Origin of the sequence: Serratia nematodiphila DZ0503SBS1, from assembly GCF_000738675.1 — a bacterium.
GTDB lineage: Bacteria > Pseudomonadota > Gammaproteobacteria > Enterobacterales > Enterobacteriaceae > Serratia > Serratia nematodiphila.
On sequence record NZ_JPUX01000001.1, the window covers coordinates 2233763 to 2688350 of the forward strand.

General features: G+C 60.0%; 433 protein-coding genes, 10 tRNA genes, 2 other RNA genes, 3 pseudogenes and 1 riboswitch (2 of these 449 cut by a window edge). Of the genes and pseudogenes, 259 read left to right on the plus strand and 189 right to left on the minus strand.

The features are described from left to right. The 4 genes from JL05_RS10245 to JL05_RS10260 form a co-directional block, all read right to left on the minus strand. Positions 1-54, minus strand: partial view of a PD-(D/E)XK nuclease-like domain-containing protein gene (locus JL05_RS10245; protein ID WP_033632336.1) — the start only. Its footprint begins 768 nt before the window's first position; 54 of the gene's 822 nt are visible here — the first part of the coding sequence; it begins with the start codon at positions 52-54; its stop codon lies off the left edge, out of view. After that, positions 54-359 carry a hypothetical protein gene (locus JL05_RS10250; protein WP_033632337.1) on the minus strand — a complete coding sequence of 102 codons (306 nt, stop codon included), beginning with the start codon at positions 357-359 and terminating at the stop codon, positions 54-56. Before JL05_RS10250 ends, JL05_RS10245 begins: the two co-directional genes overlap by 1 nt. A 222-nt stretch (positions 360-581) precedes the next feature. Beyond that, a complete protein-coding gene (locus tag JL05_RS10255; RefSeq protein WP_139182616.1) occupies positions 582-845 on the minus strand; it encodes a hypothetical protein in 264 nt (87 codons plus the stop codon). Between the two features lie 262 nt (positions 846-1107). Further along, a complete protein-coding gene (locus tag JL05_RS10260; protein WP_033632339.1) occupies positions 1108-1704 on the minus strand; it encodes a helix-turn-helix domain-containing protein in 597 nt (198 codons plus the stop codon). A 148-nt stretch (positions 1705-1852) separates the two neighbouring features. Between JL05_RS10260 and JL05_RS10265 the strand changes: the two genes are divergently transcribed. The 10 genes and pseudogenes from JL05_RS10265 to JL05_RS25345 all read left to right on the plus strand — a co-directional run bounded on the left by JL05_RS10265 (position 1853) and on the right by JL05_RS25345 (position 6284). Continuing rightward, the gene (locus JL05_RS10265; RefSeq protein ID WP_033632340.1) at positions 1853-2071 is read left to right on the plus strand and encodes a hypothetical protein; all 219 of its coding nucleotides are present in this window, start codon (positions 1853-1855) and stop codon (positions 2069-2071) included. A 143-nt stretch (positions 2072-2214) separates the two neighbouring features. Beyond that, the gene (locus JL05_RS10270) at positions 2215-2421 is read left to right on the plus strand and encodes a hypothetical protein (protein WP_033632341.1); all 207 of its coding nucleotides are present in this window, start codon (positions 2215-2217) and stop codon (positions 2419-2421) included. Beyond that, a complete protein-coding gene (locus tag JL05_RS10275) occupies positions 2421-2825 on the plus strand; it encodes a hypothetical protein (RefSeq protein ID WP_033633604.1) in 405 nt (134 codons plus the stop codon). The genes JL05_RS10270 and JL05_RS10275 overlap by 1 nt, the downstream gene beginning before the upstream one ends. A 100-nt stretch (positions 2826-2925) precedes the next feature. After that, positions 2926-3030, plus strand: a pseudogene (locus tag JL05_RS25925) (DNA replication domain protein); the annotation flags it as partial. Positions 3031-3088: 58 nt separating this feature from the next. Then, positions 3089-3790, plus strand: a complete 702-nt coding sequence (locus JL05_RS25170) for a replication protein P (RefSeq protein ID WP_050501236.1) — start codon at positions 3089-3091, stop codon at positions 3788-3790. A gap of 209 nt (positions 3791-3999) precedes the next feature. Next, a complete protein-coding gene (locus JL05_RS10285) occupies positions 4000-4275 on the plus strand; it encodes a hypothetical protein (protein ID WP_050501237.1) in 276 nt (91 codons plus the stop codon). 124 nt (positions 4276-4399) lie between these two features. Further along, complete coding sequence (locus JL05_RS25825; RefSeq protein ID WP_274519000.1) at positions 4400-4534, plus strand: hypothetical protein; 135 nt, start codon at positions 4400-4402, stop codon at positions 4532-4534. A gap of 14 nt (positions 4535-4548) precedes the next feature. Next, positions 4549-4755: a Lar family restriction alleviation protein gene (locus JL05_RS25900; RefSeq protein ID WP_118892228.1), complete on the plus strand. Its 207-nt coding sequence runs from the start codon at positions 4549-4551 to the stop codon at positions 4753-4755. Beyond that, a pseudogene (locus tag JL05_RS10290) lies at positions 4754-5410 on the plus strand (hypothetical protein); the annotation flags it as partial. The gene JL05_RS25900 and the pseudogene JL05_RS10290, both read left to right, overlap by 2 nt. 178 nt (positions 5411-5588) lie before the next feature. Continuing rightward, complete coding sequence (locus JL05_RS25345) at positions 5589-6284, plus strand: lipoprotein (protein WP_139182618.1); 696 nt, start codon at positions 5589-5591, stop codon at positions 6282-6284. 37 nt (positions 6285-6321) lie between these two features. On the opposite strand, the gene JL05_RS25350 is transcribed toward JL05_RS25345, so the two are convergent. Beyond that, positions 6322-6798: a hypothetical protein gene (locus tag JL05_RS25350; RefSeq protein ID WP_139182619.1), complete on the minus strand. Its 477-nt coding sequence runs from the start codon at positions 6796-6798 to the stop codon at positions 6322-6324. 294 nt (positions 6799-7092) lie between these two features. Here JL05_RS25350 and JL05_RS10295 point away from each other — a divergent pair, with 294 nt between their 5' ends. Then, positions 7093-7632 (plus strand): hypothetical protein, encoded by a 540-nt coding sequence (locus JL05_RS10295; RefSeq protein ID WP_033632343.1) that lies wholly within the window; start codon positions 7093-7095, stop codon positions 7630-7632. A 173-nt stretch (positions 7633-7805) separates the two neighbouring features. Next, positions 7806-7967, plus strand: a complete 162-nt coding sequence (locus JL05_RS25355) for a hypothetical protein (protein WP_156106907.1) — start codon at positions 7806-7808, stop codon at positions 7965-7967. Positions 7968-8020: 53 nt separating this feature from the next. Here the strand turns inward: JL05_RS25355 and JL05_RS24355 are convergent, their stop codons facing one another. Then, positions 8021-8725 carry a Rha family transcriptional regulator gene (locus JL05_RS24355; RefSeq protein WP_072010094.1) on the minus strand — a complete coding sequence of 235 codons (705 nt, stop codon included), beginning with the start codon at positions 8723-8725 and terminating at the stop codon, positions 8021-8023. 440 nt (positions 8726-9165) lie between these two features. Here JL05_RS24355 and JL05_RS10305 point away from each other — a divergent pair, with 440 nt between their 5' ends. Next, entirely contained in the window at positions 9166-9354 is a 189-nt protein-coding gene (locus JL05_RS10305; protein WP_033632345.1) for a hypothetical protein, read from the plus strand. A 1-nt stretch (position 9355) separates the two neighbouring features. After that, entirely contained in the window at positions 9356-9688 is a 333-nt protein-coding gene (locus JL05_RS24830) for a hypothetical protein (RefSeq protein ID WP_232093997.1), read from the plus strand. A gap of 35 nt (positions 9689-9723) precedes the next feature. On the opposite strand, the gene JL05_RS10310 is transcribed toward JL05_RS24830, so the two are convergent. Then, positions 9724-9972, minus strand: a complete 249-nt coding sequence (locus JL05_RS10310) for a hypothetical protein (protein WP_033632346.1) — start codon at positions 9970-9972, stop codon at positions 9724-9726. Positions 9973-10160: 188 nt separating this feature from the next. Here JL05_RS10310 and JL05_RS24360 point away from each other — a divergent pair, with 188 nt between their 5' ends. The 8 genes from JL05_RS24360 to JL05_RS10350 all read left to right on the plus strand — a co-directional run bounded on the left by JL05_RS24360 (position 10161) and on the right by JL05_RS10350 (position 16827). Then, a complete protein-coding gene (locus JL05_RS24360) occupies positions 10161-12404 on the plus strand; it encodes a hypothetical protein (RefSeq protein WP_050501239.1) in 2244 nt (747 codons plus the stop codon). A gap of 11 nt (positions 12405-12415) precedes the next feature. Beyond that, on the plus strand, positions 12416-12637 hold the full coding sequence (locus JL05_RS10320) for a hypothetical protein (RefSeq protein ID WP_033632347.1): 222 nt from the start codon (positions 12416-12418) through the stop codon (positions 12635-12637). Positions 12638-12662: 25 nt separating this feature from the next. Continuing rightward, positions 12663-12896 (plus strand): class II holin family protein, encoded by a 234-nt coding sequence (locus tag JL05_RS10325; RefSeq protein ID WP_033632348.1) that lies wholly within the window; start codon positions 12663-12665, stop codon positions 12894-12896. After that, the gene (locus JL05_RS10330; protein ID WP_033632349.1) at positions 12880-13395 is read left to right on the plus strand and encodes a lysozyme; all 516 of its coding nucleotides are present in this window, start codon (positions 12880-12882) and stop codon (positions 13393-13395) included. The genes JL05_RS10325 and JL05_RS10330 overlap by 17 nt, the downstream gene beginning before the upstream one ends. Next, positions 13380-13754, plus strand: a complete 375-nt coding sequence (locus tag JL05_RS10335; RefSeq protein ID WP_033632350.1) for a hypothetical protein — start codon at positions 13380-13382, stop codon at positions 13752-13754. The genes JL05_RS10330 and JL05_RS10335 overlap by 16 nt, the downstream gene beginning before the upstream one ends. After that, the gene (locus JL05_RS10340) at positions 13751-14011 is read left to right on the plus strand and encodes a hypothetical protein (protein WP_033632351.1); all 261 of its coding nucleotides are present in this window, start codon (positions 13751-13753) and stop codon (positions 14009-14011) included. The genes JL05_RS10335 and JL05_RS10340 overlap by 4 nt, the downstream gene beginning before the upstream one ends. Positions 14012-14833: 822 nt before the next feature. Beyond that, positions 14834-15901 carry a hypothetical protein gene (locus JL05_RS10345; RefSeq protein ID WP_050501240.1) on the plus strand — a complete coding sequence of 356 codons (1068 nt, stop codon included), beginning with the start codon at positions 14834-14836 and terminating at the stop codon, positions 15899-15901. A gap of 2 nt (positions 15902-15903) precedes the next feature. After that, positions 15904-16827: a hypothetical protein gene (locus JL05_RS10350; RefSeq protein WP_033632352.1), complete on the plus strand. Its 924-nt coding sequence runs from the start codon at positions 15904-15906 to the stop codon at positions 16825-16827. 336 nt (positions 16828-17163) lie between these two features. On the opposite strand, the gene JL05_RS10355 is transcribed toward JL05_RS10350, so the two are convergent. Further along, the gene (locus JL05_RS10355) at positions 17164-17538 is read right to left on the minus strand and encodes a winged helix-turn-helix transcriptional regulator (protein WP_033632353.1); all 375 of its coding nucleotides are present in this window, start codon (positions 17536-17538) and stop codon (positions 17164-17166) included. Between the two features lie 122 nt (positions 17539-17660). Between JL05_RS10355 and JL05_RS10360 the strand changes: the two genes are divergently transcribed. Next, positions 17661-18494 carry an enoyl-CoA hydratase/isomerase family protein gene (locus JL05_RS10360; protein WP_033632354.1) on the plus strand — a complete coding sequence of 278 codons (834 nt, stop codon included), beginning with the start codon at positions 17661-17663 and terminating at the stop codon, positions 18492-18494. Positions 18495-18508: 14 nt separating this feature from the next. On the opposite strand, the gene JL05_RS10365 is transcribed toward JL05_RS10360, so the two are convergent. Both JL05_RS10365 and JL05_RS10370 read right to left on the minus strand, forming a co-directional pair. Continuing rightward, positions 18509-20290, minus strand: a complete 1782-nt coding sequence (locus JL05_RS10365; protein ID WP_033632355.1) for a hybrid sensor histidine kinase/response regulator — start codon at positions 20288-20290, stop codon at positions 18509-18511. Then, complete coding sequence (locus JL05_RS10370) at positions 20287-20919, minus strand: response regulator transcription factor (RefSeq protein ID WP_016929736.1); 633 nt, start codon at positions 20917-20919, stop codon at positions 20287-20289. The genes JL05_RS10365 and JL05_RS10370 overlap by 4 nt, the downstream gene beginning before the upstream one ends. Before the next feature lie 175 nt (positions 20920-21094). On the opposite strand from JL05_RS10370, the gene JL05_RS10375 reads away from it, so the two are divergent. Together JL05_RS10375 and JL05_RS10380 are read left to right on the plus strand one after the other, a co-directional pair. Then, positions 21095-21409: a lipoprotein gene (locus tag JL05_RS10375; RefSeq protein WP_004941478.1), complete on the plus strand. Its 315-nt coding sequence runs from the start codon at positions 21095-21097 to the stop codon at positions 21407-21409. Between the two features lie 195 nt (positions 21410-21604). After that, positions 21605-24682, plus strand: a complete 3078-nt coding sequence (locus tag JL05_RS10380) for an autotransporter outer membrane beta-barrel domain-containing protein (protein WP_033632356.1) — start codon at positions 21605-21607, stop codon at positions 24680-24682. 138 nt (positions 24683-24820) lie between these two features. Here the strand turns inward: JL05_RS10380 and rluF are convergent, their stop codons facing one another. Continuing rightward, positions 24821-25690, minus strand: coding sequence for a 23S rRNA pseudouridine(2604) synthase RluF (gene rluF / locus JL05_RS10385; protein ID WP_021504493.1), 870 nt, complete (start codon positions 25688-25690; stop codon positions 24821-24823). Between the two features lie 183 nt (positions 25691-25873). Here rluF and JL05_RS24835 point away from each other — a divergent pair, with 183 nt between their 5' ends. Together JL05_RS24835 and JL05_RS10390 are read left to right on the plus strand one after the other, a co-directional pair. Further along, the gene (locus JL05_RS24835; protein ID WP_238545840.1) at positions 25874-26428 is read left to right on the plus strand and encodes a DUF2778 domain-containing protein; all 555 of its coding nucleotides are present in this window, start codon (positions 25874-25876) and stop codon (positions 26426-26428) included. Then, a complete protein-coding gene (locus JL05_RS10390) occupies positions 26400-26660 on the plus strand; it encodes a DUF1158 family protein (protein ID WP_033632357.1) in 261 nt (86 codons plus the stop codon). The genes JL05_RS24835 and JL05_RS10390 overlap by 29 nt, the downstream gene beginning before the upstream one ends. A 6-nt stretch (positions 26661-26666) precedes the next feature. Here JL05_RS10390 and JL05_RS10395 read toward each other — a convergent pair whose 3' ends face one another. Next, a complete protein-coding gene (locus JL05_RS10395) occupies positions 26667-27116 on the minus strand; it encodes a winged helix-turn-helix transcriptional regulator (protein ID WP_074469416.1) in 450 nt (149 codons plus the stop codon). A gap of 95 nt (positions 27117-27211) precedes the next feature. On the opposite strand from JL05_RS10395, the gene JL05_RS10400 reads away from it, so the two are divergent. Continuing rightward, entirely contained in the window at positions 27212-28435 is a 1224-nt protein-coding gene (locus JL05_RS10400; RefSeq protein ID WP_033632359.1) for an MFS transporter, read from the plus strand. Here the strand turns inward: JL05_RS10400 and JL05_RS10405 are convergent. The 4 genes from JL05_RS10405 to JL05_RS10420 all read right to left on the minus strand — a co-directional run bounded on the left by JL05_RS10405 (position 28432) and on the right by JL05_RS10420 (position 32208). After that, complete coding sequence (locus JL05_RS10405) at positions 28432-28857, minus strand: GNAT family N-acetyltransferase (protein ID WP_033632360.1); 426 nt, start codon at positions 28855-28857, stop codon at positions 28432-28434. The two genes, JL05_RS10400 and JL05_RS10405, sit on opposite strands and share 4 nt — an antisense overlap. A 70-nt stretch (positions 28858-28927) precedes the next feature. Continuing rightward, positions 28928-30892 (minus strand): FUSC family protein, encoded by a 1965-nt coding sequence (locus JL05_RS10410; protein WP_033632361.1) that lies wholly within the window; start codon positions 30890-30892, stop codon positions 28928-28930. Between the two features lie 4 nt (positions 30893-30896). Continuing rightward, entirely contained in the window at positions 30897-31934 is a 1038-nt protein-coding gene (gene mdtN / locus JL05_RS10415) for a multidrug transporter subunit MdtN (RefSeq protein ID WP_033632362.1), read from the minus strand. A 10-nt stretch (positions 31935-31944) separates the two neighbouring features. Next, positions 31945-32208 (minus strand): YtcA family lipoprotein, encoded by a 264-nt coding sequence (locus JL05_RS10420; RefSeq protein ID WP_004941494.1) that lies wholly within the window; start codon positions 32206-32208, stop codon positions 31945-31947. 217 nt (positions 32209-32425) lie between these two features. Between JL05_RS10420 and JL05_RS10425 the strand changes: the two genes are divergently transcribed. The 4 genes from JL05_RS10425 (at position 32426) to JL05_RS10440 (ending at position 35398) form a co-directional block, all read left to right on the plus strand. Beyond that, complete coding sequence (locus JL05_RS10425; RefSeq protein ID WP_033632363.1) at positions 32426-33040, plus strand: TetR/AcrR family transcriptional regulator; 615 nt, start codon at positions 32426-32428, stop codon at positions 33038-33040. A gap of 91 nt (positions 33041-33131) precedes the next feature. After that, positions 33132-33228, plus strand: a riboswitch (TPP riboswitch). 35 nt (positions 33229-33263) lie between these two features. Further along, entirely contained in the window at positions 33264-34055 is a 792-nt protein-coding gene (gene thiM / locus JL05_RS10430) for a hydroxyethylthiazole kinase (protein ID WP_033632364.1), read from the plus strand. Continuing rightward, positions 34055-34855 carry a bifunctional hydroxymethylpyrimidine kinase/phosphomethylpyrimidine kinase gene (thiD, locus tag JL05_RS10435; protein ID WP_033632365.1) on the plus strand — a complete coding sequence of 267 codons (801 nt, stop codon included), beginning with the start codon at positions 34055-34057 and terminating at the stop codon, positions 34853-34855. The genes thiM and thiD overlap by 1 nt, the downstream gene beginning before the upstream one ends. 84 nt (positions 34856-34939) lie before the next feature. Then, complete coding sequence (locus JL05_RS10440; protein ID WP_033632367.1) at positions 34940-35398, plus strand: inhibitor of vertebrate lysozyme family protein; 459 nt, start codon at positions 34940-34942, stop codon at positions 35396-35398. Between the two features lie 39 nt (positions 35399-35437). Here JL05_RS10440 and gutQ read toward each other — a convergent pair whose 3' ends face one another. The 17 genes from gutQ to JL05_RS10525 all read right to left on the minus strand — a co-directional run bounded on the left by gutQ (position 35438) and on the right by JL05_RS10525 (position 52558). Continuing rightward, positions 35438-36409: an arabinose-5-phosphate isomerase GutQ gene (gutQ, locus tag JL05_RS10445; protein ID WP_033632368.1), complete on the minus strand. Its 972-nt coding sequence runs from the start codon at positions 36407-36409 to the stop codon at positions 35438-35440. Beyond that, the gene (gene srlR, locus JL05_RS10450) at positions 36402-37175 is read right to left on the minus strand and encodes a glucitol operon DNA-binding transcriptional repressor SrlR (protein ID WP_015378752.1); all 774 of its coding nucleotides are present in this window, start codon (positions 37173-37175) and stop codon (positions 36402-36404) included. Before srlR ends, gutQ begins: the two co-directional genes overlap by 8 nt. 83 nt (positions 37176-37258) lie before the next feature. Beyond that, entirely contained in the window at positions 37259-37615 is a 357-nt protein-coding gene (gene gutM, locus JL05_RS10455) for a transcriptional regulator GutM (RefSeq protein ID WP_033632369.1), read from the minus strand. 47 nt (positions 37616-37662) lie between these two features. Continuing rightward, positions 37663-38442, minus strand: coding sequence for a sorbitol-6-phosphate dehydrogenase (srlD, locus tag JL05_RS10460; protein ID WP_015378751.1), 780 nt, complete (start codon positions 38440-38442; stop codon positions 37663-37665). A gap of 10 nt (positions 38443-38452) precedes the next feature. Continuing rightward, complete coding sequence (gene srlB, locus JL05_RS10465; protein ID WP_004941520.1) at positions 38453-38815, minus strand: PTS glucitol/sorbitol transporter subunit IIA; 363 nt, start codon at positions 38813-38815, stop codon at positions 38453-38455. Between the two features lie 22 nt (positions 38816-38837). Then, on the minus strand, positions 38838-39818 hold the full coding sequence (gene srlE / locus JL05_RS10470) for a PTS glucitol/sorbitol transporter subunit IIB (protein WP_033632370.1): 981 nt from the start codon (positions 39816-39818) through the stop codon (positions 38838-38840). A gap of 15 nt (positions 39819-39833) precedes the next feature. Then, positions 39834-40382 (minus strand): PTS glucitol/sorbitol transporter subunit IIC, encoded by a 549-nt coding sequence (gene srlA / locus JL05_RS10475; RefSeq protein ID WP_033632371.1) that lies wholly within the window; start codon positions 40380-40382, stop codon positions 39834-39836. Between the two features lie 236 nt (positions 40383-40618). Next, complete coding sequence (fbaB, locus tag JL05_RS10480) at positions 40619-41668, minus strand: class I fructose-bisphosphate aldolase (RefSeq protein WP_033632372.1); 1050 nt, start codon at positions 41666-41668, stop codon at positions 40619-40621. A 205-nt stretch (positions 41669-41873) separates the two neighbouring features. After that, entirely contained in the window at positions 41874-42560 is a 687-nt protein-coding gene (locus JL05_RS10485; RefSeq protein WP_004941533.1) for a GntR family transcriptional regulator, read from the minus strand. A 98-nt stretch (positions 42561-42658) separates the two neighbouring features. Beyond that, positions 42659-43990, minus strand: a complete 1332-nt coding sequence (locus tag JL05_RS10490) for an MFS transporter (RefSeq protein ID WP_033632373.1) — start codon at positions 43988-43990, stop codon at positions 42659-42661. Then, positions 43971-45476, minus strand: coding sequence for a mannitol dehydrogenase family protein (locus tag JL05_RS10495; RefSeq protein ID WP_033632375.1), 1506 nt, complete (start codon positions 45474-45476; stop codon positions 43971-43973). The genes JL05_RS10490 and JL05_RS10495 overlap by 20 nt, the downstream gene beginning before the upstream one ends. 52 nt (positions 45477-45528) lie before the next feature. Next, the gene (locus tag JL05_RS10500; protein WP_015378745.1) at positions 45529-46818 is read right to left on the minus strand and encodes an MFS transporter; all 1290 of its coding nucleotides are present in this window, start codon (positions 46816-46818) and stop codon (positions 45529-45531) included. Between the two features lie 91 nt (positions 46819-46909). Then, on the minus strand, positions 46910-47926 hold the full coding sequence (locus tag JL05_RS10505) for a Zn-dependent oxidoreductase (RefSeq protein WP_162180465.1): 1017 nt from the start codon (positions 47924-47926) through the stop codon (positions 46910-46912). 5 nt (positions 47927-47931) lie between these two features. Next, positions 47932-49146, minus strand: a complete 1215-nt coding sequence (gene manD, locus JL05_RS10510; RefSeq protein WP_033632379.1) for a D-mannonate dehydratase ManD — start codon at positions 49144-49146, stop codon at positions 47932-47934. Positions 49147-49315: 169 nt separating this feature from the next. Continuing rightward, entirely contained in the window at positions 49316-50221 is a 906-nt protein-coding gene (yegS, locus tag JL05_RS10515; RefSeq protein ID WP_033632380.1) for a lipid kinase YegS, read from the minus strand. A gap of 467 nt (positions 50222-50688) precedes the next feature. Further along, positions 50689-52041: a prephenate-dependent tRNA uridine(34) hydroxylase TrhP gene (trhP, locus tag JL05_RS10520; protein WP_004941558.1), complete on the minus strand. Its 1353-nt coding sequence runs from the start codon at positions 52039-52041 to the stop codon at positions 50689-50691. A 178-nt stretch (positions 52042-52219) separates the two neighbouring features. After that, positions 52220-52558 (minus strand): YegP family protein, encoded by a 339-nt coding sequence (locus tag JL05_RS10525; RefSeq protein WP_004941561.1) that lies wholly within the window; start codon positions 52556-52558, stop codon positions 52220-52222. Positions 52559-52895: 337 nt separating this feature from the next. Here JL05_RS10525 and JL05_RS10530 point away from each other — a divergent pair, with 337 nt between their 5' ends. Then, on the plus strand, positions 52896-53159 hold the full coding sequence (locus JL05_RS10530) for an antitoxin (protein WP_033632381.1): 264 nt from the start codon (positions 52896-52898) through the stop codon (positions 53157-53159). A 3-nt stretch (positions 53160-53162) separates the two neighbouring features. After that, positions 53163-53552: a type II toxin-antitoxin system VapC family toxin gene (locus JL05_RS10535; RefSeq protein ID WP_033632382.1), complete on the plus strand. Its 390-nt coding sequence runs from the start codon at positions 53163-53165 to the stop codon at positions 53550-53552. A gap of 7 nt (positions 53553-53559) precedes the next feature. On the opposite strand, the gene baeR is transcribed toward JL05_RS10535, so the two are convergent. The 6 genes from baeR to JL05_RS10565 are packed head-to-tail and all read right to left on the minus strand — an operon-like array spanning position 53560 to position 64545. Next, complete coding sequence (gene baeR, locus JL05_RS10540; protein WP_004941568.1) at positions 53560-54276, minus strand: envelope stress response regulator BaeR; 717 nt, start codon at positions 54274-54276, stop codon at positions 53560-53562. After that, complete coding sequence (baeS, locus tag JL05_RS10545; RefSeq protein WP_033632383.1) at positions 54276-55658, minus strand: envelope stress sensor histidine kinase BaeS; 1383 nt, start codon at positions 55656-55658, stop codon at positions 54276-54278. Before baeS ends, baeR begins: the two co-directional genes overlap by 1 nt. Beyond that, positions 55655-57085 carry a multidrug transporter subunit MdtD gene (mdtD, locus tag JL05_RS10550; RefSeq protein ID WP_033632384.1) on the minus strand — a complete coding sequence of 477 codons (1431 nt, stop codon included), beginning with the start codon at positions 57083-57085 and terminating at the stop codon, positions 55655-55657. The genes baeS and mdtD overlap by 4 nt, the downstream gene beginning before the upstream one ends. Before the next feature lie 10 nt (positions 57086-57095). Continuing rightward, positions 57096-60176 carry a multidrug efflux RND transporter permease subunit MdtC gene (gene mdtC / locus JL05_RS10555; RefSeq protein WP_033632385.1) on the minus strand — a complete coding sequence of 1027 codons (3081 nt, stop codon included), beginning with the start codon at positions 60174-60176 and terminating at the stop codon, positions 57096-57098. Next, positions 60173-63292, minus strand: coding sequence for an MdtB/MuxB family multidrug efflux RND transporter permease subunit (locus JL05_RS10560; protein WP_033632386.1), 3120 nt, complete (start codon positions 63290-63292; stop codon positions 60173-60175). The genes mdtC and JL05_RS10560 overlap by 4 nt, the downstream gene beginning before the upstream one ends. Next, entirely contained in the window at positions 63292-64545 is a 1254-nt protein-coding gene (locus JL05_RS10565) for an MdtA/MuxA family multidrug efflux RND transporter periplasmic adaptor subunit (RefSeq protein WP_033632387.1), read from the minus strand. Before JL05_RS10565 ends, JL05_RS10560 begins: the two co-directional genes overlap by 1 nt. Positions 64546-64817: 272 nt before the next feature. Between JL05_RS10565 and JL05_RS10570 the strand changes: the two genes are divergently transcribed. Continuing rightward, entirely contained in the window at positions 64818-65771 is a 954-nt protein-coding gene (locus tag JL05_RS10570; RefSeq protein ID WP_033632388.1) for an aldo/keto reductase, read from the plus strand. A gap of 61 nt (positions 65772-65832) precedes the next feature. Beyond that, positions 65833-66450: a pyridoxamine 5'-phosphate oxidase family protein gene (locus JL05_RS10575; protein WP_033632389.1), complete on the plus strand. Its 618-nt coding sequence runs from the start codon at positions 65833-65835 to the stop codon at positions 66448-66450. Here the strand turns inward: JL05_RS10575 and JL05_RS10580 are convergent. Then, a complete protein-coding gene (locus JL05_RS10580) occupies positions 66447-67013 on the minus strand; it encodes a GNAT family N-acetyltransferase (protein ID WP_033632390.1) in 567 nt (188 codons plus the stop codon). The genes JL05_RS10575 and JL05_RS10580 overlap by 4 nt on opposite strands. 49 nt (positions 67014-67062) lie before the next feature. Next, positions 67063-68415, minus strand: coding sequence for a molecular chaperone (gene yegD, locus JL05_RS10585; RefSeq protein ID WP_033632391.1), 1353 nt, complete (start codon positions 68413-68415; stop codon positions 67063-67065). Between the two features lie 164 nt (positions 68416-68579). Between yegD and alkA the strand changes: the two genes are divergently transcribed. After that, positions 68580-70070 (plus strand): DNA-3-methyladenine glycosylase 2, encoded by a 1491-nt coding sequence (gene alkA / locus JL05_RS10590; RefSeq protein WP_033632393.1) that lies wholly within the window; start codon positions 68580-68582, stop codon positions 70068-70070. An 8-nt stretch (positions 70071-70078) separates the two neighbouring features. On the opposite strand, the gene JL05_RS10595 is transcribed toward alkA, so the two are convergent. The 6 genes from JL05_RS10595 to ppk1 all read right to left on the minus strand — a co-directional run bounded on the left by JL05_RS10595 (position 70079) and on the right by ppk1 (position 79668). Further along, positions 70079-70432 carry a DNA-binding protein gene (locus tag JL05_RS10595; RefSeq protein WP_033632394.1) on the minus strand — a complete coding sequence of 118 codons (354 nt, stop codon included), beginning with the start codon at positions 70430-70432 and terminating at the stop codon, positions 70079-70081. A gap of 195 nt (positions 70433-70627) precedes the next feature. Next, positions 70628-73957, minus strand: coding sequence for a diguanylate cyclase (locus JL05_RS10600; RefSeq protein ID WP_033632395.1), 3330 nt, complete (start codon positions 73955-73957; stop codon positions 70628-70630). 185 nt (positions 73958-74142) lie between these two features. Then, complete coding sequence (mgtE, locus tag JL05_RS10605; protein WP_004941597.1) at positions 74143-75576, minus strand: magnesium transporter; 1434 nt, start codon at positions 75574-75576, stop codon at positions 74143-74145. A 103-nt stretch (positions 75577-75679) separates the two neighbouring features. Continuing rightward, the gene (locus tag JL05_RS10610; protein WP_004941600.1) at positions 75680-75862 is read right to left on the minus strand and encodes a YfgG family protein; all 183 of its coding nucleotides are present in this window, start codon (positions 75860-75862) and stop codon (positions 75680-75682) included. A gap of 181 nt (positions 75863-76043) precedes the next feature. Then, the gene (gene ppx / locus JL05_RS10615; RefSeq protein WP_033632396.1) at positions 76044-77594 is read right to left on the minus strand and encodes an exopolyphosphatase; all 1551 of its coding nucleotides are present in this window, start codon (positions 77592-77594) and stop codon (positions 76044-76046) included. 10 nt (positions 77595-77604) lie between these two features. Further along, positions 77605-79668, minus strand: a complete 2064-nt coding sequence (gene ppk1 / locus JL05_RS10620) for a polyphosphate kinase 1 (RefSeq protein ID WP_004941606.1) — start codon at positions 79666-79668, stop codon at positions 77605-77607. 396 nt (positions 79669-80064) lie between these two features. Between ppk1 and JL05_RS10625 the strand changes: the two genes are divergently transcribed. The 4 genes from JL05_RS10625 (at position 80065) to JL05_RS10640 (ending at position 85770) form a co-directional block, all read left to right on the plus strand. Beyond that, positions 80065-82236 (plus strand): ABC transporter permease subunit, encoded by a 2172-nt coding sequence (locus tag JL05_RS10625; protein WP_033632397.1) that lies wholly within the window; start codon positions 80065-80067, stop codon positions 82234-82236. Continuing rightward, positions 82233-83882 (plus strand): phosphate ABC transporter permease PstA, encoded by a 1650-nt coding sequence (pstA, locus tag JL05_RS10630; protein WP_033632398.1) that lies wholly within the window; start codon positions 82233-82235, stop codon positions 83880-83882. Before JL05_RS10625 ends, pstA begins: the two co-directional genes overlap by 4 nt. A 28-nt stretch (positions 83883-83910) precedes the next feature. Then, the gene (pstB, locus tag JL05_RS10635) at positions 83911-84723 is read left to right on the plus strand and encodes a phosphate ABC transporter ATP-binding protein PstB (RefSeq protein WP_004941613.1); all 813 of its coding nucleotides are present in this window, start codon (positions 83911-83913) and stop codon (positions 84721-84723) included. A gap of 234 nt (positions 84724-84957) precedes the next feature. Continuing rightward, positions 84958-85770 carry a hypothetical protein gene (locus tag JL05_RS10640; protein WP_033632399.1) on the plus strand — a complete coding sequence of 271 codons (813 nt, stop codon included), beginning with the start codon at positions 84958-84960 and terminating at the stop codon, positions 85768-85770. 29 nt (positions 85771-85799) lie between these two features. Here the strand turns inward: JL05_RS10640 and JL05_RS10645 are convergent, their stop codons facing one another. The 4 genes from JL05_RS10645 to purM all read right to left on the minus strand — a co-directional run bounded on the left by JL05_RS10645 (position 85800) and on the right by purM (position 88558). Next, positions 85800-86015 (minus strand): hypothetical protein, encoded by a 216-nt coding sequence (locus JL05_RS10645; RefSeq protein ID WP_033632400.1) that lies wholly within the window; start codon positions 86013-86015, stop codon positions 85800-85802. A 202-nt stretch (positions 86016-86217) separates the two neighbouring features. Continuing rightward, complete coding sequence (gene speG, locus JL05_RS10650) at positions 86218-86769, minus strand: spermidine N1-acetyltransferase (RefSeq protein ID WP_004941631.1); 552 nt, start codon at positions 86767-86769, stop codon at positions 86218-86220. A gap of 113 nt (positions 86770-86882) precedes the next feature. After that, on the minus strand, positions 86883-87521 hold the full coding sequence (gene purN, locus JL05_RS10655; protein WP_021504400.1) for a phosphoribosylglycinamide formyltransferase: 639 nt from the start codon (positions 87519-87521) through the stop codon (positions 86883-86885). Continuing rightward, entirely contained in the window at positions 87521-88558 is a 1038-nt protein-coding gene (purM, locus tag JL05_RS10660) for a phosphoribosylformylglycinamidine cyclo-ligase (RefSeq protein ID WP_033632401.1), read from the minus strand. The genes purN and purM overlap by 1 nt, the downstream gene beginning before the upstream one ends. Positions 88559-88813: 255 nt before the next feature. Between purM and upp the strand changes: the two genes are divergently transcribed. Next, on the plus strand, positions 88814-89440 hold the full coding sequence (upp, locus tag JL05_RS10665; protein ID WP_004941642.1) for a uracil phosphoribosyltransferase: 627 nt from the start codon (positions 88814-88816) through the stop codon (positions 89438-89440). A 76-nt stretch (positions 89441-89516) separates the two neighbouring features. After that, positions 89517-90806, plus strand: coding sequence for a uracil permease (gene uraA / locus JL05_RS10670; protein WP_021504398.1), 1290 nt, complete (start codon positions 89517-89519; stop codon positions 90804-90806). Between the two features lie 47 nt (positions 90807-90853). On the opposite strand, the gene JL05_RS10675 is transcribed toward uraA, so the two are convergent. Together JL05_RS10675 and JL05_RS10680 are read right to left on the minus strand one after the other, a co-directional pair. Continuing rightward, positions 90854-91102 (minus strand): GlsB/YeaQ/YmgE family stress response membrane protein, encoded by a 249-nt coding sequence (locus JL05_RS10675; protein WP_004941647.1) that lies wholly within the window; start codon positions 91100-91102, stop codon positions 90854-90856. Between the two features lie 32 nt (positions 91103-91134). Next, the gene (locus JL05_RS10680; RefSeq protein WP_021504397.1) at positions 91135-91650 is read right to left on the minus strand and encodes a hypothetical protein; all 516 of its coding nucleotides are present in this window, start codon (positions 91648-91650) and stop codon (positions 91135-91137) included. 272 nt (positions 91651-91922) lie between these two features. Here JL05_RS10680 and hda point away from each other — a divergent pair, with 272 nt between their 5' ends. Further along, on the plus strand, positions 91923-92624 hold the full coding sequence (gene hda, locus JL05_RS10685) for a DnaA inactivator Hda (protein ID WP_025159568.1): 702 nt from the start codon (positions 91923-91925) through the stop codon (positions 92622-92624). Between the two features lie 48 nt (positions 92625-92672). On the opposite strand, the gene arsC is transcribed toward hda, so the two are convergent. Next, a complete protein-coding gene (gene arsC / locus JL05_RS10690) occupies positions 92673-93026 on the minus strand; it encodes an arsenate reductase (glutaredoxin) (RefSeq protein ID WP_015378717.1) in 354 nt (117 codons plus the stop codon). Positions 93027-93046: 20 nt separating this feature from the next. Then, the gene (gene bepA / locus JL05_RS10695) at positions 93047-94516 is read right to left on the minus strand and encodes a beta-barrel assembly-enhancing protease (RefSeq protein WP_033632402.1); all 1470 of its coding nucleotides are present in this window, start codon (positions 94514-94516) and stop codon (positions 93047-93049) included. A gap of 339 nt (positions 94517-94855) precedes the next feature. On the opposite strand from bepA, the gene JL05_RS10700 reads away from it, so the two are divergent. Together JL05_RS10700 and JL05_RS10705 are read left to right on the plus strand one after the other, a co-directional pair. Continuing rightward, positions 94856-95395: an RrF2 family transcriptional regulator gene (locus JL05_RS10700; protein WP_004941666.1), complete on the plus strand. Its 540-nt coding sequence runs from the start codon at positions 94856-94858 to the stop codon at positions 95393-95395. A gap of 164 nt (positions 95396-95559) precedes the next feature. Next, positions 95560-96768, plus strand: a complete 1209-nt coding sequence (locus JL05_RS10705) for an NAD(P)/FAD-dependent oxidoreductase (RefSeq protein WP_033632404.1) — start codon at positions 95560-95562, stop codon at positions 96766-96768. Positions 96769-96802: 34 nt separating this feature from the next. Here JL05_RS10705 and JL05_RS10710 read toward each other — a convergent pair whose 3' ends face one another. Further along, entirely contained in the window at positions 96803-97264 is a 462-nt protein-coding gene (locus JL05_RS10710) for an Lrp/AsnC family transcriptional regulator (RefSeq protein ID WP_021504394.1), read from the minus strand. 194 nt (positions 97265-97458) lie between these two features. On the opposite strand from JL05_RS10710, the gene JL05_RS10715 reads away from it, so the two are divergent. After that, on the plus strand, positions 97459-98076 hold the full coding sequence (locus JL05_RS10715; protein ID WP_004941674.1) for a LysE family translocator: 618 nt from the start codon (positions 97459-97461) through the stop codon (positions 98074-98076). A gap of 2 nt (positions 98077-98078) precedes the next feature. Here the strand turns inward: JL05_RS10715 and JL05_RS10720 are convergent, their stop codons facing one another. Next, the gene (locus JL05_RS10720) at positions 98079-98531 is read right to left on the minus strand and encodes a GNAT family N-acetyltransferase (protein ID WP_033632405.1); all 453 of its coding nucleotides are present in this window, start codon (positions 98529-98531) and stop codon (positions 98079-98081) included. A gap of 43 nt (positions 98532-98574) precedes the next feature. Next, positions 98575-98862 (minus strand): annotated as a pseudogene (locus JL05_RS24840) (cupin domain-containing protein); the annotation flags it as partial. Between the two features lie 77 nt (positions 98863-98939). Here JL05_RS24840 and JL05_RS25530 point away from each other — a divergent pair. Then, a complete protein-coding gene (locus JL05_RS25530) occupies positions 98940-99077 on the plus strand; it encodes a hypothetical protein (protein ID WP_162180461.1) in 138 nt (45 codons plus the stop codon). 6 nt (positions 99078-99083) lie between these two features. Here the strand turns inward: JL05_RS25530 and JL05_RS10730 are convergent, their stop codons facing one another. Then, positions 99084-99299, minus strand: a complete 216-nt coding sequence (locus JL05_RS10730; RefSeq protein WP_004941687.1) for a hypothetical protein — start codon at positions 99297-99299, stop codon at positions 99084-99086. An 852-nt stretch (positions 99300-100151) separates the two neighbouring features. Between JL05_RS10730 and JL05_RS10735 the strand changes: the two genes are divergently transcribed. After that, positions 100152-101228, plus strand: a complete 1077-nt coding sequence (locus JL05_RS10735) for an AI-2E family transporter (RefSeq protein WP_015378710.1) — start codon at positions 100152-100154, stop codon at positions 101226-101228. 44 nt (positions 101229-101272) lie between these two features. Here the strand turns inward: JL05_RS10735 and bcp are convergent, their stop codons facing one another. Next, entirely contained in the window at positions 101273-101737 is a 465-nt protein-coding gene (gene bcp / locus JL05_RS10740; protein WP_015378709.1) for a thioredoxin-dependent thiol peroxidase, read from the minus strand. A 2-nt stretch (positions 101738-101739) separates the two neighbouring features. Continuing rightward, on the minus strand, positions 101740-102345 hold the full coding sequence (locus JL05_RS10745) for a glycine cleavage system transcriptional repressor (RefSeq protein ID WP_369783268.1): 606 nt from the start codon (positions 102343-102345) through the stop codon (positions 101740-101742). A gap of 110 nt (positions 102346-102455) precedes the next feature. Here JL05_RS10745 and dapA point away from each other — a divergent pair, with 110 nt between their 5' ends. The 6 genes from dapA to ypfH all read left to right on the plus strand — a co-directional run bounded on the left by dapA (position 102456) and on the right by ypfH (position 109248). Beyond that, entirely contained in the window at positions 102456-103337 is an 882-nt protein-coding gene (dapA, locus tag JL05_RS10750; RefSeq protein WP_029988781.1) for a 4-hydroxy-tetrahydrodipicolinate synthase, read from the plus strand. 16 nt (positions 103338-103353) lie between these two features. Further along, the gene (bamC, locus tag JL05_RS10755) at positions 103354-104406 is read left to right on the plus strand and encodes an outer membrane protein assembly factor BamC (protein ID WP_033632406.1); all 1053 of its coding nucleotides are present in this window, start codon (positions 103354-103356) and stop codon (positions 104404-104406) included. Positions 104407-104576: 170 nt separating this feature from the next. Beyond that, the gene (gene purC, locus JL05_RS10760) at positions 104577-105290 is read left to right on the plus strand and encodes a phosphoribosylaminoimidazolesuccinocarboxamide synthase (protein ID WP_004941708.1); all 714 of its coding nucleotides are present in this window, start codon (positions 104577-104579) and stop codon (positions 105288-105290) included. Between the two features lie 209 nt (positions 105291-105499). Further along, positions 105500-106369 carry a KPN_02809 family neutral zinc metallopeptidase gene (gene ypfJ, locus JL05_RS10765; protein WP_033632407.1) on the plus strand — a complete coding sequence of 290 codons (870 nt, stop codon included), beginning with the start codon at positions 105500-105502 and terminating at the stop codon, positions 106367-106369. Between the two features lie 56 nt (positions 106370-106425). After that, entirely contained in the window at positions 106426-108438 is a 2013-nt protein-coding gene (locus JL05_RS10770; protein WP_033632408.1) for a tRNA(Met) cytidine acetyltransferase TmcA, read from the plus strand. Between the two features lie 120 nt (positions 108439-108558). Next, positions 108559-109248 (plus strand): esterase, encoded by a 690-nt coding sequence (gene ypfH, locus JL05_RS10775; RefSeq protein WP_033632409.1) that lies wholly within the window; start codon positions 108559-108561, stop codon positions 109246-109248. Positions 109249-109278: 30 nt separating this feature from the next. Here the strand turns inward: ypfH and JL05_RS10780 are convergent, their stop codons facing one another. The 7 genes from JL05_RS10780 to JL05_RS10810 all read right to left on the minus strand — a co-directional run bounded on the left by JL05_RS10780 (position 109279) and on the right by JL05_RS10810 (position 113911). After that, positions 109279-109464 (minus strand): YpfN family protein, encoded by a 186-nt coding sequence (locus tag JL05_RS10780; protein WP_004941720.1) that lies wholly within the window; start codon positions 109462-109464, stop codon positions 109279-109281. Positions 109465-109466: 2 nt separating this feature from the next. Then, positions 109467-110141, minus strand: coding sequence for a M15 family metallopeptidase (locus JL05_RS10785; RefSeq protein ID WP_033632410.1), 675 nt, complete (start codon positions 110139-110141; stop codon positions 109467-109469). Next, positions 110138-111265 carry a succinyl-diaminopimelate desuccinylase gene (gene dapE, locus JL05_RS10790; protein WP_004941726.1) on the minus strand — a complete coding sequence of 376 codons (1128 nt, stop codon included), beginning with the start codon at positions 111263-111265 and terminating at the stop codon, positions 110138-110140. The genes JL05_RS10785 and dapE overlap by 4 nt, the downstream gene beginning before the upstream one ends. Continuing rightward, entirely contained in the window at positions 111262-111648 is a 387-nt protein-coding gene (locus JL05_RS10795) for an ArsC family reductase (RefSeq protein WP_004941730.1), read from the minus strand. Before JL05_RS10795 ends, dapE begins: the two co-directional genes overlap by 4 nt. Before the next feature lie 253 nt (positions 111649-111901). Next, positions 111902-112453 carry a LuxR C-terminal-related transcriptional regulator gene (locus JL05_RS10800; RefSeq protein WP_033632411.1) on the minus strand — a complete coding sequence of 184 codons (552 nt, stop codon included), beginning with the start codon at positions 112451-112453 and terminating at the stop codon, positions 111902-111904. Positions 112454-112990: 537 nt separating this feature from the next. Further along, positions 112991-113422: a GNAT family N-acetyltransferase gene (locus tag JL05_RS10805; RefSeq protein ID WP_033632412.1), complete on the minus strand. Its 432-nt coding sequence runs from the start codon at positions 113420-113422 to the stop codon at positions 112991-112993. A gap of 9 nt (positions 113423-113431) precedes the next feature. Continuing rightward, positions 113432-113911 carry a tetratricopeptide repeat protein gene (locus JL05_RS10810; protein ID WP_033632413.1) on the minus strand — a complete coding sequence of 160 codons (480 nt, stop codon included), beginning with the start codon at positions 113909-113911 and terminating at the stop codon, positions 113432-113434. A gap of 216 nt (positions 113912-114127) precedes the next feature. On the opposite strand from JL05_RS10810, the gene ypfM reads away from it, so the two are divergent. Beyond that, on the plus strand, positions 114128-114187 hold the full coding sequence (gene ypfM, locus JL05_RS25365; RefSeq protein WP_100396732.1) for a protein YpfM: 60 nt from the start codon (positions 114128-114130) through the stop codon (positions 114185-114187). Positions 114188-114313: 126 nt separating this feature from the next. Here ypfM and acrD read toward each other — a convergent pair whose 3' ends face one another. Beyond that, a complete protein-coding gene (gene acrD, locus JL05_RS10815; protein ID WP_004941747.1) occupies positions 114314-117451 on the minus strand; it encodes a multidrug efflux RND transporter permease AcrD in 3138 nt (1045 codons plus the stop codon). 293 nt (positions 117452-117744) lie between these two features. Between acrD and JL05_RS10820 the strand changes: the two genes are divergently transcribed. Further along, positions 117745-118023, plus strand: a complete 279-nt coding sequence (locus JL05_RS10820; protein ID WP_004941750.1) for a winged helix-turn-helix domain-containing protein — start codon at positions 117745-117747, stop codon at positions 118021-118023. Positions 118024-118055: 32 nt separating this feature from the next. On the opposite strand, the gene JL05_RS10825 is transcribed toward JL05_RS10820, so the two are convergent. Both JL05_RS10825 and narQ read right to left on the minus strand, forming a co-directional pair. Then, a complete protein-coding gene (locus JL05_RS10825) occupies positions 118056-118688 on the minus strand; it encodes a response regulator (protein ID WP_004941753.1) in 633 nt (210 codons plus the stop codon). A 161-nt stretch (positions 118689-118849) separates the two neighbouring features. After that, complete coding sequence (narQ, locus tag JL05_RS10830) at positions 118850-120526, minus strand: nitrate/nitrite two-component system sensor histidine kinase NarQ (RefSeq protein WP_033632414.1); 1677 nt, start codon at positions 120524-120526, stop codon at positions 118850-118852. A gap of 358 nt (positions 120527-120884) precedes the next feature. Between narQ and nudK the strand changes: the two genes are divergently transcribed. Beyond that, positions 120885-121460, plus strand: coding sequence for a GDP-mannose pyrophosphatase NudK (gene nudK / locus JL05_RS10835; RefSeq protein ID WP_019453874.1), 576 nt, complete (start codon positions 120885-120887; stop codon positions 121458-121460). A 50-nt stretch (positions 121461-121510) separates the two neighbouring features. Here the strand turns inward: nudK and tkt are convergent, their stop codons facing one another. The 3 genes from tkt to rpiB form a co-directional block, all read right to left on the minus strand. After that, positions 121511-123505, minus strand: a complete 1995-nt coding sequence (gene tkt / locus JL05_RS10840) for a transketolase (protein WP_033632415.1) — start codon at positions 123503-123505, stop codon at positions 121511-121513. Positions 123506-123523: 18 nt separating this feature from the next. Further along, on the minus strand, positions 123524-124474 hold the full coding sequence (gene tal, locus JL05_RS10845; protein WP_033632416.1) for a transaldolase: 951 nt from the start codon (positions 124472-124474) through the stop codon (positions 123524-123526). Between the two features lie 193 nt (positions 124475-124667). After that, positions 124668-125126 carry a ribose 5-phosphate isomerase B gene (rpiB, locus tag JL05_RS10850; protein ID WP_004936593.1) on the minus strand — a complete coding sequence of 153 codons (459 nt, stop codon included), beginning with the start codon at positions 125124-125126 and terminating at the stop codon, positions 124668-124670. Positions 125127-125444: 318 nt separating this feature from the next. Between rpiB and JL05_RS10855 the strand changes: the two genes are divergently transcribed. The 6 genes from JL05_RS10855 (at position 125445) to JL05_RS10880 (ending at position 131447) form a co-directional block, all read left to right on the plus strand. Continuing rightward, positions 125445-126557 (plus strand): erythritol/L-threitol dehydrogenase, encoded by a 1113-nt coding sequence (locus tag JL05_RS10855; RefSeq protein ID WP_004936590.1) that lies wholly within the window; start codon positions 125445-125447, stop codon positions 126555-126557. A gap of 66 nt (positions 126558-126623) precedes the next feature. After that, complete coding sequence (locus JL05_RS10860) at positions 126624-127892, plus strand: MFS transporter (RefSeq protein WP_033632417.1); 1269 nt, start codon at positions 126624-126626, stop codon at positions 127890-127892. Positions 127893-127927: 35 nt separating this feature from the next. Then, on the plus strand, positions 127928-128698 hold the full coding sequence (locus tag JL05_RS10865; protein ID WP_016926758.1) for an SDR family oxidoreductase: 771 nt from the start codon (positions 127928-127930) through the stop codon (positions 128696-128698). Positions 128699-128727: 29 nt separating this feature from the next. After that, entirely contained in the window at positions 128728-129729 is a 1002-nt protein-coding gene (locus JL05_RS10870) for a dihydroxyacetone kinase subunit DhaK (protein ID WP_004936581.1), read from the plus strand. Positions 129730-129732: 3 nt separating this feature from the next. After that, positions 129733-130389: a dihydroxyacetone kinase subunit DhaL gene (dhaL, locus tag JL05_RS10875; RefSeq protein ID WP_033632418.1), complete on the plus strand. Its 657-nt coding sequence runs from the start codon at positions 129733-129735 to the stop codon at positions 130387-130389. A 95-nt stretch (positions 130390-130484) separates the two neighbouring features. After that, positions 130485-131447 (plus strand): sugar-binding transcriptional regulator, encoded by a 963-nt coding sequence (locus tag JL05_RS10880; protein ID WP_004936575.1) that lies wholly within the window; start codon positions 130485-130487, stop codon positions 131445-131447. A gap of 63 nt (positions 131448-131510) precedes the next feature. Here JL05_RS10880 and cbp21 read toward each other — a convergent pair whose 3' ends face one another. Further along, a complete protein-coding gene (cbp21, locus tag JL05_RS10885; protein ID WP_004936574.1) occupies positions 131511-132104 on the minus strand; it encodes a chitin-binding protein/chitosanase CBP21 in 594 nt (197 codons plus the stop codon). A gap of 404 nt (positions 132105-132508) precedes the next feature. Here cbp21 and JL05_RS10890 point away from each other — a divergent pair, with 404 nt between their 5' ends. Then, positions 132509-133450, plus strand: coding sequence for a LysR family transcriptional regulator (locus JL05_RS10890; protein ID WP_031300578.1), 942 nt, complete (start codon positions 132509-132511; stop codon positions 133448-133450). 85 nt (positions 133451-133535) lie between these two features. Here JL05_RS10890 and chiB read toward each other — a convergent pair whose 3' ends face one another. Next, positions 133536-135035 (minus strand): chitinase ChiB, encoded by a 1500-nt coding sequence (gene chiB, locus JL05_RS10895; RefSeq protein WP_033632419.1) that lies wholly within the window; start codon positions 135033-135035, stop codon positions 133536-133538. 294 nt (positions 135036-135329) lie between these two features. Between chiB and JL05_RS10900 the strand changes: the two genes are divergently transcribed. The 5 genes from JL05_RS10900 (at position 135330) to maeB (ending at position 139072) form a co-directional block, all read left to right on the plus strand. Next, positions 135330-135656: a phage holin, lambda family gene (locus JL05_RS10900; RefSeq protein WP_004936551.1), complete on the plus strand. Its 327-nt coding sequence runs from the start codon at positions 135330-135332 to the stop codon at positions 135654-135656. A 10-nt stretch (positions 135657-135666) separates the two neighbouring features. Then, positions 135667-136047, plus strand: a complete 381-nt coding sequence (gene chiX / locus JL05_RS10905) for an L-Ala D-Glu endopeptidase ChiX (RefSeq protein WP_459213968.1) — start codon at positions 135667-135669, stop codon at positions 136045-136047. After that, positions 136044-136424, plus strand: coding sequence for a DUF2570 family protein (locus JL05_RS10910; RefSeq protein ID WP_033632420.1), 381 nt, complete (start codon positions 136044-136046; stop codon positions 136422-136424). The genes chiX and JL05_RS10910 overlap by 4 nt, the downstream gene beginning before the upstream one ends. Then, entirely contained in the window at positions 136405-136578 is a 174-nt protein-coding gene (lysC, locus tag JL05_RS25570) for an Rz1-like lysis system protein LysC (RefSeq protein ID WP_004936544.1), read from the plus strand. The genes JL05_RS10910 and lysC overlap by 20 nt, the downstream gene beginning before the upstream one ends. 214 nt (positions 136579-136792) lie before the next feature. Then, positions 136793-139072 carry an NADP-dependent oxaloacetate-decarboxylating malate dehydrogenase gene (gene maeB, locus JL05_RS10920; RefSeq protein WP_004936542.1) on the plus strand — a complete coding sequence of 760 codons (2280 nt, stop codon included), beginning with the start codon at positions 136793-136795 and terminating at the stop codon, positions 139070-139072. A 49-nt stretch (positions 139073-139121) separates the two neighbouring features. On the opposite strand, the gene mmuM is transcribed toward maeB, so the two are convergent. Then, positions 139122-140060, minus strand: a complete 939-nt coding sequence (gene mmuM / locus JL05_RS10925) for a homocysteine S-methyltransferase (protein WP_033632421.1) — start codon at positions 140058-140060, stop codon at positions 139122-139124. After that, on the minus strand, positions 140050-141459 hold the full coding sequence (mmuP, locus tag JL05_RS10930; RefSeq protein ID WP_033632422.1) for an S-methylmethionine permease: 1410 nt from the start codon (positions 141457-141459) through the stop codon (positions 140050-140052). The genes mmuM and mmuP overlap by 11 nt, the downstream gene beginning before the upstream one ends. A 177-nt stretch (positions 141460-141636) precedes the next feature. Here mmuP and JL05_RS10935 point away from each other — a divergent pair, with 177 nt between their 5' ends. The 4 genes from JL05_RS10935 to JL05_RS10950 all read left to right on the plus strand — a co-directional run bounded on the left by JL05_RS10935 (position 141637) and on the right by JL05_RS10950 (position 147941). Further along, on the plus strand, positions 141637-142476 hold the full coding sequence (locus tag JL05_RS10935; protein WP_033633611.1) for a ChaN family lipoprotein: 840 nt from the start codon (positions 141637-141639) through the stop codon (positions 142474-142476). Positions 142477-142578: 102 nt separating this feature from the next. Then, positions 142579-143376 (plus strand): TonB family protein, encoded by a 798-nt coding sequence (locus JL05_RS10940; RefSeq protein WP_033632423.1) that lies wholly within the window; start codon positions 142579-142581, stop codon positions 143374-143376. A 54-nt stretch (positions 143377-143430) separates the two neighbouring features. Then, positions 143431-145557: a S9 family peptidase gene (locus JL05_RS10945; RefSeq protein ID WP_081877839.1), complete on the plus strand. Its 2127-nt coding sequence runs from the start codon at positions 143431-143433 to the stop codon at positions 145555-145557. A 122-nt stretch (positions 145558-145679) separates the two neighbouring features. Beyond that, positions 145680-147941 carry a TonB-dependent receptor domain-containing protein gene (locus JL05_RS10950; RefSeq protein WP_033632424.1) on the plus strand — a complete coding sequence of 754 codons (2262 nt, stop codon included), beginning with the start codon at positions 145680-145682 and terminating at the stop codon, positions 147939-147941. A 22-nt stretch (positions 147942-147963) separates the two neighbouring features. Here JL05_RS10950 and JL05_RS10955 read toward each other — a convergent pair whose 3' ends face one another. The 3 genes from JL05_RS10955 to amiA all read right to left on the minus strand — a co-directional run bounded on the left by JL05_RS10955 (position 147964) and on the right by amiA (position 150286). Beyond that, on the minus strand, positions 147964-148419 hold the full coding sequence (locus JL05_RS10955) for a YaiI/YqxD family protein (RefSeq protein ID WP_004936514.1): 456 nt from the start codon (positions 148417-148419) through the stop codon (positions 147964-147966). Beyond that, on the minus strand, positions 148419-149339 hold the full coding sequence (hemF, locus tag JL05_RS10960; protein WP_015378680.1) for an oxygen-dependent coproporphyrinogen oxidase: 921 nt from the start codon (positions 149337-149339) through the stop codon (positions 148419-148421). Before hemF ends, JL05_RS10955 begins: the two co-directional genes overlap by 1 nt. Before the next feature lie 65 nt (positions 149340-149404). Next, positions 149405-150286, minus strand: coding sequence for an N-acetylmuramoyl-L-alanine amidase AmiA (gene amiA, locus JL05_RS10965; RefSeq protein WP_033632425.1), 882 nt, complete (start codon positions 150284-150286; stop codon positions 149405-149407). A gap of 204 nt (positions 150287-150490) precedes the next feature. Between amiA and JL05_RS10970 the strand changes: the two genes are divergently transcribed. After that, positions 150491-150916 (plus strand): GNAT family acetyltransferase, encoded by a 426-nt coding sequence (locus JL05_RS10970; protein ID WP_004936504.1) that lies wholly within the window; start codon positions 150491-150493, stop codon positions 150914-150916. A 41-nt stretch (positions 150917-150957) separates the two neighbouring features. Here JL05_RS10970 and JL05_RS10975 read toward each other — a convergent pair whose 3' ends face one another. Beyond that, complete coding sequence (locus JL05_RS10975; RefSeq protein WP_033632426.1) at positions 150958-151356, minus strand: YgiW/YdeI family stress tolerance OB fold protein; 399 nt, start codon at positions 151354-151356, stop codon at positions 150958-150960. 173 nt (positions 151357-151529) lie between these two features. Between JL05_RS10975 and JL05_RS10980 the strand changes: the two genes are divergently transcribed. The 10 genes from JL05_RS10980 (at position 151530) to JL05_RS11025 (ending at position 161057) form a co-directional block, all read left to right on the plus strand. Then, entirely contained in the window at positions 151530-151994 is a 465-nt protein-coding gene (locus tag JL05_RS10980) for a DUF2919 domain-containing protein (protein WP_033632427.1), read from the plus strand. Between the two features lie 156 nt (positions 151995-152150). Further along, positions 152151-152738, plus strand: a complete 588-nt coding sequence (locus tag JL05_RS10985; protein ID WP_004936494.1) for an RpoE-regulated lipoprotein — start codon at positions 152151-152153, stop codon at positions 152736-152738. A 177-nt stretch (positions 152739-152915) separates the two neighbouring features. Next, positions 152916-153815 (plus strand): Dyp-type peroxidase, encoded by a 900-nt coding sequence (locus JL05_RS10990; RefSeq protein WP_004936493.1) that lies wholly within the window; start codon positions 152916-152918, stop codon positions 153813-153815. A gap of 200 nt (positions 153816-154015) precedes the next feature. After that, a complete protein-coding gene (locus JL05_RS10995; RefSeq protein WP_033632428.1) occupies positions 154016-155038 on the plus strand; it encodes a sulfate ABC transporter substrate-binding protein in 1023 nt (340 codons plus the stop codon). Then, the gene (cysT, locus tag JL05_RS11000; protein ID WP_004936486.1) at positions 155039-155878 is read left to right on the plus strand and encodes a sulfate/thiosulfate ABC transporter permease CysT; all 840 of its coding nucleotides are present in this window, start codon (positions 155039-155041) and stop codon (positions 155876-155878) included. Continuing rightward, positions 155878-156753, plus strand: coding sequence for a sulfate/thiosulfate ABC transporter permease CysW (gene cysW / locus JL05_RS11005; RefSeq protein ID WP_033632429.1), 876 nt, complete (start codon positions 155878-155880; stop codon positions 156751-156753). The genes cysT and cysW overlap by 1 nt, the downstream gene beginning before the upstream one ends. Further along, complete coding sequence (gene cysA / locus JL05_RS11010) at positions 156743-157831, plus strand: sulfate/thiosulfate ABC transporter ATP-binding protein CysA (RefSeq protein ID WP_033632430.1); 1089 nt, start codon at positions 156743-156745, stop codon at positions 157829-157831. Before cysW ends, cysA begins: the two co-directional genes overlap by 11 nt. 82 nt (positions 157832-157913) lie before the next feature. Beyond that, complete coding sequence (gene cysM, locus JL05_RS11015) at positions 157914-158795, plus strand: cysteine synthase CysM (RefSeq protein WP_004936477.1); 882 nt, start codon at positions 157914-157916, stop codon at positions 158793-158795. Positions 158796-159047: 252 nt separating this feature from the next. After that, positions 159048-159728, plus strand: a complete 681-nt coding sequence (locus JL05_RS11020; RefSeq protein WP_025303784.1) for a response regulator transcription factor — start codon at positions 159048-159050, stop codon at positions 159726-159728. Between the two features lie 6 nt (positions 159729-159734). Continuing rightward, positions 159735-161057 (plus strand): ATP-binding protein, encoded by a 1323-nt coding sequence (locus tag JL05_RS11025; protein ID WP_033632431.1) that lies wholly within the window; start codon positions 159735-159737, stop codon positions 161055-161057. Between the two features lie 76 nt (positions 161058-161133). Here JL05_RS11025 and crr read toward each other — a convergent pair whose 3' ends face one another. From crr to cysZ, 5 genes are all read right to left on the minus strand, one after another. After that, a complete protein-coding gene (gene crr / locus JL05_RS11030; RefSeq protein ID WP_004936467.1) occupies positions 161134-161643 on the minus strand; it encodes a PTS glucose transporter subunit IIA in 510 nt (169 codons plus the stop codon). A gap of 49 nt (positions 161644-161692) precedes the next feature. After that, the gene (gene ptsI / locus JL05_RS11035) at positions 161693-163420 is read right to left on the minus strand and encodes a phosphoenolpyruvate-protein phosphotransferase PtsI (RefSeq protein WP_004936461.1); all 1728 of its coding nucleotides are present in this window, start codon (positions 163418-163420) and stop codon (positions 161693-161695) included. 46 nt (positions 163421-163466) lie between these two features. After that, positions 163467-163724: a phosphocarrier protein Hpr gene (gene ptsH, locus JL05_RS11040; RefSeq protein ID WP_024484477.1), complete on the minus strand. Its 258-nt coding sequence runs from the start codon at positions 163722-163724 to the stop codon at positions 163467-163469. Positions 163725-164123: 399 nt separating this feature from the next. Then, positions 164124-165092, minus strand: coding sequence for a cysteine synthase A (cysK, locus tag JL05_RS11045; RefSeq protein ID WP_004936453.1), 969 nt, complete (start codon positions 165090-165092; stop codon positions 164124-164126). A gap of 185 nt (positions 165093-165277) precedes the next feature. Beyond that, a complete protein-coding gene (gene cysZ, locus JL05_RS11050) occupies positions 165278-166036 on the minus strand; it encodes a sulfate transporter CysZ (protein ID WP_033632432.1) in 759 nt (252 codons plus the stop codon). Between the two features lie 221 nt (positions 166037-166257). Here cysZ and zipA point away from each other — a divergent pair, with 221 nt between their 5' ends. From zipA to JL05_RS11065, 3 genes are all read left to right on the plus strand, one after another. Beyond that, positions 166258-167283, plus strand: coding sequence for a cell division protein ZipA (zipA, locus tag JL05_RS11055; RefSeq protein ID WP_033632433.1), 1026 nt, complete (start codon positions 166258-166260; stop codon positions 167281-167283). Between the two features lie 79 nt (positions 167284-167362). Continuing rightward, positions 167363-169384 (plus strand): NAD-dependent DNA ligase LigA, encoded by a 2022-nt coding sequence (ligA, locus tag JL05_RS11060; protein ID WP_033632434.1) that lies wholly within the window; start codon positions 167363-167365, stop codon positions 169382-169384. Then, entirely contained in the window at positions 169384-169599 is a 216-nt protein-coding gene (locus tag JL05_RS11065) for a DUF3820 family protein (RefSeq protein ID WP_004936441.1), read from the plus strand. The genes ligA and JL05_RS11065 overlap by 1 nt, the downstream gene beginning before the upstream one ends. Positions 169600-169625: 26 nt before the next feature. Here JL05_RS11065 and JL05_RS11070 read toward each other — a convergent pair whose 3' ends face one another. After that, positions 169626-170618, minus strand: coding sequence for a bile acid:sodium symporter family protein (locus JL05_RS11070; protein WP_033632435.1), 993 nt, complete (start codon positions 170616-170618; stop codon positions 169626-169628). 97 nt (positions 170619-170715) lie between these two features. Here JL05_RS11070 and JL05_RS11075 point away from each other — a divergent pair, with 97 nt between their 5' ends. Continuing rightward, positions 170716-171636 carry a LysR family transcriptional regulator gene (locus JL05_RS11075; protein WP_033632436.1) on the plus strand — a complete coding sequence of 307 codons (921 nt, stop codon included), beginning with the start codon at positions 170716-170718 and terminating at the stop codon, positions 171634-171636. 1 nt (position 171637) lies between these two features. Here the strand turns inward: JL05_RS11075 and JL05_RS11080 are convergent, their stop codons facing one another. Beyond that, positions 171638-172105: a FlxA-like family protein gene (locus JL05_RS11080; protein WP_033632437.1), complete on the minus strand. Its 468-nt coding sequence runs from the start codon at positions 172103-172105 to the stop codon at positions 171638-171640. 52 nt (positions 172106-172157) lie between these two features. Further along, on the minus strand, positions 172158-172706 hold the full coding sequence (locus JL05_RS11085) for a nucleotidyltransferase family protein (RefSeq protein ID WP_015378665.1): 549 nt from the start codon (positions 172704-172706) through the stop codon (positions 172158-172160). Between the two features lie 159 nt (positions 172707-172865). Between JL05_RS11085 and JL05_RS11090 the strand changes: the two genes are divergently transcribed. Continuing rightward, positions 172866-174251, plus strand: a complete 1386-nt coding sequence (locus JL05_RS11090) for an ethanolamine ammonia-lyase subunit EutB (protein WP_004936427.1) — start codon at positions 172866-172868, stop codon at positions 174249-174251. Beyond that, a complete protein-coding gene (gene eutC / locus JL05_RS11095; RefSeq protein ID WP_033632438.1) occupies positions 174248-175039 on the plus strand; it encodes an ethanolamine ammonia-lyase subunit EutC in 792 nt (263 codons plus the stop codon). The genes JL05_RS11090 and eutC overlap by 4 nt, the downstream gene beginning before the upstream one ends. Here eutC and JL05_RS11100 read toward each other — a convergent pair. Further along, on the minus strand, positions 175018-175920 hold the full coding sequence (locus tag JL05_RS11100) for a LysR family transcriptional regulator (RefSeq protein ID WP_033632439.1): 903 nt from the start codon (positions 175918-175920) through the stop codon (positions 175018-175020). The two genes, eutC and JL05_RS11100, sit on opposite strands and share 22 nt — an antisense overlap. 451 nt (positions 175921-176371) lie before the next feature. On the opposite strand from JL05_RS11100, the gene budA reads away from it, so the two are divergent. The 3 genes from budA (at position 176372) to JL05_RS11115 (ending at position 180596) form a co-directional block, all read left to right on the plus strand. Beyond that, positions 176372-177151 (plus strand): acetolactate decarboxylase, encoded by a 780-nt coding sequence (gene budA / locus JL05_RS11105; RefSeq protein WP_004936416.1) that lies wholly within the window; start codon positions 176372-176374, stop codon positions 177149-177151. A 32-nt stretch (positions 177152-177183) separates the two neighbouring features. Further along, entirely contained in the window at positions 177184-178869 is a 1686-nt protein-coding gene (gene alsS, locus JL05_RS11110; protein WP_033632440.1) for an acetolactate synthase AlsS, read from the plus strand. Between the two features lie 140 nt (positions 178870-179009). Next, positions 179010-180596, plus strand: a complete 1587-nt coding sequence (locus JL05_RS11115; protein WP_033632441.1) for an ABC transporter substrate-binding protein — start codon at positions 179010-179012, stop codon at positions 180594-180596. Between the two features lie 28 nt (positions 180597-180624). On the opposite strand, the gene JL05_RS11120 is transcribed toward JL05_RS11115, so the two are convergent. The 9 genes from JL05_RS11120 to JL05_RS11155 all read right to left on the minus strand — a co-directional run bounded on the left by JL05_RS11120 (position 180625) and on the right by JL05_RS11155 (position 185529). Further along, complete coding sequence (locus JL05_RS11120) at positions 180625-181431, minus strand: ABC transporter ATP-binding protein (RefSeq protein WP_004936408.1); 807 nt, start codon at positions 181429-181431, stop codon at positions 180625-180627. 17 nt (positions 181432-181448) lie between these two features. Next, a complete protein-coding gene (fepG, locus tag JL05_RS11125; RefSeq protein WP_004936405.1) occupies positions 181449-182486 on the minus strand; it encodes an iron-enterobactin ABC transporter permease in 1038 nt (345 codons plus the stop codon). Next, complete coding sequence (fepD, locus tag JL05_RS11130; protein WP_033632442.1) at positions 182486-183541, minus strand: Fe(3+)-siderophore ABC transporter permease; 1056 nt, start codon at positions 183539-183541, stop codon at positions 182486-182488. Before fepD ends, fepG begins: the two co-directional genes overlap by 1 nt. Before the next feature lie 214 nt (positions 183542-183755). Then, entirely contained in the window at positions 183756-184763 is a 1008-nt protein-coding gene (gene fepB, locus JL05_RS11135; protein ID WP_004936399.1) for a Fe2+-enterobactin ABC transporter substrate-binding protein, read from the minus strand. Positions 184764-184951: 188 nt separating this feature from the next. Next, a non-coding RNA gene (locus JL05_RS24440) (RtT sRNA) lies at positions 184952-185075 on the minus strand. Between the two features lie 75 nt (positions 185076-185150). Then, positions 185151-185226, minus strand: a tRNA-Lys gene (locus tag JL05_RS11140). Between the two features lie 7 nt (positions 185227-185233). Further along, a tRNA-Val gene (locus JL05_RS11145) sits at positions 185234-185309 on the minus strand. Between the two features lie 39 nt (positions 185310-185348). Beyond that, positions 185349-185424, minus strand: a tRNA-Val gene (locus JL05_RS11150). A gap of 29 nt (positions 185425-185453) precedes the next feature. Beyond that, positions 185454-185529: transfer RNA gene (locus tag JL05_RS11155), tRNA-Val, on the minus strand. A gap of 294 nt (positions 185530-185823) precedes the next feature. On the opposite strand from JL05_RS11155, the gene gltX reads away from it, so the two are divergent. Then, positions 185824-187239, plus strand: coding sequence for a glutamate--tRNA ligase (gltX, locus tag JL05_RS11160; protein WP_033632443.1), 1416 nt, complete (start codon positions 185824-185826; stop codon positions 187237-187239). A 70-nt stretch (positions 187240-187309) separates the two neighbouring features. On the opposite strand, the gene JL05_RS11165 is transcribed toward gltX, so the two are convergent. Continuing rightward, positions 187310-188095, minus strand: a complete 786-nt coding sequence (locus JL05_RS11165) for a formate/nitrite transporter family protein (RefSeq protein WP_033632444.1) — start codon at positions 188093-188095, stop codon at positions 187310-187312. A 308-nt stretch (positions 188096-188403) separates the two neighbouring features. Here JL05_RS11165 and JL05_RS11170 point away from each other — a divergent pair. Both JL05_RS11170 and JL05_RS11175 read left to right on the plus strand, forming a co-directional pair. Continuing rightward, a tRNA-Ala gene (locus JL05_RS11170) sits at positions 188404-188479 on the plus strand. Positions 188480-188539: 60 nt separating this feature from the next. After that, positions 188540-188615 (plus strand) — tRNA-Ala (locus JL05_RS11175). A gap of 118 nt (positions 188616-188733) precedes the next feature. On the opposite strand, the gene JL05_RS11180 is transcribed toward JL05_RS11175, so the two are convergent. After that, entirely contained in the window at positions 188734-189921 is a 1188-nt protein-coding gene (locus JL05_RS11180) for a NupC/NupG family nucleoside CNT transporter (RefSeq protein WP_004936373.1), read from the minus strand. Positions 189922-190298: 377 nt separating this feature from the next. Between JL05_RS11180 and JL05_RS11185 the strand changes: the two genes are divergently transcribed. Then, a complete protein-coding gene (locus tag JL05_RS11185) occupies positions 190299-191534 on the plus strand; it encodes an Nramp family divalent metal transporter (protein ID WP_004936371.1) in 1236 nt (411 codons plus the stop codon). A gap of 41 nt (positions 191535-191575) precedes the next feature. On the opposite strand, the gene JL05_RS11190 is transcribed toward JL05_RS11185, so the two are convergent. Together JL05_RS11190 and mgrA are read right to left on the minus strand one after the other, a co-directional pair. Beyond that, positions 191576-191986, minus strand: coding sequence for a DUF2502 domain-containing protein (locus JL05_RS11190; RefSeq protein ID WP_004936369.1), 411 nt, complete (start codon positions 191984-191986; stop codon positions 191576-191578). A gap of 222 nt (positions 191987-192208) precedes the next feature. Continuing rightward, positions 192209-193198, minus strand: coding sequence for an L-glyceraldehyde 3-phosphate reductase (mgrA, locus tag JL05_RS11195; RefSeq protein WP_021505609.1), 990 nt, complete (start codon positions 193196-193198; stop codon positions 192209-192211). Positions 193199-193386: 188 nt separating this feature from the next. On the opposite strand from mgrA, the gene JL05_RS11200 reads away from it, so the two are divergent. Beyond that, positions 193387-195048 carry an alpha-keto acid decarboxylase family protein gene (locus tag JL05_RS11200; protein ID WP_033633614.1) on the plus strand — a complete coding sequence of 554 codons (1662 nt, stop codon included), beginning with the start codon at positions 193387-193389 and terminating at the stop codon, positions 195046-195048. Here JL05_RS11200 and JL05_RS11205 read toward each other — a convergent pair. After that, positions 195024-195914, minus strand: a complete 891-nt coding sequence (locus tag JL05_RS11205; RefSeq protein WP_033632445.1) for a LysR family transcriptional regulator — start codon at positions 195912-195914, stop codon at positions 195024-195026. The two genes, JL05_RS11200 and JL05_RS11205, sit on opposite strands and share 25 nt — an antisense overlap. A gap of 96 nt (positions 195915-196010) precedes the next feature. Here JL05_RS11205 and JL05_RS11210 point away from each other — a divergent pair, with 96 nt between their 5' ends. Beyond that, positions 196011-196463: a multidrug/biocide efflux PACE transporter gene (locus JL05_RS11210; RefSeq protein ID WP_033632446.1), complete on the plus strand. Its 453-nt coding sequence runs from the start codon at positions 196011-196013 to the stop codon at positions 196461-196463. 67 nt (positions 196464-196530) lie between these two features. After that, positions 196531-197223: an aspartate/glutamate racemase family protein gene (locus JL05_RS11215; RefSeq protein ID WP_019453821.1), complete on the plus strand. Its 693-nt coding sequence runs from the start codon at positions 196531-196533 to the stop codon at positions 197221-197223. On the opposite strand, the gene JL05_RS11220 is transcribed toward JL05_RS11215, so the two are convergent. Next, on the minus strand, positions 197220-198467 hold the full coding sequence (locus JL05_RS11220; protein ID WP_033632447.1) for an ion channel protein: 1248 nt from the start codon (positions 198465-198467) through the stop codon (positions 197220-197222). The two genes, JL05_RS11215 and JL05_RS11220, sit on opposite strands and share 4 nt — an antisense overlap. A 310-nt stretch (positions 198468-198777) precedes the next feature. Between JL05_RS11220 and glk the strand changes: the two genes are divergently transcribed. Beyond that, positions 198778-199740, plus strand: a complete 963-nt coding sequence (glk, locus tag JL05_RS11225; RefSeq protein WP_033632448.1) for a glucokinase — start codon at positions 198778-198780, stop codon at positions 199738-199740. Positions 199741-199810: 70 nt separating this feature from the next. On the opposite strand, the gene JL05_RS11230 is transcribed toward glk, so the two are convergent. Beyond that, positions 199811-201040, minus strand: a complete 1230-nt coding sequence (locus JL05_RS11230; protein WP_033632449.1) for an L-lactate MFS transporter — start codon at positions 201038-201040, stop codon at positions 199811-199813. A gap of 396 nt (positions 201041-201436) precedes the next feature. Between JL05_RS11230 and JL05_RS11235 the strand changes: the two genes are divergently transcribed. Further along, positions 201437-201769, plus strand: coding sequence for a DUF2502 domain-containing protein (locus JL05_RS11235; RefSeq protein ID WP_033632450.1), 333 nt, complete (start codon positions 201437-201439; stop codon positions 201767-201769). Positions 201770-201773: 4 nt separating this feature from the next. On the opposite strand, the gene JL05_RS11240 is transcribed toward JL05_RS11235, so the two are convergent. From JL05_RS11240 to JL05_RS11250, 3 genes are all read right to left on the minus strand, one after another. After that, positions 201774-202508: a LytR/AlgR family response regulator transcription factor gene (locus JL05_RS11240; RefSeq protein WP_004936341.1), complete on the minus strand. Its 735-nt coding sequence runs from the start codon at positions 202506-202508 to the stop codon at positions 201774-201776. Then, positions 202505-204196, minus strand: a complete 1692-nt coding sequence (locus JL05_RS11245; RefSeq protein ID WP_033632451.1) for a sensor histidine kinase — start codon at positions 204194-204196, stop codon at positions 202505-202507. Before JL05_RS11245 ends, JL05_RS11240 begins: the two co-directional genes overlap by 4 nt. A gap of 92 nt (positions 204197-204288) precedes the next feature. Continuing rightward, a complete protein-coding gene (locus JL05_RS11250) occupies positions 204289-205533 on the minus strand; it encodes a DUF1479 domain-containing protein (protein WP_033632452.1) in 1245 nt (414 codons plus the stop codon). A 168-nt stretch (positions 205534-205701) separates the two neighbouring features. On the opposite strand from JL05_RS11250, the gene JL05_RS11255 reads away from it, so the two are divergent. The 3 genes from JL05_RS11255 (at position 205702) to JL05_RS11265 (ending at position 208226) form a co-directional block, all read left to right on the plus strand. Then, positions 205702-206241, plus strand: coding sequence for a GNAT family N-acetyltransferase (locus tag JL05_RS11255; protein WP_033632453.1), 540 nt, complete (start codon positions 205702-205704; stop codon positions 206239-206241). A gap of 120 nt (positions 206242-206361) precedes the next feature. Beyond that, positions 206362-207591 (plus strand): alanine transaminase, encoded by a 1230-nt coding sequence (alaC, locus tag JL05_RS11260; RefSeq protein ID WP_004936329.1) that lies wholly within the window; start codon positions 206362-206364, stop codon positions 207589-207591. A 110-nt stretch (positions 207592-207701) separates the two neighbouring features. Beyond that, on the plus strand, positions 207702-208226 hold the full coding sequence (locus tag JL05_RS11265; RefSeq protein WP_033632454.1) for a cytochrome b: 525 nt from the start codon (positions 207702-207704) through the stop codon (positions 208224-208226). 66 nt (positions 208227-208292) lie between these two features. Here JL05_RS11265 and ypdK read toward each other — a convergent pair whose 3' ends face one another. Together ypdK and JL05_RS11275 are read right to left on the minus strand one after the other, a co-directional pair. Continuing rightward, positions 208293-208367: a membrane protein YpdK gene (gene ypdK / locus JL05_RS25370; RefSeq protein ID WP_099782600.1), complete on the minus strand. Its 75-nt coding sequence runs from the start codon at positions 208365-208367 to the stop codon at positions 208293-208295. A gap of 558 nt (positions 208368-208925) precedes the next feature. Beyond that, a complete protein-coding gene (locus tag JL05_RS11275) occupies positions 208926-209363 on the minus strand; it encodes a type II toxin-antitoxin system HicB family antitoxin (protein ID WP_004936322.1) in 438 nt (145 codons plus the stop codon). 581 nt (positions 209364-209944) lie between these two features. On the opposite strand from JL05_RS11275, the gene pgaA reads away from it, so the two are divergent. From pgaA to pgaD, 4 genes are read left to right on the plus strand one after another with little or no spacing between them, the layout of a single operon-like run. Continuing rightward, entirely contained in the window at positions 209945-212401 is a 2457-nt protein-coding gene (gene pgaA / locus JL05_RS11280; RefSeq protein ID WP_072010095.1) for a poly-beta-1,6 N-acetyl-D-glucosamine export porin PgaA, read from the plus strand. A 10-nt stretch (positions 212402-212411) separates the two neighbouring features. Beyond that, entirely contained in the window at positions 212412-214418 is a 2007-nt protein-coding gene (gene pgaB, locus JL05_RS11285; RefSeq protein ID WP_033632456.1) for a poly-beta-1,6-N-acetyl-D-glucosamine N-deacetylase PgaB, read from the plus strand. After that, positions 214415-215749: a poly-beta-1,6-N-acetyl-D-glucosamine synthase gene (gene pgaC, locus JL05_RS11290; protein WP_015378640.1), complete on the plus strand. Its 1335-nt coding sequence runs from the start codon at positions 214415-214417 to the stop codon at positions 215747-215749. Before pgaB ends, pgaC begins: the two co-directional genes overlap by 4 nt. Continuing rightward, the gene (gene pgaD / locus JL05_RS11295; RefSeq protein WP_015378639.1) at positions 215746-216186 is read left to right on the plus strand and encodes a poly-beta-1,6-N-acetyl-D-glucosamine biosynthesis protein PgaD; all 441 of its coding nucleotides are present in this window, start codon (positions 215746-215748) and stop codon (positions 216184-216186) included. The genes pgaC and pgaD overlap by 4 nt, the downstream gene beginning before the upstream one ends. Here the strand turns inward: pgaD and JL05_RS11300 are convergent. Continuing rightward, a complete protein-coding gene (locus tag JL05_RS11300; RefSeq protein ID WP_015378638.1) occupies positions 216183-216638 on the minus strand; it encodes a DUF805 domain-containing protein in 456 nt (151 codons plus the stop codon). The two genes, pgaD and JL05_RS11300, sit on opposite strands and share 4 nt — an antisense overlap. Positions 216639-216923: 285 nt before the next feature. Between JL05_RS11300 and mltB the strand changes: the two genes are divergently transcribed. Beyond that, positions 216924-218012 (plus strand): lytic murein transglycosylase B, encoded by a 1089-nt coding sequence (gene mltB / locus JL05_RS11305; RefSeq protein ID WP_033632457.1) that lies wholly within the window; start codon positions 216924-216926, stop codon positions 218010-218012. Positions 218013-218069: 57 nt separating this feature from the next. Here mltB and JL05_RS11310 read toward each other — a convergent pair whose 3' ends face one another. After that, positions 218070-219221, minus strand: coding sequence for a porin (locus tag JL05_RS11310; RefSeq protein WP_033632458.1), 1152 nt, complete (start codon positions 219219-219221; stop codon positions 218070-218072). 396 nt (positions 219222-219617) lie between these two features. Between JL05_RS11310 and JL05_RS11315 the strand changes: the two genes are divergently transcribed. Genes JL05_RS11315 through JL05_RS11325 form a run of 3 tightly spaced genes read left to right on the plus strand, consistent with a single transcriptional unit; the run spans position 219618 to position 221184 of the window. After that, positions 219618-219908 (plus strand): hypothetical protein, encoded by a 291-nt coding sequence (locus JL05_RS11315; RefSeq protein ID WP_033632459.1) that lies wholly within the window; start codon positions 219618-219620, stop codon positions 219906-219908. A gap of 46 nt (positions 219909-219954) precedes the next feature. Further along, positions 219955-220878, plus strand: coding sequence for a DMT family transporter (locus JL05_RS11320; RefSeq protein ID WP_033632460.1), 924 nt, complete (start codon positions 219955-219957; stop codon positions 220876-220878). 3 nt (positions 220879-220881) lie between these two features. Next, positions 220882-221184 carry a hypothetical protein gene (locus tag JL05_RS11325; RefSeq protein WP_015378633.1) on the plus strand — a complete coding sequence of 101 codons (303 nt, stop codon included), beginning with the start codon at positions 220882-220884 and terminating at the stop codon, positions 221182-221184. An 11-nt stretch (positions 221185-221195) separates the two neighbouring features. Here JL05_RS11325 and dsdC read toward each other — a convergent pair whose 3' ends face one another. From dsdC to JL05_RS11340, 3 genes are all read right to left on the minus strand, one after another. Further along, entirely contained in the window at positions 221196-222125 is a 930-nt protein-coding gene (gene dsdC / locus JL05_RS11330; protein WP_004936301.1) for a DNA-binding transcriptional regulator DsdC, read from the minus strand. 467 nt (positions 222126-222592) lie between these two features. Beyond that, positions 222593-222844, minus strand: coding sequence for a CsbD family protein (locus JL05_RS11335; protein ID WP_033632461.1), 252 nt, complete (start codon positions 222842-222844; stop codon positions 222593-222595). Positions 222845-222978: 134 nt separating this feature from the next. Continuing rightward, positions 222979-224475, minus strand: coding sequence for a helix-turn-helix transcriptional regulator (locus tag JL05_RS11340; RefSeq protein WP_033632462.1), 1497 nt, complete (start codon positions 224473-224475; stop codon positions 222979-222981). Between the two features lie 228 nt (positions 224476-224703). On the opposite strand from JL05_RS11340, the gene JL05_RS11345 reads away from it, so the two are divergent. From JL05_RS11345 to JL05_RS11360, 4 genes are all read left to right on the plus strand, one after another. Further along, entirely contained in the window at positions 224704-225675 is a 972-nt protein-coding gene (locus JL05_RS11345) for a hypothetical protein (RefSeq protein ID WP_033632463.1), read from the plus strand. A gap of 1 nt (position 225676) precedes the next feature. Continuing rightward, positions 225677-225898 carry a hypothetical protein gene (locus JL05_RS11350; RefSeq protein ID WP_004936288.1) on the plus strand — a complete coding sequence of 74 codons (222 nt, stop codon included), beginning with the start codon at positions 225677-225679 and terminating at the stop codon, positions 225896-225898. 702 nt (positions 225899-226600) lie between these two features. After that, the gene (locus JL05_RS11355) at positions 226601-227401 is read left to right on the plus strand and encodes a helix-turn-helix domain-containing protein (protein ID WP_033632464.1); all 801 of its coding nucleotides are present in this window, start codon (positions 226601-226603) and stop codon (positions 227399-227401) included. A gap of 20 nt (positions 227402-227421) precedes the next feature. Further along, complete coding sequence (locus tag JL05_RS11360; RefSeq protein WP_228392536.1) at positions 227422-228696, plus strand: lactonase family protein; 1275 nt, start codon at positions 227422-227424, stop codon at positions 228694-228696. Positions 228697-228789: 93 nt separating this feature from the next. On the opposite strand, the gene JL05_RS11365 is transcribed toward JL05_RS11360, so the two are convergent. Together JL05_RS11365 and JL05_RS11370 are read right to left on the minus strand one after the other, a co-directional pair. After that, positions 228790-228864 (minus strand) — tRNA-Arg (locus tag JL05_RS11365). A 129-nt stretch (positions 228865-228993) separates the two neighbouring features. Continuing rightward, complete coding sequence (locus JL05_RS11370) at positions 228994-229920, minus strand: formate/nitrite transporter family protein (RefSeq protein ID WP_033632466.1); 927 nt, start codon at positions 229918-229920, stop codon at positions 228994-228996. A 229-nt stretch (positions 229921-230149) separates the two neighbouring features. Between JL05_RS11370 and ccmA the strand changes: the two genes are divergently transcribed. The 10 genes from ccmA (at position 230150) to mlaA (ending at position 238003) form a co-directional block, all read left to right on the plus strand. Then, positions 230150-230782, plus strand: coding sequence for a cytochrome c biogenesis heme-transporting ATPase CcmA (gene ccmA / locus JL05_RS11375; RefSeq protein WP_004936275.1), 633 nt, complete (start codon positions 230150-230152; stop codon positions 230780-230782). Beyond that, a complete protein-coding gene (ccmB, locus tag JL05_RS11380) occupies positions 230782-231441 on the plus strand; it encodes a heme exporter protein CcmB (RefSeq protein ID WP_016926839.1) in 660 nt (219 codons plus the stop codon). Before ccmA ends, ccmB begins: the two co-directional genes overlap by 1 nt. Positions 231442-231561: 120 nt before the next feature. After that, positions 231562-232299, plus strand: coding sequence for a heme ABC transporter permease (locus JL05_RS11385; protein WP_004936270.1), 738 nt, complete (start codon positions 231562-231564; stop codon positions 232297-232299). Further along, entirely contained in the window at positions 232296-232532 is a 237-nt protein-coding gene (gene ccmD, locus JL05_RS11390) for a heme exporter protein CcmD (RefSeq protein ID WP_004936267.1), read from the plus strand. Before JL05_RS11385 ends, ccmD begins: the two co-directional genes overlap by 4 nt. Then, on the plus strand, positions 232529-233023 hold the full coding sequence (gene ccmE / locus JL05_RS11395; RefSeq protein ID WP_033632467.1) for a cytochrome c maturation protein CcmE: 495 nt from the start codon (positions 232529-232531) through the stop codon (positions 233021-233023). Before ccmD ends, ccmE begins: the two co-directional genes overlap by 4 nt. Next, positions 233020-234990: a heme lyase CcmF/NrfE family subunit gene (locus tag JL05_RS11400; protein WP_033632468.1), complete on the plus strand. Its 1971-nt coding sequence runs from the start codon at positions 233020-233022 to the stop codon at positions 234988-234990. The genes ccmE and JL05_RS11400 overlap by 4 nt, the downstream gene beginning before the upstream one ends. After that, positions 234987-235538, plus strand: coding sequence for a DsbE family thiol:disulfide interchange protein (locus JL05_RS11405; RefSeq protein WP_033632469.1), 552 nt, complete (start codon positions 234987-234989; stop codon positions 235536-235538). Before JL05_RS11400 ends, JL05_RS11405 begins: the two co-directional genes overlap by 4 nt. Beyond that, positions 235535-236002, plus strand: coding sequence for a cytochrome c-type biogenesis protein (locus JL05_RS11410; RefSeq protein ID WP_033632470.1), 468 nt, complete (start codon positions 235535-235537; stop codon positions 236000-236002). Before JL05_RS11405 ends, JL05_RS11410 begins: the two co-directional genes overlap by 4 nt. After that, positions 236002-237216 (plus strand): c-type cytochrome biogenesis protein CcmI, encoded by a 1215-nt coding sequence (gene ccmI, locus JL05_RS11415; protein ID WP_033632471.1) that lies wholly within the window; start codon positions 236002-236004, stop codon positions 237214-237216. Before JL05_RS11410 ends, ccmI begins: the two co-directional genes overlap by 1 nt. 28 nt (positions 237217-237244) lie before the next feature. Continuing rightward, entirely contained in the window at positions 237245-238003 is a 759-nt protein-coding gene (mlaA, locus tag JL05_RS11420; protein WP_033632472.1) for a phospholipid-binding lipoprotein MlaA, read from the plus strand. 115 nt (positions 238004-238118) lie between these two features. Here mlaA and fadL read toward each other — a convergent pair whose 3' ends face one another. Next, entirely contained in the window at positions 238119-239441 is a 1323-nt protein-coding gene (fadL, locus tag JL05_RS11425; RefSeq protein ID WP_033632473.1) for a long-chain fatty acid transporter FadL, read from the minus strand. Positions 239442-239846: 405 nt separating this feature from the next. Between fadL and JL05_RS11430 the strand changes: the two genes are divergently transcribed. The 4 genes from JL05_RS11430 (at position 239847) to sixA (ending at position 244686) form a co-directional block, all read left to right on the plus strand. Next, on the plus strand, positions 239847-240143 hold the full coding sequence (locus JL05_RS11430; RefSeq protein WP_004936240.1) for a YfcZ/YiiS family protein: 297 nt from the start codon (positions 239847-239849) through the stop codon (positions 240141-240143). A 196-nt stretch (positions 240144-240339) separates the two neighbouring features. Beyond that, the gene (gene fadI / locus JL05_RS11435) at positions 240340-241650 is read left to right on the plus strand and encodes an acetyl-CoA C-acyltransferase FadI (RefSeq protein WP_004936237.1); all 1311 of its coding nucleotides are present in this window, start codon (positions 240340-240342) and stop codon (positions 241648-241650) included. Then, positions 241650-243815, plus strand: a complete 2166-nt coding sequence (gene fadJ / locus JL05_RS11440) for a fatty acid oxidation complex subunit alpha FadJ (RefSeq protein ID WP_033632474.1) — start codon at positions 241650-241652, stop codon at positions 243813-243815. Before fadI ends, fadJ begins: the two co-directional genes overlap by 1 nt. A gap of 388 nt (positions 243816-244203) precedes the next feature. Continuing rightward, on the plus strand, positions 244204-244686 hold the full coding sequence (gene sixA / locus JL05_RS11445) for a phosphohistidine phosphatase SixA (RefSeq protein ID WP_004936230.1): 483 nt from the start codon (positions 244204-244206) through the stop codon (positions 244684-244686). Between the two features lie 68 nt (positions 244687-244754). Here sixA and smrB read toward each other — a convergent pair whose 3' ends face one another. Beyond that, on the minus strand, positions 244755-245285 hold the full coding sequence (smrB, locus tag JL05_RS11450; protein WP_004936226.1) for an endonuclease SmrB: 531 nt from the start codon (positions 245283-245285) through the stop codon (positions 244755-244757). Positions 245286-245455: 170 nt separating this feature from the next. On the opposite strand from smrB, the gene prmB reads away from it, so the two are divergent. The 6 genes from prmB to JL05_RS11480 all read left to right on the plus strand — a co-directional run bounded on the left by prmB (position 245456) and on the right by JL05_RS11480 (position 250134). Then, positions 245456-246388: a 50S ribosomal protein L3 N(5)-glutamine methyltransferase gene (gene prmB / locus JL05_RS11455; protein WP_015378618.1), complete on the plus strand. Its 933-nt coding sequence runs from the start codon at positions 245456-245458 to the stop codon at positions 246386-246388. Between the two features lie 65 nt (positions 246389-246453). Next, positions 246454-247539, plus strand: coding sequence for a chorismate synthase (aroC, locus tag JL05_RS11460; protein WP_004936219.1), 1086 nt, complete (start codon positions 246454-246456; stop codon positions 247537-247539). A 5-nt stretch (positions 247540-247544) separates the two neighbouring features. Then, positions 247545-248372: a penicillin-insensitive murein endopeptidase gene (gene mepA, locus JL05_RS11465; protein ID WP_033632476.1), complete on the plus strand. Its 828-nt coding sequence runs from the start codon at positions 247545-247547 to the stop codon at positions 248370-248372. Between the two features lie 3 nt (positions 248373-248375). Continuing rightward, positions 248376-249182: a sulfite exporter TauE/SafE family protein gene (locus tag JL05_RS11470; protein WP_015378616.1), complete on the plus strand. Its 807-nt coding sequence runs from the start codon at positions 248376-248378 to the stop codon at positions 249180-249182. An 80-nt stretch (positions 249183-249262) separates the two neighbouring features. Further along, positions 249263-249820, plus strand: coding sequence for an elongation factor P hydroxylase (locus JL05_RS11475; RefSeq protein WP_033632477.1), 558 nt, complete (start codon positions 249263-249265; stop codon positions 249818-249820). 32 nt (positions 249821-249852) lie between these two features. Beyond that, positions 249853-250134 (plus strand): YfcL family protein, encoded by a 282-nt coding sequence (locus tag JL05_RS11480; protein WP_004936209.1) that lies wholly within the window; start codon positions 249853-249855, stop codon positions 250132-250134. A 40-nt stretch (positions 250135-250174) separates the two neighbouring features. Here the strand turns inward: JL05_RS11480 and mnmC are convergent, their stop codons facing one another. Then, positions 250175-252196, minus strand: coding sequence for a bifunctional tRNA (5-methylaminomethyl-2-thiouridine)(34)-methyltransferase MnmC2/FAD-dependent 5-carboxymethylaminomethyl-2-thiouridine(34) oxidoreductase MnmC1 (gene mnmC, locus JL05_RS11485; RefSeq protein ID WP_033633616.1), 2022 nt, complete (start codon positions 252194-252196; stop codon positions 250175-250177). A 170-nt stretch (positions 252197-252366) separates the two neighbouring features. Between mnmC and fabB the strand changes: the two genes are divergently transcribed. Together fabB and JL05_RS11495 are read left to right on the plus strand one after the other, a co-directional pair. Then, positions 252367-253587: a beta-ketoacyl-ACP synthase I gene (gene fabB, locus JL05_RS11490; RefSeq protein ID WP_004936203.1), complete on the plus strand. Its 1221-nt coding sequence runs from the start codon at positions 252367-252369 to the stop codon at positions 253585-253587. A 212-nt stretch (positions 253588-253799) separates the two neighbouring features. Then, positions 253800-254021: a putative periplasmic lipoprotein gene (locus JL05_RS11495; protein ID WP_004936201.1), complete on the plus strand. Its 222-nt coding sequence runs from the start codon at positions 253800-253802 to the stop codon at positions 254019-254021. Between the two features lie 52 nt (positions 254022-254073). On the opposite strand, the gene apbE is transcribed toward JL05_RS11495, so the two are convergent. After that, complete coding sequence (apbE, locus tag JL05_RS11500; protein ID WP_033632478.1) at positions 254074-255105, minus strand: FAD:protein FMN transferase ApbE; 1032 nt, start codon at positions 255103-255105, stop codon at positions 254074-254076. Positions 255106-255257: 152 nt separating this feature from the next. Between apbE and JL05_RS11505 the strand changes: the two genes are divergently transcribed. Beyond that, entirely contained in the window at positions 255258-256370 is a 1113-nt protein-coding gene (locus JL05_RS11505) for an SLC13 family permease (RefSeq protein ID WP_033632479.1), read from the plus strand. On the opposite strand, the gene pepT is transcribed toward JL05_RS11505, so the two are convergent. Beyond that, entirely contained in the window at positions 256367-257614 is a 1248-nt protein-coding gene (gene pepT, locus JL05_RS11510) for a peptidase T (RefSeq protein ID WP_033632480.1), read from the minus strand. The two genes, JL05_RS11505 and pepT, sit on opposite strands and share 4 nt — an antisense overlap. Positions 257615-257831: 217 nt before the next feature. Here pepT and JL05_RS11515 point away from each other — a divergent pair, with 217 nt between their 5' ends. Then, on the plus strand, positions 257832-258728 hold the full coding sequence (locus JL05_RS11515; protein ID WP_033632481.1) for an endonuclease/exonuclease/phosphatase family protein: 897 nt from the start codon (positions 257832-257834) through the stop codon (positions 258726-258728). Positions 258729-258755: 27 nt separating this feature from the next. Here JL05_RS11515 and pdxR (JL05_RS11520) read toward each other — a convergent pair whose 3' ends face one another. Next, entirely contained in the window at positions 258756-260189 is a 1434-nt protein-coding gene (gene pdxR, locus JL05_RS11520) for a MocR-like pyridoxine biosynthesis transcription factor PdxR (protein ID WP_174435780.1), read from the minus strand. 93 nt (positions 260190-260282) lie between these two features. On the opposite strand from pdxR (JL05_RS11520), the gene JL05_RS11525 reads away from it, so the two are divergent. Beyond that, on the plus strand, positions 260283-260738 hold the full coding sequence (locus tag JL05_RS11525; protein WP_033632483.1) for a rhodanese-like domain-containing protein: 456 nt from the start codon (positions 260283-260285) through the stop codon (positions 260736-260738). Positions 260739-260742: 4 nt separating this feature from the next. Here JL05_RS11525 and flk read toward each other — a convergent pair whose 3' ends face one another. After that, positions 260743-261771 carry a flagella biosynthesis regulator Flk gene (gene flk, locus JL05_RS11530; RefSeq protein ID WP_033632484.1) on the minus strand — a complete coding sequence of 343 codons (1029 nt, stop codon included), beginning with the start codon at positions 261769-261771 and terminating at the stop codon, positions 260743-260745. Between the two features lie 205 nt (positions 261772-261976). Between flk and JL05_RS11535 the strand changes: the two genes are divergently transcribed. The 4 genes from JL05_RS11535 to JL05_RS11550 are packed head-to-tail and all read left to right on the plus strand — an operon-like array spanning position 261977 to position 265631. Further along, complete coding sequence (locus JL05_RS11535) at positions 261977-262339, plus strand: hypothetical protein (RefSeq protein ID WP_033632485.1); 363 nt, start codon at positions 261977-261979, stop codon at positions 262337-262339. Between the two features lie 49 nt (positions 262340-262388). Next, on the plus strand, positions 262389-264425 hold the full coding sequence (locus JL05_RS11540) for a protein-disulfide reductase DsbD family protein (protein WP_033632486.1): 2037 nt from the start codon (positions 262389-262391) through the stop codon (positions 264423-264425). After that, entirely contained in the window at positions 264422-265138 is a 717-nt protein-coding gene (locus JL05_RS11545) for a DsbA family protein (protein ID WP_015378605.1), read from the plus strand. The genes JL05_RS11540 and JL05_RS11545 overlap by 4 nt, the downstream gene beginning before the upstream one ends. Next, positions 265131-265631, plus strand: a complete 501-nt coding sequence (locus JL05_RS11550; RefSeq protein ID WP_033632487.1) for a protein disulfide oxidoreductase — start codon at positions 265131-265133, stop codon at positions 265629-265631. The genes JL05_RS11545 and JL05_RS11550 overlap by 8 nt, the downstream gene beginning before the upstream one ends. Here JL05_RS11550 and pdxR (JL05_RS11555) read toward each other — a convergent pair. Continuing rightward, the gene (gene pdxR / locus JL05_RS11555) at positions 265628-267094 is read right to left on the minus strand and encodes a MocR-like pyridoxine biosynthesis transcription factor PdxR (RefSeq protein WP_033632488.1); all 1467 of its coding nucleotides are present in this window, start codon (positions 267092-267094) and stop codon (positions 265628-265630) included. The two genes, JL05_RS11550 and pdxR (JL05_RS11555), sit on opposite strands and share 4 nt — an antisense overlap. A 172-nt stretch (positions 267095-267266) precedes the next feature. Here pdxR (JL05_RS11555) and JL05_RS11560 point away from each other — a divergent pair, with 172 nt between their 5' ends. Next, on the plus strand, positions 267267-268262 hold the full coding sequence (locus JL05_RS11560; protein WP_033632489.1) for a DMT family transporter: 996 nt from the start codon (positions 267267-267269) through the stop codon (positions 268260-268262). A 156-nt stretch (positions 268263-268418) separates the two neighbouring features. Further along, complete coding sequence (locus JL05_RS11565; RefSeq protein WP_033632490.1) at positions 268419-269048, plus strand: CatB-related O-acetyltransferase; 630 nt, start codon at positions 268419-268421, stop codon at positions 269046-269048. A gap of 33 nt (positions 269049-269081) precedes the next feature. Here JL05_RS11565 and JL05_RS11570 read toward each other — a convergent pair whose 3' ends face one another. From JL05_RS11570 to JL05_RS11580, 3 genes are read right to left on the minus strand one after another with little or no spacing between them, the layout of a single operon-like run. After that, a complete protein-coding gene (locus JL05_RS11570) occupies positions 269082-270599 on the minus strand; it encodes a tripartite tricarboxylate transporter permease (RefSeq protein WP_016926872.1) in 1518 nt (505 codons plus the stop codon). Positions 270600-270610: 11 nt separating this feature from the next. Beyond that, positions 270611-271042, minus strand: coding sequence for a tripartite tricarboxylate transporter TctB family protein (locus JL05_RS11575; RefSeq protein WP_033632491.1), 432 nt, complete (start codon positions 271040-271042; stop codon positions 270611-270613). A gap of 15 nt (positions 271043-271057) precedes the next feature. Continuing rightward, complete coding sequence (locus tag JL05_RS11580; protein ID WP_015378599.1) at positions 271058-272038, minus strand: Bug family tripartite tricarboxylate transporter substrate binding protein; 981 nt, start codon at positions 272036-272038, stop codon at positions 271058-271060. 360 nt (positions 272039-272398) lie between these two features. On the opposite strand from JL05_RS11580, the gene JL05_RS11585 reads away from it, so the two are divergent. From JL05_RS11585 to JL05_RS11595, 3 genes are all read left to right on the plus strand, one after another. After that, the gene (locus JL05_RS11585; protein WP_228392535.1) at positions 272399-272644 is read left to right on the plus strand and encodes a hypothetical protein; all 246 of its coding nucleotides are present in this window, start codon (positions 272399-272401) and stop codon (positions 272642-272644) included. 167 nt (positions 272645-272811) lie between these two features. Continuing rightward, positions 272812-273486 carry a transcriptional regulator TctD gene (gene tctD, locus JL05_RS11590; protein WP_004936146.1) on the plus strand — a complete coding sequence of 225 codons (675 nt, stop codon included), beginning with the start codon at positions 272812-272814 and terminating at the stop codon, positions 273484-273486. Further along, complete coding sequence (locus JL05_RS11595; RefSeq protein WP_004936144.1) at positions 273473-274891, plus strand: sensor histidine kinase; 1419 nt, start codon at positions 273473-273475, stop codon at positions 274889-274891. The genes tctD and JL05_RS11595 overlap by 14 nt, the downstream gene beginning before the upstream one ends. Here JL05_RS11595 and JL05_RS11600 read toward each other — a convergent pair. Further along, on the minus strand, positions 274888-275808 hold the full coding sequence (locus tag JL05_RS11600; protein WP_004936141.1) for a DMT family transporter: 921 nt from the start codon (positions 275806-275808) through the stop codon (positions 274888-274890). The genes JL05_RS11595 and JL05_RS11600 overlap by 4 nt on opposite strands. 117 nt (positions 275809-275925) lie before the next feature. On the opposite strand from JL05_RS11600, the gene JL05_RS11605 reads away from it, so the two are divergent. The 15 genes from JL05_RS11605 (at position 275926) to hisP (ending at position 290230) form a co-directional block, all read left to right on the plus strand. Continuing rightward, a complete protein-coding gene (locus JL05_RS11605) occupies positions 275926-276699 on the plus strand; it encodes an AraC family transcriptional regulator (RefSeq protein WP_033632493.1) in 774 nt (257 codons plus the stop codon). A gap of 53 nt (positions 276700-276752) precedes the next feature. Then, positions 276753-277874: a 4-phosphoerythronate dehydrogenase PdxB gene (gene pdxB, locus JL05_RS11610; RefSeq protein WP_033632494.1), complete on the plus strand. Its 1122-nt coding sequence runs from the start codon at positions 276753-276755 to the stop codon at positions 277872-277874. Between the two features lie 110 nt (positions 277875-277984). Then, entirely contained in the window at positions 277985-278995 is a 1011-nt protein-coding gene (locus tag JL05_RS11615; RefSeq protein WP_033632496.1) for an aspartate-semialdehyde dehydrogenase, read from the plus strand. Further along, complete coding sequence (gene truA / locus JL05_RS11620; RefSeq protein WP_004936132.1) at positions 278995-279816, plus strand: tRNA pseudouridine(38-40) synthase TruA; 822 nt, start codon at positions 278995-278997, stop codon at positions 279814-279816. Before JL05_RS11615 ends, truA begins: the two co-directional genes overlap by 1 nt. Positions 279817-279894: 78 nt before the next feature. Next, positions 279895-280557 (plus strand): DedA family protein, encoded by a 663-nt coding sequence (locus JL05_RS11625; RefSeq protein ID WP_004936130.1) that lies wholly within the window; start codon positions 279895-279897, stop codon positions 280555-280557. A gap of 232 nt (positions 280558-280789) precedes the next feature. Beyond that, entirely contained in the window at positions 280790-281698 is a 909-nt protein-coding gene (accD, locus tag JL05_RS11630; RefSeq protein ID WP_004936126.1) for an acetyl-CoA carboxylase, carboxyltransferase subunit beta, read from the plus strand. 190 nt (positions 281699-281888) lie between these two features. Further along, complete coding sequence (gene folC, locus JL05_RS11635) at positions 281889-283154, plus strand: bifunctional tetrahydrofolate synthase/dihydrofolate synthase (protein ID WP_033632498.1); 1266 nt, start codon at positions 281889-281891, stop codon at positions 283152-283154. After that, positions 283155-283892: a cell division protein DedD gene (gene dedD / locus JL05_RS11640; RefSeq protein ID WP_033632499.1), complete on the plus strand. Its 738-nt coding sequence runs from the start codon at positions 283155-283157 to the stop codon at positions 283890-283892. 234 nt (positions 283893-284126) lie between these two features. Further along, positions 284127-284627, plus strand: a complete 501-nt coding sequence (gene cvpA, locus JL05_RS11645; RefSeq protein ID WP_004936119.1) for a colicin V production protein — start codon at positions 284127-284129, stop codon at positions 284625-284627. 21 nt (positions 284628-284648) lie between these two features. After that, positions 284649-286166 (plus strand): amidophosphoribosyltransferase, encoded by a 1518-nt coding sequence (gene purF / locus JL05_RS11650; RefSeq protein WP_033632500.1) that lies wholly within the window; start codon positions 284649-284651, stop codon positions 286164-286166. A gap of 139 nt (positions 286167-286305) precedes the next feature. Further along, positions 286306-286878 (plus strand): UbiX family flavin prenyltransferase, encoded by a 573-nt coding sequence (locus JL05_RS11655; RefSeq protein WP_033632501.1) that lies wholly within the window; start codon positions 286306-286308, stop codon positions 286876-286878. 305 nt (positions 286879-287183) lie between these two features. Next, positions 287184-287966, plus strand: a complete 783-nt coding sequence (gene hisJ / locus JL05_RS11660; RefSeq protein WP_004936109.1) for a histidine ABC transporter substrate-binding protein HisJ — start codon at positions 287184-287186, stop codon at positions 287964-287966. 82 nt (positions 287967-288048) lie between these two features. Then, on the plus strand, positions 288049-288735 hold the full coding sequence (locus tag JL05_RS11665) for a histidine ABC transporter permease HisQ (RefSeq protein ID WP_015378590.1): 687 nt from the start codon (positions 288049-288051) through the stop codon (positions 288733-288735). Continuing rightward, positions 288732-289436 (plus strand): ABC transporter permease, encoded by a 705-nt coding sequence (locus JL05_RS11670; RefSeq protein WP_004936100.1) that lies wholly within the window; start codon positions 288732-288734, stop codon positions 289434-289436. The genes JL05_RS11665 and JL05_RS11670 overlap by 4 nt, the downstream gene beginning before the upstream one ends. Positions 289437-289456: 20 nt before the next feature. After that, on the plus strand, positions 289457-290230 hold the full coding sequence (hisP, locus tag JL05_RS11675) for a histidine ABC transporter ATP-binding protein HisP (RefSeq protein WP_004936098.1): 774 nt from the start codon (positions 289457-289459) through the stop codon (positions 290228-290230). 7 nt (positions 290231-290237) lie between these two features. On the opposite strand, the gene JL05_RS11680 is transcribed toward hisP, so the two are convergent. The 3 genes from JL05_RS11680 to yfcG all read right to left on the minus strand — a co-directional run bounded on the left by JL05_RS11680 (position 290238) and on the right by yfcG (position 292281). Continuing rightward, the gene (locus JL05_RS11680; RefSeq protein WP_033632502.1) at positions 290238-291152 is read right to left on the minus strand and encodes a TIGR01777 family oxidoreductase; all 915 of its coding nucleotides are present in this window, start codon (positions 291150-291152) and stop codon (positions 290238-290240) included. A gap of 16 nt (positions 291153-291168) precedes the next feature. Continuing rightward, a complete protein-coding gene (folX, locus tag JL05_RS11685; RefSeq protein ID WP_004936094.1) occupies positions 291169-291540 on the minus strand; it encodes a dihydroneopterin triphosphate 2'-epimerase in 372 nt (123 codons plus the stop codon). Positions 291541-291651: 111 nt separating this feature from the next. Further along, complete coding sequence (gene yfcG / locus JL05_RS11690; protein ID WP_016926886.1) at positions 291652-292281, minus strand: GSH-dependent disulfide bond oxidoreductase; 630 nt, start codon at positions 292279-292281, stop codon at positions 291652-291654. 233 nt (positions 292282-292514) lie between these two features. Between yfcG and yfcE the strand changes: the two genes are divergently transcribed. Next, complete coding sequence (yfcE, locus tag JL05_RS11695) at positions 292515-293066, plus strand: phosphodiesterase (protein ID WP_021505564.1); 552 nt, start codon at positions 292515-292517, stop codon at positions 293064-293066. 99 nt (positions 293067-293165) lie between these two features. Then, positions 293166-293711, plus strand: coding sequence for an NUDIX hydrolase YfcD (gene yfcD / locus JL05_RS11700; protein WP_004936086.1), 546 nt, complete (start codon positions 293166-293168; stop codon positions 293709-293711). Between the two features lie 54 nt (positions 293712-293765). Here the strand turns inward: yfcD and JL05_RS11705 are convergent, their stop codons facing one another. After that, the gene (locus tag JL05_RS11705; protein ID WP_033632503.1) at positions 293766-294785 is read right to left on the minus strand and encodes a LacI family DNA-binding transcriptional regulator; all 1020 of its coding nucleotides are present in this window, start codon (positions 294783-294785) and stop codon (positions 293766-293768) included. A gap of 310 nt (positions 294786-295095) precedes the next feature. On the opposite strand from JL05_RS11705, the gene JL05_RS11710 reads away from it, so the two are divergent. From JL05_RS11710 to JL05_RS11730, 5 genes are all read left to right on the plus strand, one after another. Continuing rightward, positions 295096-295539 carry a PTS sugar transporter subunit IIA gene (locus tag JL05_RS11710; RefSeq protein WP_021505562.1) on the plus strand — a complete coding sequence of 148 codons (444 nt, stop codon included), beginning with the start codon at positions 295096-295098 and terminating at the stop codon, positions 295537-295539. Positions 295540-295631: 92 nt separating this feature from the next. Then, the gene (locus JL05_RS11715) at positions 295632-295913 is read left to right on the plus strand and encodes a PTS sugar transporter subunit IIB (protein WP_015378585.1); all 282 of its coding nucleotides are present in this window, start codon (positions 295632-295634) and stop codon (positions 295911-295913) included. A 23-nt stretch (positions 295914-295936) separates the two neighbouring features. Then, positions 295937-297316 (plus strand): PTS ascorbate transporter subunit IIC, encoded by a 1380-nt coding sequence (locus JL05_RS11720; protein WP_004936074.1) that lies wholly within the window; start codon positions 295937-295939, stop codon positions 297314-297316. A gap of 13 nt (positions 297317-297329) precedes the next feature. Next, positions 297330-298181 (plus strand): transketolase, encoded by an 852-nt coding sequence (locus JL05_RS11725; protein WP_004936071.1) that lies wholly within the window; start codon positions 297330-297332, stop codon positions 298179-298181. Then, complete coding sequence (locus JL05_RS11730; protein WP_033632504.1) at positions 298174-299133, plus strand: transketolase family protein; 960 nt, start codon at positions 298174-298176, stop codon at positions 299131-299133. Before JL05_RS11725 ends, JL05_RS11730 begins: the two co-directional genes overlap by 8 nt. A gap of 63 nt (positions 299134-299196) precedes the next feature. Here JL05_RS11730 and pta read toward each other — a convergent pair whose 3' ends face one another. Together pta and ackA are read right to left on the minus strand one after the other, a co-directional pair. Further along, on the minus strand, positions 299197-301356 hold the full coding sequence (gene pta / locus JL05_RS11735) for a phosphate acetyltransferase (RefSeq protein ID WP_004936066.1): 2160 nt from the start codon (positions 301354-301356) through the stop codon (positions 299197-299199). Positions 301357-301430: 74 nt separating this feature from the next. Continuing rightward, the gene (gene ackA / locus JL05_RS11740; RefSeq protein WP_004936063.1) at positions 301431-302633 is read right to left on the minus strand and encodes an acetate kinase; all 1203 of its coding nucleotides are present in this window, start codon (positions 302631-302633) and stop codon (positions 301431-301433) included. Positions 302634-302991: 358 nt separating this feature from the next. Here ackA and yfbV point away from each other — a divergent pair, with 358 nt between their 5' ends. The 4 genes from yfbV (at position 302992) to JL05_RS11760 (ending at position 306688) form a co-directional block, all read left to right on the plus strand. Further along, positions 302992-303447 carry a terminus macrodomain insulation protein YfbV gene (yfbV, locus tag JL05_RS11745; RefSeq protein WP_004936061.1) on the plus strand — a complete coding sequence of 152 codons (456 nt, stop codon included), beginning with the start codon at positions 302992-302994 and terminating at the stop codon, positions 303445-303447. A 142-nt stretch (positions 303448-303589) separates the two neighbouring features. Next, on the plus strand, positions 303590-304084 hold the full coding sequence (locus tag JL05_RS11750) for a YfbU family protein (RefSeq protein WP_004936059.1): 495 nt from the start codon (positions 303590-303592) through the stop codon (positions 304082-304084). Between the two features lie 17 nt (positions 304085-304101). Next, the gene (locus JL05_RS11755; protein WP_033632505.1) at positions 304102-304758 is read left to right on the plus strand and encodes a sugar phosphatase; all 657 of its coding nucleotides are present in this window, start codon (positions 304102-304104) and stop codon (positions 304756-304758) included. A gap of 79 nt (positions 304759-304837) precedes the next feature. Further along, the gene (locus tag JL05_RS11760) at positions 304838-306688 is read left to right on the plus strand and encodes an SLC13 family permease (protein WP_071796811.1); all 1851 of its coding nucleotides are present in this window, start codon (positions 304838-304840) and stop codon (positions 306686-306688) included. 27 nt (positions 306689-306715) lie between these two features. On the opposite strand, the gene yfbR is transcribed toward JL05_RS11760, so the two are convergent. Together yfbR and JL05_RS11770 are read right to left on the minus strand one after the other, a co-directional pair. Continuing rightward, positions 306716-307315 (minus strand): 5'-deoxynucleotidase, encoded by a 600-nt coding sequence (gene yfbR, locus JL05_RS11765; RefSeq protein WP_015378582.1) that lies wholly within the window; start codon positions 307313-307315, stop codon positions 306716-306718. A gap of 107 nt (positions 307316-307422) precedes the next feature. Next, complete coding sequence (locus tag JL05_RS11770; protein ID WP_004936047.1) at positions 307423-308637, minus strand: pyridoxal phosphate-dependent aminotransferase; 1215 nt, start codon at positions 308635-308637, stop codon at positions 307423-307425. 855 nt (positions 308638-309492) lie between these two features. Here JL05_RS11770 and lrhA point away from each other — a divergent pair. The 14 genes from lrhA to nuoN all read left to right on the plus strand — a co-directional run bounded on the left by lrhA (position 309493) and on the right by nuoN (position 326213). Beyond that, positions 309493-310437 carry a transcriptional regulator LrhA gene (gene lrhA, locus JL05_RS11775; RefSeq protein ID WP_004936045.1) on the plus strand — a complete coding sequence of 315 codons (945 nt, stop codon included), beginning with the start codon at positions 309493-309495 and terminating at the stop codon, positions 310435-310437. A 708-nt stretch (positions 310438-311145) separates the two neighbouring features. Further along, the gene (gene nuoA / locus JL05_RS11780; protein ID WP_004936040.1) at positions 311146-311583 is read left to right on the plus strand and encodes an NADH-quinone oxidoreductase subunit NuoA; all 438 of its coding nucleotides are present in this window, start codon (positions 311146-311148) and stop codon (positions 311581-311583) included. Between the two features lie 15 nt (positions 311584-311598). Then, positions 311599-312273, plus strand: coding sequence for a NuoB/complex I 20 kDa subunit family protein (locus JL05_RS11785; protein ID WP_004936039.1), 675 nt, complete (start codon positions 311599-311601; stop codon positions 312271-312273). Positions 312274-312369: 96 nt separating this feature from the next. Next, complete coding sequence (gene nuoC / locus JL05_RS11790; protein WP_004936036.1) at positions 312370-314166, plus strand: NADH-quinone oxidoreductase subunit C/D; 1797 nt, start codon at positions 312370-312372, stop codon at positions 314164-314166. A 2-nt stretch (positions 314167-314168) separates the two neighbouring features. Then, entirely contained in the window at positions 314169-314720 is a 552-nt protein-coding gene (nuoE, locus tag JL05_RS11795; protein WP_004936034.1) for an NADH-quinone oxidoreductase subunit NuoE, read from the plus strand. Continuing rightward, on the plus strand, positions 314717-316063 hold the full coding sequence (gene nuoF, locus JL05_RS11800; RefSeq protein WP_004936030.1) for an NADH-quinone oxidoreductase subunit NuoF: 1347 nt from the start codon (positions 314717-314719) through the stop codon (positions 316061-316063). Before nuoE ends, nuoF begins: the two co-directional genes overlap by 4 nt. A gap of 77 nt (positions 316064-316140) precedes the next feature. Further along, a complete protein-coding gene (gene nuoG, locus JL05_RS11805) occupies positions 316141-318879 on the plus strand; it encodes an NADH-quinone oxidoreductase subunit NuoG (RefSeq protein ID WP_081877849.1) in 2739 nt (912 codons plus the stop codon). After that, the gene (gene nuoH / locus JL05_RS11810; protein ID WP_004936022.1) at positions 318876-319853 is read left to right on the plus strand and encodes an NADH-quinone oxidoreductase subunit NuoH; all 978 of its coding nucleotides are present in this window, start codon (positions 318876-318878) and stop codon (positions 319851-319853) included. Before nuoG ends, nuoH begins: the two co-directional genes overlap by 4 nt. A gap of 14 nt (positions 319854-319867) precedes the next feature. Next, positions 319868-320410, plus strand: coding sequence for an NADH-quinone oxidoreductase subunit NuoI (gene nuoI, locus JL05_RS11815; RefSeq protein ID WP_004936019.1), 543 nt, complete (start codon positions 319868-319870; stop codon positions 320408-320410). A 13-nt stretch (positions 320411-320423) separates the two neighbouring features. Next, a complete protein-coding gene (gene nuoJ, locus JL05_RS11820; protein WP_004936018.1) occupies positions 320424-320981 on the plus strand; it encodes an NADH-quinone oxidoreductase subunit J in 558 nt (185 codons plus the stop codon). After that, positions 320978-321280 carry an NADH-quinone oxidoreductase subunit NuoK gene (gene nuoK / locus JL05_RS11825; RefSeq protein ID WP_004936014.1) on the plus strand — a complete coding sequence of 101 codons (303 nt, stop codon included), beginning with the start codon at positions 320978-320980 and terminating at the stop codon, positions 321278-321280. The genes nuoJ and nuoK overlap by 4 nt, the downstream gene beginning before the upstream one ends. Then, positions 321277-323124, plus strand: coding sequence for an NADH-quinone oxidoreductase subunit L (gene nuoL, locus JL05_RS11830; RefSeq protein WP_015378577.1), 1848 nt, complete (start codon positions 321277-321279; stop codon positions 323122-323124). Before nuoK ends, nuoL begins: the two co-directional genes overlap by 4 nt. A 95-nt stretch (positions 323125-323219) precedes the next feature. After that, on the plus strand, positions 323220-324749 hold the full coding sequence (gene nuoM, locus JL05_RS11835; RefSeq protein WP_033632507.1) for an NADH-quinone oxidoreductase subunit M: 1530 nt from the start codon (positions 323220-323222) through the stop codon (positions 324747-324749). A 6-nt stretch (positions 324750-324755) separates the two neighbouring features. Beyond that, a complete protein-coding gene (gene nuoN / locus JL05_RS11840; RefSeq protein ID WP_004936000.1) occupies positions 324756-326213 on the plus strand; it encodes an NADH-quinone oxidoreductase subunit NuoN in 1458 nt (485 codons plus the stop codon). Positions 326214-326273: 60 nt separating this feature from the next. Here nuoN and JL05_RS11845 read toward each other — a convergent pair whose 3' ends face one another. Further along, positions 326274-327146, minus strand: coding sequence for a LysR family transcriptional regulator (locus tag JL05_RS11845; protein ID WP_033632508.1), 873 nt, complete (start codon positions 327144-327146; stop codon positions 326274-326276). Between the two features lie 347 nt (positions 327147-327493). Here JL05_RS11845 and JL05_RS11850 point away from each other — a divergent pair, with 347 nt between their 5' ends. From JL05_RS11850 to menE, 14 genes are all read left to right on the plus strand, one after another. After that, the gene (locus JL05_RS11850; RefSeq protein ID WP_033632509.1) at positions 327494-329323 is read left to right on the plus strand and encodes a thiamine pyrophosphate-binding protein; all 1830 of its coding nucleotides are present in this window, start codon (positions 327494-327496) and stop codon (positions 329321-329323) included. Positions 329324-329405: 82 nt separating this feature from the next. Further along, the gene (locus JL05_RS11855; RefSeq protein ID WP_033632510.1) at positions 329406-329831 is read left to right on the plus strand and encodes a cupin domain-containing protein; all 426 of its coding nucleotides are present in this window, start codon (positions 329406-329408) and stop codon (positions 329829-329831) included. 43 nt (positions 329832-329874) lie between these two features. Continuing rightward, complete coding sequence (locus tag JL05_RS11860; protein ID WP_033632511.1) at positions 329875-330738, plus strand: DMT family transporter; 864 nt, start codon at positions 329875-329877, stop codon at positions 330736-330738. A gap of 19 nt (positions 330739-330757) precedes the next feature. Next, complete coding sequence (locus tag JL05_RS11865; RefSeq protein ID WP_033632512.1) at positions 330758-331294, plus strand: DUF2938 family protein; 537 nt, start codon at positions 330758-330760, stop codon at positions 331292-331294. A gap of 137 nt (positions 331295-331431) precedes the next feature. Continuing rightward, positions 331432-332676, plus strand: a complete 1245-nt coding sequence (locus JL05_RS11870) for an MFS transporter (protein ID WP_033632513.1) — start codon at positions 331432-331434, stop codon at positions 332674-332676. 235 nt (positions 332677-332911) lie between these two features. Beyond that, complete coding sequence (locus JL05_RS11875) at positions 332912-333421, plus strand: DUF1097 domain-containing protein (protein ID WP_004935976.1); 510 nt, start codon at positions 332912-332914, stop codon at positions 333419-333421. Between the two features lie 363 nt (positions 333422-333784). Continuing rightward, positions 333785-334549: a gluconate 5-dehydrogenase gene (gene idnO, locus JL05_RS11880; protein ID WP_033632515.1), complete on the plus strand. Its 765-nt coding sequence runs from the start codon at positions 333785-333787 to the stop codon at positions 334547-334549. A gap of 22 nt (positions 334550-334571) precedes the next feature. Continuing rightward, positions 334572-335603, plus strand: a complete 1032-nt coding sequence (gene idnD / locus JL05_RS11885) for an L-idonate 5-dehydrogenase (protein ID WP_033632516.1) — start codon at positions 334572-334574, stop codon at positions 335601-335603. A gap of 81 nt (positions 335604-335684) precedes the next feature. Continuing rightward, a complete protein-coding gene (elaB, locus tag JL05_RS11890; protein ID WP_004935964.1) occupies positions 335685-335996 on the plus strand; it encodes a stress response protein ElaB in 312 nt (103 codons plus the stop codon). Between the two features lie 380 nt (positions 335997-336376). Further along, on the plus strand, positions 336377-338053 hold the full coding sequence (gene menD, locus JL05_RS11895) for a 2-succinyl-5-enolpyruvyl-6-hydroxy-3-cyclohexene-1-carboxylic-acid synthase (RefSeq protein ID WP_033632517.1): 1677 nt from the start codon (positions 336377-336379) through the stop codon (positions 338051-338053). Further along, positions 338050-338820 carry a 2-succinyl-6-hydroxy-2,4-cyclohexadiene-1-carboxylate synthase gene (menH, locus tag JL05_RS11900; protein WP_033632518.1) on the plus strand — a complete coding sequence of 257 codons (771 nt, stop codon included), beginning with the start codon at positions 338050-338052 and terminating at the stop codon, positions 338818-338820. Before menD ends, menH begins: the two co-directional genes overlap by 4 nt. A gap of 11 nt (positions 338821-338831) precedes the next feature. Continuing rightward, positions 338832-339689 carry a 1,4-dihydroxy-2-naphthoyl-CoA synthase gene (menB, locus tag JL05_RS11905; protein WP_015378566.1) on the plus strand — a complete coding sequence of 286 codons (858 nt, stop codon included), beginning with the start codon at positions 338832-338834 and terminating at the stop codon, positions 339687-339689. Next, complete coding sequence (gene menC / locus JL05_RS11910; protein ID WP_033632519.1) at positions 339689-340672, plus strand: o-succinylbenzoate synthase; 984 nt, start codon at positions 339689-339691, stop codon at positions 340670-340672. Before menB ends, menC begins: the two co-directional genes overlap by 1 nt. Beyond that, positions 340660-342045, plus strand: coding sequence for an o-succinylbenzoate--CoA ligase (menE, locus tag JL05_RS11915; protein ID WP_033632520.1), 1386 nt, complete (start codon positions 340660-340662; stop codon positions 342043-342045). The genes menC and menE overlap by 13 nt, the downstream gene beginning before the upstream one ends. 43 nt (positions 342046-342088) lie before the next feature. Here the strand turns inward: menE and katA are convergent, their stop codons facing one another. Next, positions 342089-343525, minus strand: coding sequence for a catalase KatA (katA, locus tag JL05_RS11920; protein WP_015378563.1), 1437 nt, complete (start codon positions 343523-343525; stop codon positions 342089-342091). A gap of 338 nt (positions 343526-343863) precedes the next feature. Between katA and JL05_RS11925 the strand changes: the two genes are divergently transcribed. After that, positions 343864-344403: a YfaZ family outer membrane protein gene (locus tag JL05_RS11925; protein ID WP_004935943.1), complete on the plus strand. Its 540-nt coding sequence runs from the start codon at positions 343864-343866 to the stop codon at positions 344401-344403. Positions 344404-344464: 61 nt separating this feature from the next. Here the strand turns inward: JL05_RS11925 and tyrP are convergent, their stop codons facing one another. After that, entirely contained in the window at positions 344465-345673 is a 1209-nt protein-coding gene (gene tyrP / locus JL05_RS11930) for a tyrosine transporter TyrP (RefSeq protein WP_015378562.1), read from the minus strand. A gap of 245 nt (positions 345674-345918) precedes the next feature. On the opposite strand from tyrP, the gene JL05_RS11935 reads away from it, so the two are divergent. Next, positions 345919-347115 carry a nicotinamide mononucleotide deamidase-related protein YfaY gene (locus JL05_RS11935; RefSeq protein ID WP_033632521.1) on the plus strand — a complete coding sequence of 399 codons (1197 nt, stop codon included), beginning with the start codon at positions 345919-345921 and terminating at the stop codon, positions 347113-347115. On the opposite strand, the gene JL05_RS11940 is transcribed toward JL05_RS11935, so the two are convergent. Then, on the minus strand, positions 347105-348340 hold the full coding sequence (locus JL05_RS11940) for an FAD-dependent oxidoreductase (RefSeq protein WP_238545842.1): 1236 nt from the start codon (positions 348338-348340) through the stop codon (positions 347105-347107). The two genes, JL05_RS11935 and JL05_RS11940, sit on opposite strands and share 11 nt — an antisense overlap. A 221-nt stretch (positions 348341-348561) precedes the next feature. Here JL05_RS11940 and JL05_RS11945 point away from each other — a divergent pair, with 221 nt between their 5' ends. Then, positions 348562-349278, plus strand: a complete 717-nt coding sequence (locus JL05_RS11945; RefSeq protein WP_238545843.1) for an AraC family transcriptional regulator — start codon at positions 348562-348564, stop codon at positions 349276-349278. Positions 349279-349509: 231 nt separating this feature from the next. After that, positions 349510-349662 (plus strand): Hok/Gef family protein, encoded by a 153-nt coding sequence (locus JL05_RS25830; protein WP_004935921.1) that lies wholly within the window; start codon positions 349510-349512, stop codon positions 349660-349662. Positions 349663-349721: 59 nt separating this feature from the next. On the opposite strand, the gene yfaE is transcribed toward JL05_RS25830, so the two are convergent. From yfaE to ubiG, 4 genes are all read right to left on the minus strand, one after another. Continuing rightward, positions 349722-349982, minus strand: coding sequence for a class I ribonucleotide reductase maintenance protein YfaE (gene yfaE / locus JL05_RS11955; protein ID WP_033632524.1), 261 nt, complete (start codon positions 349980-349982; stop codon positions 349722-349724). A gap of 3 nt (positions 349983-349985) precedes the next feature. After that, on the minus strand, positions 349986-351116 hold the full coding sequence (gene nrdB / locus JL05_RS11960; protein WP_004935915.1) for a class Ia ribonucleoside-diphosphate reductase subunit beta: 1131 nt from the start codon (positions 351114-351116) through the stop codon (positions 349986-349988). A 67-nt stretch (positions 351117-351183) separates the two neighbouring features. Beyond that, positions 351184-353472 (minus strand): class 1a ribonucleoside-diphosphate reductase subunit alpha, encoded by a 2289-nt coding sequence (gene nrdA, locus JL05_RS11965; protein WP_033632525.1) that lies wholly within the window; start codon positions 353470-353472, stop codon positions 351184-351186. Positions 353473-353910: 438 nt separating this feature from the next. Further along, positions 353911-354636 (minus strand): bifunctional 2-polyprenyl-6-hydroxyphenol methylase/3-demethylubiquinol 3-O-methyltransferase UbiG, encoded by a 726-nt coding sequence (gene ubiG / locus JL05_RS11970; protein WP_033633617.1) that lies wholly within the window; start codon positions 354634-354636, stop codon positions 353911-353913. 212 nt (positions 354637-354848) lie between these two features. Between ubiG and gyrA the strand changes: the two genes are divergently transcribed. Both gyrA and rcsC read left to right on the plus strand, forming a co-directional pair. Continuing rightward, complete coding sequence (gene gyrA / locus JL05_RS11975) at positions 354849-357491, plus strand: DNA topoisomerase (ATP-hydrolyzing) subunit A (protein WP_015378557.1); 2643 nt, start codon at positions 354849-354851, stop codon at positions 357489-357491. A gap of 166 nt (positions 357492-357657) precedes the next feature. Continuing rightward, complete coding sequence (rcsC, locus tag JL05_RS11980) at positions 357658-360519, plus strand: two-component system sensor histidine kinase RcsC (RefSeq protein ID WP_033632526.1); 2862 nt, start codon at positions 357658-357660, stop codon at positions 360517-360519. Between the two features lie 61 nt (positions 360520-360580). On the opposite strand, the gene rcsB is transcribed toward rcsC, so the two are convergent. The 4 genes from rcsB to JL05_RS12000 are packed head-to-tail and all read right to left on the minus strand — an operon-like array spanning position 360581 to position 365563. Next, positions 360581-361231, minus strand: a complete 651-nt coding sequence (gene rcsB, locus JL05_RS11985) for a response regulator transcription factor RcsB (RefSeq protein ID WP_004935900.1) — start codon at positions 361229-361231, stop codon at positions 360581-360583. Then, positions 361224-363926 carry a phosphotransferase RcsD gene (gene rcsD, locus JL05_RS11990; protein WP_033632527.1) on the minus strand — a complete coding sequence of 901 codons (2703 nt, stop codon included), beginning with the start codon at positions 363924-363926 and terminating at the stop codon, positions 361224-361226. The genes rcsB and rcsD overlap by 8 nt, the downstream gene beginning before the upstream one ends. Before the next feature lie 20 nt (positions 363927-363946). Next, positions 363947-365101, minus strand: coding sequence for an MFS transporter (locus JL05_RS11995; RefSeq protein WP_031300733.1), 1155 nt, complete (start codon positions 365099-365101; stop codon positions 363947-363949). A gap of 54 nt (positions 365102-365155) precedes the next feature. Next, a complete protein-coding gene (locus JL05_RS12000; protein WP_072010097.1) occupies positions 365156-365563 on the minus strand; it encodes a DUF4186 domain-containing protein in 408 nt (135 codons plus the stop codon). Positions 365564-366258: 695 nt separating this feature from the next. Here JL05_RS12000 and ompC point away from each other — a divergent pair. Next, positions 366259-367389, plus strand: a complete 1131-nt coding sequence (gene ompC, locus JL05_RS12005; protein ID WP_031300730.1) for a porin OmpC — start codon at positions 366259-366261, stop codon at positions 367387-367389. A gap of 151 nt (positions 367390-367540) precedes the next feature. Next, entirely contained in the window at positions 367541-367957 is a 417-nt protein-coding gene (locus JL05_RS12010) for a VOC family protein (RefSeq protein WP_033632528.1), read from the plus strand. Here JL05_RS12010 and JL05_RS12015 read toward each other — a convergent pair. Continuing rightward, the gene (locus JL05_RS12015; RefSeq protein WP_033632529.1) at positions 367951-368529 is read right to left on the minus strand and encodes a TetR/AcrR family transcriptional regulator; all 579 of its coding nucleotides are present in this window, start codon (positions 368527-368529) and stop codon (positions 367951-367953) included. The two genes, JL05_RS12010 and JL05_RS12015, sit on opposite strands and share 7 nt — an antisense overlap. Before the next feature lie 105 nt (positions 368530-368634). Between JL05_RS12015 and JL05_RS12020 the strand changes: the two genes are divergently transcribed. Further along, a complete protein-coding gene (locus tag JL05_RS12020; RefSeq protein WP_033633619.1) occupies positions 368635-369102 on the plus strand; it encodes a nuclear transport factor 2 family protein in 468 nt (155 codons plus the stop codon). A 6-nt stretch (positions 369103-369108) separates the two neighbouring features. On the opposite strand, the gene JL05_RS12025 is transcribed toward JL05_RS12020, so the two are convergent. Continuing rightward, complete coding sequence (locus JL05_RS12025; protein WP_015378549.1) at positions 369109-370011, minus strand: LysR family transcriptional regulator; 903 nt, start codon at positions 370009-370011, stop codon at positions 369109-369111. An 82-nt stretch (positions 370012-370093) separates the two neighbouring features. Between JL05_RS12025 and blaSPR the strand changes: the two genes are divergently transcribed. The 4 genes from blaSPR (at position 370094) to JL05_RS12045 (ending at position 371752) form a co-directional block, all read left to right on the plus strand. Beyond that, complete coding sequence (blaSPR, locus tag JL05_RS12030) at positions 370094-370993, plus strand: SPR family subclass B3 metallo-beta-lactamase (RefSeq protein ID WP_033632530.1); 900 nt, start codon at positions 370094-370096, stop codon at positions 370991-370993. Between the two features lie 102 nt (positions 370994-371095). Further along, a complete protein-coding gene (gene osmE / locus JL05_RS12035; protein WP_004935874.1) occupies positions 371096-371425 on the plus strand; it encodes an osmotically-inducible lipoprotein OsmE in 330 nt (109 codons plus the stop codon). Positions 371426-371582: 157 nt separating this feature from the next. Continuing rightward, a tRNA-Ser gene (locus JL05_RS12040) sits at positions 371583-371670 on the plus strand. A 6-nt stretch (positions 371671-371676) separates the two neighbouring features. Next, a tRNA-Thr gene (locus tag JL05_RS12045) sits at positions 371677-371752 on the plus strand. Between the two features lie 75 nt (positions 371753-371827). On the opposite strand, the gene JL05_RS12050 is transcribed toward JL05_RS12045, so the two are convergent. Next, positions 371828-372505, minus strand: a complete 678-nt coding sequence (locus JL05_RS12050) for a LexA family protein (RefSeq protein WP_033632531.1) — start codon at positions 372503-372505, stop codon at positions 371828-371830. A gap of 241 nt (positions 372506-372746) precedes the next feature. Between JL05_RS12050 and JL05_RS12055 the strand changes: the two genes are divergently transcribed. The 17 genes from JL05_RS12055 (at position 372747) to JL05_RS12135 (ending at position 388173) form a co-directional block, all read left to right on the plus strand. After that, on the plus strand, positions 372747-373109 hold the full coding sequence (locus tag JL05_RS12055) for an antiterminator Q family protein (RefSeq protein WP_033632532.1): 363 nt from the start codon (positions 372747-372749) through the stop codon (positions 373107-373109). Positions 373110-373905: 796 nt separating this feature from the next. Next, complete coding sequence (locus JL05_RS12060; RefSeq protein ID WP_028127738.1) at positions 373906-374217, plus strand: phage holin family protein; 312 nt, start codon at positions 373906-373908, stop codon at positions 374215-374217. After that, positions 374214-374654 (plus strand): lysozyme, encoded by a 441-nt coding sequence (locus tag JL05_RS12065; RefSeq protein ID WP_004935847.1) that lies wholly within the window; start codon positions 374214-374216, stop codon positions 374652-374654. Before JL05_RS12060 ends, JL05_RS12065 begins: the two co-directional genes overlap by 4 nt. A gap of 56 nt (positions 374655-374710) precedes the next feature. Further along, complete coding sequence (locus JL05_RS12070) at positions 374711-375100, plus strand: hypothetical protein (RefSeq protein WP_033632533.1); 390 nt, start codon at positions 374711-374713, stop codon at positions 375098-375100. After that, entirely contained in the window at positions 375097-375489 is a 393-nt protein-coding gene (locus JL05_RS12075) for an HK97-gp10 family putative phage morphogenesis protein (RefSeq protein WP_033632534.1), read from the plus strand. The genes JL05_RS12070 and JL05_RS12075 overlap by 4 nt, the downstream gene beginning before the upstream one ends. Before the next feature lie 41 nt (positions 375490-375530). Next, positions 375531-375986: a major tail shaft subunit gene (locus tag JL05_RS12080; RefSeq protein WP_016926946.1), complete on the plus strand. Its 456-nt coding sequence runs from the start codon at positions 375531-375533 to the stop codon at positions 375984-375986. A gap of 125 nt (positions 375987-376111) precedes the next feature. Then, entirely contained in the window at positions 376112-376477 is a 366-nt protein-coding gene (locus JL05_RS12085) for a phage tail protein (protein WP_033632535.1), read from the plus strand. Positions 376478-376494: 17 nt separating this feature from the next. Next, on the plus strand, positions 376495-376716 hold the full coding sequence (locus JL05_RS12090) for a hypothetical protein (protein ID WP_019453673.1): 222 nt from the start codon (positions 376495-376497) through the stop codon (positions 376714-376716). Beyond that, on the plus strand, positions 376709-379000 hold the full coding sequence (locus JL05_RS12095; RefSeq protein WP_033632536.1) for a phage tail length tape measure protein: 2292 nt from the start codon (positions 376709-376711) through the stop codon (positions 378998-379000). The genes JL05_RS12090 and JL05_RS12095 overlap by 8 nt, the downstream gene beginning before the upstream one ends. Further along, a complete protein-coding gene (locus JL05_RS12100) occupies positions 379000-379338 on the plus strand; it encodes a phage tail protein (protein ID WP_033632537.1) in 339 nt (112 codons plus the stop codon). Before JL05_RS12095 ends, JL05_RS12100 begins: the two co-directional genes overlap by 1 nt. A gap of 9 nt (positions 379339-379347) precedes the next feature. Then, complete coding sequence (locus JL05_RS12105) at positions 379348-380100, plus strand: phage minor tail protein L (protein WP_033632538.1); 753 nt, start codon at positions 379348-379350, stop codon at positions 380098-380100. A 9-nt stretch (positions 380101-380109) separates the two neighbouring features. After that, on the plus strand, positions 380110-380814 hold the full coding sequence (locus JL05_RS12110) for a C40 family peptidase (RefSeq protein WP_033632539.1): 705 nt from the start codon (positions 380110-380112) through the stop codon (positions 380812-380814). A 36-nt stretch (positions 380815-380850) separates the two neighbouring features. Continuing rightward, entirely contained in the window at positions 380851-381183 is a 333-nt protein-coding gene (locus JL05_RS12115) for a hypothetical protein (protein ID WP_033632540.1), read from the plus strand. A gap of 119 nt (positions 381184-381302) precedes the next feature. Further along, the gene (locus JL05_RS12120) at positions 381303-381821 is read left to right on the plus strand and encodes a tail assembly protein (protein WP_394852863.1); all 519 of its coding nucleotides are present in this window, start codon (positions 381303-381305) and stop codon (positions 381819-381821) included. 54 nt (positions 381822-381875) lie between these two features. Then, a complete protein-coding gene (locus tag JL05_RS12125) occupies positions 381876-385463 on the plus strand; it encodes a TipJ family phage tail tip protein (RefSeq protein WP_033632541.1) in 3588 nt (1195 codons plus the stop codon). Between the two features lie 50 nt (positions 385464-385513). Then, on the plus strand, positions 385514-386674 hold the full coding sequence (locus tag JL05_RS12130) for a tail fiber domain-containing protein (RefSeq protein WP_033632543.1): 1161 nt from the start codon (positions 385514-385516) through the stop codon (positions 386672-386674). Then, the gene (locus tag JL05_RS12135) at positions 386671-388173 is read left to right on the plus strand and encodes a phage tail fiber protein (RefSeq protein ID WP_072010098.1); all 1503 of its coding nucleotides are present in this window, start codon (positions 386671-386673) and stop codon (positions 388171-388173) included. The genes JL05_RS12130 and JL05_RS12135 overlap by 4 nt, the downstream gene beginning before the upstream one ends. A gap of 141 nt (positions 388174-388314) precedes the next feature. Here the strand turns inward: JL05_RS12135 and JL05_RS12140 are convergent, their stop codons facing one another. From JL05_RS12140 to ttrS, 3 genes are all read right to left on the minus strand, one after another. After that, on the minus strand, positions 388315-388557 hold the full coding sequence (locus JL05_RS12140; RefSeq protein ID WP_004935803.1) for a DinI family protein: 243 nt from the start codon (positions 388555-388557) through the stop codon (positions 388315-388317). Between the two features lie 91 nt (positions 388558-388648). Beyond that, the gene (gene ttrR / locus JL05_RS12145) at positions 388649-389248 is read right to left on the minus strand and encodes a tetrathionate respiration response regulator TtrR (RefSeq protein WP_033632544.1); all 600 of its coding nucleotides are present in this window, start codon (positions 389246-389248) and stop codon (positions 388649-388651) included. Next, positions 389223-390941 carry a tetrathionate respiration histidine kinase TtrS gene (gene ttrS, locus JL05_RS12150; protein WP_238545864.1) on the minus strand — a complete coding sequence of 573 codons (1719 nt, stop codon included), beginning with the start codon at positions 390939-390941 and terminating at the stop codon, positions 389223-389225. Before ttrS ends, ttrR begins: the two co-directional genes overlap by 26 nt. Positions 390942-391170: 229 nt before the next feature. Between ttrS and ttrB the strand changes: the two genes are divergently transcribed. The 3 genes from ttrB to ttrA are packed head-to-tail and all read left to right on the plus strand — an operon-like array spanning position 391171 to position 395994. Beyond that, on the plus strand, positions 391171-391908 hold the full coding sequence (ttrB, locus tag JL05_RS12155) for a tetrathionate reductase subunit TtrB (protein WP_033632546.1): 738 nt from the start codon (positions 391171-391173) through the stop codon (positions 391906-391908). Next, positions 391905-392930, plus strand: a complete 1026-nt coding sequence (ttrC, locus tag JL05_RS12160; RefSeq protein WP_033632547.1) for a tetrathionate reductase subunit TtrC — start codon at positions 391905-391907, stop codon at positions 392928-392930. Before ttrB ends, ttrC begins: the two co-directional genes overlap by 4 nt. Further along, a complete protein-coding gene (gene ttrA / locus JL05_RS12165; RefSeq protein WP_033632548.1) occupies positions 392923-395994 on the plus strand; it encodes a tetrathionate reductase subunit TtrA in 3072 nt (1023 codons plus the stop codon). Before ttrC ends, ttrA begins: the two co-directional genes overlap by 8 nt. Positions 395995-396041: 47 nt before the next feature. On the opposite strand, the gene JL05_RS24445 is transcribed toward ttrA, so the two are convergent. From JL05_RS24445 to JL05_RS12180, 4 genes are all read right to left on the minus strand, one after another. Beyond that, positions 396042-396170, minus strand: a non-coding RNA gene (locus JL05_RS24445) — RtT sRNA. Positions 396171-396205: 35 nt separating this feature from the next. Next, a tRNA-Pro gene (locus JL05_RS12170) sits at positions 396206-396282 on the minus strand. Positions 396283-396360: 78 nt separating this feature from the next. After that, positions 396361-398142 (minus strand): LPS biosynthesis-modulating metalloenzyme YejM, encoded by a 1782-nt coding sequence (yejM, locus tag JL05_RS12175; protein ID WP_033632549.1) that lies wholly within the window; start codon positions 398140-398142, stop codon positions 396361-396363. A gap of 9 nt (positions 398143-398151) precedes the next feature. After that, entirely contained in the window at positions 398152-398379 is a 228-nt protein-coding gene (locus JL05_RS12180; RefSeq protein WP_004935782.1) for a YejL family protein, read from the minus strand. A gap of 211 nt (positions 398380-398590) precedes the next feature. Here JL05_RS12180 and yejK point away from each other — a divergent pair, with 211 nt between their 5' ends. Next, the gene (gene yejK, locus JL05_RS12185; protein WP_004935779.1) at positions 398591-399598 is read left to right on the plus strand and encodes a nucleoid-associated protein YejK; all 1008 of its coding nucleotides are present in this window, start codon (positions 398591-398593) and stop codon (positions 399596-399598) included. 84 nt (positions 399599-399682) lie between these two features. On the opposite strand, the gene rplY is transcribed toward yejK, so the two are convergent. Then, positions 399683-399967 (minus strand): 50S ribosomal protein L25, encoded by a 285-nt coding sequence (gene rplY, locus JL05_RS12190; RefSeq protein WP_004935776.1) that lies wholly within the window; start codon positions 399965-399967, stop codon positions 399683-399685. Between the two features lie 162 nt (positions 399968-400129). After that, positions 400130-401887: a DNA repair helicase RadD gene (radD, locus tag JL05_RS12195; protein WP_033632550.1), complete on the minus strand. Its 1758-nt coding sequence runs from the start codon at positions 401885-401887 to the stop codon at positions 400130-400132. A gap of 319 nt (positions 401888-402206) precedes the next feature. Here radD and rsuA point away from each other — a divergent pair, with 319 nt between their 5' ends. The 3 genes from rsuA to JL05_RS12210 all read left to right on the plus strand — a co-directional run bounded on the left by rsuA (position 402207) and on the right by JL05_RS12210 (position 405097). Next, entirely contained in the window at positions 402207-402920 is a 714-nt protein-coding gene (gene rsuA / locus JL05_RS12200; protein WP_033632551.1) for a 16S rRNA pseudouridine(516) synthase RsuA, read from the plus strand. A gap of 41 nt (positions 402921-402961) precedes the next feature. After that, positions 402962-404158, plus strand: a complete 1197-nt coding sequence (locus JL05_RS12205; protein ID WP_015378537.1) for a Bcr/CflA family multidrug efflux MFS transporter — start codon at positions 402962-402964, stop codon at positions 404156-404158. Between the two features lie 594 nt (positions 404159-404752). Next, entirely contained in the window at positions 404753-405097 is a 345-nt protein-coding gene (locus JL05_RS12210; RefSeq protein WP_004935763.1) for a YejG family protein, read from the plus strand. Positions 405098-405105: 8 nt separating this feature from the next. Here the strand turns inward: JL05_RS12210 and yejF are convergent, their stop codons facing one another. The 8 genes from yejF to JL05_RS12250 all read right to left on the minus strand — a co-directional run bounded on the left by yejF (position 405106) and on the right by JL05_RS12250 (position 415476). Beyond that, positions 405106-406707, minus strand: a complete 1602-nt coding sequence (gene yejF / locus JL05_RS12215) for a microcin C ABC transporter ATP-binding protein YejF (RefSeq protein WP_033632552.1) — start codon at positions 406705-406707, stop codon at positions 405106-405108. Between the two features lies 1 nt (position 406708). Continuing rightward, positions 406709-407734 carry an ABC transporter permease gene (locus tag JL05_RS12220; RefSeq protein WP_015378535.1) on the minus strand — a complete coding sequence of 342 codons (1026 nt, stop codon included), beginning with the start codon at positions 407732-407734 and terminating at the stop codon, positions 406709-406711. Next, positions 407731-408822, minus strand: coding sequence for a microcin C ABC transporter permease YejB (locus JL05_RS12225; RefSeq protein ID WP_033632553.1), 1092 nt, complete (start codon positions 408820-408822; stop codon positions 407731-407733). The genes JL05_RS12220 and JL05_RS12225 overlap by 4 nt, the downstream gene beginning before the upstream one ends. Positions 408823-408831: 9 nt before the next feature. After that, positions 408832-410640: an extracellular solute-binding protein gene (locus tag JL05_RS12230; protein ID WP_033632554.1), complete on the minus strand. Its 1809-nt coding sequence runs from the start codon at positions 410638-410640 to the stop codon at positions 408832-408834. An 89-nt stretch (positions 410641-410729) separates the two neighbouring features. Next, a complete protein-coding gene (locus JL05_RS12235; RefSeq protein WP_033632555.1) occupies positions 410730-412316 on the minus strand; it encodes a cyclic di-GMP phosphodiesterase in 1587 nt (528 codons plus the stop codon). Positions 412317-412727: 411 nt separating this feature from the next. Then, positions 412728-413303, minus strand: coding sequence for a bifunctional murein DD-endopeptidase/murein LD-carboxypeptidase (mepS, locus tag JL05_RS12240; protein ID WP_025303553.1), 576 nt, complete (start codon positions 413301-413303; stop codon positions 412728-412730). Between the two features lie 410 nt (positions 413304-413713). Beyond that, positions 413714-414424 (minus strand): phosphatase PAP2 family protein, encoded by a 711-nt coding sequence (locus JL05_RS12245; protein ID WP_033632556.1) that lies wholly within the window; start codon positions 414422-414424, stop codon positions 413714-413716. A 77-nt stretch (positions 414425-414501) separates the two neighbouring features. Then, complete coding sequence (locus JL05_RS12250; RefSeq protein WP_033632557.1) at positions 414502-415476, minus strand: CobW family GTP-binding protein; 975 nt, start codon at positions 415474-415476, stop codon at positions 414502-414504. Positions 415477-415794: 318 nt separating this feature from the next. On the opposite strand from JL05_RS12250, the gene JL05_RS12255 reads away from it, so the two are divergent. Then, positions 415795-416103 (plus strand): YmdA family protein, encoded by a 309-nt coding sequence (locus JL05_RS12255; protein ID WP_033632558.1) that lies wholly within the window; start codon positions 415795-415797, stop codon positions 416101-416103. A gap of 62 nt (positions 416104-416165) precedes the next feature. On the opposite strand, the gene JL05_RS12260 is transcribed toward JL05_RS12255, so the two are convergent. After that, positions 416166-417638 carry a mannitol dehydrogenase family protein gene (locus JL05_RS12260; RefSeq protein WP_033632559.1) on the minus strand — a complete coding sequence of 491 codons (1473 nt, stop codon included), beginning with the start codon at positions 417636-417638 and terminating at the stop codon, positions 416166-416168. Positions 417639-417930: 292 nt separating this feature from the next. Here JL05_RS12260 and uxuA point away from each other — a divergent pair, with 292 nt between their 5' ends. After that, complete coding sequence (gene uxuA, locus JL05_RS12265; protein WP_033632560.1) at positions 417931-419121, plus strand: mannonate dehydratase; 1191 nt, start codon at positions 417931-417933, stop codon at positions 419119-419121. Positions 419122-419163: 42 nt separating this feature from the next. Here the strand turns inward: uxuA and yeiP are convergent, their stop codons facing one another. Both yeiP and mtr read right to left on the minus strand, forming a co-directional pair. Then, positions 419164-419736, minus strand: coding sequence for an elongation factor P-like protein YeiP (gene yeiP, locus JL05_RS12270; protein WP_004935725.1), 573 nt, complete (start codon positions 419734-419736; stop codon positions 419164-419166). A gap of 126 nt (positions 419737-419862) precedes the next feature. Continuing rightward, on the minus strand, positions 419863-421107 hold the full coding sequence (gene mtr, locus JL05_RS12275) for a tryptophan permease (protein ID WP_004935722.1): 1245 nt from the start codon (positions 421105-421107) through the stop codon (positions 419863-419865). A gap of 265 nt (positions 421108-421372) precedes the next feature. Here mtr and JL05_RS12280 point away from each other — a divergent pair, with 265 nt between their 5' ends. Further along, complete coding sequence (locus JL05_RS12280; RefSeq protein WP_015378527.1) at positions 421373-421627, plus strand: YkgJ family cysteine cluster protein; 255 nt, start codon at positions 421373-421375, stop codon at positions 421625-421627. A 237-nt stretch (positions 421628-421864) separates the two neighbouring features. Here JL05_RS12280 and torA read toward each other — a convergent pair whose 3' ends face one another. The 3 genes from torA to JL05_RS12295 form a co-directional block, all read right to left on the minus strand. After that, positions 421865-424339, minus strand: coding sequence for a trimethylamine-N-oxide reductase TorA (torA, locus tag JL05_RS12285; protein WP_033632561.1), 2475 nt, complete (start codon positions 424337-424339; stop codon positions 421865-421867). A gap of 12 nt (positions 424340-424351) precedes the next feature. After that, complete coding sequence (locus JL05_RS12290; RefSeq protein WP_033632562.1) at positions 424352-425512, minus strand: NapC/NirT family cytochrome c; 1161 nt, start codon at positions 425510-425512, stop codon at positions 424352-424354. A gap of 233 nt (positions 425513-425745) precedes the next feature. Continuing rightward, positions 425746-426168, minus strand: coding sequence for a nucleotide triphosphate diphosphatase NUDT15 (locus JL05_RS12295; RefSeq protein WP_033632563.1), 423 nt, complete (start codon positions 426166-426168; stop codon positions 425746-425748). A 247-nt stretch (positions 426169-426415) separates the two neighbouring features. Here JL05_RS12295 and fruB point away from each other — a divergent pair, with 247 nt between their 5' ends. The 3 genes from fruB to fruA are packed head-to-tail and all read left to right on the plus strand — an operon-like array spanning position 426416 to position 430184. Next, the gene (gene fruB / locus JL05_RS12300; protein ID WP_033632564.1) at positions 426416-427549 is read left to right on the plus strand and encodes a fused PTS fructose transporter subunit IIA/HPr protein; all 1134 of its coding nucleotides are present in this window, start codon (positions 426416-426418) and stop codon (positions 427547-427549) included. Further along, positions 427546-428487: a 1-phosphofructokinase gene (gene fruK / locus JL05_RS12305; protein ID WP_004935702.1), complete on the plus strand. Its 942-nt coding sequence runs from the start codon at positions 427546-427548 to the stop codon at positions 428485-428487. The genes fruB and fruK overlap by 4 nt, the downstream gene beginning before the upstream one ends. Before the next feature lie 11 nt (positions 428488-428498). Next, complete coding sequence (gene fruA / locus JL05_RS12310; protein WP_033632565.1) at positions 428499-430184, plus strand: PTS fructose transporter subunit IIBC; 1686 nt, start codon at positions 428499-428501, stop codon at positions 430182-430184. Positions 430185-430244: 60 nt separating this feature from the next. Here fruA and nfo read toward each other — a convergent pair whose 3' ends face one another. Further along, positions 430245-431084, minus strand: a complete 840-nt coding sequence (gene nfo / locus JL05_RS12315; RefSeq protein WP_033632566.1) for a deoxyribonuclease IV — start codon at positions 431082-431084, stop codon at positions 430245-430247. Between the two features lie 98 nt (positions 431085-431182). Then, entirely contained in the window at positions 431183-432256 is a 1074-nt protein-coding gene (locus JL05_RS12320) for a YeiH family putative sulfate export transporter (RefSeq protein WP_033632567.1), read from the minus strand. A 192-nt stretch (positions 432257-432448) separates the two neighbouring features. Here JL05_RS12320 and JL05_RS12325 point away from each other — a divergent pair, with 192 nt between their 5' ends. The 3 genes from JL05_RS12325 to JL05_RS12335 all read left to right on the plus strand — a co-directional run bounded on the left by JL05_RS12325 (position 432449) and on the right by JL05_RS12335 (position 435320). Next, positions 432449-432646, plus strand: coding sequence for a hypothetical protein (locus JL05_RS12325; protein ID WP_033632568.1), 198 nt, complete (start codon positions 432449-432451; stop codon positions 432644-432646). A gap of 107 nt (positions 432647-432753) precedes the next feature. After that, positions 432754-433620, plus strand: a complete 867-nt coding sequence (gene yieE, locus JL05_RS12330; protein WP_015378518.1) for a DNA-binding transcriptional regulator YeiE — start codon at positions 432754-432756, stop codon at positions 433618-433620. A gap of 221 nt (positions 433621-433841) precedes the next feature. Then, entirely contained in the window at positions 433842-435320 is a 1479-nt protein-coding gene (locus JL05_RS12335; RefSeq protein WP_033632569.1) for an amino acid permease, read from the plus strand. Positions 435321-435366: 46 nt separating this feature from the next. On the opposite strand, the gene JL05_RS12340 is transcribed toward JL05_RS12335, so the two are convergent. Continuing rightward, positions 435367-436467, minus strand: a complete 1101-nt coding sequence (locus tag JL05_RS12340; protein ID WP_033632570.1) for a GGDEF domain-containing protein — start codon at positions 436465-436467, stop codon at positions 435367-435369. A gap of 364 nt (positions 436468-436831) precedes the next feature. Between JL05_RS12340 and JL05_RS12345 the strand changes: the two genes are divergently transcribed. Further along, positions 436832-437914, plus strand: coding sequence for a FecCD family ABC transporter permease (locus tag JL05_RS12345; RefSeq protein ID WP_004935667.1), 1083 nt, complete (start codon positions 436832-436834; stop codon positions 437912-437914). After that, entirely contained in the window at positions 437911-438699 is a 789-nt protein-coding gene (locus tag JL05_RS12350) for an ABC transporter ATP-binding protein (protein WP_004935663.1), read from the plus strand. Before JL05_RS12345 ends, JL05_RS12350 begins: the two co-directional genes overlap by 4 nt. Positions 438700-438732: 33 nt before the next feature. Here JL05_RS12350 and JL05_RS12355 read toward each other — a convergent pair whose 3' ends face one another. From JL05_RS12355 to puuR, 5 genes are all read right to left on the minus strand, one after another. Further along, positions 438733-439680: a siderophore ABC transporter substrate-binding protein gene (locus JL05_RS12355; RefSeq protein WP_033632571.1), complete on the minus strand. Its 948-nt coding sequence runs from the start codon at positions 439678-439680 to the stop codon at positions 438733-438735. A 55-nt stretch (positions 439681-439735) separates the two neighbouring features. Then, positions 439736-441724: a ligand-gated channel protein gene (locus tag JL05_RS12360; RefSeq protein ID WP_004935657.1), complete on the minus strand. Its 1989-nt coding sequence runs from the start codon at positions 441722-441724 to the stop codon at positions 439736-439738. Positions 441725-441968: 244 nt separating this feature from the next. Next, a complete protein-coding gene (locus JL05_RS12365; protein ID WP_033632572.1) occupies positions 441969-442964 on the minus strand; it encodes an ABC transporter permease in 996 nt (331 codons plus the stop codon). Next, positions 442961-444472, minus strand: coding sequence for a sugar ABC transporter ATP-binding protein (locus tag JL05_RS12370; RefSeq protein WP_004935652.1), 1512 nt, complete (start codon positions 444470-444472; stop codon positions 442961-442963). The genes JL05_RS12365 and JL05_RS12370 overlap by 4 nt, the downstream gene beginning before the upstream one ends. A gap of 157 nt (positions 444473-444629) precedes the next feature. Continuing rightward, complete coding sequence (gene puuR, locus JL05_RS12375) at positions 444630-445187, minus strand: HTH-type transcriptional regulator PuuR (protein WP_004935648.1); 558 nt, start codon at positions 445185-445187, stop codon at positions 444630-444632. A gap of 395 nt (positions 445188-445582) precedes the next feature. Here puuR and JL05_RS12380 point away from each other — a divergent pair, with 395 nt between their 5' ends. Both JL05_RS12380 and JL05_RS12385 read left to right on the plus strand, forming a co-directional pair. Continuing rightward, on the plus strand, positions 445583-447001 hold the full coding sequence (locus JL05_RS12380; RefSeq protein WP_031300715.1) for a glutamine synthetase family protein: 1419 nt from the start codon (positions 445583-445585) through the stop codon (positions 446999-447001). Between the two features lie 535 nt (positions 447002-447536). Next, a complete protein-coding gene (locus JL05_RS12385) occupies positions 447537-448904 on the plus strand; it encodes an APC family permease (RefSeq protein ID WP_004935642.1) in 1368 nt (455 codons plus the stop codon). A 71-nt stretch (positions 448905-448975) separates the two neighbouring features. Here JL05_RS12385 and sbcB read toward each other — a convergent pair whose 3' ends face one another. From sbcB to JL05_RS12400, 3 genes are all read right to left on the minus strand, one after another. After that, positions 448976-450403 (minus strand): exodeoxyribonuclease I, encoded by a 1428-nt coding sequence (sbcB, locus tag JL05_RS12390; RefSeq protein ID WP_033632573.1) that lies wholly within the window; start codon positions 450401-450403, stop codon positions 448976-448978. A 90-nt stretch (positions 450404-450493) separates the two neighbouring features. Next, the gene (locus JL05_RS12395) at positions 450494-450682 is read right to left on the minus strand and encodes a DNA polymerase III subunit theta (protein WP_004935635.1); all 189 of its coding nucleotides are present in this window, start codon (positions 450680-450682) and stop codon (positions 450494-450496) included. A 54-nt stretch (positions 450683-450736) separates the two neighbouring features. Next, positions 450737-450943, minus strand: a complete 207-nt coding sequence (locus tag JL05_RS12400; RefSeq protein WP_033632574.1) for a hypothetical protein — start codon at positions 450941-450943, stop codon at positions 450737-450739. A 258-nt stretch (positions 450944-451201) separates the two neighbouring features. On the opposite strand from JL05_RS12400, the gene JL05_RS12405 reads away from it, so the two are divergent. Continuing rightward, entirely contained in the window at positions 451202-452311 is a 1110-nt protein-coding gene (locus JL05_RS12405) for an SDR family oxidoreductase (RefSeq protein WP_031300714.1), read from the plus strand. A gap of 36 nt (positions 452312-452347) precedes the next feature. On the opposite strand, the gene JL05_RS12410 is transcribed toward JL05_RS12405, so the two are convergent. Then, positions 452348-453094: a S24 family peptidase gene (locus JL05_RS12410; protein ID WP_004935623.1), complete on the minus strand. Its 747-nt coding sequence runs from the start codon at positions 453092-453094 to the stop codon at positions 452348-452350. A 176-nt stretch (positions 453095-453270) separates the two neighbouring features. Between JL05_RS12410 and JL05_RS12415 the strand changes: the two genes are divergently transcribed. Both JL05_RS12415 and JL05_RS12420 read left to right on the plus strand, forming a co-directional pair. Next, positions 453271-454038, plus strand: a complete 768-nt coding sequence (locus tag JL05_RS12415) for an N-acetylmuramoyl-L-alanine amidase (protein WP_021505907.1) — start codon at positions 453271-453273, stop codon at positions 454036-454038. Between the two features lie 94 nt (positions 454039-454132). Then, positions 454133-454588, plus strand: partial view of an FUSC family protein gene (locus JL05_RS12420; protein WP_033632575.1) — the 5' end (the start) only. 612 nt of this gene lie beyond the right edge of the window; 456 of the gene's 1068 nt are visible here — the first part of the coding sequence; the start codon lies at positions 454133-454135; its stop codon lies off the right edge, out of view.

A 454588-nucleotide genomic window follows, 5' to 3' on the forward strand; every position in this document is an offset into this window, starting at 1 on the left:
GTCGCCGGCGTGGTAATCCTCGTTTGAAATGTCGTGATAGATACCTTGTTTCATCACGCCACCTCATCGAACTGGTGGCACCGGCGGTAGATCTCCATTGCGCGCTGTCGCTTTACCAGCTCCGTTATGCAATCCCAAATTGCCGCGCCTGCCAGTTCCTGGTATTCGGTAGATTCGGTACCCAGTGCCAAAGCCTCTTGGTCGAAGTCCGGCGGAAGGTACTTGCTGATGAAAGCGGTGAAGCCATGGATCGGAACCTTCTTATCCAGCGCCTCAACCTCTTCATAAACCGCCTCGTTGTTCTGCTCCGTAAAGCCGGCAGCGATCTTTTCAATATCGATAGCCTGTTGTGCGTTCATATTTACGCTCCGATCCGGTTGGCGGTATCGATCGCTAACCGTGTTGTAAACGCCCAATTAAGGGCTTCGCCAAAATCTGCAAACCGCCAACTGACACAGCCGCAGACGGTCACGCAGAAAATCCCGTTGATGGTTTGAGAAATCATTATCAGTCCTACTAATTACCCTATAGGTAATTATTGATGGTGTGAGAAACCTGCGCCCCGTAGAGCGCGGTGAGTGCTAGTCGATGCCGTAGGCGTTGCGCTGGAAATCATCTGCCGCCAATCCGTCGCAGCGTTGTTCCTCCGCCGCGCCGCGTGCAAACCAATGCGCCCATTCCGTGGCAGTCCGTGGTGGCAACGGGTTGCCGTTGTAGTCGTTGTAAACTACGTCTGCTTGCTCATTGCATTGTTCCAGCGTGTCCCGCAGTTGGCGTTCAGATACGTCAGCGCCGTGCTGCTCATAAATCGTCTTCAGTTGTTGCATAGAAATTTGGGTAGCCATCGTGTAACCCTCTGCTGTGTCCCCGGTGTGCGGGGAAATCGTTAATGTTTAGGTGATCGCCGCATCATCGCGGTGCCTCAATTCCTACCTGATTGTTAAAGAGCATCATTACCAGATTGGTAACTTCTTGGGGTAATAATCGACCGTAAAAGGGTTATTGTCAATAGTCAGTAATAGAAAAAATTACCCATGGGGTAATTTTTGGTGGCGTGAGAAACCGCCGCAGGGCGGTAACTTGTTGTCATGGAATGGGATTGTCTTGTTAGATTCGCGCCTGCTGCATCACGAACTCAATGAATGATTCGATCTTGGCTTTATCTTCGGCCGGCAACTGCGCGTATTGTGATCGATCATAGTTAATCAGGGTAGGGTCTTTCGGCTTCAGCAGCAGCTCATAGCCGCGGCGCCCGAACGCGCCGGCGATCGCTTCCAGGCTGTTGATGGTGATATTGCCTTCACGGCTCAGCACCCGGTTAACAGTAGACTGGCCAACGCCGGCGGCGGCGCCAACTTTAGCCTGGCTGGAAAGCTCGCGGTTGTTGCTCATCCACAATTCCAGATTGCTCGCCACAATGGCACCGACTTCGGTTTCCTCTTGCACTGCTTCGGCGCCGGCGGCCATTGCCATCATGTGATCGCGGTCCAACCAAAACTTAGGCTTGTTCGCTGCAACCTCGAGCTTGCGCGCCACTGAGTCGCCGATCGTCTTGTGGTTCTTGTCTGTAGCCGGCTTCAGCCAACGGCTGATCACGTTGGCATTAATCTCCAGCCGTTCCGCCAGGCGTACTTGTCGGCCATCGAAATCACGGTTGATGATGTCGCGGAGGTTCTCGCGGCGGATGTCGTTAATGCTTTTCATAGTTGTTTAACAGTCCGTTGAATAGTTTGCAGCCTGTATTTAAAACAAAATTACCTGAATGGTAAACGAACCGGAAAGGTAATAAACTTGCGAAATGGCACCATTTAGGTAATTATCTGCACGATCAAACATTGAAAAGAGGCAGGATATGGAGCCGTTTAACTTCAAACAATTCTGGCTGGGGATGAGCAAAGATGAGCGTGATGCGTTTGCAGAAGAAGCCGGCACCACCGCGCTTTACATCATGACGCATACGCAGAGGAAGACGCGAATGCCAAAGAAAAAGTTCATTGATCAGCTGTTTAAGGCGTGCAAGAAAAGAAAGCCGAATCTGACAAAGCAGGAACTGGTGCTGTTCTTCTACTGATTAACACCGCCATATCAAGGGTCGCTAATGCGGCCCTTTTTTATTGCCCTTTGGTTTTGGGTAACAAAAATTTATTTATGGTTGATCTATTTTTGCTTTGCATGCATTCTTACATCACTGACGACAGTAAAAGAGGCCTATGAATGAAAATTGTTACCCGGGCCGAGGCCATAAATCTCGGTCAACTCCGGTTCTATACCGGCAAGCCTTGCCGTAATGGTCACTACTCTGAGCGCTTTACGAGTAACGGCGTTTGCGTGGAATGTTCCGCGCAACACTCATCCGCTTACCGCAAGCACATCAAGAAACTGATCCACGACGCCAGGGCAAAAGTAGCGGAGGTGAGCTGATGGCCGGCGACTGGATAAAAATGCGTTCTGACCTTCACACGCATCCGAAAATTGTCCGCATGGCGTCCGCATTGAAAGCGGACAGACTTCGGATTGTTGGCGGACTACATTCCGCATGGTGTCTTTTTGATGTCCATTCTGTTGACGGATTCCTTGACGGTTACAGTCCTGAAACGCTCGACGACATGATCGGATTTCCTGGATTTTCTCGCGCAATGATGGCTGTTGGCTGGCTGGAAGTTGACGGCGAAAACCTCGTAATGCCCAGATTTGACGAGCATAACGGGCAGTCTGCCAAGCGTCGCGCGCAGGATGCAGCGAGGAAAAGAAGCGTCCGCAAAATGTCCGCATCACAAGCGGACAAAATGACGACCAGAGAAGAGAAGAGAAGATCTAAAAGATAAAGATCCCCCTCTTACTCCCCCAAAGGAAAAACAAGCTTATCCCTATCCGGAAGGATTGAACGTATCCGCCTGGGAGGAGTGGAAGCAGTATCGCCGTGATTTGAAGATCAAGGCGTATGCACCAACGCCAAGGAGCGAAGGGGCGGCAATCACGAACCTGTTGAAGCTGTCAGGTGGAGATCTGCAGTTGCAGGCTGAAATCATCAAGCAAAGCATGGCCAATAGTTGGCATGGGTTATTTGAACTTAAGACCGGAGGCAACCATGAGACAGGCGGGCGATATGGTGCGGGACCTGATTACAAAGGCAACGCAGTCGAAGCAGTTCACGCAGCAACAGCCAGGATGCGAGAGCAATACGGACTCACAAGCCCTGGACAGAACAATCAGGATTTGGGATCGCATGGTGGAACTGTATTCGGACAAATGGACCAGACGGAACGGACTGACCCCGTCATCACTCTGGATCAACGCGATTGGAAAGCTGTCTGACGCTCAGATCAAAGCTGGCATAGGTGAGTGCATGAGGCAGTGCCTGGTTGAAGGCAATAAGTTCGCACCGGACCTGTCCGACTTCTTGGCATACGTCAGCAGCAGCACAAAGCATGGCCTTGGAATCGACGTCGACGAGGTGATGCAGGAGTTTAACGCCTACTGCAAGAACCGAAGCCGCTACAGCTGCGCGGAAACATATCCGTGGAAGCATCCGGTTTTCTACTGGATATGCTGTGACCTTCGTTCTGAGATGATCCAAAAAAACCTAACCAGCGGAGAGCTGGAGAAATTGGCAAAGAAAAAACTGAATGCTTGGGGCGCCAAAGTGCAGGCTGGAGAATCGATCCCTGATCCGGTTCCACTGCTCTCTGAAAAAGCATCCTCGCGGAAACGCGGCGCACCTGGTGCCGGCCATTCAGCAGCGATGGAAATGTTGGCAAGCTTGCGAAGCGGAAAACCGAATACGAATTGAAATGCTGAAATTCCTGCGGCTACGGTAGGTAGATTGCGTTAAGTGCCATGATGGCATGTAACGAGATGGGTTAAGCCATAAAATCGATTGTAAGGCCGTACAGAGAGTTTTAGCACATGTGCGATTTGTGAGAGCAATCGCTATTTTTTAGTTGCAAATAATTACCTAATTGGTAATGATTACCTTATGGGTGATTTAAGGAGTGAGCAGTGAAGCGAGTTGCAAACCGTTCCTTTGCCCTTGGCCGCCTTAAGACCGGGCAGATGAATAAGACCGAAGAGGCGTATTTCTCTGAACTCAATATGCAGAAGTCATCTGGTCTGATCGCCTGGTTCAAGTTCGAAGGGGTAAAGCTCCGCCTGGCAGATAACACGTTTTACACGCCTGATTACCGAATCCAGAGTTGCAACAAAGTCGGCAGAAGAAAGAGCCGATGCGCTGGCTGTGGAGAATGCGGCGCTGAAGGATTCAATCACTACGCATAGCCAATCTACGCACTTCTGTGAACTCTGTGGGAAAGACGATCCGTGCAGCACAGATGACGTTTGCTATGCGCTCAATGAAACCCCAGCCACTGACGCAGCACTTGCAGCTATCCAGGCGCAGGGAGTGGAGAAGTTTGCCGAGCGCATGCTTACCCTGGCTAATGACCTAACTTACAGCACGGCAAGCCATCGCAATGATTTACGCGATGCTGGCGCCAAGGCGATGGATTACGCCACCGAGCTGCGGGAGGCCAAATGAAAGAGCGCCCAGTGATGCCAGCAAATGAACTGAAGCCGTGCCCGTTCTGCGGCGTGAGTGGAAATGGGAACGTGCAGCTGCAGCACCGCAGCCACATTCTCGGGTGGCAAGTCCTCTGTTTGTCGTGCGGCGCCCGCGGCCCAGACGGAGACCATGACGATGCTGTAGACCGATGGAATCACCGCTCAAGTGACAGCGCTAGGGAGGTGGAGCGTGGGTAAGTTGATCGCCGGCGCCGGCATGCAACGAGGTACTGTTTCGGGAGAGCTTTGGCGCAGCCTGTTCCTTTTCAAATCCTTCCCGATCTCGGTGATGATGCGACACTGGTCGCGCGCCATGGGAATGCCATCAGCTGGCGGCCGAGCCGCATACCTCGCGACGTTCTTGGCCAGCACAACAATACTTGGCGCTATGTCGCAACAGATTAGCGATCTGATCTCTGGGAAGAATCCGCGCGAAGCCTTTGGTGAAAAGGCGCCGCAATTCTGGCTTAACGCCCTCCTAAAAGGCGGTGGTTTAGGGTTGTATGGGGATTTCCTTTTGTCAGACCATACGCGCTATGGGTCAGGTGCGCTCGCCTCAATGCTCGGCCCGGTTGCTGGGTTGGTTGATGATGCGATAAAGTTGGCTCAAGGCGTTCCGCTAAATGCCGTGGAAGGAAAGCCGGAACAGACAGGCGGGGATACGGTTAAATTCGTGAAGGGCCTTATCCCTGGTCAAAACCTGTGGTACACAAAAGCCGTGCTTGATCATATGATATTCAACCAGATGCAGGAGTATTTCTCTCCAGGCTATTTACGCCGTATGGAGAAGCGTTCTCAGAAAGAATTCAACCAAACTTACTGGTGGCGGCCACAGGATAAGTTGCCAAAATAAGGAATAAAGATGGTGCCCCTCTGTTTGGTCTTAATTTTTATAGCTATTCTCATCCTAATGGAAAGAAAGGGGATTATTGATGAAGGAGAGTTTGCCGTAGGAATAGTGTTTACGCTACTTGCAGTGGCTGGCTATATGGGTATCGGATGATACATTTTATTAAATGATTGGGTGAATAATGAGAAAGATAATAATTACTCTAGTTGTGGCTGTTTTTCTTACTGGATGTGCAAGTAATAATGGACCATATGTAACTGTAGACTCATTATCTTCAGGTAAGTCAGTTGGGAAAAAATACATAGTCCTGCCAGCTAGGGCTGAGCTAAAGCAAAATGACCAGCTTTATTTTGCTCAGGTGGAAAAATATTTGGATAGGGTTCTGAAAGAAAAGGGGTATCAGAAAGTTAGTGATAAAAATATTGCTGACCAAGCTATATTCCTTAACTATTGGCATGATGGCGGGGTAAGCAATACGCGCGAAGAGGTTGTGCCAATTTGGGGGCAGACCGGAGTAAGCTCTGCAACTACATATGGGACTGTCACACCAAGTTATGGCGGGGGTGGCAACTTAAGCACCACCACTACCTATACGCCTACATATGGTGTTACTGGAGCAGTAACTCAGCAGGTTACCGATACCTTCTACTCTACAGGTTTCAAAGTTGAATCATATGATGCAGCTGGTCTTCGATCTGGAAAAGAAGAGTCATTGTGGAGAACGACGGCAGTAAGCACAGCTATGGATTTGAACGACAGAAGAGACTTAAAAATGCTGTTCTTTATTTCCAGACCATTCTTTGCAGAGAATCTAACTGAGAAAGCAAGTGGTTATGCAAAGGGTGATGGCAGCCAAATGAATGCTTACTTCCAATAATCACCGACACACCACCCACCAAGCCCCGCCAGGGGCTTTATGGTTTGACTTTCAATAGCTCTTCCATTGTCGAATCCAATTCTGATATTGCAGGGTCTTTTAATTCAGAACCAATCACTGTTGAACACTGTCCTGTGGACATTTTTTCATAGTTTGGCATAATGAATCCATCTATGTAAGCATCTAATAATTTTGAATATTTTTCTTTTTTGTCTTTTAGTTCTTCAAAGTATAACGCTATTATTACCTGTGATCTTTTTCTTGATAGGCTAAATTTTTCAAATGGATCTATCATATTTTCAATAGTGCTTTCTCTTGAAGATATTTCCCTACTTATTGATTCTATAGCTTCCTTAATGGAATACAATTCCATGTACAGCTCCTCTTTTTTTGATATCCGTATCTTTGTTTTTTCCCCATGTTTATTTGCATAGTAGGTGGCAATGGAAGTGCAAATTGCGCCAGCTAAGGCTGCGCCACCACCAATAAAAGCTCCAGTAACAATCTCATTCATTTTTAATTCATCCTGAAATAATTAAGCATTGAAGTATTAGCGATTATTTATTGCTTACAATAATAGCAAAAAGTATAAAAAATTAAATTTTTTTACACATTGGTTTCGGTGATGCTCGATCATTTTAATGGTGACGTGTTAGCATTACTAAATAGGTAATGTGGATGTTAGTTAACGTATGTTGTTACCTTGCTGGTTCTTTTTACAGATCGTCTGTAACATTTAGAACTTGGTCGTAACTAAAATTAATCCTAGTGGTATAATCTTCGTTAAGTTAACCGAAGGGGCTTTTTTATGCTTTCAATACAAGAAGTTGTAGAACAAACTCGTAACGCACTGCAGATGCTGATTGATCGCATGGGTCTTAACTTAGCTGTTGGGCCACTAAAAGAGTCAGACTATCGCCTACTTTCTTCTGGTATGTTCGGTGAACTCAACTGGGAGTGGGGGATCAGTAAATACACGGGTCAGGAAAACAGCGTTGATCTCTGTTTCAAAATCCTCTCGGTTAAAGAAGAGTACCCTGCAGGGATTGCTTTGTGCGCTTACCGCACAGATACGCAAGCTTTCGAAATCTATATGATAGAGAATTTCGTTAGGGATCAAGATGGTCATCCACTTTGCAAGCGCATGGCCTTGTTTACCTTCATGGGTGCCTTCATATTTACTGATGCGGTAGAAGGTAGTCACATCATCATTGATGAACCTGATGAGGCGTTGAGAGATTACTACTCTCAGTTTGGCTTCGAAGACGATCCAGGGTGCTCATACCGAATGAGCTGTACTCTTGAAACGTTACGGGCTATCATCACCAACCCAGAAAAATGGGTGTAGCTGCAAGCGTCACATCTTGAAGTTTGTTGACGATTGGTACACAAAAAACGACGACATACCGGTGGATTTTTTGTGTATAACTAACTACTATCAGTCCACAGCCAGTCGACAAGAGGTCGACGTCTGTTTTGTAATACCCTATGGGCACATCAAGCCCGCTAAGGAGATGTCACATGTCACATGCTAAAGAAGCGAAGTTCGACACCGTCGCAACCTACGCTCGCATTGGTGCATCTATCGAGCTTCTAACGAAAGCCGCCCCGACCTTGTTAGAACGCGCGAAGGCACCAGCCCGCGAAGTTCAAGGTCCACGCCGTCAGCGCAAGGTTGCATGACGCATAAAGGCAGATAGAAGCAAGCCCGCATTTTGCGGGCTTTTTTTATACCCTCAGTTTACATTCCCAATCGCGTGGTCGATGTAGCGGGCGTGGGTTTGGATGTCACCCAGCGCGCGGCGCATACCGCCAACGTAGCCCCGGATAATGTCCAGTTCCCGATCGGCCGCCGACACATCGAACCCATCGGCGCGCAACCATTCCAGCAGAGTTAGCAGGGTGCTGCTGTCATCTTTGCTCAGGAAGTCGCGGATGATTGTCGCTTCATGCTTTCGGTTCGCCGGCAGGCTGTAGTTCGGTCGCTTGCCCGCGGGGATAAACTCGCCTTCATGAATGATCTGCTGCAGCTTGTCGACCAGGGCAGACAGGTTAGCGGTGCCGGTCAGATCGCCAAGCGTGTTGTGGCCATAGCGCTGGCTGGTCAGCTCGCTCTCCATCCGGTCGAACTCCGCGATATACGCTTCCTTGAACTGCGCCGCCTTCTTGCCGGTGAAGCCCATCACCAGGAAGACGAAGCCGTTCTTGGTCATATCGTAAACTTTGGATTTACGCACGGCGCCATTCCCGATGGTTACTTCTTGAACATGGGCGCAAAAGTTCGCTGATGTAAAATTAGGCGAACAGTCCAGGGTTTCGATTCTTTTCAGAACGTCTTTGTGCAGTTTGCCGAAGTAATCGGCTACTGATTGGGATGAAGTGATGGCCTTGCCATTGCTGACAGAAACTTCAGGATGCAGAGAGAGAATTTGGTTTGTCATGAGTGAGGCTCCAACAGTTGGATTATCACCACTGCCGACGCCAATCGACTGGTGGTGAGACGTACAGGGTTGGCGTACCGGTCACTCATGACTCCGGCGAGCCTTTCGGCTCCCCTGCACGCCCCACCATAATTCGGGTGTAGCCGTGCTACTGGCACAAAAAAACCGCTAAACGCGGCTGTGCGTCATAAGTGAAGTTCGGGACGCCAATCCCGGCATCAGATTTTGCTGATGAGCTATCACTATGGCGCAGCGTTTTGCAGTTGTCAAAGCACCAAAAAGGTAACATAATCCTATATTAATTGGAATAAAATTCATTTATGGGTTGTCAAATGTTTTTCTGCTGTGTGGTGGTTACATGCTTGTTACTAGTGGATTGATCTAGTAAAATTTACCGCATTGGTAATCCGGCTTCGGTTGGGTTTATAAGGAGAAAACATATGGAACTAAACATCATCACGCTGATCAAATCACTTCTGGCTGGTGCTGGTACTGGTTTTGCCTTCACTGGTGGCGTTTCCATTGCCATTCCCGCCCTGACAGTGTCAACAACACTGGCTCTAACAATGGCTGGTATTGGAGCTGCAGCGTTCTCAGGAATGTACATCAAGAAAAAACTGGTGGATTAAGTTGCAACAAGAAATCCACTGGTATTTGCCACAAAATACCCAGCAGCTTACTCATTTTTATTTTTACTTATGTGCTGGGTATTTTATTGTCCATGTGTTGTGGGACGCATTTTCGAAGAAGACACCTGCTTTTTCATTGGAAAATCTTCAATATAAGATGAATGAGCTGTTTTCTTCAGCGACTTTTGCAACTAGCGCATTCTTCGTGGTTATACTTTTCGATTTGACAAATCCATTGCGCAATTCTGATGCATTCATTTTCCCGTTAATATACTCAGCTTTTTCAGGTGCCATGATTTCACTTTCCGCTATGGTTCCAAAAGCAAGAAGCTAGAAGCCCGCTTAGCGGGCTTTTTATTTTATTGCTAATTATTGTTCCAACTGGTGAGTAATAAATTGCGAATGGGTTTTGATTTGTTCCTTCATTTTTTCATTTTGTGTGACATAGTTCACTAAAGCATTCAGTTCCAGCATAGCACCGCCGATCTCTGAACCGTCATCATCAAGTTCCTTCAGCAGCGTTTCCAGTAGTGAAGCCTTAGCTAATCCCGCGATCCCTTCGCGCGTGTTAACGCTTTTCTCCAGCATCCTGCTGGCCGGGTAGCTGTACTTCTTCATTGCTTAATGCACCTCGCTCAGCCTGTAACTACTGTATAAATAACCATATATAAAAATGATTAGTTTAGCAATATGCGCAACTTGAATTACCATTAAGGTAACAAAATTCAATATAACACATAATTAAATTCATGTATGGATTGTCAGGCGCTAGAATGCTCTTTATGTGAGCAAATGGGATTAGAGAGATGACCGTATCAACAGAGGTAAGCCGAGAGGAATACACCGGCAACGGGGTGACGACAGATTTTGACTATCGCTTCCGTGTGTTTTCTGCGGATGAGCTTGTTGTTACTGTCGCTGATACAACAGAAAACATCCGCACGCTGGTGCTGAACACTGACTACACCGTTACCGGCGCCGGCAGTCGTAACGGAGGCAAGGTAAAGCTTGTCAGTGCGCTGGCCAGCAACTGGCAGATCAGCATCGAGCGAGAGCTTCCTGTCACCCAAGAAGCTGACGTTCGCAACCAGGGGAACTTCTTCCCTGAAGTGCATGAGGATGCATGGGATAAGCTGACCATGCTGATCCAGCAGGCACTTAGTAACTTTGGATTGGCACTCAGGAAGCCTAACTGGCTGGCAAAATACTACGACGCGAAAGGGAATCGCATTGCAAACATGGCCGATCCTATTGGCCAGCAGGATGCTGCAACAAAGGGTTATGTTGATGCGGTTGGCGATGGGTATTTTAAGCGCACGCTGCGGGTTCCTGAAAATTACGTCCGTGTTATTCCTGCAATCGGCAGCCGCCGTCGCCAGCTCCTTGCGTTTGATGACTTCGGCAACCCTATCACTGTGCTGCCTGAATCTGGTTCGGCGTCAGACGTTCTGATTGTGCTTGCTGGGGCGGATGGTGCTGACCGCATTGGCATGGGGCAGAGCACCGTGCGCGATGTAATCGGCTACGTGACCCCTGAAATGTTTGGCGTGCCTGATGACGGTGACTGGACTCCACAGATTACCGCCGCAGTGGCGACAATGCGCGAAGTCCATTTGATGGCCGGAAAGGAGTATCGCTGCGACGGTACGATCTACATGCCTTCGAACAACATGCAGCGCCTGAAATTCGTTTTCAACGGCGCAACTATTTTCGCCAATCACATGCAGCCGGTGTTCCGATCGCCGGCGCCGCTCGAATCGCCAGCAATTTCTTATTACCACATTGTCGGCCCGGGAAAAATTCGCAGCATTGGCAGTGTGGATACTGTTTACGCGACGGGTAAAAACTTTGTTGGATTCCCTGCCGGCGATCACAGCAGCATTTACAACATTGAGATGACGGACATCTCATGCGACGGCGCCCAATTCTGGGGATACGCGGGGCATGGTGGAGATCTGTTCTTTGACAACGTCCGCGATAACCCTGTGGCGACGTATGGCCTATACAACCAAATCGGACGAGTGAACATTGGCCACTCTGGCGGTGACACATTGCTGATGAAGGGGAACTATAACAGCGTCGAATGGTGCCATGTTAAAAAGGCGGGTTTACCTGGGAGCAACCCAGAGCCTGGATACATCTGCGGTGGATGCGTCATATTCGGTGCGCCGGTTGATGGTGACCCACTCGGCAGCAATAACCGGGTTGGATACTACAAGGCAGATCAGTGGTCTTCGCTGGGTGTCGGATTTTCCGGGGATAACTGCAGCGTTGGGGAGATCGAGCTGGGCGAGAGTATTTTTGAAGACGATAGCCCGCTGGTGCAGGGAAACAAACCGTATGTCGCCATATACAACGGCAATGGGAATCACATTGGTCGAATCACATCAAAAAAATCCGCATACGGTGTTCTGTTTATCCGTGGCGAGCGCCACACGTTAGACTATGCAGAGCTGAACAACTGTCACAAAGAGCAACTGAGTTTAAACATTAATACCGTAGGCTCAACAGTTGGCGATTTTGTTGTGAACAACTCACTTCATATCGGCATGTATATCGAACCCGGTGCCGGCTGCTCTATCAACAGGATTATTTTCAATAACGCCAATATCCCTCTTGGAAATACAGCGTGCCAGATTCGTAACGCGAATGCGTCAATCGGCGAGATCCGCATAAATGGTTCAGGCTCCAGCTCAGGATCGGGTGTTTTTGTTGAACAGCGCGCAAAAAGTGCCGTTCGATTTATAACATGTAACAACATTAATGGGATGTCCATGTGGGTTCGGCCTGGCGGCCGCGCGCCTTCTGCCGCGCACTTAACAAATCTTCCTACGGCCACACGTCCAATTATGCAGATCTCTGCAAATCAGTCTGCCTGCACAGGATATTACATCGATAACAGGTCGGCGAGTGGAGGGCAAGCGACCATTTACGCTGAGCCTGATTCAGGCGGAGCAATATCAACGTGGGTGGGCTGTGAGGGGGCGATTCCTCTAGCTCAGGGCGGGGCAACGCTAAACGCTGCAACGACCTCTAATCGTTTTTATTAACAGGATTAACCATGACCGAATATTCAGATGTTAGTGCGATAGATAAACGCGATTGGATTTCGTTTTCTGACAAACTTCCCACTGTTGAAAATGGGAAGCCAGAAAAAATTTATGTGAAATACAAAATGCTGATCGCATATGAAGAAACACCAACGGCCACGGTGGAGTGGGCGCTCAGCGATGAAGGTAGAGAGCAGTTATCTCACTGGGCTTACATTACCGACGGTAATTAATTTACCGCGAAAGCGGGGTGGAGCCATGAAAATGGATAAAATCACGACAGGTATTTCTTATGGCGCCTCCGGTGGTGGCGCTGCATTCTGGTTTACCAAGCTGCTTGATGGATACTCGCCTGAGCAATGGGCCGCGATTGGAGTTTTGGGCGGATTGTTTTTCGCATTTCTTACCTGGCTAATGAACCTGTATTTCAAGATTCGCGAGGATCGCCGCCGCGAACGCATGGGGAGGATTGCCGATGAGCAAGCTGAATAAAACCGGTGCCGCCGGTGCCGTCTGTTCTGTAGCGGTAATCATCGGCCTGGTGCTGTCGAGTGGCGAAGTGAAGACCAGCCACGCTGGGCTTGAGCTGATCGGCAATGCAGAGGGCTGCCGCCGAGACCCGTACAAATGTCCCGCTGATGTGTGGACGGATGGCATCGGCAACACGCACAGCGTTAAACAAGGCGTGCGCAAGACAGAGCAGCAGATCGCCGAGGACTGGCAAAAGAACATCCTTGTGGCTGAGCGGTGTGTTACTCGCTACGCCGCCGGTGACAAGCTGCGGCAGGGTGCATTCGATGCGGCGGTGAGCATCACGTTTAATGCTGGTTGCGCGACGATGCAGAAATCGACGATGTTCCGGCTGTTCCGCCAGGGGGAAACTGTGGCCGCCTGCGATCAGTTCCCGCGCTGGGTATACGCCGGCGGCGTAAAGCTCAACGGACTGGTGATCCGCCGTGACAAGGAGCGCGCGCTATGCCTGGCAAAATAACATCTGCGGTAGTGATCATACTGGCGCTGGCGGCCATTTCCGGCGCTGGCGCCTGGCTGGCATCTCGACACTACCAGCCAACGATTGACCGGCTCAACGATGCGCTGACGCAATGCCGCGATACCGGCAGGCAGCAGGCGGCGATGATCGACAGCCAGAACGCTGGCATAACGGCACTGCAGCGTGAACAAGTCGAGAGAGAGGCCAAGGCCAAGGCTGATCAGGAAAAAGCCCGCGAGCAGGCCCGTGGCGATTATGAAAAGGCCAATGCGGTGATGGCAGAGCGAACCACTGGCGAGGTGTGTGCAGCGGCGTCTGCTGCGTTTGACGCAGAGCTGCGCCGGGAACGTGCACAATGAAGAGTCTGTTCATGGTTTCCGCCCTGGCATTGGCCGGCTGCTCGAACGTGCCGCCGGCGCCGTCATATGTTGAAGTAAAAGTCCCGATCGCCGTGCCGTGCAAAACGGCAGACGTTGCGCGCCCGGCGTTCGCTGTTGACCAGTTGCCTATCGGTGCTACTATCGACGTCCAGATGCGAGCGCTGCGTGCTGAGCGACACCAGAGGATAGGCTACGAAAGAGAGCTGGTAGCTGCCAATGAGGCGTGCAAAAACTGAGCTGGTTTTTCTGGTGACGGTATTAAAGTCGGTATGAAGATTTAAATACCTTTACATCAATCAATAAAATCAATATCTTATTGTTGTTGTAAATAATTGAGTGGGAATAAACCTGCTTCTAGCAATAGCTGGCACTGACAGGCAATAAACATAGCTAAACCCGCGTAATTGCGGGTTTTTTATGATTGGTAAGTTTTTGCATCGCTTATTGCGATAGACGAAAATTTTAGCTGTTAAAATTTGTATGAGTATTTATCTTTGATTATGTTGCTTTATATTTGAACGGACATCCTAGTTGGCCTGTGAAACATTGGGTTTGGATGTCAGTTCAGTGCCAGAAGTGGACATTGCCATTCCTATCTGACTTTAACTTAATAATCACGGCAATAGAAGATTAGGTCCCTAAACTTTCATCTGATATCGATTTGCGATGTCAGGCTGACAATCGGGCGTGGCGGAAAGCCATATGTGACCAACGCGATGAAACGGTATCTTCTCTATTGGTCATCAGGCTTCGGCCTGTTGCAATGCGCTAAAAACTCACAGCCTGCCGGATAGGAGAAAATGGCCTGTCATATGAATAATTTAGAGATATCTTCTGATAACCATCCGTAACGCCTACGTACTTTATGGCGAATGCCTCTCTCTTAAACTTTGTTTAGTGCCATGCTTCCAGTGCTTTCATTATCCATAACGCATTCCTTATCTGAACAGCTAAACAATGTTTTTTAGCTAAGGATTAGCTTTTTCCTCTTTCTTATCTGTACAGATAAACTATAATTCGAAGCTAAGAAAAATACATTTTTATGAGGAGCGTTAGTAGTGATTCAATCAGAAAACAAGCTCCTACAGGATGTGGTGTCGACCCTTGAAAGCATCCTTGAAGCTAGGATTAAAAAATGGAGCGGCCTACCGGGCGACGACGGTATTGATTGTGTGCTGGAGGTCAGGGGTATTCAGGGGGTCTGGATCATGCCCGTAGAGGTAAAAAAACAGGCTTACCCAAGGGATATCAGGCAAGCAATCTGGAGAATTGAGGAGTTCTGTCAGAAAAATGCCAATGAGCCTGATATTGTCCCGATTTTTGTCGCTGAGTTGATCAGTGAGGGCGCAAGAGAAATGCTCAAAAAGCATGATGTTGGATATTATGAGATGGGTGGCACTCTCTTTATCAAGCATAAACAGTCAATTATCGATATACAAAAACCCCGCAAAAGAGCAGCGAAACGCGGGAGTGGCGATCTGTTCACTGGTGCGAGGGAAATGGTCGTTCATGCATTACTTCAGTCAAAGGGAAAATGGTTCTCAGGTGAAGAACTCAGTGAGCGTTCTGGAACTTCAGCATACACGGTTTCTGGTGTTTTAAGAGAGCTGGAAATGAGAGAGTGGCTGGACAAAACCAGTGAGGGCGGTCGTTCACAGCGCCGCAGACTGGTTAATCCCGGCGCTTTACTTAATGCCTGGTCGGAGGCCACCAGGCAACGGGAAAATCGTGCACTCTACGGGTATCTGTTTGCACCGGATGCAGTGGATTGCGTCAGAAAAATTGAACGCAAGGTTAGTCACGCAGACGGTGACATCAACTGGGTGCTGACGGGTGCCTTGCCGGCAAATCAGGCCACGCCATTACTCACGGGCGTAAATGTGGCAGAGATTATCGTCCCCCTCGGAAGTGCGGAGCTGTTTACCCAGCTGACGGGTATTAAACGCGCGGAAAAGGGCTACAACGTTGTTGTACATGAATGCGCCCCCGCTGCCCTGCAATTTATAAATTATGAAAACAACATCCCCGTCGCCAGTGACTTCATTCAGTACCTGTCTCTGCTGGATGGTAAAGGAAGAAATGCTGAACTTGCTGAACAGTTTCGCCGGGAAATTCTGGAGATATAACCATGGTAATCCACACCAAACCGAAAGACAGATCCGGATACTCAGCCATTAACACGGAAATGTGTGAACGGGTATTAGTCACTTTATTGACCACCTTCGGCACCATGAAAGGCACGCTCCGCCTGATAGGCGGACTCGTCCCGCGCTATTTGACCCCCGCGCAGGCACCTCAGGTGCCTGAACATTATGGTACATCTGATGTGGATATCGTGCTCAACCTACAAGTGATCGCTGAAGGGGAGAATTATGCCTCTCTGCACGATCAGCTGGTTGAAAGAGGCTTCAGAAAAAACTCTGATACAAACGCATGGCGCTGGGAGTTCCCCATTCCCGATGGTTCTCCCGTATTGGTAGAGTTTTTACAGGGAAGCAATGCTGACGGAAAACCCGGCAAGGAAGTCCCGATAGACGGCGAGGCGGTTTCTGCTCTCGTGATCCCCTATGCTGAAATGTCATATGAATGGTTCGCTGAGAAAGAGATCTCTGCGATGCTCTTTGGGGATAAGGGCCAGGGGGATGCGGGGATTGTATTTGAAACTATACGGTTTGCGGATGAAGTTGTGTTCATCCTACTGAAAGCGATTTCGTTTCATAACCGCAACGAACCCAAGGATGCAGCTGATTTGATCCATGTGATGCGTTACGCCGGAGAACCTGAAGACATTGCAGAGAAATTCCTTAATCGCATAAAAAGTGGAAAACATCAGACAGCGATCGAGACGGGACTGAATGCACTGCAGAAATGCTTTGCTGAAGGTAATAACAACGTTGAAGGCTACCTGCTGACGGGCCCCGTGCGTTACGGGCAGTTCATGCATGGTACCGATGAAAATTTGGAAAATGAGAGGCTGCAGGAGCAGCGTTTCGCGGCTGCACTAGTAACGGAAGTTCTGCGCCTCATAGATGATGGCCGTGATGAAACTTAGTAAGGCAGATTGCTGGATCTATTCCGCTGTTTCCCCGTTATAGAGCAGGTTGAATCATTTTGGTTAATATTGACTTCAGGAAGACGTTGTGAGCGGGTGTGAAGAGATTCAGCCCGCATTTCCCGCAGACTTTTGCCATCAGACCTCAGCCACCAGGCCCGAAATACCGCTTCTGGCGGTGCGACGGATCTTACCAGCATGTCGGGGGAGTCGATGGGGGCCATACGGTAATCATTGTGTGGGAGATGAAAAGAGGCTGATGTACAAGATAAAGCCCACCCCAAAATACGATCCTTGCCTGCAATGGAGCGCATGATGCCTTATCAGTAGCCATCCTCAATTTTCAATCTGGTCGTCCTGCTCATCATACTTGCGCTGGCACTCCTGAATCGCCTCTATATTCCCTAACGTCCAGTCGAACAGTATTGAGAACGGCCCCTGCAGAGATTTGCCGAGCGGCGTCAGCGAATACTCGACGCCAAGCACCCGCCCATCCAACACTTTACGATGCACCATGCCGTTGCGTTCCAGTTTACGCAGGGTCTGGGTCAGCACACGTTGCGTGACGCCATCCAGACGGCGCTTGATGGCGTTGAAACGCTGCGGCTCGCGCAGCACTTCCAACACCATCATGGACCATTTATCTGCAATCTGATCGAGCACGATGCGGCTCGGGCAGTCGGCGCGGTAAACAACATCGGTCTTATCCATCGGTATCTTCCTGCATCCCTGGGATGCTTAAGGTGCGTAATTGACGCCAGGTATGCAAAGTATACCATTCGATTAACGGCGCGAAAAACCCGCACTTGTATCCCAGGTAAAAGGACATTGAGATGACAGATACAGATTTCAGCAAACTCAGGCTGTCTCATGCGCACGGCGTGATGACGATCGCTATCGATAACCCACCGGTAAACGTACTCGATGTGGCGCTGATGTCGGAAATCAGCCGTTTATTGCTCGCGGTGCGTGACGATCCGGATACGCGGGTGTTGGTGTTCCAGAGCGCGAACCCAGCGTTCTTTATTGCTCATGTCGACATGACCTTGATCGATGAGCCGCACGCTTTCGACGAACTGGCGAGCAACGCGCCGGAGGGGCTAAATCCGTTCCAGGCGTTTGGCGAACTGCTGCGCAGCCAGCCGCAGGTCACTCTCGTTAAGCTGGCCGGGCTGGCGCGCGGCGGCGGCGCCGAGTTTGTGGCAGCGGCCGATATGGCTTTCGCGGCACGGGAAGCGGCGGGGCTGGCCCAGTGTGAGGCCTTGATGGGCATTACGCCCGGCGGTGGCGCGACGCAGTATCTGACGAGCCGAATGACGCGCGGCCGCGCTCTGGAAGTGATCCTGGGCGCCGATCTCATCGATGCCGCTACCGCAGAACGCTACGGCTGGATTAACCGCGCCTTGCCTGCCGCCGAGCTGGATGATTTCGTCGATCGGTTAGCGCGCAATATCGCGGCATTGCCTGCGGGGGTGATTGCGGCGGCCAAGCAGGCGATGCCTGCACCGGATCTGCAGGCTGGTTTTTATCGCGAGCATGACGCCTGGGCGGGATTGTTCGCACGCCCGGCTGCGGAGCAGTTGATTCGCGGTGGGCTGAAGGCCGGTGCGCAAACCCCGGAGGGGGAGCGCAACCTTGAAGGCCTGCTGCGGCATCTTGCCTGCTAAGAGGCCACATCGCGCTAGCCCGCCCCCCACTGCGTCAGCAGCGCATGCAGCCTGGCCGGTTCCAGCGGCTTGCGCAGCACCAGATAGCCTTCCTGCTCGGCCTCTTGCAATATTTGCGAATTGAACTCGCCGCTGACCATTGCGCCGCTTACGTTCGGCAGGCGTTCGAACAATGCCTGCAGGATGTCGAAGCCGCTCTCGCCGGAACGCAGGCGCTGGTCGCACAGCACGGCGAACGGCGTGAAGCCGCCGTCGACAATGGCGAAGGCTTCCTCGGCGGAGGCCGCGCAGCGCACGGTGATGCCCCAGGTGCTCATCAGGCTCTCCCAAGCGGAGGTCACCAAGGGATCGTCGTCCACCACCAGGCAGGCGCCGCGCAGCGGTGCATAGCGGGTAGGCGTGGCGGTGTTGTCGTAGGCGGCGGCGGTTTCCGGCGCCTTATCTTCGCCGATGTATTGCGTGAAGCGCATCCAGAAGCGTGAGCCTTTGCCTTCGACGGAGTGCATGCCGTACTTCACCTTCATCAGCTTGGCGCAGCGCGCCACCACCGCCAGCCCCAGCCCGTGGCCGGCGCTGTCGATTTTCCACGCCAGCTCGGGGCGGTAGTAAGGGGAGAAGATTTTGCTTTTCTCTTCGTCGGCGATGCCCACGCCGGTGTCCCACACTTCCACCAGGCACTCGGCGCCGCGCGGGCGGATGGCGATAAGCACGCCGCCCCGTTGCGTGTAGCGCAGGGCGTTCTGGATCAGGTTGATCAGCGATTGCCGCACCAGCAGCGGATCGCCCATCACGCTGATACGCCGTCTGGGGTGCCAGGTGCGCAGCGTCAGGGCGCGGCTGTTGGCCTCTTCGCGGAACAGGGTGACCACCGAGTCGAGCAGGGCGCCGATATCCACATGGGTGGCGGCGGTGCGCACGTTGCCGGATTCGATTTTGCTGAGATCGAGCAGCGAATTGAACATCAAATGCACCGAACGCACGCTCTGCTGCAGATCCAGCAGCTGCGGCGTCAGGCTGTCGTCGCGGTTTTTGTGGATGATGGCCTCGATCAGAAAGCCCATGGCGTGCACCGGCTGGCGCAGATCGTGGCTGGCGGTGGTCAGGAACTGGTTCTTGTCCAACAGCGCCTGTTCCGCCTCTTCTTTAGCCTGGCGGAACTGCTCCGCCAGGCGCGAGCTTTGCTCTTCGAGCAGCGCCTGCTGAATAAAGAACGCATGCGAGGTTAATGCGTGGCGGTAAATGGCGAAGCCGTACAACAAGTTCAGCATCAGCACGATGAACATCACGTCTTCCAGCCGCCAGATGATGCCGAGGTTCAGCAGCCCCCAGGAGGCGAAGAAAAAGCGGGTAAAGGTGCTGATGACGGGCGTCAGGTGCGTTGCGTTGGCGGCGACGATCGCGGCGATGCTGATATTGAGCAGCAGGAAAAAGTCAAAGTTATGGGTCTGCGGCGTAATTAAATAGAGTGATGAGATCCCCAACCCGTGAATAAAGGCCACCTTATTAATACGCGGCAGCCAGCGGCGCAGCACGGCGTCTTCATCATTTTCTTTGGCTTCGCGCTGGTAGCGCCGATGCCATATTCTGATCGCCACGGCGCATAGCAGGTAAACGATGATCCAGGCAATGGTTGGGCCGAGCTTGTCGCCCAGCAAATAAATCCAGATGGCGAAAGGGATGCCGACAAAAGGCACGGCGGTAAAGCTGAACACCAGCCGCATGAAGGTGTTGTCCAGCAGGCGGATCTGCGCGCTCGGGGAGATGCCATCATTTTGTAAATGCTGGAAAAACCTCATGACGACGGATCCCGTTTGCCGTGCAACAGCGTGATGGCTTCCACCCGGCTGTTGACGCCTATCTTTTTCAATATATTGCTGATATGTTCTTTGACGGTGGGTTCGGAAATAGACAGCTGCGTCGCAATTCTTTTATTTGGCAGGCCGCGCAGCATCATAGTTAATACGTCGATTTGCCTCGGCGTTAAATTGAATTTATTTAAGTGTTCATGGTGGCTTTTAACGGTGGCTTCATTACCGTCAGGGAACCATTCCTGATTATTATTCAGCGCAAAAACCGCCCTGGCGAATAATTCCGGCGGTTCGTTTTTTAACACGAATCCATGCCCGCCGGCATTGTTAACTTTCTGCCAGATATCGTTATTCTCGTCGCCGCTGACCACCAAAATCCGTACCTGCGGATAACGTTGTTTTACTTCTTTGAGTAATTTCAACGCGGTACCGGAAGAGAGCCAAAAATCGATCACCAGTAAACGCGGTGGGCCATTTTCCCTAATATGGCGGTAGCAACTCTCTTCATTGGTCACCACATGCGCCTGTTTGAATCGGCAATGCGTGCTGAGAAAATTGGCGATGCCGCTTGCTACCAATGGATGGTCATCAACGACCAACGCATAATCCTGCCCCAAAGGATTCTCCTTTCGCCTTCAAATATCAGATAGGTCTGATGAATTATTATCAACCCTCCCTACTTTAGGAGGGTTTTTTCGTTTAGGAAAGGGAAATATATTATTCGAGGATTTGGATAAGAGAAAACATAAAGCCAATCGGTAATTTTAACTGATTGGTTATAAAGGATAATTTATGAAGAAACCACTTATCGCTTTAACCGTTACGATGATGCTAGCCGGTTGTTCCACCCTGAAAACCGATCAGGCCATTCCATTGCTGCAGGCGGAAACCGCCAAAATGCTGGGGCTGGGATCGTCGGACGAAATTACCGTGACCAACGTCAATGGCGCGCAGCCGGATGCGCTGGGCGGCCAAAAACTTTCTTATCGCGCCACCACGGAAAAAGGCCGCATTTTCGATTGCTCGTCGCTGATGATGCCGGGAATTTTAGGTTCATCGCCGTCGCTGAGCGCGCCGACCTGTACGCCGGTGGTCACGCATAAATAATTCGTTTTGGGGGGCGGTATTACCGCTTCCTGGTTTTTCATCGTCGGAGCGTCAGCGCCGGGGGGCAATAAGCTTTTGCTTCGACGATCACTAAACCGGCGTGCGCGAAATAACGCCTCACTTCTCCTCTAGTGTATTGAGTTCCCTATAACAATAAATTTCGCGACATCACGCTAACGAGTACGGAGATAGCCCGTGAATGACAAGACATCGCACCCTTTAGCGGTTAGAACACCGCTTTCCAAACTTTACCTCGCTCTATTTTCCGCGCCGTTGTTGATGCTGGCGCCCGCCGATCTCGCTCGCGCAGACGATGCCATTTTTGACGGCGACTCAAAAATTACCGAATCATTGGCCTACACCGGGGACGTTTACGTCGGCCGTAATCAAAGCGGCAACCTGCTGATCGAGAATGGCAAGATCAGCGCCTATAACATCAATATCGGCCGGATGTTCAACGGCCAAATTCACGACAGCGTGGTCACGGTCCGCGGGCCGAACGCCGAGCTGAACGCGGTGAACGATCAGTTCGTGCTGCGCGGCGGCCTGAATCTGGGGCGGGGCACTTTGCGGGTTGAAGACGGCGCGCTGGCCAGCGCGAAAGAGATCGTGGTCGGCACCACCCGCGGCTACGACAGCCACCTTATCGCCACCGGCGCCGGTTCTCGCGTCACCAGCAATTTTCTCAGCGTCGGCACCGACTTAGGGGCGCGATCCACGCTGGCGATTGAAGACGGCGCGGTGCTGAACACCGCCTTTGACGCGCGCATCGGCAATGGCAGCGGGCCGGGCGAGACCGATACGCTGAGCCCGAAAGCCACGGTCACGGGGGCCAATTCCCAATGGAACGTCGGCCGCGCGCTCACGCTGTACGGCGATCTGGACGTGTTGAACGGCGCTGCGGTCAATGTCGGCAACATCCAGGTGGCGGGCGTCTCGGGCGCGCGTAAAACCGCCGAGCTGACGATCGCCGGCAACGGCTCACGGTTTACCAGCGGCAGCAGCGTCAACGTCGGCGATTATGGCAATGGCGTGTTGGCGGTCATGGACGGCGGGACATTCTCCGCCGGCGGCAACGAAGTGGTGCTGGGCAAGGCCGGTTCCGGTTCTAACCGCGGCGCGCTGATTATCGGCAGCCGCGGCAACATGGATACCGGCACCGGGTTGACCGAGCCGACGCTCGGCGCGGCGGGCGCTGCAGGCACTATCGATGCCCAGACGGCGATCGCCCTGCGGGGCGGATTGTTCCGCAGCTATGTGTACTTCAACCATACCGACGGCAATTACGTCTTCAGCAACAAGATGAGCGGCGAAGGCGAGGTGATCAACACCGCCGGGCATACGACGCTGAACGGCGATCTCACTGGCCTGCAGGCGAACGTCACCGCGCGCGGCGGCAAGCTCATCATCGCCAGCGACATCAACACCCAGAAAGAAGACGACATCTTCGAGATCCAAACCCTCGGCGCCGAGAACGGCGGCACGCTGATCCTGAACGCGACGGCGGGTTCCGACGTCAATAACGGGCAGGGTTACAGCAGCGCCGCCTCGATCAAGGCCGGCGGCACGCTGGGCGGCAACGGCACGCTGGGCCAGACCGAGATCCAGTCCGGCGGTCATATCTCGCCCGGCGATGGCAATATCGGCACGCTGACGCTGAAACGCTACCTGAACTTTATCGGCGAATCCTTCTACGACGTTGATATTGCCGGCGACGGCCGCAGCGACCAGCTGCTGGTGGCGGGCAAAACCACCATCAGCGATCGGGCCAAAGTGCAGGTGACGGCGCTGGATCCGCAAACCAGCTATAAAACCGGCCAAAGCTACCGCATTCTGACCTCGGACGGCGGCATTGACGGCCAGTTCGCGTCGGCGGTCTCCAAGTCCGCCTTCCTCGATGTGGCGCTGAACCACAGCGCCAACGCCGTGGATCTGACCATCGCGCAGAAAGACACGGGCGGGGAAAACCCAGGCGGCGAGAATCCAGGCGGCGAGAATCCGGGCGGGGAAAACCCAGGCGGTGAGAATCCTGGGGGCGAGAATCCGGGCGGGGAAAACCCAGGCGGTGAGAATCCAGGGGGCGAGAACCCGGGCGGAGAAAACCCAGGCGGGGAAAATCCGGGGGGCGAGAATCCAGGCAGCGGCAAGCCGGGCATTTTCCAAACGGTGGCCGAGAGCGGCAACCAGTGGAATACCGCCGGCGCGCTCTCGACGCTGGCGCAGCGCGGTCCTTCGCTGGCGCTGTACAACTCGCTGCTGCTGCTGAGCGCGCCGGAAGCGCGCGAGGCGTTCAATCAGCTGTCCGGCGAAGTCTATCCGTCGATGCAGTCTAACCTGATCGCCGGCAGCACCCAGCTGTTCAATGTGCTGAACCAGCGCATGCTGCGCCTGTTCGACAACGACAGTCTGCCGGTACCGCCGTTGGCGATGTCGCTGGTGCAACCGGCGCAGGCGCAAAACAGCGGCGTCTGGGGGCAGACCTTCAGTTCCTGGGGCAGAAACAGCGGCAACGGCAACGTGGGCAAGCTGGATGGCAACACCACCGGCTTCCTGTTGGGCGCGGATCGCAAACTGGCGGACCATAACGTGCGCATCGGCGGTTACTTCGGTTACAGCCGCGGCGACTATGACGTCGACAGCCGCCGCTCCAAGGCCGATACCGACAACTACCACCTCGGCCTGTATGCGGCCGGGCAGCAGGATGCGTTCTCGCTGCGCGGCGCGCTGGGTTACACCTGGCACAAGATTGAAGGCAAGCGCAACGTCGATTTCAGCGGCTTCTCGGATCGGCTGAAGTCGGATTACGACGCCAACTCGCTGCTGGCGTTCACCGAAGCGGGTTACCGTTTCGGCCAGCCGGAGATGAACGTCGAACCGTTCATCAACCTGAGCTACATCCGCCTGCATACCGACAGCTTCCAGGAGTCGGGTGGCGCGGCGGCGCTGAGCGTGCGCAATGAAACGATGAACACCTTCTACTCCACGCTCGGGGTGCGCGGCGTGACCGAACTGCCGAAGAACGTCAGTCTCTACGGCTCGCTTGGCTGGCAGCATGCTTACGGCGATAAGAGCACCTCATCGCGCATGGCGTTTGCCGGCAGCGACGCGTTCGTCACGCAGGGCCAGGCCGTGGATGACAACGTGATGGTGGGCGATATCGGCGTGAGCGTGAAGCTGTCGCGCGCCGCGACGCTGGATGTCGGCTATCAGGGGCAATTCGGCGCCGATACCCGCGTTAATTCGGTCAACGCCAACCTGCGCTGGTCGTTCTGATTTTCCCTCTAGACTTCTCTGGTACCGACGGGCCCGCTTGATGCGGGCCTTTTTTATGGTGAGAACTCAGTGGCGGCCTGTGGTTGACTTTCACGATAAAAAAGCCCGCGCAACGGCGGGCTGAACGGGGGAAGGCGTTTAACGCCCTTTTTTCTTGCGCCCCGGCTGGGTAAAGCGCTTGCGGCCGGCCGGCGCAGCGGCTTTATCGGCGCTTTTCGGCCCGCCGGCGCTCGGCTTTTTCGCCGCGGCGGATTTGGCCGGGGCCTTCTTCGCCGGCTTGGCCTCGGACGAGGAGCCTTCAATCAGTTTGAACAGTTCGATCAGCTCGTCATCGGTCAGATCGCGCCACTCGCCCAGCGGCAACCCTTTCAGGCTGACGTTCATGATGCGCGTGCGTTCCAGCTTGGTGACCTCGTAGCCGAAGTGTTCGCACATGCGGCGGATCTGGCGGTTCAGCCCCTGCACCAGCGTGATGCGGAACACGAACGGCGCTTCTTTCTTCACCTTGCACTTTTTGGTCACCGTGCCCAGCATCGGCACGCCGGCGCCCATGCCACGAATAAACTCGTCGGTCACTGGCTTGTTGACCGTCACCAGATACTCTTTCTCGTGATTGTTGCCGGCGCGCAGGATCTTGTTGACCAGATCGCCGTGGTTGGTCAGAAAGATCAGCCCCTGCGAATCCTTGTCCAGGCGGCCGATCGGGAAGATGCGCTTGCTGTGGTTGACGAAGTCGGCGATGTTGTCGCGCTCGCCGTCCTCGGTGGTGGTGACGATGCCGACCGGTTTATTCAGCGCGATCAGCACCAGATCTTCTTCATTGCGCGGTTCGATCAGCTGACCGTTAACCTTCACGACATCGCCGGCAAATACCTGGGCGCCAACGGTGGCGCGTTTACCGTTGATGAAAACGTTGCCCTGTTCGATGTATCGATCGGCGTCGCGGCGTGAGCAGATGCCGCTCTCGCTAATGTATTTGTTCAGACGAATGGATGAGTTGGTCAGCATGGGATCTCCGTAAAACGCGGACTATACATTACCCGCTGGGGGTTGCGGAAGCTGTTCGAGAATAGATGCAATAGCGGAAGGTGATGCATGCGCCATCAATGCTGATTGGGCTTTACTCATTGCTGATTCTATCAGTACGAGCTAATAATATTCATAAAATCAATAAGATAGATAAAGTTTTATTTGCTGGATATTATCGGTGTTCAGCCAAAGGATAGGGGAAATAAAATGCTTCGCTGCTTTTTAGTTCATAATGGAAACAAAATAAACACTCTGTTGTGTCAAGGGGTTGGGATGTTCTCTGTGTTTTCTGGCAATAAACAGTATGCAAATCAACCAGGATGCACAGATGTTCCCAATCACGGGGCTATACCAGCCGGTACTTACTGGATTGTGGATCGGCCATCCGGTGGTTTAAAGTCGCAGACTATTACTTTCATAAAAGATATTGTGACCAATGTAGATCACAATAGTTGGTTTGCTTTATACAGAGATGATGGAACAGTTAACGACAGAACATGGATTAACGGCATTATGCGTGGACAATTCAGGTTGCATCCAATCGGTCCACTTGGATTATCGGAAGGATGTGTAACCTTTTATTCCCAAAACGAATTCAACCGTCTGCGAGCTGCATTGCTGAAATCGAAAACAGCCAGAGTTCCGGGAACGACATTACAGGCATATGGGACTATCGAGGTGAAAGGCTATGAAAAAACTTGCCCTGTTGCTCGCTAACGCATTGGCTGTTGTTGGGCTGGCTGTGCTGACAATAAAGCTTTTTCCTGTACCCAGGCTAAACCAGAATCAAACCGCTTGGCTGATTGACGCCAGTGGGTTTTTCCATTTTAACGATACGGAATGGTTTGGTGCGCTCGTTTTTGGCGCGGTTTATCTGCTGGCCGGGTGTCTGGAATGGCTCTTTATCCGCCAGGTTTTTCAGCGGGTGAGCTGCGGGCTCCGCCACTAACTCTCATCACCGTTCCCCCACCTTCACCACCCGGGTATTCAGCGGGGTGAGCGTCTGCCCGGCGCTGCCGATCGGCGTCAGGCGCGGCACGGGGCGGCCGCTGTCGCTTTCCACCAGCGTTGAGTGCGTCTCTCCCTCGGCGAACAAATGATCTTCCCCCCACTGGCGCAGGCCAACGATCACCGGAAACAGCGCGCGGCCTTTCTCAGTCAGCACATACTCCTGATAGGCGCTGCCGTCCGCGGCGGGCACGATCTCCAGCACGCCGTGCGTCACCAGGGCGCGCAGCCGGGTGGCAAGAATGTTCTTCGCCATCCCCAGCCCTTTTTGAAACTCGCTGAAACGGGTGACGCCGTCGAAGGCGTCGCGCACGATCAGCAGCGACCACCAGTCGCCAATCACATCCAGCGTGCGCGCTACCGGGCACGGCGCGTCTTCCAGGCTTTTACGTTTCACGGCGTTTATCTCCAGCGACATATTCTGGTTGCATTATAAAACCTCCACATCTAAAGTTCATTGGGTTTAATTATGAAACCAGATTGAGGTGTGCGATGAGCGACAAACTGCTGGATCCTCCCTGTACGGCGCTGGGGCGCCTGCCGGCCGCCCTGGTGCTGCTGTTGGCCGGTGCCAGCGCCTTTAGCGTGGCCAACGTTTATTATGCGCAGCCGCTGCTGGACGCCATTGCCCGTGATTTTTCCATCAGCCTGGCTGCGGTCGGCATGGTGATCACCGTGACTCAGTTGGGCTGCGCGCTGGCGTTGCTGTTGGTGGTACCGCTGGGGGATCGGTTGAACCGGCATCGATTGCTGGCGGGGCAACAGCTGGGGCTGATCGGTGCGCTGCTGCTGGTGGGCTGGGCGCACAGCGCGCCCTGGCTGCTGGCGGGGATGTTGCTGGTGGGGCTACTGGGCACCGCCATGACGCAGGGGCTGATCGCATTCGCCGCCGCCCTGGCGGCGCCGCAGGAGCGCGGGCGGGTGGTCGGCGCGGCGCAGGGCGGGGTGGTGCTGGGGCTGTTGCTGGCGCGCACCTTGTCCGGCGCGCTGGCGGACGTTGGCGGCTGGCGCACGGTGTACTTCTTCTCCGCCGGAGTGACGCTGGTATTGCTGCCGATCCTGTCGCGCCTGCTGCCTGCGCCGCGCACCGCGCCCAGCACGCTGAGTTATCCCGCGTTGCTGCGTTCAATGCTGAGCCTGTTGCGGCGTGACCGCACGCTGCAAATTCGCGGCATGCTGGCGCTGCTGATGTTCGGCGCTTTCAGCCTCTTTTGGAGTTCGCTGGTGTTGCCGCTGAGCCTGCCGCCGTTCAACTTCACCCATGCCGCGGTGGGAGCGTTCGGCCTGGTCGGCGCGGTGGGCGCGCTGGCGGCGGTGCGCGCCGGGCATCTGGCGGATCTCGGGCTGGGGCAGGCGGCCAGCGGCGCGTGTCTGCTGCTGTTGACGCTGGCCTGGCTGCCGCTCGGTTTGCTCGGCAGCGGCCTGGCTTGGCTGGTGGCGGGCATTGTGCTGCTGGATCTGGCGGGACAGGCGATCCACGTGCTGAACCAGAGCATGATCTTCAGCGCCCACCCGCAGTCGCATAGCCGGCTGGTGGGCTGCTACATGCTGTTTTACGCCGTCGGCAGCGGGCTGGGCGCCTTTGCCGGCACCCATATGTACGCCTGGGCGGGGTGGAGCGGCGTCTGCTGGCTGGGGGCGGGCGTCAGCCTGAGCGCGTTGCTGTTTTGGCGGCTGACGCTGCGCCGGATGCCGGATGCCGCGGGTAAGAGCTAGCGGGCCGGCGAATGCATCAGGTAATAATCTTCTTCGCCGTCGTTGCCGGTGGAGATGATGCGCCAGCCGTGTTTGCGGTAGAACGTCAGCGCCTTTTCATTTTTCACCAGGCATTTCAGCGAGCCGGTGGCGGTGAAGGTGGCTTGCGCCGCTTGCAGCAGCGCACTGCCGACGCCGCGCGGCGGCTGATGGGGATCGACATACAGGTTATGAATGAAGTTATCTTCGCGGTAGACGGAGACGAATCCCAGCAGCACGCCGCCGTCTTCCGCCACCCAAATCGCTTCGCCCAGCGTCGCGCGGTCGAAATCTTCCAACTGGTAGTATGAAGTATCGCGCCAACCGAACGCCGCCTTGCGCGACGCCAGGTACAGCGTGCGCAGGAAGGGGCGATCGGCCTCTTGGTAAGGTCTTATTTGCATGGCATCTCCCGGTGGTTTTTGCTCACTATAGCGCATGGCGCCGGGCGTGCACGGCCGCAAACGGAAAATGCTAGGCGTCGCCCCAGGCGGGCAGGCGATTGACTCCGTCGCTCAGCTCCTGAGCAAGATGGCGCACGGTGTCGGCGTGCAGGGCAGCCAACGGTGGATGAAAGTCGGGCGCCCGCAACGCTTGCGGCGCGCGGGAAAGCTGCGCCGCATACTCGGCGAGAACGCGCCCGCCCTGACGTTGCACCTCGATCAGCGCCTGGCGTTCCTGCGCGGACAGCGCCGCGCCGCCGCCTGCCAGATAGGTGTTGAGCTTTTCGCTGGTCAGCAACAGGCTGCGCGTCTGGTTAAAGATCAGTTGGATATGTCGGGTGAAGCTTTCATGATTATCGTCCGCCAGCTGCCAGGTGGGCTCCAGCGTTACCCGGGCCACCACCGCTTCGCAGCCCTCGATCTTTTGCCAGATGCCGATGGCGTTTGTGTTCTCGCCGCCGAGGAAGCGCGACAGTTCCCGCAGCACGTTGGCAACCTGCTGCCGCAGTGACTCCCCTTCGTATTCCGGCCACAGCGTGGCGTGAATGAAGGTGGCGAACCCTACCCCCAGCACGATGCCGATCAGGCGATCGCGGATCTCGGTCAGCCCGGTGACTGGGCCGAAGCTTTCCAGCAGCGCCAGGGAAAAGGTGAACAGGATCTGTACCCCGGCATAGCTTATTTTCTCGGAGCCGGCGGCGATCCAGGCGGAGAGGGCGATCACCGGCAGCGTCAGCAACAGCAAGCCGACGAGGCTGTCGAGGTGAGGCATGATCCACACCACCGAGATCAGCGCCAGCAGGCTGCCGATCGCCGCGCCGCCGAGACGCAGCCGCGCCCGCCGCTGTGTGGCGCCGAGGCTGGGCTGCGCCACGATCAGGCAGCTCAGCATGATGGTATGAATGCCGGACCAATCGACGGCGGTATAAAACACGTAGGCGACCAGCACGGTCAGCAGCGTTTTCAACGAAAACTGGATGTAAACCGGGTTGGTCAGGGCGTCAGGGGTAAAGAAGGGCACTTTTGGCGGCGGCGCGGCCTGCAGGGCGTCGGCGTAGTCGCTGCGGTTGGCGTAGACCTGCAGGAGGCCGGCCATTTCATTGAGCGGCGCCGGCACCTGCGGATCGTCGCTGCCGGCGATCGCGACGGAAAATCGCAGCGCGCTGTCGTGGCTTATCGCGGTTTGCAGTGCGCGGCAGGCGGCGTCTATCTCTTGCGCCAATTGACGCGCGGCCGCGCCGAAAGCCGGCGGCAGCTGGTAGGCCAGGATATTGAGCTGCAACACCAGGGTGATCAGCGCCAGATAACCGGGCTCGTTGGCGCGGCAGCGATCGCTGCGCATCACCGAAAAGCGCAGCAGCTTATGCAGCTCGGTGGCGTGCTGGGAGATGGCGCTCAGATCGCGCGTCTCGCCGCCGTTGGCCAACATAGCGCGGGTTTCGTCCAACACCGCGTTCATCCGGCCCTTTAGCTGTTTCAGCGGTTCGGCCGGCAGCAGCAGGGTATTGACGATCAGGGCGAGCAGGATGGCGTAGTTGATCGCCACCCATACCCACAGCACCAGCCGTATCACCACTTCCGCCTGCGGAGTGAGATCGACAAAGCTTTGCGTGTAGATCACCACCAGCGCCATCAGGAAGAACAGCACCCCAACCTTGGTCACCCGCATCAGGAACACGCTGAGGAAAAACAGCGCGCTGGAGAGCAAGATGCGTAGCATCGGGTAGTCGTAGGTGAACTTCAGCACCAGGATAGCGGCGCCGATCGCCAGCGTGGAACTGACGAAGAACAGGATGCCGATTGCGCGGGTGATCACGATATTGGACTGCGTGATAAAGAAGACAGCGATCAGCGACAGCGCCAGCCACGGTACCTGCAGCGTCTGCGAGATCACGATGGCGATCGCGCTGGAGAGCAGGGCGCGGATCACCAAGTTGATGCGGCTGTCCGAAGGGCGCAGCTCGTCGAGCAACTGGGACAGCCAGCCGCGAGACATCGTTTTACTCTTCATGGCGCAGGTTCAGCTTGGCCACCGCCGAAGCGCCCACGCGGAACAGCGCCGGGTTGGGGGCCTCTACCGCGATCTTGACCGGGAAGCGCTGCGAAACGTGCACCCAGTTGATGTTGCGCGACACGTTGGGCAGCCCGCCCAGCACGGTGCCGCCGTCGTCGGGCTGCACGCCGTAGCTGACCGACTCCACCTTGCCGCTGAAGGTCTGGCCGGCGTCGCTCATTAAATACAGCGTGGCTGGCACGCCGGGATGCACGCCTTTCAGATCGGTTTCGCGGAAGTTGGCGACCACGTACCAGTGGCGGGTGTCGATCAGCGTGAACACCGGTTTGGCGCTGGAGGCATATTGGCCGACGGTGGTTTTCAGGGAGGCGATGCGGCCGTCGAACGGCGCTCTCACCTCGGTGAACTCCAGGTTCAGTTTGGCGATGGCGATGTCGGCCTGCACTTCGGCGCGCTGCGCGACCAGGGCTTCGACGCCGCTGACGGCGGCTTCCGCCTGTTTCGCCTGCAGCAATGCGGCCTGCAGTTCCGCCTGCGCCGAGCGCTGGGAGGTGCGGGCGGTTTCCACTTCTTCCGCCGAAACGTAGTTCTTGCCGAGCAGCTTCTGCCGGCGGTTGAGGGTGTCGGTCGCCTGCGCCACCAGCGCCTGCGAGCGTTTGACGATGGCGTTCATCGATTCGGCGTTGTACTGCTGCGCGTTGACCGAACGCTGCGTCAGCTTGATCTGTTCATTCAGCGTGATCAGGCGCGCTTCGCTGGCCGCCAGCGCGTCCTGGTAAGGGCGCGGATCGATGCGGAACAGCAGATCGCCTTGCCGCACTTCCTGGTTGTCGCGGATCGGCATCTCGACGATGCGGCCGTTCACCTCCGGCACTACGTCGATGGTGTCGGCATAGGCGTAGGCATCGTCGGTAGTGGGGGCGTTTTCCACCCGCCAGACGACGACGGCGGCTACGATGAGCGTCAACGCCAGGATGGTAAGCACCAGCAGTCTGCGCTTGTTGGAGGTTTGTGGTTGGGTCATGGCGTCAGTCTCAGTGGGGGAAAACCAGTAACCAGGTCAGCATGGCGATCAGCGCGGTCAGCGCCGGATACGTAAGCAGCTGCGGCGCCAGCCAGGCGCGTTTTTCCGGGGTGCGCAGCAGCAGGTGGATCGCCACCATGCCTGCCACGCCGCCGCACAGGCAAAACAGCCAGTCGGGGAACGAAGCGCCGAACACCACCATGGACGGTGCCGGTGAGCACCCGGTAAGCAGCAGCGCGGTCAGGCAGGTGATAAGCAGTTTTTTGTCGGGCATAGGGCGTTCTCTGGCGATTGGCTTGGTCGACGGGCCGAATGGAATGACTCTTTTTCAGTGAGTGAGGTCACTGTTTGTCTTCCCTACGCTTGCGCAAGGAGAAACTAGAATAAATACTCTACTCTAAACTAGAGGGATTAATCTAGTTTTTTGTGTCACCCTGCCTTCGCGGCGGCAAATGGGTATAATACGTTGATGACAGCGGGCAGAAACGAATATGCAAATCGACGAACACATCACCGGGCGAGAGCCGCAGCAGGAAAGAGGGCGGCAACGCGTACAAACCATTCTGGATTCGGCGGCGGCGATCGTGGCGCAGGACGGGCTGGCGGCGCTCAGCATGCAGCGGCTCGCCAAGCACGCCAAAACCTCCATCGGCTCGATGTATCACTTTTTCCCCGATCGCCACGCGGTGATCAAGGCGCTGGCGGATCGGCACACCGAATCGATCGAGGCGCTGGTGCGCGACATGGCGTTGGCCAGCGACGACGAGTGGCGGCGCCTCTCCGCTGAAGAGGTGATCCAGCGGCTGTTTTCTCCCTATGCGCAGTACCTGCGCGAGCACGCCGACTACCTGCCGGTGATGCGGGAAATGAACCTGCCGGATGAAAAGTCCAGCTTCCTGGCGCTGATCGCCCGAGTGCTGCAGCTGCGCCGCCCCGAGACCGCTGAAGCGGAGATCCTGCAGCAAACCCGGCTGTTGCAAAGCCTGGTGGCCGGCACCTTGCACCACATCTTCAAAACGGCGCCGCAGAGCGTGGCGTTCACCCTGGCGGAGCTGCCCGGCGTGCTGAGCCTGTATCTGGCGGGAAAAGAGGGAAGCATCGCTTAGGCGCGAGCCAATTTAATCGCTTGTTTGTCCGCGCCGGCGCTGGCATGATCCCGCTCAGGGATTAACGCAACGTTGATCACAACCTATTGATTTTCATGACTCGGGGTGCCCTTCTGCGTGAAGGCTGAGAAATACCCGTATTACCTGATCTGGATAATGCCAGCGTAGGGAAGTCACGGCCGCCCAGCCGGCGCCGCCTTCTTGAACGCCGGTTGGGAGGAATATGATCGCTCGACCTGATGCACTACCCGGCGCTCGCGCCGCGGCCTGCCTGACCCAATTCCAACAGCGGCCTCCGCTGATCCACTGCCTGACCAACGAAGTGGTGCAATCGCTGACCGCCAACGTGCTGCTGGCGCTCGGCGCCTCCCCGGCGATGGTGGTGGAGCCGCAAGAGGCGGCGCAGTTCAGCGCGCTGGCCGACGGCCTGCTGATCAACGTCGGCACCCTCAATGCGCTGCGCGCCGAATCGATGTGGGCGGCGGTGGCCGCCGCCAATCAGGCCGGCAAGCCCTGGACGCTGGATCCGGTGGCGGTCGGCGCGCTCTCCTACCGCACCGCCTTCGCTAAACAGCTGCTGGACGAGCAACCGGCGGCGATACGCGGCAACGCCTCGGAAATTATGGCGCTCAGCGGGTTGCTGGCCAGCGGCCGCGGCGTGGACAGCGGCGACGATTCCTTGGCGGCATTGCCCGCCGCGCGTGAGCTGGCGCAGCGCAGCGGCGCGGTGGTGGCGGTCACCGGCGCGGTGGATTATGTCACTGACGGCCAACGCGACTGGGCGATCGAAGGCGGCTCCCCGCTGATGACGCGGGTGGTGGGCACCGGCTGCGCGCTGTCGGCGGTGGCGGCGGCGTTTTGCGCCCTGCCGGGCGATCGCCTGGACAACGTGGCGACCGCCTGTCGGGTGATGTCACACTGCGGCGGCCTCGCGGCCAGGCAGGCCGCCGGGCCGGGCAGCTTTACGCCGGCGTTCCTCGATGCCCTGTATCAGCTGCGCGGGGAGGATCTGTGATGAAACGCATTAACGCGCTGACCATCGCCGGCACCGATCCCAGCGGCGGCGCCGGCATTCAGGCCGATTTGAAGGCCTTCTCGGCGCTCGGCGCTTACGGCACCTCGGTGATCACTGCGCTGGTGGCGCAGAATACCCGCGGCGTGCAGTCGGTGTATTACATCGATCCGGCGTTCGTCGCCGCGCAGCTGGACTCGGTGTTCAGCGACGTGCGCATCGACAGCGTCAAGATCGGCATGCTGGCCAACGCCGACATCGTGCAGGCGGTGGCCGAACGCCTGCGCCATTATCGGCCGGAATTTGTGGTGCTGGATACCGTGATGCTGGCGAAAAGCGGCGATCCGTTGCTGGCGCCGGAGGCGGTGGCGTCTATCCGGCGCGAGCTGTTGCCGCTGGTGTCGATCATTACACCGAACCTGCCGGAAGCGGCGGCGCTGCTGGCGTGCGCGCCGGCGGAAGATGAAGCGCAGATGCGCGAGCAGGGGCGGGCGCTGCTGGCGATGGGCTGCCGGGCGGTGCTGATGAAGGGCGGCCACCTGAGCGAAAGCGAGAGCCCGGACTGGCTGTTTACCGCCGAAGGCGAGCAGCGCTTTACCGCGCCGCGCGTCGCCACCCGCCACACCCATGGCACCGGCTGCACGCTCTCGGCCGCGCTGGCGGCGCTGCGCCCGCGCCATGACGACTGGGCGGCCACGGTGGCCGCCGCCAAGGACTACCTGCAACAAGCGCTGCAACAGGCGGATACGCTGGAAGTGGGGCACGGCATTGGGCCGGTGCATCATTTTCACGCCTGGTGGTGAGTCAACTTTTTGCCGCAACCGTGGTCTGACTGGTTCAGGCCCGGTTTTACGGGCGAAACCTGATTTAACCTAGGGAGAAGGACTATGACGGGACACCAGGCGCTGCGTTGCGCCCTCTTCGGCGCACTGCTCAGCTTCAGCGCGGGCAGCTTTGCCCAGCAGATCGTCACCACGTCGGATTTGATTCAGCAGCCGGGGTATCAGGCCAGCTGGCAAAACATGGTCAAAGGCCAGGCGCGGATGCCGGGCTGGGCGCGCAAGGGCGTCGGCACCTCTACGCCGGCGCAGAATCTGAACTGGAAAGGCAAAGAGTATCTGGTCGGCAATCTGTGCAAACCGCACGACTGCGGCAACAACTTTTTGATCGTGGCGTTCAGCGCGGATAAATCCCAGGCCTGGGGCGTGCGGGTCGAGGTGGAAGAGCGGCCGGAAGCCGTCGATCATCCGAAGAAATATGCTAAGTACCAGTGGCTCGGCAAGCCGGATGAAGACATGAAGGCGCTGCTGAAGCAGCAGTTCGAGAACAATCCCGACTGGAAATAATCTGACCGGGGGCGCCGCTGCCGGCGCCCCCGGCGTTGATCAGCCGATGCCGGCCTGATGCAGATCGTGCAGGTTGAGCGCCCCCACCAGCACGCCGTCCATGTTGACCACCGGGGCCGCGCTGATGTGCTGTTCGTGCAGCGCTTCCAGCGCCTCTCCGGCGCGCCACTGCTCCGGCAGCCGATAGCCGGGGCGGGTGATCGCCGGGCTGAGCGGATCCTGCAGGCTATTACCCTTCACCAGCCAGCGGCGCAGGTCGCCGTCGGTAAATACGCCCACCACCCGCTGCTGCGCGTCGCAGACCGCCACCAACCCCAGCCCGGTGCGGCTCAGTTCCAGCATCGCCTCCATCACGTTGGCGCTTTCGCTCACGCGCGGCAGGCGATCGCCGGTGCGCATCAGGTGATGCACGCGGTTCAGCAGGCGCGCCCCCAGGCTGCCGCCCGGGTGCGAGCGGGCGAAGTCTTCCGCGTTGAAACCGCGCTGGCGCATCAGCGCCATCGCCAGAGCGTCGCCCATCATCAGGGTGTTGACCGCGCTGGAGGTCGGCGCCAGCCCCATCGGGCAGGCTTCGCGCTCAACGCCGATATCCAGCACGCAGGCGGCGGCCAGCGCCAGCGGCGACTCTTTGCCGCCGGTGATGGCGATCACCGGAATGCCGTTCTCCGCCAGCAGCGGCAGGATCAGATCCAGCTCTTTGGCGCGGCCGGAGTAGGAGATGAACACCACCACGTCGTCGGCGCCGATCATGCCGAGATCGCCGTGCAGCGCCTCCGCCGGATGCACGAAGAACGACGGCGTGCCGGTGCTGGCCAGCGACGCGGCGATTTTCTTGCCGATATGACCGGACTTGCCGATGCCGGAAATCACCGCTTTGCCGCGGCAGTTCAGCAGCAGGTCGCAGGCGCAGACGAAGTTGTCATCCAGGCGCGCCAGCAGGCGCTGCGCTTCGGTCAGCTCGATCTCCAGCGTTTCGCGGGCAAAGGCGAGCAGGGCGTTGGCGTTACTCATCGGGGTCTCCTACCAGAAGGATATTGATGCCTTTCGCCTGCAGGGCGGCGAGATAATCGGGGTTGATGTCTCGGTCGGTGATCAGCGTGTCGACGGCGCTGAGCTCGCACACCACGTTCGGGCTCTTGCGGCCGAATTTCGAGGAGTCTACCAACAGAATAATGCGGCCGGCGGCTTCGCACATCGCCTTGCTGACGTTGTGCACTTCGTTGAAGGTGGTGACGCCGGCGTTGAGATCGACGCCGTCCGCGCCGATAAACAGCTTGTCGAAGCTGAATTGCTGAAACGCCGATTCCGCCAGGCTGCCGTGGAACGAGGCCGATTTTTTGCGGTAGGTGCCGCCGGGCATCAGGATGGTCTGATCGTTGTCCAGCTCCACCAGCGCGTTGACGATGGTCAGGCTGTTGGTCATCACCGTGATGTTATTGAACTGCGCCAGGTGCGGCACCATCTGCAGCACCGTGCTGCCGGCGTCGAAGATCAGCGAGTCGCCGTCGGCGATCAGCGCCACGGCGGCGCTGGCGATCTGGCGTTTTTTCTCGGTGTTGATATGGGTTTTGCGGTCGATCGGCTGATCGCCGTCGTCGCGGCTGAGCACCACGCCGCCGTAGGTGCGGATCACCTCGCCTTCTTCTTCCAGCAGGGTGAGATCCTTGCGGATGGTGGTGCCGGTGGTGGAGAAATGCTCGGCCAGGGCGTCCACTGCCGTTTTGCCATGCCGCTGCAGATATTCAAGGATAGCGGCCTGCCGCTGCTTTGGTTTCATCGCGATTCCCGTTCACAAGAGTTGGGCATTTCCCCTCGCTGAATAATTCACTATGAAAGGTAATGTCTTTTAATGTGAAAATATCACGATTTGGGTTCAATCGCTAACGATAGTGCAGACTGGCATGCGCGATCCTCGGGGAAGATCACATCCGGGCGCAAATCCCGCTGATGCAATCCGTGTAAATGAGACAGCGGGCGGGGCCGGGCGAAAACGGTCAGGCCGCGCAGCAACAGGCTGCCGCACACCCGCCGATCGGCGTCGAAGGCCAGCGCCAGCACCACCCGCGGGCGGAAACGGCCGCCGGAACGGCCGACGCCGACGGCGCCCAGCCGGCATAAACCGTCGAAGGCGCGGTTGAAGCGCTGCAGTTGCCACCAGCCGAAGGCGATTTGCAGCAGCCAGGCCAGCAGCGCGAAGGCGATCAGAGCTTGTGTCATGGGGGTTCTCCTTACGCCCCCTTCCATGGAAGGGGGCGCCGGTGGCGTCAGAACATTACCTGGCCGCCGGTGATGTTGATCGATTGGCCGGTGCAGTAAGAGGCCTTATCGCTGGCGTAGAACAGCAGGGTGTTCAGCACATCCTGGTAGTCGCAGCCGCGCTTCAGCGGCACCTTGTCGATGTAGTACTGCTCCACCTGATCCGGCGCGATGCCCAGTTTTTGCGCGTACTGCGGCAGCAGCGACTGGAACATCGGCGACTTCAGCAGGTTGCCGAGCATCAGCGAATGCACGGTGATGCCGTACTCCGCCAGATCGAGCGCCAGCGACTGCGTCAGCCCCACGCCGCCGAACTTGGCGGCGCTGTAGCCGGAGTTGTGCTTGCTGCCGACCTTGCCTGACTTGGAGTTGATCTGGATGATGCGCCCGGCGATGCCGTCGCGGATCATCAGGCGCGAGAACTCGCGGGCGCAGAGGAAATAGCCCACCAGGTTCACCTGCAGCGAGCGGTCGAAGTCGCCCAGCGGGAAATCGGTAATTGGCGCCGCCTTGGCGATGCCGGCGCTGTACACCAGCAGGTTGGCCTGGCCGAACGCCCGGTCAACCGCCGCCGCCAGCGCGATCACGCTCTGCTCGTCGGTGGCGTCGGCCTGAAAACCGCAGGCGCTGCCTGTGCCGTACTCTTCGTTGATCTGCTGTGCCACCAGACTGGCGTTGTCGGCGTTCAGATCGGCCACCGCCACCCGATAGCCGGCCTGCGCCAGCCCGTGGCTCAAAAAGGCGCCTAACGTTTGGCCGCCGCCAATCACTACAGCTACTTCAGACATGGTCTACTCCTTATGCGATAAATGACAGCGTGCTGCCCAACGGGATATCGGTCGGCGTCGGGCCGGAAACGTGGATCGAGCCGGGAAATTCGGCTTCGGCTTCGCCGTCGAAGCGCACGGTGATATGGCCCAGCTCGCGCAGATTCTGCGTGGCGACGCTGCCGACGGCGGTGATGGCGTAGCGCTGCTGCGCCAGTTCCATCACGCCGCCGACCTGCAGCTCGCCGGCGGTTGCGCCGTGGCGGTGGATGAAGCAGAACTCTTCGATATCCGCCGGGGCGCCTTCACGGAAGGTGATCAGCATGTTGTCCAGCAACGCGTCGCGGGCGCAGCCGCCGATCTGCGTGATGGTGGTGTGAAAAATGGTGTGCATAAACGTCTCCCTGGGGATCACATTATTGATAAATGAAGGCCGAGGCGGCCCAGGCGATCAGAACCGTCGGCGCGCCGGTCAGGAAGCGGCCGACCAGCACTGAAGGCACGCCGACCCGCACGGTGTCCTGTTTGGCTTCCGCCAGCGACAGGCCGACCGGAATAAAGTCGCAGGCGGCCTGCGCGTTAATGGCGAACAGCGCGGGCAGCGCCAGCTGCGGCGGAATATGGCCAAGGCCGATCTGCACCCCGACCAGCACGCCGATCACCTGGGCGATGACCGCGCCGGGGCCGAGGAACGGCGACAGCAGCGGGAATGAACAGATCAGCGCCAGCGTCACCAGGCCGATCGGGCTGTTGGCCAGCGGCGTCAGGCCGTGAGCGATAAAGTCCCCGAGGCCGGAGGCCATGATGATGCCGATCAAGGCCGAGACGAACGCCATAAACGGCAGGATGGTCTTCAGCACGGTGTCGATGGTGTCGCGCCCGGCCTGGAAAAATACCGCCACCACCGATCCCATGCCCATGCCGACTTTCGCCAGCAGCCCGTCGCTTTGCTCGGTGATCTTTTTGCTGGTGTCGTAGTCGCGCGCCTTGGGCGGCGCTGCATCGGCGGCGGCGGGTTGGCTATCTGCCGCCTCGATTCGGCTGATGTTGTGGTCGCGCACGCCGGAGACATAGATGTCTTCGAGGATAAACTGCGCCAGCGGGCCGGACTGGCCGGTGGCATGGATGTTGACCGTCGGAATGCGGCGTTTCGGGTACAGGCCGCAGCGCAGGGTGCCGCCGCAGTCGATCACCGCCACGCCGATCTCTTCCGCCGGCGGCTCGCCCTCTTTGAAACCGTCGACGGCCGGCCAGCCGGTCAATTCGCTGAGGCGATCGACGATGGAAGGCCGGGTGCCGGCGGTGATGTACACCACTTTTTTGCCGGGTTCGATCGGCAGTTCCAAAGGGCCGCCCCAGCCGCTGGCGCCTTTTTCAATACGGATATAAGCACTCATGCTGCACTCCACGAATTAAAGTTGCACCTGGCGATCCAGACGGATGTCCATCTTGCGTTCGAACAGGCTGGTGGTCAGATCGGTGACCCAGCCGCGGAAGAAGTTGGTGAACAGCCCCACCAGGAAATAGCTCACCGCCAGCGGGCCGAGCGGCAGGCCGAGGGTGGTCAGGCCGCTGGCGATGCCGAGGTAAACGAACAGCTCGCCGGGGTTGATGTGTGGAAACAGGCCGTTCATCGAGTGGCAGCTGTAGGAGGCCGCCGCGTAGTAGCTCGGCTTGTATTTCTCCGGCATGAAACGCCCCAGGCTGAGGGTCATCGGGTTGCAGAAGACAAAGGTGCCGATCAGCGGCAGCAGCAGATAACGCGAGACGGGGTTGCCCGCGCAGCGCTGCGCCAATCGTTCGATACGTTCCTGGCCAACAAATTTGATCAGCGCGTTCATGATAACCAACAGGCTGATCAACAAAGGCAAAATGCCGGTCACCATGCCGACAAACACTTCACCGCCTTTCTGAAACAGGCCGATAAACCACTCGGCGCCGTGGGTGATTAGCTCAATCATTATGTTCTCCTGTAATGGACTGTTATGGCCTGGAGCGAACGGCGGCTCTGTCGCCATGGGCCTTACAGTAGTCACTTTGTTGGGCTATTTGTTTTAAATAGATCACAATTTGAAAGATAAATATTTTATTTTGAAAGTTTAAAGTGAAAGAAAGAGAAGGTTGGCAGCGTCGGGTTAAGGGGAACGGGCACAAAAAAGCCCGGCGAACCGGGCTTTGGGACAGGCGGTCCGTCACATCAGGCGATGGTGACCTTCTTGTCCAGATAGGCATCTTGCACGGCGTTGATCAGCGCCACGCCGTCTTTCATCGATTTCTTGAAGGCTTTACGCCCCAGGATCAGGCCCATGCCGCCGGCGCGTTTGTTGATCACCGCGGTGCGCACCGATTCCTGCAGATCGTTCTCACCGGCGGCGCCGCCGGAGTTGATCAGCCCGGCGCGGCCCATGTAGCAGTTGGCCAGCTGGTAGCGCACCAGATCGATCGGGTGATCGGTGGTCAGCTTGGTGTAGACGCGGTCGTCGGTATAGCCGAATTTCACCGCACGGTAGCCGCCGTTGTTTTCCGCCATTTTCTGTTTGACGATGTCGGCGCCGATGGTGGCGGCGATGTGGTTGGCCTGGCCGGTCAGATCGGCGCTGGAGTGGTAGTCCACGCCGTCCTTGTTGAACGCCGGGTTGCGCAGATAGGCCCACAGCACGGTGACCATCCCCAGCTCATGCGCGCGCTCGAAGGCGATCGAGATCTCTTCGATCTGGCGGCGCGACTGCTCGGAGCCGAAGTAAATAGTGGCGCCGACCGCCACTGCCCCCATGTTGAACGCCTGCTCGACGCTGGCGTACAGGGTCTGGTCGTACTGGGTCGGGTAGCTCAGCGTTTCGTTGTGGTTGAGTTTGACCAGGAACGGAATTTTATGCGCATAGCGGCGCGATACCGACGCCAGCACGCCGTAGGTGGAGGCGACGCAGTTACAGCCGGCTTCAATCGCCAGCTCGACGATGTTCTTCGGATCGAAATACAGCGGGTTGGCGGCGAACGAGGCGGCGGCGGAGTGCTCGATGCCCTGGTCGACCGGCAGGATAGACAGATAACCGGTGCCGCCCAGGCGGCCGTGGTTGAACAGGGTTTGCATCGAACGCAGCACGCTGTTGGGGCGGTTGTTATCGATCATTACGCGGTCGACGAAGTCGGCGCCCGGCAGGTAGAGATTCTCGGCGGGGATAGTGGCACAGCGGTGTTGCAGCAGATCTTCCGCTTCCTTTCCTAGCAACTGCACAATATCAGTCATGATTCACTCCCGATTAAGCTTCTTCATACACCGGCAATGCAAGGGTTTTTGACCACCGGCGCAGTAAAAAGCGGTGATTGAAGCTGTAAAGCGATGCTACCGAACTTGCTCCGGCAAGGACAAACAATAGATGCGATTGAGAGGAAATGCCATTTGCGTGGCCAAATACGCGGGGGCGATCGCCCCCGGCGCGCTAAGCGATTGATTATTCGATCTCGAACCACGCGGTATTCTGTTGGGCGATCGGGGTGATGGAGTAGATCATCTCCTGCAGATGATCGTGGATGGCGCGCTCCGCCGCCTCGGCATCGCGCGCTTTCAGCGCTTCGTAGATGCGGTAGTGCTGCTTGATCAGGCTCTCCGGCGGCGAGACTTCGCTCAGGCTGAGGAAACGCACCCGATCCATGGTGGCCTTGATGGTTTCGATGGTCTCCCACGCCAGCGGGCAGTCGGCAAACTGGGTCAGCAGCTGGTGGAACTCGTCGTCCAGCGCCAAAAATTCGCGCGTTTGCCCGTTCTGCGCCGCCAGCTCTTGACGGTGCAGGTTATGCTCCAGCGTCATCAGCTGCGCCGGAGTGGCGCGCTCGGCCGCGCGGCGCACGATGGCGCATTCCACCGCCTGACGGATAAAGCGCCCGTCGGCCACGCGCTTGGCGGAAATCTTCATCACAAAGGTGCCGCGCTGCGGCAGGATCTGCACCAGGCCGGCCTCCGCCAGCTTGATGAAGGCTTCGCGCACCGGCTGGCGCGAAACGCAAAAGCGAGTGGAGATCTCTTTCTCGGACAGCAGGGTGCCGGGGGGGATGGTGCAGTCGACGATATCTTTGCGCAGGAAGCGATAGATCTGCTGGTTGACCGGGACGTTGTTGGTGAGACTGTACGTTTCAGACATGGCGACAATCAGGCATCTGGCTGGAATTCGAATGCCACCATACTAGCAGATTATTGGTTGAGGGCGGGGGGATAAATCCACCCGCCAGGCAGGGGAACTCAGTGATGCCAATCCTGATATTCCTGCTTGCGCCGCTCTGGCGCGGTTTCCGGCATCAGGCTCAGGCCGAGGGCCGACACCACGCCCAGCACCATCATGTAACCGGCCAGCCCGTAGTAATGGCCGCCGGTCACCTGCAGGATCTTCACCGCCAGCAGCCCAAGAATGCCGCTGCCGATCAGCGAGCCGATCTGCCAGATCAGCGCGATGCCGCTGCAGCGCACGCGGGTGGGGAACAGCTCCGGGAAGTAGGAGGCCTGCGGCGCGTAGCACATGCTGTGGCCGAAGGTCAGCACCACGATCATGGCGATCTGCGTCACCCAGAAATTATCGAGGTTGATCGCCATAAAGAACGGCACGATGCACACCACCTGCAGCAGCGCGCCGGCGATGTAAACCGGTTTGCGCCCCAGCCGATCGGAGAGGCGGCCCATCAGCGGAATGGCGAAAATCTCCAGCAGCACCGCCACGATCATCGCCTCCAGCAAAATGCTTTCGTTGAGGTGGTTGGCCTTACCGTAGGCCAGCACGATCACGGTGAACATGGCGAAGGCGCAGGCTTCGATCAGCTTGGCGCACACCCCTTTGGCGATAAGGCCGGGGTAGCGGCGGGCCACTTCCACCACCGGCCGGCTCTCCACCGCTTTGGTGGCGCGGATTTGGGCAAACACCGGCGACTCGTCGATCTTCAGGCGAATAAACAGCCCGACCAGCACCAGCAGCAGGCTGAGCAGGAACGGAATGCGCCAGCCCCAGTCCAGCATCTGCGCCGGCGACAGCACGGCGGTCAGCAGCGCGAACAGCCCGGACGGCAGCAGGAAACCGGCAGGCGCGCCGATCTGCACCCAACTGGCGTAGAAACCGCGCCGCGGCGGCGGCGCGTATTCGGCGGTCATCAGCACCGCGCCGGCCTGTTCGCCGCCGACGCCGAAGCCCTGCAGCACGCGGATAAAGATCAGCGCGATCGGCGCCCAGATGCCGACCTGCTCATAGGTAGGCAGCAGGCCGATGCAAAAGGTGCCGAGGCCGACGATCAGGATGGTGATCACCAGCGCCTTCTTGCGGCCGACTTTGTCGCCGATATGGCCGAACACGATGCCGCCCAGCGGGCGCGCCAGGAAACCGACCGCGTAGGTGGCGAAGGCCGCCAGCGTGCTGATCAGCGGATCGGCGCTGGGGAAAAACAGCTGGCCGAAGAACAGCACCGCAGCGGTGCCGTAGGCGAAGAAATCATAGTATTCGGCGGCGGTGCCGATGGCCGACGCGCTGGCGACGCGCCGCAGCAGCGGTTGATTGCCGGTATTGACGGCATTATGCGTGGTGACGGTCATCGGAAACCTCCCGGTCGGTAAACGGCAGAGCGGCGACGGCGGCTTTGGCCCCCAGGCTCAGCAGTTGGTGATAAGCGTGGCTGACGGCGTGGACGAAGTCAGGCGAATCGGGCAGATCGCGGCCGAAGACGCTGTCGAGTTGCAGCAGCGCCAGAACGCGGGGCCGGCCTTCCTCGCTGCCGGCGACCAACGCGGCGAGGCGTTCGCGCAGCGGATCGCTGATGGCGATCGGCGCGCCTTGCTCATCGCGGCCGCCGACGTAGCGCATCCAGCCGGCGACGCCCAGCGCCAGGCAGTCGAAGCGGCTGCCGCGCGCCAGATGCCAGCGGATCGCGTCCAGCAGCCGTTGCGGCAGCTTTTGCGTGCCGTCCATGGCGATCTGCGCGGTGCGGTGCTTCAGCGCGCGGTTGCGGTAACGCTGCAGCAGCGAGTCGGCATACTGCGCCAAATCGACGTTCGGCACCTGCAGGGTCGGCGCCTGTTCCGCCAGCATCAGGTGACGGGCGGCGCGGACAAAATCCGCATCCTGCATGCAGTCGCCGATGTGCTGATAACCGGCCAGGTAGCCGAGGTAGGCGAGAAACGAATGGCTGCCGTTCAGCATGCGCAGCTTCATCTCCTCGTACGGCAGCACGTCGCTCACCAGTTCGGCGCCGACCTTGTCCCAGGCCGGGCGCCCCTGGGGAAATCGGTCCTCAATGACCCACTGGCTGAACGGCTCGCAGGCCACGCCGACCTCATCTTCGACGCCGCCCAGCCAGGTGCGCAGTTGCCGGCGAGTCTCCGGCGTTACCGCCGGCACGATGCGATCCACCATGGTGGAAGGGAAGGCGACCTCTTGACGCACCCAGTCGGCCAGCGCCGGATCCTGCCGCTGCGCCAGTTCGACCAGCACCTGGCGCGTGACCCGACCGTTGGCCGGCATGTTATCGCAGGACATCACGGCGAACGGCGGCAGCCCGCGTTCACGGCGCAGGCGCAGCGCCGCCAGCAGCAGCCCCGGCGCCGACTGCGGCCGTGCCGGGTGGGCGATATCATGCGCGATCGCCGGGTGTTCCGCCATCAGCCGGCCGCTGGCGGGGTGGTGGCAATAGCCCTTTTCGCTGATGGTCAGCGAGACGATGGCGATCTCGGGCTGCGTCAGGGCCGCCAGCACCGCCGCCAGCCCGTCGGTTTGCAGGTGCAGCGCCTGGCGCACCACGCCGATGACCCGGCCCCGCCAGCCGTCGTCGTCCATCTCCGCCACCGAGAACAGCAGGTCTTGTTGCCGTAGATCGGCGATCTTTTGCCGGCCGTGCTGCATGCTGATTTCGCAGTAGCCCCAGTCACTGCCGTGCTCGCTGGCCAGCCTGTCGGCGTACATCGCCTGGTGCGCGCGGTGAAACGCGCCGAAGCCGATATGCGCCATGCGCGGTTTCACGCGCTCACGTGCGTAGCCGGGCCGGATAACGGCGGCCGGCAGCGCGCTGTGGTCGGAAAGTCTCATGTTCAATGTCCCTGGAGAGGTAAGCAAAGGGGCGAAGCCGCCCCGTCTGGCGTTAGGGTTTTAAGATTTGCACGCCCGCCGTTGCGCGCGGCGCCTTGATCACCAGCAGCACCAGCAGCGCGCCCAGCGCGGCGACGCCGCCCGCCAGCATAAAGGCGCTGTCGAATTTGCCGGTGTTCTGCACGATGTAGCCGGTGGCGATCGGCCCGATGATGCCGGAGACGCTGCCGATCAAATGAATGAACCCGCTGGCGCCGCCGACCCGGGATTTATGCACCACGTCCTGGATGATCGCCCAGTAGAGAGCGCCGGTAATGTAGAGGAAGAAGATCGACACCGACATCAGCATCACCGCCGGCACCACGCTGCTGACGGTGCCCGCCAACGCCACGCACACCGCCGCCGCCAGCAGGCTGGTGACCAGCACGATCTTGCGCGACAGCAGCAATTTACCGGTGATGTTGAAGATCTTGTCGGAAATATAGCCGCCGAGCGCCAGCCCGACGAAGCCGACGATCCACGGGATCATCGTGGTCAGGCTCATCTCTTTGATGTTCAGGTTGTGCGCCTGCACCAGATACGAGGGGAACCAGCTCAGGAAGAAGAACAGGATGTAGTTGTAGCAGAAGAAGGCGAAGGCGGTGACCAGAATGATCGGCTGCTTCAGGTAGTAACCCAGCCCGTGCGGGGCGTCGCTCAAGGCGCTTTCCTCACCGAGATTTTCCTGTTTCAACCGTGCGATCAGCGCCCGTTCTTCGTTGCTGACGCGTTGGCTTTTCGCCGGGTTATCCGCCACCACGAAGAACCACACCAGCATCCAGACGATGCCGATGGCGCAGATGATCATAAACGCCGGCCGCCAGCCGAACGCCAGCGCCAGATAGCCGACGATCGGCCCGGCCACCGCGCCGCCCAACGGCGAACCGGCGCTGAGTAGGCCCACGGCGGTCGCCGCCTGTTTCTTCGGGAACCAGCCGTTGATCATCTTGTTGGCCGAGGCGCAGATCGGCCCTTCGGCCATGCCGAACAGGACGCGCAGGATCAGCATTGAGTAAAAACCGGTGGCGATCGCCGTCATGCCGCAGAAGATGGACCACAGGCCGACCGCCACGCCCAGCACCAACGTCGGGCCGAAGCGGTCGACCGCCAGCCCGCCGACGAAGTTGAAAATGGCGTAGCCGAAGAAGAAGCTGCCGAAGATCAGACCGAACTGTTCGGCGTTCAGCATCAGATCCTGTTCGATCATTGGCACGGTGATCGACAGCGCCACGCGGTCGAGGTAGTTGATCATGTAGACCATGAACAGCAGGAACACGATGGTCCAACGCAGGTTTTTAAACATAAAGCGCTCCACTGGGTGTCGTTTTAATCGTGATGCTTCATTGTTTGCACGGGCGGCGGGCGCCGCCCAATGCCCCGATGCCGCCTTGGCGTTACTCGAACTGCAGCAGCACCTTGCAGCAGGTGCGCTGATCCCGCTCGAACATCTGCATCGCCCGTTCGACGTCGTCGGCGGGCACGCAGTGGGTGAGCAACCGCTGCGGGTCCAGCTTGCCGTCCGCCATCCAGGCGATCACCTGCGGAAAGCGCGCGCTGTTCAGGCGCGAGGAGAAGATCGACAGCTCCTTGCTGGTGATGCTCTGCTGGGTCAGGGTGCAGGCGTCGCCGGAAAAGCCCATGATGCCGATGCGCGCCGCCGGCGAAGCCAGCGCGATCGCCTCCGGTAAAATGGCGGGGTGGCAGGCGGCATCGACGATCAGCGTCGGCTGAACGCCGCGCTGCTGCAGCGCCTGCGGCAATGCGGTCTCGGCGTTGTTGAACACTTCATCAGCACCGTTGGCGCGCGCCATCTCCAGCCGCTCGGCGATGCGATCGACGACCCACACCTGCCTGACGCCGTACACCCCTTTCAGCGTCTGGATCACCGTGAGCCCCATCGGCCCGGCGCCGTAGATCAGCGCGATGTCGTCGGGGCGCGGTTGCAGATGGGCGGTAATGTTGGCGGCGATGCTGAAGGGTTCGATCATCGCGGCGTGGCGATCGCTGATGGCCGGCGGAACCGGATAGGCGTTGCGCGCCGGCACGCAGGCATAGTCGCTGAAGCCGCCGTCGCGGTGCACGCCGATCACCTGCAGCGAGGTGCAGACGTTGGGGCGGCCGACCGAACAGGGATAGCAGTGGCCGCAGCTCACCACCGGGTCTACCGAGACGCGTTCGCCGAGGCGCGCCGGATCGACGCCTTCGCCCAGCGCATCGATCAGGCCGAAGAACTCGTGGCCGATCACACGCGGATAGCGGGCGAACGGGTTATGGCCGTGATAGATATGGACGTCGGAGCCGCAGATGCCGGCGAATTTCACCTTGACCCGCACCTCGCCGGCCGCCGGCTGCGGCAGCGCGCGCGTCTGCAGCGCCAGGCGCCCGGGCTGTTCGATCACGACGCTGCGCATGGTGTTTACCAGTTCCATAAGGTGCCATCCTCCAGACGCGCGACCGGCAGGTGGGCCGGTTCATAGGGGTAACGGGCCGCCAGCTTCTCATCAAACTCGATGCCGATGCCCGGCTTGTCGCCCGGATGCATATAGCCGTCGTCGAACGTCCAGCTGTGCGGGAACACCTCGAGCATTTGCTCGGAATAGCCCATGTATTCCTGCACGCCGAAGTTCGGCACCCACAGATCGAAGTGCAGCGCCGCCGCCATGCAGATCGGCGACAGATCGGAAGGGCCGTGTGAACCGGTGCGCACCTGATACAGCGAGGCGAAGTCGGCGATGCGCCGCATGCCGGTAATGCCGCCCGCGTGCGTCAGGGTGGTGCGGATGTAGTCGATCAGCTGTTCTTCGATCAGCTGTTTGCAGTCCCAGATGCTGTTGAACACCTCGCCGACAGCGATCGGTGTGACGGTATGCTGGCGGATCAGGCGGAAACAGGCCTGATTTTCCGCCGGCGTCGGATCTTCCATCCAGAACAGGCGATACGGTTCGGCGCTTTTACCGAAGCGCGCCGCTTCAATTGGCGTCAGGCGGTGGTGCATGTCGTGCAGCAGGTGCTCGTTGAAACCGAACTTGTTGCGCACCGCGTCGAACAGTTTGGGGGTGAAGTCGAGGTATTTTTCCGTCGACCACAGCTGCTCTTCCGGCCACTCGCCCTTGGTGGCCGGCTCATAAGCCTGGCCTTTGCCCTTGGCCATGCCGTAGGTGGTTTTCATGCCCGGCACGCCGCATTGAACGCGGATCGCCTTGAAGCCTTGCTCTTTATGTTTGGCGTAGTCGTCGAGCACTTCGTCGATCGAGTGGCCGGTGGTATGGCAATACACCATCACTCCCGAGCGCGAGGCACCGCCCAACAGCTGATACAGCGGCATGTTGGCGGCCTTGGCCTTGATGTCCCACAGCGCCATGTCGACGGCGGAAATGGCGGACATGGTCACCGGGCCGCGCCGCCAGTAAGCGCCTTTGTAGAAGAATTGCCAGAGGTCTTCGATCCGCTGCGCGTCGCGGCCGATCAACTGCGGGCAGAGGTGATCTTTCAGGTAAGAGGCCACCGGCAATTCGCGCCCGTTCAGCGTGGCGTCACCGAGGCCGATGATGCCGTCATCGGTGGTGATTTTCAGCGTGACAAAGTTGCGCCCTGGGCAGGTGACGAACACCTCGGCGTTGACGATTTTCATAACCTTCACATCCTGTAGCTGTGGAGAGATAGCGCGAAAATACGTCATGAACTAACTACCATACAAGTATGAATTGATGAATTTGCCGGAGAGGATCACATTTGATCGTGCGCGGAAGGCGGGTGAGCAGAGGGGAAGAAGCGGGGCGCAGCGGCTGCGCCCGACAAGATCAGCCCAGCAGGGCGCAGTTAGGCGGCAGGCGGCATTCGATGGCCTGCGGCAACACTTCGATGCGGAAATGGCGGCCTTTGAGCGGTTCGCCGTCGAGGTTGAAAGTCATCTCATGCGGCGCGTCGATCTCGAGCCACGGCAGCGCCGCGCTGAGGATGCTGTTGCTCTCTTCGTCGTTGAACAGGGCGGCGACCAGCGCCGGCAGCAGTTCATCGGCGATCAGCAGGCGCAGCTGCAACTGCCCGTCGTTAATCAGCGCGTTGGGGCACAGTTCCTGGCCGCCGCCGGCCTGTTTGCCGTTGCCGATGCCGATCACCAGCGCTTCGCCGGCCCAGCGGAAGTCCGGCCCGCGGATTTCACAGCGGTCGGCCTGCAGCGTATCCATGCGCAGCAAGCCGTGAACGAAGTAGGACACGCCGCCCAACGCCGCTTTCAGCTTCTCCGGCGTTTCAGTGGTGATACGGGTGCCGAAGCCGCCGGTGGCCATGTTGATGAAGTAGCGCTCGCCGTTGACCTTCGCCAGATCGATCGGCACTGAACGGCCCTTGATCGCCAGCTGCAGCGCCTGCTCGGGCGAGAGGGGAATGTTGCAGGCCATGGCGAAGTCGTTGGCGGTGCCGAGCGGCAGGATGCCCAGCGCCGGCCGGTTGTGCGCCGGCAGCTGCACCAGCGCGGCGGCCACTTCGTTGATGGTGCCGTCACCGCCGCCGGCGACGACGGTGCCGACGCCGAGCTGCGCGGCTTCCCCGACATAGCGCGCGGCATCGCCGTGCTCCCAGGTGACGCGCACGTGCAACGTTATCTGTTCTTTGCGCAGCCGGTTGACCGCCTGACGCAGCTCTTCGTTACCGGCGCCTTTGCCGTTGATGATAAGCAGGGCGGACGCATGTGAGTGTTGAGGCATTGCCGATATCCTCCGGCGGAAAACCAAGAATGCCTCAAGATAAACCAGCTGCCGCCACCAGGCCATCAGAATATTCAGCTAATTCCGGTTATTTCCCGGCGCTCAGTGAATATGAAGCAATGCGAATTTATCTGAATTTTACGCAGAAATAAGCGAAGTGTTAAAGAAGCGAGGATTAATCGCTGTAGCGTTATTTATATATCGAAGCGGCGTGATTATTATTATTAAAACGGATAACGGGAATAAGTTATGGAAATAGGCATGGTGGAAAAAAATAGGCGCACCCATAAAGAAAAAGCCAGCCCAAGGGAGATTGGGCCGGCTAAGGAGGTGGTTCCTAGTATTGCTATGCAAATATTTTCGTTGTTCGTTTTAAGCAGCGTGATAGTAACCAAGCTGCGCGCGCATTGATGTGATCCAATTCTAATATTTGCTAAAAATCGCCGCCGAATGACGGCGATTCATTTTTATGCCCCGGCGCTATTTTCTTCCGCCAAATTGCGGATCAGCAACGCATAATTGAGATCGATATCCTGCGGGATCGGCAAATAAACGATATGGCCGTTGCCCGGCGCCACCTCAATCGATTCGCCTTTCTTATTTTGCATGCTCTCGAGGGTGAACACCACGTTGCCGCCCGGCGTCATCATTTCGACGCTGTCGCCGAGCGCGAACTTATTCTTCACGTCGACTTCCGCCCAGCCATCACGGCGCACGCCGGTGAATTCGCCGACGAACTGCTGGCGCTCGGAGAGCGAGGAGCCGTAGTCGTAATTCTGCTGCGCTTCGTGCACGTGGCGGCGCAGGAAGCCCTCGGTATAGCCGCGGTGCGCCAGGCCTTCCAGCGTGGTGAGCAGGGTCGGATCGAACGGTTTGCCGGCGGCCGCGTCGTCGATGGCGCGGCGATAGACCTGAGCGGTGCGGGCGCAGTAGTAGAACGACTTGGTGCGCCCTTCGATCTTCAGCGAATGCACGCCGAGCTGCGTCAGACGCTCCACGTGCTGGATGGCGCGCAGATCCTTGGAGTTCATGATATAGGTGCCGTGTTCGTCCTCGAAGGCGCTCATATATTCGCCTGGCTTTTGCGCTTCAGACAGCATGAACACCTTGTCGGTCGGCGCGCCGATGCCCAGCGTCGGCTCGACGGTTTGCACCGGGATCGGTTCGTGCAGGTGCACGATATTGCCGGTGTCGTCCTCTTTGCCTTCCTCCGCTTTGTACTGCCAGCGGCAGGCATTGGTGCAGGTGCCCTGATTGGGGTCGCGCTTGTTGATGTAGCCGGACAGCAGGCAGCGGCCGGAGTAGGCCATGCACAGCGCGCCGTGGACGAAGATCTCCAGCTCCATGTCCGGCACTTCGGCGCGGATCTCGGCGATCTCTTCCAGCGACAGTTCGCGCGACAGGATCACGCGGGTCAGGCCCATTTGTTTCCAGAATTTCACCGTCGCCCAGTTAACGGCGTTGGCCTGCACCGACAGGTGGATGTCCATCTGCGGGAAGGCTTCGCGCACCATCATGATAAGGCCGGGATCGGACATGATCAGCGCATCCGGGCCCATATCGATAACCGGCTTCAGATCGCGCAGGAAGGTTTTCAACTTGGCGTTGTGCGGGGCGATGTTCACCACCACGTAGAACTTTTTGCCCAGCGCATGCGCTTCGTTGATACCCTGCGCCAGATTCTCGTGGTTGAACTCGTTGTTGCGCACCCGCAGGCTGTAGCGCGGCTGGCCGGCGTAAACCGCATCGGCGCCGTAGGCGAAGGCGTAACGCATATTTTTCAGCGTGCCGGCCGGGGAGAGAAGTTCTGGTGTAAACATAGTGTGTCTCGGTCTGATTTCAGGTCAGCACCACGCCACCTGATGGCGCAGTAAAAGCGGGGGATTGTAGCCGCAGCGCGGCAAGAAATCAGCAGTTAACCGGATTTATTCAAGGGAGATTGATCCCGGTCAAACGGAAAACGCGCGGTGGCCGCCACCGCGCGGGCGAAACGGGGGATCAGGCGCTCAAATCGCGGATATCGGTGGTCGGGCCGTTTTTTATCACCGACTGGATACCGTTTTTGGCCGCGCTTTCGGAGCTGTACATTTCGCTGACGCCGATCACCTGATGGTTCTTGGCCTTCAGCACAAAGTAGGGCTGATTGCTGGCGCTGTGCTTCAGTTCGTACTGCGCTTCGTGCGGTGAATTGGTCTGCACCGAGGCGATGCCGTTCTCCGCCGAGGCTTTGCTGGCATACATCTCGCTGGCCAGAATGATCTCGCCGTTACTGGCTTTCAGGTTGAAGTGGTACTGTCCGTTCTTTGCTTTTTTCAGCTCGTAATGACCGATTGCCATGGTTCTTCTCCTGTAGGTTCCGATTCGTGATGTAAGTGTAGCCAATCGCTTGAAAATCGGCGGCTAAACCTCACAGCAGCTTAGTTGAAAAAATGCGCAGTTTTTTTGCGCCGGCGCGGAGTTTTCGCCCGAGAGGCACAGCGCCGCACGGGAAGCTAAGGGAGAAGGCGTGATTGCGCAGTGCGCCGCATAACGAGGGGAACAGGGTGTCACCCCGTGAGATTGTGCGTTACTGTTTGGCCGTTTCGTCAATGTGGATGAAAAATGAGCGATACATCTTGGCATCGACACGCTACAGGCATATGCTTTGGCCTATGCCTGCTGTGGAGGTGTCGAGATGGAAAGGATCGCAAAGCTGTTTAAAAACGGCAGAAATCAGGCGGTGAGGTTACCGGTGGAATTTGAATTTGATACGGATCGTGTCTATATCCGTCGCGATCGGGAGGGCAACGTGATTTTATCCAAATATCCGGCAAAGCCGGACAGCTGGGCACCGCTGCTGAACATTATCGCCCAAACGCCGGTGCCGCAAGAGTTTCTTGGCGCGGAAGATCGTCAGCAAGGGGTTGCAGACCGCGATCCCTTCTCAGAGGAAGAGTAGGCGATGTACATGTTTGATACCAACACCGTCAGCCACTTGTTTCGGCAGCATCCGCAGGTGCTTAACGTTATGGAAAAGCTCCCGCCTTCTGCCGTATGTATTTCCAGCGTCACGGAGGCGGAACTGCGTTACGGTGTGGCTAAACGGCGGAGCAAGGCGTTGCAAAGCATGGTCGAGGCCTTTCTTGCTGCGGTGACGGTCTATGCATGGGATAGCGAGGCCGCCCGCTGCTACGGTGAAATGCGGGCAAACATGGAGAGAAAGGGCAAAATCCTGGGCGCGATGGATCAACTGATCGCCGCTCACGCGCAGAGCCGTGGCGCGACGCTGGTGACCAACGATCGCGCATTCGCCATGGTGCCCGGGTTGGCGGTTGAAGACTGGACGCGCTGATTTCCCCCTAAACCCCATTCATCAGCCGGCAGGGCTCGGCTTCCCAGCGGTAGCCCACGCCGTATACCGAGCGGATAAAGGATTTTTCCCCATCGATCAGTTCCAGCTTGCGGCGCAGGTTTTTGATGTGGCTGTCGATGGTGCGGTCGGTGACCACCCGGTAGTCGTCGTACAGGTTGTTCAGCAGCTGCTCGCGTGAAAACACGTTGCCCGGCTGGCTGGCCAGCGTTTTCAGCAGGCGGAACTCCGCCGGCGTCAGATCCAGCAACTGCCCCTGATAGCTGGCCTGGAAGCGCGGTTCATCGATATGCAGCAGGTCATCTTCCCGCGCGTTCTCCTGCGGCCGATAGCTGCGGCGCAGGATGGTTTTCACCCGCGCCACCACTTCGCGCGGGCTGTAGGGTTTGCAGATGTAATCGTCGGCGCCGATCTCCAGCCCCAACAGGCGGTCAATCTCTTCAATTTTCGCCGTCACCATCACGATGGGCACGTCGCTGAAGCGGCGCAGCTCGCGGCACACCGTCAGCCCATCGGCCCCCGGCAACATCAGATCGAGCAAGATCAGCGCCGGCGGATGCTGGTGCACGGTCGGCACCACCTCATTGCCGTTGGTCAGCCAGCGGGTGGCGTAGCCCGCCGCCTGGAGATAATCCACCAGCAGCTGGCCCAGCTTGGGCTCATCTTCAACAATCATGATCTGCACGGGTTGATTCTGAATGTCCATCAGGGCGCCTTATTTTTTATCGGGGTAGCAAATTCTACTGTAATGCGCACGCCGCCTAAAGGCGAATGCTCGGCGCGGATTTTCCCGTCGTGCGCTTCCACGATGTTGTGGCAGATCGCCAACCCCAGCCCGGAACCGCCGCTGGCGCGGTTGCGTGAACCTTCCGCCCGGTAGAAACGTTCGAAAATGCGCGTCAGTTGCTGATCGCTGATGCCCGGCGCGCTGTCCTGCCAGTAAAGAAGCAGCCGCCCCGGCTGCAGTTCGACGCCGATCTCCAACCGGCCGCCGGCGTCGGTGTAACGCAGGCTGTTTTCCAGCAGGTTATTGAACAGTTGGTTCAGGCGATCGGGATCGCCGAACAGCGGCGCCTGGGCCGGCAGATGGGTGACGATCTCCAGCCCTTTGGCGCGGAAGCGTTCGCGAAAGGCGGCGACGGCGATCTGCACCAGGTGCACGCAGTCCACCGACGCCTTGCGGTAGGCCAGCGCGCCGAGATCGGAGAGCGACAGCTGGTGCAGGTCGTCGACCAGCTTGGTCAGGGTGGATACCTCGGCCTGCAGCGAACTGAGCGACGCCGACGTCGGCTGGCGCACGCCGTCCTGCAGCGCCTCCAGTTCGCCGCGCAGCACCGCCAGCGGCGTGCGCAGCTCGTGCGACACGTCGGCCATAAAGGCGCGGCGCATCTGCTCGTTTTTTTCCAGCGAGGTGGCCAACTGATTGAAGTCGTGCGCCAGCCTGCCCAGTTCATCCTGGCTGCTGACCGCCACGCGGGTGGTGAAATCGCCGGCCGCCAGGCGGTGGGTGCCCGCCACCAGGCGCTTGACCGGGGCCAGCATGCCGCGCGACAGCAGCCAGGTCACCGCCGCCGCCAACAGGGTGGAGAGCGCGACGATAATCCAGCTGGTGCGCCGCTGCTGGCGATCGAAGTTGATGTCGGTATTGCGCGTCAGGCGCTCGACCGGGGTGGTGAGCACCCAGCCGACGATCTCGTTGTTGTAGCGGATCGGGTGGCGTGGCCCCTCCTTCGGCAAGGGGCCCGAATGCCCGACCAAGCGGTTGAACTGGCTGTCCACCACCCAAAACTGGGTGCGCCACCCCTTGGGCGGCAGATTGTGGCTGCTGTCGCTATTCTGCTCGAACGAACGCATGATCTGGTAGACCACCTGATCGTTGTTGCGCAGGAATATCCAGTTGCCATGATGGCTGTACTGTTCCTCCAGCGCTTCGCTCAGCATGTTGATGCGCTGCTCGTTGCTGCTCTTGATGTAATCGATAAAGCCGCGCTCAAAGCTGACGCGCACCCCCCAATGCATGGTGATCAACACCAGCATGCAGGTAGCGAAAATGGCCAGGAACAGTTTTCCGGTAATGCCTATCCTCATTGCAACCTCGTTGAGCCGGTACCCGGCTCTTTGGTCAGCGTGCGGTTGGGCGCGCTATCGGCCGGCACGCGCGCGAAGGCCAGCGCGGGCAGAGCGATAATCAACGCCATACAGCCGTAGCTGTAAATAAATGCGCTGTGGATGGCCGGGCTATCGGCCACCACCTGGTGATGGGCGAAGCTGCCGATCAAAATGCCGGCGACGCTGACGCCGAGGCTCATCGACAGCTGCATGACCATCGACAGCAGGCTGTTGCCGCTGCTGGCCAGCCGGTCCGGCAGATCTTTCAGCGTCAGGGTGTTCATCGCCGAGAAGCGCAGTGAGTTGATCATCCCCTGGAAGAACAGCACCACCGGCAGCAGCCACAGCCAGCCGAGCATCGCCGCCAGCAGGAAGCTCAGGCTGACCAGCGCCAGCAGCAGCGTGGCGGCCACCAGCACGTTGCGGTAGCCGAAGCGGTTGACTACCTGCACCACGATGCGCTTCATGCCCATGCTGCCGATGATCATCGGGATCATCATCAGCCCGGCGTGAAACGGCGAGAAACCCATGCCCACCTGCAGGAACAGCGGCGTCATGAACGGCAGCATGCCGCTGCCGATGCGCCCCAGCAGGCTGGCCAGCAGCCCGATTTTGTAGGTCGGGGTGCGCAGCAGCCGCAGCGAGAACAGGGCGCGGCTATTGCCGTAGGCATGCCAAACATACCCTAACAGCGCCGCTGCGCCCAGCGCCACCAGGCCGGCGATGGCGCCGCCGGACAGCCCCATGCCTTTATGGCCGTCGAGCGCCAGCGTCAGCGACGCCATGCCGATCGCCAGCAGGATAAAGCCGCTGAGATCGAAGCGGCGGGTCTGCATTTGGTAGTTGGGCATCAGCAGCAGCGTGGCGATGGCGCCCACGATGCCCACCGGAATATTGATCAGGAAAATCCAGTGCCAACTGGCGTATTGCACCAGGAAACCGCCGAGCGCCGGCCCCATCAGCGGGCCGATCTGGCCCGGCAGCGTCACGAAGGTCATCGCCGCCATGTACTGCTCGCGCGGCACGATCTTCATCACCGTCAGGCGCCCGACCGGCACCATCATCGCGCCGCCGACGCCCTGAATCACGCGCGAGGCGATCAGCTCGTTCAGGGTTTCCGAGCGGGCGCAGAGGAGGGAGCCGAGGGTAAACAGCACGATGGCGCTGAAAAACACTCGCTGTACGCCGACCTTGTCCGCCAGCCAGCCGCTGGCCGGCAGCGTCACCGCTACCGTCAGCACATAGGAGACGATCACCGACTGCATGCGCAGCGGGTTCTCCCCCAGGCTGGCGGCCATCGAGGGCAGGGCGGTGTTGACGATAGTGGTATCCAGCGTCTGCATAAAGAAGCCGAATGCCACTATCCAGAGTTGCCAGCGTACGGTGGCGGCGTGTTTCATCAGCATCGGTCGGCCATTAATGGGGCAGTGGAGCCAGTTGCTTGTTGCGGCGGAACTTCGCCTGCAGCCGGTCGAAGTAAAGGTAGACCACCGGGGTGGTGTACAGCGTCAGCAGTTGGCTCATCACCAGGCCGCCGGCGATGGTGATGCCGAGCGGCTGGCGCAGCTCCGCGCCGTCGCCGCGGGTCAGCACCAGCGGCAGCGCGCCGAACAACGCCGCCAGCGTGGTCATCATGATCGGCCGGAAACGCAGCAGGCTGGCCTGGAAAATCGCCTCGCGGGCGCTGATGCCGCCGTTGCGCTGCGATTCGAGCGCGAAGTCGACCATCATGATGGCGTTTTTCTTCACGATGCCGATCAACAGCATGATGCCGATCAGCGCGATCAGGCTGAACGGCGCGCCGAACAGCTCGAGCGCCAGCAGCGCCCCCACGCCGGCGGAAGGCAGCGTGGAAAGGATGGTCAGCGGATGGATATAGCTCTCGTACAGCACGCCGAGCACGATATACACCGTGGCGATCGCCGCCAGGATCAGGATCAGCTGCGACTTCAGGGTGTCCTGGAACACCTGGGCGGTGCCGGCGAACGCGCCGCGCACCGTAGACGGCACGCCGAGCTGAGTCATGGTGCGCTCGACCGCGGCGGTGGCGTCCGACAGGCTGCCGCCGTCCGGCAGGTTAAAGGAGACGGTCGAGGCGGCGGACAGCCCCTGATGGTTGACCGACAGCGGCGCGTTGGCCGGCCGCCAACTGGCGAAGTAGGAGAGCGGTATCGCTTTGCCTTCGTTGTTGATGATGAACATTTTGTCCAGCGAACTCACGTCCTGGGTGTAGGGTGGCGCCACTTCCATCACGACTTTGTATTGGTTGAGCGGTTGGTAGATGGTCGAAATCTGTCGCTGGCCGAAGGCGTTGTTCAACAGGTTGTTGGCGTCGGACACCGAAATGCCGAGGCGCGCCATGGTTTCGCGATCGTAGACCAGATCCATCTCCGAGCCTTTATCCTGCTGATCCGAGTTGACGTCCGCCAGCTCGGGCAATGCGGCCAGTGCGGTGCGGATCTTCGGCTCCCATTCGCGCAGCGCGGCGAGATCGTCCGCCAGCAACGTATATTGATAGCTGGCGTTGGCCTGCCGGCCGCCGACGCGGATATCCTGCACCGCCATCAGAAACAGGCTGGCGCCCGGTTCTTTGGCCAGGCGGGCGCGCAGGCGGGCGATCACTTTCTGCGCGTCGTCGCTGCGTACCGACAGGGGTTTCAGTGAGATGAACATCGAACCGCTGTTGGTGCGCGAACCGCCGGTAAAACCGGTGACGTTTTCCACGTCCGGATCTTCGCGCACGATTTTCATGAAGTCTTCCAGTTTGCCGCGCATCGCCTGGAACGAAATGCTTTGGTCGGCCTGGATAAAGCCCATCAGACGCCCGGTATCCTGTTCCGGGAAGAAGGTTTTCGGGATGCTGATATACAGCCAAACGTTGAGCGCAACGGTGGCGAGGAACACCGCCAGCACCCAGCGCGAGTGGCCGAGCACCCAGTTCAGCGAGCGCCCGTAGCCCTGCTGCAGCCCCAGCAGCATTTTACCGAAGCCGCGCGCCCGCCGCTGCGAACGCGGCGGCTGGTGGCGCAGCAGGTAGGCGCACATCATCGGCGTGAGCGTCAGCGAGACGATCAGCGACAGCCCGATCGACACCGACAGGGTGACGGCGAACTCGCGGAATAGCCGGCCGGGCAGGCCTTCCATCAGCAGCAGCGGGATAAACACCGCCACCAGCGAAACGCTCATCGACAGCACGGTGAAACCGACCTCCCGCGCGCCCAGCAGCGCGGCGTTGATCGGTTTCATGCCGGCCTCGACGTGGCGGGAAATGTTTTCCAGCACCACGATGGCGTCGTCCACCACAAAGCCGGTGGCGATGGTCAACGCCATCAGCGACAGGTTGTTGAGGCTGAACCCGCACAGATACATGGCGGCGAACGAGCCGATCAGCGACACCGGTACGGCGACCGCCGGGATCAGCGTGGCGCGCCCGGAGCGCAGGAAGATGAACACCACCAGGATCACCAGCCCGATGGCGATCGCCAGCGACTGCTCCACCTCGGCCAGCGACGCGCGGATGGTCGGCGAACGATCCTGCGCGACGTTGAGTTGAATCGAAGCCGGGATATTCTCCTGCAGGGCGGGCAGTTCGGCGCGAATGCGATCGACGGTTTCGATGATGTTGGCGTCCGGCGCGCGGCTGATGGCCAGAATGATCGCCGGTTTGGCGTCGGTCATCCCGGCGTTGCGCACGTCTTGCACCGAGTCTTTGACCTCGGCCACGTCGGCTAAACGCACCGCCGAGCCGTTGTTGTAATGAATGATCAGCGGACGATAAGCATCGGCGGTTTTCAGCGCGTCGTTGGCCTGGATCTGCCAGCGCTGTTGCGGGTTTTCCACGGCGCCCTGCGGGCGGCGCACGTTGGCGTTGGCGATGGCCTGCCGTACGGTGTCCAGCGACACGCCCTGATTGAACAACGCCGAAGGGTTCAGCTCCACCCGCACCGCCGGCAGCGAGCTGCCGCCGACGGAAACGTCGCCGACGCCCTCGGTCTGGCTGATCTTCTGCGCCAGCTGGGTGGAGGCGAAATCGTAAAGCTGCCCCTGACTGTAGGTGTCCGAGGTCAGCGTCAGGATCATGATCGGCGCGTCGGATGGGTTGACCTTGCGGTAGCTGGGGCGGCTCGGCATGCCGGTCGGCAGCAGGCTTTGCGCGGCGTTAATCGCCGCCTGCACGTCGCGCGCGGCGCCGTTGATGTCGCGATCGAGATCGAACTGCAAAATGACCCGGGTACTGCCGAGCGAGCTCATCGAGGTCATTTCGTTAACCCCGGCGATGCGGCCCAGCGCGCGCTCCAGCGGCGTCGCCACCGAAGACGCCATGGTTTCCGGCGAGGCGCCCGGCAGCGACGCGCTGATCGAAATCACCGGAAAATCCACCTGCGGCAGCGGCGACACCGGCAGCAGGCGAAAGCCGATCGCGCCGCTGATGGCGATGGCCAGCGTCAGCAGGGTGGTGGCCACCGGCCGGTGAATGAACAGGGCGAAGAATTTCACGGCAGCTCCTGCGTATCCGGCTGGCGATGCGTGTTGCGCGCCAGTTTGTCAAACAGCAGGTAGATCACCGGCGTGGTGAACAGCGTCAGGATCTGGCTCATGATCAAACCGCCGACCATACAGACGCCGAGCGGATGCCGCAGCTCCGCGCCGACGCCGGTGCTCAGCATCAGCGGCAGCGCGCCGAGCAGGGCCGCCAGCGTGGTCATCAGGATCGGCCTAAAACGCAGCAGGCAGGCCTGATAGATGGCGTCGCGCGGCGATAAGCCCTGCTCGCGTTCCGCCGCCAGCGCGAAGTCGATCATCATGATGGCGTTCTTCTTCACGATGCCGATCAGCAGGATGATGCCGATGATGGCGATCACGTCCAGCTCGCTGCCGGCCATCATCAGCGCGAGCAGCGCGCCGACCCCGGCGGTCGGCAGGGTGGAGAGGATGGTCACCGGGTGAATGAAACTTTCATACAGCACGCCCAGCACGATGTACATCGCCACTACCGCCGCCAAAATCAGCCACAGCGTGTTGCCGAGCGCCGCCTGGAAGGCCAGGGTCGCCCCCTGGAATTGGGTGGTGATGTCCCTTGGCATGTTGAGATTTTTTTCCGCCTGGGTGACCGCGTCCACCGCTTCGCCGAGCGAGTAGCCGTCGGCGACGTTGAACGAAACGGTGGCCGACGGGAACTGATCGAGATGGTTGACCGACAGCGGGCCGAAGCGCTCTTCGATTTTGGCGATGGCGCTCAGCGGCACTACGGCGCCGTCGTTGCCGCTCAGACGGATCTCATTGAGCGCCGCCAGCCCCGGTGTCGCGCTGACGTCGTGCTCCAGCACCACGCGGTATTGGTTGGCCTGGGTGTAGATGGTGGAGATCAGGCGCTGGCCGAACGCGTTGTACAGCGCATTGTCCACGTCGCTCATGGTGACGCCGAGGCGGGAGGCCGAATCGCGATCGACGTTGACGTAGGCCACCAGCCCCTGATCCTGCCAGTCGCTGGTGACGTCCGCCAACTGCGGGGTTTGTTTCAGCTCATCCATCAGCTGCGGCACCCACAGGCTGAGATCGTCCAGCGACATCGCCTGCAGGGTGAACTGGTACTGGGTGCGGCTGACCTGGGTATCGATGGTCAGATCCTGCACCGGCTGCAGGTACAGCTTCACGCCGGGGAACTGCGCCGTTTGCTGCTGCAGGCGGCTGATGATCGCCGGAATGCGGTCGCTGCGTTCGCTCAGCGGTTTCAGGTTGATCTGCAGCCGGCCGCTGTTGAGCGTGGCGTTGCTGCCGTCGACGCCGACGAACGAGGTCAGGCTTTCCACCGCCGGATCCTTGAGGATCTGCGCCGCGACCTGCTGCTGGCGCTCGGCCATGTTGCTGAACGAGACGCTCTGCGGCGCTTCCAGCGTGCCCTGAATGATGCCGTTGTCCTGCACCGGGAAGAAACCTTTCGGGATCAGCAGGTACAGCAGCACCGTCAGCGCCAGGGTGCCCACGGCCACACCGAGCGTCAGCCAGGGATGGTTAAGCACCGTTTTCAGCCACTGGCCGTAGCGCGCGATCACCCGCTCGAAAAAGCGTTCGGAGGCGGCAGAAAAACGGTTCTGCTTGCGCAGCGATTCGTGGCTGAGCATGCGCGCGCACATCATCGGCGTCAGCGTCAGCGACACCACGGCGGAGATCAAAATCGCTACCGCCAGCGTGACGGCGAACTCGCGGAACAGGCGGCCGACGATGTCGCCCATGAACAGCAACGGGATCAGCACCGCCACCAGCGAGAAGGTCAGCGAGATGATGGTGAAGCCGATCTCGCCGGCCCCTTTCAGCGCGGCGTCGAGCGGCTTTTCCCCTTTCTCGATGTAGCGCGAGATGTTCTCGATCACCACGATGGCGTCGTCCACCACGAAGCCGGTGGCGATGGTCAGCGCCATCAGCGTCAGGTTGTTGATGGAGAAGCCGAGGAAGTACATGGCGGCGAAGGTGCCCACCAGCGACAGCGGCACCGCCACGCTGGGGATAATGGTCGCCGGCACGTTGCGCAGGAACACGTAGATCACCATCACCACCAGCGCGACAGCCAGCAGCAGCTCGAACTGCACGTCGCTGACCGAGGCGCGGATGGTGGTGGTGCGATCGGTCAGCACCTTGACATCGACCGACTTGGGCAGGCTTTTAATCAGCGTCGGCAGCATTTCGCGGATGCTGTCGGCGGTGGTGATGACGTTGACGCCGGGCTGGCGTTGGATGTTCAGCACGATCGCCTGCTGCTGGTTGGCCCAGGCCGCCAGCCGGGTGTTTTCCGCCCCTTGTTCGATGGTGGCGATATCCTGCAGGCGGATCGCCGCGCCGTTCTGATAGGCGACGATCAGCTGGCGATAGTCGTCGGCGGATTTCATTTGGTCGTTGGCGGACAGGGTGACCGATCGGGTCGGGCCGTCAAGGCTGCCTTTCGCCGAGTTGACGTTGGCGTTGCTGATGGCGGCGCGGATGGTTTCGCTGTTCAGGCCATAGGCGGCGACCGCCGCGGCGTTTAATTTTACGCGCACCGCCGGGCGTTGGCCGCCGGCCAGGGTCACCAGGCCGACGCCGGTCACCTGAGAAATTTTTTGCGCCACGCGGGTTTCCACCATGTCTTCCACCTGCGTCATCGGCATGGCGGTGGAGGTTACGGCCAGCGTCAGGATCGGCGGATCGGCGGGGTTAACCTTGCTGTAAATCGGCGGGTAGGGCAGATCGTTCGGCAGCAGGTTGGTGGCGGCGTTGATCGCCGCCTGCACCTCCTGCTCCGCGACATCGAGCGGCAGCGTCAGCTGGAATTGCAGCGTCACCACCGAGGCGCCGCCGGCGCTTTGCGACGCCATTTGCTTCAGGCCGGACATCTGGCCGAACTGGCGTTCCAGCGGCGCGGTAATGGCGGAGGTGACCACGTCCGGGCTGGCGCCGGGGTATAGCGTCACCACCTGAATGGTGGGGTAATCCACTTCCGGCAACGCGGATACCGGCAGCGCGCGATAGCCGATAATCCCCGCCAGCAATATCGCCACCATCAGCAGCGTGGTGGCGACCGGGCGCAGAATAAACAGGCGGGACGGACCGCCGCCGGCGTTGGGAGGCATCACCTGCATCAGGACTTCCTCTGAACGTCAGGTTCGCGCTTGGCTTTTGACGTCGCAGGCGCGTCGTTCGGCGCGAGCACTTCCACCTGCATGCCTTCGGTCAGGCGATCGATGCCGTCGGTCACCACCCGATCGCCGGCGTTGAGGCCGGCGCTGATCACCACCTGCCGGCTGTCCTGCACGCCGGCGGTGACCCGATGTTTGCTGACCTTATTGTCTTCGCCGAGCGTCCAGACGAAGTTGCCTTCGTTGCCCATCTGCAGCGCGGCGGTTGGGATCACCACCGCATCGTGCAGGGTATCCACCTGCAGCCGCGCGTTGACAAACTGGTTGGGGAACAGCGCGTCATCTTCGTTGGCGAAACGCGCTTTCAGCTTGATGGTGCCGGTGGCGGTATCAATTTGGTTGTCCAGGCTCAGCAGCGAACCGGTCGTCAGCTTGTTCTGGTTGGTGCGATCCCAGGCTTCGACGCTCACCGGCCCGGCTTTTTGCGCCTTGAGCAGATCGGCGATGTTGCCTTCGGGCAGCGTGAACACCACGTCGATCGGGTGCGTCTGCGTGATCACCACCAGACCGGTGGTGCTGCCGCTGGTGACGTAGTTGCCGACGTCGACCAGTTTCAACCCGACGCGGCCGTCGATTGGCGCAGTGATGCGGCTGTAGGTGATCTGCAGTTTGGCACTGTCGACCGCGCCCTGATCGGCCTTGATGGCGCCTTCGGTTTGCTGCACCAGCGAGGCCTGCGTATCCAGCTCCTGACGGGAGACCAGATTGGTTTTCACCAATTGCTGATAGCGCGCCAGATCGCGCCGGGCGTTGGCCAGCGTGGCCTGATCTTTCGCCAACTGTCCCTGCGCCTGGGTCAGCTGCACCTGGAACGGCCGGGGATCGATCTCCGCCAGCAGATCGCCGGCTTTGACCTGCTGGCCTTCGGTAAAGTGGATCGCCATCAGTTGGCCATCGACCCGGCTGGTGACGGTCACGGTATTGGCGGCGGTGGCGGTGCCCAAGCCGGAAAGATAGCGCGGCACCGTCTGTTGCGTGGCCGTCGCCGCCTGCACCGGCGACATCGGCGCGCCGCGCCGCCCGCCCGCCGCGCGACCGGCCCCCGCTTTGCCGCCGGCCTGCTGCGCGCCCGGGGCCGTGCCGGCCGGCGGTTGAGCGGCGTTAAAATAACGCCAGGCGAAGACGGCGGCGATGACCAAGATGGCCGCAACCAGCAGGCGCGGCATCAGGGAACGGCGTTGGGGTTTTGCATTCATGGTGGTGAAAATTCTCTCCAAAAGGCAGGGGTGCGGGCACTCATTGCCACAAAAATGACACTCCTTACAGGATACTAGTTTAGCCAGCGGGGACGGCATAAAAATGAAGGAAATATGGAGGAACCGTCAGCATTGTCTTAATAAGTGGGTGATTTGAGCGTGCTATGTTTATAAGTGATTTGTTTCAGCTTATAGCCAATACGTTTTAACGGTTTCCTGCATTTGGCACTAATAATTAACAGGCAAATCATTTAACCCATGGAGCCTTTGTGATGAGCAAGAAACAACTGGGCCGTTCGGGCATTCAGGTGCCGGCGTTGACCTTTGGCGGCAACGTGTTCGGCTGGACGGCGGATCAAGCGACCTCGTTCAGCCTGCTGGATGCGCTGGTGGACAATCAGCTCAACTTTATCGATACCGCCGACGTTTATTCCAGCTGGGCGCCGGGCAACCGGGGCGGCGAATCGGAAACCGTCATCGGCGAATGGCTGAAGAAGAGCGGCAAGCGCGACCAGGTGATCATCGCCACCAAGGTGGGCAAACCGATGGGCGAAGGCAAACAGGGGCTGTCGCCGCGCTATATTCAGCAGGCGGTGGAGGATTCGCTGCGGCGCCTGCAAACCGATTATATCGATCTCTACCAGTCGCACGACGATGACCGCGATACGCCGCTGGAAGAGACGCTGGCGGCGTTCGATGCGCTGATCAAGGCCGGCAAGGTGCGGGCGATCGGCGCCTCCAACTATCAGGCGGATCGCCTGGAAGAAGCGCTGCGGGTGAGCGAGAACAACGGATTGGCGCGCTACGAAACCCTGCAGCCGGAATACAATCTGTATGCGCGCGAAGGGTATGAAGCAGAGCTGGAAGGCGTGGCGCAGCGCCACGGGCTCGGGGTGATCAATTTCTTCGCGCTGGCCAGCGGTTTTCTGACCGGCAAATACCGCAGCAAAGCGGACGAGGGCAAAAGCCAGCGCGGCGATCGCATCGTCGAACGCTACCTGAACCCGCGCGGTTTCCGCATTCTGGCAGCGCTGGATCAGGTGGCGGGCAAACACGGCAGCTCTCCGGCGCAGGTCTCGTTGGCCTGGCTGATTGCGCGTCCGAGCATCACCGCGCCGATCGTCAGCGCCACCTCGTTGCCGCAGCTGGATGAGTTGGTCAGCGCCACCCGCCTGACGCTGGATGCGGACGACATTCAGACGCTGAACCACGCCAGCGCTGAGTAAGAGCCGCCGGCGATTTTGCTCTATGCTGAAGGGGTCAATATGACTTATTCAGGAAACTGCAATGTCTGGCGATATCATCAACGACCTCGCGGCGCTGGAACAGCTTTACGGCAAGCCCGCCGCGCCCTCGGTTTTTAAAGAAGTCAGCTATATCCACCCGGCGTACCGTCCGTTTATCGAGGCGGCGCCGTTTGCCGCCCTCTCAACCGTCGGGCCGGACGGCATGGACGTCTCCCCGCGCGGCGATCCGGCCGGTTTTATCCAGATCGAAGACGAGAAAACCCTGCTGTTGCCGGACCGGCGCGGCAATAATCGCATCGATAGCCTGCGCAATATCCTGCACGATAACCGGGTGGCGCTGCTGTTGCTGATCCCCGGCATCGGCGAAACGCTGCGGATTAACGGGCGGGCGGAGATCGTGGTGACGCCGGCGGTGCTGCAGCGCTTCGCCCACCGCAACCAGCTGCCGCGTTCGGTGCTGCGCATTCGGGTGGAGGCGGTGTTCTTCCAGTGCAGCCGGGCGATCTTGCGTTCGGGGTTGTGGGAAGAGGGCCGCCGCCTCGAACGTTCGGCGCTGCCCAGCCCCGGCCAAATCTTGGCCGCGGTGAGCCAAACGCGCTTCGACGGTGAGGAGTACGACAACGCGCTGCCGCAGCGGCTGAAGGATACGCTGTATTAATCGCCGTGGCGTTCGCGCCACGTTTGCCGGTTAAGCCGGTACAAGACGTGCTTTTGCAGCGGATGTCCCGCCGGCAGGCGCGGGTGCAGGAAGGTTTCACCGTCGAAGCGCATACCGATGCGCGTCATCACCCGGCGCGACGGCTGGTTATCTTCGGCGGTGAAGGACACCACTTCCGGCAAGTGCAGCGTGTCGAAGGCGCACGCCAGCGCGGCGCGCGCCGCCTCAGCGGCGTAGCCGTTGCCCCAGTGAGCCGCCGCCAGCCGCCAGCCGATCTCCACGCAGGGGGAGCAAGGCAGATCGTCGCCCGGCCGCGCCAGCCCGACAAAGCCGATAAAAGGCGCGCCGCCTTTCACTTCCACCGCCCATAGCCCCCAACCCTGTTGTTGCATGAAGGCGCGGATGCGTTCGGCCTGCGCGCGGCTTTCCTCGGCCGTCATCGTCGCCGGGAAATAGCGCATCACCTGCGGATCGGCGTTAAGCGCGGCGAAGGCCGGCAGATCGTCGTCGCGCCAGGGGCGCAGCCGCAGCCTGGCGCTGTCGAGGGTAAGCAAGGTGGACATGATAGGGCCTCCAATAAACAAAGGCGCGGCGAGCCGCGCCCTTGGGCTGTCAACGGAACAGCGTTTGCGCCCAGCGCGCCAGCCCGGCGGTGACCGAGCCGAAGTCGTTACCGCCGACGATCGGAATGCCCGGCAGTTGCTGTTGCAGCGCGGCGCGCAGCAGCGGCGAACGCGCGCTGCCGCCGGTCAGGTAGATCACCTGCGGCGCGGTCTGGCTGCTGGCCAGCGCGGCGCTGACCTGCTCCTGAATGCGCATCAATGGCTGCGAGATGGCGTCGGCGAGCTGATCCTGGCTGATGCTCTCCGCCAGATCGGCCTGCACGAAATTGAGCGGCGCGCTGATGGCCGTTTGGCCGGACAGGGCGATCTTACTCTCTTCGGCCGCACGCACCAGTCGGTAGCTCAGGCGCTGCTGGTACACTTTCAGCAGGCGTTTCACCTTTTCCGGCTCCGCCGCGTCGAGGATCAGATCGCGCAGCACGCGGCCGTTGGCGGCGCTGTAGAAGTCGTTTTGCGCCGGCACGTCGTTGGTCGCCACCGCGTTCCAGTAAGGCAGCGCCGGCAGGGCGATGCCCTTCGCGGTTTCGCCGCCGAGGCCGAACAGCGGCATCAGCTGTTTGAAGGCCAGCATGATGTCCAGATCGTTACCGCCGACCCGGCAGCCGCTGTGGCCCAGCAGGCTCTGCTGGCGATCGGCGCGGTCGCGCCACTGCGGCCCCATCAGCAGCACTGAGCAGTCGGTGGTGCCGCCGCCGATGTCCACCACCAGCACGGTTTGCTCTTCGCTCAGCGTCGCCTCGAAGTCCAGCCCCGCCGCCACCGGCTCGAACTGGAATTCAATGTCCTTGAAACCGGCGCGTTCGGCGGCGCGCTGCAAAATGCCCTGCGCCTGCCGGTTGGCTTCGTCGCCGCCGATGCCCTGGAAGTTGATCGGCCTGCCGATCACCGCCTGATCGATGCCGGTTTGCAGCACGTTTTCCGCCTGGCGTTTGATGTGGAACATCATGGCGCACACCAGGTCTTCGAACAGCGCGATCTGCTGCGGCTTCAGGCCGTTGGCGCCGAGGAAGGATTTCGGCGAGCGCACGAAGTACACCTCTTCCGGATCTTCCATGTAGTGCGCCAGCGCCTGCAGACCGAACAGCACGCTGTCGCCGTTGACCGGAATGTCTTCTTCGCGGTTGTAACTGATGGCGCGGCGCAGCAACTGCTGGTTTTCTTCGCTGCCGGTCGGGATCTGCCAATGGCGGTGCAGGCATTCGCTCACCGCTTCGCGGGTCGGCGCGCACAGCATCGAAGGCAGATACGGCGCGTTGTTTTCCAGCGTCAACAGCTCGGGGCCGTGGTCGCGCATCACTGCAACGGAACAGTTGGCGGTCCCGTAATCGAATCCAATAAACATCTCTTTTTTGTCCCCATGCCAATGAAGGGGGGCGACTTTACCCGAGACGGGGCCGGCGGGCAATGCGCCAATGCGCGAGTGTCGAAAAATTTAGCGGGCGCGGCGGCGGCGTGCTTAACTTAATGTCCGAATTCCGCACGTCAGCACGCCAGCCGAGCCCCATAATGCAGAAAAAACCGACCCCGAGCGTTGCCATGAATACTCAACAGCAAGCGTTGTACGACGCGCTGCGCGCGCGTGACCGCAAATTCGACGGCCGTTTTTTCGTCGGCGTCTCTTCCACCGGCATCTATTGTCGCCCGGTGTGCAGCGCCCGCACGCCGAAGCTGGAAAACTGCACCTTTTATCCGAGCGCGGCGGCGGCAGAGTTGGCGGGATTTCGCCCCTGCCTCAAATGCCGACCGGAACTGGCGCCCGGCCTGGCGCTGATCGACCTGGGCAACCGCTATGCGCAGGTGGCGGTGCAGCTCATCGAGCAGGGCTATCTGTCTGAACACAGCTGCGAAGCGCTGGCGGCGCGGCTGGGCATTTCCGATCGCCATCTGCGGCGCATTTTCGCCGAACAGTTTGGCGCCTCACCGATCGATTACGCGCAGTCGCATCGGCTGCTGCAGGCCAAACGCCTGCTGGCGGACACCGATCTGCCGCTCAGCGAGGTGGCGTTCGCCGCCGGATTCGGCAGCCTGCGGCGTTTCAACGAGCTGTTCAAGGCGCGCTATCGCCTGATCCCGTCAGCGCTGCGCAGCGGCGGCGCGCGCGGTGAACGGGCCGCCGCCAGTGGGCTGGTGTTTCACCTGGGCTATCGGCCGCCCTATGACTGGGAGCGCATGCTGAATTTCTTGCAGGCGCGCGCCGTGCAGGGCGTGGAGCGGGTCGACGGACGCCGCTACCTGCGCTCGATCGCCGTCAGCCAGGGCGGCACGGAACACCGCGGCTGGGTCAGCGTGCAGCCGGAAGAAGCGCGCAATCGGGTTCGGGTAGAGATCGCGCCTGCGCTCAGTCTGGTGACGACGGAGGTGTTGCGCCGGGTGCGCCTGCTGTTTGATCTGGATGCCGCGCCGGATCGCATCAATGAGGCGCTGGGTTCGCTGGCGGCCGATGCGCCGGGATTGCGCCTGCCGGGCTGCGTGAACAGTTTCGAGCAGGCGGCGCGGGCGGTGCTGGGCCAGTTGGTCAGCGTAAAAATGGCGGCGACCTTCGCCGGGCGGATGGCTGAACGCTGGGGAGAAGCCCTGGCGACGCCGCATGAGGGCATCACCCATGTCTTCCCCACCGCAGAACGGGTGGCGCAGCTGCAGCCCGAAGAACTGCGCCCGCTCGGGGTGCAGCTGAAGCGCGCGGCGGCGCTGATCGAGATCGCCCGCGCGCTGGGCGAAGGGCGGCTGCAGCTCGATAACGTGCTGGATATCGAACAGGGCATCGAGGCGCTGACCGCGCTGCCGGGCATCGGCAGCTGGACCGCCAGCTATATCGCGATGCGCGCCTGGTCGTGGCCGGACGTGTTCCTGGCCGGCGATTACCTGATCAAACAGCGTTTTCCCGGCATGACGCCGCGCCAGATAGAACGCTACGCTGAACGTTGGCGCCCGTGGCGTTCTTACGCCACGCTGCATCTGTGGCACAACGGCGGCTGGGCGCCGGAAGGGGAGAGTTGAACGCAGAGCTAGCGAGGGGGGGCGATCAGCTGCAGCAGGCGGCTCATGCCCTCGCGCATCAGGAACGCCAGCAGCTTTTCCCGCTCGGCCGGCGTCAGGTGGTAGTAATACTCGATCCAGACCCGTATCGGATCCTGGCGTTTGACGTCGTAATCCGGATGGTCGGTTTCGCGCAACGCCGACAGGCTGCGCGCGCCGAACGGCAGACTGTCGATATGGTATTCCAGCGCTTTGCCCTGTACGCCGCTGCGGCGGCGGCTGACCCAGCCTTCACGCCGGGCCATCAAATTGACCCCTTGCGGAGTTGAAGGCAACCCCGCCTTACCCATCAGTTCCCTGGCGGAAAACCATTTCTTTTCCATAGTCCCTTATCCCTGAGCCATCACCTGCCGAGGAAAATCAACGGAAACGCTGATAGTCGCATGGGCGCTTCATCTTACTTAATCGTTTAAGCTTCAGGTGTTATTTATATCACTAATCTTGTCTTGGTTAATATCATGTAACGAACGAGATGCGAGGCGCCGCCCGGGAGACGGCGCCTGAGAGGGGGGAGAAGGTTAACGGATGCCGAAATAGCCGTCGTTGAGCAACACCGCCAGCGGCTGCTCCAGCGCCACCTGGTCGCCGTCCGCCAGATCGACGCCGATATCGCGCAGCGCCTGCAGCGTCACCGGCTGGTGAGCCGGCCCGGCGAAGGTCTGCGCTTTAATGCGATGCGCCGCGCCGTTGAGCATCGAGACCATCAGCTCGTCCATCTGGTTGCAGTGCACGTTGGTGATAAAGCGCTCATCGATACGAATGATGTCGATCTTCTGATCGCTGAGTTCATCGAACGCATTGATGTTATGTCCGAAGCCGTTGACGATCAGCCGGCAGCCCTGCTGCTGCAGTTCGCGGAGAAATGCCCGACACTGCGCGGCGTGCTCCAGTATCGCGGCCTCATCGACGCTGAACAGCAGCGCCTGCGGCGGCAGCGAGGAAGCGCGCACCGTTTCCGTCAGGTAGCGCTGGAAGTCGGCGCTCAGCAGGCTGTCGATGGCCAGCGGCAGCGCGAGCGACAGCCCTTTGCGTTTGATGTCGTCGGCATATTTCACCAGCAGTTGCGCCGCCGTCCAGCGGTCGATGTCCGGCATCAGGCCGTACAGCTGCGCGGCGGCGATGAACGCCTCGTGCGACAGCGGGCGGTCGTCCGGCGCCATCACCTGCAGTGTTACCTGGTGAAACGCGGCCGACAGCGGCGTCGCCGGCGGCGCGACCGCGTGAGTCAGCAGCCGCAGTTGCCCCTCGCTGATGATCGTCTGCACTTCCTGCAGGCTCAGCACCTCGTGCTGCCGCTCCAGCAGCTGTTTCTGCCGCGTTTCGTACAGATAAACCTGGCCGCGCCCCTGGTGCTTGGCGGTGTAGCAGGCGATATCGGCCTGCGCCAGCAGTTCGCTGCTTTTGGCGTCGGCGCTGATGCGTGTGATGCCGGCGCTGGCGCCGACGCGGTAAATCTTCCCTTCCCAGTAGAACGGGTGCTGGCTGATTTGATTAACCACTTGCTGCACCAGCGATTTGGCCTGTTCCAGCCGGCAGTCGTACAGGATCAGACCGAACTCGTCGCCGCCCAGCCGGGCCAGGCAATCGCTATGGCGCAGCTGATGCCGCATCAGCTGGGCGATGTCCCGCAGCAGGGCATCGCCCGCCGCATGGCCGGCGGTGTCGTTCACCGCCTTGAACCGATCCAGATCGAGGAACACCAGCGAATGCGGCGACGACGGTTCCCCGCCGGCGACGATCGCCGCTTTCAGCTGTTTCTCGAAGCGGGTGCGGTTCGGCAATCCGGTCAGCGCATCGTGCGAGGCGCTGTAGCTGAGTTTTTTCATCAGTTCGCGCGAGGCGGTGACGTCCTGCAGCACCATCACCGCACCCATGGTTTCCCCGTCGAGGGTTTTCAGCGGTGAGACCGACTGCTGTACGTCGAAATAACGCCCGTCGCGGCTGTGCAGCACCAGCGCATAATCCGCCGGCCATTGCCGTGGGTATTGCGTGAGGTTTTCGATTTCCGGGCCGTCTTTGCCGTTGGTCAGGCGCACCACGCCGGCGACGGGCATGCCGATCGCCAGGTCGAGCGGCCAGCCGCACATCTGTTCCGCCACCGGATTCATAAAGGTGATGCGCTGGTGGCTGTCGGTGGAGATCACCCCTTCGCCGATGGCGTCGAGGGTGATGTGCAGGCGCTCTTTCTCTTCGTGCAGCGCCTCGGCGAGGCTCTTGAGTTCGGTCATGTCGATATTGGTGCCGATCAGGCGCAGCGGGCGGCCTTGGTCGTCGAGGATCACGTTGCCCTGGCCGCGGATATGGCGCAGTTTGCCGCTGCGCGTGATGATGCGAAATTCCATGATGAATGGCCGCGGCTGCGCCAGGATCTCGGCCAGCTCGCGATCGGTGCGCTCGCGATCTTCCGGCACCAGCAGGGTGCGCCACAACGCCAGCGTCGGCGTTTGGTCGGGGGTGAGATCGTAGAGTTCGAACATGCGCTGATCCCAGGTGAAGTTTTCCTGGCTCATCACCCATTCCCAGATGCCGACGCCGCCCACCTGGTTGGCCAGCGTGATGCGCTCCACCAACCGGTTGTTCTCCGCCTCGCTGCGCTTAAGGTCGCTGATGTCCTCCACCTGAGAGATGAAGTACAACGGCCGGCCTTCGCCGTCGCGCACCAGCGAGACCGCCAGCAGCGCCCAGACTGTCTGGCCGTCGCTGCGGATATAGCGCTTTTCCATGGTGTAGCTGCTGATATGGCCGTCGAGCAGTTCGTGCAGTTGGGTCAGGTCGGCGTTCAGATCGTCCGGGTGAGTGATCTCTTGAAAGGTCAGGCGATAAAGTCTTTCGGGCGGATAGCCGAGCAGCTTGCACAGCGCCTGGTTAACCTGCAGCCATTTGCCCTCCGGCGACACCAGCGCCATACCGATGGCGGAATACTCCAGCGCGCTGCGAAAGCGGCTTTCGCTCTCGACGATATGTTGCTTTTCCACCCGGAAGGTGTGCATCACCATCGCCATGGCGTGCGCCGGGATCAGGATCAGCAACATCGGCAGATAGAGGCCGAGTTCACCCAGGAAAGTGTGCTGGGAAGACTGAAGGCGCAGCAGGCCCAGCGACAGCAGGACGGTGATCAGCAGGAGAGTGCAGAAACAGACGGTGAAGGTTTCGAAGCGCGACAGGGCGATAGCCGCCCACAGCAGCGGCAGGATGACGAAGGTAAAGGGGAAGGGCAGATGCGTCAGCGCCAGATAGCTGAAGGCCAGCGAGCCCATCAGGGTCAACAGCAGCGGATACGGATTCAGCCCGGCCAACAGACGGCGGTGATAGGTGAGCCCGAGCGGCGCCAGCGACAGCACCCCTATCGCCTCAGAGATGAACCAGGTGCCGAACGATTGCCAAAACGTCTGGTTCGGCGTGGGGGTCAGTCCGGCGGCCAGCAGCGCGCTGAACAACGGGGTAAAGATCACCGCGCAGACCACGAAGCGCAGCCAACAGCCCAGATCGCTCAGCGGATCGATCGCCGGCAGCGTGCGGCGCAGCAGCAGAGCGCACACTGCCGCTTCCAGCAGGTTGATGGCGGCCAGCTTGACGGGAATGGCGCTGAGGCCGAACAGCAGGAAGCTGGCGAGCACGATGCCTGTGCCGCTGGCCAGCAGCGGCAAACCCCAATGACGCGGGGGATGGCGATACAACACGGCGATCGCGGCGGCGGTCGGGAACCACAGCGGCGTGAAGTGATGAGCCTCACTGGATAACGACAGGCTCAGCAAGGCGAGCAAAAATGTCGCCAGCGCCACGAACAGAGAATGTGTCAGCATAACGCCTTTGTGTGTGCCGAACGCGTTCGGCGCGCTGATATCCATAGACATCCTTACCGATGACCTCTGCCAGTGATTGGATTCATGACGTGGATGAATCAAGATGATTTATTGAAAAAGGGTAGTACAGCGCGGGAGGAAAACCTACCGGGAGGGCCGACTTTACTGCGTTAGCGCAAACCCGGCGACAGAATGACGAAAAAGCCGGCGCGGGGCCGGCTTTGAGCGTCTTACAGCAGGAACAGGGTGGCGAGACCGAGGAAGATGAAAAAGCCGCCGGTATCGGTCAGCGCGGTGATGAGCACGCTCGAGCCGACCGCCGGATCGCGGCCCAGTTTGAGCATGGTCATCGGGATCACCACGCCCATCAGCGCCGCCAGCAGCAGGTTGAGCAGCATCGCCAACGTCATCACGCCGCCCATCGCCGCGTCGCCGTACAGCAGCCAGGTGATCACGCCCATGATGCCGCCCCACACCACGCCGTTGATGATGGCGACGCCCAGCTCTCTGAGCATCAGGCGCGAGATGTTGCCGACTTCGATCTGGTGCAGCGCCAGCGCGCGCACGATCATGGTGATGGTCTGGTTGCCGGTGTTGCCGCCGATGCCGGCGACGATCGGCATCAGCGCCGCCAGCGCCACCAGCTGGGAAATAGTGTGCTCGAACAGGCCGATCACCCGCGAGGCGATGAATGCGGTGCAGAGGTTGATCGCCAGCCAGGCCCAGCGGGTTTTAACCGCCTTGCTGACCGGGGCGAACACGTCTTCTTCCGGGCTCAAACCGCCCATGCGGCGCAGGTTGGTGTCGCTCTCTTCGTTGACGGCGTCGACGATCTCTTCGATGGTCAGGCGGCCCATCAGTTTGCCCTTGGCGTCAACCACCGGGGCGCTGATCAGGTCATAACGTTCGAACGCGCCGGCCGCTTCATCGGCCTTGTCCTCAGGCTGAAAGGTGGCGGGATCGCTGTCCATCACTTCGCGCACCGGGATTTCCGGGTCGTTCAGCAGCACTGCGGTGAGCGGCAGTTCGCCCAGCAGGGTGTTTTTGCGATCGGTGACGAACAGTTTATCGGTGGCGTCGGGAATGGTTTTGCGCATGCGCAAAAAACGGTGTACCGCGCCGAGCGTGACGTCCGGCCGCACCGTCACCAGTTCGAAATCCATCATCCAGCCGACGCTGTCTTTGGCGTACTGGCTCATCTCGCGCACCTGAGCGCGCTGCTCCGGCTCCAGCGAGGTCAGTAACCGGCCCATCAGGTTACGCGGCAGGTATTGCGCCAGATAGGCCTGTTCGTCCACGTCCAGCGTTTTGATCGCTTTGAGCAGGTCTTTATCGCTCATTTCCTCGATCAGGCTGTCCCAGACCGGTTCGGCGACTTCCACCAGCGTCTGGCCGCGCTTGCTGTTGCCCACCAGCCGCCACAGCGCCATGCGTTCGTCCTGCGGCAGCGCCTCCAGCAGGTCCGCCAGGTCGGCGGCGTGCATGTCGTCCAGCAGGCCGGTGATTTCCGCCGTCTGGTTCAGCAGTTCGCTTTGGCTGAGGGCGTGTTCATCCCCTGGCCGGCCGAGAATGCCGTCGACCAATTCCTTATTGTTCAACAACAGAGTGAGAATGCGCTGGCGGTGTTCAGCGACTTTTTTGACGTTATGGGTTGCGGCTGACATGGTGTTCCTTAACGGGCGCTCGGCGTTCCTGACGCAGGCTCATTAAAAGATAGAGCATAGCGAGTGCCGGAGTCATTTTTATGAAACGGACGGGGCGCGGCGGTTATTCAGAGGAGGCGTCCTGTTGCGGCGCGCTGACTTCGGCGGCGTTTTGCGCAGCGGCCTGCTTTTTTTCCTGATGATGAGGCACCGCCACCACGGCGGCGTACAGCAGTCGGCCGACTAAAATGATAAAGCTGATAAACAACACTATCTTCGTCATCTGTCCGGTGGTTTTCTTGCGCATATATCACCCGGTATGCCGGTGTCCTGTGTTATTCGCTCGAGAATTTGTAACCGGATTTTAGGCGCTGATGACAAAAGTTGTCCATTTTTTTCCGGCGAGCGGCGCGCCGTATTAGGGTTTCGTTTAGGTTGGCGGAGCGGGGGCGGAAAGAAAAACCCCCTGGCTGGCAGGGGGCGGGGGATCAGGCGGAGCGCTGTTCGTCTTGCGAACCTTCTTCGTCGATCAGCAGCTTCCAGCCGACGACGTCGTTCCAGTAGGCCTGCTCGCGCTCGAAGTCCAACTGCACCAGGTTGTTTTGCGCCAGGTAGCCGGCCGGGAAGCGCAGCGTCCAGTGGTTGTCGTCGGTGGTCAGGCGCAGCGTTTCCGGCGTGGTGGTCGACTGGCGCTGGTTGTTGAGCAGGGTGCTCAGACGCAGCAGCTGGATCAGCGGCAGGTAGTGTTTCTTTTTGAACAGGTTGAGGCGCGGCAGCTCTTCCAGCTTGATCGCCTTGCGGTGGAAACGCACCAGCGCCGCCAACAGCAGCTGCTGTTCCTGGTTGAAGCCGGGCAGGTTGGAGTTTTGCAGAATGTAGGCCGAATGGCGATGCATGCCGCTGTGGTTGATGCTCAGCCCCACTTCGTGCAGCATGGCGGCCCATTTCAGCAGGGCTTCCAATTGCGGATGCACCAGCTTGGTGTTTTGCGCCATCCACTGCGAATAGAGCAGCTCGGTGGTTTCCAGCACCCGCTTGGCCTGTTCGCGGTCGATGTTGTAGTGATCGGCCAGGCTTTTGGCGGTGCGGCTGCGGATGTCCTGGTGGCGGAAACGGCCTTCCATTTCATACAGCACGCCTTCACGCAGCGCGCCGTCAGACAGGCGCAGATCGCGGATCGCCAGCGCATCGAACACGCCGCACAGGATAGCCAGCCCCGGCACGAACACCGATTGGCGATCTTCCGACAGCCCCGGCAGGCTCAGCGAGCTGAAGCTTTTGAACTGCAGCACCTGTTCGGCGAGCATTTCCAGGCGTTCCAGGGTGATCAGACCGTCTTTTTCACCCATCGCTACCAGCACTTCGTGGGCGGCCTTGATGGTGCCCGAGGCGCCCAGCGCGTACTGCCAGCCCTGAATGCGGTACTGCCAGGCCAGCGTTTCCAGCTTCTGCGCCGCCGCCAGCCGCGCGCGGCGGAAGTTGTTTTTGCTGATCTCGCCGCCCGGGAAGAACAGCTGGGCGAAGCTGACGCAGCCCATGCGGCGGCTTTCCGCCAGCAGCGGCTCGAAGTCTTCGCCGATCACCAGCTCGGTGGAGCCGCCGCCGATGTCGATCACCAGCTTGCGGCCTTTCTCCGGCTGGGTGTGTTCCACGCCCATGAAGATCAGACGCGCTTCTTCCTGGCCGGCGATGATTTCGATCGGGTAGGGGATCACTTTGGCGGCGCGCTTGAGGAACACTTCGGCGTTCACCGCCTGGCGCAGGGTGTGGGTCCCGACGATGGTGACGTTATCCGCCGGGAAGCCCTGCAGCCGTTCGGCAAACAGCGCCAGGCAGGCCAGGCCGCGTTCTATCGCCTCTTCACTGAGTACGTTGTTGCTGTCCAATCCGTCGGCGAGATGCACCCGCTGTTTTAAACGGCCCAATACCTGTAAGGCGCCGTTGACGACGCGGGCGATCACCATGTGGAAACTGTTCGACCCGAGGTCGATGGCGGCGATTTCCTGCGGTTTGTTCGTTGCAGTGTTTTTTAGCGGCATAGTTGCTGGCCTACTGTCCTGGTTGTTCCAGAGCTTTTAAATACTCGTAAATAGCCACCTGGGCGCGCACTTTGCGGCGGTTGCCGCGCGGCACGTACTGGTTGCTCAGTTCTTTATCCACATAACGGGCCTTGACCGTATCGCTGAACAGGATCTCCAGAATGTCCAGAACGCGCTGTTTCAGCGCCGGATCCAGCAGCGATACCGCCACTTCGATACGGTAATCTATGTTGCGGGTCATCCAGTCGGCGGAGGACAGATACACCCGTTTGTCACCTTTGTTGTCGAAAACGTAAACCCGATCGTGTTCCAAAAAGCGATCGACGATGCTGATCACCTGAATATTGTCGCTGATCCCCGGCAGGTTGGGAATCAGGGAACACATGCCCCGCACCAGCAGACGGATCTTCACGCCGGCGCCGGACGCGGTATATAACCGATCTACCAGCCCTTTATCCACCAGATTATTTATTTTCAACATAATGCCGGCCTGTTCCCCGGCCTGGGCGTTGGCGATTTCGTTGTCGATCAGCTCATACAGCTTCAGGCGCGAGTTCTGCGGCGACACCATCAGGTTGTCGAAGGTGACCGGGCGGTAGGGGTTCTCGATAAAGTTGAATACCCGGCGTACCTCGTTGGTGATGCGCGAGTCGGCGGTCAACAGCGAATAGTCGGTGTAGATGCGCGCGGTTTTTTCGTTAAAGTTGCCGGTACCGATATGAGCATAGCGCACAATTTCATCGCCTTCACGGCGCGAAATCAGGAACAGTTTGGCGTGGATTTTCAGCCCCGGCGCCGAGAAGATCACGTGCACGCCGGCCTCGGTCAGGCGCTTCGCCCAATGAATGTTGGCCTCTTCGTCGAAGCGCGCCTGCAGCTCGACCACCACCGTGACCTTTTTGCCATTGTGCGCGGCGTGGATCATCGATTCGATGATGCGCGAATCTTTCGCCACCCGGTAGATGTTGATTTTGATCGCCAACACGCTCGGATCGAACGACGCCTGGCGCAGCAGCTCCAGCACGTGTTCAAAGGTGTGGTACGGGTAGTAGAGCAGCACGTCCTTTTCGCGAATGGCGTCGAAGCCGTTGCGGAAACCGTCGAACCAGATGTGGCGCAGGCGCGGCAGCGGCTTGTTGACCAGATTGGCCTTGCCGACGTTCGGGAAGCTGATGAAGTCTTTGAAGTTGTGATAGCGGCCGCCGGCGATCACCGAATCGTAGTTGGAGATGCCCAGCTTGCCGCGCAGCAGTTCCACCATCTCGTTCGGCATGTCGCGCTGATAAACGAAGCGCACCGGCTCGGCGGTGAGGCGCTGTTTCAGGCTGGAGGACATCAGTTCCAGCAGGCTGGATTCCATTTCGGTCACCAGGTCGTATTCGGCGTCACGGGTCATCTTCATCGAATAGGCGTTGAGCGCGTCGTAGTCGAAGAAGCCCTTGAAGATATCGTCCAGGCAGTAACGCAGGATGTTGTCGAGCAGGATCATCGGCTTGCGGCGGCGCGGCGCTTCCGGCGGCAGATTGACGAAGCGCGGCACCTTGTCGGACGGGATCTCCAGCAGCGCATAGTCGATGCGCGCGCCGCGGATGATCTCCACCGCCAGATAGGTGTAATCGTCTTTCAGGAACTGCACCAGGTTGGTGTCGTGGTTTATCAGGATCGGCGTGATGTGCTGGCGCAGGTGCTGTTTGAAATATTGCCGCAGCCAGATTTGCTGGTTCTCGGACACCTGGCGTTCGTTGATCAGGAAGATCTGGTTGCGCGCCATTTCCAGCAGCAGATCGTTGTACAGACCGTCGAACTCCTGATCGGTCTTCAGCACCTTGGCCTGGATCTTTTTCAGCAGATGGCGTGAGGAACCGGCGGAGCCTTGCTCTTCGCTGATCAGGATGCGCCGTTTGAGATCGGCGAAGCGGACTTTATAGAACTCGTCGAGGTTGTTGGAGTAAATGCCCAGAAAACGCATACGTTCAATCAGGGGATTGCTCTTATCTGCGGCTTCCTGCAACACGCGCTCATTAAAGGATAACCAGCTTAGTTCTTTTTCGATGTAGAGCTTTTCCTGACCCATTGCCACTCCAGTTCAAATTTAGAATAGGATCCGGGACGCAGCGCCCGGATGCCGCTCTAGTGTCCTTCATCATTATTGCGAGAGATTGACAGGAAAGTCCAACATATCCATTGCGTTGGCGCGCGGCGTTTTTCGGCGGCAATAAATTTTCCCCGCGGCGGGATGCCCGGCAGTGAAACGATCAGCATGAAATGACGGTTAGCAGGCTTATTCTTGGCGTTATAAAGCGTGTTTATGGTCATTTTTCAGCAATATATAAAATTCATATTGTCTGATGGCAGTGTAAAAAACCTGAGTTATGGCGGGTAACTTTGTCATGCAAACGTCATAAAACTGACATAAGATGCCCGGTTATCTTACGGCGCAAGCCCGATTACATCAGCGACAGCGAGACACATGACACAGACGACGGCCAATCAACATCCCCGAGATCGCATGCGCGGGCGCATCGACCGCGGCGTGCAGGCGGCAGTGACCGCCAGCGGGCTGATGGTGCTGATGACGTTGATGCTGATCTTCGTTTATCTGCTGTTTGCGGTGCTGCCGTTGTTCAAACCGACCTCGCTCGGCCAGGCGCAGCCGCTGCCGTTCACGGTATCGGCCCCGGCGCTGGCGCTGGGCATGGACGTGCAGCAGCGCGTCGGTTATCGCATCGACGCGCAGGGCGCGGGGCAATTTTATCGTCTGACGCCGGCGCCGAGCGGCCAGGCCCAGACGCCGCTGGCGCAGCAGACGCTGCTGGCCAAACCGGCGCTGCTCGCGCAGGCCGCCGGCGAGCGCGATCTGTTTGCGCTGGCGCAGGCCGACGGCCGGTTGGTGGTGGCGCGCGCGGATTTCGCCACGGCGGAAAACGGCCGGCCGCAGTGGCAGTTCCCGCTCGGGCAGCAGCCATTGGCGCTGGATCCACAGCGCAAGCCGCTGAAGCTGCTGTCGCTGGCGGATGCGCATCGCGGGCAGTATCTGCTGGCCGGAGTGACCGACGATCGGCGGCTGGTGTTCGGCCGCTTCAGCCCCGACCGGCCGCCACAGTTTAGCGAGCGGCCGCTGGAGCACGACGGGGAGCAACTGGTGCTGACGCCGGATGGCCGCCAGCTTTATCTGCTGGCGAGCAACCGGCTGGCGCGTTACCAGATCGACGGCGCGCAGCTGCAGCTGCGTGAAACGCGCACCTTGGGCGAACACGCCCCGTACCAGATGACGGCGCTGCCCGGCGGCAGCGCGCTGCTGATCAAGGGCGCCGACGGCAATCTGCGCGAGTGGTTCGAGGTGGAAAAAGATCGGCGCTGGCGCCTGACGCCGGTGCAGCATTTCGACCACGGCGCCGACGGGCAGGAGCTGACGGTGGCTGAGCCTTACCGCCGGGTGTTCGCCACCCTGCGGCCCGATGGCGGCTTCTCGCTGTTCTCCGCCATTCAACCGCAGCCGCTGCTGAATACCCGTTTGGGCGCCGAGGTGCGGCAGATGGCGTTCGCGCCGCGCGGCGATGGCCTGCTGCTGGAGAGCGCGCAGGGCTGGCAGCGCTATGCGCTCGACAACCCGTATCCGGACGTCACCTGGCGTTCGTTGTGGGGCAAGGTGTGGTATGAGAACTACCCGCAGCCGGCCTATGTCTGGCAGTCCACCTCCGGCGAAGACAGTTACCAACCCAAATTCAGCCTGATGCCGGTGATCTTCGGCACCTTTAAGGCGGCGGCTTACGCGATGCTGTTCGCCATCCCGCTGGCCTTGGCCGGCGCCATCTATACCGCTTACTTTATGACGCCGGGGCTACGGCGGGTGATCAAACCGGCTATCGAAGTGATGGGCGCGTTGCCGACGGTGGTGATCGGGCTGGTGGCCGGCATCTGGCTGGCGCCGATCATCGAGCAGTATCTGTTGGCGGTGCTGGCGTTGCCGCTGCTGCTGGCGGCGGCGGTGCTGCTGTGCGGCGCGTTGACCCATCGCTTTATGCCGCGCTGCCGGCCGGGCGTCGATCTGCTGTTGCTGCTGCCGCTGCTGGCGTTGACGGTGTGGCTGGCGCTCAACCTGGGGCCGCGGCTGGAGGTGGCGTTGTTCGGTGAGCCGCTGCATTTCTGGCTGGGGGATAATTATGACCAGCGCAATGCGCTGGTGGTGGGAGTGGCGATGGGTTTCGCGCTGGTGCCGATCATCTTCTCGCTGGCGGAGGACGCGCTGTTCAGCGTGCCGGCGACCCTGAGCCAGGGTTCTTTGGCGCTGGGCGCTACCCAGTGGCAGACGGTGATCAAGGTGGTGCTGCCATCCGCCAGCGCCGGCATTTTCTCCGCGCTGATGATCGGCTTTGGCCGCGCGGTGGGGGAAACCATGATCGTGCTGATGGCCACCGGCAACACGCCGATTATCGACGGCAGCCTGTTCCAGGGGCTGCGCGCGCTGGCGGCCAACATCGCCATTGAAATGCCGGAGGCGGTCTCCGGCAGCAGCCATTACCGCGTGCTGTTCCTGACCGCGCTGGTGCTGTTTGTCTTCACCTTCGTGTTCAACACGCTGGCGGAGGCGGTGCGCCTGCGGCTGCGCAAGCGCTACACGCCAAATCAGGAGGCGCCATGAAGAACTGGGTGAAGAGCGGGTCGCCGTGGATATGGCTGACCGCCGGTTCGGTGGCCGTCAGCCTGCTGGCGCTGATCGGCATTCTGTTGCTGCTGGCCGGACAGGGGATGCGCTATTTCTGGCCGAGTCCGGTTTATCAGTTCGAACTGAATCAGAACGGCGCCGGACCGGTGACGGTGATTGGCGAGTTGTATCAGCAGCAAAGCATTTCCCGGCGCCAGCTGGCCGAGGCGGGCGTTACGCCGTCGGGCGAGGCGCAGAGCGTCGAACGCTATCTGATTAAGGTCGGCAATCGCGAGCGCGAGGGGCAGGATTTCCGCACCTTGCTGGCCAGCGATATCCGCAGCCAAAGCACGCCGCGCAGCCTGTTGGTGCTGGAACGCGACAGCCACGGCACCGCCTACGGCTATCTGGCGGGGCTGCTGGAAGACGGGCAACCGCTGACCGGCCGCCATCTGGGGCAGGCGTTGCAGCAAAGGCTGCCGCAAATCGCCGCGCTCTCGCGCCAGGCGCACGACATTCAATTCCGCGACATGGCGCGCATCAATCAGCAGTTTGACGCGCTGCGGCTGCGGGAAAAACGCCTGCAGCGCGACGATAAGCTGGACGCCCGCGCACAGGACGCCATCAAGGCCGAGCGGCTGGAGCTGCAGCGGCAGTATCAGCTGTTGTCCGAACGTCTGGCGGGGCTGAACCGCGATCGCCAGCGCGATGCGTTGCTGCTGCGCGACATGCACGGGCAGACGTTGACCATTCCGCTCAGCCAGGTGCGCGATGCCTGGTACCCGAACGCCATGAGCACCTCCGAGAAGCTGGCACACTGGGGCGAGCAGGTGAAGAAGTTCCTCACCGACAGCCCGCGCGAAGCGAATACCGAAGGCGGGGTGTTCCCGGCCATTTTCGGCACGGTGTTGATGGTGATCCTGATGTCGATCGTGGTGATGCCGTTTGGCGTGATCGCGGCGGTATATCTGCACGAGTATGCCGGCAACAATCTGCTGACGCGGGTGATCCGCATCGCGGTGGTCAACCTGGCCGGGGTGCCTTCGATCGTCTACGGTGTTTTTGGCCTCGGCTTCTTTGTTTACATGATTGGCGGCACGCTCGATCAGCTGTTCTATCCTGAATCCTTGCCCAACCCGACCTTCGGCACGCCCGGCGTGCTGTGGGCGGCGCTGACGCTGGCGCTGCTGACGTTGCCGGTGGTGATCGTCGCCACCGAGGAAGGGCTGTCGCGCATTCCCGCCTCGCTGCGGCAGGGCTCGATGGCGCTGGGCGCCAGCCGGGCCGAGACGCTGTGGCGCATCGTGCTGCCAATGGCGGCACCGGCGATGATGACCGGCCTGATCCTGGCGGTGGCGCGCGCCGCCGGGGAGACCGCGCCGCTGATGTTGGTGGGGGTCGTGAAATCGGTGCCGGTGCTGCCGGTGGACGAGATTTTCCCGTATCTGCACCTGGAGCGGAAGTTCATGCATTTGAGCTTCCAGATCTACGATATGGCATTCCAGAGCCCGAGCGTAGAGGCGGCGCGGCCGCTGGTGTTCGCCACCGCCTTCCTGCTGGTGACGATCGTGGTGAGTTTGAATCTGGCGGCGATGGGTATCCGCCATTCGTTGAGGGAGCGGTACCGAGCATGGTCGCAGTAACAATGACGCTATTTTTGGGGAGTGCGTAATGGGTTTGATGACGCCAGGCAGTTTGCCCCGGCTGGATGTCCAGCATCTCGACGATGAACAGACCGCGCTGGCGGTCAACGGCCTGAACCTGTTTTATGGCGACAAACAGGTGCTGCACGATATTTCGCTGCGTATCCCGAAGCACCGGGTGACGGCTTTGATCGGCCCCTCGGGCTGCGGTAAATCGACGCTGCTGCGCTGTTTCAACCGCATGAACGATCTGGTGGATAACTGCCGCATCGAGGGCGAACTGCAGCTGAACGGCGCGGCGATCTCCGGCGCGCAGATCGACGTGGCGGCGCTGCGGCGGCGGGTGGGCATGGTGTTCCAGCGGCCGAACCCGTTCCCGAAATCGATCTATGAAAACGTGGTGTACGGCCTGCGGCTGCAGGGCGTGCGCGACCGGCGTTTGCTGGATGAAGCGGTGGAGCGTTCGCTGCGCGCCGCCGCGCTATGGCATGAGGTAAAAGACCGGCTGCGTGAAAATGCGTTCCGCTTGTCCAGCGGTCAGCAGCAGCGCCTGGTGATTGCGCGCGCCATCGCCATCGAGCCGGAAGTATTGCTGCTCGACGAGCCGACCTCGGCGTTGGATCCGATCTCCACGCTGACCATCGAAGAGCTGATTTCCGCACTCAAGCAGCGCTATAGCGTGGTGCTGGTGACGCACAACATGCAGCAGGCGGCGCGCGTCTCCGACTACACCGCCTTTATTCATCAGGGGCGGCTGGTGGAATACAACGACACCGACGCGATTTTTACCTCGCCGCGCCAGCGCCGCACCGAAGACTATATTACCGGGCGGTATGGGTGAGGGATGAGCGGCGCAAACCGGTGGGTTTACGCCGCTCATTGAATTTAAAGTCCAGCAGATATGGTTCGGTATCGCAATAAAAATCCTTTCATAATTATTTTTCCTACATTATTCATGCTATATAGAGGGTTCTCGATAAAAATCGTACCCTTGGTGATTTTTTAATTCATCATTTCATTTGTTTCTGCGTTTTATCGATGGATTAATAACTGTCTATAAAAGGAAATTATAAGCATGAATATTGATGAGGTTTATATCAAAGAATTATCTCTCCAGTTATTACCCCTACTGATCTCTGGAGTGGCATGGTGGTTTTTACGTTGGTTAAAGGGATATGATTCCCGACGACGTTGCCAGTTTGATAGCGTCAGCGATGTAAAACGCGTGTCCGTCCTGTCACGTATTCAGAAATTGCGGGATGCGCCGCAGAGTGGCATGACGTTGCTGCAAATTAAAGCGCTATATGAAAGTATTGGGATCCGCCTGCCGGTATGGGTGGCGCATCAACTAGTGGACTATTTGGGCCGTGGACCGGTGGCATTGAACGACCTTGCGTTGAACAGTTTCTTGCGTCGTACTTCGCTTACAGCTAGCAAAAATGAAGACAACAAAGTATTTGCCCTTGATGTCAACCAGTTGTGTAAGCAGCGCTTTTTTGTGCTGATATTCTTTGTCGTCAGTGCGTTGGCTATCGCTTACGGTGTCTATACCAGCGTGCTTCCGTTGGGGGCAAGCGAAGCCACTGCCAGTAATATATTTTTGTTTTCATTATTCTTTTTCGCCTATTTGTTCTTGGCGTTGTTCGTTGTGGCTTGGTCAATTAATGAATGGGGAACCCTGCAGCATGCCAAGGCTTTCTGGCTGAAGTGGCAGCCCCACCTGTATCAGAACGAAGCGGAATATCAGGCGCATTGTCAGCATGCGTGCAATGTTGCGGCACAGGAAAACGTACCTGATATCACTTTGGAGACCGTTGCTGATTTGCCACCGGCCGAAAAGCCACAGCGTGGATGGCTGATGCGTAGGCTGGGCAAGAAAGATAATTAACTTCTAAGCGCCATATCAGAACATGGCTCTTAACGCGTTTTATCGGCGAGTCGCAGCACCACCCCCACCAGCAGCAACGCAGCGCCCGAGGCATAGAGCGGGAACCAGCGCGTCCACCAGAGCGGGGAAAACAGCGGGGTGCTATTGGGATCTGCAGGCGCGTAGCCGCTATAGGCATTCAGGCCGGCGGCGATGGCGAGCATCGCCAGACCGATAAAAAGCAGCAGGTTTGAGACGGTCGTCATGGCGTTTTTCCTTTGTAGAGGCAGAGGGGAATTCTTATTATTACTGTTAATTATTTTGCGATTAATTATCTCGGGAAATATTATTTATTTCCGTATTCATCAGATTATTTCCTGACGATAAAATAGCATCCATTAATACTAGTCGCTTATTTCCCAATAAAAAACCCGCCTGGGCGGGTTTTCTCTTTTTTCTCGCGAATTGTCACTTCACCAGCGGCTTATCATTGGGCGTTTTGAACTTCGCCAGATATTGCGGCTGGAAAATGCACATGCGCAGCACGGTGCGGTATTCGCCGTTGACGAAGAACTCGTCGATCAGCTCGCCTTCCACGTTGAAGCCCAGCTTGCTGTAGATGTGGATCGCCTTCGGGTTCTCCTTGTCGACGATCAGGTACAGCTTGTACAGGTTCAGCACCGAGAAGCCGTAGTCCATCGCCAGCCGGGCGGCGGTGCTGGCATAGCCTTTGCCCTGGTGGGCGGGATCGATGATGATCTGGAATTCTGCGCGGCGGTGGATGTGATCGATCTCCACCAGCTCCACCAGGCCGACCTTGGCGCCTTCGTGCTCGATGATAAAGCGGCGCTCGCTCTGATCGTGGATGTGTTTGTCGTAGAGATCGGAAAGCTCGACAAAGGCTTCGTAGGGTTCTTCAAACCAATAGCGCATAACGCTGGCGTTGTTGTCCATCTGGTGGACGAACGACAGATCGTCCCGTTCCAATGGGCGTAACCTGACGCTGGCAGTGCTGGACATGTGGGCTCCTCTGTGCCGTGAAATTGTGCAAAGTATAACTTCACAGAATGGATGAAGGCGAAAAAAAACGGCGCCGCGTGGGCGCCGTTTAGGCAAGGTTCAGGCTGCGCGCATCAGTCGGCGGCGTGACCCTGCTCAGGCAGGCGTTCGCCGTCCAGCCAGGCGGCGCCATCGCGCATCGCCAGGCGGCCGTCGACGAACCAGCTCACCACCAGCGGATAGATCGTGTGTTCCTGGGTTTGCACCCGTTCAACCACGTCATCCTCTTCATCGTCAGCGAAAATCGGCACCTTGGCCTGCAAAATCACCGGGCCGCCGTCGAGCTGTTCGGTCACGAAGTGCACCGAGGTGCCGTGTTCGCTGTCGCCGTTATCGATGGCCTGACGATGCGTATGCAGCCCCGGGTATTTCGGCAGCAGGGAAGGGTGGATGTTCAGCATGCGGCCGGCATAACGCTGCACGAACTGCGGGCTGAGGATGCGCATGTAGCCGGCCAGCACCACCAGATCGGGCTGATGTTGGTCGATGGCGTCCGCCAGCGCGGCGTCGAACGCCGTACGATCGGCGTAAGCCTTGGCATCCAGCGCCTGGGCGGCGATGCCCGCCGCTTCGGCGCGCTGCAGGCCGTAAGCCTGCGCCTTGTTGCTGAATACCGCCACGATCTCGGCGGCGATGCGGCCCTGCTGGCAGGCGTCAATCAGCGCCTGGAGATTGCTCCCCTGGCCGGAGACCAACACCACGATCTTTTTCATCAGTTGATGACCACTTGTTGTTCGTCGGAAGAGGCGGTCAGTTTACCGATTTTCCACGCTTTTTCACCTGCCGCGGTCAGCAGCGCGATGGCCGTTTCCACTTCGGCTTCCGGCAGGGCGATGACCATGCCTACGCCGCAGTTGAAGGTGCGGTACATTTCATGACGGCTGACGTTGCCGGCCTGCTGCAGCCAGGTGAACACCGCCGGCCACTGCCAGCTGGCTTCGTCGATCACCGCCTGCATGCCTTCCGGCAGCACGCGCGGAATGTTTTCCCAGAAGCCACCGCCGGTGAGGTGAGCGATGGCGTGGACGTCCGCCTTCTCGATCAGTTCCAGCACGGACTTCACGTAAATCTTGGTCGGCGCCAGCAGGTGGTCGGCCAGCGGCTTGCCTTCCAGCTGAGTGGCGGTCGGGTCGGTGTTGCTTACTTCCAGGATCTTGCGCACCAGCGAGTAACCGTTGGAGTGCGGGCCGGAAGCGCCCAGGGCGATCAGCGCATCGCCGGACTGCACTTTGCTGCCGTCGATGATCTCGGATTTTTCGACTACGCCGACGCAGAAACCGGCCACGTCGTAATCTTCGCCGTGGTACATGCCCGGCATTTCAGCGGTTTCGCCGCCCACCAGCGCACAGCCGGACTGCTTGCAGCCTTCGGCGATGCCGGTGATCACGCTGGCCGCGGTGTCCACATCCAGCTTGCCGGTGGCGTAGTAGTCGAGGAAGAACAGCGGCTCGGCGCCCTGAACCACCAGATCGTTGACGCACATCGCCACCAAATCGATGCCGATGGTGTCGTGGCGTTTCAGATCCATCGCCAGACGCAGCTTGGTGCCCACGCCGTCGGTACCGGAAACCAGCACCGGCTCGCGGTATTTCTGCGGCAACGCACACAGGGCGCCAAACCCGCCCAGACCGCCCATCACTTCCGGGCGACGGGTCTGTTTAACTACACCTTTGATGCGATCTACCAATGCGTTGCCTGCATCGATATCGACACCTGCGTCTTTATAGCTGAGAGAGGTTTTGTCGGTCACTGCGCGATTCCCCACGACGGTTTGCGGTTTGAAAACTGTGCTTCCGATGTTGATTCCGGAATAAGGCGCGGCAATTCTAACAGCGCAGGCAAACGTTTGCGAGCGGCTTGTGAACCGGCTCCGCTTTTTCGTCATCTATACTGATATTCAAACTTTTGTTGATCCCGATCGGGCTATTGTGGGTGGCGCAGCGAAAAAAAGGAGGTATAATCCCGCGATTTTTTTGGCCGCAACCACCTTAATAGGAGAAAAATGATGAAGATCGTTGAGGTGAAACACCCGCTGGTAAAACACAAGCTTGGCCTGATGCGCGAAAATGACATCAGCACCAAACGCTTCCGTGAGCTGGCCTCAGAAGTGGGTAGTTTACTGACCTATGAAGCGACCGCCGATCTGGAGACGGAAAAAGTCACCATCGAAGGCTGGTGCGGGCCAGTTGAAGTGGACCAGATCAAAGGGAAAAAGATTACCGTAGTGCCAATCCTGCGCGCCGGTCTGGGCATGATGGAAGGGGTGCTGGAGCACGTGCCGAGCGCGCGCATCAGCGTGGTGGGCGTTTACCGCGATGAAGAAACCCTGGAGCCGGTGCCGTACTTCCAGAAGCTGGTTTCCAACATCGAAGAGCGTATGGCGCTGGTCGTCGACCCGATGCTGGCCACCGGCGGTTCGATGATCGCCACTATCGATCTGCTGAAGAAAGCCGGCTGCCACAGCATCAAGGTGCTGGTCCTGGTGGCGGCGCCGGAAGGCATCGCCGCGCTGGAGAAAGCGCACCCGGACGTTGAACTGTACACCGCCTCCATCGATCAGTGTCTGAACGATAAGGGCTACATCGTGCCTGGCCTGGGCGATGCGGGCGACAAGATATTTGGTACCAAGTAAACATTTGAGCCGACTTAATGAGTCGGCTTTTTTTTGACTAAAACCTATAAAACCAATAAACCGAGGAAAAACACACATGACCCGTCGCGCCATCGGCGTCAGCGAGCGCCCGCCGCTGCTCCAGACCATTCCGCTCAGCTTCCAGCACCTGTTCGCCATGTTCGGCGCCACCGTGCTGGTGCCTATCCTGTTCAAGATCAACCCGGCGACCGTGCTGCTGTTCAACGGCATCGGCACGCTGCTGTATCTGTTCATCTGTAAAGGCAAGATCCCGGCCTACCTCGGTTCCAGCTTCGCGTTTATCTCGCCGGTGCTGCTGCTGTTGCCGCTCGGTTACGAAGTGGCGTTGGGCGGTTTCATCATGTGTGGCGTGCTGTTCTGCCTGGTGGCGCTGATCGTGAAAAAGGCCGGCACCGGCTGGCTGGACGTGATGTTCCCGCCGGCGGCGATGGGGGCGATCGTCGCCGTCATCGGCCTGGAGCTGGCGGGCGTGGCGGCCAACATGGCGGGGCTGCTGCCGGCGGAAGGCACCAGCGCCGACTCGACCACCATCACCATTTCGCTGGTGACGCTGGCGGTCACGGTGCTCGGTTCAGTGCTGTTCCGTGGCTTCCTGGCGATTATCCCGATCCTGATCGGCGTGCTGGTGGGCTATGCGCTGTCGTTCTTCATGGGCGTGGTGGATTTGACCCCGATCCGCGAGGCGCACTGGTTCGCGCTGCCGACCTTCTACACCCCGCGCTTTGAGTGGTTCGCCATCTTCACCATTCTGCCGGCGGCGCTGGTGGTGATCGCCGAGCACGTCGGCCACCTGGTGGTGACCGCCAACATCGTGAAAAAAGACCTGATCCGCGATCCGGGCCTGCACCGCTCGATGTTCGCCAACGGCATCTCGACGGTATTCTCGGGCTTCTTCGGCTCCACGCCGAACACTACCTACGGCGAGAACATCGGCGTGATGGCCATCACCAAGGTCTACAGCACCTGGGTGATCGGCGGCGCGGCGGTGCTGGCGATCCTGTTGTCCTGCATCGGCAAGCTGGCGGCGGCGATCCAAGCGGTGCCGGTGCCGGTGATGGGCGGCGTTTCCCTGCTGCTGTACGGCGTGATCGGCGCCTCGGGCATTCGCGTGTTGATCGAGTCCAAAGTGGATTACAACAAAGCGCAAAACCTGATTTTAACCTCGGTGATCCTGATTATCGGCGTGAGCGGCGCCAAGGTGCATATCGGCGCGGCGGAGCTGAAAGGCATGGCGCTGGCGACCATCGTCGGCATTGGCTTGAGCCTGCTGTTCAAGGTCATCAGCCTGTTCCGCAAGGAAGAAGAGGTGCTCGACGCGCCGGACGAACCGGCAGAGCAGAAGTAACGAAAAGGGCAGCCCAGGGGCTGCCCTTTTGACTGATGGCATTCGCCTCAGCTGCGAATTTTGCGGTACACGAACAGCACCACGATGGCGCCGATAACCGCCACCACGAAGCTGCCGAAGTTGAAGCCGTCAACCTTGCCGTAGCCGAAGAAGGTGCTGATATAGCCGCCGACCACGGCGCCGACGATCCCCAGCACAACGGTCAGGATAAAGCCGCCGCCGTCTTTGCCGGGCATGATCCACTTAGCTAAAATACCGGCGATCAGGCCGAAGATAATCCAGGAAATAATCCCCATTTACTGCTCCTTACTTTATTGCTGAGTATGGCTTATTGCTGGGCGGCCGGTTGCGTATTGCCGTTCACCGCCGCATCGGTTTCTTGTTTCAACTCTTGCGCTTTGTTTTCGGCGCTGTTCTTGATGGCTTCGGTCTTGGCCTTGGCCTGCTCGGTCAGATCGTTGGCGCCGTTGATGGCGTCGTTCTTGATGGCCTTGGCCTGATCCACCAACTGCTGGCTCTGCTTGCCGGCGTCATCTTTGATCGCGGCGGCCTTGGCCTTGGCGTCGTTGGTGATGGCGTCCGCCTGCTTGGCGGCTTCATCTTTAATCGCCGAAGCTTTGTCCTTCAGTTGGTCAGCCTGCGTGGCGGCCTCTTTTTTGATTTCATCCGCCGTCGCTTTCGCCTTGTCCGTCAGATCGTCCGCTTTTTTCTGGGCGGCGTCTTTCATCTGCTCGGCGCTGTCTTTGGCTTTATCCAGGTTGGCGTCAACCTTGGACGAGTCATCACAGCCGGCAACCAACAACCCGATAAAGGAGGCCAACAGCACTTTATTCCATACTTTCATCGTCTATATCCTTGCAGAAACCTTGTTGATGGTGATTGCGTTTAGCCTACCTATACTAGGCCAGATTTGGCTTAAATGACAAATTTAACCTGCGCAGGCATGGGGTTAGGGAATGATATCGGATAATTCTTGCCTTGGCGGGGGCCGCAGCCAATCAAGCGGCGCTTAGGCATTGTTCACTATTGCGGCATAAGATCCTGCCGGTTCAACAGCGCCCGTTTTCTGTGTTAAACTGCCCACGTTTTTCTGCCAGTTTTGGTTGAGGTGCTTCTCTGAATACGCCGGCACAGCTTTCACTGCCACTTTATCTTCCCGATGATGAAACTTTCGCCAGTTTTTATCCGGGCGAGAACCCATCCCTATTAGCCGCGATCCAATCCGCCGTCCGTCAGGAACATGGCAGCTATATCTATTTCTGGTCGCGTGAAGGCGGCGGGCGCAGCCATTTGCTGCATGCGGCCTGCGCCGAGCTTTCGCAGAAGGGGGAAGCGGTGGGCTATGTGCCGCTCGACAAGCGCGCTTACTTCGTGCCTGAAGTATTGGACGGCATGGAACAGCTGGCGCTGGTCTGCATCGACAATATCGAATGCATCGCCGGCGACGAAGAGTGGGAGATGGCGATCTTCAACCTTTACAACCGCATCCTGGAAACCGGCCGCACCCGTTTGTTCATCACCGGGGATCGCCCGCCGCGTCAGCTGAACCTGCGTTTACCTGATTTGGCTTCACGTCTGGACTGGGGGCAGATCTACAAGCTGCAGCCGCTGTCGGACGAAGAGAAGCTGCTGGCGCTGCAGCTGCGCGGCAAACTGCGCGGCTTCGAGCTGCCGGAAGACGTGGGCCGCTTCCTGCTGAAGCGGCTGGATCGCGAGATGCGCACGCTGTTTATGACCCTCGATCAGCTCGATCGCGCCTCGATCACTGCCCAACGCAAGCTCACCATTCCGTTCGTTAAAGAAATTCTGGGGCTGTAGCCGCTACCGTAAAAGAAAGGGCGCAATAGTCCGCGCCCGAATTCGAATTTACAAAATCTCCAGCACCTGCTCCGGTGGCCGGCCGATGCGCGCCTTGCTGCCTTTCACCACGATCGGGCGTTCGATCAGTTTCGGGTTCGCCGTCATCGCCGCCAGCAGTTGCTCTTCGCTCAGGCTGTCGTCCGCCAGCTTCAATTCCTTGTACAGATCTTCTTTTTTGCGCATCAGATCGCGCGCCGATGTGAAGCCCAGTTCTTTCAATAGTTTTTTCAGCTCATCGACCGTAGGGGGCGTATCGAGGTACAGCACTACCTTGGGATCGACACCGTGCTGCTCCAGCAGCGCCAGGGTTTCACGGCTCTTGGAGCAGCGCGGGTTATGGTAAATCGTGACGTTTTTCATGGCGTTCATTCCTTGTTGAATCAGCTGCGCTGGTATTGGCGGAAGCGCTGTTGCAGTTGGCGCAGCTGGTCGATGCGCGCATCGTAGCGCGCCTGTTTCAGGCTGCCGAGTTTCTGCAGCGAGCTGGCATTGCTGAGCAGGCCGATGGCCTGATCGAGCCGGCCGGTCAGCGCCAGGCTTTCGGCGCGGGCCGACAGCTCTTCATCGCGCAGCCCCTGAGCGGCGCTGGCCTGCGCCAGCAGATCCCAGCCGTTCGGATCGTCCGGATGGGCAAAGGTGTAGCGGTTCAGGATCTTCGACGCCTGCGCCGGCTGGTTGCCTTCGACATAGGCGTTGGCCAGATTGAGCTGCAGCACCGGGTTGTTGCTCTGGGCGGCGTTGGCCGCCTGCAGGCGTGCGATGGCCTGCGGCGCGCGTTTCTGACCGAGATCGATGTCGGTCATCAGGTCGATCAGCCAGACGTTTTTCGCATCCTGCGCCAGCATCGGCTGAATGATGTTGCGCGCGTCGTCGTATTTTTTCGCTTCATAGAACAGAATGGCGCGGCCGTATTTGGCGGCCGCCTGTTCGCGCACGTTGCCCTTGCTGAGCGAGCCGAGCAACTCTTCGTTCAGGCCGTAGCCTTCCGAGCTGTACATGCCCAGTGCGCGCACCTTGGCCATCAGGTAATCCTGCGAAGACTGCACGATGTGTTTCGGCATCTGGTTGGCGCGGTTGCGCGCGTCGGAGAGGCGGCTGTCCGGCAGCGGGTGCGTCAGCAGCATTTCCGGCGGCTTGGAGGCGTAGCGCGACTGATCCGAGAGTTTCTGCAGGAAGTCGGGCATGGCTTCCGGATCGAAACCGGCGCGCTGCAGCACCTGAATGCCGATGCGGTCGGCTTCCTGTTCGTTCGATTGGGTAAAGCTGATCATGCCTTGCTGGGTGCCGGCCATGGTGCCGCTCAGCGCCGCCATGCCCATGGTCGGGTTGGCCATCGCCAGCAAAATGGAACCGAGTGCGCCCACCCAGGTCAGCGGGGCGTTGCGCTGCTGATCTTCCATGGCGCGCGCCAGGTGGCGCTGGGTAACGTGCGAGATTTCGTGCGCCAGCACCGAAGCCAGCTGGCTTTCGTTGTCGCTGACGCGAAACAGCGCGGAGTGCAGCACCACGTTGCCGCCGAAGAAGGCGAAGGCGTTGATCTCGTCGTTGCGCACCAGATAGAAATGGAACGGCGTGCGCACCGAATAGGCGCTGGCCACCAGCCGGTTGCCCAACTGATTGATGTACTGGCTCAGCAGCGGATCGTTGATCAGCGGGGCGCTGGCGCGCAGTTGGCGCACATAGAAATCGCCCATCGCCAGCTCTTGTCCGATGCTCAGGGTGCCGCCGGCGGAGGTGCCCATATCCGGCAACTGGTCCTGGCTTTCCGCCTGTGCTGGCGCCAGGGCGGTGGCGTTCAGCGTGCTGAGCAGCAGCACCGCTAACGCGGTTTTGGTCAACCGGTTGGTCATAGTCAGGCGTTTCCCTTAAATAATCATTTCTAAGACGTCAGCAGCAGACAAGAGTTCTTTATTCCCGCGGCGCAATCCGCGCGAAAGTGCGGCGGCTCACAAACCGCTGCGGCGGCATCCATCACATCATAGTCAGCCGCAGGCGACAAGGAAACGTTAGCCGAGCGCGAATCGAGCAAAAAAGTTTTATTTTTCATTTTGAAGGGCGCTTTTTCGTCGCTGGCGACATGCATTTTGAATTAAACGCGGACAAAGTTGATCCGTGTTTTATTGACAGGATAAACGCAGACTCATATAGTCTGCGTTATTGAAGATTCACTGACGGTCGAAAACGGACATATGGCGTACATCACAACCAGCGTTGAATATGGCATCCACTGCCTGCTGTGGCTGGTCGGCGATAACCAGCGCGCACTCAGCAGCCGCGAACTCGCCGAGCTGCAGGGCATCTCCCCCAGCTTTCTGGCCAAGATTTTTCCCAAGCTGGAAAAGGCGGGGATCGTTGCCGCCAGTGAAGGGGTGCGCGGCGGTTACCGGTTGGCCCGTCCGGCGGACGAGATCAGTTTTCTGGAAATTATCGACGCCATCGAGGGGCACAAGCCGCTGTTCGATTGCCAGGAGGTGCGCGGGCGTTGTGCGGTGTTCGATGATTCCCCGCCGGATTGGGCGGTCTCCGGCAAATGCGCTATCCATGCGGTGATGCTGCAGGCGGAGAAGGCGATGCGCGACGCACTGGCGGCGCAGACCCTCGGCGCCGTCGCGGCCCGCTTTGGCCGCAAAGCGCCGCAAGGCTTCTTCGGTGAGGTCAATCTCTGGCTCGACGAACGCATGACGGAACGCACCGCGCGCAGCGGCAAAACGGCGCGCGCCAAGACCTAAGCTCCGCCTTTCCTTAAAGAAAGCAAACACACTTATTCCCGCCTCCTCGGAAGGGGCGGGCGGGCCTTCTGCACCCTGCTACGGGAGCGGAACGGCATCGTTCATCCGAAAACACTGCGGGCACGCCTTATCGCCCGGTTAACCCTGTATGAAGGAGTCATCTCATGACGCAAAAAATAGTGATCGCCGGTTCCGGTTTTGCCGGTTTTTGGGCCGCCGTGTCCGCCATGCGCGCCATTACCCTCGCCGGTAAGCATGACGATATCGAGGTGCTCATGGTCTCGCCGACCCCAACGGTCACCATCCGCCCGCGCCTGTATGAAGCGGTGTTGGAAAACATGAACCCGGACATTTCCGCGCAGCTCGCCGCCGTCGGCGTGCGGCACCTGGCCGGGGTGGTTGAGCGTATCGATGCCGCTGCTAAAACGCTCACGGTGGCGCCGACGGCGGGGGAACCCCTTGAGTTGGCCTACGATCGTTTGGTGTGGGCCACCGGCAGCCGGCTGTCCGTGCCTGCGGTGCCGGGCTTTGCCGAATACGGTTTCAACGTCGATACGCTGGAAAGCGCTCAGCGTTTGGGCGCCCATATCAATGCGCTGGCGGCCAAAACTTCGACGCCTGCGCGCAACACCGCCGTGGTGGTGGGCGCGGGGCTGACCGGGCTGGAGAGCGCGGCGGAGATGCCGCAGCGGCTGCGGGATGCGCTGGGCAAAGACGAGAACGTGCGCGTGGTGATCGTCGATACCGCGCCGGAAGTAGGCGCGGGGATGGGGGCAGAGCCGGGGGCGGTGATACGCCAGGCGTTGGCGGAGTGCGGCGTGGAAGCGCGGGCCGGCCTGCGCGTCTCGGCCATCGACGCCGAGGGGGTAATGCTGTCGAACGGTGAGCGTATCGCTGCCAACACGGTGATCCTGGCGGCGGGCGTGCGGGCGCATCCGCTGACCGAGCAGATCCCTGGCGAGCGCGACGGCAGCGGCCGGGTGATCGGCGATGCCTTCCTGCGCGCGCCGGCGGCGGCGGGCATTTTCGTGACCGGCGATACGGTGAAGGCGGCGACCGACGATCTCGGTAATCACAACCTGATGACCTGCCAGCATGCGATGAGCCTTGGCCGCGTGGCCGGCCACAATGCGGCGGCGGAGCTGGCGGGGTTGCCGACGCATCCGTACAGCCAGCCGAAGTATGTGACCTGCCTGGATCTGGGGCCCTGGGGCGCGCTCTATACCGAAGGCTGGCAGCGCCAGGTGCGCTTTACCCGCCAGGAAGGCAAAAAGATTAAGCAGGAGATCAACACGCAGTGGATTTATCCGCCGGCGGCGGATCGCGAGGCGCTGTTCGCCATCGCCAATCCGGATTTCGTGATTGTGCCTTAAGGTCGTCAAAACGGGAGCGGCAACGTTCCCGTCCTCATTTTCCCAACGGCAGGAACGAGCGTTCCGGCACCACGGTTTTCATCACCAGCGTGGAGCTCAGGCGTTGCACGCCCGGCAGGGCGGAGAGCTTCTCGTCGTAAAGTTGCTGGAAGGCGGGCAGATCGCGGGCTATAACGTGCAGCAGATAGTCGGGATCGCCAAACAACCGCTGTGCCTGCACCACCTGGGGAATGTCCACCATGGCGTTTTCGAAGGTTTCAACGGCGCGGCGATCGCCTTCGCGCATGGTGACGAACACCAGAGCGGAAAAGTTATAGCCCAGGCTGCCGGGATCGAGTTGGGCGCGGTAACCCCTGATCACCCCAGACTCCTCTAATGCCCGCACCCGGCGGTGACAGGGAGACACGCTCAAACCGATCCGCTCGGCCAGCTCGGTCACCGACAACCGGCCGTCGGTCTGCAATTCAGCAAGAATCTTGCGATCAATCTTATCCATTTGGAAAAATTTCCCCGTTTATGCCGATTTAAGGCAAGTAATTGAAAGCACATTTTAACGTCATGAGGATATTCTTGCCATCTGTTGAACGGTTTTGACGGCCCCCGCGGCAGGCGGAGGCCGTTCTTCTTCCACGAGGAAAGCGCAATGGTTCTCTGTTCGGTGTGGCGCGGTGCGTTTGAGAGGGCGCCGGCATGACGCTCGCTCTGTTCGCCGCGTTTTGGGCGGTGTCGATTTTGTTGGTGATCACGCCGGGTATGGATTGGGCCTATGTGATCTCGGCGGGTATTCGCGGTCGGGTGGTAGTGCCCGCCGTTGCCGGTTTGCTGTTTGGCCATTTGTTGATGATTGCGATCGTGGTGGCGGGCGTCGGCGCGCTGCTGGTCGGCAACCCACTGGCGCTGACGGCGCTCACCCTGTTGGGGGCGGCTTACCTCTTGTGGATCGGTTTCAACATGCTGTTGCACCCGCCGGTGCCCGGCGCCGGTGAAGATCAGCGTTCTGATTCCTGGCTGCGCTGGGCCGGCAAAGGCGTGTGTGTCAGCGGGCTGAACCCCAAGGTGTTTCTGCTGTTTCTGGCGCTGCTGCCACAATTTACCGACGCCCGAGCCGAATGGTCGGTGCCGATGCAGATGCTGGCGTTGGGCGTCGTGCATTTGATCAGCTGCGGCCTGGTGTATCTGCTGGTGGGGTTTGGTTCGCAGTCGGTGCTGCGCACGCGTCCGCAGGCCGCAAAGGTGGTGGGGCGCATCTCCGGCGCGGCGATGATCGTCATCGCCCTCGGGCTGCTGGCCGAGCAGGCGCTGAAATAGCATTACCGTCGGTAGATGTCCGGCCGGGCGATCTGCCAGACAAAGTCGGGGCGGTTGATGGCGCTATAGCCCACTTTTTCATAGAGCCAAGGGGCGGTGCTGGTGACCAGCATGACTCGCCTCAGCGTCGCCATCAGCGGATGGGCCTGGCAACATTCCGCCAGCCACAGGCCCAGCCCGCTTTTTTGATGCGTCTCCAACACGTACACGTCGCACAGATAGCCGAAAGTGGCGTAATCGGTGACCAGCCGGGCGAAACCGATTTGCCTGGCGCCGTGATACAAACCGAAACACAAGCTGTGGGCGAGGGACTGGCGAACGGTTTCTCTATCGATTCCTTCCGCCCATGACGAACGGGTCAGAAAAGCGTGGATGGCATCGAGATCCAGCAGGGCGGGATCGGTGCTGACGAGATAGTCCGCACGCCGCCACTCCCGTGGGGCAGGGGGTGTCATGATGGCTCTTCTCCTGTGCAAGCGTTCAGGTCAGGGTCGCCGTTCAGGCGTGCAGTTCGGCGACCGTCATGGTGAAAATCAGCGTGTCTTCGCCTTCGTTGGCGTACCGATGTGGGCCGTCCGTTTTGGCGACCGCCGAACAGCCCGGCGCAATCCTGAGCTCGGTCTGTTCGACGGCAAGGCTCAAGACGCCTCGCTCAACGTGCAGCAGCTCGAAGGTGCCCGTCGGGTGGCCGCCCGATGCATAGGCTTCCCCCGGCGCCATTTCCCACCGCCACAGTTCTATCATGTTCGGGCCTTGGGTGCCCGCGAGCAAACGTGCCAAGCCGCCGCGAGCTTGCACAGGATGGCGATGCAGGGATTGGCGCCAGGGGGGGCAGAACCCGGTTGAGCGCCGAGGCCGAGCGGATGTGGTTCATCCTGGAGAGCCTGCCGGCGATGCCGTTGGCGGCGCTGCACGAGGCGGGCGACGAATTGATTGCCGGTTTACGGCAAATGATGCCCGGCGTCACGCTAGAGCAACGGCTCATCGGCTGCGCCTCGTAACAGGCGTCAGCACTGGCGGCGTACCAAACCGGTGATCAAATCCAGCGCGTCGTCCGCCGCCGCGATTTCGCTTTCGCTGAGCGCCTGCCGTTCGATAAAGCTCTCGATGGCTTCCAGCAGGGAGAAGATGCTGATTTCATCTCCTATCTTGACGACTTCACAAACGCCACGCCCGATCGCCAGACAGATGGCTTCATCAAATTCACACGGTTTGCTGTTCATTTTTCCCCCTACGGCATTTGGGATTATATCGGCCATGCTACCGGTTTTTTCCCGGTGGCTGTCTGACGAAAATCCCATTTTTTCGTTGATGCTGACGGGCGCACGATCGCGGGCATTGGCGAAATTCTGATTTCCTCACCGTGGCCAAATTTCCCTTGTGACCACCGTGCCGGCGCGGTATTGTCGCCAAATGACGACAATACCGCCTCATTGTCCGCATAAAAAATTCATGACGTTATCATCCCTTCATCCCGCTGCCGTGCGGGATTTTTTTATGAGGTTTATCTCAAAGTGCGGATAACCTCGACGCGATCGCTTGCCATGTTCTGGGAATAATCCTAGCTTGAAATAGTCATTTAGGGTTAGCAATCCCTCATGACCTCCTTGTAACACTTGATGCACCAGAACGTTTTCTCCCCCGCTTAGGCGGGGGTTTTTAATGACGTGCATCGGAAAAGGCCGTGAACGTAGAACCGACAGAGTTCGTGACGATAACCAGTTTAAGCATCAGGGGACGGGACAATGAAAAATGATCTGGCGGCGGCGATCGCGATTGGCTGTGTGTTGTTGTTCGCATTGGCGGTCGGTTCGCCCCTTTCTGTCGCTACTTCGCTGTAATCTTCCGCGGCCCCGTTCGGGGCCGCTCATCGAGCCAGTCGCCGCGTCTGCGGATTTTTGCGTCGATCGCCTGCCCGGGCGATAAAATCAGCCAGATCGCTGTTGATGTATGGCGAACTTTGAGTACTCTGAGTGCTTTGCACATCCCGCGTGCGCCCGTTCTATCTATGCTTTAATCAGGCCCATCACAGGAATCGCCATGCCCGCCCGCCAAATCTCAAGGAGCCCGCTCTGATGCTGGAGATGCTATTACAGTGGTACCGCCGCCGCTTCACCGATCCTCAGGCCATCGCGCTGTTGGTGATCCTGGTTGCCGGGTTCCTTATTCTCTATTTTTTGCACGGCATTCTGACCCCGTTGCTGGTTGCCATCGTGCTGGCGTATCTGCTCGAGTGGCCGACCGCGCGCCTGCAGCGCATCGGCTGTTCGCGCACCTGGGCGGCGAGCATCATGCTGCTGGTGTTCTCGGGCGTCGCCATGCTGCTGGTGTTCGTCGTCGCGCCGACCGCCTGGCAGCAGGGCATCAATCTGATGAGCGATCTGCCGGGCATGCTCAATCAGTTCTATAACTTCGCCGCGACGCTGCCGAAGCGTTATCCGGCGCTGGTGGATGCCGGCATCATCGACATGATGGCGGAAAACCTGCGCAGCCGGTTGTCCGGTATGGGCGAATCGGTGGTGAAATTCTCGCTGGCGTCGCTGGTCGGCCTGCTGACGTTGGCTATCTACCTGATCCTGGTGCCGATGATGATGTTCTTCCTGCTGAAGGACAAAGAACAGCTGCTGAACGCGGTGCGCCGCGTGCTGCCGCGCAATCGCGGCTTGGCGGGGCAAGTCTGGAACGAGATGAATCAGCAGATCACCAACTACATTCGCGGCAAAGTGCTGGAGATGGTGATTGTCGGCGTGGCGACTTACCTGGTGTTCGCCGTGTTGGATATGCGCTACTCGCTGCTGCTGGCGGTGCTGGTGGGGTTCTCGGTGCTGATCCCCTACATCGGCGCGGTGCTGGTCACCATACCGGTGGTGGTGGTGGCGCTGTTCCAGTGGGGCGTCGGCGCCGATTTCTGGACGCTGATCGTCGCCTACCTGGTGGTGCAGGGGCTGGACGGCAACCTGTTGGTGCCCATTTTGTTCTCCGAAGCGGTCAACCTGCATCCGCTGGTGATTATCCTGTCGGTGATCGTGTTCGGCGGGATGTGGGGCTTTTGGGGCGTGTTTTTCGCCATACCGCTGGCGACGCTGGTGAAGGCGGTGATCCATGCCTGGCCGGATGAACTGCGGGTCGAGGTGGAAGACAAGGCCGACTGACAGGGAAGAAACGAAGCGCAGCAGGCCGCTGCGCTTCGTGAGAATTACTGCTGCAGGTAGTTCAGAACGATGTCGTGGTGATTGGTGGTTTTGAAATCATCAAACACTTTTTCAATCTTGCCGTTGGCATCGATCAGGAAGCTGATGCGGTGAATGCCGTCGTAGGTCTTGCCCATGAAGGTTTTCTCGCCCCACACGCCAAACTGTTGTGACACCTGATGATCTTCATCAGACAACAGCGTGAAGTTGAGCAGCTCCTTTTCGGCGAAGCGCGACAGTTTTTCCGGTTTGTCGGTGCTGATGCCCAGCACTTCGACGCCGACCTTTTTTAATTCGTCCATGTTGTCCCGCAGGCCGCAGGCTTGCACGGTGCAGCCCGGCGTCATCGCCTTCGGATAGAAATAGACCAATACTCGCTGTCCCTGGAAGTCGGCCAAATTAATTTCCTCACCGTCCTGGTCAGGCAAACTAAATTTCGGCGCTGTGTCACCGGCTTTCAATGGGCTCATCACTACTCTCCATCTTTCTCGTCATGCTGTGGATAGTTCACCACGCTAATACTGCCTTGCGCGTTCAATTCTGTACATAGGCGATGGAAGGCTTGCTCAATATTTGAGGCGTCCCGATCGCCGGAGCTGTGGGCGGTAATTTGGATATACAGCTGCGGCGGCAGGTCGCCGTCCGCCGGCTGTGTGCGCGAGACCAGTTCGGCGATATTCATCTGGCTGGAGTCGAACAGATCGGTAAAGCGCTCGATGATGTGCGGCGAGTCCTTCACTTCCACCTGCACCCACACCGTGGCCGGCATCGGCGGCCTTTCGTGCGAGTTTGTGCGCTTCATCACGATCAGCAGATCCAGCTCCGCGCCTTTTTGCGGCAGGGTGGATTCGATCAGGGTGATGGCGTTCCAACTGCCGGACAGCAGCATGATGAACGTGAACTCCTCTCCCAGCATGGCCAGACGGCTATCTTCGATATTGCATCCGCAACTGCTGACGTGGCGGGTGATGGTATTGACGATTCCGGGGCGGTCGGCGCCGAGCGCGGTAATCACGAGATAGTGTTCGTCTGACTGAGGCAAAATAGCGCTTCCTGTCGTGCTTAATGGGGTTACCATGGTAAACATAAAAAAAACCGCCTGCCAAGCGCTTACAACGCGGTTGTGCGCTTGCTTTTGGATAGGCAGCAAAAGTACCATGAGTGACTTGTTTGTGGAGGGGACGGCCAATGTTTACGGGAAGTATTGTTGCACTGGTTACGCCGATGGACGACAAAGGTGCTGTCGATCGCGCGAGCCTGAAAAAATTGATCGATTATCATGTAGCCAGTGGCACCGCGGCGATCGTTTCCGTAGGGACCACCGGCGAGTCCGCAACGCTTGCCCATGACGAGCACGTTGACGTGGTGCTGCAGACGCTGGAGTTGGCCGACGGCCGCATTCCGGTGATCGCCGGCACCGGCGCCAACGCCACCGCCGAAGCCATCGCGCTCACCACCCGCTTCGCCAACACCGGCGTGGTGGGCTGCCTGACGGTAACGCCGTACTACAATAAGCCGACGCAGGAAGGGCTGTATCAGCACTTCAAGGCGATCGCCGAGAGCACCGAACTGCCGCAGATCCTGTATAACGTGCCTTCGCGCACCGGCTGCGACATGCTGCCGCCGACCATCGCTCGGCTGGCGAAAATCAAGAATATTGTTGCTGTAAAAGAAGCGACGGGGAACTTAAGTCGCGTTAGTCAGATCCAAGTGCTGGTTGACGATGAAGATTTCATTTTGCTGAGCGGCGACGACGCCAGCGGGCTGGACTTCATGCAACTGGGCGGCAAAGGGGTGATTTCCGTGACGGCCAACGTGGCCGCGCGCGAGATGGCGCAACTTTGCGCGCTGGCGGCGCAGGGCAAATTTGCCGAAGCGCGCCGCTTAAATCAGCGCTTGATGCCGTTGCATCAGGATCTATTTGTAGAAGCAAACCCAATTCCGGTGAAGTGGGCCTGTAAGGCGTTGGGATTGATGGCAACCGATACGCTGCGTCTGCCGATGACGCCGTTGAGCGAAGCCGCCCGCCCGGTGGTGGAGCGCGCGCTGAAAAGCGTCGGTTTGCTGTAACTCTAAGGGAAATTTGATGGCTTATTCATTGCAAAAGTCGACGGTAGCAAAAGTAGTGGGCATCTCATTGGTGATGATGCTGGCAGCCTGCAGCAGCGATCAGCGCTACAAGCGCCAGGTCAGCGGCGACGAGGCCTACCTCGACGCGGCTCCGCTCAAGGCGCTGAACGCGCCGTCCGGCATGATCCTGCCGGTGCAGAGCGGCAACTATGACGTGCCGGCCACAACGGTGCAAGGCAACGTCGGCAAGCAGCTGGACATTCGTCCGCCGGTGCAGCCGTTGGCGCTGCTGAGCGGTTCACGCGCGCAATACGCCGGCGACAGCGGCACGCTGCTGCTGGAAAACAGCCCGCAGAACCAGAACCTGTGGTCGCGCGTGGTCAGCCTGCTGCAGGCGAAGAACATCGCGATCGCTTCCCGTCAGGACGCCGGTCAAACCCTGACCACCGACTGGGTGAAGTGGAACCGTCTGGACGAAGACAACCAGTACGAAGGCCGTTATCAGATCAGCGTGCAGCAGCAGGGCTACCAGCAGGCGCTGGTGGTGAAAAGCGTTGGCCTGCAGCAGCAGGGCAAGACCGAACAGGTGACCGATCAGTCTGAGATCCAGCGCTACAACGGCATGATGATCAACACCCTGATCGAAGGTCTGGACAAGCAGGATAACCTGGCGAGCTCCCAGACGGCCAGCCGTTTCGGCGCGCTGGACGTGCAGAGCGGTGCCGATGATACCGGCCTGCCGATGCTGGTGGTGCGCGGCCCGTACACCGTCGTGTGGGATCGCCTGCCGCCGGCGCTCGAAAAACTGGGGATGAAAGTGGGTGACCGCAGCCGTCCGCAGGGCACCGTCGCCGTGACCTACAAGTCCCTGAGCAGCAGCGATTGGGATGCGTTGGGCGTCAAGGATCCTGAGCTGGCGGAAGGGGATTACAAGCTGCAGGTCGGCGATCTCAACAACCGCACCAGCCTGCAATTCATCGATCCGAAAGGCAAACCGCTCACCCAGTCGAAAAACGACGCACTGGTGGCGGCATTCCAGTCTGCCTTCAGCAAAACCAGCGTTAACTAATCAAAAAGGGGCTTCGGCCCCTTTTTGTTTTGTCTATACGGTATCGTTTGCGTCGCAGGTTTGGCACAATAGTGTCCGGCACGCCAAAGAATTCATTAGGTCAATTCTATACCCCCTAATTTCGGGCCGCGCTCGGGAGACAACGGGGATACATCACTGGAGTAAGTAAGATGCAAAAGCTAGCTGAGCTGTATCGCGGAAAGGCAAAAACCGTTTACACCACCGAGAATCCCGATCTGTTGGTGTTGGAGTTCCGCAACGATACGTCAGCACTGGATGGTCAGCGCATTGAGCAGTTCGATCGCAAAGGCATGGTGAACAACAAGTTTAACCATTTCATCATGAGCAAACTGGAAGAAGCCGGCATCCCGACCCAGATGGAGCGTCTGCTGTCCGACAACGAAGTGCTGGTGAAGAAATTGGACATGGTGCCGGTGGAGTGCGTGATCCGCAACCGCGCCGCCGGTTCGCTGGTGAAGCGTCTGGGCATTGAAGAAGGTCTGGTGCTGAACCCGCCGCTGTTCGATCTGTTCCTGAAAAACGACGCCATGCACGATCCGATGGTGAACGAATCCTACTGCGAAACCTTTGGCTGGGTGAGCAAAGAGCATCTGGCGCGCATGCGCGAGCTGAGCTACCGCGCCAACGACGTGTTGACCCAGCTGTTCGACGACGCCGGCCTGATCCTGGTCGACTTCAAACTGGAGTTCGGTCTGTTCAACGGTGAAGTGGTGCTGGGCGATGAGTTCTCGCCGGACGGCAGCCGCCTGTGGGACAAAAACACCCTGGACAAGATGGACAAAGACCGTTTCCGTCAAAGCCTGGGCGGCCTGATCGAAGCCTACGAAGAAGTGGCGCGCCGCATCGGCGTGAAACTCGACTAAGCGTCGGCACCGCCATTCGGGGCGATCCGGCCGGATCGTCCCGCTATTCTGCGTTTTTCCAGAAAATTTCTACATTTCCTCCGCGGCAGACCATTTATAATGATGGATGTGAGATGACTAAAACCTATCCCACTCAGGCTTGAAGCTGCCTTTGCGCTTACGATCGCGGCGCAACTTCAACGAGCAGGGGAAATATCTGGAGTGTATTTATGCGTTGGCAAGGGCGTCGGGAAAGTGACAATGTTGAGGATCGTCGCGGGCAGTCTTCAGGTTTGGGCGGCGGTGGCGGCGGTTTCCGCGTGCCGGTGGGTGGCAAGGGCGGCATCGTCATTCTGGTGGTGGTGCTGGTGGCCGGTTATTACGGCATCGATCTGTCGCCGCTGTTGAATGGCGGTAACGTCGCACCGCAGGGTCAACAACAGAGCGCCAACATCAGTCCGAAAGACGATGAGCTGGCCAAATTCACTTCGGTGGTGCTGGCCTCGACCGAAGATAACTGGAAAGAGATTTTCCAGCGTATGGGCAAAACCTACCAACCGCCGAAGCTGGTGATGTATCGCGGCGTAACGCGCACCAGCTGCGGCACCGGTCAGGCGGCGATGGGGCCGTTCTACTGCCCGGGCGACAGAACGGTGTATATCGATCTGTCTTTCTATCAGGACATGAAGACCAAGCTGGGCGCCGGCGGTGATTTCGCTCAGGCCTATGTGGTGGCGCACGAAGTCGGCCACCACGTGCAGAACCTGCTGGGCATCGAGCCGAAGGTGCGCCAGATGCAGCAAGGCGCCAGCCAGGCGGAAGTGAACCGCCTGTCGGTGAAAATGGAGCTGCAGGCGGACTGCTTCGCCGGCGTGTGGGGTAAATACGCCGAGAAGCAGCAGATGTTGGAAGAGGGCGACCTGCAGGCGGCGCTGAATGCCGCGCAGGCGATTGGCGACGATCGGTTGCAGCAGCAGAGCCAGGGCCGCGTTGTGCCGGACAGCTTCACCCACGGCACTTCGCAGCAGCGCTACACCTGGTTTAAACAGGGCTTCGACAGCGGCGATCCCAATACCTGCAACACCTTTGCATCCCGTTAACGCCTCAAGTGCCGGAGCCTGACTCCGGCATTTTTTTCGGATTGAGATACAGCCTTATGCTACAGGCAGCGCAACAACTCATGCGGCGGCAGGGCATCCGGCGCCTGCTGGTGCTCAGCGGTGAACCCGAGTGGTGCCGCGAACAGGCGCAGCGGCTGGCGGCGGCGCTGCCGGGCGACTGGCCGTGGGTGGGGGAAAACCCGCCGCCCGGCCTGACGGCTTTGCCGAGCCGCGCGGTGCGCCAATTGCTGGGGCAGGAGCGGCTGCACGCGGTGTTCGATGCCGGTCACTCGCTGGACGTGGAGGCGTTGGCGGCGCTGTGCGGCGCATTGCGCGCCGGCAGCTGGCTGCTGCTGTTGACGCCGCCCTGGCGGCAATGGCCTCAGTTGCCGGACGGCGACAGCCTGCGCTGGAGTGATTGTCCGCAGCCGATCACCACGCCGCATTTCATTCATCATCTGCAGCATCATTTGGCCGACGACAGCGAAGTGACTGTCTGGCGGCAGGATGAGCCCCTGACGTTGGCCGCGCTGCCGGCGCGTGAGGGGTGGCAGCCGCCGGATGGCGGGCCGACCGAGGAACAACAGGCGATCTTGACGGCGTTGTTGCAGGCCGAGTCCGGCGTGTGGGTGCTGACCGCCGCCCGCGGCCGCGGCAAATCGACGCTGGCCGGCATGCTGATGGCGCAGTCGCCGCTGACCTGCTGGATCACCGGGCCGAGCCGCGCCGCCACAGAGGTGGCCGGGGAATGGGCGCAGGGGCGCGCACAGTTTTGGGCGCCCGATGCCTTGCTGGCGCAGTGCCGGGAGGGGGACGTCAGTGACGTGGGCTGGCTGCTGGTGGATGAAGCGGCGGCGATCCCCGCGCCGCTGTTGCAACAGCTGATCGGCTATTTCCCGCGCGTGTTGCTGACCACCACGGTGCAGGGCTATGAAGGCACCGGCCGCGGTTTTCTGCTGAAGTTTTGCGCCGGGCTGCCGTCCTATCAGGCGTTGAGTCTGCAACAGCCGATGCGTTGGGCGCAGGGCGATGCGTTGGAGCGGGTCACGGACAATGCGCTGTTGTTCAACGAGCTGCCCGCCTGGCCGGCGGATGGCCAGGCGATCGATTACAGCCAGGCGGAGCAGCGTGAACTGTGCGCCGATCCGCAGCGGCTGGCGCGTTTCTATGCTCTGCTGAGCAGCGCGCATTACCGCACCTCGCCGCTGGACTTACGCCGGCTGATGGACGCGCCCGGCATGCATTTCGGGCTGGCGCAGGCCGGACAGGAGGTGGTCGGCGCCGTGTGGCTGGCGGAAGAAGGCGGGTTGAGCGCCGAGTTGGCGCACGACGTGTGGGCCGGCCGCCGCCGGCCGCGTGGCAACCTGGTGGCGCAGTCGCTGGCGGCGCATGGCGGCCAGTGGTGGGCGCCGACGCTGCGGTCACGGCGCATTACCCGCATCGCGACGCTGCCGACGCTGCGGCGGCGGGGTATCGCGCGTCAGCTGGTCGAGCGGCAACGTCGTCAGGCGCAGGGGCTGGATTTCCTGTCGGTCAGCTTCGGCTATACCGAGCCGCTGTGGCGCTTTTGGCAATCCTGCGGTTTCGAGCTGGTGCGCATCGGCAGCAAGCCGGAGGCCAGCAGCGGCTGTTATACCGCGATGGCTATCTTGCCCCTGAGCGAGCAAGGGGAGGCGCTGCGGCACGCGGCGCACAAGCACCTGGCGCGCGACTGGCCCTGGCTGCGGCAGCGTATTGAGCTTACGCTGGCGATCCCGGGCGATGACGGCGACACGTCGCTCGGCGAAGAGGACTGGCGCGAACTGGCCGGGTTCGCTTTCGCCCATCGGCCACTGGAGGCCAGCCTGGGGGCATTGCAGCGTTTGCTGTTGGCCAGCAGTCTGCCGCTGCCCGCGCTGCGCGGCCATCTGCAACGGCGGCAATCCCCGGCGGCCTGCGTGGAGCAGGCGGGCGTAAGCGGCCAGAAAGCCTTGCTGCGCCACTGGCGGCACGAAACGGCGCAGGCGCTGGAACAGTTGAATGCGCAACACTGCCGCTACTGGCGCGACTGGGCGCAGTCGTTGCAATAAATTGAATAACTCGCTCAATAAAACCCGATTTTCCCGATTTCTCAACGGCGTATAGTCACTGTCAGCGGTGCGGCGGCGACTGTCGCCGCACCAGGTTTGGTTACTATTAAGGAGTCATCGATGAAACATGAGCATTTCGTTGTCCAAAGCCCGGCGACCCCGGCGGCTCAGCTGATCTTGCTGTTTCACGGTGTCGGCGACAACCCGGTGGCGATGGGGGAGATCGGCAGTTACTTCGCCAAAGACTTTCCTCAGGCACAGGTGGTGAGCATCGGTGGCCCCGAAGCGTTTGGCAACGGCGCCGGGCGCCAGTGGTTTTCGGTACAGGACGTGACCGAAGAGAACCGCGCGGCCCGCATCTCAGACGTGATGCCGCAATTTGTGGCCGTGGTGCGTCATTGGCAGCAGCTGAGCGGCGTGGGCTATGCCGGCACTGCTCTGGTGGGGTTCTCGCAGGGGGCGATCATGGCGCTTGAGGCGTTAAAAGCGGAAACCCGGCTGGCCGGGCGTGTGGTGGCGTTCAGCGGGCGTTTCGCCGAGCTGCCTGAGCAGGCTTTCGGCGACAGCGTGGTGCATTTGATCCACGGTGAAGAGGACGCGGTGATCGCGGTGCAACATGCTCATGCAGCGGCAGAAGCGTTACGGGCCAGCGGCGTGGATTTCACGCTCGACGTGGAAGAGAACGTCGGGCATGCGATCAACCAGGGCATGATGAACGCCGCGCTGGAAAGGCTGCATTATTACGTGCCGCAGCGCTACTGGGACGAGGCATTGTCCGGCAAGCGCGGCGAGCTGATCGCCTTTCGCTAAAAACTCAGGGCGCCGATGAGCGCCCTGATGTCATTTCTTTTTCGGCCAGTCGTCTTCGTCATCCCACTGGGCGTTGTTGTCGCGGTGCGGCGGTATCTCCGGCTTGTTGGCCAGATAGCTTTTCACGTCGACGCGGCGCAGTTCCTTGATGCCGCTGACGACCATCCCCACCAGAACCAGCAGAATAATCCACCAGTAATCAGCTAACCATTGCATAGCTACTCCTTTCCTTCACTGCGTATAAAACGCGAAAAAATCGAGGGCAGATGGCGTTCGAGCCATTCGACACCGGCGACCTCCTTGTCTTGCCAGGCCGCCAGCAACAGCGCCGGGGTCAGCAAATGTTCAGCCTCTTGCGCCAGCGGCCGGTAGCTCAGATGCCACGGCTCCACCGCCACGCCGCCGCTGTCTTCGGTAAAGGGGCGATAGAAACCGAACTCGGCCATATGCGCCGTCAGCCACTGGTTGAGCGGCGCAAAGTAACCGCCTTCTTCATATTCCCACGGCTCCAGCTGCAGCTTTTGCCCTTCCGGCAACAGCGACGGAGCGTACACGTCCAAATCGCTGCCCCAGTGATGGCGGCTGGCGCCAGGCAGGGCTGACCAGCGCAGGATCGCCTCACAGCGCTCGGCGGCGGACAGCGGCGCGACGTCGATCGGTTGACTGTCCTTATCTAATACTGGCCGCTGGCCGCAGAATTTGCCATTCCAAATCGCCAACTGGCGGTCGAAGTCGCGGAAGGTGCTGGCGGGCTGGAGATCGAATCCGGCTTCACGCGCGGCCTGCTGCATCGCCAGGAAGGCATTGACCGCCTGCGGCTGCAGCCGATGGTTGCCGCTCAGCGGCGCCAGGTGTTCGGTCGAACGGCCGGTGAGCATTTCTGCGGTGATCATGCGACCAATTGCTCCATGATGCGTTGATACATGCGGCTCAGCAGCTGCAGATCCGCGGCGTTGACACATTCGTTGACCTTGTGGATGGTGGCGTTGACCGGCCCCAGTTCCACCACCTGCGCGCCCATCTGCGCGATGAAGCGGCCGTCGGAGGTGCCGCCGGTGGTCAGCAGCTGCGGCGTCAATTCAGAATAGTGCTCGACGGCGTTGACCACCGCATCCACCAGCGCGCCGCGCGAGGTGAGGAACGGTTGACCGGACAGCCGCCATTCGATGCTGTAATTCAACTGGTGGCGTTCCAGCAGCTCTTCCACGCGCTGCTTGATCATCGCGTCGGTGAGTTCGGTGCTGAACCGGAAGTTGAACTGCACGTAGAGATCGCCCGGGATCACGTTGTTGCTGCCGGTGCCGGCCTGCACGTTGGCGATCTGCATGCTGGTCGGCGGGAAGAACTCGTTGCCGCGATCCCATTCGATCGCCACCAGTTCATTCAGCGCCGGCATGGCGCGGTGCACCGGGTTGTCTGCCAGATGCGGATAGGCGACGTGCCCCTGTACGCCGTGGATATGCAGGTTGGCGGTGATGGAGCCGCGACGGCCGTTTTTCACCACGTCGCCGACGCGTTCGGTGCTGGACGGCTCGCCGACCAGGCAGTAATCCAGCCGCTCGTTGCGCGCCATCAGCGCTTCGACCACTTTAACCGTGCCGTGGGTGGCGCTGGCTTCTTCATCCGAAGTGATCAGAAATGCCAGGCGGCCCCGGTGATTCGGGTTGGCGGCGACAAAGCGTTCCGCGGCCACCACCATCGCGGCCAACGAGCCTTTCATGTCCGCCGCGCCGCGGCCATACAGCATGCCGTCGCGGATTGCCGGTTCAAACGGCGGGTTGTCCCAGCGTTTTTCATCGCCGGTCGGCACTACGTCAGTGTGCCCGGCAAACGCCAGAGTTTGCCCTTCGCCGCGCCAGGCCCAGAAGTTTTGGGTGTCTTCGAAGTCCATGGCTTCGACGGTGAAGCCGATCGCCTGCAGGCGTTCGATCATCAGTTGCTGGCAGCCTTCGTCATTCGGGCTGAGGGAAGGGCGTTTGATCAACTGCTGGGCCAGTTCGATAACCGGGCAAGTCATACGGCAACCTCGGCGATAAATTGTTGGTAAGCGTCGGCGTTGAAACCGAGCAGAGCGTGGCCGTTGCCGTCGTCCAGCAGCGGACGTTTAATGATTGCCGGCTGCGCCAGCATCAGCGCGATGGCGGCGTCGGCGTTATCACAGGCGTTGCGCTGCGCTTCATCCAGCTTGCGCCAGGTGGTGCCGCGGGTATTGAGCAGCGGCTCCCAACCCAGTTGCGCGACGAAACCGCGCAGTTGCTGTTCGGTCAGGCCGTCGGCGCGGTAGTCGTGAAAATGATAGGCTATGCCTTGATCTTCCAGCCAGCGGCGGGCTTTTTTGATGGTGTCGCAGTTTTTGATGCCGTACATCGTCAGCGTTGTCTGTTGCGGTTTATTTGCCATGGCGTAAAGCTACCTGTCTCGTCGAGTCGATACTGAGCGGCGGGCGCGGTCTTAGGCCTTCTCGCCGCCCGGCGATAGCAGAGATAATGCCAGTAAAGCGGCGGCGAGATCCAGACAACGATGCGCGCGAGAGACGATTGGGCGCCAGGGAGAGAGGTTGGCAAATTGATGAAACGGCTATCTTCGCCGGCGGAGCTGTTAAAAGACGCCGGCGAACGCGTTCTGCCGCCAATGCGGCGCGGGGGAGAGAGAACTACTCTTTATTGATTCTTATGTTTAAACGCTCGGTCAAACACCGTACGCGGGTAATATGCAACAGCGGTTTTATCCTGCTGGCGCCGAGTTTTTTCATGATTCGTGATTTGTAATGATTGGCGGTTTTATTTCTGATATTCATGGCATTGCTGATGTCGGCCAGCGATTTTCCCGTCGACCACTCCGAGAGAAAATGCGATTCGCGCTGAGAGAGTTGCGGCGGCTCGGTATAGTGACTGTAACGCTTATATAAGTCGCCGATCAGGTGGCTGAAGCGGCTCAATGATATAAGGTTTGATAATATAATGGTCTTATTGTCGACAATCACCATCTCATGCAGGCAGTCGGTAATAATGACTATTTTGTAGGTATTGGGGTTGGCATATTCATCGCGGTAACGCGCTTCAAAGTTGGCGATGGTGACATCGATAAAGCAGACCCTTCTGCGGCTAAAGCCGGCTGGTGCGTGTTTTTCCGCCCAGGTTTGGTTAATGAGTTGCCGGATGCCGACGGAGGTATAAGCGCAGTCGCTGAAAATATCAATTTCCATTTTATTATGATCCTTTTTTATTCCTAGTGTCGGTGGATATCTTAAAGTATAAAAATAAAAACAATTGAAATAATTCAATGTTGAATTTTTTTTCGTGATAATTCTTAAAATTCGCCCATGCGGTTTTTAATTTTTTGCGGTCAATTATTTTGTTGATATATAAGGGGTATTTTAAAAGCATTAAATATCTTATAGGTTAAGACGAGGTTTTTGAATAGAGTTCATCTATTGATGGGAGGTAATTAAAAGGAATTAACATAGATTATCCCTATCGTAAATTAATCATCGATCGTTTTTTTCGATCTTTATTTCGATTTTTTTGTGTGAAAAGTCTAACTGCCAAGAAATATCTCATTAAACAGCCTAGGAAATATCTCATCAAAAATCCCAAGAATAGTCTTATTCATAAAGGTATGCATGAATAATAGACGAAACAAGAAAGTTAGGGGATAAGGCATAGCTTGATGCTTTGCGAAATCCTCTGATTGGTTTCGACATAAATTATGACTTTATGAAAAATTATTTTTCGAAGAACGATCAACGTATGTAACCACCGTTTTGCAATCGCTGCAGCGCAGCGCCGTCCGCATACACCATGCCGGTGGTCAAATCGTGAAAGCCGTACTTTTTATAGAAGGCGAGCTTTTCCGGCACGGAATAGATGAAAATCTTGCCGAGCGGCGCCAGATCTTGCATCACCCGATCCATCAACCTGCGCCCCAGCCCTTGTCCCTGAAAGCGCGGATCGATCGCCACGTCCGCCAGATAAGCGACCGATGTCAGATCGCTGATGGCATGTGCAGTGGCGATCAACTCGTCGCCGATAAACCCCCAATAGCAAAACTGGCTGTGTTGGTAAACGCGCCGCAAGGTGTGCGGATCGCGCTTGCCCAGCCCGGCGGCCTCCAGCAATTCACACAGCCGCTGCCAGTCGATGGCGCGGCGGCTCGGGTCGGTGATAATTTCCATCGTTTTCCTCTAACCGATAAGACTGAGATCGGCGGCATAGTGCCGAATGGCGCGTTGATAACCGCGAATGTCGGGGTCTGACGAGGTTTCCGCCAGCAGCAGCAACAGATCGGTCACGGCCCGTTTATTTTCACCCAGGTTGTACAGCGCCATGGCGCGAAACAGCATCAGCTCGTTGGCCTGCGGGAACTCGGCCAGGCCGTCGTCGAAAGCCCGTAGCGACGCCGGATATTCTCCCAGGGCGCGGTAGGTGCTGCCGAGACCCAGCCAGGCCTCGCGGCGTTGGGCGGGCGGCAAATCGCGAGCCAACGCCGCGAGGTAGCAGGGAATGGCCTGTTGCTCCAGGCCCTGTACGTCATACAGGCAGGCCAGCTGAAAGTGCAGCATCGCCGCTTCCGGCTCCGCCGCCAGCTGCCTTAGCGCCAGCGCGGTCGCCTCCTGATAGCGGCCCTGCGTTTTCAACTGCGAGAGAGACAAAGAGCTGGACATGATCGACACTCCATTGGCGTATTTTTATACCTTTTACACGCTATCGTGGAGAAATTGATATCACAAGGGAATAGCTGCACTGAACATTGATCAGATAAATACGAAAATGTGCGCTAAGCCCGGTTTCCGAGCCCGGCATCGTTCCCGTTTCCCTTCACATGGTCAAAAAACAGGCGTAGAATCCGCTTCGTCAAATAATTGAGGTTGTAAAGTATTATGGTTGATCGTGAATTAGGAAACTGGAAAGACTTCATTGATGAGATGTTGGGCAACTGACACAGCGTTGAAGCAGATGGCAAGGTTGAGTCATTGGAAAGTCACTGAAACACCTTGGGAACGAGATTTTCGTTCGAAATAAAGCAGCATCGGTAACCCGACGCTGCTTTTTTTATATCTCGCGGATCAGTCCCCGGTGGCCGGCGTATTGCCTGCCGGATGCGCTTTACCCGGGAAACGGCGGCGAACCAGCACAAAGAACAATGGCACGAAGAAAATCGCCAACAGGGTGGCGGAAATCATGCCGCCCATTACCCCGGTGCCGACCGCATGCTGGCTGCCGGAACCGGCGCCGCTGCTGGTAGCCATCGGCAGCACGCCGAAGATGAACGCCAGCGAGGTCATCAGGATCGGCCGCAGGCGCATGCGTGACGCGTCGAGCGTCGCCGACATCAGATCCTGCCCTTTATGGTTCAGCTCATTGGCGAACTCGACGATCAGAATGGCGTTTTTCGCCGACAGCCCAATGATGGTCAACAGGCCAACCTGGAAATAGACGTCGTTCTCCAGGCCTCGCAGCCAGGTGGCGGCGACTGCGCCGATCACCCCCAGCGGCACCACCAGCATCACCGAGAACGGTATCGACCAGCTCTCGTACAGCGCCGCCAGGCACAGGAACACCACCAGCAGCGAGATGGCGTACAGCGCCGGCGCCTGCGAGCCGGACAACCGTTCCTGATAGGACATCGCCGTCCATTCCAGCCCGAAACCGGTCGGCAGTTGGCTGACCAGTTTTTCCATTTCCGCCATGGCGGTGCCGGTGCTGACGCCGTTGGCCGCCTCGCCGACGATCTCCAGCGCCGAACTGCCGTTATAGCGCTCCAGCCGTGGCGAACCGTACTCCCAGTGCGAGCTGGCGAAGGCCGAGAACGGCACCATGCCGCCCGCGCTGTTGCGCACATACCATTTGTTGATGTCATCCGGCAGCATGCGGAACGGCGCCGCGGCCTGCACGTAGACTTTTTTCACTCGGCCGCGGTCGACGAAGTCGTTGACGTAGGTCGAGCCCCAGGCGGTGGAGAGGGTATTGTTGATGTCGTCGATCGATACGCCCAGCGCCTGAGCCTTGCGCTGATCGATATCGATTTGCAGCTGCGGGCTGTCGTCCAGGCCGTTGTGGCGCACGCGTGACAGCAGCGGGTTTTGCGCCGCCAGCTGCAGCAGCTGATCGCGCGCCGCCATCAGTTTGGCATGGCCGAGCCCGGCGTGGTCTTCCAACTCCATGTCGAAGCCGGAGGAGTTGCCGAGACCGGTGATCGCCGGCGGGCTGCTGGCGATCACCCGGGCTTCGTTAATCTTGTTGAATGCCAGCGTGGCGCGATCGATGATGTCGAACGAGCTGTTGGCGCCCGAGGTGCGCAGATCCCAGTCTTTCAGCCGCACGAACAGGCGCGCTACGTTTTGGCCGTTGCCGCCGGGCCCGGAGCCGATGATGGCGAACACCGACAAAACGTCCTGTTTCTCTTCGGTGAGGAAGTAGCGCTCGACCTTTTCCACCACTTTGGAGGTCTGCTGCAGGGTCGAGCCCGCCGGCAACTGCACCTGCACGGTGAAGATGCCGCGGTCTTCCTGCGGCAGGAACGAGGTCGGCAGCTTGATGAACAGCAGCGCCATGCCGCCGAGCAACAGCAGATAAATCACCATGTAGCGGCCGCTGGCGTGCAGAATGCGCCCCACGCCGCGCTCATAGCGATCGGCATTGCGGTTGAACATGCGGTTGAACCAGCCGAAGAAGCCGCGCTTGCCGTGATGGTGCCCTTTGGCGATCGGTTTAAGCAGCGTCGCGCACAGGGCCGGGGTCAGGATCATCGCCACCAGCACCGACAGCACCATGGCGGAGACGATGGTGATGGAGAACTGGCGATAGATGGCGCCGGTGGTGCCGCCGAAGAACGCCATCGGCACGAACACCGCCGACAGCACCAGGGCGATGCCGACCAGCGCGCTCTGGATCTGCCCCATGGATTTGCGCGTGGCCTCTCGCGGCGGCAAGCCTTCCTCGCTCATCACGCGCTCGACGTTCTCCACCACCACGATGGCGTCGTCCACCAGCAGGCCGATCGCCAGCACCATGGCGAACATGGTGAGGGTATTGATGCTGAAGCCGCAGGCGGAGAGGATGGCGAAGGTGCCCATCAGCACCACCGGCACGGCGATGGTGGGGATCAGCGTGGCACGGAAGTTCTGCAGGAACAGATACATCACCAGGAACACCAGCAGGATGGCCTCCAGCAGCGTTTTCACCACGTCCTTGATCGACGCTTTGACGAACGGGGTGGTTTCATAGGCCACTTTGGCCTCCAGCCCGTGCGGGAAGTATTGCGACAGCTCGGCGATCTTGTCCTTCACCAACTGGTCGGTCTGCAGTTCGTTGGCGCCGGAGGCCAGCTTGATGTTCATGCCGGCGGCCTGCATGCCGTTGTAGCGGCTGAGGTAGTTGTAGTTCTCGCCGCCCAGTTCGACGGTGGCGACGTTGCCCAGCGTCACCAGCGAGCCGTCCTGATTGACCCGCAGGGTGATCTGGCGGAACTGTTCCGGCGTCTGGAGCTGCGACTGGGCGTTGATGGTGGCGTTCAGCGCCTGTTTATCGACCGACGGCGTGCCGCCCAACTGGCCGACCGCCACCTGGGCGTTCTGCGACTGAATGGCCTTGACCACGTCCTGGGTCGTGAGCTGATAGCTGTTGAGCTTGTTGGGATCGAGCCAGATGCGCATGGCGTATTGTGAGCCATACACGTCCATGCTGCCGACGCCGTTGATGCGGCTGAGCGGATCCTGCAGGTTGGAGACGATGTAATCGGCGATGTCCTGCTTGTCCATACTGTTGTCGGTGGAGACGAACGCCACCATCATCAGCGTGGTGTCGCCGGATTTCGAGACCGTGACCCCTTGATTCTGCACCGCCTGCGGCAAACGTTTGATCGCCGCCTGCAGCTGGTTTTGCACCTGCTGCATCGCTTCGTTGGGATCGGTGCCGGCTTCGAACGTCAGCGTGACGGTCGCCTGGCCGGTATTGGTGCTCTGCGACGACATATACATCATGTTGTCGAGGCCGGTCATATTTTGCTCAATGATTTGGGTGACGGTGTTTTCCAGCGTTTGCGCCGAGGCGCCTGGGTAAGTTGCGCTGATGCGCACGTTCGGCGGCGCCAAATTCGGGTATTGTTCTACCGGTAAAGAAAAAATCGCCAATGCCCCGGTCAGGCAAAGAATAATTGCCAGCACCCAGGCGAAAATCGGGCGATCAATAAAAAAATTGGCCATGCAGCGCGAACCTCGTTATGACTTGTTCTATCTTTAAAACGCATCGGAAATATGCATTTCAGCGGCAGGGAAGGATTCCGGCGCTATTGCACTTTACTCGGGATAGTCGAGGAAAGCGTGGAGAAAAAAAGGAGATAGTGTAAATAACGGTAGCGGGAAACGGCGTGGGTGCCCCGGTGTCGATAATTGTACGCTATTAAGACATTTTTATTACTATCAAAGGCCTTGCGCATTTCTTCGCCGCAGGGAGCCGAAAAATAAAAACTGGATCCACCTTACAGCAGGAGCTTGGCATGGGAATTAACCCGGTATTTGCCCGTCGGCTTTATTTATGCTGGCTGATCAGCCACAGTGAGCGGCCCAATGTGCCGCGGTTGATGGCGCTGACCGGCTGGCCGCGCCGCACGTTGCAGGATGTGCTGAAGGCGCTGCCCGGCATGGGCGTCGAGCTGCAGTTCGTGCAGCAGGGCGTGCGCAACAACGACGGTTTTTATCAGTTGGAAAGCTGGGGGCCGTTCAACAAGAGTTGGGTGCATCAGCACCATCAGGCGCTGCTCAGCGCCATCGAGTAAGCGGCCCCGGCGTATTGGCCGGGGCGGGGCGATCAGTGGCTTTTGTACTCCAGGTACATCACCGTCGCCGCCACGCGAGAACGCACGTCCAGCTTGCGCAGTATGTTGCGGATGTGCACCTTCACGGTTTCTTCAGAGATATGCAATTGCGCCGCCACCTGTTTGTTGGACAGGCCGCGCGCCACCTCTTGCAAGACGTCCAGTTCGCGTTCGGTCAAGGCGGTGAAGGGATCGCGCTGCTCGCTGCGCGCCAGCAAATAGTCGGCCATGGCGTCGCTGATCACGTTTTGCCCCTCGGCGGCGGCGCTGATGTGTTCCAGCAGCTGCTCCGGTTCACTGTCTTTCAGCAGATAGCCGTCGGCGCCGGCGTCGATCAGCGCATACAGATCGCTGCGCGCGTCGGAGACCGTCAGCACGATGATGCGTGCGTCCACGCCTTCGTCGCGCAGAGCCCGCAGCGTATCCAGCCCGGACATGCCCTTCATGTTCAGATCCAACAAGATCACGTCCGGCGCGTGCTGCAGCGCCAGCGCAACCGCCTCGCTGCCGTTGCCGGCCTCTGCCACCACGCCAAATCGCGCATCCAGTCCCAGCAGTTGTTTGATGCCGCGCCGCATCAACGGATGATCGTCAACGATCATGACTCGGTATTGCTTCATCACCATGAAATATGCTCCCTGTAGCAAGTAAAGCCACTCAAACGCGCCCGGAGGCGTGCTTCACAGTGGGACTGTCTCTTCAAAAATAGCGGCATTCTGCACCGCAAACCTCTCCGGGCGGCCTTCTGCCCGGCGGCAACCGTAACGCAGAGTGAACAGCCGCAAGGTCAGGGCGAGAATGTCAGGCAGACCGCCGTGCCGCCGCGGCTTCTGCGCCGGATGCGCAGCGTTCCTCCCAGTCGCGCCGCGCGTTCGCTCATGATGGTCAAGCCGTAATGCCCTTCCGGTTCTTCCAGACTGGCGATGCCGCAACCGTCGTCGGTAATGCTGAATACGTTGTCGCCTGCGGCGTTGACCTCGCAACACACCGCGATCTCGCTCGCTCCTGCGTGCTTGACGGCATTGAGCACCGCCTCGCGCACGATCTGCAGCGCGTGCACCTGCTGCTGGGCGTTGAGCGCCTGCGAGGGCAGCCGACAGTGTAACTGAATCCGGGCGGTGGTTAGCGCCTTTAATGGCTGCAGCAGTTGCTCCAGCGCGGCATTCAGATCCGCCTCCTGAATGTTGAGGCGGAAGGTGGCCAGTAATTCTCTCAGCTGGCGATAGGCATCGGCCAGCGTGCGATCGAAATCGTCGATAATCGTTTGCGCCGCCGGATTGTCGGCGGCGCGCCGGAGCAGCGTCAGCTGGATGCGCAGGAACGACAGCGTCTGCGCCAGCGAATCGTGCAGCTCGCGGGCGATGGTCCCACGTTCTTCCATCAACAGCAGATATTGGTGCTGCTTTTGCGCCCGGTTGAAGTAGACGCCGCGCCCCAGCATGTTGGCCAGGCTCTGCATCAGGTGAGGATGCGGCGGCTGCGCTTCGGGCTGCCATCGCAATTCACCCAGCAGTTTATCGCCTTGGGTGATCGGCAGCGCGCTCCAGGTTTGCGCCGGCGCCGGCTCTCCTTCGTTCAGTTGCCACTGGCCATGATCGTCCGCCACGTTCAACCGGATGCAGCGCAGTCGTTCGCTTTGGCGCACGATGCGCAGCACATTCTCGAATGCCTGCTGATCGATCTGGCGCACGCTCAGCGCCTGTGAACAGCGATACAGCACCTCCAGCGTTTCGTTGGCCTGCTGCAGGCGCCGGGTTTTTTCCTGCACTTTCAGTTCCAGCGACTGATAGAGCCGGGCCAGCTCGTCAGACATGGCGCTGAAGGTTTGCGACAGCACGCCGAGCTCGTTCGGCAGCGCCACGTCCAGCTGCGGGTGGCGAAAGTCGCGCTGTTGCACGCGCTGGCTGGCGTCGACCAGATGCTGCAGCGGCATGACCACCTGGCGGCGCATAAAGCGAATGCAAAACAGCACCAGACCGATGATGGCGGCGTAGCCCAGCACGCTGACGGCGGCCACCAGGGTGAGTTTCAACTCGGAATAACGCTGCAGAGCGGAAACAAAATGATCGACGCGGTTGACGTAGCCGGCGACCTCCGCCCGGTAGGCGGCCGCTTGCCCGTCACGGATCTGCCGCTCCATCGCTTGCCACGTTCGTTGCAGCGCCAGATAGTAGTTGCGCACCTCGGCCGGGACGTAAAAGCGCGCCAGCTTTTGCAGCGCCGGCGCCTGCAAAGATTGTCGGTACTGCTGCAGGTGCAGCTCCAGCTCCGGGCTCTGTCGATCGAGATCAAAGGCCAGGCGGTAGCTTTGCATGCGCAGCGAACCGGCAATGTTGATCGCCTCGGCATCGCTCTGGCTGCCGGCGACGGTCGTCAACGCCAACCCGGTGGCGAGCACCGACAGTATCACGATGCCGAACAGCGCCCTGGCCAGGCTGCCGGTCACGGAACGTTTAACAAGCAATCACGGGATCCTTTTCTCTCAGGTGAGGGCTGCGCCAGTTTCATTCGAAAGCAAAACTATAACTTTTGCAACTAAATTGCACCGCGATTTGTATCAAGTTGTCAACAAAACGGGAACAATTGTCGTCGTGTAATCAAATGAATAGCGAAATGCCCGCCGATGTTCAGCTGCAGCTCGGTTTCCACTGAGGATTTGTCTTTGCGGATGCGATTCGTCTGTCAGATTATGCGTCTGCCCACGATGTATTTTAAATCCTGGTTTGCCCGGAGAGGCGTTGTGATTTTTGTTGCAAATCGTCTGCTGCGGCGCAGCGTAATCGCGGTATGATTTTCACGTTGCAACTCAAGGAAAAAGGGTCATGTCGTCGAAAATTGAGAATGTGAAGAAAGAGCTGTTGTCGGACAACTGGTATGTGCTGCACAAGTACACGTTCGATCTGAAACGCAAAAACGGCGGTTCGGTGCAACAGATGCGCGAGGTTTACGATCGCGGCAACGGCGCCACCATTTTGCTGTACAACCGCGCCAAGGGCACGGTGGTGCTGACCAACCAGTTTCGCATGCCGACCTATGTCAACGGCAACGAAAGCGGCATGCTGCTCGAGGCCTGCGCCGGCCTGCTGGACGCCGATTCGCCGGAGCAGTGCGCGCGCCGCGAAGCGGTGGAAGAGACAGGTTTTCAGGTGGGCGAGGTCAAGAAAATCTTCGAAGCCTACATGTCGCCGGGCGGCGTGACCGAGATCGTGCACTTCTTTATCGCCGAATACCATGACGATGAGCGGCGCGCGGCCGGCGGCGGCATTGAAGATGAAGATATCGAAGTGATCGAACTGCCGTTCAGCGAAGCGGTGGCGATGATCGCCGATGGCCGCATTAAAGACGGCAAGACCATCATGCTGCTGCAGTATTTGCAGATTCATCGGGTGATGGAATAAAAAAAGCCGGTCATGATGACCGGCTTTTTTATCGGCTGGCGCCAGGCCGCTTACTTCAGCAGCGCCTGCGCCTTCGCCACCACGTTGTCCACGGTGAAGCCGAACTCGGCGAACAGCTGCTCCGCCGGCGCCGACTCACCGAAGGTGGTCATGCCCACGATGGCGCCGTTCAGCCCCACGTACTTGTACCAGTAGTCCGCGATACCCGCTTCCACCGCCACACGCGCCGTCACCGCCGCCGGCAGCACCGACTCGCGGTACGCCGCATCCTGCTTGTCGAACGCGTCGGTCGACGGCATCGACACCACGCGCACCTTGCGGCCCGCCGCGGTCAGTTTGTCCGCCGCTTCCACCGTGATGCCCACTTCAGAGCCGGTGGCGATCAAGATGACGTCCGGCGTGCCCGCGCAGTCTTTCAGCACGTAGCCGCCGCGGTACACGTTCGCCAGCTGCTCTGCGGTGCGCGGCTGCTGGGTCAGGTTCTGGCGCGAGAACACCAGGGTGGTCGGGCCGTCGTTACGCTCGATGCCGTACTGCCACGCCACCGCCGATTCCACCTGGTCGCACGGGCGCCAGGTGATCATGTTCGGGGTCACGCGCAGGCTCGCCAACTGTTCCACCGGCTGGTGAGTCGGGCCGTCTTCGCCCAGACCGATGGAGTCGTGGGTGTAGACGAACACATTGCGCAGCTTCATCAGCGCCGCCATGCGCACCGCGTTGCGGGCGTATTCCACGAACATCAGGAAGGTCGCCGAGTACGGCAGGAAGCCGCCGTGCAGCGCGATGCCGTTGGTGATGGCGGTCATGCCGAACTCGCGCACGCCGTAATGAATGTAGTTGCCCGCCGGGTCAACGTTCAGCGCTTTCGAGCCGGACCACATGGTCAGGTTGCTCGGCGCCAGGTCGGCGGAGCCGCCCAGGAACTCCGGCAGCACCTTGCCGAACGCTTCCAGCGCGTTCTGCGACGCCTTGCGGCTGGCGATGTTGGCCGGGTTGGCCTGCAGTTTTTCCACGAACGCTTTGGCGTCGGCTTTCCAGTCGGCCGGCAGCTCGCCGTTCATGCGGCGCTTGAACTCGGCGGCCAGTTCCGGGAAGGCCCTGGCGTAGGCGGCGAACTTGTCGTTCCAGGCCGCTTCTTTGGCCTGACCGGCTTCTTTGGCGTCCCACTGGGCGTAGATGTCCTGCGGGATTTCAAAGGCGGCGTATTTCCAGCCCAGTGCTTCGCGGGTGGCGGCCACTTCGGCGGCGCCCAGCGCGGCGCCGTGCACGTCATGGGTGCCGGCCTTGTTCGGCGAACCGAAGCCGATAACGGTCTTGCACATCAGCAGCGACGGCTTGTCGGTCACCTTGCGGGCTTCTTCAATCGCCGCCTTGATGGCGTCCGGGTTGTGGCCGTCGACGTTGCGCACCACGTGCCAGCCGTAGGCTTCGAAACGCAGGGCGGTGTCGTCGGTGAACCAGCCGTCGACGTGGCCGTCGATGGAGATGCCGTTGTCATCGTAGAAGGCGGTCAGTTTGCCGAGCTTGAGGGTGCCGGCCAGAGAGCAGACTTCGTGCGAGATGCCTTCCATCATGCAGCCGTCGCCCATGAAGGCGTAGGTGTGGTGGTCGACAATGTCATGGCCGGGGCGGTTGAACTGCGCCGCCAGGGTGCGTTCGGCGATGGCGAAGCCGACGGCGTTGGCGATGCCCTGGCCCAGCGGGCCGGTGGTGGTTTCAACGCCCGGGGTGTAGCCGTACTCCGGGTGGCCCGGGGTTTTGGAATGCAGCTGACGGAAGTTTTCCAGCTCGCGCATCGGCAGGTCATAGCCGGTGAGGTGCAGGAGGCTGTAAATCAACATGGAGCCGTGGCCGTTGGAGAGCACGAAACGGTCGCGGTCAGCCCAGTGCGGGTTAGTCGGGTTGTGGTTGAGGTAGTCACGCCACAGGACTTCGGCGATGTCCGCCATGCCCATAGGGGCCCCCGGGTGGCCGGAATTTGCTTTTTGTACGGCGTCCATGCTGAGTGCGCGGATGGCGTTGGCAAGCTCTTTACGAGAAGACATAACGAAACTCCAGTGCGATTACAGTTGAGCGGCCAACATGTCTTCCAGCTTCTGCTGGTCGACGGCGAACAGGCGAATGCCTTCGGCGAGTTTTTCCACCGCCATGGCGTCCTGGTTGTGCAGCCAGCGGAACTCCGCTTCGGCCAGCGGAGCCGGTTGGTGGAAGCCCTCGGTAGACGGGGTCAACTTGCGTTCGACCGGCTGCTCGCTGTTTTTCAGCTGTTCCAGCAGGTTTGGCGCGATGGTCAGGCGATCGCAGCCGGCCAGCGCCAGGATCTGCTCAACCTTGCGGAAGCTGGCGCCCATGATCACCGTCTGGTAACGATGACGCTTGTAGTATTCATAGATGGTACGCACCGATTTCACGCCCGGATCCCGATCGGCGTCGTAGTCGGCGGCAGGCTGTTTGGCCTGGTACCAGTCATAGATGCGGCCGACGAACGGCGAGATCAGATACACGCCGGCTTCGGCGCAGGCGCGGGCCTGGGCGAAGGAGAACAGCAGCGTCAGGTTGGTATTGATGCCTTCTTTTTCCAGCTCTTCGGCGGCTTTGATGCCTTCCCAGGTGGAAGCCAGTTTGATCAGGATGCGCGATTTGTCGATGCCTTGTTCTTGGTACATGGCGATCAGCTTGCGCGCTTTGGCGACGCACATGCCGCGGTCGAACGACAGGCGGGCGTCCACTTCGGTGGAGATGCGGCCCGGCACGCTTTTGAGGATCTCGACGCCGATATTGACCGCCAGCTTATCGCTGGCGTTGATCAGTTGGGTTTCCTTGCTGCCGCCCTGGCGGCGGGCATACTCCAACGCTTCGGTGATCAGCGCCTTGTACTGCGGCAGCGCGGCGGCTTTCAGGATCAGCGAAGGGTTGGTGGTGGCGTCCTGGGGTTCGAACTGGCGGATGGATTCGATATCGCCGCTGTCGGCGACCACCGTGGTCAGCTGCTTGAGTGCGTCTAATTGATTCATTGATAAGCTCCTTGACCAAGCTCAATGTAGGGAAATGAGAACCTTTTTCATCATAGGGGGAACACACTGCATCATCGGATCGAGAATGAAAATGCGCTTTTTCTGATTGTTGCGATGGATAATAACAATGAATGCCGAATAAACCCAGGCGGAGCGCGGCTTGCGCGCGACCGCCATCGAGACGGCAGGCGGTTTAACGCCGTCCGGCCGCGTTTTCGTAATAGCCGATCCGCTCGACTTTCGGCGCCGATCCCCCCCCTTCAAACTCCGATTCCAGCCAGGCATCGACGATGGTTTTCGCCAGTTCGGCACCGATGACCCGCGCGCCCAGCGTGATGATCTGAGCATCATTGCTTTTGCGCGCCCGCTGGGCGGAGTAGGTATCGTGACATTGCGCCGCACGAATGCCGGGCACTTTATTGGCCACGATGCTCATACCGATGCCGGTGCCGCACAGCAGGATGCCCCGCCGATGTTTTTCCTCCCGTATCGCCTGCGCGACGCGATAGGCGATATCGGGATAGATCCCCGTTTCTGCGGCGCGATCCGTCGTGTAGTCAATGACGGGGATGTCCCGTTGTTGCAGGTGGGCAACGATCAGATCTTTCAGTTCAATGGCGGCATCATCGGCGCCGATGGCGATAGGCAGCATAGCGGTCTCCTGATTGGTAACGAAAAGGGTGGCGATCCTCGGTGGCGCCACGTTCATTACCGTATCCCTGTTTAATCAAATGTTCAATCTGTGTTCTTTTGTTTTTTGCCTGGATTTTCAGTTTGCCACTGTAAAAGGTGATCTTAGTCACTAAAAAAGGGCTTTTAATCGTTATTTACTCTAGTGGAGACGGGTTTTTGAGCGATATCACACTTTGATAAGTTCACTGTGGGCAAATTGAACGCATGGCGTTAGTGTTCATTTGTTCTTTGTTTGTGTTAATGATCAAAAGAAGTTTCCCTACCAGAGGAGAGTGCTATGTGTCAGACCTGCATAACAGAGGCGAAAATGGCGGCCGGTATCCCCGAGATAATGAAGGCGGTTGTGGCGTACGCCCCGAAAGATTACCGCCTGGAACAGGTGCCGGTACCGAAGATCGGCCCGAAAGAGATCCTGGTGAAGATCGAGGCCTGCGGCATCTGCGCCGGTGATGTTAAAGCGTTCGAAGGGGCGCCCAGCTTCTGGGGCGATGAAAAACAACCGGCGTACATCAAGGCGCCGATGATCCCCGGCCATGAATTTATCGGCCATGTCGTGGGGTACGGTGAAGGCGTCGAGGGCTTCAATCTCGGCGATCGCGTGATATCAGAACAAATCGTTCCCTGCTGGCAATGTCGCTTCTGCAACCGCGGTCAGTATTGGATGTGCGAAAAGCATGACCTGTACGGTTTCCAGAAAAACGTTAACGGCGGCATGGCCGAGTACATGAAGTTCACCAAAGAGGCGATTAACTATCATGTGCCGGCCGACCTGCCGATCGAAAAAGCCATTCTGATCGAACCCTATGCTTGCTCCTTCCATGCGGTGCAACGCGCCAATATCAAACTGGGCGATGTGGTGGTGTTGGCCGGCGCCGGCACCCTGGGGCTGGGCATGATCGGGGCCATCAAGAAATCCGGGCCCTCGAAGCTGGTGGTGCTGGATCTGTCCGACGAACGTCTGGCCTTGGCGAAGCGCTTCGGCGCGGATGTGACGCTCAATCCCACCCGTGACGACGTGCCCGCCGCGGTTAAAGCGATGACCGAGGGCTACGGCTGCGACATCTACATCGAGGCGACCGGCGCACAGAAGTCCGTGGAACAGGGCCTGACGCTGATCCGCAAGCTCGGCACCTTCGTCGAATTTTCCGTGTTTAAGGATCCGGTGACCGTCGACTGGAGCATCATCAGCGACCGCAAGGAACTGGACGTGCTCGGTTCGCACCTCGGCCCTTACTGCTATCCGCTGGTGATCGAAGGCATCGCCAATGGCGATCTGCCGACCGAAGGCGTGGTGACGCATACGTTGCCGCTGGAACAGTTCGCCGAAGGTTTCGAGCTGATGAAGCGCGGTATCGGTTCAATCAAAGTGGTGCTTAATCCAAACCTCTGAAACCTGCGTCGTTCCTCGGGTGCGGGCGAGCCTGCGCCTCCATAATCACATGTGCTGGGGTGTTCTATGTTGCATGGACTGATTCATCGCATTGGTCTGTCACCGAAACTGCTGCTGGGCTATGCCGGCGTGTTGGTGTTCATGATGGGCGAAGGGCTGGAACAGGGCTGGCTGTCGCCGTATTTGATTGGCAAAGGGCTGAGCATTCAGGAATCGGCGCTGCTGTTCAGCGTTTATGGCTTTGCGGCCGCCATCGCCGCCTGGTTTTCCGGCGTGTTGGCGGAAATCTTTACCGCCCGGCGGGTGATGTTGGCCGGCCTGCTGCTGTTTCTGTTCGGTTCGGTGTGTTTTTTGACGTTCGGCCTGCCGAGCAACAACCTGGCGATCATGGTGCCGACCTATGCGCTGCGCGGCTTGGGTTATCCGTTGTTCGCCTACGGTTTTCTGGTGTGGGTGGCGTATGAGGCGCCGCCGGAAAGGCTGGGGTCGGCGGTGGGGATTTTCTGGTTCGTCTACAGCGGCGGGCTCAGCGTGCTGGGCGTGCTGTATTCCAGCATCATGCTGCCTTATCTCGGCGAGATCCACACGCTGTGGAGCGCGCTGATTTTCGTCGTGCTGGGCGCGGTGATTGCGCTGATGCTCAATCGCGACGACGGCGCGGCACAGAGCGGCAACCGGGAAAAAGCGTCGCTGGGTTATGTCTTGAAGGGCATCACCATCGCGTTTGAAAACCCGAAGATTGGCCTGGGCGGCATCGTGCGCACCATTAATACCTCTGCGGCTTACGGCTTCGTCGTATTCATGCCCATGTACATGATGGATATGGGGTTCACCCGCACGCATTGGCTGCAGATGTACGCCGCGCTGTGGACGGTCAACATCATTTTCAACCTGATTTTCGGCGTGATCAGCGACGGGCTCGGCTGGCGCAATGTGGTGATGTGGTTTGGCTGCGTCGGCTGTGCCTTGACCACGCTGATGTTCTACTACGTGCCGCAATTCTTCGGCGCCAACTACCTGTTGACCGTTTGCGCCGCCGGGTTGTTCGGCGCCTGCCTGGCGGCGTTCGTGCCGCTGTCGGCCATCATGCCGTCGCTGGCGCCGGACAATAAGGGGGCGGCGATGTCGATTCTCAATCTGGGCGCCGGCCTGAGCACCTTTGTCGGCCCGGCGGTGGTGGGGCTGTTTATCGGCAGCCTCGGCACCGTTGGCGTGATCTGGATCTTTACCGGTTTGTACCTGTTCAGCGGTGTGCTGATGAAATTTGTCACGCTGCCGAAAGAAAGCGCGACGGTGCAGGAAGAACGCGGCGCGAGTTTGGCGAAAATATCCTGACCGAGGGTGAAGTTCACAGTTTTAAGGGGAAATTTATGATTAATCATCAAACTACGGCGCCGCGCGAGCTCTCGCTGCAGGGCAAGGTGGCGTTGATTACCGGCGGCGCTGCGGGGATCGGTCTCGCTATTGCCGAACGCTATCTGCAAAACGGCGCGCGCGTGGCGCTGCTCGATCGGGCGCCGCAGGTTGCGGAAGTGGCGCGACAGCTGGACGCCGAGGCGGCGGTGGGCGTCGTGGCCGACGTCACCGATGCCGCGTCGGTGGAGCGGGCGATAGCGCAGATTGAGGCGCATTTCGGGCGGCTGGACGTGCTGGTCAACAGCGCCGGCATCGTCGCGCTGCATCCGGCCGAGGAGCTGCCGGAAACGGCGTGGGATGCAACCCTGGCGGTCAATCTGAAAGGCGTGTTTCTTACCTGCCAGGCGGTGGGGCGCCGTTTCATTCGCCAGCGCGGCGGCAGCATCATCAATCTCGCCTCGCAGGCCGGGGTGGTGGCTTTGCCTAATCACCTGGCCTATTGCGCCAGCAAGGCGGGCGTAATCGGTCTGACCCAGGTGTTGGCGCTGGAGTGGGGGCCGCACAACGTGCGGGTCAACGCCATTTCGCCCACCGTGGTTTTGACGGAGCTGGGCCGTAAGGCCTGGTCAGGCGAGGTGGCGGAACAAATGAAGCAGAAAATCCCGCTGCGGCGTTTCGCCGAGCCGCAAGATATCGCCGCCAGCGCCCTGTTTTTGGCCGGCGACGCGGCGGCGATGATCACCGGCGCCAACCTGGTGGTCGACGGCGGTTACACCATTCAATAATTTCTTATTCAGGCGACAGAGAGGCCGCGATGAACAGAATCATTAACGATCCCGATCACGTAGTGGAAGACGCCATTCAGGGCTACAGGCTGGCCCACCCGAACTATTATGCCGCCACCGACAATGCGCGGGTGTTGAAATATCCGCCTGCGCCGATCGCCGGCAAAGTGGGCATCGTCACCGGCGGCGGTTCCGGCCACGAGCCGGCGTTCCTGGGGTATGTCGGCAAAAACATGTTGGATGCCGTCGCGATTGGCGAGATTTTTTCATCGCCTACGGCGGGGGCTTTTCTCGACGCTTTCAAGGCGGCGGACAGCGGTGCGGGCGTCGCTTGCCTGTACGGCAACTACGCTGGCGACAACATGAACGTCAAGATGGCGATCAAGAAGGCCACGGCGGCCGGCATACGGGTGAAAACCGTGGTGGCCAACGATGATGTCGCCTCGGCGCCGGCCAGTGAGATCGATAAACGGCGCGGCGTGGCCGGCGAAATTCTGATGTGGAAGGTCGGCGCGGCGGCGGCGGCCAAGGGATACGATCTGGACGGCGTGATCGGCGCGGCGCAAAAGGCCATCGACCGGTGTCGTTCGATCGGCGTCGGCCTCAGTTCCTGCACCATTCCCGCGGTCGGCAAACCCAATTTTCATATCGAAGACGGCAAGATGGAGATCGGCATCGGCCATCACGGCGAACCGGGCATTGAGGTATCGCCGATCCAATCGGCGTCGGCGATGGCCGGCACCATGCTCGATTTCGTGCTCAACGACATGCCGCTGGAACAGGGGCAGGAGGTGGCGTTGCTGATCTCCGGGCTTGGCGCCACGCCGGTGATGGAGCTGTATATCTATTATGCCGAAATAGAGCGTCGGTTGACGGCGAAAGGCGTGCGGGTGCATCGGCGCTACGTCGGCAATTACTTCACGTCGCTGGAAATGATGGGCGTGACGCTGACGCTGATGACGCTGGATGACGAACTGAAAACGCTGCTGGACATGCCGGCGCAATCTTTAGGCTTAACCCAGGTGGAGTGAATCATGACGGAACAAATTTCAACCCGGTACGGCAGTGAGATCGTTACGGGGCTGATAGAAACCATTGTCAGCAACCGCGAGTATCTGAGCGAAATCGACGGCGCCATCGGCGACGGTGACCACGGCATTAATATGTCGAAGGGATTCGCGATGTGCGGCGATGCCATTCGCGGCCGCGAGCTCACGCTGGCGCAGGCGTTCGATGCGGTATCGGATGCGCTGATGGAGGGCATCGGCGGTTCGATGGGGCCGCTGTACGGCAGCCTGTTCATGGGCATGGCGGAGAGCGTCCGTGAGCGCAGCGTGCTGGACAAGCAGGCATTTTTGGCGATGTTGCACGGCGGGTTGCGCGAACTGCAGGACATCAGCAGCGCGGGCGTGGGCGACAAGTGTCTGATGGATACGCTGATACCGGCGGTGGCGGCACTTGAGCAGGCGGTGGGACGCGGTGACGACTTCGCCGCTGCGCTGGAACAAATGAAAATCGCCGCAGAGCGCGGGCGGGACTCCACCCGCGAGCTGGTGGCGAAAATCGGCCGCGCCAGCCGTCTGGGCGAGCGTTCGCGCGGCGTACTGGACGCCGGCGCGGTATCTTGCTGCCTGCTCTTGACCCGATTGGCGGACGAGGTGGAGCAACGACTGAATACCGTTGCCGCCTGAACGCGTTATACTAGCGGGCATTCAGCCTTGTCGGAGGGGCGTGTATCGTCCCTCCGCCATCATCAACCGGCCTGCCGTGGGGAAACGTCTAACGGATGGAAAAACAAACTGTGTCCCAGGATAACGAACTGCTGACCGAAATCGCCGTTGCTTATTATCAGGATGAGATCACGCAGGAAGAGATCGCCAAAAAGTTCGGTATCTCACGGATCAAAGTCGGTCGTTTGCTCAAGCGCGCCAAGGAAGAAGGCATCGTCGAGATCAACGTGCGTTATCACCCGGTATTCAGCACCCGGCTGGAACAGCAGATGATGGAGCGTTTTCCCATCAGCCGCGCGTTGATCGCGCTCGACCATCAGGACGAAGAGGAACAGCGTCGGCAGGTGGCGGCGCTGGTGTCCAATTATCTGGCGATGTCGCTGAAAGACGATATGGTGTTGGCGGTCGGCCAGGGACGCAACGTGGCGGCGATCGCCGATCATGTCGGCAGCGTGACGGAACGCAACTGCAAGTTCATCTGCGGCATCGGCGGCACCCACCGTCCGGGCGACGCGATCAACGCCGACCATATCAGCCGGCGTCTGGCGAAGAAGTTCGGCGGCAGCAGCGAGACGCTCTATGCGCCGGCCTACGTCGAAAATCGCGCGCTGAAAGACGCCTTCATGCAGAACGGCACGATCAAGGAAACGCTGGATCGTGCGCGTAAGGCCGATGTGGCGTTAGTCGGCATTGGCGACATGAATGAAAACAGTTATATGGTGAAATTGGGGTGGTTTACGCCGCACGAGATTATCGACGCCAGCCTTAATCAGGGCGTGATCGGCGACATTGCCGGCTATGACTTTTTCAATGCTCAGGGGCAGCATGTCGACACGGTGATGAATGACAGAGTGATCGGGCTGAGCATTGATGAGCTGCGCAAAATCCCTTGCGTGATCGCCATTGCTTCCGAGAATACCAAGGCGTTGGCGATTTTGGGCGCTTTGCGCACCGGCGCCATCGACATTATCGCCACCAGCGCGCTCAATGTGCGCACTATCCTCAACATGTCGCAATAGCGGCACCTGCAAAAAAGGGTTCAGCGCCAGGCTGAACCCTCAACGATCTCCTTATTTGACCGATTATTTGCTCAGGTTGACGTCGATCGCCTGATAGAAGGCGTTAGCGGTGTCGGCTATGTCCCACACGGCAAGGATCACGTGCGAACCGCTGCGATCTGCCGGTATGTTGCACTGGTGGGTGACCTGTGCGGCAGGGATGGCGCCGCCGTCGTTGAACTGGCAGAACGGCGTCAGGTCAAAGGAAGCGCGGGTCAGCGGCTGCGAAGCGTCCCAGTTCGGCTTGGTGATGAAATAGCGCCAGCTGGTGGTGCTGTGACGGGCGGTCAGCTTCCAGGTAAAGGAGTTCGGGCCGGTTTTCAGGTTGAGCTTGTTCCAGCGCGTCGGCGTTTGCTGATCCAGTTCGAAGAAGGTGGACTTGTCGGCGCTGGCGATATGGCCGTCAGCCGGGCCGGCCTGCGGGAAGCCTTTCAGGCCTTCGACGCTCTGCGGTTCGTACTGCACGCTGCCGCACTGCGTGTTGAGCTGCAGTTTGCACTGGTAGGCGCGGCTGGCCGGCGATTCGACATAACCGTGAGCATTCGCCTGTTGCGAAACGCCGAACATGGCCGCGCTCAGCAAGCCCAGAGAGAGCAGGGTACGGGAAGTTTTGTTCATAAGTCACTCCTGACTGAAATTATGTTGTAAGTTGAGCGTATTTCACCGACAAAATGAGAGACTAATAACGCAATTGGAAATAACCATTTCTGTCGGCTTGTTTTATTTTTACCATTCTGGTTTGGCCGTAGATCGGAATGTTTTACCGGCTATTAACGAAAAATATTATGATGACAATCTTTGATCGTTAGGCCGAATTTATTTAACTGTCACAGTGTAAAAGCACGGCGCTATGATGAAATTTATATCAAGTAGTGATGAATAGTATTTAAGATAGCGCTCTCATTTATGAAGTATATTGCTTGTTGCGTTGAGTACCCTTGTTTGATTTGATCGATTTTTGTGCGCCACCACCTTGGGAATTTAGTGTCATTTTTCTTATTTTATTTTAAAGAGGAATTTGTATGACTAGATTATCCCTGGACGCGATTAAAATAATCAGCACCATCAAGAACACCGGATCTTTCTCTATGGCGGCGGAGGCGCTGCATAAAACGCCTTCGGCGATCTCTTATCGGGTTTCCAATATTGAAAGCAAACTCTGCGTGAAACTTTTTCATCGCAATGGCCCCATGATTACCCTGACGGATGAAGGGGAATTTCTCCTGCAGGAAGGCAGTTGGATTTTAAATGCGGTGCAGGATCTGGAAAGCCGGGTGCGCAACATCCCCAAGCTGGACAATAATATCCGCCTGGCGGTAGATACCTTCTTCCCGCTGGAAACGCTGACGCAGGATATCCGCGACTATATTCAACATTGCCCGAACGCCAATATCTCGGTGCAGCGGGAAGCGTTGAACGGCACCTGGGATGCGCTGAAGAACAATCGGGCGGATCTGATCATCGCCATCGGCCAAATCCCCGACAGCGTGCAGGCCAAAACCCTGATGCTCGGCAAGCTCAATTTCGTGCTGTGCGTATCGCCTTCCCACCCATTCGCGGCGCAGAGAAAGCCGGTATGCAAGAAGCAGCGGTTGAACGACATCGTGGTCGCGATCGCCGACAGCAGCCATGAGCTGCCCAAGCGCAATCACGGTACGCTGCCTTTGCAGCGTCAACTGGTGGTGTGTGATGTGGAAAGCAACCTGGCGCTGCTCAAGCGCGGCATCGGCCACGCTTTTCTGCCGCCTGCGCTGATCGAAAAGGAACTGGCCAGCGGCGAACTGGTGACGGTGCCGGTGGAGATGCAAAAGGGCGACGAAATGATTTGGCTGGCGTGGCACCCGGCCAGCAAGGGCGCCGGGTTTAACTGGTGGCATGAGCGGCTGACGCGCAAAAGCGATGTCTACAGCCTGATGGGCCGCGAAGTGGTGCGGGATGGCGGTTATCCATGGTGCCACAACTGAAGGAATAGAGACGAAGGGACGCGAAAATCAAACGGTTAACTCAATGAAAACCCCGCAGCATTCGGCTACGGGGTTTTTTTATGGTTTACGCCACGCGGCCCACTTTCAGCCAGGCGCTGTCTGAACCCGGCGCAGAGGTGATGTAACCCCACTTGGTCTGCCAGACGTAGCCCTGGTAGGACACCAGCGCGCCCTGCGCGTAAGTGGTGCCCGGCACATAGGCCGGCGCGGTCATGATAGGCAGGTTGCCGGGGCCGACGCCGGTGTAGCGCAGCCCGGTGCCCATATCCAGCTGGCTGTCGTCGTAGTCCGCGGCGTTGAAATAGCGATCCAGCGCGGCCAGCAGATCGCCGTTGCGGTTGTCTTGCCCCAGATGCCAGAACATCACGCCGCCCAGCTGCTGCTGCTTGATGTACTTCGCTTTGTATTTGAAGCTCTCGGCATCGTCATAGGTGACGAACAGCCCGTTCTGCGCATGATACAGATAAGGGGTTTTGGTCTTGTCGTTCCACAACCGCTGATAGCCGTAGTTGCCCTGCAGCATCTGCTCCAACTGGCGATAGGAGGCGATGCGCGGATCCTTGTCGCGCACGCACTCTTCGCAGCCCACCAGCCAGTAGTCGGTGCTCGGATACGGATCTTCGCCCGGCGTGCTGTGGCTGCTGTATTGCCCGCCGTTGCCGCCGCTGACGCCCTTGAAGGCGCGGCCGTAGAAGGGCACGCCCATGACGATTTTGGCGCTCGGCACGCCTTCCATCATCAGGTGCTGCTGCACCGCGGCGTCGACCGTCAGGCTGAACGGGCTGGGGAAGGCGCGGGTCAGCTCTTCCCAGCTCCAGCCCAGATTGGCTTCGCGCAGCGCGTTGTAGAAGGTCGGCCCGGCCGCGTCGCCGAACAGCGCCGCCTGGTGGTTGGTTACCTTCTCCCAGGGGCCGGCCAGATCGTAGGTCATCAGGTTGATGTAATCGAGCGGCGCGACGATCTGCGCCAGCTTGCTGTAATAGCGCGACAGGAAGAAGGCGCCGCCGGCGCCGGCGATGGTCAACTGGTACGGCAACGCCTGGCGGCCGTCGGCGACGGTTTGCTGATTCAGCAGGGTGCGGATCTCTTGCAGCGCGGCGATGAAACCGTCCACTTCCGCCGCTTGCGGGTATTCCCAGTCGATGTCCACGCCGTCGAAGCCGTAATCCTTCATGATGCGCACGCAGGATTGGGCGAACTTGGCGCGCGACGCCGGGGTTTTCACCGCGTTGACGTAGTTGGCGTGCGACACGCCCAGATCGTTGGAGTAGTACCAGCCGCCGATGGAGAACATGATGCGCAGGCTGGGGTTATGCGCTTTGAGCGCGGTCAAACGGTTGACCACATCGCGCGCCTTGGCGTCGTTGGTGGCCGGATCCCAGGCGCATTCCAGGTTGCTGTTGATATCCAGGAACGAGAAGTTAATGTGCGTCAGCTGTTTGGCTTTGGCCGGCGTGATGTTGGAAACCGGGAACGGCACGATAGAGGTATCGGACTCGGTGTAATTATTGATTTGGTTGGTTGGAATAAAATAATACCCAATAACGGCTTTGCGTGTGGACATGGCATTTCTCCAGAGTGGATGTTTTTATGATGGGGAAGTATTTCCCACCGACATTAATGTTTATTTTTCGTAAAAACAAAAGTCGAAATAAATCACCATAAGAATGAATTTTTTATTCACTGCCACCTGTCTTGGCGTTTATGTGTTGTGCCAACGTTCAGCGTGAATGAATTCGACCATAGGGCCTGTATTTATTCATTTGCTTTGTAATAGCATCCTTAACTAGATTCTGATTATCCGATGTCCCACCGGCCGTGATTGGCATTTAATTAAAAATAAAAAAGGAGATGAGCTATGTCCAGCATAGAGCCTGACGCTGTTGGCTTAATAGTCCAGCGAGTATGTGAATATCTTCAGCCGGTATTGAACGCCATTCTGGCCGGCGTGATGGCGCTATTACATGGCGCCTACCGCAACGTGGGCATTCGGCGACGCTTATTGAATGCGGCGATGTGCGCGTTATTGGCCTGGACGGTGCGCGATGCGCTGGCGTTGATGGGCCTGGAATTAAAGTGGGCGAATTTGGCCAGCGTACTGATTGGTTTTATGGGGGCGGATTACATCAACGCCTTAATTAAAAAATTCATCGGCAAAAAGACGGGGTTTAAAAATGTTAAATGACATCGAAGAGATTCGTTTTACCGCCCGCAGCGAAGAGAACCTGCGCGGCGTGCACCCGGATCTGGTGCGCGTTATTCGCCTGGCGCTGCGTTATTCGCTGGTGCCGTTTTCCGTCAGCGAGGGGCTGCGCAGCATGGCGCGCCAGCGGGAAATGGTGCGCGCCGGCAGCAGCCAAACGCTGCGCAGTCGCCACCTGACCGGGCACGCGGTGGACGTGGTGGCGATGCCGGCGGGCGTGGTCTCCTGGGAGTGGGATTACTACGCGCAGATTGCGGTGGCGGTGCGGCGAGCGGCGCGTGAATGCGGCATCAACGTCGAATGGGGCGGCGAATGGAAAACTCTCAAGGACGGCCCGCACTTCCAGCTGGCGTTTCGGGACTACCCGGCATGAGCGGCTGGCTGCAGAAACTGATGCAGGGCGGGTTGCTGCTGCTGTTGCTGGCGGCCATCTGCCTCGGCGGCTACAGCTCGCTGTTGTCGCACCAGTTGGCGTCCGCGCGGCAACAGGCGGCGGAATTGCAAAAAAGCCTGGCGCAGCAGGCGGGGCTTATCGCCACCTTGCAGACACAGGACGCGCAAAACCGCGCGCTGATGGCGGCGCAGCAGCGGCAGGAACAGCAGCTGCGCCAGCAACACGAGGCTTATCAGAGGAAATACCGTGAAGCGATTAAAAACGATCCCTGCGCCGCTCGGCCTCTGCCTGGCACTGTGCTTGAGCTCCTGCGCCCGGCCACCGGCGCCGCAGGCCATGCCGCTGTTGCCCCCTGAGTCGGTGTTCGCGCCCTGTGAGCAGCCGCAGTTGCAGGGGGAGACCTGGGGCGATGCGGTGAGCTATGCCCTGGCGTTACAAACCTCGTTACACATTTGCGCCGGCCAGGTGGAGACGCTCAACGCCTGGCGCGCCACGCTGCCGCCGCGCTGACGGCGGCGTTTCTCTGCTCGTCCCGCAGGCCTTCTTTTTTTACTTTTAAAACGCTCTTTCGACCAAGGTTATGGCGCGCTTCAAAGTTTGTGATGTTTCTCTCACTATACTTCAAGGCTGTGCCCTGTCATTGTAATTGGGCGCCATGGCCCACGGCAGGGCGCAGCCTCAAAGCCTTACCTCAACATAAAAGCAAAAAACAAAGGAATCCATAATGGACGAACAGCTCAAACAGAGTGCCCTTGATTTCCATCAGTTTCCTGTCCCAGGGAAGATCCAGGTTTCCCCTACCAAACCGTTGGCGACTCAGCGCGATCTGGCGCTGGCCTATTCGCCGGGCGTCGCCGCGCCTTGCCTCGAGATCGCCGAAGATCCGCTGGCGGCCTACAAATACACCGCGCGCGGCAATCTGGTGGCGGTGATTTCCAACGGCACGGCGGTACTGGGGCTGGGCAATATCGGCGCGTTGGCCGGTAAGCCGGTGATGGAAGGCAAGGGCGTTTTGTTCAAGAAGTTTTCCGGTATCGATGTATTTGATATCGAAGTGGATGAGCATAACCCTGACAAATTAATCGACATTATCGCCGCGCTGGAACCGACCTTCGGCGGCATCAACCTGGAAGACATCAAGGCGCCGGAGTGTTTCTACATCGAACAGAAACTGCGTGAGCGCATGAAGATCCCGGTGTTCCACGACGACCAGCACGGCACGGCGATCATTACCACCGCCGCGGTGCTCAACGGCCTGCGCGTGGTGAAGAAGAACATCTCCGACGTGCGTTTGGTGGTGTCCGGCGCCGGCGCGGCGTCCATCGCCTGCCTGAACCTGCTGGTGGCGCTGGGGCTGCGTCAGCAGAACATCACCGTCTGCGACTCGAAGGGCGTCATCTATAAAGGCCGCGACGCCAACATGGAGCAGACCAAGGCCGCCTACGCCATCGAGGATAACGGCCAGCGCACGTTGGGCGACGCCATCCCGAACGCCGACATCTTCCTCGGCTGCTCCGGCCCGGGCGTCCTGACGCAGGATATGGTGAAAACCATGGCGCGCGATCCGCTGATCATGGCGCTGGCCAACCCGGAACCGGAAATTCTGCCGCCGCTGGCCAAAGCGGTGCGCCCGGACGCCATCATCTGTACCGGCCGTTCCGACTACCCGAACCAGGTGAACAACGTCCTGTGCTTCCCGTTCATTTTCCGCGGCGCGCTGGACGTGGGCGCCACCACCATCAACGAAGAGATGAAGCTGGCCTGCGTGCACGCCATCGCCGATCTGGCGCTGGCGGAGCAGAGCGACGTGGTGGCTTCCGCGTATGACGATCAGGATCTCTCCTTCGGGCCGGAATACATCATTCCGAAACCGTTCGATCCGCGTCTGATCGTCAAGATCGCGCCGGCGGTGGCCAAGGCGGCGATGGATTCCGGCGTGGCGACGCGCCCGATCGAAGACTTCGACGCCTATGTGGAGAAGCTGGCGGAGTTCGTCTACAAAACCAACCTGTTCATGAAACCGATCTTCTCGCAGGCGCGCAAAGAGATGAAGCGGGTGGTGCTGGCGGAAGGCGAGGAAGAGCGCGTGCTGCACGCCACGCAGGAGCTGGTGTCGCAGGGGCTGGCCTTCCCGATCCTGGTCGGCCGGCCGAGCGTGATCGAGATGCGCCTGAAAAAGCTGGGCCTGCAGCTGACGCCGGGCAAAGATTTCGAAGTGGTGAACAACGAGTCGGATCCGCGCTTCAACGAATACTGGGGCGAGTACTACCAGATCATGAAACGCCGCGGCGTTTCGCAAGAGCAGGCGCGCCGCGCGGTGATCGGCAACCCGACGCTGATCGCCGCCATCATGCTGCACCGCGGCGAAGCGGATGCGATGATCTGCGGCACCATCGGCAGCTACCACGAGCATTACGACGTGGTGAAGAACGTGTTCGGCTTCCGTGAAGGCGCGCACGTCGCCGGCGCGATGAACGCGCTGCTGCTGCCGAGCGGCAACACCTTTATCGCCGACACCTACGTCAACGACGATCCGACGCCGGAGCAGCTGGCGGAGATCACCCTGATGGCGGCGGAAACCGTGCGCCGCTTCGGCATCGAACCGAAGGTGGCGCTGCTGTCTCACTCCAGCTTCGGCTCGTCTGATTGCCCGGCGGCGCGCAAGATGCGCAAAACGCTGGAGTTGGTGAACGAGCTGGCGCCGGAGCTGGAGATCGACGGCGAAATGCACGGCGACGCCGCGCTGGTGGAAAGCATCCGTCACGATCTGATGCCGGACAGCCCGCTGAAAGGTTCGGCCAACCTGCTGATCATGCCGAACATGGAAGCGGCGCGCATCAGTTACAACCTGCTGCGCGTCTCCTGCTCGGAAGGGGTGACCGTCGGGCCGGTGCTGATGGGGGTCGCCAAGCCGGTGCACATCCTGACGCCGATCGCCTCGGTGCGCCGCATCGTCAACATGGTGGCGCTGGCGGTGGTGGAAGCCCAGACCGAACCGCTGTAAGGCCGGGATGAATGACTGGCCCCCTGCGCCGTAGGCGCCGGGGGCTTTTTTATGCCTTACAGCGCGCGGCGATGGCGCGAATATCCTGCGGGGTGGTGCGGCAACAGCCGCCGATCAATTGCGCGCCGAGCGTGCGCCACTCCGTCGCCTGATCGGCCAGGCTGCCGTGTTCGCCGCCGCAGGCGTGCCAGGTTTTGCTGACTGCATCGTAATGCTCCCCGGAGTTCGGGTAGACCAACAGCGGTTTGTCGGCCAGCGCGCTCAGCTGACGCAGCGCCGGGGCGACCTTGTCCAGCGCGATGCAGTTGATGCCGATGGCCAGCACCTGCGGGTTGCCGCGCAGTGCGGACATGACCTCCGTCAGCGGCGTGCCGTCACTGAGGTGTTGGCTGTCGCGCAGGGTGAAGGCGAACCAGGCGCCGAGCGTCGGGAACTCCTGCTGCAGCGTCAGCAGCGCCTGCAGTTCAGCGAACGACGGCAGCGTTTCGCAGGCCAGCAGATCGACGCCGGCGGCGGCCAGCGCGGCGAGGCGCGGGCGGTGGAAGGCAATGAAGTCATCCTGCGCCAGCTGATAGTCGCCGCGGTATTCCGAGCCGTCGGCCAGATAGGCGCCGTACGGGCCTACAGAACCGGCGATCAGCAGCGGCGCGGCCTGCGGGTGTTCGGCCAGATAATCGTGGCGCGCGCGTTGCGCCAGCTGCACGCTTTTGGCGATCAGCGCCAGCGACCGATCCTGATCCAGGCCGCGACGCAAGAAGCCCTGCGGCGTGGCCTGATAGCTGGCGGTGATGGCGCATTGAGCGCCGGCGTTGAAATAATCGAGATGCACCTGATAGATAAGCTCGGGATTTTCAATCAGCACCTTGGCCGACCACAGCGGATCGGTCAGATCGCAGCCGCGCGCTTCCAGTTCGGTGGCCAGCGCGCCGTCCAGGATCAGCGTCGGCTGTTCGGCCAGCAGGCGGGCGACGGGGTTGTTAACCGACATGTTGTTCTCCCAAAGCGTTTTTTTGCCCGGCGCGCCGGGTCAGGAAATAGGTGAGGTAGCACAGGGCGACGAACGGCAGCCCGCAGTAGAGCGCAATGCGCTGCTCCGGATCGAACGCCAGCCCGATACAGGCCAGCAGGCACAGCGCAAAGCCGAGGATCGGCGTCAATGGATAGCCGGGGGCGCGGTATTTCAGGCCGCTTATCGGCTGGCCGCTGCGCAGATAGGCGCGGCGGAAAGCATAGTGGGCGGCGCAGATGCTCAGCCACACCGCCACCACCGCAAAGCCGGAGATCGCCGACAGGGCGACGAACACCGTGTCCGGTGCGATCACGCTGGTCAGCAGCGCCAGCACGCCGCCGAGCATGCTGAAGGTCAGGGCGTTGATCGGAATGCCGCGTGCATTGACGCGCGCAAAGTAGGCCGGCAGGGTGCGCTGGTGGGCCAGCGACCACAGCATGCGCCCCGAAGCGTACAGGCCGGAGTTGGCCGCCGAGAGGATGGCGGTCAGGATCACGAAGTTGAAGATATCGGCGGCGTAAGGTACGCCGATGCGTTCAAACACCAGCACGAACGGGCTTTTGACGATCCCCGCCTGATCCATCGGGATCAACGCCGCCAGCACGAAGACCGTGCCGATAAAGAACAGCATCAGGCGGATCACCGTGGTGCGGATCGCCAGCGGCACGACTTTCTCCGGGTTCTCGGTTTCACCGGCGGCGATGCCGATCAGTTCCGTGCCGGAGAAGGCAAAGTTCACCGCCACCATGGTCATCAGGATCGGCAGCGTGCCGTGCGGCAGCCAGCCGGAAGCGGTCAGGTTATGCAGGAACGGCGCCGGCGTGCCGTCTTTCATCGGCAGCAGGCCAAACATGGCGGCGCCGCCCAGAATGATGAACGCCAGAATGGTCACCACTTTGATCAGCGAAAACCAGAATTCGCTTTCGGCGAAAAAGCGGGTGGTCACGACGTTAAGCAGGAAAATCGCCGCGCAGAAGATCAGGCACCACAGCCACACCGGCGACTGCGGGAACCAGTACTGCATGCAGAATCCGGCGGCGGTCAGGCTGGAGCCCAGCGCCACCGTCCAGGTGAGCCAATACAGCCAGGCGACGGCATAGCCGGTGGCCGGCCCCAGATAGCGCGAAGCATAGACGTGAAAGGCGCCGGTTTCCGGCATCGCCACCGACAGCTCACCCAGGCACAGCATCACCAGATACACCACCAGCGCGCCAATCAGATAGGCCAGCAGCGTGCCGAGCGCGCCGGTGGTGGAGATGATGTAGCCGGTGTTGAAAAACAGCCCGGTGCCGATCACGCCGCCCAGTGACAGCATCACCAGGTGCCGGGCCTTCATGCTGCGTTTGAACTGCCCTGCGGCGGGCGCCGATGTGTGCATAATAATCTATCCGTATAGACGTCTAAATATCTGAATGGCTATTGGTTATACCCGTAATGCCTTTTTAACGCAATGCGCCACCGGCGATCGCCGCGTAAAAAAATCGTTAAGTCGGATCTATATGCAAATGATAATTATTATCTATAATGTCGCCATTTTCGCTAATGGGGCAACATGATGAGATATCTGATTTTATTGGCGGCCTTGGCGCTCGGCGCCTGCAGCCAAACGCCGGTGAAGGCGCCGGCCAATGACGTCGCGAGTTTGGGGAGCATCACCGATCTGCACAGCGGCGCGAGCCTGACGCCGGAGCAGCTGTTGACGCGATTGGCGCAGCAGCCGCGGGTGATCGTCGGGGAAAGACATGACAATCCTTACCACCATCAGGTTGAGCAATGGCTGGTGCAGCAACTGCCGCAGCGGCGGCCGCAGGGCAGCGTGCTGATGGAGATGATCAACCCGAACCAGCAGGCGCAGGTGGACAAGGTCAAGCAGTGGCTGCAGAGCGACCCCACAGTGCGTGACGGCCGCGTGGCGGAGCTGATCGCCTGGCAACCAGGCTGGAAGTGGGAACTGTATGGCGGGGTGACGATGGCGGCGATGCGCGCGCCTTACCCGCTGTGGTCGGCCAACCTGGATCGCAGCGAGATTACGGCGTTCTATCAGCAGCCGCAGTTCCCGGCGGGGCAGCTATCGGCGCAGCCGGCGGTGCGCAAGGCGTTGGAAGAGACCATCCGCACTTCGCACGGCGGCAAGATTGAGGCCGACCAACTGCACGCGATGTTGGCGATCCAGCAGCAGCGCGATCGGCGCATGGCGGAACGTTTGCTGGCGGCGCCCACGCCCGCGCTGTTGATCGCCGGCGGCTATCACGCCGCCAAATCGGTGGGCGTGCCGCTGCACGTGCGGGATCTGCAACCGGTGGCGGCGCCGACGGTGCTGATGCTGGCGGAGCCGGGCGTACAGGTCGATGCGAACACGGCGGACTACCTGTGGATCACTCCATCAGTGAAATGAATACGTTAAGGCAGTGAAAAGGGGTGTTAATTATAATTGCAAATGATTATCATTAGTAAATGTGATCTGCAATCATTCGCAATTAAGCAAGCTAATGCCCCTATGTTAAGTCAGTCTTATTCCCTTCCGGCCTTTGAGCTGCCGCAGCCGCGCTGGGCGCGCGGCCTGCTGCTCGCCCTGGCGGCGCACGCGGCGTTGGTGCTGCTGTTTTATTGGCCGCAGACGGCGCTGGAGCCGGTGGCGCTGCCGCCGCCGGCGGTGATGATGAGCTGGGCGGCGCAGATTGAAGCGCCGGAAAGCAAACCGCTGCCGCTGGGCGTGCAGCAGACGGAGTCCGCCGCGGCGCAGCCCGCTGAGCAGCAGCAACAGCCGGATCTGCCCAAGCTGGCGCACGCCGATAAAGCGAAAATCGTGACGGCGCAGAAGAAGCGCGCCGAACGCCGTCCGCCGCAAAAAACGCAGCCGAAGCCGCAGGAACAGGCCAAAGAGACGCGCAACGCCGCCGCGTCCAACGCCGCCGCACCGCAGGCGCAGACGCTCTCTCACCAAACCGCCGCCCCGATCAACAGCGACGCCAATAGCAACGCGCAGGCCAATCTGTCGTGGGAGAGTCTGGTGAAGGGCAAACTGAACCGCATCAAAGAGTATCCCCCGGATGCCCGCAACCGCCGGCGCAGCGGCATGCCGCTGGTCAGTTTTAGCGTCGATGCGCAGGGGCGGGTGTCGAACGTGACTCTGCAGATCCGTTCCGGCACCGCGTCGCTGGATCGGGAAGCGGTAGCGGTGGTGTCGCGCGCGCAGCCGTTGCCGCCGCCGCCGCCGGAGATACTGCAGCAGGGGGCCGTCAGGGTAAGGATGCCGATCGATTTCAATCTGGCGGAGCTGAATGCCCGCCGTTAATGCCCGCAGACGCGGCAGCGCCGCCGTCCGGCTCTTCAAACTTCGTGAGGGATTATGAATCCGCTGTTATTTACCCCGCGCCGTCGCATCGCGGCCGCGCTCTGGCTTTCTTTAGGCGTCGCCGGCGCCGCGCTGGCGCAACCGCAGCCGCCGTTGGCGGAACGGGCGCCGAAAGTGCTGACGGCGCACGGCGAGACGCGCACCGACGATTACTACTGGCTGCGCGACGACAGCCGAAAAGAGCCGAAGGTGCTGGACTACCTGAAGGCGGAGAACCGCTACACCGAGCAGATGATGGCGCCGTACCAAAAGCTGCGCGCCACGCTGTATCAGGAGATGCTGGGCCGCATGAGTCCTGACGATCGTTCGGTGCCGTATCAGCTCAACGGCTATCGCTATCAGGAAAGCTACGCCGCCGGTAAAGATTTCGCGCGGTATCAGCGCCAGGCGCTCACCGCCGACGCGCCGTGGCAAACCCTGTTGGACGCCAATCAGCGCGCGGCCGGCCATGCCTATTATCGCCTGGGGGCGATGGACATTAGCCTGGACAACCGCCGCCTGGCGGTGGCCGAAGATCTGCAGGGCCGCCGCCAATACCGCATCTCCCTGCGCGAGTTAGGCAGCGAACGCTGGTCGCCGGAAACGCTGGAAAACACCTCCGGCAACATGGTGTGGGCCAACGACAACCAAACCCTGTTCTACGTGCGCAACCACCCGCAAACGCTGTTGCCGTACCAGGTCTATCGCCATCGGTACGGCACGCCGACGGCGGAAGATAAGCTGGTGTACCAGGAGAACGATCCGGCTTTCTACCTCAGCCTCGGCCGTTCTTCTTCGCGCGATTACCTGATACTCACCATCAGCGGCAACACCACCTCCGAAGTGCGCCTGATCGACGCCAACCAGCCGCAGCGCGAGCCTCAGCTGTTCGCCGCCCGGCAAAACGGCCGCGAGTATTATCTCGATCACTACCGCGGCGAGTTCTATCTGCGTTCCAACCATCAGGATCCGAACTTCGGCCTGTACCGCACGGCGGCGGCGGGCAAACCCTGGCAGACGCTGATTGCGCCGCAGGCGCAGCACGAGGTGGAAAGCTTCAGCCTGTTCCGCGACTGGCTGGTGTTGCAGGAACGCGCTAACGGGCTGGTGCAGCTGCGGCAAATCAGCTGGGACGGCAAAACCGAGCGCGCCATCCCGTTCGACGACGCCAGCTACATGGCCTGGCTGGGCTATAACCCCGAGCCGGACAGCGATCGGTTGCGCTACGGCTATTCGGCGATGACCACGCCGACCCGCACCTATGAGTGGGATCTGAATAAGGGCGAGCGCACTCTGCTCAAGCAGCAGGAAGTGAAAGGCGTCGATCCCAGCCTGTATCACAGCGAGCGCATCTGGATCACGGCGCGCGACGGCGTGAAGGTGCCGGTCTCGCTGGTGTATCGCAAATCGCTGTTCAAAAACGGGCATAACCCGCTGCTGGTCTACGGCTATGGCGCTTACGGCATGAGCATGGATCCGGCGTTCAGCGCCAATCGCATCAGCCTGCTGGATCGCGGCTTCGTCTATGCGCTGATCCACGTGCGCGGCGGCGGCGAGTTGGGGCAGAGCTGGTACAAACAGGGCAAGCTGACGCACAAACCGAACAGTTTCAACGATTTCATCGACGCCACCCAGGCATTGATCAACGGCGGCTACGGCCAGCCGGGGCGCATTTACGCCATGGGCGGCAGCGCCGGCGGATTGCTGATGGGGGCGGTGATCAATCAGGCGCCGCAGCTGTACAACGCGGTGGTGGCGCAGGTGCCGTTCGTCGACGTGGTGACCACCATGCTGGATGACAGCATTCCGCTGACCACCGGGGAATACGAAGAGTGGGGCAACCCGCACCAGCCGGCCGCCTATGCGCTGATGAAGTCCTACAGCCCGTACGACAACGTGCGCAAGCAGCATTATCCGAACCTGCTGGTCACCAGCGGTTTGTACGACTCGCAGGTGCAGTATTGGGAGCCGGCCAAATGGGTGGCGAAGCTGCGGCGTTTCAAACAGGGCGATTCGCTGCTGCTGCTCTCCACCGACATGACCGCCGGCCACGGCGGCAAATCGGGCCGCCTGGCGCGGCTGGAAAACGGCGCGCTGGAGTACGCCTTTATTTTGGCGGCGGATCGGCAGACGCAGAAATAACCTTCAGCGCCGCGGCACGCTGCGGCGCAATAAAACAATAACAATCTTTTACCGCGCGTTTCGGCGGGCTTTTTGCTGGGCATTGTCGGCCATCAAACCTTATTGGCTATTTCTGGGGATATATGAAAATCAAAATGATAGCGAGCCTGATCGGCGCGGGACTGGCGCTGTACGGGCCGGCTGCGGCCGCGCAGGAACAGGCGGAAAATAATAAAGGCAGCGTGGCGTTCAGCCCGCTTAACGTCTCGGCCGCCGACGGCGGCAAGAGCAGTGAAAAAGAGGCGTTGGCGAGGCCTGGCGCGTTCAGCTCGCGCGACGAAAACAAAAATCTGGAGTCGGTGGACAGCATTCTGCGCAGCATGCCGGGCACCTATACCCAGATTGACCCCAGTCAGGGGGCGGTCAGCGTCAATATTCGCGGCCTGAGCGGCTTTGGTCGGGTCAACACCATGGTCGATGGCATTACCCAAAACTATTACGGTACTTCCACGTCTGGCGTGATATCGCACGGTTCGACCAATAACCAGGCGGGCGTTTTGATTGACCCCAATTTCATCGTCGGCGTGGACGTGGCGCGCGGTGAGAACAGCGGCGGCAGCGGCGTAAACGCGTTGGCGGGCAGCGCCAACTTCCGCACTATCGGTGTTGATGATGTGATCTTTTCCGGCAATCCTTTCGGCGTGAGAACCAAATTCTCGGTCGGCAGCAACGGCATTGGCCGCAGCGGCATGATCGCCGTCGCCGGCAAGGGACAGGCGTTTACCGATACCGGCAGCATTGGCGCGATGGCCGCGGTCAGTGGGAGCTCTATTTATTCGAACTTCAACAATGGCGACGGTATCAGCAGCGAAGATTTTGGGTACGATGAATTTATGAAGCAAAATCCCAAGTCACAGCTGTTCAAACTGGATATCAAGCCTAACGAGTTCAATAGCATTGAGTTTTCCGCCAGGAACTACCAAAACCGCTTTTCTCGGCGCGATATCGATAGTCATGACCTCTACCTCAAATATCACTATGCGCCGTTTTCGGAGCTGGTGGATTTAAACTTCACCGTCAGCACCAGTAAAGGCAATCAGAAATACGACGGCGGTTCGCTATTCACCTTCTTTAACACCAATGCAAAAAACCGCTCCGATGCGCTGGATATCAACAACACCAGCCGATTCAGCCTGCTGGATACTGATGTAGCCTTCAGTTATGGCGGCAAGCTGATGCGCAACCAATACCGCAAACATGTTGAATCGGCGATAGAGAATGCGCAGACGGCGCAGGAGGCGATAGAAAATAACACCTTCGCGCCATCCGGCGAGCAGCGAATCGGCAGTTTATATACCGGCCTGCAGCTTAACCGGGATATTTATCAACTCGATCTCAATCTGAACTACACCAGCAACAAGCTGACCGGCTACAAGCCTGAATGCGATTATCGCGTGGAATGCTTCCCGCAAGGGGCCGCGAACATCAATTTGAAAGAGCAAGGGTTCAATCCTTCGGTAATGCTATCGGCGCAGGTGACGCCGTGGTTGCAGCCATTCGTCAGCTACAGCAAATCGATGCGTGCGCCGAACATTCAAGAAGTGTTCTATTCCAACTCGGGTGGCGCATCGATGAACCCGTTCCTCAAGGGGGAACGGGCGGAAACCTGGCAGGTCGGCTTCAATGCCAACGGACACGATCTGTTGGTGAAGGAAGATTCATTGCGCCTTAAGGTCGTGGGCTATACCAGTAAGGTACGTAATTACATCTTCAGCGAGTCCTACATGGTATGCCGCAATGGGCGGAAATGCAGTTATCGCGAAAATCTGGAAAACGATTGGGCCGATGCGAGCGAAGATTACTCGGACAACATGTATATCTACGTCAACTCTCTGACGCCGGTGCGCATGCATGGTGTTGAGGTTGAAGCCAACTATGACGCCGGTCGAGCATTCGCCCGCGTCTCTTTCAGCAAGCAACACACCGAGCAGCCGACCTCCATCGCCAGCACCTATTTCGGCGCCGGGGATATCAATGAACTGCCGGACATGTATTTTACGTTGGATACCGGGGTGCGTTTCCTTGATGAATCGCTAACCGTCGGCAGCATCGTGAAATACACGGGCAAAACGCGTCGCTTGTCGCCGGATTATGAACAGAGCGAAGTGACCGGTGAAATCCTGAAGCAAGAGATGCCGAACATTCCTACCATTATTGACCTGTACAGCACTTATCAGATCAACCGCAACGTCATGCTGAAATTTAGCGTGCAAAACGTGATGAACAAGAGCTATTCCGAGGCGTTGAACAAACTGAATATGTTGCCGATCCAAGGGGATGACGCGACGGCCGCCAATACCGCCCGTGGGCGGACTTATATCTTCGGCGGGGAGGTGCGTTTCTAAACCGCAGCAGAGCAGGGCGCAGTCACTGCGCCCGTTTCGCCTGCAGCAGCCATTTGTCCAGCTCGTTGGCGAACTGCTGGCGGTCGCGCTGGTTCAGGGCGTTCGGGCCGCCGGTCTGAATGCCGCTGGCGCGCAGGGTATCCATAAAATCGCGCATGTTGAGGCGCTCGCGGATGGTGTCCGGCGTATAGCGCTCGCCGCGCGGGTTCAGCGCCACCGCCCCTTTCTCTATCACCTCCGCCGCCAGCGGTATGTCGGCGGTGATCACCAGATCGCCCGCTTCGCAGCGGCGCACGATCTCGTTATCGGCCACGTCGAAACCGGCCGCCACCTGCAGCGAACGGATGTACTTCGACGGCGGCGTGCGCAATGGCTGGTTCGCCACCAGCGTGACGGTGATGGCGGTGCGATCGGCGGCGCGGAACAGCACCTCTTTGATCACGTTCGGACAGGCGTCCGCATCGACCCAAATCTGCATCATTTCGGCTCCTGCAGCCAGTCGCGCACCGGCAGGAAATCGCGCGTCAGCGCCGCTTCCGGGCTGTCGGCCTCCGGCTGGTAGTTATATTCCCAACGCACCAACGGCGGCATCGACATCAGGATGGACTCGGTGCGGCCGCCGGTTTGCAGCCCGAACAGCGTGCCGCGATCCCACACCAGGTTGAACTCCACATAGCGGCCGCGGCGATACAGCTGGAACTGGCGCTCGCGCTCGCCCCAGGTCAAGGCCTTGCGTTTTTCGACGATCGGCAGATAGGCGTCGAGGAAGCCCTGGCCCACCGCGCGGGTGAAGGCGAAGCAGTGGTCGAAGTCCGGGGTGTTCAGATCGTCGTAGAACAGGCCGCCGATGCCGCGCGCTTCGTTGCGGTGCTTGATGAAGAAGTAATCGTCGCACCATTGCTTGTATTTAGGGTAAACCTCGTCGCCGAACGGCGCACACAGCTCGGCCGCGGTGCGGTGCCAGTGCACGGCATCCTCTGCGAAACCGTAGAACGGCGTCAGGTCAAAACCGCCGCCGAACCACCACACCGGCGCCTCGCCCGGTTTTTCAGCGATGAAGAAGCGCACGTTGGCGTGGCTGGTGGGGACATAGGGGCTGAGCGGGTGGATAACCAACGAGACGCCCATCGCCTGGAAGCTGCGCCCGGCCAGTTCCGGACGGTGCGCGGTCGCCGAGGCCGGCAGGGTGGCGCCGGAGACGTGCGAGAAGTTGACCCCCGCCTGTTCGAACACCGCGCCGTTGGTCAGCACGCGGCTGCGGCCACCGCCGCCTTCTTCACGCGTCCATTGGTCTTCGGTGAACACGGCGCCGCCGTCGGCCTGGGCGAGCTGCGCGCAGATGTGATCCTGCAGCGCCAGCAGGAAGGATTTTACTTCAGCGATGTTAGGTAAACTCATGCGGGGTCTTTATAGCGTCTGGCTGAACAAGGCGCTGAGTATACTCTTATTCGCCGCCCGCGGCATCAGCGGGGTTTGCGTTGGTGTGCGTCGAAATAGTCGAAGAAGTTGATGATGCCGTCCGCGATGGCGCGGGCGATTTTCTCGCGAAACGCGGTGGTACCCAGCAGCCGTTCTTCGTTCGGGTTGGTGATGAACGAGGTTTCCACCAGCACCGAGGGGATGGACGGGGATTTCAGCACCGCGAACGCCGCCTGTTCGGTGCTGTCGCTGTGCAGATGGTGCACTGGGCGAATTTGACCGAGCACGTGGCGGCCGAGCGTCAGGCTGTTGTTGATGGTGTCGGTTTGCACCAGATCGAACAGCACCTGCTGCAGGTAGTTGTCCTGATCCTTGTACTTGCCGCCCGCCACGTCGTCGGCGGCGTTTTCACGGTTTGACAGGTAGCGCGCCATGGCGCTGCTGGCGCCGCGGTTGGAGAGGGCGAACACCGAAGCGCCTGAGGCCGACGGGCTGGTGAAACCGTCGGCGTGAATCGAAATGAACAGATCGGCCTGGTGCTGGTGGGCGATCTCCACCCGCTGGAACAGCGGAATGAATTCGTCTTCTTCGCGCGTCAGGCGCGCCTCGACGTGATCGTGCTCATGCAGGAATCGGCGCACGTGGTTGGCGATTTCCAGCACGATGTGTTTTTCCTGCGAGCCTTCGTGGCCGACCGCGCCGGAGTCGATGCCGCCGTGACCGGGATCGATCATCACCCGCTTCTTGCCGCCGGCCGGTTTCGCCGCCGGTTTGCTGTGCTGATTGCGCAGCAGGCCTTCCGCCTTGGCGTTTTGGCTTTTCACGCCGAACAGCGCCACCGCCAGGCCGGAAAGCAAAAGTTGGCGTCGCGTCGGGGAAACGGTAAGCGGTTTAAAATTGAGGAAGGGTTTACCCTGCTTTTTCATGACGCAACGCTCCGTCGACGTTTCTATTTTGCGACGTTATATCGTATTGATAATCATTAATCGACCCGATAACTATTTCCATTTATTACGCTTGTTACCGGCGATTCCCGGGCAAATAGCGCGCTAAATCGCAGTTTGATATTGCGTAAGTGAATAATCACGCGATAATCAGATAAACACCTTAATTAACAGCGGCCAACATCGATGGAAATTCGCGTATTTCGACAAGACGACTTTGAAGAAGTCATTACCCTGTGGGAGCGCTGCGATCTGCTGCGGCCCTGGAACGATCCGGAGATGGACATCGAGCGCAAGCTGAACCACGATCCGGAGCTGTTCCTGGTGGCGGAAGTCGGCGGCGAAGTGGTCGGTTCGGTGATGGGCGGCTATGACGGCCACCGCGGCTCGGCGTATTACCTCGGGGTGCATCCCGACTATCGCGGGCGCGGCATCGCCAATGCGTTGATCAACCGTCTGGAGAAGAAGCTGATCGCCCGCGGCTGCCCGAAGATCCAGATTATGGTGCGCGAAGACAACGACACGGTGGTTGAGATGTACGAGAAGCTCGGCTACGAAATTCAGGGCATCACCAGCCTGGGCAAGCGGCTGATCGAAGATCAGGAATATTGATCGAGCGGCGGACGGCGGTATAGCCCGCCCGCCGCAGCGCATTACGGCAGCTTTTTGACGGTTTTTACGTCCACTTCCACGCTGCTCCAGTCTTTATCCACTTTCCCTTCCAACTGCACCTTGTCTTTCGGTGTGACGGTTTGGCCGTTCCAGCGCTTGCGATCGATCTCGACCGTCAGGGTGCCGGTGGCGTCGCGGAAGGTGTAGGTATCGTCGCCGATGCGCTGCTCGATGTTGCCCTGCAGCATCACCCAGGTGTCGTCGCTCAGCGATTTCACCTTGTCCACGGTGGTCAGCGCCGCGCTGGGGCCGGAGAAACCGCCCTGCGGAGCGGCTTGCGTTTGTGCCTGCGGCGCGGCCGGATCGAGGAACCCGCCTTGTTGCGCCAGTACCGGTGCGCTGCACAGCGCGATCAGAGCGGCCAGAGTCAGTTTTTTCATGTTGCGCTTCCTTATCGTTATTGAAAATCACATCCCGCTGATATCGGGTGCTTGCTAAGTGATAAGGATTAAAACACGCCGATCTTAAGAGCTTCTTAAGCCGACGCATTGAAATTCTCGCTGCCGGCGCCCATCTGTAGCCATAGTCTTTATTCTGTGGCAAGGAACGAGCGTTGAAGCCATTCTCCCCCCGGTTTTCCCCGGACGATTACGATCAGCACGGCGCGCTGCGGCTGCCGCTGGGATTTTGGGCCGTGCTGATTTTGCAGGCGCGCACCTGGCTGTTGTTCGTGATGGCCGGCGTTTCGCGCGAGCAGGGCGAAAGCCTGTTGGCGCTGTTTTATCCGGATACCCAACGTTTTTGGTACGGCATGCTGCTCGGTTTGCCGGCGGCGCTGGCGTTTTTGCTGAGCGGCCGTCGCCACCAATGGCCGCGGCTGTGGCGCGGCTGGCGCTGGGGGCTGGCTGTCTCGCTGCTGGCGTCGCTCGGCGGCTTGCTGTTCAGCCTGTGGCGCCAGGACGGCGATCCGCCGGGGCTGGAGCTGGCGTTGGTGTTGCTCGACGCGCTGGCGCTGAGCTATCTGCTGCTGAATGCGCGCCTGAAAGCCTGTTTCGCGCCGGCGGAGCAGGCCGACTAATTGCCGAGAAGTGCGGCACTTTTCGCATTTTCCGCACTCCAAGCTGGCAACCGTTGGCGTAGTGCGGGCCGTTGTGAGAGGCTGGCATGCAGCAAAACGCCGAGTGCGGCAGGCGCGGGCTACCGCGCCGTGCCATTGATGTCTAAGGAGCTAGAGATGAATATTCGCCCCCTGTTGTTAGGGCTTCCGTTGTTACTGACCGGCTGTTCGAGCATGTCCAATTTCTCCTGGTCCAGCCTGTCGCCGTTCAACTGGTTCGGCAGCAGCCTGGAGGTCGGCGCCAAGGGCGTCGGCAAGCTCAACGCCGGCACGCCGATGTCGGAAAGCGCCATCAATGACGGGCTGGACGGCAACTACCGCCTGCGCGGCGGCATGGCGACCAACAACGGCCAGATCGTCTCTTATTACCAGGCGCTGTCCGGCGACGAAGTGAAACTGGTGATCACCGGCGAACCGAAAGGGCGCCTGCAGCGCGTGGACGTGCTGGATCCGAAAGTGGCGACGGAGTGGGGCAACAAGCTCGGCACGCCGTTCGGCGATATGTACAGCAAGGCGTTCGGCTCCTGTAAGCCGGGCAGCGGCGAAGACGCCGGTAAAGTGGAGTGCGTGGCGGAGCAGAGCAAGTACGTCACCTACATCTTCAGCGGCAAGTGGGCCGGGGCGCAGGATATCATTCCGCCGGACGACACCCTGAAAAGCTGGACGGTCAGCAAAATCATCTGGCACGCCAAGCCGCAGCAGTAACGTGTTCAACGGGCGCCGGTTCGCGGCGCCTGCCTTTTCAAGCTATTACCCCTATTTTCTTTGCGCTGCTGCAAGGCAATCGTCCGCGCTTGCGGTATGATAGCGCGCGTTTGTAACAGGGAACCCGCGCGTCAACCGCCATACCTGTTGCCTGGTTTTGGTATTGAGGATAACAACATGACACAGGTTCAGAGCGGCATTCTGCTGGAGCACTGCCGTTTCGCCATTTTTATGGAAGCCAGCGTACAGGGCGAATTCGCCGACTTGCGCCAGGGCTGCAAGCAGTTTTGTCAGACCCTGAGCGAGCTGCAGCAGCAGTTCCCCGATGCGCGCCTCGGCGCGGTGATCGCTTTCGGTTACGACGTTTGGCACGATCTCTCCAGCGGCCAGGGCGCGAAAGAGTTGAAGCCGTTCACGCCGCTCGGCAAAGGGTTGGCGCCGGCCACCCAGCGCGATATGCTGATCCACATCCAGTCGCTGCGCCACGACGTCAACTTCACGCTGGCGCAGGCGGCGCTGGCGGCGTTCGGCAATGTCATCAAGATCGAAGAAGAAACCCACGGCTTCCGCTGGGTGGAAGAGCGCGATCTGAGCGGCTTCATCGACGGCACCGAAAACCCGCAGGGCGACCAGCGCCCGGCAGTGGCGACGATCGCCGAAGGCGAAGAGGACGCCGGCGGCAGCTATGTGCTGGTGCAACGCTACGAGCACAACCTGCGCCAGTGGCAGCGCTTTACCACCGAACAGCAGGAGCAGATCATTGGCCGCACCAAGCACGACAGCGAAGAGCTGCCGGCCGATCAGCGCCCGGATACCTCGCACGTCAGCCGCGTCGATCTGAAAGAGAACGGCAAGGGCCTGAAAATTTTGCGCCAGAGCCTGCCTTACGGCACCGCCAGCGGCAAGCACGGCCTGTTTTTCATCGCCTATTGTGCGCGCCTGCACAATATCGAGCAGCAGCTGCTGAGCATGTTCGGCGATCTGGACGGCAAACGCGACGCGATGTTGCGCTTCAGCCGTGCGGTGACCGGCAGCTACTACTTTGCGCCATCGCTGACGCGCCTGCTGTCACTTTGACGCCGTCGCCGAAGCCGGCGCGTCCGGCTTCGGTCTGTTTTCCCTTCCCAAAACGCCTCGCATTCCCTGCCTTATAGCGTTTGATGCTTGTAAATCACTAAACGGTATATAAAAGCGTTACAGCTCCGCACCGAGTTATAAATACACTGGTCGTCAATAAGGCGAAAGCCTGAAGGAATGACTCAGTGATAAGGTGCAGAATGAAACAAAACCGGGTTAAAAATCTCGTGCTGAAAGGTTGGCTGGCGGCTGCGCTGTTGGCGAGCGGCGCCGCGTCGGCGGCGGAATTGCTGAACAGCTCTTATGACGTTTCCCGTGAATTGTTCGTCGCGCTGAATCCCGGCTTTGAACAGCAGTGGAATCAACAGCATCCGAACGACAAGCTGACCATCAAACAATCGCACGCCGGCTCGTCGAAGCAGGCGCTGGCGATCCTGCAGGGCCTGCGCGCCGACGTGGTGACCTACAACCAGGTCACAGACGTGCAGATCCTGCACGATCGCGGGCAGCTGATCCCGGCAGACTGGCAGGCGCGCCTGCCGAACAACAGCTCGCCGTTCTATTCCACCATGGCGTTTTTGGTGCGCAAGGACAACCCGAAGGGCATCCACACCTGGAACGATTTGGTGCGTGACGACGTGAAGCTGGTGTTCCCGAACCCGAAAACCTCCGGCAACGGCCGTTATACCTATCTGGCCGCCTGGGGCGCCGCCAGCCAGGCTGACGGCAACGATGCGGCCAAGACCCGCGCCTTCATGACCCGCTTCCTGAAAAACGTGCTGGTGTTCGATACCGGTGGCCGCGGCGCGACCACCACCTTCGTCGAGCGCGGTTTGGGCGACGTGCTGATCAGCTTCGAGTCCGAAGTGAACAACATCCGCAAGCAATACGGTGAAGACAAGTACGAAGTGATCGTGCCGCCGGTCGATATTCTGGCGGAGTTCCCGGTGGCCTGGGTCGACAAAAACGTAGAGCGCAACGGCACCGAGCAGGCGGCCAAAGCCTATCTGAACTACCTCTACAGCCCGGCGGCGCAGCAGGTGATCACCAGCTTCTACTACCGCGTCTATGACCAGAAAGCGATGGCGGCGGCGAAGGGGCAATTCCCGGACACCCAACTGTTCCGGGTGGAAGACCAGTTCGGCGGTTGGCCGCAGGTGATGAAAACTCACTTCGCCACCGGCGGCGAGTTGGATCAGCTGCTAGCGGCAGGGCGCAAGTAAATGTTGGCGTTGTCGTCCAGTAAACGGGTGCTGCCCGGATTTGGCCTCAGCCTCGGCAGCAGCCTGTTTTATACCTGTTTGATCCTGCTGCTGCCGCTCAGTGCGCTGGTGATGCAGCTGGCGCAGATGAGCCTGGCGCAATATTGGGAAGTGATTTCCAACCCGCAGGTGGTGGCGGCGTACAAAGTGACGCTGCTGGCCGCCGGCGTCGCCAGCCTGTTCAACGCGGTGTTCGGCATGCTGATGGCCTGGATCCTGACGCGCTACCGTTTTCCCGGCCGTTCGCTGCTGGACGGCCTGATCGATCTGCCGTTCGCGCTGCCGACGGCGGTGGCCGGCCTGACGCTGGCCGGTCTGTTTTCCACCACGGGCTGGTACGGTCAGTGGCTGGCGCACTTTGACATTAAGGTCACCTTCACCTGGCTTGGGATTGCGGTGGCGATGGCGTTCACCAGCCTGCCGTTTGTGGTGCGCACCGTGCAGCCGGTTTTGGAAGAGCTGGGGCCGGAATACGAAGAGGCGGCCGAGACGCTGGGCGCCACGCGTTGGCAGAGCTTTCGCCGCGTGGTGTTGCCTGAGGTGGCGCCGGCGCTGCTGGCCGGCACCGCCATTTCCTTTACCCGCAGCCTGGGCGAGTTTGGCGCGGTGATTTTCATCGCCGGCAATATCGCCTGGAAGACGGAAGTGACCTCGCTGATGATTTTTGTGCGTTTGCAGGAGTTCGATTACCCGGCGGCCAGCGCCATCGCCTCGGTGATCCTGGCGGCGTCGCTGCTGCTGCTGTTCAGCATTAACGTCTTGCAAAGCCGCTTCGGCAGACGTTTGGGAGGAGGGCACTGATGGCTGATGTTTCCGCCTTCAACGGCGCCGAGCGCCCGCGCGTCAACTGGGGCAAGTGGACGTTGATCGCCATCGGCGCGCTGTTTTCGGTGCTACTGCTGGTGGTGCCGATGATGTCGATTTTCGCCGAGGCCTTCTCCAAAGGGGTTGGCGCGATGTGGAGCAACTTGCTCGATCCGGACATGCTGCACGCCATCTGGCTGACGGTCTTGATCGCGCTGATCACCGTGCCGTTCAACCTGGTGTTCGGCACGTTGCTGGCGTGGCTGGTGACGCGTTTCACCTTCCCCGGCCGCCAGTTGCTGCTGACGCTGATCGATATCCCGTTCGCCGTCTCACCGGTGGTGGCGGGGCTGATTTACCTGCTGTTTTACGGCAGCAACGGTCTGCTGGGCGGCTGGCTGGATGCGCATAACATCCAGATCATGTTCTCCTGGCCGGGCATGGTGCTGGTGACCATCTTCGTCACCTGTCCTTTCGTGGTGCGCGAGCTGGTGCCGATGATGCTCAGCCAGGGCAGCCAGGAAGACGAGGCCGCCATTCTGCTGGGAGCGTCCGGTTGGCAGATGTTCCGCCGCGTGACGCTGCCCAACATTCGCTGGGCGCTGCTGTACGGCGTGGTGCTGACCAACGCGCGCGCCATCGGCGAGTTCGGCGCGGTGTCGGTGGTGTCCGGTTCGATTCGCGGCGAAACCTACAGCCTGCCGCTGCAGGTTGAGCTGTTGCAGCAGGATTACAACACCGTCGGGGCCTTTACCGCCGCCGCCCTGTTGACCCTGATGGCGATCGTTACCCTATTTTTGAAGAGCGCGCTGCAGTGGCGTCTGGAACGTCAAAACGCGCGTCTCGAGCGGGAGGAAAATCATGAGCATTGAGATTAACGGCATCAACAAGTACTTCGGTCGCACCAAGGTATTGAACGATATCTCGCTCGATATTGCTTCCGGCGAGATGGTGGCGCTGCTCGGGCCATCCGGCTCCGGCAAGACCACGCTGCTGCGCATCATCGCCGGGCTGGAAAGCCAGAGCGGCGGCAAGCTGGGCTTCCACGGCACCGATGTCAGCCACATGCACGCGCGCGACAGGCGTGTGGGCTTCGTATTTCAGCACTATGCGCTGTTCCGCCATATGACGGTGTTCGACAATATCGCCTTCGGCCTGACCGTGCTGCCGCGCCGCGAGCGGCCGAACGCCGCGGCGATCAAACAGAAAGTCACTCAGCTGCTGGACATGGTGCAGCTGGGCCACCTGGCTACCCGTTACCCGTCGCAGCTGTCCGGCGGCCAGAAACAGCGCGTGGCGCTGGCGCGCGCCCTGGCGGTGGAACCGCAGATTCTGCTGCTGGATGAACCGTTCGGCGCGCTGGATGCGCAGGTGCGCAAAGAGCTGCGCCGCTGGCTGCGTCAGCTGCATGAAGAGCTGAAATTCACCAGCGTTTTCGTCACCCACGATCAGGAAGAGGCGATGGAAGTGGCTGACCGCATCGTGGTGATGAGCCAGGGCAATATCGAACAGGTTGGCTCGCCGGAGGAGATTATGCGCGAGCCGGCCAGCCGCTTCGTGCTGGAGTTTATGGGGGAAGTGAACCGTCTGAACGGCGAAATTCGTGGCTCCCAGCTGTTCGTCGGCGCGCACCAGTGGCCGCTGTCGTTCCAGCCGATGCATCAGGGCAGCGTCGATCTGTTCCTGCGCCCGTGGGAAATGGAAGTGGCGACCGAGAGCAGCGAGCGCTGCCCACTGCCGGTTCAGGTGTTGGAAGTCAGCCCGCGCGGCCATTTCTGGCAGCTGACGGTGCAGCCGATCGGCTGGCACCAGGAACCTATCGGCGTGGTGCTGCCGGAAGGCAACGCTACGCCGGTGCGCGGCGGCCGTTATTACGTCGGCAGCCTCAATGCGCGGCTGTATGCCGGCGATCAACTGCTGCAACCTGTTGCGTTAGCCAAAAGCGCCTGATAGGTTTTAGCCAGTCCTTTTCTTTAAGGCAACCCCGGGGTTGCCTTTTTACTTTACGCACACCAACACACAGGCAAAGATCGTGACAACGCTCGAACAATGCATCGGGAATACCCCGCTGGTACAACTGCAACGGCTGGCCGCCCAGGCGGGCAGCGAGGTATGGGTCAAACTGGAAGGCAACAATCCGGCGGGATCGGTGAAGGATCGCGCCGCGTTGGCGATGATCCAGCAGGCGGAGCTGCGCGGTGAGATCAAGCCCGGCGACGTGCTGATCGAGGCTACCAGCGGCAACACCGGCATTGCACTGGCGATGATCGCTGCATTGAAAGGTTATGCGCTGAAGCTGCTGATGCCGGAGAACATGAGCCTGGAGCGGCAGGCGGCGATGCGCGCCTACGGTGCGGAACTGATCCTGGTCAGCCGTGAGCAGGGGATGGAAGGGGCGCGCGATCTGGCGCTGGAGATGCAGCGCCAGGGGCAGGGCAAAGTGCTGGATCAGTTTAACAATTTCGACAATCCCTATGCCCACTTCACCACCACCGGCCCGGAGATCTGGCGCCAGACCGAAGGGCGCATCACGCACTTCGTTTCCAGCATGGGCACCACCGGCACCATTACCGGCGTGGGCGGTTACCTGAAGAGCCAGAATCCGCAGGTGCAGATCATTGGCCTGCAGCCGGCGGAAGGCAGCAGCATCCCCGGCATTCGCCGTTGGGCGCCCGCTTACCTGCCGGGTATTTTCCGCCCGGAGCTGGTGGATCAGGTGTTGGATATCGAGCAGCGCGATGCCGAGCAGACCATGCGCCAGCTGGCGCAGCGTGAAGGCATTTTCTGCGGCGTCAGCTCCGGCGGTGCGGTGGCCGGCGCCCTGCGCGTCGCGGCGGCTAATCCCGGCAGCGTGGTGGTGGCGATCGTCTGCGATCGCGGCGACCGTTACCTCTCCACCGGCGTGTTCGACTGACCGTTCCTTCCCGGCGGTATGTTCCGTCGGGAGAATCTTTCCCCCTTTCCTTCCGACAGACGGCAGCCTCGCTTGCGTGGTAGCTGCCGCTTGCTCGTGCGCCAATCCCCTGACTGAAGTAGAGAAATCGCGCGACAGCGGCCACACTAACGGTGGCGAGACGCCAAGAGCGATGTGTAAGGATTGAGTAAAACCGGCTGCGGGCCGGCGGAATTGGCGGGAAAATAACGAAAATCGGTGAAGGAGCAAGGCATGAAAATTTTACTGGTCGACGATGACCTGGAGCTTGGCACCATGCTGAGCGAGTACCTGACGGGCGAAGGTTTCGACGCCACGCTGGTGCTGACCGGCAAGGCGGGGGTAGAGGGCGCGCTGTCGGGCGATTATACCGCGATGATCCTCGACATCATGCTGCCGGACATGAGCGGCATCGACGTGCTGCGCGACGTGCGTAAAAAGAGCCGGCTGCCGATCATTATGCTGACCGCCAAAGGCGACAACATCGATCGGGTGATTGGCCTGGAGATGGGCGCCGACGATTACATGCCCAAACCGTGCTACCCGCGCGAATTGGTGGCGCGTCTGCGCGCGGTGCTGCGCCGTTTCGAAGAGCGGCCGCAAGAGGCGGACGACGAAGCCGCCATCAGCTTCGGCGAGCTGACGCTGAACCCTTCAACCCGCAGCAGCGAATGGCGCGGTAAGGCGTTTGATCTGACCGCTTCGGAATTCAATCTGTTGGAGCTGTTGCTGCGCGCGCCGGATCGCGTGGTATCGAAGGACGAACTGTCCGAGAAGGGGCTGGGGCGCCCGCGCGAGGCCTATGATCGCAGCGTGGACGTACATATCAGCAATATCCGCCAGAAGCTGAGCGCGTTGGCCGGCAGTAAGCTCAGCATCGAGACGGTGCGCAGCATCGGCTATCGCATACGGTAACCAGACATGCGCGGAAGACTGTTCTGGAAAATTTTGCTCGGCTTTTGGCTGACCTTCCTCATTATGACGCAGGCCTTGTGGGTGGCGTTTTCTCTTTATGGCGATCGCTATGTGCCGCCGGAGAACGCCATGGCGCGGCGGGCGATCGGCCTGCAGCTGACCTCCGCCGCCACCCAGTTGCGCAGCGGCGGCATGCCGGCGCTGGAAGCCTTGATGCGCGACTGGCCGGAGGACGATCGGCGTCTGCTGTCCGTTACGCCGATGATCCAACCGCCGCCTGAGCCGGAAGAACCGCTGTTTGAAGGGCGACGGATGCCGAAAGCGATTTCCGCCTGGGTGCAGACCGGAGAAGGGCAGGGTTACTGGCTGAGTTATAACGTGCGCGGGCTGCGGGAAGAGTATCGGCCGGAGCGGCGTACCCACGTCTTCAACATTCCTGCGCCGATGTTGTGGGTCGGCGGGCTGGGCGGTTTGCTGTTCAGCGCCGTGCTGGCCTGGAACCTGACTCGGCCGATGCGTCAGCTGCGCGGCGGCCTGGATCGGGTGGCGCAGGGCGATCTCTCGGTGCGGCTGTACCCGACGATGCGGCGCCGCCATGACGAGCTGTCCGACGTGGCGCGCGATTTCGACACCATGGCCGAGCGGCTGGAACTGCTGGTCAGCGCCCGCGAGCAGCTGTTGCACGACGTCTCGCACGAGCTGCGTTCACCGCTGGCGCGCCTGCAGCTGGCGATCGGCCTGGCGCGACAGAATGCCGGCAACGTCGAAACCTCGCTCAAGCGCATCGAACACGAGTCGGGGCGGTTGGACAAAATGATCGGCGAACTGCTGGCGCTGTCGCGTACCGAACACAGCAGCCTGCCGGACGAAGAGTATTTCGATCTGTACGGCCTGGTTGACGCGGTGGTGAGCGATGCGCGCTACGAGGCGCAGGTGCCCGGCGTGGATATCGTGCTGCAGGCCGAGTCGGATGTGGAGTATACCGTCAAGGGCAATGCAGAGCTGATGCGGCGTGCGGTGGATAACGTCGTGCGCAATGCGCTGCGCTTTTCCAGCCACGGGCAGCGGGTGACGGTGGCGCTGTCGCGCGTCGACAATCAGTTTCAGATCGCCGTCAGCGATCAGGGGCCGGGCGTCGAGGAGTCGAAGCTGTCGAGCATCTTCGATCCTTTCGTGCGCGTGAAATCGGCGCTGTCGGGCAAGGGCTACGGCCTGGGGCTGGCGATTACCCGCAAGGTGGTATTGGCGCACGGCGGCCAGGTTGAGGCGCGTAACGGCGACAAAGAGGGGCTGATCATCACTCTGCGCGTGCCGCGCTGGTCGTCATAACGCAGCGAGATTGGGATACGACGAAGGAGATAAAAAAAACGGCGCCGAGGGCGCCGTTTATCTTGCTGATTCGCGATTACTTCTTGATGCGGATGATCGGGGTTTCGCCAACGGTCACGCTGCCGGACAGTTTGATCAGCTCTTTGATTTCGTCCATGTTGGAGATAACGACCGGCGTCAGGGTAGACTTGGCTTTTTCTTCCAGCAGTGGCAGGTTGAACTCGATAACGACGTCGCCTTTCTTGACGCGCTGGCCTTCTTCGGCGATGCGTTTGAAGCCTTCGCCTTTCAGTTCTACGGTATCGATGCCGAAGTGGACGAACAGCTCAATGCCGCTGTCGGATTCGATAGAGAATGCATGGTTGGTTTCGAAAATCTTGCCGATGGTGCCGTCAACCGGAGCAACCATTTTGTTGCCGGCCGGTTTGATGGCGATACCGTCGCCAACGATTTTTTCAGCGAACACTACGTCCGGCACATCTTCGATATTGACGATTTCGCCAGAAAGGGGAGCGACGATCTCGATAGTGCCCGTGTCTTTCTTGTCATCAGAAACCAGAGATTTCAGTTTATCGAACAAACCCATGATCTTCTCCTAAGCATTAAATTGGGCGGCGTTCCAGTGTCGTGGAAGTTTAGCAGAGCGTTTTTTCTTCGATGAATTTATTGACGCAATTCATCAGGTCTTGTGCCGTTGGCTGTGCCAAGGCCTGCGCTGCCAACGCCTTCACATCTTCGAAATTCGTGTTACGAATAATTTTCTTGATGCGCGGGATTGAAATCGCACTCATGCTGAACTCATCCAGCCCCATGCCCAATAACAACAGTGTAGCACGCTCATCACCAGCCAGTTCGCCGCACATACCGGTCCACTTGCCTTCCGCGTGAGATGCATCAATAACCTGTTTGATCAGGCCAAGCACTGATGGGGACATCGGGTTATAGAGATGAGAAATCAGCTCGTTGCCGCGATCTACCGCCAGAGTATACTGGGTTAGATCGTTTGTCCCAATACTAAAGAAGTCGACTTCTTTCGCCAGGTGGTGAGCGATGACCGCCGCGGCCGGTGTTTCCACCATCACGCCCACTTCGATGCTCTCGTCAAACGCCTTGCCTTCTTCGCGCAGCTGCGCCTTCAGCGTCTCGATTTCGCCTTTCAGATCGCGCACTTCTTCCACGGAGATGATCATCGGGAACATGATGCGCAGTTTGCCGAATGCCGAGGCGCGCAGGATGGCGCGCAGCTGGGCGTGCAGGATTTCACGGCGGTCCATCGCGATGCGGATGGCGCGCCAGCCGAGGAACGGGTTCTCTTCCTTCGGCAGGTTCATGTACGGCAGGTCTTTGTCGCCGCCGATGTCCATGGTGCGGACGATCACCGCCTGCGAGCCCATGGCTTCCGCCACGGCTTTATAAGCCTGGAACTGCTCGTCTTCGGTTGGCAGCGAGTCGCGATCCATGAACAGGAATTCGGTACGATACAGGCCGACGCCTTCCGCGCCGTTGCGCTCTGCACCCGCGACGTCGCGCACGGTGCCGATGTTGGCGCAGACTTCAACCTGATGGCCGTCCAGCGTAATCGCCGGCAGGTCCTTCAGCTTGGCCAGATCGTTTTTCTCGGTGATATATTGGTTCTGGGCGGCTTTCAGCTGATCGATAACGTCAGCGGTCGGGTTAACGTAAATCTGGTTGTTAACCGCGTCCAGAATCAGGTAGTCGTCGTTTTTCACCTGCTTGGTCACGTCGCTGGTGCCGACGATCGCCGGCAGCTCCAGGGAGCGCGCCATGATGGAGGTGTGGGAGGTGCGGCCGCCGAGATCGGTGATGAAGCCCAGCACTTTGTCCAGGTTCAGCTGCGCGGTCTCGGACGGGGTCAGATCGGTGGCCACCAGGATCACTTCGTCCTGAATGGAGCCCAGATCGACGATCGGCATGCCCAGAATGTTCTGCAGCAGGCGCTTGCCGATGTCGCGCACGTCGGCGGCGCGTTCTTTCAGGTATTCGTCGTCCAGCTCTTCCAGCGCTTTCGCCTGACCTTCGATCACGGTGTAGGCGGCGGCGTCAGCGGAGGCCAGATCGTCTTTGATTAGGGCTATGATTTCCTGCTCAAGCTCTTCGTCTTCCAGCAACATGATGTGGCCTTCGAAGATAGCTTCCTTCTCTTCGCCGAAGGTTTCGCCAGCTTTGGTCTTGATCGCTTCCAGCTGTTCGGACGCTTTCGCGCGGCCGGCCAGAAAACGCGAGACTTCCTGCTCTACTTGATCAGCAGAGATTTTCTTCCGGTTGATGACGATGTCGTCTTCTTTCAGCAAGAGAGCCTTACCAAAAGCGATGCCCGGTGATACTAAAATGCCTGAAATCATAACCCTACCTTACTCTTGACTGGTGTTAACTAAAAAGACGGGCCGATTACTCAAGCTCTGCCATCAGTTTTACCAAGTGCTCAACGGCTTTCTGCTCGTCTTCACCAACAGCTTCGATGGTCACTACGGTCCCTTGAGTCAGCCCCAGAGTTTGCAGTTTGAACAGGCTTTTAGCGCTGGCGCTTTTGCCGTTGGAGGTCACGGTGATGTCAGACGTGAAGCCTTTGGCTTCTTTAACGAACTGAGCGGCAGGGCGAGTATGCAGACCATTCGGAGCGGTAATAGTAACTTCTTGCTGGAACATTGATGTTTCCCCAACTTATTGGATTAATGTTGTGGAGTTAAAGTTTAGCCCAGGGGGCTGACTTTAACTTGTCTGGTTATAGCGCCTGACTATGGACAGGGGCGAACGTTGATGCAACAGAAAACGACGCGTTAGGCACTTCAGATCAAAAAACTCGGCTTTAGACGTCGTTCCAATCCGCTCCCCATTATGCCCGATTCGCCGCGTCGGCGACAGATGAGTAAATCGATTCAGCCTCGACCGGGCTCGGAGAGTGATTAATTTTGCGCATCGAAATAATGCACCGTTAAATACTAAAGGCGACGGGCAAAAGCAATCTTGGACTGCTATAAAGTTTGATCCAGTCCACAAAAAAGCACCCTACAGGGTGCTTTTTTAGCGATTTGTGCAGTGGCGGAATTACTGCTGCAATTCCTGCTCGGTGAACAGATCGGCGAACAGCGCGGTGCTGAGATAGCGTTCGCCGGAAGAGGGCAGGATGACCACGATAGTCTTGTCAGCGAACGCCGGTTCTTCGGCCAGTTTCACCGCCGCCGCGACCGCTGCGCCGGAGGAGATGCCCGCCAGGATGCCTTCTTCGTCCATCAGGCGGCGCGCCATGCTGATGGCTTCGTCGTTGGAGACTTTCTCGACGCGATCCACCAGATCCAGATCGAGGTTGCCCGGAATGAAGCCGGCGCCGATGCCCTGGATCTTGTGCGGGCCCGGCTTCAGCTCTTCACCGGCCAGCGCCTGGCTGATGACCGGCGAGTCGGTCGGCTCTACCGCCACGGTGGTGATGGCTTTGCCTTTGGTGTTTTTGATGTAGCGGCTAACGCCGGTCAGCGTGCCGCCGGTGCCGACGCCGGAGATGAACACGTCGACTTCCCCGTCGGTGTCTTCCCAGATTTCCGGGCCGGTGGTTTTTTCATGGATCGCCGGGTTGGCCGGGTTGCTGAACTGTTGCAGGATCAGGTAACGGTTTGGATCGGTGGCGACGATCTCTTCCGCCTTGGCGATGGCGCCTTTCATGCCTTTCGCCCCTTCGGTCAGCACCAGGTTGGCGCCCAGCGCTTTGAGCAGCTTGCGGCGCTCAATGCTCATGGTTTCCGGCATGGTCAGCGTCAGCTTGTAACCGCGCGCGGCGGCCACGAAGGCCAGCGCGATGCCGGTGTTGCCGCTGGTCGGCTCCACCAGTTCTTTACCGGCGGTCAGCACGCCGCGTTGTTCCGCATCCCAAATCATATTGGCACCGATGCGGCATTTGACGCTGAAGCTCGGGTTGCGTGATTCAACCTTGGCCAGAATGCGTCCGTTGCCGATACGGTTCAGACGAACCAGCGGCGTATGGCCGATTGTTAATGAGTTGTCTTCATATATCTTGCTCATAGCCCGTCCTTTAACTCTATGAAAATGTGGGGAACATCGAAAGCATACGCTAACAGTACCGGCAGGGAAGTAAAGAATTGGTATATCTATATGTTATTAGGAAATAAGTTTTAAGCACAATGATAAGGGCGCGAAATGCGCGCCCTGTCGAAAATTTCCGCGCTATCGGCGGCAAAAAACGGCGGTTATCGGACGAATTGCGAGCGGTAGCGATCGACCCACATCGCGGTGGCGCCGCAGACGGCGACCGGCAGGATCACCAGGTTGAGGATCGGGATCATGGTGAACAGGCTGACCAGCGCGCCGAACTGCAGGTTGTCGGTTTTGTGCTGGCGCAGTGCGCGGCGCATGTCGGCAAAGCTCACCTTGTGGTTGTCGAACGGATAGTCGCAATACTGGATCGCCAGCATCCAGGCGCTGAACAGGAACCACAGCACCGGCGCCACCGTTTGACCGATGCCGGGCACGAAGTACAGCGCCAGCAGCAGCAGCGCGCGCGGCAGGTAATACATCAGCTTGCGCCATTCGCGCGCCATGATGCGCGGCAGATCTTTGGCGATGCCGAGCAGGCCGGTATCCGGCAGCGGTTTGCCGGTCAGGCTGCCTTCGAGCTGTTCGGCCAGCAGGCCGCAGAACGGCGCGGCAATAAGATTGGTGATGGTGCTGAACAGATAGCTGAACACCAGCAGCACCGAAATGACCGCCAGCGGCCACAGCAGGTAGCTCAACCATTGCAGCCAGTCGGGAACGTGGCTCATCATCGCCGGGATCCAGTCGCCGAGGCGGCTGAACAGCCACCAGAAAGCGGAACCCATCAGCAGCACGTTGACCAGCAACGGCAGAACCACATAGCGTTTAATCCCCGGGCGCGAAATCAGACGCCAGCCTTCGGCGAAATAGTGAATGCCGCTGGTCGATCGGGGAGAGGGCTGCGTATAGGACATATCTTAAGTTATCTCGTTGTCTGAACAGGCATCATTATCATATAGGGATGATTTTCCACTGGCTAGGGTAGGGTTGGCTGAAAAACCAGCAGAAAAAGGCAGTATAATCATCTTTATTGGCATAAAGTTCAGCACGGACTTGCACTTGTGTGCGCGGGCAAATAGAGTTAAAGAGTGAATGTTTGCCGCGGTGGCAATGTATTGGAACAACAGAGATAGCAATGATGCAGGATTTGCGTCTGATATTAATCGTTGTTGGCGCGATCGCCATAATAGCGCTGTTATTGCACGGTCTGTGGACCAGTCGCAAAGAACGGTCAGCGCTCTTCCGCGATCGCCCAGCCAAACGTTCCCAAAAGGAACGTGAACAAACTCCGATCGACGATCTCGAAGAAGGCGTCGGTGAGGTGCGCGTACGCGCCGCTCACCCGCAAGACGAGCCGTCATTCGGCCATTTCGATGCCGCACGCGAAGAACCCGTGGCCGCGCCGAAGCCCGCTCCGGCGGCTGCGCCTGCGCCCCGCGCCGTTCAGCCGGCCGCTCATCAGACGCCGCCTCCGCTGTCTCAGCGGCCGGAGTACGATGACATCCTGCTGAACAACTACGCGCCGGACGAAGAACCGGCCGAACCGCAGCAACCGCAACCGGCCGCGCGCCGTGAGCCGCGCGTCGACGATCTGCCGCATGAACATGAGGCGCCGCAGGGGGCTGAACCGGCATTCCACGCCGAGCCGGCCCCTGTGCAGCCCGCGCCGGAAGTGAAGCCGGCGCAGGAGCCTGCGCCACAGCCACAACAGCCGGCGGCTGCGCCAATTCAGGCCAAGCTGAAAGAGACCGTGCTGGTGCTGCACGTCGCGGCCCATCAGGGCGGCGTAATCGGTGGCGAAGTGCTGCTGCAGAGCGTGTTGCAGGCGGGCTTCCAGTTTGGCGAGATGGGCATCTTCCACCGCCATATCAGCCCGGCCGGCAGCGGCCCGGTGCTGTTCAGCCTGGCGAACATGGTCAAGCCGGGGTCGTTCGATCCTGACATGATGTCCGACTACTCCACGCCGGGCGTGTCGATGTTCATGATGGTGCCGTCTTACGGCGACGCCAATCAGAACTTCAAGCTGATGCTGCAGTCGGCACAGCGCATCGCCGACGACGTGGGCGGCGTGGTGCTGGACGACGAGCGCCGCATGATGACGCCGCAGAAGCTGGAAACCTACAAAGCGCGTATCCGTGAAGTGTTGGAAAACAACGCCTGACCGGATTGCCGCGCGCACTGAACATCCGTAACAACAAAGCCCCCGCTAGCCGGGGGTTTTTTATCTTTGATGGTGAGCCATGGAATCGATAATCCAACAAATCAATCAACTACGAGCCACACTGCGCCATCATGAATACCAGTATCATGTGCTGGATGCGCCGGAAGTGCCGGATGCGGAATATGACCGCCTGATGCGCGAGCTGCGCGAGCTGGAGAGCGCGCATCCGGAGCTGATCACCGCCGATTCGCCGACCCAGCGCGTGGGCGCGGCGCCGCTGGCGGCGTTTGACCAGGTGCGCCACGAAGTGCCGATGCTGTCGCTGGACAACGTGTTTGACGAAGAGAGCTTCCTGGCGTTTTACAAGCGCGTGCAGGACAGGCTCAAGAGCAGCGATCCGCTGACCTTCTGCTGCGAGCTGAAGCTGGACGGCCTGGCGGTCAGCCTGCTGTACGAAGACGGCGAACTGGTGCGCGCGGCGACGCGCGGCGACGGCACCACCGGCGAGAACATCACTACCAACGTGCGCACCATTCGCGCCATCCCGCTGCGCCTGACCGGCGACAACATCCCGCGCCGGCTGGAAGTGCGCGGCGAAGTGTTCATGCCGCAGGCCGGTTTCGAACAGATGAACGAAGAAGCCCGGCGCAAAGACGGCAAGGTATTCGCCAACCCGCGCAACGCCGCCGCCGGCTCGCTGCGCCAGCTCGATCCGCGCATTACCGCCAAACGCCCGCTGACCTTCTTCTGCTATGGCGTTGGCCTGCTGGAAGGCGGCGAGCTGCCGCGCAGCCACTTTGAGCGCCTGAAGCAGTTCAAGGCCTGGGGCCTGCCGGTTAGCGATCGCGCCCAGCGCCGCACCGGCAGCGAGGAAGTGCTGGCGTTTTATCGCCAGGTCGAGCAGGACCGCGCGCAGCTCGGGTTCGATATCGACGGCGTGGTGATCAAGATTGACGATATCGATCTGCAGGAAACGCTGGGCTTTGTGGCGCGTGCGCCGCGTTGGGCGACGGCGTTCAAATTCCCGGCGCAGGAGCAGATCACCGTGGTGCGCGAAGTAGAGTTTCAGGTTGGCCGCACCGGTGCGATTACGCCGGTGGCGCGCCTTGAGCCGGTGCTGGTGGCCGGGGTGACCGTCAGCAACGCGACCTTGCACAACGCCGATGAAATTGAGCGTCTGGGGCTGCGCATCGGCGATACGGTGATCGTGCGCCGCGCCGGCGACGTGATCCCGCAGGTGGTGGGGGTGCTGGAAGACCGCCGGCCGCAGGATGCGCGCGAAGTGGTGTTCCCGCTGCACTGTCCGGTGTGCGGCTCCGACGTTGAGCGCGTGGAAGGCGAGGCCGTGGCGCGCTGCACCGGCGGGTTGATCTGCGGCGCGCAGCGCAAAGAGGCGTTGAAGCACTTCGTTTCCCGTCGCGCGCTGGACGTCGAGGGCATGGGTGACAAGATCATCGAGCAGCTGGTGGACAAGGAGTACGTGAAGAACCCGGCCGATCTGTTCCGCCTGTCCGCCGGCATTCTGACCGGCCTGGATCGCATGGGGCCGAAATCGGCGCAGAATCTGGTCAACGCGTTGGAGAAATCCAAGCAGACCACCTTCGCCCGTTTCCTGTATGCGCTCGGCATTCGCGAGGTCGGTGAAGCGACCGCCGCCAACCTGGCCGCGCATTTCGGATCGCTGGAGAAGCTGTTTGCCGCTGATATCGAGGCGCTGAAAGAGGTGCCGGACGTCGGTGAAGTGGTGGCCAAACACACCCGCAATTTCCTCGATGAAGCGCTCAATCAGCAGGTGATCAACGAGCTGGTGGGCGCCGAGATCGGCATCCGCTGGCCGGCGCCGGTGGTGGTGGTGGCGGAAGAGATAGACAGCCCGTTCGCCGGCAAAACCGTGGTGCTGACCGGCTCGCTGAGCCAGCTGTCGCGCGACGAGGCCAAAGATCGCCTGACGGCGCTGGGCGCCAAGGTCAGCGGCAGCGTGTCGAAGAAAACTGACCTGGTGATCGCCGGCGAGGCGGCCGGTTCCAAGCTGGCGAAGGCGCAGGAGCTGGGTATCGCCGTGATCGACGAAGCGGAAATGATCCGCCTGCTGGGTGACTGATGGAAAAGGAAAACCTGCTGGAGATCGCCAATACCGTGATGCCGTTCGGCAAGTACCAGGGGCGGGTGCTGATCGACCTGCCCGAAGAGTACCTGCTGTGGTTCGCGCGCAAGGGCGAATTCCCCAAAGGCAAGCTCGGCATGCTGATGGAGATGACGCTGGCGATTAAAATCGAAGGGCTTGATCACCTGGTCAAGCCGCTGAAGAAAAGCTGATCTGACGGGCCTCGGCCCGTCTTTTTTTACCCGCGCGACGTCTGCGCGTTGGGCACCGCCTGCTGCGCCCGCTGCTTGCGCTGGTATCTTTTGGCCAGCACTGCGCAGGTCATCAACTGCACCTGATGAAACACCATCAGCGGCAGCACCATGATCCCCACCGTCGCCGCCGGGAACAGGATATTGGCCATCGGAATGCCGTTCGCCAGGCTTTTCTTCGAGCCGCAGAACACGATGGTGATCTCGTCCGCCTTGCTGAACCCCAGCCAACGCGCCATGTAAGTGTTCACCACCAGCACGATCGCCAGCAGCACGATGCTGCCGCCGACGATAAACGCCAGCGAACCAAGCCCTACCTGGTGCCAGATGCCGTGCGTGACCGCTTCGCTGAAGGCGGCGTACACCACCAGCAAAATCGAGGTCTGGTCGGTTTTGCCGATCAGCGGGCGATGGCGTTCGATCCAGCCGCCGATCAGCGGTCGCAGCAGGTGGCCGGCGACGAACGGCACCAGCAGCTGCAGCACGATCGAGCCCACCTGCCGCAGGCTGCCGGTATCGCCGTGCACATTCATCAGCAGGCCGACCAACAGCGGCGACACGAAGATCCCCAGCAGGCTGGAGGCGGAGGCGCTGCACACCGCCGCCGCCACGTTGCCGCCCGCCAGCGAGGTGAAGGCGATGGCCGATTGCACGGTGGCGGGCAGGATGCACAGGTAGATGAAACCGGCGTACAGCTCGGGGCTGACGTCGATCGGCGCCCACCAGGCGAACAGTACGCCCAGAGCCGGAAAAATGATGAAGGTGCTGAACATCACCCACAGGTGCAGCCGCCAGTTGTTGCTGCCGGCCAGGATGGCCTCGCGTGACAGCTTGGCGCCGTGCATGAAGAACAGCAGGGCGATGGCGGCGATGGTCAGGGCGTTGAGCCAGCCGACGAACTCGCCGCGCGCCGGCAGGAACGACGCCAGCAGTACGGTGGCGATCAGCGTCAGGGTAAAACGATCGGGCAGAAATCTCATGGCGGTGCGCTCAGGGTAGAAAATCGATGGGGCTATTCTCCCGCGTGGGCATATAATAATTAAATTGATTTATTTAATTCATCTATGAATAAAACACATGAATTACTCACTCAAACAGCTGCGGGTGTTTGTCGCCATCGCTCGCCACGGCAGTTTCAGCCGCGCCGGTGAGGCGATTGGTCTGACGCAATCGGCAGTCAGCCACAGCGTGAAAGAGCTGGAGGCGGAGGTCGGGGTTCGCCTGCTGGATCGCACCACGCGTGAAGTGGTGCTGACCGATGCCGGCCTGCGGCTGGCCAACCGGGTCGAACGGTTGCTGGACGAGCTGCAGACCACTCTGCTGGATGTGCGCAGCTTTGGCGTACAGCGCAGCGGTACGGTGCGGGTGGCGACGAGCCAGACCATTTCCGCCCATCTGATGCCGCAGTGCATCGCCGCCGGTGAGCGCCAATACCCGGAGATCCGCATCATGCTGCGCGATCAGGCGCAGCAGCAGGTGCTGCACAGCGTGCGCAACGCGGAGGTGGATTTCGGCATCGTGGTCGATCCGGTGCAGGCGGTGGATCTGGAGTGCGAAGCGGTGCTGCACGAGCCGTTCCTGTTGCTGTGCCGCGACGATCATCCGTTCGCTGCGCAGCAGGCGGTGCATTGGTCGGCGCTGAACGGTTGCCGCCTGGTGTTGCAGGACTATGCGTCGGGCAGCCGGCCGTTGATCGACAGCGCGCTGAGGCAGCAGGGCGTGGAGGCGCAGGTAGTGCAGGAAATCGGCCATCCGGCGACGCTGTTCCCGATGGTGGCGGAAGGGATTGGCATCAGCATTTTCCCGGCGTTGGCGTTGCCGTTGCCGGAAGGGGGGCGGCTCCGGGTGCGGCGGCTGGTGCCGGAGATCAACCGCGCGTTGATGCTGGTGCGGCGCAAGAACCGCTCGCTGACGCCGGCGGCGGAGGCCATCTGGCAGGTGGCGCGCAAGCAGGCGGCGCTGCTGCACCAGCGCCGGCAGGAAACCGCGGCATATTGACTCAGATATAGACGTCCACCGCGTTGAGCGGCGTTGGGCGGTTTACGCCGTCGCCGGCTTGCGCCGCGGCTTTTGCCATTTGCTCCTGCTGTTGCTTTTCCATTTCTTCTTTCTGGATGCGCGCGATCTCGGCCTGCAACATCTTGATCTGCGCTTCGATCAGCTGCTTCTGTTTTTCTATTTCCTTAGGATCGGCGTCGGAGTCCTTTAGCTCCACCAACTTTTGCTGCAGCGACTGAATCTGCCGGTTCAGCGCCTTGATGCGGGCCGAGGCGCGGCTTTCGTTGAGGTTGACCGGTTCGTCATTGCCGTTGGTGCGTTCGTTTTTCTCCATCTTGCCGCCTTGCGGCTGGTTGTTGACCGGTTTGGCCATCAGCAATTCGCCCTGATGGCCCGGCGCGCTGAACACGTTGCTGACGCCGGGAACGGTATTTTTGATCGGTACGATCATGGTGATGGTGGTCGACATGAATGCTCTCCCTGAGTCGGTATATCGCTGTTCAGGGTATCGGCAGCGGCGGCTAAATCTTTACCTGCCGCAGGCGCGGCCAACGCTGCAGCCAGCCTTTGTCGAGCACGCGCTGGGCATAGGCCGCGCGATCGCCGTTTTTCGCGTTAAAGGTAATGGTGTCGTCGAATAGCGCCGCGAGCCCGAAGGGGGCCACCAGCGTGATGCTGTCGTCGGCGTTCAGGCGCGCGCCGATCGCCGTTTCCACTTCGGTCCAGAAGCTGATGGCCTCTTCGCTGTCGCGATAAGGCGCCCGGCCGCCGCGCAGGTGCATGCGCGCCTGGTTCTTGACCGACCAAGGTCGCGGCAGCCACTGTTGCAAACGCACCTCCAGCATGCGATCGCGCTCAGCGTCCGCACGCTCCGCATCGAAGTGGATCACGTCGATATCGTTGAGCGGCGTGGGCTCCGTATAGCCATGGCGCCGATCCCACACCAGATTGCGCACAAAGCCGGCGCCGAGGCACCAGTCATTCAAGCCGAGCCGGCGCACGGTGCGCAGGGCGGCCATGCGCGCGTTATCTTGTTGCAGCCAGTCGATAATTTGCCGTTGCGGATCCATCACCCCTCCTGTTTTCGCGGCTACTGTAACCCGAAGCGGCAACGGGTGAAATGGGGGAAAGCGTGATGGCGGCGATCGCGTGCAAAATAATTTTCTTTTCCCACTGACTACACTTGGTGCAGGGCTGTTATCTCGTCACGCAGGGCAAGGGAGGGGGCTATGTTTCAGGCAACGGTGGGCCAACGCGGCTATCGCTTTGGCGATCTGCGCCAGCTGATGGCGAAAGCATCGCCGGCGCGTTCCGGCGATTATCTGGCGGAGGTGGCGGCGGAGAGCGCCGAAGAGCGCATGGCGGCGCGCATCGCGCTGGCGGATGTGCCGCTCAAGGCGTTCCTGCAGCAGGTGCTGGTGCCGTACGAACAGGACGAGGTGACGCGCCTGATTATCGACAGCCACGACGCCGCCGCCTTTGAGCCCATCTCGCACCTCACGGTCGGCGATTTTCGCGACTGGCTGCTGAGCGAGCAGGCGGACAGCGCCATGCTGGCACAGGTGGCCGCCGGCATTACGCCGGAGATGGCGGCGGCGGTAAGCAAGATCATGCGCAATCAGGATCTGATCCTGGTGGCGAAGAAATGCCGGGTGGTGACGCGCTTTCGCAATACCATCGGCCTGCCGGGCCACCTCAGCGTGCGGCTGCAGCCCAATCACCCGACCGACAGCCTGCAGGGCATCGCCGCCAGCATGCTGGACGGTCTGCTGTACGGCAGCGGCGACGCGGTGGTCGGCATCAACCCGGCCAGCGACAGCCTGCCGCTGCTGGAAAAGCTCAACTACATGCTGGACGACGTGATCCAGCGCTTCGCCATACCCACCCAATCCTGCGTGCTGACCCACGTGACCAACACGCTGCGGCTGATGGAGCGCGGCGCGCCGGTGGATCTGGTGTTTCAGTCGATCGCCGGCACCGAGGCGGCCAACCGCGGTTTCGGCATCAGCCTGGCGCTGCTGGCGGAGGCGCAGCAGGCGGCACTGAGCCTCAGGCGCGGCACGCTGGGCGATAACGTGATGTATTTCGAAACCGGGCAGGGCAGTTGCCTGTCGGCCAACGCGCATCACGGCGTCGATCAGCAGACCTGTGAGGCGCGCGCCTATGCGGTGGCGCGCCATTTCTCGCCGCTGCTGATCAATACCGTGGTGGGGTTTATCGGCCCCGAATACCTGTATGACGGCAAACAAATTATCCGCGCCGGGCTGGAGGATCATTTCTGCGGCAAGCTGCTCGGCCTGCCGCTGGGCTGCGACGTCTGCTACACCAACCATGCCGAAGCCGATCAGGACGACATGGACACGCTGCTGACGCTGTTGGCCGCCGCCGGGTTGACGTTCCTGATAGGCGTGCCGGGCGCGGACGACATCATGCTCAACTACCAAAGCACCTCGTTCCACGACGCGCTCTATATCCGCGAACTGCTGGGGCTGAAGCACGCGCCGGAGTTTGCCGCCTGGCTGGCGGCGATGAACATCACCGACGAGCGCGGGCGGCTGCGTGACGCCGCCGCCAATCACCCGCTGTTGTTGGCGCTGCAGGGAGAACGGACATGAGCAAACCGGTTCTCGTCAACAGTTGGGACTCGCTGCGCGCCTTTACCGACGCGCGCATCGCGTTGGGGCGCACCGGCGCCAGCCTGCCGACCGACGAGCTGCTGCGCTTCGGCCTGGCCCATGCCCAGGCGCGCGACGCGGTGCATCAGCCTTTCGACAGCGAGCGGCTGGCGGCGGATTTGCACCAGGCCGGTTGGCCCTCGCTGGCGGTGCACAGCCAGGCCGCCGACCGCGCCGCCTATCTGCGCCGTCCGGATCTGGGGCGGCGATTGGCGTCGGACAGCCGCAGCCTGCTGCTCGGCTCACCATCGCGCCGTGTCGATCTGCTGCTGGCGGTGGCGGACGGCCTCTCTTCCAAAGCGGTGCACCGCCAGGCGCTGCCGCTGCTGCAGGCGCTTCGGCCCTATCTCGATACGCTGGGGCTGAGCGTCTCACCGGTGGTGTTGGCGCATCAGGCGCGAGTGGCGCTGGGGGATGAGATTGGCGAATGCCTGCAGGCCCGGGCGGTGGCGGTGCTGATCGGCGAACGACCGGGGCTGTCGTCGCCGGACAGCCTGGGCATTTATTTGACCTGGGAGCCGAATGCGCGCAGAACGGACGCCGAGCGTAACTGCATCTCCAACGTGCGGCCGGAGGGGCTGGATTACCCGCAGGCAGCGTTCCGTCTGGCCTGGCTGCTGGAGCAGGCGTTCCAGCGGCGGCTGAGCGGCATCGAGCTGAAGGACGAGAGCGACAATCCGGCGCTGCACAACCGGGTGACACCGCTTTACCCCCAGCTGGGCGGCTGACCGAGGGTTTGCTGCAGCAGGGCGGTGAAGGCCGCCAGCCGGGCGGACACCTTCGCCATCGGGCGCAGCAGATAGATGCCTTGCTGCTCATGGCGCGGATCTTCGAGCATCTGAACCAGTTGCCCATTCTGCACGTCCGGCCCCACCACCCAGTTGGGCAGGAAGGCAATGCCGAGGCCGAGCAGCGCCGCCTGGCGCTGCGCGGTGAAGTCGTCGCAGCGCAGCGCCATGGTGCAGCGGCTCATCAGCGCCGCGTCGAGGATCTGCGCCCAGCAGGCCGGCTGCTGTTTGTGGTAGCGGGCGATCAGCCGATGCTGCGGCAACGCTTCCAGATCGCTCGGCAGGCCATAGCGGGCGACGTAGGCGGGGCTGGCGCACATCACCCAGCGTTGCGTGGCGATGCGGCTGGCGTACAGCGCGCTGTCCTTCTGCTCGCCGATGCGGAGGGCGGCGTCCAGCCGTTCCTGCGTCGGATCGGTCTGGCGTTCGGTCAGATCGAGATCGATAGACAGCTGAGGATAGCGTTCCGCCAGCGTCGGCAGCAGCGGCAGCACATAGGTTTTGCCGAAGGTCGGCAGGCAGCTGATGCGCAGCGTGCCTTGCGGCGTTTCGTTTAACGCGCTCAGCTCGGCGTGAATGCCGTTAATGTCCGTCATCAGCGCGGCGGCGCGCGTCAGCAGCAGCTCGCCGGCGTCGGTCAGCAGCAGCCCACGGGTGGAGCGGACGAACAGCGTGGCGCCGAGCGCGCTTTCCAGGGCGTCGATATGGCGCACCAGCGAGGAGGGCACCATGCCCAGCCGGCGAGCGGCGGCGGAAAAGCTGCCCAGGCGGGCCACGTCGAGAAAGATCGGCAGATGTTCAACATAACGGGCGTCATTCATTTTTGCATTATATGCAAAAGCGTTTCTTATGAATACCCGCTTCTCTGTCGGCGGCGCTGCGGCTACTCTGGTTGCGGGTTGACGGCGGGCTTCAACGCCGCTGCATCCCTGCCGTATAGAGAGAAAACGCATAAACCTCGCGGCGCTTAGCACTAAATAACAGATGTTTTTCCCAGGCTGCGCGAGCCGCCTGCGGAGTTGATTGTCGCTCCAACACCAGATTAACCGTTCAATTTGATATCCGACTCGGCATTAATGATTAGTGAGCCTTTACTTTCACACGTCATGCCGTGGGTTCTGGATATCGGCCGGCCAGCCGTGCCGGTTTTTTTGTCGCCTCAGGCTGAATCGTTCCAACTGATGAACGCGCCTTGGGGGGCATCTTGGCCCACCGTCGGTGGGTCTTTTGAACGCGCAGGATCGCGATCCCGCGCTGGTGGAGGAGTGAGTCATGAACGAAAAACACGGGTGTTCCTGTGCGCGCCATTTGGCGCAGGGTTTTGCCAGGCAGTCGATCAACGCCGGGGAGGGCGAAATCTATCAAATCTCGCTGATGAGCGCGCTCATCGACGGGGTCTACGAGGGTGAAACCACCATTGCCGAGTTGCTCAAACACGGTGATTTCGGCCTCGGTACCTTCAATCACCTGGATGGCGAACTGATCGCTTTCGACCAGGAAATACACCAGCTGCGCGCCGACGGCAGCGCCCGCCCAGCCGGTTTGCAACAGAAAACCCCTTTCGCCGTCGTCACCTTTTTCCAGCCCAGTATCAGCCAGCAGTTCGACCGGCCGATCACCAAGGCGCAGCTGCACCAATGCATCGATGAACAGGTCGCCTCGCCGAACCTATTTTGCGCGGTGCGGGTCGATGGTGAGTTCAGCCACGTGGAAACCCGCACCGTGCCGCGTCAGGAACGGCCCTATCGCCCGATGCTGGAAGCGATAGAAGAGCAGCCGACCTTCTCGTTTCATCAACGGCGCGGCACGCTGGTCGGCTTCCGCTCGCCGGATTACATGCAGGGCATCGGCGTGGCCGGCTATCACGAACATTTCGTTACCGACGACCGCAGCGGCGGCGGCCACGTGCTGGATTACCAGCTCGATCATGGCCGCCTGCAGTTCGGCGTCATCACCCGTCTCAATCTTCAGTTGCCGCATGATGCGGATTTCTTGCGCGCCAACCTCTGCCCAGAGGATTTGGATCGTGCGATTCGTTCCGCCGAGGGCTAACCCCGGCGATCGTTTTCTTAGGAGGTGGAACCATGGCACAGGAAAAAACAGGCAATGACTGGCAATGCGGCGCCGACTTGGTGGTGAAAAACCTGGAAGCGCAGGGCGTCAAACACGTTTTCGGCATTCCGGGCGCCAAGATCGACCGGGTGTTCGACTCGCTGGAGGACGCGCCATCGATTGAAACGGTGGTGGTGCGGCATGAGGCCAACGCGGCCTTTATGGCGGCGGCGGTCGGCCGCCTGACCGGCAAGGCCGGGGTGGCGCTGGTCACCTCCGGGCCGGGCAGCTCCAACCTGATCACCGGGCTGGCCACCGCCACCTCGGAGGGGGACGCGGTAGTGGCCTTCGGCGGGGCGGTGAAGCGCGCCGACAGCCTGAAGCAGACGCACCAGAGCATGGATACCGTCAGCATGTTCCGGCCGGTGACCAAGTATTGCGCCGAAGTGCACGCCGGCTCGGCGATTTCCGAGGTGATCGCCAACGCCTTCCGCCGCGCCGAGTTCGGCCGCCCAGGAGCCTCGTTCATCAGCCTGCCGATGGATATCGTCAATGAACCGGTCAGCGCGCCGGTGTTGGCCGGCTGCCGCTTGCCGCGCATGGGGGCCGCGGCGGCGGACGACATCCAGGCGGCGGTGAAGCTGATCCGCCAGGCCAAATGCCCGGTATTGCTGCTCGGTTTGCAGGCCAGCCGGCCGGAGAACAGCGAGGCGGTGCGCCATCTGCTGTACCGCACCCACATGCCGGTGGTCGGCACCTATCAGGCGGCGGGGGTGATTGACGTCAACCACTTCGCCCGCTTCGCCGGCCGCGTCGGCCTGTTCAACAACCAGCCGGCCGATCAGCTGTTGCAGAAGGCCGATCTGGTGGTGAGCGTCGGCTATGATCCGATCGAATACGATCCCTGCATGTGGAACAGTCATGGGCGGCTGAAACTGGTGCACATCGACGTGCTGCCGGCGGATATCGACACCTGCTATCGGCCGGACGTCGAACTGGTGGGCAACATCAGCGCCACGCTGAACATGATGACCGAAACGTTCAATGAGGCGGTCTGCGTGCCGCCGGAGGTGGAGCTGATCCTCACCGATCTCGGCCGCCAGCGCACAGAACTGGCGGAGCGCGCCGCGCGCCGCGGCGGCATGCCGATCCACCCGCTGCGCATCGTCAAGGAGCTGCAGGACATCGTCAGCGACGACGTGACGCTGTGCGTGGACATGGGCAGTTTCCACATCTGGATCGCCCGCTATCTTTACAGCTTCCGCGCCCGCCAGCTGTTGATCTCCAACGGCCAGCAAACCATGGGGGTGGCGCTGCCGTGGGCCATCGGCGCGGCATTGGTGCGCCCCGGCGACAAGGTGGTGTCGATCTCTGGCGACGGCGGCTTCATGCAGTCGAGCATGGAGCTGGAGACCGCGGTGCGGCTGAAAAATAACATCGTGCACGTGATCTGGGTCGATAACGCTTACAACATGGTGGAGATGCAGGAAGTGAACAAATACCAGCGCAAATCCGGCGTGGAGTTCGGGCCGATTGACTTCAAGGCCTATGCGGAATCCTGCGGCGCGGTCGGTTTCGCCGTGCAGTCGGTGGACGATCTGCGGCCGATGCTGCGCAAGGCGATGGCGATCCAGGGGCCGGTGGTGGTGGCCATTCCGGTCGACTACGCCGACAACTATAAGCTGATGGCGCAGATGAACTTCAGCCAGATGATTTAATTTCATCATCGCGTGGTTTCACCGGGGCAGGCCGCTTGCGCGCCTGCCCGTTTTTATGCGCGGAATTTATCCTTTACATCGCTAACTGCATGATTTATTGCTATCCGTTGGGCTGTTTTTTCACCACTGGGGATAGCGCAATGAAAAGAAAAGCAATAACGATCGGGCTGCTGGCGTTGGCGATTGCCGGCGGCGCGCGAGCCAATACGCTGGTCTACTGTTCTGAAGGCTCGCCGGAAGGTTTCAACCCGCAGCTGTTCACCTCCGGCACCACGGTGGATGCCAGTTCGGCGGCGATCTACAACCGGCTGGTGGATTTCAAACCCGGTACCGTCGAGCTGCAACCCAGCCTGGCGGAAAGCTGGGAGGTCAGCGAAGACGGCAAGCGCTATACCTTCCACCTGCGCAAGGGCGTGGCATTCCAGAGCAATAAATATTTTACCCCCACCCGCGATTTCAACGCCGATGACGTCATCTTCTCGTTTATGCGCCAGAAGGACGCCAACAACCCGTATCACAAGGTCTCCAACGGCGCCTACACCAACTTCGAGTCGATGGAGTTCGGCACGCTGATTGACCGGATCGTCAAGGTGGATGACCACACCGTGCGCTTTGAGCTCTCCCGCGCCGAGGCGCCGTTCGTCGCCGATCTGGGCATGTATTTTGCCACCATTTTATCGGCGGAATATGCCGACGTGATGCTGAAGGCCGGCACGCCGCAGCGGGTGGACAACGATCCGATCGGCACCGGGCCGTTCCAGCTGGTGCAGTACCAGAAGGACGCAAAAATCCTCTACAAGGCGTTCGACCGCTACTGGGAAGGCAAACCGAAGATCGATCGGCTGGTGTTCTCGATCACGCCGGATGCGACGGTGCGTTACGCCAAACTGCAAAAGAACGAGTGCCAGGTAATGCCGTTCCCCAACCCGGCGGATCTGGCGCGCATGCGGCAGGACGGCAACCTGCAGGTGATGGAAAAATCCGGCCTGAATATCGGCTTCCTGGCGTTCAACACCCAGAAGAAGCCGTTGGATAACGTCAAGGTGCGCCAGGCGTTGGCGCTGGCTGTCAACAAGCCGGCGATCATCGACGCGGTGTTCCACGGCGCCGGTCAGCCGGCCAAGAATCTGCTGCCGCCGACCCAATGGGGCAGCAACGCGCAGCTTGAAGATTATCCGTATTCGCCGGAGCGGGCGAAGCAGCTGCTGCAGGAGGCCGGGCTGGGGCAGGGGTTCGATATCGATCTTTGGGCGATGCCGGTGCAGCGGCCCTATAACCCCAACGCCAAGCGCATGGCGGAGATGATCCAGGCCGACTGGGCCAAGATCGGCGTGCGCGCCAAAATCGTCACCTTCGAGTGGGGCGAGTATTTGCAGCGGATTAAAAACGGCGAGCACCAGACCGCGCTGATGGGCTGGACCACCGCCAACGGCGATCCGGACAACTTCTTCGGCCCGCTTTTCACCTGCGCTTCGCTCGGCGGCTCCAACTCGGCGAAATGGTGCTACAAACCGTTCGACCAGCTGATCCTGCAGGCGCGCGAGGAGAACGATCACGCCAAACGGGTGGCGATGTATCAGCAGGCGCAGGTGATGATGCACGATCAGATGCCGGCGCTGATGATCGCGCACTCGACCATCTTCGAACCGGTGCGCAAGGAAGTGAAAGGCTACGAGATAGACCCATTCGGCAAACACATCTTCAAACAGGTGTCGCTGGAGAAGTAACCAAGAGGCCGGGTTAACCCGGCCTTTTTCATGCCTGCGGCGCGTCGCAGTGGTAGCGGCCGCGCGGGATCACCAGCGGCGTGTGGGACAGCGGATCGTCGATGATCATGCACGGCATGCCGAACACCCGCTCCACCAGTTCGGCGGTGATGATCTCCGCCGGTTTCCCTTCCGCCACGATCTTGCCGTCGCGCATGGCGATGATGTGGTCGGCATAGCGGCAGGCGTGGTTGAGATCGTGCAGCACCGCGATCAGGGTTTGACCGCGCTCGCGGTTGAGCTGGCGGAACAGATCCAGCAGTTCGATCTGGTGCGCGATGTCCAGATAGGTGGTCGGCTCATCCAGCAGCAGCAGCGGGGTTTGCTGCGCCAGCGCCATCGCCACCCAGACGCGCTGACGCTGCCCGCCGGACAGCTCGTCGACGCTGCGATCCGCCAACTGGCTGACGTTGGTGGCCGCCATGGCGGCTTCCACCGCCTGTTTGTCGGCCTGCGTCCACTGTTTCAGCAGGCTTTGGTGCGGATAGCGGCCGCGCGACACCAGGTCCGCCACGGTGATGCTGTCCGGCGCGATCGAAGTTTGCGGCAGCAGCCCAAGCTCGCGCGCCAGCGCCTTGGTGGCGAAGCTGCTGATGTTCTTGCCGTCCAGCATCACCTCGCCGGCGCTGGGTTTCAGCAGGCGGCACAGGGCGCGCAACAGCGTCGATTTGCCGCAGGCGTTCGGCCCGACGATCACCGTGAAGGCGCCGTCGGGGATCGCCACGCTCAGATCGTCAGCGATGATTTTATTGTCGTAGCCCAGCTTCAGGTGCGAGGCGTGCAGGCGGTGGCTCATGGCATTATCACTCTTCATTATCTGCGGGCCTCTCGGATGAGCAGCCAAATCAGGTACAGGCCGCCGATGCAGACGGTCACAACCCCGACCGGCAGTTGGATCGGTGCGAAAAGATGTTGGGACACCACGTCGGCGCCGAGCAGCAACGCCGCGCCCATCAGCGCCGAGGAGGTCAGGGTGACCGAGGATTGGCCGGCGAGGCGACGGGCGATCTGCGGCGCCGCCAGCGCGATAAAGGAAATCGGCCCGGCGGTGGCGGTGACGGCGGCGGTGAGGGTGACGCCGAACAGCATCAGCCACAGCCGGCTGCCTTCGGCGTTAACGCCCAGCGCGCGCGCCGTGTCATCGCCCATTTCCAGCAGCTGCAGCCGTTTGCCCATCAGCAGCGCGGCCGCGGCCGCCAGCACGATGAACGCCGTGGCGGGCTGGGCTTTTTGCCAGGTCATGCCGTTGAGCGAACCGGCCTGCCACATGGCGGCGTCCATGGCGCGCTCGAGCGAGGCGGTGATGATCAGCCAGGTATTGGTGGAGACCAGCACCGCGCTGATGGCGATGCCGACGATGATCAACCGGAAGCCGGCGATGCCTTGCCGCCAGGCCAGCAGATAGATGGCCAGCGCGGCGAGAATGCCGCCGGCCAGCGCGCCGCCGGCGATGTAATAGTAGCCGCCGTTGAACAGGGTGATGGCGATCAGCGCGCCGGTGTAAGCCCCCATATTAAAGCCGATCACGTCCGGGCTGCCGAGCGGGTTGCGGATAATTGACTGGAAAATGGCGCCGCTCATGCCGAGCGCGGCGCCTAACAACAGCGCCATGGCGATGCGCGGCAAGCGCCATTGGGTGACCACGGTCACCAGGTTTTTCGGCGCCTCGCCGGTCAGCGCGGCAAAAACCTGCTCCAGCGAAAGTTGCAGCGTGCCGTAGCACAGGGCGGCGACGGCCATCGCCAGACACAGCGCCAACAGTGAAAGGTTGACCAGCAGCAGGCGCAGCGGCAGGCGCCCGTTGATGACGCCGTCCGGGCGGCCGATATGCAGCGTATGCGGCAGACTCATCACAGACCCCCCAGCGTTTTCTTGCGGCGCACCAGCCAGATCAGCACCGGCGCGCCGATGAAGGCCGCCACGATGGAAACCCGCAGCTCACCGGCCGCCAGCAAGCGGCCGACCACGTCGGCGCACAGCAGTAAAATCGGCGCCAGCAGCATGGAGTAGGGCAGGATCCAGCGCTGGTCGGGGCCGACCCACCAACGGGCGATATGCGGCACCATCAGGCCGATGAAACTGATTGGGCCGACGGTGGCGGTTGCCGCGCCGCACAGCAGCGTGATGGCGATCACCGCGATCACCTGAGTCAGCACCACGCGCGCGCCGAGTGCGATAGCCAGATCTTCCCCCATACCGATGGTATTCAGCGGCCGGGCGATGAGCAGCGTCAGCAGGCAGCCGAGCAAAATGGCGGGGGCGGTGACCGGCAGCGTGGACAGCGTGCGGATATCCAGCGTGCCGGCCTGCCAGAAGCGCAGTTGGTCGAAGGTTTGCGGATCGATCAGCGACAGCCCGGTGGTGATGCCGAGCAGCACCGCGCCGATAGCCACGCCGGCCAGCGTCAGCCGCACCGGGTTGATGCGCCCGCCCGCCAGCGTGCCGATCAGGTAGACCAGCAGGGTGGTGAGGGCTGCGCCAGCAAAGGCGTAGGCCATGTAGCTTTCGGTGGTGGCGGCGCCGAAAAACATGATGCCGATGACCACGGCGAAGCTGGCGCCGGCGTTGATGCCGAGCACGCCGGGATCGGCCAGCGGGTTGCGCGTCAGCGCCTGAATCAGCGCGCCGGCGGCGCCGAGCGCCATGCCGGCCAGGATGCCCGCCAGCGTACGGGGCACCCGGGCATTGAGAATGATGGTGCTGTCGGAACCGCTCGCGGCGCCCTGCAGGCTGAGCCAGACGGTATGGAAGGGGATGGCTTTGGAACCCAGCATCAGGCTGGCCATGATGCACAGCAGCAACAGCGCCAAACCGATACCGAACCCGGCGATGCGTTTGAAGCCACTGGCGTAAGCTGTGTGCGGTGCGGACGAAAGCGTCCGCTCAGTCGGAGTGGGTACGTTCACACCGGTAACTCCTGTATGATTTTTATTCTCATTGTTATTTGCGTTCATGCGGGGGGCAATAGTAGCACGAGTTTACGCCCGCATGCACCCGCAGGTTGGTGGCAAAGGTGCGTTGACGATGTTAATAACTATTGATATTTCAATTGATTGAATGTGAACGTTCGCCCCGCTTGCTGCAAGTGTCGGCAGGGGGCTGACCTGCCGACGGCGTGATTCAGGGCTTTTTGAACAACCGTTCGATTTGATTCAGCATGTTGGTGGCGCTGTAGTAATCGAGGCGGAAGGTGTCGTTGCCGACGGCGTAGACGTGCCGCTGTTCCACCGGCTCCAGATGTTTGAGGAACGGGTTGGTCAGCACCTCTTGCACTTTGCGCTCATTGGTGGCGAACAGGATCAGGGTTTTGCCATTCAGGCCTTCGGCCATTTTTTCGCCGGAGATCTGGATGATGTCATGGCGTTTACCCATGCTGGTGTTGCCTTTGGCGCTTTCCGGCGGGGTGGCCAGCTGGAAGCCGAGCTGGGTCAGCAGTTTGCCCTGGGCGGAACCCGGCGTCCACAGCATGGCCTCGCGGCCGTTGTCGGCATACACCAACGGAGTGGTGGGCTGCGGCGGCAGCGCGATCGCCTGTTTCACTTGCTCCACGCGCTGCTCGAAACGATCTTCCGCCTGCTTGGCGCCGGCTTCATGACCGGTGATCTCACCGAGCTCGCTGGCCAGCTGTTGCCAGCTTTTGTCGCCATAGTCGAGCACCAGAGTCGGCGCTATGGCGGACAGCTGGTCATACAGTTTCAACGCCGAATCACCGCCGGTCGCGGCGACGACGATCAAATCCGGCGCGGCGGCGGCGACGGCTTCGGCATTGGGCTCCACCTGGTACAGCCGCTCGACGTGGCGCTGTTTGGCCACCTCGCTCCACTGGGTAAAGAAACCTTGTTTATCGGCCACCAGGGGATTTGGGCTGGTGGCGGCGCTGGCGACCACGGGGGCGTCGATAGCCAACAGCGTGCCGGTGATGGTGACGCTGGTGGACACGATGCGCTGCGGCGGTTTTTCCAGCGTGAATTTCCCTTTGACGCTGTCGATGGTGCGCGGCCAACTGCCGTCGGCAGCGGGGGCGGACGGTTTCTGTCCGTCGCTCTTGTCGTCCGGGCCGCAGCCGCTGAGCAACAGGCTGGAAGTGGCGATAAATGCAATGAACAGCTGGCGTAAGGATAGGGTCATGAGCGGGCTCTTTCTTTCCTTGAACTAAGGCGTATCAATCCGGCGGCGGATTGGCTGCGTGGTGGATGCCGGCTAATTTACCATTCAAGTCGCCAAAATGATAACCATTCGTATCTCAGCGCGTGGTGAATAAAAGGGAGGAGAACGGCAGAAACGAAAAAAGCGCCAAAAGGCGCTTTTTTCTGAATTGGTGGGTCGTGCAGGATTGATTCGGCCTGTGGCCTCACCCTGCGGGCAACGCTGCGCGCTGTCGTATCGCTGCGCGATGCTCGAACCTCTACGGTTCTTCATCCTGCACGACTAGGTAAACTATGCCTGCGAGAAGATGAAGTCGGGAGCAGGTGGCGCAGAAACGAAAAAAGCGCCAAAAGGCGCTTTTTTCTGAATTGGTGGGTCGTGCAGGATTCGAACCTGCGACCAATTGATTAAAAGTCAACTGCTCTACCAACTGAGCTAACGACCCGCAGAAGTGGTGGGTGATGACGGGCTCGAACCGCCGACCCCCTCCGTGTAAAGGAGATGCTCTACCAACTGAGCTAATCACCCACTTCAGGACTTCCAGGTTACTGCTAAACGAGAGAATGATGGTGGGTGATGACGGGCTCGAACCGCCGACCCCCTCCGTGTAAAGGAGATGCTCTACCAACTGAGCTAATCACCCTCATTCGTTCTCATTTTTTCTCAACAAGATGGTGGGCGATGACGGGCTCGAACCGCCGACCCCCTCCGTGTAAAGGAGATGCTCTACCAACTGAGCTAATCGCCCCGTCTTGTTGGAGTCGCATTATAGGGATAGTTCAAAGTGAGTCAACGGTTTTTAAAATGATTTCAATCGTTCGCCGCAAATTTAGGCAGGGCGCGATAATAATCGCCAGCAGCGCCGATTCTTTGCGCGATGCTATGCGAAACTCGCCGCAAAACGCGCGAAATCGACTGGTGCAATATCGTGTCGGCGTTGAGGAATTAGCGCGTGGTGATACAATGTCGTCCACTCTTTTTTCAATTCCGAGCAATCGTCGGCAACCGCCGACACGCGTTGCGTAATAAGGCAGTGAACCCAATGAAAATCAAAACCCGTTTTGCACCGAGCCCGACCGGCTATCTTCACGTCGGCGGCGCGCGTACCGCACTTTATTCCTGGTTGTTCAGCCGCCATGCGGGCGGTGAGTTCGTTCTGCGTATCGAAGATACCGATCTGGAACGTTCTACCCAGGACGCGATCGACGCAATTATGGATGGCATGAACTGGTTGAACCTGGATTGGGATGAAGGCCCGTATTTCCAGACCAAGCGTTTCGATCGCTACAACGCGGTCATCGATGAGATGCTGGAGCAGGGCACGGCCTATAAATGCTATTGCTCCAGGGAACGTCTGGAAGCGCTGCGCGAGAAGCAGATGGAAAATGGCGAAAAGCCGCGTTACGACGGCCACTGCCGCGACAGCCAGTGCAGCCACACCGACGACGAACCGCACGTGGTGCGCTTCCGCAACCCGCAGGAAGGGTCGGTGATCTTCGACGATAAAATTCGCGGCCCGATCGAATTCAGCAACCAGGAGCTGGACGATCTGATCATCCGCCGCACCGACGGTTCGCCAACCTATAACTTCTGTGTCGTCGTCGATGACTGGGACATGGAAATCACCCATGTGATCCGCGGTGAAGACCACATCAACAACACCCCGCGCCAGATCAACATTCTCAAAGCGCTGGGCGCGCCGGTGCCGGAATACGCGCACGTGTCGATGATCCTCGGCGACGACGGTAAAAAGCTGTCCAAACGTCACGGCGCCGTGGGCGTGATGCAGTACCGCGACGACGGCTATCTGCCGCAGGCGCTGCTGAACTACCTCGTGCGTCTGGGCTGGTCCCACGGCGATCAGGAGATCTTCTCCATCGACGAGATGAAAGAGTTCTTCACGCTGGAAGCGATCAACAAATCCGCCAGCGCCTTCAACACCGAGAAGCTGCAATGGCTGAACCACCACTACATCAACCATATGCCGGCGGAAGAAGTGGCGGTGCATCTGGCGTGGCACGTTGAGCAACTGGGTCTTGAAACCCGCAACGGTCCGGAACTGAAGGACATCGTCAAGCTGCTGGGCGAGCGTTGCAAGACGCTGAAGGAAATGGCGGAGTCTTGCCGTTACTTCTACGAAGACTTCAGCGAGTTCGACGCCGACGCCGCCAAGAAACACCTGCGCCCGGTTGCACGTCAGCCGCTGGAAGCGGTGCGCGCCAAGCTGGCCGCCATCACCGTCTGGACGCCGGAAAATGTGCATGATGCCATTCAGGGGACGGCGGACGAGCTGGGCGTCGGCATGGGCAAGGTTGGCATGCCGCTGCGCGTGGCGGTGACCGGCGCCGGTCAGTCGCCGGGCATGGACGTGACCGTGCATGCGATCGGCCAGAAGCGTTCGCTGCAGCGCATCGATATGGCGCTGGCTTATATCGCCGAGCGTGAAGCGCAGGCCTGATTAGGCTGATACGCTGTCCATAAAGAAAAAGCCCCGAGGAGCAATCTCGGGGCTTTTTTCATGGCGGTTGTCAGGCGTGTTCGCTGGCCGGCAAACCGGGGCGATAGGCGAGGAAATACATCAGCCCGACAAAGCCGGCGCCGCCCAGCGCATTGCCGAGAAATACCGCGACGAAATTAGGCAGGTACTGTTCCCAGCCCATGCCGCCGGCGAAGATGGCCGCCGGAATGATGAACATGTTCGCCACCACGTGTTGGAAGCCGATGGCGACAAAAGCCATGACCGGGAACCACATGCCGATCACTTTGCCCGGCACATCTTTGCTGGCGAAGGCTAACCACACCGCCAGGCATACCAGCCAGTTGCAGCCGACGCCGGAGATGAAGGCGTGCAGGAAGTCCGCATCCACTTTGGCCTGCGCGATCGCCAGCGTCTTATGTAAAAACGCGCCTTCGGTCAGGCCCAGCAGGTGGCCGAAGAAGTAGGCGACGGCCACGCTGCCGGCGAAGTTGGCCAGGGTGACCCAAAACCAGTTGCGCAGCACGGCGATGGCGGGAATTTCACGGGCGAACCAGGCCATTGGCAAGGTCATCATGTTGCCGGTCAGCAGTTCGCCGCCGGCCAGAATGGTCAGGATCAGGCCGATCGGGAACACCGCTGCGCCCAACAGCGCGCCGAAAGAGCCCCATTCGGCCGGCAGGATACCGATGACGTGAATATCCAGCAGGAAGCCGGTGGCGATAAAGGCGCCGGCGAGAAAGCCCAGAATCAGCAGATTAGCGAGCGGGGCGCGGCTTTTGTTTACCCCGGCCTGAACGGCGAGGGCGGCGATTTCTTTTGGTGAATGCAAAGACATGACGGACTCGGTTTATAGTAATGAAGTTTATGGCGCGGGCAGTCTATGCCGCTCGGGAGTCCGACTCAAGCGCATTTCGCTAACATTCCGTTAATTAAAAATCAACGTGATATGCAGGGTCTTTCGCCATTTTGAGATGTAGCGCGCAAAATGGATGAACTCTGCGCAAAGTGATGATTTTTTGGCGCCAAAGATGCTGATTTGGCGGCTTTTTCAACGCTTGATTCAGTAATTCAATTTAGCCGTTGACAGCTTTGAGCGGGTTTCATATTATGCGCCCCGTTCACAGCACAAAGTGATTGTGGAACGGGGCTATAGCTCAGCTGGGAGAGCGCTTGCATGGCATGCAAGAGGTCGACGGTTCGATCCCGTCTAGCTCCACCAACCTTTCTTCTCAGAAAGGTTGGGGATACCGTAACGCCGGTCAAAGCGTACCACTTTTGTGGGGCTATAGCTCAGCTGGGAGAGCGCTTGCATGGCATGCAAGAGGTCGACGGTTCGATCCCGTCTAGCTCCACCACCATTTAAAAAGCCGACCTTAGGGTCGGCTTTTTGCTTTGTGTCATTTAACCTTCGCCGAATGCCGGCCAATAAAAAAGGCGCCCGCAGGCGCCTTGTTATCGCAGTTGGTTCGAGGCTTAGCCCAGCACCAGACCCGCGATGGAAGCGGACAGGATGCTGACCAGCGTAGAGCCGTACACCAGCTTCAGGCCAAAGCGTGACACCACGTTGCCCTGGTGTTCGTTCAGGCCCTTGATCGCACCGGCCACGATGCCGATGGAAGAGAAGTTGGCGAAGGACACCAGGAACACCGACAGGATCCCCAGGCTGCGCGGCGACAGCTCGGCAGAGACTTTCTGCAGTTCCATCATGGCCACGAATTCGTTGGAAACCAGCTTGGTGGCCATGATGCTGCCAACCTGCAGGGCTTCGTGCTTAGGAATGCCCATGATCCAGGCGAACGGATAGAAGAAGTAACCGAGGATTTCCTGGAAGCTCAGGCCGAAAATGGCGCTGAACACACCGTTGAGCGCGGCGATCAGGGCGATGAAGCCAATCAGCATCGCGGCGACGATAATCGCTACTTTGAAGCCCGCCAGGATGTACTCCCCCAGCATTTCAAAGAAGCTCTGGCCTTCGTGCAGGTTGCCGAGGTGCAGCTCTTCTTCTTTATTGGTGTCGTACGGGTTCACCAGCGACAGCACGATAAAGGTGCTGAACATGTTCAATACCAGCGCCGCCACCACGAATTTGGCGTCTAGCATGGTCATATAGGCGCCGACGATGGACATGGAAACCGTAGACATCGCGGTCGCCGCCATGGTGTACATGCGCTTTTCCGACATCTTGCCCAAGATATCCTTGTAGGCGATGAAGTTTTCGGATTGGCCCAGGATCAGCGAGCTGACGGCGTTGAACGACTCCAGCTTGCCCATGCCGTTCACTTTCGACAGCACGGTGCCGATAATGCGGATGATGAACGGCAGCACCTTGATGTACTGCAGAATACCGATCAGCGCCGAAATGAAGACGATCGGGCACAGCACCTTCAGGAAGAAGAACGCCAGGCCTTTGTCGCCCATGCCGCCGAACACGAAATCAGTCCCTTGTCCCGCAAACCCGAGCAGTTTGTCAAACAGCGCGGCGAATCCTTTTACGAAGCCCAAACCCGCTTCCGAATGCAGGAAAAAGTAGGCCAGCAGTACTTCGATAACCAGTAGTTGAATAACATAGCGAATGCGGATGCTTTTACGATCGCGGCACACCAACAGGGCCAGGATCGCTACCACCACTATCGCCAACGCAAAGTGCGCAATATGGGACATGTTTGCTCCAAATTTGAGGCAGGCTGAATTTCGGCTGTCATTTTATGTAACGCTACGTTTAAAAACGAGACTTCTATTGCAAATATGGAAAATCATAGTGGGAGTTCTCCTAAAGTGTTGCGCAAAAGCATAAAAAATCAAGATGTTAAAGCAGTAATAGGAAATTCGTATTCTTGTGCTAACCTGTCTTTCAGGGGTATTGCAGCCAAAATCCCATCAGAAAAGCACGGAAATCGGCAAGCTCCGCGCTGAACCCTTCGATAAAACCGTTAATGTTGGCTATTACAGAGATAAGTTTTACCGCTCTAAATGCGCTTGATAATTATTATCATTTATATAGAGTGGAGATAAACGTAATTTCAGTAAGGGTTCAACATATGCTGAACAGTCGCGTGGTTGAAACCACCTCCGGTCGCTCCGCCAGAAAAATCAAACTCTCGCTCATGGGGCCCGCCTTTATCGCCGCTATCGGCTATATCGATCCCGGCAACTTCGCCACCAACATCCAGGCTGGCGCCTCATTCGGCTACAGCCTGCTGTGGGTGGTGGTTTGGGCCAACGTGATGGCGATGCTGATCCAGCTGTTGTCCGCCAAGCTGGGCATCGCCACCGGGAAAAATCTGGCCGAGCATATTCGCGATCGCTTTCCGCGGCCGGCGGTGTGGGCCTATTGGGTACAGGCGGAGATCATCGCCATGGCGACCGATCTGGCTGAGTTTATCGGCGCGGCGATCGGCTTCAAGCTGCTGCTCGGTGTCTCTCTGTTGCAGGGCGCAGTGCTGACCGGCATCGCCACCTTTTTAATTCTGATGCTGCAAAAACGCGGGCAAAAGCCGCTGGAGCTGGTGATCGGTGGGCTGTTGTTGTTCGTCGCCGCCGCTTACATCGTCGAGCTGGCGTTCTCCCAGCCGCAGTTGGCACCGCTGCTGAAGGGGATGGCGCTGCCCGATTTGCCTAACGGCGATGCGGTATTCCTGGCTGCCGGGGTATTGGGCGCCACCATCATGCCGCACGTGATCTATCTGCATTCGTCGCTCACCCAAATCGGCGGCGAGCACGACAAGGCGGAACGCTATGCCGCCACCAAAGTCGACGTCGCCGTGGCTATGACCATCGCCGGTTTCGTTAATCTGGCGATGATGGCCACCGCCGCCGCCGCGTTTCATTTCAGCGGCCACAGCGGCATCGCCGATCTCGACGTGGCTTACCTGACGCTGCAACCGCTGCTCGGGCACGCCGCCGCCACCGTGTTCGGCCTGAGCCTGGTGGCCGCCGGCCTCTCTTCTACCGTGGTGGGCACGCTGGCGGGGCAGGTGGTGATGCAGGGGTTCGTGCGTTTCCATATTCCGTTGTGGCTGCGGCGCGCGGTGACCATGCTGCCGTCGTTTATCGTCATCATGTTGGGGATGGATGCGACGCGCATTCTGGTGCTGAGCCAGGTGCTGCTCAGCTTCGGCATTGCGCTGGCGCTGGTGCCGCTGCTGGCTTTCACCGGCAATCGGGCGCTGATGGGGGAAATGGTCAACGGCCCGCTGGTGCAAAATCTGGGCAAGCTGATCGTACTGGTGGTGGTGGGATTGAACGGCTACCTGTTGATCGGCAGCGTGCTGTAAGCGAAAACAGTGCGGGCCGGCGCAACGCCGGCCCGTCGTCGTTAATCGCGGTCGTCATCGCCGTGGCGGCGCCAGCGATCGCGGTCATGATCGTGATGGTGCTTTTTCTCTTTCTTCCAGTGGTGCTTATCGTAGTGTTTGTCGTATTTACGATAGCGTCCTTCATGATAGTAATAGTGTTTACGCCAGTAGTCGCCATCGCGCCAGCGATAACCGTCCCAGTAGTAACCGCGACGGCTGCGGTCGCCGAGATAACGGCCCTGATGGCCTTGCCACCAGTCGCGATCCCGCCAATCGTAACCATCCCAATAGCGGCCGCGGTTATCCTGATCGCCGATGCGCAATGAAACGCCCGGCATCAGATCGATGCTGATCCCTTCGGCATGCGCCTGCTGTGCGGCGGGCAGTACCGTCGCCGCCAAAATGGCGGCCAAGAGCAGAGGTTTAAACATGGCTTCTCCTTCCCGCTTGCGCGGCCTGGCCGTTTGTCACTTTACGAAGCGCGTTCATCAGTTTAAAAGCGGCCTTATCGTTATTTTTGCTGCAATATCGGCATCATAGCGCCGGCGTATAGGGTTGAATCTGAGAGCCACTCTGAAAATGATGCAGGAAGTTAAGATTTGAGATTTTTCTGGAGTATCGCCGCTCGATTGAACGGCGGAATTTGTAAGCGATTACAATAAGATGTTCTCGATCTGCGCGAGCTCTTCTTCACTGAAGTGACGATTGGCCAGCATGCCCACCGCGTCTTCTATCTGCGCATTCTTGCTGGCGCCGATCAGCACTGAGGTCACGCGATCGCCGCGCAGCACCCAGGCCAGCGCCATCTGCGACAGCTTCTGCCCGCGTTGCCGCGCCAGCGCATCGAGGCGGCGCACCTTGTCCAGTCGCTCGGCGGTCAACTGCTCCGGCTGCAGGAAGCGGCTGCCGCTGGCGGCGCGGGAATCTTGCGGGATGCCGTGCAGGTAGCGATCGGTCAGCAGGCCGCCCGCCAGCGGCGAGAAGGCGATAGATCCGACGCCATGTTCTTCCAGCGTATCCAGCAACGCCGTCTCCGGCCCGCGTTCCAACATCGAATACTTCGGCTGGTGGATCACGCACGGCGTGCCGAGCCGCTGCAGAATGGCGAAGGCCTGTCGCGCGCGCTCGGCCGGGTAGTTGGACAGGCCGACATACAGCGCTTTGCCCTGGCGCACCAGCAGATCCAGCGCCGCCATGGTTTCTTCCAGCGGCGTGTCCGGATCCGGCCGATGATGATAAAAGATATCCACATACTCCAACCCCATGCGCTTCAGGCTCTGATCGAGGCTGGCGACCAGGTACTTTTTCGAGCCCCAATCACCGTAGGGGCCGGGCCACATGGTGTAACCGGCTTTGGATGAGACGATCAGCTCATCGCGCCAGGCCCGCAGATCGGCGTTGAGAATGCGGCCAAAGTTCTCCTCGGCGGCGCCGGGCGGCGGGCCGTAGTTGTTGGCCAGATCGAAATGGGTAATGCCGCGATCGAAGGCGCAGCGGATCAGGCCGCGGGCGTTATCGTACAAAGTGGCGTCGCCGAAGTTGTGCCACAGGCCGAGTGAGACGGCGGGCAGCTTCAGCCCGCTGCGGCCGCAGCGCCGGTATTCCATATCTTGATAACGCGAGGGGGAGGCTGGGTAAGACATAGTTATCCTTATCGGCGAGAGGTGAAGTGCTTTGAGTGTATACGTTTCCACACCGCGTTGCCGCGGGAGCGATCACGGCGCCGGCATGTAACGCCAGGTTGCCGTTCGATGCGGGAGCGTTTGTTCGAAATTTGAACGGCATCTTCGATAATTAAGATAATCGCTTCAGCTGCAGACAGGTGATGATCATGACTCAGACCTATACGGTGGCCGATTATCTGCTCGATCGTCTGGCCCAAATCGGCATCCGTCATTTCTTCGGCGTGCCGGGGGATTACAACCTGCAATTTCTCGATCACGTCCTCGCGCATCCGCAAATCACCTGGGTAGGCTGCGCCAACGAGTTGAACGCCGCCTATGCGGCTGACGGCTATGCGCGCTGCAAACCGGCGGCCGCGCTGCTCACCACCTTCGGCGTGGGGGAGCTGAGCGCGTTGAACGGGGTGGCCGGCAGCTACGCCGAATACCTGCCGGTGATCCACGTGGTTGGCACGCCGGCGCAGCGCGCCCAGCGCGCCGGTGATTTGCTACACCATTCGCTGGGGGATGGCGACTTCACTCATTTCGCCCGGATCGCCAAAGAGGTGACCGTCGCGCAGGCCGACCTGACCGCCGACAACGCCGCGCTGGAGATAGACCGCCTGATCGGCGCCGCCTTGCTGGAGCATCGCCCGGTTTACCTGATGTTGCCCAGCGACGTCGCGCAGGCGCCGCTGCCGAGTAAACCGGCGCCGCTGATGCTGCGCCAGGCCAAACTGTCGCAGAGCGCATTGCAGGCGTTTATCGCCGCAGCGCGCGAAAAGCTGCTGTCGGCACGGCGGGTGTCGTTGCTGGCGGACTTCCTGGCCGATCGCTTCGGCGCCGAAGCGGCGCTGGACGAGTGGCTGCAGGAGGTCGATATGCCGCACGCGACGCTGTTGCTCGGCAAGGGGCTGCTGGACGAGAACCGCGCCGGTTTCGTTGGTACCTACTGCGGCGGCGCCAGCGATCCGGCGGTGAAACAATTGATCGAAAACGCTGATGTGGTGATCAACGTCGGCGTACGCTTGACCGACACCATTACCGCGGGATTCACGCATCATCTGCCGGTGGAAAAATGCATCGATATTCAACCGTTCGAAGCCTGGGTCGGGCGGCAGCGCTTTAGCCGCATTCCGATGCGCGAGGCGGTGCAGGCATTGCACCGCCTGGGCCTGTCGCTGGCGTCGCGTTGGCCGTTGCCGCCGATCGTCCGCCCGGCGCTGCCGGAAGGCGATGGGGAAGGGCTGGATCAGCACGCCTTCTGGCGGCAAGTACAGGATTTCCTGCGGCCGGGGGATATCGTGCTGGCCGATCAGGGCACCGCCTGTTTCGGCGCGGCGGCGCTGACGTTGCCGCGTGGCTGCCGCCTGATCGTGCAGTCGCTCTGGGGATCGATCGGCTATACCCTGCCGGCGACGTTCGGCGTGCAGACCGCCGAACCGCAGCGCCGGGCAGTATTGCTGATCGGCGACGGCGCCGCGCAGTTAACCGTGCAGGAACTGGGATCGATGCTGCGCGACGGGCTTAAACCGGTGATCTTCGTGTTGAACAATCAGGGGTATACCGTTGAGCGCGCGATCCACGGGCCTGAGCAACGTTATAACGACATCGCGCGCTGGAACTGGACGCAGTTGCCGATGGCGTTGGCCGGTGATCGGCCGGTGAAGGCGTTGCGGGTCAGCGATCCGGACGGATTGCGTCAGGCGCTGCGCGAGGTAGCGGACGACGAGCGGCTGGCCTTCATCGAAGTGATGCTGCCGAAGATGGATATTCCCGAACTGCTTGAGACGATCTCGCGCGTCATTCAGTCGCGCAACGCTGCCGCCTGAGCCGCGTCGTCTTCCAGCAATCGCTCCAGCATCCAGTACCCCGCCGGGCCCGGCGGGGTCAGTTTGGACCATACCGCATCCACCGAAATCAGTTTGGGCCAGCCGCGCGGGCGCAGCTGGGTGAGCCTGCCGTGGCCGTATTGTTGCACCAGCCAGTGCGGCAGCACCGCCCAACCGAATCCCTGTTCCGCCATCTCCAGCAACAGCAGATAGCTGGGCGCCGACCAGACCAGCCCGCCTTGTCTGGCCGCTTCGGCGCCGGTGTAAGTATTCAGGATCAGCTGACGGGTGCTGGATAACTGCTCCGGAGTCGGCGCGGCGACCTGCGCCAGCGGATGCCCATGCGCGACGAACAGCCCCATTTCGGTCTGTTCAGGCAGCCGGGAGAAGGCGATATCCGGCGGATAGGTTTTTTGCACTTCCACCATGCCCAAATGCGCGCGGCCGCTTTGCAGCAGATCGATAACGTCGCCTTCCTCGGCGATCATCCATTCCAGTTCAATCTCTGGGTAACGTTGTTCAAACCGTTGCATCAGGCTGTCGTGATGCTTCGGCTGGTAGGTATCGGAAAACACCATGCTCAGGCGCGGTTCGACATTGCCCGCCAGCTGAATGCTCAGCGCGTCGAGCCGCTCGCTGGCGGCGAGGATCTCCTGCACGTGCCCCAGCACCTTGCGGCCGGCGGCGGTGAGCACCGGTTGGCGCGCGCTGCGATCGAACAGCGTCAAGGCCAGGTCTGCTTCCAGATTGGCGATGGCGGTGCTGACGGTGGATTGGCTTTTGCGCAGCTTGCGCGCGGCGGCGGAAAATGAGCCGAGTGCGGCGGCTTCCACGAATGCCTGTAACGCTTCCGGTGAATAGTGCATATATCTACTTTATCGATGGAATCTATTTTTAATCTACCCAAAAAAGCGATGATAATCACCTGGCTTTCGCAACAACTGTTGAATAAAAGGTGATGTATGCAACTGCAAAACAAGTCTCTCATTGAACGTATCGTCCACGCCGTCGGTTTCGAGGCCATCGCCGTGATGGTTTGCGCCCCGCTGGGCGCGTGGCTGCTCAACCGCTCAATGGTGCAGGTCGGTGCGTTGGCGGTGATGCTGTCCACCGTCGCGATGCTGTGGAACATGGTTTACAACACGGTGTTCGACCGCCTGTGGCCGGTCAGCCGGGTGGTGCGTAACCTGAAGGTGCGCGCGCTGCACGCCGTCGGCTTTGAGGCCGGTTTTATCCTGATCGGCGTGCCGATCGCCGCCTGGATGCTGAGCATTTCCTGGGCGCAGGCGTTTATGCTGGAAATCGGTTTCTTCCTGTTCTTCCTGCCGTACACCATGGCCTACAACTGGCTGTACGACATGCTGCGTCAGCGCTGGTTCGAAGCGCGCCAGCCGATCAATTCCGGCGCCAAATAAGGCGTCGTCAGCCCGGCGATTCTCAGGTAAGGTCAGAGGATCGTCGGAAAATGCTGAGGAACGAAGAATGAAAGTGTTGGGCTTGCTGGGCGGCATGAGCTGGGAATCCACCATTCCGTATTACCGCACCATCAACGAGCAGGTAAAGGCGCGCCTCGGCGGGCTGCATTCGGCCAAAATCGTACTCTACAGCGTCGATTTTCAGGAGGTTGAACGCTTGCAGCACCAGGGGGATTGGGATGGCGCCGGCCGGCTGCTGGCCGCCGCCGCCGTGGCTTTGCGCGCCGCCGGCGCCGAAGCGATCGTGATCTGCACCAACACCATGCACAAGGTGGCGGAGGCGGTCGAGCAGGCCAGCGGCCTGCCGCTGATTCACATCGCCGATGCCACGGCGCTGCAGGTGCGGGAGAAAAACATTCGCCGCGTCGGGCTGCTAGGCACGCGTTTTACCATGGAGCAGACCTTCTACCGCGGCCGCCTGCAGGAATTGCACGGCATCGACGTGGTGACGCCGGTCAGCGCCGATCGTGACATCGTGCACCGCATCATCTATGACGAACTCTGCCTCGGCAAAATTCGCGACGCCTCGCGCGACGAGTATCGCCGGATCATCAGCGATCTGGAACAACAGGGCGCGCAGGGGATTATTTTCGGCTGCACCGAGATAGGCTTGCTGGTGAGCGAGCGGGATGCCTCGGTGCCGGTGTTCGACACCACCGCGATCCACGCTCGCGCCGCCGCGGCGTTCGCGCTGGCCTAATCGTCGTGCGGCGGTTGCCGGCGGTTCACCAGCATCAAGGGTTTGCCCGCCAGCGCCAGCCAGGCGGGCAGCATCACGATGCACAAGATCGGCAACAGGTGCAGATCCGGCACCACCGCCACCGCCATAAACAGGCTGAGCCAGCCGTCGCGCGTCACCACCAGCACCAGCCCCATGATGGCGCAGGAGACGGTGATCGCCGCCGGCACCGCAGGCACATGCTGGTGCAGCATCAGCCCCAGCGCCACCCCGACGAACACCGCCGGGAAGATGCGCCCGCCGCGAAAGCCGCAGGCAGCGGCGATCACCAGCGCTGCCAGCTTGGTCAGGGTAATGGTCAACAGCGCCGGCACCGAATAGTTGCCGTCTGCCGCGAGGCGTTTCATTTCATCCAGCCCTTTGAACAGGGTAATCTCTCCGCCGAACAGCGCCAGCAGGCCCAGGACAAAACCGCCCAGTCCTAACATCAACACCGGATTCTTCATCGAATGGAACAGACGGTGCGCGTGCGGGAAGCACCACAGCGCCACCATGCCGAGCGCGATGGCGATCAGCGCCACGATGGCGCCGCTGAAGATGTCCGGCAGCCGGGTTACGTCATAGGCGTCGAGTTGCAGGGCGAAATTGGGCACGAAGAACAGCTGGGTGGTGACCGCGCCGGCGGCGGCGGCCACCAGCGGGGCGAACAGCCGATCCCACAGCGGCGTTTCGTTATTGCCCGCCAGGGTTTGCGAGAAAATCAGCGCGGCGGCGACCGGCGTGCCGAACATCGCGCCGATGGTGCCCGCGGCCGCCAGGATGATCCAGTCCATGCGCGGCACCTTAGGCAACAGGCGCGCCCCCGCCGCCGCTACCAGCGCGATATTGATGGCGGTGATCGGGTTCTCCGGCCCGAGGCTGACGCCGCCGGCCAGGCCGACGATCAGCGCCAATCCCAGCCCCGGTAGGGCGGAGAGCGGCAGCGGCATGCCGATCAGCGATTCCGTCGCCGGATCCGGCCCGGCATGGCCCGGCATATAGCGCACGATCAGGCCGACCGCCACGCCGGTCAGCGTCAGCATGCCGAGCGGCCACCAGGGTGCCTGGGCGTCCAGGCTCAGCGCGTCGGGCAGCGTCACCCACAGCCATTGCTGCAGCGTAGCGGCGACTTTCATCATCAACAGCAGCACCAGACTGGAGGCGGAACCGATAATCAGCGCAGGCAAAGCAAAGGCCAACATGGCATTGGCGCGCGGATGCAGCATGGATAATCCCTTGTCGATGCCTCCCTGCGGGGCAGGGAGAGCGGGTGATTGGGCAGTGACCACAGCTTGCCAGACTATCGGCGAGCAGGCACGCATTGATATTGCCCGGCGTCGATGCTGGTTAACAGTCGCCGGAGGGCGTTTTTTGCCGCAATTTGTTTCAAATCGCGGCTTGGCAGGCCAGCTGAAACGTTTTTTGTGATCCGGATCGCTATTGGGGCGCAGATCCGAGGCGGGTGATTGTTGTTTTCGCAGCAGGATTTTACAGTGTGGGCAGCTTTTTATTTTTCATTTTGCGGAGACGAAATCAATGACCTATGCCCTCGTAGGTGATGTTGGCGGCACCAATGCCCGCCTGGCGTTGTGCACTGTTGCGACGGGTGAGATTACCCAGGCGAAAACCTATTCCGGCCTGGAGTTCGACAGCCTGGAGGCGGTGATCCGCCACTACCTGAAAGAATGCGATATCGAGGTGCAGGACGCCTGTATTGCGATCGCCTGCCCGGTGACCGAAGACTGGGTGGCGATGACCAACCACAGCTGGGCGTTCTCGATCAAAGAAATGAAGGCCAGCCTGGGGTTGAGTCATCTGGAAGTGATCAACGATTTCACCGCCGTCTCGATGGCGATCCCGATGCTTTCGCCGGACGACGTGCTGCAGTTTGGCGGCGGCGATGTGCAGCCGGGCAAACCGATCGCGGTGTACGGCGCCGGCACCGGGCTGGGTGTTGCCCACCTGGTGCAGGTCGATCGCCGCTGGGTCAGCCTGCCGGGCGAGGGCGGCCATGTCGATTTCGCACCGAACAGCGAAGAAGAAGACATTATTCTGGAGGTGCTGCGCGGTGAAGTGGGGCACGTTTCCGCCGAGCGCGTGCTGTCCGGACCGGGCCTGGTCAACCTGTATCGCGCCATCGTCAAGGCGGACAACCGCCTGCCGGAGAAACTGGAGCCGAAGGACATTACCGAGCGGGCGCTGGCCGACAGCTGCATCGACAGCCGCCGCGCGCTGTCGCTGTTTTGCGTGATCATGGGGCGCTTCGGCGGCAACCTGGCGCTGAATCTGGGCACCTTTGGCGGCGTGTACATCGCCGGCGGCATCGTGCCGCGCTTTATGGAATTCTTCAAGGCCTCGGGCTTCCGCGCCGCCTTCGAAGACAAGGGGCGTTTCCGCGACTATGTGCGCGACATCCCGGTGTTCATGATAACCCATGGCCAACCGGGCCTGCTGGGAGCCGGCGCGCATCTGCGCCAGACGCTGGGCATGCAGCTGTAAGCAACGCGGCGGCACGATAAAAAAAGGGGCGCAACCCGCAGGTTGCGCCCCTTGTCGTTTTCGCGGGGTATCAGGCTTTGGCCAGCTCTGCCGCCTGTGCGGTTTCTTCGCTTTCCACTTCCACGGCTTTCGGCGCTTTGATGAACAGCGTAATCAGCAAGGAGGCGGCGGACAGGACGCCAATCACCATGAAGGTGGCGTGGAAGCCGCCGAAGTATTTGGCGACGAACGAACCGGCCAGCGCGCCCAGGCCGAAGCCCTGATAGATGATGCCGTAGTTCTTGCTGTGGTTCTTCAGGCCGAAGAAGTCGCCGACAATCGCCGGGAACACGGTGATATTGCCGCCGAAGCAGAAGGCCACCGCGCCAACGCAGATGAAGAACAGCGTGTGGTTCAGGGTCATGAAACTCAGCGCGACAATCGCCAGCACGGTAACCAACATGGTGAAGCTGATGACGCGCATACGGCCTACTTTATCAGACAGCGTACCCAGAATGATGCGGCCGGCGGTGTTGAAGATGGCGACGGCGGACACGGTGTTGGCGGCGGTGGCCAAATCCATCCCGGCCAGCTGAACGCCCATGTCTTTCACGATGCCAATCAGGTACAGACCGCTCATGCAGGCGGCGAAGAAGATGGTGAACAGCAGGTAGGCTTCTTTGGTGGCCAGCATCTGGCGCACGCTGAAGTCGTTGCCCAGACCGTTGGCGCCTGGCTGTGCGGCGCTGGTCGCCAGCACCGGCTCTTTCAGCAACAGGGAGCCAACGACGATCAGGCCCATCACGATGGCGCCCCAGTAGAAGAAGGCGCCTGAAACGCCGACGTCGGCGATCAGGGCGGCGTTGACGTATTTGAACAGCAGGCTGCCGCTGCCGAAGGCGCCGACGGAGATGCCGGAAATCAGGCCTTTGTTGGCCGGGAACCACTTAATCAGGTTGGACAGGGTGGAGATGTAGGCGATACCGACCGCAAAGCCCACCACCACGCCGGCCAGCAGGTAGATCATGTCGAGCGAGCTGACATGGGCGCTGGCGATCAGGCCCAGGCCGACCAGGATGCCGGAACACAGCGTCAGGTTGCGGATGCCGAAGCGTTCTTGCAGCTTGCCGGCGAACAGCGTGGCGAAAGCCAGGAAGAAGCTGGTGATGGAGAAGGTGGTGGCGACGTCCGCCAGTCCCCAGTGGAACTTGTCGACCAGCGGCTGGTTGAACAGGCTCCAGGTGTAGATGGTGCCCAGACCCATCTGACAGATGATGGTGCCGAGAACGATTAAGCTGCGATTTGCCGGTTTGGTGTTCATGGCCGGTCTCCTTCCTGTGTGTGCGTTGCCGGGCGTGAGCCGCTGGCTGAAATTTGCGGGGTGAATCTGTGTTCCCGCGGTATGGGCTTATTATATGGCCGGCCCCCCGGCGGACGGCGGATCGGGAATGAGTTGCACGATGGAAGGAATGAAATGCATTTTATACGGCGTGAGTTGCCGTTTTTACGCCTAAAAGCGCGTGAAATGCCGGGAGTAACACGTGATCTACATCAAAGATATCAACGATTTATTGTTAATCGCCGGTGAACGATTGTGGTGAAATTGTGAAGGATGCGTCTGCAAGGCGTAAATCGGCATTGCGCCTATAGAGCGGCGGCGAGCGCGGGACTATGTTATCTGCGATCGGACGAGGTCCGCTCTGCAGGAGTCCATGAAATGAAAAAAACGCTGTTGTTACTGGCTGCGCTGCTGGCGCTGCCGCTGGCGAGCCAGGCCGACGTGTCCATCGGCGTGAACGTGCCGGGCCTGTCGCTGCATATCGGCGATCGCGATCATCGCGGCCACTACTGGGACGGCTATCGCTGGCGCGATCCGCGCTGGTGGGCCGATCATCACCGGTATGAACGTTCGCGCGGGTACTATTACGGCCCGCCGCCACGGGTGATTTACTACGGGCCGCCGCGGCGCGACTGGCGAGATCGGCCGCATTACCGTATGCCGCCACCGCCACCGCCCGGTTATTACTACCGTCCGGGCCCGCGCTGGTAAGCGCTTACAGGCGCATCAGCTTGCGAAATTCTTTCACCTTGCTGCGGCTGACCGGCACTTCAAACTCAAGATCGCTCAGCCGCAGAATGTAGGTATTGTTGAACCAGGGCACGATCTCGCGGATCTTGGCCAGGTTAACGCAGTAAGAGCGGTGGCAGCGGAAGAAATGCTCTTCCGGCAGCCGGCCGTAAAACTCGGTGAGGTTCATCGGCATCACGAATTCTTCCCGGCGAGTATAGACCCGCGTCACCTTTTCATCGGCGGCGGCGTAATAGATGTCGTTGATGTCGGTAACGATGATCCGCTCGTCTTTGATCAGGTTGATGCTGTGGCTGCCGCGGCTCGGCGCGCTGGTCGGTTCCGCCGCGCCGGCGGGGCGATGATGCAGCGCCTCCAGTTTTTGCAGCATGGTGACGATGCGCGCCTCGTGATAGGGCTTGAGGATATAGTCGAACGCCTCGATCTCGAAGGCTTCCACCGCGTGCTCTTTATAGGCGGTGATGAACACGATAGACGGGCGATGCGCGAATTTGCTGATGTTTTGCGCCAGCAGCACGCCGTCCAGCGACGGGATGTTGATGTCGAGGAAAATGGCGTCGACCTGGTGGGTTTGCAGATATTTCAGAACGTCGAGGCCGTCCTCGAAGGTAGCGACGATATCGATATTGCTGTGTTTCTTGATCAGGTAGCTGAGTTCTTCCTGCGCGAGGAATTCGTCTTCCACGATGATAGCTTTCATGAGGCCTCCCCGACCGGCGGCGCGCTCGGTTCCTGATGCAGCTTGCCGCCGTTTTTGCTGATATAGAACGCGATTTCGGTGCCCGGCTCCAGGCGGCGGATATGCAACCCTTCACCGTACAGCAGCGACACGCGGTGATGCACGTTGAGCAGGCCGATATTGTGGCCCGGCATCTCGTTGCGCGCCACCCGGTCGATGGTTTCCTGGTTGATGCCGTGGCCGGTATCCTTCACCGAAATTTTCACCCGATCGCCCTGATCTTTCACCGCGATCACCACCACCCCTTTACCCTTGCAGGGCTGGATGCCGTGCACGATGGCGTTCTCCACCAGCGGCTGGATCAGCAGGCTCGGAATGCGCACCGAGACGTCGTCGTCGATGTCGTAAATCACCGTCAGCTTGGCGCCGAAGCGCGCCTGTTCGATGGCGATATAGTCCTGAATCTGATGCAGTTCCTTACGGATATCGATCAGTTCGTCGTTCAGCTCCAGGTTGTAGCGCAGGTAGCGCGACAGGTTGATGATCAGCTGGCGCGCGGTGTCCGGATTCAGGCGGATAGAGGAAGAGATGGCGTTCAGCGCGTTGAACAGGAAGTGCGGGTTAATCTTGCTCTGCAGCGCGCGCATTTCGGCTTTATCCGCCATCTGGCGCAGATGCTCGATGCGCGAAACCTCCATCTGGGTGGAGATGATCTGCGACAGCCCGACCGCCATCACCTTCAGCGTGTTGGTGATCTGGTGAGCGTGGCAGTAGTAAATTTTCAGCGCGCCGGTCACTTCGCCCTTTTCCCACAGCGGCACCACCAGCTGCGAATGGATCTGCGGCGCGGCCGGGTTTTCCAGGTTGTTTTTGATGATGATTTTGCCGTGGCGAATGCTTTCGCGGGTAACGCGGCTCAGCCCTTCGCGGCCGATCGGGTAGGCTTCGCGCCCCACGCCAACGTAAGCCAGCACCTGATGGGTATCGGTGATCGCCACCGCGTCGGCGCGGATGTCCTGGCGGATGATATCGCAAATGGTGGCCAGCGATTCGCTGTTGATGTTGCGGAAATAGGGCAGCGTCTTGTGGGCGATATCCAGCGCCAGCTTGGCCTGGCGTGCGGCGATCACCTCTTTTTCATCTTCGACGCTCTGCACCAGCAGCACGATCAGGCCGATGCACACCGTGCCGAGGATCATCGGCAGCGCGATCTGCGACACGATGTCGAGCCCAAGCTCGGTCGGCTTGGCCCACAGCACGATCAGCAGCATGGTGAGGGATTCGCACAGCATGCCGCCGACGATGCCGGCGCGCCAGCGCTGCTCTTTTCTCACCTTGAGGTTGATGTAGCCGGCGCTGATGCCGGCGATGATGCTGGTGATGAGGCAGGGCACCGAGGTGATGCCGCCGATGTCGATCAGATAGCGGTGCACCCCGGCGATGATGCCGGTGACGATCCCCACCCAGGGGCCGAACAGGATGCCGCCGGCCATGATGGCGATGACGCGCACGTTGACCAGCGAACCCTCAACGTTGATACCGGAGTAGGTGCTGAACAGCGCGAACAGCGAGAAGATCGCCGTGACGATGCCGAGCTCGAGCGGTGTATGGTCTTCTTTTTGCAGCAGTTGGCGGAACAGCCGGGTGCGGGTCAGGAAAAACAGACAGATCAACATCAGCGCGGCGCGATCAAACACCGCCAACAGCATTTCAAAAAAAGGGTGCACGACGGGTTCTCGCTGCGGCCTACGGATGGCGGCAGTATACCACAGCGAGAAAGGCCCGTGGCTCAGGCCGGCTGTCAGCGCATGCCGAGCTGCGTTTTGCCCAGCGGCGTCAGCAGATCGGCGGTGGCGCGGCCGTCAAAATCCACTTCGAAGTCGTCGGGAGCGAAGTCCGGCGGCGTTCTGCCGTCGATAAAGCTCGGCAGCTGGCGCTGCAGGTAGGCGTCGTTTTTCGCGCAGCCCGGCGCGGCGGCGATGTACATCACGTTGCTGTCGAACTCGCCGTTATGCTCGTTCTCCACCGCGTGGATCACGTCGCAATGCCAAAATACCGTGTCGCCCGGCTCCAGATCGGGAATAGGGGAAATCCCACTTAATAAAAGGGGATGCCATTTTTCCGAGATCGACAGCGCGCGGCCCGGCGCCGCATCGCACAGATCGTCGTCGGCGACGTCGTCCTGCAGCGCGCGCAGCAACACATAGGCCATGGCGTTGGCGATCGGCACCAGGTTCAGCGTGCCGGCGTTGGTGCGTTGCGGCGTCAGCGCCGTCCAGCCCTGGAAGGTGCGGAACATCGAGCAGACTGCCGGGGAGGCAATTTCGCGCACTTCGGTGCGGCCGTCGGCGGCAAAGGGATCGTACTGCTGCCAGTCGCCGGAGAACACGTGGCGATACACATAGCGGAAATTCTCGTCCAGCCAGCGCTCGATGGTGCCGCTGTCGACGTGCGGCGACAGGCCCAGCGACGAGGAGTTCGGCGGGCGGCGGCGAGTGCGATCGGCGTAGGTGGCGACGCGGGTCGGATCGAAATGCTGCTTGCCGTTGCTTTCGGTGGCCCACAGGCTGTTGAGGAACACCTGCACCGCATGCATGCGCGCATCCTGCCGCGCCTCGACCTGCGGTTTTGACCAGTAGATGCCGTAAATCTGCGGTTTGCTGGCGGCCAGCTTGCCGAAATAGTTGTCTTCGGCGGCGTTTTTCAACCGCTCGACGAAGTTGTTGCGCTCGAGATAGTCGCCGATTTCCCGGTTCCAGCCTTCGGCCTTGGCGCGGGGAAATACACCGCGAATGGCGCAGGCGCCGCGCTGTTTGATCAGCGCTATCTGTTGATCGCTGACGCGTTGCTGCAGGATATCTTCCGCGTCGATCTGCGGCACCGGATTATGGCCGGCGGCCAGTTCGCGGCGGATCTGGTCGACCTGGCCGCGGATGTTCTCCTCCAGCGCCAGAAAAACGTCGCGGTAGTTCGGCAATGCCTGGCGCAGCTGGCGCTTGACGTTAACGATCGTCTGCGGAATATCGTCGATGACTAAAGAGGCCATGGTGTTCTCCTGATGCCGCGTGAGTCACGGCGGCGGACGGTTGTAGGGAAACGGGCAAGACGTTATGGTTTTGTGGTTTTAACGTGAATGATTATCGGCAACCAATCGGGGAAAATAAAGAGATATCTTTCATTCGTAAGTTCCTCTTTTTCGTTTTTCGGAGATTTTATGAAGCTGGTCACTGAACGCTTGTACTTACAGTCGATAACCGCCGAGGATTGGCCGCTGTTTCTGCGCCTGTACCAAGATCCCGAGGTGATCCGTTACATCTCCGATCCGCGCAGCGAAGCGGAGATCCGCGCACGGTTCGAAGAGCGCCTGCCGGCCTGGGACAAACACGGCGAGCAGTGGCTGTGCCTGGTGATGCGTGAGAAGCGCAGCGGAGAGGCGGTGGGCATTACCGGCTTTCGCCCGCACTGGGCGCCGTATCGGCAGGCGGAAGTGGGATACGGGAGTTTGCCTGCCGGCCAGGGCAAGGGCTATGGCAAGGAGTCGCTGCGGGCAGTGCTGGATTTTGCGGTGAACGCCTGCGGTTTTCACAAGCTGACCGCTACCGTGACCGCGGGCAACCTCGCCTCGCGCGGCCTGCTGGAGTCGTGCGGTTTTCAGCTGGAGGGCACGCTGCGCGATAATTTCCGCCTGGCGGGAGAGTGGCGCGACGACTGGCTGTTCGGGCTGTTGGCGGCAGAGTTTCAGGGCGGCAAATAAAAATATCGCGCCGGGTATCGACAAGCTCGCCGGCGCTGCGCTATGTTCGATATTCGGTCAGTTCGCTGGCCAGCGTCGCTCGGACGGTCCGGGCGCTAACGTCTATCGAGGAATCCCCCTATGGCTGATAACAGTCCACAGCGCCGTTTTACGCGCATTGAACGTCTTCCCCCTTACGTATTCAACATCACCGCCGAACTGAAAATGGCCGCACGCCGTCGCGGTGAGGATATTATCGACTTCAGCATGGGTAACCCCGACGGCCCGACGCCGCCGCACATCGTGGAAAAACTGTGCGCCGTCGCCCAGCGCGACGACACCCACGGTTATTCCACCTCGCGCGGCATTCCGCGCCTGCGCCGCGCCATTTCGCGCTGGTATGCCGATCGTTATCAGGTGGATATCGATCCGGAAAGCGAAGCCATCGTCACCATCGGTTCGAAAGAGGGGCTGGCGCACCTGATGCTGGCGACCCTCGATCACGGCGATACCGTGCTGGTGCCGAACCCCAGTTACCCGATCCACATTTACGGCGCGGTGATCGCCGGCGCCCAGGTGCGTTCGGTGCCGCTGGTGGACGGCGTGGATTTCTTCAGTGAACTGGAGCGCGCCATTCGGGAAACCATTCCGCGCCCGAAAATGATGATCCTCGGCTTCCCGTCCAACCCGACCGCGCAGTGCGTGGAGCTGGATTTCTTCGAGCGGGTGGTGGCGCTGGCCAAACAGTACAACGTGCTGGTGATCCACGACCTGGCCTATGCCGATATTGTTTATGACGGCTGGAAAGCGCCGTCGATCATGCAGGTGCCGGGGGCGAAAGACATTGCGGTGGAGTTCTTCACCCTGTCGAAAAGCTACAACATGGCCGGCTGGCGCATCGGTTTCATGGTCGGCAATCCTGAGCTGGTCAGCGCGCTGGCGCGCATCAAAAGTTATCACGACTACGGCACCTTCACGCCGCTGCAGGTGGCGGCCATCGCCGCGCTGGAAGGCGATCAGCAGTGCGTGCGCGATATCGCCGAACAGTATCGGCAGCGCCGCAACGTGCTGGTGAAGGGGCTGCACGAGGCCGGCTGGATGGTGGAAAACCCGAAGGCGTCGATGTACGTGTGGGCGAAAATTCCCGAGCCTTATGCCCACCTCGGTTCGCTGGAGTTCGCCAAGCGCCTGCTGGCGGAAGCCAAGGTCTGCGTCTCGCCGGGCATCGGCTTCGGCGACTACGGCGATACTCACGTGCGCTTCGCGCTGATCGAGAATCAGGATCGTATCCGCCAGGCGGTGCGCGGCATCAAGGCGATGTTCCGCGCGGACGGGCTGCTGAAGCCAGGCAAAGCCGGCAGCGCCAAATAACCCTGTCAGGCCGGGCGTTCGCCCGGCCTTATTTTTTCCGTCCCAAGGTTTTCTTCATTATTTCCCCATTATGCTCAACTACGCTGAATTTTATTTTTTGGACAGAGTGTATGAGCAACCGCTACGCGCGATCGCAAATCGTTTTACATTGGCTGACGTTGCTGATGGTGATCCTCACCTATGCGGCGATGTTGCTGAAAGATTCGGTGCCGGAGGCGTGGGCGCCGATGGTCAAAAATCTGCATTTCAACTTTGGGGTATCGGTCTTTGCCCTGATGCTGATTCGGTTGGCGGTGCGCTCTTTCCACGCTGCGCCGCCAACCACGCCTCCGCTGGAGGAGTGGCAGGAGGTAGGCGCGAAGATTTTCCATTGGCTGCTGTACGTGGTCTTCCTGATGTTGCCGCTGCTGGGCATGTTAACCCTGGCCTACGGCGGGAAATCGTGGTCTTTGCTGGGTTGGCCGATGCCGCAGTGGGTGACGCCGGATCCGGTGATGCGCAGGCTGGTCAAAACGGTGCATGAGACGCTGGCAAACGTTGGCTACTTTATCATTGGCGCGCATGCGCTGGCGGCGCTGTACCACCACTACCTGCGCAAGGACGACACCCTGCGCCGCATGATGCCGGGCAAATGAGCGCTAGCCGAAACGACAAAGGGACGCTTGCGCGTCCCTTTGTCTGTGTTCCTGGTGTGGCTGCTGTCAGGCAACCATCAACATGAAGGTGCCAACCCAGGCAACCAGCATGAATGACACGCCCATCAAAAAATATTTCACTGAACAACTCCTGTCTGGAGTCCTCGCCAGCAATGATCCCGATTGTTGTGCTGAGTATTTTATGGGCAACCTGCTTGTCGGGCGGATTCTTCCAAGCGAAAGAACAACGTCCTCGAGCGCGGGTTGTCCGGTTGTCGCGCCTCATGCTCCGTGAGGTAAAATCCGAACCGCGACAGGATCGGCGCTAATGTACTCTCAATACTGGTCTGATTTCAATACTGTGTTTTTGATCACAATTTTAGGTTGTTTTTTGAACAGGTCGCGCTGTTTTATAACGCTTTTTATAAGCAAGCGACAGGAAGTAGCCCGCCGTGTGGCGGGCTTTAAAATCGGGTATTGCAATACGGTGGCAGGCGCTCAGGCGACGGCGTTGATGCCGGTCGCCAAAATGACCCAAAAAACGAGACAAGACAGCAGAATAACGGCCCAAATATGACGGCGACTCCACTCCATTTTTAGCCTTCGTTGTTGCGACAAGTGATTAGGTAGCCATCATATCGGCGCAAAACGGGGGAAATTTAGCCCCCCTGGATAATATTTCGCTTACCTGCCGCTAACTTATTGGCAAACTTCGCTTATCGTCACGCGCACTTCGTAGCCCAGCAGATACAACGCCTGCTCCAGCGCTTCCACCTTCGAGGCGTAGCCGATATCCAGTAACCGCTCCATTTGCCCGCCGTTGAAACCCAGCTTGCGCGCCAGCGCCGCTTTACCGGTGTTTTTGCGCAGCATCGCGTTGTGCAGTTCGATCTTCAGCGCCACCAGCGCCGGCAGATGTACCCTCAAATCATCGGTTTGCGAAGGAGAAGGGGCGGGCAGGGGCAGCCCTTCATCCATCGCGGCGGCGATGGCGGCCAGCAGGCTTTCCTGCGCTTCCAGCTCGATATCTTCGCGTTTATAGCAGGCAGATTGCCACTCGGGGAAGTCGTGGAAACCGATCTGCCAGGCGTCGCTGTCGCTATCGAAGGTGTAATGGGCGGGGTAGTGGCTGTACATGGCAATCCCTGATTGAAACCAGAATGAGGCGCTATTGTGACGGCATGCTCGGGAGATAGCCAGCATGAATGTATCCGTGGGAGAATTTAAATTGAATTGAATAATTATTAGCAGGCAAATTTAATGTTCGTGTTAACAATAATCTTGTTATTTTCTCCAACAAGGCAGGTTATTTAATTGGATGTTTGGATTAATATTCCTGTCGACCGGTGATAATGAGAATTAAAATCAAATATCACACCATTTTTTATACAATTTCACACGAAAGAGTGAAATTAAGAATATTGGTCATCAATGTGTTTTATCTTATTGATTTATATTATTTTAATTTTTGTTATTTCACTTATTGATAATTGTGAAATTCCAGTTTCAGGCAGATATCACCTGGCTGCGGTATTCATTGACAGATTTATAAAATACTCTTTTTAGGCAAAGGCGCATTCGATTCTATTTAAGCGTGCGCCAGACAGAAATATTCATTACTCCATGCTTATTACCCGGCGGCTCTAGCCGACTTTTCGGGTGCCTGCTCGCATTTCTACTTTGCCAGGACAGCAGCTCACGGATTAAAGGAATACCTCGTGCCTAAAGTTAACTCGCGTTCATTACGCTTTACCGAACGCCACGCCACCAAATATGCGGCGTCATTGCTGTTTATCGGTTTATCCCTGCCGGCCACCGCGCTGGCGGATGAACGCTATGACGCGCTGATCCGTCAGGCCAGATCGGGCGATACCGCGCCGGTGCTGGCGTATTTATCGCAGCGGCGCGCTCAGGAGGGGTTGAGCCTGCAGCAGCGAGCCGATTATATCCAGGTGGCCGGGTGGGCCGGCCACGATGAAGAGGTGGTCGCGCTTTGGCGTGCCGACGGCGCCGCGCTGCAGCGGGATAGCGCCAGTCTGGCGACGGCGGCCCGCGCCTATCGCAACCTGAAGCAGTGGCAACCATCGCTGCGCCGGTGGCGTGCGGCGTTGCAGCTCGCTCCCGCCGACGGCGGCCTGCAACGTGGCTATGTGATGACACTGGCGGATGCCGGGCAGGATGCGCAGGCGCAAACGGAGGCGGCCAAAGCGGAGAAGCTGCTGGAGCCGGCGACGTGGTATCTGACGCGCGCCTATGTGGACCAGGCCGCCGGCCGCAGTTGGGCGGCGCTGGAAAACGTCACTCATGCCCGTGCGCTGGCGCCGTCCGACACCGGTATTCAGGCTTATTACGTGACGCTGCTGGCGGCGAATCGGGTCGCGGATCCGGCGCTGCGTGAAAGCCAGGGGCTGGCATTGCCGCCCGCGCAGCAGCGGCGCCTGCAGGCGGATGAAGCCGCCGAACTGGTGCGGCTGTCGTTTATCGATGCTCGCGGCGAACAAGAACGTTTCGTCATCGCCGATCGCGCGCTGGCGCGCTATGACCAATTGCTGACGCAGTGGCGGCCGCTGCCGGAGGCGCAGGACAGCTACCAACAGGCGCGTGTCGATCGCCTGGGCGCGCTGCTGGCGCGCTATCGAATGGCCGACGTGGTGAGCGAGTATCAAACCTTGCAGGCGGAAGGGCGCACGGTGCCGGATTATGCGCAGCGCTGGGCGGCGTCCGCCTACCTCTATCTGCAGCAGCCGGACAAGGCGCAGGCCATTTTCGGCCGGCTGAACGCCGCCGCGCCGCAGGCGGTGACCGCCGAAGATGAGACCGATCTGTTTTACGCGCAGGCGGAGAACGAACGCATCGATCAGGCGGCGCTGCTGGCGCAGCGCGTCAGCCAGCGCTATCCCTACGCGACCCACCTGTACCAGCTGCCGACGCTGGCCTACAACGATGATTGGCTGGTCGGCCAATCGCTGCTGGCGCAGTCGCGGGTTTATCAACGCGATCTGGCCGAGGCCGAACGGCAGCTGACCCATCTGGCGCGCACGGCGCCGGGCAATCAGGGTCTGCGCATCTCCTTGGCCAGCGTTTATTTGGCGCGCGGCTGGCCGCGTCGCGCCGAGGAGGAGTTGAAACAGGTGGAAGGGCTGGAGCCGCGCAGCCTGCCGTTGGAGATCCAGCAGGGCTATGTCGCGCAGGGGTTGCAGGAGTGGCGCCAACTGGATTTGCTGGCCGACGACGTCATCCAGCGCGCGCCGGAAAGCGTCGCCGCTCAGCAGTTTGAACGTTCGCGCCGCATTCACCATATGTCTGAACTGCGCATCAGCGGCAATCAGGGCATCGATTCCGACGGGCCGGTCAGCGGCAGCCACGATTTCGGCATACACGCCGCGCTCTATTCACCGCCGATCGACGACAACTGGCGGCTGTTCACCGGCTGGGGATTCAACACCGGCCAGTTCGACGAGGGCAAGGGCATCAACCGCGATCTCAGCGCCGGTGCCGAGTGGCGCTCGCGCGATCTGTGGCTGGAAGCCGAGGTGGCCAACCGCAACTACGGCCACGGTAATGAGCTCGGCCTGCGCCTCTCATCCTGGTATGACCTGAATGATCAATGGCGCCTAGGCGGTTCGGTGGCGCGCTTGTCGGCCGAGACGCCGCTGCGCGCGTTGACCAACGGCATCAGCGCCAACGGCGGCAACCTGTGGCTGCGTTGGCAGCAGAGCGAAAGCCGCGAGCTGCGCGCCAGCGTGGCGCCTTCGCACTTCTCGGACGGCAACAACCGGCTGGAATACGGCCTGGAAGGGCGGCAACGGCTGCTCGCCGGCGCCCGTTATCGGCTGGACATGAACCTGACGCTGTCCGGCAGCCGCAACAGCCAGGAGAACGTGCCGTATTACAACCCGAAGCGCGACTTCACGCTGCTGCCGTCGTTAACGCTCGATCACACCCTGTATCGCCATTATCAGACCGAGTGGAGCCAGCAGTTCCAGGCCGGCGCCGGCAGCTATTGGCAGCGGGACTATGCGCGCAAGCCGATCACCCAGCTGGGTTACGGCCAGCGCGTCAGCTGGAACGGAGTGCTGGACGCCGGCGTGATGCTGCAGTTTGAGAAGCATCCTTACGACGGCAAACGCGAGCGGAACATCGGCGTGACGTTTGATCTGAATTATCGTTTTTAAAGGAATCATCATGCTTATTCGATCCTCGCTTTTAGTGCTGGCCGCGTTGCTGACCACCGCCTGCAGTCAGGCGGACGTACCGCGCTTCACGCCGCCGGCGGAGCGAACCGTGGGGCCAATGGAACGCCCGTGGCCGGCCAACCGCTACGCGGTGCTGGCGTATCACGACGTGGAAGACGGCGCGGCGGACCAGCGCTACATGTCGGTACGCACCAGCGCGCTTAACGAACAGTTCGCCTGGCTGAAGCAAAACGGCTATCAGCCGGTGTCGGTCGAGCAGATCCTGCAGGCGCAGAACGGCGGCCCGGCGTTGCCGAACAAGGCGGTTCTGCTGACTTTCGACGACGGCTACCGCAGCTTCTACAGCCGGGTATTCCCGTTGCTGAAGGCCTACAACTGGCCGGCGGTGCTGGCGCCGGTCGGCGTTTGGCTGGATGCGCCGACCGACAAGCCGGTCGATTTCGGCGGCCTGATGACGCCGCGCGATCGCTTCCTCACCTGGCAGCAGGTGCGGGAAGTGTCGGACTCCGGGCTGGTGGAGATCGGCGCGCATACCTACGCCTCGCATTATGGCGGCATCGCCAACCCGCAGGGCAATACCGAACCGGCGGTCGCCAATCGGCTGTACGACGCCAAGCAGGGCCGCTACGAAAGCGAGACGGAATACCGCCAACGCATCGAGAAGGACGTGGCGTTGATCACCCGGCGCATCACCGCCGCCACCGGTAAGGCGCCGCGCGTGTGGGTCTGGCCGTACGGTGCGGCCGGCGGCGTGGCGCTGGATATCGCGCGCAAGCACGGTTACCGCATGGCGCTGACGCTGGAGAACGGGCTGGGAGACGTCAACGCGCCTGAGAACGTGCCGCGCATGCTGGTGGCCGGCAATCCGTCGCTGACGAGCTTCGCCCAGCAGCTGACGCAGATACAGAACCGACAGATCATGCGGGTGGCGCACGTCGATCTCGACTACCTCTACGATCCCGATCCGCAGCAGCAGGCCAAAAACCTCGACAAGCTGATCCAGCGCATCTATGACCTGCGCATCAATACCGTTTTCCTGCAGGCGTTCGCCGATCCAAAAGGCGACGGCAACGTGCGCGAGCTCTATTTCCCCAATCGCTGGCTGCCGATGAAGGCCGACCTGTTCAACCGGGTCTCCTGGCAGCTCTCTTCGCGCACCGGCGTGGCCGTGTATGCCTGGATGCCGGTGCTGGCGTTCGAGCTGGGGTCTGACGTGCCGCGCGTGCAGCGCCTCGATCCGCAAAGCGGGCAGCTGTCGGTAGACGACAAGCAGTATCGTCGCCTGTCGCCGTTCAGTCCGGTGGCGCGCCAGCGCATCGGTGAGATCTACGAGGATCTGGCGGCCCACGCCACTTTTAAAGGGATCCTGTTCCACGACGATGCGCTGCTGTCGGACTTCGAAGACGCCGGCCCCGACGCCGTTGCGGCCTATCGCCAGGCCGGCTTCGCCGATTCGGTGGCGGCGATTCGTCAGGATCCGCAGGCGATGGCGCGCTGGACGCGCTTCAAGAGTCGGGCGCTGATCGACTTTACCCAGTCGCTGGCCGAACGGGTGCGGGCGATCCGCGGTCCGCAGGTGCAAACCGCACGCAATATTTATGCGATGCCGGTGCTCGATCCCGCCAGTGAAGCCTGGTTCGGCCAGAATTTAGCGGATTTCCTGCAGGCCTACGACTGGGTAGCGCCGATGGCGATGCCGCTGATGGAAAACGTGCCGCGCGCCGACAGCGGCCGCTGGCTGGATCAACTGGTGGGCAAAGTGGCCGCTTACCCCGGCGCGCTCGATAAAACGGTGTTTGAGTTGCAGGCTGTCGACTGGCGCAAGGAGCGCCGGATCAGCCTGGATGACGGTCAACTGCTGGCCGAATGGATGCGTCGCCTGCAGCGCAATGGCGCTCAGAGCTTTGGTTATTACCCCGACAACTTCCTCGACGATCGGCCTAAGCTGGATGCCGTTCGCCCGGTGTTGTCCTCAGCCTGGTTCCCACTGCCATGACAGATCGTTTAATTGCCTTATTTATCCTGTGTCTGGTGTTGAGCGTGCCTTTCGGCATCGTCCTGCTGTTTACCGGCGAAATGCTGCTCAACTTCGTGTTCTTCTGGCCGTTGTTCATGTCCGGCATCTGGATCGCCGGCGGCATCTATTTCTGGCTGCATCGCGAGCGGCATTGGCGCTGGAGCCCGGACATGCCCGCGCCGGCGCTGCCGGGCAACCCGTCGATCAGCGTGCTGATCCCCTGTTTCAACGAAGGGTTGAACGCGCGTGAAACCATTTCGGCGGCGATGGCGCAGCGCTATGACAATATCGAAGTGATCGCCATCAACGACGGCTCCAGCGATGACACCGCCGAGGTGTTGGACCAGTTGACGCTGGAGTTCCCCCGGCTGCGAGTGATCCATCTGGCGCAAAATCAGGGCAAGGCGATCGCGCTGCAGGCGGGCGCCGCGGCGGCGCGCAGCGAGTATCTGGTGTGCATCGACGGCGATGCGCTGCTGGATCGCGATGCGGCAGCCTATTTGGTGGCGCCGCTGTTGGCCAATCCGCATGTCGGCGCGGTGACCGGCAATCCGCGCATCCGCACGCGCTCCACGCTGATCGGCCGCATCCAGGTCGGTGAGTTTTCGTCGATCATCGGCCTTATCAAGCGCACGCAGCGCGTTTATGGCCGCCTGTTCACCATCTCCGGCGTGGTCGCGGCGTTTCGTAAGCAAGCGCTTACCGATGTCGGTTACTGGAGTCAGGACATGATCACCGAAGACATCGACATCAGCTGGAAGCTGCAGCTGAAGCACTGGGCTATCTTCTTCGAACCGCGAGCGCTGTGCTGGATCCTGATGCCGGAGACCTTGCGCGGGCTATGGAAGCAGCGCCTGCGCTGGGCGCAGGGCGGCGCCGAGGTGTTTTTAAAGAATCTGCGCAACCTGTGGGCCTGGGAGCACCGGCATATGTGGCTGCTGTTCGCCGAGTATTGCCTCTCCACGCTGTGGGCGTTCACTTACCTGGTCAGCGTGCTGATTTTTCTGGTTGGACTGGCGATACCGCTGCCGGAAGGCATCCGCATTCACTCGCTGCTGACGCCGGCGTTTACCGGCCTGGTGCTGGGCGTGGTGTGCTTGCTGCAGTTCACCGTCAGTCTGCTGCTGGAGAAGCGCTATGAGAAGGGCTTTGGCCGCTCGTTGTTCTGGATCATCTGGTATCCGCTGGTGTATTGGCTGCTCAGCTTGCTGACCACGCTGGTGGCGTTTTCCAAAGTGATGTTGAAAGCTCGGCGCGGGCGTGCGCGCTGGATAAGCCCCGACCGGGGCATTGGGAGGATCAAAGAATGACGGACGTCCTGATTTATTCCGAGCGCGGCCTGCTGCCGCGCGTGGTAGACAGCCTGCTGACGCTTTTCGCCTGGTGCGGCTTTCTTTATCTGTTCAGCCGCGGCCTGATGTCGGTGATGGATCAGCACGGGGTGGGCTCCGCCCTGTCGCTGCTGGAAGTGATCTCGCTGTATATCATTGTGGCGTTGTTCAATGCCGTCACTCTGATCGCCTGGGCCAAATACAACCAGTATTTCTCCCGTCGCAGGGCGGCCGACCGCTGGCGGAAACAGCAACAGAACACCCACATCGGCTATATCACGCCGGAGCTGACCCGGCAGTTGCGGCGTTTGCCGATCGCCGTGGTGTCCCACAACAGCGGCGGCGGTATCAGCCAGGTTAGCGGCAGGCTGACGGCGGCCGAACCGGCAGCGAACAAGGTGGTGCAGCTGCGTTAATCGTCAGCGTTGCCGTCCGGCTTGCGGCGCAGCCCGTCGGGCGGCAACAGCAGGGCGCAGATCATCCCTGCCAGACTGAACAGCGGCAGCCAGCGCGCCACCGGGCCGGGAGAGTAATTGTTCAGCACCGAACACACATAGCACGCCACGGCCAGCGCCCAACCAGGCAGGCCGATATCGTTGAGCCGAAACGCGGTTTTGGCCATAAACCACGCCACCAGGCCAAAACAGAACAGCGCCCACACCATGATGCACAGCAGATACAGCAGCACCGAGACGAATTCCTCGGTATCGCCGTGCGCATGGGCGCGAAAATGGTTTTTATCCAGATAGGTCGACAGAAACGACAGTAGCACGATGCCAACGGCGAAGATCGCCAGCGAAAAAACAAAGGGTTTGCGCGAGATGCGCCCACGATAAAGGTCTTTGGCGAGTTGTCCGAGAGAGTCCATCACAATCCGTTGTCGTAATCATTGACCGCCCGGCGGTGGCCGGGTGGCAAGCAGTCGGGCATTTTATCGGGGCAAACGTGGGCGTCAAGGTGATAACTTTTCTCATTTAGTTGCGGTTGAGATTCAGCGCGGCCGCACCGAGCGTTCTTTGCCCGTGCAAAACGTCACAATTTGGCACGTTTGGCTACCTGACGCGGTCATTGGCGGCATAATCCTGTTTGTTCGCGTTGAACAATGCATTAACATAACTCCCACTTATCTCTTGCATGGCTATATGGATATCCGATGCGTCACCTGGTTGCGCTTTTACCGCTGATTACCTTGCTTGCTGCCTGTAGCAGCACGCCGAAACCCAGTACCACAGCTACGCCGCAGAGCGCCCCGGTAAAGGGCGGCTTTTTGCTGAGCCCGGCGCACAGCGGCGCGCCGCTGGGTGGGGATTTCGCCAATAACCCGAATACTGCGCGCTTTATCGAGAAGATGGTGCAGGAACACGGTTTTGACCGGCAGCAGCTGCACGACGTGCTGGCGCAGGCTCGGCGATTGGATTCGGTGCTGCGGCTGATGGACAGGCAGGCGCCGACGCCGTCTACCCAGGGGCCAACCGGGCCGAATGGCTCCTGGCTGCGCTACCGCAACAAGTTCATCACCCCGGATAACGTGCAAAACGGCGTAGTGTTCTGGAATCAATATCAGGATGCGCTGCAGCGTGCCTGGCAGGTGTACGGCGTGCCGCCGGAGATTATCGTGGGGATTATCGGCGTGGAAACCCGTTGGGGCCGCGTAATGGGTAAAACCCGCATTATCGATGCGCTGGCGACGCTGGCCTTCGACTACCCGCGCCGCGCCGATTACTTCGCCGGTGAGTTGGAAACCTTCTTGCTGATGTCGCGCACCGAAGGCGACGATCCGCTCGAGTTGCGCGGCTCCTTCGCCGGTGCGATGGGCTACGGGCAGTTCATGCCTTCTTCCTTCAAAAGCTATGCGGTCGATTTCAACGGCGATGGGCATATCAACCTGTGGGATCCGGTCGATGCCATCGGCAGCGTGGCCAATTACTTCAAAGCGCACGGCTGGTCCAAAGGCGAGCCGGTCGCCATTCAGGCCAACGGCCAGGCGCCGGGGTTGGAAAACGGCTTCAAGACGCGCTACTCGGTCGCCGCGCTGGCCGAAGCCGGCCTGAGCCCGCAGGGTTCGCTCGGCGATAACCAAGAGGCCAGCCTGCTGCGGCTGGATGTCGGCACCGGCTACCAGTATTGGTACGGTCTGCCGAACTTCTACGTCATCACCCGCTATAACCACAGCACCCATTACGCCATGGCGGTATGGCAACTGGGCGAAGCGGTCGGGCGCTCGGCGCGCGGTGGCTTCTGACGCTGCGTCAATAAACGAAAAAGGCCGCTTGTGCGGCCTTTTTTGCATTCTGAGTAATCAGAAATCGTAGCGCAGACGCACCACGGTCATATCGCCGAGGTTGTCGGTGCTCGATGTCAGTACGTGCTCCACGTCAACGCGGAAACCGTAGTCGAACTGTACGGTCACCCCGAGGCCGTTATCGATGCGCTGGTAGTTGCGGCCGGTGATGTATTCCAGGCGGTCGCCCATGAAGTACGGCATCACCGATTTCACCGCGTACTGGCCAACCGGCACGGTATAACCGGCCAGGTATTCGATACCCCACGCATCGCCGGCGAAGTAATTATTAACGTCGGCTTTTTTGGTGGTCAGGAAGTCGTTGTAGTAACCGCCGCCGAAGGTCAGGGTCCAGTTGTCCGGTTTCCAGCTGATGGCGGTACCGAAAATGTTCTGGTCATAGCTCTTGCTGCCGCTGGTGGACGGATTGCGCATTTCGGCGCGGGTATAGTTCCAGGCGGTGCCCCAGGTCAGGTCCGGCGTAATGTGGTAATCCACACCCAGAGAGCCGCCGCCTTTGCGCTTGTAGCGCAGGCCGTTGCCCGGCAGGTAGTCGCTGTCGCTGAACAGGTACGAAGCGTAAACGTCCGCATCGCCGAAGCGGTTCTTGTACTTCAGCATTTTGCGTGAACGGTAAGAGCCGTCGTAGTCGCCGTTGATGCCGTTGCCCGGCGCCTGGGCCAGCATGTCGTAGTCCCAGATATCGGTCTTGGCGCCCACCACGTCATAATAAACGCTGTTCTGCTGACCGAAGGTCATCTGGCCCCAGGTATTGCTTTTCAGGCCGGTGTACAGCATGCGGCGGCTGGTGTTTCTCGCGCCGTCGGCATAGTGGTGATCCCAGTCAAACAGCGCCGGAATGTTCACGCCCAGCTCGTAGTAGCTGATCCAGCTGATATCGTCGAACAGATAGTAGTCCGCAGCGAAACGGAAGCGGGTGCCGCCGTCGAAGCCGTTACGCTTGTACGAGCCCTTGTCACCGTCGCCCGTCATGTTGTTGAACTGCGGACGAATACTGCCGCCAACGGTGAAGTTAAGGCGGCTGAGCGGATCGCCGGCCTGTGGATCTTGCTTCAGCAGGGTGATTTCCGCCTGAGCGGCGAACGACGCGCTGCCGATCGCCAGACCCAGCGCCACCGCTTGAGTCATTACGCGCAATTTCATTGCCATGTGTTATCCCTGTTTTAGGTATGACCGCCCTCATCAGCGCCGCCATGCCGATGTTTTGCGCAGAAAGCTGCATTTTTGCGCATTTTGACGGTTTTTTTGGTTTTTTAGCGGCGGGCGGCATTTGTAGCATAAACGGTAAAATAAATAATTACTTTTCTTGCTAATTATTGGCCGGTTTTTGACCATTTCGTGCGGTGAAAGTGGCCGCTCTGCCTCTCTCTCCACTCGGATGAATTCATTTAACGCCAAGGTTTATATTTTTCATTTGTCAGTCACCAACCCCAGCCTGTAATTTCAGCCATGCAAGAGATAATTAATTCCAGCCTGTCACCGCCGTATTAACGTGAGCCATTTTTGCGTAATCGGTTGGCAGGAATAAGCGATTGGGAGGTCGCCATGAGAAATCTGTTAATGCTGTTGGTGGGGCTGTTTTCATTACCGGCGATGGCGGCGGAGTCGCACGTTTGCCATTCTCAAGCTTATGATTATGCAGAGGTTAGTAAGTTAAGGTTGTCTGACGACACGCTGTTTTTCTGCCGCGACGTGGGACGCCTGACGATCCCTGAATTGGCGCGAAAAGGCTGGAAGGTGATTCACCTGGCGCAGCAAACTGAATATACCGACTCCGTCGACAGCGATGGCGAAGTTATTAAGCTTTATCAGGAAATCGTGGTGTATAAAGAATAACGCGACGGCAGCCTGTGATTATTTCAACGGCGGCGGGAATCCTATTATGAATGCAAGAATCGGTATCGACGGCAGGGCTGCCGCCGCCATGGTGATGCTATGCGCCATTTGGGGGATGCAGCAGGTGGCGATCAAGGCCGCCGAGCCGGATGTGTCGGCGGTGCTGCAAATTGCCATTCGCTCCGGTCTCGCCGCGCTGGGGGTTTACCTGCTGGCGCGTTGCCGCGGCGAGTGCTTCACCTGGGATCGCGCCACGCTGAGCGCCGGTTTGAGCGTAGGGGCATTGTTCGCGCTGGAGTTCTTTTTTGTCTCCGAAGGGCTGCGCTATACCAGCGCTTCGCATATGGCGGTGTTTTTGTACACCGCGCCGCTGTTTTCCGCTCTCGGCCTGCATTTTCTGATTCGCCAGGAGCGTCTGTCGCCGGTGCAGTGGCTGGGCATGCTCATCGCCTTTGGCGGTGTGGTGCTGGCCATATCGGGCATGGCCGAGGGCAGCGGCGGGGCCGATCGGCTGAAAGGCGATTTCTATGGCCTGCTGGCGGGGATCGCCTGGGGCGGTTCTACCCTGGTGATCCGTACCACGCGCCTGGCGGAGTGCCCGGCCAAACAGACGCTGCTGTTCCAGTTGACGGGCGCCTGTGTGCTGCTGTCGCTGCTGGCGCTGGCGACGGACAATTTGCACGTCGTCCTGAGCCCCGTGGCCTGGAGCAGCCTGTTGTTCCAAACGGTGATCGTGTCGTTTTTCAGCTACCTGATCTGGTTTTCACTGTTGCGCCGTTATCAGGCTTCCTCGCTGGGCATTCTCACCTTTATGACGCCGGTATTCGGCATCCTGGCGGGGGCCGTCATTCTCGGCGAACCGTTGCAAATTGAATTTGTATTGGGTGCTGTGTTGATCGTACTGGGGTTAATCGTAGTGAGTTGTTCATATCTTATTTATGTTGACCGAAGGGTGGCACCAAAAATATAAATTATGGATGTTGATGTACAGAACTACCAAATAAGCTGCGAAAGCCAATTCATTATTCAGCTGCAAATATCCCGCTATGCCTGGGGCGTGCCGCTGATTACGCTCAGCGATAACGGTGATTTTACCGTGATAAGAAGCCGAGGCTGGTCGAGGTTGGCTAATGGGATGCAATTGGAGGTTTATTATTTTGCCAATAATTCTCTGCTGACCTGGGATAAAAACCGCAAAAATATCTCTTATTCAAAGGCCGGCCGGCTCTACGCCTGCGCGCTGCATTTTTCTTATTCCCCCAAAGTATGGCGATAATCCTCTGGCCATCAGACCAGAGGGGAGATTTTCATGATCCACTGCTTAAACGCGAGGATCTTCGGCCACTGCCGCTCGGAGATGGTCGAGGTAAAATAGCAGTGCTCGCAGGGCACGGTCATGTCGGTGAACGGAATGATCAGTTCGCCGCTTTTGATCCAGTCCTGCACCAGATTGAGCCGCCCCATGGCGACGCCAAGGTGCCGCGTCGCGGCCAGCACGGCAAGATCGGAACGGTCGAACTCCATGCTTTTACTGTCGGTATCCAGCCCCAGCGCAAAGTGTTGCGACCAGGTTTGCCACTCATCTTCGCCGGAGTTGTAGCGATCGTGCAGCAGCGTGCAGTGGGCCAGGTTTTCCGGCGCATCGTACAGGTTATGCGTGGCGGCGTACTGCGGCGTGCAGATCGGCACCATTGATTCCTGCATAAAGGCTTCGTCCAGATGCCGCCCCGAGGGCAGTTTGCCGAAGTACATCGCCAGATCCACGCCGCGGTTGGCCAGGTTGATGATTTCCTGTCCGGTCAGAATATTGAGGTGAATGGTGGGGTGCTGGGCGATAAAGTCGCCGATGCGCGGCAGCAGCAGACATTGCACCAGGGACGGGTGCGAGTAGAGGGTCAAGGTTCCCGTCAACTCGCGATTTTTGATGTCCAGGATTTCCTGATTCAAGGTGTTGAAGGAACTGTCCAGCGCCCATTGCATGCGCTCGCCCTCCGGCGTCAGCGTAATCCGGCGATGAAAGCGTTGGAATAGCAAAAAACCCAATTCCTTTTCGAGCAAATTAATGCGGTGGCTCACGGCGCTGGGGGTGATCGACAATTCTTGCGCCGCCAGCGCAAAAGATAAATGACGGGCGACGCATTCGAAAGTATGCAGCCGGGAAAATTGATAGCTGGTCAGCGGGGTCGCCCGCTGCGAATGTTTTTTACTGGGGAACATGCTATTTCTCCATGCGCATAATACGGCAATATTAACATTTAATGGCGCGGAGGATAAACCCAGGCTGATTGATATATTCAGTTTTTACACTGAGAAATATCGTTATGTTGAAGGGAAATTAACTGGCTTGCATAACAACCGGAAATAACCGGCGGTGGGAGCGTTGAGTGAGAGGGTGATGATAATCTGCAATAGGACGAATATAATAAAAAGATGTGCCGTATAAGCAGCGAGTAAAGACGGTGTGCGGCAGCCTGAACGATAAAGGCTCATGTTCCCTGCGGGATATAGCGGTTTCGCCGCAACAATTCGTCGCATGGCGACACAGAATACGCGTTAATCCCAGCGGCAAACGAGCGGAGGCATCAATCGATAATACTGCGCCCCCTTAGGCCGATAGAACCGCGCCCGGTGGCTACCCACCGGGCGCGGCATTCAGGGAAAAGCGGTTTGTTCGCCGGCGCGTATCAACGGCGGCGCAGCAGCAGGCCGGTCAACAGGCCTGCGCCGGCAATGAGGGCCAATGCGGCGAGGGGGGTTTTCTTCATCATGTTGCCGGCGCAGCTCAGGGCATCGCCGTATTTTTCTTGCAGCACGCCCGCTGCCTGGCGCGCGGCGCCTTCGGCCTGCAAACGTTCGTTGCCGGTGACGTCGCCCGCGATTTCCTGCGCCTTGCCCGCCACTTTTTCCATCATGCCATTGGCTTTTTCGCTGTTCATTGTGATGCGCTCCTAAGGTTCGATCCGTTTGGCTTCCGCACAGGACGGAAGCCTGCATTTGCACCGCCATGTTATGCACTTCACTTGTGGCCTATAAGGGGCGTTTGCATCGGTTTGGGTAGTGCATTTGCAGGCTACTTGCCATTCCTGAAGGCCAGCCCACCGGTAAACAGCCCGCGTTCTCTGGCCCAGACGATGGCTTCGCTGCGGCTATGCACGCCGAGTTTGGAATAGACCGTCGCGACATGGTTGCGGATGGTGTTGAGCGCCAGATTGAGACGCGCCGCGATTTTCTTGTCCGGCAGCCCCTCGCAAATCAATTCCAGCACATCGCGCTCGCGCGGCGTGAGGTCGCTGGCGGTAAATCCAGCCTGGTCGGGCCGGTTGATGCTTTTCACGTTGGCCAGTTTTTCGATCAGGGTTTGGCTGAACCAGGAGGCGTCCTGCATCACTTCTTCGATGGCGCTTACCAGCTCCAGCTCCGAGCGTTTGCGTTCGGTAATGTCCATGAGCACCAGCAGATAACAGGGCGCATTGTGGATGCTGACGGCATCCGCCGAGGCCACACAGTCAATCGACTCGCTCCCTTTCTTGCGCACCCGGATGTCCAGCCCTTCGACGTTGCCGCTTTTTTCCAGGGCGGCAAACAAACGGCGGTTCGCCTCCGGATCGTCAATAAACGGGATCTCTCCGACCGTCTTGCCGATCAAGTCTTCGGCGTCGTACTCGGTGGTGCGGGTGAAGGCTTCGTTGACATCCAGCACGCGCCGCTCGTGCGCGGTACATAACAACGTCGGCACCGGGCTCAGGCGAAATGCCTTGGCAAACCGTTCTTCACTTTCTCGCAGCGCCGATTCCGCCTGGCGCCTGGGTTCGAGATCGGTAAACGTGAACAGCATGCAGTCGTCTTCATTGATATCCAAGGGTTGGCCGGCAACCACCACCAGCTTGCTTCCTCCGCCGGGCAGCTTCAGCTCGGCCTCCATCTGCGGAATGGTAGCGCCTTCCCCCAGGCGCTGAACGGCCAGTTCTTTGTGCTCCGCCTGTTCCAAAACGTCGAGTTCATAAACCGAACGCCCCATGACCTGTTCACGTTGGTAACCGGTCATATCAAGGAACCCCTGGTTGACCTTGACGTAACGCAGGTCGCTTAGCCGACAAATGACTGCCGGTGCCGGATTGGCGTTGAAGGTTTTTTCAAAGCGCTGTTCGGCGCTGGCCCACTCCGTCGCGTCGCTCAGGATCAGCGCCAGCAGCTCCGGTTGCCCCTGCGCATCGGTGATAATCAGGCTCCGCAGGCGGTGCACCCAGAAGCTGTCCGGATCGTCGACCTGCCGAACCTCCACCACCACATCGGTGAAGGTTTCGCCTTCGGCAACCCGGTTCAGCGGGTACTGTTCCAAAACCAGCGGATGATTGTTGCGATAGCGCAGGGCAAAACGCGCCGCGTACTCGCCGGCATTGGCCCCCAGAGCTTTCTGATGACTCACGCCATGCATGGTCAACGCGGCCTCGTTGGCCCATAGCAAGGTTTGATCGGTATCCGTCAGGATCACGCCGTCGGACAAGCCGGAGATGATTTGCTGCAGGTGGCCGCTGTGGGTTTCGCTGGCCAAAACGGATTGGCTCATGTGTTCTCCGCTAGACAGAAGGGGGGCGGCCTCTTAAGGGGGCCGCGGGTTACGCTATTCGCTGAGCAGCTTAGTGCATAACGTGCGTATTCGCAGGGTGTGAATGCACCAGGCATTCTGATGCAAATGAACCGGGACGGCCGACGACGCCGCGCGGCAGACTGAATTTGTCTGCGCGGTTACCCGCCGTGCGTGCAATCACTTGTCCAGAAAATATAAGGAACAACGATGACCACTGTCTATGAATCAAATCGCTTAGCGTTTCAGGTGTCATGGGGCTCGATATTGGCCGGGAGTGCCGTGGCGCTGGTGACTTATCTGACCTTCAGCGTGCTGGGCACGGCTATTGGTGCCCAGGCCGTGGATATGATGCAAAAGGGCAACCCGCTGAGCGGCTTTGGCACCGGCACCGGGATCTGGCTGTTGGTTTCAACGTTGGCATCGCTGGCCGCAGGCGCGTTCGTCGCCGGCCGCTCCGCACCGAATCGCGGCGGCTTGCATGGCTTGCTGAGCTGGGCGATCACCACCTTGTTGACCACCTGGCTGATGGTTTCATTGGCGAGCGGCGTAGTGGGGCTGGCGGGAAGCGCGGTGGGTAAAGGGCTTTCGCTGGCAGGCAGCGGCCTGGCGGCGGCAGCGCCAAACGTAGGCGAAGGCCTCAAGCAACGGCTGGATAAAAAGGGCATCAGCCTTGATTGGGGAAGCCTGGAAAATCAGTTGAACGCCACGCTTAAGCAGACTGGTAAGCCGGAGCTGGATCCTGCTCGGTTGGAGCAGAAAGCCAATCGGGCGGCCGCCGACGGCAAACAGTCGGCCGTGGATGCCGCGGCCGATCCGACGCAGACCGCCACCGAGCTTAAGCAGTGGTTCGAGCGCGTCAAGCAGTCCGGTGAGCCGGCGTTGAGCGCCGCCGATAAGGACGCGCTGGTGAGTATCGTTGCGGCACGCACCGGCAAGAGCCGCGATGAAGCGAGCCAAATCGTCGATAACTACGCCCAGGCTTACCAGCAGGCGGTGCAGAAGGTGGAAAAACTCAAGGCCGAGGCCGAGCAGAAAGCGCGTGAAGCGGCCGATGAAGCGGCCAAACAGCTGTCTCGCGCCGCGTGGGGTTCACTGTTGGTGCTGCTGTTGGGCGCTGCGTTGAGCGCCGGCGTGGGGCGGATTGCCGAATCAACCCGCCGCATTGTCGCGGTAAGTTGAGATGAAAAAAAACCTGTCGTGCATCTCGCTGAATTATCGAAAAGTAGCGGGGGCCTCTGCTCCCGTGCTCGTCATCGATTTCTGCAACGAGAACAACGAGCGTTATACCCTGCGCTACAACCTGCCGCCGGATACCCCGGAACGCACCGAGCGGCGGGTATCTTTGCTGCTGTACCTGTTGCGTAAGCACAGGTCCGCAGAGATCGACAACCTGGCTGATTAATCAGGCCGTTAATGAAAAGCCCAGCCTCGCGTGCTGGGCTTTTTGTTTGCGGCCGCAGGCCGTTCTGACAACAAGGCGCGGGTGAGTCGGCTCGGCATTTTACCGGGGGAGAGATGGGCGATTCATGGGAGTCGGCAGGGTTCCCAATGGGCGCGGTTTGTAAAACAGGGCATCGAGCAAGGTTGGTTAAAATATCCGTTTTCTCTGCGCAGGAACGATAAAAAAGAAACGCGCTATTGCGACGCGAGATTATTGAGACCGATGTTCAGCCTTGAGCTTATCTCTCCCGTATTCTTTTACTGCCGGTCATACTTTATATCTCTTTCGCAGTACGTTTTATCGGCGGGCCAAGCATATAAAATGCGTTTTCATTTGTGATGATGAAATTCCTATTCGGCCATGCAATCTGGCTGTAAAAAACACTTTAAGGTAAAACAATTAGCAAAAAGTGTGATTCTGCCTGGTGTGGCAAGTGCATCTTTGATGAGTGCACTTTACGCGAGTTGATTTTGTTTTATGGGTTTCTTGCGGAGAGATTTATATAACATGATCATTTTCAGTTATTTATGTGATAGTTTTTCCTATGCCGAAAAAAATGAATTGACAGGCTGGTTTTTTTTAGGATTAATCTTAATGACTTGGTTTGGTTGGTTAACGATTTTAATAAAAAGGACGAGAATCTTATAAAAGCAAGGAGCACATATGGATTACAGAAAAGATATTCTTTTGCAGGTGTTGGAGTATATGGAAAAGAATATTGTCGAGGGGCTGACAGTTGAAAAGGTTTCCATTATATCAGGTTACTCTAAATGGCATTTGCAACGGCTGTTTAAGCATTATTTTGGTATAACGCTAGGGACTTATATAAGGAATAGAAAACTGAGTCGCTCTGCTATTCTGCTTAAACAGCACCAAGGGAACATATTGGATGTCGCCCTGGCATCCGGGTTTGCCTCTCAGCAATGTTACACGCGGGCATTCAAACGTTTCTTTGGCGAAACGCCCAACAGCTTTAGAAACAGCCGCGGATGGGATTTTTCCACGCAGATCCCGCCGTATGGCAACGATAAGAAACCCTACTTCTACCACACGGTCATGCCGGATGACATTGAGATGTTAAAGCATTACAAATCACTGATTTTTCATTCCATAAGAAAATTCAGAGATGCCGGTGACATTGCACAGACCAATGAGAAATGGTTAAGCAAGCAGCGGGGGACATGTAATGTGGAAAAGAACAGGAGTAATAAATGGCATTCCAACAGCAAGGGGCAAGAGGTTTTTCATTCCATCTTTAACTTCTATATCCCTATGGGTAAATATATTGTCATCCCCTTTACGGGGGAGTTTTCAGAATATATTGACTTTTTCGATGTAATGTATGACGCTTATCTGCCTGCCATCAATGTCAAAATGCGGGAGAGTTTTTTTATAGAGTTATATAGGCAAGAGGATCTAAATGGCAAGGTTGTCAATGTCGATATACTTATTCCTGTGACATAGTGATGAGGCAAGAAGACATCATGAATAGAGAAAAAACTCTCGACTCGATTAATAAGCGCCATCCAGCTCGCTTTATGCTACCTTCTATATTGTCTGAACTTGGTCGAACAATCGTTGCCGGCTCAGGCCGGCAAGCCATTCAATTAACTGCGGTGTTAATTTCTCTCATGTTTTCAGGAAATGCGATGGCCAATAATCGGGAACATCAGCAAATAGCGTTAGTCGGTACCTGGACCCATATTCCGAATGCGCCTGCGGTGCAGAAACCGGCAAGACCCAGTGAAGGGCTCTATCGCCTGGCGGTTAATGGCGACGGCACGTTAACGCTGCTCGACGTGGTTAAAATGAACAGCCCATCGTGGATCGTAAAATCTCGCGATGGCCGTTTCGCCTATGCCACCAATGAGGAAAACGCGGGAACGGTGACCGCCTTGGCAATAGACGAAGCTGGCAGCGTGCGGGTGCTGAATACGGTGAGCAGTGCGGGCCAGCAGCCGACGCATGCCACCCTCAGCCCGGATGGCAAGTTTCTGTTTGTCGCCAACTACTCCGTCGCCAAAGGCGGCGCGGGGATGACGGTATTGCCAATTGGCAGTGACGGCAAACTGGGTGAACGGGTGCAGCATTATCCGTTTATATCAGGTTCTGGCGCCGTGCAGGGGCGTCAGGAAGGGGGCCATGCGCACTCAACCACCTTCAGCCGCGATGGTAAATATCTGTATGCGGCGGATCTCGGCGGGGACAAGCTGCACGCCTATCGCTATCGCTCGGATAGCGCACAGCCGCTGCAGGCGGACGCATCGCGCGATGTCAGCTTTGCGCCAGGCGCCGGCCCAAGACACATGGTGTTCTCGCCGAAAGGTGAGTATGCCTATGTCATCACCGAAATGGCGGGTGAAATCGAGGTGTTTACCGTCAGCGACCATCGATTGACGCAACAAGGGAAAGTGAAACTGAACGGCGGGCAGGATTCAGCGGAGGCGAAAAGCGGCGGAGCCATTATCCTCAGCCCGAGCGGCAGATATCTTATTGCCACCAATCGCGGTGCCGATAACCATTTGCTGGTATTAAAAATTGGTGGGGATGGGCTGCCAGGGGAGACGACGCGCTATGAGGCTGGCGGCATTGAACCGCGTGCGCTCGCTTTCGATGCCACCGGCAACCATCTTTATGTCACGAATGTGTTCACCAATACCGTTACGCTGTTCGATTTCGATGATGAGACGGGTGAGTTGAAGGCCAGAGGCGAGGCGGCGACGATTGCTACGCCGACGGATATTAAATTTTTCAATTAACGCCGATCATAACGCGCGGGGGAAATCGGGTCTGAGGCGTGGAGAAGGGGGATTGCGGGTGCCAATGATGGGGAATGGCTTGATAATAAATAATGGCGTCCCCGACTGGAATCGAACCAGTAACTAGCCCTTAGGAGGGGCTTGTTATATCCGTTTAACTACGGGGACGCTGCGGACCGGCAACCGAAGCTGCCGGGGCATTATACCTTTTTTTACCCGCAGAATAAGCGCTTAGCGGCGCGTTTGCTCAATACCTCGCCAGTTCGCGCCGAAATTTCCTCGGCTAACCGACGGCGATCACGGTTTTTCCCCGCCGTGGCGCCGTTTTTCCTCTTGCACGCGCGCCGCCTTATTTTTGGCGCTCAAATCGTTGCGGATTTGCGCGTGGCTTATCAGCGCAAAGATAAAGGTGCCGCCGATGATGTTGCCCGCCAGCGTCGGCAGGGCGAACGGATAGACGAATTCCTGCCACCCAATCGCGCCGTTGAACACCAGATAGAGGATCTCCACCGAGCCGACCACGATATGCGTCAAATCGCAAATCGCCACCAGGTAGGTCATCAACACGATCACCCAGATTTTCGCCGCGCCGGCGGCTGGGAACATCCATACCATGGTGGCGATGATCCAGCCGGCCAGGATGCCGTTGGCGAACATTTCTCCCGGCGTATGGCGCATCACCTCTTCACCCAGGCTGATGAAGGCGCGGCGCGTTTCGGCATCGAACAGCGGCATATGGGTAAACGCCAGCGCCGCCAGCGCGGTGCCGATCAGATTGCCGAGCAGCACCACGCCCCACAGGCGCAGCAGGATAAGCAGGTTGCGCGGCGTGGACTTATGCATGATTGGCAACACCGCCGTGACGGTGTTTTCGGTAAACAGCTGCTGGCGCGCCATAATGACAATGATAAAACCGAAGGTGTAGCCGAGGTTCTCAATGAAAAAGCGGCTGGGATCGTCCGGCAAGCGGGCGTGGAAAATGCCTTTTGCCGCCAGCGAGGCGCCCATCGACAGCCCGGCGGCGATCGCCGACCACAGCAGCGCCAGCCCGTCGCGCTCCAGCTCTTTTTCGCCTTCCATCCGGATCTGTTCATGCACCGCCGCCGCGCGCGAAGGCAAATTTTCTTCCCTGACTTCGATTTCGCGTTTGCCCTGTTCCTGCTCTTCACTCTCTACCCGCATCGTTTCATCCTGCTCATGCTCCTGGCGTGGCTGTTCGTTCATTCTGTCGCTCCTGCTCAATAAGGGTGAGGTCACGTCATTAAGCGTAGTTGCCCGGTCTAAATGCGGCGAAATACAGAAAAAGGTAACAAGAGTTAAAATCCGCCGCTTTTTTCCGCGCATTCTTGATCCTGCTCGCCATATTGGCCCCTCGGCGCGCCCGCCGCAGGCTGCGTGTGGGGAAAGGCTTATGCTATGATTCGCTATCCCAAAGAAAAATATGAGTTCCCCGATGCTGGAAGCCAAAAGTCTGAGTTGCGTGCGCGATGAACGCATCCTGTTTAGCGAGCTAAGCTTTTCAGTTCAGCCGGGCGATATCATTCAGGTAGAAGGGCCGAACGGCGCGGGCAAGACCAGTTTGCTGCGCATCCTCGCCGGTCTGGCGCGGCCGGACGGCGGTGAGGTGTGCTGGCGCGGGCGCAACACGCTGCGCGATCGCGCGGCGTATCAGCAAGATTTGCTGTTTATCGGCCATCAACCGGGCATCAAAGCCGTATTGACACCCTTCGAAAATCTGCAGTTTTATCAGGCGGTGCGCGGTGCGGCCGAGCAGCAGGCCATCTGGCGCGCGCTGGAGCAGGTGGGGTTGGTGGGCTACGAAGATCTGCCGGTGGCGCAGCTTTCCGCCGGGCAGCAGCGGCGCGTGGCGTTGGCGCGATTGTGGCTCAGCGCGGCGCCGCTGTGGATCCTCGATGAACCGTTGACGGCAATCGATAAACAGGGCGTGGCCGAGTTGATTAGCCTTTTTGAACAACATGCGCAGCGGGGCGGCATGGTATTGTTGACCACGCATCAGGATTTGGCCGGCGTCAGCCAAACGGTGGGCAAAATTCGTTTGGCGGAACACGACGCGGGGAGTTTGTGATGTTTTTGACTCTGGTGCGTCGCGAATTGAAGATCGCCTGCCGTAAAGGGTCGGAGATCGTCAACCCGCTGTGGTTTTTCCTGATTGTGATCACGCTGTTCCCGCTGGGGATTGGCCCTGAACCGCAGCTGCTGGCGCGCATTGCGCCGGGCATCGTGTGGGTGGCGGCGCTGCTGGCCTCGCTGCTGTCGCTGGAGCGGCTGTTTCGCGACGATTTCCTCGATGGCTCGCTGGAGCAGCTGTTGCTGCTGCCGACGCCGCTGCCGATGACGGTGCTGGGCAAAGTGTGTGCTCACTGGGTCGTGACGGGATTGCCGCTGCTGATCCTGTCGCCGCTGGTGGCGCTGCTGTTGTCGCTTGATATGCAAACCTGGCTGGCGGTGGCGGGGACGCTGCTGCTCGGCACGCCGACGCTGAGCCTGATCGGCGCTATCGGCGTGGGGCTGACCGTCGGCCTGCGCAAAGGGGGCGTGCTGCTCAGCCTGCTGGTGCTGCCGCTGTATATCCCGGTGCTGATCTTCGCCACCGGCGCGATCGACGCCGCCGCGATGGGTATGCCGATTGATGGTTACCTGGCGATACTCGGCGCGATGCTGGCGGGCAGCGTGACATTGGCGCCGTTTGCCGCCGCAGCGGCGCTGCGAGTGAGCGTGCACTAGCTAACAAATTGAATGAACAGACGGGGCAAGGCCGGCAAGAGCGTACCCCGCAGAACATTTTCGCCGTTTCGAACGCTCGAGGCGGCCGACGCATAAAAATTACCGTGAGCACTGACGACAATGTGGAAATGGTTACATCAACTGGCGCGGCCTGAACGGCTGTATCACGTCTGCGGCCGCTTTATCCCCTGGCTGGGGCTGGCGGCGGCGGCCTGCCTGCTGCTTGGCTGGGCATGGGGCTTTGGCTTCGCGCCGAAGGATTATCAGCAGGGCGACAGCTTCCGCATCATTTATATTCACGTGCCGGCGGCCATGTGGTCGATGGGCATCTACGCCTCGATGGCGGTGGCGGCGTTTATCGGCCTGGTGTGGCAGATGAAAATGTCCGATACCGTGGTGGCGGCGATGGCGCCGATCGGCGCGGTGTTCACCTTTATCGCGCTGGTGACCGGCTCCGCCTGGGGCAAGCCGATGTGGGGCACCTGGTGGGTATGGGACGCGCGGCTGACCTCCGAGCTGGTGCTGCTGTTCCTCTATATGGGCGTCATCGCGCTGTATAACGCCTTCGAAGACCGCCGCCTGGCGGGCCGCGCCGCCGGCATTCTGGTGCTGGTGGGCGTAGTGAATATCCCGATCATCCATTTCTCCGTCGAATGGTGGAATACGTTGCATCAGGGTTCGACCAATATGCAGCAATCCATCGCGCCAAGCATGCGCACCCCGCTGCGCTGGGCGATCCTCGGCTATCTGCTGTTGTTCGTCACGCTGACGCTGATGCGCCTGCGCAATCTGATCCTGTTCCAGGAGCGCCAGCGCCCGTGGGTCGCCGGGCTGGTGAATAAGGAGCGTCAGTCATGAATGCCGCATTCGATTCCTGGTCGGCGTTTTTCGCCATGGGCGGTTATGCCTTTTATGTCTGGCTGGCGGTCGCCGCCACGCTGATTTCGCTGTTGGGGCTGGTGGCGCACACCGTCTGGCAGCGGCGGCAGTTGCTCGCCGAGATCGGCCGCCGTCAGGCGCGCGAACGGCGCATTCGCCATGCGCAACAGTCAAAACAAAAATCCGCCGCACCGCGGGAGAAATCATTGTGAATCCACGTCGTAAAAGCCGCCTTTATCTGGCGATCGTTGTGCTGATCGGCATCGCGCTGACCGCAACCCTGATGCTGTACGCGCTGCGCTCCAACATCGATCTGTTCTATACCCCGGGGGAAATCCTGCAGGGCAAGGGCGAAAACCACGAGAAGCCCGAGGTCGGCCAACGGCTGCGCATCGGCGGCATGGTGATGCCCGGCTCGGTGAAACGCGATCCCAATACGCTGCAGGTCAGCTTCAAGATTTACGACGCGCGTGGCGCGATCGGCGTAACCTACACCGGCATTCTGCCGGATCTGTTCCGTGAAGGGCAGGGCGTGGTGGCGCAAGGGGTGCTGGGCGAGGGCTACGTGGTCAACGCGCGCGAAGTGCTGGCCAAACACGACGAGAAATACACGCCGCCGGAAGTGGCCGACGCGATGAAAGAGAATCACAAAGGGCCGGCGGAAGCGTATAACGCGCCGCAGGCGGAGGGCGCCAAGTCATGATGCCGGAACTGGGCAGTTTTCTGCTGTGCCTGGCGCTGGCGATTGCGCTGCTGCTGAGTATTTACCCGCAGTGGGGCGCGGCGCGGCAGGACAGCCGCATGATGGCGGTGGCCCGGCCGCTGACCTATGGCATGTTCGCGGCGATTGCGCTGGCGTTCCTGTGCCTGGTGCACGCCTTCGTGGTCAATGACTTTACCGTCGCTTACGTGGCCACCAACTCCAATACCCAACTGCCGGTGTATTACCGCATCGCCGCCACCTGGGGGGCGCACGAAGGTTCGCTGCTGCTGTGGGTGCTGCTGCTGAGCTGCTGGTCGCTGGCGGTGGCGTTGTGCAGCCGGGCGATGCCGCAGGATGCGGTGGCGCGGGTGCTGTCGGTGATGGGCATGATCACCGCCGGTTTCCTGCTGTTCATCATCATGACCTCCAATCCGTTCACCCGCACGCTGCCGAACTTCCCGATCGACGGCAGCGATCTCAACCCGCTGCTGCAGGATATCGGCCTGATCTTCCACCCGCCGCTGCTGTACATGGGCTATGTCGGCTTCTCGGTCGCCTTCGCGTTCGCCATCGCCTCGCTGATGGCCGGCCGGCTCGACACCGCCTGGGCGCGCTGGTCGCGCCCGTGGACCACCGCCGCCTGGGTGTTCCTCACGCTGGGCATCGTGCTCGGATCGGCCTGGGCCTACTATGAGCTGGGCTGGGGCGGCTGGTGGTTCTGGGATCCGGTGGAGAACGCTTCCTTTATGCCGTGGCTGGCCGGCACCGCGCTGATGCATTCGCTGGCGGTGACCGAGAAACGCGGCACGTTCAAAGCCTGGACGGTGTTGCTGGCGATCACCGCTTTCTCGCTGTGCCTGCTGGGCACCTTCCTGGTGCGTTCCGGCGTGCTGGTCTCGGTGCACTCCTTCGCTTCCGACCCGGCGCGCGGCATGTTTATTCTCGCCTATCTGGTGATCGTCATCGGCGGTTCGCTGCTGCTGTACGCGGTCAAGGGCGGCCAGGTGCGCAGCCGGGTGCAGCACGAGACCTTCTCGCGCGAGACCTTCCTGCTGGGCAACAACGTGCTGCTGATCGCCGCCATGCTGGTGGTGCTGTTGGGCACGCTGCTGCCGCTGGTGCACAAACAGTTGGGGCTGGGCAGCATTTCGATCGGCGAGCCGTTCTTCAACACCATGTTCACCTGGCTGATGGCGCCGCTGGCGCTGCTGTTGGGCATCGGGCCGCTGGTGCGCTGGCGCCGCGATGAGCCGGGCAAGCTGTGGCGCCGCCTCGGCGTGGCGCTGCTGGTGACGCTGGTGCTGTCGATTCTGCTGCCGTGGCTGTTGCAGGACAGCATCGCCGGCATGACGGTGGTGGGCCTGATTATGGCGCTGTGGGTGATCATCCTGACGCTGATGGAGCTGCATGAGCGCGCCACCCATCGTCACGGTTTCTGGCGCGGCCTGCGGCAGCTGTCCCGCAGCCACTGGGGCATGGTGCTCGGCCACCTCGGCGTGGCGGTGACGGTGATCGGCATCGCCTTCAGCCAGAACTACAGCGTGGAGCGCGATGTGCGGATGAAGGCCGGCGACAGCGTGGATATCCACAACTATCACTTCGTGTTCCGCGACGTGCACGACATTCGCGGCCCGAACTACAGCGGCGGCGTCGGTATCATCGACGTCACGCGCAACGGCAAGCCGGAGGCGACGCTGCACGCGGAGAAACGCTACTACAGCGTGGCGCGCAGCATGATGACCGAGGCGGCGATCGACGGCGGGTTCAGCCGCGATCTGTACGCGGCGCTGGGCGAGGAGCTGGAAGACGGCTCCTGGGCGGTGCGCCTGTATTACAAACCCTTCGTGCGCTGGATCTGGTTCGGCGGCGTCTTTATGGCGATCGGCGGCCTGCTGTGCATTCTCGACCCGCGTTATCGCATGAGCAAAAAGCTCAAGCGTGAAGGCAAGCTGGAGGCGCAATCATGAAGCGTAAGCTGCTGTTTATCCCGTTGGTGCTCTTCCTGCTGCTGGTGGTGGCCCTGATGGTGCAACTGACGCGCAACGCCGGCGGCGAAGATCCGACCATGCTGGAGTCGGCGCTGATCGGCAAACCGGTGCCGACCTTCAGGCTGGAATCGTTGGATCAGCCGGGCAAAACCTACGATCAGGCGGTGCTGCGCGACGGCAAGCCGATATTGCTCAACGTCTGGGCCACCTGGTGCCCGACCTGCCGCGCGGAGCACCAGTATCTCAATACGCTGGCGGCGCGCGGCGTACGGGTGGTCGGCCTGAACTACAAAGACGATCGCGCCAAGGCGGTGACCTGGCTCAACTCTCTCGGCAATCCCTACGCCCTCAGCCTGTACGACGGCGACGGCATGCTGGGGTTGGATCTCGGGGTGTACGGCGCGCCTGAGACCTTCCTTATCGACGGCCAGGGGATTATTCGCTATCGCCATGCCGGCGACATGAATGAGCGCGTCTGGCAGCAGGAAGTGCTGCCGCTGTATAGAAAGTACGGGGGTGAGGCATGAGGCTGATTGTTCTGCTGTGCGCCGCGTTGCTGAGCTGGAGCGCCGCTGCGGCGATCGATACCTATCGCTTTAACTCCGTCGAGCAGGAGCAGCAGTATCGCGAGTTGACCGAACAGCTGCGTTGCCCTAAATGCCAGAACAACAGCATTGCCGATTCCAACGCCATCATCGCCGCCGACATGCGCACCAAGGTGTATGAGCTGATGATGCAGGGGCAAAGCAAGCAGCAGATCATCGACTACATGGTGGCGCGTTATGGCAATTTCGTCACCTACGAACCGCCGGTAACGCCGGCGACGCTGATCTTGTGGATCGGCCCGCTGCTGTTCGTGCTGATAGGCGGGGCGGTGGTGATCCTGCGCACCCGTCGCCGGCCCGACGCGGCGGTGGACGATGAATTCTCTGAACGGGAACGGCAGCGCCTGGCGGCGCTGTTGCAAGAGACTGACAGGAAGAAACCCTAATGGCTTTTGGGCTGATTATTTGCGTGTTGCTGGCCGGCGCCGCAGCAACGCTGGTGGTGCCGGCGATGCGCCACGGCAAGCAGAGCGCCGCCACGCGCGATGCGCTCAACAAGGCGTTCTATCAGGATCGCCTCAGCGAACTGGAGCAGGACGAGCAACAAGGCGTGGTGGCCGAGCGCCCGGAACTGGTGAAAGAGCTGCAACAGAACCTGTTGAACGACATCCCGGCCGAGCAGATGGCGCAGGCGAAGCCGATCAACCGCTGGGCGTTAGTGCCGGGCGTGCTGTTATTGCTGGCGGTGACCGTTGGCTTTTATCTGAAAACCGGCGGGCTGGCGCAGGTGCTGGACTGGCGTCTGGTGCAGGCGCAAATGCCGGAATTGCGTGAGCGCGTCGCCAATGAGCGCGCCAAACCGCTGAGCATGGAAGAGATCGCTCGCCTCGGGCTGGGGCTGCGCACCGCGCTGCAACAGGACGATCGCAACATCAATGACTGGATGATGCTGGGGCGCGTCGGCATGGCGCTGAATAATGCCACCACCGCTACGCAGGCGTTTGCTCATGCTTATCAATTGGATCCGAATAGTCTGGAAGTGCGGCTCGGCTATGCCGAGGTCTTGACGCGCTCCAACGATCCGGAGGATAACAAGCAGGCGGCGCAGCTGTTGCGGCGCATGATCGCGGAAAACCACGGCGATCCGCGGGTGCTGAGCCTGCTGGCGTTCAATGCCTTCGAACAGGGCGATTTCAAGCAGGCGATCGGCGCCTGGCAGGTGATGCTGCAACTGCTGCCGGCCAACGATCCGCGCGCGGAAGTGATAAAGCGCAGTATTGCACAAGCAAAAGCCCAGGCAGGCGGAGAAAATGTTAAACTGAATGTGACCGTTGCGCTGTCACCGCAGGCGGCGAAAGCCATGCCGCCGCAGGGGACGCTGGTCATTTCGGTCACCGACGGCGTCAGCCCGGTGCCGGTCGCGGTAAAACAATTGCCGCTGAGCCGTTTTCCGCTGTCTTTCTCACTGGATGACAGCAACGCCATGATGCCCGAGCGTCTGCTCTCGGCGCAGCATCAGGTGCAGGTGCGTGTGCGCCTCTCACAGGACGGATTGGCCACGCCGCAGCCGGGGGACTGGTTCGGCGAAAGCTCGCTGCAGACATTCAGCGGTAAAGAGCAGGTTAGCGTTCAGATAAACAAGCAGGTCCCTGAAAAATAAGACCGAACGTGTTTTTATGGAGAAAAATATGAACTTTCGCCTGACTGGGGTGGCATTCGCAACGGTATTACTGGTGGGCTGTGCCAGCGCGCCAGACAACGATCCGCAAGGGCGTTCCGATCCGCTGGAAGGATTTAACCGGACGATGTTCGACTTCAACTACAACGTCCTGGATCCTTATATCCTGCGTCCGGTCGCGGTGGCCTGGCGCGACTACGTGCCGATGCCGGCGCGTAACGGCATCAGCAACTTCACCTCCAACCTGGAAGAGCCGGCCAGCATGGTCAACGCCTTCCTCAAGGGCGATCCCTACCGCGGGATGATCCACTTCAACCGTTTCTTCCTGAACACCCTGCTCGGGATGGGCGGCCTGATCGACGTGGCCGGCATGGCCAACCCGAAACTGGCGCGCGAAGAGCCGAACCGTTTCGGCAGCACGCTGGGCCATTACGATGTGGGTTACGGCCCGTACGTGATGTTGCCGGGCTACGGCAGCTTCACGCTGCGTGACGAAGGCGGCGATTTTGCGGATACGCTGTATCCGATGCTGAGTTACCTGACCTTCTGGATGTCGGCGGGCAAATGGGTGGTCGAGGGTATCGAAACCCGCGCTCAGCTGCTGGATTCCGACGGTCTGCTGCGCAACTCCTCCGATCCTTATGTCATGGTGCGCGAAGCTTACTTCCAGCGCCACGATTTCATCGCCAACGGCGGTTCGCTCAAGCCGGAAGAGAACCCGAACGCCAAGGCGATTCAGGGCGAACTGGACGAGATCGACTCGCAGTAATCACGGGCGTTATGCCAATGAAAACCCGCCGCCAGGCGGGTTTTTTATGCCCGCGCGAGCGCCAGGCAAAGAAAAAGCGCCCCGTGGGGCGCTTTGGCATCCATCTCAGGCGAGATTAGAAGCGATAGTTGAAGTTGGCGCCGTACAGCCAGGCCTTGCCTTCGGAGGTGAAGGTGTAAGGACCTTCGTTGATGGTGACTTTCTGGCCGTGCATGTAAGACACGCCGACGTCGACCGAGGCGTCTTTGTTGAACGCATAGGTGGTACCGGCACTCAGCCAGAAACGGTCCTGATCCGGAATGGAGATCGAACGGTTTTGGGCGGGCACCGGGCTGTCATCGAAGGCGATACCGGTACGGAAGGTCCAGTTGTCGTCGTAGAAGTAGGTGGTGCCCAGCGCGATGCGGTAAGCGTCTTTGAAGCCTTCATGCTTCTGGAACAGGGTCTGGCCGTTGTTGCCGGTGGCTTTCAGCTCCTGGAACTGGCTCCAGCTGGTGTAGGCCAGGCTGTAGTGGATAGCCCACTGCGGCGCCACTTTGTTGTAGCCGGACAGTTCCCACATTTCCGGCAGGTGCAGGCTCAGAGAACCCGGAATGGTGGTGCCGTTGGTGCCCCACGGCAGACCTTTAGAGGCCAGCAACGGGTTGAAGGCTGAAGGCAGGCTGCTTTTGTAATCGCCGTCAAAGTCGATTTTCACTTCTGAGCGATAGGTGAAGCCGTAACGGTTGTTTTCATCCACTTCGTACAGAATACCGGCGTTCCAGCCGAAGCCCCATTCGTCGCCTTTCAGGTGCGAAATCTGGGTATCTGCCGGGATCTGCGAAACCGGGCCGGCCAACTGTGGCGGTAACTGGCCCGATCCGGCGATCAGTTTTGGCAGATCGCCGGCATAGCGCTCGAGTTTGGCCTTGGCATAAACGGCGTCAAAGCCCAGACCGAAGCTGAAGTTCTTGTTCAGGCGATAAGCGCCGCTCAGGTTAAGGTTCAAGGTTTCCAGGTCGGTTTTGCCGCCCATGGAACCCGCCGCGTAACCGTCGTTGTATTCGGTCGCCAAACCGAAGTTGCTGGTGACCGAGCCGCCTACGGCGAATTGATCGTTAATCGGGTGAACATAATGCAGGTTCGGCACCCAGGCGGTCGGCGCGATGTTTTTCGCATCCAGGCTGGCGCCGGAAGGGGACTGGCCACTGATATCGACGTCCGGATCGATGAAGACTGCGCCGAAAGAAAGCTCCGGACGGGTATACATCATCAGCAACGCCGGGTTGCGGCTTGCGGAAGCCGCCGTATCCGCCATGGCGCCTTCGCCAGAATACGAACGTCCTAAACCAGCTGATGAGAACTCATTCAGCTGGAATCCTGCGGCAGACACGTTTGAAGAAATAATTGCCACTGCAGCTGCGAGAGCTGATTTAGTCAATAGGTTTTTCTGGCTCATGACCAAAACCTCATTATGTGTTTATTATTTAAACTATTGTTACACGAAGTAACAAGGAGCGCGGGATTGTAGGGTCCGTTATCGTTCAGACAAATCAGACCAGTGGCTGAAGTATAGGTCTGACCTGTGAAAATGTTGCAAGTTTGTTTTTGAAATATTTCCAACCTGATATCAAAAAAGAGATCTGCTTAACAAAAAGCCAGCGGTAAATAACAAAATTCTTACCATTCCTTAGCAGTCGCTCATTTTTATTTGTGATTTCCATCACTTAAAACACCCAGTAAAAGTAAGTGCTAGTGATTGCCAGCGCGGAAGCGTAAAATACCTGCAGAATTTTGTGGCTTTGTGCCGGTGAGTGAAACGGCAATTTGGGCTGATAACCGAGGCCCTTGAGGAGAACCAATCATGTCAGATGCAATTAATAAATGCAGCGCCCAGGAAACCGCCGCGTGTTGCTGCGTGGATGTCGGCACCGTGATGGATAACACCGATTGCACCGCATCCTACAGCCAGGTGTTCAGTAATCAACACGATGCGGAGGCGATGTTGGCGGCCCTGAGCGAAAAGGCGCGCGCGGTCGAATCCGACCCTTGTGACATCAGCAGTAGCATTAAACCGGTTGACGGCGGCGTGCAATTGGAGGCCGATTTCACCTTCGCCTGCCAGGCGGAAACTCTGATCTTCCAGCTCGGCCTGCGTTAATCCCGGCTTTACCCCCGGCGCCGCCTGTTATGCGCCGGGGATTTCCTTTCCCGTACCCCTCCCGATAGAAAGTGCGCCTGCTCGCAGTTTTGATCTCTGCCGGTTTGCCAAATGTAACCGTTTGGTTAACAATGACCTCATCAGGTCAGACCTCTTTCTGCCCATTGCGCTGACGTTATTTTCTTCAGGAGCATTTATGAGTAAGGCACTGCCGTTGGTGACCCGTCATGGTGACCGCATTGCGATTGTGAATGGACTGCGTACCCCCTTTGCCAAACAGGCGACCGCCTATCACGGCATTCCGGCGGTGGATTTAGGGAAAACGGCGGTGAGCGAGCTGTTGGCGCGCAGCGGTATCGATCCGCAGCTTATCGAGCAGCTGGTGTTCGGCCAGGTGGTGCAAATGCCCGAGGCGCCGAACATCGCGCGTGAAATCGTGCTGGGCACCGGCATGAGCGTCCATACCGACGCCTACAGCGTGTCGCGCGCCTGCGCCACCAGCTTCCAGGCGATCGCCAACGTGGCGGAGAGCATCATGGCCGGCAGCATCAGCGTCGGCATCGCCGGCGGGGCGGACTCTTCTTCCGTCTTGCCGATCGGCGTCAGCAAGGCGCTGGCGCGCACGTTGGTGGACGTCAACAAGGCGCGCACGTTGTCGCAGCGCCTCAAATTGTTCAGCCGGCTGAAATTCCGCGATCTGATGCCGGTGCCGCCGGCGGTGGCGGAGTATTCCACCGGCCTGCGCATGGGCGATACCGCCGAACAGATGGCGAAAAGCCACGGCATCACCCGTGAAGCGCAAGATGCGCTGGCGCACCGTTCTCACGAGCTGGCGGCCAAGGCCTGGCGGGAGGGGTGGCTGCGCGATGAGGTGATGACCGCCTACGTGCCGCCATACCGCGCGCAGCTTTCCGAAGACAACAACATCCGTAAAGACTCCAGCCTGGCGTCCTACGCCAAGCTGAAACCGGCGTTCGATCGCAAGCATGGCAGCGTCACCGCGGCCAACAGCACGCCGTTGACCGACGGCGCGGCGGCGGTACTGATGATGAGCGAATCGCGCGCCAAAGAGCTGGGCCTGCAGCCGCTCGGCTATCTGCGCAGTTTCGCTTTCGCCGCCATCGACGTGTGGGAAGACATGCTGCTGGGGCCTTCCTACGCCACGCCGCTGGCGCTGGATCGCGCCGGCATCGGTCTGGCCGATCTGACGCTCATCGATATGCATGAAGCTTTCGCCGCGCAAACGCTGGCTAACCTGAAGATGTTCGCCAGCGAAGCGTTCGCCCGCGAGAAGCTTGGCCGCAGCCAGGCGATCGGCGAGGTGGACATGGACAAATTCAACGTCCTGGGCGGTTCCATCGCCTATGGCCACCCGTTCGCCGCCACCGGCGCGCGCATGATCACCCAGACGCTGCGTGAGCTGAAACGCCGCGGCGGCGGGCTGGGCCTGACCACCGCCTGCGCCGCCGGCGGGTTAGGGGCCGCGATGATCGTGGAGGTGGAATAATGAGTTTCGAAAACGCATTGCATGAACAGCGCGCCAAACCGTCGGCCTTTCAACTGACGATCCGCCCCGACAACATCGGGGTGATCACCATCGACGTGCCGGGCGACAAGGTCAATACGCTCAAGGCCGAGTTCGTCGAACAGGTGAACGACGTGCTGATCCGGGCGCAGCAGCACACTGCACTGGAAGGGCTGGTGATCGTTTCCGGCAAGCCGGACTCGTTTATCGCCGGCGCCGACATCACCATGATCGCCGCCTGCACCAGCGCCAAAGAGGCGGAAACGCTGGCCAAGAAAGGGCAGAGCACGCTGGCGCAGATCGCCGCTTTCCCGGTGCCGGTGGTAGCGGCCATCCACGGCGCCTGCCTGGGCGGCGGGCTGGAATTGGCGCTGGCCTGCCACGGCCGCGTCTGTTCGCTGGATGACAAAACCGCGCTCGGTCTGCCGGAAGTGCAGCTGGGCCTGCTGCCGGGCTCTGGCGGCACTCAGCGCCTGCCGCGCCTGATAGGCGCCGCCAAGGCGCTGGACATGATCCTGACCGGCAAGCACATTCGCGCCCGCCAGGCGCTGCGCATGGGGCTGGTGGACGACGCCGTGCCGCAATCGATCCTGTTGCAGACCGCCATCGAGCGGGTGAAACAGGGCTGGAAACATCAGCGCGAGCTGCCGTGGCAGGATCGCCTGCTCAATGGCCCGTTGGGCAGAAATCTGCTGTTCAGCATCGTGCGCAAGAAAACGTTGGCGAAAACCCACGGCAACTACCCGGCGGCGGAGCGCATTATTCAGGTGGTGCGCACCGGGCTGGATCACGGCAGCGCCAGCGGCTATGAGGCCGAAGCGCGCGCCTTTGGCGAGCTGGCGATGACGCCGCAGTCGGCGGCGTTGCGCAGCTTGTTCTTCGCCTCCACCGCGCTGAAAAAAGAGCGGGGCGGCAATGCTCAGCCGCATGCCCTGCATCGCGTCGGCATTCTCGGCGGCGGCCTGATGGGCGGCGGCATCGCCTGTGTCACCGCCACGCGCGGCGGTTTGCCGGTGCGCATCAAAGACATCAATGAAACCGGCATCAATCACGCGCTGAAATACAGCTGGGACGTGCTCGGCAAACGGGTACGCAGCAAGCGCATGCGCCCGGCGGAGCGGCAAAAGCAGATGATGCTGATCTCCGGCTCTACCGATTACACCGGCTTTGAGCAGGTGGATATCGTGGTCGAGGCGGTGTTTGAGGATCTGGCGCTGAAACAGCAGATGGTGGCCGAGGTCGAAGCGAACTGCGCGCCGCATACCGTGTTCGCCTCCAACACCTCTTCGCTGCCTATCGGCCACATCGCTGAACAGGCCCAGCGGCCGCAGCAGGTGATTGGCCTGCACTACTTCAGCCCGGTGGATAAAATGCCGCTGGTGGAAGTGATCCCGCACGCCGGCACCAGCGAAGAGACCATCGCCACCACCGTGGCGCTGGCGCACAAGCAGGGCAAGACCGCCATCGTGGTGGGCGACAGCGCCGGTTTTTATGTCAACCGCATCCTGGCGCCGTACATCAACGAAGCGGCGCGCTGTCTGCTGGAAGGCGAGCCCATTGAGTCGCTGGACAAGGCGCTGGTGGACTTCGGTTTCCCGGTCGGCCCGATTACCCTGCTGGATGAAGTGGGCATCGACGTCGGCACCAAAATCATTCCGGTGCTGGTCGAGGCGCTGGGGCCGCGTTTCGCCGCGCCGGCCGCGTTCGATGCGGTGCTGAAGGACGGGCGTAAAGGGCGCAAGAACGGCCGCGGCTTCTATCTCTACCCGAGCGAAGGGCAGCAGCGGCAGCGGCGTAAACGTGCGGATACCTCATTGTATACGTTGCTCGGCGTCACGCCGAAGGCGCACATGCTGCCGGCGACCGTCGCCCAGCGCTGCGTGATGATGATGCTGAACGAAGCGGCTCGCTGCCTGGATGAAGGCGTGATCCGCAGCGCGCGCGACGGCGATATCGGTGCGGTGTTCGGCATCGGTTTCCCGCCGTTCCTCGGCGGCCCGTTCCGCTATATGGACGAGCTCGGCGCCGAGAAAGTGGTGAAGACGCTGGACTACCTGCGCCAGCAGCACGGCGAGCACTTCGCGCCGTGCGAGCGCTTGCAGCGCATGGCGCAGCAGGGCGAGCGCTTTTACCCGCTGGGGAGCTGAACGCAGGGCGGCCCGATTTGCACTATAGTTGCAACAGGGCCGCGTTGTGATCGCCATCACTCCTTGCAACAGCGTCAGCCGGTGAGGCTGTACAGCGAGGCTGAGGCAGCGGTAAGTTAGCTTGACCGCCATCAATAAATTTCATGGCGGCAAGGTTAAAATTTAACCCGTTGAATTGATTGTTCTGTGAGCAATCGAGGTTTGCCCGGGGAGGGTTGCTGTAAAAAACAGCGTTTTCTTTAGGCAAACTTTCAGGCAAAATGCCCGGCCGCCATAAAGAGACGGCGCGTTATCGTTTTAAAGCTTTGGCTTTGGGTTGGAAAACTCGGCGGTACAGCACGCACGGCGTTTCTGTATAGCGTTACTTTGTCAACAACAGCGGTGCAATATGCAAGTTTTGATTATGCGTCACGGAGAGGCGGCGCTCGAGGCAGCCAGCGATGCGGTAAGGCCCCTTACCCTGTGCGGCCGCGACGAGTCCCGTCAGATGGCGGCCTGGTTGAACACCAAGTCTGTGGATATTGAACGCGTGCTGGTCAGCCCCTATCTGCGGGCCGAACAGACGCTGGCGACGGTGCGTGAAGCCTTGACGCTGCCGGAGGGCGAAGAAGTGTTGCCCGAGCTGACGCCGGGCGGCAACGCCGAACAGGTCGGCAGCTATCTGCAGGCGCTGGCGATGCAAGGGGTGAGCTCGGTGCTGATCGTGTCGCACCTGCCGCTGGTGGGGTATCTGGTGGCCGAACTGTGCCCGGGCGAGTGCCCGCCGATGTTCGCGACCTCGGCGATTGCCAACGTCGATCTGCCGGCGGACGGCAGCTACGGCAAGTTTGAATGGCAGGTCAGCCCATCGCAGGTGATGGCCAAAGTGTGAACCGCGGATGCGGTGCGGAATAAACTCAGGGCGATGTCTGACATCGCCCTGAGTCGTTTCTGTGGGGGCTACTCGGCCAGCTCCACCAACAGCAGGATGGCGGCGTTGCCACCCCATTCCTTCGGCGCCTGGTGGAACGCCAGCACGTCGGGGTGCTGCGCCAGCCACAGCGGCGTTTGCTGTTTGAGGATGTGTTTGCCGTGCCCATGCATCACGCAGGCGCAGTGCACGTGCTCGCGTTTGCAGGCGGCGATCAGCGCCCCCAGCTCCTGCTTGGCCTGCAGCTGGGTCAGGCCGTGCAAATCAAGAAACAGCTCCGGCGAGTAATCGCCGCGCCGCAGCTTCTTCAGCTCATACGGGCTGCTGCCGGGGCGCACGTAGCGCGTCGGGCCTTCCTCTTCCAGCTGCGGCTGGTATTCATCTGAAAAATAATAGCTGGCATCGACCTGCTCCTGCAGCAGCCTCTGCGGCGCAATCTGTTTGACCTTGGGCTTCGGCGGGCGGTGGACGATGGTGTCCTGGCGCAGCTTTTTCGCGCCCGCCACCGACTCTCTGAAGAGCTGTTGTTCGTCTTTGCTCAGAGGGGGCTTGTTCTTCATGCTTCATTCACCGGAAATCGTTTATTTCGCTAGTTTACCTTGTGAATGAGCGCTGTCGACGCAAAACTCGGGCCAGAGTGAAAAGCGCGAGGGGCAAGCGTGATTTGTCGCGGGCTTCATGGCAAACTATGCGGCTAAATCATGAAACACAGCGCCTGCCGGAGGGCAAATTGGACAAAATTTTCGTCGACGAAGCAGTGAACGAACTGCACACCATTCAAGATATGCTGCGCTGGACGGTAAGCCGCTTCAACGCCGCCAATATCTATTATGGTCACGGAACCGATAATCCGTGGGACGAAGCGGTGCAATTGGTGCTGCCAAGCCTGTTCCTGCCGTTGGACATTCCGGAGGACATGCACACCGCCCGTCTGACTTCCAGCGAGCGCCATCGCATCGTTGAGCGCGTGATCCGCCGCGTCAACGAACGCATCCCGGTCGCCTATCTGACCAACAAGGCCTGGTTCTGCGGCATGGAATTTTACGTCGACGAGCGCGTGCTGGTGCCGCGTTCACCGATCGGCGAGCTGATCAACGATCGTTTCAGCGCGCTGATCCCGCACCCGCCGCGCCATATCCTCGACATGTGCACCGGCAGCGGCTGCATCGCCATCGCCTGCGGCTACGCTTTCCCGGAAGCGGAAGTGGACGCGGTGGACATCTCCAGCGACGTGCTGGCGGTAACCGAGCGCAATATTCAGGCGCACGGCGTCGAACATCAGGTGATCCCGATCCGTTCCGATCTGTTCCGCGACGTTCCCGCGATCCAGTACGATCTGATCGTCACCAACCCGCCGTACGTCGATGCGGAAGACATGTCGGATCTGCCGCAGGAGTTCCGCTTCGAGCCGGAACTGGGCCTGGCGGCGGGCAGCGATGGCCTGAAGCTGGTGCGCCGCATTCTGGCCTGCGCGCCGGACTACCTGACCGACGACGGCGTGCTGATTTGTGAAGTGGGCAACAGCATGGTACATCTGATGGAACAATATCCGGACATCCCGTTCACCTGGCTGGAATTCGAAAACGGCGGCGACGGCGTGTTCATGCTGACCAAGCAGCAGCTGGTGGATTGCAAGGAACACTTCAGCCTCTATCGCAGCTAAGCCGCATTTCCAAGGCCCGCATGGCGGGCCGCATAACGATAAAAGACTAACGGTAAGGAGCCGTGATGGCAGGAAACAGTATTGGGCAGATTTTCCGCGTCACCACCTTCGGTGAATCTCACGGGGTGGCGCTGGGTTGTATCGTCGACGGCGTGCCGCCCGGCATCCCGCTCACCGAAGCCGATTTGCAACACGATCTGGACCGTCGTCGTCCGGGCACCTCGCGTTACACCACCCAGCGCCGTGAACCGGATCAGGTGCGCATTCTCTCCGGCGTATTTGAAGGCGTGACCACCGGCACCAGCATCGGTCTGATCATTGAAAACACCGATCAGCGCTCGCAAGACTACAGCGCCATCAAAGACGTGTTCCGTCCAGGGCATGCCGACTACACCTACGAACAGAAATACGGTCTGCGCGACTATCGCGGCGGCGGCCGCTCTTCGGCGCGTGAAACCGCCATGCGCGTCGCGGCGGGCGCTATCGCCAAGAAATACCTGCAGCAGAAGTTCGGCGTGCAGGTGCGCGGCTATCTGGCGCAGATCGGCGACGTGACCTGCGAGCTGAAAGATTGGGATCAGGTCGAACAGAACCCGTTCTTCTGCCCGGATCCGGACAAGCTGGAAGCGCTGGACGAACTGATGCGCGCGCTGAAAAAAGAGGGTGACTCCATCGGCGCCAAGGTCAGCGTGATTGCTGAAAACGTGCCGGTTGGCCTGGGTGAGCCGGTGTTTGACCGCCTCGATGCCGATCTGGCGCACGCGCTGATGAGCATCAACGCGGTGAAAGGCGTGGAGATCGGCGACGGGTTCGCCGTGGTGACCAAACGCGGCAGCGAAAACCGCGATGAAATCACCCCGGAAGGCTTCCAGAGCAACCATGCCGGCGGCATTCTCGGCGGCATCAGCAGCGGCCAACCGGTGATCGCGCATCTGGCGCTGAAGCCGACCTCCAGCATTATGGTGCCGGGGCGCACCATCAATCGCCAGGGCGAAGCGGTGGAAATGGTCACCCGCGGTCGCCACGATCCGTGCGTGGGCATCCGCGCCGTGCCGATCGCCGAAGCGATGATGGCGATCGTGTTGATGGATCACCTGCTGCGCCAGCGCGCGCAAAACGGTGATGTGGTTTCCGACGTACCGCGCTGGTAATCGCCATGAAAAACTGGATGTTGGGCCTGGTGGCCCTGACGGCCTCCGCCTCCGCCATGGCGCTGACGCCGTGGCAGAAAATCGATCATCCGGTGGCCGGTGCGCCGCAGGCGGTGGGCGGTTTCGCCAACGGCTGCGTCATCGGCGCGCAGCCGTTGCCGCTGAACTCACCGAACTACCAGGTGATGCGTACCGACCAGCGCCGCTATTTCGGCCATCCGGATCTGCTGGCGTTCATTCAGCGCCTCAGCAGTCAGGCGAGTCAGAAAGCGCTGGGCACGGTGCTGATCGGCGACATGGCGATGCCGGCCGGCGGGCGCTTCAGCAGCGGCCACGCCAGCCACCAGTCGGGGCTCGACGTCGACATTTGGCTGCAGCTGCCGCGCCAGCGCTGGAGCGCGCAGCAATTGCTGAAACCGCAGCCGATCGACCTGGTGTCGGGCGACGGCAAGCAGGTGGTGGCGCGCCAATGGCAACCGCAAATTGAGTCGCTGATCAAGCTGGCGGCGCAGGATGCGGAGGTGACGCGTATCTTCGTCAACCCGGCGATCAAGCAGCGTCTGTGTCTGGACGCCGGCGCCGATCGCGCCTGGTTGCACAAGGTGCGGCCGTGGTTCGGTCACCGTGCGCACATGCACGTGCGCCTGCGTTGCCCGGCCGGCAGCCTGGAGTGCCAGGAGCAGGATACGCCGCCGCCGGGCGACGGCTGCGGCGCCGAACTGGCGAGCTGGTTCGTGCCGCATCAGCCTAACGCGAAGCCGGGCAAATCCGTGCCGCCGCCGTTACCGCCGACCTGTCAGGCATTGCTGGATCACCATTTCTCAGCGGAATAACTCATGGACTGGTTCGTCATTGGCCCCGAGATGCTCGGGGTGTTGTTTGCGGTAGCGCTGCTGGCGGGGTTTATCGACTCCATCGCCGGCGGCGGCGGATTACTGACGGTGCCGGCCTTGCTGGCGGTGGGGGTTCCTCCGGCGCAGGCGCTGGCGACCAATAAGCTGCAGTCGGTCGGCGGCTCCTTCTCCGCCAGTCTGTACTTCATTCGTCGGCGAGCGGTGAACCTCAACGACCAGAAGCTGACGATTTTTCTGACGCTGATCGGCTCGATCGCCGGCGCTATTCTGGTGCAGCATATGCGCGCCGATGTGCTGCGGCAGATGTTGCCGCTGCTGGTGATCGGCATCGGTCTCTACTTCCTGCTGATGCCGCGACTGGGTGAGGAAGATCGTCAACGCCGCCTCGGCGCCTTGCCGTTCGGGCTGGTGGCCGGCGGCTGCGTCGGGTTTTACGACGGTTTCTTCGGCCCCGGCGCCGGCTCATTCTACGCGCTGGCCTACGTGACGCTGTGCGGTTTCAACCTCGCCAAGTCTACGGCGCACGCCAAAGTGCTGAACTTCACCTCCAACGTCGGCGGGTTGGCGCTGTTCATCATCGGCGGCAAGGTGGTGTGGAGCATCGGTCTGGTGATGCTGGTGGGGCAGGTGCTGGGGGCGCGTTTGGGCGCGCACATGGTGCTGACCCGCGGGCAGAAACTGATTCGGCCGATGATCGTGATCGTCTCACTGGTGATGAGCCTCAAGCTGCTGTACGACAATCACGGCGCAGAGATTCAGCAGTGGCTGTCCGCCTTCTTGCACGGTTAAAGATGAAGAGGGTGCGCTGCTTACGCGCCCTGTCTTATCGGGTATAATGGCCTCTTTATTTTTGTGGTTATAGAATTTTTATGTCAGACACGCAGACCCGTCATCACTATGAGCAGTTGATCGCGATCTTCAATCGCTGCTTCAGCGATGACTACAACACCCGCCTGGTGAAGGGCGACGACGAACCCATTTACCTGCCGGCCGACGACGAACTGCCGTATCACCGCATCGTGTTCGCCCACGGTTTTTACGCCAGCGGCCTGCATGAAATTTCGCACTGGTGCATCGCCGGTGACGCGCGCCGTCAATTGGTGGACTTCGGCTATTGGTATTGCCCGGATGGACGGGACGCGCAGACCCAGAGCGAATTCGAAGCCGTGGAGATAAAACCGCAGGCGCTGGAATGGATGTTCTGCGTGGCGGCCGGTTTCCCGTTCAACGTCAGCTGCGACAACCTGAACGGCGACTGCGAGCCGGATCGCATCGCGTTCCAACGCAAGGTGCGCGCCCGGGTATTGGCGCTGCTGGAGCAGGGAATACCCACAAGGCCTGCGCGCTTTATTCAGGCGTTGCAATCGTTCTACAATACGCCACCGTTGGCGGCCGAGCACTTTCCGTATCCGGAAGATCTCAACTGACGCCACAGCCCGTTATTTAATGAGGAAATTTGATGATCGCAGAATTTGAAGCGCGCATTTTGGCGCTGATTGATGACATGGTAGAGCACGCCAGCGATGATGAACTGTTTGCCGGTGGCTACCTGCGCGGTCATCTGACGCTGGCGGTGGCCGAGGCGGAAGAGCAGGGCGAACACACCGCCGCAGCGCTGAAAGCGCGGGTGGAGGAGAGCCTGCACAAAGCGATCGCCGCTGGGGAACTCTCGCCGCCGGATCAGATCCTGGTGCGCGGCATGTGGGAAAACCTCTATCAGGCTGCAACCCCTGCCGCCTGATCGTCATGCCGGGGCGCGTCGCCGCGCCCCTCAAGGTTGATTAAACCGCACGTCCTTTCAGCAATTTCCGCACCCACATCCGATTCGGATTCAACGCCGCCAGCAGGCGCGCATCGCCCGGCAACGGCTCGCCGAACAGCTGCGCCGCCAAAATTTCCGCCGCCAGGGGCGCCGAGCTCAGCCCGCGCGATCCCAACCCACCGATAGCGAACAGGCCGGGATAGACCGGCGCATCGGCGACGGTTTCGCCGTGCTGGTTCTGGCGCTGCAAATCCTGATACTGCGCCAGCGTGGCCTGATAGTCCGGCAGCGCGCCGACCATCGGCAGATGATCGCGGGTGGCGCTGCGCACGCCGCAGCGCGCCTGATGAGCGCTGACGTCCACCTGCTGCGGCCAGGTCTGCTCCGGCAGACAGCGCAGCAGACGCTCGCGGTTCTCTTGCTGTTCCTGCTCGCGGTAGTCGGTGGCGGTGTCGCCGCGCTGATAGCTGGCGCCGATGCAGTGCTGGCCGTTGTTGGCATTAACCGGCGTCAGGTAGCCGTCGTAACACAATACCTGTTTCAATTGACCGAGGGCCGGCGAGGTCGGAATATGCGACACCTGCCCGCGTACCGAATACAGCGGCAGGGCTTCCGTCGGCGCCAGTTCGGCCAACCGATGGCCGTTGGCCAGGATCACTGTCGCATGGCGTCGGCTGTCGCCGTGAGCGAAGTCGATGCGCCAGCCGTTTTCTTCACGCGCCAGCCTCTGTGCATCGTGCCGGTAGTGGCAGACCAAGCCCTGGCGCTGCGCCAGCGCGAGAGCGCCGCGCGTCAGCTCGGCCGGGCACAGCCAGCCGCCTAGCGGGTAGGTGATGCCGCCAAAGCCGGTATCGACGCCGCACCGATCGCTGAGCGTCTCGCGGTCGGCCGCCGTCGCCAAGGCCTGCGGCCAGTCGGTTTTCAGCATATTGGCGATCTTGGCGCCGCTTTTGTCGTCATAGGCCAACTGGCTGACGCCGCACCACTGGTGATCAAAGGCGACGCCTTGTTGCAACAGGGCGTCGTACTGGCGACGGGCGAAGGGAAACGCGGCGCTGAAGAAACTCTCCAGCGCGTCGCCGCTGCCGTTCAGCAAAGGATAAATCGCGCCCTGGCGGTTGCCGGATGCCCCCTCCGCCGCCTGTTCGTCGGCGCAGTACAGCGTGACGGTGGCGCCGCGCCGCAGCAGGGCCAGCGCAGTGAGCGCGCTGGCGACGCCGCCGCCGATCAGGGCGATGTCGGCGGTGTTGTCCGCCGCCGGGCGTCGATACCAGGGCGCCGGATGTGCGGCGGGCTGCGTATCGGCCGGGAGCTCGCCGGCGAGCATCTCACGCTTTTGGCCGAAGCCTTTGCAGCGGTTGACCTGAAAACCGGCCTGTTGCAAGCCGCGGCGCACGAAGCCGGCGGCGGTAAAGGTGGCGAAGCTGCCTCCCGGCCGGGCGAAACGCGCCATGGCGGCGAACAGTTGATCGGTCCACATGTCGGGATTTTTTGCCGGCGCGAAACCGTCGAGGAACCAGGCATCCACCTGGTTATTCATGCTGGCGTCAAACTGCGGCAGCAGATCGTTGACGTCGCCGAACCACAGATCGAGCGTAATGCGGCCTTCGGCCAACAGCAGGCGATGGCACCCCGGCAACGGCAGCGGCCACTGGGCGCGCAGTTCGTCGGCGTAAGGCGCCAGCTCCGGCCAGCGCGCATGCGCCGCCGCCAGGTCAGCCTGCTGCAGGGGAAATTTTTCGAAGCTGATAAAGTGCAGGCGCTGCAGCGTCGCGTCCGGCCCGGCCTGGCGGAAGCCGGCGAAGGCCTGCCACAGCGTGAGGAAATTGAGCCCGGTGCCGAACCCGGTTTCCGCCACGACAAACAGCGAGCGCGGGTGGGCGGCGAAACGCTGCGGCAGCCGATTGCCATGCAGGAAGACGTAGCGGGTTTCTTCCAGCCCATCCTGATTGGAAAAATAGACGTCATCAAACTGTTTCGAAACAGGTGTACCCTGTTCGTTCCAGGTTAGCGTTGCGGTTTGGATGGGGGCGTGGTTCACGGTCAATGGCTCGAAATTCAAGGGATGCCGCGAATTCTAACGGCGCTGGCGCCCCGGCGCAAACTGGACGACAATAAAGCTGAAAAACGCTGATCGGACTTGTTCGGCTTACATCTGTACGCTAAAGTGCGATGCAAAATCCCGTAGGTAAATAGTGGAAGAGGTATTGAATGAAACGTGCAGTGATTACTGGCCTGGGAGTTGTCTCCAGCATTGGTAATAACCAGCAGGAGGTCCTGGCAAGCCTGCAGGAAGGACGTTCTGGGATCACTTTCTCCCAGGAGCTGAAAGATTCCGGCATGCGTAGTCACGTATGGGGGCAAGTTAAGCTCGACACTACCGGCCTGATCGACCGCAAGGCGGTGCGTTTCATGAGCGATGCTTCCATTTATGCCTTCCTGGCGATGCAAGAAGCGATCGCTTCTTCCGGTTTGAAGGAAGAAGAGTATCAAAACAACCCACGCGTGGGCCTGATCGCCGGTTCCGGCGGCGGTTCTCCGCGCTTCCAGGTGTTCGGCGCCGATGCGATGCGCAGCCCGCGCGGCTTGAAAGCGGTTGGCCCGTATGTGGTCACCAAAGCCATGGCTTCTGGCGTTTCCGCCTGCCTGGCGACGCCATTCAAAATCCACGGCGTGAACTACTCCATCAGCTCCGCTTGCGCGACCTCCGCGCACTGCATCGGCAACGCGGTTGAGCAAATCCAGCTGGGCAAACAGGACATCGTGTTCGCCGGCGGCGGCGAAGAGCTGTGCTGGGAAATGGCCTGCGAGTTCGATGCGATGGGCGCGCTGTCCACCAAGTACAACGACACGCCGGAAAAAGCCTCCCGCACCTACGACGCTGATCGTGACGGTTTCGTCATCGCCGGCGGCGGCGGCATGGTGGTGGTTGAAGAACTGGAGCACGCGCTGGCGCGCGGCGCACATATCTACGCAGAAATCGTCGGCTACGGCGCAACGTCTGACGGCGCCGACATGGTTGCACCTTCGGGCGAAGGCGCAGTGCGCTGCATGAAGATGGCGATGCAGGATCTGGACGCGCCGATCGACTACATCAACGTGCACGGCACCTCCACACCGGTGGGCGACGTGAAAGAGCTGGGCGCCATTCGCGAAGTGTTCGGCGACAATACCCCGGCCATCTCCTCCACCAAGGCGATGACCGGTCACTCGCTGGGCGCCGCGGGCGTGCAGGAAGCGATCTACAGCCTGCTGATGCTGGAGCACGGCTTTATCGCGCCGAGCATCAACATCGAAACCCTGGATGAACAGGCGGTCGGCATGAACATCGTGACTCAGCCGACCCAGCGCGAGCTGACCACCGTGATGTCCAACAGCTTCGGCTTCGGCGGCACCAACGCCACGCTGGTGATGCGCAAACTGGCGAAATAATTCCGCCGGCGCGTCATTCCGCTAACAAGCCCGCGTTTTCGCGGGCTTTTTACTGCCCGAAGCCCACTGGCCGGGCGCTCGGAGTTTTCCCAAATCACATCCCCTGACACATCATTACCTCGCCATTACACGCGTTGGGCATACAATAGCCAGGTAGCGTGATTATCGCTCGGCGTAGCTTTCTAAAGTGATCGAACATTGAGGCAAGAAGTATGAAAAAGTTAATTGCGGTTGGGTTACTGTCGGCCGTGTTGGCCGGATGCGCCACCGATTCTCCCTGCGTGCCGGTCTATGATGACCAGGGGCGTCTGGTGCACACCAACACCTGCATGAAGGGTACCACTCAGGATAACTGGGAAACCGCGGGCGCGATCGCCGGCGGCGCGGCGGCGGTTGCCGGTCTGACCCTTGGCATCATCGCGCTGACCAAGTGATCGGCGCGGAACAGGACCAAGCCCGGCCATTGCGTGCCGGGCTTTTTTTATCTCACTGCACCAAAAACGCTTTGAACTGCGGCGTCATCACGGCGCTGAAGCCGTCGTCGGTTTTACTGATCAGGTAGACCGCCAGCCCTTTCTCTTCCGCGAGCTGCAACGCTTTCTCCGGGCCCAGCACCATCAAACCGGTATCCCAGCCGTCGGCCTCGAGCGCGGTCGGGGCGATCACCGTGGCGGAAACCAGCCGGTGGTTGATCGGCCTGCCGGTGGTCGGATCGATGACATGGGAGTAGCGCTGGCCGTTTTGTTCAAAGTAGTTGCGGTAGCTGCCGGCGGTGCTGATGCCGTAACCGTGCAGATCCACCAGCGCCTGCACTGCATTTTCACGGTCAGTCGGCTTTTGGATCGCCACCCGCCAGGGCTTGCCCTGGCCGTTGACGCCGCGCGAAGAGACCGCGCCGCCTACCGATACCAGGTAGTTGGTAATGCCATTACGGTTCATCAGGCGCACCAGCTCATCGGCGCCATAGCCTTCGCCCAGCGTCGAGAGATCGACATACATGCCCGGCAGATCTTTTTGCAGCCACTCCCCGCGATTGTCGCTGATCAGCTTCAGGTGTTGCAGGCCGATGCGCTGCTTTGCCGCGTCGATCTGCGCCTGTTCCGGCACCTTGACCGGATGCTTGTCTGGGCCGAACCCCCACAGGTTCACCAGCGGGCCGACGGTGATGTCCATGGCGCCGCCGGTATCGCGGCCGATGAGTTGGGCCATCAGCACGATGTCCGCCATGCCGCGCGGGATAGGCTGCGGTTCGAGGCTGACATTGCGGTTAAACCTCGACAGCACCGAATCGGCGCGGTAGGTCGAAATGTCGTCGTTGGCCCGTTCGAGCACCGTGTCGATCTGCCGCTGCAATTCTTGTTTGCCGATCGCGACGTCACCGCTGACTTTTACGCTGTAGAAAGTGCCCATGGTCTTGCCGTCAATATCGATTTGCGGGCGGGAGGAGGCGTCGTCGCAGGCGGCGAGCAGGGCGCATAAGGTGCTGAGCAACGCCCCTTTGGCGAGCAGGGAAGCCATAACATGTCCTTTGAAACCGTGAAAGCCGCTACAAATAAAGTAAAGTGCGGCAAATGAAAAGCGGATAAAGGTAAAATAGCATTTTGCTGGCGCTGAAGCCGCGTCTGAGCTAACGTCTGCCCATTCTTTTCGGTGAGGTTCACACTGCCGCTATGAGTTCAACCGCCATTTCTCGGCTTATTCACCCCTTTGTCAAAGATCGCTTCTTGCATGCATTGCTGCTGGCCGGCGTGGCGATGTTCGCTTTTCATCCGCAACCGCTGTCGGCGCTGGGTGGTTTCATCGACGGCCGTACCCTCATCACCCTGTTGGGGCTGATGCTGCTGACCAAAGGGGTGGAGGTCAGCGGCTACTTCGATTTTGTCGGCCGCAAGATTATCAACCGCTTGCACAGCGAACGGCGGCTGGCGCTGTTCCTGGTGTTCTCCGCCGCGCTGTTGTCGTCATTTCTGACTAACGACGTAGCGCTGTTTATCGTCATACCGCTCACCATCACGCTGAAAAAGCTGTCGGCGCTGCCGGTTGGCCGCCTGATCATCTTCCAGGCGCTGGCGGTGAACGCCGGTTCGCTGCTGACGCCGATCGGCAACCCGCAAAATATCCTGCTGTGGAGCCGCTCCGGCCTCTCTTTCCTCGGTTTCATCGGCCAGATGGCGCCGTTTGGCGCCGCAATGATGTTGAGCCTGCTGGCGCTGACCTGGTTCAGCTTCCCGGCGCGCGACATCGTGAAAACGCCGAATACCGAGGGCTATCCCTACCAGCGGCCGCTGTTGCTGAGCTGTGTAGGGCTGTATGCGGTTTTCCTGCTGTGTCTCGATTTCGATCTGCCGTTGTATGGGCTGCTGGCGGTGTTCGCCGGTTTCTTGCTGCTGGCGCGCCGAGTACTGTTGCAGATCGACTGGAGCCTGATTTTCGTGTTCGCCGCCATGTTCATCGATGTCGGCCTGTTTACCCGCCTGCCGCCGCTTCAGCCGGCGTTCGCCGCCATCGCCGGGCTGAGCGAGGGGAGCGTGTATGCGTTGGGCGTCGGGCTGTCGCAGATCGTCAGCAACGTGCCGGCCACCATACTGTTGCTCAACTATGTGCCCTCCAGCGCTCAGCTGGCCTATGCGGTCAACGCCGGCGGCTTCGGGTTGGCGATCGGATCGCTCGCCAACCTGATTGCGTTGCGCATGGCGGGGGAGCGCAAGATCTGGTTGCGCTTCCACTATTATTCGCTGCCGCTGTTGGCATGGGCCGCGTTGCTCGGCTGGGTGATGAGCTAAGCCGGTTGGCCGCTTTGCCGCGCGGCCAGCAGGCAAATGCTGCGGGTCACCTGATAGGATTTCACGAAGGCGCTGACGGGTAAAAACTCGAAGCGCGAGTGGAAGTTATGCGCGCCGGTGAAGTAATTGGGCGTCAGGATACCGCGGCTGGAAAGCGCCGCACCGTCGGTGCCGCCGCGCATCGGGATCACCTTCGGCGGGATGCCGTGGGCGGCGAGGGCGCCGAAGATCAGATCGATAGCGCGCCGGTCCTCGCCGATGGCGTTGCTGATGTTGCTGTAGATGTCGCTGACGCTGCAGCTGACGTTGGCGCGCGGATAGTTGGCCGCCACCTGGCGCACCGTCTCCTCAAGGCGGGCCTTGCGCGCCTCGAACGCCGCGCGATCGAAGTCGCGAATCGACACCTTCAGCGTCGCCTGATTGGCGTTGGCGGCCAGATCGGTGAACCAGAAATAACCCTCGCGCCCCTCGGTGTGCTCTGGGGTATCCTGCACGTCGAATCGATTGATGATGTCGTTGGCGATGCGTATCGGGTTGACTAATACGTTTTTCGCCGACATCGGGTGGGCGGTCACCCCCTCGATGCGGATCTCCGCCGCCGCCGCGTTGAAATTCTCGTACACCACTTCACCCAGTTCGCAGCAGTCGATGGTGTAGGCGAAATCGACGGGGAAACGCTGCAGATCCAGCGCTTTGGCGCCGCGCAGGCCGATCTCTTCGTCCGGCACGAACGCCACCACGATATCGCCGTGGCGATCGGCTGCGGTCAGGTTGGCCAGCAGCGTCATCACCACGGTGACCGCCGCCTTATTGTCGGCGCCCAGCACGCTGGTGCCGTCGCTGAACAGGATCTCTTCGTTTCGGTAGGGCAGGATCTCCGGATGCTCGGCGGTACGCAGCCAGATGCCTTGCTCGGCGTTCAGGCATAAATCTTCGCCGGTGAAGCGCAGGCGCTGCGGGCGAATCTCGGGCGACAGGCCGACGTCCACGGTGTCGATATGCGTGATGAAGCCGATGCGCGGCGCGCCGGGTTGGGTGCCGGGCTTGCGGGCGGTCACGGTGGCGTGCTCGTCGATCTGCACGTCGGCCAGGCCGAGCCGGCGCAGCTCGTCGGCCAACAGTTGCGCCATCTCATGCTGCCCCGGCGTGCTGGGCAGGGTGGCTGCGGCGGCGTTGCTCTGGCTGGTCACCGCCAGATAGCGGAAGAAACGTTCGGTAAGCTGTTCGGCAATCGGGCTGGTCATCGGAGCTCCTCGCGGTTGGCAATCTACCGGTTTTAAAACGAAATCAGCCGTTTGTCCAACGGTGCAATGCGTAAACCGCCAGAATGCGAAGCATCGCGCAGAAACGAAAAATAGCGGTGCAACTAGGAAATAGTCGCAGGTTTCTGCGGCAAAATCGGTGTTAGCTGTGGGCCAGGAAGCGCCCACATAACACTTATCTGTCCCTCAAGGAGAATTCATGCACACCGGTCACGCTCTGCTTATCACCTTACTGTCCCTGGGCATCTCTCACAGCGCCTGGTCGTCTGCCGATACCGGGCACGCCAACAGCAACGCCAACAGCCGCGAAGTGGCCAGCGCGTTGGGCGGCCTGAAGAACAAAACCTACGAACTGGAGCAGGCGCCGAAGATCCGCGTCGCCAGCTTGAATATCGCCGCCGGCAAGGTCAGCAACATGACCGCCATCGCCAAGGCGATTCGCGCGATGAATGTCGACGTGGTGGCGCTGCAGGAGGTGGATAAACTCACCGCCCGCAGCGGGCGGGTCGATCAGGCGGCGGAACTGGCGAAACTGACCGGCATGCAGGCGGTGTTCGGCCGGGCGATCGATTTCGACGGCGGTGAATACGGCCTGGCGTTTCTCTCGAAGTATCCGCTGCACGACGCCGTGATCTATCCGCTGCCGTCCGGCCAGCGCGAACAACGCATCGCCTTCAGCGCCAAGGTTGACGTGCCGGAGTTCCCGACGCCGATCACCTTGTTCAACACCCACCTCGATACCAAGGAAGATCCGACGATGCGCCTGGATCAGGTGCGGGAGCTGAACGATCGCACCATCGAAGTGCGCGGCATCAAGCTGCTGTTCGGCGATATGAACGATGTGCCGGGCAGCGTCACCTGGCTGGAGCTGAGCCGCTATTGGAACGATATCATGCCCAACGGGCAGGACGGCCGCAGCTGGCCGGCGGAAAACGCCGAGATCAAGGTGGATTACATCTTCACCGGCAACGCGCAGCGCTGGCATCTTGACAGCCTGACGGTGCCGAACGCCAGCGGCGACTGGAACGGCGTGCATTGGCCGGCGGTGAGCGACCACCTGCCGCTGGTGGCGGAGATGCGCCTGACCGAACAATAAGCCGATCGGCGTCCCATTGGGGCCAGGCTAAGCCACGGTGATCCGCGCCAGCCGCTCGACGGCGCAGCGGATCTCGCCCGGCGTCAGGGCCGAAAAGCCCAGCAGCCACCCGTCGCGCTGCGCCTGAACCGTTTGGTATTGCGCTGTTAACCCGGGCGTAAGGATGCCGAGCCGCCGCGCCTGCCGGCTTAGCGCCGCCTCCTGGCCGGGCGGCAGCCAGACGCTGAGCTGCAGGCCGCCGGCGGCGGGAGCGGGGGTGGCGAAGTGGTCGAGTTTTTCGCGTACTGCCGCCAGCAACACATCGCGCCGGCTATGGTAGAGTTGGCGCATGTAGCGGATATGCGCGGCGAAGTGCCCCTGGCGGATGAATTCGGCGGTGACCGCCTGCATCAGCTGCGCGCTGTGGCCGTCATACACCGTGCGTGCGGTGACGAACGCTTCAACCAGCGTGGGCGGTACGATCAGGTATGCCAACCGCAGCGAAGGGAACAGCGATTTGGAGAAGGTGCCGAGGTACAGCACCCGGCCACGGCGATCCAGACCCTGCATCGCCGGTATCGGCAGGCCGTCGTAATGAAACTCGCTGTCGTAATCGTCCTCAATGATCCAGGCCTGCTGCTTTTCCGCCAGCGTCAGCAGTGCCAAGCGGTGCGCCAGGCTGAGCGCTGCGCCGGTTGGGTATTGGTGCGAGGGCGTCAAATAAATCAAACGCGGCTCGGGCAAGGAGGGCTCAGCGCGCAGGCCGTCGCCGTCTACCGCCACCGGCGTCAGGGCGGCGCCGGCGCTGATAAAGGCGTTTCTCGCCCCGGCGTAACCCGGTTCTTCCATCCAGACGCTGTCGCCGCTGTCCAGCAGCAACGTGGCGATCAGCTGCAGCGCCTGCTGTGAACTGGTCAGCACGATAACCTGGTTTGCATCGCAGATTACGCCGCGCGTTTGGTTGACGTGGGCGGCAATCGCTTCACGCAGCGGCAAATAGCCCTGCGGGTCGCCGTAGCGCAGCAGGCTTTCTCCCTGTAGCCGCAGGCGCTGTGCGGTCAGTTGCTTCCACAAGGCTAGCGGAAACGCGCGCAGATCCGGCGAGCCGGCGGCAAACGCCTGTGGCTGCTGCGGATCGCGGCAGCCGCCGGTTTGCACGATCTGTTGGCCGCGTTGCGAAAGGCGCGGCATGGCGGTGCGAGGCGGCGGCGGCGGCGATTTGGCGATGCGGATAGCCACAAATGTGCCCTGGCCGACGCGGCGCTGCAAATACCCCTCCGCCTCCAACTGGCCGTACGCTGCTTCGACGGTCACCCTTGAGAGTTTCAGATCCCCAGCCAGCACTCGGCTGGAGGGCAGGCGTTGCCCAATGTTCAATGCGCCGTGGTGGATGGCCTGCCGCAATGCCGCACAAAGACGTTCGCGCAGCGTGCCGACGGCCTGGGGCGATTGCTGAAACAGCGTGATCAGCGTGTGCCGCATAATGGGTCTTATCATCTGTGGATAATGGGTATCAATCATAAGACCAAAATGGGGCACTATTGTCATCTGTCTTGATGCACGGGAGTAAGTGATATGTCGAAAGAATCATTGGTGCTGGTTTTTCCGCCGGCGGCGCCGGAAGAAAGCCTGGCCTATCTGGCGGCTAAACTGAGCCGCTATGCGGATGCCTGGGATGTGGCGGAAGATCTGCGCAATGGCGTGGACGGGATGGTGGTGATCGACACCCGCGCGGAGGCGCTGTACGCCGCCGGGCATATCCCCGGTGCGCTCAGTTTGCCGCATCGCCTGATGGATGAAGCCGGCACGGCGCAGCTGGATCGCCGGAAAGTGTATGTGACCTACTGCGACGGCATTGGCTGCAACGGATCCACCAAAGGCGCTTACAAGCTGGCGAAACTGGGATTCAGGGTGAAGGAGCTGATCGGCGGGCTGGACTTCTGGCTGCGCGATGGCCATCCATTGGCCATCGGAGAACAGCCGGGATCGTTGCGCGATCGGGCGGCTGCTGAGGACTGCGGCTGCGCCTGAGGCGTTAAAACACCAGCGCCAGCACGGCCGCCAACGCCAACAGCAGCAGGATCAGCGCCACGGCCGGCTTGCTCAGTGCTTTTTGCAGCGGCAGAGGCAAGGCGGCGATCAGCGGGTTGAGCAGCGGCTGCGGTTCGACAGGGTGGCTGGCGATCGGCTGCGCCTGGCCGGCTTTATCCAGACGGCGGGCAAACAGCTGATGAATGGCGTCGCTCATTTGCGGATGCGTCAGCGGCGCATTGGCGCCGCAGTTGAAGCGCGCCTGGCAATAGTCGTTCATCTGCTGCAGTTCTCGCTCGTCCGCCGGCTGCTTGAGCGCCGCCAGCAGGTTGTTCAGCGTCGGCGCGTTCTGCGGGCTGAGCGCCACCTTCACCTGTAAAAACTGGTTCAGCAGCTGGAAGTGGCGCGCCGGCAGCGGATCGTTGGTTTTCACGCCCGCCAGATCGAACAGCGTTTGCCAGATTTTAGCCGGCGCTTCGCCGGTGGCGGCGCTGAGTTTGGTGATCTGCTGCTGCAGGCTTTGATGCTCTGCGGGCAGCAGCGGGCGATCGCTGGTGGCGGTTTGCTGTGGCTGGGGAATGGTCAGGCCGCCGGTTTGCAACAGATTAAGTACCTGTTGCAATTGCGGTGGGCTCAGTTGGCTCAACACCGTATGGCCGAACTGCTGACGAATAAAGTCGCTGACCGCCTGGCGGTTATTGCCCTGCGGCAGCAATTCGGCCAACTGTTGCAGCAGTTGACGCCCGGCATGGTTTTGCTGCGCCTGCGTCAGGCGCGTTTGCAGCAGCTGTTCCGCCGGTTGAAAATGGCGCGCCAGCAGTTCGCCGCCTTTGTCGGCGCCGAGATCGTGACGCAGAGACGCCCAGATCTCCGCCGATTTGACCGGGCTGAGCGTCATGATTTTCACGATCAGTTTTTCCAGCGTCGTGCGCTGCGCCGGAGAGAGGGGTTGATCGTCAGTGGCCGCCGTTTTGCCCGGGGAGGGGGGGCGTTCGCCGGCGATTGGGGTGCCCGGCCCACTCAAAGGTTGCATATCACCAGTCCTTCGCTGTGTATCCCCGCAGAATGCCTGGAGGAGAGAATCGTCATCGTACCCGGCGAAAAGCGCAGGCTTACCCACTATGATACCTGTAAATCGCCGCCATCAATACCGCCGCTCAGACATTTCTTTACCGACAAAACGTTGCTAATCGCGCCCGCGCCGCTAAGATAACCCCAGATCTGAATATGAGGATGGCATGGTTAAACGGCAGCGGATTGCAAAATGGTTTTTATGCCTGGCTTGCCTGGTGGTGCTGACGTGCATGACCCAGCGCATGGCGGGCCTGCATGCGCTGCAGCAAACGCTGGGGATCCCGGCCGCCACCGCCGTTCAATCCGGCGATGAAGCCGCCGAAGCGCCGCCGACGCCCTGTGAGCTGAGCGCCAAGTCATTGCTGGCCGCGCCGCCGGTGATGTTCGAAGCCATGCTGTTCGGGCTGGGTCTGCTGCTGGCGCTGTTGGCGCCGACCATTGCCGCGCGTCTGCGCATTCCTCCTCCTCGCGCCATTTCTCCGCCCACCCTCAGGGTGCACCTTCGATTATGCGTCTTCCGTGAATGAATTAATCGCCCGTTTTTCGTGGTGAATTAATCATTTATGGAGAATTAACATGTTGAAAATCATCAGGCTGGCCTGCGCTTGCCTGTTTATGCTGTTGCTGCCTGCCTTGCAGGCGGCGGACAGCGGCTGGCTGCAAAATCCGGCCAACGATCATGCCAAGGTGCGGCTGCGCGCCGACACGTCACAGCCGGGGGAGACCCGCCTGCTGCTGTCGGTCGAGCTGCAAAAAGGCTGGAAAACCTATTGGCGCTCTCCGGGCGAAGGCGGCATCGCGCCGGCTATCGTCTGGCAAGGCAACCCACCGCCGGCGACCTGGCACTGGCCGACGCCGCAGCGTTTCGAGGTGGCCGGCATTTCCACCCAGGGCTATCACGATCGGGTCACGTTGCCGATCGTGATGTCAGGTCAGGTATCCGGCCCGCTGGCGGGTACGCTGACGCTGTCTACCTGCAGCAACGTTTGCATTCTGACCGACTACCCGTTCAGTCTGGATCTGACGACGCCGAACGATCCGCAGTTTAATCACGATTTCGCGCAGGCGATGGGGCAGGTGCCGATCGCCGCCGGGTTGGCGGAAAGCGTCAAGGCCGGGTATCGCAGCGGCGAGCTGCAGATTTCCGCCGAACGCGCCGCCGGCTGGCAACAGCCTGCGCTGTTCTTCGATACGCTGGCGGATGCCGATCTCGGCAAGCCGCAGGTTGAAACCGACGGCGATCAGCTGTTGGCGCGAGTCCCGGTCAGCGATGGCTGGGGCGATGCGGCGCCGGATCTGCGCGGTAAAACGCTGACGCTGGTGATCGACGACGGCGGCATGGCGCAGCAGATTACACTGCCGATTGGCGATCCGTTGGCCGCGCCCGCCGGTGCGGCGTTCCCGTTGTGGCAGGCGGTATTGATGGCGCTGGCGGGTGGGGTGATCCTCAACCTGATGCCGTGCGTGCTGCCGGTGCTGGGCATCAAGCTCGGCTCCATCCTGCAGGTGGAGCGGCGCGATCGGCGCAGCGTGCGTCTGCAGTTCCTGGCGTCGTCGCTGGGCATCGTCGCCTCGTTTATGGCGCTGGCCCTGCTGATGACGCTGCTGCGGCTCGGCAACCACGCGCTCGGCTGGGGCATTCAGTTCCAGAACCCGTGGTTTATCGGCTTTATGGTGCTGGTGACGCTGCTGTTCAGCGCCAACCTGTTCGGCCTGTTCCATTTGCGTCTCTCGTCCGATCTGAATACCTCGCTGGCGACCCATAACGGGCGTGGTCTGAGCGGCCATTTCTGGCAGGGCGCGTTCGCCACGCTGCTGGCGACGCCGTGCTCGGCGCCGTTTCTCGGCACGGCGGTGGCCTTCGCGCTGGCGGCGTCGCTGCCGGTGCTGTGGGGCATGTTCATCGCGCTTGGCATCGGCATGAGCCTGCCGTGGCTGCTGATCGCCGCCTGGCCATCGCTGGCGCTGCGTTTGCCGCGCCCCGGCCGTTGGATGAATACCGTCAAGCTGGCGATGGGGCTGCTGATGCTGGCGTCGTCGCTGTGGCTGCTGAGCCTGCTGAGCAACCATATCGGCGTGCAGGCCACGCTGTGGCTGGGGGCGTTGGCGCTGCTGACGTTGCTGCTGGCGGTGTGGCGCCAACAGGGGGCACGCTTGGCGGCCAAGCTGGCGGCAGGCACTGTGGTGCTGGCGGGCGTGGTTCTGCTGGCCGGATCGCTGACCGCCGGCCTGTGGCGCCAACCGTTGCAGGATCGGGTGCAGTGGCAACCGCTGAGCGAGCAAGCGATCGCCGAGGCGCTGGCGCAGCATAAGCGGGTGTTCGTCGACGTGACAGCCGACTGGTGCGTGACCTGTAAAGCCAACAAGTTCAATGTGCTGCTGCGTGATGACGTACAGCGCGCGCTGAGCGCCGACGATGTGGTCGCGCTGCGCGGCGACTGGAGCCGTCCGTCGGCCGACATCAGCGCCTTCCTGCAAAGGCGCGGCAGCGTCGCCGTGCCTTTCAACCAAGTCTATGGCCCCGGCAGCCCGGACGGCGAGGTGTTATCCCCGCTGTTGACCCGTGACGCCGTTCTGCAAACGCTTTCCCATGCCAAAGGAACCGAACAATGAAAAAACTACTGATTTTACTGATGATCATCGCCGCCCCAGCGTGGGCCGCCGAGCCTTTCACCCCGGCGCAAGAGGCGCGTATCAAAGAGATGATCCGCGAAACGCTGGTGTCCAACCCGGACATTCTGGCGCAGGCGGTGGACGCCTGGCAGCAGCAAACCGCCGGCGAGCAAATCAGCCAGGCTATCAAGCAGAACGCCAAAACGCTGTACCAGGATCCGGCCAGCCCGCGCCTGGGCGCCGCCAACGCCAAACTGACGCTGGTGACCTTTACCGACTATAACTGCCCGTACTGCAAGCGTTTTGATCCGATGCTGGAGAAGATCGTCAAGCAATACCCGGACGTGGCGCTGGTGGTGAAGCTGCTGCCGTTCAAGGGAGAAAGCTCGGTCAGTTCGGCGCGCGTGGCGCTCACCACCTGGCAACAGCACCCGGATCAATTCTGGGCCCTGCACCAGCGGCTGATGGCGAAAAAGGGCTTCCATGACAATGCCAGCATCGCCGCCGCGCAGGAGAAAACCGGCGTCAAGGCGGTGGCGCCCAGCGAACAGAGCATGACCACACTGCGCACCAATATGGCGTTGGCGGAGCAACTGGGCGTACAAGGGACGCCGGCGACGCTGATCGGCGATCGAATGCTGCCGGGGGCGGTGTCGTATGAAGAGCTGGAAGCGATGGTGAAGCAGCAGCTGGCGAAGGCCAACAATGGCTAAGCTCAAGCGCTGGGGGCGCGAGTTGTTGTTGCTGGCGCTGATCGCATTGGCGGTGGTCACGGTGATGGATTGGCTGAACGCGCCGCAGGCGCCGCCGGCCTTCGATGCCCAGACGCTGACCTCGCTGGACGGCGAGCGCGTGTCGTTGGCGCAGCTCAGCGATGAGCGGCCGCTGCTGGTTTACTTTTGGGCCAGCTGGTGCGGCGTTTGCCGTTTCACCACGCCGGACGTCGCCCGCTTGCAGGCGGCGGGCGGCAACGTGCTGACCGTCGCACTGCGCTCGGGCGATGATGCCCAGGTGAAGCAGTGGCTGGCGCGCAAACGGCTGGCGCTGCCGGTGGTCAACGATCCGGCCGGCGCGCTGTCGGCGCAGTGGCGGATTGGCGTGACGCCGACCTTCGTGGTGATCTCGCAGGGCAAGGTGGTGCAGAGCACCACCGGCTGGACCAGCTACTGGGGGATGAAGCTGCGGCTGTGGTGGGCCGCCGTCTAACCGGCGCTTTTCTCCGCTATCACTTCCTCAATCGCCCGGCACAGCCGGGCGATACCTTCTTCAATCTGCGGCGGCGAGTTGGCGGCAAAATTCAGCCGCAGGCCGTGTGCGCCCAGCGGTTCCTGCGCATAGAAGCATTCGCCGCGCGCGAAGGTAACCCCGTGTCGCCAGGCCACCGGCATCAGCTCGGCGGTGGTCACCGCCTCCGGCAGCGTCAGCCAGATAAACAAGCCGCCTTGCGGCGTTTCGAAACGGCACCCCGGCGGCAGCCGATGTTGCAACGCGTCGATCATTACTTCCAGATGCAGGCGGTAGACACGCCCGGCGCGCCGCAGCTGCTTGTCGTAACGGCCGACGGTGACGAACGCGTCCAGCGCCCGCTGGATCAGGCTGGAACTGGTGAAGCTGTCGACGTGCTTGCGCTTGGCGAAACGTTGATAGTGTTCGCTGTCCGCCACCAGATAGCCGATGCGCATGCTGGGCAGCAGCATTTTGGAGAAGGTGCTGACGTAGATCACCGCGCCCGGCTGCGCCAGCGCGCGCAGCGACGGCAGTTGTTTGCCTTGATAACGCAGATCGCCGACGAAGTCGTCTTCCAGGATCACCACGCCGGCCTGTTGGGCGATCGCCAGCAGACGTCGCCGGCGCGTCTCGCTCAGGCAACGGCCGGTCGGGTTGTGGAAGTTGGGGATGGTGTAGATCAGTTTGGGGCGGTGGCGTTCCAACAACTCCGGCAGCAAATCCACCCGCATGCCGTGGCGGTCGCCGGGCACGGTGACGATATTGATGCGGTGCTGGCGCAGCAGACCCAGCGCTTCGGCGTAGGTCGGCTCTTCGACGATCACCGTATCACCCGGCGCCAGCAGGCTTTGCACCACCAGACTGATGGCATGCTGCGAACCGTTGGTGATCAGCACCTGTTCCGCCTGCGTGGGGATGCCCTGGGCGCTGAGGATGCGGCTCAGCGTATCGCGCAGCGGATAGTAGCCGCAGTATTCGCCGTAGCTGAAGGCCTCTTCCGCGTGGCGGCTGAGCACCGACAGCAGCACTTTGCGAAACGCCTCCAGCGGAAATATCTTGGGGCTGCCGACGCCGGCGGCGAAGTTGATCAGCCCCTCCGGCAGCGGGGCGTCGGCATAGCCGTCCAGCCGCGAGGTGAGGGTGGTGAAGCTCTCCATCGGGAAAGGGGCGTTGCTGGTCGGCCGGGCCGGGCGCGTTTGCGCCTGCGGGTGCGCGACATAGGCGCCGCTGCCGCGCCGCTGGTGCAAAAAGCCCTTGGCCGCCAGTTCGGCATAGGCGTTATCCACCGTCAAACGGCTGACCGCCAATTCGGCAGCCAGCGTGCGCGTCGAGGGCAGCTTGTCGCCATCCACGAACACGCCGGTGAGGATGGCGCGCCGCAGCGCTTCTTCGATCTGCAAATACAGCGGAACGTCCTGTTCGCGATCTAACGGGATGTGCATGCGAAATTGGCCCGGTTAGGGAGATGGTTTTTTACTATACCCCATGTCAACAGGGCTTCAAGCGCAGAAAAGTGGCCTGCATGACAACGCCGAAAAGTGGCTATAGTGGGAATAAATGGCCGCGTTACACTGTGCGCCTGAGCATTTATGTCGCCATTTTCCCGAGGATCTCATGTCATTACCGTCAGGCGTTTCCGCCCGGCCGGCGTTGCCCGGCGCGCGCCTCTTTCAGGGCAGCAGCCAGGGTTACGTCATCGCCATTATCAGCGCCATGCTGCTGGCCTTTACCGCCATCATCATCCGCGCGCTGAGCGAGTACTATCACCTGCCGACCTTCGTGCTGGCGTTCTGGCGCGCGGCGCTGGTGGCGCTGGTGCTGTTGCCGCTGCTGTTGCTGGTGAAACCGCAGTGGGCGCGTCTGCGCCGTGAGCAGGTGGTGTTCTACGCGCTTTACGGGCTGCTGCTGGCGCTGTTCAACAGCCTGTGGACGCTGTCGGTAGCGCTGAACGGCGCGTCGGTGGCGACCATACTGACCTACTGTTCGGTGGGCTTTACCGTGTTCCTCGGCTGGGTGATGTACAGCGAGCGCCTGACGCTGCGCCAACTGCTGGTGATCGCCATCAGCCTGGGCGGTTGCTTCCTGGTCAGCAACGGTGACAGCATGGGGAACAGCCACTTCGATCTGCTGGGGCTGCTGGTAGGGATGCTGTCGGGCATCGGCTATACCCTGTATACCCTCGGCGGGCGGGTGGCCAGCGAACGCGGCTATCCGGTGTGGAACACCATCCTGTACGTGTTCGGTTTTTCGGCGTTGTATCAGCTGGCGTTCAACGCGGCGCTGACGGCGTTCCCGTTGGCGGCGTTCCACGGCATGGCCGGCGATTTGTGGTTCCTGTCGCACGGCGCGCAAGGCATCCAGTGGAGCGGCTGGCTGTTGCTGCTGGCATTGGCCGCCGGGCCGACGCTGTTGGGCTTCGGGCTGTATAACATCAGCCTGAAAACGCTGCCGCTGGCGGTGGCCAACCTGATCCTGTCGCTGGAACTGGTGTTCACCGCGGTGATCGCCTATTTCCTGCTGGGGGAAAGCATGAATCAGCTGCAGCTGCTGGGCAGCGCATTGGTGATGGGCGGGGTGCTGCTGTTGAAAAGCAAGACCGCCGAGGCGTGATCGGTTACCCTTGTGCCTCGCAAGGGAGGCACTAATGATGAATAACCCGAGATTGAAACGAGCGCTTATCGCTTGAATGGCCGTGTTGAGTGAACGACAACACGGCCACAGACATTCCGTTCCGTGGCTTTTATTCCGGTAACAAGAGAATACGCCATGTCCGAAAAACACTGGTCCCAAACCGAACTGTTGCATCAGACGGTGACCAACCCGAATATCATCGTCAAAGGCACCCACAGCTACTACAGCGACTGCTGGGATAGCGGCTTCGAACGCTCGGTGGTGCGCTATCTGCACGGCGACGCGGTCAGCCGCCAATGGCAGCCGCTGGGCGAAATAGATCGCCTGCTGATCGGCGATTATGTGTGCATCGCGGCCGAAGCGGTGATCCTGATGGGCGGTAATCACACCCATCGCATCGACTGGCTGAGCCTGTACCCGTTTATGGCAACCATCAAGCAGGCATACCGTCCCAAAGGTGATACCCGGCTGGGTGACGGCTGCTGGATCGGCATGCGGGCGATGCTGATGCCGGGGATCTCGATAGGCGAGGGGGCGATCGTCGCCGCCGGTAGCGTGGTGGCCGGCGATGTTGCGCCTTATGCCATCGTCGGCGGTAACCCGGCGAGGTTTATCCGTTGGCGGTTCACGCCGGAAGTCATCGCACGGTTGCTTGCCTTGCGCCTCTATGACTTGTCCGAGGTAGACTTTGCGGTGATTCAGCCGTTGCTTGCCGATAGCGATATCGGGGCGCTGGAAAGGGGAATGGCGGCCTTGCGCCGTTAAACACTACGGGCGGGGATCCCCGCCCGTTTCGCGTTATTCGGCCTTGGCCTCGGCCGCCGGTTGGCGGCGTTTGCGCATCAGGCGCAGCAGCGGCGGCAACGCCAACACCGCGACCGCCAATACCAGCAGCGTTTGCGCGATGCTGCTGCTCCACAGAATGCCGAACTCGCCGTTGCTGATCGACAGCGCGCGGCGCAGGTTTTGTTCCAGCATCTCACCCAGCACAAAGCCCAGAATCAGCGGCGACATCGGGAAATGCATTTTCCGCAGAATGTAGCCGAACACGCCCAACCCGACCATCAACAGCAGGTCGAAGGTGGTGCTGTGCACCGCATAAACCCCCACCGCCGAAACCGCGGCGATCGCCGGTACCAGGAACCACAGCGGGATGGTCAGCATGCGGGTGAACAGACCGACCAGCGGCAGGTTCATGATCAACAAAATGACGTTGGCGATCAGCAGCGCGGCGATCAGCCCCCAGACGATATCCGGCTGTTCGGTGAACATCGCCGGGCCGGGGGTGATGTTGTACAGCGTCAGCGCGCCCATCATCACCGCCGTGGTGCCGGAACCCGGCACCCCCAGCGTCAGCATCGGAATGAACGAACCGCAGGCCGAGGCGTTGTTGGCCGCTTCCGGCGCCGCTACGCCGCGGATATCGCCCTTGCCGAAGGTATCGCTGTTGCCGCTGATTTTCTTCTCGGTCATGTAGGTCAGCGCGCTGGCGATAGTGGCGCCGGCGCCCGGCAGAATGCCGACGAAGAAACCGATCACCGACGAACGCAGGGTCGGACCCGCGCACTGCGCCGCCTCTTTGCGGTTGAACAGCAACCGTCCGGTTTTACGCACCAGCTTTTGCCCGGCGCTGGTGCTTTCCAGCATCAACAGGATTTCGCTGACCGAGAACAGGCCGATCACCACCACGATAAACTGCACGCCGTCGGAGAGGTGCACGCTGTCGAAGGTAAAGCGGTAAACGCCGGTGTTGGCGTCGACGCCCACCGTCGCCAGCCCCAGGCCGATCAGCGCCGCCAGCAGCGATTTCAGCGGGTTCTGGCTCATCATGCTGCCGAGGCAGGCGATGGCGAACACCATCAGGGCGAAATATTCCGCCGGGCCGAAGGCCAGCGACCAGCGTGCCAGCAGCGGCGCGAACAGGATGATGCCGCCGATGGCGATCATCGAGCCGACGAACGAGCTGACCGCCGAGATGGACAGCGCCACGCCGGCGCGCCCCTGCTGCGCCATTGGGTAGCCGTCCAGCGCGGTCATGATCGCCGCCGCGTCGCCCGGCACGTTGAGCAGAATCGACGAGATGCGCCCGCCGTATTCGCAGCCGATATACACCGTCGCCAGCAGGATCAGCGCCGATTCGGCCGGCAGTTTGAGGGCGAACGCCAGCGGCAGCAGGATCGCCACGCCGTTGATCGGCCCCAGCCCCGGCAACAGGCCAACGATGGTGCCGACGAAGCAGCCGATCAGGGCGATAATCAGGTTCTGCGGCACCAGCGCCACTTCAAACCCTTGGGTCAAATACATCCAGGTATCCATCATCGCTCCCGTTAGCTCAGCCAGGCGCCGAGCGGCAGTGTGACATCGAGAAGTTGGTCAAAGGCGTAGTACAACGCTGCGCCCATGATGACGCTGGAGATGGCCGCCGCCGGCAGGCTGGCCTGAAACAACAGGCCGATGCTGAACGTCAGCAGCGCGGTCGCCAGCGGGAAGCCGAGCCATTCAAAGCCCCAGCCATACAGCACCAGGGTGATCACCAGCACCAGTAGCCGCTGCAGCACCTTGCTGTGCGGCCACTCCACCGCCTGCGGGCGGCGCAGCAACAGCAGGGCCGCGCACAGCGCCATCAGGCTGAGGATCGCCAGCGGGAACGGGCGCGGCCCCAGCGGTTCATAGCTGTATTCGCTCTGGATGCCCCAGCCGATGAACAGCCCGCCGATACACAGCAGCAGCCAAAAGCCGGCAAAAATACGATCGCTCATGGTTTTCCCCTGCGGTTATTTGGCCAGGCCGAACACTTTCGCCTGCTCACGGTATTGGGCAACCTGGTTCTTCACGTAGGCGTCCAGCTCTTTGCCGGTCAGGTTGAATTCGAACAGGCCGCGCAGATCGCGCTGCTGCTTGAATTCGTCGGTCGCCATCATTTTCTGGAAGGTGTCGATCCACCACTGATACTCTTCATCGCTGACTTTCGGCCCGACGTAGAAGCCGCGAATGATCGGCCACACCAGGCTGTATCCCTGCTCTTTGGCGGTCGGAATGTCGGCCAGCTGGCCCGGCAGACGTTGCTCGGCATACACCGCCAGCACGCGGATCTTGTCGCCCTGCAGGTAAGGCACCATCTCGCTCAGGTCACCGGAAACCGCCTGAATATGGTTGCCCAGCAGCGCGGTGACCGGCTCGCCGCCGCCTTCGAACGCCACGTAGCGCATCTTGCGCGGATCCACGCCGACTTCGCGCGCCAGCAGCGCGGTTTTCATCCAGTCCTGGCTGCCGATGGAGGCGCCGGCGCCGAACACCACGCTGTTGGGATCTTTTTGGAAAGCGTCCATCAGGTCTTTCAGGGTTTTGTAAGGCGAGTCGGCGCGCACTGCGATCATGCCGTAGTCGGTTCCGACCGCCGCCAGCCATCTCACGTCGTCCACGTTGTAGCGGCCGAACTTGCCCTGGGCCAGATTGAGCAGCGAGCCGCCGGAGAAGGCCACCACGGTGCCGAACTCCGCCGGGCGCTGCGCGACGATGGCGTTGTAGGCCACCGCGCCGACGCCGCCGGGCATATAGGTGACGCGCATCGGTTTATCGATGGCCTTGGTATCCTGCAGCGACACCTGAATCAGTTTGCAGGTCAGATCGAAGCCGCCGCCGGGTTTGGCCGGCGCAATGCATTCGGTGCGTTTGGGCGCCTCTGCGGCAAAGGACTGAGAGGCCGCCAGCAACAGGGCGGCGGCGGTAAAGGTTCGGGTCATTATTTTTTTCATTGTGACTTGCCCTCGGTATTGTTCTGGTTGTGAAATCCCGCCGGGTGCGGTTGCAGGATTGTTAAAACAACAACCTTTCATTTACCTTTCAGTGGCCGGAAAAGTTTCCAGTCTGTGATTAGGGTCTCTTGTCGCCAGCGAATGGCGGGTGCGCTACCATAGAAACGAGGGCAAGAACAGGGCGCTAAACCGGCCAAAATCCTGCGTAATATCAGGTTTGCCGCTCTGCTTTTGCGATAAAATCATGATCAGTGAAATGAATAGAGACGCAGTAATATGTTTTCGTTAGGGAAATTGTTTGGTGGCAGGGACAGCGCCAAAGTATGCGCAATTAAACGGTTGCCTGAGGTCTACGCCGAGATGGCGGGAGCAAGCGGGCAGTGTCGTTTGAAGCGCCTGCGCGCCGAGGTTGGCGTGTTTGAGCTGCATTTCGTCAACGCCGACGGCGAGAAGTATGCCTGTCAGATGACCGCCTGCGTGACCGGCATCGATCTGGTGTTTGCCGCCAACAACCGCTCCGTGCTGGTTTCTTCGCCGTTTACCGCCGACAAGCTGCGCCCGGTGCTGGACATTGCCGTTGCCGATAGCCCCATTGCGCTGATCTGACGCCGCCCTGCGATCGCGCTCCATACGCATAATTGTGTGCCAGCTCCCAAAACTGGCGGCGCGGCGCTCTTTTATCCCCTTATTTTCCATGCCATCCTTTGTTATCAGCCTGTTAACGGACGCCGTGTCGGCGCCAGGTTGTTCAGGTAAATCAATGGAATGGGAACATGCGACTGTTATTGGTTGAAGATCACCCCGAGCTGTCTCACTGGTTGCAAAAGGCGCTGACCGGCGCCGGGTTTGCCGTCGACGTCGCCCCGGACGGCGTGGCGGCCGATCATCTGTTGCTCAACGAGCGTTATGCGCTGGCGGTGTTGGATGTGGCGTTGCCGCGTTTGAACGGCCTGGATTTGCTGGCGCGCCTGCGCAAGCGCGGGCAGGATCTGCCGGTGCTGTTGCTGACGGCGCGCACCGACGTGGCCGATCGGGTAAGGGGTCTGAATCTGGGGGCGGACGATTACCTCACCAAGCCGTTCGAATTGGACGAGCTGGAGGCGCGCATTCGGGCGCTGCTGCGCCGCAGCGTCGGCGCCCCGCAGCCGGCGTTGCAGTACGGCGCGTTGACCTACCATGACGAAGGCTATTTTCTGCTGGAGAGCAAGCCGCTGGCGCTGACGCCGCGCGAACTGGCGGTGTTGACCGCGCTGATGCATCGGCGCGGCCGCCCGGTGGCCAAACAACAGCTGTTCGAGCAGGTGTTTACGCTGTCGGACGAGGCCAATCCGGAGAGCATCGAGCTTTACGTACACCGCCTGCGGAAAAAGCTGCAGGGCAGCGACGTGGCGATCGTTACGCTGCGCGGTCTGGGCTACAGCCTGGAGCTCTGCAATGCGGTGGTTTAACGCCCCGCGTTCGCTGTTCTATCAACTGCTGCTGTTTTTTGGCCTGCCGCTGCTGGCGTTGGGCGGTATCTCCATCTACACCCACTATTTCAGCGCCATGAGCGCCGCCACTCTGGCTTACGATCGCACGCTGCTGGCGTCGGCGCGCACCGTGGCGGAGCGACTGGTGGTGCGCGAAGGCAAGCTGGCGGTCGATGTGCCCTATGTGGTGCTCGACAGCTTCGAGCGCAACATGAACGATCAGCTGTATTACGAGGTGATTTCGCCGCAGGGAAAAAGCATCTCGGGCTATGACGATTTGCCGTCGCTGCCGCCCCATATCCCGCGCTCCACGCTCTACCCGGCGCTGGTGCATTTTTACGATGCGGAATACCTCGGCCGGCCAATCCGCGTGGCGGCGCTGTTTCAGCCGGTCAACGAGTCGGGGGTGAGCGGCATGGCGACCATTTTGGTGGCGGAAACCCTGGAGTCGCGCCGTTACCTGGCGCGGCAGATGATGATCGCGGCGCTGCTGAGCCAGGGCACGGTGGTGGTGTTGACCCTGATCCTGGCGTTCGCGCTGCTCAAGCGGGTGTTGAAGCCGATGCGTAAACTCTCCGGCATCATGCTGCGGCGCGATCCGGGCGAGCTGACGCCCTTGCCGCGGGTATTGCCGTGGTCGGAGATGCAGCCGCTGCTGGTGGCGTTCAATCGCTATATCGAACGGCTACGGCTGATGGTGGCGCGTCAGGAACGTTTCAGCGCCGACGCTTCCCACCAGCTGCGCACGCCGCTGGCGGTGTTGAAGACTCAGGTCGGGGTGGCGCTGGCCAGCGATCGGCCGCAGCAGTGGCGCGAAAGCCTGCAGGCGATGAGCGCGACGCTGGACAATACCGTGGCACTGACCGACCGCCTGCTGTATCTCTCACGCCTGAAGGCCAGCGAGCACCAGGCCGAGCGCAAGCTGCAGCCGGTCAACCTGGCGCAGGTGCTGCGCGACGCCTGTTTTTCCCGCTTGCCGCAGGCGCGCAGCAAACAGATCGATCTCGGCTTCGAAGGTGAAGCGGCGTGTCAGGTGGCGGGGGAACCGCTGCTGTTGGCCGAGCTGTGCGCCAACCTGTTGGACAACGCGTTGAAATACACACCGCGTCAGGGCGTGGTCACCGCTCGCCTCACGCAGGAGAAGGCGACGGGGGAAGGCGTGCTGGAGATTGAAGACAGCGGCCCCGGCATCGCCTTGCAGGACAAGGCGCTGGCGCTGCAGCCGTTTCACCGGCTGGACAACGTGGGCGATCAACCGGGCGCCGGCCTGGGGCTGGCGCTGGTGAAGGATATCACCGCCTATCACGGCACCCGCCCGGAGCTGTTGAGCTCCGCCGCGCTGGGCGGCCTGTTGGTGCGGGTGCGTTTCAGGCTGTTGCCTTAAGCCTGTTCTTTGCAGGACTCGACGTCGGCCGCCGGAGCTTTGGCTTTACGCGTCAGCGGCGTGCGCAGCCGCTGCGACAGGATAACGCCCAGCAGGGTAATGCCGCCGCCGATCAGGTGATAACCGTGCAACTGCTCATGCAGGAACAGCACGGCGATAGCGGCGGTAAACACCGGCGCCAGGTTCATGAAGATCGAGGCGGTGTTGGCGCCCAGGCGCATCACGCCCTGGATCCACAGGAACGGGGCGATGATCGAAGCCGGAATGCCGGCGAACAGCACCAGCGGCAGGTTATGGCCGTTCAAGCCGACATCCTGCGCCATCAGGAAATTAGGCAGCAGCAGCAGCACGCCGAACAGGATCTGCACGTACAGCGATTGCCAGTTCGGCAGCGCGATGGCCCAGCGTTTGGTCAACACGCCGTACAGCGCGTAAGAGGCGGTGGCGAGCAGCATCATCAATTCCCCCTTGCCGATACCGTGCTGCAGCAGCACGCCGGGCTGGCCGCCGCTGACCAGCCAGATCAAACCGCCGAAGGAGAGAATACTGCCGAGCAGCACGCCGACGGTCGGCGCAATGCGCAGCAGGACGATGCTGATCAGGATGGTCAGCAGCGGGATCAGCGACACGATGATGCCCATAAACAGCGCGCTGACGCTGTGCGCGGCGTAATAGGCCAGGCTTTGGTACAGCACCATGCCCAGCAAGCCGAGGATCATCAGTTTCCACCAGTTGGCGCGCACCTGCGCCCAATTGCGCAGCACGCCCGGCAGCACGAACGGCGTCAGGGCGATCAGCGCCAGCAGCCAGCGGTAAAGTGAAATGGCCGCCGGATCGATGGCGGTGGCGGAGAGTTTGCTGACGACGGCGTTAATCGACCATATCAGCACGGCCAACAGCGGGAAGAGCATATTCATGATAATTATTCTCAATAACGTCCAACATGCTGGCTAGTCTACGCGTGTCCGGTTTATCATATATAGCGATATCCAGACAAAAATCGGCGTAAACAAGACAAATCACGGGACGAAACCATGCCAGAAATCCGCCATTTCCCTGAGTCGCTGATCCCGGCGCCCAACCCGGTGCAGTTCCGCTGTGAAGAGTTTAACGCGCGCACCGAATTCCAGCCGCACAGCCACACCTGGGGCCAGTTGATGTGGGTCAAAGCCGGGGTGATGGTGCTGCGCATCGGCGGGCAGCGCTTTCTGGCGCCGCCGGAGTTCGTGTTGTGGGCGCCGGCGGGCATCGAACACTCCTGCTACAACCAGCGACTGGCGCAGTGCCGCATGGTGGACATCACGCCGGCGCTGTGCGCCGGCATGCCGGCCGACCCCTGTCTGGTGAGCGTAACGCCCATCTTCCGCGCCATCGCCGAGGATTTCTATGCGCGCAAGCAGTACATTCCGCAGACGGAGGAGGATCTGCGTCTGTGCCAGGTGCTGATCGACCAGCTGCGCCTGTCGCCGCGTCAGCAAACCTATCTGCCGTCATCGGACGACAAATTTTTGGCGCCGGTGCTGGAAGCGCTGGAGCATTGTCCGGCGGACAACACCTCGCTGGCGACGTGGGCGGCGCGGGTCTACACCACCGAGCGCACGCTGTCGCGCCGCTGCCAACAGGATCTGGGCATGTCGTTCAGCGAGTGGCGCCAGCGCCTGCGTTTTCTGCATGCCGTGTCGTTGCTCGAGCAGGGCAAAACCGTGCAGGACGTGGCGTTGGACGTCGGCTACAGCTCCGCGTCGGCCTTTATCGTCATGTTCCAGCAGATCGCCGGCACCACCCCTGAGCGCTTTCGCCGTGCCTGATTCAGTGGCACACTATTTCGCAGACCAATAGCCGTAAACAGTCGGAGAACGCAGTGAAAATTCTGGTTGATGAAAATATGCCGTACGCGGCCGAGCTGTTCAGCCGCCTGGGCGACGTGCAGGCGGTGCCGGGGCGCCCGATCCCGCTTGAGGCGCTGGCGGATGCCGATGCGCTGATGGTGCGTTCGGTCACCAAGGTCAATGAAGCCCTGTTGGCCGGCAGCCGCATTGGCTTTGTCGGCACCGCCACCGCCGGCACCGATCACGTCGATGACGCCTGGCTGCAACGGCAGGGCATCGGGTTTTCCGCCGCGCCGGGCTGCAACGCCATCGCGGTGGTCGAGTATGTGTTCTCCGCCTTGATGCTGCTGGCCGAACGCGACGGCTTCCACCTGCGGGATAAAACCGTCGGCATCGTCGGCGTGGGCAACGTCGGTTCCCGCCTGGACGCGCGCCTCAAAGCGTTGGGCGTGCGCACGCTGCTGTGCGATCCGCCGCGCGCCGATCGCGGCGACGCCGGGGAGTTCTGGCCGTTGGAGAAGCTGGTGGCCGAGGCCGATGTGCTGACCTTCCATACGCCGCTGAATAAATCCGGCCCTTACCATTCGCTGCATCTGGCGGATGCGGAGCTGTTGGCGGCGCTGCCGGACAACCGCATTCTGATCAACGCCTGTCGCGGGCCGGTGGTGGATAACGCCGCGCTGCTGCAGGCGCTGGAAAAGGGCAAAAAGCTGAGCACGGTGCTGGACGTGTGGGAACCGGAGCCGGATCTCGCCTTGCCGCTGCTGGCGCGGGTGGATATCGGCACCGCGCACATCGCCGGGTATACGCTGGAAGGCAAGGCGCGCGGCACCACCCAGGTGTTCGAAGCGTTCAGCCGCCATCTGGGGCAGCCGCAGCAGGTGGCGCTGGCCTCGCTGCTGCCGGTGCCGGAGTTCAGCCAGATCCGCCTCAACGGGCCGCTGGATGAAGCGCGGTTAAAACGATTGATGCACTTGGTGTATGATGTGCGCCGCGATGATGCGCCATTGCGCAAAGTCGCCGGGCAACCGGGCGAATTCGATCGCCTGCGCAAGCACTACCAGGAGCGCCGCGAGTGGTCTTCGCTGGCCGTGCAATGCGATGACAGCGCCAGCGCCGAGCTGCTCGGCAAGCTGGGCTTCAGCGTGGCGTAGGGCGTAAGGTTGTCTTAAGCCAACGCCGCTACAGTGGGCGGTAAAGATTATCGGGCGGTGATTGCACTGCCCGTGTGCTTTTATGAATGAAATACTCTGGAGAAAACCCGATGTCTGACGGCTGGAATATCGCGCTGCTCGGCGCCACTGGCGCGGTAGGTGAAGCGTTGCTGGAATTGTTGCAGGAACGCCAGTTCCCGGTGGGTGAGCTCTATCCTCTGGCAAGCGAACGCAGCGCGGGCGCCAATGTGCGCTTCAACGGCAAGTCTCTTCTGGTGCAAAACGCCGAAGAGTTCGACTGGTCGCAGGCGCAGCTGGCCTTCTTCGTCGCCGGCAGCGACGCTTCCGCGCGCTATGCCGAAGAAGCCGGCAACATGGGCTGCCTGGTGATCGACACCAGCGGCCTGTTCGCCATGGAGCCGGATGTGCCGCTGGTGGTGCCGGGCGTGAACCCGCAGGTGCTGGTGGATTACCGTAACCGCAATATCGTGGCGGTGGCCGACAGCATGGTCAGCCAACTGCTGACGGCGATCAAACCGCTGACCGAACAGGCGGGGCTGTCGCGTCTGCACGTCACCACGCTGATGTCGGTATCGTCGCGCGGCAAGGTGGCGGTGGACGACCTGGCCGGCCAGAGCGCGCGCCTGCTGAACGGCATTCCGGCCGAGGAAGGCGTCTTCGGTAAACAGCTGGCGTTCAACCTGCTGCCGCTTGTCGCCGACGAGCAGGGCAGCGTGCGCGAAGAGCGCCTGATCGTCGATCAGGTGCGCAAGGTGCTGCAGGATGAAGGGCTGCCGATTTCGGTGAGCTGCGTTCAGTCGCCGGTGTTTTATGGCCACGCGCAGGTGGTGCACCTGGAAGCGCTGCGCCCGCTGTCCGCCGAAGAGGCGCGCAGCGAGCTCGAAGAGGTCGAAGACATTCAGCTGAGCGAAGAGGACGATTACCCGACCCAGGTCACCGACGCTTCCGGCAGCGATGCGCTCAGCATCGGTTGCCTGCGTAACGATTACGGCATCCCCGAGCTGCTGCAGTTCTGGACGGTGGCGGACAATGTGCGCTTCGGCGGCGCGTTGATGGCTATCGAAACCGCCGAGCGTCTGGTGCAGGAGCAGATGTACTGATGTCTGAGGTGGTCTCGCCCGCCCAGCCGACGCTGAAGGTAGCGCTGGGCATCGAATATGACGGCAGCCGGTACTACGGCTGGCAGCGGCAGCAAGAAGTGGCCAGCGTGCAGGAACGCCTGGAGCAGGCGTTGAGCAAGGTGGCGGATGCGCCGATTACCGTGCTGTGCGCCGGGCGTACCGACGCCGGGGTGCACGCCACCGGGCAGGTGGTGCATTTCGAAACCACTGCGCGCCGCAAGGACGCCGCCTGGACGATGGGGGTGAATACCCATTTGCCGCCGGATATCGCGGTGCGTTGGGTGAGCCCCGTCGCCGACGATTTTCACGCGCGTTTCAGCGCCACCGCGCGCCGCTACCGCTATATCATTTTCAACCATCGCTACCGGCCGGCGGTGCTGCAGCAGGGGGTAACGCATTTTTATCACCCGCTGGACGCCGATCGCATGCATCGGGCGGCGCAGGCGCTGCTGGGCGAGAACGATTTCACGTCGTTCCGCGCGGTGCAATGCCAGTCGCGCACCCCGTGGCGCTGCGTAAAACACGTTAAGGTTACGCGCTACGGCGAATATATTGTGGTAGATATCAAGGCGAATGCCTTTGTGCATCATATGGTTCGCAACATCGTCGGCAGCCTGATGGAGATCGGCTGTGGCAATCAGGGTGAGAACTGGATGGCCGAGTTGCTGGCGCTGAAGGATCGCAATCTGGCGGCGGCGACGGCGCGAGCCGAGGGGCTGTATCTGGTTGCCGTGGATTACCCTGACCACTTTGGTCTGCCGCGGCCGCCGATGGGGCCGCTGTTTTTGCCCGACGATTAAACGCCGGCACGCCTGAAAGCGTCGCTCCCTTGTGCTTCTGCCGGGTGATTGAAACGCCCGGCATCAATGAGAGAATTTATGGACATCATCAAGTTTATTATTGATTTCATTCTGCATATTGATGTGCACTTGGCAGAACTGGTCGCACAATACGGCATGTGGGTCTACGCTATTCTGTTCCTGATCCTGTTTTGTGAAACCGGTCTGGTGGTGACGCCGTTCCTGCCGGGGGATTCTTTGCTGTTCGTCGCCGGCGCGCTGGCGGCGTTGCCGACCAACGATCTGAACGTGCACACCATGGTGGCGTTGATGGCCGTGGCGGCGATCATCGGCGATGCGGTGAACTACACTATCGGGCGGTTGTTCGGCGAGAAGCTGTTCAGCAACCCGAATTCGAAAATCTTCCGCCGCAGCTACCTGGATAAAACGCATCAGTTTTATGAGAAGCACGGCGGGAAAACGATTATTCTGGCGCGATTCGTGCCGATCGTGCGTACTTTTGCGCCGTTCGTCGCCGGCATGGGGCATATGTCCTATCGCCACTTCGCCGCCTACAACGTGATTGGCGCACTGGTTTGGGTGCTGCTCTTCACTTATGCTGGCTACCTGTTCGGCGATCTGCCGGTGGTGCAGGAGAACCTGAAACTGTTGATCGTCGGGATCATCATCGTTTCGATTCTGCCGGGCGTGATTGAAATTTGGCGCCACAAGCGCGCGGCCGCCCGCCAGCAAAAACAGTAAAAACATCGCTTAACCTGTCGGTTCGACCAGTTTTTTGTCCACAGCGTCGGGCCGATATGGTTTAATGAGCGACATTATGGTCTGTTCCTGCGAACAACCCTGAAGCCGATGCCTCAGTCGCCGCGCTTGCCGCGCCGCGAACGGGCATTTTTTCATTGGGGTGTTTTCGGGGGGATTGTTAAAGCATGAACAGCGGACTGGCGTGTGCCAGGTTCAAACAGAAAGGTCATCGATGAGCTGGATTGAACGAATTCTTAACAAGAGCAATATCACACAAACCCGTAAGGCGAGCATTCCTGAAGGGGTCTGGACTAAATGCGACAGCTGCGGCCAGGTTCTCTACCGCGCCGAGCTGGAGCGGAATCTGGAAGTGTGCCCGAAGTGCGACCATCACATGCGTATGGGCGCGCGCGCGCGTCTGCATACCCTGCTGGATGAAGGCAGCGAAGTGGAGCTGGGCAGCGATCTGGAGCCGAAGGACGTTCTGAAATTCAAGGATTCCAAGCGCTATAAAGATCGTCTGGTCGCCGCACAGAAAGCGACCGGCGAGAAAGACGCGCTGGTGGTGATGAAGGGCACGCTGTACGGTATGCCGATCGTCGCCGCGTCCTTCGAATTCGCCTTCATCGGCGGCTCGATGTCTTCCGTGGTCGGCGCGCGTTTCGTGCGTGCGGTTGAGCAGGCGCTGGAGGACAACTGTCCGCTGGTGTGCTTCTCCGCCAGCGGCGGCGCGCGTATGCAGGAAGCGCTGATGTCGCTGATGCAGATGGCGAAAACCAGCGCGGCGTTGGCCAAAATGCAGGAGCGCGGCTTGCCGTATATCTCCGTGCTGACCGACCCGACCATGGGCGGTGTCTCCGCCAGCCTGGCGATGCTGGGCGACATCAATATCGCCGAGCCGAAAGCGCTGATCGGTTTTGCCGGCCCGCGCGTTATCGAGCAAACCGTGCGCGAGAAACTGCCACCGGGCTTCCAGCGCAGCGAGTTCCTGATCGAAAAAGGCGCGATCGACATGATCGTTCGCCGTCCGGAAATGCGCCAAACGTTGGCGAGCATTCTGTCCAAGCTGACCAACCAGCCGCAGCCGCATTTCGATGAGGCCGCGCCGGTCATTGAGCCGGAGCAGCAGGCCGACGCCTGAGGCAAAGACAGATCCCGCCCGGGTTCAGCCGCCACTTTGTGGCTAAGTGACGGCTGATGCCCGCTCTCCGCCGGCCGTAGCCTATCCGCTGCGGTTGGCAGGCTGGCGGCAGTCACGAAGCGCATCGCCTTTACCGCGGTGAGGGTGGTGCCCTGATGGATTAATGAACCCAAGTTCAGTGATGGGACTCATGCAAAACCACCAAATTCCCCAAGCCACGTCGCCATTGAGCTCGTGGCTTTATTATCTGGAACGTCTGCACAGCCAGGCGATCGAACTCGGCCTTGAGCGCGTACAGCGCGTCGCGGCGCATCTGGATTTACTGACCCCCGCACCCACGGTGTTCACCGTTGCCGGCACCAACGGCAAAGGCACCACCTGTCGCACCCTTGAAGCTATTCTGCTGGCCGCCGGCCTGCGCGTCGGCGTCTACAGTTCGCCGCATCTGGTGCGCTATACCGAACGCGTGCGCATTCAGGGGGAAGAGCTGAGCGAAGCGGAGCACAGCCGCTCGTTCGCCGCCATTGAAGCCGGCCGCGGCGAAACGTCGCTGACCTATTTCGAATTCGGCACCCTGTCGGCGCTGCAGCTGTTCAAACAGGCGCGGCTCGACGTGGTGATCCTGGAAGTGGGCCTGGGCGGGCGCCTCGACGCCACCAACATCGTCGATCCGAGCGTGGCGGTGATCACCAGCATTGCGCTCGATCACACCGACTGGCTGGGTAACGATCGCGAAAGCATCGGCCGTGAAAAGGCCGGTATTTTTCGCAGCGGCAAACCGGCGGTGGTCGGTGAACCCGACATGCCGGACAGCATTCGCCAGGTTGCCGAAACGCTGGGCGCGCCGCTGTCTCGCCGCGGCGAAGCCTGGCGCTTCAGCGAGCAGGGCGATCGCTGGCAGTGGCAGGGCGGCGACACGCTGCTGACCGATCTGCCGACGCCGAACGTACCGCTGGCCAACGCCGCTACCGCGTTGGCGGCGCTCAACTGTTCTCCGCTGGAAATCGACGAACGCGCGATTTTCACCGGCCTGCAGCAGGCGACGCTGCCGGGGCGCTTCCAGATCGTGCGGCGTGAGCCGACGCTGATCCTCGATGTGGCGCACAATCCGCACGCCGCCGGCTATCTGGCCGGGCGTCTGGCCAAACTGCCGCGCAACGGCGGCAAGGTGCGCGCGGTGGTGGGCATGCTGTCGGATAAGGACATCGCCGGCACGCTGGCCTGCCTCAGCGAGCAGGTGGATGAATGGTACTGCGCGCCGCTCGACGGGCCGCGCGGCGCCAGCGTCGAACAGCTGGCGCAACATCTGACGGAACCGCGCCGCTTTAATGATGTCGAAACTGCCTGGCGGCAGGCTATGCAGGATGCTGATAAACAGGATATTGTGATCGTCTGTGGATCGTTCCACACCGTGGCGCAGGTGATGGCGGCGTCAGACGAGATGCGGGGAGTGTGAGTGGCGAGTAAATTTCAGAACCGACTGGTCGGAACCGTGATTCTGGTGGCGCTGGGGGTGATCATCCTGCCAGGGTTGCTGGACGGTAAAAAGAAGCATTACGAGGATGAATTCGCGGCCATTCCGTTGGTGCCGAAGGCGGGCGACGTCGAAGAGAACGACGTGCTGCCACCGGTGACGCAACCGTTGCCGGCGCAGCCGCCGGAAGGGGCGGGCGCGCTGGTCGAACAGCAGGCGGCCAATGAAGCGGCGGCGCAGCAGGCGGTGCGGCAAGGTGCTCAGCAGCCGGCGCAGGTAGCGCCGCCACCGGTCGAGACGCGTCCTCAGCCGGTGCCGCAGCCCAAGCCGAAACCGGTAGAAACCAAACCGGTGGAAGTGAAACCGAAACCGGCGCCGCAACCGAAACCGGTGGAAGTGAAGCAGGCACCGAAGCCGGAGCCGACGCCGAAACCTGAACCGACGCCGCAGCCGAAACCGGCGGAAGAAAAAGCGCCGGCCGGGCAAGCCTACGTTGTGCAGCTTGGGGCGTTGAAAAATGCCGCCAAGGCGAACGAGATTGTCGCCTCGCTGCGCCTCTCGGGCTATCGCGCCTTTACCGTGCCGTCAACGCCGGTGCAGGGGCAGATCACCCGCATCTACGTCGGCCCGGATGCCTCCAAGCAGAAGCTGCAGGCGGCGCTGCCGTCGCTGAACTCGATCAGCGGGCTGAGCGGGCAGGTGAAGCCGTACGGCCGTTAAACCCCGCAGGGGCGCAGCACGATGCGCCCCTGAATTAAGGAGTGGTGGAGAGATCGCTAGAAAAACCGCGCCTTTTACAGGCGAAATCACCTATGTAGGCGCGGCGATTGGGAATTTTTTGATCGCCGCTTTTTATTTGTAACGTGGTAGGAAATCCCCTACGCAAACGTTTTCTTTTTCTGTTAGAATTCGCCGCGAATTGGATGCAGGGGCGATTCATCATTGGAATAGTTCATGGTCTGGATTGATTACGTCATTATAGCGGTGATTGGATTTTCGGCTCTGGTGAGCCTGATCCGAGGGTTTGTTCGCGAAGCATTGTCACTTGTGACATGGGGATGTGCGTTTTTTGTTGCCAGCCATTTCTACTCTTACCTTGCGGTCTATTTCACTCGTTTTGAAGATGAACTGGTGCGAAACGGCATCGCGATCGCGATTTTGTTCATCGCGACCTTGATCGTAGGGGCTATTGTTAACTATGTGATTAGCTCACTGGTAGAGAAAACCGGGTTGTCGGGCACCGACCGGGTGTTGGGCATCTGCTTCGGCGCGCTGCGCGGAGTATTGATCGTCGCGGCGATCCTGTTCTTCCTGGATACCTTTACCGGCTTTTCACAGAGTGCCGACTGGAAACAGTCGCAGCTCATTCCCCAGTTCAGTTACGTCATCAGGTGGTTCTTTGACTACCTGCAGAGCACGTCGAGTTTCTTGCCGACCCAATTGCCGGGGCGGTAGCGCTGATGAGGAAAAGACAACATGTGCGGTATTGTCGGTATCGCCGGTTTCATGCCGGTAAACCAGTCGATTTATGATGCGCTGACGGTGCTTCAGCACCGTGGCCAGGATGCCGCAGGCATCGTCACCATTGACGCCCACAACGGGTTCCGTTTGCGCAAAGCCAACGGCCTGGTGAAGGATGTATTTGAGGCGCGCCATATGCAACGCTTGCAGGGCAACATGGGCATTGGCCATGTGCGTTACCCGACGGCCGGCAGCTCGAGCGCCTCTGAGGCCCAGCCTTTCTACGTCAACTCGCCGTTCGGCATTACGCTGGCCCACAATGGCAACCTGACCAACGCCCATGAGCTGCGCCAAAAGCTGTTCGAAAGCGGCCGCCGCCATGTCAACACCACCTCCGACTCGGAAATCCTGCTGAACGTGCTGGCCAGCGAGCTGGATCGCTTCCCGCATTATCCGCTGGAGGCCGACAACATCTTTACCGCGGTCGCCGCCATGCATCAGCAACTGCGCGGCGCTTACGCCTGCGTGGCGATGATTATCGGCCACGGCCTGCTGGCGTTCCGCGACCCGTACGGCATTCGTCCGCTGGTGATCGGCAAGCGCACGCTGGAAGATGGCCGCAGCGAGTATATGGTGGCTTCCGAGAGCGTGGCGCTGGATACCCTGGGCTTTGAATTCCTGCGCGACGTGGCGCCGGGCGAAGCGGTGTACATCACCACCAAGGGCCAGTTGTTCACCCGCCAGTGCGCAGAGAATCCGAAAACCAATCCGTGCCTGTTCGAATACGTCTATTTCGCGCGCCCGGACTCCTTTATGGACAAGATCTCGGTCTACAGCGCCCGCGTGCGCATGGGCCAGAAGCTGGGTGAGAAGATTGCCCGCGAATGGGAAGATCTGGACATCGACGTGGTGATCCCGATTCCGGAAACCTCCTGCGACATCGCGCTGGAGATCGCGCGCATTCTCGACAAACCCTACCGCCAGGGCTTTGTGAAGAACCGCTACGTCGGCCGCACCTTTATCATGCCGGGCCAGCAGGCGCGTCGTCAGTCGGTGCGCCGCAAGCTGAACGCCAACCGCGCCGAGTTCCGCGACAAGAACGTGCTGCTGGTGGATGATTCCATCGTGCGCGGCACGACTTCAGAGCAGATCGTCGAGATGGCGCGCGAAGCGGGCGCCAAGCGCGTGTACCTGGCTTCCGCCGCGCCGGAAGTGCGTTTCCCTAACGTCTACGGTATCGACATGCCGAGCGCCAACGAACTGATCGCCCACGGGCGCGAAGTGGATGAAATCCGCCAAATCATCGGCGCCGATGGGCTGATCTTCCAGGACCTCGACGATCTGATCGAAGCGGTGCGTGAAGAAAACCCGGACATCACCCAGTTCGAATGCTCGGTATTCAACGGCATCTACGTGACCAAAGACGTCGATCAAAGCTATCTGGAATACCTGGAGTCGCTGCGCAACGACGACGCCAAGGCGCTGCGGGGACAAACCGAAGCGGAAAATCTGGAACTGCATAACGAAGGCTAACCGCCTGCGTTGATCCATCAGGGGGCATCGCCGCGTCTGCGGCGGTGCGCCTTGCTCCTGTGAACTTGCTTATCCCTCGCCATTGCGGCAAAGTCTGCCTGATCTTATTTTTTACTTTTTACGGCAGAGGCCATTCTTCATGAAACGACTCATCATCGGCATTTCCGGCGCCAGCGGCGCGATCTACGGCGTGCGCCTGTTGCAGGTCTTGCGCGACGTCGCAGAGGTGGAAACCCATTTGGTGATGAGCAACGCTGCAAGGCAGACGCTGGCGCTGGAAACGCCGTACAGTCTGCGTGAAGTGCAGGCGCTGGCCGATGTGGTTCACGATGCGCGCGATATCGCCGCCGCCATCTCTTCCGGTTCCTTCAAAACCCTGGGCATGGCGATTTTGCCTTGTTCAGTCAAAACGCTGTCCGGCATCGTCAACAGCTACAGCGACGGGCTGCTGACCCGCGCCGCCGACGTGGTGCTCAAAGAGCGCCGCCGCCTGGTATTGTGCGTGCGGGAAACGCCGCTGCATCTTGGGCACCTGCGGCTGATGACGCAGGCAGCGGAGATGGGCGCGGTGATCATGCCGCCGGTGCCGGCGTTTTACCACCAGCCGAAAAGCGTGGAAGACATCATCGATCAGACCGTCAATCGGGTGATCGATCAGTTTGATATCGAACTGCCGGCCGATCTGTTCACCCGCTGGCAGGGTGCTGATTAACATTTTCATCCCCAAATTGGTACATTTGTGCAACACCGCACTGAATTAGGGCGGCGCATGCACCATAATGATTCCACTTCATCACGTTCACTGTTTCATGGCGCCGCCTTATCGCGGCTGCCAGTGGCGCGGCCCCGAGCGGCCGATTTAATTTTGCGGTTATCGTCCCAGGAAACAGTATTGTGAAGGCCGGAGCCGTTCCCTCCGCCCGTAGCACCTAATGTGGCACGATTACTGCAAATTGATTTGGTGGGGAAAAGTAATGCCCGTAGTGGCATCAAAAAAAATCAATTTGAGGGTAATTTATGAAAAAGCGGGTTTTGATTTTGCCGTTAGTTCTGGCTTTGAGCGCCGCCAGCAGCGCCTTTGCCGCCATTCCTTCCACGCTGAAGATTGGCACCGATCCGACTTACGCACCGTTTGAATCCAAAAACGCCAAAGGCGAATTGGTTGGCTTTGACATCGATTTGGCCAAAGAGCTGTGCAAACGCATCAATACCCAATGCACCTTCGTGGAGAGCGACTTCGACGCGCTGATCCCATCCCTCAAGGCGAAGAAAATCGACGCCATCATCTCTTCGCTGTCCATCACCGAAAAACGCCAGCAGGAAATCGCCTTTACCGACAAGCTGTATGCCGCCAACGCGCGTCTGATCGCGCCGAAAGGATCCAAGCTGCTGCCTACCGTGGACGCCCTGAAAGGCAAGAGCGTGGGCGTGTTGCAGGGCACTACCCAGGAAGCCTACGCCAACGCCATGTGGCAGCCGAAGGGCATCACCGTCGTGCCTTACCAGAACCAGGATCTGGTTTACGCCGATTTGGCTTCCGGCCGTATCGACGCCGCCTTCCAGGATGAAGTGGCGGGCAGCGACGGCTTCCTGAAACAGCCGCCGGGCAAAGACTATGCGTTCGCCGGCGAATCGGTGAAGGATGACAAGTTCTTCGGCGTCGGCACCGGCATGGGGCTGCGCAAGACCGATACCGAGCTGAAAGCGGCGCTGGACAAAGCCTTCGCCGAGATGCGCAAAGACGGCACCTACGACAAATACGCGAAAAAGTACTTCGACTTTGACGTCTACGGCGGGTAATCCGCTTACCGTTCCATGCTGTGACTGCGGGGCCGGCGTGCCGGCCCCGATGGTTCGGATCCTAGACCACAGGGTGAAGTAGATGCTGCAAGGCTATTCCCAACTGATTTTCGAGGGGGCTCTGGTGACGCTGGAGCTGGCCCTCAGTTCCGTGCTGCTGGCGGTGGTGATCGGCCTGATCGGCGCCGGTGGCAAACTGTCTCATAACCCCTTTATCTCCGGCCTGTTCGGCGCCTATACCACGCTGATCCGCGGCGTGCCCGATCTGGTGCTGATGCTGCTGATCTTTTACGGTCTGCAAATCGCGCTGAACAATATCACTACGCTGCTGGGCTTCGCGCAGATCGATATCGATCCGCTCGGCGCTGGCATCATTACCCTCGGCTTTATCTACGGCGCTTATTTTACCGAGACCTTCCGCGGCGCTTATCTGGCGGTGCCGAAAGGGCAGATCGAAGCGGCGACGGCCTATGGCTTCAGCGGCGCGCAGATCTTCCGGCGCATTCTGTTCCCGGCGATGATGCGTTTCGCCCTGCCGGGCATCGGCAACAACTGGCAGGTGATCCTGAAGGCGACGGCGCTGGTGTCGATCCTTGGCCTGAACGACGTGGTGAAAGCCACGCAGTTGGCGGGGAAAGGCACCTATCAGCCGTTCTTCTTCGCCATCGTGGCCGGCGTGGTGTACCTGGTTTTCACTACCGTTTCCAACGGCGTGCTGCTGTGGCTTGAACGGCGTTACTCACTGGGCGTCAAGAGGGCCGAGCTATGATTGAGATCCTGCAACAGTACTGGCAGTCGCTGCTGTGGAGCGACGGCTACCGCTTTACCGGCGTGGCGATCACGCTGTGGCTGCTGATCGCTTCAGTGGTGATGGGCGGGCTGCTGGCGATCCCGATGGCGGTGGCGCGCGTGTCTTCCCTTCGCTGGGTGCGTTTCCCGGTGTGGCTCTACACCTATGTGTTTCGCGGTACGCCGCTGTACGTGCAGCTGCTGGTGTTCTACTCCGGCATGTACAGCCTTGAGATCGTGCGCGGCAGCGAGTTTCTCAATGCGTTTTTCCGCAGCGGGCTCAACTGCACCATCCTGGCGCTGACGCTCAACACCTGCGCTTATACCACCGAGATCTTCGCCGGGGCGATCCGCTCGGTGCCGCACGGTGAAATCGAGGCCGCCAACGCCTACGGTTTCTCGCGCTTCAAGATGTATCGCTGCATTATTTTGCCTTCGGCGCTGCGCACCGCGCTGCCGGCTTACAGCAACGAGGTGATCCTGATGCTGCATTCCACCGCGCTGGCGTTTACCGCCACCGTGCCGGATCTGCTGAAGATCGCGCGCGACATCAACGCCGCGACCTATCAGCCGTTCTACGCCTTCGGCATCGCGGCGGTGCTGTATCTGATCATCTCCTACGTGTTAATCAGCCTGTTCCGCAAAGCTGAGAAACGCTGGATGGCACACGTTAGTCACTGATAAATGACGGGAAGAAAACCATGTCTGAGAATAAATTAGCCGTCACGGAACTGCACAAACGCTATGGCGACCACGAAGTGCTGAAGGGCGTCTCGCTGGCGGCCAACGCCGGGGATGTGATCAGCATCATCGGCTCCTCCGGCTCCGGCAAAAGCACCTTTCTGCGCTGCATCAACTTCCTTGAGAAGCCGAGCGAAGGTTCGATCAGTCTGAACAACGAAGATATTCGCATGGTGCGCGACAAGGACGGCCAGCTGAAGGTATTCGACAAGAAGCAGCTGCAGCTGTTGCGCACCCGCCTGACCATGGTATTCCAGCACTTTAACCTGTGGAGCCATATGACGGTGCTGGAGAACGTGATGGAGGCGCCGGTGCAGGTGCTGGGGCTGAGCAAGGCTGACGCGCACGAGCGCGCGGTGCGCTACCTGGACAAAGTGGGCATCGACGAGCGGGCGCGCGGCAAATACCCGGTGCACCTGTCGGGCGGCCAGCAGCAGCGCGTCTCTATCGCCCGTGCATTGGCGATGGAGCCGGAGGTGCTGCTGTTTGACGAACCGACGTCGGCGCTGGATCCCGAACTGGTGGGCGAGGTGCTGCGCATCATGCAGAAGCTGGCGGAGGAGGGGAAGACCATGGTGGTGGTGACGCACGAAATGGAGTTTGCGCGCCACGTTTCCAACCACGTGATCTTCCTGCACAAAGGGTTGATTGAAGAACAGGGGCCGCCGGCCGAGCTGTTCGGCAACCCCAAAAGCCCGCGCCTGCAGCAGTTCCTGTCCGGCGCGTTGAAGTAACCTCAGATCAGCGGGCTTCGGCCCGCTGATTGACAACGTCATCCAACGCCTGTTCCAACTCCAGATAGCGGAAGTGGAAGCCGGCTTCTTCCAGCCGTTTCGGCACCGCCCGCTGGCCGCCGAGCACCAGCACCGCCGCTTCCCCCATCAACAAACGCATGACGAACGCCGGCACCCGCAGAAACGCCGGGCGATCGAGCACGTTGGCCAATTGGGCGGCGAACTGTTCGTTATGCACCGGGTAGGGGGCGACCATGTTGAACGGGCCGCTCAGAGTGGCGTGATCCAGCAGATAAATAATGCCGTTGACCATGTCTTCGAGGTGGATCCACGGCAGATATTGGCGGCCGTCGCCGATCGGACCGCCGAGCCCGAAGCGGAACGGCGGCAGCATTTTGGCCAGCGCGCCGCCCTGTGGCGCCAGCACCACGCCGGTGCGCAGCAGGCAGACGCGGGTGGCGTCGCTCTGCGCTTGCAGCGCCAGCGTTTCCCAGCGCTGGCACAGCTGGTGGGTGAATTCGTCGTGCGGCGGCTCCTCTTCGGTGACCACCGCCTGCCCCTGATCGCCGTAGTAGCCGACGGCGGAACCGGAAATCAGCACGCCGGGCGGCGTGCTGCCGGCCTTGATCAGCTGCGCCAGGCGTTCGGTCAGATCCCAGCGGCTGCGGCACAGTCGCTCTTTCTGCTGCGCGCTCCAGCGCTTGTCGGCGATAGGTTCGCCGGCCAGGTTGATCACCGCGTCGAAGTCATCCAGCGACTGCCGGTCGTCCAGCGTTTGCCAATAGCTCGGCCGATCGCCCAGTTTGGCTCGGGCGCGCCGCTCGTCGCGGGTCAGTACCGTAATGTGGTGAGAAAGCGCCAGCAGTCTTGCCGTCAGGCTGCTGCCTATCAATCCCGTTGCGCCGGTGATCAGGATCCGCATGGTCTACCTCCCTGAGTTAGCCCCGGCGGTAGCTCATGGTCATGGAGACCGAATCGGCGTAGCGCAGAGCCAGAAGTTTATCTATCTCCACTTCAGCATAGGTTACCCAGGCGTGTTCTTTTACGATGTCGAGCACATCCTGCGTTAATTTTTCCAGCAACGCGAAACGGTTATCTTCCACATGGCGGATGATCGCTTTGGTGATGGTGCGGTAGTTGAGCGCGTCGGCGATGTCTTCGCTGTTGCGCGCCTTGTCCGCCGGGTAGTGGATCACCACGTTGATCAGAACGTCCTGCCGGTTGTTGATTTCCTCTTCCTTGATACCGATGAACGTGCGCAGCCGCAGATTTTTAATGCGAATAACGGCGTCGGGTTGACTGAAAGACATCAGAGATTCTCCATAGGTCTGATTATTAGCGTTCAGAATACACGGAAAGTAAGGAAATGATAACGTGAGGACGATGTGACTCCCCGGCCGACGGGGAGTCGGAGGAGGCGCTTAGGCTTGTTCGGCCAGTTTGTAGGCGCGCTCGGTCGCCGGGCGGTTGCTGATGCGCTCGAACCAGTTGCGCACCGCCGGGTAATCTGCCAGATCGATGCGCTGGCGCGGATGCGACACCACCCACGGGTAGGTGGCGATATCGGCGATGCTGTAGTTATCGCCGCCCAGGTACGGGTGTTTTTGCAGTTCAGCTTCCAGCACGCCGTACAGCCGTTTGGTTTCCAGATGGTAACGCTCGATGGCGTAAGGCACCGGCTGCGGCGCGTAGTGGTTAAAGTGGTGATTCTGCCCGAGCATCGGCCCGAACCCGGCCACCTGCCAGAACAGCCACTGCAGGGTGGCGGCGCGTTCGCGCAGGCCCTTGCTCAGCAGCTTGCCGGTCTTCTCCGCCAGATACAGCAGGATTTCCCCGGACTCGAACAGGCTGATTGGCGCGCCGCCGTCCACCGGTTGCTGATCGACAATCGCCGGGATTTTGTTGTTGGGAGAAATGCTCAGAAAGTCCGGTTTGAACTGCTCGCCGGCGCTGATGTTTACGCGATGGATACGGTAGGGCAAGCCGACCTCTTCCAGAAACAAGGTGATCTTGTGACCATTGGGAGTAGGCGCGTAATACAGGTCAATCATGTTGCCTCCTGCGGTAAGGTGATCTGTAATTCATTACACGTTGCTGCGGTCTTCGCCGCGCACAAAGGTATATCAGAGATCCAACAATAGCAGCTAAGGATAGCAGGCTATGTGGGATTCGTCCGATGCTATCTGCGCAGTTGGATCACAATTCTCCACCGGAGCGGGCGGCGGTTTGCCGCACGGCGCCGGCGCGGTAAAATGGCGCTTATTTCCCTCTATAGGACAAGGTTATGAAGCTGATGTTCGCCTCGGATATCCACGGATCGCTGCCGGCTACCGAACGCGTGCTGGAATTGTTCGCACAACAGGGCGCCGACTGGCTGATTCTTCTGGGCGATTTGCTGAATCACGGCCCGCGCAACGCGCTGCCGGCCGGGTATCAGCCCGCTCAGGTTGCCGAACGATTGAATCGCTATAGCGACAAGATCATCGCCGTTCGCGGCAATTGCGACAGCGAGGTCGATCAGATGCTGCTGACGTTTCCCATCGAGGCGCCCTGGCAGCAGGTTTTACTGCAAAAAAGACGATTGTTTTTGACCCACGGTCACCTTTATCATCCCTCGGCACTGCCGCCGTTATCCCGCGGTGACGTCCTGGCCTACGGCCATACGCATCTGCCGCAGGCGGAGCGGCAGGGTGAGATCTATTGCTTCAATCCGGGCTCGGTCAGCATCCCGAAAGGGGGCTTTCCGGCCAGCTACGGCATGTTGGATCGGGGCACTTTGCGCGTGCTGGCGCTCGACGACGGCAAGGTCGTCGCGGAGGTGGCGTTAACACGCTAAACGCACTAATTTATACACACACAATAAAAATCTTTGAAAAACACTCATTGATTAACCAGCGCGCGGGATGCATCGCGCCAAAATAGAAGGTTTTAGAGGATGGCGGAACAGGGTCAGGCTGCAGATACCGAATGGGTTGATATCGTCGACGAGCAAAACGAGGTGATTGCGCAATCCAGTCGTCAACAGATGCGGGCGGAGCGGCTGCGTCATCGTGCTACCTATATTGTGGTGCATGATGGGATGGGAAAAATTCTGGTGCAGCGTCGTACCGAGATCAAGGACTTCTACCCGGGCTGGCTGGACGCGACGGCGGGTGGCGTAGTGCAAAGCGGTGAAAACGTGCTGGATTCGGCGCGCCGCGAGGCGGAAGAGGAGCTGGGCATCGCCGGCGTGCCTTTCGCCGAACACGGTCTGTTCTACTTCGAAGAAGAGCAGTGCCGGGTGTGGGGCGCGCTGTTCAGCTGCGTATCGCACGGCCCGTTCGCGCTGCAGGAAGAAGAAGTGGCTGAAGTGTGCTGGCTGACGCCGGAAGAGATCACCGCCCGCTGCGACGAGTTTACCCCGGACTCGCTGAAGGCGCTGTCGCTGTGGCTGACGCGCAACAACGAGCAGGATTACGGTAAACCGCTCGACAACCACTGAGACGCCAACGCGTGAGAAAGCCGGTCATCGACCGGCTTTTTTTATGCTGTGGATTCAGCAGCTGTCGCGGCGGCACAGCGTGGCGGGCAGGGAACCTGCCGCCTGCCAGGGTTGCTCGTTCAGCCTCGCCAGCAGCGCCTGGCCGGCCTGAATGCCGATGTCGCGATGCGGAATGGTCATGGTGGTCAGCGGCGGCTGGCACACCCGGCTGAACTCGCTGTTGCCGAATCCCACCACCGCCAGATTGTCCGGCACCTTGATGCGCCGCCGCTGGCATTCATACAGCGCGCCGCCGGCCAGTTCGTCCGAGGCGCACACCAGCGCGTCCAGCTCCGGCCAGGCCAGCAAGAATTCCGGCAGCTGCTGCGCGCCGGTGCTGAAGCTGGCGGGCTGCGCGGCGTTGATCACCCGATGCGGCGACATATGGTTGCGCAGCAGCGCCTTGTGCCAGCCCTGCAGGTGCTGCTGGAAAATCCACTGTTCCTGATTGGCGCACAGCAGCCCGATGTTCTGATAGCCGCTGGCGATCACCGTTTGCGTCAGCTGATACATGGCCGCCACGTAATCGATGCCGATGCTCATGTCGATCGGATCGGCACGCACGGCGCCGATCTCCACTACCGGAATGTTGGCGGCGATCAACGCGTTGCGGGCATTTTGCGAATGCTCGACGCTGAGCAGCACCGCCGCCGCCAGGTTGTAAGAGAGCAGCGTCTCCAGCAGTTTCTCCTCGCGTTCCAGGTGGTGCTGCGATTCCGCCAGCATGATGTGATAGCCGGCGGGCTGCAGCACTTTCTGCAGGCCGGCGAACATCTCGGCGCAGCCGGATTCGGACAGGCTGGGCACCACCATGGCGATGGTGTAAGAGGAGGCCGACGCCAGCGAACTGGCGGCCAGGTTGGGCAGATACCCCAACTCGCTCACCGCGGCTTCAATCTTCTCGCGCAGTTTGTCTGAAACCTGCTCCGGCGTGCGCAGCGCGCGCGACACCGTCATGGTGCCGACGCCCGCCAGCTGCGCTACATCAGCCAACGTCACCCTGCCCGTGCTGCGTCGTTTTTTACCGATCGACATGCCAAATCCCGACTGAAATGCGCGCGCGGCGCATAAAAATGGTGAGGGTGGGAAGCCGACGGCGCGGCTTCGACGATCCCCGTATGCGGCACATTCTACCCCGTTAGCCGAAAGAGCGAGAAAAAATTGTGGTTAACGTCATACCGCGGCACGGCGTTTTGATAGCGCTATCACAGATCTGCATGATAGCGCTTTGGTAGCGCTATCTTTGTGATATCCATCACTGTGTGCCCGGGAGGGGTTGATTAAAGTTTTACCGTCGCCGGTGAATTAATCACCGGCCGCAATCATCGACTCTCGGGAGGATAACGTGCTGAAAGAGTGGCTGACCGCCGATCATATACAGCTGTGCGAACGGGTGGAGGACTGGCGCCAGGCGGTAACGCTGAGCGCGCAGCCGCTGCTGCAAGACGGTGTGATTACGCCGAATTACCTGACGGCCATCTTTCATCAGCAGGAGAAGCTCGGCCCTTACTTCGTCCTGGCGCCGGGCATCGCCATGCCACACGCCCGGCCGGAGGAAGGCGCCAGCGCGCTGGGGTTATCGCTGTTGAAGATCCATCAGGGGGTGAACTTTCATTCCGCGGATAACGATCCGGTTCAGGTGGTGGTGATGCTTTCCGCACCCGACGGCAACAGCCACATCGAATTGATTTCGCAACTGGCGGAATTATTTTCCGATAACCAGGCCATGGAGGCGTTATTTCACGCCAAAGATAAACGGCAAATCGAGGATATTATCGCCCGCTATTAACGTTTAATCACCAGGAACATTATTAATGCTAACAACGCCGGGAATATGACCGGCGGCGCTACCCTACACGCTAAATTCAACAGGTGGATATCATGAAAATCATGGCGATTTGCGGTTCAGGTCTCGGCAGCAGCTTTATGGTGGAAATGAACATTAAAAAGGTGCTGAAAAAGATGGGGGTGGAGGCCGAGGTTGAACATTCCGATCTGTCGTCCGCCACTCCCGGCGCGGCCGACGTGTTCGTGATGGCGAAAGACATTGCCGACAGCGCCAGCGTGCCGGCCGAGCAGCTGGTGGTGATCAGCAACATCATCGACATCAATGAGCTGGAAGCCAAGCTGCGCGCTTACTTCGAAGCCCACTCAATCCTCTGAATAAAACGATTGGCGAGGTGGATATGTTTATCCAGGAAACGCTCAAGTTTGTGGTGGATATATTAAAGGTGCCTTCGGTGCTGGTCGGGCTTATTGCGCTGATCGGTTTGCTGGCGCAAAAGAAATCCTTTTCCGACGTGGTGAAAGGCACGGTAAAAACCATTCTCGGCTTTATCGTTTTGGGCGGCGGCGCCACGGTATTGGTCGGGTCGCTCAATCCGTTGGGCGGCATGTTCGAACACGCGTTTAATATTCAGGGCATCATTCCGAACAACGAAGCGATCGTCTCTATCGCGCTGGAGAAATACGGCGCTTCCACCGCCTTGATCATGGCGTTTGGCATGGTGGCGAACATCGTGGTGGCGCGCTTCACCCGGCTGAAATACATCTTCCTCACCGGCCACCACACTTTCTACATGGCCTGCATGATCGGCATCATCCTGACGGTGGCAGGCTTCGAGGGCGTGCAGTTGGTGTTTACCGGCGCGTTGACCCTGGGGCTGGTGATGGCGTTCTTCCCGGCGATTGCCCAGCGCTATATGCGCCGCATCACCGGCAACGACGATATCGCTTTCGGCCACTTCGGCACCCTGGGCTATGTGTTGTCCGGCTGGATCGGCTCGAAGGTGGGCAAAAATTCGCGCTCAACCGAGGAGATGAACCTGCCGAAAAACCTCAGCTTCCTGCGCGACAGTTCCATTTCGATCTCGATGACCATGATCGTCATCTACCTGATCCTGGCGATCTGCGCCGGGCGGGCCTATGTGGAAAGCGAGCTCAGCGGCGGCCAGAACTACCTGGTGTATTCGATTATCCAGGCCATCACCTTCGCCGCCGGGGTGTTTATCATTCTGCAGGGCGTGCGCTTGATTCTGGCGGAGATCGTGCCGGCGTTCACCGGCTTCTCGGAAAAACTGGTGCCTAACGCGCGGCCGGCGTTGGATTGTCCGGTGGTTTATCCCTATGCCCCCAACGCGGTGCTGATCGGCTTCCTGTTCAGCTTCCTTGGCGGGTTGGCCGGGCTGTTCCTGCTGGGGCAACTGAAGATGGTGCTGATCCTGCCCGGCGTGGTGCCGCATTTCTTCACCGGCGCTACCGCCGGGGTGTTCGGCAACGCGACCGGCGGGCGGCGCGGCGCGATGCTGGGCGCCTTTGCCAACGGGCTGCTGATCACCTTCCTGCCGGTGCTGCTGCTGCCGGTGTTGGGGGCGCTGGGTTTTGCCAACACCACCTTCTCCGACGCCGACTTCGGCGCGATCGGCATCCTGTTGGGCAATATGGCGCGCTTTATGTCGAAGGAGATGATCATGTTGGCGATCGTCGCCGTGTTCGCGCTGCTGGTGGCGCATAACTTCCTGGGAAAACGCAAAGGCGCGCCGGCCGCTGACCGCGTCGAGAAATAACGAGGGCAGACTGATGAACGACACAACGAGCGAAACGGAAATTGAAGAGCTGCGTGCCTTGGCGCGCGCGATCCGCCTGGAAACGCTGAAAGCGCTGACCGGGCTGGGCTTCGGCCACTATGGCGGCTGCATGTCGGTGGTGGAGACGCTGGCGGTGCTGTACGGCGGCGTGATGCGCATCGATCCGGCGGATCCGGACTGGCCGGAGCGCGATGACTTTGTGCTGTCGAAAGGGCACGCCGGCCCGGCGTTGTACAGCACGCTGGCGATCAAGGGCTACTTCCCGCTGGCGGAGCTGAAGACCCTCAACCAGAACGGCACGCGCCTGCCGAGCCACCCGGACCGGCTGCGCACGCGCGGCGTGGACGCCACCACCGGCTCACTGGGGCAGGGCGTGTCGATCGCCGCCGGCATGGCGTTATCCCATCGGCTGGCGGGGCGGCGCAATCGGGTGTTCAGCATTCTCGGCGACGGGGAGCTGAATGAAGGACAGTGCTGGGAGGCGTTCCAGTTTATCGCCCACCACAACCTGAACAACCTGACGCTGTTCATCGATTACAACAAGCAACAGCTGGACGGCGCGCTGGACGAGGTGATCCAACCGTTCGATCTGGCCGCCAAGTTCCGCGCCTTCGGCTTTGAGGTGCAGACTGTCAAGGGCGACGACATCGCGGCGCTGCTGGCGGCGGTAGCGCCGGCGCGCGGCGGTGAACAGCGGCCGCTGGCGATCGTGCTCGACAGCATCAAGGGACAGGGCGTGACCTATCTGGAAAACCTGTCGAACTCACACCACCTGCGCCTGACGCCGGACGTGCAGTTGGAGATCGAAAAAGCCATCGCCGAACTGGAGGCCGCCCATGTTTAACGTAGTGACGCAGTTGGAAAACGACACCGTCGAAATGCGCAAAGTCTACGCCGGCGCGGTGCGGCGGCAGATTGAGGCGGGCGCGCCGATCATCGCGCTGGAGGCGGATTTGATGAGCTCGATGGCGATGGACGGCGTGCACCAGGATCACCCGCAGCACGTGATCAACTGCGGCATCATGGAGGCCAACGTGATCGGCGTCGCCGCCGGGCTGTCGCTCACCGGCCGGGTGCCGTTCGTGCACACTTTCACCGCCTTCGCCAGCCGCCGCTGTTTCGATCAGCTGTTCATGTCGCTGGATTACCAGCGCAACAACGTCAAGGTGATCGCTTCCGACGCCGGGGTGAGCGCCTGCCACAACGGCGGCACCCACATGTCGTTCGAAGACATGGGCATCGTGCGCGGGCTGGCGCATTCGGTGGTGCTGGAGGTGACCGACGCCACCATGTTCGCCGACGTTCTGCGCCAGCTGATGGATCTGCGCGGCTTCTACTGGGTGCGCACCATCCGCAAGCAGGCGACGCGCATCTACCAGGAAGGCTCGCGCTTTACCATCGGCAAGGGCAACCTGCTGCGCGACGGTGACGATATCACGCTGATCGCCAACGGCATCATGGTGGCGGAGGCGCTGAAGGCGGCGGAGATGCTGGCGCGGCAGGGTGTCAGCGCGGCGGTGATCGATATGTTCACCCTCAAGCCTATCGACCGTGAACTGATCAAAACCTACGCGGCCAAGACCGGACGCATCGTCACCTGTGAAAACCACAGCATTCATAACGGGCTGGGATCGGCGGTGGCGGAGGTGTTGGCGGAGGAGTGCCCGACGCCGATGCGGCGCGTGGGGGTGAAGGAGCGTTACGGCCAGGTGGGCACCCAGGCGTTTTTACAGCAGGAGTATGGTCTGACCGCCGAACATATTCTGGAGGCCGCCGGGCAGCTGCTGGCGCGTTAGGGAACGCAAAAGAAAAGCGCCGGTCAGTGACCGGCGCTTTTTTATCGCTCAACCTGAAGAATATCAGGCCTTGGCGGCGGCAGCGTCAGCCTGGGAAGACTGGATCGCCGTCAGCGCAACGGTGTAGACGATATCGTCAACCAGTGCGCCGCGCGACAGGTCGTTCACCGGCTTGCGCATGCCTTGCAGCATCGGCCCGATGGAGACCAGGTCAGCGGAACGCTGTACCGCTTTGTAGGTGGTGTTGCCGGTGTTCAGATCCGGGAAGATGAACACGGTCGCCTGGCCGGCCACCGGTGAGTTCGGCGCCTTGGACTTGGCAACGTCGGCCATGATGGCGGCGTCGTACTGCAGCGGGCCGTCGATGATCAGGTCCGGGCGTTTTTCCTGCGCCAGACGGGTCGCTTCGCGCACTTTCTCGACGTCGCTGCCCGCACCGGAGTTGCCGGTGGAGTAGGAGATCATCGCCACGCGCGGCTCGATGCCGAAGGCGGCGGCGGAATCCGCAGACTGGATGGCGATTTCAGACAGCTGCTCGGCGGTCGGATCCGGGTTGATCGCGCAGTCGCCGTAGACCAGTACCTGGTCAGGCAGCAGCATGAAGAACACGGAGGACACCAGCGAGCTGCCCGGCGCGGTTTTGATCAGCTGCAACGGCGGACGGATGGTGTTGGCGGTGGTGTGAACCGCGCCGGAGACCAGACCGTCGACTTCGCCTTGTTCCAGCATCAGGGTGCCGAGCACCACGTTGTCTTCCAGCTGCTCGCGCGCGACCACTTCGGTCATGCCCTTGCTCTTGCGCAGCTCAACCAGACGCGGCACGTAGTTTTCACGCACGGCGACCGGATCGACGATTTCGATGCCTTTGCCCAGCTCAACGCCTTGCGCCGCCGCGACGCGCTGGATCTCGTCCGGGTTGCCGAGCAGCACGCATTCCGCGATGCCGCGTTCGGCACAGATGGCCGCCGCTTTCACGGTGCGCGGTTCGTCGCCTTCCGGCAGCACGATGCGCTTGCCGGCTTTACGCGCCAGCTCGGTCAGCTCGTAACGGAACGCCGGTGGAGACAGGCGGCGTGAACGCTCGGAGGTGGCGGTCAGCGAATCGATCCACTCGGTGCTGATGTGGCTGGCCACGTAGTTCTGCACTTTCTCGATGCGCTGGTGGTCGTCCGCCGGCACTTCGAGGTTGAAGCTCTGCAGGCTCAGCGAGGTCTGCCAGGTGTTGGTGTCGACCATGAACACCGGCAGGCCGGTCTGGAAGGCGCGTTCGCACAGCTTCTTGATCGGCTCGTCGATGGCGTAGCCGCCGGTCAGCAGGATGGCGCCGATTTCCACGCCGTTCATCGCCGCCAGGCAGGCGGAGACCAGCACGTCAGGGCGGTCTGCGGAGGTCACCAGCAGGGAGCCTGGGCGGAAGTGTTCCAGCATGTGCGGAATGCTGCGCGCACAGAAGGTCACGGACTTCACGCGGCGGGTCATGATGTCGCCTTCGTTGACCACGCGGGCCTTCAGGTGGCGAGCCATGTCGATGGCGCGGGTGGCGATCAGATCGAAGCTCCACGGCACGCAGCCCAGAACCGGCAGCGGGCTGTTGGCGAACAGCTGCGCAGGATCGACATGGGCGATGCTGGCCTTGGTGGAGTCGTCGAAGATTTCGGACAGGTCAGGACGGGTGCGGCCCTGATCGTCGACCGGTGCGTTCAGCTTGTTGATGATCACGCCGGTGATGTTTTTGTTCTTGCTGCCGCCGAAGCTGGTACGCGCCAGTTCGATGCGCTCTTTCAGCTGCGCCGGGGAGTCGTTGCCCAGCGCCAGCACGAAGACGATCTCGGCGTTCAGGGTTTTGGCGATCTCGTAGTTCAGCGCGTTGGCGAACTGATGCTTGCGGGTCGGCACCAGGCCTTCGATCAGCACCACTTCCGCGTCTTTGGTGTTCTCGTGGTAGCGCGCCACGATCTCTTCCATCAGCACGTCTTGCTGGTTGGAGCTCAGCAGGCCCTCAACGTAATCCATGCGCAGCGGTTCGGCCGCCGGGATGGTGGAGTTGCTGCGGATGATAGTGGTGGTCTGGTCGAGTGCGTTGTCGCCGGTGCGCGGTTGAGCGATAGGTTTGAACACGCTCAGACGAACGCCTTTTTGCTCCATGGAGCGGATGACACCCAGGCTGACGCTGGTCAGGCCGACGCTGGTGCCGGTGGGGATCAACATAATAGTACGTGACACTGAATAGTCCTCTTCACGATTAACATGAGGCTAAAACAACACCGTCAGCCTGGGCTGACGGTGTTTTGAGAGCATTACGCGGTCAGGCGGGATGCGTCCTGCGCGATGACCAACTCTTCGTTGGTCGGGATCACCAGCGCCAGGCGGCTGCCGTCTTTGGTGATGGCGCCGGATTTGCCGAAGCGAGCGGCCATGTTGCGATCGTGATCGATTTCGAAGCCCAGCAGGCCCAGTTTGTTCAGGGTCAGCTCACGCACCATGCCGGCGTTCTCGCCGATGCCGCCGGTGAAGATCACCGCGTCCAGACGGCCTTCCATCAGCGCGCTGTAGGCGCCGACGTATTTGGCCAGACGGTGGCAGAACACGTCCATGGCGCGTTTGGCGTCGGCTTTGCTGTCGTAGTTGTCTTCAACGTAACGGCAGTCGCTGGTGACTTCGGTCAGGCCCAGCAGGCCGGATTCTTTGGTCAGCATCTTGTTGATCTGATCAACGCTCATGCCCAGAGAATCGTGCAGGTGGAAGATGATAGCCGGATCGATGTCACCGCTGCGGGTGCCCATTACCAGGCCTTCCAGCGGGGTCAGACCCATGGAGGTGTCAACGCACTGGCCGTTGCGCACTGCGGTGACGGAACCGCCGTTGCCCAGGTGGCAAGTGATCACGTTCACTTCTTCCACCGGCTTGTTCAGCATCTTCGCGGCTTCCTGAGTCACGTAGAAGTGGCTGGTGCCGTGTGCGCCGTAGCGGCGAACGCCGTGGTCGCGATACAGGCTGTACGGCAGGGCGTACAGGTAAGATTCTTCCGGCATGGTCTGGTGGAACGCGGTGTCGAACACGGCAACGTTCTTGTCAGCCAGGTGAGGGAAGGATTTCAGCGCTTCCGCGATGCCGATCAGGTGAGCTGGGTTGTGCAGTGGTGCAAACGGCACGGAATCTTTGATACCCTGCAGAACTTCGTCGTTGATCACGGCGGAGGCGGTGAACTTCTCGCCGCCGTGCACGATGCGGTGGCCGATGGCGGTCAGCTGCGCGGAAAGCTCTGGTTTTTGTGCCAGAATAGTATTAACAATGAAGTTCAGCGCTTCGCTGTGTGCAGCGCCGGCCCCCAGGGCAGCTTCGTGTTTGGCGCCGTCCATTTTCCACTTGATGCGAGCTTCAGGCAGGTGGAAACACTCGGCCAAACCGGAGAGGAATTCGTCGCCGTTAACGGCATCGATGATGGCGAATTTCAGAGAAGAACTGCCGCAGTTAAGAACCAGTACTAGCTTACTCGACATGGAAGTACCTACTTAAATAGTCGTGTTGTTAAAAGAAAATCGAACACACGTGGTGAATTAATCGTCAATCAGACAACAAGCGTAGCGCATAGTGCCGATGACATTTATGATTAACATCATGTGAAGTGCACAAATCACAGGATGATGGAAAAACCGATGATTTCTCTGCGGTTTAAATAATCTTGATTTTTATAGGGCTGAAAGTTGACAAAATTTACGTCATCTTCTACCGGCCACAAGGCCGGCTTAGGATACCGATAGCCCGGTGCAAACACAAAATAAATTTAAAGCTTCAAATTTTTTAGTATGGTCTCTGGCAGCACGCTTTTAGTTTCTTTACGTGACGTTGAGGTACGCAATGACGAGCAAACCGTCCGGTTCCGTAAGCTGGTTTCAGGTCTTCCAGCGCGGGCAGCATTATATGAAAACCTGGCCGTCAGACAAACGTCTGGCACCGGTCTTTCCGGAGAACCGCGTTGCGCGTGCCACCCGTTTCGCTATTCGTTTCATGCCGCCGTTGGCGATTTTCACGCTGACCTGGCAGATCGCGCTCGGCGGCCAGCTCGGCCCGGCGATCGCCACCGCGCTGTTCGCTTGCAGCCTGCCGATGCAGGGCTTGTGGTGGCTGGGGCGCCGTTCGGTCACGCCGCTGCCGCCGACGCTGTTGCAATGGTTCCATGAGGTGCGTAACAAGCTGACGGAAGCCGGACAGGCGGTGGCGCCGCTCGAAGGCACGCCGACCTATCAGACGTTGGCTGATTTGCTCAAGCGCGCCTTCAAGCAGCTGGACAAAACCTTCCTCGACGATCTGTAAATGAAAAAAGGCCGCGCTGTGCGGCCTTTTTCGTCTAAGCGCCAATAACCCCGGTTTAAATCAAAGAACGGTCGAGTTGTGATTTCCTGCGTTCTTGCGCTGTGCGATGCTCCCGCCATCACACAGAAATGAGGAAATCCTGATGGAAATGACCAACGCCCAGCGGCTGATCCTGTCGAATCAGTACAAGATGATGACCCTGCTCGATCCGGACAACGGCGATCGTTATCGCCGGTTGCAAACCATCGTCGAACGCGGCTTCGGTTTGCAAATGCGCGAGCTGGATCGCGACTTCGGCGAACTGAGCGAAGAGGTGTGCCGCACCATCATCAACGTGATGGAGATGCATCATGCGCTGCAGGTTTCCTGGGGCAACCTGAAAGAGAAGCAGGATCTGGACGAGCGCCGCCTGGCGTTTCTCGGTTTCGATGCCGCGACCGAGGCGCGCTACCTGAGTTACGTGCGTTTCCTGGTTAGCACCGAGGGGCGCTATACTCACTTTGATTCCGGCAGCCACGGTTTTAACGCCCAGACCAAAATGTGGGAAAAATATCAGCGTATGCTGGCGATTTGGCAGGCCTGCCCGCGCCAGTATCATTTGAGCGCCGTTGAGATAGCGCAAATCATCAATGCTTGATTAAGAAGAGGTTTTCTGTGGAGTGTAAGGGTTTTCTGTTCGATCTTGATGGCACCCTGGTGGATTCGCTGCCGGCGGTAGAGCGCGCCTGGACGCACTGGGCCGAGCGCCGCGGCGTCGACCCGCAAGCGGTGCTGGACTTCATTCACGGTAAACAGGCCATTACTTCTCTGCGCCACTTTATGCCGGGTGAAAGCGAAGCGGAAATTCAGCGTGAATTCCAATTGCTGGAGCAGGTGGAAGCGCAGGATACCGACGGCGTTCGCGCGCTGCCTGGCGCGATTGCGTTGCTGGAGCGCCTGAACTCGCTCGGCATCCCTTGGGCGATCGTCACCTCCGGTTCGGTGCCGGTGGCCGGCGCTCGCCGCCGGGCCGGCGGTTTGCCGCAGCCGGCGGTGTTCATCACCGCTGAGCAGGTTAAACATGGCAAGCCGCAGCCCGACGCCTATCTGCTGGGCGCCGAGCGCCTGGGGTTGGCGCCGCACGAGTGCGTGGTGGTCGAAGACGCACCGGCCGGCATTCTCTCCGGCCTGGCGGCGGGTTGCCAGGTGATTGCGGTCAACGCCCCGGCCGATGCGCCGAAGCTGGAGCAGGTCGACCTGCGGCTGGATTCGCTGGCGCAGATCGCCGTCGATAAAACGGCGCAGGGCGCGATCGTTCGCCGGCTGGCCTGAGCGGCATTATCTTCACCCTAATTGATTAGACCCCGCCTCGGCGGGGTTTTTTTATGCTATTTTTTAGGCCCTTGGACATTTGCCGGATGAGGCCGTTTTGAACAGCGAATTACTGTGGGTGCTGAGTTTACTGCTGATTGCCATCGTGCTGTTTACCACCAACAAGCTGCGTATGGACGTGGTGGCGCTGTTGGTGATCATCGCTTTCGTGCTGAGCGGCACGCTCAGCCTGCAGGAGGCGACGGTCGGTTTCAGCGATCCCAACGTGATTTTGATCGCCGCGCTGTTCGTGATCGGCGAAGGGCTGGTGCGCACTGGCGTGGCTTATCAGGTGGGCGATTGGCTGGTCAAAGTCGCCGGCAGCAGCGAAACCAAAATGTTGATGCTGCTGATGGTGACGGTCGCCGGGCTGGGGGCATTTATGAGCTCGACCGGCGTGGTGGCGATCTTTATCCCGGTGGTGCTCAGCGTGACGGCGAGAATGAAGATCGCGCCGGGGCGGCTGATGATGCCGCTCAGTTTCGCCGGGCTTATCAGCGGCATGATGACGCTGGTGGCCACGCCGCCCAACATGGTGGTCAACAGCGAACTGGTGCGCGAAGGCATCCATGGTTTCGGTTTCTTCAGCGTGACGCCGATCGGCCTGGCGGTGCTGGCGCTGGGCGTCGGCTACATGCTGATCGCCCGCCGTTGGCTGGGCAGCAGTGACACGGGCAAAGCCGGCGACGACTGGCAGCGCCGCACCTTCCGTGACCTGATCCGCGATTACAAGCTGACCGGCCGTGCGCGGCGGTTGGCTGTCCGCAGCGCTTCGCCGCTGATCGGGCGTTCGCTGGACGAGCTGCACCTGCGCGCGCGCTATGGCGCCAACGTGGTGGGCATTGAGCGCTGGAAACGCTTCCGACGGGTGATGGTCAGCGCCTCCGGCAGCACCGAGCTGCGCGAGGGTGACGTCCTCTTGATCGACATGTCGGACAGCCAGGTCGATCTGCGCGAATTCTGCGGCGAACAGCGGCTGGAGCCGATGGTGCTGCGCGGTGATTACTTCTCTGAACAGTCGCGCAACGTCGGCATGGCGGAGGTCTCGCTGATCCCGGACTCGGCGCTGCTGGGCAAAAGCCTGCGCGAAGCGGCGTTCCGCAGCCGCTACGATCTGAACGTGGTGGGCATCCGCCGCCACGGCGAGACGCTGGGCGGCAAGTTGGTGGACGAGCCGCTGGAACTGGGCGACATCTTGCTGGTGATCGGCGACTGGAAGGCGATTCGTCAGCTGCAGGCCAAAACCCACGACTTTATCGTGCTCAATCTGCCGGCCGAGGTGGACGAAGTGGCACCGGCCATCACGCAGGCGCCGCACGCGCTGTTTTGTCTGGCGCTGATGGTGGCGATGATGCTGACCGACGAAATCCCCAACCCAATCGCGGCGCTGATCGCCTGTTTGCTGATGGGCAAGTTCCGCTGTATTGATATGGAGAGCGCCTATAAATCAATCCATTGGCCGAGCATTATTTTGATCGTCGGCATGATGCCGTTCGCGCAGGCGCTGCAAAAGACCGGCGGGGTCGATCTGATCGTCAGCGGGCTGATGGACGTCGCCGGCGGCGCGGGGCCGCGCGTGATGCTGCTGTGCCTGTTCGTCTTGTGCGCCACCATCGGCCTGTTTATTTCCAACACCGCGACGGCGGTGCTGATGGCGCCGATCGCCATTGCCGCCGCGCGCGAAATGGGGGTATCGCCATACCCGTTCGCGATGATTATCGCCGTCGCCGCGTCCGCCGCCTTTATGACGCCGGTCTCTTCACCGGTCAATACGCTGGTGCTGGGGCCGGGCAATTACAAGTTCGGCGATTTCGTGCGGCTCGGCGTGCCGTTCACCCTGTTGGTGATGGCGGTCAGCGTGATTGTGGTGCCGTGGCTCTACGGTTTTTAACGGCGCAGCGAGGCTGCGCCGGCGGGGTTACAGCGAGCTGTCGAGGCTGATTTCGTCCAATGACAGGCTGAAACTGGGAATGAATACCTCCATGAAGTAGTCCATTTCCGGGCTGCGGCGCTGCTCCAGGGTTTTATCCAGCCGCGCCTTGGCCAGGGTGAATTCGTTGTTGCCGGCAGAGAGTTCTTCCAGGCATTTCAGGTAGGCGCACAATGCGTCCGCCTGCTTTACCACCTGTTTTTCATCTTCGCTGTAGTAGTGCTCATCGAGAATGGTGCGGAAATCGTTGCGCAGTTCCGCGGGGATCATGTCCAGCAGCTTTTGCTGGGCGATCTTTTCGATCTTCTTGTACTCATGGGCGATCTGCGGATTGTAGTACTTGATCGGCGTCGGCATGTCGCCGGTGATCACTTCGCTGGCGTCGTGGTACATCGCCAGCAGGGCAACGCGGTCGGCGTTGAGATTGCCGTTGAATTTGCGGTTCTTGATCACCGCCAACGCGTGGGCGACAAAGGCCACCTGCAGACTGTGTTCGGAGACGTTCTCGGTACGCACGTTGCGCATCAGTGGCCAGCGGTTGATCAGTTTCAGGCGGGACAGATGGGCGAAGAAATGGCTCTGGCTCATGGTGCTCTCTTTAACGGCAAGTGAGGGCCCCATTGTGAAGCAGTGACGGCGAATTTTGCAACCGGGCAATGAGAGAAGGGCGCAGCAAGGCGCTGCGCCCCAGGCGATTACTGATGGTAGCCTTCAAGGAAGCGGCCCAGCTTGCCGACCGCCATTTCCAGCTCGTCTACGCGCGGCAGGGTGACGATACGCACGTGATCCGGGTAGGGCCAGTTGAATGCGGTCCCCTGCACCAGCAGCACTTTTTCCTGCAGCAGCAGATCCAGCACCAGTTTCTGGTCGTCATGGATATTGAAGCGTTTGGCATCGATGCGCGGGAACATATACAGCGCGCCCTGCGGCTTCACGCATGAGACGCCCGGAATGTCGTTGAGCAGTTCCCAGGTGCGGTTGCGCTGTTCGTACAGACGGCCGCCGGGCTGAATGAATTCGCTGATGCTTTGATAACCGCCCAGCGCGGTCTGAATGGCGTGCTGCATCGGCACGTTGGCGCACAGGCGCATCGAAGCCAGCATCTCCAGCCCTTCGATATAGCCTTTGGCGTGCTTCTTCGGCCCGTTCAGCACCATCCAGCCTTGACGGAAGCCCGCCACGCGGTAGGTTTTCGACAGGCCGTTGAAGGTCACGGTCAACAGATCCGGCGCCAGCGCAGCGATCGAATGATGCTCCGCTTCGTCATACAGGATCTTGTCGTAGATTTCGTCGGCGAAGATGATCAGGTTGTGTTGGCGGGCGATCTCGACGATCTGCTCCAGCAGCGCTTTGCTGTACACCGCGCCGGTCGGGTTGTTCGGGTTGATGATCACGATGCCGCGGGTGCGCGGGGTGATCTTGCTGATGATGTCGTCCAGATCCGGGAACCAGCCGGCCTGCTCATCGCACAGGTAATGTACGGCCTTGCCGCCGGACAGCGAGACCGCGGCGGTCCACAGCGGATAGTCCGGCGCCGGCACCAGCATTTCGTCGCCGCTGTTGAGCAGCGCCTGCATGGATTGAACGATCAGCTCGGAGACGCCGTTGCCAATGTAGATATCCTCAACGGTCACGTCACGCATGTTGCGCGCCTGATAGTGCTGCATGATCGCTTTACGCGCCGAGAAGAGGCCCTTGGAGTCGGAGTAACCTTGCGCCGTGGGCAGATTGCGGATCACGTCGACCAGGATTTCGTCCGGGGCGTCGAAGCCGAACGGGGCAGGGTTGCCGATGTTCAGTTTCAGGACTTTGTTGCCTTCTTCTTCAAGACGTTTAGCTTCTTTAAGCACCGGGCCGCGAATGTCATAGCAGACGTTGTCCAGTTTGCTGGATTTCTCAATGGGGGACATAAAAAGTTGAGCCTTTTGCTGGGATAGGGGCGCTCCTACCGTGGGACGCCGCAACCCGCCCAATGTACTCCTGGCGTAGTTGCTTTTGAAGGGTTTTGCACGCCTTTGGTGCAAATGCATGTCGTAACGGGGGATTTTAGTTATGATAAGCAAAGGTAAAGTTATTTTGTGGTTCATAATTTCATGAACTATAATTTTACTAGGGTTTTGTTCTGTGAAATTGCGTGTCGATAAACGAGACGTGCCGGCGATCGCGGCCGGTAGCAGTGAAATGATAAGCCGAAAGTGAGAATGGGCTTCAATAAACTGTAAAGGAACGATAATACCGGAGTTGTCTGATAGCGGGTTGCCGGTTAGCGCACCACACTAAGAAAATGGCATATTTACATTAGCTTTACTTTATATTTCAGCTTAAGCATTGTTTATGTGGTTATAGGATTATTATTTAAAGTAAAAATCTTACTGATTGAATTTATTAAATTCATTGAGTGATAACACGAAGTTGGTGCCGTTAATTATTTATTTTTCTTACTCTGTAATGCAGTCTGAACGCCGGTTGATAAGGATTCTCAGTAGCACGAATGGAGTGGAAATTAGGCGGTATCAATGAGTAAAATCTCAGGTTCGGTGGGGGTTTTCCCTTTCCACCGGTATTCAGTCTCCCGCGTTCTATAAGCACCATCGATAGATCGCATTTTAAAAGGCGATAGAGGTAACGAATCATAAGTAATTTTTTTGCCCTCCACTTATGAGTGGGGTACTGTCATAACAGGCTCCGTCCTTTTCAACGGCGTCTGAGAAACACACCAGGGTAGTAGTTCGTAAATTAGAATTTAAAAAAGTGAAGAATACACTATGACAACTGCAAATCGTCCGATACTTAATCTCGACCTCGATCTGCTAAGAACCTTTGTTGCGGTTGCTGATTTGAATACCTTCGCGGCGGCGGCTGTTGCCGTTTGCCGTACGCAATCAGCCGTCAGCCAACAAATGCAGCGATTAGAGCAACTGGTCGGCAAAGAACTGTTTGCCCGCCATGGGCGCAACAAACTCCTGACTGAGCATGGTATTCAGCTTCTCGGTTATGCCAGGAAGATCCTGCGCTTTAACGACGAAGCCTGTACCTCGCTGATGTACAACAATATTAAAGGTGTTCTGACCATCGGCGCTTCCGACGACACCGCCGATACCATTCTGCCTTTCCTGTTGAACCGTGTGACCGCCATCTATCCGAAGCTGGCCATTGACGTGCGCGTAAAGCGCAGCACGACGATGGTCGATCTGCTGGAAGAGGGTGAGATCGATCTGGCGGTGACCACGGCCGATCCGGCCGGGCACCCGCACATCGTGCTGCGCACGTCGCCGACGCTGTGGTACTGCGCTGCCGATTACCACTATCAGGCCGGCGAACCTATCCCGCTGGTGGTGATGGATGAACCAAGCCCGTTCCGCGCGCTGGCGATCAAACAGTTGGACGAAGCCGGTATCCCGTGGCGTATCGCCTACGTCGCCTCCACGCTGTCTGCGGTGCGGGCGGCCTGTAAGGCCGGCCTGGGCGTGACCGCGCGGCCGATCGAGATGATGAGCCCCGATCTGCGGGTGCTGGGCGCGGTGGAAGGTTTGCCGCCGCTGCCGGATACCCAGTATGCGCTGTGCAAAAACGCGCAGTGCAGCAACGAACTGGCAATGGCCATCTTCAGCGCGATGCAGGGCGGCAATGACGGCTATGGCTTCAACGGCGCGGAAGCCGGTCTCCAGGGCGATCAGGATGATGCCAGCCTGGTGGACGAAGAAGAATAACGCCGCGGCGTGATATCTGATGAAAAACCTCTGCTTCGGCGGAGGTTTTTTTTGGCCGTTTTTTAATGATTTCTACTGTTATAGAGGTTTAAGTGTGATTTTGTTATGAGTTTCCTGTTTTATTAACTTTTAAGCGTTGCTGAAAAGAGAATTTGACCGGGTTTAAGATGCTGGGTTTATTTTTTGAACAATAAGATTGAATGAGTTAAAGGCATGGTAATAGCAGGGTTATTTTGTTAGCTTATGGCGGCCGTTTTTGCGGCTTAATTTGAGGAAAATTGTTAAAGGGCCACACTTTTTTTGAGGATTTATGCTGAAAACGTGTCCTGGATCAAAAAAATACCCCTAGGTAGTGAGTGGAAGAACAGGGAATTCCTGAGACAATGGTATAGTAAAACTGAAATGTGCATGTTGGTTTATATCTATCTGTTTCTACACAAAAATTAACTGACACGATTTAGCCTGTCCCTGGCGCATCAAATGTTAATCAAATGATACGTATGTAAACTAGTGTGTAGATACTTTTGTCAAAGTTGACAAAAGGTTATAGAAAGGAGTAAAAAGCCCACAGAAAAACGCTGCCTAACTCGCTGTAAAAGCAGTTTGTTTGTGTGGTTATTTATCCTTCCCTTAAATCGATGTGGCGCACTAACTGCCGGTGACAAGAGCAGTGCGATCGACGCCACTTTTGATGAGTAAGCATAGAGTATGTCAACAACCACTGAAGTTATCGCTCATCACTGGGCGCTCGCCGTATTTCTCGTCGTGGCTATCGGGCTTTGCGGCTTAATGCTGCTGGGTGCGTTCTTCTTGGGCGGGAGAGCCCGGGCGCGCGCCAAACACACCCCGTTTGAATCAGGCATCGACTCGGTCGGCACGGCGCGCATGCGCTTGTCCGCCAAGTTTTACCTGGTGGCCATGTTCTTCGTTATTTTCGACGTTGAAGCCTTATACCTGTATGCCTGGTCGGTCTCGATTCGCGAGAGCGGCTGGGTGGGCTTTATCGAAGCCGCCATTTTCATTTTGGTGCTATTGGCCGGTCTGGTTTATCTGGTGCGCATCGGCGCGTTGGATTGGACTCCGGCGCGTTCCCAACGCCGCAGCAAACCGAGCACGATCACTAACACCAACAGTCATCCGCAGTAACAGCGAGGCATTAAGATGGACTATACGCTCACCCGCATAGACCCGAACGGTGAGAACGACCGTTATCCCCTGCAAAAACAGGAGATCGTCGCCGATCCCCTGGAACAACAGGTTCACCGCACGGTTTACATGGGTAAACTCGAACATGCGCTGCATGACATGGTGAACTGGGGGCGTAAAAACTCTATTTGGCCGTATAACTTCGGCCTTTCGTGCTGTTACGTGGAGATGGTGACGTCGTTTACCGCCGTTCACGACGTGGCGCGTTTCGGTGCGGAAGTGTTGCGCGCCTCCCCGCGTCAGGCTGACCTGATGGTGGTGGCCGGCACCTGCTTCACCAAGATGGCTCCGGTCATCCAGCGCCTGTACGAGCAGATGCTGGAACCGAAATGGGTGATTTCGATGGGCGCCTGCGCCAACTCCGGCGGCATGTACGACATCTATTCCGTGGTGCAGGGCGTGGACAAGTTCCTGCCGGTCGACGTGTACATTCCCGGCTGCCCACCGCGTCCGGAAGCCTACATGCAAGCGCTGATGCTGTTGCAGGAATCCATCGGCAAAGAACGTCGCCCGCTGTCGTGGGTTGTCGGCGATCAGGGCGTCTACCGCGCCAATATGCAGTCTGAAAGAGAGCGTAAACACGGCGAGCGCATCGCGGTGACCAACCTCCGGACGCCTGACGAGATTTAAGACGTTCATTTAACGTCCATCTTAGTGCGCTATTGGTTAACACAGCGAAAAGTGAAACTTGCGGCGAATAACCCTTTAGTGTGGTGAAAAAAAATTATGACAGATTTGACGACGCACGACGCCTTGCCTGCCTGGCAGACCCGAGATCACCTTGACGACCCGGTGATCGGCGAACTGCGCAACCGTTTTGGGCCGGAAGCCTTTACTGTTCAGGCCACCCGCACCGGCATGCCCGTGGTATGGGTTAAACCTGACCAGTTACTGGAAGTAATGACGTTCCTGAGAAAACAGCCGAAGCCGTATGTCATGCTGTTCGATCTGCATGGCGTGGACGAACGTCTTCGCACCCACCGCGACGGCCTGCCCGCTGCGGATTTCTCCGTTTTCTACCATCTGATCTCCATCGAGCGCAACCGCGACATCATGCTGAAGGTGGCGCTGTCTGAAAAAGACCTGCACGTGCCGACGGCGACCAAGGTGTTCCCGAACGCCAACTGGTACGAGCGCGAAACCTGGGAAATGTTCGGCATCACCTTCGACGGCCACCCGCACCTGTCGCGCATCATGATGCCGCAGACCTGGGAAGGGCACCCGCTGCGTAAGGACTACCCGGCGCGCGCCACCGAATTCGATCCTTTCGTGCTGACCAAGCAGAAAGAAGATCTGGAGATGGAAGCGCTGACCTTCAAGCCGGAAGACTGGGGCATGAAGCGCGGCACCGAGAACGAAGACTTCATGTTCCTCAACCTCGGCCCGAACCACCCGTCCGCGCACGGTGCGTTCCGCATCATTCTGCAGCTGGACGGCGAAGAGATCGTCGACTGCGTGCCGGATATCGGCTATCACCACCGCGGCGCCGAGAAGATGGGCGAGCGTCAATCCTGGCACAGCTACATTCCGTACACCGACCGCATCGAGTACCTCGGCGGCTGCGTGAACGAAATGCCTTACGTGCTAGCGGTCGAGAAACTGGCCGGCATCAAGGTGCCTGAGCGCGTCGACACCATCCGCGTGATGCTGTCCGAACTGTTCCGCATCAACAGCCACCTGCTGTACATCTCCACCTTCATTCAGGACGTCGGCGCGATGACTCCGGTGTTCTTCGCCTTTACCGACCGTCAGAAGATCTACGATCTGGTGGAAGCGATCACCGGTTTCCGTATGCACCCGGCCTGGTTCCGCATCGGCGGCGTCGCGCACGATCTGCCGCGCGGCTGGGATCGCCTGCTGCGTGAATTCCTCGACTGGATGCCGAAACGTCTGGACTCCTACGTGAAAGCGGCGCTGAAGAACAGTATCCTGAAAGGCCGCTCCATCGGCGTCGCGTCTTACAACGCCAAAGAAGCGCTGGAGTGGGGCGTGACCGGCGCCGGCCTGCGCGCGACCGGCGTTGAGTTCGACGTGCGTAAATGGCGTCCGTATTCCGGCTACGAGAACTTCGACTTCGAAGTGCCGGTCGGCGACGGCACCAGCGACTGCTACACCCGCGTGATGCTGAAGGTGGAAGAGCTGCGCCAGAGCCTGCGCATCCTCGAACAGTGCCTGAACAACATGCCGGAAGGCCCGTTCAAGGCCGATCACCCGCTGACCACGCCGCCGCCGAAAGAGCGCACGCTGCAGCACATTGAAACGCTGATCACCCACTTCCTGCAGGTTTCCTGGGGCCCGGTGATGCCAGCCAACGAATCATTCCAGATGATTGAAGCCACCAAAGGGATCAACAGCTACTACCTGACCAGCGACGGCAGCACCATGAGCTATCGCACCCGGGTACGTACGCCGAGCTTTGCGCACCTGCAGCAGATCCCATCGGTCATCCGTGGCAGCCTGGTTTCCGACCTGATCGTCTATCTGGGTAGTATCGATTTTGTAATGTCAGATGTGGACCGCTAACTATGCATGATCAAAAAGACAATCACGCAGTCAATGATGCGCTCGAGCCCATCAACGCAGCCGCTCCTCAGAGCGGCGTTGATGCATTTGTACTGAGCGCGGAAGAACGTGATGCGATCGAGCACGAAAAGCACCATTACGAGGATCCGCGCGCCGCTTCCATCGAAGCACTGAAAATTGTGCAGAAGCAGCGCGGTTGGGTTCCGGACGGTGCGATTTACGCCATCGCGGAAGTGCTGGGCATCCCCGCCAGCGACGTAGAAGGCGTGGCCACGTTCTACAGCCAGATTTTCCGTCAGCCAGTAGGACGTCACGTGATCCGTTATTGTGACAGCGTTGTTTGTCACATCACCGGTTACCAGGGCATTCAGGCCGCTATCGAGAAGAAGCTGAACATCAAGCCGGGTCAAACCACCTTTGATGGCCGCTTCACGCTGTTGCCGACCTGCTGTCTGGGCAACTGCGATAAAGGGCCGACCATGATGATTGATGAGGACACTCACAGTCAGCTGAAGCCTGAAGATATCGAGACGCTACTGGAGCAGTATCAATGACCAAGCACATTGTACGCACTCCCGAAACGCATCCGCTGACCTGGCGTCTGCGCGATGACAAGCAGCCGCTGTGGCTGGACGAATACCGCAGCAAAAACGGCTATGCCGGTGCGGAAAAGGCCCTGAAGGGCCTGGCGCCCGACGAGATCGTCAGCCTGGTGAAAGATTCCGGGCTGAAGGGCCGCGGCGGCGCGGGCTTCTCCACCGGTTTGAAGTGGAGCCTGATGCCGAAGGACGAATCCATGAACATCCGTTACCTGCTGTGTAACGCCGATGAGATGGAACCGGGCACCTATAAAGACCGCCTGCTGATGGAACAGCTGCCGCACCTGTTGGTGGAAGGCATGCTGATCTCCGCGTTCGCGCTGAAAGCCTACCGTGGCTACATCTTCCTGCGCGGTGAGTACATCGAAGCGGCGGCCCATCTGCGTCGCGCCATCGCGGAAGCCACCGAAGCCGGCTATCTGGGCAAGAACATTCTCGGCACCGGGTTTGATTTCGAGCTGATCGTGCACACCGGCGCCGGCCGTTACATCTGCGGCGAAGAAACCGCGCTGATCAACTCGCTGGAAGGCCGCCGCGCCAACCCGCGCTCCAAGCCGCCATTCCCGGCCAGCGCCGGCGTGTGGGGCAAGCCGACCTGCGTCAACAACGTCGAAACGTTGTGCAACGTGCCGGCCATTCTGGCGAACGGCGTGGAGTGGTACACCGGCATCTCCGGCAGTGAAGACAAAGGCACCAAGCTGATGGGCTTCTCCGGCCGGGTGAAAAATCCGGGCGTCTGGGAGCTGCCGTTCGGCACCACCGCGCGTGAAATCCTGGAAGACTACGCCGGCGGCATGCGCGACGGTCTGCGCTTCAAAGCCTGGCAGCCGGGCGGCGCGGGCACCGACTTCCTGACCGCCGATCACCTCGACCTGCCGATGGAATACGGCGCGATCGGTAAAGCCGGCAGCCGTCTCGGCACCGCGCTGGCGATGGCGGTAGACCACGAAATCGGCATGGTGCCGCTGGTGCGCAACCTGGAAGAGTTCTTCGCCCGTGAGTCCTGCGGCTGGTGTACGCCATGCCGCGACGGCCTGCCGTGGAGCGTGAAGATCCTGCGTGCGTTGGAAAACGGCGAAGGGCAGCCGGGGGATATTGAAACCCTCGAACAGCTGTGCCGTTCCCTCGGCCCGGGCAAAACCTTCTGCGCCCACGCGCCAGGTGCCGTAGAGCCACTGCAAAGCGCGATTAAATATTTCCGTGAAGAGTTCGAGGCGGGTATCGCCGTGCAGCACTTCGGCAACGCCCATGCGATTGGCGGCATTCAGCCGAACAATCTGCTGAAGCAGCGCTGGTAAGCCGAATTCGCCCGAACACGGCCAGAATTTTTGATTAACGCCTGCCGCAAGGCAGGCCACTTGGAAGCATGCTGACTATGGCTACGATTCATGTAGACGGCAAAGAGTATGAGGTAGACGGGGCGGACAACCTGCTGCAGGCTTGTCTCTCCCTCGGCCTTGATATTCCTTACTTTTGCTGGCATCCGGCGCTGGGAAGCGTCGGCGCTTGCCGCCAATGTGCGGTAAAGCAATACCAAAACGCGGAAGATACGCGCGGCCGTTTGGTGATGTCCTGTATGACCCCGGCATCCGATGGCACCTTTATCTCTATCGATGACGGCGAAGCGAAGCAGTTCCGTGAAAGCGTGGTTGAGTGGTTGATGACCAACCACCCGCACGATTGCCCGGTGTGTGAGGAAGGCGGTAACTGTCACCTGCAGGATATGACGGTAATGACCGGCCACAGCTTCCGTCGCTACCGCTTCACCAAGCGCACCCACAACAATCAGGAACTGGGGCCGTTTATCTCGCACGAGATGAACCGCTGCATCGCCTGCTATCGCTGCGTGCGTTACTACAAAGACTATGCGGACGGCACCGACTTCGGCGTGTACGGCGCACACGACAACGTCTACTTCGGTCGCCCGGAAAGCGGCACGCTGGAAAGCGAGTTCTCCGGCAACCTGGTGGAAGTGTGCCCGACCGGCGTTTTCACCGACAAAACGCACTCCGAGCGTTACAACCGTAAATGGGACATGCAGTTCGCGCCGAGCATTTGCCAGCAGTGCAGCATCGGCTGTAACACCAGCCCGGGCGAGCGCTATGGTGAGCTGCGCCGTATCGAAAACCGTTACAACGGCAGCGTGAACCACTACTTCCTGTGCGACCGCGGCCGTTTCGGTTACGGCTACGTCAACCAGAAAGATCGTCCGCGTCAACCGCAGCAGCTGCGCGGCGACGACTGGATCACCCTGAACGCCGAGCAGGCGATGCAGGGCGCGGCGGACATCCTGCGTCAGGCGAAGAAAACCATCGGCATCGGCTCCCCGCGCGCCAGCCTGGAAAGCAACTTCGCACTGCGCGAGCTGGTCGGCGCCGAGAACTACTACACCGGTATCGCTCAGGCGGAGCAATCACGCCTGTCGCTGATGCTGAACGTGCTGAAAAACGGCGGCGTCCATACGCCGGCGCTGCGTGAGATCGAAGATTACGACGCGGTGCTGGTGCTGGGCGAAGACCTGACGCAAACCGGCGCGCGCATCGCGCTGTCCGTACGTCAGGCCGTCAAGGGCAAAGCCCGCGCGATGGCGGCGGCGCAACGCGTGGCCGACTGGCAGATCGCGGCGGTGCAGAATATCGGCCAACACGCCAAGTATCCGTTGTTCACCACCAACGTCGACAACACTCGTCTGGATGACATCGCCGCCTGGAACTACCGCGCGCCGGTAGACGAGCAGGCGCGCTTCGGCTTCGCCATCGCTCACGCGCTGGATAGCGCAGCGCCGGCGGTGAACGATCTGGCTGAAGGCCTGAACAAGAAAGTCGACATCATCGTGCAGGCGCTGACCGGCGCACGCAAACCGCTGATCGTGACCGGCAGCAACGCCGGCAGCGAAGCCATCATCGAAGCGGCGGCCAACATCGCCAAAGCGTTGAAGGGCCGCGGTTCCGACGTCGGCATCACCTTCGTGGCGGGCGCAGCCAACAGCATGGGCCTGGCGATGATCGGCGGCGGTTCGCTCGATCAGGCGCTGGAACAGCTGGCGAGCGGCGCAGCCGACACCGCCATCGTGATGGAAAACGATCTCTATCGCCATGCGCCGGCGGCGCAGGTGGACGCGGCGTTGGCCAAGGTCAATAACCTGATCGTCGCCGACCACCAGCGCACCGCGATCATGGACAAAGCCAATCTGATCCTCTCCTCGGCCAGCTTCGCCGAGAGCGACGGTACGCTGATCAACCAGGAAGGCCGCGCGCAGCGCTTCTTCCAGGTATACGATCCGGCTTACTACGACGACGCCAAGAAGAATCAGTTCACCGTGATGCTGGAAAGCTGGCGCTGGATGCACTCGCTGCACTCCACCTACACCAGCCGCCACGTGGACTGGACCCAGCTCGATGACGTGATCGCCGCTTGCGTCGCCGCGTTGCCGCAGCTGCAGGGCATCGTCGATGCCGCGCCGGACGCGACGTTCCGCATTCGCGGTCAGAAGCTGGCGCGTTCGCCGCACCGTTCCAGCGGCCGTACCGCCATGCGCGCCAACATCAGCGTGCACGAGCCGCGTCAGCCGCAGGATAAAGACACCATGTTCGCCTTCTCGATGGAAGGGAACAACAGCCCGCTGGCCGATCGTCAGCAGATCCCGTTCGCCTGGGCGCCAGGCTGGAACTCACCGCAGGCATGGAACAAGTTCCAGGCCGAAGTGGGCGGCAAACTGCGCCACGGCGATCCGGGCGTGCGACTGATCGAAGCGGGGGAGGGCAGCCTCGGTTACTTCGACCGCGTGCCTGCCGCGTTCAATCCGAACGACGGCTGGCGTGTCGCGCCTTACTACCACCTGTTCGGCAGCGATGAAATGTCGCAGCGCTCTCACGTGATCCAGCAGCGTATGCCGGAAGCCTACGTGATGGTCAACCCGGCCGATGCGGCGACGCTTGGCGTTAATGCGGGCAGCCTGGTGGAGTTCAGCTGCGCGGGCCAGACTCTGCGTCTGCCGGTGCGTCTGAGTGAAACCCTGACCCAGGGCCAGGTTGGTTTGCCGCTCGGCTTGCCAGGGATCCCGCCGATCTTGGTGGGTGCTAAGGTAGACAATCTGCGGGAGGCGGCACGATGAGCTGGTTTACCCCTGAGGTGATCGACATCTTGATCGCCATTCTTAAAGCGGTCGTGATCCTGTTGGTGGTCGTGGCGTGCGGGGCATTCATGAGCTTCGGCGAACGCCGCCTGCTCGGCCTGTTCCAGAACCGCTACGGACCGAACCGCGTAGGCTGGGGCGGCTCGCTGCAGCTGGTCGCCGACATGATCAAAATGTTCTTCAAGGAAGACTGGGTGCCGAGATTCTCCGACCGGGTGATCTTCACCCTGGCGCCGATGATCGCCTTTACTTCCCTGTTGCTGGCATTTGCCATCGTGCCGGTCAGCCCGACCTGGGCGGTGTCCGATCTCAACATCGGTATTCTGTTCTTCCTGATGATGGCCGGCCTGGCGGTGTACGCCGTGCTGTTCGCCGGCTGGTCGAGCAACAACAAATACTCGCTGTTGGGCGCGATGCGCGCCTCCGCGCAAACCCTGAGCTACGAAGTGTTCATCGGCCTGTCGCTGATGGGCGTGGTGATGCAGGCGGATTCGTTCAACATGCAGGCCATCGTTGAATCTCAGGCGCACGTCTGGAACGTCATTCCGCAGTTCTTCGGCTTCGTGACCTTCGCGATCGCCGGTGTGGCGGTGTGTCACCGTCACCCGTTTGACCAGCCGGAAGCAGAGCAGGAACTGGCCGACGGTTACCACATCGAATATTCCGGCATGAAGTTCGGTCTGTTCTTCGTGGGGGAATACATTGGTATCGTCACCGTGTCCGCCCTGATTGTGACGTTGTTCTTCGGCGGCTGGCAGGGTCCGTTCCTGCCGCCATTCATCTGGTTCGCGTTGAAAACGGCCTTCTTCATGATGATGTTCATCCTGATCCGCGCCGCGCTGCCGCGTCCGCGTTATGACCAGGTGATGTCCTTCGGCTGGAAAGTGTGCCTGCCGCTGACGCTGCTGAACCTGCTGGCAACCGCCGCGGTCATTTTGTACAACGCTCAATAAGGGGTGAATAAACCATGACATTGAAAGAGTTAGTGGTTGGTTTCGGCACCCAGATGCGCAGCATTTGGATGATTGGCATGCATGCCTTCGCCAAGCGCGAAACCCAGATGTATCCGGAAGAACCGGTGTACCTGCCGCCACGCTACCGCGGCCGCATCGTGCTGACGCGCGATCCGGACGGCGAAGAGCGCTGCGTCGCCTGTAACCTGTGTGCGGTTGCCTGCCCGGTCGGCTGTATCTCGCTGCAAAAGGCAGAACAGAAAGACGGCCGTTGGTATCCGGAGTTCTTCCGCATCAACTTCTCGCGCTGCATCTTCTGCGGCCTGTGCGAAGAGGCTTGCCCGACTACCGCTATCCAGCTGACGCCGGATTTCGAACTGGGCGAGTACAAGCGTCAGGATCTGGTGTACGAAAAAGAAGATCTGTTGATCTCGGGGCCGGGTAAATATCCGGAATATAACTTCTACCGGATGGCCGGTATGGCGATTGACGGCAAAGCCAAAGGCGAAGCCGAAAACGAAGCCAAACCGATCGACGTCAAAGGTCTGTTGCCCTAAGGAGCCAGCAAGCATGGAAATTGCATTTTATCTGGCAGGTTTGATTGCGGTGGCCGCGACGATTCGCGTGATCACCCATACCAACCCTGTGCATGCGCTGCTGTATCTGATCGTCTCGTTATTGGCGATCTCGGCAGTCTTCTTCTCTCTCGGCGCCTACTTTGCCGCCGCATTGGAAATCATCGTTTATGCGGGCGCCATCATGGTGCTGTTCGTGTTCGTGGTGATGATGCTGAACCTCGGCAACGTGCAGCAGCAAGAGCGCGACTGGATGAAGCCGACGGTGTGGATCGGGCCTGGCCTGCTGTCACTGGCGCTGCTGGTGGTATTGATCGTTGCGATCCGCAGCGTATCCGATCAGGGCATCAGCGGTGAGATGGTTGACGCGAAGGCGGTGGGCATCAGCCTGTTCGGGCCTTACGTATTGGCGGTTGAGCTGGCTTCAATGCTGCTGTTGGCGGGTCTGGTTGTCGCCTTCCATATCGGCCGCGAGCACAAGCCTGGCGAGGTGCTGAGCAACGCGCCGGTGGGTGGCGAAATGGCGAGAAGAAAATCGGAGGAGCAAGCATGATCCCTCTTCAACACGGCCTGATCCTGGCGGCTATCCTGTTTGTGCTCGGGTTGACCGGGCTGCTGGTGCGCCGCAACCTGCTGTTTATGCTGATCAGCCTGGAAGTGATGATCAACGCTGCGGCGTTGGCGTTTATCGTGGCGGGAAGCTACTGGGGCCAGGCGGACGGGCAGGTGATGTACATCCTGGCGATCAGCCTGGCGGCAGCCGAGGCCAGTATCGGCCTGGCGCTGCTGCTGCAGCTCTACCGTCGTCGTCATACCCTGAATATTGATACTGTCAGTGAGATGCGCGGATGAACCTATTATATTTAACAATTCTGCTACCGCTGATCGGGTTCCTGCTGTTGGCATTTTCCCGCGGTCGCTGGTCTGAGAACACGGCGGCCACCGTCGGCGTGGGCTCTATCGGCCTGGCTGCGCTGGTCACGGTGTATGTGGCGATGGATTTCTTCGCCCAGAAAGCCGCCGGCGTGCAGCTGTTCGAGCAAAGCCTGTGGACCTGGATGGCCGTCGGCAACTTCAATATCGGCGTGACACTGGTGCTGGACGGCCTGTCGCTGACCATGCTGTCGGTGGTCACCGGCGTCGGCTTCTTCATCCACATGTTCGCTTCCTGGTACATGCGCGGTGAAGAGGGCTATTCGCGCTTCTTCGCCTACACCAACCTGTTTATCGCCAGCATGGTGGTCTTGGTGCTGGCGGACAACCTGCTGCTGATGTATCTGGGTTGGGAAGGCGTGGGCCTGTGCAGCTACCTGTTGATCGGCTTCTACTACAAAGATCCGGCCAACGGCGCGGCGGCGATGAAAGCCTTTATCGTCACCCGCGTGGGCGACGTGTTCCTGGCGTTCGCGCTGTTCATCCTCTACAACGAGCTGGGCACGCTGAACATCCGCGAGCTGATGATCCTGGCGCCGCAGAAACTGGCGGTGGGCGATACGGCCATCACCTGGGCGACGCTGATGCTGCTGGGCGGCGCGGTCGGTAAATCGGCGCAGCTGCCGTTGCAAACCTGGTTGGCGGACGCGATGGCGGGCCCAACCCCGGTTTCCGCACTGATCCACGCGGCGACCATGGTGACCGCAGGCGTCTACCTGATCGCCCGCACGCACGGCCTGTTCCTGATGGCGCCGGAAGTGCTGCATCTGGTGGGCATCGTCGGTGCGGTCACTCTGCTGCTGGCCGGCTTCGCCGCGCTGGTGCAGACCGACATCAAGCGCGTGCTCGCTTACTCTACCATGAGCCAGATCGGTTACATGTTCCTGGCGCTGGGCGTGCAGGCATGGGACGCGGCGATCTTCCACCTGATGACTCACGCGTTCTTCAAGGCGCTGCTGTTCCTGTCGTCCGGTTCGGTGATCCTGGCCTGCCACCACGAGCAAAACATCTTCAAGATGGGCGGCCTGCGCAAGAGCATCCCGCTGGTGTACGTCTGCTTCCTGGTGGGCGGCGCGGCGCTGTCTGCGTTGCCGCTGGTCACGGCCGGCTTCTTCAGTAAGGACGAGATCCTGGCGGGCGCGATGGCCAACGGCCACATCAACCTGATGGTTGCCGGCCTGGTCGGTGCGTTCATGACCTCGCTGTACACCTTCCGTATGATTTTCATCGTGTTCCATGGCGAAGAGAAAATCAAAGCGCATGCCGGTAAAGGCATCACTCACCACCTGCCGCTGCTGGTTCTGCTGGTGCTGTCCACCTTCGTCGGCGCGATGATCGTGCCGCCGTTGCAGGGCGTGCTGCCGGAGACGACCGAACTGGCGCACGGCAGCGTACTGACGCTGGAAATTACCTCCGGCGTGGTGGCTATCGTCGGCATTCTGCTGGCGGCCGCGCTGTGGCTGGGCAAACGCAGCCTGGTCAACAGCATCGCCAACAGCGCGCCGGGGCGTTTCTTCTCGACCTGGTGGTTCCATGCCTGGGGCTTCGACTGGCTGTATGACAAAGTATTCGTCAAGCCGTATCTGGGCATTGCGAAGCTGCTGCAACGCGATCCGCTGAACTCGCTGATGAACCTGCCGGCCGTCTTCTCCCGCTGGGGGAACCGCGGTCTGACGGTGAGCGAGAACGGCCAGGTGCGTTGGTATATAGCGTCTATGGGTGTGGGTGCAGTGGTCGTATTGGCTCTGTTGATTCTGGTTTAATTGAATAATTTAAACAGACGCATTTTTCGGGCGTAGCGCCGGGCAGGCGCTACGTACAAAGTTTGAAATTATTCGTATAAGGGACACAAAACGCCATGCTATTACCTTGGCTAATTCTTATCCCCTTTATCGGCGGTCTGCTGTGCTGGCAGCTTGAGCGCTTCGGTACTAAGGTGCCGCGCTGGATAGCGCTGATCGCAATGGGGCTGACGTTGGCGCTCTCTCTGCAGCTGTGGATGCAGGGCGGCTATACATTGACCACGCCGAAAGGCATTCCGCAGTGGCAGAGCGAATTCCTGCTGCCGTGGATCCCGCGCTTTGGCATCTCCATCCACCTGGCGCTGGACGGTCTGTCGCTGCTGATGGTGGTGTTGACCGGTCTGCTGGGCGTGCTGGCGATCCTCTGTTCCTGGCGTGAAATCCAGAAGTATCAGGGCTTCTTCCACCTCAACCTGCTGTGGATCCTGGGCGGCGTTATCGGCGTGTTCCTCGCCATCGACATGTTCCTGTTCTTCTTCTTCTGGGAAATGATGTTGGTGCCGATGTACTTCCTGATCGCGCTGTGGGGCCACAAGGCGTCGGACGGTAAAACCCGCATCACCGCGGCGACCAAGTTCTTCATCTACACCCAGGCCAGCGGTCTGGTGATGCTGATTGCGATCCTGGGCCTGGTGTTCGTGCACTACAACGCCACCGGCGTGTGGACCTTCGATTACGAAGACCTGCTGCAAACGCCGATGTCCCACAACGTGCAATATCTGCTGATGCTGGGCTTCTTCATCGCCTTCGCGGTGAAAATGCCGGTGGTGCCGCTGCACGGCTGGTTGCCGGATGCGCACAGCCAGGCGCCGACCGCAGGTTCCGTCGACCTGGCGGGCATCTTGCTGAAAACCGCGGCCTACGGCCTGCTGCGTTTCAGCCTGCCGCTGTTCCCTGAAACTTCACACGAGTTCGCCCCAATCGCCATGTGGCTGGGCGTGGTCGGTATCTTCTACGGCGCCTGGATGGCGTTCGCGCAGACCGACATCAAGCGTCTTATCGCTTACACCTCGGTCTCGCACATGGGCTTCGTACTGATCGCCATCTACACCGGCAGCCAGCTGGCTTACCAAGGCGCCGTGATCCAGATGATCGCGCATGGTCTGTCCGCCGCCGGTATGTTTATCATCTGCGGCCAGCTGTATGAACGTCTGCACACCCGCGACATGCGTCAGATGGGCGGCCTGTGGGGGCGTATCAAGTTCATCCCTGCGCTGTCGCTGTTCTTCGCCGTGGCTACGCTGGGGATGCCGGGTACCGGTAACTTCGTCGGCGAATTCATGATTCTGTTCGGCAGCTACCAGGTGGTGCCGGTGATCACCGTGATCTCCACCTTCGGTCTGGTGTTCGCTTCGGTTTACTCGCTGATCATGATGCAGCGCGCTTACTACGGTGCGCCTAAGTCAGACCAGCCGCTGCAGGGCATGACCGCGCGCGAACTGTTCATCATTCTGCTGCTGGTGGTGTTGCTGGTTCTGCTGGGGGTTTACCCGCAGCCGATTCTGGATACTTCCAACGCGGCGATGAGCAACGTGCAACACTGGTTTGGTTCGTCAGTTTCAGCAATTTCAACAACAAGGCCGTAATTCGCCATGACAATAACTCCTCAACAACTGATCGCACTGCTGCCGCTGTTGATCGTCGGATTGACGGTGGTGGTTGTGATGCTAGGCATTGCGTGGCGACGCGACCACTTTATCAACGCCACCCTGACCGTGATCGGTCTCAACCTGGCGCTGCTTTCGCTGTACTTTGTCGGCCAGGCAGGCCCAATGGACGTCACCCCGCTGCTGCGGGTTGACGGCTACTCGATGTTCTACACCGGGCTGGTGCTGCTGGCGAGTCTGGCGACCTGCACCTTCGCCTATCCGTGGCTGGTCGGCTATCCGGATAACCGCGAAGAGTTCTACCTGCTGGTGCTGATCGCCGCCCTGGGCGGCATCCTGCTGGCGAGCGCTAACCATCTGGCTTCGCTGTTCATCGGTATCGAGCTGATCTCGCTGCCGCTGTTCGGCCTGGTGGGCTACGCCTACCGCCAGAAGCGCCCGCTGGAAGCCGCCATCAAGTACATGCTGCTGTCCGCCGCCGCGTCGTCGTTCCTGCTGTTCGGCATGGCGCTGCTGTATGCTGAGTCCGGCGATCTGTCGCTGGCTGGCCTCGGCAAGAGCCTGCAGGAAAACATGATGCACCAGCCGCTGATCCTGGCCGGCATGGGCATGATGATCGTCGGTCTGGGCTTCAAGCTGTCGCTGGTGCCGTTCCAACTGTGGACGCCGGACGTGTATCAGGGCGCGCCTGCGCCGGTCTCGACCTTCCTGGCGACCGCCAGCAAGATCGCGATCTTCGCGGTCGTGATGCGTCTGTTCCTGTATGCCCCGGCCGCCGACAACGAAGCGCTGCGCATGGTGTTGTCGATCATCGCGTTCTGCTCCATCTTGTTCGGTAACCTGATGGCCATCAGCCAGACCAACATCAAGCGTCTGCTGGGCTACTCGTCGATCGCTCACCTGGGCTACCTGCTGGTGGCGCTGATTGCGGTGCAAACCCATCAGCTGTCGCTGGAAACCGCCGGCGTTTATCTGGCCGGTTACCTGTTCAGCAGCCTGGGCGCCTTCGGCGTGGTCAGCCTGATGTCCAGCCCGTACCGCGGCCCGGATGCGGATTCGCTGTTCTCTTACCGTGGCCTGTTCTGGCACAAGCCAATCTTGTCCGCGGTGATGACGGTGATGATGCTGTCGCTGGCCGGTATTCCGATGACGCTGGGCTTTATCGGTAAGTTCTTCGTGATCGCGATGGGCGTCAGCGCACACCTGTGGTGGCTGACCGGCGCAGTCGTGGTAGGCAGCGCCATCGGTCTGTACTACTACCTGCGTGTGACCGTCAGCCTGTTCCTCAGCGCGCCGGAATCGCTGCAGCGCGACACCCCGAACAACTGGGCGTTGACCGCCGGTGGCGTCGTGGTGCTGATCTCCGCCGCGCTGGTGCTGCTGTTGGGGGTTTATCCGCAGCCGCTGATTTCGCTGGTGCAGATGGCGCAGCCGACGTTCTGATAACGCTTCAGACAGTAAAAAGGTCGCTTCGGCGGCCTTTTTTTATGGGCGAAACGGCACTCAGCCGTAATGGGCGCTAAACGACGTTTCCAGCGCCTGCACTACCGCGCGCACGCGGGCGGCGCGTTGCAAATCGGGATGCAGCACCAGCCAGATATCCACCCAGTCTTTGTTCTCCGGGAACAGACGCACCAGTTCCGGGTCTTTGTCCGCCAAAAAAGCGGAGAGCAGGCCGATGCCCAGCCCGCTGCGGGTGGCGGAACGCAGCAGCAGCTGCGAATTGCATTGCAGCACGACGTTGGGCTCGTGCAGGGCCTCGCCGCAGAAATTGTTCCAGTGGCGCGGCACCAGCTCGCGCGGGAACATCAGCAGATCGTGGCCGCGCAACTGCTCGCCCTTGACCGGCATGCCGCGCCGCGCCAAGTAGTGCTGAGTGGCATACAGGCCCATTTCGATGGTGGCTAACCGTTTGATGATCAGCTCATCGTCATCGGGACGGGCGCCGCGGATCGCCAGATCTGCGCCGTGGTAAGAAATATCGGCGATGTTGACCGCCGTCAGCAGCGTGACGGTGATGGCCGGATAGCGTTCCCGCAGATCTTGCAGCGCAGGCATCACGAAGGCTTCGGCCAGGGTATCGGTGGTGGCGATGCGCACGTTGCCGCACAGGCTTTCGTCACCGCTGGCGGCTTTACGGTTGATCGCCTGCACCGCATTTTCCATCTTCATCACGTCCGCCAGCATTTCCTCCCCCAGCGGGCTGAGGGCGAAGGATTTCGGCGTGCGGATAAACAGCTTGGAGCCGAGCGCATCTTCGAAAGCGGAGAGCCGTCGGCCGACGGTCGCCTGATCGACATTCAGCTGGCTGGCGGCTTTGCGTAGCGTGCCGCAGCGCGCAACGGCGAGAAAAAATCGGGCGTCGTCCCAGTTCATTGCGCACCTCCTCTGTACAGACTGGCGGGAGGGGGAAGGAAGCGGTGTGATGCGGTGTTTATTCTGGTGTGGAGACCGAAAAAAATGCTTCGTATCATCATTATTTATAATGTTTCAGGATATGTATAAATGCATCACCGTGAAGCGGTTTTGCACCTTTATTTTTGTCTGGTAATGCTTATTCTTATCGGCGCTTATGCTGCGACCCGACGCACATTTTACACCAAGGCCACCCTAATGCATAAGCAATACGAATAAGAGCCGGTTCCCGTTATTTCTGGGCGACCGCCAAGTGGGATCGACTCTGAATCAAGTTAGCTCACGATGATATGACTGGATATAAAAAAATGGAGTCTCACGCAGAGATGCTGTGCCCCCCCGTTGCGTTGGCGACGGAGGACGGAGTCAGAGTTACCGTAGCGCCAGGCGCCGAGAAGATGGAACGCAACAACGCCGATGTCATTATTCAAGGCCTTGCAGCGCGCGGCATTCAACATATCTTTTTGGTCCCTGGCAAACTGGTTTATCCGTTAATCACTTCTATTGACCGTTCCGAGATTGTCGGCATCGTCGGTGCCCATGAAACCGCATGCGGATTTATGGCCGATGGCTATGCCCGCGCCAGCCGAAAGTTTGGTGTCTGTTTGGGCATTTCAGGCCCCGGCACCATGAATTTCCTGCCGGCGATGGCCGCCGCGCAAGCCGATAAGATCCCCGTGCTGTACCTGGCCGGCAGCATCGCCACCTATCATGAGGCGCAGGGCGCTTTTCAGGATGGCAGCAACAGCGGCATCGATGAGCTGACCATCGTCAAACCGTTGCTTTGCGCCGCGATAGAAACGAAAAACAACCTGACCTTGCAGCATGAGCTGCGCCGCAGCCTCTCCAGCCTGAACCCACAGCGGAAAGGGCGCGCCTATCTGAGCGTGCCGGTCGACATGCAGAAGAAAACCGCGTTCGGCGATCGTCGCGACCAGCCTGAGCGAGTGCCGCAGCACCGTGAAGCGGCCGTGGATGTGCAAGCGGTGGAACAGCTGCTGCATGATTATCTGCTGCGCGGTCTCAACGTCGCCTGCCTGGTGGGCAACCGGATGAACAATCCGCAGGATGCCGCGCTGTTGTTGCGGGTAGCGGAAAAATACCGCTTGCCTGTCGCCACGACGTTGTCCGGCAAGGGCGCGTTTCCCGAAGGGCATGCCCTGGCATTAGGGGTCTACGGTTTTGCCGGGCATGCCCGCGCGGTAGAAACCCTCAACGGTGAAGGCGTCGACGTGCTGCTGGTGCTGGGCTGCGATCTCAGCCAGCGCGACAGTCTGAACTGGAACCCGAGACTGCACGGCAATAAAACGCTGGTGGCGATCGACGAAGACTTCGACAAAGTGAGCTCGCATTACCAGCCGGATCTGCAGATATTTTCCAGCCTGAGCGGTACGTTGCACTGTTTGTTGGCCGCGGTTGGCGATGAGGACGCGCGGCTTGGCGACGCGGCTCACCTGCGTGACGCCTGGTTGGAAGGGGTTCGCGCACTGCCGCTGGAACAGCCACAGCCGACGTTGCAGGCGCGCATCGCCCAGGGCGAAAGCCGGCTGTATCCCGGCGATGCGATTAAACACATTCGCAGCCGCATGAATCCGGATACCAACGTCGTGGTCGATTCGGGCGCACACCGCATTTTCATGGCGCATCACTGGCTGGCGGCCGGGCGGGGGGATTATCACACCTCCAGCGCCCTGGCGCCGATGGGGTGGGCCATTTGCGCGGGCATCGGCATCAAGCTGGCGGCACCGCAGCGGGATTGCCTCGTGGTGACCGGCGACGGTTGCATGCTGATGCACGGCATCGAAATTCAGACCGCCGCGCGTTATGGCGTGAAGGTGGTGTTCGTGGTGATGAACAACAGCGCGCACGGCGCCATGCACATCGACACGCTGCAAAATCGCGGCATTTCCGCCGACTATACCGCCTTGCCCAACCATGACTGGAAAGCGTTTGCCAACAGTCTGGGGGTCGCCTCCGCGAAGGCGGAGACGCTGGAGGATCTGGACGAGGCCCTCGGCGCCGCAGCGAAACATCCGGGGCCGTACCTCATCGAAGTGATGGTGGGCAACTTTGCAGCGCCTAACCGCTACTACGCCGAGAGCATCGCAGAATACGAGCAGCGCATCAAAGGACTGTAGCACAACGCTGTTTTTTCAACTCGCCAGGTTCACCGCGCGCGGCGCCTGGCATTTTTACTCGCGGCAGTCAGGGAGCGATAAGATGGTTAAGTGGGGCATTTTGGCATTGTTGGCAGTATTTCAGGGGTCGGTTCAGGCTGCCGAGGGGCATGGCGAAGGCATCGTCAAAACGACGTTGCTCAAGACCGACAGCGCATGGGAGGGCTCGGCATATCGTCAGTATCCCGCCGGCGCGCCGCAGATCACCATGCTGAAGGTGACGGTAGAGCCGAACAAGGTACTGGCCTGGCATACGCATCCTTGCATCAGCGCAGTGTACATGAGCGGCGGCAGCGTTTCGCTCACCGTCAGGAAAACCGGTGAACGCCGCACGTTCCGGCAGGGGGATTCGTTTACCGATACCGTGGATATCGTGCATCAGGGCGTTTCCGGCGAGCAAGGCGCCGAAATGCTGGTGTTCTTCGCTTGCGCGGACGATAAACCGTTGACGGTGAAAGCCGCCGGGTAGTGTTGATACGGCCCTGACCAAAGGCCGTTAATAAGAGAAGATCATGGTAGCTTTGTGGATGGTCGTCGCCAGCGGATTCTTTGCGCTGATGGGTGCTTGCATCAAGTTGGCGTCGACGACGGTCGGATTTTTCGACATCATTTTTTATCGTTCTCTCATCAATGTGCTGATCGTCGCGGCGCTGATCAAGATCCAGCGCCTCGGTTTTCGCACCCGTCATCTCGGATTGCATATGAAGCGGGCGGCGATAGGCAATGCGGCGATGTACTGCGGTTTTTATTCGCTGATACATCTGCCGATCGCCACCGCCACCACGTTGGGTTATACCAACCCCCTCTTTCAGTCGGCGATCGCGTTCATCACGACCCGAGGGCAGCTGACCGGTCGGCTGTTGTTTTCCGTGCTGTTGGGCTTTACCGGCATTTTGGTCTTGCTGCGCCCCGACGCCCCCAACGGGGAGTACGTTGCCACGCTGGTCGGGCTGGCGGCCGGTTTGTTGACCGCGCTGGCTTACTTTAACGTCGGCAAGCTGGTGCGGCGCGGTGAGCCGGAACTGCGCGTGGTGTTCTATTTCTCGCTGGTGGGAACGCTGGTTGGCGGCCTGATGACTGCGTTGCTGGGCTTTTCCTTGCTGGACGGCGCAATGCTGCTGTGCGTCTGCGCCATTGGCGTCTTCGGCAGTCTGGGGCAGATCGCCATGACTCGCGCCTACGGGGGCGGCAATGCGGTGATTGTCAGCATTCTCTCTTACAGCACCATTATTTTCTCTACGCTGCTTGGCTATCTGATATTTGGCGAGCAGCTGTCTTATATCGCCACCGCCGGTATGGCGCTGATCGTGTTGTCCGGCGCGTTGGCGGTGCGCAAGCGTGCTTCGGCCAAGTCCGAGCAGGCGGCGGTGGCATAACGTGATAAGGAACGAAACAATGAACATGCGTCCGGTTGGCGTCATGGCGATGGCGGTCTTGTTTGGCATAGTGGCGACGCTGACGATGGATGGGGTGAACAGTGTCGCCTCCAGCGTCGGTCTCATCGGCAAGCTCAACCTGGCCTTCATCGGCAAACTGATGAATCAATGGCTGCAGGGGCAATTTTGGTTTTTGCGGCCTGGCGACATTCCCGATGTGCCAGAGGCTCTGATGATGGGCTACGGCGCGCACTATTTTGCCGGCATTAGCCTGGCGATCCCGTTCTATTGCCTGATCTGCCCGCGCGTTAAGTCGGGGGGCGGCCTGTTCGTCGGGGCGCTGACGTATGGCCTGGCCTGTTCGCTGATTTCGCTGTGCTTCATTTATCCCTCGGTGGGGTTGGGGTTTTGGGGAATGGCCGGCAAAAATCCGGCTTTGCTGATCGCCAGCCTGGCCAACCATGCAGTGTATGGCGTGGCATTGGGCGGCTGCGCCATCGCTTGGCGGCGTCGCATGCTGCAGAAATGCATGCCTGACGCTGCGATGCTGCATTAATGAATCACGATGATGCATTCTTGGCTATTTTGGGCGTGATAGCCCAACGCTATGATAAGCGCGCTTCCTGAAGCCGCGTGGCATGCGGGAAGACGCATTTATTTAGGGCGAATGCCTGATCGATTCGGGAGTTGAACATGTCAGAAAGTATCGCCGTTGAAGAAACGGCTAAAGCGAAGGCGGGTACATCGCATTTCGCTATCTTGCTGTTTCTGGCGTTGGCATTGATGTCAGCGCTGTTGAACAGCAGCGCGCCGACGCCGCTTTATCCGCTTTATCAACATGAGCTGGCGTTGAGCTCGGTCAGCCTGACGATCATTTACGGCGCTTATGCCGCGGGCGTGCTGATTTCGCTGTTCGGCGTAGGCAATATGGCGGGGAAAGTAAAAGACCTGCGCAGCATGATCGTGCCGGCGCTGTTGGTGGTGTTGCTTGGCGCGCTGCTGTTTTCGGTGGCGTCGTCGTTCTTCATGATGTTTATGGCACGGCTGCTGGCCGGCGTCGGCACCGGCGCCCTGACCGGTGCGGCGAATATCGCGTTGGTGCGTTTCGGGCCGCAGGACGGCGGAAAAAATGCGGCGTTGATCGCGACGCTGTCCTTTACCACCGGATTGGCCCTGGGCCCGATCTTTAGCGGCGTCGCACTGCAAACCGGTTTTCATACCACGTCATTGCCGTTCATCATCATCATGGCCATTGCCGCCGTCGCCGCACTGGGCGTGATGCTGCGCTGGCCGCGAGAGACGGTGGCGGCGCAGGCCGATAGCGCAGCGGCGGATAACGCGCCGGTGGCGAAAAGCTCTCTGGCGGATGGCCTGCGCGCGACCGGCGGTAAATTCTTCCTGTGCGCCGGGGCGTTGTTCATTTGTTGGGCGGTTGCCGCCAGCATTCTGGCGATAGGGCCGAGCGTCGCCGAAAAACTGTTGGATATGCAGAGCCGTGGCGTCTTTGGCTATGTGGTCGCCGTCTATCTGGTGATTGCCGGCATCAGCCAGATTTTGAGTCGTCGCATCAACGCCCGCCATTCGTTGATGTTCGGCTGCCTGGCTCAGGCTTTGTCGGTCGGGGTGTTCGCCGTGGCGATTCAGATCCATTCGCTGGCGCTGGCCGCCGCAGGCATGGTGATCGCCGGTTACGCCTATGGCGCGATCTTCGTCGGCAGCGCCACGCTGGTGAATCTGATTTCACCGAAAGCCAGCCATGCGCGTTTGATCTCCCTGTTCTACGTGATCGCATATATCGCTAACTGGGTGCCGATCCTGTTGGGCGTTGTGATCGACCACGCCGATTTGCATTTGGCGACCCACTTGTTATTCCTGAGCAGCGCCGTGATTTGTTTGATGTTGAGCGTCATGGTAACGCGTGCGGGCTTCCCACGCTGAAACCGGCGTTCGGGAGGGGGGCGACAGGCGTCGCATGTAGGCATTTCATTTGAGATCGTGATTTCCCTGGTGTTGTGTTATTCCAGCGTGCTCGTCACGCTGGCTTTTTTTTGTGATACACATTGCTTTTTTGATATTTACATTTCCTTATTTGCATTTTTTTCGTGATTTTAGTCACGAAAAAATCACTTGCTTCGGGTAAACTGCGCGCTTTATTTTTGCCGCGGGTCACTTTATGAACGTTCTTTTCGCCATTGCCGTTACTACCGGGATCCTCTCCGGCGTTTGGGGCTGGGTTGCCGTCAGCCTGGGGCTGATCGGTTGGGCCGGTTTTCTCGGCTGCACGGCGTATTTCGCCTGCCCGCAGGGCGGGCTGAAAGGGCTGTTGATCGGCGCGTTGACCTGCTGCAGCGGCGTCTTCTGGGCAATGGCGATCATCCACGGCAGCGAACTGGCGCCGCAGTGGAATCTGCTGGGGTATCTGCTGACCGGCGTCGTGGCGTTCCTGATGTGCATTCAGGCCAAACAGCAGTGGCTGGGGTTCGTGCCCGGCACCTTTATCGGCGCCTGTGCGACCTTCGCCGGCGGTGGCGATTGGCCGCTGGTGACGCTTTCCCTGCTGGTGGGCCTGCTATTCGGCTATGCGATGAAAAACAGCGGTCTGTGGTGGGCGGCTCGCAGCGAAAAAGCCCGCGCTACGCCGCCGATTGGCCCGAATGCCGGCTCAAACGGTGCCGCCGAGTGAGAGACGGCAGTTCACCACCAGCGTTTGGTTACCCGGCGTTTGGGTTACGCCGGCCCATTGTGCGATGTCCTGTCGCGTAACGCGGAGGTGTTTCATTCGGTGGCCTTCACGGGCGGCGCGGCAAGGGGGATAGCGGCATGTTAACCCATCGATTTGGCGATAACAATGAATGTACTTCTATTGAAAATAGCCGTTTTTCAATCGGATAGATAAGTTTTACCCGCTGGCTGCCTGCGTGAGATCACGTTAAGGGTAACAGGGTTTCGTAACATGATTTTCAGTGATTTCCATCACGTTTTTACCGGTAACAATCGGCTGAGATAGAAGCCTGTCCGATTGGAGGCCTGATGGCCGGGAATCACTATGAACAATCTGTTTTCACTGGATAACAAGACCGTCTTGATCACCGGCGCCTCGCGCGGCATCGGTTTTCTGCTGGCACGCGGCCTGGCGCAGCAAGGCGCGCATATTCTGGTCAACGCCACCACCGAAGAACATGCCCGGCACGCCGCCGAACGTTTGCGCGAAGAGGGGCTGCGCGCCGAGGCGGCGGCGTTCGATGTCACCGATTCCCAGGCGGTGCATGCCGCCATCGACCGTATCGAAGCGGACATCGGCGCGATAGACGTTTTGATCAACAACGCCGGCATCCAGCGCCGCCACCCGTTCACCGAGTTTCCGGAGCAAGACTGGGACGACATCATTGCCGTCAACCAGAAGGCGGTCTTCATCGTGTCGCAGACCGTGGCGCGTTACATGGTGCCGCGCCGGCGCGGCAAGATAGTCAACATCGGCTCGATGCAAAGTGAGCTGGGCCGCGACACCATCACCCCTTATGCGGCGTCCAAAGGGGCGGTGAAAATGCTCACGCGCGGCATGTGCGTGGAGCTGGCGCGCTACAACATTCAGGTCAACGGCATTGCCCCCGGCTACTTCAAAACCGAGATGACGCAGGCGCTGGCCGACGATCCGGCCTTCACCGCCTGGCTGACCCAACGCACGCCCGCCGCGCGCTGGGGCGATCCGCAGGAGCTGATCGGCGCGGCGGTGTTCCTGGCCGCCGACGCCTCCGCCTTCGTCAACGGGCAACTGCTGTTTGTCGATGGCGGCATGTCGGCGGCGGTGTAATCTTTTTCCGTGGAGTCTTGCGATGAAAATTCAAACTCAGTCCTGTGTGGTCAACGGCAAGCGAGACGTGGCGGTGATCGCGCAAGAAGTGGATTATCGAGGGCAGGGAACGCTGGTGAAAATCAGCCGCGGCGGCATCTGCGGCTCGGATCTGCATTACTTCCAGGAAGGCAAGGTCGGCAATTTTCAGGTGCGTCAGCCGATGGTGCTGGGCCATGAGGTGATCGGTGAGGTGGTCGCCAGCGATTCGCCGCAGTTGCCGGCCGGGCAGAAGGTGGCGCTCAATCCCAGCAAACCCTGCGGGCAGTGCAAATACTGTCTGGAGCAGCAAAGCAATCAATGCGTCGAGATGCGCTTTTTCGGCAGCGCGATGTATTTTCCGCACGTCGACGGCGCTTTTACCCAATACAAAGTGGTGGATAGCGCGCAGTGCATTCCTTACGCCGCCGATCGCGACGACAGGGTGATGGTGTTCGCCGAACCGCTGGCGGTGGCTGTCCACGCGGCGAAGCAGCCCGGCGATGTGGCGGGGAAAAAGATCTTCGTGTCCGGCGTCGGCCCGATCGGCTGTCTGCTGGTGGCGGCGCTGAAAGCGCTGGGCGCCGCCGAGATTGTCTGCGCCGATCTCAGTCCGCGCTGCCTGGCGATCGCCAGCCAAATGGGGGCCAATCGGTGCCTGCATGCCGCGGACGACGATTTTAGCGACTATCAGCAGGACAAGGGCTATTTCGATGTCGCCTTCGAAGTGGCGGGACATCCGCTGTCGCTGCAGCGCTGTCTGGAGATCACCCGCGCCAAAGGCACCGTGGTGCAGGTAGGCATGGGCGGCAGCTTCCCTGATTTCCCGCTGATGTTGTTGATCGCCAAAGAGTTGAACCTGCTCGGATCGTTTCGCTTCGTGGCGGAATTTGCGCTGGCGGTGGCCTGGCTGGCCGGCGATGTGGTCGATCCGTTGCCGCTGTTGTCGGCGGAATTCGCCGGGGACCAACTGGCGCAGGCGCTGGAGTTTGCCGGCGACAAGCGCCAGGCCGCCAAGGTGCAATTGGTGTTTTAGGGTAAAAGTCCGATGGCCGCAGGCGACGATCCTTGTCTATAGTGTAGGAACGCTTAATTTTTCAACCACGGAGACCTCACTATGGCAAGACATTCGGATGCTGAGCAAACTACGCTGGATGACGATCTGAGAATGCTGACCGAGACGCTGGAAGAAGTGTTGCAATACACCGGCGATCGCGCGGATCAGGCCTACATTGACATCAAGTCGCACGCCGAGCAGGCGCTGAGTGAGGTCAAGGCGCGCTGGGCGAACACCGGCGAATCCTACTATGCGCGCGCCAAAGAAGCGGTGCACCGCACCGACGACTACGTGCGGGATAAACCCTGGCACAGCGTAGGCATCGGTGCCACCGTCGGGCTGGTGCTGGGGCTGCTGCTGGCCCGCAAATAAATCATGTCATCGGGGCGGCGCAGGCCGCCTCGTGCTTTTCTGCAGACTGTGTCGTTCATCCCGCCGTTTCCCCGATCGCTTTCCCTTATCCTGCCTATACTTCCCGCTGGCCGCCGTTGGAGCGCCTTTATCTCCCTTGTTTTTGTATGGACGGATTGAGCCGGCGTCGCCGCAAGTGTAAAGTGTTTGTGTTTTAATTGTTTGTTTTTTGTTCTAAATCAAACAATTATCTGGTGTAAACACCCAGGGATATACGGCGTTCTTGCGCTGGCGCAAAAGCCGTGAAAATAACACCTCATATAATACAGAACGTAACTACAGGCGCGGCGTCCGTCGGCTGCGCCGGGGACGATCTCTGCTAACTGACTTGTGAGCGAACTATGTCGACAAGTGTTTTTAATCGCCGGTGGGCGGCTGTGCTGCTCGAGGCGCTGGCCCGCCATGGGGTGCGGCATGTTTGTATCGCTCCGGGATCGCGCTCCACGCCGCTGACGCTGGCCGCCGCGGCCAACCGATCGTTTATCTGCCATACCCATTTTGATGAGCGCGGGCTCGGCCATTTGGCGCTCGGGCTGGCGAAGGCGGCGCGTGAGCCGGTGGCGGTGATCGTTACGTCCGGCACCGCGGCGGCGAACCTTTATCCCGCGTTGATCGAAGCCGGCCTGACCGGTGAACGGCTGGTGTTTCTCACCGCCGATCGGCCGCCGGAACTGATCGACTGCGGCGCCAATCAGGCGATCCGTCAAAACGGTCTCTACAGCAGCCACCCGACGTTGGCGATCGATCTGCCGCGTCCGACGCCGGATATTCCGGCCGCGTGGCTGGCCTCCAGCGTCGACAGCGCGATGGCGCGCCTGCAGCATGGCGCTTTGCATATCAACTGCCCGTTCGCCGAACCGCTGTACGGCGGCGATGAGCGTCACTATGCCGATTGGTCCGCCGCGCTGGGCGACTGGTGGCAGAGCGATCGTCCGTGGCTGCAGGAAAGCGAGACGCGTGCGGCGCCGTCGCCGCAGCCGGACTGGTTCTCCTGGCGGCAAAAGCGCGGCGTGGCGCTGGCCGGGCGCATGAGCGCGGAAGAGGGCGCGCAGGTGGCCGACTGGGCCGAAACGCTGGGCTGGCCGCTGATCGGCGATGTGCTGTCGCAGACCGGGCAACCGCTGCCCTGCGCCGATTTGTGGCTCGCGCATCCGCAGGCGCAGCGCGTACTGCAAGATGCGCAGCTGGTGGTGCAGTTCGGCGGCAGCCTGACCGGCAAACGCCTGCTGCAATGGCAGGCGCAGTGTCAGCCGGAAGAATATTGGATTATCGACGAGCTGCCGGGGCGGCTCGATCCGGCCCAACACCGGGGGCGGCGCCTGCGCGCCGGCGTGGCGCAGTGGTTGGCGCAGCATCCCGCGCAACCGCGCGCGCCGTGGGCCGCCGGGCTGGCGGCGCTGGCGGATAAAGCGCTGACGGCGGCGTCCACGCATCTGCACGATAACTTTGGCGAAGCGCAGCTGGCGCACCGCCTGCCGGAACTGCTGCCGGAGAACGGCCAGCTGTTTCTCGGCAACAGCCTGGTGGTGCGACTGATCGACGCATTAACGATGCTGCCTGCTGCTTACCCGGTATTCAGCAACCGCGGCGCCAGCGGCATCGACGGTCTGATTTCCACCGCCGCCGGCGTACAGCGCGCCACCGCCAGGCCGACGTTGGCGGTGGTGGGCGACCTTTCCGCCCTGTATGACCTCAATGCGCTGGCGCTGCTGCGCCACTGTTCGGCGCCGACGGTGCTGATCGTCGTCAATAACAACGGCGGCCAAATTTTCTCGCTGCTGCCGACGCCGGAAGAGGAGCGTCAGCGCTTTTACTGCATGCCGCAGAACGTTGAGTTCAGCCACGCGGCGGCGATGTTCCAGCTTGACTATGCGCGGCCGGAAAACTGGCGCCAGCTGCAACAGGCGGTTGAGCAAGGCTGGCGGCGCGGCGGCGCCACGTTGATAGAGCTGCAGGTGCCGCCGAGCGCAGGGGCCGAAAGCCTGCAATACCTGGTGCAACAGATGGCGGTGCAATGATGCTGGCGACGCGAATTTTGCAACAGGGCGAAGCGGGCCGCCCCTGGCTGATATGGTTGCATGGCCTGCTCGGCAACAACAATGAATGGCGGGTGATCGCCGCGCGCTGCCCGGAATGGCCGTCGCTGGCCATCGATCTGCCCGGCCACGGCGACTCCGTGGCGGTGAGCTGCCGCGGCTTCGACGACATCAGCGCGCAAATCGCCGCGACCCTGCAACTGCGCAATATCGAGCGTTATTGGCTGGTGGGCTACTCGCTCGGCGGGCGCATCGCCATGTATCACGCTTGCCACGGACGCCACGACGGTCTGCAAGGCGTGCTGGTCGAGGGCGGCAACCCGGGGCTTGAGGACGAACAACAGCGCCGCGATCGTTGCGAGCAGGATGCGCGATGGGCGGCGCGTTTTCGCAGTGAGCCGATTGCCGAAGTCCTGGCGGACTGGTATCAGCAACCGGTGTTCAAAGAGCTCAGCCACGTGCACCGCCAGGCGCTGATCGCCGCGCGCTCGGTCAACAGCGGCCCGGCGATCGCCGACATGCTCGAAGCCACGTCGCTCGGGCGGCAGCCCTATCTGGCACCGCAGCTGCGCCAACTGACCGTGCCGCTGCGGGTGCTGTGCGGTGAGAACGATCCCAAATTTCAACGGCTGGCGCGCGACGCCGGGTTGCCGTTGCGCATCGTGCCGCAGGCCGGCCACAACGCGCATCTGGCCAATCCGCAGGATTTCGTCGCCGAGCTGCAGACCTTTCTCGTTAACCCTGGTTAAAGGAACCGAACATGCTTTATCCGAATGAAGAACAGCTGTATGCCGCCATCGCCTGGCAGGATTGCACCGGCGATTTCGAAGACATTCTGTATCACAAGTCCGCCGACGGCATCGCCAAAATCACCATCAACCGGCCGCAGGTGCGCAATGCGTTTCGCCCGCAAACGGTCAAAGAGATGCTCGACGCGCTGGCCAACGCCCGTTACGACGACGGCATCGGCGTCATTATTCTGACCGGCGCCGGCGATAAGGCCTTCTGCTCCGGCGGCGATCAGAAAGTGCGCGGCGACTACGGCGGCTATCGCGACGACAGCGGCGTACACCACCTCAACGTGCTGGACTTCCAGCGCCAGATCCGCACCTGCCCGAAACCGGTGGTGGCGATGGTGGCCGGCTATTCGATCGGCGGCGGCCACGTGTTGCACATGATGTGCGATCTGACCATCGCGGCGGATAACGCCATCTTCGGCCAGACCGGCCCGAAAGTGGGCTCGTTCGACGGCGGCTGGGGGGCGTCTTACATGGCGCGCATCGTCGGCCAGAAGAAGGCGCGCGAAATCTGGTTCCTGTGCCGCCAGTACGACGCCGCCGCCGCGCTGGACATGGGGCTGGTCAATACGGTGGTGCCGCTGGCCGATCTGGAAAAAGAGACGGTGCGCTGGTGCCGCGAAATGCTGCAGAACAGCCCGATGGCGCTGCGCTGCCTGAAGGCGGCGCTGAATGCCGACTGCGACGGCCAGGCCGGTTTGCAGGAGCTGGCGGGCAACGCCACCATGTTGTTCTACATGACCGACGAAGGGCAGGAAGGGCGCAACGCCTTCAACGAGAAGCGCCAGCCGGACTTCAGCAAATTCAAGCGTAACCCGTAATGAGCGGGGCAAACCGCAGCGCGGCGCTATACCGTTACAGCCTGCCGATGGAGGCGGGCGTGGTGCTGCGCAATCAGCGGTTGAAAACGCGTGACGGATGGGTGGTGCAGCTGCGTCAGGGCGAGCGTGAGGGGTGGGGCGAGATCGCGCCGCTGCCGGAGTTCAGCCGGGAAACGCCGGCGCAGGCCGAACGGGCCGCATTGGACTGGCTGCAGGCGTGGCTGGCGGACAACGAACCGGAGCACAGCGCGCTGCCCTCGGTGGCCTTTGGGCTCAGCTGTGCGCAGGCCGAGCTGGAGCAGCGCTTGCCGACGCAGGCGGATTTCCGCAAGGCGCCGCTGTGTACCGGCGATCCGGACGAGCTGTTCGAGACATTGAGCGCTTTGCCGGGCGAGAAAGTCGCCAAGGTGAAAGTAGGGCTGTATGAGGCGGTGCGCGACGGCATGATCGTCAACGTGCTGCTGGAGGCGCTGCCGGATCTGCGGCTGCGGCTGGACGCCAACCGCAGTTGGAGCCGTGCCAAGGCCGACGGCTTCGCCAAATACGTCAACCCGGCGTGGCGCGATCGCATCGCCTTTTTGGAGGAGCCCTGCAAGACCCGTGATGAATCGCGCGACTTCGCCCGGGCGACCGGTATCGCCATCGCCTGGGATGAGAGCGTGCGGGAGGTGGACTTTGTGGTGCAGGCCGAGCCGGGTGTGGCGGCCATCGTGATCAAGCCGACGCTGGTCGGCAGCCTGGCGCGCTGTCAGGCGCTGGTGGCGCAGGCGCACGCGGAGGGGCTGACGGCGGTGATCAGTTCCAGCCTCGAATCCAGCCTGGGGTTGACCCAGCTGGCGCGCATCGCCCATTGGCTGACGCCGGACACCGTGCCGGGGCTGGACACGCTGGGGTTGATGAAGGCGCAGGTGCTGCGCCCGTGGCCGGGCAGCGCGTTGCCGCTGCTGGATGTTTCGGCGCTGGAGTGTCTATGGCGCGGTTAAGCGATTGGCCGTGGCGGCACTGGGCGCGCCTTCAGCCGCAGGCGACGGCGCTGTTGCTCGGCGAACGGCCGCTGAGCTGGCTGGCGTTGCAAAGCCAGGTGGATGAGCTGGCGGCGGATTTCCAGCATCAGGGCGTTGAACCGGGCTGCGGCGTGGCGCTGTGCGGTAAAAACAGCTATCCGCTGCTGCTGGCCTATCTGGCGCTGCTGCAATGTGGCGCGCGCCTGTTGCCGCTCAATCCCGCCTTGCCGACGCCGCTGCTGGCGCAGCTGTTGCCGGAATTGGATATGACCTTTGTCTTCGGCCCGGACTCGTTGCCGGCGCTGCCGGAAGAGGTGATTCGATTGACGCCGCCCTCGACCGAGCCGCGTTGGCCAGACCTGCCGACGTGGGATGCGCAGCGTCTGGCGACGCTGACGTTGACTTCCGGTTCCAGCGGCATGCCGAAAGCGGCGGCGCACAGCTACGCCAACCATCTGGCCAGCGCCGACGGGGTGTTGCAGCTGATGGATTTTCAGCGCGAGGATTGCTGGCTGCTGTCACTGCCGCTGTTTCACGTCTCCGGTCAGGGCATCGTCTGGCGCTGGCTGGCGGCGGGTGCGCGGCTGGCGGTGCGCGAGATGCACCCGCTGGCCGAGGCATTGGCTGGCTGCACGCACGCCTCGCTGGTGCCGACGCAGCTCTGGCGGCTGTTGGCGCAACCGCTGACGGGCATGACGTTGAAAGCGGTGCTGCTCGGCGGCGCGATGATCCCGGTGGAGCTGACCGAACGGGCGGAGGCGGCGGGGATCCGCTGCTGGTGCGGCTACGGGCTGACCGAACTGGCCTCCACGGTGTGCGCCAAGCGCGCCGATGCGCGGCCGGGCGTCGGCCTGCCGCTCGGCGGCCGCGAAGTAAAACTGGTCGACGAAGAGGTCTGGATCCGCGCCGACAGCCTGGCGCTCGGCTACTGGCGTCATGGGCATCTGCAGCCGTTGGCCGATGAGCAGGGCTGGTTCGCGACCCGCGATCGCGGCGTGATGGAGGAGGGGGAACTGCGCATTCTCGGCCGGCTGGACAACCTGTTTTTCAGCGGCGGCGAAGGGGTGCAGCCCGAGGATATCGAACGCGTGCTGGCGGCGCACCCGCAGATCACGCAGGCGTTTGTGGTGCCGATGGCGGACGCTGAGTTCGGCCAGCGGCCGGTGGCGGTGATCGACGGCGATCCGGCGCTGTCGTTGGGGGCGCTGTTCGCCTGGTCGCAGAACCAGCTGGCCAATTTCCAACGCCCGGTGGCGTTGCTCCCGTTGCCCGAGGAACTGAAAAACGGCGGCATCAAGATTTCTCGCCGCCAGTTGCAGCAGTGGGTGGCGCAGCGTCTCTCCCAGGCATAAAAAAGCCGCCCGAAAGGGCGGCTGAGTGGATGGCTGCAGAAGGTTATTTCAGCCCCAACGCCTTGGCGACGCCGGCGCCGTAGTCCGGGTGCACCTTGGTGAACAGCTCGACCTGACGGCGCTGGATCTGTTCCGGCACCTGCGACAGTTCGCCGGCGATGCGGGTGAACATGCGCTGGTGCTCTTCGGCGCTCAGCAGGTTGAACAGCGCGCGCGGCTGGCTGTAGTAATCGTCGTCTTCACGATGGTTCCAGTGGTCGGCCGCGCCCTCAATGCTCAGCGGTGGTTCGCTGAAGTCCGGCTGCTCCTGGAACAGGCCGAAGCTGTTTGGTTCGTAGGTGGCGCCATTGCCGCTGTTGCCGTCCACGCGCATCGCGCCGTCGCGATGGTAGTTGTGGAACGGGCACTTGGCGCCGTTCACCGGGATCTGGTGGTGGTTGACGCCCAGACGGTAGCGGTGCGCATCGCCATAGGAGAATAGACGGCCCTGCAGCATTTTATCCGGCGAGAAACTGATGCCCGGCACCACGTTGGCGGGGTTCATCGCCACCTGCTCGACCTCGGAGAAGTAGTTGTCGGGATTGCGGTTCAGCTCGAAATAACCGACGTCGATCAGCGGGTAGTCGCCGTGCGGCCACACCTTGGTCAGATCAAATGGGTTATAGGGCGTCTGCGAGGCCTCGTGTTCCGGCATGATCTGAATTTGCAGCTTCCAGCGCGGGAAGTCGCCGCGTTTGATCGCCTCGAACAGATCGCGCTGTGAGCTTTCGCGATCCTTGGCGATGATCGCTTCCGCTTCTTCATCCATCAGGTTTTCAATGCCTTGTTCGCAGCGGAAGTGGAATTTCACCCAGAAGCGCTCGTTGGCGGCATTGATAAAGCTGAAGGTGTGGCTGCCGAAGCCGTGCATGTGGCGGTAGGACTTCGGAATACCGCGATCGCTGAAGTCGATGGTCAGCTGGTGCAGTGATTCCGGCAGGTGGGAGAAGAAGTCCCACTTGTAGACCGGGTTGCGCAGGTTGGTATGCGGATCGCGTTTCACCACGTGGTTGAGATCGGGGAATTTCAGCGGATCGCGCAGATAGAACACCGGCGTATCGTTACCCACCAAATCCCAGTTGCCTTCTTCGGTATAGAACTTCATGGCGAAGCCGCGAATGTCGCGTTCGGCGTCGGCGGCGCCGCGTTCACCGGCGACGGTGGAGAAGCGGATAAACATGTCGGTCTGCTTACCGATTTCGGAGAAGATCTTGGCGCGCGTGTAGCGGGTGATGTCGTGGGTGACGGTAAAGGTGCCGTAGGCGCCGGATCCCTTGGCATGCATGCGGCGCTCGGGGATGACTTCACGGTCGAAGTGGGCCAGTTTTTCCAGGAACCACACGTCCTGCAACAGCATCGGGCCGCGTTTGCCTGCGGTGATCACGTTATTGTTATCGACAACCGGGGCGCCGGCTGCGGTGGTCAGTCCTTTCTTGCTCATCACTTGCTCCTTATCGTAGTGCATTTAAGTAAAGACTCGGGCGGTTTAAGCGTTCATCAGCATAGTCCTTTGGCGGGGCTTCTTCCCCTGACCTCGGTCAAAGCCACTACTAGTTGTAGCCCTATTGCCGAGCGACGGCAAATAGGTCTCGGTTATCGTTGGCATCGCCTTGACGAATATAGATTGTTGTTTGCAAATATTTACATTTATTTGATTATTGAAGAATTTTTTCGTTTTTATCCCTTAAATACGCATTGAGCTTTGGTATAGACTCGTGACGTTATTATTATGCGTTGATTCGATCATTCGGTACGGATGACAAACCAGAGGGAAAGATGATGAAAAAGACTTGGGTCGCGTGCGCGGCAGGATTGCTGTTGGTGACCGGCGCGGCGAACGCCATCAGCGTGTCGGGCGAAGCCGGGCAGCACTACACCAACCTGGGCGTTGGCATGAGCACCGGCTCTTCAGGTCTGGGCCTGACCGGCAACTGGGCGCGCAGCGACCATGACGGCAACGTCGGCAGCGTGGGGTTGAACTTCGGCGTGCCGCTGGGGCCGTTGACGGCGACCGTGGGCGCCAAAGCGCTGTACCTCAGCCCGAAAGACGGGAAGAGCGGCGGGGCGGTGGCGCTGGGCGGCGGCCTGGAGTGGGAGATTAACCGTTACTTCAGCCTGCACGGCGAAGGTTACTTTGCCCCTGAGTCTTTCACCAGCGGCGTGAAGGCCTATAACGAAGCCAGCGGCGGCCTGCGCTGGAAGTTCCGTCCGCTGAGCGTAGACGTGGGCTACCGTTACATGCAGATGGAAGGCAAAGACGGGCGTCGCGACAACACCCTGGCCGATGGCCCTTATGTCGGTGTCGGTCTGAGCTTCTGACGCTCAGCAAAAAGGGGCCATTGCGGCCCCTTTTTCTTTATCATTTCTTGTCTTTCGTCGCTTACCCGACCGCCGGCAGCATGCCGCTGGCGATGCCCAGTTGAATGGCGATCACCGTTACCCCGCAGACAAACACCAGCGCCAGCGCAGGGGTGCCGCCCCAGACGCGATACTGCGCCTGATGCTTTTGGCGGGTTTTCCACACCAACAGCGAAGGCAGCAGCAGCGCCAGCACCGACAGGGCGATGGCGGCGAAACCCAGCGCCAGCACGAAGCCGCGAGGGTAGAACAGCGCGAAGGCCAGCGGCGGCAGGAAGGTGATGGCGCCGGTTTGCAGGCGGCCACGCACGTTATCTTGCCGCTTGAACAGGTCGGCCAGGAAATCGAACAGCCCGAGCGCGACGCCGAGGAACGAGGTCGCCAGCGCCAGATCGGCGAACAGGTGCACTGCCAGTTCAACGTGCGGTGAAGCCACTGCGTCGCGCACCGCTTGCAACAGGCCATTCAGCCCGGCCTGCTGCGCCAGAATGCCGACGAAGGTGTCGGAGCTGATGCTGCCCAGCGTCGCCAGCTGCCAGAAGATATAGGCCATCAGCGGGATGGCGCTGCCGATGATAAACACCCAGCGCAGTTTGCGAATGTTGCCGCCCATGTAGTTGACGATGCTCGGCACGCTGCCGTGGAAGCCGAAGGAGGTGAAGATCACCGGAATGGCCGACAGCGCCAGGCCTTGCTCCAGCGGCAACGTCATCAGGTTGGTTTGGTGGATATTCGGCAACATCAGGCCGAGCATCACCACCAGAAACACCACTTTGGCGCTGAACAGGATGCGGTTGAACAAGTCGACCGAGTGGGTGCCGATGCACACCACGCCGCCGGCCACCAGGGTGAACAGCAGGACGCCGAGCGACACCGGGAAGTCCTGTGACGTCCATTGGCTGATGCTGGTGGCGAGCAATTCGCCGGCGCCGCTAATGTAGGCGGCGGTGAGGGCGTACATCAGGAACATCATGCTGAAGCTGGTCAGCCACTGGCCGCCGCCGCCGAGATAACGTTTGGCGAGGGTACCCAGACCGGTATCCGCCTGTTCATGCTGGTAAACCTCTACCAGCAGCAGCGCGGTGTAACACATCAACAGCCACAGCCCGACCAGTAAGGCCAGCGTGACGCCGAAGCCGACGCCGGCCGCCGCCAGCGGCATCGCCAGCATCCCGGCGCCAATGGTGGTGCCCGCCACGATAAAAACACTGCCAAGAGTGCGATTCTTCACGTTTTTTCTCTACCAGCCGAAAGATTTTGAAAATTATAGGTAACGATTTATGAGGATGGCAGGATAGTGGAAGCCCTAATTTGTGTCAAACCGACGTTACGCATGATGTACAGTAATGTTTACATTGCGGCGAGCTGCATGGCGCATGAGAAACGAACCCATGGCTGAAATTATCCGCAGGCGGCTAGTGAAAAGTTATTTACGGGCTTCTATAGTGGAATGACCAAAAAATGTGGGAGAGATCAATGTTAAGGGTGGAGATGCTCAGCACCGGCGATGAGGTGCTGCACGGGCAAATTATTGATACCAACGCCGCCTGGCTGGCGGACTACCTGTTCCAGCAGGGCGTGCCGATGAGCGGGCGTGAAACGGTCGGGGACAGCCTCTCTGCGTTGATCGAGATCCTGCAGGAACGCAGCCACATCGCCGATGTGTTGATCGTTAACGGCGGCCTGGGGCCGACCAGCGACGATCTCAGCGCGCTGGCCGCCGCGAAAGCCAGCGGCGTAGAGCTGGTCGAACGGGCTGACTGGTTGGCGCGCATGGAAGCCTATTTCGCCGAGCGCGGGCGGCCGATGGCCCCTTCCAACCGCAAGCAGGCGCAGATCCCGGCCAACGCGGAAATGCTGGATAACCCGGTAGGCACCGCCTGCGGGTTCGCGCTGCAGCTGAACCAATGCCTGATGTTCTTCACCCCCGGCGTGCCGTCGGAATTCAAAGTGATGGTCGAACAGCAGATCGTGCCGCGTCTGCGCCAGCGCTTCACCTTGCCGGCGCCGCCGCTGTGCCTGCGCCTGACCACCTTCGGCACCTCCGAGAGCGATCTGGCCGCCGAGCTGGACGGCCTGCCGCTGCCGCCGGATGTGGTGTTGGGTTACCGCTCGTCCAGCCCGATCATTGAGCTGAAGCTGACCGGGCCGGAAAGCCGGCGCGCGGAGATGGAGCTGGCCTGGCGACGCGTGCGCGAGGTAGCGGGGGACAACTGCATCTTTGAAGGCACCGACGGGTTGCCGGCGACGCTGACGCAGCGTCTGAATCAGCAAGGGCTGAAGCTGGCGTTGAGCGAGCAGTTCAGCGGCGGTTTGATCAATCTGCAGCTGCAGAGCGAAGGGGCGCCGCTGGCGGGGGGCGAGCTGCTGCCGGCGCACTGCATCGAAACGCTGGAAACGACGCTGGCGCGCGCCCGCTCGCTGGCGGAATTGACCGGTGCGCCGTTGGCGTTGGCGGTCAGCGCCATGCGCGATGAGCAGGTGAGCATTGCGCTGCACACGCCGCGCGGCGGCATTGGCCAGACCGTGCGTTATCGCGCGTCGCGCCACGGCCTGCGGCTGCGGCAGGAGTCGGTGGCGATGCTGGCGTTGGATATGCTGCGCCGCTGGCTGAATGGGGGCCAGGCGTGCGGTAAAAACGCCTGGCTGGAGGTGGTGGAAATTATCGAGTGACGGGTATTGGCGTTGCTGAGTCTCCCGTCTTGTCGGCTTCATCGCGCTGCATCAGCCGTTCGGACGCCAGGCGTGAAAGACGTATTGCCGCGGCGCCTCGCGTTTGCAGCTCTCTACCGTAGTTCCTGAGCGCCTGCGCGGCGCTGTCTGAGTGCGCCAGATGCGCCGCCAGGCTGGCGGCGTCTACCAGCGCGGTGTTGGCGCCGAGCCCACCCGCCGGGCTCATGGCGTGCACGGCGTCGCCGAGAAAGGCGATGCGTTCGCTGCGCCATTCTGGCATCGCCGCTGTAACCTGCACCGTCCGCACGCTGAGCGACAGGGGATCCGCCAGCGCTAACGCCGTTTGCAAGGCGGGCGCCCATCCCTGCGAGATATGTCGTACGCGCGCCTGCAGCGCAGCGGTTCCCTCAGTTCGCACCGGCCCGCCGAGACGCCCAGCCGATCCGATATAGGCCCAATAGAGATAGTCGTCGACCGGTGAGAGGCGGCAATCGGGCGCGTAGTCGGCCGCCAACTGCGCCATGGGGGCCTCAAAGCGCATCGGTTCAAGCACCAGCGACACGCCGTCGGCGAAGATCACCGATACGCCGTTCAGCAGTTCGGGGGCCAATTGGGCTCCGGTCGCCGCATCGAGCGGCGTTTTACCGTAAAGGGTGACCGCGCCGCTGTCTTTGGGCCCCGCCTCAGGCAGGCAGCGCCGCCGTACCAGCGAGTTGACGCAGTCGGCGGCGATCAGCACATCGACCCGCACTTGCTCGCCGTTGGCGAACTGCAGTTCCACGCCCTGCGGCGTTTGTGCAAATTCACGCAAGGTATGGCCGAAGCGCACCTGGTCTTGCAGGCCGGCAAGCAGGATCTCGCGCAGCGTTTGGCGATGAATGCCGAGATCGCCGCTCGGTTCTTGCGTTTGTCGCTGGCTGGAGGGCAACCAGTGCTCGGGGCGTCGGCCGGTGAGCGGGGCAAGCTGCGGATCCCATAGATTGCTCTCGCCGCTGTTTTGCGCGCTGCCGGCACAGAGCAACCGGTAGTGTGCCGGCGGCAGGCAGGCGGCCAGCGCCTGCTGGCCCGACGGATCGATGCGCAGCCGGTAGCCCTGATCGCGCGCCTGCGGCGTGGCGTCGCGTTCAAATACCGTGGCGTGGATGCCGAAGCGGCGCAGTCCCTGAGCCAGACACAGGCCGCCGGGCCCTGCGCCGATAATGCCAATGCTGAGTGTTGTCATCATATTCCCTCGTGAAACAGTGGCCACAGACGGTAGCGGCCGGAAGCATTTCATTATGTCGGTGCAGGAAAAGGTTGGTATAACGGTATCTGGACTAAAAATAGTGATTAGTGGCCAATATGGATGCAAACCTTCATGCCCTCGACGCTGACTGCAGCGAATGGTCCGCGGGCCCTTGGCTTATCGCGCTTGGCGGCCGCGACGCGGCAGGCCGGGAGTATCGGTTGGGCACGCGAGAATACGACTGGCATCAGCATGTGCGTGGGCAGTTGCTGTGCGTCGAAAGCGGCTTGCTGCATGTACGCACGGCGCAGGGCGATTGGGTGCTGCCGCCGCAGCGGGCGGGTTGGATCCCGCCGGGGACGGAGCACCGGGTGCAGGTCTGCGGCGCGCTGAGCGGCTGGAGTTTGCTGCTGGCGCCGGAGGCCTGCCACGATCTGTCGAATACACCTTGCGTTATCGGCATCAGCGCCGTGCTGCAGGCGCTGGCTCAGCGTGCGGAAGGTTGGGACAAACGCAGCGCGCTTACCCTGGAACAGGATCGTATGGCGCAGGTGATGCGGGATGAGATACGGCTGGCGCCGACGGAGCCGCTGTATTTACCGATGTCGTCCCATCCGCGCCTGGCCGGCGTTCTGCAGGCCTTGCTGGCGCAACCGGGGAGCGAACGTTCACTGGAGGCGTGGGCTGAATGGGGGGCGATGTCGCCGCGTACCCTGCGGCGGCTGATGATCGGCGAGACGGGGTTGAGTTTTGCCCAGTGGCGTCAGCAGGCTCGGTTGTCATATGCGTTGGCGAAGCTGGCCGAAGGCGAAACGGTGCTGCAGATTGCGGAGGCGCTGGGGTATGCCTCGCCGAGCAATTTTATCGCCATGTTTCGTAAAGCCTTCGGCGATTCCCCGGCGCGTTATTTTTCCACATCGGCGGGAAAGGGGCGCTAAGCGAAATACTTTGAGGATAGTTATATATCCCTGATTAATCATAATCTTATAGGGGATATTCGCGGTGAGGGAATGCTGTTACTCTCTTGACGGGTGCTTGAGACTGTTCGTCTTGGGCATTGTGTGACAAGGCGGATAGATGAAAGCCCCAGACTGACTCTCAATCAGAATGGGGCTGCACATACCGCCTAGACACCGGTATGGTAGCCCCTTCACAGCAAGGAGGCAAGCATGCGCTTAAGGCATGTATTTCACTCGCTAACCGTTGTATGTATTACGGTTTTGTTATTTATCTGGATGATAAGAGATTCGCTGTGCGAACTGAAAATCTACCAGGAAAATATCACTATCCTGATCAGGTTGGCGTGTGAGGTGAAGCGGTAATCCTAGGGCGGGGGCAACCCCGCCTTCTGGTCTCCAGGCGCGGTTTCCGGCACCCGACTTTACATTTCCAGCTCGATATCCGTCAGCGGTATGCAGCAGCAGGGCAGGATTTCGCCGGCGTTGATAAACGCCAGCGGCTGTTGGCGGTAGGCCACTTCACCTTTCACCAGCTTCAGGCGGCAGGCGCCGCAATAGCCGGAGCGGCATTGGTACTCTACCTGCACATCGTGCAGTTCCAGCACGTCGAGCAGGCAGTTTTCACTGTTAGGGCAAGAGAGCTGCGTGCCGGCGGCGCGCAGCGTTACGGTAGGCGTCGCCATCGCTTACAGTTCGAAGTCGCTCAGGTCGTCGGCGTTGATCTCCGAGTCGATCTGGCCAACCAGGTAAGAGCTCACTTCCACTTCCTGCGGCGCTACCTGCACGTTGTCGGACACCAACCAGGCGTTGATCCATGGGATCGGGTTGGAGCGGGTTTCGAACGGCAGACCGAGGCCGACCGCCTGCATGCGGATATTGGTGATGTATTCCACATACTGGCACAGGATGTCTTTGTTCAGGCCAATCATCGAGCCGTCGCGGAACAGGTATTCCGCCCACTCTTTCTCCTGCTGGGCGGCCAGCACGAACAGATCGTAGCACTCTTGCTGGCACTCCTCGGCGATCTCTGCCATTTCAGGATCGTCCGCGCCTGAACGCATCAGGTTCAGCATGTGCTGGGTGCCGGTCAGGTGCAGCGCTTCGTCGCGGGCGATCAGCTTGATGATCTTGGCGTTGCCTTCCATCAATTCGCGCTCGGCGAACGCGAAGGAGCAGGCAAAGCTGACGTAGAAACGGATCGCTTCCAGCGCGTTCACGCTCATCAGGCACAGGTACAGCTGCTTCTTCAGCGCACGCAGATTGACGGTGACGGTTTTACCGTTCACCTGGTGGGTGCCTTCACCCAGCAGGTGATAGTAGCTGGTCATCTCGATCAGATCGTCGTAGTAGCCGGAAATGTCTTTCGCGCGCTTCTTGATCTCTTCGTTGGTGACGATGTCGTCGAACACCAGCGCCGGATCGTTGACGATGTTGCGGATGATGTGGGTGTAGGAACGGGAGTGGATGGTCTCGGAGAACGACCAGGTTTCCACCCAGGTTTCCAGTTCAGGGATCGAGATCAGCGGCAGCAGGGCGACGTTCGGGCTGCGGCCCTGAATGGAGTCCAGCAGGGTCTGATACTTCAGGTTGCTGATGAAGATGTGCTTCTCGTGCTCCGGCAGCGCCTGATAATCGATGCGATCGCGAGAGACGTCAACCTCTTCCGGGCGCCAGAAGAAGGAGAGCTGTTTTTCGATCAGTTTTTCGAAGATTTCATGCTTTTGCTGGTCGAAACGCGCAACGTTTACCGACTGGCCGAAGAACATCGGCTCTTGCAGCTGGTCGTTTTTGGTCTGAGAAAAAGTGGTGTAAGCCATAAGCCTGAATCCATCGTAACGTGGCTAAATGAAGGGGCCGGAAAATTCCGGCCCGCTAGGTCAAACTTTAGATCTTGCAGGCGCCGCTTTCGCAGTCATCATCGCCGGCCTTGGCAGGCTGCAAATCTTCCTGGGCGTCTTCCGCGCCGTCGCGGGTGTTTTGGTAGTACAGCGTTTTCACGCCGAACTTGTAGGTGGTGAGCAGGTCTTTCAACAGCTGCTTCATCGGCACCTTGCCGCCCGGGAAGCGGGTCGGATCGTAGTTGGTGTTGGCCGAAATCGACTGGTCGATGAATTTCTGCATCAGCCCCACCAGCTGCAGATAGCCGTCGTTGCTCGGCATTTCCCACAGCAGCTCGTAGTTGTCTTTCAGACGCTCATACTCCGGCACCACCTGGCGCAGGATGCCGTCTTTCGACGCCTTGATGCTGATGTGGCCGCGCGGCGGCTCGATGCCGTTGGTGGCGTTGGAAATCTGCGAAGAGGTTTCCGACGGCATCAGGGCGGACAGCGTCGAGTTGCGCAGACCGGTTTCCTGGATCTCTTTACGCAGGGTTTCCCAGTCGTAGTGCAGCGGCTCGCTGCAGATCGCATCCAGGTCTTTCTTGTAGGTGTCGATCGGCAGGATGCCCTGCGAATAGGTGGTTTCGTTGAACCACGGGCAAGCGCCTTGTTCCTGCGCCAGACGGTTGGAGGCTTTCAGCAGGTAGTACTGAATGGCTTCGAACGTCTTGTGGGTTAGGTTGTTGGCGCTGCCGTCGGAGTAGCGCACGCCGTTCTTCGCCAGATAATAGGCGAAGTTGATGACGCCAATGCCCAGGGTGCGACGCCCCATCGCGCCACGGTGCGCGGCCTTGATCGGATAATCCTGATAATCCAGTAGGGCGTCGAGTGAACGCACCGCCAGGGTCGCCAGCTCTTCCAGATCGTCCAGGCTGTCGATCGCGCCCAGGTTGAAGGCGGACAGGGTGCACAGCGCAATTTCGCCGTTCTCGTCGTTGACGTCTTCCAGCGGCTTGGTCGGCAGGGCGATTTCCAGGCACAGGTTGGACTGACGCACTGGCGCGATCTGCGGATCGAACGGGCTGTGGGTGTTGCAGTGGTCGACGTTCTGAATGTAGATGCGGCCGGTAGAGGCGCGCTCTTGCATCATCAGCGAGAACAGCTCAACCGCTTTCACGCGCTTCTGGCGAATGCTGTCGTCTTTTTCGTACTGGGTGTACAGACGCTCGAATTCGTCCTGATCGGCGAAGAATGCGTCATACAGTCCCGGCACGTCGGACGGGCTGAACAGGGTGATGTCTTCGCCCTTGATCAGACGCTGGTACATCAGGCGGTTCAGCTGCACGCCGTAGTCCATGTGACGCACGCGGTTGCCTTCAACGCCACGGTTGTTTTTCAGCACCAGCAGGCTTTCCACTTCCAGGTGCCACATCGGGTAGAACAGCGTTGCCGCGCCACCGCGCACGCCGCCCTGCGAGCAGGATTTGACGGCGGTCTGGAAGTGTTTGTAGAACGGAATGCAGCCGGTATGGAAAGCTTCCCCGCCACGGATCGGGCTGCCCAGCGCGCGGATGCGGCCGGCGTTGATGCCGATACCGGCGCGTTGCGAAACGTATTTCACAATGGCGCTGGAGGTGGCGTTGATGGAGTCCAGGCTGTCGCCGCACTCGATCAGCACGCAGGAGCTGAACTGGCGGGTTGGGGTGCGCACGCCGGACATGATCGGCGTTGGCAGCGAAATCTTGAAGGTGGAAATCGCGTCGTAGAAACGTTTGACGTAGTCCAGACGAGTTTCACGCGGGTAGTTGGAGAACAGGCAAGCGGACACCAGCATGTACAGGAACTGGGCGCTTTCGTAGATCTCGCCGCTGACGCGGTTCTGCACCAGATACTTGCCTTCCAGCTGCTTGACGGCGGCATAAGAGAAGTTCATGTCGCGCCAGTGATCGATAAAGGAGTCCATCTGCTCGAACTCTTCAGCGCTGTAGTCTTCCAGCAGATGTTTATCGTATTTGCCCATCTCGACCATGCGCGTCACGTGAGCGTGCAGCTTCGGCGGCTCGAACTGGCCGTAAGCCTTTTTGCGCAGGTGGAAGATCGCCAGGCGAGCGGCCAGGTACTGATAGTCCGGCGCATCGCGGGAGATCAGATCGGCAGCGGCTTTGATGATGGTTTCGTGAATGTCGGCGGTTTTGATGCCGTCATAAAACTGAATGTGGGAACGCAACTCTACTTGAGAAACCGAGACGTTGTGCAATCCTTCTGCGGCCCAATCGATGACCCGGTGGATTTTGTCGAGGTTGATGCGCTCTTTACGGCCATCGCGTTTAGTTACAAGCAGACTTTGGTTCATGTGGTGTTTTACCTGTCCGTATGGTGCCCCTAAGCAGAAGTGTAGTCGCTCTGCTCAGTATGTAAACACTATATATAGGGGTTGTATGTCGGTGAGGTAACAAGATAGTGAGAAAAAACGGCGTTTGCAAGTGAACAAAACCGGCCTAATTTGTGGATAACTTGGGGGTGAAATGTAACTTGCCGTTCGCAGTGCGCGCCGTGACTGGCGCGACAAGCTTGTCAATAAGCGAGATCAGATTTTCCTTAAAAACTGAAAAAACCGATCGTTTGGCGCTTTATTAAACGTTAGAAAAAAACGGCATATTGATCTGATTTAATATTCTAAAAAACTGTCTACAACCACGATTTTGATCGAAGTCGCGGAAATTAGGTATTTTTCCTAACAGCGCGTTGGCGCCGAACCCCGATAACGCAGGGCCGGCGCGGTTTACAGCGCTCAGCCTTCGTGCTGGGTGTGCACCATGTAGTTCACGTCAACGTTGCGCCCAAGCTTGAAATGATCGGTGATCGGGTTGTAATGCAGGCCGATCATGTGCTTTTCGCGCAGCGGCGTGCCGTCGACCCAGCCGATCAATTCGGAAGGGCGAATGAACTTCTTATGATCGTGGGTGCCCTGCGGCACCATCTTCAGCACGTATTCCGCGCCGATCACCGCCATCAGCCAGGCTTTGGTGTTGCGGTTGATGGTGGAGAAGAACACGTGGCCGCCCGGTTTCACCAGTTGGGCGCAGGCGCGCACCACCGAGGCCGGATCGGGCACGTGCTCCAGCATCTCCATGCAGGTGACCACGTCGTAGCGCTGCGGGTTGGCCTGAGCGTGGCTTTCCACCGTCTCCTGCACATAGGTGACGTCCATGCCGCTTTCCAGCGCGTGCAGCCGGGCGACCTGCAGCGGCTCCGCGCCCATGTCCAGCCCGGTTACCTTGGCGCCTTCGCGCGCCATGCTCTCCGCCAGAATGCCGCCGCCGCAGCCCACGTCGAGCACCTGCTTGTCAAAAATGCCGCCGGCGCGCTGCATGATGTAGTTCAGGCGCAGCGGGTTGATGCGGTGCAGCGGTTTGAACTCGCCTTCCAGATCCCACCAGCGGGAGGCGACGGCCTCGAACTTGGCGATTTCATGGTGGTCAACGTTTTGCACTCGGCTGGATGATTCTGCGTTCATGGGCTTGTCTGGCTCCTTGTTCTCGTTGCGCGGATTATACATGTTCCGGCGCGGCATCGTCTGTGCCGATGCGTTTTTAGCGCACTTATCTGCACAATTTCCGTGAAACAGCGGCGGTTATTTTCCCGTAAAGCGTGCTTTGTGATATAGTTTTACACCTTTGCCACTATGGCAGCGGGCAGATGAATCATTAGTAGAGGGATAGCAGCTCCATGAGCGACCTTGCCAGAGAAATCACACCGGTAAACATCGAAGACGAGTTGAAAAACTCGTATCTGGACTATGCGATGTCCGTTATTGTCGGACGTGCGCTGCCAGATGTTCGTGATGGACTGAAGCCGGTTCACCGCCGCGTTCTGTACGCGATGAGCGTATTGGGTAACGACTGGAATAAACCATACAAGAAATCGGCCCGTGTCGTCGGGGACGTGATCGGTAAATATCACCCGCACGGTGACAGCGCGGTTTACGACACTATCGTGCGTATGGCTCAGCCGTTTTCACTGCGCTACATGCTGGTGGACGGCCAGGGTAACTTCGGTTCCGTCGACGGCGACTCCGCGGCGGCGATGCGTTATACCGAAGTGCGCATGTCCAAGATTGCTCACGAACTGTTGGCGGATCTGGAAAAAGAAACCGTCGACTTCGTGCCTAACTATGATGGCACCGAGCAGATCCCGGCCGTCATGCCGACCAAGATCCCGAACCTGCTGGTCAACGGCTCGTCGGGCATCGCCGTGGGCATGGCCACCAATATTCCGCCGCACAACCTGGCGGAAGTCGTCAACGGCTGCCTGGCCTATATCGACGATGAAAACATCAGCATCGAAGGGCTGATGGAACACATCCCGGGGCCGGACTTCCCGACGGCGGCGATCATCAACGGCCGCCGCGGCATTGAAGAGGCCTACCGCACCGGGCGCGGCAAAGTCTACCTGCGCGCGCGCGCGGAAGTGGAAGCCGACGCCAAGACCGGGCGCGAAACCATCATCGTTCACGAAATCCCGTATCAGGTGAACAAGGCGCGTCTGATCGAGAAGATCGCCGAGCTGGTGAAAGAAAAACGCGTAGAAGGCATCAGCGCGCTGCGTGACGAGTCCGATAAAGACGGCATGCGCATCGTGATCGAAGTCAAACGCGACGCGGTCGGCGAAGTGGTGCTGAACAACCTGTATGCGCTGACGCAGCTGCAGGTCACCTTCGGCATCAACATGGTCGCGCTGCATCAGGGGCAGCCTAAGCTGCTGAACCTGAAAGATATCCTCGAAGCCTTCGTGCGCCACCGCCGCGAAGTGGTCACCCGCCGCACCATCTTCGAACTGCGCAAGGCCCGTGACCGCGCCCATATCCTGGAAGCGCTGGCTATCGCGTTGGCTAACATCGATCCGATCATCGAGCTGATTCGCCGTGCGCCGACGCCGGCGGAAGCGAAAGTCGCGCTGGTGGCTCAGCCGTGGGATCTGGGCAACGTCAGCGCCATGCTGGAACGCGCCGGTGACGACGCCGCTCGCCCTGAGTGGCTGGAGCCGGAGTTCGGCATCCGCGACGGCAAATACTACCTGACCGAGCAGCAGGCTCAGGCTATTCTGGATCTGCGCCTGCAGAAACTGACCGGCCTGGAGCACGAAAAGCTGCTGGACGAATATAAAGAGCTGCTCAACTTTATCGCCGAGCTGATCTTTATTCTGGAAAGCCCAGAGCGCCTGATGGAAGTGATCCGCGAAGAGCTGGTGGCGGTCAAAGAGCTGTACAACGACGGCCGCCGCACCGAGATCACCGCCAATACTTCCGACATCAACATCGAAGACCTGATCAACCAGGAAGACGTGGTGGTGACCCTGTCTCACCAGGGTTACGTGAAGTATCAGCCGCTGTCCGACTATGAAGCGCAGCGCCGCGGCGGCAAAGGCAAGTCCGCCGCGCGTATTAAAGAAGAAGACTTTATCGATCGCCTGCTGGTGGCCAACACCCACGATACGATCCTGTGCTTCTCCAGCCGTGGCCGCCTGTACTGGATGAAGGTGTACCAACTGCCTGAAGCCAGCCGCGGCGCGCGCGGTCGCCCAATCGTCAACCTGCTGCCGCTGGAAGCCGACGAGCGTATCACCGCCATTCTGCCGGTGCGCGAGTATGAAGAAGGGCGCCACGTGTTCATGGCCACCGCCAGCGGTACCGTGAAGAAAACTGCGCTGACCGAGTTCAGCCGCCCACGCAGCGCCGGCATCATCGCCGTCAACCTCAACGAGGGCGACGAGCTGATCGGCGTCGATCTGACCGACGGCAGCAACGAAGTGATGCTGTTCTCCGCCAACGGTAAAGTCGTGCGCTTCCCGGAAACGCAGGTGCGTTCGATGGGCCGTACCGCGACCGGCGTGCGCGGCATCAACCTCGGCGAAGGCGACAGCGTGATCTCACTGATCGTGCCGCGCGGCGAGGGCGACATCCTGACCGTGACGCAAAACGGCTTCGGTAAACGCACCGCGGTGACCGAGTATCCGACCAAGTCACGCGCCACCCAGGGGGTTATCTCCATCAAGGTGAGCGAGCGTAACGGCCAGGTGGTCGGCGCGGTGCAGGTGGAAACCAGCGATCAGATCATGATGATCACCGATGCCGGCACGCTGGTGCGTACCCGCGTTTCGGAAGTCAGCGTGGTCGGTCGTAACACCCAGGGCGTGACGCTGATCCGCACGGCGGAAGACGAAAACGTCGTCGGTCTGCAGCGCGTGGCCGAACCGGTGGAAGACGAAGAGCTGGACAGCCTGGAACCGGGCGCGGAAGCGGTGGAAGAAGACAGCACGCCGCTGGACGATGGCGACGACGCGGCTGAGCCGATGGACGACGACAACGTTTAAGCAAGGTGAGGGCGTCGGCATGCCGACACCGTAATGCACTGAGACAAAAGGGCCTGGCAGCGATGCTAGGCCCTTTTTCAGTTATATGGTTTAATTGGCGCACCGAGCCGCCGGCCGCCGCGCCGGCGACAACGCGCGCCGTCACTGACTTTCGTATGGTATCCGATTGAAATACTTAGCCTCTTTTCGAACTACGCTGAAAATATCCCGCTATTTGTTCCGGGTGCTGGCGATTTTGCTGTGGTCGTTGGGGGCGCTGCTCACCACCTTTTATATTCTGAATATCCTGCATCAGAAAGAATCGGACATCCGCCAGGAGTACAACCTCAGCTTCGATCAGGCGCAGGGCTACATCCGCCATTCCGCCGACATCATCCGCGACATCAAGTATATGGCGGAGAATCGCCTCAACGGTTCGGTCAGCAGTCTGGACATGTTCAGCGGCGTGTTTCCCGGCAAAGGCAGCCCGCCGCAATTCTTTCCGCTGTACCCGGAGTCCAACTGCGCGCTGAGCACCACCTACCGCAGTTCGCTCGATTCGCTGAGCGGCCTGATCCAGTATTGGAAAGAGAACTTCGTGGCGGCCTACGATCTTAACCGGGTGTTCTTCATCGGCGGCGACAGCCTGTGTATGGCGGAGTTCGGCGGCGGCAACGCGAGCGCCAATCGGGAAAACGTGCTGAAGTCGCTGCATGAGCGCATTCTGAAATACCGCAACGCCAAGAATCAGGACAAAGACAACAACCTGTATTGGATCAGCCCCAGCGCGCAGCGGCCCGACATCGGTTATCTGTATGTGCTGACGCCTCTCTATATCGGTAATAAGCTGGAGGCGCTGCTGGGCATCGAGCAAACCGTCCGGCTGGAAGATTTCGTTACCGCCGGCAGCCTGCCGATCGGCGTCACGCTGCTGGATGAGAATAACGAGCCGGTGCTGCGCCTGGCGGACGGCGATCGCTATGCCGCCTCACTTAACCACTATCCCGCAGATCATGCCTACTTCGGCTATGTCGACAATTACCGCGACCTGATCCTGAAGAAAGCGTTGCCGCCTTCGTCATTGAGCATCGTTTATGCGCTGCCGGTGAAGAGCGTGGTGGAACGCTTCAAGATGCTGATCCTCAACGCGCTGTTGCTGAACCTGTTATCGGCTATCGTGCTGTTCACGCTGGCCTGGCTGTTTGAGCGCAAGATGTTCTTGCCGGCGGAGGAGAACGCCTTCCGTCTGGAAGAACACGAGCAGTTCAACCGCAAGATTGTCGCCTCGGCGCCGGTGGGCATCTGCATCCTGCGTATCAGCGACGGCACCAATATCCTGAGTAACGAACTGGCACATAACTACATCAACCTGTTGACCCACGAAGATCGCGATCGCATTACGCGCATCATTTGCGAACAGCAGGCGAATTTCGTCGATGTGATGACCAGCAACAATAACAACCTGCAGATCAGCTTTGTCCACTCGCGCTACCGTAACGAAGAGGTGGCGATCTGCGTACTGGTGGACGTCAGCGCGCGCGTGAAGATGGAAGAGTCGCTGCAGGAGATGGCGGCGGCGGCGGAGCAGGCCAGCCAGTCCAAATCGATGTTCCTGGCCACCGTCAGCCATGAGTTGCGCACGCCGCTGTACGGCATTATCGGCAACCTCGATTTGCTGCAGACCAAGGCGCTGCCGCAAGGGGTCGATCGGCTGGTCAACGCGATGAATAACTCTTCCGGCCTGCTGCTGAAAATCATCAGCGATATTCTCGATTTCTCCAAAATCGAGTCCGAGCAGCTGAAGATCGAACCGCGCGAGTTCTCCTGCCTGGAGGTGATCACCCATATCGCCGGCAACTATTTGCCGCTGGTGGTGAAGAAACGTCTGGGGCTGTACTGCTTTATCGAACAGAACGTGCCGGAGCGCATTTTCGGCGATCCGGTTCGGCTGCAGCAGGTGCTCTCCAACCTGGTGAACAACGCCATCAAGTTCACCGATACCGGCTGTATCGTGCTGCAGGTCTGCACCCGCGGCAGTTACCTGGAGTTCAGCGTGCGCGATACCGGCGTCGGCATCCCGGAGAAGGAAATCTCGCGCCTGTTCGATCCGTTCTTCCAGGTGGGGACCGGCGTGCAGCGCCACTTCCAGGGAACCGGTTTGGGGCTGGCGATCTGCGAGAAGTTGGTCAACCTGATGGACGGCGACGTCTCCGTCGAGTCCGAGCCGGGGCTGGGCAGCTTGTTCAGCATTCGCATTCCATTGTTTAACGCCCAGTTCCCGATCCCGCAGGCCAGCGATACCTGGCAGGGCCGGCGGCTGTGGCTGGATATCCGCAATCAGCGCCTGGAAAGTTACCTGATGGCGATTCTGGGCGGCTACGGCGCCGATATCCAGCGCTATGACGGGCAGGATACCGCCGCCGGCGAGGTGATGCTCAGCGATTACCCGCTGATGCTGAACACGCCGCTGCTGGCTCAGATCCAATTCTCCACCGAACATATCGGTCCATCGCAGGAAACCCGGCCGGGCTATTGGATGCACAGCACCTCTACGCCGCGTGAAACGCTGACCTTAATCAACCGATTGTTCGGCGTCGGCCACGGCGCGGCAGAGGCGCTGGTGCAGCTGCCGGTGCCCGCCAAGGCCAGTGCGGCGGACAACGGCGATATTTATCTGCTGGTGGTTGACGATCATCCGATCAACCGTCGCCTGCTTTCCGATCAGCTGGGGTCGCTGGGGTATCAGGTGGTGACCGCCAACGACGGTGTCGACGCGCTCGGCGTGCTGAAACAGCACCATGTCGATATTGTGCTGACTGACGTCAATATGCCGAACATGGACGGCTATCGCCTGACGCAGGCGCTGCGGCAGATGCAGTTCAGCGCGCCGGTGATCGGCGTGACGGCGAACGCGTTGGCGGAAGAGAAACAGCGCTGCCTCGAGGCGGGCATGGATAATTGCCTGTCGAAACCGGTTACGCTGGAGACGCTGGAGCAGACATTGGCTTATTACAGCCAGCAGGTACGCTACAACCGCAGCGAGGCCTGAAAAGCAAACAGGCACGGCGGATGCCGTGCCTGTTTGGCGTTAACCTGCCGTGAGGCGGGCTTTAGTCTTTGTCCAACGGCGTCATGCTGACGGACGAGAGGTAGTTGAGCAGGGCAATGTCGTTCTCGACGCCCAGCTTCATCATCGCCGATTTCTTCTGGCTGCTGATGGTTTTGATGCTGCGGTTGAGTTTCTTGGCGATTTCGGTCACCAGGAAACCTTCGGCGAACAGACGCAGCACTTCGCTCTCTTTCGGCGACAGGCGTTTGTCGCCATAGCCGCTGGCGCTGATCTTCTCCAGCAGTTTGGAGACGCTTTCCGGCGTGAACTTCTTGCCTTTTTGCAGGGCGGCCAGCGCCTTAGGCAGATCGGTCGGCGCGCCTTGTTTCAGCACGATGCCTTCGATATCCAGATCCAATACCGCGCTCAGGATCGCCGGGTTGTTGTTCATGGTCAGCACGATGATCGACAACTGCGGATAGTGGCGCTTGATGTATTTAATCAGCGTGATGCCGTCGCCATATTTGTCACCCGGCATCGACAGATCGGTGATCAGCACGTTAGCGTCCAGCTTGGACAGATTGTTGATCAGTGCGGTTGAGTCTTCGAACTCCCCAACGACATTCACCCATTCAATTTGCTCAAGTGACTTCCGGATGCCAAACAGTACGATAGGATGGTCATCAGCAATAATTACGTTCAGGTTATTCATGTTGTTGGCTACCTTGCTTCAGCAGTCTGCTGACGAAAAAATCAATCTGACTGATGTTATTCTCGATCTCGGGCGCATCACCTTCTGCGATGCGCTGTTCTAACGATTCGCACAGCTGCTTGCCGGGAAGCAGATTTAACATGGCAAACACGCCTTTCAGGCGGTGTGCGGTTTGTGACAGCGCATTGAAATCACTGCTGCCCGCCTCAGTATACAGTTTTTTGACATCGTCGGGTACTGTATCGACAAACAGCCCATAGTAATCACTTGATTTCAATTGTTTTTCATAGAGTTGGATATCTTCTGAGCTCAATGAAAGCGGGCTTTCTTCCTGTTCCAGCGCGGCCATTTGCTGTTCGATCAGCATCAGCACGGCGTCGATTAATGCGCCGTTCAGATTATAGTTCACCCGAATGTAGCGTTTATCCAGCGCTTGCCAGCCCGGCTCATCGGTCGCCAGCAACAGGGTGTAATCATCGGCGCGCTGCGGGTTATCGGTCAGCAGCACGTCATAATCGCGGTTGACCGCGCGATCTTCGGCGACGAGGCAGTCGGCGCCGTAGGCCTGCAGCAGACGGGTCACGATGCCGCGCACTTCATCCGACGTGACGTCCAGCAAGGCGGTGACGCCGTCGAGCAGCTTTTCCTGCTCCTGCGGCTCTTTTTTCTCCATCTCCATGGCGACGCGAATGGTGTAGCGAGTGCCGATATCCACCTTGCTGCGAATGTCCAACTGGCCGTTAAGCTTTTTGCACAGCTGATTGCACAGGAAGAAAGTGAGGCCGGAACCGTGGTTGAAGCGATCCACCAGCGTCTGGCTGAGGAACGGATAGTTAAGGTTGCTGATCTCTTCGTTGGAGATGCCGGAGCCGGTGTCGTTGATTTGGAAAATCAGGCGGTCAGGGTGCTCGGGCTCATGGTCGATAACCAGAGAAACCTTGCCGCAGGCGGTGGTGATAATGGCGTAATGCACCAGCAGCGAGATCACCTTGCGCAGCGCGTTGGCATCGCCGATATAGTTCTGCTCGACGTCCAGCTGGAAATGCTTGAACAGCGCCAGCCCCTTTTGATTGAGGGCGGGCAGGGCTTCCAGCAGCAACTCGTCGATCATCGCCGCCGGGTTGAACGGCTCGCGCGTGGGTTGCCAGTCCTGGGTTTCCAGCCGCGTCAGCAGAGTGATGTTATCGATCAATCCCAGCACCGACGACGACGCCGCCGTCAGTTGGCCCAGCAGAGCCTGCTGTTGTTCCTCATCCGGCTGGTTGCGCAGGCTGTCGACCAGATCGTGCATCTGGCGCACCGGCTGATTCAGTTCGATGCCCAGGTTGTGCAACATCAGTTTGCGCGCCTGCACGTTCTTGTCGTATTCGCGCCGCGCCTGCTGCAGCCGCTTATTCACCATCACCTCTTTATCCTGATCGTGCATCAGGAACAGGTAGGTGTCCGGCGACAGCTGGCTGCGGAAAATGCGGATTTCATACACCTCGTTGTTGACCGTCGCCTGGATCACCCCGTGATGCTGTTCGGCCATATGGGCGATCTTTTGCAGGCTGAGGTGCGGCAGCAGATGCTCGGCGATTTTGTTGCTGGCGATCACCGTATTGTTGGCGAAGCTGTAGACCAGCAGGCCGGAGGGCAGGCTGGAGACGATCTCCTGATTCAGCGCGCGCTCGGCCTCCAGCTCTACCGCCATGTTTTCGCTCGGGCGAATGTACTGGCGGCGGATAAAGTAGATGCTCAGCATCGACAGCGCCAGCAGCAGCAGGTTGACTGCGATCAGCCAAATGTTGTTGCGCAGCAGATCAATGGCCAGATTGATGGCCGAAACGCGATACACCACCTTCAGCGGCGCATTGGGCAGAGCGGCGCTGAACTCCACCCAGCCGCCACTCATCGTCGCATGGGTACCGAGGACGGTTTCCGCCGGGATGGCGCTATCGTCGAGATCGACATCGTCCGGCAGCAGCAGGAAATTGGCGCGGGCCAGATTGGCCGGAATGATGTCGTTGATTGGCAAATCGAAGGCGATCACCGTCGCCAGATGCCCCGGCTGATTGAAAGTGGTGCGAATCGAGAACGAATAGGCGTTCTGGAAGCGCTGCTTGCGCAGGTCGGAAAAGCTCTCGCGTTCGTCGAGCATATTGGCTTGTTGCAGCATCTCGGCGCGGCGTTCGTCCGCCGAGGTGGTCAGGTAGCTTTCCCGAAAGCGCGAAGCCAGCTCTTTGAGCGGCTGGGTGGTGATCAGGCTGAGGCTATTGTCCTGACCATTGAGGTAATACATGGCGTAGTTCTCGGTCTTGGCGCCCCAGCGGGTGTCCAGGTAGTCCGAGATGTTGGCGATCATCGCCAGCGTGTTTTCGTCATGGCTGCCGAAGATCACCGCGTCGGTTTTCTTGTGCGGTTTCTCGACATAATAGACATCGGGCCGCAGGCGGGTTTCCTGCAAACCGGGATCGACATTCTGCGCCGGCGCATTGCCGAATTTGTCATAGACCTGATAGGTCATATAGCGGTAGGCATCGATACGCTTTTGCAGCGAACCGGCGATGCTGTTCAGCGTGTACTTCTTTTCTGCCAGCCAGGCGTTGGTGTAGTTGTAGCCATACAGGCCGATGCCGATCGTCAGCAGCACGATAAACAGCAGGAAGCAGCGGGTAATGTTGCTGGAGCTTATGGTCAATTGTTTATTTTGCATAGTGGCTGCGCATTCCTGAATCAGCGAGTGACGGCCCTGGCGCTGGCGGCCACCGCCAACAGCAGAGCGGCTACGCAAGCGAAGGCCACCGTCAGGCTGGAAAACTGAGCGATGAAGCCGATCAGCGCCGGGCCGGCCAGAATACCGGCATAGCCGACGGTGGTGACGGAGGCGATCGCCAAGTTGGCCGGCATGTCGCGCTGGTTGCCTGCGGCGCTGAACAGGATCGGCACGACGTTCGAGGCGCCCAGGCCGACCAGCATGAAACCGACCAGCGAAACGGTAGCGTGATTGAAGGCGATGGCCAGGCTCAGGCCGAGAGCGGCACACAGGCTGCCCAGCAGCAGCACCCGGTAGCGGCCCAGTGAGTTCACCACCCGATCGCCATTGAGCCGGCCAAGCGTCATGGTGATGGAAAACAGCGCATAGCCCAGACCGGCCTGGCTGTGTTCGACGCCGCGCAATGTGGTGAGAAACAGCGCGCTCCAGTCGAGCATCGATCCTTCCGCCAGAAACATGATAAAGCACAGAATGCCGATGAACATCACCCAGCCGCGCGGCAAGACGAACATCGGCCCGCCGTCATCGGCGCCGCTCTCACGCAGCAGATGGCGGCTGGCCAGCGTCAGCAGCGCGATCACCGCCAGCACGGTGAGCAGGGTGGATTGCAGCGGCGTCAGCCCCAGCCACAGCAGCGCGCTGACGCCGCCGGCGCCGGCAATGCCGCCGATGCTGAAGAAACCGTGAAAACCGGACATCATCGCCTTGCCGCTGGCGCGTTCGACGATCACCGCCTGCACGTTCATCGCTACGTCGATCATGCCGATCGCCGCGCCGAACAGCAGCAGCGCCGCGGCCATGCCGCCGAGGGAGTCCATCAGCGCCAACAGCGGCAGATCGATGCACAACCCGAGCCCGGCCATCAGGATCACCGCACGGCAACCCAGTTTGCCGGTCAGGAAACCGGTCAGCGGCATCGCCAACATGGAGCCGGCGCCGATACAGAGCAGCAACAGGCCGAGCGAGCCGTCATCGATACCGATGCGCGCTTTGGCGAAGGGGACCAGCGGCGCCCAGGCGGCCATGCCGAGACCGGCGACGAAAAAGGCCAGACGGGTGGCGATCTGTTGAGGAACGCCGGGCGTTTGCTGTTCATTGCACAAGGTGGCTGTCATGTAAGCGTCAGGATCTTGGGTCAAAAGAATGGTGAAAGTTACTGACAGTTTTTATCACAATCCGCGATCAGGGTCGAAAATATTCGTGCCTGACACATCTCTGGCACCGCCTCTGCGCACCAGCCACAGCGCGATAGCCTGGACAATATAGTCCTTTTGCTGTTCGTCCAGCGCGACGCCCTGCGGTATGCCGTGCCACTTTTCCAGACAGCCGCGGCAGCAGGTGGCAGTGGCGTGCTGGGCGACGAACACCGGGTGGCCACGCATCGGGGTTTGCTTGCCGTCGTTTTTAGGGTGGGCGGCGGCCAGGCGGCGGTCGATAAAATCGCGGGCATGGCTGAGGATCAGCGGCAATCCCTTACCCTCGAGATAAGTCTGGTCCTTGGCATTTAAACGGAAGCGAGCGCGGAAGGGGGAACTTTGCAGCCGCCGCCACAGCACGTCGGGTTGAAAGGACATCATGAATTTTACTCGCTGAAGGTGCGCTTTTTTCAGATTACCAGAACTGAATCTCTGCGGCTAATTTTGCCTGCGGCGGGAAATAATCGATGAGATAAAGCACGAAATGAAAAGCAAGTTCAATTTGTAGACTAAAATAAGGAAAAAGATTAGCAATTAGTGCGAAAGTAAATTAATGAAACTATATCATTAGGTTATTTATTTGCGTGCTATTTGTACGGGCTAAAATTGTGAGGAGAGTAGGGAGGAAAATAAAAAACCGGCCAGAAGCCGGTTAAAGGAATGCAGAAATTATCTTCGGATAATGAAGGTAATAATGAAAATAATGATGATAGCGAGGTGATTATAGCGGCTGCGCGTGGTTCGCGTTTTGGCACAATGTGCTTATTGTCTCGCTCAATTGTATGGTTGGCTTTTTTTTCTTAAAGATATGTATAACTACATGATTTTTTATCAATTAGTCTATTTTTTATCTTTAAGTGCTTTATTTTGTTTGTCTGTAATGTTTTGTGAAAGTTCGCGCGTATTTACATTTTGAAACCTTTATTAATTACAATGAAACACTATCGGATACTTGGTATCATTTTCTTTCTGGATTAATATAACCCTTGTTACCAGAATGGTAATGCACAGTCGTGCTAATAATGCTCGAAAAGGGCAGTGGCCGTAGCTCGACATAATTAACGAGGATAATAACGATGAAACTTCGAGTACTCTCTCTGATGGTACCCGCACTGCTGGTTGCAGGCACAGCAGGCGCGGCGGAAATCTACAACAAAGACGGTAATAAACTGGATTTGTACGGTAAAGTAAACGGGCTTCACTATTTCTCCAGCAACAACGGCGTGGACGGCGATCAGTCTTATATGCGTTTTGGCCTGCGCGGCGAAACGCAAATCAGCGATCAGCTGACCGGTTACGGCCAGTGGGAGTATCAGGCGAACCTGAACCACGCTGAAAGCCAGGACAACAAGAACTTCACCCGTTACGGCTTCGCCGGTCTGAAATTCGGCGACTACGGCTCCTTCGACTACGGCCGTAACACCGGCGTGCTGTACGACGTCGCGGCGTATACCGACTTGCAGCCCGAGTTCGACGGTATGACCTACGGCGCCGACCAGTTCATGTTCCAGCGTTCCAGCGGCCTGGCGACCTACCGTAACAACGACTTCTTCGGTCTGGTTGACGGCCTGAACTTCGCCCTGCAGTACCAAGGTAAAAACGGCAACGGCGAAGAGACCAACAACGGTCGTGACGTTCTGGGTCAAAACGGCGAAGGCTACGGCATGTCCATGAGCTATGACATGGGCTACGGCATCAGCGCCGCGGGCGCCTTCTTTAACTCTCGCCGCACCAGCGAGCAGAACGGCGGTAACGGTCACCAGAACATCATGGGCCGCGGCGACAAGGCGGAAGGTTACTCCGGCGGTCTGAAATATGACGCCAACGATGTCTATCTGGCGGTGATGTTCACCCAGTCCTACAACGCGGCGCGTTTCGGCAGCTCCGACAGCAGCGTTTACGGCTACGCCAACAAGGCGCAGAGCTTCGAAGCCTATGCGCACTACCAGTTCGACTTCGGTCTGCGTCCGTTCGTGGGCTATAACCAGACCAAAGGTAAAGACCTGGGCCGCGCCGGCAACGGCAAGGACTACGGCGATCAAGACCTGGTCAAATTCGTCGACCTGGGTGCGACCTACTTCTTCAACAAAAACATGTCTACCTATGTTGATTACAAAATCAACCTGGTGGACAACAACGATTTCACCGACGCTGCCGGCATCAACACCGACAACGTGGTTGCCGTGGGCCTGGTTTACCAGTTCTAAGCACCAGCGTGTGAATGACACAGCGCGGCCTTCGGGCCGCGTTTTTTTTTGCCTATAAAGCACGGATTGATCCGTTGTCGGCTCGGGAAGCGCTTTGGCTCGCCTCCGTTCGACCTACGCTGTCAGAACGGAAAACAGAGCGGAGGCTATTATGGAACTCAAAATCGACAGGGTGATAGAAACGGTGCTGTACGTCAGCGATATTGAACGCGCGGACGCGTTTTACCGGGAGATGCTGAAGCTGCCGACGATGGCCGCCAACGAACGGTTTCGCGCCTACAACGTCGGCGATCGAAGCGTACTGTTGTTGTTTATCGAAGGTGATTCGCTGCGTGGGGCGCACTACCCGACCGGGTTTATTCCTGCGCACGATGGCGTGGGGCCGGCGCATATCGGGCTGGCGGTGGCGAAAGAGCAGTTGCCGCACTGGGAACGGCATCTGGTGGCCAACGGCGTGGAGATTGAGGGGCGGATGCGCTGGGAACACGGCGGGGAGAGCATTTATTTTCGCGATCCCGACGCCCATCTGTTGGAACTGGTGACGCCGGGCATTTGGGCCAATTACTGATCGAACCCGCCTTGCGCCAACATGTTCAATGCGGCATTCAGCACCTGCAGCGCGGCCTGCGGTTGCCGCTCTATCTGCACTCTGACGATGGCGCCGTCGATCAGCATCGCCAGCATTGCCGCCCGCTGTTCCCGCTGTGGGCCGGCGGGCAGGTGACGCGCCAGTTCATCCGCCATTTGCCGTTTATGCCAGCCGGCGATTTGCAGGCTTTCCGGCAGCAGATCGGCGATTTCCACCGCCGTATTGATAAACGCGCAGCCGCGAAAGCGCGGATCGTCGAACCATTCCGCCAGGCAGGGCGCCAGCGCCGGCAGCAACCCGCCGGTTTGTGCCACATGGCGATCCAGCGCTGTGCTGAACCAGGTGAGCCACTGCTGGTGGCGATAGGCTAAAAACGCCGTAATCAAATCGTTCTTGCTGGGAAAGTGGCGGTAAAACGTCACTTTAGTGACACCTGATTCTTTGATGATGCGATCGATGCCGGTGGCGCGGATCCCTTCCTGATAAAACAGATCGTGAGCCGTCAACAGGATGCGCTGGCGGGCGGGTAAGGTATTGCGATCGGCGGTCATCATTTTCTCCCAGGCTATTTTCGAGTGATTGTAGACAACTCTGTCTACATGCGCTAGCGTAATAATGTAGACAGAGTTGTCTACATTATTACGCAGGAGATGATCATGAGCATTAAACCCCCATTGCCGCCTTTCACCCGTGAATCGGCCAGCGAAAAAGTGCGGTTGGCGGAGGATGCCTGGAACAGCCGCGATCCTGAGCGGGTGTCGCAGGTCTATTCTCTCGATACCCATTGGCGTAATCGCGCAGAGTTTGTCGACGGCCGCGCGGCGGTGGTCGCATTTTTGCAACGCAAGTGGGCGAAAGAGCTGGAGTATCGGCTGATTAAGGAACTGTGGGCGTTTGACGGCGCGCGCATCGCGGTGCGTTTCGCCTATGAGTGGCGCGACGATTCCGGCAACTGGTATCGCAGCTTCGGCAATGAAAACTGGGAGTTCAATCAGGAAGGGTTGATGATTAACCGCCATGCCTGCATCAACGACATGCCGATTCGCGAACAGGATCGGCGTTTTCATTGGCCGCTCGGTCGGCGCCCGGACGATGTCCCGGCGCTGAGCGATTTCGGTTTCTGATCCTACTTAGCGGTAGTAGTGTCGCAGCTCGGCGTGGATGGCGGAAATCAGCCGCTTTCGCCACTCCGGCTCGCCTTTTCGGTATTGAGAAAAAAGGTGACCGATAGCCAGGTTATCGCTAATCGGCAGCGCGCTTAACCCGTGCTTGTCGGGCTGGGCGGTAAACCATGGTTGAGGCACTACCGCCAGCAACGGCGCGCGGCGCAGCACCGGTGGAAGTTGTGCGTAGTCGGCGCAGTTCAGGGCAATGCGGCGGTGCAACCCCTGGCGCTCAAGCTGCCGATCCAGCTCGTTTTCCGTTTGTGGCCACGGATGGCAATAATAATGCGCGTAATCCGCCAGTTCGCTGAAGGCCAGCGCGCGTTTATCTTGCAGGACTGGGTATAGCGGCGGGCCATACAGCGCAATCAGGCGAGTGCGCCCAAGCGCTTCATAATGCAGTGCGCTGGTGCGTTGTTGATGATCGCCCACCGCCAGCACCAGATCGACGCTCCCCTCAAGCAGCTCTTCGCGCCAGGCGCGTCGTTCAAAGTTTTGGCAGTGAATATCGGCATGGCAAGCGGCGCCCTTTTCCGCCAGCAAAGGCAACAGAATAGGGTGCAGAGCGGGGGGCGCCACCAGCGTGAAGCGACGCGGCGCCTGCGGTTGTTGGCCGAACATTTCACTGTCCAGCGAGGAGAACAGCGGCGCCAACTTGTCTTTCAACGACAGTGCAAACAGGGTGGGAACCTGGCGATGTCCTTCTCGGCGAAACAGCGGGTCATCCAACACTTCCCGCAGGCGAGCCAGCGCATGACTGACGGCGGAGGTGCTGATGCCCAGCCGCTCGGCGGTTTTACGGCTGGAACCCGTTACCATCAGCAGATACAGCACTTTCAGCAGATTCATGTCCATTTGTAGAATATTCATCAATTGTCCTTTTTTTAATTGAATACTGTTCAATGTCAGGCCGAGTATACTCCTGCCCGGTTGACACAGACAGAAGAGAAAAATGAAAAAAAGCATGCATTATCTGATGGCGATGGCCTTTTCCTTGAGCTTCTCCACGCAGGCGAAGTTAGACCCGGCGCAGCCGTTGTCTAGCGCTCCGCCATACTCGCTGTTTGAAGAGTGGGCGCAGCCGATAGCGCCGTTCCAGATCTTTGAGCAGGTGTATTACGTCGGCACGAGCAACCTGTCGTCGGTATTGTTGAGCACGCCGCAGGGATTGATTTTGATCGATGCGGGGTTGGAGAGCAGTGCACCGGGCATCAAAGCGAATATCGAACGGCTGGGGTTTAGCATTAAGGATCTGAAATATATCCTGAACAGCCATGCAAGGCTCGATCAGGCCGGCGGCATTGCGCAGCTGAAACGCTGGAGCGGCGCGAGGCTGGTGGCCAGCGCGGCCAATGCGCGGCAGTTGGCGTTAGGTGGACGGCAGGATTTCGCGTTGGGGGATACGCTCACTTTCCCGGCCGTGCAAACGGATATTGTGGTTGCCGATGGCGACAGCATCACCCTTGGCGGCCTGACGCTGACCGCGATGATGACGCCGGGGCATCTGCCGGGCGCGACGTCGTGGTTGACCACGCTACGGCATAACGGCAAGCCGTATCGCTTTATCTATGCTGACAGCCTGGCTACACCGGGTTACTACCTGATCGGCAACAAAAACTATCCGCAGCTGATTGAGGACATTCGCGGCAGTTTCGCCCGTTTGGCGCGGGTGCAGGCGGATATATTTATCGCCAATAAAGGGACGCGTTTCGCTTTGGCCGACAAATGGCGGCGTTTGCAGGCCGGCGATACGCAGGCATTTATCGATCCCGCAGGGCTGCAGCGTTACGTGCAGGAGTCACAGCAGGGGTTTGAAGAGCAGCTGAAACGACAGGAAAACGTCAAACGCTGATCGACGAGCGTAAACCGCACCGATCGACAAACGGGAATTTGTAGAAAAGCCTTTCCACTTCTAGACTTAGGGGACAACAAACGTACTCCAAGAGGACAAGCTATGACGAAGAAGTTGGTTTTGGCCGTCGGTACTGCAGCGGTATTTTCCATTCTTGCCGGCTGCACCGCCTATGACCGTGCAACCAGTTATGTCAATGAGCCGGTGGTCAGCGATGTCAAAGTAGGGATGACCAAGCAGCAGGTGCGGGCGATTGCCGGTCCGCCGTCGACGTCTGCCACGCTGATTCATGCGCAAGGCACTTGCGATACCTATGCGGTCGCGCCGCGCGATGGCAAGGTGCAAACGTACTTTGTCAGCTACAACGACACGGGCCATGTCATGAACAAGGGCTATCAAACCTGTTCCGACTACGATTCGCAGCCGAAGTAATCGCGTTTCAGCCGAACATAAAAGCCTCGCTTTTGCGGGGCTTTTCATTTTTTAAGCGTTTAAGGCCTGAAGTTTAGGCAACTGCACCGCCCATGCCATTTTTTTGCATCAAAATGATAGACATTTCATAACGGTATCGCTAATATCAGCGCCCATTGGAAGGATGGCCGAGTGGTTTAAGGCAACGGTCTTGAAAACCGTCGAGTGTAACAGCTCCCAGAGTTCGAATCTCTGTCCTTCCGCCAAATTCAGCCGGCTTAGCTCAGTAGGTAGAGCAACTGACTTGTAATCAGTAGGTCACCAGTTCGATTCCGGTAGCCGGCACCATGAGTGCCAAAAAACCGCCAGCCGCAAGGTTGGCGGTTTTTTGCTTTATGCGGTTCTCAACGCGGCACTCATGGGCTAGGGCAGCCAGGCGCCAAGCACCACCCCGATAATCGCGTACTCATCGGCATTCTGCGCCGGGCAACCCGGCATGCTTCCCTTAAGCCATCGATGCCCGGCTTCCTCGACATACCTTCTAAAGATGAGTTCCGCGCTGTCACAGCGTTTCGCTATCACCTTATCGCCGGACATAAGCTCGGTTATGCCGGCAGTAACGGGTTCGACAAGTATCAAGGCGCCCTTTGGGTAATTGGCGCCGGCAGAGCCGTTCATCGTGTCATCCCGCACCGGCAACCAGTAGGCCTGAGCGCTGCATTGCACCATTGCCGGGTAGTGGACGGTCGTTCCTTTGCGAAGCTGTTCATGAGATAACGGCAATGTCCATGCCAGCAGCGGAAGCGTTTTACCCAAGGTCTGTGCTGTCTTCTGCCTGACGGGGCGTAGCCCGATTTGCTCCAGGCCATCCAGCCAGCCGATTTGCACGGCGAAGTACTGTTCAATCCTTCGCGCCATATCGCCACTGATGCCCTTTTTGCCTTTCTTGCCCGGCGGGTAGAGCAGGCGAGAGACATAGTCCGCGGCAATACCGAGCGCCTCCGCAAGGCGCTTTTGTCCCCCGACGCCGAGGTTATCGATCAGGATGATCAGGCGCTCTCGCCGCATCTCCTGGAGGTGCATTTTTTGCTCGTTTTTCATGGGGTCATCGTACCTAAATTTACCTGTAGGTAAATGGATTTTCGCTATTGAAAAAAAGATACCTCTGGGTATACTTGGCACTGGTTATTTATACAGTATTTGATGTAATACCCTCGGCGAGCACGCCGGGCGGAGCGGTTGTTGCGTGTTGGCGCACGCCGAGCAGAAGAGCGGCTCGACCGACGTCGGTCAACGACATGGAGCCCTGGCGATGTGGCAAACGCCCAAAGGAGGTGGAAGCATGAGAGATATGAATGAAGTGTTGGAGCGGTGGGGCGTATGGGCCAGGGATAACAGCGGCATCGATTATTCCCCCATTGCTGCCGGGTTCAGAGGGCTGTTGTCCTATAAATCGAAAGGTGAACGTTCCTGCTGCGATGATGATGGCCTGGTGATCGACGGTTGCGTGGGCAGATTGAAGAAATACAAACCCGAAGAGTTCGATCTCATCATTGCCCACCATGTTTATGGCATATCTCTGCGTAAGATCGCCCTGAAAAGGAAATGTTCAGACGGTACGATACGCAAAGAGATGCAAACGGCGGAGGGATTCATCGGGGGATGCCTGGCGATGTTGGATATAAAGTTGAGTATGGATCGCTGAAACTGCTGTCGTTGAAGTTGATGAGGGTTTATTTCTCGTTTCACTGTGACATCAGGAATAACAATAGCGTATGCGCGTTGCAATAATTTAAAAAAAGACTCACGCGTACGCAAATAAGCGCGTAATCTGATAAAACTGAGTCGTTGCCGGCGCCGCCGCACGATAACTAAACCTCGCTCCGGCGGGGTTCTGTTTTTTTATAATAAAAGACTCACGCGTACGCAAATAAACGCGTAATCTGATAAAACTGAGTCGTTGCCGGCGCCGCCGCGCGATAACAAAACCTCGCTCCGGCGGGGTTTTGTTTTTTTATAATAAAAGACTCACGCGTACGCAAATAAACGCGTAATCTGATAAAACTGAGTCGTTGCCGGCGCCGCCGCACGATAACTAAACCTCGCTCCGGCGGGGTTTTGTTTTTTTATAATAAAAGACTCACGCGTACGCAAATAAACGCGTAATCTGATAAAACTGAGTCGTTGCCGGCGCCGCCGCACAATAACTAAATCTCGCTCAGGCGGGTTTTTTCATTTTTAGCCTCCTTGTCAAAACGGTTAATCACTCACTGAATAATGACTGTCGTTGAATGACCACGACGGGAGGCTAATCCTTCTCCTTTATAAAGCGGCGCAATTCTTATTTATCTGCTCAGGTTGAACAGAATGGATAAGCCATTTTCGATAGCGTAAATGGCCGCTTTTTAAATGGAACAGGAATGACGAAGAGGGGCGCCGCATTTAGCCGCTCTTTTCCATGACTCCCGACGATCGGGCTATGCCCCGGTAAGGGGAGGGTGATGATTATGCCTTGGAAAAATGAACCAAACATCCTTTCAATGCTGCTTGCTTTCGGCATGACGCTGCTGGGGGCGATCGCCAGCTATTCCTTCAAGGTTTTGAACGGCGAAACTTTTAGCTGGAGGACGCTGTTTTTGCAGCTGTTCGTCTCTATTTTCGCTGGCTTGACCATGGTGATGATTGCGCTGCATTACGACTGGCCTTCGGAGGTGATGGGCGGCGTATGCGGCATGGCGGGGTGGTCGGGAGCATCGCTGATCAAGGCATTGGAACGCCGATTTCTCAATAAAGCGTCAGGAGGAAATCAATGAAGATAAGTGACGATGGCATGGCGCTGATTAAGCGTTTCGAAGGCCTGCGGTTGCAGGCTTATCAGGACTCGGTCGGCGTTTGGACCATCGGCTATGGGTGGACTCAACCGGTAGCGGGACGAAAAGTGGGGGCCGGCATGGCGATCGATGCCGCAACGGCCGAGCGTTTGCTGGTGTGCGGTGTCGCCCAATTCGAACAGGGCGTCGAACGGCTGGTGGCGGTGACGATCACGCAGGGGCAGTTCGATGCGCTGGTGAGCTTCGCCTATAACCTGGGCTTGCGTGCGCTGGAGAAATCGACGCTGCTGCGCCGGCTGAATGCCGGCGATCGGCAGGGGGCGGCCGACCAGTTCGGCCGATGGGTGAATGCGGGCGGTGTGCGGCTCGATGGGCTGGTTGCCCGGCGTGCGGCGGAACGCGCGCTGTTCCTTTCCTGATGCCTGAATGCGTCTGTAAAACGATTCCCCCTCAAAACGACGGAGACCTTGCCCAAATGATTGAAGATGAAATCCAACGCTCGCTGGCCGCGCTAACCCATCTGGCGGTTCATCCGCTGATCTTGCCGGATCCGCAGCAAGAAGGTGTGACCTATCAGAAGATCAGCGATCTGAAAGTGAACACCGGTCTGGTTGACAGTTCGCTGGTGCAGAGCCGTTTTCAGATCGTGCTGTATGTGATCGACGATTACTCCCGGCTGATCGCTCTGGATAAGGCGGTTTTGAACGCCTGGGAAGGGGTTCGACATGGTCATATCGGCCAATGGCCGGTACAGGCGGTTACGCGCAGCACCCTTTTGCAGAGCGCCACGCCCTTGGCGGATAACCGCGTTCAGTATCGGATGGCGCGCGATTACCTCATTACCCATTCCGAGGTGGCGGCGTGATCGCCATAAACGTTTCCGGCATGGCGGAATTGGCTCGCCGCTTGGAAGCGATTCGGCGCGAGGTCGCCAGTCACATTCTGCCGGAGGCAGGCCACGCCGCGCTGGCGCCGCTGCTCAGCACGATGCAGCAGTGTGCCGAGCGGGGGGCGTCAAACAGCGAGCCATCGCTGAGCGCCGGCATCGCGATACGTCCGGCCGTTACCGGATGGAACGCGGTGACGTTGCGTGTCGGCCCCAGTAAACAGCATTACCACAGAGCCCTGGCGCAGGAGTACGGCACGGCAACGCAAGCCGCCGCCCCGTTTATTCGCCCTGCGCTGGATCACCATAAGCACCAAGTGTTACGCATCCTGGCGGCTCACGTCCGCTATGGCATCGAAAACCGGTAGCGACCGCTACCATCCTTCATCAAAAAAGAGAGAGAAAAACTATGGCTGATAAAACCTCGCCAGAATACGCCATGCTGCCTGCCGGCACTATCGTCAAATGGGGCACCGTCGGGGCTGCACCGACGGCCATGAAGGCGCTGACCAACTGTAAAGCGGTGGGTGAAATGGGGCAAACCGGCGGTTTTGTCGATTGCACCACTCTGCTGGATACCGCCAAGCAGTTTATTTCCGACCTGCCGGAAGGCGCGGAGAAGTCCATCGGTTTCATCGACGATCCGTCCAACGCCGATTTCGCGGCGCTGCTGAATGCGGCGGACAAGCGCGAAACGGTGCAGTTCTACGTCGAGCTGCCGAACGGCCGCACCTCCACCTCCATCCTGTCGCTGTCCGGCTGGAAAATGAATGAGATCACCGCCCCGGCGAGCGAAGTCATTCAGATTACCGTCCAGGGCAAGCAAAACAGCAACACCTGGGGCTCGGTCACCCCGAAGGTGTGACGAGCCGACGATCGCGCTGGGTTAACGTCTGAGGGCGCTCGGCGCGATCGCTTCCGCCGCGGGCCATGCGGTCTGCGGCAACCCGCTGATGCGCAGAGTAAACTGAATTGAACAAGGAAAAACCGATGAGTGAGAAATACGATCTGAAAGCGCTGAAAGCGGCGCTGCTGAAATCCGACGATCACGTGATTGAAACGCAGATTTTTGGCGCCAAAGCCTTTATTCGCCGCCTGAAAGCGGCGGAGCTGCAGGAAAACGAAGACGGCATGAAGGCCGCCATCGACAGCGGTGACATGCGCAAAGCCGCTCAGCTCAACGTGCAGCTGCTGCTGTCATGCCTGATGACGCCGGACGGCAAACGTATCCCGGCCGGCGCCTTGCCGAGCGTAGACGATCTGCTGGCGGCGCACGACAACCCAACGCTGGTCGAAGCCATCGGTGCCGTCAAGCGCCATGCGGTCGGTAGCCTGGAGGAAGCGGAAAAAAACTGACTGACTCGCCCTGGCTGATGTTGGTGTTCCAACTGGCCGATCGCTGGGGTGAGTCGGATCCTCGCAAGATCGCCGCGCTGCCGGCGCACATCCTGAATCACTGGCGGGCATACTTCAAACTGCAAGGCATGACGGCCGATGCGGCGGAGAGTGCCCCCGTTCATCAATCCGGTCAGCCCGCGCAAAGCAGTATTGATATGCAGTGTGCTGACGTTATGCGAGTGCTGGGAAATGGCTGATACCGCACAGTTGGTCGTCGGGTTGCAACTGAATGACACCAACTTTAAAAACAAACTGACGGCGGCTTACCGCACCGCCGGGGAACAATCCGCCAAATTTAACCGCCAGGCTCAGCAGGATGCGAAGAAGACCGACGAGTCGTATCAACGCATCGGCGGCACGCTTGGCGGCCTGGCGGGGAAACTGGCTGGGCTGGCCGGCGTTGAACTGTCGCTGCAGGGCCTCGCCGCCACCTCGCGCCAGTATGGGCAGGCGCTCACCGAACTTGCGTCCATCACCGTCGCCGCGACGGCGCAGATGAAACAGTTGGACGACGCGGCCCGCCAGGCGAGCAGCGCTTCCGGCGAAGGCGGCAGCCGGGCGGAGGAGATGCTGAAACTGGCCGGCGGCCTGAATGACAGCGCGGCGGCCTGGCGCGATCAGGCTGCGGCGGCGCGCGGGGCGGCTCAGGCGACGGCCGGCGTCGGTTCTGCCTCTCGCGTCGCCAATGTCGCGCTGGGGGCGCTTGGCGGCCCGATCGGTGTCGCCATCCAGGCGGGATTGGCGATGCTGTACTTCCATGAGCAAAACCAATTGGCCCGTCAATCGGCTTTGGCATTGAAAGATGCGGCGGTCGAGACGGCCGAAGATCTCAGCAAGCTCTCCAAGGCAAAGCTCGCCGTCAAAATTGATACCTTCGACGATCAGCTAAAGACGCTCAGTGAGGAAAAAGCCAAGATCGAAAACCAACTGGCGCGCAGGAGCGATATCCGAATTGCTGGCTTAGAGCGGCGAAGCAAAGGGTTGTTGGGATTCCTCTATTCTGATCCCAAAGAGGTGAAGAAAGAACTCAACGCCTTGCAAGCGCAGTTGGAAGATGTCATTAAGGGCGAGAAAGCGATCCGGCTTCGGCGAAGCAATGCCGTTAATGCACAGAATGGCAATGATAGCCATGTTGAGATCAAACCTGTTAAGCCTAAGAGCCATCAAACCAGCGCTCCTCCTGTCGGTCGTATTTTAAACGATAACGGTAAGCAGCAGGCTCTTGATCAGTACCAACAGCTGCGTCAGGAAATCGAGCAGGCGCATCTGAGCAGCCTCGAAAAAATCACCCAGGATGAACAACGCGCACAGGCCAAGCTGGCGTCAACGGCCAAGGCGGCCGGTGCCGGGCAGGCCGATGTGCAGCGTGCGATGGCGCTGAACGCCGAGAAGTATCAGCGGCAGCGGCAGCAGCTCGCTGAACAATACGCGCCAGGGCAGGCGGCGGTGCGCAAAGAGCAGGAGGTTGGTAAAGAGCTGAAGGCGTTGTATGACGGACGGCTGTTGACCGAACGCGAGTACCAGACCGCCAGCCGGATGCAGCAGCAAGAAACGACGCGCCAGCGGTTGAAGGTTGAAACCGACGCGCTCGCCGCGCCGCGTATGAACATTGCCGGTGATGTGGATCCGGTCGCTCGCCTTAACAACCAGCTGGTGCAGCAGCAGGCGCAATACCAGGCTTACTACCAGCAAGGTATTCTGGATAAACAGCGCTATGAACAGCTGATGCAGGCGGCGACGCAAGAATCGTCGGACGCTCAGTATCAGCAGGCGCTGAGTCTGTTCGGCGGGCAGAGCCGCGTGCACAAGATGGCGCTGGGGCTGGTGGACATGACGCGGGAACGGGCCTCCGGCATGATGTTCGATCTGCTGACCGGGACGCAAAACTTTAAGCAAAGCATGCTCGGTTTGATGACCTCCATGACGCAGTCCATCATTCAGCAACTGATCGATCTGGCGATGCAGGCACTGTTAACCAGAACCTTTCTCTCTACCTTTATGAGCATCGGCGGCGGTTTGCTGGGCGGGGCTGCAAGCGCCGGCGCGGGCGCGGCCGGTTCAGGCGCGATGGGCATGCCGACCGGTTGGCAAGGCTATGTCCCTAACGCCAAGGGCGGCGTATACGCCTCGCCTTCGCTGAGCGCATTCAGCGGCCAGATCGTCAGCAATCCCACATTGTTCGCGTTCGCCAGAGGCGCCGGTTTGATGGGCGAAGCCGGGCCGGAGGCCATCATGCCGCTCAAACGCAGCGCGGACGGCTCGCTCGGCGTGCGGGCGATCGGCGGCGGCCAGCAGCCTGCGGCGGCGCCGAATGTCTACATCACCATCGAGAACGGCGGCAACGTCAATTCGCAGGCCGATCCGGGGTGGGGTGAGTTCGGTAAACGGATGGGCAATATCGCCGCGCAGGAAAGCCAAAAGGTAATCAACCGTAACCTGATGCCGGGCCAGCCGATTTGGAAAGCAATCAAGGGGATGTAATGGGCATTCAGACATTTGAATTTCCGGCGCGCGTCAATGCCGCCGGCGATATGCGCTTTCGCGTCAGAAAGGCGCAGTTCGGCGACGGCTATGCGCAGGTCTCCGGCGACGGCATTAACCCGATCGTGCGCTCCTGGGATCTGACCTTTGTCGGCAAGTATGACTACATCACGCCGATCATCGTCTTTCTGGAAAATCATCATGGGGTGAAGTCCTTCCACTGGACGCCACCGACGCAGGTTCCCGGCCTTTACCGCTGCGAGGGTTATAAGCCGGTCGCGATGGGCGGGGACAACTATTCACTGACGGCCACGTTTACCGAGGCTTTTCACGTTTAACCGGGGGAGATGATGCTGAATTCAGATTTGCAAAAGCTGGAGCCGGGCAACCGCATCCGCCTGATTGAGGTGGACGGCACCCGGTTTGGCGCCGATATTCTGCGCTTTCATTGCGATACCCTGTCTTTTACGCCGCAAGAGCTGGCCGCCGCCGGCGGTGATGAAAGCAAACTGCCGGCGAAATCGGTCTGGTGGCAGGGGCTGGAGTACGGCCCGTGGCCGTTTAGCGTTGAAGGGCTGGAGATTTCCGCCGACAGCCAGGGCAATGCGCCCAAGCTGTCGGTCGCCAATATCAACGGCCTGATCAGCGCACTCTGCCTGCAGTTTGAGGACATGGCGCAGGCCAAGGTGCGGATCCACGATACGCTGGTGCACTACCTTGATGCCCGCAACTTCCCGCAAGGGAACTCTTCGGCCGATCCGCTGCAGGAAAAGCTGCAGGTGTTCTACATCGATCGCAAGGCGACAGAAAGCGACGAAGCGGTGGAGTTCGAACTCTCGAGTCCGGCTGACCTGCGGGGATTGCGCATCCCGACCCGGCAAATCCACAGCCTGTGCACCTGGTGCTCGCGCGGCGGCTATCGCACCGGCAAGGGCTGCGATTACGCCGGTAGCCGTTACTTTGACGACAAGGGCAACCCGGTGGAGGATCCGAGCCAGGATCGCTGCGGCGGGCTGTTGAGCGACTGCCAAAAACGCTTTGGCGAGCACGAGCCGCTGCCGTTCGGCGGCTTCCCCGGCGCGGCGTTGATCCGGCAGTAGGGGGCGAGTATGAAAGAAAAAACCGCGGCGGCCATTATGGCGCACGCCAGGGCTGAGTATCCGCGCGAATGCTGCGGTGTGGTGGCGCAAAAGTCCCGCGTGGAACGCTATTTTCCGTGCCGAAACCTGGCAGACAACCCCACCGAGCAGTTTCATCTGGCGCCGGAAGATTACGTGGCCGCCGCAGAATGGGGCACCATCACCCTCATTGTGCACAGCCACCCGGACGCCACAACGCAGCCGAGTGAGCTGGACAAGGCGCAGTGCGACGCGATGGAGTTGCCCTGGGCGATCGCCAGCTGGCCGGAGGGGGATTTGCGCACCATTTTGCCGCGCGGCGAACTGCCGCTGGTGGGCCGCCAGTTCGTGCTGGGGCATACCGACTGTTGGGGGCTGATCATGAGCTACTTCCTCCAGGAGCACGGCATAGCGCTGCACGATTACCGCGTTGATTACCCGTGGTGGGAGCAGGGTGAAAACCGCTATCTGGATAACTGGCATGCGTGCGGCTTTCGCGAGTTCGATGGCCCGCCACGCTCAGGCGACATGGCGGTCATGCAGGTTTCGGCGCCGGTGGCCAACCACGCCGGCATTCTGCTGGCAGATGGCCTGTTGCTGCACCATATGTACGGCATGCTCAGCCAGCGGGTGCCTTACGGTGGGTATTGGAAAGAGCGAACGGTAAAGGTGTTGCGCCACAAAGCCCTGATGTGATGCTATCATTCCACTTTTCAGCTTAAGGAAAAGGTAATGAAGAAGATTTTATTAATTATGGCTCTGTTTATTTCTGGGTGTAATACTGTAAGCAGTTTGAAAGATAGTACTCCCATTGCTTCGGGGAACTCGAAAAAATCGGAACAGGCGTTCGTCTATTGTGTGATCGCTGAGTGGAATAAGCATTCATATTTGCAACCGATGATCACTCAACCATTACCGGATGGACATTCGCTACAGTTTAACGATCCCTGGCGTGGTCCCGTATTCATCCTTGATGTTGTCAGTAATAATGAAGGTAGCAGTTATCGCTTATATAGAAGTAAAGAAATAGATTTCTATGAGCAGGCTATCACGCAATGTAAATGACCTGCTTCGGCAGGTTTTTTTATGGTGGCATTATGTCTTTTATCGATATTCCTCTAAGAACTGTCAGGTTTCATGGTCCGATGATTCAGTTGTTTGGCCGGGAGTTTAAATACCGGGCCATGACTGTTACCAAAGCCATTGATGCAATGAAGAACTTGTTACCCGGCTTCGAGCGCTACATGCTGGAGGCGCACAAACGCGGCCTGACATTTTCTATTTTCGTTGGTAAACGCAATGTCCGGCAGGATGAGCTAGAGCTCACCAAAGGGTCGGAAGATATTCACCTTGTTCCCGTCGTAATTGGGAGCAAGCGAGCTGGACTGTTTCAAACAATTCTTGGGGCTGCATTAGTGGCTTTGTCCATTTGGAATCCTGCCCTTTTAGGTATGTCGACAGCCGTTGCACAAGGTATTGGTGTTGCTGGCGCTTCCCTTGCCCTCGGCGGCATTCTCCAAATGCTTTCCCCGCAAATGGGCGGGCTGCGCATGCGGCAAGGCCCGGAAAATAAACCGAGCTATGCCTTTGGCGGGCCGGTCAACACCACGGCGCAGGGCAACCCCGTCGGTGTGCTGTACGGCACGCGTGAAATTGGCGGGGCGATTATCTCCGCAGGTATTTATACCGAAGACCAGCAATAACCATCATCCGTTTGAACAGACAGCCGCAATAGCGGCTTTTTTTATGGGCGAAATATGGCACAGAACATGATCCGTGGGCGAAAAGGCGGCGGCGGTGGCGGCCACACGCCGGTAGAATCGCCGGACAGCATTCAGTCGATCGCCAGAGCGAAGATGCTGTTCGCATTAGGCGAAGGAGAATTTGCCGGCGGGCTGGATGGCACAAACATTTTTGTTGACGGTACGCCGGTGCTGAGCAGCGATGGAACGGAAAACTTTCCCGGTTTCCGCTGGGAATTCCGCCCTGGCTCGCAGGCGCAGGAATATATCCAGGGCATTCCCGCCGTTGAAAATGAGATCTCAGTCGGCAGCGAACTGAAAAGCGGCACGCCGTGGGTGCGCTCCGTCTCTAACCTGCAACTTTCCGCCGTCCGCCTGCGCCTGGGTTGGCCCATGCTGCAAAAGCAGGCGGACAACGGCGACGTCAACGGCTATCGCATCGAGTACGCCATCGACGTGGCGACCGACGGCGGCAGTTACCAGGAGGTGTTAACGGCGGCGATCGACGATAAAACCACCTCGCTGTATGAACGCTCGCACCGCATCAATTTGCCGAAGGCCACCACGGGATGGCAGCTGCGCGTGCGCCGGTTGACGCCTAACGCCAACAGCGCCCGGATCGCCGACCGGATGAACATCGTGGCGCTGACCGAAATCATCGACGCCAAGCTGCGCTACCCGAACACTGCGCTGCTTTACGTTGAGTTTGATTCAAAGCAGTTCCCCAACATCCCGAAGATCACCTGTAAACCGTGCGGCCGCCTGATCCGCGTGCCGGACAATTACGATCCGCAAACGCGCAGCTATACCGGCATCTGGAGCGGCGGCTTTAAGTGGGCCTACAGCGATAACCCGGCGTGGGTGTTTTACGACATTATTTTGGCCGAGCGCTTTGGCCTGGGCGATCGCATCGACGCCTCCCAGGTCTCCGAGTCCGAACTGTACCGCATCGCGCAGTATTGCGATCAGCCGGTGCCGGACGGGCGCGGCGGCGAGGGCATGGAGCCGCGCTTCACCTGCAACGTTTATCTGCAGTCACGGGAAGAGGCCTGGACGGTGCTGAGCGATTTGGCCGGCATCTTCCGCGGCATGACCTATTGGGGGCAAAACCAAATGGTCGCCTTGGCGGACATGCCGCGCGATATGGACTTCACCTACACCCGCGCCAACGTGATCGACGGCAAGTTTACCTACTCGTCCGCCAGCGAACGCACCCGCTACAGTACGGCGATGGTCAGCTGGTCCGATCCGGGCAACCATTACGCCGATGCGATAGAGGCGGTATTCGACAGCGATCTGGTGCGCCGCTACGACGTGAACCAGACCGAGCTGACGGCTATCGGCTGCACCACGCCGAGTGAAGCGAACCGCCGCGGCCGCTGGGCGCTGTTGACTAACAGCAAGGATCGTACGGTCAGCTTCTCCGTGGGGCTGGACGGCATGATCCCCATGCCGGGGCATATCGTCGGCGTGGCGGACCAGATGCTGGCCGGACGAGTGATTGGCGGGCGCCTCAGCGGCGTGGACGGACGTAAACTGACGCTGGACAGGACGCCGGGCGCCAAAGCCGGAGATCGCCTGATCGTTAACCTGCCTTCAGGTAAAGCGCAGGCGCGCACCGTGCAGGCGGTGAATGATCGCGTAGTGACCGTCACCACCGCCTACAGCGAGACGCCGGCGCCGGAAGCGGCATGGTCCATCGATGCGGACGATCTGGCGGTGCAGCTTTACCGCGTGGTGGGCATCGCCGACAACGGCGATAACACCTATACCGTCAACGCCGCGGAACACGATCCGAACAAGTACGCCCGCATCGATACCGGCGCGCGTATCGACGATCGTCCGATCTCCATCATTCCGCCCGGCGTGCAGGCGCCGCCGAAAAACATCACCATCGACAGCTACTCCTCGGTGAGCCAGGGTATCGCCATTACCACCCTGCGCGCCGCCTGGGGCGCGGTTGAAAATGCCATCGCCTATGAGGCGGAATGGCGCAAAGATAACGGCAACTGGGTGTCGGTGCCGCGCACCTCGGCGCTCGGCTTTGAAGTGCCGGGGATTTACGCCGGTCGTTATCGGGTGCGGGTGCGGGCCATCAACGCCAGCAATGTGTCATCTGTCTGGGCGACCTCGATGGAAACCTACCTCAAGGGCAAAGAGGGTAAACCGCCGATGCCGGTCGACTTCAAGGCATCGCCTTTGCTGTGGGGCATCCAGCTCGACTGGGCGTTCCCCATCGGCGCTGAAGATACGCTCAAGACCGAAATTCAGTATGCGGACAACGCCGCCGGGAATAATGCGATGCTGCTGGCCGATATCCCGTATCCGCTGCACACCCACGCCATGATCGGGCTGAAGGCGGGCCAGGGCTTCTGGTTCCGCGCGCGCCTGCAAGACCGCACGGGCAATCAGGGCGACTGGACTGGCTGGAGCGCCGGGCAGGCGAACGCGGACGCCGGTGATTATCTCGAGAACATCGGCGACGATCTTCTGACCGCGAAAGACGGCGAGCGGCTGGTGGGCGATATCGACACCAACATCGACGCCATCTTGCAGAATGCGCTGGCCAACAAGGCGACGGTGGATCACCAGTGGGCGCAGTACGGCACGGTGCGCGCCGATATCATGGTGGTGAAAACCACCATCGCGGAGGTCGATCGCGGGCTGGCCGAGATGAAAACCCAGGTGCAGGCGCAGATTGACGACGTCGCGGCGGTGCTGGAAGACAAACTGACGGCGACGGTAGACGCCGACGGCGCCACGGCCATCCATACGCTGAAAGCGGGCGTGCGGGTGAACGGCACCTTCTATAACGCCGGCATGTCGATCGCGGTATTGGCGGAAAACGGCAGGCCGGTCACCACCCGCGTCGGCTTTAACGCCAACCAGTTCGTGCTGATGAGCGGCAACAACAGTAATCAGTATTCGCCGTTTGCCGTGGTGGATGGGCAGGTGTTTATTAGCGACGCGTTTATTCGCAATGGCACTATCGATAGCGCAAAGATCGCACAGCATATCCAGTCTTCTAATTGGGTAAGTGGGCAGCGTGGCTGGGCGATAAATAAAGACGGTGGGGCACAATTCAATAACATTAGCGCCCGTGGAGCAATATATGCCGACACCGGTGAGTTTAAAAATGGTGTGATTGGCAATTGTCGAATTCTTGAAAACTGTTCCATTGAGGGGAAACTTTCCGCTGCGAATATCGAGGGCGCGATCATGGATGGCTCGATGTTAAGCTGGACGGGTTATCATACTAATGCGAGTCGGTTATTACGTTTTGGCGGTAATAATGTTATTCCCGTTCGTGTTTTTGGACAGATTCAAATTAGAAGAAGCGGACGCGGCTATCCTCACGGTTATGGCGGGGTTAGGCAAAATGCAACCGGTGGAGGCTATATGCCAGAGGTTCCCGTTAGTTCCAGTTCAGGTAGCGGACAACCTTCGGTATCCATCGTTTATGTCGATGCATTAATTGGGAAGTCTTCGACTGCCTTTTGGCAGCTTGCCTCAGGAGAGCTTGACCAAGGACAATCGCACTCAACGACTTTTATTGTGAATATCTTTGCCACGCCACAATATACGGCCTTTGCGCTGGAGTAATCATCACCTCCGTAACGAGGTTTTTATCAGGCTAATTTAGGAGGATACTTATGCCAGTAGGCACTCTCACCCTAACGAGTAATTCCATAATAGTAAAAGGTACCGGAACGGCCTTTAATACCGAATTAAAATCCGGTGATTTCATCGTGAGCGTGGTCGGCGGCGTCACCTATACGCTGCCGGTGAAAGCCGTTGACAACGCCACACAGGCCACGCTGATTAAAGCCTATGATGGCCCAACGCAGGCGGGCGCAGCATGGTATGCCGTTCCGCGCGACGCGATGAACGCCATCACCGCCCAGTTGGCTGCCGAGACGGCCAAAGCCCTGCGTGGGCTGAACCTCGATAAAGAGAACTGGCAGCAGGTCTTCAGCAATACCGGAAATATTACCGTTAAGTTGCCGGATGGCAGCACCTATGGCGGTCCGGCTTGGAATAATATTACAGCTTCACTCAATAATAAGTTAGACAAGACGATTAGCGCTGCCCAGGAAATTAAAGGTTCACTGTCTTTACAGGGTTCTTTGGTGACAGGGCAAACGGCAAACCTTGACGTGGGGGGATATTCACGTTTCCGTAAGTCAACGACATTTGATGATACCATGATGGGGCGAAATGGCATTCATTTAAACTCTGGTGATACGGGGTCGTCTAATGTTCGTGCTGAAAAGACGTTTACCAGATCTACCGGAACTGTAGATGGCCCGACATTACTATCGGTCATGACAACAGCAGGTGGCGTTGTCACTGCCATGCAAATGTTTTGTCGTCGCGAAATTGGCGTAACTGATTATGGTGCGATTTCATTTAAGGATTACGCCAATGTCTGGCATGAGGTGCGTCTACAGAATAATGGAGACTTTAATAATTTAACCGGAAATTGGGTGACCGGCTCAGACCTTAGAATTAAAACGGAAGTAAAAGAAATTGAAGACCCTATAACACTCATTCGCGGTTTAAAACTCTACACCGGCAAGCGTGATGGCAAGCCATTTATCGGTGGTATCGCACAAGAAATTGAAAAGAAACTTCCCCAGGTTGTTGCTGAAGGTGGTTCTTTAGAATTGCAAAACGGCGAAACTGTTACTCGGGTAAAATCCGTCGATTATTCAACGCTGGGATATGTGGCCCTGGCCGCATTGAATCAGGCTCTGGATAGAATCGATCGCCAGGATGAATTAATCAAAGAACTCATGGAGAAAGTGCAATGACATTAATCAGCGGCGTATTAAAAGGCCCTTACGGCGATCCTCGTTCCGGCGTAACCATTACCCTGCGCGCAGTCAGGACCTCGTCAACGGTATTGAGCTTGGCTAAATCACAATCAGTGACGGATGATAGCGGTAAATATTCCCTACCCGTGGAGGCGGGCGCTTACGAGGTCATTATCTCTGTGTATGGTGCGCAGCCGGAGCGAGTGGGGGCTATCGAAGTTTATAACGATTCCTTGCCTGGCACGCTCAATGATTTCCTAGGCCGGCCAGGGGAAAGCGATATCACGCCGGAGATTGTGCAAACCGTCGATCGCTTGCGTGCCGAGGCGGCTTTGTCTGCCGACAAATCAGCAGCATCAGCAGCGGCGGCAAAAGTCAGTGAGCAGAATGCAGCCGAAAATAGCAAAGTCGTTACCGCCGCTGGTTTTGCTTCTGGTCCTGTTCATACAGCTGATATTTTTTCTTCGAATAATCAGTCAAGTATTCGTCGCTATACCATCGCGACCGCCAACAGGCCTGGCGGGGCAACTGGCGGCGTATTGGTTTTACCCGTTGATGGTGGGCCGTCGAGTGCGTATTTTGCAACATCGGTTGAACGGAAAGCTTGGGTCGGTAGTTCAACCCCCGCAGCCGCTTCAACCATTTCTTGGTCTCGATTATTCAGCACGACAGATCTCCCAGGGGTGGCCGACATTTCAGACTTGAAATATTGGGGATTAACAAAAGGCGTGTCAGCAGCTTCCAAAGGAAACTTCAATGCGCAAATGCAAAGCCGCCGGGGGTATGCGGCTACCGATCCGATCGGTAATCCATTCAAAGATACCGGGACTTATTTCCTCGATACGCGCTCATGGGCAGTGACGCAAGCGGGAACCGACGACAGCTATCGAACGGTGCAAACCTGTTACGGCTATGGCGTGAGTGCTGCGCAAACGGGGAAAATTGCCGTGCGCAGCTGGAATGGCACCGCGTTTACCCCCTGGGTTTGGATGTGGTCGGAAGCCAACACCACGGTTGACGGCAACGGTTTTATCAAGAAAGCCTCGCCGATCGCCAGATTGTCCGCTGCGCCTGAGCATATGCAGGCTGACTATCTGGAAGGCGGCTTTGCGCTGGCCGGTTGCGCGGCGGTTAATGGTGAGGCGGACGGGGTGAGCGCAGAGCGAATCTCCGTCGGCGTTTATCAGTTGAATGGCTCACTGGGGTTGGCAAAGGAGGGCTGGACCATTGAGGTGCCGCAGGATGTCAATGGTAACCGCCTGTGCTTTGTGGAAACCGCTACCGATAGCGACGGTGGCATCACGGTGAAAATCAGCAAACGCCGTTTTGACATCGATACCGCAACGGTCGTGGCCGGCGAAGCGATGGATATCCCTGAAGGGCGCTGGATCGATCTGCGCCTCGCCATGCCGGCGCGCGAAAGGGTGGAAGTGCTGCCGCCGGAGGCGCTGGTATCAAACGATGACACGTCATCGGAAACCAACGCGGTTTCATAAATAAAGTGGATGCCAGGTAAAATGCCGGTGCAGTAGGTTATTGGCCGTCTAATGCATCGGCGCCGGCATTATCACCGAGAGGCTCGGGCAAACACGCGGCCCGTTCCGCCTGGCAAGGTTCCCGCTGGGGGTTACTGCTCGTCAAATATCAGTGACCAGCCACTGATCCGCTTCTTCGAACATCTCTTCCAACATTCGGTTCAGCTTCTCACGATCGCTTTTGCTGGCGTCGGAGTTCAGGCCGTTGGCCTGCATCGGTTTCACGCGCACGTCAGCTTCCGGGAACAGCGCATGCACGCGTTTTTCCAGCTCGTTGCGAATAATCTCGGCGGCGTTGGGCAGCCCAGCGACGTTGCGTTTGTCGTACACCAATTCTACAAACATGACTCACCTGTAAATACTGATTTAATGTACAGTATTCTGGCCTGAGGAAGGCCGGTTGGCAAGAGGGGGCGCGGAATTTTGCATGATGCGTTCATTCGTGCGCGGCGTGCGGTAACCCCTGCAACTGAATCACTAATTCCGCCAGGCTGGCGGCTTGCATTTTCTCCATCACTTTCGCCCGGTGAACCTCTACGGTGCGCAGGGCGATATTCAACCGCTCCGCCATTTCCCTGTTCATCATGCCTCGTACCACCAGCTGCGCGATGTCGCGTTCTTTCGGCGTGAGCGTGCGGTAGCGGCCGCAAGTTTCATGGCGTCGCCAGGCTTTGGCCGAGACCTGCCGCGCCCGTTCGAGGGCGGCGATCAGCGGTTCAGCGGCGATCGGTTTTTGCAGGAAGTCCACCGCGCCGTACTTCATCTGCTCCACCGCCATCGGCACGTCGCCATGGCCGGACAGGAACACCACCGCCAGCGTGCTGCCGAGGCGGCGCAGCTCAGCGTAGGCCTGGTGCCCATCGAGTTTCGGCATCCGCATGTCCAGCAAGACGATCCCGGTCTGAAACAGATCGGCCTGCGCCAAAAAGTCGGTGCTGTCATTCCAGCATTGCACGTCGTGGCCGAGGCTGGTCAGCAAAAAACGGCAGGCGTCGGTAACGGCGACGTCATCATCCACCAGATGAATTAGCGACATGGTTTTCCTCATCGTTAAATATGAAATGCAGGGTGACGCATAGCCCATTGCGGCTGTCGGGGGCGGGGCCGTTAGCCAGTTGGATCTCGCCGCCGCCATAGCGGGCCAGGCGGCGGCAAATGGCCAACCCCAGCCCCATGCCGCCGGCCTTGGTGGTGTTGAAGGGGCGGAAAGCCTGCTCCAGCCCGGCCGCGCTCATCCCGCCCGCGTTGTCCTGCAAATGTACATCGAGCGCCCGTTCGTGCTCGTCGGCGGAAAGCCAGACGGCGTTGGCGCCGGCCTGCGCCGCATTCAGCAGCAGGTTCGCCAGCAGCTGTTCCAGCAGCGCCGGCGGCAGGGTTAGCCTCAGCGAAGGCGCCACGTTGTTGAACAGTTTCAGGTCGGGGTAGCGCTGCGTCAGGCGCAGCAGTGCCCACACCCGCTCGGCGGTTTCGTTCACCGCGATGGGGCGCCAGCTCGCCTTGTCTACCGTCTCGGTGGGGGGCTGCACCCACTGGCGCAGGTTATGAATCGTCTCGCCGCCGCGCTGCGCCTGCCGATCAATATTTTCCAGCGGCGTCAGCAGCGGGTGCCCGGCGTCCGTTTTGCGCAGTTGGATCAGGCACCCTTGCGCATAGTGGCGAATGGCTGCCAGCGGCTGGTTGAGCTCATGCGCAAAGCCGGAGGCCATCTCTCCCAGCACGTTCAACTGCCTGGCGTTCTCCAGCGCCTGCTCCTGACGGCGCAGTTGTTCTCCGGCATGGAGCAGCTGTCGCCCACGCCGGCGCACCAGCAGCGCGATCCAGATATGGTTGACGATCAACAGCGCCAGCACCGCCAGCGACAGGCTGACGGCCGTCTGATGCTGGATCAGCCAGCTCTTGATATCCAGCCACAGGCGCCGCTGTTCCGGGTGCTGATTGACGGCGCGCAGCAGCGCTTCCACCGCGCTGGTCGAGGCCGGTGCGCCCCACTGAAAGGGAGACTGCGGCGGTGCGGTCAGCAAGGCTCTTGCCACCGCATCCACCAGTGAGTTATCCAGACCGGGCAGGGCGGCGAACGACCAGTTGGGATAAAGCGGCGTGCTGGTGACGCAGGGAACCGATGTGGGCCGTTGCAACAGCGGGCGAAAATCCGACGGGTTGATCAAGCCTTCCCGACCCATTTTCTCCAGCAGACAGACGGGAACGATAGCGGCCTGAATGGCGCGCTCGCGCAACAGATAGAGCAGGGCGTCGGCAGGGAAACCGGTAAAGCGCAGGTGAAAATCGCGCTCGGGCCGCATACCGGCATCGCTGAGCGCCTTATAGCCGGTCAGATAGCCGCCGAAGGCCTGCGGATCGATGGCGCCCACCGTTTTGCCCATCAGCGCCTGCGGCGTCGTTATGCCGCTGTCGCGCCGCACCAAAATCACGCTGCCGATGATGTTGCCCGTTGCCCGATCGCCGTTGGCGGCGCGCAACGACGCCAGCCAGCGCAGATGATAGTGGCTGTTCAACTGCACGAACTGCGCCGGATTAGTGACCACGAACTGCACGCTGCCCCGATTGACCGCTTCGCGCATCTGCGCCAGATCGAGCGGCTGCAGGCGGAAGCGCTCACCGCCGACGCTGCCGTTGAGCCTGTCGATCAGCGGCTGCCAGTCACGCGCGGTCGCCGCATCGCCGCGCATCGCCAGCACGCCGACCGACCACTCGCCCGCCTGTGCTGCCATCCCCCAGCCGAGACTGAGCAGCAGTAATAACACGACCCTCACGGCCCCTCCTGATGGGTAATCTGCCTGCCGTCACTTGTTTTAGATCAACGTTAGGTCCGGTATGTGGTTAACCACAATAGAGCTGAGCCCAATGTCATTTTTACACTGTAAATCATCGACATTGTTTATTCATCTAACGGGCATCAATAGCGTGATCGGGGTGATGCCCAGGACGTGGGAGAGGCGCATGGATTTCGGTAAACGGCAGTTTTTACAGCGGCTGGGCGTGTTGACGGCGGGGGCTTCGCTGATCTCCGTGGCGGAGGCCGGGCTGACGTTAGCACCGACGCGGCGCGAGGGGGATGCGAGCCGCCGTTACGCGATGCTGATCGACCTGCGGCGCTGCGTAGGGTGCCAGGCTTGTACCGTGAGCTGCGCCATTGAAAACCAGACGCCGCACGGGGAGTTTCGCACCACGGTAAACCAGTATCAGGTCAGCCTCGAAGGCGAAGCCGCTGCGACCAACGTGCTGTTGCCCAGGCTGTGCAATCACTGCGACAACCCGCCCTGCGTGCCGGTATGTCCGGTACAGGCCACCTTCCAGCGCGAGGACGGGATCGTGGTGGTCGACAACAAACGCTGCGTGGGTTGCGCCTATTGCGTACAGGCCTGTCCGTACGATGCCCGTTTTATCAATCACACCACCCAAACGGCGGACAAATGCACCTTTTGCGTGCACCGGCTGGAGGCGGGATTGTTGCCGGCATGCGTGGAGTCGTGCGTGGGAGGGGCGCGGATCATCGGCGATATGCGCGATCCGCACAGCATGTTGAGCAAGCTGCTGCGGCGCCACGAGGCCGAGATAAAAGTCCTCAAGCCGGAGAACCAAACCGCGCCCCACGTGTTCTATCTGGGGCTGGATGATGCCTTCGTCACGCCGCTGCCGGGGCGGGCGCAGGTCGCCTTATGGGGAGAAAGACGATGAGCCGCCAACTGATGATCGCAGAAGTGCTGAGCCAGCCGCAGGCGGTGAGCTGGCTGCCGTGGGCCGTACAATATTTCTTCTTTATCGGCATCGCCGCCTGCGCCGCGCTGCTGGCCTGCGTGTGGCGCTGGCGCGGTGGAGATAACGCCGCGCATCTGGAGCGCATGGCGCTGTTTATCGGGCTGACGTGCGCCATTACCGCGCCGCTGGCGTTGACCGCCGACCTGCATCAAACCGCCCGTTTCTGGCATTTCTACGCCTACCCGACGCCCTGGTCGTGGATGCCGTGGGGCGCGCTGTTCTTGCCGCTGTTTACCCTGCTGATCGGCCTGTGGTTTATCGCGATTGAATTTACGCGGCTGACGGGCAGACCGGTTGCGCTGTTGCGTGGGATAGCGCCCGCCTGCGCGCTGGTGGCTATCGGCCTGCTGTTGTACACCGGGCGAGAGGTTTCCATCGTGCGCGCCCGCCCAATTTGGTTCAGCTACGGGTTTCCGATCGTGATGTTCCTCAGCGCGCTGCAGGCGCTCTTGGCTTTGCTGCTGCTGGCGATGCGCGAACGGCCCGGTCTGCAGGCGCCGCTGGCGCGCGGGATGCTGCTGACGTTACTGCTGCTCGGCGGGGCGATCCTGCTGTGGGTATGCGGCGATACGTTATCCGGCGCGGCGGTACGCCACTGGCTGCAGACGCAGGCGATGGCGCGCCGGTATGCCGCAGGATGGATTGCGCTGTGGGGGCTGACGCTGGCGTGCGCCGCCTGGGCCGGCTATCGGCGCTTGCCGCGCGGCGGCGCGCCGCTGCTGGTGGCCGGCGCACTAGGGCTGAGCTGGCTGATGCGCTGGACGCTGTTGATCGAGGTACAAACCATCCCGAAATACAGCGCGTCTAACTCCTCTTATAGCCTGCCGCTCGGCACTGACGGTTTGCTGGCGATCGTCGGCACCTTCGGCTTGTGGCTGGCGTTAATGATCATGGTGCGTGAAGCACAGGCGTTTTTACTGCGGAGAAAACAACATGGCTAAACTCACCCGGCGTCAGTGGTTGAAAGTGGGCCTGGCCTTCGGCGGATTGTCCGCTTTCGGCCTGAGCTATCGCGAAGTCGCCAAACGGGCGATCGACGGCATGATTCACGGTACCTCAGGGCGGGTGACTCTGGATCGCATCAACGGCAACTCCCTGCCGCCAGAAGGGCGGGCAATGCCGGAATGGCAAGGCAATCCGCAACAGGCCATCTCGATGACCCAATGTTTCGGCTGCTGGACGCAATGCGGCGTGCGGGTACGGGTGGACAGGCAGACCGACCGGGTATTGCGCATTGCCGGCAACCCTTATCATCCGTTGTCTCAGGAACGGCACGTCGACTCTGCGTTGCCGCTGCAGGACGCGTTGGCGCAGTTGGGCGGCGAAAGCGGCCTCGACGCCCGTTCCACCGCCTGCGCGCGCGGCGCCACGTTGCTGGAGGGGCTTTACAGCCCGCTGCGCGTCCTGGAGCCGATGAAGCGCGTCGGCAAACGCGGCGAGGGCAAGTGGCAGCGTATCAGCTTTGAGCAGTTGATCGCCGAAGTGGTGGAGGGCGGCAATCTGTTCGGCGAGGGGCATGTGGACGGCCTGCGGGCGATCCGCGATCTGGAGACGCCGATCGATGCCCGACGGCCGGGGCTGGGGCCGAAAGCCAACCAGCTATTGGTGACCAATGCCGGTGACGACGGGCGCGATAGCTTCCTGCGGCGCTTCGCCCAGAACAGTTTCGGCAGCAAAAACTTCGGCGCGCACGGCGCTTACTGCGGGCTGGCCTACCGTGCCGGTTCCGGCGCGTTGATGAACGATCTGGACAAGAACCCGCACGTGAAACCGGACTGGGAACAGGTCGAATTCGCGCTGTTTATGGGGACCTCACCGGCGCAGTCCGGCAACCCGTTCAAGCGCCAGGCCCGGCAATTGGCCAGCGCCAGATTGCGCAGCGAATTCCGTTATGCGGTAGTGGCGCCGGCGCTGCCGCTGACCACCACGTTGGCGGACGATCATGGCCATTGGATCCCGATATTGCCGGGTACCGACTCGGCGCTGGCGATGGCGATGATCCGTTGGATCCTCGACCACCGGCGTTATCAGGCCGATTATCTCGCCATCCCGTCGGAGGCCGCCATGCAACGCGCCGGCGAGAAGAGCTGGACCAACGCCACGCATCTGGTGATCGCCGAGAGCGAGCATCCGCGGGCGGGGCAGCATCTGACGCAGGCCGATCTGAACGGCGCCGGGTCGGCGTCGCCGCTGGTGGTCAACGGCGCGGGTGAGCTGGTGGCGGCCGAGACGTGCGACAGCGCCGAGCTGTGGGTAACCCGTACGGTGACGCTGCACGATGGCGCGCAGGTGGAGGTGAAAAGCGGCTTCCAGTGTTTGAAAGAGGCCGCCGACAAGCTGTCGCCGGAGGCGTACAGCCGGCAATGCGGCGTGCCGGTGGCACGCATCGCGGCATTGGCCGAGGCCTTTACCGCCCACGGGCGCAAGGCGGCAGTGATCGCCCATGGCGGGATGATGGCGGCGAACGGGTTTTACAATACCTGGGCGGTGATGATGCTTAACGTGCTGATCGGCAACCTGAGCCTGGCGGGGGGCGTGTTCGTCGGCGGCGGTAAATTCAACGGCTTCGCCGAGGGGCCGCGCTATAACCTGGTCGAGTTTCCTGGCCTGGTAAAACCGAAAGGGCTGAATATCGCGCGCAGCAAGGCCGCCTATGAAACCTCCGACGAATACCGCGAAAAAGTGGCGGCGGGCGTTTCGCCCTGGCCGGCCAGGGCGCCCTGGTATCCGTTCGTCGCCGGGCAGTTGACCGAGCTGCTGACCTCGGCGTTGGCGGGGTACCCCTACGGGCTGAAAGCCTGGATCTCGAACATGACCAACCCCTTGTTCGGTATCGCCGGGTTGCGCGGCGTGGCGGAGGAGCGGCTGAAAGATCCGGCGCGTTTGCCGCTGTTTATCGCTATCGATGCGTTTATCAACGAAACGACGGCGCTGGCCGACTATATCGTCCCGGACACCCATAATTTTGAGAGTTGGGGATTCAGCGCCCCCTGGGGCGGCGTCGCCAGTAAGGCCACCACCGCGCGCTGGCCGATAGTGACGCCGGCGACTGCGCAAACGGCGCAAGGGCAGCCGATTTCCATGGAGGCGTTTTGCATTGCCGTCGCCAAACGCCTGGCGCTGCCGGGGTTCGGCGATCGCGCTATCGGCGACGGCCAGGGCGGGCTGCTGCCGCTCAACCGTGCCGAGGATTATTATCTGCGCGCCGCCGCCAACGTGGCGTTTTCCGGCAAGGCGCCGGTGCCGGCCGCGAGGGCGGACGAACTGACGCTGAGCGGTGTCGATCGCTTGCTGCCGCAACTGGCGCAGACGCTGCGCGCCGATGAGATCGACCGCGTGGCGTTTATCTACAGCCGCGGCGGCCGCTTCGCCGATCACGACAGCGGCCGCCGCGACGGCAGCGTGGGCAACCGCTGGGAGAAACCGCTGCAGATCTGGAATGCGGAAGTGGCGAAGCACCGGCATGCGATCACCGGCGAGCGTTTCAGCGGCTGCCCCACCTGCTACCCGGCGCGTTTGTCGGACGGCCGCGCGGTGGAAGCGCTCTACCCAGAACGGCAGTGGCCGCTGCGCCTGATGTCCTTTAAATCTAATGTGATGAGCAGCTCCACCGCGGTGATCCGGCGCCTGCACGACGTGAAGCCGGTGAACCTGGTGGCCTTGAACCCGGCGGACGGAGCGCGTTTCGGCATTCAACACGGTGATTGGGTGCGCATCAGCACGCCGGGCGGCAGCCGCGAGGCGCAGATCAGTTTGCTGGCGGGGGTGATGCCCGGCGTGATCGCGGTGGAACACGGCTACGGCCACCGGGAGATGGGAGCCAGCCAGCACTACCTGGACGGCGAACCGCTGGCGATGGATGAGCGCATCGCCGCCGGCATCAATCTCAACGATTTGGGCTTTGCCGATCCGACGCGCGAAGTGCCGAACACCTGGCTGGATTGGGTGACCGGTGCGGCGGTGCGTCAGGGTATTCCGGCGGCGATCGTTAAACTTTCCGCGTAAACGGCAGACGAAAAAAAACCTGCTGTAACAGCAGGTTTTCTTAAATTTGGTCGGCATGAGAGGATTATGCGCATCTTCGATGCTTGCCCTGCGGGCCGTTGCTAAAGCAACGTGGTCTCACTTCGTTCGGCTCAAACCTCCTGCGGAGATTCTCATCCTCCCGACGTGCAGACGAAAAAAAACCTGCTGTAACAGCAGGTTTTCTTGAATTTGGTCGGCATGAGAGGATTCGAACCTCCGACCCCCGACACCCCATGACGGTGCGCTACCAGGCTGCGCTACATGCCGACGCTATCAAAAATCATACTACCGATTCCTGATGTTAATGCAAGCGCCTCGCCACTTGATTGCTTTAGTTTTAAGCAGTTAGTTGGCGATAAAGCGTTTTACATCGGTCAACACCTGCAACAGCAGAGCAAGCTGCGGTTTCTCGTCCTTTATCTCTTCGCCGTTCTGATCGTAGACGCGATAGTTGCCATTGTTGTCCAGCATCAGCGTTTGTGTCGGCGTGGTGATCACCAGCTGGTTGCCATCGCCGGTGGCGATCCAGTTGTTGCGGCGCTGGGCGGTGAACAGATCCTCGCCTTGCGAATAGTCTTTCGGCGCGGTTTGCACGTGCAGCAGGCGTTGCATCAAGGTGCGCATGACGTCGTTATGGCCGGTCAGCTTGCTGATGGTCTGCGCCGGGGTGCCCGGCCAGTGGATCACCAACGGCACCTGCAGCTGCGCCTGGTTGAAGGCGGTGCCGGCGCCCCATTGGCCTTTGCCACTGTCGTTGAACTCGACGCCGTGCTCGGCGGTGATCACCACCACGGTTTTATCCAGCAGGCCGCGCTGTTTCAGCGTGTCCAGCACCCGGGCTATCTGAGCATCCACATCTTGCGCGCCGGTGCGGTAGCGCCGAATAAAGTCGGCCGGAACCGGTTTTTTGTCGCCTTCGGTCGGCTCGGCGCCGCTGAAGTTGATATAGGAGAACCACGGCTCTTTGCTACCCTGGTCTGCCAACCAACGTTGCCATTGCTGGGTAGTTTGGGCGTCGCTTTGCGGCGTCGGCGTCGGCAGCGAGAAGTCGGTCAACAGCGCCTGGCGGTACAGGCTGGCATTGAAGCCATCGGAGGAGAACAGCCCCAGCTGGTAGCCCCGATCGCCGAGCGCATTGATCAGTGCCGACGGCTTGCGGCCAGCGAGCACGCTGTCCAGATAGGTCGGGGAAATGCCGTAGAACAGGCCGAACAGCCCGGTATCGGCATGGTTGCCCGAACTGTAGTGATCGCTGAAACGCACGTTTTCCTGGGCGAAGCGGGTCAGGGTTGGCATGTCCTGCGCCACGTCTTTGGCGCGAATGCCGTCCACTACGATCATCAGCAGGTTATAGCCGCTGCCTTTATCGCCGTAGCTGAGATCGCTGAGCGGATACTCCACCGACACCGCTTCCGGGTTGCCCTGTTGCACCAGACGGCGCTCATACTCTTGCTGGTCGAGCAGGCCGTGTTTCTCGAGGAACTTGCGCGCGGTCATCGGGTACGAGAGCGGCAGGTTGGCCCGCTGCATGGTGATCGGGCGATAGAAGTTGGCGTCGGCCCAGATATAAATCAGGTGCGACGCGAAAAAGGCGCTGATAAACAGCGCCGCCAGCGGCTTGCCGAAGCGGCGGCGGTTCAGGCTGCGCAGCTTCTGCCAGCTCCAGGTGCCGAACAGCATCTCCACCAGGAAGATCACCGGCACGCAGATAAACATCAGCTGCCAGTCACGCGACAGTTCGCTTTGATCCGGGTTGACCACCAGATCCCACACCACCGGATTGAGGTGCAGGTGGAAATGGGAGAACACTTCGCTGTCGACCAGCAACAGCGTGAGCCCGATGGTGGCCAACGCGGCGGAAATAAATCGCAGCAGCCGCTGCGACATCACCACGAAGGTGAGCGGGAAGATCACCAGCAAATAGCCGGCGAACACGATAAAGCTGAAATGCCCCAGCAGGCTGACAAAGGCATAGACCCGGCCCAGCAGGGATGCGGGCCAGTCGGTGACAAACAGGTAGCGGCTGCCCAGCCCAAGGGCGAGCAGGATGTTGAATAAGGCGAACCAGTGCCCCCAGCTGATCATCTGGGAGACTTTTTCACGATAACGCTGACGGTTTGTCACCATAAGTCAATATTAATGTGCTTTATCTTCACGGACAGAAGCCTGCAAGGCTTCCGCGAACGATCTCGCCAGGGTTTTCCGCTGCGCGGGGGCAACGCTGGTGTTGATCAAATTAGTGACCATGTTGCCCAGCACCATCAGGGAAAGATCGGTGGGGGTATGGTGTTTTTCCAGAACATTGACCAGCTCTGAGAGCAGTTGTTCAACGTGTTCGTCACTGTAACGGGATGATTGTGGCATAAAATTGCGCTTAGTAATCTGCAAAGTGCCCTATCTTACCGTATAGGGCAGTGATTTTCCGCTCTTTTATCACTTCCTGTCATTCGGGAAATTGTTCGCCCGCGCCGGGGCGGGGCCCCGCTGCGCCTTTCCGGTTTGCCGCCGCTTTTTAGTATTGCAGGGCGGGGTCTTCAGTGTTTGAATACGCGCCTAAAGAACAGGAGGATTTATCATGAGTCTGGATATCGACCAGATCGCTCTGCACCAATTGGTGAAACGCGACGAGCAAACGCTGGACGTGGTGTTGCGCGATACCTTGCTTCCCACCAACGCGGCGGTGGAAGAAATGATGACGGAACTGCATCGCGTCTACAGCGCCAAGAGCAAGGCCTTGGGCCTGTTCAACGAAGGCAGCGAACTGGCGGAAGCGCTGCGCACTTGCCGCAAGGACGATAAGGACTTTCTGGCCTTCAGCCGCGCGGCGACCGGCCGCCTGCGCGACGAACTGGCGAAGTATCCGTTTGCCGAAGGCGGCGTGGTGCTGTTCGGCCAATACCGTTATCTGGCGGTGGAGTACTTGCTGATCGCGGTGCTGAACAGCCGTAACAGCATGCGCGTCAACGAAGAGCTGGATATCAACACCACGCACTATCTGGACATCAACAACGCCGATATCGTCGCGCGCATCGATCTGACCGAATGGGAAACCAACCCGGAATCGACCCGCTATCTGACCTTCCTGCGCGGGCGCGTAGGCCGCAAGGTCGCCGATTTCTTCATGGATTTCCTGGCGGCGTCCGAAGGGTTGGACACCAAGGCGCAAAACCGCGGGCTGCTGCAGGCGGTGGACGACTACTGCGCCGATGCGCAGTTGGACAAGAACGAGCGCCAGTCGGTGCGCCAACAGGTGTACAGCTACTGCAACGAACAGCTGCAGGCGGGCGAAGAGATTGAACTGCAGGCCCTGTCGCAGGAGCTGTCGCCGGTCGGCGAGAAAGACTTCATGCAGTTCTCCAGCGAGCAAGGGTATGAGTTGGAGGAAAGCTTCCCGGCGGATCGCGGCACGCTGCGCCAGCTGACCAAATTTGCTGGCAGCGGCGGCGGTATCAGCCTGAATTTCGACGCCATGCTGTTGGGCGAGCGCATTTTCTGGGATGCGGCCACCGACACGCTGACCATCAGAGGCACGCCGCCGAACCTACGCGATCAGCTGCAGCGCCGGACCGGCAGCGGCAAGTAAGCGCGCCGGATCGCAGACAATAAAAAACGCCGCAATTGCGGCGTTCTTTATTTCGGCGTCCCGAAAGGTTCGAAAACGTAGCGATTAAACGCGAACGAAGTCGATGTGAGCCAGTTTTGGCTTGAACGGGTGACGCTGTACAGCCTGAACCTTAACTTTGGTTTCTTTACCGTCGATAACCAGAGTTACTGCTTCGCTGTAGAATTCTGGTTTAGCTTCCATGTTCTTAACAGAATCATGGTCCAATTCGATGGAAACTGCAGCTTCTTTGCCACCGTAAACGATAGCTGGGAATTTGTTTGCTGCACGCAGGCGGCGGCTCGCACCTTTACCCTGGTCTTTACGTACTTCTGCATTGATAGTGAACATTGTTTTTTCTCTTAAAAGAAAATTTACCCTGCTACAGGCGACCCAAGTAGCAAGTTCGGAAATCCGCTTTAACGCTGGGCAGGCCCAAGTAAAGCGCGCGGCATTTTAACGGAAAGCCGCCTGTAGGGCAACGAAAACCTGTCCAGATTGGGGACCGTTCGCTCAGGTCAATTGATTGGCGCGGCGGAAACGGCCTTGATAATCGAACACTTTCTCGCGCACCTGCCAAAACTGGCCGCGTTTGCGCGCCACCACGAAATCCGGATGGCGCAGCGCCTGCTGTTGCGCCAGCACGTCGGCGGCGGTGTGCCAGGCGAACGGCACGCCCGGCGCGCGCTGGTGCGGGCGCAGGAACAGCATCTCGAACGCTTTGCGCTGCGCCGGCGTCTGCAGGCGGAAGCGCTCGCTGGTGCTGGTGCCGTCCTCGTCGTAATAGGTGGCCTTCAGCCATTCGCCCTTGTCATCGCGGCCGCTCTGCAGTTCCATGCCGCCGCAGCGCAGCACCAGCGCGTCTTTCAGCTTCAGCGCCGCTTTCAGCATATCGTCGGGATCGACCAGCACCTCCTGACACTGATGGCAGCGGCGTGCGGCGATGTCGTTCTCCGCGCCGCAGTGCGGGCAGCTCTTGAACCGGAAGCGGTAATCGCACTGTTCGCGGTGGCCGTCGTCGTCTTCCAGCCAGCCCTGACAGCGGCGGCCGTAGTGCTCGATGATATCGCCGTTCTCGGTGCACTTGCCCCAGAACAGATTGGCGAAGCCGCAGGCCGGGCAGAACACCTGCACCGGCTGGCTGTCGCCGTGCGGCTTGCTGACGCCGACCTCAGGCGTGAACAGATCGTGCGGGTTGCCGGCATAGTCGAGGATCAGACAATCCTCCTTGCCGGGCGCCAGCCGCAGCCCGCGGCCGACGATCTGCTGATACAGGCTGACGGACTCGGTCGGGCGCAGGATCGCGATCAGATCGACGTGCGGCGCGTCGAAACCGGTGGTCAATACCGCTACGTTGACCAGATAGCGCAACTGCTGTTGTTTGAACGCCTCGATCAGCGCATCGCGCTCGGCGGGCGGTGTTTCTGCGCTGACCAGCGCGGCCTCGCCGTTCGGCAGAAGGCCGTGGATCTCGCGGGCGTGCTCGACGGTGGCGGCGAAGATCATCACCCCTTTGCGATCGTCGGCGTACTCCACAATCTGGCTGATAATGTGCGGCGTGACGCGGTTTTGCCGCTTCAGCTCGCGGTTCAGATCCGCTTCGCTGAACAGGCCGTTGCTTCTGGCCTCCAGCCGGCTGAAATCGTACTGCACAATCGGCATGTCCAGCCGCTCAGGCGGCACCAGGAAGCCGTTCTTAATCATATAGCGCAGCGGCAGCTCATAGATGCAGTCGCGAAACAGGCTGGCGCCGTCGCCGCGGGTAAAACCGTGGTAGTGATACTGGTAAATCCAGCCCTTGCCCAGACGATAGGGCGTGGCGGTCAACCCCAGCAGCCGCAGCTGCGGGTTGGTTTTCTGCAAATGCTGGATGATTTGTTGGTACTGGCTGTCGTCGTCGTCACTGATGCGGTGGCATTCATCGACGATCAGCAGCGAAAAGGCGCCGTCGAACAGCGGCAGGTTGCGCGCCACCGACTGCACGCTGCCGAACACCACTTTGCCGGCGCTCTCTTTTTGTTGCAGACCGGCGGCGAAGATGTCCGCCTCCAGGCCGTAGGCGCAGTATTTGGCGTGGTTTTGCGCCACCAGTTCCTTGACGTGCGCCAACACCAGCACCCGCCCACGGGCGCGCTTCGCCAGTTCGGCGATCACCAGGCTTTTGCCGGCGCCGGTCGGCAGCACGATCAGCGCCGGTTCGGGACGCTGCCGAAAATGGTTGATGGTGGCTTCGACCGCTTCCAGTTGGTAGGGGCGTAGGGTAAAGGCCATAAAATGAACGCCGTAGAGTGGAATGGGCCGCCGGGTACAGATCTTGTCGCCCCCGTTCCCACAGAAACAGCGACATTTTACGCCCCGGGCGGCCGAAAAATTTCTACTATTATGCCTTCTGCGCGCGCGCGGTGCGAGAAGCGTGAAAATTACCTCTGTCGGGCAACGCGTTGTGTCGCTATACTTGTGTGACAGCAATCGCTGTTCCCCCACGCGATTCCCCCCCTGAACCTGCTATTTGCACCCGGTGCAACGGCGGGCGTCATATTTTGGCAATACGATCAATGCGATCATAACAACGACAGGCAAAGCAGATCCCATGCGATTGGACAAGTTTTTATCTCAGCAGTTAGGCATCAGCCGTGCGCTGGTCGCGCGCGAACTTCGGGCTAAACGCGTCACCGTGGACGGTGAGGTAGTGAAGAGCGGGGCTGTCAAACTGACCCCGGAGCAAGAAGTGGCGTTCGACGGCAATCCGCTGCAGCAGCAGAACGGCCCGCGCTATTTCATGCTCAACAAACCGCAGGGCTACGTCTGCTCTACCGACGATCCCGATCATCCGACGGTGCTGTATTTCCTCGATGAGCCGGTCGCGTACAAGCTGCACGCCGCCGGGCGGTTGGATATCGACACCACAGGGCTGGTGCTGATGACCGACGACGGTCAATGGTCGCACCGTGTCACGTCGCCGCGCCACCACTGCGAGAAAACCTATTTGGTCACGTTGGAGCACCCGTTGGCGGAAGACACCGCGCAGCGTTTCGCTGAAGGGGTGCAACTGCACAACGAGAAAGATCTGACGCGGCCGGCGACGCTGGAGCAGGTCGACGAGCACGTGGTGCGCTTGACCATCAGGGAAGGGCGCTACCACCAGGTGAAGCGGATGTTCGCCGCCGTCGGCAACCGGGTGATCGCGTTGCACCGTGAGCGCATCGGCGCCATCGTGCTGGATGACGATCTGGCGCCGGGCGAATACCGCCCATTGACAGAAGAAGAGATCGCCAGCGTGGGCGCGCCGCACCTGCAGGACTGATAACCGATCATTGATTGCGGCCGATTAAGGAGTCGTGGAACGTGCAACAGAACCGAACCTCTCATCTCGGTTTGATTTTCATTCTGGGCCTGTTGTCCATGTTGATGCCGTTGGCCATCGACATGTACCTGCCCAGTATGCCGGTGATCGCTGCCCAGTTTGGCGTCGAGTCCGGCAGCGTGCAGATGACGCTCAGCGCCTATATGCTCGGCTTTGCCTTCGGGCAGCTGTTCTATGGGCCGATGTCGGACAGCATCGGCCGCAAACCGGTGATCCTGTGGGGAACGCTGATCTTCGCCATCGCCGGCTGCGCCTGTGCCATGGCGCAGTCGATCGATCAACTGATTGGGCTGCGTTTCCTGCACGGTTTGGCGGCGGCCGCCGCCAGCGTGGTGATCAACGCCCTGATGCGCGATATGTTCACCAAGGATGAGTTCTCGCGCATGATGTCGTTCGTCATTCTGGTGATGACCATTGCGCCGCTGCTGGCGCCGATGATCGGCGGTGCGCTGCTGCTGTGGTTCAGCTGGCACGCCATCTTCTGGACCATGGGCGCTGCGGCGCTGATCGGTTCGCTGCTGGTAGCCTTGTTCATCAAGGAGACGCTGCCGAAAGAGCGGCGCCAGCGGTTCCACCTGCGCACCACGCTGGGCAACTTCGGTTCGCTGTTCCGCCATAAGCGGGTGCTGAGTTACATGTTGGCCAGCGCCTTCTCGTTTGCGGGCATGTTCTCGTTCCTCAGCGCCGGGCCGTTCGTCTACATCGAACTGAACCACGTTTCGCCGCAGCATTTCGGTTACTATTTTGCGCTGAACATCGTCTTCCTGTTCCTGACGACGCTGATCAACAGCCGCAACGTGCGGCGCTTCGGCGCGGTCAAGATGTTCAAGCTGGGGCTGCTGGTACAGCTGGCGATGGGGCTGTGGCTAATGGCGGTGAGCACCGTGGGCCTGGGCTTCTGGGCGCTGGTGATCGGCGTTGCGGTCTATCTGGGGTGCATCGCGATGATCTCCTCCAACGCCATGGCGGTGATCCTGGATGATTTTCCGCATATGGCGGGCACCGCTTCTTCCCTGGCCGGCACGTTGCGCTTCAGCATCGGTGCGCTGGTGGGGGCGGTGCTGTCGATGGCGCCGGGCAAAAGCGCTTGGCCAATGGTCACCTCGATGGCGCTGTGCAGCATCGTGGCGGTGCTGTTCTATGTTTACGCCAGCCGGCCGCGCGATCGCGCAGCCTGACGTTCTCCCTATTCGGGGCGTGTCGCTCCGCATCGTCACGGGGTTGCGCCCTGCCATTTCAGGGTGCAACCGGCAATGAAAAATTTGTTGCTAAATATACGCATGCTAATCAATTGGCCGCTTTCTCACCTGTGTGCTTTTTGTTAAAAAATTCCGCCGCCGTGCCGCCCAATATTCCCCGGGAGGCGCGGCGCGCTGTCGGCTGAGCCGCGCGGGGGATTTGTATTAGGATTGATGTAAATCAAGGTATTAGCAGCGGTGGCAGCGCTAACGTGACGGGTAAGATGTTTCTTCATTGTAAAAATATGGCGACGAAAAAGTAGTCGCATTGCAAGAAAAAAGAGTTGAGATCGCTGCGGGAAAGGGTTACATATAACGCAAAAATGCGAGCTGAGTCGCAAAATGCCGTGAAATAACACCGCACGGCGCGCCAAAAAGTGGCACGGCATCGGCAAGCACGGGGTCAGGTTAATGGCTTGCGGCAAAATTTACATTTAAATAACATTTGTGCGCGGCAGAGTCGGGAGTCAACGGCTATAACTTAGTAACCCTGTCAGGTAAAAGTGTTTCACCTTTTCAAACTAGGGATTTCATGTGGAGAGTATCCAACTTTCGGTAGTGCATCGCTTGCCGCAAAGTTATCGTTGGCTATCCGGTTTCACCGGCGTGAAGGTCGAACCGATTCCGTTTAACGGAATAGACGAAGATAACAACCTGATTGGGCTGAAGCTGCTCAGCCATGAAGGGGCCGAGGCCTGGCAGGTCATGCAACAGCTCAATCTGTCGCTGCAGGAGATTCAGGTCGACTGTGCGATCGTCGAATGGGAAGGGGAACCTTGCCTGTTCGTGCAGCGCAGCGACGAGAGCGCCACCATGTGCCGCCTGAAAAACGTCGGTGCCGCGATCGCCGAACCGCTCAGCGCGCAATACCCCTTCTGAATTCGCCGCTAATCCGCCAACTGCAGCAGTTGACGGGTATAGTCGGCTGCGGGCGCCGCGAAAATCGCCCGGCAGTCTCCCTGTTCAACCACTTCCCCCTGTCGCAGTACGATGACCTGGTGACATAGCGAACGCACCACCTGCAGGTCATGGCTGATGAACAGATAAGCCAACCGGTGGCGTTGCTGCAGCGATTTCAGCAGCGTCAGGATCTGCGCCTGCACCGATTTATCCAGTGAAGAGGTCGGCTCGTCGAGGATCAGCAGCTGCGGTTGCAGGATCAGCGCGCGCGCGATGGCGATGCGCTGGCGCTGGCCGCCGGAAAACTCGGTGGGATAGCGGTGGCAAAGCTGCGGATCCAGGCCGACTTCCCGCAACACCTCGATCACGCGTTGTTCCCGCTGCTCGGCGCTAAGACGCTGGTGCACTTCCAGCCCCTCGGCGATGATCTGCTGCACGTTCAGGCGCGGATTCAGGGCGGAATAGGGATCCTGGAAGACGATTTGCATTCGGCTGCGGTAGGGCAGCATCTGCTTCATCGTGAGCGGGTGCAGCGGTTCGCCGTCGAACCAGATGGCGCCCTGCGAGGCCAGCAGACGCAATAACGCAAGCCCGGTGGTGCTTTTACCCGAGCCGGATTCTCCCACCAGCCCCACGCTTTCCCCGGCGCGCAGCTCGAAACTCAACGATTTCAGCGCATAGTGATAATCCACCGTGCGGCGCAGCAGGCCGCGCCGGATGGGGAAGCGCACCTGCAGATCTTCCACCTTGAGCAGCGGCCGCTCGTCGCTGGGGCGCGCGGTGGGCAACGGCAGCGGCTCACCGACGTCTTCGGCGGCCAGCAGCTGCTGTGTGTAGGGATGCTGCGGCCGGCTGAACAGCTGCGCGCGGCCGTTTTGCTCTACGCAGCGCCCCTGGCGCATCACCGCCACGTTGTCTGCCAGGCGGCGCACGATATTCAGATTATGGGTGATGAACAGCAACCCCATGCCCATCTCCTGCTTCAATTCTTGCAGCAGCGTCAGGATCTGCGCCTGGATAGTCACGTCGAGCGCGGTGGTGGGTTCGTCGGCGATCAGCAGTTTCGGGCGGGTCAACACCGCCATGGCGATCATCACGCGTTGGCGTTCGCCGCCGGACAGCTGGTGCGGATAGTCCTGCAGCCGGTTTTTGGCCTGACGGATGCCGACGCGCTCCAGGCATTCGACGATCTCTGCGCGCGCGGCTTCGCGCCGCAGGCCGCGGTGCAGCATCAGCACTTCCGCCAGCTGTTTCTCGATGGTGTGCAGTGGGTTAAGCGACACCATCGGTTCCTGAAAGATCATCGCGATCTGATTGCCGCGCACCTTGCGCAGGTCAGTCTCCGGCGCATGCAGCAACGACTCGCCGTTGAACAGAATATCGCCGGCAGGGTAAACCACCGGCGGCGCGGGCAGCAGACGCAGTATCGACAGGGCGGTGACGCTTTTGCCGGAGCCGGATTCCCCTACCAGCGCCAGCGTTTCCGCCGGCGCTATTTGCAGCGAGAGTTCGTTGACCACCGGCGTGACGGTGTCGCCCTGACGGAAGGCGATGCTGAGATCCTGAATAGCGAGCAAAGGAGTGGCCATATTAATGCGCCTTGCTGGGGTCAAAGGCGTCGCGCACCGCTTCGCCGATAAAGATTAATAACGACAGCAGCACTGCCAATACCAGGAAGGCGGTGATGCCGAGCCACGGCGCCTGCAGATTGTTTTTGCCTTGCAGCAGCAATTCACCGAGCGACGGCGAGCCTATCGGCAGACCGAAACCGAGGAAATCGAGCGACGTCAGGGTGGTGATCGAGCCGCAGAGGATAAACGGCAGGAAGGTCAGCGTCGCCACCATGGCGTTGGGCAGCATATGGCGGGACATGATTACCCGATCCGGCACGCCCATGGCGCGCGCGGCGCGGATATAGTCAAAATTGCGGGTGCGCAGGAATTCGGCGCGCACCACGCCCACCAGGCTCATCCAGCCGAACAGGATGGTGATGCCGAGCAGCCACCAGAAATTGGGCTGGACGATGCTCGACAGCAGAATGATCAGAAACAGCGTCGGCATGCCCGACCACACTTCGATAAAGCGCTGTCCCCACAGATCGAAACGCCCGCCGTAATACCCCTGCGTCGCGCCGACGCACACGCCGATCAGGCTGGAAAACAGCGTCAGCGCCAGACCGAACAACATCGAAATGCGAAAACCGTACAGCACCCGAGCCAGCACGTCGCCGCCGTTGCTGTCGGTGCCCAGCAGGTTGTGCCGCGAAGGCGGTGAAGGGAAGGGCACCTCCGTGGCGAAGTTGATGGTGTCGTAACTGAAGCGGATCGGTGCCCAGACCGCCCAGCCGTGCCGTTCGATCTGCCGCTGCACGAACGGATCCTGATAGTCGGCTTCGGTATTCAGTTCGCCGCCGAAGGCGGTTTCGCTGTAGCTAATCATAAACGGCAGGTACAACCGGCCTTCATAACGCACCAACAGCGGTTTGTCGTTGGCGATCAGATCGGCGGCCAGGCTCAGGGTGAACAGCACCAAAAAGATCCACAGCGACCAGTAGCCGCGGCGATTGCGGCGAAAACGCGCCCAGCGCGCCTGGTTGATCGGGCTAAGGCGGCTCATTGGCGGGCCTCGAAGTCAATGCGCGGATCGACCAGGGTGTAGGTGATATCGCTGAGGATATTCAACAGCAGGCCGATCAGGGTGAAGATATACAACGTGCCGAACATCACCGGGTAGTCGCGCTGCAGCGTGGCGTCGTAACCCAGCAGCCCCAGGCCGTTGAGCGAGAACATCACCTCAATCAGCAGTGAGCCGGTGAAAAACATGCTGATAAAGGTGGCCGGAAAACCGGCGATCACCAGCAGCATGGCGTTGCGGAACACGTGGCGGTACAGGATCTTTTTCTCGTCCAGGCCTTTGGCGCGGGCGGTGGTGACGTACTGTTTGCGGATCTCGTCGAGGAATGAGTTCTTGGTCAGCATGGTCAGGGTGGCGAAACCGCCGATCACCGTCGCCAGCACCGGCAGCGTGATGTGCCACAGGTAGTCGGCGATCTTCGCCGGCCAGGAGAGGGTGTCGAAGTTGCTCGATACCAGGCCGCGCAGCGGGAACCAGTCGAGATAGCTGCCGCCGGCGAACAGCACGATCATCAGAATGGCGAACAGAAAAGCCGGAATGGCGTAGCCGATAATGATCAGCGTGCTGCTCCAGGTATCGAACACGCTGCCATTGTGGACGGCCTTGCGGATGCCGAGCGGGATCGACACCAGATAGATGATCAGCGTGCTCCAAAGGCCCAGCGTGATGGAGACCGGCAGGCTCTGGCCGATCAGCTGCATCACCGAAGCGCCGCGAAACAGGCTGTCGCCGAAGTCGAAGCGCATATAATTCCACAGCATGGTGAAGTAGCGCTCGTGCAGCGGTTTGTCGAAGCCGTAACGCTTAGTGATCTCGGTGATCACCTCCGGATCCAGGCCGCGCGAACCGCGATATTGGCCGTCGCCTGCCGCGATGCCCGTCCGGGCATGCCCCAGACCTTCGCCGACACCGCCGCTGCCAAACCCGCTGCCGTGCCCCAGCTCAATGGCGGCGATGGCCTGATCGACCGGACCGCCGGGGGCGATTTGCACGATAAAAAAGTTGATGGTGATGATCGCCCACAGCGTGGGGATCACCAATAACAGTCTGCGTATCAGATAGGCCGCCATTCCGACTCCTTATTGCCGCTGAGCCGGTAAGCGCGCCGCCTTGTTGACGTCGTACCACCAGTTGTCGAAGCCGATCGCATAGGCCGGGCGGATCGACGGCGTGGAGAACTTGTCCCAATAGGCGTAGCGGTCGTGGTTGGAGTACCACATCGGCAGCATGTAGTTGTTCCAGGTCAGCACCCGGTCCAGCGCGCGGCCGAGCGGCAACAGGGCGTTTTCGTCGCCCTGATGGGCGGCGATTTGCCTGACCAGGCTGTCGACCGCCGGATCTTTGACGCCGGGGGTGTTATAGCTGGAATCGATGTACTGCGAATCCCACAGAATTTGCAGATCGGCGCTGGGGAACGGCATCGCCATATACACCGTCGACATCATGTCGAAATCGCGCTCGCGCATGCGGCGGGTGTACTGCGAGGCGTCAATCTCGCGGATTTGCATCTCGATGCCCAACCGCTGCAGGTTGTGGCGGAACGGCAGCACGTACTGGAAGTTGCTGCCGCTCAGCAGCATCAGTTCAAAGGTGAACGGCTGGCCGGTTTTGGCGTTGACCAGCTTTTGATTTTTGACCACCCAACCGGCTTCTTTCAGCAGTTGGGTCGCCTTCAGCAGGTTTTGTCGATCGTTGCCGCTACCGTCGGAGGAGGGCGGTTGGTAGATACTGGTAAATACCTCCGGCGGTATCTGGCCCTTGAGCGGTGCCAGCAAGGCCAGTTCAGCGGCGTCCGGGTAGCCGCGGGCTGCGTAGGCGGTGTTTTGGAAATAGCTGTCGGCGCGCTGATAGGCGTTGTAATACAGCGCCTTGTTCATCCAGTTAAAATCGAAAGCCAGGCCGATCGCTTCCCGTACCCGACGATCGGCGAACAGCGGTTTTTGCAGATTGAACGCCAGCCAGCGGGTATTCTGCGCCGCCTGGTTGGTCTCGTCCTGCTTGATGATGTAGTTGCGCGCGAAGTTGCCGCCCTGATATTGGGTGGCCCAGCTTTTGGGCGACGGCTCGATGCGGAAATCGTAGGCGCCGGCCTTGAAGGCTTCCAACGATACTTTGTCGTCCAGATAATAATCGTAGCGAATGCTGTCGAAGTTGTAGCGGCCGCGGTTCACCGGCAGATTGGCGGCCCAGTAGTCGCGCACCCGCTGATAGGTGATGTACTGGCCGAGGCGGTAATCGCCGATTTTATACGGGCCGCTGGCGAGCGGCGGGGTGCTGAGCGGTTCGTTGAGCTTATGGTTTTTCCAGAAGCTTTCCGGCAATACGCGCAGGCTGAGCAGGCTGAGGATTTGCTCACGGTTCGCCTTAGGCAGCTCGATGCGCACCGTCAGCCGGGAAATGGCCTTGACCGTGACGCCTTTGTAATAGGAGCGAAACTGCGGCACGCCTTCGGTCATGAATTTATTGAAGGTAAAGGCCACGTCGGCGGCGGTGATCGGGCTGCCGTCCTGGAAGCGGGCGCGGGCGTTGATATCCAATTCCATCCAGCGCATGTCGGCCGGGAAACGGGCCGATTCGGCAATCAACGGGTAATAGCTGCCGGGTTCGTCGTCGGAGTTGGTGAACAGCGTATCGTACAGCTCCATCGTGCGCTCGCCGGGCACGCCGCGGGTAGCGAAGCGGTTGAAGTTGTCGTAGGTGCCGATGGCCGCCAGTCGCACGTCACCTCCCTTGGGCGCCGCCGGGTTGACGTAGTCGAAATGGCTGAAGTCGGTGGCGTATTTCGGTTCACCGAGAAGGGCGAAAGCGTAGCTTTCGTTGAGGGCTTCGGCCCGCAGACCGAAGCTCAGTGCCGAGAGCACCAGAGCAGCGAAAATGCGCACGGACATCAGACGGTAAGCTCCTGCTGTGGAATAAAGTACAACCTGCGCCCAGCATAACATTCTTCGGGCGGGCGCAGGGTAAAGATGCTTAAAGGTTAACTATTTTTTTCCTGATAATCAAAGACCTGATGAGCATTGCAGTAAGCGACGAAATCATCGATGCTCAGCGGCTTGCTGAAGTAGTACCCCTGCATGAAGTTGACGCCGTGTTCTTGCAGAAACTGCATCTGCTCGGCGGTTTCCACGCCTTCGGCCACCGTCAGCATTTTCAGCTTTTTCGCCAACGAGATCACCGCATCCAGCACCGGCGCGGTGACCGTGTCCTGGCCGATGGTGTTGACGAAACCACGGTCAATCTTCAGATAATCCATGGTGAAGCGCTCAAGATAAATAAGCGCGCTGTGCCCGGTGCCGAAATCGTCCACCGCGATCTCGATGCCCTGTTTGTGCAGCCAGTCAAACTCCGCCAGCGCGCTCTCTTCTTCCACCATGCCGCGTTCGGTGATTTCAAACACCAGCGTAAAGTAATCGCCCGGCAGCTGCGTCAACAATTCATACACGTCCTGGTGAAACGACGGTGCGCTAAGGTGGGCGGGGGAAATGTTGAGGCCGACTTTACCTCCCCGTGGCAGCGCTTTGGCGAGCTGTGGCGCATCTTCGGCGATCAGCCTGAACAGGTGGCGGGTAAGCGGCACGATCAGCCCGTTGCTTTCGGCGTAGGGGATAAAGACATCGGGCGGGATGCGGCCCTCGATCGGATGCTGCCAGCGGATCAGCGCTTCCAGCCCGCCGATGCTGTTGCTGTCGGTATGGAACACCGGCTGGTATTCGATAAAGAACTCGTTGCGCTTGATGCCGCGCAGCAGCGCGCGTTCCGGGCTTTGCCGCAGCAGCAGCATGTAGTAGCAGAGTACGCCGGTCATCAATGACAGCACCAGGCTGCCCAGCAGCGTCAGGCGAATGTCGTTGGGGGTCAGTTTCTCGTTGTAGAACAGGATGGTCAGCGGCAGATTGGGCAGCGTCAGGGTATCCGCCTTGCCCTTCGGTAGCTGATTGACCGGCATCAGGTTCGGGCTGAAAGTGGTCAACGCGCGGTTGCCCATCACGATGGCGATGCCCGGCGCCTGTTCGTCGTGCGAGGTGAACAGCAGGTAGGGCATCAGATCGATGTCCAGCGTAGCGAGGATGCCGGTGGCCTTTTCGCCGGGATGTCGCAGCCAAACCGCAACCGCCGGTTTATTTGGCACCATCGGCGTACCCTGCTGCAGCTTGAGATCCAGAGGCAGATCCCAGTCGATATCCTGGTAGATATTTTTCATCGGCAACATCATGTCGCCCGTGGCGGAGGAGCAATAGGCGTAGCCGTCCTTCACCAACAGGAAGGTGCGCACGCCGCTGGTAAAGGCCGCCTGGTAGGTAATATCCGACTGGCTGGAGAGGCAAGGCTTGTCCAGCAGCGGCATCATTTGCCGCATCACCGCCGTCAGATGCGAGATATAACCCAGCGTGAACTTTTGCGTGCGCGCTTCGACCTTATGTTGATATTGCGTGCGCTGGTGGTTGATCAAAGAAAGCGTGACCGCGGTGAATAGCGTAAAAAATACCAGGGCGGCGACACCGCTTTTAGCCAGGCTGCGTTGTCGGTGAGACACGCTGCGGGCGAAAGCTCTTTTCAAGCCCATAACCGAGTCCTCTGCAACCGGGCGTCAGGCGTGTCGTGCAGCCAGTTAATGGATTGTGCCAACGGTTTTTTTTTCATTTTTGCCTTTTATCCCGTACCAACCGGCGGCGCCATTTAAATATGTGGCGTCGCCGACAGAAATATCATGCGCATAATATCAGCGGAAACGTTTTAAATAACGCCGGGGCGCCGTTGCCGTCATCTGACGATAATAGGCGAGTTTTTCCTCGACGGGGCGATTTCCTGCCAACAGTTTATCAAAATAATGGCGTGCGGCGGCGTTAAGCAGGGAAAGGTGACGATAAGGCAGGGATCAATTTTGATGATACCTGTTCGACAACCAAAAAAAACGCCGCCCGTGGGCGGCGCTTATCGCTCGTTTGGTATTCAGGATCTTCAGGGCGTTGCGCCGTTAACCGTTGGTCAGCACCCGGCGCGCTTCTCGATAACGTTTATTCCAATAGTTATCGGTCAGCTTGGAAATCATGACTCCACTGCTGGTGGAGGCGTGAACGAACTGATCGTTGCCTAAATAGATGCCGACATGGCGCCCGGTAGAACCGGCGCGGAACAGCACCAAATCGCCGGCGCGCAGCTTGGTGCGCTGAATTTTCTTGCCGAGATCTTCCTGTTCATAGGTCGAACGCGGTAAATCCATGCCGAACTGTTCGCGGAAGGTGCGCTGTACAAACGCCGAGCAATCGATGCCGCGCTTGGTGTCACCGCCTAAGCGGTAGCGAACGCCTTTCCAATCCGCATACTGATCCATAATCTTTGACTTGACGTCAACGTTGCGGACCATCGCTTCGAATTCATCCTGAGAGGCTTGCAGTAAAAGACCGTCTTTGTCATTAACTGCACGCATCTCAGTTTGTGCGTTATTCAAGTTCGAAGTGTGAGTCGAGCTGCACGCTGACAGCATAACCGCAGCGGCAATTGCAGGGACTACCCGCAAAAAATATCTCAGAAACGGTTGAGATTTGACCATTGTTGTTGTTTTCCCTTGAAGTCCTTAACGACGAAAGTCGCTACCTGAAAAATGCCAAACGAAACGAGCCTAGTCCGCACCTGTTGCATCGACAACCAGTTACCGTTGAAAACGTGCGAGAACGCACATTTTTATCGGATTTCATACTGATTCGACTTAAACCAGGCACAAACGCATCTGAGATTACCGGAACCAATAGGGGATTGCGAGCCTTTTTCCCGTCTTTTTTATATGAATTTGTGATGTAACATAATGTAAATCTTCATATAAAAAACGCCAATTGTCCGATGTATGAATCTGGCGTGAAATCAGGTTGCAAAAGAGTTAACGAACGGTGGGGAAATTTTTGCGCGCGGCGAGGGGAAGAGGGCGGGAGGCGTAAGCCTCCCGGCATGAGTCATAGACACAAATTATGGTTGACCGGGGCGGTGCTTACCGGGCAACAGGCGATTCAACCGATCGACGATCCAGTCGCTGCAAGGCGTCATCAGCACCCAGCTGGCGCCAACCAGCACCACGGACAATGAGCCGACGGCGATATCGGTAAACCAGTGGGCGCCAATCATCACGCGCGGCAATGAGAAGACCACCGTAATCAGCAGGGCGACGGCGAAGGCGCCGCGGCCGAAATAGCGCAGCATAAAGCAGGAAAAAATAATCAGCATCATGCCGTGGTCGCCGGGGAAGCTGTCGCTGGAAGCGTCCTTGGTGGGGATGCCGGTCAGCTCGCTGACGCGATGGATATTGTCAAAGGTCAGGGTGGGGCTTGGATGTTTCACCGGCAGCAGGTGGCCAAGCTGGTTCAGCACCACGGCGGTCAGCAGCATCACCACGCCGGTGATCACCAGACGGCGGCGGCCTGCGGCGTCCTGCTTCAGATAAAAGTACAGATACAGCAGCCCCATGGCGAGCAGCGAAATCACATCGAACGCGCGGTTGTTGGTGATGGCGACCAGGTGTAAAAACGCCGGGTCGGTGGCCAGATGGCGGTTAAAGAAGAAGAAAATCGCCGAATCCAGGGTAAACCAGCCGCCGTGATTGGCCGGCAGGAACCAGGACAGAAACAGCGCAACGCCCAGTAAGTTGAAGAAGAGAATGAGGGGTAAATTGCGGCGTGTCATGACATAACCTGTTGGAAAAATGAAAACGAAATAAAACCCGGCAGCCCTGCGGCATCCGGGGGGCAACGGTACGGGGTTTAACTTAAACGAATCTTAAACAAGGCGGATTGCAGGGCATTCCAATCGACATTTTCGCTGTGGATAAGCTCAATTCGGCTGTCGAGCGGCGCGACCGGGCGGGTTTCGATGTTGAGATCCTGCCCCTGACGATTGATCAGCAATGTGCCTTCGGGGATGCGTACCACGCCTTTGGCGCGTTCGACCGGCGCGAGTCGCACCCATTCCATGAAGCCGACGGTGTCGAACCGGGTATCGCCGTCAAAAATCCAGCCGCAGCTGGTGAAGCCTTGCCCTTCATTCAACGCTCGCCGCCAGCGGGCGTGCTCTGGCAGCCGCAGCGCCGCCAGCCCCTGCTTTTTCGCCTGACCATGATGATGCTGCGCGTCCGGCAATTCTGTACGATTCGTGCGCGGAAGTGACAACAGCGCGACATCCGCTTCGCCTTGCGCGATGGCGTAGCAGGGCCGCTGCAGCGGGTCTTGCGCCTTCCAGGCCTCCAGCGCCAGCCAGTCTTCCGGCCGGTAGGTATCGCTTTTGCTGGCTAAAATAATGTCGGCCGCGGCCAGCTGATCGCGGAAGTTTTCGTTGTCGCGGTAGCGGGGCTGGCTGAGCTGGCGGGCATCCAGCAGGCACAGGGTGGCCTGCAGATCGATCCAGCCGGCATAGCTCTCCTGGGTCAGCAGCGACAGGATTTGTTTCGGATGCCCGAGCCCGGTCGGCTCGATCAGCAGCCGATCCGGTTTGGCCTGCTGCAACAGCATATTCAAGCCCACCTGCATCGGCAGGCCGTTGACGCAGCACATGCAGCCACCGGGGATCTCTTTGAGCACCGCGCCGCTGTCCGCCAGCAGCGCGCCGTCGATGCCGATCTCACCGAATTCATTGACCAATACCGCCCAGCGTTCATGTTCGGGCTTATGAGCCAGCAAATGGCGGATAGTGGTGGTTTTGCCGCTGCCGAGGAAACCGGTAATCAAATTGGTTTTAGTCATTAATAATTCCTGGCGCAAAAATTAACCTGCTTAATAAATGAGTTACGCAGCCGTGTCGGTGAAACGGCCGCGATTTAATTTGTGCTCTATCTCGCAAATTTTGCACGTCACCATGCGCTTTTCAACCGACAAAATCCACCGTTTATAACAAGAAAATTCTTAGATAAAACCCTGTATTAGATGCGGTTAACTTTTGTTAGTAGCTTGTTTTTACATTGTTAATGACGAGATTAACGATCAAATCTCGTCCCTTTCCTTGCGATTATTCCTAACAAGATCCTCTATGGTTAAATTGGCTTAACTAAAAATGAGGTTGCCATGAATACCTTTCGGTTATTTTTGATCGTAGGAATGTTGTTTTCATGGACGGCAGTGAGTCAGGCAGGAGTGGCCGGCGGGGTAATTCGCTTCGTCGGTTCTATCGTTGAAAGTCCTTGCACGGTCAATATTGCAGATTCTAAGGCGAATACGCAATGTTACCGCAACGGCCAGCGTTATCAGGCCCAGCAAGCGTTGTCAGGTTTTGATACTACACGCAAAGAACTTCCGCTAAATCTAGGCACAACCGAAATGAAGTGGGTAGACCAACAGAAGAAACTCGCTGTTATGACGGTCGTTTATCGTTAAGTCGTTCCGCCATGCCGGCGTAACGTTACGCCGGCATGGTTATTCTCGGCCCTGCAGGCTCCTCACCGCATCACCCATTCCTTCACCGTTTCACGCGCGCCGCGATCGCGCAGCGATAAATAGGCTTGCGTCACCGTTTCGCTAAACGCCGCATGCGCCGCCAGCGTTTCGCCGAATACCGATTTCAACGCCAATAGCGCCGCTACGCGCCGTCGATCGTCCGTTGTGGCGGCGATCGTCTGCTGCAGCACGTCTGCCAGCGGATCGCGAATGTCGATCGGCTCACCGGCGTCATCGACGCCGCCGACGTAACGCATCCAGCCCGCCACGCCCAGCGCCAGCCCGCTATAGTCGCCGCCGTGCCGCAGATGCCAGCGCACGGCATCCAGCAGCCGCTGCGGCAGCTTCTGCGTGCCGTCCATGGCGATCTGCCAGGTGAGGTGTTGCAGCGCCGGATTGCTGAAGCGCGCGATAAGCTGTGCGGCATAATCGGGCAGGCTGATGCCGGTGACGCTCAGCGTTGGCGCCTGTTCGTCCAGCATCAACCGCAGGGCGGCGCGGCGGTAGTGCTCGTCCGCCATGCACTCGTTGATATAGCGGTAGCCGCCCAGGTAGCCTAAGTAAGCCAGGAACGAGTGGCTGCCGTTCAGCATGCGCAGCTTCATGTGTTCAAACGGCAGCACATCGCTGACCAACTGGGCGCCGGCCAACTCCCACGCCGGGCGTCCGGCGGTGAAGTTGTCTTCCACCACCCATTGAATGAAGGGCTCGCAGGCGATGGCGCATTCGTCGCGCACGCCGCCCAGCGCGGCGGCGATCTCATCCAGCGTGGCCGGCGTGGCGGCCGGCACGATGCGATCCACCATGGTGCAGGGGAAGGTGGCGGCGGTGGCGATCCAGTCGGCGAGCGACGGATCCCGCGCCTGCGCCAGATCGAGCACCGCCCGGCGCAACACGTGGCCGTTCTCCGGAATATTGTCGCAGGAAAGCAGGGAGAAGGCGGACAGGCCGCGTTCGCGCCGCAGCCGCAGCGTTTCCACCAAAATGCCGGGCGCGGTCTGCGGCTGATGCGGCCACGCCAGATCGGCGACGATCCCCGAATGCTGTCTGTCCAGCCGTCCGCTGCCGGGCTCGATGCAGTAGCCTTTTTCGGTGATGGTCATCGAGACGATCGCCACCTGCGGTTCGGCCAGCTTCTCCAGCACCGCGGCGATGCCCTCCAGTTTGCGGTGCAGGCTCTCATGCACCGCGCCGATCACGATGGCCTGATGGCCGTCCGCGCCTTTCTCCAGCACGCTGTACAGATGATCCTGTTGCCGCAGCGCCTCAAACAGCGGCACGCCGCCGGAAAGACTGATCTCGCAAATGCCCCAGTCGCCGCCGTGGGCGTTCAGCACCCGATCGGTCAGCAGCGCCTGATGCGCGCGGTGGAACGCGCCGAAACCCAGGTGCACGATACGGCTGCGCAGGGCCCGGCGATCATAATTCGGTTGCCGGACGGCGCCCGGCAGCGGGGTGTTGGCGATCGTATTCATCTCATCTCCAAAGCGAATAGATAGCTGGCGGGCCACTTGCGTCAAGTTAGCAGACCAGTTTGCCGACGCATGGACAGCGGGGCGCCGGCGATAAAAAACTGCCACCAGTCTAAAGTTGTCGGCAGGTTAAGGGAATTGGTCAGGCCAAAATAAGCCAGAATCGTGAAGCGGATCAACCAATGAACGGTTCAATTTTGACAGCGCGCGGCGAAAGAGTAAGTTAAAGCTAGCTGACATCTAAATTAAACTGGTATAACAACATCGCGATGCGAGACAGGCATAAGGACACAACATGGAACAAACATGGCGTTGGTATGGCCCGAACGATCCGGTCTCTTTGGATGACGTGCGTCAGGCCGGGGCAACCGGGGTGGTCACGGCGCTGCACCATATTGCGAACGGCGAAGTCTGGCCGATCGACGAGATCCGCGCGCGGCAGGCGCTGCTGGCGGAAAAGGGGCTGGTGTGGTCGGTGGTGGAGAGCGTGCCGGTACATGAGGAGATCAAAACCCACAGCGGCGACTGGCGGCGGTACATCGCCAATTACCAGCAGTCACTGCGCAATCTGGCGGCCTGCGGCATCGACACCGTTTGCTACAACTTCATGCCGATCCTCGACTGGACGCGCACCGATCTGGCCTATCCGCTGCCGGACGGTTCCAAAGCGCTGCGTTTCGATCAGGTAGCCTTCGCCGCGTTCGAGCTGCATATCCTGCAGCGCGCCGGCGCCGAGGCGGACTATACGGCGCAAGAGCGCAGTCAGGCGGCGGCCTATTTCGCCGCCATGAGCGAGGAGGAGAAAGCCACGCTGACCGGCAACATCATCGCCGGGCTGCCGGGTGCGGAAGAAGGCTATACGTTGGAGCAGTTCCGCCGCCGCCTGGCGGAATACGACGGCATCGACAAGGCGCGGCTGCGCGAAAACATGGCGGTCTTTCTGCGCGCCATCGTGCCGGTGGCGGAAGAGGCCGGCATCCGGCTGGCGGTGCACCCCGACGATCCGCCGCGGCCGATCCTCGGCCTGCCGCGCATCGTCTCCACGATCGAAGACATGCAGTGGCTGAAGCAGACCGTCGACAGCATTCATAACGGCTTCACCATGTGCACCGGTTCCTACGGCGTGCGCGCCGACAACGATCTGGTGCGGATGATTGAAACCTTCGGCGATCGCATTCACTTTACCCACCTGCGCGCCACCTGCCGCGAGGAAAACCCGAAAAGCTTCCACGAGGGGGCGCATCTGCAGGGCGATGTGGACATGGTGGCGGTGATCGAAGCGATCCTGACCGAAGAGCTGCGTCGGCAGCGGGCGGGCGATCGGCGGCCGATCCCGATGCGCCCCGATCATGGGCATCAGATGCTGGACGATTTGAAAAAGAAAACCAATCCGGGCTATTCGGCCATCGGGCGGTTGAAAGGGCTGGCGGAGCTGCGCGGCGTCGAGCTGGCGCTCAAGCGGCGTTTTTTCCCGGAGTTGCCGTAGCGGAAAATGAAACGGGGCCGAGTATCGGCCCCGTAGGCGCGACTAGTCGGCGCGGCTCATGTAGCGGCGTTCGGCGATATGAATGCGAATTTTGTCGCCGGCGCTGAGGTATTCCGGCACGTGGATCACCAGGCCGGTCGCCATGGTGGCCGGTTTGTTGCGGGCGCTGGCGGAAGCGCCTTTGATGCCCGGCGCGGTCTCGACGATTTCCATATCCACGGTCTGCGGCAGTTCCAGCGCCAGCACCTGGCCATCCAGCGTCAGCACCTGCATACCCGGCAGGCCGCCTTCCGGAATGAACAGCAGCTCGTCTTCGATCTGGTCTTTCTTGAAAATGTACGGGGTGTAGTCTTCGTCATCCATGAACACGTATTCTTCGCCGTCGATATAGGAGAAGTTCACCTTGCGGCGCGACAGGGAAATGGTGTCCAGGATATCGTCGCCCTTGAAGCGTTCTTCCACTTTCAGGCCGGTGCGCACGTCGGAGAAGCGCATTTTGTACAGGGTGCTGGCGCCGCGGGCGCTCGGGCTCTGCACGTCGATATCTTTTACCAGCAGCAGCTTGCCGTTGTAGCTGATCGCCATGCCGCGCTTAATTTCGTTAGCTCTTGCCATTTCAATTCATCCGCAATGAAGAGTATTAGAGAAGTTGCGACAAGGTACTCGCGCCGCCGATTTCAGGCAATAGCCCGGCGTAAAAACAGTGCAGGAAAGGGAGAGCAGGCGCTCTCCCTTCGAGGATTACCGGAAGACCGGCAGCAGGCCGAACAGCGACAGAATATGTGCGGCGGCGTTGATCAACCCGAACAGGATAACGAACAGGATCACGCCGTTGCCGCCCGGTGCACGGTAACCGGCCTGCGGATAACGGCGGCGGCTGGCGCGCGCCATCAGCGCCGGCACGATCACCGCCCAGACGGTGGCCGCCAGCCCGGCGAAGCCGATGGCGTACAGGAAACCGTTCGGGAACAGCAGCGCGGCCAGGGTCGGCGGCACGAAGGTCACCAGCGCGGTTTTGCTGCGCCCGACGGCGTCGTCCTTGAACTTGCAGAAGTCCGCCAGATAATCGAACAGGCCCAGCGACACGCCGAGGAACGAGCTGGCCAGCGCCATATAGGAGAAGGCGTTCAGCAGTTGGCTGACGGTCTGGCTGCTGGAGACGTTGCCCATTTGCTTGAGCAGGCTGCCGATATTGCCGCCCTCGGCGATCACCTGCTTGAAGGCGTCGCGCGCGATATTGCCCTGAATCACATACTGCCACAGGATGTAGATCGCCAGTGCCAGCAGGGTGCCGTACACCAGGCTGCGCACCACGGAGCCACTGTCCTTGTGGTAGTACTTCACCAGCCCGGGAATGTTGCCGTGGTAGCCGAACGAAGTCAGCAGGTAAGGCAGCGCCGCCAGGGCGTAAGGCAGATAGCTGGCCCGATCATCGCCGGTGTTGAACAGCACCGCGGGCTGCACGTGGGTGAACATGTCGCCCACCGACATCACGAAGGTGATCACCATGCCGCCGATCAGAATGGTGCTCAGGCGATCGACCGCGCGGGTGGAGAGCCAGACGATAAACGCCACCACCAGCGCGAACACCAGGCCGGCGGTAGTCTGGCCGACGCCGACGATGCCCTCCAGCGTGTGCGCGATGATCGAGCCGCCGGCGGAGATATAGGCGTAGGTCAGGATGTACAGCACGAACGCCACCGACAGGCCGTTCACGGCGTTCCAGCCTTTGCCCAGCAGATCCTTGACCATGGTGTTGAAGCTGGCGCCGCTCGGGTAGTGCAGCGTGGCTTCGAGGATCATCAGGCCGGACAGCAGCATACAGGCCCAGGTATACACCAGCAGCGCGACGGAGCCGCTGAACCAGACACCGGAAGTGACGATCGGAATGGAAAACATGCCGGCGCCAACGGCGGTTCCGGCAATGATCATCGCGCCGCCGAGGACGGAAGGGCGGGCCAGCTTCTGGATGGTGTCCGTAGACATGCGTGCTCCTGAGGGAAGAGGTTCTTTTGTACTAGCTCAATGGTACATGGGCGCATGGCGCATGTAAAGCGAAGGAATTGCACGTTTCACGCGTTTTTTTCTTTAAATCAAGGTTTGCTGGGCGTTTATTCGCCATCGGGTGCAGCCGGCCGGCGCAGAGCGATGAGTGTAAAGATCGCGAGGACGCAGGGATTCTGCTGGCGGTGGCCGCGTGCGGCTGCTATTGTCGCGCTTCTTTCCCCCCAGCCCACCAGGAGTAGCGCTGATGGACTGTCGCAGCGACTGCGGCGCCTGCTGTATCGCGCCGTCAATATCCAGCCCGATCCCCGGCATGCCGAACGGCAAGCCCGCCAATACCCGCTGCATTCATCTGGATGAACGGCTGCGCTGCGGCCTGTTTCATTCGCCGCTGCGGCCGAAGGTGTGCGGCAGCCTGCAGCCGAGCCGCGACATGTGCCACGATCACCGCGATCAGGCGCTGATCTACCTCGCCAGACTGGAAGCGGACACCGCGCCCTAATCTGCCCTCAACCGCCACAGACACTGCGTCGCGCCTGCCGCCATCGCAGCCGACCCGAACGGTGTGGGGGAACGGCGTAGTGGCTGTCTCTCCAGGTGCCGTTCATGGCGGTCGCAGAGAAATACCGGATATTTAAGGCTATTCCTTTTGCACGGCGCGTACTGAGACTGGATAAAAAAATGCCGGTCAGGCTTAACTGACCGGCATTACGCGTTGCGCCCTCTGTTTAGCGCGGGATCAGGCGCCTTGCGGCACCGCGTGCGCGGTATTTTTCAATACCGGCCCCTGATACTTCTCGATCTGCAGCTGCGCCATCTGCCCGCAGTTGCCCTGCGCCAGGCTGGAAGAGCCGATGTCGAAGGTCAGGCAGTTGACGTTGCCGTTCTTGCACAGCGAGCCGGGCTGCGCCGGATCGGCCGGATCGAACCAGGCGCCTTCGCTGATGCGCACCACGCCGGGCCGCACGTCTTCGCTGACCACCGCACCCACCAGGATCTGACCGCGATCGTTAAACGCCCGCACCAGATCGCCGCCGGTGATGCCGCGCGGCTGCGCGTCCTGCGGGTGGATCAGGATCGCTTCACGATCCGCTACCGCGTATTTCTCGCGCAGCGGCGTGTTATCGAGCTGGGAATGCAGCCGGTTGGTCGGGTGCGCGGTATTGAGCGACAGCGGATACTTGGCCGCTTCCGGCCCGCGGTACCATTCGTGCGGCGGCATCCAGGTCGGAATGCCGGGGCAATCCTCGTAATGCATTTTGGCGATGGCGTCGGAGTAGATCTCGATCTTGCCCGACGGCGTGCCCAGCGGGTTCAGCAACGGGTTGTCGCGATAGTCGGCGAAGCGCACCCACTGCTTATTGGCCTCCGGCACCGGGAAGCGCACGTAATTGTTGGATTGCCAGAACATGTCGAACGGCGGCAGCGCCACCCGCGCGGCGCGCGCCTGGTTCTTCATGTCGTCGTACATGCCTTTCAGCCACTGGGTTTCATCCTTGCCCTCGGTGAAGGCTTCCTGCACGCCCAGCCTGGCCGCCATTGCCGAGAAGATGTCGAAGTCGCTACGCGACTCGTGTTGTGGCGGCACGCATTGATGCATCGGGAACACGTAGAGCTGCGAATAGTCGCCGCCCATTTCCAGATCGTTGCGCTCGTAGCTGGTGGTGGCCGGCAGCACGATATCGGCATGCTTGGCGGTGGCGGTCCAGTAAGGCTCGTTGACCACGATGGTGTCCGGCCGCTGCCAGGCTTTGACCAGGTTATTGGTGTCCTGATGCTGGTGGAAGGTGTTGCCGCCCGCCACATACACCATTTTCACCTCGGGGTAAGTGACCTTGGCGCCGTTGAAGTCGATGGTTTTGCCCGGGTTGCTCAGGCATTCGGCGATGCGCGCCACCGGGATCGGCGCCGGGGAGTTCTTCGGTGCGTTGCCGGCGGAGATGCCGGCGATGATGCCGCCCTTGGCGGTCGGGCTGCCGCCGGAGGAATAGTGATAGCTGAAGCCGAAGCCGCCGCCCGGCAGGCCGATCTGGCCGAGCATCGCCGCCACCGTCACCAGCAGCCAGTGCTGCTGCTCGCCGTGGTGCTGGCGCTGAATGCCCCAGCCGCCCATGATCATGGTGCGATGCTTCGCCATCTCACGCGCCAGACCGCGCAGCGTGTCGGCATCGACGCCGCTGATGTCGGCCGCCCATTCGGCGGTTTTCGCCACGCCGTCGCTCTCGCCCAGCAGGTAGGCCTGGAACTTGTCGAAGCCGACGGTGTAGGTTTTCAGGAAGTCCGGGTTATGCAGCTTCTCGGTCAGCAACGTGTGGGCGATGCCGATCAGCATGGCGCCGTCGGTATAAGGGCGCGGGGCGATCCACTGCGCATTGACGAACTTGGCGCTGTCGCTGTGCACCGGATCGATGCTGATCACCCGGGTGCCTTTCTTCTTCAGCGCCTCGAAGCCGGTCTGGCCGACGTGATCCGGCACGTTCCAGCTGTTTTTCAGCGTGACCATCGGGTTACAGCCCCACAGGATCACCAGCTCGCTGTTCTCGATCACGTTCGGCCAGGCGGTCTGCTGTTCGTAGACCTCCATCGAGCCGACCACGTGCGACATGATCACCTGCGCTGCGCCGGTGGAGTAGTCGCCGGCGTAGCCGAGGAAGCCGCCGGTCAGGTTCATCAGACGCTGCAGCAGCGTGCGGCTGTTGTGCAGCATGCCGACGCTTTTCCAGCCATAGGAACCGGCGTAGATCGACTGCGGCCCGTGATCTTTCTGCAGGCGAACGATCTCATTGCACACCAGCTCGGTCGCTTTGTCCCAGCTGACGCGCACCCACTCGTCGCGGCCGCGCAGTTCGGTGCGGCTGCCGGGGCCGCCTTCCAGCCAGCTTTTGCGCACCATCGGATATTTGATGCGGTTCTCGGCGTGCACCTGATAAGGCGCCATGGTGATCAGCTCATTGGGATACGGATCGTCCTGCACCGGCTGCACGCCGACCATCTTGCCGTCCTGCACGATGGCCTCAAACGCGCCCCAGTGGGCGCCGGTCAGAATGCCTTTCTGCGCCTGACGCAAGACGATGAACTGCGGCAGCGCTTCGCTGATGGCCTGCGCCAGCGCCGCTTTGGGCCATAAGCCCGCCAGCAGCGGGGCGGCGGCCAGCGCGGCGGCGCCGGTCAGGAAGCGGCGGCGGCTCATGGTTAACGGTTGTTGGTTGCTCATTGCGCTTCTCCCTTAAAGCTTGGCCGGTGCGGCAGGTGGCATGTCGCTGGCGTGTTTTTGTACGTATTGCGTCAGCACGCGCAGCTGTTCCTGCGTCAGCGAGGTGCGTGGCGCCATGCCTTTGATGACGCCGATCCATTGGTTGGCGTTGAAGCGATCGAGCGCGGTCAGCCCGTGGCAGCCGGTACAGTTGGCCGACATCATGTCCGCGGCGTAGCGCCAGATTTTTTGCTGATCGTCAATCAACTGCTTGCGCGGCAGCCACACCTGCAGAGAAACCTGATGCCAGACCAGGCCGGTTTCCGCATCGGTCTGGGTGGCGGCGGTCTTCAGCTGTTGGCGTGCTTCCTCACCCAGCAGCACGCTGAGGATGCGTTTGCCCTGCGCGGCGTAGAACACTTCGCTGACCCCGTCCTGCTGCCAGCCACTGACGGTGGCCAGCACTTTGTCGCCATCCTGCTTGACCACCTGCACTTCGGTGGACGGCATCAGGTTGCCGGCGTTATGGCTGTCGTTGGCGCCGAGGAAGAACGGCTCGGTGGCGATGGTGTAGAGGGTGGTGGCGTCCGGTGCGGTCAACGCCGCGGCCTTCGCCAGCTCGGCGGCGCCGGCCTGGGTTTCGCCGCTCATGTCCGGCAGGATATGCGCCACGCCCTTGTGGCAATCGATGCAGGTTTCGCCCTGTTTGATCGCCACCGGGTGCTGCAGGCGCGCCTCAGGGCGCTGGGCGGTGATGTCCATGGCGTCGTAGCTGTGGCAGGAGCGGCAGGTGGCCGAGTCGTTCTCTTTCAGCGTCTTCCAGACTGACTGCGCCATCGCCAGCTTGTGCGCTTCGTATTTCTCCGGCGTATCGATGGTGCCGACCATTTCGCCGTAAATGTCTTTCACCGCGCGGATCTTGGTCCACAGGTAGTCGATCGGCTGGTGCGGCACGTGGCAGTCGGCGCACTCGGCGCGGATGCCCTTGGTGTTCTGGAAGTGGACGCTGCCCTGATATTCGGCCAGCGGCTGTTGCATGGTGTGGCAGGAAACGCAGAAGGCGGTATCGCTGGTTTTATGGAAGACGGTGGCGGTCCCGGCCAACAGCGCTGCGCCGAGGATAATCCCCAGCAGCAAAAGCCATAGCCATCCCCACCGACGCTTTTTTTCAAAGCCAGTCAGTTTTTTGCTCATGGTAAACCCGCTTATAATTATGAATTTAAAATAAAATCTTGCCAAAAGGCCGCCGACCGGAGGTCAGAATGCCACGTCGATTGCAGGGGTAATGATAGAAGAGGGTTAACCCCATAGGGTTATCCGTAGTCAAAAAAATGGCGTATATCGCAAAAAATAGCGTTATATTCTAATTTATATAACGATAGGGCACTGCGGCAGGGGAAGCGAGCGCAGCACACGCTCGCATTGGATCAGACCGCTGGCAGGTAGGCCAGGCCGCTCAGCCACAGGCGGATGGCGGTGCGGCTGGCTTCGAAATGGGGTTCCGGCAGGGCTTCAGGCGCGCACCAGCGCCACTCGGCGCATTTCTCGGGCTCTCTCAGCTCGGCGTCGCCGCCGGGGTGATCCACCTGCAGGCAGATTGACACCGTGTGTTTGCCTTCGGCGCGCCAGGTTTGCAGATTGTTGCTGACGCCAACGAAGCGCGGCGGGTCGATGAGCAACCCGGTCTCTTCGGCGATTTCGCGCTGGGCGCACTGCTCGAAGGTTTCACCGGCATCCAGATGCCCGCCGGGGATCGACCAAAAGGGCGCGTGGGAACCGCAGCGTTTGCCCAACAAAATCTCGCCTTGAGGGTTGACGATGATCACCCCGACGCCCGTCACTACGTTCATGCTTTTCTCCGTCAGCAAGGTTTCAGCACAGTATGTCATTTTGCCCCGGCGCTGGCCAATACGCCGGCAAAAGTGTGCGTAAGCTCAAAAATCTGCAATGGCGAAAGGGAGAAAGCTTGCTTTCGCCTTGCGCTGCTCACACACTCCTTGAAACGTTTCAGCGTTGTCCGGCCGCTTGTAGCGAACGGATAACGCTCCTTTTTCTCAATGAAGCTGAAACGATTCAATTCAGCAGGAGAGGAGAATCATGTTCCAGTTGTCACCGCAAGACATTCATCTGGGCGCCGTTGCCGACGGTAAGCAAGAGGCCATCCGCCTGGTGGCCGCCGCCCTGACCGAAGCCGGCTGCGTCAGCGCCGGTTACGTGGACGGCATGCTGCAGCGCGAACTGCAGACGTCCACCTATCTGGGTAACGGCATCGCCATTCCGCACGGCACCACCGATACCCGCGATCTGGTGTTGAAAACCGGCGTGCAGGTGTTCCAGTTCCCGCAGGGCATTGCGTGGGGCGAAGGCCAGACCGCCTATGTGGCGATCGGCATCGCCGCCCGCTCCGACGAGCATTTGGCGCTGCTGCGCCAGCTCACCCACGTGCTGAGCGATGACAGCGTGGCGGAGCGGCTGGCGCAAACCACCTCTGCGGAGGAACTGCGCAGCCTGCTGATGGGCGAACAACAGAGCGCCGAATTCCAGTTCGACGTTTCGCTGATTGCGCTCGACGTCGCCGCCGACAGCCTGATGACGCTGCAGGCGCTGAACGCCGGCCGGCTGCAAAAGGCCGGCGCGGTTAACGCGCAGTTCGTCAGTGATGTCATCACCCGCAAGCCGCTGAACCTGGGGCAGGGCATCTGGCTGAGCGACAGCGTCGAAGGCAACCTGGCCAGCGCGGCCACCGTCAGCCGCCCGGCGCAGGCTTTCGCGGAAGACGGCGAGCCGGTGGCGCTGCTGCTGACGGTGTCGGTCGCCGACGCGCAGCCGCTGGCGGTGCTCAACTACCTCAGCGATCTGCTGCTGGCCAATAAAGCTGAACGGTTGCTGAAGGCGGATGCCGCCGGCGTGCTGGCGCTGCTGACCAGCGAAGTGGCTGAGGAGAGCAGCGTGCTGAGCGCCGAGTTCGTGATCCGCAACGAGCACGGTCTGCACGCGCGGCCGGGCACGGCGTTGGTCAACGTGATCAAAAATTTCAACAGTGACATCACCGTCACCAACCTGGACGGCAGCGGCAAGCCGGCCAACGGGCGCAGCCTGATGAAGGTGGTGGCGCTGGGCGTGAAGAAAGGGCATCACCTGCGCTTTACCGCCAATGGAGAAGATGCTGAAGCCGCGCTGAAGGCGATTGGCGAAGCGATTAATGAAGGACTGGGCGAGGGCGCAGCATGAGCAGAAGAGTAGCAACGATCACCCTGAACCCGGCGTACGATCTGGTGGGGTTCTGCCCGCAGATCGAACGCGGGGAAGTCAACCGGGTAAAAACCGCCGGCCTGCACGCCGCCGGTAAGGGCATCAACGTCGCCAAAGTGTTGAAGGATTTGGGCATCGACGTCACCGTCGGCGGCTTCCTGGGCAAAGACAATCAGGACGGTTTCCAGCTGCTGTTCAGCGATCTGGGGATCGCCAACCGTTTTCAGGTGGTGCCGGGGCGCACCCGCATCAACGTCAAGCTGACGGAAAAAGACGGCGAAGTGACCGATTTCAACTTCTCCGGCTTCGAAGTGACGCCGCAGGACTGGGATCGCTTCGTCAGCGACTCGCTGAGCTGGCTAGGCCAGTTTGACATGGTGGCGGTGAGCGGCAGCCTGCCGGCCGGCGTCGATCCTGACGCATTTACCGACTGGATGACCCAGCTGCGCGCCAAGTGCCCGTGCATCATTTTCGACAGCAGCCGCGAAGCGCTGGTCGCCGGGCTGAAGGCCTCGCCGTGGTTGGTCAAACCGAACCGCCGCGAGCTGGAAATCTGGGCCGGCCGCCCGCTGCCGGCGCTGGCGGACGTGGTTGAGGCCGCGCATGCGCTGCGCGAGCAGGGCATCGCCCACGTGGTGATCTCCCTCGGTGCGGAAGGCGCGCTGTGGGTTAACGCGTCCGGCGCCTGGATCGCCAAACCGCCGTCCTGTGAGGTGGTCAGCACCGTGGGCGCCGGCGATTCGATGGTCGGCGGCCTGATTTATGGCCTGCTGATGCGCGAATCCAGCGAGCACACTCTGCGTCTGGCCACGGCGGTAGCGGCGCTGGCGGTCAGCCAGAGCAACGTCGGCGTGACCGATCGTCCCCAGTTGGCCGCGATGATGGCGCGCGTCGATCTGAAACCTTTCAATCAATAGCAGGAGGCAGAATGAAAACGCTGCTGATGGTAGACAGTTCGCTGGGGCAGGCCCGTGGCCACCTGGCGAAACGCATGCTGGAGGCCGCCGCGGCCAAAACCGGCCTGACGCTGGTCGAGTCGCTGCAGGACGCCGAACTGGTGGCGGTGGCGGGGCAGGCTGCCCCTGCTGACGCCGGGCTGAACGGCAAATTGGTGTATGTGGGCGAGGTAGAACAGGCGGTGCGTGAACCGGACGCGTTTCTGGCGCGCGCCCAGGCCGAAGCTGAAACCTATCAGGCGCCGCAGGCGGCGGCTGCGGTGAAAGCCGGTGGGCAAAAACGCATCGTGGCGATCACCGCTTGCCCGACCGGCGTGGCGCACACCTTTATGGCGGCCGAAGCCATTGAAAGCGAAGCGAAGAAGCGCGGCTGGTGGGTGAAGGTGGAAACGCGCGGTTCCGTCGGCGCCGGCAACGCCATTACCCCGGAAGAAGTGGCGGCGGCGGATCTGGTGATCGTCGCGGCGGACATCGAAGTGGATCTGGACAAATTTGCCGGCAAACCGATGTACCGCACCTCGACGGGCCTGGCGCTGAAGAAAACCGCCCAGGAACTGGACAAGGCGCAGGCCGAGGCGGAAGTGTTCCAGCCGCAGCAGCGCGGCAACGCGGCGCCGGCGGCGAAAAAGAAAGAGGGCAACGGCCCGTATCGTCACCTGCTGACCGGCGTGTCCTACATGCTGCCGATGGTGGTGGCGGGCGGGTTGTGCATCGCGCTGTCGTTCGTGTTCGGCATCAAGGCGTTTGAAGTCAAAGGCACCCTGGCGGCGGCGCTGATGCAGATCGGCGGCGGCTCCGCCTTCGCGCTGATGGTGCCGGTATTGGCCGGTTTCATCGCCTTTTCCATCGCGGATCGTCCGGGCCTGACGCCGGGCCTGATCGGCGGCATGCTGGCGGTGAGCACCGGCGCCGGGTTCCTCGGCGGCATCATCGCCGGTTTCCTGGCGGGTTACGTCGCCAAGGCGATCAGCAGCAAACTGCATCTGCCGCAGAGTATGGAAGCGCTGAAGCCTATCTTGATCATTCCGCTGGTGGCCAGCCTGATCACCGGTCTCATCATGATTTACGTGGTCGGCACGCCGGTAGCGAAAATCATGGAAGGCCTGACCCATTGGCTGCAATCGCTGGGCACCGCCAACGCCGTACTGCTGGGGGCGATCCTCGGTGGCATGATGTGCACCGACATGGGGGGGCCGGTGAACAAAGCGGCCTACGCCTTCGGCGTGGCGCTGCTCAGCTCCTCGGTGTATGCGCCGATGGCAGCCATCATGGCCGCCGGTATGGTGCCGCCGCTGGCGATGGGTCTGGCGACGCTGCTGGCGCGCCGCAAGTTCCCGAAATCCGAACAGGAAGGCGGCAAGGCGGCGTTGGTGCTGGGGCTGTGCTTCATCACCGAAGGGGCGATTCCGTTCGCCGCCCGTGACCCGATGCGCGTGCTGCCGTGCTGCATCGCCGGCGGGGCGCTGACCGGCGCACTGTCGATGGCGTTCGGCGCCAAGCTGATGGCGCCGCACGGCGGGCTGTTCGTGCTGCTGATCCCGGGCGCGATTTCGCCGGTGCTGCTGTATCTGGTGGCGATCGCCGCCGGCACGCTGTTGGCCGGGGTGGCGTACGCCCTGCTGAAACGTGCTGAAGTACCGGCGGCCAGCGTGGCGTAACGGCGAGCCAGCCATAAAAAACCGGAGCCCAGGCTCCGGTTTTTTCGTTTGGGCGCCGCGTTACTGCTGCGCCTTCAGCCAGGCGATCTCTTCGGCCCAGATATCCGGGTTTACCGTTTCCAGAATCAGCGGGATATTGTCGAAACGCGGATCGCGCATGATGTAGCTGAACACCGTTTTGCCGATGTTGCCTTCCCCCAGGCTGTGGTGGCGGTCGACGCGGCTGTTGAACTCGCTCTTGGCGTCGTTCAGGTGCATGCCGCGCAGGTAGTTGAAACCGACGATGTCACCGAGCTGTTTGAAGGTGTGTTCGCAGGTCTCTTCGGTACGCAGATCGTAACCGGCGGCGAAAGCGTGGCAGGTGTCGATGCAGACGCCGACGCGGCTTTTGTCTTCCACGCCGTCGATGATCGCCGCCAGGTGTTCGAATTTGAAGCCCAGGTTGCTGCCCTGGCCGGCGGTGTTTTCGATTACGGCCGTCACGCCGGCGGTTTTGTCCAGCGCGATATTGATCGATTCAGCGATGCGCGCCAGGCACTTGTCTTCATCGATTTGCAGCAGGTGGCTGCCGGGGTGGAAGTTCAGCAGCGTCAGCCCCAGCTGCTCGCAGCGCTGCAGCTCGTCGATGAACGCCTCGCGCGATTTTTCCAACGCCTCGGCCACCGGGTGCCCCAGGTTGATCAGGTAGCTGTCGTGCGGCAGGATCTGCCCCGGCCCGAAGCCGTACTGGGCGCAGGCGCTCTTGAACTTATCGATCACGTCGGCGGCCAGCGGCGCGGCCTTCCATTGACGCTGATTTTTGGTGAACAGGGCGAACGCGGTCGCCTCCAATTCGTGCGCGCGGATAACCGCCTGATCCACGCCGCCTGACGCGCTGACATGTGCACCGACAAACTTCATCTTCATTCTCCTGTGTTATCGGTGACATTATGGCATTGATGGCGGGCGGATTGAATGGTGAAAAGCGGCGGCCCGCCGAAGCGGGCCGCCGAGGGCGATTACAGCAGGTGTTGCACCAGTTGGTTTATCGCGCTGCCGCCGACCAGCAGCCAGAGGAACAGCAGCGTGGCCAGCAGAATCGGTTTCATCCCGGCCTGGCGCACGGCGCTGATGTGGGTGGTCAACCCCAGCGCCGCCATCGCCATTGCCAGCATCCAGGTGTCGGCGGTGATCAGATGGCGCACCAGCGTGGCCGGCAGCAGGTTGAAGGAGTTCAGCCCGGCGACGGCGATAAACAGCACGGCGAACCACGGCATGGTGATGGCGGATTTTTCCGCCTTGCCTGCGCCGCCGCGGCTGATGTAGCCCGACAGCAGCAGCAGGAATGGTGCCAGCATCATCACGCGGATCATCTTGGCGATCACCGCCGCATTTTCGGCGTCCGGCCCGATGGCGTGCCCGGCGGCGACCACCTGAGCCACTTCGTGAATGGTGGAGCCGGCGTAGATGCCGAAGGTTTCCTGGCTGAACGGCAGCCACTGGAAGTGTTCATTCAACTGATACAGCCACGGGTAGGCGAAGATAGCCAGGGTGCCGAACACCACCACGGTCGAGACCGCCACCGCCACTTTGCTGGAGTCGGCCTTCAGCACCGGTTCGGTGGCCATCACCGCCGCCGCGCCGCAAATGCTGCTGCCGGCGCCGATCAGCATCGCGGTTTGGCTGTCGATGCCGAACACTTTCTTGCCGAGCCAGCAGGCCAGCAGGAAGGTGGTGATCAGGGTCAGCGCGTCGATGATGATGCCGCTGGCGCCGACGTCGGCGATCTGCTGAAAGGTCAGCCGGAAGCCGTAAAGGATAATGCCCAGACGCAGCAGACGCTGTTTGGCCAGCTGCACGCCGCCGTGACAAACGGTTTGCCAGCGGGGGTACAGCGTGTTGCCCACCAGAATACCGAGCAGGATCGCCAGCGTCAGCGCCCCCAGGCCCAGCTCCGCCACCCAGGGAATGTCGCCGGCCCAGACGGCCAGCGCGGTGAGCGCGCCGGTCAGCGCCAGCCCCGGCACCAGCCGCGGCAGGCCAAACAGCGGAAAGCGTCGCTCGGGATAGGTGTGAGTGGTATCAGTCGCCATAAAAGTCAGTCCTTCAGTCTGTTTCTTGCTGCTAAGAGTACGTTTGGGCTGAATAAAAGAGAAATTGATTATATATTTATAACCTATCTGAATAAGTGGTATGGGATCAAGCATTGGCATAACGCCGCATTGCGGCTAGGGTGTGGAGGAGCGGCGAGCCGCCGTCAACTTTCCAACTAACAGGAGCAGGCGATGGATACCGACGATCAACGCAGAGAGCAGGTAGATCAGGAAGTGGGCCGCGCGGTGCGGCGGTTGATTGAAGAAAACAAGACGATCGACCGCGAGCATCTCGTGGCGATGCTGCAATTGATACAGCGGGACGAAGCCGGCACGCCGCGCGAGGCGGCGCTGGCCGCGGCGGCGCAGCTGGTCGCCTTGGGCAAGTAGCGCGCCGAACTGGCCGCAAACGGGGTAGCCTGGCCGGGCTACCCACATCATGTTGACATTAATTTTGCGGTTCTCTGGCAGAACCCTTTTTCAATACCGGGACGGCTATGCATATCACGTTGCGTCAACTGGAAGTCTTCACCGAAGTGCTGAAAAGCGGCTCGACCACTCAGGCCTCGGTGGTGCTGGCGCTGTCGCAGTCGGCGGTCAGCGCGGCGCTGGCGGATCTGGAGGGGCAACTGGGCGTGCAGCTGTTCGATCGCGTCGGCAAACGGCTGGTGATCAACGAACACGGCCGGCTGCTGTATCCCAAGGCGCTGGCGCTGCTGGAGCAGGCGGGGGAGATCGAGCAGCTGTTTCGCCATGACGGGGGGGCGTTGCGCATCGCCGCCAGCAGCACCATCGGCAACTACATGCTGCCGGAGATGATCGCCCGTTACCGCCGGGACTTTCCGGCCACGCCGCTGGAGCTGAACGTTGGCAACAGCCAGGACGTGATCGTGGCGGTGGCGGATTTCCGCGTCGATCTGGGGCTGATCGAAGGGCCTTGCCATATGCCGGAGCTGGTGACGCAGCCGTGGCTGGAGGACGAGCTGGTGGTGTTCGCTGCGCCGGATAACCCGCTGACCCGTCAACCGCCGACGCTGGAGGCGCTGGCGAATGCGCCGTGGATCCTGCGTGAGCGCGGTTCGGGCACTCGCGAGGTGCTGGATCATCTGCTGTTGGCGCACCTGCCGCACTTTCAGCTGGTGATGGAGCTCGGCAACTCGGAGGCGATCAAGCATGCGGTGCGGCACGGTATCGGCATCAGCTGCCTGTCCCGGCGGGTGGTGGCGGAGCAGCTGGCCAGCGGCGCGCTGGTGGAACTGCCGGTGCCGCTGCCGCCGCTGCGGCGCACCCTGTACCTGATCCGCCATCGGCAAAAGCACATTTCCAACGCCTTGCAGCGTTTTCTCAGCTATTGCGTGCTGTAATCGACAGCGCGTCACGTCTTCTATCGCCGCGCAGGCCAAAGAAAGCATAAAAACCTGCGCGCGCTCACATTAATGAGAGTAAGTAAGGCCATAAGGGGCGCGGCTAATAATTGCCTCTGAATTATGAAGCTATCTTATATCGGTGCAATGTTGCTAGTTCACCGGCGGGTATTTGTTACAATCCGCCCTCATTTTTCGAAGAGCAGATAGATAGGGAACGAATGGCTCAGCAGGATATAAAAACATCGGGGCAGCAAGCTCCCGGATTGCGCCGCGAGCTGAAAGCCCGGCATTTGACCATGATCGCCATCGGCGGCTCCATCGGCACCGGCCTGTTCGTCGCCTCGGGCGCCACGGTTTCTCAGGCAGGTCCCGGCGGGGCGCTGCTGTCTTACGCTCTGATCGGTTTGATGGTGTACTTCCTGATGACCAGTCTGGGCGAACTGGCGGCCTTTATGCCGGTCTCCGGTTCATTCTCCACCTACGGCGCCAAATACGTGGAAGAAGGCTTCGGCTTCGCACTGGGATGGAACTACTGGTACAACTGGGCGGTGACCATCGCCGTTGACCTGGTGGCTTCGCAATTGGTGATGAGCTACTGGTTCCCGGACACGCCCGGCTGGATCTGGAGCGCGCTGTTCCTCGGCCTGATGTTCCTGCTGAACTACATTTCGGTGAAAGGGTTCGGCGAGGCGGAATACTGGTTCGCGCTGATCAAGGTCAGCACCGTGATTATTTTCATCGCCGTCGGCGTGCTGATGATTGTCGGCATTCTGAAAGGCGGCGAGCATGCCGGCTGGCAGAACTGGACCATTGGAGATGCGCCGTTCGCCGGCGGCTTCTCGGCGATGATCGGCGTGGCCATGATCGTCGGCTTCTCGTTCCAGGGCACTGAACTTATCGGCATCGCGGCCGGCGAATCGGAAAACCCGGGTAAAAATATTCCGCGCGCGGTGCGTCAGGTGTTCTGGCGTATCCTGCTGTTCTATATCTTCGCCATCCTGATCATCAGCCTGATCATTCCGTATACCGATCCGAGCCTGCTGCGCAATGACGTGAAAGACATCAGCGTCAGCCCGTTCACCCTGGTGTTCCAGCATGCCGGCCTGCTGTCGGCGGCGGCAGTGATGAACGCGGTGATCCTGACGGCGGTGTTGTCCGCCGGTAACTCGGGCATGTACGCATCGACCCGCATGTTGTACACCCTGGCATCGGAAGGCAAAGCGCCGCGCATCTTCGCCAAGCTGTCGAAAGGCGGCGTGCCGCGCAACGCGCTGTACGCGACCTGCGTGGTGGCCGGGCTGTGCTTCCTGACCTCGATGTTCGGCAACCAGTCGGTTTACCTGTGGCTGCTGAATACCTCGGGCATGACCGGCTTCATCGCCTGGTTGGGCATCGCCATCAGCCACTACCGTTTCCGTCGCGGTTACATGCTGCAGGGGCGCGATCTCAACGACTTGCCGTACCGTTCCGGGTTCTTCCCGCTGGGGCCGATCTTCGCCTTCGTGCTGTGCCTGATCATTACCCTGGGCCAGAATTACCAGGCCTTCTTGCAAGACAAGATTGACTGGTACGGCGTGACCGCGACCTACATCGGCATTCCGCTGTTCCTGCTGATTTGGTTTGGTTACAAGCTGTCGCAAGGCACCCGTGTCGTGAAGTACAGCGAGATGGAATTCCCGAAGATGGACGTGAAGTAATCTTCGGTGAGTGACGCGCGGCGGGGGCTCCCGCCGCGTTTTGTTTTTACTTTTTCCCGCCTTTGGCTTCCGCCAGCGCCTGCTGCGCCGAGCTCATCAAACTCTCTACCGTCGCGTAATGCTGCGTCAGCGCCAAAATGCCGGCGTTAAGCCGCATGTTCACCTCGCCGAACGCGCCAAAATCGTAGGGCGCCTCCAGCGGCGGCACAATGCGCGCCAGAAACTCGCTTTCCGCGCCGTAGGGCAGATCGTGCACCAGAATCAGAAACAGACCGCCGGTATAGCGGCAGACGTAGTCGCTCGGGCGGATCAGCGTCTTGAGGCGCTCGCCGACGGTGCGCAGCACGTCGTCGCCGATCTGGACGCCGTGACTTTGGTAGAGCGCCGCCAGCGGGCCGAATTCGAGAATGAACAGGTGGGAGATCGGCTGCGCCGTTGCGGGGCGGCAGATGCTGCGCATCACCACCTCGCCGCCTGCGCGGTTGAGAAAGCCGGTCAGGCGATCGCGGTGCGATGCCTGCTGCTTCTCCCAGGCCAGCGTGACGTGCTGCACCAACTGGCGGTGGTAGCGCGCGATCATGCCATGGGCCAGCACCAGCCACAGCGGCGCGAGATCCGCCATGACAAACAGATTTTGCACGCGCGACAGCGGCGCCGCCAGCAGGTAGGGCAGCGTCAGCGCGATCACCTCAAGCAGCGCGAAGCGCGGCGCGGCGGCATGGCGCTGCATCAACCAGCAGGCCAGGGCGGTGATGGTCAGGCCGGCGAACAGGATCAGCACGAAGCGGCCCGACAGCATCGCCAGCGCGGCGCTGGCGCCAACCAGCAGCGCCCACAACAACACCGTCACCAGCATGGCGTTCGGCCAGGCGGGTTGGCGCCTTTGCGCCAACCTGGCACGCCCGGCGGTCAACAGCAGCAACAGCAGCAGCAGGCCGATACCGACCAGCGGTTGGTTCAGCCAGGCGTACCCCACCAACAGCGCGGCCGGCCCCACGGCATTCAGCCAGGGGGTGAGAGGAGAGGGCGTCAGCGTGAGACGCAGCTGGCGTTGAAATGGTTCGTCATCGGCGTGCAGCGGGCTGTGCAACAGCCAGTTCAGCAGCGCCGGGCGTTTGGGCGTTACCGCCGGAGATGGACTTCTCATTACAGCCTCGTCAATAAGGCCGCTCTTGCGGCGGCCTGAAAGTTTTTTGCACGCGCGGTGCTGTGGTTTTGGATTCTATGTGGTTTTGCCGCTATTTGTCAGAGTCTGGTCGGATCAGGAATAATTTTCAGAATAATTAACCTACTGGCCGTTGGCGGGGGAAAGCGTGGTGGTTTGAAAAATGGCGATAAAAAACAAATTATTACATTTCGACAACGCCGTTTTCACCTATTGATATGATTGATAAGTATTATCGTTTGCTTTATTGTGGGCGGCTGCGCGCAGGCGGTCGCCGCGCGCTTTCCGGTTTACGGCGGACGCCTTCGCGCCGCTGTCATGATGGTTGTAACAGGTATCTTAACGAATGAGCGTATCCACCGATCCCATGACTGACGCCAAGGGGCAACCCAACGCCGGCGTGATGGGGCGTTATCAGCATATTCTTCGCCATCGCCTGTTGATGATGGGCGTGTTGGCACTGGCGATCCTGGGCTCGCTGCTGCTGGATTTCACCATGGGGCCATCCGGCCTGTCGCTGTCGTCTTTGTGGCAAACGCTGCTTGATCCCGCCGCGGCCGATGCCGGCACGCGGGTGATCGTCTGGGACATCCGCTTGCCCTATGCGCTGATGGCGGTGGTGGTGGGCTTTGCGCTCGGCCTGGCCGGGGCGGAAATGCAGACCATCCTGAATAACCCGCTGGCCAGTCCCTTTACTCTCGGCGTGTCTTCCGCCGCGGCCTTTGGCGCCGCGCTGGCGATCGTGCTCGGCATCGGCATTCCGGGGATCCCCGATCAGTGGTTCATCTCCGCCAACGCCTTTATCTTCGCGCTGTTCGCCGCGCTGATGCTCGACGGCATCACGCGCTGGACGCGGGTCGCCACCTCCGGCGTAGTGCTGTTCGGCATCGCGCTGGTGTTTACCTTTAACGCGCTGGTCTCGATGATGCAGTTCATCGCCAGCGAGGACACGCTGCAGGGGCTGGTGTTCTGGACCATGGGCAGCCTGGCGCGCGCCTCGTGGGACAAGCTGGGCATTCTGTTCGGGGTGTTCGCCGTGCTGCTGCCGCTGTCGATGATGAGCTCGTGGAAACTGACCGCGCTGCGTCTGGGGGAAGACCGGGCGGTAAGCTTCGGCATCGACGTGCGTCGCCTGCGGCTGACCACGCTGCTGCGCATCAGCATGCTCTCGGCGCTGGCGGTGGCTTTCGTCGGGCCGATCGGCTTTATCGGCCTGGTGGCGCCGCACATCGCCCGCATGATCTTCGGCGAAGATCACCGTTTCTACCTGCCGGCCAGCGCGCTGATTGGCGCGCTGGTGCTGTCGATGGCCTCGGTGGCGTCGAAAAATCTGGTGCCCGGCGTGATCATTCCGGTGGGCATCGTCACCTCGCTGGTCGGGGTGCCGTTCTTCCTGAGCATTATTCTGCGCCACCGGGGGAACGTATGAGCCAGGGGTTACGGATAGAAAACTTCTCGGCGGGCTACCCGAAACGCCAGGTGATCGACAATCTCTCGGTGCCGATGCTGCCGCGCGGGCAAATCACCGTGCTGCTGGGGCCGAACGGCAGCGGCAAATCGACGCTGCTGCGTTCGCTGGCCGGGCTGAACCCGGCGCAGGGCAAGCTGTGGCTGGACGACGGCGATCTGATGCAGATGCCGTTCGCCCGTCGGGCGGAGAAAGTGGTGTATCTGCCGCAGTCGCTGCCCGCCGGGGTGCATCTGCACGTGCTGGAGTCGATCATCGTGGCGCAGCGCGCCTCGGGCGGCCGCAGCAACGCCGGCAGCGAAGCGGAAGTGATGGCTTTGCTGGAACAGCTGGGCATCGCCCACCTGGCGCTGAGTTATCTCGATCAGCTGTCCGGCGGCCAGAAACAGCTGGTGGGGTTGGCGCAGTCGCTGATCCGTCAGCCGTCGCTGCTGCTGCTGGATGAGCCGCTGAGCGCGCTCGATCTTAACTATCAGTTCCACGTGATGGATTTGGTGCGTCGCGAAACCCGCAAGCGCAATATCGTGACGGTGGTGGTGGTGCATGACATCAACATCGCGCTGCGTCACGGCGACCACGTGCTGATGCTGCAGGATGGCGATCTGATCGCCGACGGCGCGCCGGATCAGGTGATAACGCCGCAGAGCCTGGCGCGGGTCTACGGCGTGCGCGGGCGCATCGAGCGCTGTTCGCAGGGCACGCCGCAGGTGCTGATCGACGGCCTGGTAAACCAGCCGACGATTTAATCCAGGAAAAAGCCCGGCATCGCCGGGCTTTTTTTATCGCGCAGCGTGGGTTAGCGCCTCGCTCACGCGTTCGACGACGTGCTGAGCGGTGACGATGCCGCCGGACAGATAAACCTCGGCCGCCGGCAGGTAGACCACCTGGCCTTTCTTCACCGCCGCGGTTTTCTTCAGCGCGGTGCCGGTAAGGATTTTCTGCGGCGCCACCGCGTTCGGCCGCCCGGTCGCGGCGTCTCTGTCGATGACGAACAGCCAGTCCGGGTTCAGTTTGGCCACCTGCTCAGGCGTCAGCTTGTTGCCGCGCACGTCTTTTTCATCGGACTGCAACGCGGACGCGAAGCCGAGGGCGTCATAGACGAAGCTGAAACGGCTCTTGGGGGCGTAAGCGCTGATCTTGCCGCCGGAGAACAGCACCACCAGCCCGCGTCCGGCCTGGGCGGCCTGTGGTTTGACCGCCGCGATCTGCGCATCCAGCTTATCGACCGCCGCCTGCGCCTGTTGCTGCTTATCGAACAGCTCACCCAGCTGCAGCGTGCGCTGTTTCAGGCTGCCCAACTGATCCTGCTGATCGACGGACATATTCAGCGTCGGCGCCAGCGTGTTCAGCTCGTCATAGGCTTTGGACGCCCGGCCGGCGATCAGGATCAGATCCGGTTTGGCGGCGCGCAGCACGGCCATATCCGGCTCGAACAGGGTGCCGGCATTGAGGTATTTGTCGTCCTGATAGCGTTTCAGGCTATCCGGCAAGTTTTTGCGATTGCCGGGCAGCGCCAGCGGTTCGACGCCCAGCAGCTGCAGCGTTTCCAGCGAGGCGTAATCCAGCACCACGATGCGCTGCGGGTGTTTCTTCACCTCGGTGCTGCCGTTCAGGTGCTGGACGTTGACGGTGGTCGAGGCCGCCGGCGCGTCGGTTTTGCTGTGGCAACCCGCCAGCGCCATCGCGGCCAGCAGGGCGATCATCAGGGGGGAGCGGCGTAATTTCATGGGGCTTCCTCACGGTGATGGAATGAAAAGGGCGCGCAGCGCGCGCCCGGGGGCATCAGAAGTTGTAGGTCATGCCGACGGTGTAACGGCGGCCGTCCAGCGTGGTGTTGTAGTGATCGTAATCCACGGTCTTGTCGAGGATGTTGTAGACCCCGCCGGTCAGCTGCAGGTTTTTCGCCGCCTGGTAGCTCAGGCCCGCATCGACGAAGGTGTAGGACGGCGTGCTCTTGGCCATCGAGGTACGGCTCAGATACTCAGACGTTTTGCTGCGGAAATTAACGCGCGACCACAGGCTGAGGTCCTGCGTGGCGCGCCAATCCAGCACGGTGTTAACCATGTGCTTCGGCATCTGGTTGAGCGCCTTGCCCTGGAACTCGCCGCTCTTCTGCTCGGAAGAGGTGTAGGTGTAGTTGGTGTTCCACTTCCAGTCTTTGTTGATCTGCCAGCCGAAGGTGGCTTCTACGCCGCGCATATTGGCTTTGTCGACGTTGACGCGATCGCTGATAAAGTCGTAGACGTCATTGCCGATCTTACAGTCCGGCGTGTCTTCGCAGCGGCGCACTTCGGTGATCTTGTTCTTGAAGTCGGTGTTGAAGACGGTCACCCCGGCGTTGACGCCTTTCAGGCTATCCCACATCAGGCCGATCTCTTCGCTCAGGCTCTTCTCCGGCTGCAGATCCGGGTTGCCGACGATGATGCCTTTACGCACGCCGCCGCCGGTGACCTGGCCCCAGTTGGCGGAGGATTGGCGCAGATCCGGCGATTTGTAGCCGGCGGAGACGCCGCCTTTCAGCGTCCACTGTTCGGTCAGGTGCCAGACCCCGTACATGCGCGGCGTCCAGTGGCTGCCGAAGTTTTCGTCCTGATCCATGCGGATGCCGGTCGTCAGACTGAAGTCGTTGGTCAATGCCCACTCATCTTCGGCGAACAGCGCCCAGCTCCAGCGCGTCAGCTTGCTGAGACCTTGTGCCGATTCAAGCTGGTTGCCGCTGTCGCTCAGTTTTTCATAGCGATACTGACCGCCGAGGTTCAGCATGTGTGAACCCAGCTCGAACTGGTTCTGGGTGTTGAAGATGGTGTTGTACATCTTCATTTTGCGGCCCGGGTTGTTGGTCTCTTCCCGCTGAACGTAGCTGGTGGAGTTGCCGAAGTCGTAATAGCCGTTGTGGGTCAGCGCGTAGTTGGTGCGTGTATACAGGCTTTCGCTGCGCGATGTCGGCGTGCATTTGCCTTTGCTGCAGCGTTCCGCTACCACCGATTTGCCCGGCGTGCTGTTGCGATCCTGCAGCGAGCGGCCGATTTCGAAGTCGAATTCGTTTTTCTCGTCCGGGGTCAGGGTGAACACCGCGGTGCCGCTGCGCATGCGCTGCTCGTTGTAACCGTTGGTGATTTTATCTTCGGCGCGGCGCGACAGCAGGCCGTTGACCCGCAGGCCGAGCAGGCCTTCAACCAGCGGGCCGGAGGCGTAGGCGTTGGTCTGGAACAGATCGCCGGAATCGCGGTTTTCCTGAAGGGTGGCGTCGCCGTGCAGCGAGCCTTTCCACTCGGTGCGCGAGGTCTTGCGGGTGATGACGTTGATCACGCCGCCCATGGCGTCGGAACCGTACAGCGAAGACATCGGCCCGCGCACCACTTCGATACGTTCGATGGCTTCCATCGGCGGCAGCCAGCCCTGTTCGATGCCGGCGTTATCGCTGTTCGGCCGGGTGCCGCGGGTGTCGACGCGCTTGCCGTCCACCAGGATCAGCGTGTACTTGGAAGACATGCCGCGAATGCTGATGTCGCTGCTGCTGGCGCCGCCGGTGACCACTACGCCCGGTACGTCTTTCAGCGCATCGGTCACGTCGCGATAGGCTTTATCTTCGATCTGCTGGCGCGGGATCACCGAGATGGAAGCGGCAGAGTCCTGAATTTTTTGCTGAAAGCCGGAGGCGGTGACGACCATGGTGTCCTGGGTGTCGTCCTGCGGCGCGGCCAGCGCGGCGGTGGCGCTGAGTGAGGCGATCACCAGAGCGGCGAGCTTGCTGTAACGTGGCGTTTCCATGAGGTAAACCTTTCCTGGATTGAAGTGAAAGTAATTAACCAATTGAATTTCTAATGAAATTATTCATCGTTCGCTGAGAAATACTTCGCTTCGTCAGCGTTGCGTGAGGGTATTGTAAGGATTTTTTTCTTAATGTAAACGCTAATGATAATTCATATCATTTGTATGCTTGTTCTGCTGACGGAAAAGGGTAACCGGATGAATTAAAGGGAAAAGCGGCGCAGCGGGCGTGCGCCGGGAAGGATCAGCGTTTCTGGATGTAGGTGATGGCCAGCGCCAGCGCCAGCACCAGGCCTTTGATAATATCCATGGCGTAGTAGGGCACCGACAGCATCACCAGGCCGTTTTGCAGCACGCCAAGGATCACCGCGCCGATCAGGGTGCCGAGCGCATTGGGTTTGCCGGAGCCCGCCAGCGAGAAGCCGATATAGGCCGCCGCCACCGCGTCCATCAGATAGCCGCCGCCGGCATTGACCTGCGAAGAGCCGATACGTGACGCCAGCAAGATGCCGCCAAGCGCCGCCAGCCAAGAAGAAATGACGTAAGCGGCAACCCTGTAACGCACGGTGCGGATGCCCGACAGACGCGCCGCCTCGGGGTTGCCGCCGATGGCGTACATGCGGCGGCCGTGCTTGGTCAACGACAGGAACAGCTGCACCGCCACGGTGACCGCCAGCATGATCAGCACGATCACCGGCACCTGACCGAGAGCGGCAAACACCTCCGGGATTAGGCCTTCCGCCATGTCGCCATTCGGCAGCACCATGTTTTGGGTGATGGAACCGCCGTAGCTGTAGGTCATCGCCACGCCCTGGATCACGAACAGGCTGGCCAGCGTCGCCAGCATATCGGGGATTTTGAGCACCACGATCAGCAGGGCGTTGAACAGGCCGACCAGCGTGCACAGCAGCAGCGTTATCACGATGGCGCCGGTGGTACCGAAACCGTGCCAGACGAACAGCGAAATCACCAGCGCGTTGGCCAGCGAGGCGGTCGAGCCGACCGACAGATCGAAACCGCCGACCGACAGCGAGATGGAGACGCCGATGGCGATCACCGTCACGATGGCGATCGAACGCAGGATATTGATGATGTTGTTGGCATCGAGAAAGTTGTCCGACGCCAGGCCAAACAGGGCGATCAGCGCCGCCACGGTCAGCAGCATGCCCCACTTGTAGAGGAAATCAAACAGCTGTTGGCGCCAGGGCAGCGCAGGCCGTAAGGCAAATTCTTTACTCACGCAGGGGTTCCTCCGGTGGAATAGAGCAATAAGGTTTCTTCGTCGATGTCGGCGGCGTTCAATTCCGCCACGATGCGGCCGTCCCACAGCACGCAGATGCGATCGCACAGGCCAATCAGCTCGGCGAACTCGCCGGAGGCGTAAATCACGCCTTTGCCGGCGCGGGCCAGGCCGTCGATCAGGCTGAACAGCTCCTGTTTGGCCTTGATGTCCACGCCCTTGGTCGGCTCATCGAAGATCAGCACCTCGGCGTCGCCGCGCAGCCATTTGCCGATCGCCACTTTTTGTTGATTGCCGCCTGACAGGCGCGCCAGCCGCTGTTGCGGGCCGGAGGCGCGAATATTCAGACGCTGCATGATCTCGCGCGCCCAGCGCAGCTCTTGCCGCCGGCTGAACAGGCTCCAGCGCGAGAAGCTGTCGTCGGCGCTGACGCTCAGGTTCATCGGGATCGCCTCGTCGATGAAAATACCTTCTTTGCGGCGTTCTTCCGGCACCAGCGCCAATCCTTGTTCGACCGACAGGTGCGGCGCGCGTGGCACCCAGGGCTGCCCGCGCAGTTCGCCGCGCTCGAGCTGCACGGCGCTGGCGCCGAACAATGCCTTGCACAGTTCGGTTTTGCCCGCCCCGGCCAGCCCGGCGATGCCGAGGATCTCGCCTTCATGCAACCGCAGCGAAACGTCGCGCAGCTTATGGCGATCGTGCAAGCCCTGCACCTGCAGCAGCGTTCGCTCAGGGTGTGGCGGGCGCGGCGGCGGGAAAATGTCGTCCAGCCGATGGCCGAGCATCTTCTCGACGATCTGTTCGCCGCTCAGCCCGCGCATGGCGTCTTCGCTGACGCGCCGGCCGTCGCGCAGCACCGTTAGCCGATCGCAAATGTCGCTCAGTTCGTGGATGCGGTGGGAAATAAACACGATGCCGATGCCTTCGGATTGCAGGCGGCGCACCACGTTAAACAGGCGCTCGCTCTCGGCGCGATCGAGCGGCGCGGTCGGCTCGTCAAGCACCAGAAAACGGCAGCGGTGCGACAGCGCGCGCGCCAGCAGCACCTGCTGTTTTTCCGCCAGCGTGCAGTCCGCCAGGCGTCTGCGTGGGTTGAGCGGCAGCGCCCATTGCTGCAGCAGCTGCGCGGCGCGGCGGTGCAGCTCCGCCCAGTTCAGCCAGTGGCCCGGCTCGTTCAGCCAGTCAAGCATGATGTTTTCCGCTACCGACAGCGTGGGGATCAGCGCGACGTCGACCTCTTGCTGCACCACGTGAATACCGTGACGGCGCGCCTGCAACGGGGAGTGGATCGCCACCGGCTGGCCGTCGATCAGGATCTCGCCGCGATAATGATCGTGGGCGCCGGAGAGGATCGCCATCAGCGTCGACTTGCCCGCGCCGTTGGCGCCGACCAGCGCATGGATTGATCCGCCCTGCAGCGTGAAGTCCACGTCCTGTAGCGCGTTGAAGCCGGCGAAGGCGATCGAGATATTGCGCATCTCGAGGCGTGAAGGCGTTGCGGTTGACATAGGGTGTTAAGGCCGTTTAGATGTTTAGATGGCTGTTTTGCTCTGTTGTAACACAGATTGCGCCGTTGGCAACCAACAAAATGGCATAACGGCGATGAAAAAAGCGTGGGTGAGCAGGGGCGCAACCCGCGTCAGGCTGCGCCGGTGCGAGAAGCGGTCAGAAGGTGGTAGGGGTGTGTGCGCTGACGATGCGGCAAACGCGAGCCGACGTATTGCTGAAGCTGTGCGGAATGCCGGTGTTGATGGCGTAACTCTGACCGGCGCTCAGGCAATAGCTCTGGCCGTTGATGGTCAGCACGATCTCGCCCTCCAGCAGGGTGCCGATCTCTTCGCCCTGATGCTTGATCTTTTCGCCGGTGGTGGTGCCGGGCTGGTAGGTTTCCAGCATCATCGCCAGGTTGCGCGTCGGGCTGCCGTTGTGCACCAGCTTCATCGACACCCCCTGGCTGCCGATCTCAATCAGATCCTCGGCGTCGATCACCACGCGCGGTTCGTCGACGGCCTCCGGTTCGGCAAAGAATTCAGACAGCGACAGGCCATACACCTTCAGCAGCTTTTGCAGCGTGCTGATGGCCGGGCTGACCTTGTCCTGTTCGATGGTGCTGATCGCACTGTGGGTTAACCCGGACAGTTCGGCGACCCGGCGCTGCGACAAACCCAATTGCTGACGGATCTGTGACAGGCGTTTGCCCGGTGCCAAGCTGGCTTCGCTCATAGCGGTACTTCCTTCTGGTAGGGGCGACAGGCAGACATGAATATCGTTATCGGGCGCCTGTCTGGGCGATAACGATGCTGCATGATATCGATAGTTAGGGCAGGTTTGGAAAATATATTGCCCATGTTCACTCTCGGTGCGTTGGACGAAATAGTTGACGTAAAAATGACAGCAAGGCCTTTTCGGTCAATATTTTATCAATTTAGCAGCCGGTGGTGAATAATCAAACAGGATTGTAACATTTGCAAACCCATTCTGTTAATACTATGTTTCATATTGTGGATGTTATTTTGAGCGCCCGGCAGCGGCGCGACCTGGCGAGAAATCCAATCATGTGTTGAATCGAACGGCGGACGGGCGCTAACGCGCCTTAAGAGCATAATGGCGGGTGACGTATGCAAACCAATAGCGCAGCAGTTGAACATTTTGCACAGCATCATGAAGAGAGGCGAAGTAGCGCGTTCCAAAATGAGGTTGCTCATTATTTGGAACGCCATCCCGCCACGCAGTATGTCGATATCCTTCTTACCGATCTCAATGGTTCCTTCCGCGGCAAACGTATACCCGTCTCAGGGTTGAAAAAACTGGAAAAAGGCAGCTACTTCCCCGCGTCGGTGTTCGCCATGGACATCCTCGGTAACGTGGTGGAGGAGACCGGCCTTGGGCAGGAGCTCGGCGAGCCGGATCGCATTTGCCTGCCGGTGCCCGGTTCGCTGACGCCGTCGGCCGCCGATCCGGAGCATATTGGCCAGGTGTTGCTGACCATGCTGGATGAAGATGGCACTCCCTTTGACGTTGAACCCCGTAATGTGCTGAACCGCGTGTGGCAGGCGCTGCGACAGCGCGGCTTGTTCCCGGTGGCAGCGGTAGAGCTGGAGTTTTATCTCATCGACAGGCAGCGCGACGCAGAAGGCGATTTGCAGCCGCCGTGTGCGCCCGGCACGCAGGAGCGCAACACCCAAAGCCAGGTGTACTCCGTCGATAACCTGAACCATTTCGCCGAGGTGCTGAACGATATCGACGCGTTGGCGAAGCTGCAGGGGCTGCCGGCGGACGGCGCGGTGGCGGAGGCGTCGCCGGGGCAGTTCGAGGTCAACCTGCGCCATTCCGACGACATCTTGCTGGCCTGCGACCACGCGCTGGCGCTCAAGCGGCTGGTGCGGCTGGTGGCCGAGAACCACGGTATGCACGCCACCTTTATGGCCAAACCCTATGAGGATTACGCCGGCAGCGGCATGCACGTGCATGTCAGCATGCAGGACGGGGCGGGCAACAACCTGTTCGCCGACGGCGAAGGTGAGGATTCACCGTTGCTGAAACAGGCGCTGGCCGGGATGATCACCCTGATGCCGGCATCGATGGCGCTGCTGGCGCCGAACGTCAATGCCTATCGGCGTTTCCAGCCGGGGATGTATGTGCCGATCCAGGCCGCCTGGGGCCACAACAATCGCACCGTGGCGCTGCGCATTCCCTGCGGCGAACCGGAGAATCATCGGGTGGAGTACCGAGTGGCCGGCGCCGACGCCAACCCCTATCTGGTGATGGCGGCGATCCTGGCCGGCATGTTGTACGGGCTGGACAACGCGCTGCCGTTGCCTGAGCCTGTGACCGGCAACGGGCTGGAGCAGGAGGGGCTGCCGCTGCCGATCCGCCAGAGCGATGCGCTGTACGAGTTTGAACATCAGCATGCGTTGACCCACTATCTGGGCGAGCGTTTCACCCAGGTTTATCACGCCTGCAAGACGGACGAATTGCTGCAGTTTGAACGGCGGGTGACGGAAACCGAGATCGACTGGATGTTGAAAAATGCCTGAATGGGCGTATAAAGTAAGAAGTATGTGCGGGCGACCGGCCTGCTGGTAGCGGATTAATTCGCCTGCCGGGCTGGTTTTCCGTTCGATCGACAAAAAGAATTTGTATTTGAGGGCTTCCGGATCTTGTCATCCGGAGGCATTCTGGTGCAAAATATCTCAAATGCAGATAGCCGACGTTTTGAAAGCGTCGGTTATTTTTTTTGCATTAAGTTTTACCAACGTAGCGTTTCATACACCAAGCGAGGCCGGACACCGATCCGGATAGATAAATAGTTTCGTGCACGATCAAACAAAACTTTATGGTCGTGACTCATGAGGATTAGAAAGATGGGGCAATTTTTCACTTTAGCGCCGGTGCCCGCCGGTTTCCGCTGTGGCCGCAGCGACTATGGAGCAGCCGAGGTTACCTCGACCCGTTATCCAGCTTACAATCCCCTTCTTTTAGAATTAAGTCGCTCGTTGCGAAGTTTCCCCGCAACCTTAAGTCTTGGCGTGTCCGCCATCCGCAAGGCTCAAGGTAAGGGGGGGCTGAACAATGTCCGATAACACCCTTAACGCCGCTCCGGCTCAGCGCACTCAGCTGCGTAAAACCCTGACATTAGTTCCGGTAGTGATGATGGGTCTGGCTTATCTGCAGCCAATGACCATCTTCGATACCTTCGGCATCGTATCCGGCCTGACCGATGGTCACGTCGCGACCGCGTACGCCTTCGCTCTGCTGGCGATCCTGTTTACCGCCCTGAGCTACGGCAAGCTGGTGAAGAAGTTCCCTTCCGCCGGTTCCGCCTACACTTACGCCCAGAAAGCCATCAGCCCGCACGTCGGCTTTATGGTGGGCTGGTCATCGCTGCTGGACTACCTGTTCATGCCGATGATCAACATTTTGCTGGCCAAGATTTACCTGGAAGCGATCTTCCCGGGCGTCCCGTCCTGGATCTTCGTGGCGGTGCTGGTCGGGTTGATGACGATTTTCAACCTGCGCGGCATCAAGCTGGTGGCCAACCTGAACTCCATCATCGTGGTGGTGCAGGTGGCGATCATGATCGTGTTCCTGGGTCTGGTGATCAACGGCGTTTACCACGGCGAAGGCGCCGGTACGCTGGTCAGCAGCCGCCCGTTCTGGTCTGATAACGCTCACGTGGTGCCGATGATTACCGGCGCGACCATCCTGTGCTTCTCGTTCCTGGGCTTCGACGGCATCAGCTCACTGTCCGAAGAAACCAAAGACGCAGAGAAAGTGATCCCGAAAGCCATCTTCCTGACGGCGTTGATCGGCGGCATCATCTTTATCGTGGTGTCTTACTTCGTGCAGCTGTATTTCCCGGACATCTCGCGCTTCAAGGATCCTGACGCGTCGCAGCCTGAAATCATGCTGTACGTGGCGGGCAAGTTCTTCCAGTCGGTGATCCTGGTGTTCTCCTGCGTGACGGTATTGGCGTCAGGCATGGCGGCGCACGCGGGCGTTTCGCGTCTGATGTACGTTATGGGCCGCGACGGCGTGTTCCCGACTCGCTTCTTCGGCTATGTGCATCCGAAGTGGCGTACCCCGGCGCTGAACGTGCTGCTGGTAGGCGCCATCGCGCTGTCCGCGGTGTCGTTTGACCTGGTGACCGCGACCGCGCTGATCAACTTCGGTGCGCTGGTGGCCTTCACCTTCGTCAACCTGTCGGTGATCTCGCAGTTCTATATTCGCGACAAGATGAACCGCACCGTGAAGGACACGTTCAACTACCTGATCCTGCCGGTGATGGGCGCACTGACCGTCGGCGCGCTGTGGATCAACCTGGAAGCCAGCTCGATGACGCTGGGCCTGGTTTGGGCGGCCATCGGCCTGATCTACCTGGCCTTCGTCACCCGCAGCTTCCGTCTGCCGGTGCCGCAAGCGAGCGAAGACGCCGCCTAAGCGCGAGCCGTCTCCTCAGCCACAAAAAAGGCCGCTTTCGCGGCCTTTTCCTTTTCTGCTTGCTGCGGGTTTTATCCCACCAACTCTTTGCCGTAATCGAACAGCGCTTTCAGCAGGGCGGTTTTCTCTTTGTCGCCTTCGTGCAGGTTATACAGTGATTCGAGCTGCAGCAGGTAACTCTGCACGCGCTCCGCGCTCAGCGCTTCCTGGCGGTGTTGCAGCCAGCGGCGCTGCTCGGCGTCGTCCAGCGTATTCGGATAGTTGCGCGCGCGGAAGCGGAACAGCAGCTCTTTCATGCGGCCGTCGCTGAAGGCCAGATCCAGCGCCGGCAGGTTCTGCGGCTTGGTCTGCTGGATAATCCTCATCGCCGCCTTGTCGGCGTCGCTGAAGAAACCGTCGTACAAGCGGGCGTCGACGTCCTCGGAACCTTTGAACGGCTCGGCTTCGGCGAACAGCGCCACCACTTTCTCGCGCACTTCCGGGTGCTGTTTCAGCAGCTGCAGATTTTGCAGGCACGCCTGACGATCGATGCCCAGCCGCTCGGCGTTCTCCGGCAGCAGGGTTTTGGCCGGCGCCAGCACCGGGCATTTGTTGATGTGCACCAGCTTGATCGGCACCGGCGCCTGATCCGGCGCCAGATCGTCGCGGCGGGTGTACAGCCTTTCACGCAGCTGCTCAGCGCTCAGCGTCAGCAGCGGCGTCATGTCGCCGGCCAGATCGCACATGATCACCGCGTTCTTGTTGTCCGGGTGCCAGGCCAACGGCGACACCCAGCTGGTGTTGCCGCGCGCCGCGCCGAACATGCCGGAGACGTGCACCAGCGGCGTCATGTCGGCGACGTCGATCAGGGCGTTCAGCTTGTGCTTGTTGCGGTGCTGCAGCAGGAAATCGAACAGCCGCGGCTGCGCCTGCTTGACCAGCTTGGCCATGGCGATAGTGGCGTAAACGTCCGACATCGCATCGTGAGCCTGCGTGTGTTCGACGCCGTTGGCGCGCGTGAGGTGTTCGAGGCGGAAGCTGGGGAAACCGTCTTCGTTTTCCGGCCAGACGATGCCGTCCGGGCGCAGGGCGTAGCAGGCGCGCATCACATCCAGCAGATCCCAACGCGAGTTGCCGTTTTGCCAGCTGTAGGCGTAGGGATCGTAGAAGTTGCGATAGAAGATATTGCGGCTCACTTCGTCATCGAAGCGGATGTTGTTGTAACCGAGAATGCAGGTGCCGGCCACGCTGAAGGCCTGATGGATTTGGCGGGTGAACTCGGCTTCATTAACGCCTTTGGCGCGCGCCACCTGCGGCGTGATGCCGGTGATCATCACCGCCTCCGGTTCCGGCAAGTAGTCGTCGGCCGGGGCGCAGTAGATGACCAGCGGCTCTTCGATAATGTTGAAATCCATATCGGTGCGCACGCCGGCGAACTGCGCCGGGCGGTCCAGCGCCGGGCTCTTGCCGAAGGTCTCGTAATCGTGAATATAAAATGTGGCCGTTGCCTTGCTGCTCAAAATCGCGTCTCTTCAGTGGCGGATACAATATGCCCCTATTGTAACGGCGTGGGGAGCGATGCCAAGCGGCGGTTAGCGAAATGCGCGCAATTACGCACGGCGATAGTAATCCAACCGCTGATGAAAGTAGGGGAGCAGGTGGTCGGGGATCTGTTGTTCCGTTTCCGTCTGGGTCGAGGCGATGCCGTAGCGCTCGTTGTAGATCACGCTGATGGCCAGCAAATCGGTTTCTATTTTCTCGCGTTGCGCCTGCGGTAAGCTATCCAGCTTTCGAGCCATCGTTATCTCCCTGTTAATCTTAGGGTATAATAGGATCGTTAGCCGGTCTTGTCCCTACCCATTCCGGGGGGCGGCGGAGGCCTGAACGCTTTGCTGCGGGCAGGGGGGCAGACTGTGGCGGGCGGCGAACTCGCTCTGCGCCTGGTGCGCATTGAGGCGATCTGTCCGATTATACAGCGAACAGGCGCCGCTTATCACTGCCCCCCAAAACAGGGTGCACAGCAGCAAAACCCCCAACCAGATTTTTTGGTTATAGGTCATAAGTCCTCCACGGACGAGAAGAGAAATAACATTGACCGTTAAATTAAATCAGGCACTACATCAATAGTATTTAAACGGCGGAGATTAATCATAGAATCTACGCGGTTCTTTTGTTACTAAACCCATGATGGATGTTTCAAAAGATTCCTTAAGATAATATTAAGAAAAGTGTTTAAGGGCGCCGTAATTCTATTTAATATTTGTTTAAATATCCGCGGATACAATCAACCACATTCAATGCCAATGTGGGTGACAATGATGAAAACGCTACTGTTGACCGGCGCTACCGGCTTTCTTGGTGGTGCGGTTCTCGAAAAGTTATTGATTGAAAATCAGTCTGTTAATTATCTTTTACTGGTGCGTGCAGACGATGCGCAGCAAGGGCTGGCCCGTATTCGCGAGAATATGGAAAAGTTTAATATCGATGCGAACCTGCTGTCTAAAATTACGATTGAAAATATATTATTGGGCGACCTTTCCGAGCCGGCCGACTTTTTAACTGACGCTCGTATTAACAATGTTACGCACGTTATTAACTGCGCGGCCGTTGCTTCATTTGGTAATAACCCGCTCATTTGGAAGGTAAACGTAGAAGGCACTCTGGCCTTTGCCGAAAGAATGGCGCAGGTGCCGGGATTAAAACGTTTCCTGCACGTCGGCACCGCCATGTCCTGTTCGCCGGAGCCGGGTTCGCTGGTGGCGGAGAGCGGCGAGTTTGAGGAAGACGCCGAACACCTGGTGGAATATACCCGTTCCAAATCCACCATCGAACAGCTGATGCGCCAGCGCTGCCCGCAAATGCCGTTGACCATCGCTCGTCCGTCGATCGTGGTGGGGCACACCCGCCTGGGCTGCCAGCCTTCCAGCAGCATTTTCTGGGTGTTTGGCATGGCGCTGATGCTGCGCAAGTTCATGTGCTCGCTGCAGGACAATATCGACGTGATCCCGGCGGACTATTGCGCGGATGCGCTGGTGATGCTGATGAACAGCGAAACGCTGGAGAACGACGTTTATCACATCTCCGCCGGTGAGGAGAGCAGCGTCAGCTTTGCCGAAATTGACAATGCCATGGCGGCGGCCCTGGAAAAAGCGCCGGTGGGCGATGAGTATGCGCAGGTGACCTATGACGCGCTGGTGAAAATGCGCCGCCAGCTGAAAGACATTTTCGGCCCGTGCAACGAGCGGCTGATGCTGAAGGCGATGCGCCTGTACGGATCGTTCGCCATGCTCAACGTGCGTTTCAGCAACGAGAAGATCCTCAAGCTGGGCATGCCGAAACCGCCGCGTTTCACCGACTACATCGCCGGCTGCGTGCAGTCGACGCGCGGGCTGTCTATCCAGCAGCAGATGGTGGTGGACTTCAAATAACCGCCGGGCGCAACGGGCGCCCGAGGTTATCGTCCGTTACCAGGACGAAGACGACCAGAAGACGCGGCCGAGCACCACCAGTTGCTCCTTGCGCTGCTGATAGCTGAGATGCTCGTCCTGGTACTCTTCCCGGTTGAGGGAGCGGATGACGACGCCGCCGTCCGGCTGTTCGATCAGCACCTTCACCCGCAGCAAATTGCCGTGGCGGATGGCGTAGGTCTTGCCCTCGCGGATGCGCGTGTCGTCGGTGTTGATGCCGACCACGTCGCCGTCCTGCAGACGCGGTTCCATGCTGGAGCCGGAGATGCGGATAATGCGCGCGGCGTTGACCGCCACCCCCATCTTGTGCAGATAGTAACGGCGGAAGATCAGCGAAAACTCCTCGCGATCGACGATTTCGTAGCAGCCGTCGCCGGCGGAAAAATCGATATCCAGCAGCGGGATCTCCACAAACTCTTCCTTGTCTTGTTCGGTATCTTCCCATACCACCGGTTTCAAACGGGCGGGCTGGAAGTCCGACTCCGCCGCCACGTTGTCAAACGGGCGCACCAGCTGCTTTTCATGAAACACGTCGAACCAGCCCTTGGGCAAATTCAGCCTGGCCTCGATCCGCCTGGCCAGATTGTCGCCAAGATTGCGGGAGGATTTCTCCCCGATGATTTGGCTCAGCGTCGGCGCGGAAGACTCAACCAGCGTGGCGAACTCATTCTGGTTGACGCCTTGTCGGGCGTAGCGGGCCATCAATTCGCGCAGATTGTTGCGCCTGATTTCTTTAGTTTCCATCGTGCAATGATCGCACTCTTTAGCAAAAAGGTAAATAACGGTTTTGCTAAAAAACGCTTGCGCATGATTTAGCAATTAGCTAAAACAAAAAGGGTGAGCCAAGGGTTCACCTGTGCGGAGCGGCCTGTCATGATGAGAGGCCGCTCAGTGAAATCAAACGAGAGAGGGACTTTACGATGTACAAGATTGATTACAATAGCTACCGATCGGTCGCCAGCTTCGGCCACCGCGTGCGTTTTCTGGTGCTGCACTACACGGCGCAAAACTTCGCCGACTCGGTGACGTCGTTGACCGGAAAATCGGTCAGCGCGCACTATCTGGTGCCGGATCCGACCGATGCCACCTATCAGGCCGCCGGCTTCAGCGGCGTGCGCATTTTCAACCTGGTGGACGAGAACGAGCGCGCCTGGCATGCCGGCACCAGCCAGTGGGGCACCCGCAGCAATATCAACGACACCTCGATCGGCATCGAGATCGTCAACCTGGCGAGCGGCGACGGTGGAAACATCACCTTCCCGCCGTTCAATCCGCAGCAGATCGAGGCGGTCACCCAGCTGGCGCAGAACATCCTGCAGCGCTATCCGGACATCTCGCCGGTGAACGTGGTGGCGCACTCCGACATCGCGCCGGGCCGCAAGAGCGATCCGGGCCCGCAGTTCCCGTGGCAGCAGCTGTATCAGGCCGGCGTCGGCGCCTGGTATGACGAAGCGACCAAGCAGCAGCGCCAGCAGGAATACTGCAGCCAGGGTCTGCCGGCGCAGGCTGAGCTGCTGAAACTGTTCGCCCAATACGGCTACGACACCTCGGCGGCGAACACCGCAGAAGGCTACCGCCAGCTGGTGCGCGCATTCCAGCTGCACTTCCGTCCGCAGAAGTATGACGGCGTGATGGATGTTGAAACCGCCGCCGTTCTGCGCGCGCTGGTCGACAAATACGCCGCCTGAGCCTGAAGGTGAATGGGGGACGCCTCATTCGCCTTTTCCTCGCCGGGCTTCCTCCGCTAAAATAGCGGCATGGCTGGTGTTTATCGGAGGCACTGTGCGCCTCGATCGAAAAATCTCTTCACTTGAACTGCTGACCTATCGCCACTATCGCATCGTTCACGGCGTGCGCATCGGGCTGGCGTTTATCCTGACCTTTCTGCTGATCCGCCTGCTGGCGGTGCCCGAAGGCACCTGGCCGCTGATCACCCTGGTGGTGGTGATGGGGCCGATCTCGTTTTGGGGCAACGTGCTGCAGCGGGCGCTGCAACGCATTGCCGGCACGGTGTTCGGTGCGGCTTCCGGCCTGATCGCCCTGTATCTGGAACTCTATTCGCTGCCGCTGATGCTGGCATGGTGCGGCGTGGTGATGTTCGTCTGCGGTTACCTGACGCTCGGCAAACGGCCGTATATGGCGCTGCTGGTGGGGATCACGCTGGCGGTGGTGTGCGGCGCGGGCGCCGGTGACATGCACACCGCGCTGTGGCGCAGCGGCGACGTGATCTTCGGCTCG

Bases quoted from the DNA above. Each gene is read 5' to 3' on its own strand.
- JL05_RS10250 (WP_033632337.1), bottom strand. From the start codon at position 359: ATGAACGCACAACAGGCTATCGATATTGAAAAGATCGCTGCCGGCTTT.
- JL05_RS10255 (WP_139182616.1), bottom strand. From the start codon at position 845: ATGGCTACCCAAATTTCTATGCAACAACTGAAGACGATTTATGAGCAG.
- JL05_RS10260 (WP_033632339.1), bottom strand. From the start codon at position 1,704: ATGAAAAGCATTAACGACATCCGCCGCGAGAACCTCCGCGACATCATC.
- JL05_RS10265 (WP_033632340.1), top strand. From the start codon at position 1,853: ATGGAGCCGTTTAACTTCAAACAATTCTGGCTGGGGATGAGCAAAGAT.
- JL05_RS10270 (WP_033632341.1), top strand. From the start codon at position 2,215: ATGAAAATTGTTACCCGGGCCGAGGCCATAAATCTCGGTCAACTCCGG.
- JL05_RS10275 (WP_033633604.1), top strand. From the start codon at position 2,421: ATGGCCGGCGACTGGATAAAAATGCGTTCTGACCTTCACACGCATCCG.
- JL05_RS25170 (WP_050501236.1), top strand. From the start codon at position 3,089: ATGAGACAGGCGGGCGATATGGTGCGGGACCTGATTACAAAGGCAACG.
- JL05_RS25900 (WP_118892228.1), top strand. From the start codon at position 4,549: ATGCCAGCAAATGAACTGAAGCCGTGCCCGTTCTGCGGCGTGAGTGGA.
- JL05_RS25345 (WP_139182618.1), top strand. From the start codon at position 5,589: ATGAGAAAGATAATAATTACTCTAGTTGTGGCTGTTTTTCTTACTGGA.
- JL05_RS25350 (WP_139182619.1), bottom strand. From the start codon at position 6,798: ATGAATGAGATTGTTACTGGAGCTTTTATTGGTGGTGGCGCAGCCTTA.
- JL05_RS10295 (WP_033632343.1), top strand. From the start codon at position 7,093: ATGCTTTCAATACAAGAAGTTGTAGAACAAACTCGTAACGCACTGCAG.
- JL05_RS25355 (WP_156106907.1), top strand. From the start codon at position 7,806: ATGTCACATGCTAAAGAAGCGAAGTTCGACACCGTCGCAACCTACGCT.
- JL05_RS24355 (WP_072010094.1), bottom strand. From the start codon at position 8,725: ATGACAAACCAAATTCTCTCTCTGCATCCTGAAGTTTCTGTCAGCAAT.
- JL05_RS10305 (WP_033632345.1), top strand. From the start codon at position 9,166: ATGGAACTAAACATCATCACGCTGATCAAATCACTTCTGGCTGGTGCT.
- JL05_RS10310 (WP_033632346.1), bottom strand. From the start codon at position 9,972: ATGAAGAAGTACAGCTACCCGGCCAGCAGGATGCTGGAGAAAAGCGTT.
- JL05_RS24360 (WP_050501239.1), top strand. From the start codon at position 10,161: ATGACCGTATCAACAGAGGTAAGCCGAGAGGAATACACCGGCAACGGG.
- JL05_RS10320 (WP_033632347.1), top strand. From the start codon at position 12,416: ATGACCGAATATTCAGATGTTAGTGCGATAGATAAACGCGATTGGATT.
- JL05_RS10325 (WP_033632348.1), top strand. From the start codon at position 12,663: ATGAAAATGGATAAAATCACGACAGGTATTTCTTATGGCGCCTCCGGT.
- JL05_RS10330 (WP_033632349.1), top strand. From the start codon at position 12,880: ATGAGCAAGCTGAATAAAACCGGTGCCGCCGGTGCCGTCTGTTCTGTA.
- JL05_RS10335 (WP_033632350.1), top strand. From the start codon at position 13,380: ATGCCTGGCAAAATAACATCTGCGGTAGTGATCATACTGGCGCTGGCG.
- JL05_RS10340 (WP_033632351.1), top strand. From the start codon at position 13,751: ATGAAGAGTCTGTTCATGGTTTCCGCCCTGGCATTGGCCGGCTGCTCG.
- JL05_RS10350 (WP_033632352.1), top strand. From the start codon at position 15,904: ATGGTAATCCACACCAAACCGAAAGACAGATCCGGATACTCAGCCATT.
- JL05_RS10355 (WP_033632353.1), bottom strand. From the start codon at position 17,538: ATGGATAAGACCGATGTTGTTTACCGCGCCGACTGCCCGAGCCGCATC.
- JL05_RS10360 (WP_033632354.1), top strand. From the start codon at position 17,661: ATGACAGATACAGATTTCAGCAAACTCAGGCTGTCTCATGCGCACGGC.
- JL05_RS10365 (WP_033632355.1), bottom strand. From the start codon at position 20,290: ATGAGGTTTTTCCAGCATTTACAAAATGATGGCATCTCCCCGAGCGCG.
- JL05_RS10375 (WP_004941478.1), top strand. From the start codon at position 21,095: ATGAAGAAACCACTTATCGCTTTAACCGTTACGATGATGCTAGCCGGT.
- rluF (WP_021504493.1), bottom strand. From the start codon at position 25,690: ATGCTGACCAACTCATCCATTCGTCTGAACAAATACATTAGCGAGAGC.
- JL05_RS10390 (WP_033632357.1), top strand. From the start codon at position 26,400: ATGAAAAAACTTGCCCTGTTGCTCGCTAACGCATTGGCTGTTGTTGGG.
- JL05_RS10400 (WP_033632359.1), top strand. From the start codon at position 27,212: ATGAGCGACAAACTGCTGGATCCTCCCTGTACGGCGCTGGGGCGCCTG.
- JL05_RS10405 (WP_033632360.1), bottom strand. From the start codon at position 28,857: ATGCAAATAAGACCTTACCAAGAGGCCGATCGCCCCTTCCTGCGCACG.
- JL05_RS10410 (WP_033632361.1), bottom strand. From the start codon at position 30,892: ATGTCTCGCGGCTGGCTGTCCCAGTTGCTCGACGAGCTGCGCCCTTCG.
- mdtN (WP_033632362.1), bottom strand. From the start codon at position 31,934: ATGACCCAACCACAAACCTCCAACAAGCGCAGACTGCTGGTGCTTACC.
- JL05_RS10420 (WP_004941494.1), bottom strand. From the start codon at position 32,208: ATGCCCGACAAAAAACTGCTTATCACCTGCCTGACCGCGCTGCTGCTT.
- JL05_RS10425 (WP_033632363.1), top strand. From the start codon at position 32,426: ATGCAAATCGACGAACACATCACCGGGCGAGAGCCGCAGCAGGAAAGA.
- thiM (WP_033632364.1), top strand. From the start codon at position 33,264: ATGATCGCTCGACCTGATGCACTACCCGGCGCTCGCGCCGCGGCCTGC.
- thiD (WP_033632365.1), top strand. From the start codon at position 34,055: ATGAAACGCATTAACGCGCTGACCATCGCCGGCACCGATCCCAGCGGC.
- JL05_RS10440 (WP_033632367.1), top strand. From the start codon at position 34,940: ATGACGGGACACCAGGCGCTGCGTTGCGCCCTCTTCGGCGCACTGCTC.
- gutQ (WP_033632368.1), bottom strand. From the start codon at position 36,409: ATGAGTAACGCCAACGCCCTGCTCGCCTTTGCCCGCGAAACGCTGGAG.
- srlR (WP_015378752.1), bottom strand. From the start codon at position 37,175: ATGAAACCAAAGCAGCGGCAGGCCGCTATCCTTGAATATCTGCAGCGG.
- gutM (WP_033632369.1), bottom strand. From the start codon at position 37,615: ATGACACAAGCTCTGATCGCCTTCGCGCTGCTGGCCTGGCTGCTGCAA.
- srlD (WP_015378751.1), bottom strand. From the start codon at position 38,442: ATGTCTGAAGTAGCTGTAGTGATTGGCGGCGGCCAAACGTTAGGCGCC.
- srlB (WP_004941520.1), bottom strand. From the start codon at position 38,815: ATGCACACCATTTTTCACACCACCATCACGCAGATCGGCGGCTGCGCC.
- srlE (WP_033632370.1), bottom strand. From the start codon at position 39,818: ATGAGTGCTTATATCCGTATTGAAAAAGGCGCCAGCGGCTGGGGCGGC.
- srlA (WP_033632371.1), bottom strand. From the start codon at position 40,382: ATGATTGAGCTAATCACCCACGGCGCCGAGTGGTTTATCGGCCTGTTT.
- fbaB (WP_033632372.1), bottom strand. From the start codon at position 41,668: ATGACTGATATTGTGCAGTTGCTAGGAAAGGAAGCGGAAGATCTGCTG.
- JL05_RS10485 (WP_004941533.1), bottom strand. From the start codon at position 42,560: ATGTCTGAAACGTACAGTCTCACCAACAACGTCCCGGTCAACCAGCAG.
- JL05_RS10490 (WP_033632373.1), bottom strand. From the start codon at position 43,990: ATGACCGTCACCACGCATAATGCCGTCAATACCGGCAATCAACCGCTG.
- JL05_RS10495 (WP_033632375.1), bottom strand. From the start codon at position 45,476: ATGAGACTTTCCGACCACAGCGCGCTGCCGGCCGCCGTTATCCGGCCC.
- JL05_RS10500 (WP_015378745.1), bottom strand. From the start codon at position 46,818: ATGTTTAAAAACCTGCGTTGGACCATCGTGTTCCTGCTGTTCATGGTC.
- JL05_RS10505 (WP_162180465.1), bottom strand. From the start codon at position 47,926: ATGCGCAGCGTCGTGATCGAACAGCCCGGGCGCCTGGCGCTGCAGACG.
- manD (WP_033632379.1), bottom strand. From the start codon at position 49,146: ATGAAAATCGTCAACGCCGAGGTGTTCGTCACCTGCCCAGGGCGCAAC.
- yegS (WP_033632380.1), bottom strand. From the start codon at position 50,221: ATGCCTCAACACTCACATGCGTCCGCCCTGCTTATCATCAACGGCAAA.
- trhP (WP_004941558.1), bottom strand. From the start codon at position 52,041: ATGTTTACACCAGAACTTCTCTCCCCGGCCGGCACGCTGAAAAATATG.
- JL05_RS10525 (WP_004941561.1), bottom strand. From the start codon at position 52,558: ATGGCAATCGGTCATTACGAGCTGAAAAAAGCAAAGAACGGACAGTAC.
- JL05_RS10530 (WP_033632381.1), top strand. From the start codon at position 52,896: ATGGAAAGGATCGCAAAGCTGTTTAAAAACGGCAGAAATCAGGCGGTG.
- JL05_RS10535 (WP_033632382.1), top strand. From the start codon at position 53,163: ATGTACATGTTTGATACCAACACCGTCAGCCACTTGTTTCGGCAGCAT.
- baeR (WP_004941568.1), bottom strand. From the start codon at position 54,276: ATGGACATTCAGAATCAACCCGTGCAGATCATGATTGTTGAAGATGAG.
- baeS (WP_033632383.1), bottom strand. From the start codon at position 55,658: ATGAGGATAGGCATTACCGGAAAACTGTTCCTGGCCATTTTCGCTACC.
- mdtD (WP_033632384.1), bottom strand. From the start codon at position 57,085: ATGCTGATGAAACACGCCGCCACCGTACGCTGGCAACTCTGGATAGTG.
- JL05_RS10560 (WP_033632386.1), bottom strand. From the start codon at position 63,292: ATGCAGGTGATGCCTCCCAACGCCGGCGGCGGTCCGTCCCGCCTGTTT.
- JL05_RS10565 (WP_033632387.1), bottom strand. From the start codon at position 64,545: ATGAATGCAAAACCCCAACGCCGTTCCCTGATGCCGCGCCTGCTGGTT.
- JL05_RS10570 (WP_033632388.1), top strand. From the start codon at position 64,818: ATGAGCAAGAAACAACTGGGCCGTTCGGGCATTCAGGTGCCGGCGTTG.
- JL05_RS10575 (WP_033632389.1), top strand. From the start codon at position 65,833: ATGTCTGGCGATATCATCAACGACCTCGCGGCGCTGGAACAGCTTTAC.
- JL05_RS10580 (WP_033632390.1), bottom strand. From the start codon at position 67,013: ATGTCCACCTTGCTTACCCTCGACAGCGCCAGGCTGCGGCTGCGCCCC.
- yegD (WP_033632391.1), bottom strand. From the start codon at position 68,415: ATGTTTATTGGATTCGATTACGGGACCGCCAACTGTTCCGTTGCAGTG.
- alkA (WP_033632393.1), top strand. From the start codon at position 68,580: ATGCAGAAAAAACCGACCCCGAGCGTTGCCATGAATACTCAACAGCAA.
- JL05_RS10595 (WP_033632394.1), bottom strand. From the start codon at position 70,432: ATGGAAAAGAAATGGTTTTCCGCCAGGGAACTGATGGGTAAGGCGGGG.
- JL05_RS10600 (WP_033632395.1), bottom strand. From the start codon at position 73,957: ATGGATATCAGCGCGCCGAACGCGTTCGGCACACACAAAGGCGTTATG.
- mgtE (WP_004941597.1), bottom strand. From the start codon at position 75,576: ATGTCAGCCGCAACCCATAACGTCAAAAAAGTCGCTGAACACCGCCAG.
- JL05_RS10610 (WP_004941600.1), bottom strand. From the start codon at position 75,862: ATGCGCAAGAAAACCACCGGACAGATGACGAAGATAGTGTTGTTTATC.
- ppx (WP_033632396.1), bottom strand. From the start codon at position 77,594: ATGCCGCTAAAAAACACTGCAACGAACAAACCGCAGGAAATCGCCGCC.
- ppk1 (WP_004941606.1), bottom strand. From the start codon at position 79,668: ATGGGTCAGGAAAAGCTCTACATCGAAAAAGAACTAAGCTGGTTATCC.
- JL05_RS10625 (WP_033632397.1), top strand. From the start codon at position 80,065: ATGACACAGACGACGGCCAATCAACATCCCCGAGATCGCATGCGCGGG.
- pstA (WP_033632398.1), top strand. From the start codon at position 82,233: ATGAAGAACTGGGTGAAGAGCGGGTCGCCGTGGATATGGCTGACCGCC.
- pstB (WP_004941613.1), top strand. From the start codon at position 83,911: ATGGGTTTGATGACGCCAGGCAGTTTGCCCCGGCTGGATGTCCAGCAT.
- JL05_RS10640 (WP_033632399.1), top strand. From the start codon at position 84,958: ATGAATATTGATGAGGTTTATATCAAAGAATTATCTCTCCAGTTATTA.
- JL05_RS10645 (WP_033632400.1), bottom strand. From the start codon at position 86,015: ATGACGACCGTCTCAAACCTGCTGCTTTTTATCGGTCTGGCGATGCTC.
- speG (WP_004941631.1), bottom strand. From the start codon at position 86,769: ATGTCCAGCACTGCCAGCGTCAGGTTACGCCCATTGGAACGGGACGAT.
- purN (WP_021504400.1), bottom strand. From the start codon at position 87,521: ATGAAAAAGATCGTGGTGTTGGTCTCCGGCCAGGGGAGCAATCTCCAG.
- upp (WP_004941642.1), top strand. From the start codon at position 88,814: ATGAAGATCGTTGAGGTGAAACACCCGCTGGTAAAACACAAGCTTGGC.
- uraA (WP_021504398.1), top strand. From the start codon at position 89,517: ATGACCCGTCGCGCCATCGGCGTCAGCGAGCGCCCGCCGCTGCTCCAG.
- JL05_RS10675 (WP_004941647.1), bottom strand. From the start codon at position 91,102: ATGGGGATTATTTCCTGGATTATCTTCGGCCTGATCGCCGGTATTTTA.
- JL05_RS10680 (WP_021504397.1), bottom strand. From the start codon at position 91,650: ATGAAAGTATGGAATAAAGTGCTGTTGGCCTCCTTTATCGGGTTGTTG.
- arsC (WP_015378717.1), bottom strand. From the start codon at position 93,026: ATGAAAAACGTCACGATTTACCATAACCCGCGCTGCTCCAAGAGCCGT.
- bepA (WP_033632402.1), bottom strand. From the start codon at position 94,516: ATGACCAACCGGTTGACCAAAACCGCGTTAGCGGTGCTGCTGCTCAGC.
- JL05_RS10700 (WP_004941666.1), top strand. From the start codon at position 94,856: ATGGCGTACATCACAACCAGCGTTGAATATGGCATCCACTGCCTGCTG.
- JL05_RS10705 (WP_033632404.1), top strand. From the start codon at position 95,560: ATGACGCAAAAAATAGTGATCGCCGGTTCCGGTTTTGCCGGTTTTTGG.
- JL05_RS10710 (WP_021504394.1), bottom strand. From the start codon at position 97,264: ATGGATAAGATTGATCGCAAGATTCTTGCTGAATTGCAGACCGACGGC.
- JL05_RS10715 (WP_004941674.1), top strand. From the start codon at position 97,459: ATGACGCTCGCTCTGTTCGCCGCGTTTTGGGCGGTGTCGATTTTGTTG.
- JL05_RS10720 (WP_033632405.1), bottom strand. From the start codon at position 98,531: ATGACACCCCCTGCCCCACGGGAGTGGCGGCGTGCGGACTATCTCGTC.
- JL05_RS25530 (WP_162180461.1), top strand. From the start codon at position 98,940: ATGTGGTTCATCCTGGAGAGCCTGCCGGCGATGCCGTTGGCGGCGCTG.
- JL05_RS10730 (WP_004941687.1), bottom strand. From the start codon at position 99,299: ATGAACAGCAAACCGTGTGAATTTGATGAAGCCATCTGTCTGGCGATC.
- JL05_RS10735 (WP_015378710.1), top strand. From the start codon at position 100,152: ATGCTGGAGATGCTATTACAGTGGTACCGCCGCCGCTTCACCGATCCT.
- bcp (WP_015378709.1), bottom strand. From the start codon at position 101,737: ATGAGCCCATTGAAAGCCGGTGACACAGCGCCGAAATTTAGTTTGCCT.
- JL05_RS10745 (WP_369783268.1), bottom strand. From the start codon at position 102,345: ATGGTAACCCCATTAAGCACGACAGGAAGCGCTATTTTGCCTCAGTCA.
- dapA (WP_029988781.1), top strand. From the start codon at position 102,456: ATGTTTACGGGAAGTATTGTTGCACTGGTTACGCCGATGGACGACAAA.
- bamC (WP_033632406.1), top strand. From the start codon at position 103,354: ATGGCTTATTCATTGCAAAAGTCGACGGTAGCAAAAGTAGTGGGCATC.
- purC (WP_004941708.1), top strand. From the start codon at position 104,577: ATGCAAAAGCTAGCTGAGCTGTATCGCGGAAAGGCAAAAACCGTTTAC.
- ypfJ (WP_033632407.1), top strand. From the start codon at position 105,500: ATGCGTTGGCAAGGGCGTCGGGAAAGTGACAATGTTGAGGATCGTCGC.
- JL05_RS10770 (WP_033632408.1), top strand. From the start codon at position 106,426: ATGCTACAGGCAGCGCAACAACTCATGCGGCGGCAGGGCATCCGGCGC.
- ypfH (WP_033632409.1), top strand. From the start codon at position 108,559: ATGAAACATGAGCATTTCGTTGTCCAAAGCCCGGCGACCCCGGCGGCT.
- JL05_RS10780 (WP_004941720.1), bottom strand. From the start codon at position 109,464: ATGCAATGGTTAGCTGATTACTGGTGGATTATTCTGCTGGTTCTGGTG.
- JL05_RS10785 (WP_033632410.1), bottom strand. From the start codon at position 110,141: ATGATCACCGCAGAAATGCTCACCGGCCGTTCGACCGAACACCTGGCG.
- dapE (WP_004941726.1), bottom strand. From the start codon at position 111,265: ATGACTTGCCCGGTTATCGAACTGGCCCAGCAGTTGATCAAACGCCCT.
- JL05_RS10795 (WP_004941730.1), bottom strand. From the start codon at position 111,648: ATGGCAAATAAACCGCAACAGACAACGCTGACGATGTACGGCATCAAA.
- JL05_RS10800 (WP_033632411.1), bottom strand. From the start codon at position 112,453: ATGGAAATTGATATTTTCAGCGACTGCGCTTATACCTCCGTCGGCATC.
- JL05_RS10805 (WP_033632412.1), bottom strand. From the start codon at position 113,422: ATGGAAATTATCACCGACCCGAGCCGCCGCGCCATCGACTGGCAGCGG.
- JL05_RS10810 (WP_033632413.1), bottom strand. From the start codon at position 113,911: ATGTCCAGCTCTTTGTCTCTCTCGCAGTTGAAAACGCAGGGCCGCTAT.
- acrD (WP_004941747.1), bottom strand. From the start codon at position 117,451: ATGGCCAATTTTTTTATTGATCGCCCGATTTTCGCCTGGGTGCTGGCA.
- JL05_RS10820 (WP_004941750.1), top strand. From the start codon at position 117,745: ATGGGAATTAACCCGGTATTTGCCCGTCGGCTTTATTTATGCTGGCTG.
- JL05_RS10825 (WP_004941753.1), bottom strand. From the start codon at position 118,688: ATGGTGATGAAGCAATACCGAGTCATGATCGTTGACGATCATCCGTTG.
- nudK (WP_019453874.1), top strand. From the start codon at position 120,885: ATGTCGTCGAAAATTGAGAATGTGAAGAAAGAGCTGTTGTCGGACAAC.
- tkt (WP_033632415.1), bottom strand. From the start codon at position 123,505: ATGTCTTCTCGTAAAGAGCTTGCCAACGCCATCCGCGCACTCAGCATG.
- tal (WP_033632416.1), bottom strand. From the start codon at position 124,474: ATGAATCAATTAGACGCACTCAAGCAGCTGACCACGGTGGTCGCCGAC.
- rpiB (WP_004936593.1), bottom strand. From the start codon at position 125,126: ATGCTGCCTATCGCCATCGGCGCCGATGATGCCGCCATTGAACTGAAA.
- JL05_RS10855 (WP_004936590.1), top strand. From the start codon at position 125,445: ATGTGTCAGACCTGCATAACAGAGGCGAAAATGGCGGCCGGTATCCCC.
- JL05_RS10860 (WP_033632417.1), top strand. From the start codon at position 126,624: ATGTTGCATGGACTGATTCATCGCATTGGTCTGTCACCGAAACTGCTG.
- JL05_RS10865 (WP_016926758.1), top strand. From the start codon at position 127,928: ATGATTAATCATCAAACTACGGCGCCGCGCGAGCTCTCGCTGCAGGGC.
- JL05_RS10870 (WP_004936581.1), top strand. From the start codon at position 128,728: ATGAACAGAATCATTAACGATCCCGATCACGTAGTGGAAGACGCCATT.
- dhaL (WP_033632418.1), top strand. From the start codon at position 129,733: ATGACGGAACAAATTTCAACCCGGTACGGCAGTGAGATCGTTACGGGG.
- JL05_RS10880 (WP_004936575.1), top strand. From the start codon at position 130,485: ATGGAAAAACAAACTGTGTCCCAGGATAACGAACTGCTGACCGAAATC.
- cbp21 (WP_004936574.1), bottom strand. From the start codon at position 132,104: ATGAACAAAACTTCCCGTACCCTGCTCTCTCTGGGCTTGCTGAGCGCG.
- JL05_RS10890 (WP_031300578.1), top strand. From the start codon at position 132,509: ATGACTAGATTATCCCTGGACGCGATTAAAATAATCAGCACCATCAAG.
- chiB (WP_033632419.1), bottom strand. From the start codon at position 135,035: ATGTCCACACGCAAAGCCGTTATTGGGTATTATTTTATTCCAACCAAC.
- JL05_RS10900 (WP_004936551.1), top strand. From the start codon at position 135,330: ATGTCCAGCATAGAGCCTGACGCTGTTGGCTTAATAGTCCAGCGAGTA.
- JL05_RS10910 (WP_033632420.1), top strand. From the start codon at position 136,044: ATGAGCGGCTGGCTGCAGAAACTGATGCAGGGCGGGTTGCTGCTGCTG.
- lysC (WP_004936544.1), top strand. From the start codon at position 136,405: ATGCCGCTGTTGCCCCCTGAGTCGGTGTTCGCGCCCTGTGAGCAGCCG.
- maeB (WP_004936542.1), top strand. From the start codon at position 136,793: ATGGACGAACAGCTCAAACAGAGTGCCCTTGATTTCCATCAGTTTCCT.
- mmuM (WP_033632421.1), bottom strand. From the start codon at position 140,060: ATGTCGGTTAACAACCCCGTCGCCCGCCTGCTGGCCGAACAGCCGACG.
- mmuP (WP_033632422.1), bottom strand. From the start codon at position 141,459: ATGCACACATCGGCGCCCGCCGCAGGGCAGTTCAAACGCAGCATGAAG.
- JL05_RS10935 (WP_033633611.1), top strand. From the start codon at position 141,637: ATGAGATATCTGATTTTATTGGCGGCCTTGGCGCTCGGCGCCTGCAGC.
- JL05_RS10940 (WP_033632423.1), top strand. From the start codon at position 142,579: ATGTTAAGTCAGTCTTATTCCCTTCCGGCCTTTGAGCTGCCGCAGCCG.
- JL05_RS10945 (WP_081877839.1), top strand. From the start codon at position 143,431: ATGAATCCGCTGTTATTTACCCCGCGCCGTCGCATCGCGGCCGCGCTC.
- JL05_RS10950 (WP_033632424.1), top strand. From the start codon at position 145,680: ATGAAAATCAAAATGATAGCGAGCCTGATCGGCGCGGGACTGGCGCTG.
- JL05_RS10955 (WP_004936514.1), bottom strand. From the start codon at position 148,419: ATGCAGATTTGGGTCGATGCGGACGCCTGTCCGAACGTGATCAAAGAG.
- hemF (WP_015378680.1), bottom strand. From the start codon at position 149,339: ATGAGTTTACCTAACATCGCTGAAGTAAAATCCTTCCTGCTGGCGCTG.
- amiA (WP_033632425.1), bottom strand. From the start codon at position 150,286: ATGAAAAAGCAGGGTAAACCCTTCCTCAATTTTAAACCGCTTACCGTT.
- JL05_RS10970 (WP_004936504.1), top strand. From the start codon at position 150,491: ATGGAAATTCGCGTATTTCGACAAGACGACTTTGAAGAAGTCATTACC.
- JL05_RS10975 (WP_033632426.1), bottom strand. From the start codon at position 151,356: ATGAAAAAACTGACTCTGGCCGCTCTGATCGCGCTGTGCAGCGCACCG.
- JL05_RS10985 (WP_004936494.1), top strand. From the start codon at position 152,151: ATGAATATTCGCCCCCTGTTGTTAGGGCTTCCGTTGTTACTGACCGGC.
- JL05_RS10990 (WP_004936493.1), top strand. From the start codon at position 152,916: ATGACACAGGTTCAGAGCGGCATTCTGCTGGAGCACTGCCGTTTCGCC.
- JL05_RS10995 (WP_033632428.1), top strand. From the start codon at position 154,016: ATGAAACAAAACCGGGTTAAAAATCTCGTGCTGAAAGGTTGGCTGGCG.
- cysT (WP_004936486.1), top strand. From the start codon at position 155,039: ATGTTGGCGTTGTCGTCCAGTAAACGGGTGCTGCCCGGATTTGGCCTC.
- cysW (WP_033632429.1), top strand. From the start codon at position 155,878: ATGGCTGATGTTTCCGCCTTCAACGGCGCCGAGCGCCCGCGCGTCAAC.
- cysA (WP_033632430.1), top strand. From the start codon at position 156,743: ATGAGCATTGAGATTAACGGCATCAACAAGTACTTCGGTCGCACCAAG.
- JL05_RS11020 (WP_025303784.1), top strand. From the start codon at position 159,048: ATGAAAATTTTACTGGTCGACGATGACCTGGAGCTTGGCACCATGCTG.
- JL05_RS11025 (WP_033632431.1), top strand. From the start codon at position 159,735: ATGCGCGGAAGACTGTTCTGGAAAATTTTGCTCGGCTTTTGGCTGACC.
- crr (WP_004936467.1), bottom strand. From the start codon at position 161,643: ATGGGTTTGTTCGATAAACTGAAATCTCTGGTTTCTGATGACAAGAAA.
- ptsI (WP_004936461.1), bottom strand. From the start codon at position 163,420: ATGATTTCAGGCATTTTAGTATCACCGGGCATCGCTTTTGGTAAGGCT.
- ptsH (WP_024484477.1), bottom strand. From the start codon at position 163,724: ATGTTCCAGCAAGAAGTTACTATTACCGCTCCGAATGGTCTGCATACT.
- cysK (WP_004936453.1), bottom strand. From the start codon at position 165,092: ATGAGCAAGATATATGAAGACAACTCATTAACAATCGGCCATACGCCG.
- cysZ (WP_033632432.1), bottom strand. From the start codon at position 166,036: ATGTCCTATACGCAGCCCTCTCCCCGATCGACCAGCGGCATTCACTAT.
- zipA (WP_033632433.1), top strand. From the start codon at position 166,258: ATGATGCAGGATTTGCGTCTGATATTAATCGTTGTTGGCGCGATCGCC.
- ligA (WP_033632434.1), top strand. From the start codon at position 167,363: ATGGAATCGATAATCCAACAAATCAATCAACTACGAGCCACACTGCGC.
- JL05_RS11065 (WP_004936441.1), top strand. From the start codon at position 169,384: ATGGAAAAGGAAAACCTGCTGGAGATCGCCAATACCGTGATGCCGTTC.
- JL05_RS11070 (WP_033632435.1), bottom strand. From the start codon at position 170,618: ATGAGATTTCTGCCCGATCGTTTTACCCTGACGCTGATCGCCACCGTA.
- JL05_RS11075 (WP_033632436.1), top strand. From the start codon at position 170,716: ATGAATTACTCACTCAAACAGCTGCGGGTGTTTGTCGCCATCGCTCGC.
- JL05_RS11080 (WP_033632437.1), bottom strand. From the start codon at position 172,105: ATGTCGACCACCATCACCATGATCGTACCGATCAAAAATACCGTTCCC.
- JL05_RS11085 (WP_015378665.1), bottom strand. From the start codon at position 172,706: ATGGATCCGCAACGGCAAATTATCGACTGGCTGCAACAAGATAACGCG.
- JL05_RS11090 (WP_004936427.1), top strand. From the start codon at position 172,866: ATGTTTCAGGCAACGGTGGGCCAACGCGGCTATCGCTTTGGCGATCTG.
- eutC (WP_033632438.1), top strand. From the start codon at position 174,248: ATGAGCAAACCGGTTCTCGTCAACAGTTGGGACTCGCTGCGCGCCTTT.
- JL05_RS11100 (WP_033632439.1), bottom strand. From the start codon at position 175,920: ATGAATGACGCCCGTTATGTTGAACATCTGCCGATCTTTCTCGACGTG.
- budA (WP_004936416.1), top strand. From the start codon at position 176,372: ATGAACGAAAAACACGGGTGTTCCTGTGCGCGCCATTTGGCGCAGGGT.
- alsS (WP_033632440.1), top strand. From the start codon at position 177,184: ATGGCACAGGAAAAAACAGGCAATGACTGGCAATGCGGCGCCGACTTG.
- JL05_RS11115 (WP_033632441.1), top strand. From the start codon at position 179,010: ATGAAAAGAAAAGCAATAACGATCGGGCTGCTGGCGTTGGCGATTGCC.
- JL05_RS11120 (WP_004936408.1), bottom strand. From the start codon at position 181,431: ATGAGCCACCGCCTGCACGCCTCGCACCTGAAGCTGGGCTACGACAAT.
- fepG (WP_004936405.1), bottom strand. From the start codon at position 182,486: ATGAGTCTGCCGCATACGCTGCATATCGGCCGCCCGGACGGCGTCATC.
- fepB (WP_004936399.1), bottom strand. From the start codon at position 184,763: ATGACCCTATCCTTACGCCAGCTGTTCATTGCATTTATCGCCACTTCC.
- gltX (WP_033632443.1), top strand. From the start codon at position 185,824: ATGAAAATCAAAACCCGTTTTGCACCGAGCCCGACCGGCTATCTTCAC.
- JL05_RS11165 (WP_033632444.1), bottom strand. From the start codon at position 188,095: ATGTCTTTGCATTCACCAAAAGAAATCGCCGCCCTCGCCGTTCAGGCC.
- JL05_RS11180 (WP_004936373.1), bottom strand. From the start codon at position 189,921: ATGTCCCATATTGCGCACTTTGCGTTGGCGATAGTGGTGGTAGCGATC.
- JL05_RS11185 (WP_004936371.1), top strand. From the start codon at position 190,299: ATGCTGAACAGTCGCGTGGTTGAAACCACCTCCGGTCGCTCCGCCAGA.
- JL05_RS11190 (WP_004936369.1), bottom strand. From the start codon at position 191,986: ATGTTTAAACCTCTGCTCTTGGCCGCCATTTTGGCGGCGACGGTACTG.
- mgrA (WP_021505609.1), bottom strand. From the start codon at position 193,198: ATGTCTTACCCAGCCTCCCCCTCGCGTTATCAAGATATGGAATACCGG.
- JL05_RS11200 (WP_033633614.1), top strand. From the start codon at position 193,387: ATGACTCAGACCTATACGGTGGCCGATTATCTGCTCGATCGTCTGGCC.
- JL05_RS11205 (WP_033632445.1), bottom strand. From the start codon at position 195,914: ATGCACTATTCACCGGAAGCGTTACAGGCATTCGTGGAAGCCGCCGCA.
- JL05_RS11210 (WP_033632446.1), top strand. From the start codon at position 196,011: ATGCAACTGCAAAACAAGTCTCTCATTGAACGTATCGTCCACGCCGTC.
- JL05_RS11215 (WP_019453821.1), top strand. From the start codon at position 196,531: ATGAAAGTGTTGGGCTTGCTGGGCGGCATGAGCTGGGAATCCACCATT.
- JL05_RS11220 (WP_033632447.1), bottom strand. From the start codon at position 198,467: ATGCTGCATCCGCGCGCCAATGCCATGTTGGCCTTTGCTTTGCCTGCG.
- glk (WP_033632448.1), top strand. From the start codon at position 198,778: ATGACCTATGCCCTCGTAGGTGATGTTGGCGGCACCAATGCCCGCCTG.
- JL05_RS11230 (WP_033632449.1), bottom strand. From the start codon at position 201,040: ATGAACACCAAACCGGCAAATCGCAGCTTAATCGTTCTCGGCACCATC.
- JL05_RS11235 (WP_033632450.1), top strand. From the start codon at position 201,437: ATGAAAAAAACGCTGTTGTTACTGGCTGCGCTGCTGGCGCTGCCGCTG.
- JL05_RS11240 (WP_004936341.1), bottom strand. From the start codon at position 202,508: ATGAAAGCTATCATCGTGGAAGACGAATTCCTCGCGCAGGAAGAACTC.
- JL05_RS11245 (WP_033632451.1), bottom strand. From the start codon at position 204,196: ATGCTGTTGGCGGTGTTTGATCGCGCCGCGCTGATGTTGATCTGTCTG.
- JL05_RS11250 (WP_033632452.1), bottom strand. From the start codon at position 205,533: ATGGCCTCTTTAGTCATCGACGATATTCCGCAGACGATCGTTAACGTC.
- JL05_RS11255 (WP_033632453.1), top strand. From the start codon at position 205,702: ATGAAGCTGGTCACTGAACGCTTGTACTTACAGTCGATAACCGCCGAG.
- alaC (WP_004936329.1), top strand. From the start codon at position 206,362: ATGGCTGATAACAGTCCACAGCGCCGTTTTACGCGCATTGAACGTCTT.
- JL05_RS11265 (WP_033632454.1), top strand. From the start codon at position 207,702: ATGAGCAACCGCTACGCGCGATCGCAAATCGTTTTACATTGGCTGACG.
- JL05_RS11275 (WP_004936322.1), bottom strand. From the start codon at position 209,363: ATGTACAGCCACTACCCCGCCCATTACACCTTCGATAGCGACAGCGAC.
- pgaB (WP_033632456.1), top strand. From the start codon at position 212,412: ATGCTTATTCGATCCTCGCTTTTAGTGCTGGCCGCGTTGCTGACCACC.
- pgaC (WP_015378640.1), top strand. From the start codon at position 214,415: ATGACAGATCGTTTAATTGCCTTATTTATCCTGTGTCTGGTGTTGAGC.
- pgaD (WP_015378639.1), top strand. From the start codon at position 215,746: ATGACGGACGTCCTGATTTATTCCGAGCGCGGCCTGCTGCCGCGCGTG.
- JL05_RS11300 (WP_015378638.1), bottom strand. From the start codon at position 216,638: ATGGACTCTCTCGGACAACTCGCCAAAGACCTTTATCGTGGGCGCATC.
- mltB (WP_033632457.1), top strand. From the start codon at position 216,924: ATGCGTCACCTGGTTGCGCTTTTACCGCTGATTACCTTGCTTGCTGCC.
- JL05_RS11310 (WP_033632458.1), bottom strand. From the start codon at position 219,221: ATGGCAATGAAATTGCGCGTAATGACTCAAGCGGTGGCGCTGGGTCTG.
- JL05_RS11315 (WP_033632459.1), top strand. From the start codon at position 219,618: ATGAGAAATCTGTTAATGCTGTTGGTGGGGCTGTTTTCATTACCGGCG.
- JL05_RS11320 (WP_033632460.1), top strand. From the start codon at position 219,955: ATGAATGCAAGAATCGGTATCGACGGCAGGGCTGCCGCCGCCATGGTG.
- JL05_RS11325 (WP_015378633.1), top strand. From the start codon at position 220,882: ATGGATGTTGATGTACAGAACTACCAAATAAGCTGCGAAAGCCAATTC.
- dsdC (WP_004936301.1), bottom strand. From the start codon at position 222,125: ATGTTCCCCAGTAAAAAACATTCGCAGCGGGCGACCCCGCTGACCAGC.
- JL05_RS11335 (WP_033632461.1), bottom strand. From the start codon at position 222,844: ATGAACAGCGAAAAAGCCAATGGCATGATGGAAAAAGTGGCGGGCAAG.
- JL05_RS11340 (WP_033632462.1), bottom strand. From the start codon at position 224,475: ATGAGCCAATCCGTTTTGGCCAGCGAAACCCACAGCGGCCACCTGCAG.
- JL05_RS11345 (WP_033632463.1), top strand. From the start codon at position 224,704: ATGACCACTGTCTATGAATCAAATCGCTTAGCGTTTCAGGTGTCATGG.
- JL05_RS11350 (WP_004936288.1), top strand. From the start codon at position 225,677: ATGAAAAAAAACCTGTCGTGCATCTCGCTGAATTATCGAAAAGTAGCG.
- JL05_RS11355 (WP_033632464.1), top strand. From the start codon at position 226,601: ATGGATTACAGAAAAGATATTCTTTTGCAGGTGTTGGAGTATATGGAA.
- JL05_RS11360 (WP_228392536.1), top strand. From the start codon at position 227,422: ATGAATAGAGAAAAAACTCTCGACTCGATTAATAAGCGCCATCCAGCT.
- JL05_RS11370 (WP_033632466.1), bottom strand. From the start codon at position 229,920: ATGAACGAACAGCCACGCCAGGAGCATGAGCAGGATGAAACGATGCGG.
- ccmA (WP_004936275.1), top strand. From the start codon at position 230,150: ATGCTGGAAGCCAAAAGTCTGAGTTGCGTGCGCGATGAACGCATCCTG.
- ccmB (WP_016926839.1), top strand. From the start codon at position 230,782: ATGTTTTTGACTCTGGTGCGTCGCGAATTGAAGATCGCCTGCCGTAAA.
- JL05_RS11385 (WP_004936270.1), top strand. From the start codon at position 231,562: ATGTGGAAATGGTTACATCAACTGGCGCGGCCTGAACGGCTGTATCAC.
- ccmD (WP_004936267.1), top strand. From the start codon at position 232,296: ATGAATGCCGCATTCGATTCCTGGTCGGCGTTTTTCGCCATGGGCGGT.
- JL05_RS11400 (WP_033632468.1), top strand. From the start codon at position 233,020: ATGATGCCGGAACTGGGCAGTTTTCTGCTGTGCCTGGCGCTGGCGATT.
- JL05_RS11405 (WP_033632469.1), top strand. From the start codon at position 234,987: ATGAAGCGTAAGCTGCTGTTTATCCCGTTGGTGCTCTTCCTGCTGCTG.
- JL05_RS11410 (WP_033632470.1), top strand. From the start codon at position 235,535: ATGAGGCTGATTGTTCTGCTGTGCGCCGCGTTGCTGAGCTGGAGCGCC.
- ccmI (WP_033632471.1), top strand. From the start codon at position 236,002: ATGGCTTTTGGGCTGATTATTTGCGTGTTGCTGGCCGGCGCCGCAGCA.
- mlaA (WP_033632472.1), top strand. From the start codon at position 237,245: ATGAACTTTCGCCTGACTGGGGTGGCATTCGCAACGGTATTACTGGTG.
- fadL (WP_033632473.1), bottom strand. From the start codon at position 239,441: ATGAGCCAGAAAAACCTATTGACTAAATCAGCTCTCGCAGCTGCAGTG.
- JL05_RS11430 (WP_004936240.1), top strand. From the start codon at position 239,847: ATGTCAGATGCAATTAATAAATGCAGCGCCCAGGAAACCGCCGCGTGT.
- fadI (WP_004936237.1), top strand. From the start codon at position 240,340: ATGAGTAAGGCACTGCCGTTGGTGACCCGTCATGGTGACCGCATTGCG.
- fadJ (WP_033632474.1), top strand. From the start codon at position 241,650: ATGAGTTTCGAAAACGCATTGCATGAACAGCGCGCCAAACCGTCGGCC.
- sixA (WP_004936230.1), top strand. From the start codon at position 244,204: ATGCAAGTTTTGATTATGCGTCACGGAGAGGCGGCGCTCGAGGCAGCC.
- smrB (WP_004936226.1), bottom strand. From the start codon at position 245,285: ATGAAGAACAAGCCCCCTCTGAGCAAAGACGAACAACAGCTCTTCAGA.
- aroC (WP_004936219.1), top strand. From the start codon at position 246,454: ATGGCAGGAAACAGTATTGGGCAGATTTTCCGCGTCACCACCTTCGGT.
- mepA (WP_033632476.1), top strand. From the start codon at position 247,545: ATGAAAAACTGGATGTTGGGCCTGGTGGCCCTGACGGCCTCCGCCTCC.
- JL05_RS11470 (WP_015378616.1), top strand. From the start codon at position 248,376: ATGGACTGGTTCGTCATTGGCCCCGAGATGCTCGGGGTGTTGTTTGCG.
- JL05_RS11475 (WP_033632477.1), top strand. From the start codon at position 249,263: ATGTCAGACACGCAGACCCGTCATCACTATGAGCAGTTGATCGCGATC.
- JL05_RS11480 (WP_004936209.1), top strand. From the start codon at position 249,853: ATGATCGCAGAATTTGAAGCGCGCATTTTGGCGCTGATTGATGACATG.
- fabB (WP_004936203.1), top strand. From the start codon at position 252,367: ATGAAACGTGCAGTGATTACTGGCCTGGGAGTTGTCTCCAGCATTGGT.
- JL05_RS11495 (WP_004936201.1), top strand. From the start codon at position 253,800: ATGAAAAAGTTAATTGCGGTTGGGTTACTGTCGGCCGTGTTGGCCGGA.
- apbE (WP_033632478.1), bottom strand. From the start codon at position 255,105: ATGGCTTCCCTGCTCGCCAAAGGGGCGTTGCTCAGCACCTTATGCGCC.
- JL05_RS11505 (WP_033632479.1), top strand. From the start codon at position 255,258: ATGAGTTCAACCGCCATTTCTCGGCTTATTCACCCCTTTGTCAAAGAT.
- pepT (WP_033632480.1), bottom strand. From the start codon at position 257,614: ATGACCAGCCCGATTGCCGAACAGCTTACCGAACGTTTCTTCCGCTAT.
- JL05_RS11515 (WP_033632481.1), top strand. From the start codon at position 257,832: ATGCACACCGGTCACGCTCTGCTTATCACCTTACTGTCCCTGGGCATC.
- pdxR (WP_174435780.1), bottom strand. From the start codon at position 260,189: ATGCGGCACACGCTGATCACGCTGTTTCAGCAATCGCCCCAGGCCGTC.
- JL05_RS11525 (WP_033632483.1), top strand. From the start codon at position 260,283: ATGTCGAAAGAATCATTGGTGCTGGTTTTTCCGCCGGCGGCGCCGGAA.
- flk (WP_033632484.1), bottom strand. From the start codon at position 261,771: ATGCAACCTTTGAGTGGGCCGGGCACCCCAATCGCCGGCGAACGCCCC.
- JL05_RS11535 (WP_033632485.1), top strand. From the start codon at position 261,977: ATGGTTAAACGGCAGCGGATTGCAAAATGGTTTTTATGCCTGGCTTGC.
- JL05_RS11540 (WP_033632486.1), top strand. From the start codon at position 262,389: ATGTTGAAAATCATCAGGCTGGCCTGCGCTTGCCTGTTTATGCTGTTG.
- JL05_RS11545 (WP_015378605.1), top strand. From the start codon at position 264,422: ATGAAAAAACTACTGATTTTACTGATGATCATCGCCGCCCCAGCGTGG.
- JL05_RS11550 (WP_033632487.1), top strand. From the start codon at position 265,131: ATGGCTAAGCTCAAGCGCTGGGGGCGCGAGTTGTTGTTGCTGGCGCTG.
- pdxR (WP_033632488.1), bottom strand. From the start codon at position 267,094: ATGCACATCCCGTTAGATCGCGAACAGGACGTTCCGCTGTATTTGCAG.
- JL05_RS11560 (WP_033632489.1), top strand. From the start codon at position 267,267: ATGTCATTACCGTCAGGCGTTTCCGCCCGGCCGGCGTTGCCCGGCGCG.
- JL05_RS11565 (WP_033632490.1), top strand. From the start codon at position 268,419: ATGTCCGAAAAACACTGGTCCCAAACCGAACTGTTGCATCAGACGGTG.
- JL05_RS11570 (WP_016926872.1), bottom strand. From the start codon at position 270,599: ATGGATACCTGGATGTATTTGACCCAAGGGTTTGAAGTGGCGCTGGTG.
- JL05_RS11575 (WP_033632491.1), bottom strand. From the start codon at position 271,042: ATGAGCGATCGTATTTTTGCCGGCTTTTGGCTGCTGCTGTGTATCGGC.
- JL05_RS11580 (WP_015378599.1), bottom strand. From the start codon at position 272,038: ATGAAAAAAATAATGACCCGAACCTTTACCGCCGCCGCCCTGTTGCTG.
- JL05_RS11585 (WP_228392535.1), top strand. From the start codon at position 272,399: ATGGCGGGAGCAAGCGGGCAGTGTCGTTTGAAGCGCCTGCGCGCCGAG.
- tctD (WP_004936146.1), top strand. From the start codon at position 272,812: ATGCGACTGTTATTGGTTGAAGATCACCCCGAGCTGTCTCACTGGTTG.
- JL05_RS11595 (WP_004936144.1), top strand. From the start codon at position 273,473: ATGCGGTGGTTTAACGCCCCGCGTTCGCTGTTCTATCAACTGCTGCTG.
- JL05_RS11600 (WP_004936141.1), bottom strand. From the start codon at position 275,808: ATGAATATGCTCTTCCCGCTGTTGGCCGTGCTGATATGGTCGATTAAC.
- JL05_RS11605 (WP_033632493.1), top strand. From the start codon at position 275,926: ATGCCAGAAATCCGCCATTTCCCTGAGTCGCTGATCCCGGCGCCCAAC.
- JL05_RS11615 (WP_033632496.1), top strand. From the start codon at position 277,985: ATGTCTGACGGCTGGAATATCGCGCTGCTCGGCGCCACTGGCGCGGTA.
- truA (WP_004936132.1), top strand. From the start codon at position 278,995: ATGTCTGAGGTGGTCTCGCCCGCCCAGCCGACGCTGAAGGTAGCGCTG.
- JL05_RS11625 (WP_004936130.1), top strand. From the start codon at position 279,895: ATGGACATCATCAAGTTTATTATTGATTTCATTCTGCATATTGATGTG.
- accD (WP_004936126.1), top strand. From the start codon at position 280,790: ATGAGCTGGATTGAACGAATTCTTAACAAGAGCAATATCACACAAACC.
- folC (WP_033632498.1), top strand. From the start codon at position 281,889: ATGCAAAACCACCAAATTCCCCAAGCCACGTCGCCATTGAGCTCGTGG.
- cvpA (WP_004936119.1), top strand. From the start codon at position 284,127: ATGGTCTGGATTGATTACGTCATTATAGCGGTGATTGGATTTTCGGCT.
- purF (WP_033632500.1), top strand. From the start codon at position 284,649: ATGTGCGGTATTGTCGGTATCGCCGGTTTCATGCCGGTAAACCAGTCG.
- JL05_RS11655 (WP_033632501.1), top strand. From the start codon at position 286,306: ATGAAACGACTCATCATCGGCATTTCCGGCGCCAGCGGCGCGATCTAC.
- hisJ (WP_004936109.1), top strand. From the start codon at position 287,184: ATGAAAAAGCGGGTTTTGATTTTGCCGTTAGTTCTGGCTTTGAGCGCC.
- JL05_RS11665 (WP_015378590.1), top strand. From the start codon at position 288,049: ATGCTGCAAGGCTATTCCCAACTGATTTTCGAGGGGGCTCTGGTGACG.
- JL05_RS11670 (WP_004936100.1), top strand. From the start codon at position 288,732: ATGATTGAGATCCTGCAACAGTACTGGCAGTCGCTGCTGTGGAGCGAC.
- hisP (WP_004936098.1), top strand. From the start codon at position 289,457: ATGTCTGAGAATAAATTAGCCGTCACGGAACTGCACAAACGCTATGGC.
- JL05_RS11680 (WP_033632502.1), bottom strand. From the start codon at position 291,152: ATGCGGATCCTGATCACCGGCGCAACGGGATTGATAGGCAGCAGCCTG.
- folX (WP_004936094.1), bottom strand. From the start codon at position 291,540: ATGTCTTTCAGTCAACCCGACGCCGTTATTCGCATTAAAAATCTGCGG.
- yfcG (WP_016926886.1), bottom strand. From the start codon at position 292,281: ATGATTGACCTGTATTACGCGCCTACTCCCAATGGTCACAAGATCACC.
- yfcE (WP_021505564.1), top strand. From the start codon at position 292,515: ATGAAGCTGATGTTCGCCTCGGATATCCACGGATCGCTGCCGGCTACC.
- yfcD (WP_004936086.1), top strand. From the start codon at position 293,166: ATGGCGGAACAGGGTCAGGCTGCAGATACCGAATGGGTTGATATCGTC.
- JL05_RS11705 (WP_033632503.1), bottom strand. From the start codon at position 294,785: ATGTCGATCGGTAAAAAACGACGCAGCACGGGCAGGGTGACGTTGGCT.
- JL05_RS11715 (WP_015378585.1), top strand. From the start codon at position 295,632: ATGAAAATCATGGCGATTTGCGGTTCAGGTCTCGGCAGCAGCTTTATG.
- JL05_RS11720 (WP_004936074.1), top strand. From the start codon at position 295,937: ATGTTTATCCAGGAAACGCTCAAGTTTGTGGTGGATATATTAAAGGTG.
- JL05_RS11725 (WP_004936071.1), top strand. From the start codon at position 297,330: ATGAACGACACAACGAGCGAAACGGAAATTGAAGAGCTGCGTGCCTTG.
- JL05_RS11730 (WP_033632504.1), top strand. From the start codon at position 298,174: ATGTTTAACGTAGTGACGCAGTTGGAAAACGACACCGTCGAAATGCGC.
- ackA (WP_004936063.1), bottom strand. From the start codon at position 302,633: ATGTCGAGTAAGCTAGTACTGGTTCTTAACTGCGGCAGTTCTTCTCTG.
- yfbV (WP_004936061.1), top strand. From the start codon at position 302,992: ATGACGAGCAAACCGTCCGGTTCCGTAAGCTGGTTTCAGGTCTTCCAG.
- JL05_RS11750 (WP_004936059.1), top strand. From the start codon at position 303,590: ATGGAAATGACCAACGCCCAGCGGCTGATCCTGTCGAATCAGTACAAG.
- yfbR (WP_015378582.1), bottom strand. From the start codon at position 307,315: ATGAGCCAGAGCCATTTCTTCGCCCATCTGTCCCGCCTGAAACTGATC.
- JL05_RS11770 (WP_004936047.1), bottom strand. From the start codon at position 308,637: ATGTCCCCCATTGAGAAATCCAGCAAACTGGACAACGTCTGCTATGAC.
- lrhA (WP_004936045.1), top strand. From the start codon at position 309,493: ATGACAACTGCAAATCGTCCGATACTTAATCTCGACCTCGATCTGCTA.
- nuoA (WP_004936040.1), top strand. From the start codon at position 311,146: ATGTCAACAACCACTGAAGTTATCGCTCATCACTGGGCGCTCGCCGTA.
- JL05_RS11785 (WP_004936039.1), top strand. From the start codon at position 311,599: ATGGACTATACGCTCACCCGCATAGACCCGAACGGTGAGAACGACCGT.
- nuoC (WP_004936036.1), top strand. From the start codon at position 312,370: ATGACAGATTTGACGACGCACGACGCCTTGCCTGCCTGGCAGACCCGA.
- nuoE (WP_004936034.1), top strand. From the start codon at position 314,169: ATGCATGATCAAAAAGACAATCACGCAGTCAATGATGCGCTCGAGCCC.
- nuoF (WP_004936030.1), top strand. From the start codon at position 314,717: ATGACCAAGCACATTGTACGCACTCCCGAAACGCATCCGCTGACCTGG.
- nuoG (WP_081877849.1), top strand. From the start codon at position 316,141: ATGGCTACGATTCATGTAGACGGCAAAGAGTATGAGGTAGACGGGGCG.
- nuoH (WP_004936022.1), top strand. From the start codon at position 318,876: ATGAGCTGGTTTACCCCTGAGGTGATCGACATCTTGATCGCCATTCTT.
- nuoI (WP_004936019.1), top strand. From the start codon at position 319,868: ATGACATTGAAAGAGTTAGTGGTTGGTTTCGGCACCCAGATGCGCAGC.
- nuoJ (WP_004936018.1), top strand. From the start codon at position 320,424: ATGGAAATTGCATTTTATCTGGCAGGTTTGATTGCGGTGGCCGCGACG.
- nuoK (WP_004936014.1), top strand. From the start codon at position 320,978: ATGATCCCTCTTCAACACGGCCTGATCCTGGCGGCTATCCTGTTTGTG.
- nuoL (WP_015378577.1), top strand. From the start codon at position 321,277: ATGAACCTATTATATTTAACAATTCTGCTACCGCTGATCGGGTTCCTG.
- nuoM (WP_033632507.1), top strand. From the start codon at position 323,220: ATGCTATTACCTTGGCTAATTCTTATCCCCTTTATCGGCGGTCTGCTG.
- nuoN (WP_004936000.1), top strand. From the start codon at position 324,756: ATGACAATAACTCCTCAACAACTGATCGCACTGCTGCCGCTGTTGATC.
- JL05_RS11845 (WP_033632508.1), bottom strand. From the start codon at position 327,146: ATGAACTGGGACGACGCCCGATTTTTTCTCGCCGTTGCGCGCTGCGGC.
- JL05_RS11850 (WP_033632509.1), top strand. From the start codon at position 327,494: ATGGAGTCTCACGCAGAGATGCTGTGCCCCCCCGTTGCGTTGGCGACG.
- JL05_RS11855 (WP_033632510.1), top strand. From the start codon at position 329,406: ATGGTTAAGTGGGGCATTTTGGCATTGTTGGCAGTATTTCAGGGGTCG.
- JL05_RS11860 (WP_033632511.1), top strand. From the start codon at position 329,875: ATGGTAGCTTTGTGGATGGTCGTCGCCAGCGGATTCTTTGCGCTGATG.
- JL05_RS11865 (WP_033632512.1), top strand. From the start codon at position 330,758: ATGAACATGCGTCCGGTTGGCGTCATGGCGATGGCGGTCTTGTTTGGC.
- JL05_RS11870 (WP_033632513.1), top strand. From the start codon at position 331,432: ATGTCAGAAAGTATCGCCGTTGAAGAAACGGCTAAAGCGAAGGCGGGT.
- JL05_RS11875 (WP_004935976.1), top strand. From the start codon at position 332,912: ATGAACGTTCTTTTCGCCATTGCCGTTACTACCGGGATCCTCTCCGGC.
- idnO (WP_033632515.1), top strand. From the start codon at position 333,785: ATGAACAATCTGTTTTCACTGGATAACAAGACCGTCTTGATCACCGGC.
- idnD (WP_033632516.1), top strand. From the start codon at position 334,572: ATGAAAATTCAAACTCAGTCCTGTGTGGTCAACGGCAAGCGAGACGTG.
- elaB (WP_004935964.1), top strand. From the start codon at position 335,685: ATGGCAAGACATTCGGATGCTGAGCAAACTACGCTGGATGACGATCTG.
- menD (WP_033632517.1), top strand. From the start codon at position 336,377: ATGTCGACAAGTGTTTTTAATCGCCGGTGGGCGGCTGTGCTGCTCGAG.
- menH (WP_033632518.1), top strand. From the start codon at position 338,050: ATGATGCTGGCGACGCGAATTTTGCAACAGGGCGAAGCGGGCCGCCCC.
- menB (WP_015378566.1), top strand. From the start codon at position 338,832: ATGCTTTATCCGAATGAAGAACAGCTGTATGCCGCCATCGCCTGGCAG.
- menC (WP_033632519.1), top strand. From the start codon at position 339,689: ATGAGCGGGGCAAACCGCAGCGCGGCGCTATACCGTTACAGCCTGCCG.
- menE (WP_033632520.1), top strand. From the start codon at position 340,660: ATGGCGCGGTTAAGCGATTGGCCGTGGCGGCACTGGGCGCGCCTTCAG.
- katA (WP_015378563.1), bottom strand. From the start codon at position 343,525: ATGAGCAAGAAAGGACTGACCACCGCAGCCGGCGCCCCGGTTGTCGAT.
- JL05_RS11925 (WP_004935943.1), top strand. From the start codon at position 343,864: ATGAAAAAGACTTGGGTCGCGTGCGCGGCAGGATTGCTGTTGGTGACC.
- JL05_RS11935 (WP_033632521.1), top strand. From the start codon at position 345,919: ATGTTAAGGGTGGAGATGCTCAGCACCGGCGATGAGGTGCTGCACGGG.
- JL05_RS11940 (WP_238545842.1), bottom strand. From the start codon at position 348,340: ATGATGACAACACTCAGCATTGGCATTATCGGCGCAGGGCCCGGCGGC.
- JL05_RS25830 (WP_004935921.1), top strand. From the start codon at position 349,510: ATGCGCTTAAGGCATGTATTTCACTCGCTAACCGTTGTATGTATTACG.
- yfaE (WP_033632524.1), bottom strand. From the start codon at position 349,982: ATGGCGACGCCTACCGTAACGCTGCGCGCCGCCGGCACGCAGCTCTCT.
- nrdB (WP_004935915.1), bottom strand. From the start codon at position 351,116: ATGGCTTACACCACTTTTTCTCAGACCAAAAACGACCAGCTGCAAGAG.
- nrdA (WP_033632525.1), bottom strand. From the start codon at position 353,472: ATGAACCAAAGTCTGCTTGTAACTAAACGCGATGGCCGTAAAGAGCGC.
- ubiG (WP_033633617.1), bottom strand. From the start codon at position 354,636: ATGAACGCAGAATCATCCAGCCGAGTGCAAAACGTTGACCACCATGAA.
- gyrA (WP_015378557.1), top strand. From the start codon at position 354,849: ATGAGCGACCTTGCCAGAGAAATCACACCGGTAAACATCGAAGACGAG.
- rcsB (WP_004935900.1), bottom strand. From the start codon at position 361,231: ATGAATAACCTGAACGTAATTATTGCTGATGACCATCCTATCGTACTG.
- rcsD (WP_033632527.1), bottom strand. From the start codon at position 363,926: ATGCAAAATAAACAATTGACCATAAGCTCCAGCAACATTACCCGCTGC.
- JL05_RS11995 (WP_031300733.1), bottom strand. From the start codon at position 365,101: ATGACAGCCACCTTGTGCAATGAACAGCAAACGCCCGGCGTTCCTCAA.
- JL05_RS12000 (WP_072010097.1), bottom strand. From the start codon at position 365,563: ATGATGTCCTTTCAACCCGACGTGCTGTGGCGGCGGCTGCAAAGTTCC.
- ompC (WP_031300730.1), top strand. From the start codon at position 366,259: ATGAAACTTCGAGTACTCTCTCTGATGGTACCCGCACTGCTGGTTGCA.
- JL05_RS12010 (WP_033632528.1), top strand. From the start codon at position 367,541: ATGGAACTCAAAATCGACAGGGTGATAGAAACGGTGCTGTACGTCAGC.
- JL05_RS12015 (WP_033632529.1), bottom strand. From the start codon at position 368,529: ATGACCGCCGATCGCAATACCTTACCCGCCCGCCAGCGCATCCTGTTG.
- JL05_RS12020 (WP_033633619.1), top strand. From the start codon at position 368,635: ATGAGCATTAAACCCCCATTGCCGCCTTTCACCCGTGAATCGGCCAGC.
- JL05_RS12025 (WP_015378549.1), bottom strand. From the start codon at position 370,011: ATGAATATTCTACAAATGGACATGAATCTGCTGAAAGTGCTGTATCTG.
- blaSPR (WP_033632530.1), top strand. From the start codon at position 370,094: ATGAAAAAAAGCATGCATTATCTGATGGCGATGGCCTTTTCCTTGAGC.
- osmE (WP_004935874.1), top strand. From the start codon at position 371,096: ATGACGAAGAAGTTGGTTTTGGCCGTCGGTACTGCAGCGGTATTTTCC.
- JL05_RS12050 (WP_033632531.1), bottom strand. From the start codon at position 372,505: ATGAAAAACGAGCAAAAAATGCACCTCCAGGAGATGCGGCGAGAGCGC.
- JL05_RS12055 (WP_033632532.1), top strand. From the start codon at position 372,747: ATGAGAGATATGAATGAAGTGTTGGAGCGGTGGGGCGTATGGGCCAGG.
- JL05_RS12060 (WP_028127738.1), top strand. From the start codon at position 373,906: ATGATTATGCCTTGGAAAAATGAACCAAACATCCTTTCAATGCTGCTT.
- JL05_RS12065 (WP_004935847.1), top strand. From the start codon at position 374,214: ATGAAGATAAGTGACGATGGCATGGCGCTGATTAAGCGTTTCGAAGGC.
- JL05_RS12070 (WP_033632533.1), top strand. From the start codon at position 374,711: ATGATTGAAGATGAAATCCAACGCTCGCTGGCCGCGCTAACCCATCTG.
- JL05_RS12080 (WP_016926946.1), top strand. From the start codon at position 375,531: ATGGCTGATAAAACCTCGCCAGAATACGCCATGCTGCCTGCCGGCACT.
- JL05_RS12085 (WP_033632535.1), top strand. From the start codon at position 376,112: ATGAGTGAGAAATACGATCTGAAAGCGCTGAAAGCGGCGCTGCTGAAA.
- JL05_RS12090 (WP_019453673.1), top strand. From the start codon at position 376,495: ATGTTGGTGTTCCAACTGGCCGATCGCTGGGGTGAGTCGGATCCTCGC.
- JL05_RS12095 (WP_033632536.1), top strand. From the start codon at position 376,709: ATGGCTGATACCGCACAGTTGGTCGTCGGGTTGCAACTGAATGACACC.
- JL05_RS12100 (WP_033632537.1), top strand. From the start codon at position 379,000: ATGGGCATTCAGACATTTGAATTTCCGGCGCGCGTCAATGCCGCCGGC.
- JL05_RS12105 (WP_033632538.1), top strand. From the start codon at position 379,348: ATGATGCTGAATTCAGATTTGCAAAAGCTGGAGCCGGGCAACCGCATC.
- JL05_RS12110 (WP_033632539.1), top strand. From the start codon at position 380,110: ATGAAAGAAAAAACCGCGGCGGCCATTATGGCGCACGCCAGGGCTGAG.
- JL05_RS12115 (WP_033632540.1), top strand. From the start codon at position 380,851: ATGAAGAAGATTTTATTAATTATGGCTCTGTTTATTTCTGGGTGTAAT.
- JL05_RS12120 (WP_394852863.1), top strand. From the start codon at position 381,303: ATGACTGTTACCAAAGCCATTGATGCAATGAAGAACTTGTTACCCGGC.
- JL05_RS12125 (WP_033632541.1), top strand. From the start codon at position 381,876: ATGGCACAGAACATGATCCGTGGGCGAAAAGGCGGCGGCGGTGGCGGC.
- JL05_RS12130 (WP_033632543.1), top strand. From the start codon at position 385,514: ATGCCAGTAGGCACTCTCACCCTAACGAGTAATTCCATAATAGTAAAA.
- JL05_RS12135 (WP_072010098.1), top strand. From the start codon at position 386,671: ATGACATTAATCAGCGGCGTATTAAAAGGCCCTTACGGCGATCCTCGT.
- JL05_RS12140 (WP_004935803.1), bottom strand. From the start codon at position 388,557: ATGTTTGTAGAATTGGTGTACGACAAACGCAACGTCGCTGGGCTGCCC.
- ttrR (WP_033632544.1), bottom strand. From the start codon at position 389,248: ATGTCGCTAATTCATCTGGTGGATGATGACGTCGCCGTTACCGACGCC.
- ttrS (WP_238545864.1), bottom strand. From the start codon at position 390,941: ATGGCAGCACAGGCGGGCGAGTGGTCGGTCGGCGTGCTGGCGATGCGC.
- ttrB (WP_033632546.1), top strand. From the start codon at position 391,171: ATGGATTTCGGTAAACGGCAGTTTTTACAGCGGCTGGGCGTGTTGACG.
- ttrC (WP_033632547.1), top strand. From the start codon at position 391,905: ATGAGCCGCCAACTGATGATCGCAGAAGTGCTGAGCCAGCCGCAGGCG.
- ttrA (WP_033632548.1), top strand. From the start codon at position 392,923: ATGGCTAAACTCACCCGGCGTCAGTGGTTGAAAGTGGGCCTGGCCTTC.
- yejM (WP_033632549.1), bottom strand. From the start codon at position 398,142: ATGGTGACAAACCGTCAGCGTTATCGTGAAAAAGTCTCCCAGATGATC.
- JL05_RS12180 (WP_004935782.1), bottom strand. From the start codon at position 398,379: ATGCCACAATCATCCCGTTACAGTGACGAACACGTTGAACAACTGCTC.
- yejK (WP_004935779.1), top strand. From the start codon at position 398,591: ATGAGTCTGGATATCGACCAGATCGCTCTGCACCAATTGGTGAAACGC.
- rplY (WP_004935776.1), bottom strand. From the start codon at position 399,967: ATGTTCACTATCAATGCAGAAGTACGTAAAGACCAGGGTAAAGGTGCG.
- radD (WP_033632550.1), bottom strand. From the start codon at position 401,887: ATGGCCTTTACCCTACGCCCCTACCAACTGGAAGCGGTCGAAGCCACC.
- rsuA (WP_033632551.1), top strand. From the start codon at position 402,207: ATGCGATTGGACAAGTTTTTATCTCAGCAGTTAGGCATCAGCCGTGCG.
- yejF (WP_033632552.1), bottom strand. From the start codon at position 406,707: ATGGCCACTCCTTTGCTCGCTATTCAGGATCTCAGCATCGCCTTCCGT.
- JL05_RS12220 (WP_015378535.1), bottom strand. From the start codon at position 407,734: ATGAGCCGCCTTAGCCCGATCAACCAGGCGCGCTGGGCGCGTTTTCGC.
- JL05_RS12225 (WP_033632553.1), bottom strand. From the start codon at position 408,822: ATGGCGGCCTATCTGATACGCAGACTGTTATTGGTGATCCCCACGCTG.
- JL05_RS12230 (WP_033632554.1), bottom strand. From the start codon at position 410,640: ATGTCCGTGCGCATTTTCGCTGCTCTGGTGCTCTCGGCACTGAGCTTC.
- JL05_RS12235 (WP_033632555.1), bottom strand. From the start codon at position 412,316: ATGGGCTTGAAAAGAGCTTTCGCCCGCAGCGTGTCTCACCGACAACGC.
- mepS (WP_025303553.1), bottom strand. From the start codon at position 413,303: ATGGTCAAATCTCAACCGTTTCTGAGATATTTTTTGCGGGTAGTCCCT.
- JL05_RS12245 (WP_033632556.1), bottom strand. From the start codon at position 414,424: ATGACACGCCGCAATTTACCCCTCATTCTCTTCTTCAACTTACTGGGC.
- JL05_RS12250 (WP_033632557.1), bottom strand. From the start codon at position 415,476: ATGACTAAAACCAATTTGATTACCGGTTTCCTCGGCAGCGGCAAAACC.
- JL05_RS12255 (WP_033632558.1), top strand. From the start codon at position 415,795: ATGAATACCTTTCGGTTATTTTTGATCGTAGGAATGTTGTTTTCATGG.
- JL05_RS12260 (WP_033632559.1), bottom strand. From the start codon at position 417,638: ATGAATACGATCGCCAACACCCCGCTGCCGGGCGCCGTCCGGCAACCG.
- uxuA (WP_033632560.1), top strand. From the start codon at position 417,931: ATGGAACAAACATGGCGTTGGTATGGCCCGAACGATCCGGTCTCTTTG.
- yeiP (WP_004935725.1), bottom strand. From the start codon at position 419,736: ATGGCAAGAGCTAACGAAATTAAGCGCGGCATGGCGATCAGCTACAAC.
- mtr (WP_004935722.1), bottom strand. From the start codon at position 421,107: ATGTCTACGGACACCATCCAGAAGCTGGCCCGCCCTTCCGTCCTCGGC.
- JL05_RS12280 (WP_015378527.1), top strand. From the start codon at position 421,373: ATGGACTGTCGCAGCGACTGCGGCGCCTGCTGTATCGCGCCGTCAATA.
- torA (WP_033632561.1), bottom strand. From the start codon at position 424,339: ATGAGCAACCAACAACCGTTAACCATGAGCCGCCGCCGCTTCCTGACC.
- JL05_RS12290 (WP_033632562.1), bottom strand. From the start codon at position 425,512: ATGAGCAAAAAACTGACTGGCTTTGAAAAAAAGCGTCGGTGGGGATGG.
- JL05_RS12295 (WP_033632563.1), bottom strand. From the start codon at position 426,168: ATGAACGTAGTGACGGGCGTCGGGGTGATCATCGTCAACCCTCAAGGC.
- fruB (WP_033632564.1), top strand. From the start codon at position 426,416: ATGTTCCAGTTGTCACCGCAAGACATTCATCTGGGCGCCGTTGCCGAC.
- fruK (WP_004935702.1), top strand. From the start codon at position 427,546: ATGAGCAGAAGAGTAGCAACGATCACCCTGAACCCGGCGTACGATCTG.
- fruA (WP_033632565.1), top strand. From the start codon at position 428,499: ATGAAAACGCTGCTGATGGTAGACAGTTCGCTGGGGCAGGCCCGTGGC.
- nfo (WP_033632566.1), bottom strand. From the start codon at position 431,084: ATGAAGTTTGTCGGTGCACATGTCAGCGCGTCAGGCGGCGTGGATCAG.
- JL05_RS12320 (WP_033632567.1), bottom strand. From the start codon at position 432,256: ATGGCGACTGATACCACTCACACCTATCCCGAGCGACGCTTTCCGCTG.
- JL05_RS12325 (WP_033632568.1), top strand. From the start codon at position 432,449: ATGGATACCGACGATCAACGCAGAGAGCAGGTAGATCAGGAAGTGGGC.
- yieE (WP_015378518.1), top strand. From the start codon at position 432,754: ATGCATATCACGTTGCGTCAACTGGAAGTCTTCACCGAAGTGCTGAAA.
- JL05_RS12335 (WP_033632569.1), top strand. From the start codon at position 433,842: ATGGCTCAGCAGGATATAAAAACATCGGGGCAGCAAGCTCCCGGATTG.
- JL05_RS12340 (WP_033632570.1), bottom strand. From the start codon at position 436,467: ATGAGAAGTCCATCTCCGGCGGTAACGCCCAAACGCCCGGCGCTGCTG.
- JL05_RS12345 (WP_004935667.1), top strand. From the start codon at position 436,832: ATGAGCGTATCCACCGATCCCATGACTGACGCCAAGGGGCAACCCAAC.
- JL05_RS12350 (WP_004935663.1), top strand. From the start codon at position 437,911: ATGAGCCAGGGGTTACGGATAGAAAACTTCTCGGCGGGCTACCCGAAA.
- JL05_RS12355 (WP_033632571.1), bottom strand. From the start codon at position 439,680: ATGAAATTACGCCGCTCCCCCCTGATGATCGCCCTGCTGGCCGCGATG.
- JL05_RS12360 (WP_004935657.1), bottom strand. From the start codon at position 441,724: ATGGAAACGCCACGTTACAGCAAGCTCGCCGCTCTGGTGATCGCCTCA.
- JL05_RS12370 (WP_004935652.1), bottom strand. From the start codon at position 444,472: ATGTCAACCGCAACGCCTTCACGCCTCGAGATGCGCAATATCTCGATC.
- puuR (WP_004935648.1), bottom strand. From the start codon at position 445,187: ATGAGCGAAGCCAGCTTGGCACCGGGCAAACGCCTGTCACAGATCCGT.
- JL05_RS12380 (WP_031300715.1), top strand. From the start codon at position 445,583: ATGCAAACCAATAGCGCAGCAGTTGAACATTTTGCACAGCATCATGAA.
- JL05_RS12385 (WP_004935642.1), top strand. From the start codon at position 447,537: ATGTCCGATAACACCCTTAACGCCGCTCCGGCTCAGCGCACTCAGCTG.
- JL05_RS12395 (WP_004935635.1), bottom strand. From the start codon at position 450,682: ATGGCTCGAAAGCTGGATAGCTTACCGCAGGCGCAACGCGAGAAAATA.
- JL05_RS12400 (WP_033632574.1), bottom strand. From the start codon at position 450,943: ATGACCTATAACCAAAAAATCTGGTTGGGGGTTTTGCTGCTGTGCACC.
- JL05_RS12405 (WP_031300714.1), top strand. From the start codon at position 451,202: ATGAAAACGCTACTGTTGACCGGCGCTACCGGCTTTCTTGGTGGTGCG.
- JL05_RS12410 (WP_004935623.1), bottom strand. From the start codon at position 453,094: ATGGAAACTAAAGAAATCAGGCGCAACAATCTGCGCGAATTGATGGCC.
- JL05_RS12415 (WP_021505907.1), top strand. From the start codon at position 453,271: ATGTACAAGATTGATTACAATAGCTACCGATCGGTCGCCAGCTTCGGC.